The following is a 454,087-nucleotide window of genomic DNA, read 5'->3' as shown; positions in this document are numbered from 1 at the left end:
TTCTGGCCGAAGCCCTGGATCTCGTTGGCGACAGCGTCGTCACCGTGGACGTAGATGGGCGGATTAAGAGTTGGAACCTCGCTGCAGCCGCCCTTTATGGGGTGAAGCCGAATGACGCGCTGAACCAAGACATCGAACCGCTGCTTGGAACGTATCCCGAAGAGGCGAAGCTGCAGCTTCAAACGCGTGGCTCATGGACGGGGCGTCTTGAGAGGAAGCGAGCGGATGGCTCCACCATTCGAGTCCGCGCGCGGTTGGCGAGGTTCTCGACTGCGGCAAGTGACGACGATCGAACGATCGACGTTTCGACATTAATCGACGAAACTCATCCCGCTGAGAAGAAACTCCAAGATATCGAATACAGATACCGTAACCTGTTTGGCGCGGTCGCGGCGTCATTCTGGGAGCTGGACTTCGTGGCCGTCGGAGAAATGCTGAGAGATCTACGCCAGACAGGCGTTACTGATCTTCGCTCGTATTTCGCTCAAAACCCAAAATATGTTCGCGACATGATGCGCGCGACGCGCATCATCGACATGAATGACAGATCGATGCAGCTATTCGAGGGTAGCAAGCGCGATCTGCTCAATTCGAGCATCGATCAGTTTTGGCCTTACGAAAGCACCAAGGACTTCGCGAGTTCGGTTTTAGCCGCAATCGGCGGCGATCCGCATTTCATCGTCGAGACTCGAATGCAGACACTGCTCGGCCGTGTCTTCGACGTCCTGTTCACCGTGACATTTCTACCGGGCACTGTCGGCACCGGAACGCTGCTGATAGGCATCACCGATATTTCTGATCGCGTGAAGGCAAGCAAGGATCTCCAAGAGGCCAACCTTCGCCACAGGATGTTTCTGGAGGTTTCCTCCGTTGCTCTGTCAGAGATGATCTCACCGGAACTGGCGCACTGTTTCGAAGATTTACGCGCAACGTCCGTGATTGACCTAAGCGCCTATATCGACGAGCATCCAGAGTTTATCGACTTGCGCTCGCCAATGTAAGGTTCGGCGAAGCCAATGAAGCTGCGGTCAAATTATTCGGCGCAATCTCACGCGAAGACCTGATCGGTCGGACGCTTATAGACGTATTTGTCCCAGGGCGTGACGTCTTCCGATCCGCTCTGGAGAACGTCTACAAATCCAACTCCGCATTCCAAGCGGAAATGAGAGTGCGAAGTCTCGATGGGCGGCAGGTGGACACGATATTCTGCATGGTGTCGCCGCCAGAGCTTCGCAAGAAGGGCATCGTTCTCGCAGCCCATCTTGATGTCACCGAGCAGGTCAATGTTCGACGTGATCTCGAACGTTTGCGCAAAGGGGGTCGCGCATTCCGCTCGAGTGGCGATGCTAGGAGAACTGTCTGCATCGATCGCGCACGAAATCAGTCAACCGATCACGGCGATCACGACGAACGCATCGACTCTCGAACGTGTCCTTCAGCAAAAAAACCTGAACCTCGAATTCGCCAACGGCGTGTCTCAGAGGCTGCAACGGGACGCAATGCGGGTCCGTGACATCATCCAAAGAATTCGAACGCTCGCCGCCAATCAGGAAGTCCAATTCGAACCGGTCAATCTCGATACAGTCGTCAGCGACACGATCACGCTTCTAGCGCACGAACTGCAGGAGCACGAAGTCGCCCTGACCAAGAGCAACAGGGTTTCCGCCCCAATCGTTATCGGCGATCGCGTTCAGCTTCAGCAGGTCATGGTGAACCTCATCATGAACGCGATCCAGGCGATGCATGCCTGCCCGCCGCGCAACAGAAGGGTGCAGATCGAGCTCGTCGAAGCAGACCATCGATTGATGATATGCGTCACGGACTCCGGCGTTGGCTTTCCAGACGGCGCTGCCAGCGAGATGTTCGAAAGCTTCCGCTCGACAAAACAGGGCGGGCTTGGATTGGGGCTGGCGATCTGCCGTTCCATCGTTGAGGCGCATGGCGGCTCGCTTACAGCAGGCAATCGCTTGGACGAACCAGGGGCGGTGCTTCGAGTGAGCCTGCCCGCAGCCCCAAGCGAGTAGCCTTCGTCCGATCGGGTGCGAGTTCCTTAGCGACGCCCCCGTGCCGACGCGGAGTATCCTGTTCGTCGTCGCGCTGGGCGGGACCGGCTTCCAAAGTCTCGATAGTGGCGTCAGCGGCGACCGAAAGCCCATCGCCCCAAGACCCCTTCAATCCGCCCGGTTTCTTTCGCGTGCCGTTACGCGACAGGCCTGACAGGCCACCTATACGAAGGTGTGTTCATTCAGGGTCTCGCGAATAGGTTTTGAACGCTTCTGTCCAAGTAGTCGTGGCGTAAAAACGTGAGAAAATGCCTCCATCAAATTCAGGAGGCGGCAGTGTACATTCGCGAATTGCTCGTAGGGGCTATGGCGGTTTGTTTCTGCACAGTTTGGCGGCTGGAAACGTGACCAAGGCGGGTGAAAATCATGATGGCGAGCTCATCAAGCTGAGCAGCGGATACCCCTTTGCGCTGACCGTTCAGAAATTGGACGCGGCGCTCGTCGGTAAAGGCTTCACAGTCTTTGCGACAATTGATCAGAAAAAGGCGGCAAACTCTGCTGGATTGGATATGCCGCCGACGACGCTGCTCGTTTACGGCAATCCCAAAGGCGGGACCCCGCTCATGGTAGCGGCGCCGGACTTCGCACTGGATCTTCCGTTGAAGGTCCTCGTACGCGAGGAGGGCGACGGACAGGTGACCGTGGTCTATCAGCCTGCAGCCTCACTCGACGGTAGGCATGGTCTGCCGGCCGGCCTGGCCGCAAAGCTCGGGGCAGGCGAGGCTGTCATCGCAGCTGCGATCAAGGCCCCGAACTGACGTCTGCGGGCGCGGTGGCGCCGACAATTTCAGGAATTGGAAGATGAGCTTGGAAGCTGAAACGGGTGGCGAGCCCGCGATGACGCACGTCCTCTCGCGCAGAAACATCCTATCGGCTGCGATGGGTGTTGCTGGCGCAGCGGTGGTCGAAAGAGCTTCAGCGGACAGCCTGGCCGATGTGCCTGAGCGGGGTCCAGGTAATCCGCTCACAGCCACTAGCGAGCGGTCTGAGTTCGTGCATATCGCGCGTCTGCCGGAGTCGACGCCCGGGATCCGCCATGTGGACCCCAGTCGGGCGATCAACTCCAAGGCCCCGCTCGACAAGCTGGTCGGGACGATCACGCCCGCCGACTTGCACTATGAAAGAAGCCATGCCGGCGTTCCCGAAATCGATCCGGCGAAACACCGCCTCCTCGTCCACGGGATGGTGCAGAAAAATCTCGTCCTCACGATGGACGACATTCTGGCGATGCCGTCGATCTCCCGGATCGCCTTCCTCGAGTGCACCGGGAATGGCTGGGAGAATTGGAAGTCGGCGCCGTCCGACGTAACGGTTCAGAACACGCATGGGCTAATCAGCACGAACGAGTGGACGGGGGTGCCTCTCTCGTTCCTCGTCGACCTCGTAGGCGTCGATCCAGCGTCGACGTGGATGCTTGCTGAGGGCGGCGACGGCTCTGCCGTGGCGAGAAGCATTCCGCTGACAGACGAGATCCTGTCCGAGGGCATCCTGGCTCATGGGCAGAACGGAGAGCCTCTGCGGCCAGCGCACGGCTTTCCACTCCGCCTCTTCCTTCCGGGATTTGAAGGCAACCTGAACATCAAATGGCTGCGCAGGCTGAAGTTCGGCACTCGGCCGTTCATGACCCGCTGGGAAACAGCCCGCTACACGCAACTTCAGGCTGACGGCTCCGCGCGACAGTTCCAGCTCCATCAGGATGTCAATTCCGTCATTACCTCGCCGTCCGGGATGATGGAGATCCGCCTAGGATACACCCGCATCACTGGTCTCGCATGGAGCGGCCATGGCCGCATCGTCAGGGTCGAGATCAGCACTGACGGGGCGAAGACATGGCGCGATGCGGTCATTAGCGCGCCCGCCCTTCCGAAGGCTCAGACGAGATTCCAGGCCGATTGGGTATGGGACGGCGCGCCGACGAAAATTGTCAGCCGGTCCACCGATGAAAAGGGCAACGTGCAGCCTGATCGCGCGAGCTTCATCGCCGCGCGAAACACGAACGCCCTCTTCCACAAAAAAAAAATCGATGCGGCCGGAAAGGTTCGCAATGTCCTGGCCTAAAGCACTGTCGCTCGGCGCGTTGGCTCTCGTCTTCGCGACAGGCGCCTCCGCTTACGATTTCGGCCGTCCTGCGACGCAGGCTGAAATCAAGTTGTGGGACATCGATGTCAGTCCCGACGGAACTGGCCTTCCTGAAGGTCGCGGGGACGTCGCCCGCGGTCGCGACGTCTACAATGACAACTGCGCCGCCTGTCACGGGGACAAGGGTCAGGGCGGCTTCGCCGACAGACTTCAAGGTGGCCAAGGTTCGCTGGCGTCCGATCACCCGGTAAAGACTGTCGGAAGCTTCTGGCCCTACGCGACGACGCTGTTCGATTACGTCCGGCGAGCGATGCCATATCCCGAGCCGCAGTCGCTGAGTGACGACGACACTTATGCGGTCGTCGCTTACATCCTGAACATGAACGGGATCATTCCCGCCAACGCGACCATCGATCGGTCGACCTTGCCCTCCGTCAAAATGCCGAACCGCGACGGCTTCGTGCCGGACGAAGAGTTTCGGGTGATCCACAACTCGAGACAGAAGTGAGCGGTCGCATCATGCCAGAGTTTCACGTCACCACGAGTCGGCGAGCGGCGCTCGGGTTCCTCGGGGCCTCGGCCGTCATCGCAGGTGCATCGCCGGCTCGAGCGGGCGATACGATCCGAAGCGGTTCATCGTCTGGTGAAGCGCTGCGAGCCCTGAAGGCCAGCCTGGCGGCAGCTCCGCGTCGAAGGTCGTTCAAAACCGTCCCATTCATGGTCACGAGGCCTGACGAGTGGGATCACGAAGCCGCGCAACTGGTCCTGTCGTACGGCCCTCGCACGATTCAAATGTGGGAGAGCACCGACCTGGGCGCTCCCTGGCTCAACCTGATGAGAGAGGCGCTGAACGGTCAGGTCTTTGCTCACAAGAACCCCGACTTCCTCCCGGTGGCTGCGGTTCACGGTTCCGCCCATCTGACGCTCTTCGACCAGGCGGCATGGGACATGTACGCCTTGTCGTCGCTGTCGGGAGGCAAGGCCACGGCGAACAAGTTCGTATCCGCCAAACCCGGAACCACCCCATCGGACGACCTGCAGGATCTGGGGGGCTATTACGGCCCTCAGAACAACAACATCCAGACCCTTCAAGAGCGTGGCGCGGCGTTCATCGCGTGTCACGACTCGATCCATGCGATCGCCCGCACGCTGCAGACGAAGAGGCCGACTGGCCCGTCCGCAGACATGATCGCCGCGGATCTCACCAATCATCTGGTGGAAGGCTCCATCCTCGTCCCGAGCGTGGTCGCGTTTCTTGCCGAGCTTCAGCGCGCGGCTTCACCTACGCCAAAGCCGACTGAGGGCGGGCGGACGTGAAGCCATTGGCCCGGCCCCGTCTGACTAGTTGAGCGCGGCTCGGCCGACGTCTCCCCCATCATTGCCAAGCAGTGACAGAGCGTGAGATCCCGCGAGCATTTCAGCCAGAAAAGTGACAAGTGGGCGAGCGAGATCGCCCGCTTGTCCTTCTTCGCCGAGAACGATGATTTCGGCCATCGGCAAGGCCGGCCAGTGCTCCGGCGCCTTCAGGATCTGAAGTCCCTCCTGCACGAAGGACCTGCCGAGCACCGTCACGCCAAGTCCGCCCGCGACAGCTGCTTGCGCGCCCATCAGGCTCGATGCCGTACAAGCTGGAATCCACTCCCTGCGGACAGCGTCGAGCGAAGAAATCATCAGGTCTCGATAGCTGCAGGGCTGCGGCAACATCACCAGTCGAGCGGGCTGAGTGAAATCTGGTTCGTAGTCGCTCGAGGCGAGCCAGACCAACGGCTCGCGCCAGATCAGGCGGCCACGCTGCGCCTTGCCTTCCTGCTTTGCGATCACCGCATCGATCTGGCCGGCGTCATAGGCGGCGAACAGGTCGGAGCTGAGGCCCGTGAGAAGGTCGAGGCTGACCCCAGGATAGATCCGACCGAACTTCGACAACATCTTGGGAAGTTGGCCCGGCAGGAAATCCTCGGAAACGCCGAGCCGCAAATGGCCGACAGCAGTCGGTTCACGGAACTCACGCATCACCTTGTCATTGAACTCAAGCATTTGCCGGGCCGCCACGAGCAACCGCTCTCCTTCCGCGGTCAGCTTGAGCGAGCGGCTGCTGCGCTCGAACACACGGTGTTCGAGGATCTCCTCGAGTCGCAGAACCTTCTGGCTGACCGCGGATTGGGACCGGTTCACGACGTCGGCTGCAGCCGTGAAGCTCCCGGTTTCTGCGACGGCAACGAACGCGCGCAGCAGGTCGATTTCGAGATCAGGGTATCGGATCACGGAATTCGCTCGACGTTTCAATCGCGGCGTTGCGATCGGAAAAACTTATAGACGTGGTTGAGTTTCATCAATGGCCTCAACGGGGCGAGAGCTCATGGAGATGCGAAATGACGGATGTAGCCAAAGCGAGTCAGCGCTTCGATGTGATGGCGATCGCCGCATCGTTTCCCGACACTGCTCAAACGCTGCTGCTCGACCGATACCTCACAAGCGAGGAGGCGGCGAGCGCCCGCGTTTTTCGGGTCTATCGAGAGACGCCGCCCCACTTTCATGCGACCTGCGACGAGTATCTCTTCGTGCTCACAGGGCGAGGCACGTTCTGGATGGAGGATCCTGCATCGGAGGCGGAGTTCGGGCCCGGCCAACTTCTTTTCTTCAAGAAGGGCGTGGTGCACGCCTTGCCGAAAATTCTCGAGGGCCCGCTGACCTTCCTCTCCGTTGACACACCGCGGCGGGATCCCAAGGACATCGTCTTCGTCAACCCGGCCGACGGCACGCCCGAGGGGTTTGTCCAGCAGTATTAAGCGAGGCCTCGGGCGCACATCGCTCTGGATGACGCGAGATAGCCAAGGTTCACAAGCGTAGCAGCCGCGCTTGTGAACCTTGATTTTCTCCACCCCTGAACGACCGGTCAGGTGACCGAACGCCTGCAGGTTCGAGTTCAGTCAGATCAGCGGCTTATTATAGCATACCACTGTATTACAATTGGATACTTGCGAAGAAATGAAACCCGGAAATTGAAGAACTATTCTCTCTTCATCGGCCGCTGGGGTCGTGGACACAAACAGAAGAGAGAAATTGCCATGAACAAGATCTTTGTTGCGATCGCTTCCGTGATCATCACCGCCTCGGTCGCTCAGGCGGCCCCGGCTGCTCGCCACTCGGCGGGCGTCAGCACTGTTGAGGCGAGCCAGGCTGACCAGCGCTCGGGCGCTGAGATCCTTGGTGGCTTCGGCGCGGGCGACCGCTCGAATTCGGTCTCCGAAGGCGCTGGCATCATCGGCGGGTTCGGCCCGGCCAAGTCTGGCAGCCACTTCTCGAAGTAAATTCGAGCCTTGACTGCGTCCACTGGGCTCTCAGGCTGTATCTGAGAGGACGCCTGAGAGCCCTGAATTCGAAAATCCAATTTATGGCGGACAAAGCAAACACCTTGGCGGCGCGCTCGCGAACCCGCCGAGGTGTTTTCTCGCGTTATCGAACATGAGGCGAATCCAATGTCACACGAAGTCTACAGCGTCATCGAGCACGATGGTGGATGGGCCTACCGTGCGGAAGGAACGATATCCGAGACTTACCTCACGAAGGCAGAGGCGCATCGCGCGGCGGAGCGAGCTGCCCGGAACCAGCGCTCGCCAGGCGAAGATCGCGAAATTGAGTTTGAGAGGTCGACGGGCGCTGGAGGTCCGAGCACGCCGACGGCGGAGATCGCCCGCTGACGGAAGTCAGAGACGCCTAACGGCCCCCACAAACACAAGTCACGGAGTTGCCCCATGGGCGATCCTCCAACGATTGCGGTCGTCGATGACGACGAGGGCGTCCGACTGGCGACCCTAAGCTTGCTGCGATCTTACGGCTTCGACGCCCTGGTTTTTGGATCCGGGGCAGAGTTCCTTGCCGAGACGACGAGCCAATCGCCAGATTGCATGATCTGCGACATCCAAATGCCGGACATGACCGGGCCGGAGTTGGTTCTCCGGCTCACGCAGGAGGGACGACGATACCCTGTCATCTTCGTGACAGCGTTCGCTACTCAGGAACTCCGACGGCTCGCCATCGCCTCTGGTGGCGTTCGGGTTTTGGAGAAACCGAGCTCGGCCGACGACCTCATCGCTGAAGTCGAGAAGGCGATCGCCGACTCATCGAATCCGAGCACTTGGGCCGCCGCTTAAAGTAAGGACGCATGCCTCGGTGCACAGAGTTCGCCCGGATGAATATATCGATCAAACCTACGTATTAATTTGAAGAACAAGCGTAGTATACAGAAAGTCATCAAGGTCATCCAAATTAATCCTCAGAAGACGCCGCTGGTGGCGCCTCTGGAAAAAGGATGACTGTCATGAAGACCCTGATGTTTGCTTCTTTCGCCGCTGCCCTCGTTGCAACCGCCGCGGTCGCCGAGCCTTCAGCCGAAGACTGGATGCGTCGCGACTCCATCATGAACCACGCGCCGCTCGAGCATTCGAAGAGCGAGACCGGAACCCGCGGCGCGGTGCACGGCGCCAAGACCGTCGGCGCGCTCCAGACCGAGACCCGTGGTCTGGCCATCAGCAGCGAAGACGTTCGTCGTCAGGGCGGACTGGTGACCGCCGGCGCCGTGCGCTGGATGTCCGGACCGGAATACGTCGCACTTAACGGTTCGATGAAGAAGCAGCCCAAGGCCACTGATGGCCGGATGCACCAGGACAACGACCAGGGCGAGTGGACCTCGGACCGCAGCAACGGTTGAGGACCGCTGCCGGACCCGTCGCCTCTGCGACGGGTCCGGCCCTCCTGCCATCCAGACCTGACGACTCCCACGGATCTCGCCGGCGGACACCGCAGCCGCCATCAGTCGAGAAACGACTAGATGCAAGAAGAACTATGCGTTTCTTTTATCTTCCTGTCTTGACCATCTTTGGTTTCGCCTCCGCCCAGGTGGCGGCGGAGGCCGGTAAGGAATCTGGAGATGACAACGGTCATGGCAGGTAAATCGCCCCGACCTTCGCGATTTGCGAACTCGAAGACCGGTCTTGGCGTACTGAGCTCTCTTGGGCTTGCCTGCGCCATTCTCCTATGGGGTGCGAACTGGCCGGTGATGAAGGTCGGTTTGAGCCACGTTTCGCCGCTGTGGTTCTCGGCGCTGCGATTTGCGACGGGAGCAGCTTGCCTGTTCGGTTGGCAAGCGCTGCGAGGTGATCTGCAAGCGCCCAAGCGCGAAGATTTGCCCTTCATTGCGTCGATCGGCCTGCTTCAGATGACGCTGTTCACGGCGTTCGGCGCATGGGCAATGACCGAGCTTCCCGCAGGCCGTTCAGCGATCCTGAGCTACACGACGTCGATTTGGGTCGTGCCTGCCGTGTACTTGCTCGGCGAACGAATTCAGCCGCGTCGCCTCGTTGGAGTTGCGTTTGCAGTCGCTGGGGTGGCGATCCTGCTGAACCCGCATGCTGTGAACTGGAGCGACCGCCGTCTTCTCGAGGCGAACGGATTATTGCTGGCGGCATCCGCATGCTGGGCAATCTGCATTCTCCATCTCCGCTACGGACGCCCAGCCTCCTCGGCGATTGCTCTAGCGCCCTGGCAGATGGCCTTGGCGACAGTTGTCCTAATGCCGACGGCGCTGGTTTTCGAAGGCTTGCCAACGGGCGACGGCACGGCGGCGTTTTGGCTATCCCTCCTCTTTGTTGGGCCCGTCGCCACCTCTTTCTGCTTCTGCGTGGTCAACGCGGCGAGCAGCCGGCTGCCCGCGAGCGTGATGTCAACGCTGATGCTTGCCGTTCCCGTGACCGGCCTCGCCATCTCGATGGCCACTCTACACGAGCCTCCATCCGTCGACCTGCTGCTCGGCGCGCTCGTGATCGTCATTGGCATCGCTGTGAACGCGATGCCCTCCCGTCCCAACACCATCAGTCTGGAAGCGAAGTCATGAAAGCCGTTGGTTTCTACAAGTCATTGCCTGCAGGTGATCCGAACTCGCTTGTCGACGTCGAAATCGCGAAGCCTGAGCCAAAGCCCCGAGATCTGATCGTCAAGGTCCAGGCAATCTCGGTGAACCCTGTCGACGTCAAGATGCGTGGTCGCCTCGCCCCCGCAATCGACGTTCCGCATGTGCTTGGCTACGACGCCGTCGGCATCGTCGAGTCGACAGGCTCCGATGCGAAGCTCTTCAAGCCGGGCGACGCTGTATTCTACGCGGGCGCGATCGATCGTCCTGGAGCCAACTCTGAGTTCCATGCGGTCGATGAGCGGATCGTCGGACCGGCCCCCAAGTCCCTCACGCCCGAACAGGCGGCCGCTCTGCCGCTGACGTCGCTGACCGCCTGGGAGCTGCTCTTCGACAGGCTTCGCGTTCCCTATGGTCGGATGGCGACGGGCGACGCGATCCTGATCGTCAACGGAGCCGGCGGCGTCGGCTCGATCCTGACCCAGATCGCCCGTCGCCTGACCGGCCTGACCGTGATTGCGACCGCGTCGCGGCCCGAAACTGAGCGCTGGTGCTTCTACATGGGAGCGCATCACGTCATCGATCATCGCAAGCCGCTTGATCAGGGGCTGCGTGAGATCGGCATTCCGGAAGTGCGCTACGTCGCGGGATTGACCGCGAGCGACCTCCATCGCGATGCCATTGTGGCGGCCCTCGCCCCTCAGGGCGCGCTCGCCATGATCGACGACCCGGAGAGCTTCGACGTCACTCCGTTCAAACGGAAGAGCCTGTCCGTCCACTGGGAGCTAATGTTCACCCGAAGCCTCTTCGGGACCGCGGACATCGAGGAGCAGCACAAGATCCTGAGCGAGGTTTCATCGCTCGTAGACGCGGGCGTCCTGAGAACCACGCTCCGCGAGGAGATGGGGCGGATCAACGCTGCCAATCTCCGTCGCGCGCATGTCGCTCAGGAGAGCGCTCGCTCGATCGGGAAGACGATCCTGTCGGGCTTTTGAGGCGGCTTCTGGAGAAGGAACACGGATATGAAAGCGATCATCTCCTTTCTCGCAGCCGCGAGCATGTTTGCCGTCGCGCCGCCGTTGGCTGCGCAGACGATAGGGGTGCTTGAGGACGTGGCACGGTTCGACGGTCCCATGCCGACCGGTGTCACCGTAGCTTCCAGCGGGCGCGTGTTCGTGAACTATCCGCGCTGGGGCGACGACGTTCCGTTCACGGTCGCCGAGATCAAGGATGGAAAGGCGACCGCATATCCCAATGAGGACCTAAACCGCGGAGATCCTAGCCGCCCCGCGGACACCTTGCTCAGCGTTCAGAGCGTCGTCGCGGACGGAAAGAACCGGCTGTGGATCCTCGACACGGCCGCCCGGGGTTCCAAACTCGTGTCTCGGGAGGCGCAAAGCTGGTCGCTGTGGACCTGGCGACAGACCGTATCGTGCGGACGATCGTCATTCCCGACGACGTCGCCCTCGCGACCACCTATGTGAATGACGTCCGATTTGATCTCAGGAACGGGGATGGCGTCGCCTACATCACCGACTCTTCGGTGAGCGGGCCCGGCGGGATCATCGTGGTCGATCTCGGCACCGGCCGCGCCGTCCGTCGGCTCACCGGACACCCTTCGACGTCGCCCGACCCGTTGTTCAAACCGGTCGTCGACGGCCGCGAGATGCTGGTGCGACCCAAATCCGGGCCGACCAAGCCGTTCCGCGTCGCCAGCGATGGAATCGCGATCTCTCCGGACGGCGAGACGCTCTACTACTGCCCGCTATCGAGCCGTCGCCTGTACGCGGTTCCGACCTCGGCGTTGCGGGATCCGTCCCTGTCTGACGCAGATCTCGCCGCGAAAGTAACAGAGCTCGGCGAGAAAGGTGCCTCTGACGGCCTCGAGACCGATGACAAGGGTCGCGTTTATGCCGGCGACTACGAGAACAACGCCGTTCGACGTCTGGAAAACGGCGCCTGGACGACGATCCTCCAGGACGACAGGGTGTCATGGCCGGACACGTTCTCGATCTCGGGTGACGGCTTCCTCTATTTCACGGCGAACCAGCTCCATCGTCAGGCCGGATTTAACGAGGGCGTGGATCTTCGGCGCAGGCCCTATCACCTCTACCGGGTGAAGATTGGAGCTGGACCTGTCGTTCTGAAATAGAACTATCTTCGGAAGCGAGAGAGACGGCGGACGATCATTCGTTCGCTGCCTTTTTATTGAACCAATAGAGCTACCAAACCTGAGCATTATCTTCTCAAACTGCAGAACGATTTCGGACCTCTGCCGAGTTTCGCACATTGCTCCCGACCGGCGCCGTCTGATGGCGTCCTGAACGGGATGTCAGAAATGAGATGTTTGATCGCTTTTAGCGCGCTCGCGCTCACGGTCACTGCCGCGATCTCGGGGTCGCAAATGGGCTTCAGCCTTCACATTGCCCTGCCGGCGACCAGTGTCGCCTCAGAACTCATGCCTCTCGCTGGACCCTTCTATTTGCCGACCGGCGTGCCGCTCCCAGGGCGGATCGACCGAGCCGAACTGGCCGGGTCGATTGGCGAGGATCGGCGGGGGCTAGCTGTACCCGTAGATGCTGTCCGCTGGCGCCATCAGCTCTTTCCTCCAAGCTGGAACAGCTTGGAGACTACGGACGTCAGACGTGCCGACGTCGTCGGCGAGCCGAGCGAAGAAGACCTAGACACGCGCCGCGGCCGACGGCTGCGAAAGGACCGAGACACCGTACGTGGCGAAGATGAGGCCTAGGCGGAATGGCGTCTCGCGATCGCCTCAGCGATGAGCCCCGGACCCGTACTCCCTAAAACACTGAACACAGGCGAAGGACGCCGATATGAACGATCGCGTTTACCCAAAGCTCAAACCCTACATCGTAGGCCCATTGGGTCGCTGCCCGCGGTGCGGAGAAGGAAGACTGTTCTGCGGTTTCCTGACGCTTCGGCCATCTTGCGAAGTATGCGGTCTCGACTTTTCATACGCTGACCCGGCCGACGGCCCTGCCTTCTTTGCCTCGATGTTCTTCTGCCTGCCGTCAATTTCGTTCGCGGTCTGGCTCGAGCTCGCGTTTCAGCCGCCATACTGGGTGCACGCGATCACGACCTTGCCGCTGATGTTGGCGACAGTGATCCCGCCGTTGAGGCCCTTAAAGGGCTGGCTGGTCGCCAGCCAATTCTATCACAAGGCGGCCGAGGGACGGTTGGTCCGTGAAGGTGAGGTCGCCGATCCACGGACCTGGTGACGCCTTCGCCAAGCGAGAGGGATCACCTCACAAACTGAGCGCGGAATTGCGTCGGCGTCATGCCCATCAATCGACGGAAGCTGTTCGAAAGGTGCTGAGGGTGGCTGAAGCCACAGAGAGCAGCAATGTGGCTCAATGGGTAGCTCGTCTCTCTCAGAAGACGCTGCGCTCGTTCCAGTCGGCACTGAAATACAAACCGCGCAGGGGTCTCGCCTCGCGTCTGCTTGAAGCTGCGAGAGAAGTGCCGAACGCTCATCCCGGCGATGTCGGCGAGATCGACGAGCTCAATGGGTTCATGCAACGTCGATCGAACATACTCGTCGATCAATTGGAGTACCGAAGCGGACAACGGTGTGGCTCCGGTTCTGGAGCTGTCGCCGGTTTGAAGCTTCTGCAGTCGTGCGATGGTTTGAAGCGTCCAGCCATCCGCCATGAGGGGAAAAGTGGCGTCGTCCCGCCACGTCATGAGTTCGCGAAGTCCGCCTTGGATCGCTTGGTCGCTGAACCCGGTAAGCGGCTGCTCGAGCAATGCGGCGGCGCCTTCTCCGAATAGGGACGGGTCGATCGAGACGACGTCGTAACTGCAAATCCTGTCGGTCGACATCAGCCCTTCCGAGATCATCCCCGGAGGGACAGACGCAAGGCAATCCGTCTGGCGGCCATCAATGACCGCGCTCCGACCACCGACCTCGACTTCAAGCGGTCGGATGCCGCTTCTCAACCAGAACAGAGTGAAGTTGGGCTGCCGAAAGCGCCAGTATCCCGTTTTGACGATCTCGCGGGTAACCGTTTCGATCCGAACGCTCGAGGTCGATCGTGAGCCAGAACTTATGATCGTTCCGTTTGCATGCCGGTAATACGCGCCGGGGTCGGCTTGAACGTCCTCGTCCTTCATGAGGCAAGCTCAAATGGACGGACCGCGTCTGCGCCATCATACGGGTGTATGACTGGCAGAAATGAAAAAATGGACGATGAATGGCCCGCAGATGCAAGTATGGCCGTCCAATGCCACATAGCATGAAGGCGGCAGACTTCGGCGGTGCTGTGGAGGAGCTTCCGTGACGTCATTGAATGGCTTGACTGGATCAGTCGGCGTTTGGATCGCGCCAGGGTTGCGTCGGTCACCCTCACTCATGAGCGCTCCGTCACTCTCTCGCGCGACGCTGTGGGGTCGACGTTCTTGAAATCCGGCAACGTCTTCACGGCGCTCGCGCTCGCAATCGCTAGCGCCGTGTTCGCTGCGGACACCCTTTATGCGACGGACGTCAGTATCTCGGTTCTCTACGTGCTGGCGCTCGGAGTAGCCTCGTTCGACGCGCATGAGGGGCGTCTGTCTTGGTTCACGCTTGGCTGTCTGGGGCTCGCAGCCCTTGCATGGGCGATCTCTCATGGAGCCTCGCCGACCTGGAGTAGCCTTCTGAAGCTTACTGCGTCCGCCATCGCGATTGCGATGACGGGGGCCCTGCTAGAGAACTTCAGAAAACTTCAGTCCGTGCGTAAAGCGTTGGAGGAGAGCAAATTCGAACTTGAGAACCTGACTGACTCTGTTCCCCATATTATATGGCGGGCCACCAAAGAAGCTTACGTCGACTTTTACAATAAGAGATACACCGAGATCATCGGAAGAGATTTTCGGGAGACGATTGAGCGCCAGGACTGGATCGAAGATTTTCATCCTGACGATCGCGGTTGGTATCTGGAACGAGTTCGGACGGCCTTTGCTGCAGGCGATGAGCTTCGAGCCATCTATCGCCTGCGCCACGCCGACGGCAACTACCGTTGGGTTTCACTCGTGGGACGTGCAGTTCGCTCTCCAGAGACCGGTGAGATCATCCGCTACTATGGCGGCACGACAGACGTCCACGAGGAGGTCTTGGCACAGATCAAGATCAAGGAGCTCAATGAAACGTTGGAGCAGCGGGTCGCTGAACGATCCGCTGAACTCACCCGGACCGAAGCGCGTTTCGACAGCATCTTCGACCTCAGTTCTGTCAGCTTTGCTGAATTGGATTTGGGGGATGCCCAGATCGTCCTTCAGGATCTTCGGAACGCCGGCGTCGTCGAATTTCGTACATATATCGAAAAACATCCGGTGCTGTTGGCGCGGTGCATCGCGGCGACAAGAACCGTCCGCGTCAATGAGGCCTTTGCTCGCCTGCTCGGCTTTAATAGCTGCAAGGAATTGGCCTCTCGCAAACACGAAGAAACATCGGAGGAATACCGTCGGATTGTCACGCACCAACTGGAGATGGCTTACCACGGGCTCAGCCATATCGAGGGGCGAGCAGTCCTGACGGGGAAGGACAGTCGCAAGGTGCCCGTTCACTACACGGTCAGCCGCCTTGAGACTGGGCGGCAACTCGCGACCTATGTCGACTTCACCAATCAAGCGCAGATCGAGGAGATGCGCTTGGCGGTTCAAGAGGAACTTGCCCGCGCCAATCGGATCGCGACCGTCGGCGCCTTTTCGGCGTCGATAGCGCATGAACTGATTCAGCCAATATCGTCGATGACGATGGACGTGCAGACCGGGATGCGACTGCTAAAACGAGCCTCCCCGGACGTGAACGGGGCTATCGAGACGTTCGAACGGCTCATACGGTCAACGCAGCGGATCTCGGGGATCGTCGAGCGCACGAAGAATGCGGTGAAGGGAGGGCAGCGGAAGCGGACCTTAATCGATCTCCATGCCCTTACGCAGGAGGTTCAATCATTGCTCGAGCGCGAAATGCGGAACAGCAAGAGCAAGATAATTATAAGATCCGACGACTCGTCGCCACGAGTTGTCGCGGACGCGATAGAGCTGCAGCAGGTCGTCATAAATTTGGTCAAGAACGCGATCGATGCGATGCAGAACGTTCAGCCTTCCGATCGTGTCGTGGAGATCGACATTGGGTCATCGGGGGCGTTGGCCCGGGTGTCAGTATTGGATCGGGGGGCTGGCATCTCTGATCATGTGCTTGAGAACATGTTTAGACCGTTTTTCACAACGAAATCTAACGGTGTTGGAATGGGCCTCCAGATCTGCCGCTCAACAATTGAAGCATTTGGAGGAGACCTAAGCGCGCGAAACCGCGAACGCGGTGGAGCCGTTTTCGAATTTACTCTGCCGGTGGATCGTACAGACACGGTTCCAGCAAGAATCCACGACTTGAAACGGACAAAGAGCTTTGGTTCAGGCCAGATGCCTACTTAAGGCTGAAGCTTCCGCATTTACCGCGCCGCTGGCGCCACCGCGTGCAGTCGCCGAAGCGCAAGACGCTTCAGCGATTGGCGCAAGCAGGCAAGGCCACAATAAAATCAAATACCCATACGACGGTATGAGGTGTTTATATTTTTCGACAATATGCTCAAGCGCCTTCGATCAATAGCTTAATCGTCGTCGACGAGATGACTTCTGGTGGTCTCCTGGACATTCCTCCCTGAACTTGTGGGTGGCGAGACATCGTCACCCACGTCTTTTTCGCGCCAGCGCCGTCAAGGTGGCAACGAGTGTCCCGGCGCATCGGTGGCTGCAGTTTCCGGAAACGCCGTCCGTCCGACGATGGCTACTCATTCCGGCGCCCTTTATCGGCGCGCGTGTCCCTCTTCGACAAACGCAACCGGAAGATCGAAGGCGAAGCTTGCGCCACCCTCGGGTAGGTTGGCGACCACAAGTTGCCCGCCCATGCCCTCGATGGCCGTTCGGCAAATTTGCAGACCCATGCCAATGCCGGTCGGCTTGGTGGTGAAGAAAGGCTCGAAAAGTCGTTCTACGTGCTCTTCGGGAATTCCCGGCCCCGTGTCTGAGACGCTTACACGTACCGCTTCGTCCCGGCAGCCGATGGCAATGCTGATATGTCGAGGCCCAGGTTGGTCACGCATTGCGTCAGCCGCATTGCTCACCAGGTTCACAAACACCTGCTGCAACTCAACAGGATCGCCATCAACCATCAGCGACGAGTCCTGCGGGCATCTGATGGAAAGGCCGACGCCCGACCGTTTCAGGTCGTGCTCCAAGAGATCGTGCGTCTCCTCCGCTAGGCGGCATATATCGATCGCCTTCACAGCGCGCCGGCCAGCAACAATGTTCGCCCTTGTCCGCTGGACGATGCCAGCGGCTCGCTGTGCAGTCTTGTCGATGCGCTGAAGAAGACGACCGAGCACATCGAGGTCCGGATCGCCGCGACCAATGTACCGAAGGCCAGCCTGCGCTTCCACCAGCAGAGCCGTAATGGGTTGATTGAGCTCGTGGGCGATCGATGCGGAGAGCGCCCCTACAGTCGCTACGCGATTGGCGCGAGCCAATTCCGCCTGTGTAGCGCGCCGCAACCCTTCGATGCGCTCCTGCTCGGAAAGATCCACGAAGCTTGAGAGATAGACGCCTTCCGCGAGTCGAGACACGTTGAAGTAGACGGGAATACGCTGACCACTCTTCCCAAGCAGCGCCGTCCGGCCGTCCATGTGGTCTGTTTTATAGTAATACATCTCGAGCTGGCGGAGCAGCATCTCTTCGCCATCCTCGGTGTTCCGAGTAGGCCAATGCGCAATAAGCTCAGTTGCGCTTGCGTAACCCATCAACCTCGCTAGCGCTTCATTGACCCGTGTCGTGACTAGGCTGAGGGTGCGTTCACGCTCTTTGGGATGGCTCGCCAAAAACTCGCGAAGATCGACGACCCCGTTCGATTTGAGTTCGTCCAGGAATTCGTAAGCCGCGCTGAAGTCCGTCTCGGCGAACGTCATGTTGCTCACGTGGAACAGGCCAGCGTAGCGGGTCTCGGTCCGCATGAGCTCAGCGGTCCGTTCCGTGACGCGGCGCTCGAGCGTCTCGTTCAGCTCGCGCACCTTCTGGTGCGCTGTCACTTGTTCATGGATGTCGGTGACGCCGCCGTAATAGCGGATGTCGTCAGAGCCTTCGGCGATTGGAACTGGCCGCCCGAGGAGAGACATCCATCGGTAGCTTCCGTCTGCATGCCGAAGCCGGAAGGTTGCGTTCAGCTCCTCTCCGGCCGCGAAGCTCCTTTCAAGGTTGGCCATATAGTCCGGCCGATCATCCGGATGAAAATCCTCGATCCAGTCCTGCTTCGCCATTACAGCATGCAGATCTCGGCCGGTGACTTCAGTGAAGCGTTGGTTATAGAAATCGACTTGAGCTTTCCGGTTGGCCCTAAAGAGAATTTGCGGCACTGAATTTGTAAAGTTGATCAACTCGCGCCGACTGTCTTCAAGCTCTGCGCGCACCCTAATGAGTTCTTCTTGCGCAATGACCTCGTTGTGGACGTCAGAAAGTCCGCCGAAGCGTTCAACAAGACCGGTGAGTGGCGAAAACGCGGGATTGTCGTAGATCTGCATCCAACGGTAGGAGCCGTCCGCTTGACGAACCCGGACCTTCAGGTCCGTCACCGTCCGACTGGCGACAGCTGCGGAGACGGTCTCATTGAGTGCCGGAATGTCGTCGGGATGCACGACGTCATTGTAGCGCTGCCCTTCCAGGACTGACCATCGATCGAGCCCTGTCACGGTGGTCCAGCTCTCGTTGAGATACTCGATTTCGCCTTGCGGATTGGACCGCCACAAGACGAACGGCACCGAGTTTGCGAAGAGTTCGACCTCTGATCTGCTGCGCTCCAGATCTCGCGCTTCGTTGCCTCGAACTGCTTCCGGCTGACCAGCAGAGCAGCAGTGACGCCGATCGCTACGCAAACGAACAGACACTGCAAAGCACTCATGAAGGTTGGGCTCGGGTAATGAACGATCACCCAAGCGCTGATCACAAGCGCGCCGCATGACAGCGCGGCCCACTTCACGGCTGTCTTGCCGCCGCCTGCGGAGACGATAACGAGCACCGCCAGATACAAGATGGAGATCGCGAAATCGTATCTCGCGAGGCTTGCTGTCGCGAACACCGATCCGGCGAGCAAGACCGCGGCCCCCAAAAGGAGTGACCTCTTCAGTCGTTCGTTCATTCCGGGCCGGCTCTTCGTACGGGCGGGTCTTCATGTAACGATACTCGCTTGTCGCGTCTGATCCATCCGGTCCCCGACGCAGTGCCGTCCTTCCTCGCAATTGAAATCGGTGCCATAGTCGTCGAGCTGTGGCGTGCCGTGGCGCACCGAGTAGGCGCTCCAAGTCTCAGATGATTTCCGCATTCGGCCGGGGAGTGACCACTTCTGGCGGATTGCGTTGAAAAAGTCGGTTGCTTGGCGGGTCATCTGAGCTGACGGCCGGAAGACGAGCGGCCTTTCCGCTTTTCAGATCCGGACCGTAGTCGGCGCCGGGACCAGCTTGGCGAGCTTCCTGAGGTTTTGGGCGGTGGCGGCGAGCAGGAACTCGTCGCGGGCTCCGCATGGCCCTCGAAGGCGTAACCGATCGAGCCGCAAGATGCGCTTGAGGTGCGCGAACAGCATCTCGACCTTCTTCCGCTCTCGCCGGGAGGCGGCGTAGGCGTCGGTCTTCGCGATTTCCCTGGCCATGTCGCGAGCGCCCTCGTGGATCGATCTAGGGATCTTCCGGGCCGGCGTGTTTGGGCAGCACTGCGGTTTCAAGGAGCAGCCGTCGCAGTCGAGCTTGCTGGCGCGGTAGCGGATCATGCCGTCGTCGTCGACGAGCGGAGCCGAGCTCCGGTAGACCCTCTGGCGGGGTCTCAGAAGCGGCGCGGCTCGGCGTTGAGCCCGGGACCTATCGCCAGATCTGATCCGCGGTCGACCAGGCGGAACCCCAATTCGCAATGGGTCAACCTCAGCCATTGAACACGGCGTCGGCGTGGATAAGCTCATGCCATGACGACGATCCCCGAATGCCTTGCGGCCTTCTCAGTCGCGGCCATGATGAACACGCCCGACGCCGCCGCACGTGGCAGCGCCGCGATCGATGCGTACCTAACCTGCGTCGAGGACGTTCCCAGACGGCGCTTGGCGGCCCTGCACGAGCTTCACGCGGCCTATCTTGAGCTATCCCTCGACAGCGCCGCAGCAGTCGCCATCAGAGCCGACATTGAGAACCGCATCGCGGCGATCGCGGGAGCCGGACAGGCGCCGAAAGCCGCGGATCGACACGCCTGAAGAAGCAACTGCGCCTGACCGCTCCCGGCGCTCAGGCCCGTGGCCGAGGCTTCCCGGCAACCGCATCAGGATCGCTCGCAGCCGCTCCTCCTGGACCGCGTCGGAGGCCTCCTCAGGCACCACCGCCGCTCGCGCTCGGCCTTTTCAGGCCAGTCCTCGAGTTCCTCGCGGACGAGCAGCGGGAACACTTCGACCTCGCAGATCTGGTTCGGACCCTTGCGCATGATCTTGAGGTAGTTTGAACGAGCCGAGGGCGGGCCCGCCGTCGCCGCGAACGCCGGCCTCCTCGTAGGCCTCGCGCATCGCCGTCCCTAGCGCGCCGAGCTCCTTGATCGGCCAGCCCTTGGGCACCATCCACCGATGCGTCTCGCGGGTGGTCACGAGCAGGACCTGCAAGCCGCCATTGGGACCGATCCGGTAGGGCGCTGCGCCGTACTGGTCGCGCACGCGCGCCTTGGGAGATCTCTTGCTCATCGCTTGCGATAACGCCCTGTGGCGATGACGGTTTCGCGACGGCGGACAGGCCCCGTCCAACTCTCGCGGAGTGTTTTTCAAGCGCCGCGAGTCGGTTAGAGCGAACGCATGGTCGACATCGTCCTTCTCGACAACGGATGCGAAACCGCCGCCCGATGAGCGCTACCTGATAATCGAGTGGAGGCGGACAGGGTCCGGCTGCGCCGTGCGCCACGAGGCCATGGGGATCCGCTATGTGGTCGGGCCGGACAGGCACGCCTTCTGGACCGTTGAGGCCCGCCACCTAGCGAGGCGCCTGAAGTTCGACCGCATCTACTTCAAGTGCTACCCGAACGCGCAGACTGAACCCAACCGACAGACGGCTGCCGCCCGAAGCTGACGCTCAGCCCGGCATCCCGATGTCGCCGACAAAGGCGACCTCGCCCGGCCCTGGTCCAAAGGACTCGATAGAGCTGGTCCGGTTCGGTCCCGAGAGGACGGGCGTGTCGGCGTCGAGGCCCGCGGCGGCGGCGGCTGCGATCACGGCGGCTGTCTCGTCCACGACGTGCACAGCCCAGAACAGCGGGTTGCCCGTCGGCGCCGTCTCGAAAGCGATCAGCCATCCTTCCATGACGGCGGCGGGTAACATTGGCGATGCGCCTACGGAAAGCTGTGCGTTCGTCGGGTTCCCGGGTCGAGGACCGAGCCGCCTCGCGACGGCCGGCCCCTCTGGCCGCCCCTCGGGTTGGAGACACCAGAGGCGGTTGGCTCACATTAGGCGTTTCGACGCCTTTGAGCCTGAGGCGGGACGTCGCTTGGGCCGCGAGCGTCAACGGGGACGGCAGCCCGTCGCTCGGTCGCATCGCATCTGCTTTCAGTTCGAATGGCCGATCTCGCCAGAGCAGCGCGAGCCTCTATCTTCTACCCTTGAAAAAATGGAGAGCGGTATGCAGGACGAGACCGACGCGCAGCAGCCCGAACTCGTCGGCGCGGCCAAGTGGACCGCGAAGCACGACGCGACGACGCGCGCCGCGACTGAGATCATCGAAGGGAGCGTGTCGAGCGAGAAGCGAAGACGGCCCGTTTGAGAGCTGCTCGCCTCGCCCGCGAGACAAGCGACGCCCGATCTGCCGTGGCGGGCTGACGAGCTATTACACCCTAGGCGTTTCAGACCGACGCGCGGCCTTCAGGCCGTCCCGCACACGTCGCGAAGCGCCTTCACGATCTCAGCCTTTACGAACAGCTTGCTGCTGAAGCCGATCGGGCTCCACAGGTTTGCCCTGGCGCGGACCAGAGGTGGGAAGAATCAGCGGCGAGCCGTCATTCGTTGGTGTGGTTTTCTTGGCGGCTGAGCACCGAAGACCTGTACCAGCGCCAGGTTTTGATCTCGCGCTCGAGCCGCGCATAGCGCTCTTGGAAGTGGATGACGAGCGGCTCGTCGGTGCCGCGCTCGAGCGAGCGTTTCAGCTCCATCGCCAACTTCTGGCAGGCGAGCAGCCGCTCCTCTGCGTAGGCGAGCTCGTCGCCCGCGCTCCGGACGTCGCCGTCATCCGCCATGGCGAAGGCGGCTGCGAGCGGCCCTCTCGCGAGACTTCTCCAACTCGGCGATCGACACGCAGCGTCCCGTCTCGGTGAAGACGGTGACGGCTTCCCCCGGACGTTCCCGGGCAGCTTTGGCGATGGACAGGACGTCGATCTCCGACGCCGCCACGACTGCGGTCTGGTGGCCGCGGTCGGTCGTGATGACCGTGTAGGACATGCGCGCTCCCCCGAATGCGATTCGGAGGATGTAGGCGCCCGTCTCGAGATTCCAGATCCGGATCGATCAAGCCTGATAAGCGCACCGGATCAAGCCGAGACTTTCAGAGGTCTCCGGCGGACAATTTTTTGCCGTGGCGCTCGAAGGTCCGTCGTCAGGGCTTTGGCTAGCGCTTCGAGCTCTTCGACAGTCAGGATCCAGCCCGTATCGCTGGCGATGGTGACCTGATCTCCGTCCTTCTCCAGGTCGTGGACGAGCCTGAGGGCGTCCAGGACCGAGGCTGCGACGGTGGCTACCGGACCGCTCTCGGCGGCCGCGATGACCGTGTACGACATGCTGGCGTGGCCTCCGCTTCGGCCCCTTGGCGGGGCGCTATTGGGTTTTGCGGACGATCAACTTTCGAACCAGCGCCCGGTTCCGGCGAATGGCTTTCACGAACGCCAGAGCCGTGCGCGAGCAGGAACAGAGCGAGACGATCCGGATTCGTTCTGCAGGGTCGGACCGGGAACGGTTTCGCCCGACCAAACCCTTCGCGATCGTAAACGCCGCGCTTCGCCCCATCGCGGCGGGAAGCGGACCTCCCGAACGTCAGCAACAGGTCACCCGGGACGGGACCTGCCGGCTGAGACGCGCCATGTTCGGACACTGAGATTCATGCGAATAGCGGAGCTTCGATCTGACTCGAGGACTTGTATATGGCCGCTCAAAGCCAGCTGAGCGACCGCGAGGGGCTCGGCCGCGCGCGTGAAGTTGCGCTCCTCGACTACGGCCACGAAATTCGCAAGCAGTTGAGTTCCAGTGCGATCCTACCCCCTGGCCTTAGCCGGAGGCCCGGCGGCGTCCGGGGCCGCTTGAGCTGCTGCGGTAGCGAGCCAGTCGCTCAGCATGTCGACGTGGATCGCGAAGTCGCGGCCTTCTTCGGGACCGCCCTTGTGGATGACGCCAATCACTGCGCCGCCTGCGTCGAGAAGAGGGCCGCCAGACATGCCCTGGCTCAGCTTCTGGGTCACCTCGACCAGCCGGACGGCGCGCTTTACCGTGACCGTGCTGACGACGCCTGGCCTGACGTTAAGAGGATCGCCTGGAGCCCATGCGGGGTATCCAACTGCGGTCGTCGGATCGCCGACGCCGAGCGAAGACCCTGATCGATCCAGCTCGTAATACTCATTCGCCGGGATGTCATGGCTGAGCACCGCGAGATCGAGGTGTTCGTCTCGTATCTCTACCGTCGCCATAAAGGTGTTGGAATTCTTCGATGGGTGGAAGACCTCGACTTCCTTTTTTCCCGTCACGCAGTGCGCCGCAGTGACGAGACCGACGCCGTTCAGGAAAAAGGGTACCCTGACTGTCCTCGTGCTCGACGAGCCATACTGCCCGGTCGCGACGCTCGGCCGGCATCGGCGTCACTTCGATCCTGCGATCTGGGAAACTCGCGTTGAAGCGTAGCGCGATGCTGCGAACGACTGGATCCGACGAGCCTTTGACGTGGCTGATCCAGGCGATCTTGCCGAGCAGATGCTCGACCAGGGCCCCGGTCCCGCCGGACGCGGCGTACTTCGCCTGCGCGCCCGCAAGGCCGAGCGACTCGACCGAATGCAACTTCGCTCGAACGTTCCGGATGTGCCGACGATCGACGTTGATCAGCTCGTTGATTTTTAGGCCAGTTACCATCCGCCGGGAGTGCCGATCGGCGTAGTGCGACTTGCCTGGATTGATCGTGAACCCATTGCCGGCGATGAGGGCGTTTAGCGCCGTGTTCAAAAGTTTCGGGCGCGAAGCGGCCGGCTGGCGGCAGCGGTCCTTCGAACAGCGAGGTCATCGGCTGGTGATTGGAGAACGTGATGTCGTCCGCGTAGCGCGTGTAGATGCAACGCGTCGTCTTGGCGGTGAGCAGCTCCCGGTCCAGCCGAAAGCAGATCATGTTGGACAGCACCGGGCTGGTCGGCGCGCCTTGAGGAAGATGGCCGTCGACGCAGCACATATGACCGATTGCGGCTGCTACTGCGTGGTCGATCCCGAGAGCCCCGAGCATGCCGACGACACGGTTCTCCGATATGGAAGGGAAAAAGTCCTTGAGATCGAGATTGAGGACGAAGCGTCGGCGTAGATGAGAAGGGCGTTGGTCTTGATCGACCGATCCGCGACGAAGCCATGTACCGGATTGCGAACCGGATAGATTAAATTGAGAAGTGGCAGAAGCTGCCGCTGCAGATACTTGAGTCTGCGATCGGGCGCGCGGATCAGCCTACTCTTGCTATTGCTCTTGGAGATCTCGAACGTCCGATACATTCGCGCGCGACGCCAACGGATCGTCTTCATCTCTCGAGCGGTGACGCCCAGATACGCGAGAAGCGCATCCTCACTCGTCAATTCGGCAGGTAGCGCAACTCGGATCGGTGGTCCGAACGGGTTGCGAGGCACGAGGTCTCCCTTCCACTCACGCCGCGGTCACCCAGAGTTCACGGCGCGCGCACGACTTCTCAGAACATTAGCTCTTACGCCGCAGTTGCACAGCGCGTATGCGATGGGAGACCTCGTGCGGTATACGTAACAGGTGCTGCAAGAGGCCGCTACATCAAGAGCTTGAAAGAGGCTTGGACAGCACGAAGCCGAGGCGCTCGGCGCTGCTGGCCGGCCCCCATCGAGTGGTCCGGTTGCAATGCTAGTTCATGATCGGCGCTGACGCGACGGTTGGTGTGGCCGGCGGAGGTCGGGGTTGCGCAGCCGGCCATAGCGCGACCTCGGGCGCGGGCGGTCTGTAGCCGAGCGCCGAGTGCGGTCTGACGACGTTGTAGTGCCGTCGCCAGCTTTCGATCACGGCTTTGGCTTCGGCGAGCGTGTAGAAGATCTCGCCGTTGAGAAGCTCGTCCCGCAGCCGCGCGTTGAAGCTCTCGCAGAAGCCATTCTCCCAAGGGCTGCCCGGTTCGATGAAGGCGGTCCGTGAGCCCACGGCGACGATCCACTCACGCACCGCCTTGGCTGCGAACTCGGGGCCGTTGTCGGACCTGACGTGGCCCGGCGCGCCGCGGAGGATGAACAGGTCCGACAGCACGTCGATGACGTCGGTCGACCGCAGCCTTCGCCCGATCCGGATCGCCAGGCATTCGCGCGTGAACTCGTCGATCACGTTGAGCATCCTGAACCTGCGGCCGTCATGCGTGCGGTCCTCGACAAAGTCGTATGACCAGACGTGGTTCGGCCGCTCCGGCCGCAGCCGCACGCATGAGCCGTCGTTGAACCAGAGCCGCCCGCGCCTGGGTTGCTTCGTCGGAACCTTCAGCCCCTCACGTCGCCAGATCCGCTCGACCCGCTTGAGGTTCACGGCCCAGCAGGCGAAGCGCAGCAGAGCCGCGATCCGCCTGTAGCCGTAACGGCCATACTGGACAGCCAGCGCCACGATATCGGCGGTCAGGGCCGCCTCGTCGTCGGGCCGTCTTGGGACCTTCCGCTGTGTCGATCGGTGCTGGCCGAGCACAAGGCAGGCACGGCGCTCCGTCACGCCGAGCTTGCTCACCACACGGTCCACGCAGTCGCGGCGACGGGCGGGGCTGATCAGTTTTGCTGACGCTGCCCTTCGGGTCCCCGAGCTGCCTCCGCCAGGATCATCTTGTCCAGCGTCAGGTCCGACACCGCTCGCCGAAGCCGGGCGTTCTCGGCCTCAAGCTCCTTCGAGCGCTTCACCTGATCGCCTTTCAGGCCGCCATACTCGGTGCGCCAGCGATAGAACGTAACTTCGGTCACGCCGATCGAACGGATCGCTTCCGCCACCGGTCGACCTTGCGCGGTCAGAACCTCGACCTGCCGCAGCTTCGCGACGATCTCTTCAGGTGCGTGCCTCTTCCTCGGCATCGTTCAGTCCTCCAAATGGCCAAAAGCCATACCTCAGGGAGGACCACTTCTCAGGGGGCAGACCATTGGTCGTGCCCGAATCCGGCTCCATGCGGAGCAACTCCGGGAAGTCGACGGACAGGCCCTTTTTCTCGAGCGACGCGGCGCGCTTCTTCGTGGCGTCCAGCAGGGCCTTCTGTGACGACGGCATGCCCCAGCGCGCGAGCGTCAACTCGCGACCTTCAGCCGAGTTCCGGACGACCGGCGCAGGGTAGTTCGGAAAGATCCCGGGCATGGGCGGAAGATTGCCGGTGCGGTCGATCAGCGCTTTCGACAGCTCCCGGATCGCCGCCTGACCCTTCGTGAGACTGTACAAATTGCACATGTTGGCCTCCAGACCGTGGGATGGCGCGGCGACCATAATCGCGAGCTAATGCTCAAGGAAGAACAGCGAGCGGCGTTCGCGACTTTACCCCTGCGTGCGCGGCTCCTGATCCGTTTGGAACAGGCGAGCTACGTCGTGCTCGCGCTCGCTGCCGCCGGAGGACTCATTTGGTGGAAGTGGTCCTGACGCGGCCGCGTGCGTAGCCGGTCGATACTCGCGAGGTGAGCCGGGCGACTTCTTCTTCCAGGGCGGCGTTCGCGACCAGAAGCGCTCGAACAGCCGCCCAGGCGTCGCCATCGCAGGCCTCAACGGCCTGATCGGTCGCGCGTTCCAGTGCAAGCGCCGCCTCGTCTGGGCCCATTGTTTTCGCAGCCTCGGCCATCGTGATCTCCCGTCCGTGAACAGCAGGGAGAGTGCCCGACTCGGCTTGACCGATCCAGCAAATGTTCTTTCTATGTTCTGCTCATGAAGACTCCTTCAGCTAACGCGCGCCCGAGCCTCGCCGCCATCGCGAGGCGACTTGAGGTCGCCTTCAGGGCGGACCGCACGGTGACGCTGAAGCCGCAAACCGCTCTGGTGGTCGCCGTCGCGGTCCGGGCCTTTGCGGTCCAGCCCACGCGCGACGAGGTAGTGAGGCTGATCTGCAACCAGAAAGCGCCATGCGAGGGATTCTGCTATCCATGCATCGCCTTGGCGAACCGGATTTCTCAGCTTTATGCCGGTGAGCGTGACGGACGATGACCGAGGCCGCCCGGGAGCACCCTGTCCTGTGGAGCAGTCGCCGGCCTGAGGCAATGCCGGCGCATGGAATGCGCGCCGTCGCGAGGTGCGGACTACGTCGTGCGAGCGGCCAAAAAATACCGGTCGATGTAATCAACATGTAGTCGAAAGACGCCGATGACGATCGTCCATTGGCGTCGTGAAGCAGCTCCCGGCCGGCGCCCTGCGCGCGACCTTCGTCAGCAATGTCCGCCGGGTCCGTACAAGAATGGGCTGGAGCCAGGAGAGGCTTGCTTGGCCGCGGGCTTTCACCGGGTCTATGTCAGTCGGCTGGAGTCCGGCAAGTGGAACGTGTCCCTCGACAACGTCGAGCGGATCGCTTCGGCGTTGGGCGTCGATCCGATCGAGCTGCTGCTTCACCCGCGGAGTTCGTCCCCGAAGGCTGACGACGCCACATCCTGATCGCGTTTCATCCAGTCCCTGCTGGGTGATGACAATGCCCATACTCAAATCCTCATTTGATGTATTCAATCCCTCAATCGTCGATGCGGTCGCATTTTCCCTTACCCAAGATAGTGGATTGAGGTTGGTCTGTCGTAGAGCGGCCGGATGACGTCTTGGGTACTGGTTCTGCGGCGGGCGAGTGTCGTGGTCTTGTCTGCGCGCGCTCTCGCGCGTTACATGCGCGAGACCCCCTAAATCATGACCGCTCAAGATTCTGCTTGAGCGGGGGCGAAATGTAATTTATATTTGAGCTCAGTCGCGAGCCTCACAAGAGCGACAGACAGGTGCGTCGGACAGGCGATCTCTCGCTTCCGGCAGCTGGTGCCCCGGGCGTTCCCAAGCGGACGTCGTCGAAACATCGACCTTGGGTGTGCCAATGAGCATCGTGATTCCCGGCTCTCAACACGAGGGCCGTCTTAAGCGGGAAAGCCGCGTTCAGGCGCGTCGTCTCAAGCGCGTCGTGCGTCATTACGGGGGATGGGTCGGAAAGCCCGATCTGTCGCTCGAGAAAATCAACTTCAATCTCGGTCTGGACATCGTCGGGCTGGTGGCCCTGCCGATCCGCATCGGCAAAATCGAGGCGATCGCCTTGACCGCGCCGGGCGTCTACTTCGGATCGGACTGGGGGCGTGCGCGGCTTTCGTGGCTCGTCGAAGCCTTGCAGAAGGCTGGCTGCCGCGCCTTGCTGGTGACCAAGCATTCCCTCAACCGCCGCGCCCGCCGCCTCGAACTGCAAGACGGGCCGCCGCCGATCGCTCGGCGCGACGGCGAACGCATGACGCGGAGCCTGCTGGTTTCGACCGGAAGACGTCCGCGTCCAGATCAAGGCGACAAGCTTCACGCCACCTCTTCCGAAGATCCGTCGTCCGAACGCGCGGACCAGAACCCGAAGACCGGAACCGACGGTTCGTGAAGCCGGCGTCACGGCGCCTGAACCGGCGTCGGCGGGCGCGGATGGCCAAGCAAGGCGAGAGGGCGGCGACCGATGCGGTCGTGCGCGGTCGCTTCCGGCGACGCAAGCGGCGGCGGAGCGATCCGCGCGCCTTCAACGACTGGCGTTCGGCGGTGACGCCGCCGGACGCCCTGAAACGCAATGCCGTCCTCCACGACCTCTCTTCGGTCGTCCTGTTCGCCGATCGCCGCTGGCGACCCGCCGTGGACGGCGATCCGAGCGCAGCCGTTGGATTGGCGCTCGAGCATGTGTGGACCAGGAGGATCGCGGACATCCGCCGTGACCTCATCCTGACGGCCCTTTGGGCCTGCGCATCGGCCGGAGACCCGGCGTCGAAACTCTTGCTCGCCGTGCTGCGCGAGCGTGTCGACGAGGCCAGAAGCGCATGAGAGAGAAATCGCAGGCAGAGCGGGACGAAGAGGCCGTCGAGCTTCTCGGCGACGCCGCTGCTCTATTCGACCCGGCAGGCGCTCTCGCGGCTGAAATTCTTCACGAGGCGCTGCCGAAATCCGTCTGGTCGGCGGTCAAGCATAACGAGCCGAAAATCTTTCTCATCGAGGTCGCCGGATCCAGCTGGTGGAAGCCGATGGCCTCAGGGCTGAGGCGGCTGTTCACCGAGGTGGCGGTCTACATGCCGACCGATCTGACGAGCTCGATGCGAGATGCGCGCGGGGCTTCCGTAATCATAGCTCCGACGTTCGTGATCGTTGGCGATCCGGCGCGCCTGCCGAGCGAATTGATCGCCGGCGCTGACGTCAGAATTCCCGTGCGTGCGACTCCACGAGCCTTGCGTCGAACGCTCCAGCGTCTTTACGGCAAGCGCGCCGTTGTCCGTCAAAGCGACTTCTCCGGACTTGATTGGCCCGAACTGCTGGTCGCCCTGAGGCCGGATTCGACCCCACGCGCATGCGTGGCGCGCTGGCGCAAGACCGCTGCGTCCTTGAGCGCCCCTATCGCTTCCGACAAGACGCCGACCTTGGACCAGCTCGCCGGTTTCGGCGATGCGATGCCGCGGCTCTTGTCTCTGGCAAGTGACATCGAGCGCGTGCGCGATGGACGTCTGAAGAAAGACGAGCTGCCTTCGCTCCTGCTGCACGGCGCACCCGGCACCGGAAAAACCCTTGTTGCTCGATCGCTCGCCAAGACGGTCGGTTTGCCCTTCATCGAAACCAGCATTGGCGATTGGTTTGCCGGAGAGCGCGCGCATCTTGGAACGGTGATCGGCGAAATGCGCCGCTTCTTCGCACGTGCGACTTCGTCCGCGCCGTGCATCGCTTTTATCGATGAACTCGACGGGCTTCCCGATCGCGCAAAGCTTGATGAGCGAGAGCGGGAGTGGTGGACGCCAGTCGTCACCACGGCGCTCGTCATGATCGATCGGGCGCGCGCCGCAGGAAGCGGCGTCGTGCTCGTCGGTGCGACCAATCACTACCAGTTCCTCGACCCTGCTCTCGTGAGGCCGGGCAGATTCGACATTCACCTGGAGATCGTAGGCCCGACGACGGACGCCGATTTTTGCGCAATCCTGCGGCACCATCTTGGCCCCGATCTCACGGGCGCGGACCTTTCCGTGATCGCCAGGACAGCCTTGGCGCGCAAAGCGACGGGGGCGGTCGTCGAAGCATGGGTGAAGGCCGCGCGCGAACGGGCGCGTTCCAAAGATCAGTCCCTCGAATTCGCTGACCTTGTCCATGTCGCGATCCCGGCGCCGACGCGATCTGCAGCGAAGGAGATGCGCATCGCGATCCACGAGGCGGGGCATGCGGTGGTCGGAAGGGTTCTGGGCGGTCAGGTCAAGACGATCACCTTGATCAGAACCGCTGGCGTCGAAGGCATGGTGAGCTTCGCCGACGACGATGAGCCCGCCACTTTGGACATTCTGGAATCGAACATCGTCAGCGGCCTTGCCGGTCGCGCCGCCGACGAGCTCTTGAATGGCGCGGCTGAAGCCGGCGCGGTCGCCGACCTTCATCGTTCGACCGGGCTTCTGGCTGCGATCCACAGCGCCTTCGGACTGCGAGGCCGTCTGACTTCGCACGGGTCGGTGGACGAGGCTATCGCGGCGATGAGGTTCGACCCGAAGCTTGAGCGCAAGGTCGAGGCCGACCTGCAGCGCCTGATGCGAAGGGCTCGTCAACTGGTCGCGCTGCATCACCGCGCGGTCAAGAGCCTCGCAAGGACGCTGGTGGCGAACCGCGTCGCCACGCAGGAAGACGTCGACGCCGCGATCCTGGCCGATCCGGCCGGTCGCGCGGCAAGGACCTGGGATCTGATCGTCGAGCGCGTCACCCAGGACGAGGAGGAAGGCGACGCGAGCGCGGCTGGCGCGCCGACGCCGCGCCAGCCGGAGGCCGACTGATGATCGCGGCCGACGAGTTCGACGAGATGAAGCGTCGTCTGCGAGAGGCGTCCCATGAGGCGCTGGCCGCAGCGCCCCTCCTGGAGCGCTGGTTCGTGGATCGCTCGCTTGGGAAGCCCTGCCTGGTCGGCTTCGTCTCGGGTCACCCCGAGATCGTCGATGGACGCTGCGTGCGCACGAGCCTGCTGCTGCGGATCGCGCCCGAGGCTGGCTGGGCGAGGACCCGAAACAGGTTCTATCGCCTCGGAAGGAGCCTAGACGAGTGGCGGGTGCTCCAGTGAGATCGACGAACCGCCATTGCCTCAAACGGTTAAGGGAATGGGGGGTCGGCGGTGGCCCGCCCGAAGCCCGAGAGGCGCTCGCATCGACCGCTTCGGGCGGTCGGCCGAACAGGGATTGGGGGGTCGCTCAGATGAGGGATTGGCCCAAATCGCTTGGAAGCGCCTCGAAAACTGCCCCGAAACTGCCCCAGCATGTCGGGAGGGCCTCGATGCGATTTCGATATGTCCAAGAAGATCTTGGTAGCGGAGGACCGCTACCGGCCGCTTAGCCGATCGCAACCCATTGAAATCGTTAGCCTTGGAATCTGGCGCGAGAGCGACTTCCCGCGCCGCTGATTTCGCACGCCCGGCCGCGCCCTTCGCGCGCCGGCTCCTCACCCTATGGCCATCCGGCCCCCGAAAGGATCTCCCGATGCGCATCTCGCGTATTTCCCCAATGACGCCCCGGAAGCTTGATAACGGCGTCACTCTCTTGGCCTCATTCGACTACGAGCCGATCGACGGCATCCTCTGCCGGCTTACCCTCGTCCGCTCCGATCGGGGAACCGACATGATCTGGTCGCGCGCCGCGGTCGGCGGCCCATCGGTTCGCATCGCCCCCGAGCTTCAGCGCGATCTCGCCCTCGCTGTCCGCGCAGAGCTCGCCTCGCTCGCCGCCGGCGCCTTGGCTGCGTGACGCCCATCCATGGCCAGCCTTCCAAACGCCGCGGACGCGGCGAACGATCTTTCATGCCTTGGTGAGCCATACGCTGACGGGCCGCCGGACTTCGCAGCCATAGCCGATGCGCTCGGTGGCGAGGCCTATGCAGACGGCGTCTGGGCGCCCGCGCCTGGCGAGCCGGCAGAGGACCGTGGCCTCCGCGTCACTCCGCACCGTGGCTCGCTATGGGGCGTCCGCGTCGCGAACTCACATGCGCCGGTCGAAGACGACTCTCTCTCCTATGTCGTCGACAAGTGCGGGCTCCGGCCGCAGCGGCCGCCATCGCTCGAGCCGCCCGCGGCGGCGAACGACAATCAGCCGGTCGCGCTTTCTTTTTCGTCGATCCCTCGCGTTGGGCAGGCAAACCCGTGCCGAACCGCGAGTGGTTCATTGAGGGCGTCGTGCCCGCCGGGACGGTGACACTGCTCTCCGGCGACGGCGGTGTGGGCAAATCGCTCCTCGCTCTCCAGCTTGCCGCCGCGACGGCCCTAGGAGCTTCGACGGCGGGCTTTGAGCCTCGAGCCGGTCGAGCGATGGTCATCGCCGCCGAAGACGAAGAAGGCGAGCTCCATCGTCGCCTAGCCGACATCGTCACGCATCACGGTCGGTCCCTGGCCGACCTTGGCGACCTTCGCCTCTACCGATGGCTGACAGAGACGCTCTGCTCGCCTCTCCCGATCGGGCCGGCCACATGGAGGCGACGCCACTCTGGAAGTTCTTCGCGGTCGATGCGAAGGCCTTCAAACCGTCCCTCATTGTGCTCGACACCAGCGCCGACCTATTCGGCGGCGACGAGATCCGCAGATCCCAGGTCCGGCAGTTCGTCGCCATGCTGCGCGCGCTGGCCATCGAGACCGGCGCCGCGGTCATTCTGCTCAGCCATCCGAGTGTTGCCGGCATGACCGCCGGCACGGGCACGTCAGGCTCGACCGCCTGGAATAACTCGGTGCGTTCGCGCCTCTATATGGATCGGGAGCCCGACCGCGATCCAGCCGCTCGGCGTCTTCGGGTGATGAAGGCCAATTACGGCTCGCCAGGCGCGGAATTCCGATTGCGTTGGGAGGACGGCGCCTTTGTCGCCGGGCCAGAAGCAAACTGCCCGCTCGTCGCCAAGGCGGAGGCCGAGCACGTCGACCGCATCTTCGTCGATCTGCTCCGCAAGCTCACCCGGCAAGGTCAACAGGTAGGTTCCGCCCTGGCTCGAAATTACGCGCCGGTTGTCATGGCCGCGCACCCGGACTCAGCGGGCGTCAACAAGATCCAGTTCGAAGCGGCGATGCATCGGCTTCTCGATTCCGCCGTCGTGCATGTCTCGGAGGAAGGACCGCCCTCAAGGCGGCGTCGCCGGCTTCTAGTTTCAGCCGACGTCTATAGCCCCCGATAGCTTCCAACGGTCGTTCCAACGCCCTACCAACGGGTACCAACGGGGTGTGTGTTCCAACCCCCTATACCCCCTTGGGCGTTGGAACACGCCCCCAACGGGTTGGAACCCGTTGGTAGCGGTTCAACGCATCTCGAAAAATGACAGTGTTACCGCTTGTCTTGCAGCCTTAGAGTCACTGTGATCGGGTCAGCGTCGCCGTTGACTTTCTCAATATAAAATTGCCGCTCCCCGGACCATTTAAACGAACACTTTTCCCTACCATCACACTGAAAATTTCTCTCTCCCGGAATTTTAAAAATAATCTCGCCCGACGAATTGTCGACAATATTATGAACAGTGGCAATAACCGCCCCATCTTTATCGCACAGTTCGGACCCTCTGCGCAATATTACAGCCTTCGACTTGAGGAATGACTCTGCAGCAAGGCAACCTTTTGGCGGCTCAGCGGTAAAAACGGGAACTGTGGCGGCGGCGGTTGCCCCACCTGCCGCAGAGCGAAACTCGGGGCTGCGTAGCAACTCCCTCAGCGCGACCTTCAGCGCGTCGTTCGAGGCCGCAGCCGCCTCACCCGCGGGCCCTTGCGGGCCTGGCTCGCCACGAAGCCCTTGAGGTCCGCGCGGACCGACCGGCCCTTCAGGGCCGATATCGCCCTTGGCACCACGTCCTGTCCCAAGCGACTCCGCTACAACCCTTTTTCTCAGTTCCTCCAACTGCGCCTCAAGCTGGATCACTCTCGCCTTTGAAGCCTCAAATTCATTCTGAAGGTTGGTTGCATACGACCCGGCCGCCCACACGGAGCCTATAAGGGCAAACAGAATGCCCGCACCGCCGGCCATCTGGAAAAAATGCGTTGCTGACTTGGTTTCGCTCACTTCCGTCATCCCCCGACAGTCGTACCTTTTTCATGGCAACTGCAGGGTGCACTCCGCAAGCGGAAATGCGTCACGCCCCGGCGGTTCCTGATTGCTCCACCTTCATAAGGCGGGGTGGAGCAAGGTGAGGCGGTGGGGTGGGTGGAGCAGCGCTAAGCCCGCCCTCGGCCTTCGTGGCGCCCCAAAGCGTACCCAGATTTAATTCGAGAGCCACCTCGCCCCCGATCGGGCGCGGCGCGATTACGCCCCTAGTCGCTCCGCCGGTCTCGACAGCGCGATCGTAGGGGGAAGGCGATCGCGTCACCTCAAAAGCCTGCGTATCGGCCCGGTTGCGAGACGCCAATGCGCAGGTGTTTCCTTTGGGCCCGCACGTGGCCCAGCGATCCGCATAGAACCGGCGACCATCACGTGCCGGACTGCCATCTTGCGAGCTCGGGAGACCTCGTTCGGGTCTTCCAAGTTGTCGGCGGGTCCCAAGCCGGGCTTTGGTACTGGGTGAGTTGTCGGGCTGCGTCTGGCGGCGCAGACGCAATGCAGCGCGCCGACGGCTTTTGCGCGACACGCGAACAAGCGCAGACGGCCGCCGAGCACGCGTATCTATGGGAACGAGGTTGAGGCGATCTGAGTGCCTCACTCACCCGCAAGGAACAATCGATGCTTTCAAGCCTTCCCTTTAGGCTCGCCGGTCTTCTGCCCCTCAGTGGCTGGCGAGTAGTCGGCCGGGCGGCGGTGGACATCTCGTCGCTCGGCCGAACCAGCGGGCGGGTTGATCTTCACGCACCACTACTGCCGCAACGCAAGAGCCCTAACCGCTTAAAAGGCAAGTTTATAATCGATTACAAAGCGATTTGAACGAATCCGACTTAAACCCTCATCGGATATGGGCAATTCTTTAGCCATCATCAGAAATGACACGGCTTCAATTGCCCTTACAGATCTTGAATAGGACTTGAAATCATCATCCGAAAATTCATCAACAGCCCCATGAGCAACCAGATTTCTCTGGCGAAAACCATTGATAATGTCTTCGACTACGCCCTCTCTTAATATGCCAACACCAAATCGTTTTAAGACCTCTTGGACAATGCGAGCATAGAAGTCTCGTGATGTTTCAGTACGTATTCCTTGATCTTCCCCTTAATTCGTTGAATCACATCTGACGAGTATCCTAGTTGGCGAGCAATTTCTCCACCGGCTTGAGCAACAAGCTCGATATGATCTAGCTTAATTGCTTTTTGTATGCGAGCATTTGGCAAGTTGGAGAACCAATTGCAGGCATTGATCATGCGAGGCCCTGACATCTCACCGCGTAGCGCTAGCGACTCAGACATCAGCGCATACGCCGTATTCCACTCACTTTCTCTTGCGATCCAAGCTAATAGCCCATCGCGCATAGCTGAAAGATCGCTATCATCCCAGACAGCAAACGGTGATCCGGCCGCAGCCGCTCCGTAAGAATGATCAAGCTCTCTCTTGGGCCATATGTAATGAACTTTATGCTCCCCATGGTACTGCCCATTCCTTAACTTTCGAAGCATTTGCCGCTCGGATATTTTGCTAATTCTTATATTTCCAGGATTCACCTCTTCCCCTAAGCAAAAAGAGATAAATCTAGAGATACACATTAAATCGCTAAAGTATTGCTTGAGAAATGAAGATGCTTTGTACTCAATAGAAAATATCGGCCAAGCCTTTGTTTTACCTCTAATATTATAATTATAAGATGCAGCGTATGATACTTTATATGTCTTACCGGCAGCATCAATCTTCAAAATTTCTCTATTGCTACGACTTCCAAATCTCGATTTTAGAAATTTTCCGAACAGAGTTTGATTTTTTAAAATATTCATTGAACCTTCTAGCGTAAAATAAGCTACCTTTACCGTATCTAAGGCATTCCAAGCATCTGGACCAATAACAGTAGTATTTGCTATTACTTTATGTGTTTGACAGACATGCCCTGTTGATCTTGACAAGGATCGTGGACCCATCAGAACGATGTTGTGCAACGATGCAATATCAAGCTCCTCAGTCTTTAGGCAGACTACATCATCTGATGTAATACTAAATCCATCACCATAGCTATATAATTTTGCAGACATTTCATCTGGCCCAACATTCAAAATACCAGATAGATTCCGGCCTGTGTTTAACTCAACACAATGCAACGGCCCACGCTGCTCACTGCTCATTACGACCTCAATATTGCAGACCAAAATTTCATCATTGATCGCAGCGCTACAGGTTCAGATCTCAACTCCAAGTTCGCCGCTTGACGGCTTGAATCTATTCTAAGCTCCTCCCCTCCGTACTTAAAATCGAATGGCCAGCCGAGGCTGCCCACGGCCGGCTTGAGTTGTCGACAGCACTCACTTCTCGCGCGTCGTCGTTCCGGGGTGCTGCTTCCCGTACTTTTCGGTCACGAACCGACCAGTGCTCGAGCTTCGATAGGCTCCGCCCGTGCTGCCGCTCTTCCCCGGCGCCTCGCGCACCGTGCCGGACGGGTTAGACTTGCCCTGCCCCGGCGGAACGTATCGCCCGGTGCTTGAGCTCCGGGTGGGCCCGCCGCTTTTTCCAGCCATACTCTTATCCTCACTTTTCGGCCGCGGGCACAACATCTAGTGGCTTCAGCCGGTTCCGATACACCACAGGATGAGGCATGGCGCTTGGTTGTCAAGCCGTCGGGCTGCAACGCGCTGTTGACAATCGTTCTCTATTCGTTCTTATATAGTCTTCCGCTCGCCTGCCGGCTTAAGCGCGCGCCCGTGACGAGCGGGCAACCCCGGGGACATCGATGACGACCATAGACCGCCCGCCTCCCCTCGACCGCGCGGATGCGCCGGTCTTCGACCACGCCCAGCGACCTCCGCAAGACTTTTGGGACCAGCCGGTCGCTGACAATGACAACGAGCCGCGACGCTCCGGCCGGTCGATTGGAGAGCGGCTGACTGCGGAAGAGGAGTTCGTGCTCGCGACCAAGATCCGGATCGCAGATGCCGCGACTCAGAGTGACCGCCCCACGACGCTGTCCTGGCCCGTCGAGAGAATGCTGCGGCTCGGTGGCTATGAGCGGGCGTTGCGCGTGGCGCAGGCCTACAAGCGAACGTGGGACGTGGTCGCGGCCAACTTCCAGCTTTTCGGCAGCGCGCTCGATGACGCCGACATGTACTCCATCGCCCAGCGGACGTGGCGCGACCCGGCGAGCGGCGAGGTCCGATACAAGGGCGTTCAGCAACCCAAGAGCGCTGATCGAGGCGATGGCTGCTATCAGGTCATCGGCGGGCGCTCCAAGCCGACGCCCAAGGCTTGGCGAGGAGATGAGCCCCTCCATAGACGGATGGACGCACAGCGGCTTCTCTGTGCGGCCCAGGCCCTTGCCGGCCCGCTTTGTCAGCCGCTCGAGTTCGCCGTGTGTTTCGGCGCAACGCTAGGCGCCGTCGGTGAGCGCGAAGGTTTCTCGGGCAAGGCCGCCGAGGCGGTCGGAAAGGCATTCGTTCTGCGCGGCCTTGCGGCCGTCGCTCCACTCTTTCCCTGCGCCGACAATGACAACGGTGAACTCTACGCCGCTGCTTGAGCGGTATAGTTAGAGAGCACCTCTCATTGAGCCCCGCCGCACCCGCGCGCGGGGCTTTTTCTTTTCGCCCGCCATGCCGTGGGCGTCACAAGCCACATAGGAGATCAGAGAATGACCACCGTCGCCGGCCTCGCGGAGGCCGTCGCGTCAGCAACGCACGTGCCCAAAGCGGAAGTCTGCCAGCGAATTCGAGCGCTACGCGAGACCGGGCTGCTTCCGACCGCCCTGAGCCGGCACAGCCTGCCGCACGTCACGTCCCGCCAGGCGATCCTGCTGCTCCTCGCGGTTCTCCGCGGCGGTCCGATCAAGGACACTGTCGAACACGCATCTTCCTACGCCGCGCTCCGGGAAGACGAGAACCTCGACTGGTCCCTCGCTTGGCTGCTTGAGTTCGAGCTCGACGAGATCCGTGCCGGCCGGAGCTTGTTCGAGGAGCTTCTCCTGATCGAAGAACCGCTCGCCGCGTCGGTCCGCTACTCCGACGGCTGGGTGAAGATGAACGACGGCGAGCCCGTTCGTTACGCCACCCGCCTCATCAGCTTTCCTCGCGCTGGGCTCGAGAAGCTCGCCCACGCCCTCGATTGAAAGATTCTCATGTTCCGAAAATCAAAGACGGCCGCACCGGCCGAACTCTTCGTTGTTCCTCGACTCGTCGATGTTGACGCCGACTACGCCAGGCTTGCCGAACTTCGCTCGAAACTTCTGGACGAACAGGCCGCAAAGAAGGCCGAGAAGGGCTCGGTCGAGGACGAGATCGTCGCCGCCCCCGCCCCGGTTCGCCGCGTGAGCGCTGCCGTCGCTGCAGTGCTAGGCGACGACGTCGACGATGGTCCGGTAGTGCTGCGCAATCGCCTCGCTGAAATCAACGCCCGCTTGCGCGTCATCGAGGACGCTCTCGCCGAGCTCGATAAACGCATTACGGACGCCAAAGGCCGAGCGAGCCGCGCTGTTTGCGCCCAAGTGAGGGACGAATACGCCCGCCGCGTCGCCGAGATCTGTGCCGCCCTCGTCGAGGCCGAGAAGGCCAACGACGCCTATATGGACCTCATCGACGAACTCGAGGCCGAGGACGTTTCGTGGACGTCCCTGACCCCCATGCAGCCCAGCATGCTCGGCAGCCGCCGCTACGGCGAGACGCGCGTACCTGCGTACCTGCGTGAGGCCGCGGCGGCCGGATACTGGAATGAGGCCGTTCGATGAGCGCACGTCTTGAACGGGCCGATCAGCGCCTGCCCGCGGAAGATCGCAAGGTGCTGGTGCGCGGAAAGCCGTACGCGCGCCCGGGCGACGATGCGAAGACGATCGCTCGTCATCTGCGGCGCGATGCCCGCCTGAAGGCTGCGGAGAGAACCGTTGCCCGAAAGTGAAGCGCGATTCTTAAGCTCGCCGCTACCGGCCTCCGAACATCGGCTGGCCGGCTACGCGGCTCGGTTCAACGAACGAGCCAATATCGACGGTGAGTACATCGAGGTCATAGCGCCTGGCGCCTTTGCGCAGTCGCTCAAGGCCAACGATCAGCTTGCCCTTCTCCACCACTTCAACGTCGCGATCATTGGCCGGAAGTCGTCGGGCACACTTCGCTTGCGCGAAGACGCCGTCGGCCTTGCCGTCGAGATCGACCTCGATCCGAGTACGCCCGACGGCGCCACGGCGCTCGGGCTCGTTCGTCGAGGAGACCTCCGCGGCATGTCGTTCGGGTTCTGGGTTCGCTCTGAGTCGTGGGAAGAACCGAAATGGCCCGCACTGCCGGTGCGCACGCTTCATGAGGTGCGCCTGACAGAAGTGTCGATCGTGGCCTATCCAGCCTACGGAGGCACCTCGATCGGCCTTGCCTCCCAGACCACTGGGGCAGCCTCGCCCGGCTACCGTGCCAGGCTAGCCCGGCTCGAAGCCGCAGAGAAGGCGATCGGGCGACCCAGTCGGTAGGGGTTCCTCCGACACGGTCGCCGCCTCTCTTAAGGACCGGCGCGGTCCCACAACGTCAGCGCTAACACAGTTTTTGCCTCAGGCGCGCAAACGCGCGCTCGCACGTACGCGCCCACGCGCAAGCGCGCGCGAGGCCGGAGGGGGAGGGTCGAGGACGTCGGCCGTCGGCCCCAGGGACCGGCGTGGGCACAACGCACACATTCCCACAATTCAAATGTTGAGGCGGCTCCAACGCCGCCTCAACGCAACCCTATCAAACTTGAGGAGATTTCCCTATGCCCGCAGCACTTGGTGGTGCACTTTTCTCGGTGTTTGGCGCAGCCGGTATCGGAGGCGTGACCTTAATCTCCGGCACGACGCCGGCGACCGTCGTCGGCGCGGCGGTGCTCCGATGACCGGCCTCGTCGGGGCGGCCGCGAACGGCCGCATCCTCATGGTCGCTGACGCGGCCTGCTATCGCCATGACACCGGTGAGGCGATCGGCTTCGCCCGAAAAATCCTGCCGCTTCCCGGCACGCTCGCGGTCTTCTGTTGCCGCGGTCCGGCGAACGCTTGGCCGGCTTTCGACGAGGCGTGCCGTAAAGCCAAGCTTCGCAGCATCGACGACTTTATCGCACGCGCGGATGCGATCTTCGCGGACACGATCAGCCGCCTCGGAGAGGAAGCGTCGCACGCGGTCGACGTCGTAGTTGCGGGCTGGTCCGCGAGCCGCCGCCAGGCGCTGCTCCTGCTGCAGTCGAACCATGACGCCCATGGCGTGCCGGCCGGCGCGCTGGCGACCGTCCGGGCCTTTTGCTCGGTCGCCGAACAGACGATCGACCCAGCGCAGTTCACCGTCGAGCGAGGGGTCGAGTTGCTCGAACTCCAGCGGTTGACACCCGCATCTGAAATCAGCGGCGGGCCGGAGCTCACAACCGTCGGCGGTTGGGTCGACGCCGTCGAGATCCGCGCTGGCGCGCGGCCCGTCGTTCGTCGAGTGCACGAGTGGCCGGAGGACGTAGTCGGCGCTGCATTAGCCGCCTGACACTGACGAGTCGGCGAGCTTGCGCGGCTCCGCGAAATAAAGGTGCTCGAACTGCTCGCCTGAGAAGTCGGCGCGCCTTGGCTGGCGCCGTCTGAGCAGGATGGTTGCGATGGCGGTCACCGCCACGCCAGCGGCGAACGCTAGCGCGAGCGCAGCGCCATTTCGATCAAACATCGTCGTCCCTTTCCCGTGTCCGAGGTCAAAGCCTCGGGGCCGACAACGTTCCCTCGCCCGGCCATCGCGCCGGGCTTTCCTTTTCCGAGATCCCAAATGACCGAAACGCCGAACTTCCCAGCCGACGAACCGGTTCGTCTGGCCGACGAGCTCGCCATCGCGACGATGAGCGAAGCCTTGGCGCGCTCGCCGGTTCCGATCGAAACGTGCGCGCATTTCATTGGCGCGGCCGCCGGCCTGTTGCGGGCGACCACCGGAAACGCCTTCGCGGCCGACCTCCTCCGCCATCTTGCGGCGGAAGCCGACGCCGGAGAGATTATCGTTGGCTGAAGATCTCGAACGGCTCGTCGTCCAACTCGAAGCTTCTCTGACGAAGTACGAGAAGGAAATGCGTCGCGCTAACGGCATCGCCGAGCGCGAATTCAAGAAGGTCGAGCGCAGCGCGACCTCGATGAGCAAGAAGCTCGACGGTCTGACGTCGGGGTTCGGCCGTAGCCTGATCCCCAGTTTGGGCGCGATCGGCGCGGCGCTGTCGATCAAGGAAGTCGGCGCTTACGCCGACGCGTGGACGAAGGCGAAGAACAGCCTCGCGGTCGCGGGCGTCGTCGGGCAGCAGCAGGCGGCAGTTCTCGATGCGCTGTTCGCTTCGGCCCAGAAGAACGCGGCCCCGATCGGCGCGCTGGCCGACGTCTACGGCAAGGCTGCGCAGGCGCAGAAGGAACTCGGGGCCTCGTCGGCGGAGCTCTCGCAGTTCGCCGACGGCGTCGCCGTCTCGCTGCGCGTCGCGGGCAAGTCTTCGACGGAAGCCGCCGGCGCGCTGACGCAGTTGGGCCAGTTGCTCGGCTCGTCGCGCGTCATGGCGGAAGAGTTCAACAGCGTCAACGAGGGCGCGCGCCCGATCCTGATGGCGGTGGCGGCCGGCCTCGACCAGGCCGGCGGCTCGGTCTCCAAGCTCAAGCAGCTTGTGAACGAGGGCGCGGTCTCCAACCGAGCGTTCTTCCAGGCCTTCCTCAAGGGGATGCCGACCGTTCAGGCGATGGCGGCGAACGCCACGCAGACGCTCGAGCAGGGATGGACCAAGGTTGAAAATTCGCTGATCCGCTACATCGGCAAGCAGGATCAATCGCTCGGCGCGACGGTCATTCTGTCGAACGCGCTCAACGCGCTCGCGGACGACTTCGACAACACCGCCGACACCGCCCTCAAGGTCGCAGGCGTCATCGCTGCGGCGCTCGTCGGGCGGGCGATCGGCGGCATGATTGCGAGCTTGGGCGTGGCCAGCACTGCGGTGCTGCGGTTCCTGGCGATCCTCCGGACGGCGCAGGGCGTCGGACTTGGCGGACTAGCCGCTTCCATGGGCACCCTCGGCTCTGCCGCGGGCCCGCTGGGCGCGATCATCGCTGTCGCCGCGACTGTCGGCCTTTATTTCGCCAGCAGCGCCACAGCGGCCGACGAGGCCGCGTCGCGGGCGTCGGACTCGATCCGCTCGCTCGGGCTGTCAGGCGGCTCGACCGCCGGCCAGATCCGCAAGGCCGCTGACGCGCTTCGCGACCTCACGGAGGTCCAGCGCAAGGCGCGGATGGCCGACAACGAGGCGCTCATCGCCGAGAAGGCGAAAGAGCTCGGGCAAGTCTCGCTCAAGGACGTCGGCGTCAACGGCCGCTCCTATGCGAACGCCGGCGCGCTGCAACTTGCCAACCAGCTTCGCGACCTGAACAAGCGCGCCCGCGAGGGCCGCATCAGCCAGGAGTCGTACAACAAGGCGCTCGACGATCTCGTCGAGAAGAACCCGAAGCTCCTCAAGACTGCGGAGGCGTATCAGCGCATCGCGGCCGAGATCTTCGCCGCGCTTAAGAACCAAGAGGCTCTCACCAAGGCGGCCGAGGCCGGCGCGCGCGTCGCGGCGCCGAACCGCCGGGCCGTCGAGGACGCCTCGATGGCGACGCTCGAGCGTGAGCGTAAGGACGCCCAGCAGTTCCTCGACCGCCGCAAGCTCGAAAACTCCGACGAGCGCGAACAGAAGATCGAGGAGCGAGCCGAGAAGATCGCCGCCGCGCTGGAGAAGGCCGGCAAGATCATCGACCGGGTCCAGATCCGGGTCCAGGCGACGAAGGAGATCGACGCCGAGTTCTCGGCGAAGCAGTCGCAGTCTTTTAATGGCGACGCGATCAAGGACTACGTCGACCGGGTCATCAAGGTCGAGAGCGGCGGGCGGACCAACGCCAAGAACCCGGACTCCACGGCGACCGGCCTCGGCCAGTTCATCGAGTCGACCTGGCTCCGCCTGTTCAAGAAGCTCTACCCCGAGCAGTTCTCGACCATGTCGCGCGGAGCGATCCTCGAGCTTCGCAAGAATGGCGAAATCTCGAAGAAGATGATCGAGGAGTACGCGAAGGAGAACGCGTCGGCGCTGCAGGCGTCCGGCAACGCGGTCACTGAGGCGAACCTTCACCTTGCGCACTTCCTCGGATCGGGCGGCGCCAACGCGATCCTCAAGGCGCCACGCAACGGCCTGGCGGCCGACTACCTCGACCGCGACGCGGTCGCGGCGAACCCGACGATTCTTGGGCGCGGCAAGACGGTTCAGGACGTCCTCAACTACGCCGATCGGCGCGCTAACTCGACGCGCATCGCGGCCGGAGATCTGACGCCCGAGGAGAAGTCCGCGAAGGACTTCACCGACATGCTTCGCGATAGCGACGCCCGCACGGCGGCGCTCGCCCGCGAGACCGAGGCGCTCAACCAACTCACCTATGCGCGGGAATACGCGGCCGAGAAGGCGCGGCTTCTAGAGGAGGTCGAGAAGGACGGCCAGAAGGCCACGCCCGAGATGATCAAGTCCATCGAGGACAAGGCGGCTGCCTACGCGAAGGCGCAGGCGACGCTCGAGACCTCGAAGACCTCGATTCAAGGGATGCGGGAGGCGGAGCAGTTCTTCGCCGAGGGCGCCACCGGCGCCTTCACCGACATCATCACTGGCGCGGCGACGGCGAGCGAAGCCGTCCGCAAGCTGGCTGCCTCCTTCGCGGAGGCCGGCATCAAGGCGCTCCTGATGGGTCAGGGCCCGCTTGCCGGGCTCTTCGGCACGTCGGGCAAGGACGGCGGACTGGGCGGTCTCTTCGGCGCGCTGTTCGGCGGCTTCAAGTTCGCCGAGGGCGGCGTGATGACGCCGTCCGGCCCGCGGCACCTGGCGCGATACGCGTCGGGCGGCGTGTCGGACAAGGCGGCGATCTTCGGCGAGGCCGGCCCCGAGGCGGCGGTGCCGCTGCCGGACGGCCGGCGCATCCCGGTCAATCTCCGGATGCCGGCGATCGGCAAGAACAAGCCGATCCCGCGGTCGAGCTCGACGCTCAACTTCCGGACGACGATCGATCTCACCGGCGCCAATGGCGACGAGACGATCAAGCGTATCGCGAAAGAGCAGGCCGAAGCCGGCGTGGCTCAAGGCCTCCAGGCCTATGACCGGAATTTCCGGAATCGCGTCGAGTACATGAACACCCACGAAGTGTGAGGTGGAACAATCGCTGGGGTTAAGCGTCTAGCAATTGATGGCGCGTCCCAACGTCATCACCGCTTGAGAAGCCCGGCGCGGTCCCCCGTCGCGTCGGGCTTTTTCGCCCCAGAGAGGCGCGCCCGTGCCAGACGCGATTGTACGTTGGCTGCCTGAAGGCACTGTTCCGACCGAAGGCGATTTCCGAGATACCGTCATCACGCCAGGCAGAGCCCCTGTGCAGCTTGAGCGATGCGCCAACGGTCGAATGGCCTTGGCTCGCGCCCGCTTCGACCCGGTCAGGGACGGCATGCGAGCCTGGGTGAAAGACGGCGACCGGATCTATGCGCCGGACGAGATCGAGCCGAAGTCATGAGCGACGAGGCTGCAGACAAACCTCCGAAGCAGCTTTACGGGGCTGATAAGACAGAGGCCCGCCTGAACGCGACCACGGTGGCCGCGAGAGAGATCATCGAACGCCAGCGGGCCGCGCAAGACGCCAAGACGGAACGACTGAAGGCGGCTCGGCTGGCGCGCGACGCGGCGGAGAAGGACGAGCCGGAGGGCTGAACGGCACGTCATGCGGCGCTCGACCAAAGACCGATTGGGCGCGATCAATTCCCCGGCTAGGCGGAACTTAACTCCACGAACCGCCTTTCGATGCCATGACAAGAACCGAACTTACCCAGCCCGAGCACCTGATGCTTCGCCTCCTAGCCGAGATGCCCCAGGCGGTGCCGTTGGATGGAGATGCAGTGGCTCACCTCGACTCGACGGGGCTGATCGAGCGCGTCGACGAAGGGTTTCAAATAACCGCCTCCGGGCGCGTCCGTGCAAGCGAGCCGCGGCGTGCAAATGATCCCGGAGCGATCACTCGGACTGATGATCTACCGTCATCCCCTTCCGAATAAACAGAAGGGTCTTGTACTCCTTCCATTGCCGCAGTTCCAAATTCAAATCTCGAAGACGATCCTCGGCTCCAGATAGGTCAATGCCCTTCGTCTTTAGTCTGAATACTAAATGGATTTGATTGCTCACAGCGTCAGCAGCCTGCTCGACCTTACGCTCCGCGAATGCAATTTCCTCGTCAATGTGGTGTGTCATAAGACACCCTATGTTTTGCGTGGCTCTATTTGAAGTTGCGCGGCGGGTGCTGATGTCAAACGCGTCTGCGACTAATAGCTTAGCGATATGAATGATTTCTCGCGAATGTGAATTAAAGTGCGCGGCGGCGCTGAACATTCGGCCTTATTCATCCGCCGCGCGCAGCCTTTCGCTCCGCCTTGCGCCGCTCGACGAGCTTGCGCGCTTCCGCGAACGCATCCTCCTCACCGCGGCTCGCGCTTACCGGACGGCCCAGCGGCGTCCGCTGCCGGACCTGGCGGGCCTGCAGGATCGCGGCGAGGTCCGCCTCGGTGAACCGCCAGTCCCGGCCGAACTTCGAGCCGCGGCCGGCGTCACCAGCCGCTCGAGCCATGGCGTTGGGAGTAAGCTTCAGACGAGCCGCTGCCTCATGAAGCGTGAGGATCTCGCCGAGTGGTTCGTCGGGATTGGTCTGCATCGGCGCCTCCGGTTCGGAGGTCGATCATGACGTGGGAACGGATAGGGAACAAGGTCGCGTACGTAGTCGCACTTACTCGATCGCGCTTGTGGCGCGTCGCGGAATCGGGAAGCGTGTCCGTGGGTGTCGAAACCCGGACCGAGATAGACCGCAACAAGCCCATTGGCGTGGGCTGCTCCTTTGGCGAGGAGCGGCGGCGACGTTGCCTTTGAAGGCAACAACGGGCGTGCTTTGGCGAGCGCGCGCCGACCGGCTCATCGTGGCCGGGGGCGGGCGTTATGTCCAGAGCGAAAGCTTAAAGCCGTCCGACCAGTCTCTCGGCTGGTTTCGACCCCCCGGCTCCGGCGCCGATTGCCGGGCAGGCTGTCGAAAGCCTTTCCGAGAACCGCCATGCACAAGCAGACCCTCGCTCACATCATCGACGCCGACACTGAACTGAACAATGCGCAGTTCATATACGGCGGGCTCGACTACATGATCGCTCGCTTAACTGATGGCCAGGAGAGCGATCTGGTCGACGCAATTCAGCACGCTCTCATTGATCTCTCGACGTCTTTGTTCAGGATCAATGCTGCCACAACCGCGGCTTATGAGGCCGAGAAAGCGAGAGCGGGGTTGCGCGCCGTGGCCTAACGCTCGGCTTCGGCCGGGCGGGTTTTTTTGCGTTTCAGCCTCGCTCGGCCGCCCGAAGGCTGAAAGCCTAGCTCGTCAACGAACGACGAGAACAAAATACGAAAACGAAATCCGACGATGTGAGATTCGCGTGTTACACTCGCGTCGTCGGCACAGCCTAGCGGCCTAGCCGCCCTCTATAGATCAAATGTATCAACCGACGCGAAGAGCATCGCGCCGATCGAGGAGACGTGTGTGATGAGCATCAGACAAAACTCGGTTCCGCCTCGATTAACTACGGCTTCGCTATCTCTCGATGGATTGCAGCGGCTCGATGAAGCGTCTTCGAATGTATTCTATATTTTGGAGGACGTCGGTAGCGTTGTTTGTGAAATACATCACCATTACGAAGTTACGCCTGTGAATGAAGCCGGTCACGCGGTCGCGTATTCTCTCGCAGGAAGGGCTGTGCAAGCTATCAAGATCAGCATCTTCCGAAATGTAAGACGAGGGCTTGGCGGCGAATGCCGTCTATATGGACCAATGGGGGAGAGAAGCTTAGATTCTGCTATCGCTATCTATGGATTAGATGCGGTCTTCCGAGACATTGTTGGGACGTACGCAGGCGGAGTTGCTGAGCTTCGTTATGACGCTCGCCGAGCTCATTCAGGTAGGAAAACCGACGCTCAGATCGCCGAGCAAATATGTAAAGCTCTAGACTATGCTGGGCATACCGAACGCTTTGAATGCCAGCGGTGGGCATGGCGCGAGACTTGCCGAATGTTTTCTGATCCAGCGGTTTGGGCGGCAACCGTCGAGATCGCTGATCGGCTAAAGTCCTCGCGGGCTCTAACAGTCGCGTCCGTCACCGGTGGCGTCGTGCGAAAAATTATCGCCCGACACCTTCCCGACGGTTGGGAATGGTCCGAACCACCCCTCGGGCAAACACTCGAGGCCGCATGACCCCCGCTAACGACAACATCAGCGCGGACGCTTCGAAAGAAGCGCTCCGCGCCTTCATCCGAGCGCTGGCACGACATCAAGCGCGTATCGACGCCGCAGCCGCAAACGACAATGAGCCTGGAGTGCCCGCATGCGTGCAGCCGTCTACGCCCGCTTCTCGACGGACCTCCAAAATGACCGCTCTGTCGACGACCAGATCGACCTCTGCCGCGACTACGCGCGCCGCCATGGCTGGACCGTCGTAGCGGCATTCCGAGATCGGGCTCGATCTGGCGCCTCGATGTTTGGTCGCGACGGTCTCGCTGCCCTCATCGAGGGGGCGACGGCGCGTGAGTTCGACATCGTCGTCGCTGAAGCGGCCGATCGCATTTCGCGCGACATGGCCGACCTCGCCGGCCTCCACAAGCAGTTTGCGTTCCGCGGAATTGAGATCGACTGCGTCAACGGCGGTCGGCTCGACACGCTGCAGATCGGGGTCCACGGCCTCGTCGGCCAGATGCAGAGGGAGGAGGGGGCTAAAAAGGTCCGTCGCGGCATGTCTGGCGTCGTCCGTGATGGGCGGAACGCGGGCGGTCGCGCCTATGGCTACCGGCCGATACTAGGCCAGCCCGGCAAGCTTGAGATCGTGCCCGAGCAAGCGGACGTCATCCGTCGCATCTTCGCGTCTTACGCAGATGGAACCGCGCCACGGGCGATAGCAGCCGCCCTAAACGCTGACGGAGTTCCGGCGCCGCGAGGCGAGCGCTGGAACGCATCGACCATCAACGGGAGCGGGACGCGCGGCCACGGCATTCTTCGTAATCCGCTCTACGATGGGCGCATCGTCTGGAACCGGGTCCGGATGGTGAAAGACCCATCGAACGGCAAGCGCGTCTCCCGACCGAACGATGCGGGCCAGCATCAGGAGGCCTTGGCCGAAGAGCTTCGCATCATCGAGCATGATCTCTTCGAGGCCGTGCAGGCCCGTAAGGCGGCCACCGGCGGCGAAGCGGCACGGCGGGCACCAAAGACGCCTCGTGTGCTCTCTGGCCTCCTGCGCTGCTCCTGCTGTGGCGGGGGCATGACGCTCGTTGGGACCGACCGGAGTGGGCCGCGGGTTATGTGCAGCACTCGTCGTGAGTCCAGTAGCTGCGAGAACGGAGCACGCTATTACGTGGAGAGGCTCGAGCATCTCGTGGTAAGCGCGATCGGTACGCAACTGGCCGATCCGGATCTGCTGAACGACTACATCGGCGAGTATGTCTCAGAGCGACGGGAGACTGAGAGCGGAGCGCGCGCGGCGAAGGCCGCAACTGAGCGGGCGCTTGACGTCACAAAGGAGAAGATGACGCGCGTCACCGACCTATTGGTCGATGGGCTGCTTGAGAAGGCGGATGCAACGGCGCGCCTCGCCTCCCTGCGAGCCGAGGAGGCGCGTCTCAAGCGCGAACTCGCCCTGGCTGGCCGAGTCGCATCGATCATCGATCTCCAGCCTATCGCCATGACACGCTACCGCGACAACGTCGACGCGCTGTCTAGAACGATGGCGGACGCGTCTAGGATAGACCCCGCACTCACCCGGTCGTTCCGCGATCTGGTGGCGGGCGTAATCGTGCTTCCCCGCGAACGGAGAGGAGAATACGCGGTCAAAATCGAAGGAAAACTGTCGGGCCTCGTCGGCCCGGACCTGTCGGCTATACCGTTGGTAGCGGAGGAGGGACTCGAACCCCCGACACGCGGATTATGATTCCGCTGCTCTAACCAGCTGAGCTACTCCGCCCCGGTCGAAGGCCGCCCGCATCGGGCTGCGCCGAAGCGCTCAAGGCGCGCGGATATAAGGAAGCGGCCGAAGCGGTGTCAAGCGACGCGGACGCGGGGCCGCCCGTCTCAGCGCCTGCGCGTCGTCTTCGCCGCGACCGGCGCCTGCGCGTCGTAGCCGACGACGATCCGCCAGCCGGCGAAGCGGTTGGCGGGGATCGGGATCGAAATCGCGTCGTCGATCTTGGTGAAGTCCGCCATGGTGGCGCCCGCCGGCACGGTGACGTCGACAAGATGGAGCTGCGAATAGACCGGCCGCGACCCTTCGTCGACGACGGCGATCCTGAGCGGCACGCGATAGGTTCCCGGCGCGCCCTTGGGGCCGAGCACCACGCGGCCCTGGACGCCGATGCGGATCGCGGCCTCGACGCCGAGCGTCGAGCACTCGCGCGCCGTCTCGGCGATCGATGCCTGGTAGCGCACGTCGAAGGCGTCGGTGGAGCCCGCAGGCTCGATCACGCGATGGGCCGAGGCGCCTTCGAGGATCTCGATCGGCGGGCAGGAGCGCTTGATGTCGTCGGCCGACGTCTGCAGCGGCGTCGGATTGGAGGTGCCGAGCAAAAACTTCGTGCCGGCGTCCGGGTTCGCGGCGGCGCGGTTGGGATCGTCCGGGCTCACGGTGCCGCAGGCGGCGAGCGCAAGGCAGGCGAGGGGAACGAGCGCCGCCCGGCGCAGGCGGGCGAGGATCGGAGTGACGCGACGCATGGACCTGTTCCCGAACTTCCGCCGCGCCGGCCCGCGGCGGCGAGCCTTATAGCAAGCCCCCGGACGGCTTGGAAAGGCGCGGCCGCCGCAGGGCTGCGACGGGATGGGCGCGCTTGACACTCCCGGCGCGCCCGCCCCATCTCGAGGCCGACGCAATGTGAAGGTGCGATCGCCGCCCGATGTCCGCCAAGCCGCCGCTCAAGGTCCTGCTCTGCGCGCCGCGCGGCTTCTGCGCCGGCGTGGTGCGGGCGATCGACGTGGTGGAGGCGGCGCTCAAGCGCTTCGGGCCGCCGGTCTATGTCCGGCACGAAATCGTGCACAACCGCTATGTGGTGGACGCGCTCAAAGCCAAGGGCGCGGTCTTCGTCGAAGAGCTCGACGAGGCGCCGGACGGCGACGCGCCGGTGATCTTCTCGGCGCACGGCGTCGCGAAGTCGGTGCCGGAGGCGGCGCGGGCCCGGAACCTCTTCGCCATCGACGCCACGTGCCCGCTCGTCACCAAGGTGCATCGCGAGGCGGAGGCGCATCACAAGCGCGGCCGCCTCGTGCTGCTGATCGGCCATGCGGGCCATCCGGAGGTGGTCGGCACCATGGGGCAGCTGCCGCAAGGCGCCGTGATGCTGGTCGAGACGGAGGGCGACGTCGCGACGCTTGAGGTTCCGGACGGGCGCGATCTCGCTTACGTGACCCAGACCACGCTCTCGGTCGACGACACCGCGGGCGTGGTGGCGGCGCTCAAAGCGAAGTTCCCCGCGATCCACGGACCGCACAAGGAAGACATCTGCTACGCCACCACCAACCGCCAAGAGGCGGTCAAGCGCGTCGCGCCGGACTGCGACGGGCTGATCGTGGTGGGGGCGCAGAACTCGTCGAACTCGCAGCGGCTGCGAGAAGTCGCCGAGCGCGCCGGCTGCCCGACGGCGCGGCTCGTGGCGCGCGCCTCAGACATCGACTGGTCGGAGTTTGCGGCGATTTCGACGCTCGGCATCACGGCCGGGGCGTCGGCTCCCGAGGTGCTGGTCGAGGAGATCATCGACGCGTTCGCCGAACGCTACGAGGTGACGGTCGAGACCGTGTCGACCGCTGACGAGAGCGTGTTCTTCCCGCTGCCGAGGGAACTTCGTCCGGCGGCGGAGTGAGAGCGTGAAATTAAATGAAAAACATTCAGATCATCGACGGCGCCAACAACTGCACCTTTTCAATTTTTCAAGCGACCGACGAAGAATTTTTCTTGATATTTCCTGATCCGGGGCAAGACATCGAGTTCGCCGAGGATCTCTTCACTCGTTTAGGCGAGGAGTCGCGGGCGCTTGATGAGCTTTGGGAGCGACCTATCCCGAAGCCCGACGCCAATGGGATACACAGCACGTTGTTTTATCAGTTTGAAAGCAAGAGATACTGTTTTCCCGCAACGAAACGCGAGCGGGATTGGCATCCCGCTTCGATCAATTCCGCGCAGAGGCGGATGTACCAGAGTATCAAAGGTTCTTAGCAGTTCTTCGCAGTTCACCGATCTGCACCACTATCGTGCGACGTGTCGGCTCTGATCAGTACGCCTGTCCCAGCTGAACCTGCGCCTGCGCCATCGCGGGCTCAGGCGAACCGCACACCTCGGCGTCGCTCGCCGCGTTCCAGCTCGGATCGAGCTTGAAGCGGTAGCGGCCGTCGCAGGCGGCGACGCGCGGCGGACGGGCCGTGCGGTCGAAGGCGTCGTGGCCGACCTTCAGCATCTCCCAGAAGGGCATGTTGGGATCGTCGGCGTGGCGCGCCATGTTCGCCTCCGTCATGCGGAACGGGAAGGCGTGGAACGGCACCGACTCCTGGCCCGACAGCAGAGCCTCGCGCACCAGCGCGTAGATCTCCTCCACGTTTTTGTGGGTCATCGCGTAGCAGCCGACCGACTTGCAGCCGCCATGCACCATGATGTGGTCGCCGGTGCGGCCGAGCGAGCGGTCGAAAGCGTTCGGGAAGCCGATGTTGAACGCGAGATGGTTGCGCGACCACGGGTTCAGGTTCTTGCGCTCGATCTCGTAGAAGCCTTCGGGCGCCTGTTTGTCGCCCTGACGGATCTTTGGCCCGAGTCTCCCCGAGAACCTGCAGATCTCGTAGGAGCGCAGCAGCGCGTACTGGCCGTTGCGCTCCTGCTTCCAAACCTCGAGCTGCGCTTCTTCCTTGAAGACGCGGATGAAGATCGGGGCGGTGCGCGGCATGTCGAGCCGCTTCATGAGGCTCACCGTCGCGATCGAGACCGAGCCGGTCTTGACCTTGGCCTGACGACCCGACGAACAGGCGGCGAGCCCGAGGGCGGCCACAATGACGAACGCGACGCGCACGAGCGTCGCAAGCGACGACGTACTCATATCGCCGGCATGCTCCCAACTGACACAGCCGCAATACTGGCGCGGCCGTCCCCAGGGTCGGCCGCCGGGTCTTAACGGGCTGTGAACGACGTCACGCCGCGAAGCGATTCCGGCCGGCGGCCTTGGCCTGGTAGAGGGCTGCGTCGGCGCGGCCGATCGCGAGGCCGAGATCGCTCTCGCCGGCCTCGACGGCCGCGACCCCGATGCTGACCGTAAACGCCGCGACGCCAGGCCCGCCGGCCGCCACGCGGCCCCTGATCTCCTCGGCGAAACGGCAGGCGCGGGCGGCCGTCGTCTGCGGCAGCAGCGCCAGAAACTCGTCGCCGCCGAGCCGGAACAGACGGCAGCCGGCGGCGGGGGCCGAAGCGGCCGCCTGCGCGGCGAGCGCCACCAGCACGGCGTCGCCGGCTCCGTGACCGTCGCGGTCGTTGATCGCCTTGAAGTGATCGATGTCGATCAGCACGACGCCAAGCCCCGGCGCCACGGGGTCTGCGGCGAGCGCCTCCTCGAGCGCGCGTCGGTTGCCGGCGCCGGTCAACGGGTCGCGCGACGCGCGGTCGCGAAGCGTGCGCTGCACATGTTCGCCGGGCATCGCCAGCAGGCCGAGATAGAGCACCGGCAGCAGCAGCTGGTCGGAGAGATGCGGCACGATCGCAAAGCGCTCCGCCCAGGCGCCGAACAGCGTGTCGACCACCACCGATCCGACATATCCGAACGCGTAAGCCCCCATTGCGCAGCCCGCGATTTTGCGGCCGAGCGTCGGGCGGTTCTGCGGCCCGAAGACGAGCGCGGCCGCGACCGAGAGCACGCTGACCGCAAGCCCCACCGTGCCGAACTTGAGGCAGGCGGCTCGCGCGTCCTCGGGCGTTTCGGCGAAGGGCAGCGGCGCGGCGTAAAGCAGCGCCGTCAGGGTGACGGGAAGCGCCATCCATCCCTGGAACGCCGGACGGCCGTCGAAGAGGTTCGCGCCCGAGAGCACGAGGGCGTTCGAGAGCGGCAGCACCGCGAACAGCGCCGCGCCGAGGAGCGAGGGCGGAGGGCCCTCGAGCGCCTCGAAGGTCGCGAGCAGCAGCACGTAAAGGACCGAGGACACGCCCCAATGGAGCAGATGGGCCTCGCTCGCCCGGCCGCGCCACAGCGCCAGGAACACCAGCGCAAAGGCGACGCTCGCGAGCAGGCTGCAGAGCCGCAGCGTCGGCAGGTCTGGCTCGGAGAAGAACATGGGCGCGGAGCGTGAGGACGTACTCAGGAACCGTTACGACAGACATGGTTAACGATCTGCCGCATTTCGCCCTGTCCCCAGCCTCGCCTTCGCCGGACGCCGCGTTGCGGCGCGGCGCGCGAGCCCTTAAGCACGGGCGCGCCGCTTCACCGTCCCGCGAGTTGCCTCCGAATGGCCGTCTACACCGAAGTCTCCGACGACGATCTCGCCGCGTTCGTGGCGGCCTACGACATCGGCGACGTGGTCTCGTTCAAGGGGATCGCCGAGGGGGTCGAGAACTCGAACTACCTGCTCGCCACCACCAAGGCGCGCTTCATCCTCACGCTCTACGAAAAGCGCGTCGACAAGGGCGACCTGCCGTTCTTCCTCGGGTTGATGGAGCATCTCGCCGAGCGCGGGATCACCTGTCCGCTGCCGGTCAAGGCGCGCGACGGCGAAGCGCTGCGCACGCTGTGCGGACGCCCGGCCGCGGTCGTGACCTTTCTCGACGGCGTCTCGGTGAAGAAGCCGACGCCCGCCCATTGCGCCGAGCTCGGGCGCGCGCTCGGACAGCTTCATGCGGCCGGCGAAGGCTTTTCGATCCGCCGTCCCAACGCGCTGTCGGTTTCGGGCTGGCGGCCGCTCGCCGATGCGGCGAAGGGGCGGAGCGACGTGGTCCAGTCAGGGCTCGACGCCGAGATCGCGGCCGAACTCGACGTTCTCGAGCGCGCTTTCGCGAAGCTCGACCTGCCGGCGGGCGTGATCCACGCCGACCTCTTCCCCAACAACGTGCTGTTCCTCGGCGACCGGCTGTCGGGGCTGATCGACTTCTATTTCGCCTGCGACGACGCCTACGCCTACGACGTCGCGGTCTGCCTCAATTCGTGGTGCTTCGAGCCCGACCAGTCGTTCAACGTGACGAAGGGCAGAGCGCTGCTCGAGGCCTATCACGCCGCGCGTCCGCTCTCGGACGCCGAGATCGACGCGCTGCCGACGCTCGCCCGCGGCTCGGCGATCCGCTTCCTGCTGACCCGCCTCGTCGACTGGCTCGACACGCCGGCCGGCGCGCTCGTGAAGAAGCTCGACCCGCTCGAATATTTCCGGAAGCTCCGCTTCCACCAGCAGGCGGGAAGCGCGGCCGACTATGGATGGCGCGGGTGAGCGCGCCGGGCGAAACGGCCAGCGCCGTCGAGATTTTCACCGACGGAGCCTGCTCCGGAAATCCCGGCCCCGGCGGCTGGGGCGCGATCCTGCGGTTCGGCGCGGTCGAGAAGGAGCTGTCGGGCGGGGAGTCTCCACCACCAACAACCGAATGGAGCTGCTCGCCGCCATTTCGGCGCTCGAGGCGCTGAAGCGGCGGTGCACGGTCGTGGTCCACACCGACAGCCAGTATCTGCGCGACGGCGTCACCAAATGGCTCGCCGGCTGGAAGCGCAACGGCTGGAAGACCGCGGACAAGAAGAAGGTCAGAGAACCAGGACCTTTGGGAGCGCCTCGACGCCCTTCTCAAGGCCCACGACATCGAATGGCGCTGGGTGAAGGGCCACGCAGGACATCCCGAAAACGAGCGCGCGGACGAGCTCGCCCGGATGGGCATGAAGCCGTTCAAGGAGCAGCCGCAGGGCTGAGGCGCAGGCTTCGGCGCGGCGGGAAGTTTCGTCGTCGCAGGCCCTCGCCGAACGGCCCCCGCCCATCCATATCCCCTCGCGAAAGCCGATACGCCGACCCGAGCGAGGCCGTCGACCGTGAGCGAAAGCTCGTTCTTTTCTGACCTTCTCGCGAGCATCGCCCAGCAGGGGCGGCGGCTGCTCGGCCCGGCTCCCGAGGCTCCGCGCGCCTCGGGCCTCGACGCGTTGAGGCTGGAATGCGAGGCGCTTCTGGAGAGCACCGGCGAAGCGTCGCGCATCGCCGTGGCGCGCTCGGTGCTCGACCATTGGGCGGCGAGCGGCGAGGAGGTTCGCGCGGCGTTCTTCCTTGTGCTCCGCCAGGATTTCGGCCCCGATCGCGAGCGCCTCGCCAAGGCCGTCGAGGCCTGGGGCGCCGCCCCGACGCCGGAGAGCGAGGCGGCGCTTCACGAGGCGGCAGAGCCGCGCCGGCAGGAGCTGATCCGCCGCCTCGCGCTCGCGCCCGACGGCATGGCCGGGCTGATGCGCATGCGCGAGGCGCTGCTCAGGCTGCTGCCGGTCAACCGGTCGCTGAAGGTGGTGGACGACGACTTCGCCCATCTCTTCAGCTCGTGGTTCAACCGGGGCTTCCTGGTGCTGCGGCCGATCGACTGGACGACGCCGGCGAACGTGCTCGAGAAGATCATCCGCTACGAGGCGGTGCACGAGATCCGCGACTGGGAGGAGCTGCGTCGGCGCCTCGAGCCGCCGGACCGGCGCTGCTTCGCGTTCTTCCACCCGCGCCTCGTCGACGAGCCGCTGATCTTCGTCGAGGTCGCGCTCACCCAGTCGATGCCCGAGAGCGTCGCCGAGGTGCTCGATCCCGGCCGCGAGCCGATCCGCGCCGAGGAGGCGGGGGCGGCGGTGTTCTATTCGATCTCGAACTGCCAGGACGGGCTGCGCGGGGTCTCGTTCGGCAACTTCCTGATCAAGCAGGTGGTCGAGGACCTGCGGCGCGACCTGCCGAGATCGCGACCTTTCGTGACGCTCTCGCCCGTGCCGGGCTTCGCCGAATGGCTCTCGGGCGAACTCGCCGATCCGGCCTCCGACACGCTCGCGGCCGAGGATCGCGAGACGCTCGCCGCGCTCGAGGACCGCGGTTGGATGGACGACGAGCCCAAGGCCGAGGCGCTGCGCCCGGCGCTGGCGCGGGCCTGCGCCATCTACCTCGTCCACGCCCGCAACCGGCGCGGCCAGCCGGCCGATCCGGTGGCGCGCTTCCATCTCGGCAACGGCGCGCGGCTCGAGCGCGTCAACGTCATGGCCGACCGCTCGCCGCGCGCGGAGCGGCAGGCCCACGGCATGATGGTCAACTACCTCTACGAGCTCGACGAGATCGAGCAGAACCACGAGGCCTACGCCGCCCGGGGCAAGGTCGCGGCCTCGACCTCGGTGAAGCGCCTCGCGCGCCGGCCGAAGGCGGCCGAGAAAGAGACGGAAGCGGCGCGCTGAGGCGCGGACGCGCTCCGCGCCTTTCCTTTTCATGACGGTTATGTGATCGGCGAAGGCAGCGTCGGCGCGGCTAACGTGCCGGCCCTCTCGTCGCCCGCATCGATCCGTCCATGACCGTCCGCCTCCGCATCGTCGTCTTCGCCGTCGTCACCGCGGTCTTTGTCGCGATGATGATCGGCGTGATGGCGTTCGCGCTGAAGCTCGCGGACGACTTCGTGCAGCGGGTCGACGCCGTGCACCGCCGGTTCGAGGTCATCGCCGAGCTCGACGGCAACGCCAACAACTACGCGGAGCAGATCGCCGAGGTGCTGCTGCTCGGCGCCGAGCAGATGCCGGATTTCCATCAGGCGCGGGACGAGATGCGCGACGCCTTCGAGCGGCTGAAGGAGGTGACGCGCGCCGAGATCTCGACGATGCACGATCTCGAGGAGGTGCGGCGCGAGCTCTCCGACGTCGAGACGGCGAGCCGGATGGCCGAGCTCTACCGCGCCATCGACCAGGCGGCCGAGCGCGTCTTCGCGCTCCAGCGCGAGGGCAAGCACCGAGGCGGTCGAGCTGTTTCGCCGCGAGGTCGAGTACAAGCTTTCGAACGACTTCGAGAACCTGCTCGAAAGCGCGCTCGACGACGAGCGCAGCGAGGTCGCGCGCGAGCTTTCGGAGGTCCGCACCCAGCAGCGCCGGCTGCTGTTCGGCTCGGTCGCGATCGGGCTGCTGGCGCTGATCAGCGGCGCGGCGCTCGCCTTCGGGCTGAGCCGCTCGATCGTGCGGCCGCTGCAGGCGCTCGCGGCCGGCGCGCGCGCGATCGCCGACGGGGCGCTCAGCCACCGGATCGCGGTGCGCGGATCCGACGAGTTCACGGCGCTGTCGCGCAGCTTCAACGAGATGGCGACGGCGATCGAGGCGCAGCGCTCCAGCCTGATCGCCGCGCAGGAGCGCCTCCATTCGGAAGTCGAGGACCGGACGCGCGAGCTGCGCGACGCCAACGCCAAGCTCAAGGACGTCGACGTCCGCCGCGCGCAATTCCTCGCCGACGTCAGCCACGAGCTGCGGACGCCGCTGACCATCCTGCGGGGCGAGGCCGACGTGGCGCTGCGCGGCCGCGCAGATCCTGGCCTGCTGCGCGACGCGTTGAGCGGCGTCCAGGCGCAGGCCGGGGAGCTGTCGGCGCTGCTCGACGACCTCCTCGCCTTCGCCCGCTCCGACGCCGGCGACCAGAGCCTCGAGCGCGCGTCCGTCCACGCCGTCGACCTCGTTCTGGCCGCCGTCCAGGAGGGAGAGGTTCTGGCCGCGCCCCGCGAGATCCTGATCGAGACGGACCTGAGGGCGGGCGACGCGCGCATCGACGTCGACGCCCGCAGGCTCCGGCAGGCTTTGATGATCGGGCTCGACAACGCCGTGAAATACTCGCCCGACGGCGGCCGCGTCCGGGTGTCGACCTCGGTCGAGGGCGGGCGGCTCGCCATCGCGATCGCCGACGAGGGCGTCGGGATCGCCGAGGAGGACCGGGACCGCGTGTTCGAGCGCTTTTACCGGGGCCGGGACGCCGGCCACAACGTCAAGGGGCTCGGCATCGGCCTCGCCATCGCCAAGGATATCGTCGAACGGCACGACGGCGAGATCTCGCTCGGCGACGGGCCGACCGGCGGAGCGACGCTGATGATCGTGCTGCCGCTCATCGAGGACGACCGGGCATGAACATTCTCGTGGTCGAGGACGACCGGCGCATCGCGAGCTTCTTGAGCCGCGGCCTGGAGGCGGAAGGCTATCAGGTCACGGTCGCCGAGGACGGCCGCGACGGGCTGGAGCACATCCGAAACGGCGGCTTCGACCTCGTGATCCTCGACCGCATGCTGCCTTACGTGAACGGGCTCGAGGTCTGCCGCATCGTGCGGGAGGAGAAGCGCCCGGTCCTGATCCTGATGCTGACCGCCAAGGACGGCATTCAGGACAAGGTCGAGGGTCTCAAGGGCGGCGCGGACGACTACCTCACCAAGCCGTTCTCGTTCGACGAGCTGCTGGCGCGCCTTGTCGCGCTGAAACGGCGCAGGGTCAGCCAGGACGACCCGACGACGCTGACGGTCGGGGAGCTCGTGCTCGATCCCTCGTCGCGCCGCGTGGTCTATCGCGGCCGCCCGGTGACGCTGACGGTGCGCGAGTTCGACCTGCTGAAATATCTGATGGCGAACGCCGATCGGGTGGTGAGCCGGCAGCGTCTGCTCAACAGCGTCTGGGAGTACGGCTACGACCCGGGCACGAAAATCGTCGACGTCTACATCCGCTATGTCCGCAAGAAGCTCGAGGACGAGGGGCCGGACTCGATCATCCAGACCGTGCGCGGCGTCGGCTACATGGTCTCGACGCAGGCGCCTTAGAGCGTGATGCGATCTCATTCGCTCAGGCCGTCATGCCCGGGGGGGGGGCATGACGAGTGGTTCATCCTTAAATCATCGCGCCTTAGTGGTTCCAAGCCGGAGCGCTCAAATTTTCTTGACGGATCTGCTATAAAGCCAAAAAATCGCGTATCAAGTTTGTCTCATGAAACTATTATTCGGCCCGCGTAGGCTAAAACGGCCTTCGTCGTATTTTGGTCTCGGGTTTCTCTCCAAATTCTAACCTGTCGCTCAACCAGATCTAATCACGCACGTCTATCTCTCTCCTCAGGAACGCCGCGCAGCGTGGCGTCGGGATGGAGAACGGTCAGATGGCCAAGATCAACGGCGACGGCAGGGCGAACGAGCTTCGCGGCACCAACTTCGACGACGTCATCAACGGCAAGGGCGGCAATGACGAACTCGAAGGCAATGGCGGCAACGATAAGCTTTATGGCGGCTCGGGCAACGATGACCTCGAAGGCGACAGCGGCAACGACACCCTCGAAGGCGGCTCGGGCAATGACGAGCTCGACGGCGGCTCGGGCAACGACGTCCTGAAGGGCGGCAAGGGCAACGACGAGCTCGACGGCGGCATCGGCAACGACATCCTGACCGGCGGCAAGGGCTTCGACACCTTCAAGTTCGAGCGCTTCGACGGCGCCGACACCATCACCGACTTCAAGTCCGGCCAGGACACGATCGAGTTCGACATCGACGGCCTCGACTTCCGCGACCTGACCATCGCCAACAATGGGTCGGGCGACGCGGTCATCACCTGGGGCGACGCCGGCTCCTCGATCACGCTCGACGGCGTCGACGCCGCGAGCCTCGGCCAGCGCGACTTCGTCTTCGACGACTGATCCTCGCCACGGCCTGACCATTCTTGAGAACGGCGCGCTCCTACCGAGCGCGCCGTTCGTCGTTTTTGCGACGAGCGTCGTCGTCGCCCCTTCGCCCGAAGCGCGGTAAAGTCGTCCTCGGCCTCACGGCCGCGTGAACGTTCGATGGAGCCCGCGATGGCGGAAGCGCAGCGCAGAATGGACGCGCCCGACACGCGCGCCGACGATCCGGTCGAGGCCGCCCCGGAGGCGGGCGTCGTCGCCGCCAGCGTCTACGCCGGCGGGCGGCGCGTCGCGGGCGTCGCGATCGAGGACACCGGGCGCTGGGCGCGCGAGCCCGGCCATTTCGTCTGGATCGGGCTGCTCGAGCCGAGCCTCGACCTGCTGCACCGCGTTCAGAGCCAGTTCGACCTGCATGACCTCGCGATCGAGGACGCGGCGCAGGCGCACCAGTCCCCGAAGCTCGAACAATATGGCGAGGACGCCTTCATCGTCGCGCGCACCGCGCAGATGGTCGACGGCCGCATCGCCTTCGGCGAGACCCATCTCTTCGTCGGCGAAGGCCACATCGTCTCGGTGCGGCACGGGCCCTCGACCTCCTACGGCTCCGTGCGCCAGCGCTGCGAGAGCTGCCGGGTCGTGCTGTCGAGGGGCGAGCACTACATCCTCTACGCCATCCTCGACTTCATCGTGGACAACTACGCGCCCGTCCTGCAGGCGATCCATGACGAGGTCGACGAGATCGAGGATCAGGTGTTCGGCGAGCAGTGCGGGCGCGTCGACGTCAAGCGCCTCTACATGCTGCGCCGCGACCTCCTGCGCCTGCGCAACGCCGCGCTGCCGCTCGGCGACGTCTGCCAGCGGCTGCAGCACGCCGAGGTCGTGTCGATCGACCCCTCGATGCTCCCGCTGTTCCGCGACGTCTCCGACAAGATCCGCCGCGTGCAGGAGGACATCGATGGCCTGCGCGAGGTGCTGGCCTTCGGTTTCGAGGCGAGCCTGATGATCGGCCAGGCCGAGCAGACCGACGTCTCGCGCCGCCTCACCGCCTGGGCCGCGATCCTCGCGGTGCCGACCGCGATCGCGGGCATCTACGGCATGAACTTCGCCAACATGCCCGAGACCCAGATGCAGTACGGCTACTTCTACGTGCTCGGCGGCATGGCGACGATCTGCATCAGTCTGTTCGCGGCGTTCCGAAGGTCGGGGTGGCTGTAAGGGAAGGGCGCGCGCCTTGGCTCAAGGCAGTTCGTACTCGCCTTCCATCTCATCCATCGCGACGGCGTCTGAGATGGTCGTGTAGGTCCAGACGCCCTTGCCTTTCAGGCCGGCGTATTTGCCGGTGCCGCCGGTGAACTCGACCGTTCCCTTGTAGATCGGCGGCGCCTGCTCGGTGTCCGAGAATTTCGCGAACACCTTCGAACCGTCGGCGGTCGTGAACGTCTTGTAGCCGCCGGCGACCATGCTCGAAGAGTCCGACAGGTAGAACAGCTGATACCTGGCTTTCTCCAGAAACCCGCCGCCTGCGCTCACGATCATGCCGTCTTGCTCGAGATAGAGGAGCGTATGGTCCTTGACGTCCTCGAGCGTCGTCATCGTCTGCTTCGTCGTGACGAGCACGGCGCGGGTTTTGATCTTGCCGGTCTCGCCCGCGAAAGCCGCGTCCGGCGTCCCGGCGCCGGCCGCCCCCAAAGACAACAGCGCTGCAAAGGCGAGCCATTTACCGGACGGTTTACTTAGCATCTGACAACCTCCCTGCGGCGACGTCTATGGTGATTTAAACACCCATGACAGGGGCCGAGATCTGGTCCTAGTATGTTACTGTAACATCGCGATCGAACGAACGGGGAGGCGGAGCGATGGCGGCGCGCTTCAACGAAGCCGAGCGGTCCGCAGTGCGCGCGCATCTCGATGATATCCTCGGCAGCGAACCGTTTCTCAAATCCGGACGCCGCCAGCGGTTTCTCGAATACATCGTCACGGAGACGCTCGAAGGCCGGGGCGGCGCGCTGAAAGGCTATAGCGTGGCGGTCGACGTCTTCGATCGTCCCGCCACTTTCGATCCGGCGCTCGACCCGATCGTCAGGGTCGAGGCGGGGCGTCTTCGCGAAAAGCTCCGCGATTACTATGCCTCCGCCGGGCGACCGAACGATGTTCGGATCGAATTGCCGAAAGGGCGATACGCGCCCCGGATCGAAATCGGGACGGGGCCGTCGGCGCTTGCGCGGCGGGGTCGGGAGCCAGACGCCGCCCGACCAACGCTGGCCGTGCTTCCCTTCGTCAATCTCAGCGGCGACCGTAGCAACGATTATCTTGGCGACGGCCTGGCGGATGAGCTCGTCACCGATCTCGGGCGGATCTCGGGACTTCGGGTCGTTTCGCGGCACTCGTCCTTTCTTTGCCGGAACCCGGACCTTCCACTGGCGAACATCGCCGACGCGCTGAAGGCCCGCTTCATCATCGAGGGCAGCGTCCAGGTCGAGCGGGCTCAGGTGAGAGTGTCGGCGAACGTCCTCGATCCCGCCTCTGGCGGAAGCCTGTGGTCAGCGAGATTCAAAGGGGACCGGCGCGAACTGTTCTCCATGCAGGACCAGATTTCGCGGGGCGTCGCGAGCGCCCTGAGCGTCAAGCTCACGCCCCGCGAAAGCGAACTTGTCGGTCGGCGCGGGACGGAAAGCACGCGAGCGCACGACGCTTTGCTCAAAGGCTTGTCGCTGTTCTGCGGCTATTCGGAGACGACCTGCGCGGAGGCTCAGGATCACTTTCGCGAAGCGACGCGTCTCGACCCCGCTTACGCCGCCCCGCACACATGGCTGGCGCGGAGCTACGTGCTCCAGCACTGCATGAACTGGAGGACCGACGTCCAATCGCCTCTCGAACCGGCGGTCGCGCATGCGCAGACGGCCGTCGCGCTCGACGGCGACGCGCCGCTGGCGCACGCCGTTCACGGCTGGACCCTGCTTTTCCTCAGGGACGGCGAGGCCGCGCTCGCCGCCGCCCGACGGGCCTGCGCGATCGATCCCTGCTCGCCGGACGGCAGGATGTTCCAGGCGCTCATCGAAGCGTCGACCGGCCGAACCGCCGAGGCCGACCTCAGCATCGAGGCGGCGATGGCGCTGCAGCCGCTTCCATCGAGTTTCTGCTTCTATGCGCTCGGCATGTGCCGGTTCGCCGCCGCGGACTACGACGGGGCCCGCGAAGCGCTGCTCCGCTCGACGGAGGTCAACCCGGCGTTCCTGCCCGCGCATTACGCGCTCGCGATCACCTATGGCGTCTGCGGCCGGGACGCGGAAGCCGTGGCGACGGCCGCGATCGTCCGGCTGAAAGCCCCGTTCATCGCCAAGACCTTCTTTCTGGCCCCTGGCCCGGCCAAAGCCTATCTCGCCGGGCGCCGCGCCGGCGGACTTGGATGACGGCCACTGCACCGCTGCAATCAACTCACCGCGACCGGCGCCCATGGACTGTGCGCCTCCGGCACCTTAAGTCCGGCTCGCAAAGACCCTCCGCGAGCCTCATGTCCCCCATCATCTCCATCACGGGCCTGGCGAAGACCTACGCCACGGGCTTCCAGGCGCTCAAATCCGTCGACCTCGAGATCGAGAAGGGCGAGATCTTCGCGCTGCTCGGCCCGAACGGCGCCGGCAAGACCACGCTGATCTCGATCGTCTGCGGCATCGTCATGCCGAGCGAGGGGACGGTCACGGTCGGCGGCCACGACATCCAGAGCGACTTCCGCGCCGCCCGCGAGATGATCGGTCTGGTGCCGCAAGAACTGTTCACCGATCATTTCGAGAGCGTGTGGGCCTCGGTCAGCTATTCGCGCGGCCTGTTCGGCAAGAAGCGCGACGACGCCTTCGTGGAGAAGACGCTGAAGGACCTGTCGCTCTGGGACAAGCGCGACTCCAAGATCCTGACGCTGTCGGGCGGCATGAAGCGGCGCGTGCTGATCGCCAAGGCGCTCGCCCACGAGCCGCGCGTGCTGTTCCTCGACGAGCCGACCGCCGGCGTCGACGTGGAGCTCAGGCGGGACATGTGGGCGCTGGTGCGGAAGCTCCGCGAGACCGGCGTCACCATCATCCTGACGACCCACTACATCGAGGAAGCCGAGGAGATGGCCGACCGCATCGGCGTCATCTCCAAGGGCGAGATCATCGTGGTGGAGAAGAAGGCCGACCTGATGACCAAGCTCGGCCGCAAGGAACTGCGGCTGGCGCTTCAGGAGCCGCTCTCGGAGATCCCGACGAGCCTCGCCGGCCACCAGCTCGAACTCGGCGCGGAGGGTTCGGAGCTCGTCTACACCTATGACGCCCAGCGCGATCGCACCGGCATCACGGGCCTGCTCACGGATCTCGCCGCCGCAGGCGTGCATTTCCGCGACCTCCAGACAAAGCAGAGCTCGCTCGAAGAGATCTTCGTCGATCTCGTGAAGGACAAGCGATGATCGTCAACCACCGGGCCGTCGGGGCGATCTACCGCTTCGAGATGGCGCGCGCCTGGCGCACCGTCATGCAGAGCGTGATCTCGCCCGTGCTCTCGACCTCGCTCTATTTCGTGGTGTTCGGGGCCGCCATCGGCAGCCGCATCCAGGAGATCGACGGCGTCGCCTACGGGGCCTACATCGTCCCGGGCCTCATCATGCTGACGCTGCTGACGCAGTCGATCGCCAACGCCTCGTTCGGCATCTATTTCCCGCGCTTCGCCGGCACGATCTACGAGCTCTTGTCGGCGCCCGTGTCGTTCTTCGAGGTGGTGGTGGCCTATGTGGGCGCGGCGGCGACCAAGTCGATCATCATCGGCCTGATCATGCTGGGCACCGCGGCGCTGTTCGTGCCGCTTCGCATCGAGCATCCGGTCTGGATGGTCTGCTTCCTGCTGCTGACGGCGATCACCTTCTCGCTGTTCGGCTTCATCATCGGCATCTGGGCCGACGGCTTCGAGAAGCTGCAGCTCGTGCCGCTGCTGATCGTGACGCCGCTCACCTTCCTCGGCGGGGCGTTCTACTCGATCGACATGCTGCCGCCGTTCTGGCGGACGGTCTCGCTGTTCAACCCGGTGGTCTATCTGGTGTCGGGCTTCCGCTGGAGCTTCTTCGGACAGTCGGACGTCGGGGTCGAGGTGAGCCTCGCGATGACGTTCCTGTTCCTGGCGCTCTGTCTCACCGGCGTGTGGTGGATCTTCAAGACCGGCTACCGTCTGAAGGCGTGAGGCGGCTGTCCCGGGTCGGACTCGGAGCCGCCGCCGTCACCCCGGCCGAAGAGCCGGGGTCCATGAACGCGACACGTCGAGAATGCCAGCGCAGGGGCGTCGGCTCTGGATGCCGGCTCTTGGCCAGCATGACGGCTGAGCGTCTCGCGCCTTCTCCTGCGCGCCCTTACGCCGCCTTCTCGCCCGCGCCTTCCGCGATGCGGACGATGTCGGCCATGATGGCGGTGAGGTCGAAGTTCTTCGGCGTGTAGACCGCCGCGACGCCCATCGCCTTCAACTGCGTCTCGTCCTCGGGCGGGATGATGCCGCCGACGATGACCGGAACGTCGTCGAGTCCCTCCTTCCGCATCCGCTCCAGCACGTCGCGCACCAGCGGCACGTGGGAGCCCGAGAGGATCGAGAGGCCGACCACGTGGACGCCTTCCTCGAGCGCCGCGTTGACGATCTCGGCCGGGGTGAGGCGGATGCCCTCGTAGACCACCTCGAAGCCGCAGTCGCGGGCGCGCACCGCAATCTGCTCGGCGCCGTTGGAATGGCCGTCGAGCCCGGGCTTGCCGACGAGAGCAGCTTCAGCCGCCGCCCGAGCGTCTGCGAGGCGGCCTCGACCTGCTTGCGGACTTCCGCGATGGCGTCGCCGCCGCTCGCCTCGCGCACCGCCTTGCCGACCCCCGTCGGGGCGCGGTACTGGCCGAAGATGTCGCGCAGTGTCTGGCCCCATTCGCCGGTGGTGGCGCCGGCCTTGGCGGCCGCGATCGAGGCCTCCATGACGTTCCGGTCTTCCTTGGCGGCGGCGGAGAGTTCGGCGAGCGCCTTGTCGACGGCGGACTGGTCGCGCTGCGCCTTCCAGGCGTTGAGGCGCTCGATCGCCTCCTGGCCGACGCTTTCGGGAACGGTCTGGATCGAACCCGAGCCGGTCGAGAGCGGCGAGGGCTCGCCGTTCTGGAACTTGTTGACGCCCACCACGATCTGGTCGCCGCCTCGATCGCGGCGAGGCGGCGGGCGTTGGACTCCACGAGCCGGCCCTTCATGTAGCCGGCCTGGACGCTGCGATCGCGCCGCCCATCGTCGATGCGGGCGAGTTCGGCGCGCGCCTCCTCCTTCAGCGCCTCGACCTTGGCGTCCATCACCGTCGAGCCGTTGAAGATGTCGGCGTATTCGAGGATGTCGGTCTCGTAGGCCAGGATCTGCTGGGCGCGCAGCGACCATTGCTGGTCCCAAGGACGCGGCAGGCCGAGCGCCTCGTTCCAGGCCGGAAGCTGAACCGCGCGGGCGCGCGCGTCTTTCGAGAGCGTCACCGCGAGCGTCTGGATCAGGATGCGATAGACGTTGTTTTCAGGCTGCGGCTCGGTGAGGCCGAGCGAGTTGACCTGCACACCGTAGCGGAAGCGCCGGGACTTGGCGTCTGTCACGCCGTAGCGGTCGCGGGTGATCTCGTCCCAGAGGTCGACGAAGGCGCGCATCTTCGCGATCTCGGTGATGAACTTCATCCCGGCGTTCACGAAGAACGAGATGCGCTGAACCGTCTGGGCGAAGACCTCCTCGGAGGGGTTGGTCTCCTTCACCTCGTCCAGCACCGCGACGGCGGTGGCGAGCGCATAGGCGAGCTCCTGTACCGGCGTCGCCCCGGCCTCCTGCAGATGGTAGCAGACGTTCATCGGGTTCCACTTCGGCAGCTCCGACGTGGTGAAGGTGATGACGTCTCGGATTAGCCGCAGCGAGGGCGCCGGCGGGAACACGTAGGTGCCGCGCGAGAGATATTCCTTGATGATGTCGTTCTGCGTGGTGCCCTGCAGCGCGGTGCGGTCGGCCCCCTGCTCCTCGGCGAGCGCGACGTAGAGCGACAGCCAGGGCCGCGGTCGCGTTGATCGTCATCGAGGTGTTCATCTGCTCGAGCGGAATCTCGTGGAAGAGAGTCCGCATGTCCCGAGATGGCTGACGGGCACGCCGACCTTGCCGACCTCGCCCTTGGAGAGCACGTGGTCGGGGTCGTAGCCGGTCTGGGTCGGCAGGTCGAAGGCGACCGACAGGCCGGTCTGGCCCCGGCTCAGGTTCGACTTGTAGAGCTTGTTCGACTCCACGGGCGAGGAGTGGCCCGCATAAGTGCGGAACAGCCAGGGTTTGTCGGCCATCGCCTTGTCGCCTCGCATCACGGATTGCGCGCAGGGGCCCGGGAGCCCCGCCTCCCGCGAGCATTTACCTCACGTGTGCGGCGCCGCAATTCGCAGATCGCGGACGGACGGCTTACCAGTAAGGCGCCCAGGCGCTCGCCACGAGCTCGTTGGCCTCGCCCGCGAAGGTCTGCGGATAGGCCGAGGCGACCGAAACCGGCGCGATGGAGGCGAGCACGGGAGCCGCGGGCGCGATCACGCGCACGGCGGGCTTCGGCTTGATGGCCGCGACCGCCGCGAGCGCGGTGCCGGGCGCGGGCTTGTCGCCGCCGCCATAGGCGAGCGGCGTTTCGGCGCGGAGCGGTTCGGCCTTCGAGGCGAGCGCCGCCTGAACGAGCGGCTCGGCCAGCGCCTCGTCGCGCTTGGCGGCCGCGACCGCCTTCGCCATCGAGGCGAAGGGCGCGGCCTGGCGGCGCTTCTCGTAGAAGGCGTTGCCGCCCGAGACGAGCACGTAGTGCATGTTCGGATATTTGAAGCGCATGTTGGCGACGTGGAAGAACATCGCGTCGCCGGCGGCCGGGGGGCGGCGGCCCTTGATGACGGCGTCGGCCATCTGGCGGGCGCGCTCGGCGGCGGCGCCCGTCATGGAGCGGCTGAGAACGCCCGGCGCAAATTGCTGGGGGCGCCGACGACGCCGCAGATCGAATTGCCGTAGCGCCCGGACTTGAGGCGGTTGGCCACCACGGTGCCGACCGCGAGCATGCCGTCTTCGGCGCTCTTGTCGCTCTCGAAATACATGGCGCGGGCGAGACACTCGCGCTCGGAGCTGCGCCCGGCCGGCTTGGCGGCCGCGGCCCTGAACTTGGCCTGCGGGGTGGCGGCCGGCGCGGCCGAGGGCCCGGACAGCGGCTCGATCTTGGTCGGAGGCGTGAAGGACGGCTGTTCGGCGCGGGAGGCGGCGGCCGCGCCGAGGGGCGAGGCTTGCGAGCAGACTGGCGCGCGCGACGTGCCGTGCCTTCATCCCCGGTAAGCCCCCCGCTCGAACGACCATGCGGCTTGCGCGCGATCGTTCCGATGTTTCCTTCAAACCCACGATCGTCCCGCGGTCAAGCAAAGACGCTCGTCAGGCGTTCAGTTCGTCACCTGCGTACCGCGTCGAACAGCGCCCAGGCCTTGGCGACGGCCGCGTCGGCGACCGCGCCGGGCGACCAGGCGCGCCGGAGACTGCGATTCTGCGCGCGTCGGCCAGACCGGGCCCGCGGCCGCCTGCACCGGCGCGGCGGGCACGACGCGCGGACGCTTCGGCTCGAGCGCCGCGACGGCCGCGAGCGCGCTGCCGGAGACCGGCGCGGGAAGCGGCGCGGCGTAGGCGAGGATCGCGCCCGCGCCCGAGGCGTCGCGGCCGGGCGTGGTCGGCGCGGGGGCCGGGCGGGCCGCGGGAGCCGGGGCCGGCTCCGCGGGCTTGATCGCAAGGATTTCCTGGACGCTCGGCGCGTCGGCGGCGGCGAACAGCGTCGCGTCCGGCGCGGCCAGTCCGGCGGCGGCCACCGGCGCGGCCGCCACGCGGGCGGCCGGCGCCGCGGCGAAGGCGCGGGCGAGCGAGGCGTTCGAGGTGATCCGGGCGCGCCCGCCGTCGCGGTTCCAGCCATAGAAGGCGCCGCCGGACACGAGCACGTAGCGCTTGTCGTCGTGGCGGAACGGCACGTTGGCGGTGTGGAAATAAAGCGCGTCGCCGGCGACCGGATGCCGGCCGCCGTCCAGACGTCGGCCATACGGTAGGCGAGCTCGCGGGGCTTGGGCTCGGCCATGGCGCGGCTTAGCACGCCCGGCGCGAATTGCGACGGCCGCCCCACGACCTCGCACACACTCGATCCGTATCGCCCCGGCCGCGAGCCGGTTCGCCACGACGGTCCCGACCGCGAGCATGCCTCCTCGTCGGTGCGGCGGGACTCGAAATACATCGCCCGCGCCAGACACTCCCGATCCGTCTTGACGATTGCGGCCTTCTGGCTGCGCGCCGGCCGACCCGCGGCCTCCGCGCCGGCATGGCCGACGATGACAAGCGACGACGCAATGAGAATGCGCGCGACGGAGCGGGACGTAAGGCAAGGGACATTCCGGCGTTCCAGTGGGCCGGCGGGAGGACGCTGGAGGTCCGATCCCGCCGCTTGGCTGGCACGCCAAAAGCTGTCTGGTGGGCGATCGATCAATACGGGATCGCCCTTACGCCCGCCGCCCTATTTTGGCCCCGCTTCGACCGGCGTCGAAGGGCGAAGCAGCCGCGAAGCCGGCTGATCGCCCGCGGCGGAGGCCGCGACGCGACCCGAGGGGCCTCGCGCTCTCGCACCGAGGGGCGCCGGCTCCGGGAGGTCCGGCGTCGGTAAGGTTTGGTTAACCATACGGGCGAAATCGGGCGAAGGCCGCGGGCGCCCACCGGCCAAGGCGAAAAATAAGCGCCTGAAGGCGCTTGATAGGACGTCCGCGACAGAAAAATCACGGCTTGGACCTGCACGTGGAGCGCATTTCGCGCGGCGTCTGATTCGCGCAGATCGCGACGTCGGCATTGCGGTCGCGACGGGCGGCGACGCCTCCCGCCGCCAACGGGCAGCCGCCAGCAGGCAGGCGCCATGAGGGCGAAACCGCTTCCGCCGCACGGCCTTGTTCTTCTGGCGTCCTGACAAGCAGTCAAGCTTTCCGGACCAGCAGGACCCAAGGCCGTGCGCGCTGTTCTTACAAGCCGGTTCAGTGGAGCTTGAGGGTCATGCCGGCCATCACCGTGCGCCCGACGCCGAGTTTCGCGCCGTCGCTGCGATCCGAGATGTAGAACTTGTCCGTCAGGTTCTGGCCCGTGACCCAGGCGGTCAGATCCTTCGTGACCTTGTAGCTGGCGCGCGCCGAAAGCAGCCACACGCCGTTGATCCGGCCTTCCTCGACGTCCAGCGGGTTCATCGGCAGGTTGAGGGCGGTGTAGAAGCCGCCCCTGTAGGTCCAGCTCACGCTCGCGTCGAAGCCGCTGGCGTGCTGCGCGCCGAGCGTCAGATTGGCCGTGTGCTTCATCGACTCCGGGACTTCGTTGCCCGAGACGTTCTGGCCGCCGTCGGCGGTTCCCTTCACGATCTTGCTGTTGACGTAGGTGTAGACGCTTTCGCCGTAGACATTCCACGGGCTGTCGATGAAGGCGCGGCTGTCGATGCGGGCCGCCAGTTCGACGCCGTCGAAGCGGGCCTTGTCGAGTGAGCTGAACACGCGGTCGCCGCCGTCGGACTGGAAGGCCTCGCCGAACTGATAGTTGCGGATGTCGCTGTGGAAATAGGCGACGTCGAAGGTCAGGCCCTGAACGGCCTTTGACCGGACGCCGACCTGCAAGTTGTCGCCGAGCTCCTTCTTCGGCGCGATGTATCCGGAGTCAGCTTCCAGCACGTCGCGAAGAATATGGGGCGACAGGCCCCGGTGATACCCGCCGTAGAGCGTCGTGGTCGGCGCGAATTCCCACGAGAAGGAAAGCATCGGCAGGACCTGGGTGTAGGTGCTGTCTCCATTGTTGGAGGAGTCGTCCAGGTCCCGGAAGCCGATCTTGTAGCGCTCCAGCCGCACGCCGGGAACGAGCGTGAAGTCCGGCGTCACCTTGATGGCCGTCTGGGCGAAGGTGGCGAAGGAGTCGGCCGTCAGCTTCTGCGCTTCGTCGAGCGAGCCGCGGTTGCCGTAGTCCAGCCGCTCGTTGGTCGCTCCGAGACGGTTCTTGTTGTGGAAGTCGTGCTCTTCGTAGCGCACGCCCGCCTGCACCGTCTGCGTAAGGCTGCCGAAAAGCGGCAGGTCGGCGAATTCGATGCGCGAGTCCGCCCCGATGTTCTTGTAGAGGCGGTCGCGCCCCTCCATCACGAAATCGGACGGCGGATCGTTCGACTCGTCGCTCACATAGAAGCGGGCGCGGTCGTGATGGTTGCCGTAGAGCCGCGTCGACAGGGTCGTCTTGTCGTCGATGTAGAGATTGTGCGCGACCTGCGCGCGGTAATAGTCGGCGTTGTAGGTGTTCCAGTCGTAGCAGCGGCCGCACGCGACCGGGAAATTCCCGTTCTCCGCGGCGTCCTTCTTGTTGCGCCGGAACCTCTTGAGCTCCGCGAGCGTGCCCGAGAAATTGTCTTCGTCGTAATTGTCGCGCTGGCGGAAAAACCCGCCCGAGACGGTGAGATCCTGATTCTCGCCGCGGATGCCGACCGCGCCGTAGAAGTCATTGTAGCCGAGCTTCTCGGCGTCCCATGAGCCGCCCGCGTCAAGCCCCGAATAGGAAAGAACGACGCCGACATTGTCGACCGACTGACGCGTATGCGCATGGCGCATGTTGTTGACGTTCTGGTCGACGCCTTTCGTCGTGCCGATGCCGGCGCTGAACACGGTCTCCTTCGGACCGAAGGGCGAAAGGTTCTTGAAGTTGACGACCCCGTGATTGTTTAGCGGCCCGTAGTTCACCATCGGGCCTTTAAGCACGTCGATGCTTTCGACGCGGTCCATCGGCGGCGTGTAATGCGTGCCCGCGTCGAGATACGGCGAGAAGTTGATCGGAACGCCGTCCTCCATGACGAGGATCTTGCGCGACCGGCGGTGAGGCGAACCGCGCAGGCTGATGCCGGAGTGCCGTCCGAAACCGTCATCCGCGACGGTGGCGACGCCGGGAACGTTTCTGAGCGCGTCATGGGCCGTGAGAGGGCGTTCGCTCTCGAGATCCTGAGCGGTGACCCGGTCCGCCGAGCCCGCGAAATTCTGGAGATTGGCCGGCAGCGGCTCACGAGCGTCGATCGGGCTGACGGGCCCCTGCTCGGCCGTCGTTCCCGCGACCGGAGACTGGCCCAGAGCGCCCCTGACGTCGATCGGATCGAGCTGCGTCGCGCCGCTCTCCTGGGCGCGGAGCGCCGTCGGCGCGAGCAGAGCCGCCACGCTGGTCGCTGCGAACAGCGCCACGAGTTGTTGCTTTTTCTTCATATGTTTCCCCTGCGCGGAGGAAGCATTTCTTTCCGGAGCGGGGCTAGTCTTACCCGATCACGAAATGATTATTCTATACACAATCTTGTAATAAGCTCATTGTAACGCGTTTCTAAGTAATCTTATTATTAGAGTATAGTTCGAAGTACGGCGAAGGCGGCGGGCTGTTTACGTGTCGGCGCGGTCTCGATCTGGCGTCGTTTCGGCTCCATCGTTTCGCGGCCGCCCGCGTCGGGCGCCTGCGCCTCCGCAGCCCGTTTGCGCCGGACTGTCTTCGTGGATGTCGGTCCGGCCGGGCGGAGGCTCGGCGAGCCGCCGGTCCTCGTCAGCCAGGTCGTGTCGCCGCCTCTTCGCCAGCCGACAACGAGCCGGCGTCAGACCGAAAGCAGAGCGCGGTCGCTATGGGCAGACCCTTAAGCGAGGTCTTCCTCGGCGAGCGCGCGCCGCGCCGCTTCGCGATGCTTGTCGTTCATGTGAATTCGCACCGCCGCGATGGCGGCCGCCAGGACGCTCGCGTCGTCCGCGAAGCCGAGCAGCGGCAGGAAGTCCGGCACCGCGTCGAACGGCACGATGAAATAGACGAGCGCTCCGAGCAGCGCCGCGCGCACATGGGTCGGGGTCTCGCGGTCGAGCGCGCAGTAATAGGCGGCGACCGCGTCCTCGGCGAAGGGGATCGAGCGCGCGACGCGACGCAGCGTCGGCCAGAACTCCCGCTTCACGCGGGATTCGTCGGAAGAGAAGCTGTCGCTCGCCATCGGCCGTGGGTCCTTTCCCGCGCTCCAAGTTCACGAGCGGAAGGTGGCGGCGCCCGCCTTCCGGATCAAGGCTCGCAGCGAAGCCGCAACAGGCGCGGCGCGCCGCCCGAGGCGTCACGACGCGCGGTTCGGCGCCGGCGCGCGGCGATCTCAGGCGCTCGCCGCCGCCTCGATCGCCTCCATGTCGTCGTCCGAGAGGCCGAAATGGTGGCCGATCTCGTGCACGAGCACATGGGTGACGATCGCGCCGAGCGTCTCGTCGTGTTCGGCCCAATAGTCGAGGATGGGCCGGCGATAGAGATGCACGACGTTCGGCATCTGGCCGGTGCGCGACTCCGCCTCGCCCTGCGCCAGGCCGACTCCGGTGAAGAGGCCGAGCAGATCGAACTCGCTCTCGGCGCCGAGCTCGTTCAGCACGTCTTCGGCCGGAAATTCGTCGACCCGAACCACGACGCCTTTGGTCAGGGCGCGGAAGGCGTCCGGCAGCTCCGCGAGCGCCGCGTCCGCCAAGGCCTCGATCTCGGCGAGATCCGGCGCCTTCAGGCCCGCCCAGTCGTTCTCGTGTCGCGGGGGCTTGCTCATGGTTCCGGGTGACCTTTCGGGCGGGCGGCGGTCGTCAGGATTGGTCGCGCGTAGGATTTTAGGCGGGGGGCGCGCAGGGGGGAGCGCATCGAAGCGTATCAGACGCGACGACGCTCTTGGGTCCTGCAAACGCCGAAGACGGCTCGACGAACGGCCGCAGAGCCCTATCTCGCGACGTCGTGAAGGCAAGCTTCCGCCGGCTCAATCCGGCGTGAATGCGAAGTGAACGCGGGTTTCAGAGCTGATTCACGGATCGCGGCCCAGGCTGCGGCGGTCCGGAGAACGCCGAACGGAACTGCATCAACGGGAACGTCAGGAGACTTAAGACATGCGGACTTTCATCCTCTCGACCGGTTTCGCGGCCGCCATGGGCGCCTTCGCCGTGGCGCCGGCGAGCGCCGCTCCGATCTCGACCCATGGCGTTCTGGTCGCCCCGGTCGTGACCGACAACGTGGCTTGCGTCGTCAAAAAGAAAACGGTGATCCGGAACGGCGTGAAGCGCGTCACCACCGTCCGCGACTGCGGCCCGGTCGCCCGCCGCACCTACATCGCGCCGCGCCGCTACTATCGTCCGGCCCGTCCGGGCATCACCGTCCGCGTCCGCTGATCGGACCGACGGCTTAGAAAACGAAGCGCCCGGCTCGAAAGAGCCGGGCGTTTTCGTGTCCGGGGCGCCATAGCGAGCGCCCGAAACGGCCCGCCGCGCGCAGGGCGCGGGAAAATTCGGTCGTTCTTGCGCCGACCTCTGCTAGACTCGCGCCCGTGACGACGGCGCATGAGGAATCGATCACGATGAAGCGTTTGGCATTGACGTCCGCCGCGGTTCTCGCGGCCGTCGCAGCGCTTGGCGTCCAGGCGGCCTCGGCCGCAGACATGGCCGAGCGCACGCGCGAGCACGTCTACGAACGCCCGATCCCGCGCGTCTATTACCAGTCGGCCCGGCCGACCGCGGTCTGCCGCGTCGTGTTCCTGACCGAAGAGCGCGGCCGCCAGTGGCCGAAAGAACAGCGCTCGGTCGCGCGCTGCATGGACTTCCGCTAAAGCCGCCAGCGCCTGATCTCGAGCCGGGATCGTGAGTCATGTCGCGCGCCCGGTGCATGTTTTTCTCGGAACGATCTCTCCTCCGCCTCGTTGAGACTGCATAAGCGCGGCCTGAAAGCAGGGTCGCGACGTTCCACCAGAGCGCTTCATCTGGAGATTTGTTCTCCTGACGCGATGCGGCCGGAACGGTTCTCGAACGAATCTGGAGGAGAGCCTCATGAAGACCCTCATCCTTTCGACCGCGATGATCATGGGCCTTGGAGCCGCCGCGCCGGCGATGGCGCAGAGCGTCTATATCGGCCCGGGCGGCGGCGGCGACCGCGGCGATTGCCGCATGGTCGAGAAGAAAGTCGTGAAGAACAACAAGACCGTCATCACGAAGGAACGCCAGTGCGACGGCGACCGTCGCGTCTATCGCGAAGGCGGCGACCGCTACGTCGAGCGGCGCGACAGTGGGCCAGGCGTCTATATCGGCCGCTGACGCTGACAGTCGGTTTGACAGTCAAGGCGCCCGGACCTCGCAGTCCGGGCGCTTTTTCGTCACCAGTCGTGCGTCTTGTCGATCTTGATCACGAAGTTCCGCCATGGCGCGGCTTCGGCGATGCGCTCGTAAAGCGCGGCCGCGGGATTCTTTTCCGGGACCATCCAGCGAAGATGCATCCAGCCGAGCCGCTCGCCCTCCTCGACGAGGCCTGCGATCAGTTTTTGCGCGACGCCGTTTCCGCGGGCGTCCGGGCGGACGTAGAGGTCGTCGAGCTGACCCGCGCGCAGGCCCGAGATCGCCTCGGGAAGGTCGTAGTAGAGCGCGAAGCCGACGAGCCGGCCGTCCAGAAACGCTCCGGCGACGTTGGCCACCGGCTCCTCGTCCGACAGCAGTTTGCGCGCATAGGGTTCGTCGGGCGCGCTTGGCGCTTCGCGGCCGAGCAGCGCGTCCGAATAGGCTGCGAGCAGCGGCGCGAACAGGTCTGCGTCGTCGGGCGTGAGGGCGCGGATGTCGAGGGACATGGAACCTTGGCGCGACGCTGTTGACCCCCTCTCCCGCAGAGCGGGAGAGGGTAAGGGTGAGGGCCCTTTTGAGAGGGCGCCGCCGTTTCCCTCATCCTTACCTTCTCCCGCGAGCGGGAGAAGGGGCGGGAAACGTCGCGCTCTAAAGCCTCACCGCCAGTCGCGGATGTCGACGAACTTGCCGGCGATCGCGGCGGCGGCCGCCATCACGGGCGAGACGAGGTGCGTGCGCCCGCGGAAACCCTGGCGGCCCTCGAAATTGCGGTTCGAGGTCGAGGCGCAGCGCTCCTCCGGCGACAGCTTGTCCGGGTTCATGGCGAGGCACATCGAGCAGCCCGGCTCGCGCCAATCGAAACCCGCGGCGCGGAAGATCTTGTCGAGCCCTTCCGCCTCCGCCTGCTCCTTCACGAGGCCCGAGCCCGGCACCACCATGGCGTTGACGTTGCCGTTCACCGTCTTGCCCTCGATCACCTTGGCGGCGGCGCGCAGATCCTCGATGCGGCCGTTGGTGCACGAGCCGATGAACACGCGGTCGACCCCGATGTCGGTGATCTTGGTGCCGGCGGTCAGGCCCATATAAGCGAGCGCCCGCTTGATCGCGGCCTTCTTGCCCTCGTCCTCGGCGGCGTCCGGATCCGGCACCACGCCGGTGATCGAGACGACGTCCTGCGGGCTCGTGCCCCAGGAGACGATCGGCGGCAGGTTCGCGCCGTCGAGCCGGACGATCCGGTCGAAATGCGCGCCCTCGTCGGTCTTCAGCGTGTCCCAGTAGCGCACGGCCGCGTCCCAGGCTTCGCCCTTCGGAGCCATCGGGCGGCCCTTCAGGAAGTCGTAGGCCTTGCCGTCCGGCGCCACGAGCCCGGCGCGGGCCCCGCCCTCGATCGACATGTTGCAGACCGTCATGCGGCCTTCCATCGAAAGGCTCTCGATGGTGTCGCCGGCGTACTCCATCACGTAGCCGGTGCCGCCCGCCGTGCCGATCTCGCCGATGATGGCCAGGATCACGTCCTTGGCCCCGACGCCGTCCGGCAGCTTGCCGTCGACGACGATGCGCATGTTCTTGGCTTTGGTCTGGATCAGCGTCTGGGTCGCGAGCACGTGCTCGACCTCGGACGTGCCGATGCCGTGCGCGAGCGCCCCGAACGCGCCATGCGTCGAGGTGTGGCTGTCGCCGCAGACGATCGTGGTGCCGGGGAGCGTAAAGCCCTGCTCGGGACCGACGACATGGACGATGCCCTGACGCTTGTCGAAGGCGTCATAATACTGGATGCCGAATTCGCGCGTGTTCTCGGCGAGCGCCTCGATCTGGGCGGCGCTCTCCGGGTCCGGGTTCGGCAGGTTGCGGTTCGAGGTCGGCACGTTGTGGTCGACGACCGCGAGCGTCTTGTGCGGCGCGCGGACCTTGCGGCCCGAGGTGCGCAAGCCCTCGAAGGCCTGCGGGCTCGTCACCTCGTGGACGAGGTGGCGGTCGATATAGAGCAGCACCGAGCCGTCGGGCTGCCGGTCGACGACGTGGTCGTCGAAGATCTTGTCGTAGAGGGTCTTGGGAGCGGCGGCGGCCATTGTTCGCCTCGGAAATATGAGCGTTTGCGTCGATCGGGTGTCAGGCCGCGGAAAGCCGCGGCGCGCTCAGTCCCGAAGTCGGGTCGCGATGCCGGACAGACGCGCATGGAACCGCGACGGCAGGCGTGCGTGGTCGGTCAGGGCGGCGAAGCCCTCCGACGTCAATTCGCCCGTGATCCTGCGTCCGGTCATGGGCGTCATATAGGATTGGAACGGCTCTAGTTGCAATCGCCATGGACGGTGGGCGGAGGCCGCAAAAACGCCCGGTCCATCTCCATGAACCGGGCGTGGGCGTCGAGGAGACCGGAGGCGGAGAGGGGCGGGGATCCGCTGCCGGCGTCTTTCGGGACGGGAGAACCGCCTCGACGTTGGATCGGAGACTAGCGGGGCCGATCTGAACGGCGCATGGCCGGCGCGTTTGGCCGGGGTTCATCGGCGTGGCGCTGAGACGGCCAAGCCGTGGCGGGCTCCGCCGGGGAGGGCGGCGGGCTTCGGCTCGCCTGGACGCGAAAACGCCCGGCTCATCTCCATGAGCCGGGCGTTTGGCCTCGAGGGGTCCGGAAGCGGAGAGGGGCGGGGATCCGCTGCCGGCGTCTTCAGGACGGGAGATCCGCCTCGACGTTGCAGAGACCCTAGCGGCGCGCGTGTGAACCGAAGGTGGCCGGTCCGTTTATCTCGGGTTCATGGGCTCGGGCGGTCCGTCTCCGAGCCCCTTTCGGGCGCGTCCGCTCGCGAAGAACAGCGCGAGGGTCGCTGTCCCGAACGTCGCGACCGCGACCGGCAAGGCGAGAAAGCCGTAGTCGGTCCCGAGCGTGCGCCCGATCGCGACGCCGATCAGCGCGCCGGTCGCCATCTGGGCGAAGCCGACGAGCGAGGACGCCGCGCCCGCGCGCTCGGGAAACGGCTGGAGCGCGGCCGCCATCGACTGCGGCATCACCAGCCCGACGCCGAACATGTAGATCATCATCGGGATCATGACCGCGAAGGGCGTCTTGGGCCCGAGCGTCACGAGCGCGAGCATCAGCAGGCCGCCGACCGCGAGCGCCCCCGTCCCGATCCCGATCGCGTGGTCGAGCCCGCCGCGGCGCACCAGCGGGCCGGCCGCGAGCGTGCCCCCGATGAAGCCGATGACGCCGACCGCAAAGGCGGCCCCATAGGCCACCGCCGAGAGGCCGTAGATCGACTGCAGAATGAAGGACGAGGTCGAGATGTAGGCGAACAGCCCCGCGAACGCGACCGCGGTGAGCCCGAGATAGGTGAGGAAGCCGCGGTGGCGCAGCAGCACGCCGAAGCTCGCGAACACGGTGCGGGGGCTGACGGCTCCGACGGCCTTGGCGCGGATGGTCTCGGGCAGGAAGACAGCCACCACCAGCATTTCGGCGGCGAGCACGAAGGTCAGCACCACGAAGGTCGCGCGCCAGGAGAAGGCGTTCTCCAGCACGCCGCCGATGAGCGGGGCGACTGCCGGGATGAGGCCGAGGATCGTCGCCATGCGCGCGAGCTCCCTGGCGGCGCGCGGCCCCGAATAGAGGTCGCGCACGATCGAGCGGGCGAGCACCACCGGCCCCGCGCCGCCGAGCGCCTGCGCGAAGCGCGCGACGATCAGCGTCTCGATGGTCGGGGCGACGGCGCAGAGCGCGGAGCCGAAGGTGAAGAGCGCGAGGCTCGCGATCAGCACCGGCTTGCGGCCCTTGGCGTCCGACAGCGGGCCATAGACCACTTGGCCCGCCGCGAAGCCGACGAGGAAGGCCGACAGCGTCAGCTGCCCCTCCGACTGGCTCGCCCCGAGCGCTTCGGAAAGGTGCGGCAGCGAGGGCAGATACATGTCGATCGCCAGCGGGCCGACGGCGGTCAGCAGCGCAAGGACTGCGGTGAGAGCGAGCGTGTCTGGCTTGAGGCGCATGGGCGCTCGGGGCTCGTGGCGAAGCGGGGACGCGAGGTGGAGAGGCCGCGCGTTGAGGCGCGGCGAACCCGCCGGTTTTAGGGCGCTGGAGCCAAATCGCCGCGCATGCCGGCTTTGCGCCTTCGCCCAAGCGGCTAAGATCGCCAGAAAAACGGGGAGGACCAATGACGCACGACCACGGCCACGATCACGAGCATGATCACGCGCCCGATCGCTGGAAGCATGACGGCGTCCGCGTCATCAAGGGCGACAAGCTCGACTCCAACACCGCGCAGACGCCCGGGATGTTCCGTCAGGCGGCGATCAATCACGCGCGCGTCGGCGCGCAGAAGATCTGGGCCGGGACGGTCTCGATCGAGCCCAACGCCAAGACCGGCGTTCACCACCACGGCGCGCTGGAAAGCGTGATCTACGTCGTGCGCGGCCGCGCGCGGATGCGCTGGGGCGAAAGACTCGAATATGTCGCCGAGGCCGAGCCCGGCGACTTCATCTTCGTGCCGCCTTATGTGCCGCATCAGGAGATCAACGCGAACCCCGACGAGCCGCTCGAATGCGTGCTGGTGCGCTCCGACAACGAGGCCGTGGTGGTCAACATCACCGACGTCGACCCGGTGGAGAAGCCCGAAGCGGTCTACTGGGTCGACCCGATCCACAAGGCGCCGTGAGGGACCAAGCACGGCGCCGCCGATTGCGAGCTTTCGCGGGACGCGCACGACGTCTCTGTCCCCGTCCCTCCCCCTTGCGGGGAGGGTGAGGGTGGGGGTGGTTCAGAATGAAGCTCGATACATCGGCATAGAGCGACGTCGCGCATGCCGCTCAATCCTGAACCACCCCCACCCCCGACCCCTCCCCGCAAGGGGGAGGGGAGAACAGGCGCGGCTTCCGACCGTCTTCACGCGATCTCGTGGTTCGACATGATCTCCAACGCGCGGGCGAGGCCGGAATGATCCCAGGCCTTGCCGCCATTGGCGACGCACACCGAGAACAGCTGCTGGGCGACCGCGGTCGAAGGCAGCGCGATCCCGAGCGACTTCGCGCCTTCGAGCGCGAGGTTGAGATCCTTCTGGTGCAGCTCGATGCGGAAGCCCGGATCGAAGGTGCGCTTGATCATCCGCTCGCCGTGAAGCTCGAGGATGCGCGAGGTGGCGAGCCCGCCGGTCAGCGCCTGCCGCACCTTGGCGGGGTCCGCGCCGGCCTTGGAGGCGAACAGCAGCCCTTCGGCCACCGCGCCGATGGTGAGCGCGACGATGATCTGGTTCGCGACCTTGGTGGACTGGCCCGCGCCCGTCGGGCCGACCAGCGTCACGTTCTTGCCCATCAGCTCGAACAGCGGCTTCACGGCGTCGAAGGCCGCCTCCTCGCCGCCGACCATGATGGTGAGCGAGGCGTTCTTCGCGCCGACCTCGCCGCCGGAGACCGGCGCGTCGAGGTAAGAACCGCCCTTTTCCGCGATCCTCTCCGCGAAGGCCTTGGTTGCGATCGGCGAGATCGAGCTCATGTCGACGACGATCTTGCCGGCCGAAAGCCCCTCGGCGACGCCGCCTTCGCCGAACAGCACGGCTTCGACGTCAGGCGTGTCCGGCACCATGGTGATGATGACGTCGGATTTTTCCGCGACCTCTTTGGCGCTCGCGCAGGCGGTTCCGCCGGCTGAGATCAGCTCGGTCGGGACTTCCCGGCGAGTTTTCAAGAAGAGCGTGTGGCCGCCTGCGATGAGGTGGCCCGCCATCGGCTTGCCCATGATGCCGAGGCCGACGAATCCGACGTTCATGTGGGGTCTCCGGTCTGTGGGAAAGTGTGTAGGAAAGCGGTGGAAAGGGAGTGCGTTCCCAGCCGTCATGCCCGCGCCTTCGCGCGGGTATCCACGACTTGGTCGTAGCGCTTGCCATCTACGGAAAGTCGTGGATACCCGGCTTCGCCGGGCATGACGGCGGGGGCCTTGTCACCCCTGCTTGAACCGCGCCGCGAGCGCTTCGGTAGTGCGCGCGAGCAGGGTCATGTCGGAGCCGACCGCGGTGAAGATCGTGCCGGCGGCCATATAGCGGCGCGCGAGCGTCTCGTCGCCCGTCAGGATCCCGCAGGCCCGGCCCGTCGCGGTGATGCGCGGGATGATCTTCTCGATCGCCTCGACGACGTCTGCGTGGCCCTGGCGGCCGAGATAGCCGAGGCTGGTCGACAGGTCGCCCGGCCCGACGAACAGCGCGTCGACGCCCTCGACGGCCGCGATCTCCTCGATGTTGTCGAGCGCGGTCTGGCTCTCGATCTGCACGATCACGCAGATCTCGGCCTCGCAGTTCGCGTGGTAATTCGGAACGCGCCCGAATCGGGCGGCGCGCGGCGCCTGGCTGAAGCCGCGCACGCCCTTCGGCGCGTAGCGGGTCGCGGCGACGACCTTCGCCGCCTGCTCGGCGGTCTCGACGTTCGGGATCATCAGCGACTGCGCGCCGGCGTCCAGAATGCGCTTGATGGCGATCGGATCGTCGCTCGGCATGCGGATCACCGCCTGCGTGGCGGTCTCCATCATGGACTGGAGCTGGACATAGACGTCGCCGAGGTCGTTCGGCGAGTGCTCCATGTCGAGCAAGATCCAGTCGAAGCCCGAGCCCGCGATGACCTCTGTCGAGATGTTGCTCGCGAGGCTCGACCACAGGCCGATCTGCTGGCGGCCCGACGAGATCGCGGCCTTGAAGGTGTTTTTGGGCATGTCCATGGCGGTTGCTCGCCTCTGTGTCTGAAGGGTTCTGGCGACTGTCGGTCAACGGCGCGCGCGGCGACGAACTGCGTGCTTCGAGATGCGGCCTTCCGGCCGCTCCTCAGCATGAGGGAGGGGGAGGAAAGCCGACCCCTGACGGTCCTCATGCTGAGGAGGCCCGAAGGGCCGTCTCGAAGCACGCACTGTCCGATCCGCCGCCATCACCGCACCATCGCGGGGCGCTTGTTGTCGAAGGTCCAGCCGGGGATGAGGAACTGCATGGCGGCCGCGTCGTCGCGGGCGCCGAGGCCGTGGCGCTTGTAGAGCTCGTGCGCCTTCTCGACCTCCAGCCAGTCGATCTCGATCCCGAGGCCCGGCCGCTCGGGGAGCGCGACGAGCCCGCCCTTGATCTGCAGCGGCTCCTTGGTGAGCCGCTCGCCGTCCTGCCAGATCCAGTGGGTGTCGATCGCCGTCACCTTGCCGGGCGCGGCGGCGGCCGCATGAGTGAACATGGCGAGCGAGACGTCGAAGTGGTTGTTGGAGTGCGAGCCCCAGGTGAGGTCGTGGTCGCGGGTGAGCTGCGCGACACGAACCGCCCCTGCGAGCGTCCAGAAGTGCGGATCGGCGAGCGGGATGTCGACCGAGCCGAGCTGGATCGCGTGGCGCATCTGCCGCCAGTCGGTCGCCACCATGTTGGTGGCGGTGGGAAGGCCCGTGGCGCGGCGGAACTCCGCCATGATCTCTCGCCCCGAAAAGCCCTGTTCGGCGCCGCACGGATCTTCGGCGTAGGCGAGCACATGGCCCTGGCCCTTGCAGAGCCGGATCGCCTCTTCGAGCGACCAGGCGCCGTTGGGGTCGAGCGTCACGCGGGCGTCCGGAAAGCGCTTCTTGATCGCGGTCACGGCCGCGATCTCCTCCTCGCCCGGCAGGGCCCCGCCCTTCAGCTTGAAGTCGTTGAAGCCGTATCGCTCATGCGCGGCCTCGGCGAGGCGCGTGACGGTCTCGGGACTGAGCGCCTCCTCGTCGCGCAGGCGCAGCCAGCCGTCCTTGGCGGTCGGCGCGCGATAGGGCAGGTCCGTCCTCGTCCGCGGGCCGACATAGAACAGGTAGCCGAGCATCTCGACGGCAGGACGCTGCACGCCTTCGCCGAGCAGCGCCGCGACCGGGACGCCGAGATGCTGGCCGAGCAGGTCGAGGAAGGCGCTCTCGACCGCGGTCACCGCATGAATGGTGATGCGGAGATCGAAGGTCTGGAGCCCGCGGCCGCCGGAGTCGCGGTCGGCGAAGGCGGCGCGCATGTCGGTGAGCGCCGCGTTCCAGGCGCCGATCGGGCGGCCGACGATGAGCTCGCGGGCGTCCTCCAGCGTCTGGCGGATCTTTTCCCCGCCCGGCACCTCGCCGAGGCCGGTATGGCCGGCGCTGTCGGTGAGGACCACGAGGTTGCGGGTGAAGAACGGGCCATGGGCGCCGCTCAGGTTCATCAGCATCGAGTCATGGCCGGCGACGGGCACGACCTTGAGGTCGGTGACGACCGGCGTCGAGGCGCGGGCGGAAGCCTGGCTCTCGACGTCTTCGGCGAGGGTGGTCACGGGAGGGCTCCGGGCAAAGAGATCTTGTGGGTCTCGCGCCGTTCGCGAAGGAGGCGCTCTTCTCCCCTCCCCCTTGCGGGGAGGGGTCAGGGGGGTGGGGGTGGTTCCGGAAGGGCGAGGAGAGAGCCGCTGCTCTGCGCGCGGCGCCTGAGTCCAGTCCTGAACCACCCCCACCCTTACCCTCCCCGCAAGGGGGAGGGAGCGGACACGTCGCGGCTTGCCGCGAAGGGCAGGGGTCACGGCGACGGGATGTTCCCCTTGGCCACGACCTCCTTCCAGCGGGCGATCTCGCCGGCCTGGAAGGCCCGGAACTCCTCTGGCGTGTTGGCCACGATCTCGAAGCCGGTCTTGGCGAAGGCCTCCTTCACGGACGGCTCCTTCAGCGCCTTGACCATCTCGGTCGCGAGCTTTGTCCGAACGTCCTCGGGCATGCCCTTCGGCCCGCCGAGCGCCTGCCAGGAATAGACCTCGGCGCCCTGAAGGCCGAGTTCCGCGAGCGTCGGCACTTCGGGCAGCAGCGGGTCACGCTTCTCCGAGGTGATGGCGAGCGCCCGCACCTTGCCCAGATGGACCTGCGGATAGATGTTGCCGAGATTCGCGAAAGAAGCGTCGGCGTGGCCGCCGATGAGGTCGGCGATGGCCGGTCCGCCGCCCTTGTAGGGAATGTGGTTCGCCTTGGTGTCGGTCTTCTGCCACCAGAGTTCTGCGGTCAGATGATCCGACGAGCCGCTGCCGGAGCTCGCGAACGTCACTTCGCCCGGATGGGCCTTCAGATACTCGACGAACTCCTTGTAGTCCTTGGCCGGAAAGTCCTTGCGCACGACCAGCACGTTCGGCGTGCGCACTGCGATCGTCAGGTGGTCGAAATCCTTGGCGGGGTCGTAAGGCAGGTTCTTGAACAGCGCCGCGTTGATCGACCAGACCGACAGCGCCGCGCAAAGCAGCGTGTAGCCGTCCGGCGCGGCGCTCGCGGCGAGACGCGCGCCGGTGTTGCCGGTCGCGCCCGGCTTGTTCTCGATGATGATGTTCTTGCCGAGCTGCTTCTCGAGTTGCTGGCTGACGACGCGCGCCGCAGTGTCCGAGGCGCCGCCGGGCGGGAACGGCACGATCATCGTGATGTTGCGGGTCGGGTAGTCAGTCGCCAGCGCGGGCGGCGGCGCGACGAGGGCGAGCGCGCAGGCCGCGACCGCCAAAACCTTGAGCATGCGCATCTGAGACACTCCTCCCGGGGCGCGTTTCCTCGTCGGCCTAGCGGTCTTGTCGCCGCATCGTCCCGACGTCCCGGAGGCTAGTCGCAGCCTCTATTCCGGTCTAAGCTAGAAAATGCATCGATCGATGCTCGTTAGGTATCGATGTTCGAATTCGCCCATCTTCGCTGTTTCGTCGCCGTCGCCGAGGAGCTGCATTTCGGCCGCGCGGCGCGCCGGCTGAACATGACGCAGCCCCCGCTCAGCCGGCAGATTCAGCTGCTCGAGCATCTGTTGGAGGCCAAGCTCTTCGAGCGGTCTCACCGCCGCGTCGCGCTCACGCCCTCGGGGCGCACCTTCCTTCCGGAGGCGCGGCGACTGCTGCAACTCGCCGAAGGCGCGGCGATGTCGATCCGGCGCGTGTCGGGCGGCGACGTCGGCGCGGTGACGATCGGCTTCACGGCGGCCTCGGGCTACGGCTTCCTGCCGGACGTGTTTCAGCGGCTGAGGGCGCGGCTTCCCGGCGTCGACGTCGCGCTGCGCGAGGCGGTGACTTCCGCCCAGCTCGACGCGCTGGCCAACGGGCGCATCGACATCGGCCTCGTGCGCCCGCCGGTGCGCCATGCGGGCCTCGAATTCCGCATCGTGCTGCGTGAGCCGATGATCGTCGCGCTGCCGCCGGACCACCGCTTGGCGGACCGCGACCGGATCGACCTCGTCGAGCTCGGCGGCGACCCGCTGATCAGCTACTCGCCGTTCGAGGCGCGCTATTTCCATGACCTGACGCTGCGGCTGTTCTCGGCGGCGGGCGCGCAGCCGACCATCGCCCAGCATGTCAGCCAGATCCATTCGGTGCTGGCGCTGGTTCGGATCGGGCTCGGGGTGGCGCTCGTCCCGGAGGCGGCGCGCCAGCTGCACTTTGAAGGCGTCGCCTATCGCGAACTCGCCCGGGCCGGCGAAACCGCGGACCTCGGCGCCGTCTGGCGCAGCGACAACGAGAACCCGGCGGCCGCGCGCGCGCTCGAGATCATCTTGGGCGAGGGGTGAGGGGAACGGCTTGGCGCATCCGTCGTCCCGGCCGAAGAGCCGGGACGGCGGCTCTTCGACCGGCATGACGCCCTCCAGCGCATGAGGCGGCGTCAGGGACGTCGGCTCATGCCCGCTTGCCGACTTCGTGGCTGTCCACCACCCATGCGCGCGCCTGCTCGCTGATGGTCGCGCCGAGGCCCGGACGGTCCGGCACCACCATGCGGCCGTCGCGGATCTCGAGGCTTTCCTCGAACAGCGGCTCCAGCCAGTCGAAGTGCTCCACCCACGGCTCGCGCGGATAGCAGGCGCAGAGATGGAGGTGGATCTCCATGGCGAAATGCGGGGCCATCATCAGCCCGGCGTGGTCCGCCATGTTCATGATCTTCAGGAACTGCGTGATCCCGCCGACGCGGCCGGCGTCCGGCTGGATGAAGTCGACGCTGTCGTTGCGGATGAGCTCGTAATGCTCGGCGACGCTCGTCAGCATCTCGCCGGTCGCGATCGGGGTGGCGAGGTCGGCGGCCAGCATCGCGTGGCCCTTGGCGTCATAGGCGTCGAGCGGCTCCTCGATCCAGAACAGGTCGAAGTCCTCGAGCGCCCGGCCGACCCGCATCGCGGTCGGGCGGTCCCACTGCTGGTTGGCGTCGACCGCGAGCGGAAACCCGCCGTCGAGCAGCTTGCGCACCGCCTTCACGCGCTCGAAATCCTTCGACCAATCCGGCTGGCCGACCTTGATCTTGATGCCGCCGATGCCCTTTTCGCGCGACGCCGCGCAGTTCTCGAGCACCTCGGGAAGCGGGGTCGAAAGGAAGCCGCCCGAGGTGTTGTAGCAGCGCACCGAATCCCGGTGGGAGCCGATGAGCTTCGACAGCGGCAGGCCGGCGCGCTTGGCCTTCAGATCCCAGAGGCAGATGTCGATCGCGGCGATGGCTTGCGTCGCCAGCCCCGAACGGCCGACCGAGGCCCCGGCCCAGACCAGCTTGGTCCAGATCTTTTCGATGTCGTTCGGATCCTCGCCGATCAGGCGGTCGGCGATCTCGCGGGCGTGGGCGAACATGCCGGGTCCGCCGGCGCGCTTGGAGTAGGAGAAGCCCATTCCGCGATGCCCGTCCCGGGTCTCGATCTCGCAGAACAGGATCGCGACTTCGGTCAGCGGCTTCTGGCGCCCGGTCAGCACCTTGGCGTCGGAGATCGGGGTCTTGAGCGGAAGGAAGCAGAGCGAAAGCTTGGCGAAGGCGATGCGGTCGCCGCCGGGCGCGGCGGCGTGGGTCGCGACGGCGGAGCTGTCGGCGGCGGTCATCGGGCGTTTCTCCTCACGGGCCGGCGCTCCCAAGGCGCAGGCTTCTCGCGGGGGTAGAGATACGCCCGGACATTCGTGCGCGTCCAAGGCTATGTTTTCATAATTTTGATGCGCTCAGGGCATCAATTGTTCGCGCACGCGTCAGCCCACCAGCGCCGAGCCATCGCACCGCACGCCGCGCACCGAGACGTCCGCCTGGCCGAGGCCGACGCCGAGCGTCGACAGCAGCGTGTTGAGCACCGGGTCAAGCAGCGCGCCGATCGGCGAAACGGCCGCGGCGAGCGTGTCGGTGACGAATTTCGGCGTCCCGAGCGTGAAGCCGAGGAGATTGACCGTGATGGACAGATTCTTGGTGAGGCTGGTCAGGGCCGATTGCAGAATGGAGGTGTTCGTGACCGTCTTCATCGTGCCGGCGGCCATGTCGCTCGCGGTGAAGGTCACGTTTGACGCCTGCGTCGTCTCCACGCCGACATAGGACAGCGCGGAGGCGGACAGCAGCAGCGGCACGTCGACAAGCGTCGCCGGACCGATGTCGGCCGCCTGGGTCATGTCGTTCCAGCGGCTCAGGTTCTTCGGCTGACCGATCCAGATCCGGCCGATCGAGGGCGTCACCGAAAGCGTCGCGGTGGCGTCGGTCTTCGGATTGCGGCCGCATTGCGAGGCGGACAGCGTCGCCTGCGAGGCCGCCACGTCGACGGCGACCGGCAGATTGATCGACGCCAGGCCGAGCACCCCGCCGATTTTGGCGTTGAGGCGCAGGCGGGTCTGCGCCGTACGAACCGTCGCGCCCTCCGTGTTCAGTCCGAACCACGGCGACGACTGGGGGCGCTCGCCGATGTTCAGCGAGGCCGTCAGAGCCAGCAGGCCCGGGATCTGCGCGCCGATGTCGAAGTCGATCTGGTTGGCGCCGCCGTTGGCGACGCCGAGCGCGGTCATCACCGTCTGCAGCACGGAAGCGGAGGCGCTGAGGCCGATGGGACTGCCAAGCTGAAGCTTGGCGAGCGGACCGAAGTCGATCATCGTCGCCAGCGAGATCTTCTTCACGTTCGCGCCCTGCGCGAGCGTCTGCAGCAGGTACTTCAAGGTCGGGGTGCCGAGCACGTCTCCGATCGCGTTGAGGAGATCGCCGACCCCCACCTGCGCGTTGAGGACGTCGTCATAGGTCACGGCGGTCAGATGGGCGCGGGTCGCCACCGCCTGGAGCAGCTTCGGCAGTTCGATCTTCGCGTCGGCCAGTGAATTGTAGTCCATGACCGAAAGCGACACTGAGGCGCCGAGCAGCTTGGACAGGAGCGCGTTGGCGACGCCGCCCTGAAGCGAGGCGAGACGAGAGCCGATGGTGAACGACGCGAGCCGCGTGTTGACCGCGGTCGCGACCGTCGTGAGCTTCTGGGACGAGCCGAAGATCGCGCGCCCGAACACGACCGGGTTGTCTGTCGTCATCTTGAGCTGGACGGCGTTGGTGGGCTTGCCGCCCGCCACGAACCGGCGCGTCGGGTCGCCGCCGCCGGTCGCGACGTAGCTGCCGAGGGTCACCACGAGGCCGCTCGGGAGCGCGACGCCGTTGTCGGAGAGCGCCTTGCGAGCCGAGGCCTCCGCGAGCACGAGATTGCGGGCCGCCGAGAGCGCCGCGAGATCGAGCGCTCCCTGGTTCTCGCGCCGCTCGAGATGGAGGCGCGCGAGGTCGATCGTGATCGCGAGCGAGGCGATCAAGCAGCCGCCGAAGGCGACGGTCAGGATCGACACCGAACCCCGCTCGTGACGCCGGAAGCGCGAGAGCAGATCGAGCGCCCGCCGGATCACCTCAGTAACCCCCTCGCAGGATGACGGACGAGCGCACGACCGTCTTGGACGGCAGCGGGATGAGGCCGGAGAACGACCAGATCGCGAGCTTGCTCGCGTCGTAGGAGACCACGACCTCGAACAGGTCGGGAGACGCCGACGACGTCTTGGCGTCGATCTTCAGGCGCGTCGGGTCGATGAGCGCGTAGGTCCGACCATCTGGTCGGCGTGCTGCTTGGCGAGGTCGGCGCGCTCGGTGTCCGACAGACCCGCCACGGTGGCGCGGGCGGTGTCGGCCGCGATCTGCTGAATGCTGTTGGCGACGCTGAAATAGGTGCCGTAGCAAAGCACGCCGACGAGAAACAACAGCAATACCGGGGCGATGAGCGCAAACTCGATCGCGGCGGAAGCGTTTTCGTCGGTCCCTCGGCGCAGCGTTTGACGCGCGCGTGCCAAGAAGGTGCTTGCCATGACGATCATTTCCACGGTCGACTGAAAGTAAATCGAACGTATTTGAGTAAAACTACTTATCGCGAGCGCGTTATGCAGATGCAATTCGAAGCGCTTCGACTGAGCTAGCGCCACACGCCCTGATGGCAAAACGTTTTGGACCCCGGTAGTTAACGGTTCCTATTTATCGTAATGGTTTGTGCAAAATCCGGCCCAAAACACAGGGAGTTAGCCGATCCGCAGGCGGCTTTTGGACCTTTTCCGCCTTGACAGGCGATTTGGGCTAGATGCTCTACGCGCGGCGCCCGAAAATCTCATGCTTGGCGAAACATGCGCGAGCACTTGCGAAGCGGTCGCATCAAGCGAGACGTAAGGGCAAATACTTATAACGGTTGTGCAACTCAGATCGTACAATTTGGCATAGATGTTGGTGGGTTGTGTGCGATCGATCGATCGAAAACTTCGGGTTGTCTTGGAGTTGTGAGCTGTTTGGTGCGCGTCGAAGTAACGTCTCGTTAAAAGATCGCTCGCAATACGATGGTGCGATGCTCCCGCACGACCCGGATTTTGACGCGCTGCACACTTCAGTGGCAATTTGCAGCGCGGTATGCGTTGAGCGCAAATCCGGTATGCAAAAATGTTTTGATCTGAATCAGGCGCGGCGTTCCTCGTCGTGGCCGACGAGCTCAGCTTCGGGCGCGCCGCGCGGCGGCTCAACCTCACCCAGCCGCGCTCAGCCGCCAGATCCAGGCGCTCGAGCGCGAACTCGACGTCCAGCTTTTCGCCCGCACGAACCCGAAGCGTGGTGCTCACGCCCGCCGGCTCGCCTTCCTGTCGGAGACTCAAGCGCTGCTGCGGCAGGCGGAGGCGGCGGCCGCCGCCGCCCGCACGGCGGGGCGCGCAGGCGGATCGCTTGTGGTCGGTTTCATCGGCGCGACGTCCTACGGCTACCTGCCGCGCCTCGTCGCGCGTCCGGCGGCGGCTTCCCGAGGTCGCCGTCACCTGGCGCGAGCTCGACTCCGCCGACCAGCTCGTCGAGCTCGATTTCGGGCGGCTCGATCTTGGCCTCGTGCGGCCGATCGCGGCGGTCCAGAAGGCGTCGTCGCGCGTTGCGTGATGCGTGAGCCGCTCGCGCTCGCGGTCCCGGCCGACCATCCGGTCGCGGCGCGCCGACGCCCGCCGCTGGCCGTTCTGGACGGCGCGCCGTTCATCGCCTATGCGCCCGAGGCCCGCCATCTGCATGATCTCGTCGAGGGCGCGCTCGCGGCGGCCGGCGTCGCGCCCGTCCGCGTCCAGCAGCTGACGCACGCGCAGGCGATCCTGTCGCTGGTCGCGGCGGGTCTCGGCCTCGCCATCGTGCCGAGCGAGGCGCGCAACGCCTGTTTCGACAATGTGGTGTTCCGCCGCTCGACCTCGGCGACGTCCGCGCGGAGCTGCACGCGGTGACGCGCCCCGACAACCGCAACCCGGCGCTCGCGCCGTTCATGGCGCTTTTGGACGACGGCTGATCTGGGGAAGGACGGGCCGACCTTGCAGGCCGGCCCGTCGATGGGGTCAGCGGCAGGTGTTGGCCGCCTTTTGGAACGTCGCCTCGTTGGTGACGGTCTCATAGTCCGTCGTCGCCTTGGTGTAGCTGTAGATGACGAGGTCGGCGCCGGACATCGTGGCCGCAATCAGCGATCCCGTGGTGAAATAGTAGGAATGGAGTGAGCTGCCGCTGCCGCCTGCGATGCCGAAGGAACGACGGTCAGACGCAATGTTCTTGGCCGCCAGCGGCGATTATGTAGCTTGCAAACTCGCTAACCACATGAACGAGAGATGACTTTCTTATTTTCTAAATTCAGATTGAGGCCTGTAGGGTCCGCCCTGCTTCGGGAGGCCCCCGCCGGGAAAAGGCGCTGGACGTGTTTCCGCCCCTCCTCGTCCAGACAAACGAAGCATGGTCCGATCGCTGGGGAGCGGTCGGACCCTCAACTCTATCGAATACGAGGCCACATGACCTTTATCGTGAGCCATGGGCCGCTTAGCGACGAGCATCAGATCAGCTGCGAGACCGCCGCTGAGGCGCTTCAGATCGTTGAGCGCCTGAGATCTGAGGGATCATCCTTTATCGTCGTCACCCAGGTCGAGACTGGGGATGTCGCCGTCGAGGTTCTTCAGGTGTTGGCGCGGCACGAAATGAAAGCCGCAGCAGACGCCTAGCAACCTACGCGACTTGCGTCAGAGGCGTGGATCATTTCGCCTTGGCGGGCTTCTTCGGCTCAGCCGGAGCAGGCGGAGCCTTCGCCAGCTTACGCACCCTCTCCGCAAACCGCTCTGGATCGTCGTCCGTGCCGAGCTCGCGGGCGGCGTCGCGGAACTTGTCGAGTTGGGTATGCTGGTCGTCTGCAACCTTCCGATTCGCCACAGTGCTAACTTCCATTGTCAGAGCGTAAACTCATCATCTACTGCGATGAATCGGCTGAAAAGGGCCGCTTCTTCTCGCATTTTTACGGCGGCGCATTGCTGGATCAGAGCAATGTACAGCGCATAGAAAACTCTTTGAATGACGTAAAAACACAAAACAATTTAAATGCAGAATTGAAATGGACGAAAATATCAAAAGCATATAAAGGAAAATATATTGCTTTTTTAGAGCGTTATTTTGACCATATTGCTAGTGGAGACATCAAAGTAAGAATTATGTTCACTCAAAACTCTAACGAAGCGGCTGGTCTTGAGGACCATCAAATTGGAAATCAGTATTGGCTTCTATATTATCAGCTTGTGAAGCATGCTTTTGGGCTAATGTACTGTGGCTGTCCGCCGATCTGGACGCGAGTTTCTCTATATCTCGATGACATACCAGACACCGACGAAAAATTCTCTTCTTTCAAGCAATACGTCTCCAGCCTCAATATGTTTCCGAAGTTTGCAAACCAACGCGTCTATATTCCAGATACTGAGATCGTTAATGTAAATTCAAAATCCCATGTAATACTTCAGGGCCTAGATATCATTCTCGGCGCCATGCAGTTTCGGCTAAATGACAAACATAAAGAGATCCCAGAGGGCCTAAAACGACGCGCCAAAAGAACCGTCGCAAAAGAAGAGGTTTATAAATATATTAATTCACGCATCCGAGATCTTTATCCGAACTTCAATGTAGGAACTAGCACTGCCGTAGGAGACGATGTGGCGAACCGTTGGCGGCACCCCTACCGTCACTGGCTTTTGGTGCCTTCGGAAAAGCGCTTGATTGTCGGGTTCTTCAGCTTAGAACGGTGCCTCATTGATCGAACGAGGCCCCTGATAGATCAGTTCGCTTGCCCTTGATGCCGATCGCAGCCTTCGCCGTCCGCTGCTGGTCGTTCACGCCCAGCGCGGTGCGCGCGTTGTACCGGAACTCAAACTCCGCGAGGTAGCGGTGCAGGTGCTTCTCAGCGCAGTGCTGATAGACGCCCTTCATGCCGCGCTTGAAGATTGAGAAAGAGCCTTCGACGGTGTTCGTCGTGATGTCGCCGCGGGCGTATTCCTTGCGGCTGTGGTTCACGACGCCGTGGCTCGCGAAGTCCTTGTCGAGGCCAAGGTACCAACGGCCTTCGTCGGTCATGATGCGAGCTTCGCGATCGACGTTGGCGCGGATGATCGCCTGCAACTCGTTCTTGGTCGTGCCCTCGACGTGGAACATGCGGGTGGCGCCGCCGCGCTCCACGAGAGCGAACACCGTGTTCTTGTAGCTGGTGACGCCGTGCCCCTTGCGGTCGGGCTCACCTCCCAGACGGCCGATGAACGTCTCGTCGATCTCGACAATGCCAGAGCCGCCAGCGCCGCCCATCGGAGCCAACTCGCCAGAGCGCATGGCCTCGCGGATGCGGTGAGCGAGGAACCACGCGGTCTTGTACTGAATCTCAAGGATGCGGTGCAGCTGGTGGGCGCTTATGCCCTTCTTGGACGAGCACATGAGGTGCACGGCCTGCAGCATCTTATGCAGCGGCATGCGGGCGTGCTCGAACACGGTGCCGACCTTGACCGTGAACTGCTTCTTGCAGTCGCCGCAGCGGTGGAGGCCCATGCGGACGCGGGCGGCCACGTTCGGCTTGATCTTGGAGATGCGATCCATGCCGCCGCAGTGCGGGCAAACCGGAGCGCCGTTCCAAAGCGTCTTCTCAAGCCAGTCGAAGGCGGCGGCTTCGTCGTGGAACTGGGGCTGAGAAAGGACGGACATCACTAGAGCTCCTTGGCCCGAGTGTTATCTCACGTCCGATCCGTGTTTGCAAGATACATAATCGCCCCGCCGGCCGGCTTTTGAGGTCGCCTCGGACGTTTCTGGTGGTCCAGCCGGCTGAGAACCCATCGGTTTTTGAAGAGATCGTCCATTGGGTGCTGCCGCCGTCGAGGACGGAGCCGCCCGACACGCAGAAGTCGACATTGCCTCAGCGATAGAGGCCGGCCGCGAAGCCGCCGCTCTGGAGGTTCGGCGAGTCCGAGACCTTGATGTCGACGCCCTTCGCCGAGAGCCCGCCGGCCGCCGTCGTGCGGAAGCGGATGTCGACATCCTTATAGACGATGTCGCCATTCGCCTTGCGGACGGGAACGCGCGTCAGGCGCAGCGTTTCGCCCGCCGTGCCGACGGTCGCGGCCTCGAGATAGACGGTCGGATCGTCGGCGAGCGCGGGGGCGACCTGCGCGCCGGCGGCGGTGACTGCGAGCGCCGCGGCGGCGGCGAACTGGACTGAACTGCGCATCGGGATCCTGTTTGAAGGCATGGCGTGGCGATCGCCGGCCGGTCGTCCGGCGGCGTGGAAGGGGGCTTGGGGAGTTCGAGCGCGACCGGCGTCGCGGCGAGCGCGGCGCAAGCGGGCGATAGGCGGCAGGCTGTCGTCGTCGGCCCCGTCGGTCGGCGCGTCGCGCGGCCTCGCCGCGCAGCGCTCCGTCCGTCTGAGCAGTCCCGGACGGTCCCTATATACCGGTCAACCCGTGATTTAATTTTTTGCGGAAAAGATTCAATTCTAGGGAGAATCTGCGGCTTTCCGGCCGTTCTCCTGCGGCGGTCCTACAAAGCGTCGTCGCCTACAGAATTGTGATGTCGTTGTGATGCGGGGAGCGCCGAACCGCCCCTATATTTCGACTCGCATGATCAGACACGACTGACTCTCGATTGCAGATCGCCCGCGCCGAAAAGACGGCGCGCGTTCGTCATGCGTCACCGACAGCACGAAACTCTTTTCCCGCCCTTCTCGCGGCGGAACGGAAACTTGCGCCGTCGTCGCTCAAACCGGAGATCGAAAGACATGGAAACCCAGGACCGCCAGGCCATCGAGGGGCTGTTCAGCCGTCTCGACGAGGTGGATCGGCGCAGTCCGCCGAAGGACGCCGAGGCCGAGGCCCTGATCAGGGAGCGGGTCACGGCGAGCCCGAACGCCCCCTATCTCATGGCCCAGACCATCGTGATGCAGGACTACGCGCTCACCCAGGCGCAGCAGCGCATCGAAGATCTCGAGCGCGAGGCGGCCGAACGGCCCGCCGGCGGCGGCGGCTTCCTGTCGAGCCTGTTCGGCGGCGGCTCCCAGCCGGCCCGTCCGCAGGCCGCGCCCGCAAGGCCGATGGGCGCTCCGATGGGTGCGCCGACAGGCGCTGCGATGGGGGCTCCGATGGGCGCTCCCGGAGGGGCGCCGATGGGCGCGCCGGGCGGATCGCCCTGGCAGGGCGCGGCGGGACAGGCGGCCGCAAGCCAGCAGCCGTCGCGCGGCGGCGGGTTCCTCGCCGGCGCGGCCCAGACCGCGATGGGCGTCGCGGGCGGCGTTCTGATCGGCAACGCCATCGGCTCCATGTTCGGCGGCGGCGACGACGCCAAGGCGGCGGAAGCGCCGGCCGCGGCTCCTGAGCAGACTGCGGCCGCCGAGCAGCCGGCGCAGACCGCCGAGGCCCAGCCGGCGTCGGACGAGGGCGGCGGGTTCTTCGACTCCTTCTTCGGCGGCGACGACGACGAGACCGCATAACGACATTGTCATCGCGCCCGGCGCCCGCGCCGGGCGCCCACGAAAGGCCGCCGTGCTAGGTGTCGGTTTCGCTGACGGCGAAATGACAGGATCCGATGCCCGCGACTGACCCTTCCAGTATCGCGGCCTCCGCGCTGAGCCATGACGGCAAGCCGCGGGGGCCGAAGCTCTCCGAGATCCTCTTCGCCATCGCCAACGACACGAGCCGCGAGCGCGTCTCGGTCGCCGACCTCCTCGCGGTGATGCAGGACCGCGCGGTCGGCGCGCTGATGTTCGTGTTCGCGCTGCCGAACGTTCTGCCGACGCCGCCCGGCACCTCCACGGTGCTCGGCGCGCCCTTGATCTTCCTCACCGCGCAACTCGCGCTGGGCTTAAAGCCCTGGCTTCCCGCCGTGATCGCCGACCGCTCGATGGCGCGCTCGGACTTCGCCGCGGTGGTGAACAAGGCAGCGCCCTGGCTCGCCAAGGCTGAAAGCTTGCTGCGCCCGCGGCTCGGGCGGCTCGTCGCGCCGCCTGCCGAATACGCCGTCGGCCTGGTCTGCTTCCTGCTCGCCGTGATCCTGTTTTTGCCGATCCCGCTCGGCAACATGCTGCCGGCGCTCGCCATCTGCCTGTTCTCGCTCGGCGTCGTCGAGAAGGACGGCGTCTGGATCCTGGCGGGGCTCGCGACCACGATCGTCTCGCTCGTCGTGATCTGGGGCGTGCTCTACGCCATCATCACCGCCGCGCTCTACTTCATCGCCAACGTCTTCGTCTGACCCTCGACCTGAAAGGAAGGCGCAGGGCGTGAAGACGCTCGCGCCGACGCGACATGCTGTTCGAATGGATCGCCGATCCCGCCGCCTGGGCGGGCCTCGCCACGCTGATCGTGCTCGAGGTGGTGCTCGGCATCGACAACCTCGTCTTCATCGCGATCTTGGCCGACAAGCTGCCCGAGCACCAGCGCGACAAGGCCCGCCTGCTCGGCCTCTCGCTCGCGCTGATCATGCGGCTCATCCTGCTCGCCTCGATCTCCTGGATCGTGACGCTGACCGAGACGCTGTTCACCGTCTTCGGCACGGACATCTCGTGGCGCGACATCATCCTGATCGTCGGCGGCCTGTTCCTTCTGTTCAAGGGCACCATGGAGCTGCATGAGCGGCTCGAGGGTTCGGACCACACGCACAAGAAGGGCGCGGCCGACGCGGTGTTCTGGCAGGTGATCCTGCAGATCATCGTGCTCGACGCGGTGTTCTCGCTCGACAGCGTGATCACCGCGGTCGGCATGGTGCAGCAACTCTCGATCATGGTGATCGCCGTCATCGTCGCGATGGCGGTGATGATGCTGGCCTCCAAGCCCTTGATGGCCTTCGTCGGCCGCCACCCGACGGTGGTGATCCTGTGCCTCGGCCTGCTGCTGATGATCGGATTTAGCCTCGTGGTCGAGGGCCTCGGCTTCCACATCCCGAAGGGCTACCTCTACGCCGCGATCGGCTTCTCGATCCTGATCGAGGCCTTCAACCAGATCGGGCGGCGAAACGTGCGCAAGCGCGTCACCACCGCGGATCTGCGCGACCGCACCGCCGACGCGGTGCTGCGCCTGCTGCGCGGCGGGCGCGGCGAGCCGACGGCCGACGACCAGGCCGAGGTCGCGGCGCTGGCGGAAGCCGGCGGCGGCGCGGTGTTCTCGCCCGCCGAGAGCTCGATGATCGAGCGCGTGCTGACGCTCGGCGACCGCTCCGTGCGCTCGATCATGACGCCGCGCCGGGAGGTCGTCTGGCTCAATGTCGAGGACGACCTGTCGGCCTCCCTCCATGCGGCGCGCAGCAGCGGCCGGTCGCGCTTTCCGGCCTGCCGGGGGGAAATCGAGCACGTGGTCGGCGTCGTGCACGCCAAGGACCTCATCGGCGTCGAGGTGGGCCGCGTCGCCTCGGTCGCGCGCGAGCCGCTCTACGTGATCGAGACCATGCCGATCCTGAAGCTCCTGGAACGCTTCCGGAGCTCGACCGTCCACATGGCGATCGTCGTCGACGAGCACGGCGTGCTGCAGGGCGTCGTGACGCCGACCGACGTGCTGACCGCGATCGCGGGCGAGCTTCCCGAGCGCGCGGCCGACTCCGAGCCGGACGCGGTCCGCGACGAGGCCGGCGTCTGGCTGCTCGACGGCCGGATGAGCGTCGACGACGCCGAGCGGACGCTCGGGATCGAGGGCATGCGGGAGGCCGGCGACCATGAGACCGTCGCGGGCTTCGCGCTCAGCGTCCTCGGCCACATTCCGGATGACGGCGAGCAGTTCGAGTGGAACGGCCGCCGTTTCACGGTGCGAGGCGTGCGCGAGCGGCGCATCGAGCGCCTCGAGCTCGGCCCGGCCGATTGATCGCGCGAGGTCGCCTTGGCGGACGTCCCGCCGGGCGAAGCGTCATCGGGGCGCGTTCGACAACTGCGCGGCCCGCGCCGAAGCAAACAGCGCGCGCCAATGAATGGCGCGCAAGCAAATGGCCGGTTGTCGCTCTGTTTACGCCTCTTGGAAAAATCGCGCTCTCGCGTTGATAGCTTTGCTGCCACCTTATACTCGGAACGAGTGAATCGCGCCGTTCCCCGAGCGAGAGATCGACGATGCCCATGTCTCCCTTCGACCGAAGCCGCAGTGCCAGTCTGCATGCAGGAGTTGTTCATCCGCGTGCAGCTTCTCGAGCGCGTGGTCGCCAATCTGCCTGGAGCGTCCGGGGTGGACCTGTCTGCGATTCGAGTCGAACTGAAGAAGATGGGCGCCGTTCTGGCCGACGTCACGAAGGACAGCCATGAGCGCCTCGTCTCGAAGGTCGTGGGCGACATGACCGGACTTCTGCGCGAGGACGAGACCAACGACCGCGACGACGACGACTATTTTTCGTAAGCGACGTCGCGGCGCTTCGGCTGCCGCCTGTTCGTTTCGCCGTCGATCGTTGCGCCGTCCGTGAAGGCTGCGACCGAAGCCCGGTCATCACGTGAAGGCTTATGGCCTCTCCCGGGAGGGAAGGACGCGGTCGGCTGAAATTTTTGATGTGAGGCTGGTGCTGTGAGAGAGGATTGAACTCTCGACCTCTCCCTTACCAAGGGAGTGCTCTACCACTGAGCTACCACAGCGAAGCAGGCGGGGCGGGCAAGCGCGGCCCCGAAAGCGCGCGGAAACTGCCACAAGCCCCCGGGCGGCGCAAGCCAAGCGACATGCGGAATTTCGGACCCGCGTCCTGACGTCCACAGCTTGCGCCGAAAGGCCCCCGTTTCGTTCTGATTTCAGGCGTTCGCGCAGGGCTTCCGCCCCCGAGCGCTGCGTCTCGGGCGCCCATCGCACCTCTCGTTTCGTCTTTTCGCTCCTCGATGCTCCAGCACGGCGTTCGCGCGTCGCGGAAAATGTTGCGCGCGTCGGTCACGCCGCTATTATGCGAACGAACGTTCGCTCGCTTTCTTTGGCGGGCCGCCGGGGAGCCGCCATGAACGAGCTGTCGCCGATCCGCGATCCGCGCGCGAACCGCGCCGAGGAGCAGCGCCGCCGCATCCTCGACGCGGCGATCCGGTGCTTCGCCCGCGGAGGCTTCCACGCCACCGGCATGCAGGCGGTCTGCGCCGAAGCCGGCATGAGCCCGGGGGCGCTCTACCGATACTTTCCCTCCAAGGAAGCCATCATCGAGGCGATCGTCGAACGCGACCGCGCCGACATTCCCGCCCAGCTTGAGCCGCTGCTCCACGCCGAGAACGTCGTGGACGCGCTGATCGCCTCTGCGCGCGCGTTCCTCGTGGGCAATCTCAGGCCCGAGAGCCTGCCGATGTTCCTCGAACTCTCGGCCGAGGCCGCGCGCAACGAGGCGGTGCGGGGCATCGTCATGCGTTGCGACGAGGAGGTGGGCGACATCGTCGCGCGCGCCGTCCAGCGCGGCATGGCGATGGGCCAGATCGATCCGACGCTCGACGCCCGCGAGGCGACGCGTTTCCTCATGGCGCTGACCGACGGCGTGCTGACGCGTCTGCTGCTGGAGCCCGCGGCCGAGCTCGAAGGGCTGATGCCGATGTATGAGCGCTCGGTGCGGCGCTTCCTTGCGCCCGAGCCTGCTCCGGCCGCGGAGGCCGCGCGATGAGCGAGCCTCTGAAGCTCAAGGCCCGCAAGCGTCGCTGGCCGCTCGCGGTGGTCGCCGTCGCGGCGCTCGGCGGCGCGGCTTACGCGTTCCAGAACGAGCTCGGCGCTCTGGTCGGCGACCTCAAGACGGGCAGCGCCGAGGCCGCGGTGACGGCCGAGCCCCCGAAGCCGCCTTCGATCACGGTCGCGACCGCCGAGCGGCGCGAGATCGCCCAAACGCTCGTCACCACCGGCACGCTGGTGGCGCGCGACGAGATCCTGGTCGGTCCGCAGATCGACGGGGTGAGGCTCGAGGAATGGCTGGTCGAGGTCGGCGATCGCGTGACCCAGGGCCAGGTGCTCGCCCGGCTCGACCGCGACATGCTGGAGACTCAGGCGCTCCAGAACCGCTCCAACGTCGCCCGCGCCGAGGCCGCGATGGCGCAGGGCGAGGCGGCGATCGCGGAGGCCGAGGCGGCGGTGGTGGAGGCGGACGCGGCGCTCAGGCGCGCCGAGACGCTGAAGAAGACCGGCAACGCCACCGAGGAGCTCCTGGTCTCCCGCCAGGCCGCGAGCCGGATCGCGGCGGCGCGCGTCGAGGCGCAGAAGCAGAACCTCCGCGCCGCGGCTTCCGACAAGGCGCTCGCCGAGGCGCAGGGGCGCGAGATCGCGCTGCGGCTCGCGCGCACCGAGGTGAAGGCGCCGGCCGCGGGCGTGGTGGCGAGCCGCGCCGCGCAGGTCGGCCAGATGGTCGGCATGGCCAACGCGCCGCTGTTCAAGCTGGTGCGCGACGGCGCGATCGAGCTCGAGGCCGAGGCCACCGAAACCCGTCTGCACTCGGTCGAGCCCGGCCAGAAGGCGCGGGTCGAGGTGGCGGGGATCCCCGAGCCGGTCGATGGCGTCGTTCGCCTCGTCGAGCCGACGGTCGACCGCGCGAGCCGGCTCGGCAAGGTCCGGGTCTCGCTTCCGGCCGACAAGGGGCTGCGCCCCGGCCTCTTCGCGCGCGGCCGCATCGAGACGGCGCGGCGCGTCGGCGTGGTGGCGCCGCAGTCGGCGCTGCTGTTCGGCGCCGAGGGCGTCCGGCTGCAGGTCGTCAAGGACGGCGTGGTGCGCGACCGCTTCGTGAAGCTCGGCCTCTCCGACACGACCGGCGTCGAGATCCTCGAGGGCCTCTCCGAGGGCGAGCGGGTGGTCGAGCGCGCCGGCGGGTTCCTGCGCGACGGCGACCGCATCACGCCGGTGGAGGCCGGCAAGCCCGTCGCGTCCACGGGGCAGGGGGCCGGCTGATGGCGCTCAACGTCTCCGCCTGGGCGATCCGAAAGCCCATCCCCTCGCTCGTGCTGTTCGTGGTGCTGGTCGCGATCGGCGCGGCGTCGTTCATGACGCTGCCCGTCACCCGCATGCCCAACATCGACCTGCCGCTCGTCTCCGTCACGATCATGCAGGACGGCGCGGCGCCGAGCGAACTCGAGCTTCAGGTGACCAAGCGCGTCGAGACCTCGGTGGCGGGGCTCTCGGGCGTCAAGCACATCACCTCGACGGTCAATGACGGAGTCTCGGTCACGGTGATCGAGTTCCAGCTCGAGACCTCGGTCGACCGAGCGGTCAACGACGTGCGCGACGCCGTCACCAAGATCCGCACCGAGCTGCCGCAGTCGATCGAGGAGCCGCTGATCCAGCGCATCGACATCGAGGGAATGCCGATCTCGACCTATGCGGCGTCTGCGCCCGCGATGACGCCCGAGGAGCTCTCCTGGTTCATCGACGACCGGGTGATCCGCCAGCTGCAGTCGGTGCGCGGCGTCGCGCAGGTGAAGCGCGAGGGCGGCGTCGACCGCGAGGTGCGCGTCTCGCTCGATCCGGCGCGCCTGCAGGCGCTCGGGATCACGGCCGCGGAGGTCAACGCGCAGCTCCGCGCCACCAACGTCGATCTCGCGGGCGGGCGAGGCGAGGTCGGCACGCAGGAGCAGTCGGTCCGCACGCTTGCGGGCGCGCTCAGCGTCGAGAAGCTCGCCCAAACCCGCATTGTGCTGCCGGGCGGGCGCCAGGCGCCGCTCTCCGAGCTCGGCTCGGTGCGCGACGGTTCGGCCGAGCCGCGCATCTCCGCCCGGCTCGACGGCAAGCCGATCGTCGCCTTCGGGGTCTATCGCGCCAAGGGATTTTCCGACGTCGTCGTCGCGGCGGCGGTCGAGGAGAAGCTCGCCGAACTCCAGCAGGCCCGCCCCGACGTCCAGATCTCGCGCATCGACACCACGGTCCGCTACACCGAGGGCGACTACCGCTCGGCCATGCACACGCTGCTCGAGGGCGCGGCGCTCGCGGTCGTGGTCGTGTTCCTGTTTCTGCGGGACTGGCGCGCGACGCTGATCACGGCGCTCGCCATTCCGCTCTCGATCCTGCCGACCTTCTGGGTCATGAGCGCGCTCGGCTTCTCGCTGAACGCGGTCAGCCTGCTCGCCATCACGCTCGTGACCGGCATTCTGGTCGACGACGCCATCGTCGAGATCGAAAACATCGTTCGCCACATGCGGATGGGGAAGTCGCCCTATCGCGCGGCGATCGAGGCTGCGGACGAGATCGGGCTCGCGGTGGTGGCCACCACCGCCACCATCGTCGCGGTGTTCATGCCGGTGTCCTTCATGGGCGGCATCGCGGGTCAGTATTTCAAGCAGTTCGGCATCACGGTGGCGGTGGCGGTGGCGTTCTCGCTGTTGGTGGCGCGCCTCATCACGCCTTTGCTGGCCGCCTATTTCCTGCGCGACCACGGCGCGCATGAGGAGCGTGACGGCTGGGTGATGCGCGGCTACACCGCGATGCTGCGCTGGTGCGTGCGCTGGCGCTTCGTCACCGTCCTCGCGGGCTTCGCGATCTTCGCCGGCTCGATCGTGATGGCGGGCTATCTGCCGTCCGGCTTCCTGCCCGAGAACGACACCTCGCGTTCGATTCTGAAGTTCGAGCTTCCGCCCGGCGCCAGGCTCGAGCAGTCGGACGGCGTCGCGAACCGCATCACGGCGATGCTCAAGAGCCGGCCCGAGGTCCTGTCTGTCTACGCCACCGCGGGCTCGGACATGAACGGCGGCCAGTCGACCACGGGCGAGGTGCGCAAGGGCGTCGTCATCGTGAACCTCAAGCCCAAGCGCGAGCGAAACCTCACCCAGAAGCAGTTCGAGGCCGAGATGCGGCGCCAGCTGGCGAGCATCCCGGACCTGCGCACCAATTTCGGCAACGAGGGCGGCCAGCGCGAATTCGCGATGATCGTCTCCGGCCAGGACGGCGAGGCGGTGGAGAAGGCCGCGGTCGCGATCGAACAGGCGGTGCGCCAGAAGGTGCCGGGCCTCCTCAACGTGATCTCGACCGCGGCGATCGACCGGCCCGAGATCCGCATCGAGCCGAAGCTCGACGAGGCGGCAGAGCTCGGCGTGTCGGTGTTCGACATCGCCGAGACGGTGCGCATCGCCACCATCGGCGACGTGACCCAGAACCTCGCCAAGTTCTCGGCCGGCGACCGGCAGGTCGACATCCGCGTGCAGCTCGACCAGACGGCGCGCGCCGACCTCGCCACCTTCGAGAACCTGCGGGTGCGCCGCGGGGCGGGCGAGAGCGTGCCGCTGACCGCCGTGGCGGACGTGCGCTTCGGGCAGGGCCCGACCGCGCTCGACCGCTACGACCGCGACCGCCGCGTCGCGATCGAGGGCGACCTTGCGCCCGGCGTGCCGCTCGGCGAGGCGCTCGACGCCGTGAAGGCGCTGCCGGAGGCCAAGAACCTGCCGGCGGGCGTGACGCTGAAGGAGTTCGGCGACGTCGAGATCATGCGCGAGGTGTTCCAGGGCTTCGCCATCGCCATGGCGGCCGGCGTGCTGCTGGTCTTCGCCGTGCTGGTGCTGCTGTTCGCCGACGTCGCGCAGCCGGTGACGATCCTGCTCTCGCTGCCGCTGTCGATCGGCGGCGCGCTGGTGGCGCTGTGGTTCGCCAATGAAAGCGTCTCGATGCCGGTGGTCATCGGCTTCCTGATGCTGATGGGCATCGTGACCAAGAACGCGATCCTGCTCGTCGATTTCGCCATCGAGGAGGTGGCGCGCGGCGTCGAGCGCACGACCGCGCTGATCGAGGCCGGCCGCAAGCGCGCTCAGCCGATCGTGATGACGACGGTCGCCATGACCGCCGGCATGGTGCCCTCCGCGCTCGCGCTCGGCGAGGGCGGATCGTTCCGCGCGCCGATGGCGATCGCGGTGATCGGCGGCCTGATCGCCTCGACGGTGCTGAGCCTCGTCTTCGTGCCGGCCGCCTACACGATCCTCGACGACGTGCGGAAGATCTTCAGCTGGATGTTCGGACGCTTCGTCGGCGAGACCGACGAGCCCGAGGAGCCGCCGCTCCCGCTGCCGGCTCCGCCGCAGAGGCTGAGGGCGGCGGAGTAAGAGGGACGGCCCGTCCTCCGGGATGCGGCCGGACCCACATCCCGTCATCCCGGCCGAAGAGCCGGGATCCAGAACCGAGGGCCTTTCCAAATTTTGCGACAGCGTCGGTTCTGGATCCCGGGTCAAGCCCGGGATGACGGTTTGCGTGTCCCGTGCGTACTGTCAGTCGTCTCGGCCCGCTCGTCCTGAAGCGCCCGACCCTCCGCCGTCATCCCGGCCGAAGAGCCGGGATCCAGAACCGAGGGCATTGGCCGATCATCCGCATCGGCGTCGGTTCTGGATCCCGGGTCAGGCCCGGGATGACGGTTTGCGTGTCCCGCGCGTACTGTCGGTGGTTTCGGCCCGCTCGTCTGAAGCGCCCGACCCTCCGCGGTCATCCCGGCCGAAGAGCCGGGATCCAGAACCGACGGCCTTTCCAAATTTGGCGGCGGCGTCGGTTCTGGATCCCGGGTCAGGCCCGGGATGACGGTTTGCGTGTCCCGCGCGTACTGTCAGTCGTCTCAGCCCGCTCGCCCTGAAGCGCCGGACCCACCGCCCGTCATCCCGGCCGAAGAGCCGGGATCCAGAACCGAGGGCATTGGCCGATCATTCGCATTGGCGTCGGTTCTGGATCCCGGGTCAAGCCCGGGATGACGGTCTATGTGTCCCGCGCATGCTGTCGGTGGTCTCGCGGGCGTCCGCGGCCTTAGCCCTTCGCGGTCCGTCGCGCCTCGTGCGCCTGCATGTGCGCATAGGCGACGGCGAGCATCGGGGCAGCGATCCCTTGGCTCCGGGCCCTCGCCAGCATGTCGCCGAGGATGTGGTCGTGCTCGGTGCGTCCGCCGCCTTCGAGGTCGCGCAGCATCGAGGCCGTGCCCGACGAGCCGCGCGTGGTCATCAGCGTCCGCGCTTCGGCGAGCGCCGCCTCGCTCGGCGCAAATCCTTCGGCCGCGGCGACCGCGGCGCATTCGGCCAGGAAGGCGTTGGCGATCGCTTCGCCGTCGTCGGCCGTCATGATCGCGCCGACGGGCGCGCGCATCAGGCAGGTGAGGCCGGCGTAAGCCGCGAGCAGCGTGTATTTCTCCCACATCGCCTGCTCGATGTTTTCGGACAGGATCGCCTCGAAGCCGCCGCGCCGGATGTCCTGAAACAGCGTCTCGCACACGGGCTTCTGCGCGTCCGAGCGCGCGCCGAAGGTGAAGCGCTGCAGCGCGCCGAGATGTCGGACGGCGCCATCGGGATCGAGCGTCACCGGGATGTGGGCGAGCCCGCCCAGAATGCGCTCCGCGCCGAAACGCTCGTCGAGCGCGGCGTAGTGGCGGGCGCCGTTCAAGAGCGGCATCACGAAAGAGCTTGGCCCGACCGCCGGGGCGACGGCGTCGACCGCGCTGTCGAGGTCGTAGGCCTTGCAGGACAGCAGCACGACGTCGAAGGGCTCGGTCGCTCGGGTGATCGTCTTCACGGCGAGCGTGACGTCGCCCTTCGGGCTGACGACCCTCAGGCCTCCGGCCGCAAGTTTCTCCGCGCGGGCGGGCCGCACGAGGAACGTCACGTCGACGCCCGCCGCCGCGAGCCGCGCCCCGAAGTATCCGCCGATTCCGCCGGCGCCGAGCATAAGCAGTCGCATCGATCAAAAGATCCTTCGTTTGCGGGTCCGCAGCACATACCTGCGCGCCCCGCCGCGCATTCAAGGTGTCGTCCTGTCGGCCGGGCTTTGCGCTCGCGCAAGGCTTCGTGTCTGGAACGGCTCCAAATGGCGCGTTAGCATCCGCAGCATCCGAAGCCGCACCTGATGAGGGCGGCTTGCGCCTTGGCCGATGGGCCTGAGGGAGACGACATGATCAAGCTCAACATCAACGGCGTCGACCGTGACGTCGACGTGCCCGAAGACACGCCGCTTCTGTGGGTTCTCCGCGACGAGCTCGGACTGACCGGCACCAAGTTCGGCTGCGGCGTCGCGCAGTGCGGCGCCTGCACCATCCATCTCGACGGCTCGCCGATGCGGGCCTGCCAGACGCCGGTCGGCGACGTGGCGGACTCGAAGGTCGTGACCATCGAGGGCCTCGTGGCGGAGAACGCGTCGAAGGAAGGCAAGGCCGTGCAGGCCGCCTGGCGCGCGCTCGACGTCGTGCAGTGCGGCTATTGCCAGTCCGGCCAGATGATGTCGGCGGCGGCGCTGCTGACCTCCAACAAGCCGAACGACAAGGACATCGACGCGGCGATGAACGGCAATGTCTGCCGCTGCGCCACCTATCAGCGCATCCGCGCCGCGATCCATGACGCCGCCAAGCGGCTGGAGGCGTGATCCCATGACCATCCAAGAACGCATTTCGGGCGGACAGCCCGTCTCCACCAGCCGCCGCGGCTTCCTCGCGATCGCGGGCGGCGCCGGCGTCGGCCTCATGATCGGCTTCAAGGCCGGTCCGGCCGAGGCTGCGACCGAAGCCGCCAAGGGCGCGGCGCTCGAGTTCAACCCGTTCGTGAAGGTCTCGCCGAACGGCGCCATCACCGTCGTGGTGAAGCATCTCGACATGGGGCAGGGGCCGACCACGGGCCTCGCGACCCTCATCGCCGAGGAGATGGACGCCGACTGGAGCCAGATGCGCACCGAGTTCGCGCCGGCGAACGCCAACCTCTACGCCAACCTCGCCTTCAAGGCGCAGGGCACCGGCGGCTCGACCGCCATGGCGAATTCCTGGGAGCAGTACCGCACGGCCGGCGCCACGGCGCGCGCGATGCTCGTGAAGGCGGCCGCCGACAAATGGCAGGTCGCTCAAGGCGAGATCGTCGTCGACAAGGGCGTGCTCACCCACCCGTCGGGCAAGAAGGGGACGTACGGCGAGTTCGCCGAGGCGGCCTCCAAGCTGCCCGCGCCGGTCGGCTCGGCCCAGCAGACGCCGTTCAAGGATCCGTCGAAGTTCAAGCTCATCGGCAAGGAGGGGCTGCACCGGATCGACAACGACTCCAAGACCGACGGCACGGCGATCTACACGCAGGACGTGAAGCTCCCGAACATGCTGGTCGCGGTCGTGGCCCATCCGCCGAAGTTCGGCGGGAAGGTGAAGTCGTTCGACGACGCTGAAGCCAAGAAGGTCAAGGGCGTCGAGAAAATCGTGCAGATCCCGCAGGGCGTCGCGGTGCTCGCCAAGAGCACCTGGGCGGCGATCTCGGGCCGCAACGCGCTGAAAGTGGAGTGGGACGACGCCGGGGCCGAGAGCCGCGGCTCGGAGGACTTCCTCGCCATGGCCAGGGACGCGGTGTCGAAGCCCGGAACGGCGACCGCCAAGAAGACCGGCGACGTCGACAAGGGCTTTGAGGGCGCGGCCAAGGTTATCGAGGCCGAGTTCACCTTCCCCTATCTGGCGCACGCTCCGATGGAGCCGCTGAACTGCGTCGTCGACCTCAAGAAGGACTCCGCGCACCTGATCTACGGCGCGCAGTTCCAGTCGATCGACCAGCCGACGGTCGCGGCCATCACGGGCCTGAAGCCCGAGCAGGTCACGATCGAGACGGTGTGGGCCGGCGGCTCGTTCGGCCGCCGCGCGGTGCCGACCGCGGACTACGTCGCCGAGGCCGTGATGATCGCCAAGGCGATCGAGGGCTCGAATCCCGTCAAGCTGGTCTGGACCCGCGAGGACGACACCAAGGGCGGCTACTACCGGCCGTTCTACGCCCACAAGGTCAAGGCCGCGCTCGACAAGGACGGGATGCCGGTCGCCTGGCTCCATCGCATCGCCGGCCAGTCGATCTTCGCCGGCACGGCGCTCGAGGCCATGGCGGTGAAGGACGGGGTCGACGAGACCTCCGTGGAGGGCGTCTCCAACCTCGCTTACGCGGTGCCGAGCCTGCAGGTCGAGCTCACGACGCTCAAAGTCGGCGTGCCGGTGCTGTGGTGGCGGTCGGTCGGCCACACCCACACCGCCCATGTCGTCGAGACCATGATCGACGAGCTTGCGCACGCCGCCGGCAAGGACCCGGTCGAGTACCGGATGGCGCTGCTCAAGGATAAGCCGCGCCACCTTGCGGCGCTCAAGCTCGCGGCCGAGAAGGCGGGTTGGGGCGAGAAGCTGGCTAAAGGCCGCGGCCGCGGCGTCGCGGTGCACGAGAGCTTCAACTCGGTGGTGGCCCAGGTGGTGGACATCACCATCAAGCCGGACGGCGGCGTGAAGGTCGACCGCGTGGTGGCGGCGGCCGAAGTCGGCACGGTCATCAACCCGGACGTCGTGCGCGCCCAGGTCGAGGGCGGCGTCGGCTTCGGGCTGGGGGCGGCGCTGCGCAACGCCATCACGCTCAAAGGCGGAGAGGTGCAGCAGGGCAACTTCGACACCTACAAGCCGCTGCGCATCTCCGACATGCCTCACGTGGAGGTCTACACGGTGCCCTCGACCGCGAACCCGACGGGCATCGGCGAGCCGGGCGTGCCCCCGATCGCGCCGGCGCTCGCCAACGCGATCTTCGCCGCGACGGGCAAGCGCATTCGCGATCTGCCGCTCGGCGAGCAGAAGTTCCAGAGCGTCTGAAGGCGCTTTCCGGAGACGAACGAAAAGGCCCCGCGGGTTCGCCCGCGGGGCCTTTTTCTTGGGGCGACGGTCGCCTCCCACATCCTCAGTCGTCATGCCCCGGCTTGTCCGGGGCATCCACCGATCGTGCCGGAGCGCGGCGCTGCGGAACCGTGGATGCCCCGGACAAGCCGGGGCATGACGAGTCTTATCCTGATGAGATGGAGTTGCTCCGGCGGAGGCGAACTGCGTGCTTCGAGACGCCGTGTTGCACACGACTCCTCAGCATGAGGACGGTTTGTGCGACCCTCAACGAACCTCATGCTGAGGAGCCGTCCAAAGGACGGCGTCTCGAAGCACGCAGTTCGACTGAGCAAGCCTCAGCTCTCTTCGGCCTTCGCCTCGGCCGCGTCGATCGTCTTGAGGCTCTGCGGGTTCGGCATCGAGATGATGTTGTAGCCGGAATCCACGAAGTGGATCTCGCCGGTCACGCCCGCCGACAGCGGCGACAGCAGGTAGAGCGCGGCCCCGCCGACGTCCTCGATGGTGACGGCGCGCCGCATCGGCGAATGGCGGCGCTGGAAGTCGTACATCAGCCGCGCGTCGGTGATGCCGGCGCCCGCGAGCGTCCGCACCGGACCCCGAGATCGCGTTGACGCGAATGCCCTGCGGCCCGAAGTCGGCTGCGAGATAGCGCACGCTCGCCTCGAGCGCGGCCTTGGCGACGCCCATGACGTTGTAGTTCGGCATGACGCGGGTCGCGCCGCCATAGGTCAGCGTCAGCATCGCGCCGCCCGCCGGCATCATCTCGGCGGCGCGCTTGGCGAGCTCGGTGAAGCTGAAGGCCGAGATCACCATGGTGCGGGAGAAGTTCTCGCGGGTCGTGTCGGCGTAGCGGCCCTTGAGCTCGTTCTTGTTCGAGAAGCCCACGCTGTGGATCAGGATGTCGATCCCGCCCCAGCGCTCCTTCAGCGCCGCGAACACCGCGTCCACGGAGGCGAGATCCTCGACGTCGCAGGGCAGCACGATGTCGGAGCCGAGGCTCTCGGCGAGCGGACGCACGCGCTTGCCCAGCGCCTCGACCTGATAGGTGAAGGCGAGCTCGCAGCCGGCTTCGCTGAGCGCCTTGGCGCAGCCCCAGGCGATCGAGTGGTCGTTGGCGACGCCCATGACGAGGGCGCGCTTGCCCTTGAGAAGTCCGGCGACCATGGGGTCACTCCTGTTGGTCAGCCGTCATCCCGGCCGAAGCGAAGCGCAGAGCCGGGATCGTGTTCCGGATCAGGCGCCTCTTTCCGATGACGATCCCGGATCGGCCTGACGGCCGTCCGGGATGACGTGTCGGGGTCAAACGCGTTCGAACACCAGCGTGGCGTTGGTGCCGCCGAAGCCGAACGAGTTCGACATCACGGCGTCGAGGCTGACATTGTCCTTGCGCTCGCGCAGGATCGGCATGTCGGCGAATTCGGGGTCGAGCTCCTCGATGTTGGCGCTCTCGGCCATGAAGCCGTTCTGCATCATCAGCAGCGAGTAGATCGCTTCCTGCACGCCCGCGGCGCCCAGCGAATGGCCGGTGAGCGACTTGGTGCCGGAGATCGGCGGGCACTTGTCGCCGAACACCGCGCGGAGAGCCTCGACCTCCTTGAGGTCGCCGACCGGGGTCGAGGTCGCGTGCGGATTGACGTAGGCGATCGGCTCGCGGGCGGTCTTCATCGCCATCTTCATGCAGCGCACCGCGCCCTCGCCGGACGGGGCCACCATGTCGTAGCCGTCCGAGGTCGCGCCGTAGCCGGTGAGCTCGGCGTAGATCTTGGCGCCGCGGGCCTTGGCGCGCTCATATTCCTCGAGCACCAGCACGCCCGCGCCGCCGGCGATGACGAAGCCGTCGCGGTTCTTGTCATAGGCGCGCGAGGCGACCGCCGGACGGTCGTTGTACTTGGTCGACATGGCGCCCATGGCGTCGAAGAGGTTGGACAGCGTCCAGTCCAGCTCCTCGCAGCCGCCGGCGAACATCACGTCCTGCTTGCCCCACTGGATCATCTCGGCGGCGTTGCCGATGCAATGGCTCGAGGTCGCGCAGGCCGACGAAATCGAATAGTTCGCGCCCTTGATCTTGAACCAGGTGGCGAGCGTCGCCGAGGCCGTCGAGGACATCGCCTTCGGCACCGCGAACGGGCCAATGCGCTTCGGGCCGCCTTTTTCGCGGGTGATGTCCGCGGCTTCGACGACCACGCGGGTCGAGGGGCCGCCGGACCCCATCACGATGCCGGTCATCTCGTTGGAGATGTCGCTCTCTTCGAGGCCCGAGTCGCGGATCGCCTGATCCATCGCGACATGGTTCCAGCCCGTGCCGCCGCCGTGGAAGCGCATGGCGCGGCGGTCGACGATCTCCGAAGCTTCGAGCGAGGGCGCGCCCTGAACCTGGCACTTGAAGCCATGGGCGGCGAACTGTTCGGCATGGGTGATGCCGGATTTGGCCTCGCGCAGGGAGGCGAGCACCTCCTGGGTCGAGTTCCCGATGGACGACACGATGCCCATGCCGGTGACGACGACGCGTCTCACGTGGATTGCCTCCCTTCGGCGGCCGGCGCTCGTCCTTTCAAGGCGGCGCCTGGTCCGTCCGATCGTTGACTTTAAGCCGGGGCGGAGCCGGCCTTGAACAGCCCGACCTTCAGGTCGCTCGCCCGATAGATGGTCTCGCCGTCGGCTTCCAGCCAGCCGTCCGCGATGCCTAGAACGAGGCGCCCGCGCAGCACGCGCTTGAAATCGACGCCGTAGACCACCTTCTTCACGGTCGGAAGCACCTGGCCGGTGAACTTGATCTCGCCCGTGCCGAGCGCGCGGCCGCGGCCTTCCGCGCCGAGCCAGCCGAGGAAGAAGCCGGTCATCTGCCACAGCGCGTCGAGGCCGAGGCAGCCCGGCATCACGGGGTCACCCTTGAAGTGGCAGTCGAAGAACCAGAGGTCCGGCTTCACGTCGAGCTCGGCGCGCACGAAGCCCTTGCCGTGCGGGCCGCCGGTCTCGGAAATCTCGGAGATGCGGTCGAACATCAGCATGGGCGGCAGCGGAAGCTGCGCGTTCCCTGCGCCGAACAGCTCGCCCCGCCCGCAGGCGAGCAGGTCCTCATAGTCGAAGCTCGACTGCCGGTCAGTCATGTCGGCCTTTCATCTTTCCGTCGCAGGCGGGCGCGTATCCCAAGGAGCCGCAGCGGGCCTAAGGGGGTCTTGCGCCGGCGCCTCCCTAGCACACAAGCGCGAGCGCCGGGAAGGCCGCTCGGCAAGGCGCGGCCGCGCCGCGCCTTGCCGAGCGCGAAACCCGCTTTGTCCCCCGGGCGCGCGGCGTTTCGTCCGCCGGCTTCCCGGCTGAGTTGCTCGTGGCGCCGCAAAAATGTATTCTACAGGCGATTAAGCGGAGCCGGCGCGGCGACTGTCGCAAAAGCTCCAAGCGCCTGAGATGATTGGGCGTTTCTTTGTAACTGTTCCAGAAAGACGAAGAGATTCCGACGATGGCCGAAACGACGACCACCGCCGCGACCGCCGGGGCTGAAAGGCCGCTCGACTGCGGCTTGCGCCCTTCGCTCTGCGTCGCCCGCGACGTCGGCGCGATGCTTCGCGACTCGGGGCTGCGCCCCACCCGTCAGCGCATCGCGCTCGGCCGGCTGCTCTACGCCAAGGGCGACCGCCACGTGACCGCTGAAATCCTGCACGAGGAGGCGATGCGCGCCCGCGTGCCGGTCTCGCTCGCGACCGTCTATAACACGCTGCACCAGTTCACCGAGGTCGGGCTGCTGCGCGAGCTCGCGATCGACGGCTCGAAGACCTGGTTCGACACCAACGTCACCGAGCATCACCATTTCCTGGTCGAGGACGACAACCGCCTGCTCGACATTCCGGGCGCGGCCGTCGCCGTCACCGCGATCCCCGAGATTCCGGAAGGGATGGAGGTCGCCCGCGTCGACGTCGTGGTGCGCCTGCGCCGAAAGACGGCGCTCTCCTGATCCGATCTTCGGTTTCAGCCTGATTTCGAAAGGCCGCCGTGGACGACACGGCGGCCTTTTTCGTTGGAATGACGCGCTGGCCCTGACGCGCGCGAACCTCCGCCCGTCATCCCGGCCGAAGAGCCGGGATCCAGAACCGACGCCGTCGCCAGGCGGGATACGTCGTTTCGGTTCTGGATCCCGGGTCAGGCCCGGATGACGGGAGTGGTTCTGGCGGGCGGATGGGGCGGCCCATCGATACCCCCGGCGCGCCATCCCACACCGGCGGGCATCCGTTTCCTTCGCGAAATCCATCACGAGAATGCGCTGGTTTCGATCGCCCGCCGGAGGCACGCTCGCGGGCGACGCCACCTGCACAGGGCCTCGCCGATGAGCTTCGCCGATCTTCCCGCCGACCTGCCGCGCCCCGTCGACGACGGCGGCTGCGACCACCTGCCCGGAACGACCGTTCCTAAGACGGCGCTGGCCTCGACGGCCGGCCGGCGCGTCGATCTCTCGGCGCTGCCGGCGGGCCGCGCGGTGCTCTATTGCTATCCGGCCACGGGCGTGCCGGGCGAACCTCTGCCCGACGGCTGGGACGCCATTCCCGGCGCGCGCGGCTGCACGCCGCAGACCTGCTCGTTTCGCGACCACCACGCCGAGCTCAAGGCGCTGGGCGCCTCCGTGTTCGGCCTCTCGACTCAGTCGCCCGCGATCCAGAAGGAGCTGTCGGAGCGGCTTCACCTGCCGTTCGAGGTGCTGAGCGACGAGGATCTCGACTTCACGAACGCGCTGGGCCTGCCGACCTTCGAGGTCGAAGGCCGCACGCTGACGAAGCGCGTGACGCTGATTCTCAAGGACGGGGTCGTGGAGGCCGCGCTCTATCCGGTGTTCCCGCCCAACGAGAGCGCGGCGCAGACGCTCGAATGGCTGAAGGCCAACGGCTGAGACAAGGGCGGGTTTTGGTCACGCGAAGCTGAGCCGTCATCCCGGCCGAGGAGCCGGGATCCAGAAACGCCGACCGCGCTCAGTTCTCGTCTCGCCCGTGGTTCTGGATCCCGGCTCAAGGCCGGGATGACCCGTTGCGTTTCCGCCGCGCCATTTCGCGCGCGATCCGGCTCGAGCGTCGGCCGTCCGGGATGACGGCCCGCGTCCTCAGTCGAAGCGCTCGCCCGGATAGACGCCCCAGAGGCGCTCCTGCTCGATGAAGCCGTCGAAGCCGTCGCCCTCGACGCGGCACCACTGGCCGTCGCAGCGGCGCACCTCGACCAGCACCTTGGGCTCGAGCCGCGCGGAGGTGCGCTCGGCGGCGGACGCCTTCACGCGGATCGGCAGCGCGGCCTCCTTGGCCCAGGGCGCGACGAGGCCGGTGCGCCGGCCCGAGAGCAGCGAGTGCCACACCCAGCCTTCCGAGCCTTCCGAGTCGCGGATGCGGCGCCAGTTGTCGTATTCGGCGGTGATCTCCACCGGCTCGCCGGCGCGGCGATACACATAGGCGACCGGATAATCCTTGGTCGGCCCGAGCCGAACGTAGACCTTGCCGGCCTTCAGGCTGACGTAGCGCGGCACCGGCAGGCCCGAGACCGGACCGATCATCACGCCGGCCTCGCCCTCCTTGGCGGCCTGCGCGTTCGCGGCCTCAGGCGCGACGAGAACCGCGGCGAGCGCGAGCCCCACGACGCCGAGCGCGAGGCGGGACAGAATGCTAGTGGTCATCGCGCCTTCGAGGCTCCATCTTTCGTCGCCGTATTGCGTTCCGCCTCTCGTCTGCTAGAGACGGCCCGGACCCGTTCGGCGGCTCGGCCGAAGGATCTTCGCGTGAGCATCTCTCTTGCGCGTTGACGAGGGATTAACCGTAACCGCCGGCTCGCCTGAAAAAGAGGTCGCAAGGCTCATGAAAAAGCGCCCGCTTGTCGTCGTGACGCGCCGTCTCCCGGACGTGATCGAGACGCGCATGCGCGAGCTGTTCGACGCGCGGCTCAACCATGACGACGAACCCTTCACGGCCGAGCGGCTCGCCCAGGCGGTCGCCGAGGCCGACGTGCTCGTCCCCACGGTCACCGACCGCATCGACGCCGCGCTGCTGGCCAAGGCCGGCGAGAACCTCAAGCTGATCGCGAATTTCGGCAACGGCGTCGACAACATCGACGTCGAGACCGCGCTGAACCGCGGCGTCACGGTCACCAACACCCCCGGCGTCCTCACCGAGGACACCGCCGACATGACCATGGGGCTCATCCTCGCCGGCCCGCGCCGCATCGCCGGGCGCCCGCGTGGTGCCGGACGAGCACGAGTGGAACGGCTGGAGCCCGACCTGGATGCTCGGCCGCCGAATCTGGGGCAAGCGCCTCGGCATCGTCGGCATGGGCCGCATCGGTCAGGCGGTGGCGCGCCGCGCCAAGGCCTTCGGCCTGTCGATCCACTATCACAATCGAAAGAGGCTTCCGTCGACCGTCGAGGACCAGCTCGAGGCGACCTATTGGGAGAGCCTCGACCAGATGCTGGCCCGCATGGACATCGTATCGGTCAACTGCCCGCACACGCCCGCGACCTATCACCTGCTGTCCGCGCGCCGCCTGAAGCTCCTGAAGCGCGACGCCTATGTGGTGAACACCGCCCGCGGCGAAGTGGTGGACGAGGGCGCGCTCGCCCGCATGCTCGAGGCCGGGGAGCTCGCCGGCGCGGCGCTCGACGTGTTCGAGAACGAACCTGCGGTGAACCCCAAGCTTGTGCGGCTCGCCCGCCAGAACAAGGTGGTGCTGCTGCCGCATCTCGGCAGCGCGACCATCGAGGGCCGCGTCGACATGGGCGAAAAGGTCATCGTCAACATCAAGACCTTCATGGACGGCCACCGTCCGCCGGACCGCGTCCTGCCCTCTATGCTCTGAGGGCCTTGGCGGCCGGGCTTTAGCGGCTTGGCCCGGCCCTCATTTCCTGCGGGCCCGTCGCGAGCGCGCCGGAGCGCGCGTCTGCTTGGCCGCGCCCGGAAACCAGAGCGTCGTCATCTGGCGGGTGGCCTCGGCCCTCATCTGCGACTGCTGACGCTGCATTTCGGCCGCCATCGCGCCGCGCGCCGCGCCGCTCCATGCGTTCGCGGCGCTCAACCACATGCTCATCCAAGGGTTTTTCATCGCCCGCCTCCCGTGTGTCTGGACTGAACGCAACCTCGCCGCGGGCGTTCCGCGTCGGTCGTCAGCCATCACGCGAATTTTCTCTGGACAAATCCGAACAAGAAGAGAACATTAAGCGAACTCAATCATGAGGAGGTCGCCATGCGGCGTCGTCTTGCGGCAGCAGCAGCGGTGTTTGGTTTCGGCATATGCGGGCAGGCCGCCATGGCCATGGAGCTCGTGTCGCCCCAATCCCTCAAGCGCGACTGGCTCGACGGCCGCGCGGTGACGACGGTCGGGCCGCGCGGCGGCAAGTCCGAACTCACTTTCCGCAACGACGGCACGCTCGTTCGCACGGGCGGACGAGCCGGCGCGGCCGGCGAAGGCTCCTGGCGTCTCGACGACGAGGGCTTCTGCATGACGCTCGGCCAGGCCAAGCGCGAAAGCTGCTATGTGGCGATCCGCGGCGAGGGCGGGGCGATCCGCGTCATGCGCCGGACCGGCGCCTTCGTCTGGACGCGCTGAGGCGCGCCCGCGGCGTGAAGCCGGGCCCGCCGCCGGCGGCCCCTGCGATCAGCGGCCGGCCGTAAAGGTGATCGGCAGCGAGTAGCGCGCCGACGATTGGGTCATGTCGGACGGCATGGCCGGGATTCCGGCGCGGCGCACCATGGCGGCGGCCTCCGCCGCGGCCGCGCCGCCGCCCGACGCCGAAACGCCCGACACCGCGCCGCTGCGCGAAACCGTGAACGACACGATGACCCGGCCCGAGAAATTGACGCCCGAGCGCTTCTGCGCCGCGACAGCCGCGCGCACGCGGCCGGCGTAGACGGAGGCGGCGGCCCGCGCCGCGCCGGCGTTCGACGACGCGCCGCTGCGCCCGCCCGCCTGCTGCGAGGGACGCGCGGGCTCCGGACGCTCGGCGGGCTTGGCGGCTTCGCGCACGGGCTTCGGGCGCGGCTGCTCACGCTTCGGGGTCGGCTTCGGGTCGGGCTTCTTGGCGACGGGCTTGGGCGTCGGCTTCGGCTCGACGGGCTCCTCCTGCGCCACCACCGTTTCGGGCGGCGGCAGGGTGACGACCGGCTCGACGTCCGGGGGAACGGCCGCGACGTCGGGCGGAACCTCGGTGACCTCGGGAACCTGCTCGACGGCTTCGAGCTCCTCGGGCGGCGCTTCCTCGGCCGTCACCTCGGTCTCGTCGGGGGGCGTGGTCTCGTCCGGCTCAACGGGGTCGAGCTCGTCGAGCGCCTGCTCCTCGGGCGTCTCTTCCGGAGCGGCTTCCGAGGTCGCGTTCGCGCCGGCCTCGTCCATCTGCGCGGCGCCCGAGGGCGGCGGCAGCATGTCGAGTTCGATCGGCGCCTGCGACTCGAAGCCGACCGGCGCAGGCGCGTTGTTCAGATAGACATAGGCCGCGCCATGGACCGCGGCCGCAAACGCCACGCCCATAGCCCAACGCCTTGCCGAGCTCGCCGAGGACTCCTGGTCCTGGAGGCTCAGCGCGTCAACGGCCGCCATTCGAGCCCACGGCCTCGAGCGCGACCAGCGCGACCTTGAGATAGCCGGCGTTGCGGAGGTCGTTCATCACCTCCATCAGTTCGCCATAGGGCACGCGCTTGTCGGCGCGCAGAAAGATGCGCTGCTCTTTGTCGCCCTGCGTGGCGGAGGCGATCGCGCGGCCGAGCGCGGGCCTGTCGAACACCTGGTTGCCGACCGCGAGCTTCAGGTCCTGCTGGATCGTCAGATAGACCGGCTTGTCGGGCCGCGGCTGGCGCTTGGCGCTCGAGGCCGGCAGGTCGACGCCGACGTCCACGGTCGCGAGCGGCGCCGCCACCATGAAGATGATGAGCAGCACGAGGATCACGTCGATGAACGGCGTGACGTTGATCTCGTGGGTTTCGACGAGGTCGTCCCCGCCGGACTGGTCGAGCTTCGCGGCCATGGAACGCCTGCCTTATTCGGCCGCGCGGCGGACGCCGTGGCCCATCGCCGCCCGGTCGAGGTCGCGGCTCACGATCCGCAGGACGGCCGCGGCGGCGTCGCCGAGCAGCGCCCGGTGGGCCGAGATCGCGCGCGCGAACACGTTGTAGATGATGACCGCCGGGATCGCGGCCACGAGGCCGATGGCGGTCGCGAGCAGCGCTTCGGCGATGCCGGGCGCGACGACCGCGAGGTTCGTGGTCTGGGCGTTCGAGATGCCGATGAACGAGTTCATGATGCCCCAGACCGTGCCGAACAGGCCGACGAAGGGCGCGGTCGAGCCGATGGTGGCGAGCACGCCGGTGCCGATCGCGAGGCGGCGGCCGGCCTGCGCCTCGAGGCGCGACAGATGCGAGGCGACGCGCTCCTTCACGCCCTCGGCCGACATCGCGTCCTCCGAATAGGTCAGCTCCGCGTCGGCGGCGTTGACGAAGGCCGCGACCGGGCCGCCGCCCTTGCGGGCGCCGAGCGCGCGGCGGGCGTCCTCCAGGCTGCGGGAGGCGGCGAGCGCCCTGAGCCCGCGCTTGGCCTTCTGCGAGGCGGCGGCGAGCTCGAGCGACTTGGCGAGCCAGACCGTCCAGGTGACGACCGACGCGAAGGCGAGGCCGATCATCACCGCCTTCACCACCCAGTCGGCGGCCATGAACATGCCCATGGGCGTCAGGTCATGCGGGATCTTGCCGCCGCCGAAGGTCGGGGCCGAAGGTCCGGCGGGCGCGCTGTCCGCGGCGTCCGCAGGCGCGGGCTGGCCGGAGTCGGGCGCAGGGGCTGCGCCCGGGGCGGGCTGGGCGGCCTGCGGCTGCGCGGGCGCCGGCTTGCCGGGTTCGGTCGCCTGGACCTCCTCGGCCGGCGGAAGCGCCTGGGCGGGCTGGGCCGGGGACTGCTGCTGGGCGGCGGCGGGGGCCGCCGGCCGCTCCTGCGCGACGACGGCGTGGGGCGCGGCGAGCGCGAGAGCCAGCGCGAGCGCCGCGGCGCGGGAGCGGACGTCGATCACTTCGCGAACTCCACGTCCTTGACGCGCGAGGAGGTCGAGACCGCCGCGAGGCAGTCCTCGGCCCCGCCGCAGGCGGTGACGTCGTTCAGCAGCACGCGCCCGATGCCGTCGCACTTGGTCTCGGCGGCGTTGAACAGCTTCACGCTGGTCTTGGACGCGCGGACCGGGCCGGCCTCGACCGCGAGGCGCCGCGAGATCACGCCGTCCTTGTCGAAGAAGACGAGATCAAGCTTGAGGCTGTCGAGCGCCTTGTCGGCCGCGTTCGCCACCACGATCGAGATCTGGCAGCCGCTGTCCTTCGGTTCGAGGCGGTTGAGCTCGACCGACACGCCGGAGGCCGCCGTCGCCGGAACGCCGAGCGTCAGAGCGGCGAAGCCCGCAAGGGCGGAAAGCGCGGCGCGCGAGGAAACGAAAGGCGACAACGACCTCTCCTCAGGATCGGACAATCGGATTGACAACAGGCGAATAGGGGCAAGGAGCCAAGACATCAAGGGTTGGTCCCCCAATTGATAATCGCTCTAAATTCACGGCGCGGCGAGGGATAAGAAGAGAATAAGAAGCGCGGGAGCGGCGGGGTTTCGAGGACTCGAGGCCGGGTCGCGAAATCTTCCCGGTTCCGAACGTGTCTTCCGATCGGGCTCCGTGGCGCTCGTTCGCGTCCCCCTGCCGCATGCCGGAAGGGAGCGTTCCGGCTTGACAGTCTACTAAAACACTCGAATAAAAGAATTGTCGGCCGCCATAGCCGGCGAGCAGTTTCAGGAGCAGCTCATGGCCGCACGCCCCCCGCGCCGCCCGCACGAGCCTGTCAAATTCGCCTATTGGGTTCCCAACGTCTCCGGCGGCCTCGTCATCTCGGACATCGAGCAGCGCACCAGCTGGGACATCGACTACAATCGCGAGCTTGCGCGGATCGCCGAACGGTCCGGGTTCGACTACGCCCTCACCCAGATCCGCTTCACCGCCGGCTACGGGGCCGAGTTCCAGCACGAGTCGGTCGCGTTCAGCCATGCGCTGGCGGCCGCGACCGAGAAGCTGACGGTCATCGCCGCGCTGCTGCCGGGCCCGTGGAACCCGACGCTCGCCGGCAAGCAGCTCGCCACGATCAGCCAGCTCACCGGCGGGCGCATCGCGATCAACGTCGTGTCGGGCTGGTTCCGGGGCGAGTTCGCGGCGATCGGCGAGCCCTGGCTCGACCATGACGAGCGCTATCGGCGATCGGAGGAGTTCATCCGGGCGCTGCGCGGCGTCTGGACCGAGGACAGCTTCACGTTCAACGGCGACTTCTACCGATACCGCGACTATTCGCTGAAGCCGAAGCCTCTCGATCCGTTGCCCGAAATCTTCCAGGGCGGCTCCTCGCGCGCCGCGCGCGACATGGCGGCGCGGGTCAGCGACTGGTACTTCACCAACGGCAACACGCCGGAGAACGTAGCTCGTCAGGTCGACGACATCCAGGGGAAGGCCGCCGAGCTCGGCCGTTACGTCAAGATCGGCGTGAACGCCTTCGCGGTCGTCCGCGAGACCGAGGCCGAGGCCCGCGCGGTCGTCGACGAGATCGTCGAGAAGGCCAATCCCGACGCGGTGAAGGCGTTCGGCCACGAGGTCAAGAACGCCGGCGCCGCCTCGCCCGAAGGCGAGGGCAACTGGGCGAAATCCAGCTTCGAAGACCTCGTCCAATACAATGACGGCTTCAAGTCCAACCTGATCGGCACGCCGCGTCAGATCGCGGACCGCATCCTCGACCTGAAGGATGCGGGCGTCGATCTCGTGCTGCTCGGCTTCCTGCATTTCCAGGAGGAGGTCGAGTTCTTCGGACGCGAAGTCATTCCGCTGGTGCGCGAGCTCGAAGCTCGCCGCCGCCCCGTCCACGCCGCCGCCTGACGTCGCGTTTTCCTGTGTTGAGCCCCTTCGCCATGACCGCAGATCTGATCGACGCCATCGCCGGCTGGTTTTCCGGCCTCCGCTTCTCCGAGCCGGACGCGTTCGCGCTCTCGCAGGACGAACTCGACGGGGAGGACGAGGAGCGCTTCGACTCCGCGCTGAGCCCTCTCGAAGAGTTCCGCTGAAGCCGCCCTCCTAGGAACCTCGCCTCATGAGCCCGAACAAGCCGCGCCTCACCCTTGTGCGCGAGGCGCGCAACGGCGTGTCCGGACCGCCGCGGCCGAGCCATCCCGCCTATGTGGTCAAGGACGACGCCGAGGCGCTCGCGATCGCGACCACGCTCGCGGCCGAGTTCCGCGTCGGCGCCGGCGAGCGCGACCGGCTGCGGATCTGGCCCGTGGCCGAGCTCGACCGCTTCTCGCAGAGCGGCCTCTGGTCGATCAACGTGCCGAAGGCGTTCGGCGGGCCCGAGGTCTCCTATGCGACGCTCGCCGAGGTCATCGAGATCATCTCGGCCGCGGACTCCTCGATCGGCCAGATCGCCCAGAACCATCTCGGCGTGCTGGCGGCGATCCGCACCGTCTCGGACGAGCCGTAGCAGCGTCTGCTGTTCAAGGAGGCGCTGAAGGGCGCGCGCTTCGGCAACGCCTTCTCCGAATTCGGCTCCAAGCGCGCCGCCGAGTTCGAGACGCGCTTCACCGACCATGGCGACCATGTCGTCGTGAACGGCCGCAAGTTCTATTCGTCGGGCGCGCTGCTCGCCCACTACGTCCCGATCGTCGCGCTCGATGTCGAGGGGCGCGCCTGGTACGCGATCGCCGACCGCGACGCGTCGGGCCTCGCCGTCATCGACGACTGGTCGTCGTTCGGCCAGAAGACGACGCTCTCGGGCACGGTGATCCTCGAGAACGTCAAGGTGCCGAAGACCCATCTCGTGCCCGGCTTCAAGGGCTACCAGCGGCCGAGCGCCGACGGGGCGGTGTTCCAGATCATCCAGGTCGCGGTCGACGTCGGAATCGCGCGCGGCGCGATCGAGGAGACGATCCAGTTCGTGCGCACCAAGTCGCGGCCCTGGGCGGACAGCGGCCTCGAGCACGCCTGGCAGGATCCTTACGTGAAGCAGGCGGTCGGGGACCTGACGTTGCGTCTTCACGCCGCGCAGGCGCTGCAGGCCCGCGCCGGGCGCCTGATCGACGCTGCGGTCGCGCGGCCGAACGAACGCACGGTCGCCGAGGCGCAGGTCGCGACCGCCGAGGCGAAGGTGCTGTCGACCGAGATCGCGATCGCGGCCGCCAACAAGCTGTTCGAGCTCGCCGGCAGCCGGTCGACGCTGGCCGAGCACAATCTCGACCGGCACTGGCGCAACGCCCGGGTCCATACGCTCCACGACCCGATCCGCTGGAAATACGCGATCCTTGGCGACTATGCGCTGAACGGGGTCAATCCGCCGCTCCACGCCTGGAGCTGAGACGCGCCGGAATGGGTGACGGGCGCGAAAGGCGCGCTAAAACGAGCGTCCTGCAGATGCGACGCTTCCTTCGCCCATGACCGACGTCGACATTGGCCCGACAGGCGTTCTGCCCGAGGGTCTCGCCTTCCTCGCCAGCGGCGGCGAACTCGCCGACGCGATGCGCGCTCTCGACGAGAGAGGCACGCCGCTCGGGCCCGCCGCGGGATGGTCGGCGAGCCTGAAGGCCACCGTCGGCTTCATGCTGCCCTCGCAGGCGCAGATGGTGCTGTTCTGGGGCGACGACTATCTCGCGCTCTACAACGACGCCTACGCGCCGACGATCGGCTCCAAGCATCCGGACGCGCTCGGCCGGCCGGCGCGCGACTACTGGTCGGAGCTCTGGGACGATCTCGAGCCGCTGCTGTCGCGCGTGCGGACCACCGGCGAGACCTACACGGCCAAGGACCGGCCGTTCGTGCTCTCGCGCGGGTCTGGCGTCGAGCAGGTGTTCTTCGACATCTCCTACCAGGCGATCCGCGACGAGGCGGGCGCGGTGGCGGGCGTGCTGTGCATCGTCGGCGAGACCACGAAGCGGGTGCTGGCCGAACGCCGCCTGAAGTTCCTGGTTGAGCTCAGCGACCGCACCCGCGCGATCGGCGATCCCGAGACCATCAAGGCGGTGGTGGCGGCGCTGCTCGGCGAGCGTCTCGGCGTGGCGCGCGCCGGCTACGCCGAGATCGCCGACGACAGCCTGACCTTCTCCGTCACCCGCGACTGGTCGCTGCCCGGGGTGGCGGGCCTCGGCGGGCGCTACGACCTATTGGCCTTCGGGCAGGAGATCGCCGACGACCTGAAGCTCGGCCGCGTGATCCGGATGGAGAACGTCGACGACCATCCCTTGTCGAGCGAAGCGTTTCGGGGGCTCGGCGCCGTCGGCAACCTCGCCGCGCCCCTGATGAAGGACGGCCGCTGCGTCGCGGTGCTCTATGTCCACACGCTCGAGCCGCGCCGCTGGTCGGACGACGACGTCGCGCTCGTCAACGAGGCGGCGGAGCGCACATGGTCGGCGGTCGCCCGCGCCCGCGCCGACAGGAACGCGCAGGAGAGCGAGCGCCGCTTCGAGGCGATCGCCAACTCGATCGACCAGATGATCTGGTCGACCCGGCCGGACGGCTATCACGACTATTACAACGACCGCTGGTACGAGTTCACGGGCGTGCCCTACGGCTCGACCGACGGCGAGGCGTGGAACGGCATGTTCCACCCCGACGACCAGGAGCGCGCCTGGGGCTTGTGGCGGCGCTGCCTGGAGACCGGCGAGCCCTACCACATCGAATACCGGCTCCGGCATCGCACCGGCGCCTATCGCTGGGTGATCGGCCGCGCCCAGTGCGTGCGCGACGCGGGCGGGCGCATCACGCGCTGGTACGGCACCTGCACCGACGTCGAGGACCTGAAACGCGCCGAAGGCGCGCTGCGGGAGCTCAACGACACGCTCGAGACCCGCGTCGCCCATGAGGTCGCCGAGCGCGAGCAGATGGCCGAGGCGCTCCGGCAGGCGCAGAAGATGGAGGCGCTCGGCCAGCTTACCGGCGGCGTCGCGCACGACTTCAACAATCTCTTGCAGGTGGTGGTCGGCAATCTCGAGATCCTTCAGCGCAACCTGCCCGAGGACGCCGCCCGGCTGCGGCGCTCGGCCGACAACGCGCTGATCGGCGCCAACCGCGCCGCGACGCTGACCCAGCGGCTCCTCGCCTTCGCACGCCGCCAGCCGCTCGCGCCGCAGCCCGTCATGGCGAACTCGCTCGTGACCGGCATGGCCGAGCTCCTCACCCGCACGCTCGGCGAGACCATTCATCTGGAGACGGTGCAGGGCGGCGGGCTCTGGCGCGTCGAGGCCGATCCCAACCAGCTCGAAAGCGCGATCCTCAACCTCGCGGTCAACGCCCGCGACGCGATGCCCGAAGGCGGCAAGCTGACGATCGAGACCTCGAACGCCCATCTCGACCACGCCTATGCGGCCGAGCGCGCCGAAGTGCAGCCCGGACAGTATGTGGTGATCGCGGTGTCGGACACCGGCTCCGGCATGGAGCGCGCCACCCGCGAGCGCGCCTTCGAGCCGTTCTTCACCACCAAGGAAGTGGGCAAGGGCACCGGCCTCGGCCTCTCGATGGTCTACGGCTTCGTCAAGCAGTCGGGCGGACACGTCGCGATCTATTCCGAACCGGGCGTCGGCACGACGGTGAAGATCTATCTGCCGCGGCTCATGGGCGAGTCGCCCGAAGAGGCCGAGATCGCCGTCTCCGGCGTCGTGCCCGACGGGTCGCGCGCCGAGACGATCCTCGTGACCGAGGACGACGACGACGTGCGGATGTACTCGGTCGACGCGCTGCGCGAGCTCGGCTACCGCGTGCTCGAGGCCTATGACGCGGCCTCGGCGCTGCGGCTTCTGGAGCGGCAGGAGGGGCGGGTGGACCTGCTGTTCACCGACGTCGTGCTAACCGGCGGCATGAACGGGCAGGAGCTTGCGGAGCGCGCCCGGGCGATGCGGCCGGGGCTGAAGGTGCTGTTCACCACCGGCTACGCCCGCAACGCCATCGTGCACCACGGAAGACTCGACGCCGGCGTCGAGCTTATCACCAAGCCTTTCACCTTCGCCGATCTCGCGGTGCGCGTGCGCGACGTGCTGGACGACCGTCCGGGCCGGCCGAAGGGATAGGCGGCTTCAGCCGCCGAGCCGCGCCGTCAGCTCGCGCGTCTTCAGCGCGCGGCCAGACCGCAGGATCTCGATCTTCGCGCGATAGTCGCCGGCCGGCCAGCCCGCCGCAGGGCGCTTGCGGCCGGTGAACAGCGACCACTGCGCCTTCGGCCGCTCTGCGACGGGCGCATCGTTGCGGGAGAGCTCCCGACCGTCCGGCGCGAACAGCGTGACGCGAACGCCGTCGCCGCGCCCCAGCCCGACCACGCGGGCGAAGGCCATCAGCGCCGCCGGGTCGCTTCCCGGAGCCCGCGCCTCGATGGCGCCGCTCTCGATGTCCTCGTTCGGCGCCGGGCCGTCCGCGAAGCCTGCGTTCAGCACAAGCGGCGCCTCGATCGCGACGGCCGCGGCGGCGTCCGCGCCCATGCGCTTTTCGTCTCGCCGCAGGAACTGGACGGGCCGTCGACCGCATAGGGATCGACGGGCTCGCCGTTTCGGCGCAGCGCGAAGTGAAGATGGGGAAACTCGGTCGCGCCCGAGAGCCCGATCCGCCCGATCGCTTGGCCGCGGGCCACCTGGTCGCCCTTCTTCACCGCCACCGACCCCTTGCCATGTGGCAGTACTGGGTCGACCATTCGTCGTCATGGCGGATCATGACGCCGTTGCCGCATTCGACGCCCTCGACCGCCTCCCGGCCGCTCGCCTTGAGGCCGGCGTCCTCCATACCGTCGCGCGTTCCGACCACGACGCCTGGGGCGGCGGCCCGCACCTCGACGCCGGCCTTCTGCGCGGCAGTGGTCGGCGCGCGGAAGTCGACGCCGTCGTGGCCGTCATAGCCGAGCGCCGTGCAGCGGAAATCACGCACGCCCTTGCCGGGATCGTGGTCGAAGAGGTTCTGGACCGGACAGACGAGCCCGGCCGGACAGACGATCGGCGCGGACAGCTCGACGGCGGCTGTGGGCAGCGCCGACAGGACCACGCAGGCCAAGGCGAGACGGATCCTCATGGCTTCAGGTCTAGCCGATGCGGCGGACGCTCGTCACCTCGTCTCCGGCCTTTCGGATCCGCTCTATCGCGGATGTGAGCGGCTCGACCGCGACAGCCATCGCCCAGGCGTTGGCGTGCAGAAGCGTGTCGGCGTCGCGCACGAAGGCCACATGGCCCTTCCAGAACACGAGGTCGCCGCGCCGGGCCTTTTCGAGATCGACCCGCTTGCCGAGATCGGCCTCCTGCATGTCGCTGTCGCGCGGGGCGGGCACGCCGCAGGCCGCAAGGCCCGTCTGGACAAGCGCCGAGCAGTCGAGCCCGAGGCTTGTGCGCCCGCCCCAGAGATAGGGCGCGCCGACGAAGCGCTCGGCGACCGCCACGGGGTCGGTCTCGAAGCCGTCGAGCGGCTTCAGGTGGCCCCTGACCGCATAGGCGCCGGTGTCGAGCACCGCGAAGCGGTCCTCGAAGCCCACGACGCTGACGCGCGCCCATCGACAGCGCGTCGACCGGCGGAGCCTTAATGGACGGGGAGGGGAACAGCAGCGTCCGGAGCGCCGCGACCCGGTGGGTCGGGCCGGGCCCGAGCTCTTCGGAGAGCGCCGCGGAGGGCAGGTAGCCCACATAGCCGTCGGTCACGAGCTGGCCCCAGGCCCAGCCCTCGAGCTCGTCATAGACGGTGACTTCCTCGCCGTAGAGGACCTCGGTCTCGAGCGGCGACGACGCGCCCGGCGCCCGGCGCAAGCCCGCATGGCCGACCGCAACGCGGCGACGCTGACCTTGCGTGAACCGCAGCGCCTCGACCTTGCCCTTGAGGCGCGCCGCCGCGACGTCCGGGCGGGCAGGGGTGACGCGGCGGTCGAACGGCACGGCCATGCGGCGCAAATCCTCGAAAGATCGGGCCGCGGAGCAAGCGCCGACGCGATCCTCGCGTCAATCGCCGAATAGCAGGGGCGCGGCGAGGAACCCGACGATGACCAGCGCGAGCGCGATCCAGCCGAACAGTTTTCCGCGGGTCTCCATCAACCGCTTTGCGTGGTCGCCGAAGAAATAGATGATCCCGCAGGGCAGGGCGAAACGCACCCCGCGCGCGACGATGCTCGCGAGCACGAAGGTCATGAAGTCGAGCTGGGTGAGGCCGCTCGAAATGGTGATGACCTTGTAGGGGATCGGCGTGATGCCGCCGCCGATCAGCACCATCAGCCAGCCATACTCGTTGTATTTCGCGGCGATCTCCGCGAAGTCGCCGCTCATGCCGTAGAACCGCATGATCGGTTCGCCGACGGCCTCGAACAGCAGATAGCCGATCAGATAGCCGACGATCCCGCCGATCACCGACGAGATCGTGCAGACGGCCGCGTAGCGCCACGCCTTGGCGCGCTCCGCCAGGATCATGGGAACGAGCATGACCTCGGGGAACATCGGGATGAACGAGCTTTCGGCGAAGCACGCGGCCGCCAGCGCCCGTTCGGCGTGCCGGTGGCGCGCCATCCTCATCGACCAGTCGTAGACCCGTGACACCGCCGCACCGCTTCAGTTCGAACGATGCGGGTTATGGACCGATTTCCTTGACGGAACGGCGCCGAACCGCGCCGCTTACGCCATCGTGAAGAGGCGGCTCAGGCTCCGTATCGCCGGCTGAGCAGCGCCATCAGCGCGCGACGCCTGCACCTCGCCGCCTTCGGGGCGACCGGGCTTGGCGCTCGGGGCCCAGGCGAAGATGTCGAAGTGGGCCCAGCTTCGCGCCTTCTCCACAAAGCGCCTCAGGAACAGCGCCGCGGTGATGGAGCCCGCGAACGCGCCGCTCGAGATGTGGTTCACGTCCGCGATCTTGGACGACAGCAGGTCGTCGTAAGGGTTCCAGAGCGGCATGCGCCAGAGCGGATCGTGCTCGGCCGCAGCGCAGCGCAGGAGATCGGCCGCGAAGGCCTCGTCGTCGGTGTAGAGCGGCGGCAGGTCGGGCCCGAGCGCGACGCGCGCGGCGCCCGTCAGGGTCGCGGCGTCCACCATGATCTCGGGCGCCTCCTCGTCGCCGAGCGCGAGCGCGTCGGCGAGCACGAGGCGGCCTTCGGCGTCGGTGTTGCCGATCTCGACCGTGAGACCCTTTCGGCTCGGATAGACGTCGCCGGGGCGGAAGGCGTCGCCCGAGATCGAGTTCTCGACCGCGCCCACGATGAGGCGGAGCCGCACCTTCAGCTTCGCGCCCATGATCATGGCGGCGAGCGCGATCATGGCCGCGGCACCGCCCATGTCCTTCTTCATCAGCAGCATCGCGGACGACGGCTTGATGTCGAGGCCGCCGGTGTCGAAGGCGACGCCCTTGCCGACGAGCGTGACCTTCGGCGCGTCCTCCGGCCCCCAGCGCAGGTCGACGATGCGCGGCGCGCGCGGCGAGGCGCGGCCGACCGCGTGGACGAGAGGGAAGTTCTCCTTGAGCAGGTCGTCGCCGACGATCGACGAAACTTCGGCGCCGTGCTCGCGCGCAAGCGTGCGGATCGCCTCCTCGATCTCGGCCGGGCCCATGTCGTTGGCCGGCGTGTTGACGAGGTCGCGCCCGAGCGTCACGGCCGCGATCGTGCGTTCGATCTCGGCGGCGTCGACGCCCTCGGGGAGGGCGATGCGGACCAGCTTCGCCTCGGACTTGCGATAGCGCGTGAACCTGTAGGAGCCGAGCCCGAAGCCGAGCGCCGCGAGCCGCGCGTCGCCCACCGCGCCGTCGAAGCGATAGGCGCCGGCCGGCAGCGCGCCGACGAGCTTGCCGACGAGGAACGGGTTCTTCGACGTCGCGTCCGCCTTCTCGACGCCGAGCACCACGCCTGCAAGCGCGCCGCCGTCGCCCGGGACCAGCAGCGTCTTGCCCGCGCCGAGCTCGAAGCCCGTGGCCTTGGCCCAGGCCGCCGCAGCTTCGGGCAGCGCCTCGCCCGAGGGCGTGAACCAGACAGGCGTCGCGGGCTCGGACGACGGCGCGAAGAGGTCGGTCATGTGCGTTCGGCTCCGCATCGAGAAAGGGCGAGCAGGTCATCGCACGACCGGATTGGCCTGTCGCGCTCTTCTCCCCTCCCCCTTGCGGCGAGGGGGCGGGGGTGGGGGTGGTTCCGGAAAAGGCGAAGAGGGCGACGTCGCTCTACGCTCATTGGCTGATCTTCATTCTGAGCCACCCCCACCCTTACCCTCCCCGCTAGTGGGAGGGGGCGGAGACGTCGCGCCAGCCGTCGGGTGGTCACGCCGCTGCGGAGAACATCTCGGCGGCGAGGCGGCCTTCATGCTCGAAGGTCGCGGGGCCGGTCATGAGGATGTGGTCGTCGCCCTCGCGCCAGACGATGCGCAAAGGGCCGCCCGGCAGGCTGACGACGACGTCGCGGCCCGTGCGCCTCGTGCGGGCGGCCGAGACAGCGGCCGCGCAGGCCGCGGTGCCGCAGGCGAGCGTGAGCCCCGCGCCGCGCTCCCAGACCTTGAGCGTGATCGCCTCCTTCGAGGTCACCTTGGCGAGCGAGATGTTGGCGCGCTCGGGGAACAGCGGGTGGTTCTCGAGCATCGGTCCGGAACGGCGCAGGTCCACGACGTTGAGGTCGTCGACCCAGAAGATCGCGTGCGGATTCCCGACATTGGCGACCGAGGGCGAATGGATGAGCGGGGCGTCGATCGGCCCAAGCTGCAACTCGACCGCGCGGGTGTCGGCGAACTCTTCGGACAGGGGAATGTCGGCCCAGCCGAAGCGGGGCTTGCCCATGTCGACCGTGATCTGGTCCGGCGTCTCGCCCGCCGAGCAGATCAGCAAGCCGGCGTCGGTTTCGAGCGTCAGGCTCGCGGCGGCCGGTTTCGCGCATCAGCCACCAGGCGACGCAGCGTGTGCCGTTGCCGCAGGCCGAGACCTCCGAACCGTCGGCGTTGAGGATGCGCATGAAGCCGTCCGTGCCGGGCGTGCGCGGATCATGCACCGCCATCAGCTGGTCGAAATGCGTCTTCGGCGCTCGCGCGAGCGCCTGAGCGTCTTCTTCCGTGGCGCGGGCCTTGGAGCCGCGCAGGTCCACGATCAGGATCTCGTTGCCGAGTCCGTTCATCTTGAGAAAGGGCCGGTCGATCAGGGCGGACATCGCAAGAACCTTGGTTGCGTGCGCCGTAGATATACCGGGCGACGCCGTTCCGCGAGAGGCTGCGCGACGGCGCAACCGGCGCGTTGCGCATGAAGGCTCGACACGTGCGGCCGAGCCGCCTAAGCGGTCACCTCACATCACAGCCTCGTGTGCCCCCATGTCCGCCGTCGATCCAGAGGCGCAAGGCGCGACCCCGGTTCCGGAGTCGCCGCTCGCCTTCCGCCACCGCAATTTCACGCTGTTCTGGTTCGGGCGGCTGACCGCGACGTTCGCGGTGCAGATCGTCTCGGTCGCGGTCGGCTGGCAGGTGTACGACATCACCCGCGATCCCTGGGACCTCGGCCTCGTCGGGCTGATCCAGTTCCTGCCCGCGATCGCGCTGGTGCTGTTCACGGGCCAGGTGGCGGATCGCTTCCCGCGCCGCCTCATCATGGCGGTCTGCGTCGCGGTCGAGGCGGTGGGAGCGCTTGCCTTGGTGGCCGTCGCGCTGATGGAGACGCCCTCGGTCGGGTTGATCTTCTGCGTGCTGTTCCTGTTCGGCGTCGCGCGCGCCTTCTTCTCCCCGGCGAGCTGGGCGATCGTGCCGAGCCTCGTGCCGCAGGCCGCGCTCGCCAACGCCATCACCTGGGGCTCGTCCGCCTGGCAGTTCGCCACGATCGTCGGCCCGGTGACGGGCGGCCTGCTCTATGGCCTCGGCGCGCCGGTCGCCTATGGCGGGGCGGCGGCGCTCTTGATGGCGTCCTGCGTCCTCAACCTCATGATCACCTCCCCGCACGTGCGACGGACCCTCGAGCGGAACTGGGACTCGCTCGCCGCCGGCTTCCGCTACGTGTTCACCGAGAAGGTGGTGCTCGGCGCGATCTCGCTCGATCTCTTCGCCGTGCTGCTCGGCGGCGCCTATGCGCTGATGCCGGCCGTCGCGCGCGACGTGCTCGACGTCGGCCCCTGGGGGCTCGGCATGATGCGCGCCGCGCCCGGGATCGGCGCGATCGCGGTCGCGGCGCTGCTCTCCGTGCGGCCCATCACCGATCGCGCCGGCCACATCATGTTCGTGTGCGTGGGCCTGTTCGGGCTCTCGGCGGTGGTGTTCGGCCTGTCGCAGACCGTGTGGCTCTCGATCGCCTCGCTCGTGGTCATGGGCGGGGCCGACATGGTGAGCGTCACGATCCGCGAGACCCTCATGCAGCTCTGGACGCCCGACGAGGTCCGCGGGCGGGTCAACGCCGTCAACATGATGTTCATCGGCGCCTCGAACGAGCTCGGCGAGTTCCGCGCCGGCGCGATGGCGTCGGTGATCGGGGTGATGCCCGCGATCATCTTCGGCGGCGTCGGCGCCATGGCGGTGGCGGGACTGTGGGCCTGGATGTTCCCGCAGTTGCGGACCGCGCGGTCGCTGGAGAAGCGCGAGGGTAAGGGCCCGCTTGCCCTCCGGGCTCCGGCGCGCCAAACCCTGCGGCGAGCTTCCGCAGAACAAGAGAGCGCTCCGAGATGACCGACCTGCCGACCGAGATGACCTATGTGAGCGCCTCCGGCGACGGCGGGCCCGAGGTGCTGGGGACGGCGAGGGGCCCGGTTCCGACGCCCGGCGACGGCGAGGTGCTGATCGAGGTCGCGGCCGCGGGCGTCAACCGGCCGGACGTCATGCAGCGCAAGGGCATGTATCCGCCGCCGCCCGGCGCCTCGTCGATCCTCGGCCTCGAGGTGGCGGGCAGGATCGTCGCCGTCGGCAAGGACGTGAAGGGCTTTGTGGTCGGCGATCAGGTCTGCGCGCTGCTGACGGGCGGCGGCTACGCCGAATACGCGGTGGCCCCGGCCGAGACCTGCCTCGCCTTTCCGAAGGGTCTCACGGCGGTCGAGGCGCGGCGGTTCCCGAAACCTTCTTCACCGTCTGGGCCAACGTCTTCGACCGCGCCGGCCTGAAAGCGGGCCAGAGCTTCCTCGTCCATGGCGGCACGTCGGGGATCGGCTCGACCGCGATCCAGCTCGCGGTCGCGCGCGGCGCGACGGCCTACGCCACCGCAGGCGGACCCGAGAAGGTCGCGTTCTGCGAAAAGCTCGGTGCTGCGCGTGGGATTGATTATCGGTCCGAGGACTTTCAGGCGGTTCTGAAGGAGGAGACCGGCGGCAAGGGCGTCAACGTCATCCTCGACATGGTGGGCGGCGAATATACGGGCAAGAACGTCAAGAGCCTCGCGCCCGAAGGCGTGCTGGTGCAGATCGCCTTCATGCAGGGGCCGAAGGTGCAGATCGACCTCACCCCCATCATGCTGAAGCGCCTCACCGTCACCGGCTCGACGCTGCGCGCGCGCCCCGTCGCCGACAAGAAGCGGCTCGCCGAAGCGCTGCAGCGCGAGGTGTGGCCACTGATCGAGGCGGGCAAGGCCAAGCCCGTCGTGCACGCGACCTTCCCGCTGGAGAAGGCCTCCGAGGCGCACGCGCTCATGGAGGAGAGCTCCCATATGGGCAAGATCGTGCTGACGACTGGCAAGGGCTGAGCGGGCTTTCTTGCGCGCCTGAACCGCCGCCCACATGCCCGCGCCTTCGCGCGGGCATCCACGACTTGGTCGTTCGGCGCCGCGCTCTGTGACCAAATCGTGGATACCCGGCTTCGCCGGGCATGACGGCGCAGGTTCAAGCGCCATCTCACGGTCCCGCGCCTGAGATGGCGGCGCCCGCTGTTCAAAATTTCATCTAGCGCAGATGTCTAGAATTTATATCGTCGCCCGGTGAGGCGGCTTGGTAAGGCGCGTCTCTGTCCGGAGCCTCGCCTTGACCGTCTTCACCGCAGCAGCCGTGCAGTTCGAGCCGACCATGTTCGAGAAGGAGCGCAACGTCACGCGCCTGCTCGACCTCGTGCGCGAGGCCGCGGACAAGGGCGCCAAGCTGATCGTGACCCCCGAAATGGGGACCACCGGCTATTGCTGGTTCGACCGCGACGAGGTCTCCACCCAGGTCGAGACCATTCCGGGCGCGACCACCGACCGCTTCGCCGCGCTCGCCAAGGAGCTCGGGCTCCACATCGTCGTCGGCATGCCGGAGGTCGAGCCGGCCACCGGGCTCTACTACAACTCCGCGGCGCTCATCGGTCCGGAGGGGCTGGTGGGAAAACACCGCAAGTCCCACCCCTACATCTCCGAGCCCAAATGGGCGGCGCCCGGCGATCTCGGCCATCAGGTTTTCGAGACCGAGCTCGGCCGCATCGCGCTCCTGATCTGCATGGACATCCATTTCGTCGAGACCGCGAGGCTCGTGGCGCTCGGCGGCGCGGACGTGATCTGCCATGTGTCGAACTGGCTCTCCGAGCGCACGCCCGCGCCCTACTGGATCAGCCGGGCGTTCGAAAACTCCTGCTACCTGATCGAGAGCAACCGCCGGGGTCTGGAGCGCACCGTCCAGTTTTCCGGCGGCAGCTGCGTGATCGAGCCCGACGGCGCGATCGCCGCGGTGATCGACGGCGGCGACGGCGTGATCACGGCCGAGATCGACACCGACCGCGCGCGTGAGCGCGTGGTGCTCGGCGAGCCGACCTTCGCGCAGCGCCGCCCGGATCTCTACCGCGAGCTTCCCACCGGACAGTCCGGCTGGAATCCGCTCGACTTCTTCAGCCTCTACGGCCACCGTCCGCTGCCGGCGGGCAGGCGCTCGAAGATCGCGGCGGCGCAGTTCGCGCCGAGCTCGAACGTCGCGGCGAACCTCGTGAGGATCGCCGAATTCGCGGGAGAGGCGGCGGCCGAAGGCGCTGCGCTGGTCGTGTTCCCGGAGCTCGCCGTCACAGGTCTCGAGGATCCGGCCTCGCGCGCGGAAGGTCTTTCGGGCGTGTCCGTCACGCGCCTGCTGGCGCTCGCCTCGAAACTCAAGATCCACATCGTGGCGGGGCTCGCCGAGCAGGACGGCGAAAAGATCTACAACTCCGCGGTTCTCGTCGGGCCCGAGGGCTTCGTCGGGTCGTACCGAAAGATCCATCTCGCGAGCCGCGACCGCGGCTGGGCGAGCGCGGGCGACAGCTGGAAGGTCTTCGACCTGCCGCTTGGCCGCGTCGGCCTGCTGATCGGCCACGATGCGCTGTTCCCGGAGGCCGGACGCATCCTGGCGCTGCGCGGCTGCGACGCGATCGCGGTTCCGGCGGCGATCGGGGGCCAGTTCAGCTTCGGGCACGCCGGCACCGACGTCGCCCAGAACTTTCCGATCCCGACCGGCGCGGACCCGTTCCACTGGCACCACTTCCGGGCGCGGGCGGGCGAGAACAACGTGGTGCTGGCTTTCGCCAACGTGCTCGACGAGGACGCCGGCTATCCGGGCAAGAGCGGCGTGTTCGGGCCGGAAACCTTCGTGTTCCCGCGCACCGAAGCGATCGTGTTCGAAGGGGAGGGGGTGGCGGTGTCGGAGATCGACACCTCGAACCTCGACACGCCCTATCCGACGAACCCGATCCGCCGGAAGGATCTCGTGACGATGCGGCTGCCGCACCATTACGTCCCGCTCGCCGTCGAGGCCGGCAACGAGCAGGCGGCGGCGGTCGCCTGAGGGGGCGACTTCCCGAGTCATAGAGCCGCGACGCGGACCGCCTCCCTCCCCCTTGTGGGGAGGGTAAGGGTGGGGGTGGCTCAGAATTGGTCGCCACGGTTCAGCGTCGAGCGGCGTCGCCGTCTTCGCCCTTTCCGAAACACCCCCACCCCCGACCCCTCCCCACAAGGGGAGGAGAGACGGCCTCAGGCGATGCCGTCGATGGTGCCGTCTTCGAGCAGCTTGATGTTGGCGGAGGCCGGCACCTTTGGCAGGCCCGGCATCGTCATGATCTCGCCGCACACCACCACGACGAAGCCCGCGCCTGCCGAGAGCCGCACCTCGCGGATCGGCAGCGTGTGGCCTGTCGGCGCGCCGAAGGCGGTCGGGTCGGCCGAGAACGAGTTCTGGGTCTTGGCGATGCAGACCGGGAACTTGCCGTAGCCGGCCTCTTCCCATTCCTTCAGCTGCTTCTTGACCGAAGCCGGGGCCGTGACCTTGTCGGCGCGATAGATCTCCTTGGCGATCTTCTCGACCTTCTCGAGCAGCGGCAGGTCCTCGTCGTAGAGCGGCTTGAAGTTCGAGGGTTCTTCGCCTGCGATCTTGACGACCGCGCGCGCAAGGTCTTCCGCGCCCTTCGCGCCGTCCGCCCAATGCTTGCAGACCACGGCCTCGACGCCGAAGTCCTCGCGCACAGCCTTCTGCAGCGTGTCGATCTCGGCGTCGGTGTCGGCGAAGAAGTGGTTGATGCCGACCACGACCGGCACGCCGAACTTCTTCACGTTCTCGATGTGGCGGCCGAGATTGACGAGTCCGGCCTTCAGCGCCTGGACGTTCTCGGTCTTGAGGTCGTTCTTGGCCATGCCGCCGTGCATCTTGAGCGCGCGGACGGTCGCGACGATCACCACGACGTCGGGCGAGAGGCCCGAGAAGCGGCACTTGATGTCCATGAACTTCTCGGCGCCGAGATCCGCGCCGAAGCCGGCCTCGGTCACGGTCCAGTCCGCGAGCTTCATGGCGGTCTTGGTCGCGATGACCGAGTTGCAGCCATGCGCGATGTTGGCGAAGGGCCCGCCATGGATGAACACCGGCGAGCCGTCGATCGACTGCACGATGTTGGGGCGCAGCGCGTCGCGCAGCAGCACGCCGAGCGAGCCTTGGGCGTCGACGTCCTTGGCGGTGATCGGCTTCTTGTCCGGCGTGTAGGCACGACGATGCGGCCGATGCGCTCCTCGAGATCCTTCAGGTCGTTCGCGAGGCAGAAGATCGCCATGATCTCGGACGCGACCGTGATGTCGAAGCCGGCCTCGCGCGTGTAGCCGTTGGTCGGCGCCCCGCAGCCCGAGATGATCGAGCGCAGCGTGCGGTCGTTCATGTCGAGCACGCGGCGGAACACGATGCGGCGCGGGTCGATGTTGAGCGGGTTGCCCCAGTAGAGCGAGTTGTCGACGAGCGCGGCCAGCAGGTTGTTGGCGCTGGTGATGGCGTGGAAGTCGCCGGTGAAGTGCAGGTTGATCTGCTCCATCGGGATGACCTGCGCCTTGCCGCCGCCGGCCGCGCCGCCCTTCACGCCGAACACCGGCCCGAGCGAGGGCTCGCGCAGGCACATGATGGCGTTCGCCGATGTGGTTGAGCGCGTCGCCGAGGCCCACCGTCGTGGTGGTCTTGCCCTCGCCCGCGGGCGTCGGCGAGATCGGTGACGAGCACGAGCTTGGCGTTCTTCTTCGCCGGCAGCTCGGCGATGAAGCGGTCGTCGACTTTCGCGATGTGCTTGCCGTGAAGGTGAAGCGCGTCTTCCGGAATTCCGGCCTTGGCGGCGATCTCGGCGATGGGCTTCAGGGTCGCCGCGCGGGCGATCTCGATGTCGGTCGGCATGGTGCGCGGGCCTCCGGCGGCGGGAAACGGGGTCCGGCCCATCGGCCGGGCGGCCGTTTTGCCGCGTCGGAGGCGGCTCAGCAACCCGAAGGCGACCGGCTAGAGGCTTCTCGCGACGAAGGTATTAAGGGCGCGCCGGAACCGTGCGAGGCTCAGCGAAGGCCCGCGGCCGCGCCGAAAAACTGGCTGGCGGCGACGACCACGATCCCGTCGAGGCAAGAAAGAGCGAGCGCGAGCAACGGCGTCAGCGCGGCGACGGTGGCGGCGGCGCGACGGGTTCCGAACCCGGTCCGGAAGTGAGCTGCGCGGCGTGCGATCGCGGCCATGGATGCGGCTCCGGTTGCAGGGCGGCGACGCGCGAAGGCGGCCGCCGGCTCGTGGCCAGAGGCTGCCTCGCAAATCTTAGCGAAAGATGACCGCGGCCAGGGCCGCGGCCACCGTCAGTCGCCCGTACGGCCGAGGACATGCCGTTGCGCTGGGAGATGGCCCGCGGTCTGGCTGAAGCTCTCGGCGGTGTCGCCGATCGCGAGCGTCGGCTCGCAGCGCGGCGTGCAGGAGAAGCTTTCGCGCTTCGCCCCGCGCTGCACCACCATCGTGCCGTCGTTCGCGCGGCGAACGTTGACGATGGTTTCGCTCAGCACGGCGCCGGCGCCGTCGAGCAGCATGATGTTGGTCGACCCGAAGCTCTTGCCCGTCACGATCATCACGCCGTTCTTCTGCGTGGTGGCGTCGGCGATCAGCGGGTTGCCGATGACGACCGTCGCGACGCCGGCCGGCGCCCGCACCACGCTCGCGCGGTCGACGGCCACTTCGAGCGAACCCGGCTCGGGGGCTTCGACCGCCTTTGCAGGCGTAAGTAGTAATACGGACAGGACGGCTGCGGACCAGACCGAAGTCCTGAGCAACGTGGCCATAGCGTCGATCCCTAACATTCGATGCCCGCATCAAAGCCGATTTGGGTGAACGAATGCCTAAGATCAGCTTCGTGGATGCTGGGGCCCGCGCCGGAGTCGGTCTCAGCCTGACCGCGGAGGCGGATCGACCATCGGCGTCCGACGACTGACCGCCCCCACGGGCAGATGGCGACCGAGATGACGCGATGATTTAATTGGAATTAATCATAATGAACTTGGCAAGAATGCTTTAACCGTGAAAGTCATGAATTTAAATCACATACGAGTTGCTTTCGGCATTAACCTAATCGCAAGGCGGCGGGGGTAGATTGCACTCGTTCCCGGTGGACCGACGACGACAGAAGGACACGGGACAAGTGCTGTCGCAAACCTCTGTGAACCTGGAGTTCCACCATGATCAAGGCTTTCGTCAAGAACGAGTCCGGCGCCACCGCGATCGAGTACGGCCTGATCGCCGTCGGCATCGCAATCGCGATCATCACCGTCGTTAAGGGCATCGGCACCAGCCTCAACAGCGCCTTCACCAAGGTCAACAGCAACCTGCAGTGATCCGCGTCCCCGCAAGGGGCCGGCCTTCACGCAGATCCTGACGCCTCGTCAGGCCGCTGGACAAAAGGACCGTCGCTTCCCCTGGGAGCGACGGTCTTTGTCGTTTGTGGCCCCCGCGTTTGCGCTTTCTTAGCGCCTGCCGGTCAATGCTTCGCGCTCGATGCGTCCAGCAACGTCGGACTTCAGCCATGCTTGAAATCTTCGTCGTCGCGGTGATCCCGGCCCTCATCGTCACCGCGGCGGTCTCCGACCTGATGACGATGACGATCCCCAACCGCCTCGTGCTCGCGCTGGTGGCGGCCTTCGCCGTCGCGGCGCCGCTGTCGGGCATGGCGGCCGGGGAGCTCGTCTCCCATCTCGGCGCGGCGTTTCTCGTGCTTGTGATCGGCTTCGCGCTCTTCGCTCCGGGCTGGATCGGCGGCGGCGACGCCAAGCTTGCGGCCGCGATCGCGCTCTGGCTCGGCTTCGAGCCGCTGCTCGCCTGGTTCGTGTCCTTCGCGATGCTCGGCGGCGCGCTCACCCTCGGCATGCTCTACTACAGAGAGCGCCCGCTGCATCCCGCGCTCGGCGGCGTCAGCTGGCTCGCGCGGCTCCATCACCCAAAATGCGGCGTGCCCTACGGGATCGCGCTGTCGGCCGGCACGCTCGCGCTGTGGACGGACACCTCCTGGTTCTCGGCGTTGAGCTGAGCCGACGGGCAAGTTTTCGTCAATCGCTTACAATAACGATTTGTTAGAGACGCTTGTCGAGACGACGTTAACCATGAATTGACGTTTCAGTGGTCCTCTTTGCGAGACGGTTCAGGCCAGGTTTGCAGGCCTCGACGCTCGGGGGACTAAATGAAAGCGGCTCAGCTCGTGGTTCTGGGTATCGCGCTGACGGCGGGAGCCGGCGCGGCGATGCTCGCCGGCGGCTCGAACGAAGAGCAGCCCGCTCCGGTCGTCGAAGCGCGTAACCCCAACATGGTCGACGTTCTGGTCGCGGCCAAGGACATCGAGCTCGGCGGCGCCGTGAGCGCCGACGACCTGCGCTGGCAGGCCTGGCCGCGCGACGCCGCGAACGCCGTGTTCGTGCAGCGCGACGCCGCGCCGGAAGCGGTCCAGAACACCGCCGGATCGATCGCCCGTTCGCCCTTCGTGGCCGGCGAGCCGATCCGCCCCGACAAGCTCATCAAGGGGACGGGCTCGGGCTACATGGCCGCGATCCTGCCGTCCGGCATGCGCGCCATCTCGATCGAGATCTCGCCCGAGACCGGCGCCGGCGGCTTCATCCTGCCGAACGACCGCGTCGACGTGCTGCTGACCCGCAAGGTCGCGGGCCGCAACGGCCGCGACGAGAGCTTCACCGAGACGCTCGGTGAAAACATCCGCATTCTCGCCATCGACCAGACGGTCGAGGACAAGGACGGCGCGAAGGTCGTGGTCGGCAAGACCGCGACGCTCGAGCTCTCGCCGGCCCAGGCCGAGCGCATCTCCCTGAGCCGCCAGCAGGGCGTCATCGCCCTCGCGCTGCGCTCCCTCGTCGATTCCGGCCCGACCGCCGTCGACCCGAACGACGCCACGCCCCGCAAGCGCGGCGACACGGTCACCGTCGTGCGCTTCGGCGTGCCGAGCCAGGGCGGGCAGTGAGCATGGCCCTCAACGAACGTTCTCTTTCGCGGAAAGGCTTCGCGATGACCGACCACCACCGTCGCGGCTTCAGGGACGCGCTCGGGCGGACCCTGCGGGCCGCCCTCGTCGCGACCACCGCGCTCGCGGTCGCCGCGCCCGTTCCGGCCTTCGCCGCCGACCCCGCCTATCTGGCCGCCGACGGCGCGGGCCAGGACGGCGGCCGGGTCGAGCTCGGCATCGGAAAGTCCTACGTCGTCACGCTGCCGCGCGACGCCAAGGAAGTCTTCGTGGCCGATCCCGCGGTCGCCAACGCCGTCGTCCGGTCGGCCCGCAAGGCCTATCTGATCGGCGCCGGCCCCGGCCAGACCGACGTGAAGTTCCTCGACGAGAACGGCCGCGAGATCGCCTCCTACGAGGTCTCGGTGTCGCGCGACGTCGGCTCGATCCGCTCCTCGATCGCCCGCTCGATCGACGGCGGCCAGGTCCGGGTCGAGGGCGTGGGCGACGGCGTCGTGGTCACGGGCTCGGTGAAGTCCGCCCAGGAAGCCCAGACCGCCATCGACATCGCCGCCGGCTACATGGCCGATCCGAAGAAGGTCGTGAACGCGCTCAAGATCGAAGGCCAGGACCAGGTTCTCCTGCGGGTCAAGGTCGTCGAGATGAAGCGCGAGATCATCAAGCAGCTCGGCATCGACTACGGCTTCAACGGCGTCGCGGCCGGCGGCGTGAAGTTCCTCGGCAACGAGGTGATGAACCAGGGCAAGAAGCTCGCCTCGTCGTTCCCCTTCGGCGCCAACAACTCCTCGCCCGGCGGCAATCTGCTCGCGACGGTGGGCCTTGGCGGCGGCACGCTCTCGGCGCGCCTTCAGGCGATGGAGCGCGCGGGCGTCGTGCGCACGCTCGCCGAGCCGAACCTCACCGCGATTTCGGGCGAGAGCGCCAAGTTCCTCGCCGGCGGCAGTATCCGTTCCCCGGCCCCTGCACGATCGACGACAGCGGCCGATGCACCCGCACGGTCGAGTTCAAGGACTACGGCGTCGGCCTGAACTTCACGCCTGTCGTGCTCTCTAGCGGCCGCATCAGCCTCAAGGTCGCGACCGAAGTCAGCGAGCTCGACGCCGCCAACGGCATCCAGGACAACGGCCTCATCATCCCGGGCCTGCAGGTCCGCCGCGCCAACTCCACCGTCGAGGTGCCCTCGGGCGGCTCAATCGCGATGGCCGGCCTCATCCAGCAGCAGACCAAGCGCTCGCTCGCCGGCTGGCCCGGCCTGACGAAGCTGCCGGTGCTCGGCGCGCTGTTCCGCTCGAACGACTACCTCAAGAGCGAGACCGAGCTCGTCATCCTCGTCACGCCGTATCTCGCCAAGGCGACCTCGGCCGACAAGCTCGCAAGCCCCGACGACGGCTTCGCGGAGCCGTCCGAACCCTCGGCGGTCTTCCTCGGACGTCTGAACCGCCTCTACGGCGTCCCCGGCCAGATCGACCCGCACACGGTCGGTCGTCGGGCCGGCTTCATCATCGATTGACGCGCGCACCGAACGGAGTTCCGAAGATGACCTCGCATCGTCGCCCGTCCTCGCCGCGCCTCGGCCTCGCGGCCCTCGCCTGCGGCGCAGGCCTCGCGCTCGGCGGCTGCCACGCCGAACGGATCGTGGCGGACAGCTACCCACCACGGTCGCCCAACGCCACCCGATCGTGCTCGCGGAAGGCTCCACCCGTCTCGACCTGCCGGTCGGCGCGGGCGCCCAGGGCCTCACCTCGCGCCAGAAAGAAGACGTCCGCGCCTTCGCGGCGGACTGGCGCAAGAACGGCCGCGGCCCGATCGGCATGATGGCTCCTGCCGGCGCCTTCGGCGCGACGGCGGTGCGCTCGGCGCTCGCCTCGGCGGGCGTCCCCGCGACCCAGATCGTCAGCCAGCGCTACACGCCGGCCGGGCCCGAGGAGATCGGGCTCGTCAAGCTCGGCTACGTCAAGCTCAAGGCGCAGGTGAGCCACGCCTGCGGCCTCTGGCCCGACGACCTCGGCTCCGGCGGCGGCGACCTCTACGGCGCGACCGAGAACCGCGAATACTGGAATTTCGGCTGCGCCAACCAGCAGAACCTCGCCGCCCAGGTCGCCGATCCCGAAGACATCGCGCGCCCCCGCGCCGAAGCGCCGATCTACGCGGCCCGCCGCCAGACCATCATCGAGAAGCATCGCGAAGGCGGCGACACCACGACCGGCTACCGCCAGGCGGACGCGGTCGTCAGCGACGTCGCGAAGGAGTGAGGGGCATGAAGGATCTGCTTGGCGGCCAGACGCCGCCCTCCGCCCAGCCGGCGGCCGACACCGTGATCGCGCCGCTGCCGCGCGTGTCCATCCAGGCGTTCTGCGAGACGCCCGAGATCGCCCGCCTCGTCGAGCAGGCGACCTCGGACCGCCGCATGGAGAAGGCGCACGTCAAGGTCCAGATGGGCGGCGGCCTCGCGGCCTCCGAGGCCTACAAGACCGCCGACCCCCAACGTCATCATCATCGAGGGCGACAATCACCGCGAGCGTCTGCTCGAGACCCTCGACCGTCTCGCCTCGGTCTGCGACAGCGACACCAAGGTCGTGGTCATCGGCCAGGTCAACGACGTGCTGCTCTATCGCGAGCTGATGCGTCTCGGGATTTCCGACTATCTCGTCCCGCCGCTCGGCGTCGTCGATCTCGTCCGGGCGCTCTCGGAGATCTTCCACGCGCCCGGCGCGAACCCGGTCGGCCGCAACATCGCCTTCGTGGGCGCCAAGGGCGGCGTCGGCGCCTCGACGATCGCGCACAACGTCTCCTGGGCGATCGCGCGGCAGCTCAAGATCGACAGCGTCGTGGTCGATCTCGACCTCGCTTTCGGCACCGCGGGCCTCAACTTCAACCAGGACCCGCCCCAGGGGGTCGCAGAGATCGTGTTCGCGCCCGACCGCGTCGACGCGGCGGTGGTGGACCGCCTGCTGTCGAAATGCACCGAGCAGCTGTCGCTGCTCGCCGCGCCCGCGACGCTCGACCGGGTCTACGACTTCCACGAGGACGTCTACGACCCGCTGATCGACATCCTGCGCGCCAACGTCCCCTGCGCGGTGCTCGACGTGCCGCATGTGTGGACCGCCTGGTCCAAGCGCGCCCTGATCGCCGCCGACGAGGTGGTGATCGCCGCGACCCCGGACCTTGCGAAATCTGCGCAACGCCAAGAACCTGATCGACCTGCTGAAGATCGCCCGTCCCAACGACAGCGCGCCGAAGCTCGTGCTGAACCAGGTCGGCGTTCCCAAGCGCGCCGAGATCAAGCCGGCCGACTTCGCCAAGGCGCTCGACCTTGAGCCGTCGGCCGTCATCCCGTTCGATCCGCAGCTCTTCGGCACGGCCGCGAACAACGGCCAGATGGCCGCGGAGACCTCGCCCTCTCACAAGATCAACGAGATCTTCCTCGACCTCGCCAAGCGCCTCACCGGCAAGAGCGAGGCGAAGCGTTCGCGCAAGAACCTGCTCGAGCCGCTGATGGCGAAGATTCCGTGGAAGAAGGCCGGCTGAGCCGGCGACGACAGGACGCGACCTCATGTTCGGAAAACGCGGATCGACGATCACGCCGGCCGGCGCGGGCCTAGGACGCAGCGCGACCGCGAGCGGCGACTTCGGAGCGCCGCTCGTGAGCGTCGCCGGCCCCCGTTCTCGCCGCGGCCGAGGCGCGCCCCGCGCCGCCTCAGCCGAACGAGAACCGTCGCAACGACGACTACTTCCAGACCAAGAGCCGGATCTTCGGCGCGCTGATCGAGGCCATCGACCTCGCCCAGCTCGCCCGTCTCGACGTCGAGAGCGCGCGCGAAGAAATCCGCGACATCGTCAACGAGATCATCGCGATCCGTAACGTCGTGATGTCGATCGCCGAGCAGGAAGAGCTGCTCGAGGACATCTGCAACGACGTCCTCGGCTACGGCCCGCTGGAGCCGCTGCTCGCCCGCGACGACATCGCCGACATCATGGTCAACGGCGCCGAGCGGACCTTCATCGAAGTCTCGGGCAAGGTGCAGACCACCCATGTCCGTTTCCGCGACAACGCCCAGCTCTTGAACATCTGCCAGCGGATCGTGAGTCAGGTCGGCCGCCGCGTCGACGAAGCCTCGCCGATCTGCGACGCGCGTCTTCCGGACGGCTCGCGCGTCAACGTCATCGTGAGCCCGCTCGCGCTCGACGGCCCGACGCTCACCATTCGTAAGTTCAAGAAGGACAAGCTGACCCTCGACCAGCTGGTGCGCTTCGGCTCGATCAGCCCGGAGGGCGCGGACATCCTGAAGATCATCGGGCGCGTCCGCTGCAACGTGCTGATCTCCGGCGGCACGGGCTCGGGCAAGACGACGCTCCTGAACTGCCTGACGCGCTACATCGACGAGGACGAGCGCATCATCACCTGCGAGGACGCCGCCGAGCTCCAGCTGCAGCAGCCGCATGTGGTGCGTCTCGAAACCCGCCCTCCGAACCTCGAGGGCGAAGGCATGGTCACCATGCGCGACCTCGTGAAGAACTGCCTGCGCATGCGTCCCGAGCGGATCATCGTGGGCGAGGTGCGCGGACCGGAGGCCTTCGACCTCCTGCAGGCGATGAACACGGGCCATGACGGCTCGATGGGAACGCTGCACGCCAACTCCCCCGCGCGAAGCGCTCTCGCGTCTGGAGTCGATGATCACGATGGGCGGCTTCTCGCTGCCTTCGAAGACGATCCGCGAGATGATCTGCACCTCGGTCGACGTCATCGTGCAGGCCTCGCGCCTTCGCGACGGCTCGCGCCGCATCACCCGTCACCGAGGTGATGGGGATGGAAGGCGACGTGATCATCACCCAGGACATCGTGCTCTACGACATCCTCGGCGAGGACGCGAACAAGCGGCTCCTCGGCCGCCACCGCTCCACCGGCATCGGACGTCCGCGGTTCTGGGAGCGCGCGCGCTACTTCGGCGAGGAGACTCGCCTCGCCGCCGCCATCGACGCGATGGACGTCGAAACCTCCAGGGTCGCCTGAGGAGCCGTGCGATGATCGATCTCGGCGGAAAGCTTCCGATCGTCCTGCTCGCCACGGTCGCGGCGGGCGGCGCGGCCTACGCGCTGATCTATCCCTACCTGTCGGGCGCGGCGCGGGTCGAGCAGCGCCAGAAGATGGTGGGAATGGACCGCCGCCGCGCCGTCAGCGAGGCCGCGCAGGAGACCCTGCGTCGCGGACAGGTTTCGGAGAGCCTGAAGGCGCTTGACGACCGCCAGAAGCGCATCAACCGGCCGACCCTCCAGATGCGGATCGCCCAGGCCGGGCTGCAATGGAGCAACGAGAAGTTCTACATCGTGAGCGCGATCATCGCCGCGGTCTTCGGCGTGGGCGCCTTCGTCGGCACCCAGGATCCGCGGGTCGCGGGCCTCGCGGCCTTCGTCGGCGGCCTCGGCGCTCCGCGCTGGCTGCTGGGCTTCCTCAAGAAGCGCCGCATCGCCAAGTTTCTCACGGGGCTCCCGGACGGCGTCGAGATCATCCTGCGCGGCCTGAAGGCGGGCCTGCCGCTCGGCGACTGCATGCGCGTCGTCGCCAACGAGACGCAGGAGCCGGTGAAGACCGAGTTCCGCAAGATCATCGAGGAGCAGACCGTCGGCATCCCGCTCGCGGAGGCGGTGGGCAAGCTCTACGAGCGCATGCCGGTCGCCGAGGCGAACTTCTTCGCCATCGTGATCGCGATCCAGTCGAAGGCCGGCGGCAGCCTGTCTGACGCGCTCGGCAACCTCGCCAAGGTTCTGCGCGACCGCAAGAAGATCAAGCAGAAGATCGCCTCGCTCTCGATGGAGGCGAAGGCGTCCGCCTCGATCATCGGCGCGCTGCCCATCATCACCATCGGCGTCATCTCGATGACGAGCCCGGACTACATGAACCAGATGTTCTCGACCGACATCGGCCGGTTCATGCTGGCCGGCTCCGCGGCCTGGATGCTGTGCGGCGTGCTGGTGATGAAGAAGATGATCAGCTTCGACTACTGACGGCGAAGCAGGACGACGAAGCGTACGGGGAAGGCGAGGGACCGTGTTCCAGCAGATCATCTCGATGGTGAACGATCCGCGCGCGCTCGCCGGCTTGCTCGCGGCCGTCGCCGCGATGGCGACGGTGATCAGCCTCGGCATGCCGCTGCTCGCCACCGACCCGCTCGCGCGGCGCATGAAGGCGGTGGCGACCGAGCGCTCCCGCATCCGGGCGCGCGAACGCGAGCGCCTCGCCCGCGGCGCCAAGGGGCTGAAGCTCGAGCCGCGCGCCTACATGCAGAGCGTCGTCTCGCAGTTTCAACCTGTCCAAGCACCTCGGCACCGAAGACGCCAAGGAGCGCCTGCAGATGGCCGGCTATCGCGGTCCGGGCGCGATGACCACCTTCCTGTTCTTCCGCCTCGTCGCGCCGATCGGCTTCATCATCATCGGCAGCTTCTATCTGTTCGTGGTCGACGATTTCGGCCTCGATCCGATGATGCGCGCCGGCGCGATCGTCGGCATCGCGCTGCTCGGCGTGAAGGCCCCGGAGCTGTTCCTCAAGAACCAGACGTCGAAGCGCCAGCAGTCGATCCGCAAGGCGTTCCCGGACGCGCTCGACCTGATGCTGATCTGCGTCGAGTCCGGCATGTCGATCGAGGCGGCGTTCCGCAAGGTCGCGGACGAGATCGGATCGCAGTCGGTCGTGCTCGCCGAAGAGCTGACGCTGACGATGGCCGAGATGTCCTACCTGCAGGACCGTCGTCTGGCCTATGAGAACTTCGGCAAGCGCACCGACCTCGACTCCGTGAAGTCGGTCGCGACCGCGCTCATCCAGGCCGACAAATACGGCACGCCGGTCGCCCAGGCGCTCCGGACGCTCAGCCAGGACAGCCGCGACACCCGCATGGCCGAGGCCGAGAAGAAGGCCGCGGCGCTGCCGCCCAAGCTCACCGTGCCGATGATCGTGTTCTTCCTGCCGGTGATCTTCGTCGTGATCCTCGGCCCGGCCTACATCACCGTCATGGCGGTGAAGTAAGGCGGCCACGCCGTCGTCCCGGACGGCCGCAGGCCGATCCGGGATCGTCTTCCGAGACAGACGCCGCCGGCGGACCTCAATCGGTCGCCGGCATCGTCTCGCCCGGCTCGATGTCGGCTCGGCCGGCGCGGTCGGCTGGTGCGTGAAGCCCTCGATGTCGCCGATCGGCTTGGCGTCGCGCTTGATGTCGATCGGGCTCGTCACATAGGCGGTCATGAGCTCGGCGAGCGAGCGCAGCGCATGCATGTGGATGCGCTCGTAGCCATGGGACGCGTCGACCCCGAAGGTCGCGAGCGCCGTGCGCACGTCCGCTCCCGCCTCGATGGCGGAGGCCGAATCCGAGCGGTAGTAGCGGAACACGTCGCGCTGGTGGCGGATGTCGTTCTCGCGCGCGAGCCGGATCAGCTCGTGGGTGAGATGGTAGTCGAACGGACCCGGTCTGGTCGGCCATCGCGATGGTCACGCCGAACTCGTCGGAGTTCTGGCCCGGAGCCGTGGTGCCGTTGTCGATCGTCACCATGGCGGCGACGTCGTGCGGCAGAACGGCGGCGGCCCCGACCCCGACCTCTTCGGCGATCGACAGCACGAACCATGTGTCGACCGGCGGCTTCTTGCCCGACTCAACGATCGCCTTCAGCGCCGTCAGCAGGATCGCGACGCCGGCCTTGTCGTCGAGGTGGCGCGAGACGATGAAGCCGTTGTCGAGAAACTCGGCCTGGGTGTCGATCGCCACCACGTCGCCGACATGGAAGCCGAGGCGCTGCAGGTCCGCGACGTCGCGCACAAGCGCGTCGACGCGCAGCTCGACGTGCTGCCAGCCGGTCGGCTGGCTGTCGATCTCGTCGTTGTAGGTGTGGCCCGAGGCCTTGAGCGGCAAAATCGAGCCGCGATAGGCGCCGGCCTCGGTGAAGATCGTGACGCGCGCGCCTTCGGCGAAGCGCGCCGACCAGTTTGCCGATCGGCACGAGCTCGAGCCGGCCGTTGGACTTGAGCAGCTTCACCTGCGCGCCGAGCGTGTCGAGATGGGCGATGAGCGCGCGGCTCGGATCCTTCACCCGACCTTTAAGCTTCGCGCGGATCGCGCCGCGGCGGGTGACCTCGGGCTCGACGCCGAGCCTGACGAGCTCGTCCACCACCGCATGGGTGATGGTGTCGGTGAAGCCCGTGGGGCTCGGGATCTTGAGCAGTCCCTTGAGCTGCTCGGCGAGGTAGTCGATGTCGACGTCGAGACGCGGCATGGATCACCGATCCGGTTTGGGAGGGCTGAGTCGGCGGGCGGCCTCCATAACATGGATCGGCCGACGGTCCGCCCCCGGCAGGGTTGAATGAGGATTTAAGCTTTGCTGCGCGTGCGAAGCATGACTGGCATGCCAGAACGGCCGTTCAGTTCGGGCATTTGGCATGCCAGATTGTCGTCATCGAACGACGCGGGCTGCTTTAGCGCCCAGACTGAAAGGACATCGCCATGACCGCCGCCGTGCTCAAGGTCGTCTCCGCGCCCTTCTCGCTGAGCTTCTTCTCTCGCTTCTTCTCGGAGTTCGAGGCCTTCTTCGAGGAGCAGGGCCGCGCTCTGCATCGCGCCCATCGCGACTATCCCTTCGGCCTCTGATTTTCGTACCTGCGTAATCTTCCCTGACTTCAGGCCGCCCCTCGGGGCGGCCTTTTTCTTTGTGCTGCGCTGCGTCACTCATCCGAGGCCGACGCGCCGCACGGCGGCGGGCATCGACAGCGGGAACAGCAAGTCGATGAACCGCTCGGCGGTCGGCTGCGGCTCGTGGTTGGCGAGGCCCGGGCGCTCGTTGCACTCGATGAAGGCGTAGTCCGGCCCGCGCGGCGACGTCACCATGAAGTCGATACCGCAGACCGGGATGTCGATCGCCCGCGCGCATTTCACCGCCGCCTCGACGAGCGCGGGATGCACCTCGCCGGTGACGTCGTGAATGGTGCCGCCGGTGTGCAGGTTCGCGGTCTTGCGGACCATGATCACCTTGTTCTCCGGCGCGACGTCGTCCATCGCGTAGCCGGCCTTGGCGACGCACTTCTCCGTCTGCCCGTCCATCGGGATCGAGCTTTCGCCGCCCGTCGCCGCCTGCCGGCGCTTCGACTGCTTCTCGATCAGCTCGCGGATCGTGGTCTTGCCGTCGCCGATGACGTGAGCGGGGCGGCGGATGGCGGCCGCCACCAGCTTGAAGTCGATGACGATGATGCGGAGGTCCTCGCCCTCGACCATCTGCTCGACCACGACGCGGTCGCAGAACGCTTTGGCGTCCTCGATCGCGGCCTCGAGATCCTCAATCGTGTCGAGCCCGACCGTGATGCCGCGGCCCTGTTCGCCGCGGGCGGGCTTCACGACGACCGCGCCGTGCTTTTCGAGGAAGGCCTCCAAAGCCTCGCGGTCGCCGGCCTCGATCTGGTCCGGGGCCACGACGCCGGCCTTCGCAACCGCGCGGCGGGTCACCGCCTTGTCGTCGCAGATCGACATCGCGATGCCGGTGGTGAGCTCCGACAGGCTCTCGCGGCACACCAGCGACCGGCCGCCATGGGTCAGGCGGAAGAAGCCGCCCTCGGCGTCCGTGACCTCGACGCCGATGCCGCGGCGGCGCGCCTCGTCCACGATGATCTTGGCGTAGGGGTTCAGCCCGTCGACGCCGGGCTCGCCGACGAACAGGCGCTCGTTGATGTAGTTCCGGCGCTTGATCGAGAAGGTGTAGCGGCGCTCGAAGCCGAGCTTCTCATAGAGGCCGATGGCGAGCTCGTTGTCGTGCATGACGGACAAGTCCATGAAGGCCGCGCCGCGCTCCTTGAACAGCTCCGCGAGGCTTCGCACCAGCATCTCGCCGACGCCCGGATGGCGCGACTGCGGATCGACCGCGAGGCACCAGAGCGACGAGCCTTTCTCGGTGTCGTCGAACGCCAGCACATGGTCGACGCCCGTGACCACGCCGACGATCTCATGGGTGCGCACGTCCTGCGCGACGAGATGCACGAGCGTGTCGTCGTCGCGGTGGCGTTCGTAGAAGTCGGGCCGCGCCGAGACCATGTGGCGCGCCGAGTAGATCCGGCTGATCGCCTCGATGTCCTGCGCGTCCGAAAGCCGGCGCACATGGACCGCGCGGTTGTCGCGGTCGGACGGTTCGTAAGCGCCGAGATCGAGCCGGAACATGTGGCTCGGATCGAGGAAAAGCTCGAGCGGCGCCTGGGCGATCAGCACATGCGGGTCGTTGACGTAGCAGGCGATGTCGCGTTGGTCCGGACCCTCCTCGCGCAGCGCCTCGGCCAGCACCTTGGGGTCGGCGAAGGTCTGCGCGAATAGGAGGCGGCCCCAGCCGCAATCCACGGTCACGTCGGGCCGCATCGCGGTCGGGCGCGCGGGGGAGTCCGCCCCTGCAGTGTCGCTCTCGGCGAGGGCTGCTGACATCGGTCGGGCCTTTCTCATATTTCCAGTTCGACTCGCAGCGCCGGAGGCGCCGAACGCGCTCAGACGCCGTGCGTCTGCAGCCAGACCTCCAGCAACGCGCATTGCCAGAGTTCCGATCCCCTGAGCGGCGTGATGTGCTCGGCGGGGTTCTCGAACAGCTTGTCGAGATATTCGGGCCGGAACAGGCCGCGCTCGCGGGCTTTTTGCGAACCGAGCGCGTCGCGCACCATCTCGAGCGTCTGGCCCTCGAGATATTTCAGGCCCGGCACCGGGAAGTAGCCCTTCGGCCGATCGACGATCTCCTTCGGCACGATGTGGCGCGCGAGATCCTTCAGAACGCCCTTGCCGCCGTCGGCGAGCTTGTGCTCGCCGGGGATGCGGGCCGCGAGCTCGACCAGTTCGTGGTCGAGGAACGGCACGCGGGCCTCGAGCGAATGCGCCATGGTCATGTTGTCGACGCGCTTCACCGGGTCGTCGACCAGCATGACGGTCGAGTCGAGGCGCAGCGCCTTGTCGACAGCGTCGTCCGCGCCGGCCATGGCGAAGTGCTCCTCGACGAAGGCGCGCGCATGGTCGGCGCCGCCGTAAGCGTCGCTGACATGGCTGAGATAGGTCGCATGGTCGCGGTCGAAGAACGCCTTGGCGTAGTCGTCGACCGGCGCGTTCGAGGCGTTGACCTTCGGATACCAATGATAGCCGGCGAAAATCTCGTCGGCGCCCTGGCCCGACTGCACGACGGTGACGTGCTTCCGCACCTCTTCCGACAGCAGGTAGAAGGCCACGCAGTCGTGGCTCACCATCGGCTCGGACATCGCCTGGATCGCGCCCGGAAGCGCGTCGAGCATCCGGCGCTCCTCGATCATGATCTTGTGGTGCGAGGTCTTGAACTTGTCGACGATGATGTCGGAGTACTTGAACTCGTCGCCTTCCTCGCCGCCGCGCGCCTCGAAGCCGATCGAGAAAGTCTCGATCTTCTCGTGGCCGAGCTCGGCCAGCAGCGCCACGACGACCGACGAGTCGACGCCGCCCGAAAGCAGCACGCCGACAGGCACGTCCGCCACCATGCGGCGCTTCACGGCGGTGCGCAGCGAGGCGTGCACCTCCTCGCGCCAGTCGTCGAAGGTCTTGCCGATGTCGGCGGCGGTCCGCTCGTAGGAGACCTGCCAGTAGACCTCCTCCTTGGTGCGGCCGTCCGGCTCCCAGATCTTGAGCGTCGCGGGCGGCAGCTTGCGCACGCCCGCAAGGATCGTGCGCGGCGCCGGAACCACTGAATGGAACGACATGTAGGCGTTGAGCGCCGCGGGATCGATCGAGGTGTCGACGCCGCCCGCCGCGAGCAGCGAGGGCAGCGAGGACGAGAACCGGAGCCGCCCGTTGCCTTCAGACACATAGAGCGGCTTGATGCCGAGCCGGTCGCGGATGAGGATCACGCGGCCGGTGTCGCGCTCGTGGATCGCGATCGCGAACATGCCGAAGAGCTTCTTCGGAAGCTCGGTTCCCCAGGCGTGCCAGCCCTTGACGATGACTTCCGTGTCGCCGTCGGAGAAGAAGCGGTAGCCCTTCTGCTCGAGCTCGGCGCGCAGCTCCTTGTGATTGTAGATGCAGCCGTTGAACACGATGGTGAGCCCGAGCGTCGGGTCGACCATCGGCTGCTCGGCCTTTTCGGACAGATCGATGATCTTCAGCCGGCGATGGCCGAACGCGACCCGTCCGCGCGAGACGACGCCGTCGCCGTCGGGCCCGCGAGGCACCATGCAGCCAGACATCGCCGCCACCGCCTCGACCGAGGCCGGCTGCCCCAGGAAGGTCGCTTCACCACAGATTCCGCACATGTTTTGAGATCGTCCAGTTTCGCCTTGTGCGCTGCAACCTATGGCGCGAATGAGCGAAATCGAGTCTTGGAACGCCAAGAGGCACGCTGAAAGAACGGGCGCCGGCCTAGGAAAGAGAGGCGGGAGCGCTCGCCGTTCCTTCTCCCGTTTACGGGAGAAGGTAAGGATGAGGGGATTTGGCGCTGCAGTTTCAGAAAGGACGCCCGTCCGCGCGGACGGGCGCTCCGGTCTGGCCTCTGCGCTGACCCCCTCACCCTTACCCTCTCCCGCCCGCGGGAGAGGGGGCGGAGACGCCGCGCCTCACCTCAGCGGGTAGGCGGCCTCCATCACGTAAGGGCCTCCGCCGACGGAATCGCGCGACGAATAGATCACGAACTGGTCGGCGCGGAACGTCAGCCCGGGAGGGCCTCCCCGCAATCCGAGATAGTCCGCGACCGCCCGCGGGGAGGCGTCGCGCAGCCGCGCGAGCGTGACATGCGGCGCGAACTTGCGCTTTTCCGACGGCAGTCCCGCGCGCCGCATCAGCCGCTCGTGCTCGGCCTGCAGCTCGACGATGGCGGGGGAGGGCGCGATGCGCGCGATCAGCGCGCGCGGCCGGTCGCCGCCGAAGGCGTCGAGCCCCTCGATCGTCACCTCGAAGGGCGCGCGCCGCACCTGCCCCAACAGATAGGCGGCCTCCTGCGCGACCTCCTCCTCGATGTCGCCGAGGAAGCGCAGGGTGACGTGATAGTTCTCGACGTCGATCCAGCGCGCGCCCGAAAGCCCGCCGCGATAGGTCGCGAGCGCCTGCGCCACGTCTTCGGGAACCTCGAGGGCGGTGAACAGCCGCGGCACGCGTGACGCTCCTTCTGGCCTTATGGGCAGGTGTTGGGGCGGGCGGCGTGGATCGCGTCGACCCGCGCCTCGATCTCGGCGCTCCACCGCCTGTCGAAGGCCGCGAGATCCTGGTCGAGCTGCTCCATCGTGGTCGCGCCGATGATCACGGAGGTCACGAAAGGACGCGTCGCGGCGAAACGCAAGGCGAGATCGCCAGGGCTCCAGCCGATCCCCAGCAAGATCGAGATAGGCCCCGATCGCCTCCTCGGCGCCCGGCCCCTCGTAGCGCTGCAGCCGGTCGAACAGCTTCTTGCGCGAGCCGTCCGGCAGCGCGCCGTTCCGATACTTGCCTGTCAGATAGCCCTGCGCGAGCGGCGAATAGGCCAGCAGACCGACGTCCTCGCGCAGCGCGACTTCGGCGAGTGCGGTCTCGAATGTGCGGTTGACGAGGTTGTAGCCGTTCTGGATCGAGGCCACGCGCGGGCCGCGGCCGGCGTCGCTCTCGGCCAGAAAGCGCATCGTCCCCCAGGCGCTCTCGTTCGAGAGGCCCACATGCCGGATCTTGCCCTCGGCGACGAACTCCTGGAGCGCCTCCAGAGTCTCGCCGATCGGTACCTCGTCGGGCGCCGGCGCGACGGTCCTGAACGTGACCGGGTTCGCGCCGAACTGGCTGACCTCCCGGTCCGGCCAGTGCAGTTGGTAGAGGTCGATATAGTCGGTCTGGAGCCTCCTCAGGCTCTTCTCGACCGCTTCTCGAAGCTGCCCGCGCGAGAGGCGCGCGCCTTTGCCGTCGTCGCGGAACTGGGGCATCGCGGTCCGGCCCACCGCCTTGGTCGCGACCACGACCTTGTCGCGCCCGCCGCGGCTCTTGAGCCATGTGCCGATGGTCTCCTCGGTGCGCCCCTGCGTCTCGGCTTCGGCGGGATCGGATAGAGCTCGGCGGCGTCGAGGAAGTTGACGCCCGCGTCCTTCGCCCGGTCCATCTGGGCGTGGCCTTCGGCTTCGGTGTTCTGCTCGCCGAACGTCATCGTGCCGAGGCAGACAAGGCTAACGTCGAGCCCCGTGCGGCCGAGCTTGCGCATTTCCATGGGTGAACGTCCTTTCGAAGTGGACGGAGAAGGCCCCGTCGTCGTCCCGGCGGGTGAGCCGGACGCGTCGCCTGCGGCGAGACCGGGCATTCTGCGTCGTCGCGTTTGTGGGTCCCGGCTCTGCGGTCGCGATGACGGTCTGAGCGTCTTCCGTGAAAGCTGCGGGCGTTCTGGATTCAGCTGCGGCCGGCCTCGATCTTGTCGAGGAACTCCTCGACCTTCGGCAGCATGCCGGCCACGATCACGTCGACGCCCTTCGGGTTGGGGTGGATGCCGTCGGTCTGGTTCAGCGAGCGGTCGCCCGCGACGCCCTCGAGGAAGAACGGGTAGAGCGTCAGCCCGCGCTCGCTTGCGAGATCCGTGTAGATCTTCTCGAACGATTTTCCGTAGTCCAGTCCGAGGTTCGGCGCGGCCCGCATGCCGGCGAGCATCACCGAAATCTTGCGCGCCTGAAGTCGGTCGAGGATGCGGGTCAGCGCGGCGCGCGTCGTCTTCGGGTCGACGCCGCGCAGCATGTCGTTGGCGCCGAGCGAAAGGATCACGCCTTGCGTGCCCTCGGGGACTGACCAGTCCACCCGGTCCGCCCCGCCGCTCGCGGTGTCGCCGGACACGCCTGCGTTCGAGATCGCGACGTCCCGTCCCTTGGCCTTGAGCGCGGCCGCGAGCTTGACCGGAAAGGCGTCCGCCGGGCCGACGCCGTAGCCCGCCGTCAGGCTGTCACCGAAGGCCACGAGCTTGATCGGCTGGGCTGCGGAGGAAGCCTCGGAGATCATCACGCCTGCGAGAGCGAACGCCATTCCTGCCGCCACCATCCGCCGCGACGGTTGGAACGCCGCAATCGCGTCGCTATCTGCGCCGATGTTGCGCCGCGATACACCGGCGTTCTTAAGGACATGGATCAACGGCTTCATGACGGCGATCGAACTCCGTGACGTCAACGTCGCGCTGGGCTCCGGCCCCGCCCGCGTCCACATCCTCAAGGGCGTGAGCCTCTCGATCGAGAAGGGCGAGGCCGTCGGCCTCGTCGGCCCCTCTGGGTCGGGAAAGTCCACGCTGTTGATGGTGCTCGCGGGGCTGGAGCGGCCGGACTCCGGCGCGGTGACGGTGCTGGGCGAGAACGTCGCCGTCCTCGGCGAAGACGCGCTGGCGCGCTTTCGCGGCCGGAACATAGGGGTCGTGTTCCAGGCCTTCCACCTCATCCCGACCATGACGGCGCTCGAGAACGTCGCGGTGCCGCTCGAGCTCGCCGGCGAGCCGGACGCGTTCGAGCGGGCGGAGGCCGAGCTGCGGGCGGTCGGCCTCGCCGAGCGGCTGCACCATCATCCGGCCCAGATGTCGGGCGGCGAGCAGCAGCGCGTGGCGCTCGCCCGCGCGCTGTCGAACCGGCCCGAAATCCTCGTGGCCGACGAGCCGACGGGCAATCTCGACGAGACGACCGGCAAGCAGATCGCCGACCTTCTCTTCGCCAAGACAGCCGAGCGCGGCGCGACGCTGGTGCTCGTCACCCATGATCCCGCGCTCGCCGCACGCTGCGGCCGCGTGGTGCGGCTGCGCTCGGGCCGGATCGAGACCGTGACGGACGCCGCCGCGTGACCAACCTCCCGCATGCCGAGGCGGCGGGTTCGGCCCGTCGCGCCGCGTCCGTCAGCAATCCCGGAAAGCTCGCCGTCATCCTGCGGCTCGCCGCGCGCGAGCTGCGCGGCGGCGCAAAGGGCTTCGTCGTCTTCCTGATGTGCCTCGCGCTCGGCGTCGCGGCGATCGCGGGCGTCGGCTCGCTCGCGCGCGGCCTCACCGAGGGGATGGCGCGCGAAGGCCGCACGATTCTCGGCGGCGACGCCTCGTTCTCTGTGCATCACCAGGAGGCGACCCCGCCACAGCGCGCGCTGCTCGAGTCCAAGGGCCGGGTTTCGGAAGTGGCGACGCTGCGCGCCATGGCGCGCGCCGCCTCGGGCGACGCGACCCTGGTCGAGCTCAAGGCCGTCGACCGCGCCTGGCCGCTGGTCGGCGCGGCGACGATCGAACCTGCGATCCCGCTCTCCGACGCGCTTTCCGAGAGGGACGGACGCTTCGGCGCGGCGGTCGATCCGGCCGTGCTCACCCGCTTCGGCCTCAAGATCGGCGACCGCCTCACCGTCGGCACGAGCGAGTTCGACATCCGCGCGACGCTGACGCGCGAACCCGACAAGCTCTCCGAGGGCATCGGCTTCGGGCCGCGCATGATCGTGTCGGACGAGGCGCTGAAGCGCTCCGGCCTCGTGCAGCCCGGGAGCCTCGTGCGCTATTCCTACCGCGTCGCGCTGCCGCCCTCCGCCGACGCCGACGCCGCGACCCGCGCGCTCGTGACGGACGTCGAAAAACAGGCGCCGGAAGCCGGCTTCTCCACCCGCAGCCGCTTCAACGCCGCCCCGCAGCTCGAGCGCAACATCGGGCGCTTCACCGAGTTCCTGACGATCGTCGGCCTTGCCGCGCTCGTGGTCGGCGGGGTCGGCGTCGCGAACGCCGTCGCGGCCTTTGTCGAGCGCAAGCGCGCCACCATCGCCATCATGAAGAGCGTCGGCGCTTCGGGCCGCACGGTCTTCCTCATCCATCTCGTCGAGGTGTCCGCGATCGCGCTCGTCGGCATCGCCATGGGCCTCGCGGTCGGCGCGGCCATACCCTTTGCGGCCGTCGCGGCGCTCGAGACCGTGCTGCCGCTGCCGATCGAGCCTCGGTCTATCCGCGCGAACTGCTGCTTGCGCTTGCTTACGGCGCCCTGACCGCGCTCGCCTTCGCGGTGTGGCCGCTCGGGCGCGCGCACGACGTGCCGGTCGCGGCGCTCTTCCGCGACGCCGTCGCGCCGGAGCGGCGCTATCCGCGGCCGATCTACGTGATCGCGACCGCGGCGCTCGCCATCGCGCTCGGCTGGCTCGCGATCGCGGCCTCCTATGACCAGCGCATCGCCCAGACCTTCGTCGTCGCGACCGCGGCGACGTTCCTGGCGCTCCGGCTCGTCGCCTCCGGCATCATGCGGCTCGCCGCCTGGGCGCCGCGGCCGAAGCGCACCGAGCTTCGCCTCGCGCTCGCCAATGTCCACCGTCCGGGCGCGCTGACGCCATCGGTCGTGCTGTCGCTTGGCCTCGGCCTCGTGCTGCTCGTGACGCTGACCCTGATCGACGCCTCGATCCGCCAGCAGCTCACGCGCGAACTGCCGCAACGCGCGCCCGCGTTCTTCTTCCTCGACATCCCCGGCTCCGAGAAGGACGCCTTCGCGAAGCTCGTCCAGCAGAAGGAGCCGGACGCCAAGCTCGACATGGTGCCGATGCTGCGCGGATCGTTCTCGACCATTCGGGGCGAGCCGCTGTCGGAACAGAAGGTCGATCCGGAATATCGCTGGGCGCTGCGCGGCGATCGCGGCGTCACCTTCGCCGAGGAGATTCCGGAGGGCTCGCGCATCGTCGAGGGCGATTGGTGGCCGAAGGACTACGCCGGCGAGCCGCTCGTCTCCTTCGACCAGCGCCTCGGCAAGGCGCTCGGGCTGAAGATCGGCGACGAGGTCGGGGTCAACATCCTCGGCCGGGTCATCACCGCCAAGGTCGCGAACTTCCGCGAGATCGACTGGGAGACGCTCGGCATCAACTTCTTCATGGTGTTCTCGCCGAACGCCTTCCGCGGCGCGCCCTACATGAACCTCGCCACGGTGACGTTCCCGGACGGCGCGTCGGACGCGCGCGAGTTCGAGTTGCTGCGCGACGCCACCAAGGCCCACGCCTCGATCACCGCGATCCGCGTGAAGGACGCGTTGACGACCGTCTCGGCAGTCGTCGAGAACCTCGCTTTCGCCATCCGGGTGGCGAGCGGCGTCACGCTGCTCGCAAGCGTCATGGTGCTCGCTGGCGCGCTGGCGGCCGGCCATCGCAGACGGGTCTATGAGGCGGTGGTGCTGAAGACGCTCGGCGCGACGCGCGGCCGGCTGATCGCGGCGTTTGCGGCCGAATATGCGATCCTGGGCGCGGTGACGGCGGTCTTCGGACTTGTGGTCGGGTCGCTCGCCGCCTGGGGCGTCACCACGCAGATCATGAAGGTGACGTTCGTGTTCGATCCCGCGGGCGCGGCGATCATCTCCGCCGGCGCGCTCGCCGCGACCATCGCGATCGGCCTGATCGGGACATGGCGCGTGCTCGGCGAAAAGCCGGCGCGGCACCTCAGGAGCCTGTGACGCAGAGGCGTCGAAGCCGTCCCGGACCAGCCTTTCGGCGGTCCGGGACGTCGCCTCATGCGGGCATCAGCTCAGGTATCCAAGCAACCACAAGATGAGGATGATCGGGAGCGGGATACCGATAAGCCATAAGAGACCGCCCTTAAGCATCGTCGCCTCCTAACGGACCCAATGGGGAGTCAACCCGGCCCGTTAGGACATAGTTCCGCTTTTCCGAATGTTTGGCGCTAAGACTTTCGTCAGATCTGGTCGCGCTGATCGGTAATAAGACGGGCGCCTCGCTGGAAGGTCATGAAGTCCCAGACCCACTTGAAGGCGACCGCGATGCGGTTGCGGGCTCCGATCAGGAAGTAGATGTGCGCCACGCACCACACGAGCCAGGCGGTGAAACCGGTTAGGTTCATGTAGGGCATCTTGATCACGGCAGATCGCCGGCCGATCGTGGCGACGTCTCCTTGGTGGCGGTAGTGGAATGCTGGCGGCGGCACCGCGCCGCGGACCCGCGAGGCGATGACGTCGGCCACGTAGGCGCCCATCTGCTTCGCGGGGGCGACGCCGGGGACGTCCTGTCCGTCGGGCCGCTTGGCCGTCGCGGTGTCGCCGACGACGAAGATGTTCTCGTGGCCCGGCACCGTCAGATTCGGTTGGACGATGACCCGGCCCGCGCGGTCGGTCTCCGCGCCGAGCCAGCGGCCGGCCGGCGAGGCGATGACGCCGGCGGCCCAGATCACGGTGGCGGCGTCGAGGCGGCCGTTGGCGAGATCGACGCCCTTGTCGTCCACATGGGTCACGCGGGTGTCGGTCATCACCTCGACGCCCATCTTCTCGAGCGAGCGGCGGGTGTAGTCGGTGAGCGCCTCGGGGAAGGCCGGCAGCACGCGGGGGCCGGCCTCGATCAGGATGACGCGGGCGGTGCGCGGGTCGATGTGGCGGAATTCGCTCGGCATCACCTGCCGCGCCACCTCGATGATCGCGCCGGCGAGCTCGACGCCGGTCGGACCTGCGCCCACGATCGCGAAGGTGAGGAGGCTCTCGCGCTCGGCGGGATTCTCCGACAGCTCGGCGCGCTCGAAAGCCATCAGCAGGCGGCGGCGGATGATCGTGGCGTCCTCGATGCGCTTGAGGCCGGGTGCCGACTTCTCCCAGTCGTCATTGCCGAAATAGGAGTGGCGCGCGCCGGTCGCGAGGATGAGCTCGTCGAATTCGAAGGTCCCGGTGTCGGCCACCACCTTGCGGCCCTCGACGTCGATCGCGGTCACGTCCCCGAGCAGCACTCGGGCGTTCTTCTGGCGGCGCAGGACGTGGCGGATCGGCCAGGCGATATCGGCGGGCGACAGCTCGGCGGTCGCCACCTGATAGAGCAGGGGCTGGAAGCAGTGGTAGTTGTGGCGGTCTAGAACCGTGACGTCGACATCCGCCTTGGCGAGCTTGGTCGCGGCCGTAAGGCCTGCGAAACCGCCGCCCACGATGACGACTTTTCGGCGGGCGGACGTGGTCGCTTCGACTGCCATGATGTTTAGTTCTCCTGAACGCGCGAGCGCTCCATATCAGATTTTGTGCAGTGCAGCGTCATGCCAATCCGTCCAATGCGTCCTGCGCGGCGCGCAGGGCGGGGCGAAAAGCGCGAGCCTCGAGGTTTGCATTCGCGCCTGGCTTCGCCCATCTGTGGCGCGGCGCTTGGAAAGCATCCGCGCGCGCGACACGACGGAGACTTTATGACGATGCTCGCCGGGGACACGCCCGCCGCCAATCCGGCCGACGGCCTGATCGTCGCCACCACCACGCAGACCTTCATGACCGACGTGGTGCAGGCCTCTGTGCAGACTCCTGTTCTCGTCGACTTCTGGGCGCCCTGGTGCGGACCGTGCCGCACCCTGACGCCTGTGCTCGAAAAGGTGGTGAAGGCGGCCGGCGGCAAGGTCAAGCTCGCCACCATGAACATCGACGAGCACCCGCAGATCGCGGGGCAGCTCGGCATCCAGTCGATCCCGGCGGTGATCTGCTTCCAGCGTGGCCAGCCGATCGACGGCTTCATGGGCGCGCTGCCGGAGGCGCAGGTCCAGGCCTTCGTCGAGCGCATGCTGGGCGAGGCGCTGCCTGACGAGGCCGGCGACGTCCGCGCCGAAGCCGAGGGCGCGCTTGAGGCCGGCGACGCCGCCGGCGCAGCCGAAATCTTCATGGCGCTGCTCGCCGAGGATCCGGAAGACGTCGGCGCGCTCGCCGGCCTCGCCCGCGCCCGCGTCGCGCTCGGCGACCTGCAGGGCGCCAAGGAGACGCTCGAATCCGCGCCTGCGGGCGATGCCGCGGTCGCGGCCGTGAAGGCCCAGATCGATCTCGCCGAGCGCGCAGCCGCCGTCGGCGACCTCGCGCCGCTCGAGGCCAAGGTCGCGGCCGACCCCGCCGACCACCAGTCCCGCTTCGACCTCGCTGTCGGGCTTGCGGCCGCGGGCCTCAAGAGGGAGGCGGTCGAGCACCTGCTCGACATCGTCAAGCGCGACCGCGCCTGGAACGACGACGGCGCCCGCAAGGAGCTCGTGAAGCTGTTCGAGGCCTGGGGCTTTAAGGACGAGAACACGGTATTTGGCCGCAAGCGGCTGTCGTCGCTGCTGTTCGCCTGATAGGCTCGTCCCGGCGATGGCTTCGAACGTCACCTATCACAAGGCCGAGGATCTGCCGGAGGTCATTCCGGTGTTCCCGCTGCGCGCCGCGCTCCTGCTGCCGCGGGGCGAGATGCCGCTCAACATCTTCGAGCCGCGCTATCTCGCGATGATCGAGGACGCCATCCGCGGCGACCGGATCATCGGCATGATCCAGCCCGATCCCGAGACCGACGACGACGATCGGCCCGACCTTGTGCGCATCGGATGCGCGGGGCGGCTCACCGCCTTTGGAGAGACCGGAGACGGCCGCTATCTCGTGACGCTGACCGGCGTCTCGCGGTTCCGCATCGTCGAGGAGCTCGGCGTCGGCACGCCCTATCGGCAGGTGAAGGCGAACTTCGCCGAGTTCGCGCTCGATCTCGCGCCCGGCGAGGGCCAGGACGAGGTCGACCGCGAGGCGCTGCTCAAGACCTTGAAGGACTATCTGACGGCCAACAGCCTTGAGGCCGACTGGGACGGCATCCGCCGCGCGCCGAACGAGGCGCTCGTCAACGCGCTCGCGATGATGAGCCCGTTTGGTCCACGCGAGAAGCAAGCCCTGCTCGAGGCCGCCGACCTGAAATCCCGCGCCGAGATCCTGGTCGCCGTGACCGAGATGGATCTCGCCCGCGCCCGTGGAGATGCGAGCTCGTCCCTGCAATGACCGACGTGACCGACCGCCGTTCCGACAGGCAGATCGACCCCAAGCTGCTCGAGATCCTGGTTTGCCCGCTGACCAAGGCGACGCTGAGCTATGACGCCGAACGGCAGGAGCTGATCTCCCGGCCCGCCAAGCTCGCTTATCCGATCCGCGACGGCATTCCGATCATGCTGCCGGACGAGGCCCGCGCGATCGAGGGCTGACGAAGCCAGAGCGCGACGTCTCGTCGCCCGGTGGCGCGATCGCCGGAACCGCCGCAGCCGTCATCCCGGGTTTGACCCGGGATCCAGAACCGACGCCCTCCGAGGGGTGGCTGGAGCCGTCCCGGATCATCCCGGCTCTTCGGTTGGGATGGCGCGCCGCTAACGTCCCGTCGCCGCCCCGACGATCCTGGCCTTGAGACCCGGCGCCCGGTCGACCAGCCCCATTCCGACGTCCCGCAGCGTGCGCGTCGCGGAGCTTGAGAACAGGCGGTAGAGTCCGTCGGTCGCCGCGCCGAGGCTCGCGGCCTCGAACCGGCGGGCGCGCTCGTAGGGCGCGAGCGAAGCATCGGAGCCGATGTCGTCGCCGCGCCGCGCGGCCTCCGCCACGACCCTCGCCAACGCCGCGACGTCGCGCAGCGCGAGATTGAAGCCTTGTCCGGCGAGCGGATGCACCACGTGCCCGGCGTCGCCCACGAGCGCGACGCGGGTTCCCACGAAGCTGCGCGCCAGCAGGAAGCGCAGCGGGAAGGCGCCGCGGGCGCCCGCAAGCCTGATCGCCCCATAGTCGGGCCCCGCGCGCCTCTCGACCTCGGCGAGGAAGGCCGCGTCGTCGGCCGCCGCCATCGTCGCGGCGGTCTCGCGGCGCTCGCTCCAGACCAGAGACGACCGGCCCTCGTCGAGCGGCAGCATGGCGAAGGGGCCGCCGGGCAGGAAGTGCTGCACGGCGACGCCGCCATGCGGGCCGTCGTGGCTCAACGTCGCGACGAGCGCGGTCTGGTCATAGGCGAAGGCGTGGGTCGCGATCCGCGCGGAGGCGCGAACGAGGGAGCGGGCGCCGTCTGCGGCGACGAGGAGCCGCGCCGAGACGTTCTCCCCCGACGACAGGACGAGCGTCAGCCGGCCCGGACCCGCATGAAAGCCGTCGATCGCTTCGGCGCGGAGCGGGATCTCGCCGTCGTCGGCCGCGGCGCGCAGGCGCGCGCGCAGTTCCGCGTCGAAGACCATATGGGCGAAGGGCTCGTCGCGTCCGGCGTCGTCGAGCTCCAGGAAGGTCGGGCGCAGCGCGTCCTCGAGCCGGCTGTCGGTGATGCGCAGGCCTGAGACCGGAAAGGCGGTCTCCGGCCAGCCGCCGATGTCCTGCAGAAGCCGTCGACCGTCCGCCGCGATCATCGAGGCGCGCGCATCGGCCGGTCCGGATCGGGCGAGGCCGGGATCGAACACGCCGATGCGCAGCGAAGGCCCGAGCGCGCGTCGCAGCGCGAGCGCCGTCACGAACCCCGTCGGTCCGGCGCCTGCGACGGCGACGTCGAGAATGGGAGAGGGGGGCGGCGCGACGCGTGTCATCGGGCGCGACCCTAGCACGGGATCAATGGTCGTCGCGGCCTCTCAGCCCTCGCGGCTGCGTCCGCATTTCCACGACTTGATCGTCCATTCGGGATGGTCGGATCCCCATTCGGCGATGATGGGCGAGCCCTGCACCAGGCACGCCGTCGCCGAGCCGTTGAAGTCGATCCGCTCGTCCTTGCAGCGGGTGGGCTCCGCCTGGAGGCAGACGGTGAGAACGAGGGTGAGCATGGGGCGGAAAACCTCGGAAAGCGCGATCTGACGTCCATAACGCCGCGCGCCGCCGCCCGGATCCATTTCGCCGCCGACCGAACGTTCGGCTTGACGGCGGCGGTCCCGCGTCGATGCTGGCCCGGCCGATCCACATCAGAAGGCGCCAACGCCCGATGTCCGCCGTCGACGACCTGCTGCGCATCCTCGATCTCGAGCCTCTCGAGGTGAATCTCTTCCGCGGACAGTCGCCCCAGACGGGCTGGCAGAGGGTTTTCGGCGGGCAGGTGGTGGGCCAGGCGCTGGTGGCGGCGACCCGCACGGTCGAGGGACGGTTTCCGCACTCGCTGCACGGCTACTTCATGCGGCCCGGCGATCCCGCGGCCCCGATCATCTATGAGGTCGACCGCATCCGCGACGGGCGCAGCTTCGTCACGCGCCGCGTCAACGGCATCCAGCACGGGCAGGCGATCTTCTCGATGGCGGCCTCGTTCCATCTCGACGAGGAGGGCTACGCCCACCAGATGGACGCGCCGGACGTGCCTCGGCCCGATCAGCTCTCCGAGCGAGAAGGTGCTCAAGGAGCAGATGATGCCGACCATGCCGCAGGCGATCCGAAGCTATTTCGAGCGCGAGCGGCCGATCGAGCTCCGGCACTGCGACCCGATGCGCTATGTCGACGGCAAGCCGCGCCCGCCCGAGCAGAGCGTCTGGATCCGCGCCACCGCGCCGCTGCCGGACGATCCGGCCATCCATCAATGCGTGCTGGCCTACGCCTCCGACATGACGCTGCTGGACGCCGCGCTCGTGGCGCACGGCTCGACGGTGTTCTCCGGCGAGATCCAGGCCGCGAGCCTCGACCACGCGCTCTGGTTCCACCGACCGTTCCGCGCCGACGAGTGGCTGCTCTACACTCAGGACAGCCCCTTTGCGGGCGGCGCCCGCGGCTTCACCCGCGGGCGGATCTACACCGAGGCGGGCGAGCTCGTGGCCTCGGTCGCGCAGGAAGGGTTGATCCGGCGGCGTCGCAAAGACTGACGCACGCCGTGGTTTTCGTGCGCCGCCGACGCTCGCCATCCGAGCGTCGAGCCGCGCCGCTCGCCCTGAACAAAACCCGTGCATGCACGTTTTCTGCGCAAGTTCCAAACGTCGCCCCACGACGTCCACATTTGATGCACGAAAATTAGCCAATAAGATCAGAAATTGATCAGCTCCCCGGCGCAGCGCCTGCCGCTGTCGGCGCCAGTTTCTTAAGCACCCCTAGAATCAAGCGCTTGTCGCCCGCGGCAGGAGTTGGCACGCGACTTGAATTCCGGGGGCCGGCGAGGCGCTCCGGACGGGTTTTGTCCGTAGGCCCCGACATCGTCACCACTCGATCGCTCCCGCGGCTTCTCGTCCGTCAGGGAAGCGGCGGTCCAACGGGAACGCGACGCATGAAATTTGTGATGGCCATCATCAAGCCGTTCAAGCTGGACGAGGTGCGCGACGCCCTCACCGGCATCGGCGTCCACGGCCTGACGGTCACCGAGGTCAAGGGCTACGGCCGCCAGAAGGGACACACCGAGATCTATCGCGGCGCCGAATACGCCGTGAGCTTCCTGCCGAAGCTCAGATCGAGGTCGCGGTCGCCGCCGGCTCCGTCGACAAGGTCGTCGAGGCGATCGCCGCGGCCGCCAAGACCGGCCAGATCGGCGACGGCAAGATCTTCGTCTACTCGATCGACCAGGCGGTGCGCATCCGCACCGGCGAGACCGACACCGACGCGCTGTAAGGCGCCGACCCCAAGCGCCTTCAACCATTTCGATCTCTTCGGGAGCACCTTGATGAAACTGAGTTCCGTACTTCGCTGGGGAGCGCCGGCGCTCGCCGTCGGCCTGATGGCCGCCGGCGCCGCCTTCGCGCAGGACGCCGCGGCGCCCGCCGCCGAAGCCGCCGCGCCGGCCGCCGCCGCGGCCACCGTCAATAAGGGCGACGTGACCTGGATGATGACCGCTGCGGTCCTCGTCTTGCTGATGACCGTCCCGGGCCTCGCGCTGTTCTACGGCGGCCTGGTGCGCGCCAAGAACATGCTGTCGATCCTGATGCAGGTGTCGACCATCGCCTGCGTGATGATGCTGGTGTGGGTCGTCTACGGCTACAGCCTCGCCTTCTCGGGCGGCAACGCCTTCATCGGCGACCTGTCCAAGATGTTCCTGATGGGCGTCACCACCGAGTCGCTGTCCGACACCTTCTCGGCCGACGTGAAGATCCCCGAATTCGCCTTCATCGCCTTCCAGATGACCTTCGCGGCCATCACCCCGGCGCTGATCATCGGCGGCTTCGCGGAGCGCATCAAGTTCTCGGCCGCCATCGTGTTCGCGGTGCTCTGGGCCACCTTCGTGTACTTCCCGATCGCCCACATGGTCTGGGCGTCCAACGGCCTGATCTTCGGCTGGGGCGCGCTCGACTTCGCCGGCGGCACGGTTGTTCACATCAACTCGGGCGTCGCGGCGCTGGTCGGCGCGCTCGTGCTCGGCAAGCGCATCGGCTACGGCAAGGACATCCTCGCCCCGCACAACCTGCCGATGACCCTCATCGGCGCCGGCCTCCTGTGGGTCGGCTGGTTCGGCTTCAACGCCGGCTCCAACCTCGAAGCCAACGCCACCACCACCCTCGCGGTCCTCAACACCTTCGTCGCGACCGCCGCGGCCGGCGTGGCGTGGATGCTCGTGGAGTGGGCTTCCAAGGGCAAGCCGAGCATGCTGGGCCTCGCCTCCGGCATGGTCGCGGGCCTCGTCGCCATCACCCCGGCGGCCGGCGTGTCCGGTCCGATGGGCGCGATCGTGCTCGGCCTCGTGGCCGGCGTCGTCTGCTACCTGTTCTGCACCAGCGTGAAGAACGCGCTCGGCTATGACGACAGCCTCGACGTGTTCGGCATCCACGGCGTCGGCGGCATCATCGGCGCGATCGGCACCGGCATCGTCGTGAGCCCGGCTCTCGGCGGCATGGGCGTCAAGGACTACGAGATGGTCGGCCAGGTCATCACCCAGATCAAGGCGATCGGCGTCACGATCGTCTGGACCGGCGTGGTGAGCTTCATCCTGTACAAGATCATCGACGTGGTCATCGGCCTGCGCGTCACCGAGGAAGCCGAGCGCGAAGGCCTCGACCTCACCTCGCACGGCGAGCGCGCCTACCACTCCTGAGCCGTCGACGCGGTCCCTCGCGGACCGCGCCGAGCTCTCCGAAAGCAAGCGAAGGCCCCGGCGACCCCGGGGCCTTTTCGCGTTCATGAGTTCGGCTCGAAAACGAGGCGACGCTGTTCGGACGATCAATTTCCGATCACGGGGCCGTGGGAGGTAAGCGCCCCTTAACCGTCTTTGGCTAACGTCTAAAGGAAGACCGGCCCGCATGACGGGCCAAAAACCTAGGACAGGTTGGCGTAACGGATGCGGCACGAAGGCGGACAGAATCGCGCGGACTTCGACGCGCGTCCTACGCCTGCAGGCCGCCCCGCATCCGGGAGATCTCGATGACCATGCGCGCGCTCCGCTCCCGTCCGCGCGGCTTCCAGACCGTGAGCCTGCTGCCCGACGGACTGCGCGCGGTTCTGATCCGCCGCGCCGTGGAGTTCGGCGGCCTCTCGCTGGTCGGAATCGCTGCGCTCGCCGGCGTCGCGCTCGCCACCTGGTCGGCGCAGGATCCGAGCTTCAGCCACGCCACCGACGGAAAGATCCACAATCTTCTCGGCGCGGCCGGCGCCGTGCTCGCCGATCTGCTCACCCAGGCCTTCGGTCTCGCCGCCGCGGCCTTCGTGCTCCCGATCGGCGTCTGGGGCTGGCGCCTCATGACGCAGCGGCCGGTCGAGCAGGAAAAGGTGAAGCTGATCTCCTGGCTGCTCGCCTGCGCTCTGTTCGCCGGCGTCGCGGGCCTCGTTCCCGCGCCCCCGAGCTGGCCGCTGCCGGCGGGCCTCGGCGGCGTGCTCGGCGACCTCTTCGCCGTGACCGCCGACGCGACCGGCGTCGAAGGCGTCCTGCGGGTCATCGCGGGAGGCGTTCTCTCCTGCGCCGGGCTCGTCGCCTTCGCGCTCGCGCTCGGCCTCGTCGCGCCGAGCGACCGCGACGCGCGCGCCCATCTCGCCGAACGCCGCGAGCCCGACCGCGCCCGCACGGCCGCCCCCCGCAAGCCCGAGGCGAAGCGCGAGCCGGAAGACGACTATTACGAAGAGGACGAGGACGACGGCCGGCTTGTCTCGCTCGGCATGGTGTCGCACTGGGCGCTGTCGGCGAAAAGCGCGGTCATCCGCATGATGGCGCGCCGCGCCGGCCGCGACGCCTATGACGAGAGCTCGCTCTCCGACATCCTCGCCCGCGCGAGCCGCGAACCCGACGACTTCTCTGACGGCCGCGGCCGCCGGGAGCCCGACTTCCGCGACGCCGACGACGTCGGCCTCGACGGCTCGCCGGTGCTGCGCGCCACGCGCTCGACCGGCGTCCTCGGCGGCGCGCCCCAGCAGCTCGCCGCCGGCGCGGCCCGGATCGCGCGCCCCGTCGGCGCGCTGCGTCCCGGCAAGCGCGCGGTGCGCGAACAGCAGCCCGACATCTTCGACCGCGACGTCTACGAACTGCCGCCGCTCGCGCTCCTCGCCGAGGCCAAGGGCGGGCAGGCCCCGGCCGTCAGCCAGGAGGCGCTCGAGCAGAACGCCCGCCTGCTCGAGAGCGTGCTCGAGGACTACGGCGTCCGAGGCAAGATCGTGAACGTGCGCCCGGGCCCGGTCGTCACGCTCTATGAGCTCGAGCCCGCGCCCGGCATCAAGTCGAGCCGCGTCATCGGTCTCGCGGACGACATCGCCCGCTCGATGAGCGCGGTCGCGGCCCGCGTCGCGGTCATCCCCGGGCGCAACGCCATCGGCATCGAGCTGCCGAACGCCAAGCGCGAGACCGTGTACCTGCGCGAGCTCTTGGCCTCGGCCGATTTCGAGAAAGCCAAGATGCGCCTGCCGCTCTGCCTCGGAAAGACCATCGGCGGCGAGCCGGTGATCGCTGAGCTCGCGCGCATGCCGCACCTGCTCATCGCCGGCACCACCGGCTCGGGCAAGTCGGTCGCGATCAACACCATGATCCTGAGCCTGCTTTATCGGCTGAAGCCCGAAGAGTGCCGCCTGATCATGATCGATCCGAAGATGCTGGAGCTCTCCGTCTATGACGGCATCCCGCATCTGCTGACCCCCGTCGTGACGGACCCCAAGAAGGCCGTGACGGCGCTGAAATGGGCGGTCCGCGAGATGGAGGACCGCTATCGCAAGATGTCGAAGCTCGGCGTGCGCAACATCGACGGCTTCAACGCCCGCGCCGAACAGGCGCTCGCCAAGGGCGAGGCCGTCACCCGCACGGTCCAGACCGGCTTCTGCAAGGAGACCGGCGAGGCGATCTACGAGCAGGAGGTGATGGAGATCGGGAAGCTGCCCTACATCGTCGTGATCGTCGACGAGATGGCGGACCTGATGCTCGTCGCCGGCAAGGAGATCGAGGGCGCGATCCAGAGGCTCGCGCAAATGGCGCGAGCGGCGGGCATCCACATCGTGATGGCGACGCAGCGCCCCTCAGTCGACGTCATCACCGGCACCATCAAGGCCAATTTCCCGACCCGCATCTCCTTCCAGGTGACGTCCAAGATCGACAGCCGAACGATCCTCGGCGAGATGGGGGCCGAGCAGCTCCTCGGCCAGGGCGACATGCTGCACATGGCCGGCGGCGGCCGCATCTCCCGCGTCCACGGCCCGTTCTGCTCGGACGGCGAGGTCGAGGCGGTGGTGGCCCATCTGAAGGCGCAAGGGCAGCCCGACTATCTCGACGCGGTCACGGCCGACGAGGACGAGGACGGCGGCGCCGACGGCGCGGTGTTCGACAAGGGCGCGTTCGGCGAAGAGGGCGGCGACGTCTACGACCAGGCGGTCGCCGTGGTTCTGCGCGACAAGAAGTGCTCGACCTCCTACATCCAGCGCCGCCTGCAGATCGGCTACAACCGCGCGGCCTCGCTGGTCGAACGGATGGAGAAGGAGGGCGTGGTGGGCCCCGCCAACCACGCCGGCAAGCGCGAGATCCTGCTCGAAACGGCCGACGCGGACGACGACGCGGCGTGAGAGCTGCGGGCGGCGGGCGGGAGAAGCCTCCGCCCGAAACCTGAAATCGCCACGATGGCGCACTATCTGCCCCATCCTGACAGACGGACGGACCTCGCGCCCCAGCACATGACCGCCAAACGCCTTCTCGCCGGCCTCTCGGCCGCCGCCCTCCTCTTCGTCGCCGCGCCGGCCTCGGCCCAGTCGTGGTTCGGCGGCCCGAACGATCCGCCCGCGCCGAACGCGCAGCCGGTGGCGGCCGGCAAGGGCGTGCCGCCCGGACAGCTCGATCCGGCCCAGCGCGCCACGCTCCAGCGGGTGAACGCCTATTTCAACTCGCTGACCAACGTGACGGCGAATTTCGAGCAGACCGGCCCGGACGGCTCGCGCGCGGTCGGCAAGCTCTATTTGTCGCGCCCCGGCAAGATCCGCTTCCAGTACGCCCCGCCGAGCCCGCTCGAGATCGTGGCGGACGGTAGCCAGGTGTCGGTGAAGAACCGCAAGCTCGCGACCCAGGAGCTCTGGCCGCTGAGCCAGACGCCGCTGCGCTTCCTGCTCGCCGAGAACATCGATCTCACCAAGAACACGAGCGTGCTCGGCGTCTACCAGGAGCCCGACCTCGTCTCGGTCGTGCTCGAGGAGAAGAACGCCATCGGCGGGCGGGCGCAGATCCAGCTGATGTTCTCGGGCAAGAACTACGAGCTCCGTCAGTGGACCGTCACGGACGCGCAGGGCATGGACACCTCGGTGGTTCTGACCGACGTCGCGCAGCAGGCCAAGCTCGACGACAACCTGTTCCGCATCGTCCAGCAGGGCCGCCGCGTGTCGCCCGGCGGGCGTCCGTAACGGGCTCTTAAGGGCGTCGCCGCAAGCTTCGATTGCAGTAAGTAGATTCACGTAGACGTGCGCTTGACGTTCGTCTTCGGAAGGGCCATCTCGGGATCGAGCGAGGCGCACAAGCCTGGGGGGCACTGCGTTCCCCCCGTCGCAGCCCCTGGGCGCGTCTCGTTTCCGCCGCTCCTCCGATCGGCGGGAGCGCCAAGCGCGCGAGACGCCCGGCTCACCCCCCGAGGGCCGGGCGTCTTTTATTTTGGGTCCCCGAAGCTCCATCTCGCCGTCGCGCCTGCGCAAAGCGCGGGTATCCACGACTTCGGCGGGCGTGAACGGTCAAAGTCGTGGATGCCCGAGACAAGCTCGGGCATGAGGAAGGCGACCCCGCGCCTTCCGGACCTCCGCCCCATGCCGCTTCGCCTCGCCACCTGGAACATCAATTCCGTGCGTCTGCGCATCGGGCTCGTGAGGAAGCTCGTCGACGAGCATTCGCCCGACGTCCTGTGCCTGCAGGAGACCAAGTGCCCGGACGACTCGTTCCCGATGAACGAGGTCAAGAAGCTCGGCTACGCCCATGTCGCGATGCACGGCCAGAAGGGCTACCACGGCGTCGCGACCTTCTCGCGCTATCCGTTCGTGACGACCGCCAAGGAGCGCTGGGCCGACAAGGACGACGCCCGCCACCTCGCCACGACCTTCGCCTCAGGGCCGCTCGAGGGCGTCACGGTGCACAATTTCTATGTGCCGGCCGGCGGCGACGAGCCTGACGCCGCGATCAATCCGAAATTCGCCCACAAGCTCCAGTTCGTGCGCGAGCTCGAGCAGTGGTCCGAGCGCATCTCGGAGACGGGCAAGCGCATCATGGTGGGCGACCTCAACATCGCGCCCCATGAGAGCGACGTCTGGAGCCACAAGCAGCTGCTCAAGATCGTCAGCCACACGCCGATCGAGACCGAGGGGCTGGACGCCGTGCTGCGCGCCGGCCGCTGGGTGGACGCGGTGCGCCGGCACGTTCCCCATCCCGAAAAGCTCTATTCGTGGTGGAGCTATCGCGCCGCCGACTGGGAGGCCTCGGACCGCGGGCGGCGGCTCGACCACATCTGGACGAGCGCCGACGTCGCCGAGCGCACGACAGGCGTCGAGACGCTGCGCGACGCCCGCGGCTGGGAGCGCCCGTCCGACCACGTGCCGGTGATTTTGACGGTGGGGTGAGAGGACGGCCGCGGCGTCTGCCTCCTCCTCCACCATCGCTGGCGCGATGGTCCCCCTCCTCCGCTTCGCAGAGGAGGATCAAGAGGAGCGTTGCAGTTCGTGCGCGGATCCTCCCCTGCGCGTAGCGCGGGGGAGGGGGACCATGCGGAGCATGGTGGAGGGGGCTGGCGCGCCGCTCAGCGCGAGGGCGCCCTGACCCTCAGGCGTATTTGCCGTGGCAGTGCTTGTATTTCTTGCCCGAGCCGCAGGGGCATTCGGCGTTGCGGGGCGTGTTCGCCCAGGTGGCCGGGTCATTCGGGTCGACGGCAGCCGACGCCTGGAAGCTCCCGCGCGCCGAAGCCGCCTCGAAGGCCGCGACCGCGTCGGCGAGCGCCATTTCGTTCTCGCCGGTGGTCGGATCCTGGTGGATCGCCTGCATCTCGGGCAGGTCGTCGTCGGCGAGCGGGGGCGGGGCCTGCACCAGCTCGACGCGCATCAGCTGCGCGGTCACGGTCTCGCGGAGCTTGGCGAGCATCGCCTGGAACAGCTCGAACGCCTCGGACTTGTACTCGTTCAGCGGGTCGCGCTGGGCGTAGCCGCGCAGGCCGATCACCTGGCGCAGATGATCGAGCGTCGCCAGATGCTCGCGCCAGAGATGATCGAGCGTCTGCAGCAGCACCGCCTTCTCGATCTGGTTGGTGATGTCCGGCCCGAACCGCTCGGCGCGCTCGGCGGCCGCGGCGTCCGCGGCCTTCATCAGGCGCTCGCGGATTTCCTCGTCGGCGATGCCCTCTTCGGCGGCCCACTCGACGACGGGCAGGTCGAGATTGAGGATCTCGCGCACGTCTTCCTGCAGCTCGGCCGTGTTCCACTGCTCCGGATAGGCGTTCTCCGGGATGTGACGGGAGACTATGTCGTCGATGACGTCATGACGCATCTCGGCGATCGGGTCCGAGATCGAGTCGGCGCGCAGGAAGTCGAGCCGCTGCTCGAACACCGCCTTGCGCTGGTCGTTCATGACGTTGTCGTACTTCAGCAGATTCTTGCGGATGTCGAAGTTGCGCGCCTCGACCTTCTTCTGCGCCTTTTCGAGCGCCTTGTTCACCCACGGATGGATGATCGCCTCGCCGTCCTGGATGCCGAGCTTCTGCAGCATGCCGTCGATGCGCTCGGAGCCGAAGATGCGCATCAGGTCGTCCTGAAGCGACAGGAAGAAGTGGCTGCGGCCGGGGTCGCCCTGGCGGCCGGAGCGGCCGCGCAGCTGGTTGTCGATGCGCCGGCTCTCGTGGCGCTCGGTGCCGACCACGAACAGGCCGCCGGCCTCCTTGGCGATCGCCTTCTTTTCCGCGATCTCGGCCTTGATGGCCTCGATGCGGGCCTGGCGCTCTGGACCTTCCTCGATCCCCTCGAGTTCGCGCTCGATGCGCATCTCGAGGTTGCCGCCGAGCTGGATGTCGGTGCCGCGGCCGGCCATGTTGGTCGCGATCGTGACCGCGCCCGGGAAGCCGGCGTCGGCGACGATGTGCGCCTCCTGCTCGTGGTAGCGCGCGTTCAGCACCTGATGCGGGATCTTGGCCTTGGTGAGCGCGTCGGAGAGCTGCTCGGACTTCTCGATCGAGGTGGTGCCGACGAGAATCGGCTGCTGGCGCGACTGGCAGTCGCGGATCAGCTCGATGATCGCGTTCTCCTTCTCGCGCGTCGTCCGGTAGACCTCGTCGTCGTCGTCCTTGCGGGCGACCGGCAGGTTGGTCGGGATCTCGATGACCTCGAGTCCGTAGATGTCGAGCAGCTCGTCGGCCTCGGTCATGGCCGTGCCGGTCATGCCGGAGAGCTTGTGGTACATGCGGAAATAGTTCTGGAAGGTGATCGAGGCGAGCGTCTGGTTCTCGGGCTGGATCTTCACCCGCTCCTTGGCCTCGAGCGCCTGGTGCAGGCCTTCCGAGTAGCGCCGGCCCGGCATCATGCGGCCGGTGAACTCGTCGATGATGACGACGTCCTCGCCGCGGACGATGTAGTCCTTGTCCTTCTGGAACAGCTTGTGGGCGCGCAGCGCCTGATTGACGTGGTGGACCACCGTGACGTTCTCGACGTCATAGAGGTTGTCGCCCTTCAGCAGCCCGGCCTCCTCGAGCATGCGCTCGATGTGCTCGTTGCCGGCCTCGGTGAGCGTGGCGGTGCGCTGCTTCTCGTCGACCTCGTAGTCGTCCGGCACGAGATGGGGCACGAAATCGTCGACCGCGAGATAGAGGTCCGAACGGTCCTCCATCGGGCCGGAGATGATCAGCGGCGTGCGGGCCTCGTCGACCAGGATGGAGTCGACCTCGTCCACGATCGCGTAGGCGTGGCCGCGCTGGACCATGGCGCGGACGTCGTACTTCATGTTGTCGCGCAGATAGTCGAAGCCGAGCTCGTTGTTGGTCGCGTAGGTGACGTCGCAGGCGTAGGCGTCGCGGCGCTCGTCGTCGTCCATGCCGTGGACGATCACGCCGACCGACAGGCCGAGGAAGCCGTGGACGCGGCCCATCCAGCCCGAGTCGCGCTGGGCGAGGTAGTCGTTGACGGTGACGACGTGCACGCCCTTGCCGTCGAGCGCGTTGAGATAGGTGGCGAGCGTCGCGACGAGCGTCTTGCCCTCGCCGGTCTTCATCTCGGCGATGCGGCCTTCGTGCAGCGTGATGCCGCCCATCATCTGGACGTCGAAATGGCGCTGGCCGAGCACGCGCTTGCCGGCCTCGCGGACCGTGGCGAAGGCGGGCACCAGAAGCTCGTCGAGCGTCTTGCCGGCCGCAAGCTGCTCGCGGAACTCGGAAGTGCGCGCGCGCAGCTGTTCGTCGGTGAGCGCCGAGACCTCGGGCTCGAGCGCGTTGATGGCCGCGACGCGCGCGCGCATCGCCTTGATCATGCGCTCGTTGGATGAGCCGAACAGACGTCGGGCGAGACCGCCGAACATGAGGCTGAACCTTTCTCGATGGACCGGAATTCGCGCGGGGAAAGCCCTGGCTTCCCGGCCACGCGCGCTTCTAACGGCGCTAAAAACCCCGAAATCCGTTCGATTTTGAGGCGCTTTTCGCCGCCCTGAAACCAGCGCACGAGATAAGAGTGGGCCGCAGGCTTGTCAATCCGAGGCGTTTCGGACAGTGTCCCGCCCCCTCAGGCCGCAATCACGGCGCGAAAGGTTAGAGTTTCATGGCAATTTACGACCTGAAGAACTCCCGGCCCCTGAGCCTCGGGATCGCGATCGTCGCAGGTCTCGGCCTTTCGTCGGCCGCTTTCGCCCAGACTCCGCCGCCCGCCGCGGCCGCCGCGGAGGCGCCCGCCAAGCCAGAGGCCAAGCTCGATCCCTCGACCGTGCTCGCCAGGATCGACGGCGCGGAGATCACCGCGGGCGACGTCGAGGTCGCGAGCGAGGACCTGCAGCAGTCGATGTCGTCCATGTCCGAGGACCAGCGCCGCGACTACGCGCTCAACTACCTGATCGACCTCAAGCTCGCGGCCAAGAAGGCCGAGGCCGACAAGCTCGGCGACAGCCCCGAGTTCAAGAAGCGCGTCGCCTATCTTCAGGAGCGCGCCCTGATGGAGGAGCTGCTCCAGAAGGAGGCCAAGGCCGCCGTCACCGAGGACCGGCTGCGCAAGCTCTACGACGACACCGCCAAGAACCTGAAGCCCGAGGAAGAGGTGCGCGCGCGCCATATCCTCGTGAAGACCGAGGACGAGGCCAAGAAGGTCGAGGAGCGGCTCGCCAAAGGCGAGGACTTCGCCAAGATCGCCAACGACGTCTCGACCGATCCGGGCTCCGGCAAGCAGGGCGGCGACCTCGGCTTCTTCGGCCGCGGCCAGATGGTGCCGGCCTTCGAGGAGGCCGCTTTCAAGCTCGAGCCCGGCAAGGTCTCCGCGCCGATCAAGACCCAGTTCGGCTTCCACGTCATCAAGCTCGAGGAAAAGCGCACCCGTCCGGTGCCGCCGTTCGAGCAGGTGCGCCCGCAGATCGAGAACTACGTGGTGCGCACCGCCCAGCAGGACCTCGTGCTGAAGCTGCGCCAGGACGCCAAGGTCGAGCGCACCGAAGCCGGCAAGCCGTCCGCTCCGCCCGTGCCGCTGCCGGGCGCCGAAGCCCCCGCGGGCGGCGCCACCTCGGCCCCTCCGCAGTAAGCCTCGCCGTCTGAGAGGGGAGCGCCTGCCCCCTCCACCATGCTCCGCATGGTCCCCCTCCCCCGTCCTGCGGACAGGGGAGGATCGGCCCACGGCGGCCCGCGCTTCTTTCTGATCCTCCTCTGCGTTAGCGGAGGAGGGGACCACCCGAAGGGTGGTGGAGGAGGCCGGCGCGACGCTTCGCGGAAGCGCAAGATGCGATCTCCACTCTCCGCCGCGATGGCGAGGGGTAAAATCGCAACGCGCTCGGCGATCCGCGGCGTTTGCCCATCTTGCGAGCCGCCCGCCTTTCGCGCTACGACCAAGGTCGGAAGCCGCGCCGCCTCCGCGGGCTTTCGCAATCCCGCGTTTTTCGGCCTCCGCGTTTCTTAGCCCCATGACCCAAGAGCTCTTCCGCCGTCCCACGCGCCGCGGCGCGCTCTCGCTCGCCGGCGCGGCCGCGTTGGCGACGCTCGGAACGGGCCGCCTGGCCGCCCAGCAGCCGGCGCCCTCAAGCTTCGGCTTCGACGACGTGCTGCGCCGCGCGCGCGACCTCGCCTCGCGGCCTTACGATCCGGCCTTCCGCGAATTGCCGGAAGAGCTGCAGAAGCTCACCTTCGACCAGTATCGCGACATCCGCTTCCGGCCCGAAAAGGCGCTGCTCTCGCAGGGCGGCGGTCCGTTCCGGATGCAGATGTTCCATCCGGGCTTTCTCTATCGGCGCCCCGTGGTCGTGAACGTCGTGCGCGACGGCAATTCGCAGCCCGTTCCGTTCTCCGCCTCGCTGTTCGACTACGGCCAGAACAAGTTCCAGAAGCAGCTGCCGGTCGATCTCGGCTTCGCGGGCTTCCGCCTGCATTTTCCGCTCAACGAACCCAAGGTGCTGGACGAGCTCGTCTCCTTCGTGGGCGCGAGCTATTTCCGCGTGCTCGGCCGCGGACAGGTCTATGGCATCTCGGCGCGCGGATCGCGGTCAATTGCGGCGGCCCGGGCCCGGAGGAATTTCCGATCTTCCGCGAGTTCTGGATCGAGGCCCCGGCGCCCAACGCTGAGCGCGTCACGGTCTACGCGCTGCTCGACGGGCCTTCGCTCGCGGGCGCGTTCCGCTTCACGATCTATCCCGACGCCGAGACGGTCACGGACGTCTTCGCCACGCTGATCCCCCGCACGGCGATCGCAAAGCTCGGGATCGCGCCGCTGACCTCGATGTTCTTCTACGCCGAGAACCAGCGCCGCCACTTCTCGGACTTCCGCCCCGAGCTGCACGACAGCGACGGCCTCGCGCTCCAGACCGGCGGCGGCGAATGGGTGTGGCGCCCGCTCAGGAACCCGAAGACGCCGCAGATCTCGTCTTTCTGGGACAAGAACCCGAAGGGCTTCGGGCTCATGCAGCGCGACCGGCTGTTCGAGCACTATCAGGATCTCGACCTCGCCTATCAGCTGCGTCCGAGCTACTTCGTCGAGCCGCACGGCGACTGGGGCGAGGGCCATGTCGAGCTCGTCGAGCTTCCGACCGACGACGAGACCAACGACAACATCGTGGCGTTCTGGACGCCCTCCGCGCCGGTCGAGGCGGGGCGCGAGCTCTCCTTCGGCTACCGGCTGCGCTCGATGTCGCTCGACTCGCGGCTTCACCCCGGCGGGCGGGCGGTCAACACCTATCCGACCCGCGCCGCCGCGCTCGGCTCGGCCGAGCCCGTGCCCCCGGGCATGCAGCGCTTCATCGTCGATTTCTCAGGCGGCGACCTCGCCTATTATCTCGGCGATCCCTCGCGCGTGCAGGTCATGCCCTCGACCTCTTCGGGCGCGATCAGCCGGACCTTCGTCACGCCGAACGCCAAGATCGGCGGTTTCCGCGTCGCGATCGACGTCCAGGCCGACACCGGCCGCACCATGGAGCTGCGCGCCTTCCTCAAGGCCGACGGCCGCACGCTGACCGAGACCTGGACGTTTCCCTACGCGCCGGAGAATGCGGGGTAGGGCCGCGCGACGCCTGCCGCCTCCTTCTCCCGCGTGCGGGAGAAGGGAACGAGGGCGCGTCGCTCACCCCCGCGCGACCGCCACGCCTTTGATCATCGCGTGCACCACCTTGCCCGGCGCAAGGCCGAGCTCGTCGATCGAGCGGCGGGTGAGCTCCGACTTCAGCACCGCGCCGCCGACGTCGACGGTGACGGAGGCGTAAGGCCCCGCGCCGCGCTTCACGCCGCGGATCACGCCCGGCAGCACGTTGCGCACCGAGGTCCGCGAGGGCGGGTCGAGCGACAAAGCGACGTCGCGGGCGAGCAGGCGCACCCGCGCCGCGTCGCCCACAGCGCCGAGGACGCCCGGCGCCCAGATCCGATGGGCGCCGAGCGCAAGGCCCGTCAGCTCGAAGCGCTCGTCGATCTCGGCGATCGCCGCCTCGACCGTCACGCCGTCGAGAAAGCGGTCGCCGGCGCTCGACAGCCCGGCCGCTGCGATCGCCGCCTCGACGGGACCGGAGGCGGTCACGCGGCCGGCGTCCAGCACCACGAGGTTTTCAGCAAGCCGCCGCGCCTCTTCGAGCGCGTGCGTGACATAGACCACCGGGATCTCGGCGCCGGCCACGATGGTTTCGAGGAACGGCATGATCTCGGCCTTGCGCTCGGAGTCGAGCGCTGCGAGCGGCTCGTCGAACAGCAGCGCGCGGGGCCCGGAGAGCAGCGCGCGCCCGATCGCGACCCGCTGGCGCTCGCCGCCCGAGAGCGAACGGGGACGGCGCGACAGCAGGTGCGAGACGCCGAGCGTCTCGACCACGAGGTCGAAATCCGGCGAGGCCGCCCCGCGGCGCTTGCGGCCGAACATCAGGTTGGATTTGACGGAAAGATGCGGGAACAGCCGGCTGTCCTGGAACACGCAGCCCACCCGACGCTTCGGCGGCGCGAGATTGATGCGGCGGCCAGCGTCGTAGAGCGTCGTTCCGTCGAGCGCGATGCGGCCATCGTCCGGGCGATTGAGGCCGACGATCGCGTCGACAAGCGTCGATTTGCCGGCTCCTGACCGGCCGAGCACCGCGGTGACGCCCGAAGGGGCCTCGATCGCGACGTCGAGCGAGAAGTCGCCGACGTTGCGGCGGATATCGACGGAAAGGGTCATTGCGCGCGCCTTCGCGCGGAACAGCGAGGGCGGAGGCGCGACGTCTCCGTCCCCTCCCCTTGCGGGGAGGGTAAGGGTGGGGGTGGTTCAGAATGGACCGCCAACGTTGCGCGTCGAGCGACGTCGCGGGCGTCGCCCTTTCCGGAGCCACCCCCACCCCCGACCCCTCCCCGCAAGGGGGAGGGGGGAAGGGCGCACATTTCAGTCGAACTGCCCTCATCCCGAGATCCGCGTCGAGAGCCGGCGGGCGAGGATCTCGGACGCCACCAGCGCCGCAAGCGAGAGCGCGATCGCGACCAGCACCAGCCGTCCCGCCGCCTCGTCGCCGCCCGGCGTCTGGGTCAGCGTATAGATCGCGGCCGGAAGCGTGCGGGTCTCGCCCGGAATGTTCGACACGAAGGTGATGGTGGCGCCGAACTCGCCGAGCGCCTTGGCGAAGGCCAGCACCAGCCCCGCCAGAACGCCGGGCAGGCTCAGGGGCAGCGTCACGGCGAGGAACACGCCGATGCGCCCCGCGCCGAGCGTTGAGGCCGCCTGTTCGAGGCGCCGGTCCACGGCCTCGATCGACAGGCGGATGGCCCGCACCATGAGCGGAAAGCCCATCACGCCCGCCGCGAGCGCCGCGCCCGTCCACTTGAACGAGAAGGAGAGGCCGCAGCAGTCGAGCAGCGGCTTGCCGAAGATCCCCTGCCGGCCGAAGGCGATCAGCAGCAGGTAGCCGGTGACGACGGGCGGCATCACCAAGGGAAGGTGCACCAGCCCGTCGAGCAGCGTCTTGCCCCAGAATTTCCCGCGCGCGAGCGCGAAGGCGATCACCACCGCGAAGGGCAGGCTTGCGAGCGTGCCGATGCTCGCGACCACGAGGCTGAGCCGGACGGCCACGAGGTCGTCCGGCTCGAGGCCCAGCGTTGCGGCGATCGCTTCCAGCGGATCAGTTCCCGGCGAGCACGGTGAAGCCGGCTGCCTCGAACACCGCCTTGGCCTTGGCCGAGGAGAGATACTTCAGGAAGGCGTCGGCGCTCGCGCTCGTGGCGCTCTTGAGCTTGGCCGCCGGGTAGACGATCGCCGGGTGGCTGTCGGCCGGGAAAGTGCCGACGATCTTCACGCCTTTGTCGGCGGCCGCATCCGTCTTGTACACGACGCCGAGCGGGGCCTCGCCGCGCGAGACGAGAGCCAGCGCCGCGCGCACGTTTTCTGCGCCCGCGACCTTGGCCGAGACTTGTGTCCACACGCCGAGCTTCTCGAGAGCGGCTTTGCCGTATTTGCCGGCCGGCACCGAGGCGACTTCGCCCATGGCCAGGCGACCGTCGCCGAGAAGGCCCGCGATGTCGACGCCGGGCTTCAGGTCGACGTCGCCCTTCGACCAGTCGGTCGCGGCGACGAGCACCAGCTTGTTGCCCAGGAGGTCGGAGCGGGAGGCCGGGTCGATCAGATCCTTCTGCGCGACATAGTCCATCCACGGCACGTCGGCCGAGATGAAGAGATCGGCGGGGGCCGCCTGCTCGATCTGCTTGGCGAGCGCGGAGGAGGCGGCGTAGCTCGACTTCACCTCGACGCCGGACTCCTTGGTCCAGTCCTTGGCGATCTGGTCGAGGGCGTTCTTCAGCGAGGCGGCGGCGAAGACGACCACGGGGGCCTTGGCGTCCTGCGCGACAGCGGCGAGCGGGGAAAGGGCGAGCGCGCCGGCGACGGCGATGCTCGTGAACAATCTGCGAGTGAAGGACATGGCGCGATACGTCTCCGCGCCGCGAGTCGGCCCCGCGGCTTTTGTCGGCTGGACGTCGCGCCCGGCCTCCATCGAGGCGTCGAGATCGGCGACGAGCGGATGACCGCCGTCAGCGGCGGAGGAACGCCGCGGAAAATGCCCGAGCGCAGGCCTGCGGGCAAGGTGGGATGCAAGGGATTTGAGGAGACGAGACGTCAAACGCGACGCGCTCGTCGTCCCCCGGCTCGTCCGGGGGATCCACGCCGGATCATCGTCCGCCGAGCTCCCCGGAAAAGCGGACGCCCCGGACAGGCCGGGGCATGACGACGCTAGGCCCGAGACAGGTCGGGCGCGGCGTTAGCGCCGCAGTCCCGGCGCCTCACTTCTCGACGAAGGCCTTTTCGATGACGAAGTGGCCTTGTTCGCCGTGGTTTCCTTCCTCGTAGCCGCCGTCGACGAGGAGTTGGCGGGTGTCGCGGATCATGTCGGGCGAGCCGCACAGCATGAAGCGGTCGTTCTCGATCGACATGTTCGGCAGGCCGACGTCCTCGAACAGCTTTCCGCTCGTCATCAGGTCGGTGATGCGGCCGCGGTTGCGGAACGGCTCGCGGGTCACGGTCGGATAGTAGACCAGGCCGCCCGAGATCATCTCGCCCAGAAGCTCGTCCCTGGGCAGCGTCTCGGTGATGGTCTCGCCATAAGCGAGCTCGTTGACCTGCCGGCAGCCGTGCACCAGCACGACCTTCTCGAAGCGCTCGTAGGTCTCCGGATCCTTGATGATGGAGAGGAATGGCGCGAGGCCGGTGCCGGTGCCGAGCAGGTAGAGGTTCCTGCCGGGAAGCAGGTTGTCGAGCACGAGGGTTCCAGTCGGCTTCCGGCCGATGAGGATGGGGTCGCCGACGTTCAGATGCTGGAGGCGCGAGGTGAGCGGCCCGTCCGGCACCTTGATGGAGAAGAACTCGAGCTCCTCGTCGTAGTTCGCCGAGACGACCGAATAGGCGCGCACCAGCGGGCGGCCCTCGACCTCGATGCCGATCATGGTGAACTCGCCGTTGCGGAAGCGGAAACGACGGATCGCGCGTGGTGCGGAACGAGAACAGCGTCTCGGTCCAGTGATGCACATGCGTCACGCGCTCTTCGAGATATTTGCTCATTCGCGAGGTCGTCCCGCTCGGTCGACGGAACGGCGGGCCGCTGCGTCGGGATAAATCACATCTAAAGAGGTGGATATATCTCAATTCACCTGACGGGCGCGATATAAGGCATTTCTGGCGGTATTCCAAGCGCATTCCCTGCAACGCCGCGTTGTCGGCGCTGCAGGGCGCGAGGTTGGGGGCTCAGGTCGCGGCGGGCAGTTCTGCCTCAGCATTCCGCGATCACGCTCCAGCTGACGCCGAAGCGGTCCGTCACCATGCCGAAGCTCGCCGCGAAGAAGGTCTTGCCCAGCGGCATCAGCACCGAGCCGCCCTCGGCGAGCGCGTTGAAGGCGCGTTCGGCGGCGGCGACGCCGTCGACGTTGAGCGCGAGCGAGAAGCCCGAGAAGCTGGCGGGGGTCGGATCGCAGCCGTCGGAGATCAGCAACCGGCTGCCGCCGACGATCAGCGAGGCGTGCATCACCTTGCTCTCGAACCCCTCGGGGACCACGCCGGGCGGCGCCGGGTCCGGGCTCTCGTTGAAGCGCAACAGCATTTCGCGCGTCGCGCCGAGATGGGTTTCGTAGAAAACGATCGCCTCTTCGGCGCGGCCGTTGAAGAACAGGTAGGGCTCGAGCTTCATGTCGGGTCTCCTTCGACGCGGATGTGTCATCCGAAGGACGATCGGAGCGTGACGATCCCGACAGGGGCGTAAAAAATTCGCGGCGCCCGTTGGACGCCCGACCCTCGGCCCGTCATCCCGGGTTCGACCCGGGATCCAGAACCACAAAGCGCCGCGAAAAATCTGCGCCGTCGTGTTCATGGATCCCGGCTCTTCGGCCGGGGCGACGGCGGCGGTTCCTGAGTCCGAGAGGCGAAGGTCTCGTCCTCAGCCTTCCTCGGCCTGCGCGGCCGCGCGCCAGCCGATGTCGCGGCGGCAAAAGCCGTCGGGCCAGTCGATCAGGTCGACGGCGGCGTAGGCGTTCATCTGCGCCTCCGCGGCGTCCGCGCCGAGCGCGGTGACGGCCAGAACCCGGCCGCCATTCGCAAGCAGCCGGTCGCCGTCGCGTCGGGTGCCGGCGTGGAACACCGAAACGTCGTCGCGCGCCTCCGCCGCCTCGAGGCCGCGGATCTCCGACCCCTTCTCGTAAGCGCCCGGATAGCCGTTCGCCGCGAGCACCACGGTGAGCGCGGTCTCGTCGCGGAAGCGCGGCGCGACGCCCGCGAGCTTGCCGTCGACGGCCTTCTGGAGAAGCTCCAGCAGATCGTCCTCGAGCCGCGGCAGCACGACCTCGGCCTCCGGGTCGCCGAAGCGCACATTGTATTCGACGAGCCGCGGGCCGTCCGGGCCGATCATCAGCCCGGCGTAGAGGAAGCCGACGAAGGGCTGGCCGTTTTTGGCCATGGCGGCGACGGTCGGGCGGACGATCTCGGCCATGGCCTGCTCGGCCAAAGCGGGGCTCAGCACGGGCGCAGGGCTGTAGGCCCCCATGCCGCCGGTGTTCGGGCCCTTGTCGCCGTCATAGGCGCGCTTGTGGTCCTGCGCGTCGCCGAGCACGACGGCGGTGGTTCCGTCGACGAGCGCGAACAGGCTCGCCTCCTCGCCGGCCATGAACTCCTCGACCACGGCTTCGCCGCCCGCGCCGTCGGAGAAGATCGCGTCGACGGCGGCGTTCGCCTCGTCGATCGTTTCGGCCACCACCACGCCCTTGCCGGCCGCGAGACCGTCGGCCTTCACCACCACCGGCGCGCCGAAGGCCGCCACCGCTGCGCGGCCCTCTTCGGCCGTCCGGCAGCGCCGGAAGCCGGCGGTCGGGATGTTCTCTCGGGCGCAGAGCTCCTTGGTGAAGGCCTTGGAGCCTTCGAGCTGCGCCGCCGCCGCGGTAGGGCCGAACGCCGGGATGCCGGCCTCGTCGAGCCGGTCCACGACGCCTGCGACGAGCGGCGCCTCTGGGCCGACCACCACGAGGTCGACGCCCTCGTGTTTCGCCAGCGTCACGATGCCGTCGATGTCGTCGACCTGGACCGGAAAGCATTCGGCCAGCGCCGCGATGCCCGGATTGCCGGGCGCGGCGATCAGCCTCGTGAGCTTCGGGCTCTTCTTGAGCGAGGCGGCGAGCGCATGTTCGCGGCCGCCCGAGCCGAGGAGAAGGACGATCATATGAAAAAGGGCCCCTGGCTCGAATGAGACGGGGCCCTTCTATCGACGTTCCGCGCCGGACGAAACCGGCGGCCGGCGATTACGCCTCGACGATGACCTTGCCCTTCATCATCGGGTGCGGGGTGCAGATGTAGCTGTACTCGCCGGCCTGGTTGAACTTCACCGTGTAGGTGTCGTTCAGGTTCAGCATCTTGCCCTGGGCGCCCGGCTTGCCCTTCATCGGCCCGTTGCGGAAGTGGACGTTGTGCGCCATGCCGTCGTCCTTGTTGGTCCAGGTGATGCTCTCGCCGACCTTGACCTTCACCTCGGGCGTGCCGAAGGCCATGTTCTGGATGGTCACCTGCTCCTTGCCTCCGGCTCCTTCGACGACTTCCGCGGGCGGGGTCTCCTGGGCGAGGGCGGTTTTCGGGGCGATGACCACGGCGGCCGCGGCGAGGCCGGCGGTCGCGAGAAACATGCGCCGGTCGAGGGCGGGCAGGGCGTCGGCGGTGCTCATGGCGCTTCCTTGTTCTTGATGAGGTCCGGCCGAGAGGCTCCGCGGGCGCACGACGGCGTTCGACCGCCGCATGAGCGGCGCTCCGCGGGAACGGGACGGATCCGATCTCTAGGTTTCGTCGGCCGATCGAACCGACAAGCGTCGGATATATACGAAAAACCCGGCGAACAAGCGTCCGCCGGCTCTCCATCGAAGAAGTGATGATGTTCGAGTTCGAATGATTTCGAACTGAAACTTGGAATCGGTATAAAATTCGGCGGATTTACTCGACCACGACCTTGCCCTTCATGGTCGAGTGCAGTGTGTCGATATACTCATACGTGCCGCTCTGGGCGAACCTCACCACATAGGCGTCGCCTACGTTGAGCGTGCGCCCTTGCGCGTTGGCCGCGCCTTTCGCTGGGCCGCGGCGGAAATGGACGTTGTGGGTCGCGCCGTCGGCGTTCACCCATTTGACCGCCTGGCCGACCTTCACCTTGACCTCCGGCGTCGAGAACTGGGTCGCCTCGATCTTGACTTCAGGCGCGTCGGCGGGCGGCGGGCCTTTCATGATCTCGATCGGCGACGCCTGGGCGGCGATCGGGGCCGCGACGAGGAGCGCCGCGAGAGCTGGCATGCGCATCTGAGCCTCCTTTCGGAAGGTTTTTGCTCTGTTTTCAACGTTTTTGACGGCGAGGCGTTCCCCCATGGGCTCGCGCCCGCGCCCCGGCGCCGCTAAGTTCCCGCGCGTGATCGAGGAATCGCGCCCATGACGACGTCGCCGACCGCGCTTTCGAACGCGCCCGAACTCTCGGTCTCCGAGCTCTCGCAGTCGCTCAAGCGCACGGTTGAGGACACGTTCGGCTATGTGCGGGTCCGCGGCGAGATCTCCGGCTATCGCGGTCCGCATTCCTCGGGCCACGCCTATTTCGCGCTGAAGGACGAGGGCGCGAAGATCGACGCGGTCTGCTGGCGCGGCACGTTTTCGAAGCTGAAGTTCCGGCCCGAGGAGGGCATGGAGGTGGTGGCGACGGGCCGCCTCACCACCTATCCCGGCAAGTCCGCCTACCAGATCGTGGTCGACGCGCTGGAGCCGGCGGGCGTCGGCGCGCTCCTGGCGCAGCTCGAGGAACGCCGCCGCCGCCTCGGCGCCGAGGGCCTGTTCGCCGACGAGCGCAAGAGGCCCTTGCCGTTTCTTCCCGAAGTCGTCGGCGTCGTCACCTCGCCGACCGGCGCGGTCATCCGCGACATCCTCCACCGCCTCGCCGAGCGATTTCCGCGTCGTGTGCTGGTCTGGCCGGTTCGCGTGCAGGGCGAGACCGCGGCCGAGGAGGTCGCCGCCGCGATCCGCGGCTTCAACGCGCTGGCGCCCGGCGGCGCGATCCCTCGGCCCGACGTGCTGATCGTCGCCCGCGGCGGCGGCAGCCTCGAGGACCTGTGGAGCTTCAACGAGGAGATCGTGGTCCGGGCGGCGTTCGAAAGCGCGATCCCGCTGATCTCCGCGGTCGGCCACGAGACCGACACGACGCTGATCGACTTCGCCTCCGACCGCCGCGCCCCGACCCCGACAGCGGCCGCCGAAATGGCGGTGCCGGTGCGCGCCGATCTTCTCGCGACGACCGCCGATCGCGGCGCGCGGCTGAAGTCCGGCATCCTGCGCGGCCTCGAGGCGCGTCGGGTGGAGCTGCGATCGGCCTCTCGCGCCCTGCCGACGCTGGAGGCGCTGGTCCAGATTCCCCGGCAACGGCTCGATCATGCGGCGGCCCGGCTCGGGCCCGCGCTCGCCACCAACGCAGGCCGCCACCGGGCGCGGCTTGCGGCGGCTGGCGCGCGGCTGTCGCCGGTGACGCTGCGGGGCCGGATCTCCGCGGCGCGCGAGCGCGTCGACGCTCTGGCGACCCGCGCCGAGCGCGCCCGCCGCGCGCTGCTTGACAAGCGCCGCGCCGAGCTCGACGGGCTGTGGAAGTTCGCCGAAAGCCTCAGCTACGAGCGGGTGCTCGATCGCGGCTACGCGCTGGTGCGCGGCGTCGACGGCTCGCTCGTGCGCCGCGCGTCCGAGATCGACGCCGGACAGCCGCTCTCGCTGGTCTTCGCCGACGGCGAGGCGCAGGCGGTCGCGACCGACGGCGCCGCTCCGCCGCCTCAGCGCCCGGCGAAGCGCAAGGCGGAGGCGCAAAAGACGGAGCCGCCCCGTCAGGACGACCTGTTCGGCTAGAGTTCGATCCGCGAAACAAAAAGGCCCGCCGGAGGGCGGGCCTTCGAAGCGGGGCGAGCTGCGCCCTTACTGGGTCGCGACCTCGTAGGCGATCGCCGACGAGGCGATCGATGAGCCCCAAACGACGAGCGCGGTGCTGGTTCCCATCGACGGCACGGCGAGCAGCGCCCCGACGCCCGCCACCGCGAAACCGAGCGCCGCGCCGTAGATCGCGTCGTCGCTGACGCCTCCGCCGACAAGGTCGAGCTCTTCGGCCGTGAGTTCGCGCTTCATCTGAAACTCCCCGATGGTCACGCGGCCGACCGGTTCGACCGCTTGAGTGATCGACTGATCACAACACGGGGCGGACATGTCGACAAGCAACCGGGACGCGTGGCGTCCCGGTTCGCAGCGGCGCGGTTTCGTTGGCGGTCAGGGCCGTCTCAGTACCGGGTATGCCCGCCGAGGTGCCGGCGCAGCAGCCGCACGTTGCGGCGGTTGGCCTTCACGGCGAGGTCGAACACGGGCCCGACCACGGGGATCGAGCCCACCACCGCGTCGAACGCGACGTTGCCGACCATCTGGACGAGCGTCCCCCTGGACGCGCCGAGCTCGTGCGCGCGCTTGATCATGTAGGCCGAGATCAGCGCGGTCGACAGGCTGCCGGCGACCGGAACCACGGAGGCGACGGCGTCGAGGCCGAAGCGCCAGCCGGTTCCGGGGATGCGCCAGCGCGAGTCGAGCATGTCGGCGATCCGCTCCAGATGCTGGAGCGTCGCCTCGCGGTCGTCGACGTGGAGGCGGCCTGCGAAGCCGCTTGCTGTGGCGTTCATCGTCTCAGGAGCACCCAAATGGCGTGGATCTGACCGGGCACGAGCCCGCAGATGGTGAGGATGATGTTGAGCCAGAAATGGAGTCCAAGGCCGACCCGTGTGAACACCGCCACCGGCGGCAGGAACAGCGCGAGCAGGATCTGAACGACGGTCATTCGGCGAAGGCCTCCTTCGGGCGCGGGTCATGCGCCGTCTCCGGCGGTGAACGTCGTGCGAAGGCTTTCGTTCACGCCCCGGATATGGGGACGTCCCGTCGCTCGCGGAAGAAGGCGCGCAAAAGTTCGGCGGAGTCGCGCTCCAGGAAGCCGGGATAGACCTCCGGCGCGTGATGGCAGGTCGGCTGGTCGTAGAGGCGAACGCCGGACGTGACGGCGCCGCCCTTCGCGTCCTCGGCGCCGAAATAAAGCCGCCGGATGCGCGCGAACGAGATCGCGCCGGCGCACATCGGGCAGGGCTCCAGCGTGACGTGAAGGTCGCAGCCGACAAGCCGCTCCTGGCCGAGCGCCTCGCACGCCATGCGGATGACGAGCACCTCGGCGTGCGCGGTCGGGTCGTTCATTTCGCGCGTGCGGTTGCCGGCCGCGGCGATCAGCGCGCCGTCCTTCGTCACCACTGCGCCGATGGGCGCCTCGCCCCGCGCGGCCGCCGCGCGGGCCTCCTCGAGCGCGATCTCCGGCGTCCTGTCAGCCTTGTGCGTCTCGGCGCTCGTCAACGTGATCCCGCCATGCTACTCGCGCTCCGTCATGACCGGATCCGACGATACACCCGCCGCCCCGACCGAGGACGCGGCGCCCGACGACGCTCAGGCGAACGCCGAGGAGAACCGACGCCGCCCCGGCGAGCGCCTCGCCAAGGCGATCGCGCGCGCAGGACTAGGTTCGCGCCGCGAGGCCGAGGCCTGGATCGAACAGGGCCGCGTCGCCGTCAACGGCGAAACCATCGCGAGCCCCAACCACAATGTCGAGCCGGGCGACCGGGTCGAGGTCGACGGCCGTCCGCTGCCCGAGCGCGAACGGACGCGGCTCTGGCTCTATCACAAGCCGCGCGGCTACGTGACGACGACGCATGATCCGGAAGGGCGCGAGACCGTGTTCTCGATCCTGCCCGAGAGCATGCCGCGCGTGATGACGGTCGGCCGGCTCGACATCAACACCGAAGGCCTGCTGCTGCTGACCAACGACGGCGGCCTCGCGCGCGTCCTCGAGCTGCCGGACACCGGCTGGCTGCGCCGATACCGCGTGCGCGCCTTCGGCAAGACCGACGCGAACGCGCTCGGAAAGCTGAAGGAGGGCGTCGAGATTGACGGCTTCGCCTACGGCGCGATCGACGCCGAGATCGAGCGGCAGCAGAAGGACAACGTCTGGCTGCGTTTCGGCCTGCGCGAGGGCAAGAACCGCGAGGTCAAGCGCGTCGCCGAGCATCTTGGCCTTGCGGTCAACCGGCTGATCCGCATCTCCTTCGGTCCCTTCCAGCTCGGCGAGCTGCCCGAAGGCGCCGTCGAGGAGGTGCGCACCCGCACGCTGATCGACCAGCTCGGCAAGCGGCTCACCGAAGAGGCGGGCTGCGACTTCGACGCGCCCGTCTTCGGCTCCGGCGAGGACGCGCCGCGCAAGACCGGCGGCCGCGGCAGCGCGGGCCGTTCCCAGGAAGACGCGCAGCCCGAGCGCCGGCGCGTGATGGATCCCTCGCAGCGCGTCGGCCGCCGCGCCTCGATCGCGCGGCCGCGCGACATGGCCGCGCCGACGTCGGCGGGGGATGCGCAAGCGCCCGAGACCCGGACCAAGCGCGCGGCCCCGGTGGCCGATCGCCGCGGCAGGCAGGTCAAGGTCGAGCGGGTCACGCGGACCGATCCCGAGGCGGCGCCGAAGCGGTTCCGCAAGAAGGACGCCGGCGCGGCCGAGCGTTTCGGAGCCGCCGGTCGCCCGCCGCGGCCGGAGCGCGAAGAGCGTAAGGGGCCGGGCAAGGCCGGCGGCAAGGGATTTGCGCGCGGCGCCGGCGACCGTCCCGGACGTGGGTTCGGCGGCGCCGACGGCGCTCAAGCGCGCCCGCCGCGCGGCCGCGACGCAGGCGAGCGCTTCAGCCGGGGCGACGGCGACAGGCCGCGCCGCGCGCCGGAGGGCGAGCGCCCGCGGCGCGACGCGTTCGAGCGGCGTCCGCGCGAAGACGCCGCGGAGCGTCCCGCCCGCGCGCCCTCGGACCGTCCGCGCGTCTCGACGCCGCGCTGGCGCGACGACTCTTCGGGAGAGGCCGCGCGCGAGCGCCCGTCCGGGCCGCGTCCGCCGCGCGGAGACCGTCCGCAGCGAGAAGACCGCCCGCAGCGCGGGCGGCCCGAGGGCGATCGCCCTCGCGGCCAGCGCCCGCAGGGCGACAGGCCTTCGCGTCCGCAGGGCGACCGGCCTCCGCGCGACGGCGACAGGCCCCAAGGCGATCGCAAGTTCGGCGACCGTAAATTCGGCGACCGTCCGCCGCGCGCCGAAGGCGATCGTCCGGGGCGACCGCCCGCCGCGTCCGCGGCCCGAGGGCGACAGGCCCCGCGGCCCGCGCCCGCAGGGCGACCGGGCTGCGCGTCCGCAGGGCGACCGGCCTCCGCGCGACGGCGACAAGCCCCGCGGCGAGCGGGCGTTCGGCGATCGCCCCCCGCGCGGCGATCGTCCGGCGCGGAGCGGCGAGGGCCGACCGCCGCGAGGCGACGCCCGTCCCCCGAGGCGCGACGGCCGTCCGGGCGGAGGATCTGGCGGGCCCGGCGGCGGACGTCCGTCCGGCGGCCCGCGCGGCCCGAAGCCGGGCGGCGGAAGCGGCGGCCCGAGGGGGCCGCGGCCGGCGGCGGGGCCCCGAAGGGCGGCGGAAAGGGACGGCCGGGCGGTGCGGATCGTCGGCGGTAAGTTCAAGGGCCGCGCGCTGAAGGGCCCGGCCCCGGACTCGCGCGCCATCCGCCCGACCAGCGACCGGCTGCGCGAGGCCGTGTTCAACGTGCTCGCCCACGCCTATGGCGACCCGTGCGAGGGCGCGCGGACGCTTGACCTGTTCGCCGGCACCGGCGCGCTCGGGCTCGAAGCGATGTCGCGCGGCGCGAAGATCTGCGTGTTCGTGGACGAGGGCGCGGAGGCGCGCGCGTGCCTGCGCGCCAATGTCGAGACGCTCGGCCTCGGCGGCCAGACCAAGATCTTTCGGCGCGACGCCACCAAGCTGGGGCCCGCGATCGCCCAGGGGCCGTTCGATCTCGTGTTCTGCGACCCGCCCTACGGCAAGGCGCTCGGCGAACAGGCGCTCGCTTCGGCGCGCGAGGGCGGCTGGCTCGCCCAGGGCGCGCTCGTCGTGTGGGAAGAAGCGAGCGAGGCCGAAACGACGATTCCCGCCGGCCTCGATCTCATCGAACGACGCGTTTACGCCGATACGGCGATGAGCTTCCTCAAGGCCGCCTGACGGCTTCTGTCAGCGGGTCGGCGCGTCGGGGCGGCCTTGCGCCACCTCGCTCTCCATCACGGCCGAATAGAGCGGCGCGAGCGCGAGCGAGACGGCGGGCGTCACATGGTCGGCGTCGCGATAGAGCGGGACGCCGTCGCGCACGACGTCGCATTTCTTGGCGTCGCAGAAGTAGGAGTCCGGCTCGATCACGTCCGCGCCTCGGCGGGCCGCCGCCTCGCGGATGATCTTCGACGCCAGCCCATCCCGGCGCTCGACGACCTCGGCCGACGGCGAGAGCTCCACCTTGCGCCCCGCCATCATGGCTTTTGCGAGCGCGTAGGGCACGATGTAGCCGGCTTCCGGCACGCCGAGCACCACGACGGGCCGCACCCCCACGCTCCGCAGTTTGGCCAGCGTCTCGTCCATCGCTGCGGCGAACTTGGCGGCTTCGCCCGGCACGGGAGGCGCGACCTTCTTGGGGTCGAAGAACATGCCCTCGTCCCCGAACCCGTTTCCGAGCGCCGCGCGCGGCCAGCGCGCCACCATGAACACCAGCGGGATCTTCTCCTTGGCGAGGAGATCGAAGACCGCGTCGTTGACCTCGTGGCAGCGCTGGTTGGTGTCGTCGGGCGGTGAGCGTGCGGAAGTCCTCGAGCGGCGGGCAGGAGCCTGCGCCGACGAACAGGCCTTTCAGGCCCGCCTCGTCGCCGGCCTTGAAGATGCCAGGCGCAAGCGCCGCCGCGTGGCTGTCGCCCCATACGAGGAAGCGCGGTCGGCCTTCCTCGGGCGGCGCGCCGAGCGAGCAGAGGCGGCCGGCGCGAATGTCGTCGGGCGTCGGGCCGGTGCGGCCCCGGGTGTCGACGAAGCAGTGGTCGTGGCTGCGGTCCGGCGGGATCATGCCGTAGACCGCGCGCACCTCCGGAGAGAGGCGCTCCGGCAGGCCCTCGCTGTGCGCGAAGACGCCGCCGACCGCGCAGCAAAGCGCGGTGACGGCGGCGGCCGCCGCGACGAGCTGCGGCCGTGTGACGGGTTTCGCGCGGTCGCTCGTCTCGGCCCGCGGCGGATGCGCGGCCTTGGCCCTAAACGGCTGCTCGACGAAGTGCCAGGAGATCCAGGCGAGCACGAGCGAGACGGCGATGACGAGCCAGGCTTCCGTGGCGTCGAGCCGGGCGTCCTGCCGGTATTCGACGAGCACGATCAGCGGCCAGTGCACGAGATAGAGCGAGTAGGAGATCTTGCCGACGAGGACGAGGGGGCGGGCGGCGAGGAGGGCGCCGCCGCCATGCCCTCGCGCGCGCCGTTGATCGCGAGCGCCGCGCCGAGCGTCGGCGCCAGCGCCGCAAGGCCCGGGAACAGGGTCTTGTCGTCGTAGAGGAGAACCGCGCCGGCGATCAGCCCGAGGCCAAGAAACGCAAAGGCCGAGCCTTCGAGCGCGCGCGCCGGACGCAGCGCGATGAGCGCGCCGATCAGCAGCTCCCAGAAGCGGTAGGGCGCGAGGTAGAACACGTCGTCGGGATCGACCGGCAGATGCCAGATCGAGGCGGCGAACGAGGCGGCGGCGAGCACGGCGAGGACGGGAACGACGGCGCGGCGCGCGAAGCGCCAGAGACCCGCCACAAGCAGCGGAAAAATAAGGTAAAACTGTTTCGATGCCGAGCGACCAGGTGTGCAGCAGGGGCTTGGCCTGCGCGGCGGCGTCAAAATAGCCCGCCTGCCCCCAGAACAGCATGTTGGAGACCATGAGCGCCGCGGCGATCGCGCTCTTTCCCATGGCCTCGAGGTCGATCGGCAGCAGGATGGCGGCCGAGGCGGCGGCGGTGGCGAGGATCGTCACGCCGAGCGCCGGCGCGATCCGCCGGATCCGCCGCTCGTAGAACGACCAGAGGCCGAAGCTTCCGGCCGCTAGGTCGGCCGCGATCGTCTTGGTGATCACATAGCCGGAGATGACGAAGAAGACGTCGACGCCCACGAAGCCGCCGGGCACGAGACCGGCGGCGTGATAGAGCAGGACCGACAACACCGCGACGGCGCGAAGACCGTCGATTTCAGGCCGATAAAGCAAGGCGGTCCTTCACGCTGCGCATTCGCTCGCCGCCCGGGGAGGGCCGGTCGGCGCTCTTCATTGGCCCTTAGATAACGGCGAAATTGGCGCAGGTCTTCAGTCGATCGCCGCAAGCCGGGAATGCGCGTCGCTCAGCGCGGATACCAGAGCTCGATCCGGCCTCGCGGCGCCTGATAGCGCGCCGAGGCGCGCAGCACCGTCGCGCCGTCGAGCCCCTGGCGCGCCGCGATCGCGGCGACGCGGTCGGCGAGGGGGCGGTCGGCGTCGTCGAAGTAGCGCACTTCGGGGCGCGCCGGCGCGCCGCCGCCCACCAGTTCGATGCCGGGCGAGGGGATCCCGGCCGCCTTGAGCGCCCTCCACATCTCGTCGGCGGCGAAGCGGGCGTCCATGTCGGGCGCCTGGATGTAGACCGAGGCCGCGGAGATCGCGGCGGGAGGAATCGAGCCGGTGACGATCTCCTCGTCGATCGCGCTGCGCTGGGGATGGGGGGTGGGCGCGCCGAAGGGCGACTTCACGAGCCCGACCGCATAGGCGCCCGACAGGCCGACGACCAGCATCGCGGCGAAGGCCAGGAAGGCGAGCCAACGCAGGATTCTCAGGACGATCGCGCCGAACAGCACGATCGCGAGCGCCCCCACCACATAGGCGGCCGGCGATCCAGAAAAGAAAGCGTCGAGGCCGTCGCCGTTCACCGCCGTATGCACTCCGCGAACACGCAGTCGATGCGGGATCGCGCTGGGCCCGATCCGTCGTCTGCGATGGTTAGCGGCCGAGTGGTTGACATTTCGTCGCCACGGCGGCGGTGCGGCGGTAGGTCGATCACCATCGAGGGACGCGGCGTCAGCGCCGGCCGAAGAGCTTCTCGAGGTCGGCGGTCGAGAGCCGCACGAAGGTCGGGCGGCCGTGATTGCAGGTCGAGGCGGCGGGCTCGGCCTCGATTTGGCGCAAGAGCGCGTTCATCTCCTCGGGCTTGAGCCTGCGTCCGGCCCGCACCGAGCCGTGGCAGGCGACGGTCGCGAGAATGAGGTCGAGCCTACGCGCGAAGGGCGCGCTTTCGGCCGCGCCTTCGGCGAGCGTCTCGGCGAGGTCGCGGATGAGGGCGGAGGCGTCGCAGGGCCCGAGCGGGGCGGGGGTCGCGCGCACCAGCACCGCGCCCGATCCGAAGGGCTCGACGCCAAGGCCCCATTCGGCGAGCTCGTCGGCGGCCGCGAGCACGCGTTCGGCGTCGGCCGGGTCGAGCTCGACGACGTCGGGCACGAGCAGCTCCTGGCGCGGCACGCCGGACTTTCCGCGCAGGCGCTTCAGCTCCTCATAGGTGAGGCGCTCATGGGCCGCGTGGGCGTCGACCAGAACGACGCCGTCGCGGGTCTCGGCGAGCACGTAAGTGGCGTGGAGATGCGCCTTGGCCGCGCCGAGCGGCCGGTCGAGCGCGTCCAACTCCGCCTCGCGTTCGGGCGCGCGGGCCTGCGGCGCGAGATCGATGAGGTCGGCGGCGAAGGCCGCCTGTGCGGGCGCCGCCAAGCCGCGGGCCGGGACGACGTTCGAGGGCGACCAGCGCGCCGGCGCGGCGTAGGTCGCGGCCGGGCGGTGGGCGCCCGCATGCGGGAAGGGCGCGCGGGCCGCGAAGCGCGCGATCTCGGCGCCGCCGGCGGCGTAGGGCTGCGGCCCCTGTCGGCGAGCTTGGCGCGGACGCTCGACACGATGAGCGCGCGGATCAGGGCGGGGTCGCGGAACCGCACCTCGGCCTTCGCCGGGTGGACGTTGACGTCGACCTCGCCGGGACCGACCCGGATGTCGAGGGCCGCCACCGGATGGCGGTCGCGCGGCATCACGTCCTGATAGGCGGCCTTGAGCGCGCCCACGAGCAGCCGGTCGCGCACCGGGCGGCCGTTGACCGAGAGATAGATCGCGCCCGCGGTCGCGCGGTGCAGGTGCCCGAGGCCGACATGGCCGGCGATCGACGCGCGTTCGCGAGCCGCCTCGATCTCGGTCACCGCGCCCGCGGTCTCGGCGCCCAGAACCTGCGCCAGCCGCTCGGCGCGTCCCGTCGCGTCGTCGGAGACGGCCGGGAAGCGGAGCGTGCGCTCCTCGACCACGAGGGTGAAGTCGACCCGCGGGTTCGCGAGCGCGAGCCGGCGCACGACCTCGCCGGCGGCCTGCGCCTCCGCGCGGTCGGACTTCAGGAACTTTGCGCGCGCAGGCGTCGCGAAGAAAAGATCCCGCACCTCGATGCGCGTTCCCTTCGGAAGCGCCGCGGGCTCGACCGGCGACTTCGCGCCGCCCGAGACCGCGATGCGCCAGCCGTGGCCGGCCTCAGCCGTGCGGGTCTCGATCGCAAGCCGCGCGATCGCGCCGATCGAGGGCAGGGCCTCGCCGCGAAACCCCATGGTGGCGACGCCGACGAGATCCTCGTCGGAGGAGATCTTGGAGGTCGCGAAGCGTTCGACGGCGAGCGCGAGATCCTCGGGGCCCATGCCCGAGCCGTCGTCGACCACGCGGATGAGCCGCGCGCCGCCGCCCTCGAGCACGATCTCGATGCGGGCCGCGCCGGCGTCCAAAGCGTTTTCGGCGAGCTCCTTCACCACCGAGGCCGGGCGCTCCACCACCTCGCCGGCGGCGATCCGGTTCGCGACGACGTCTGAGAGCAGGCGGACGGGCATGGGGCGGCGACGATGGATGGATCGGGCGCAGAGCCTAGCACGGGCGGAGCCCGCGACTTCGGCGCTCGGGCGCTTCTCCCCAGCTTGGATGGCGCCCCGCCTGTTGCCGAAGGGGCGTGCGCGGCCTAGTTGCGCCCTTTCAGCAAGCGGCGACGAACGGCCGCAAGGGGAGTGCACGCCCATGGCGCAGGAACGCTTCGCCGCCCGGCAATGCGTGGTGGTGATGGGGCCCTCGGGCGTCGGCAAGACCACCGTGGCCGAGATGATCGCCGAGGCGCTCGGCTGGCGCTTCGCCGAGGCCGACGAGTTCCACCCCAAGGCCAACATCGACAAGATGGCGGCCGGCATCGCGCTCGACGACGAGGACCGCTGGCCGTGGCTCAGGCTCATCCGAGACTGGATGGGCGAGCAGGCGGGCGCCGGCGGCGACACCGTCATCACCTGCTCGGCGCTCAAGCGCCGCTACCGCGACCTGCTGCGAGAGGCGCCGACCCGCGTGCGCTTCCTCGAGCTGACGGCGACCAAGGAGCTGATCATGACGCGGCTCCCGAAGCGCAAGGGGCACTACATGCCGGTCTCGCTGCTCGACAGCCAGTTCGAGGCGCTCGAGGAGCTCGACGCCGACGAGGACGGCGTGAAGGTCGACGTCGGGGCCGATCCCGAGACCATCGTGCGCAACGCCCTTGCGGCGCTGGAGCTCGACGCGCCCGCCGCGTCGCCCAAGACGACCTCGCCTGAGACGACTTCGCCCAAGGCCGCCGCGGCCCGCTAGCCGCTCCGCTCGACCAAGATCTCCGCATCAAGGAGGCTTTAAGATGCCGCCACAGGCCGCCGCCGTCCCCGCGCTCTCCGCCGGCCCGCTGCTGCTGATCGCAGCAGCCGCGATCGTCGCGCTGCTCGTGCTGATCATGAGGTTCAGGATGCACGCGTTCCTCGCGCTCATCCTGGTCAGCCTCATCACCGCCTTCGCGGCCGGCATCGCGCCCGAGAACGTGGTCAAGGTGCTGATCAAGGGCTTCGGCGAGACGCTCGGCACCGTCGCGCTGCTGGTCGGCCTCGGGGCGATGCTCGGACGGCTGGTCGAGGTCTCGGGCGGCGCGCAGTCGCTCGCCGACGACCTCATCAAGCTCTTCGGGGAGAAACGCGCGCCGCTCGCGCTCGGGATCGCGTCGCTGATTTTCGGCTTCCCGATCTTCTTCGACGCCGGCCTCGTGGTGATGCTGCCGATCATCTTCTCGGTCGCCAAGCGCCTCGGCGGCGGGCTGCTGCGCTACGGCATTCCGGCGGCCGGCGCGTTTCGGTCATGCACGTCTTCGTGCCGCCGCATCCCGGCCCCGTGGCCGCGACCGAGCTGCTGAAGTCCGACATCGGCCTCGTCACGATCCTCGGCCTGCTGATCGCGATCCCGACCTGGTACGTGACGAGCTATCTGTTCGGCCTGTGGATCGGCAAGCGCATCGACGTGAAGGTGCCGACATCCTGTCGGGCGGACCGCAGGCCGGTCCCGTCGAAAACCCACCGAAGTCCTCCACCGTCATCCTGCTGCTGCTGCTGCCGCTCGTGATCATCTTCGTGAACACGGGCCTCGACTTCCTCGCGGCCGCCGGAACGCTCGACCGCAAGGCCCACTGGTTCCAGATCGCGCGCGGCCTCGGCTCGACGCCGATCGCGCTGCTGGTCGCGGTGCTGGTCGGCACCTACGTGCTCGGCGTCCGGCGCGGCAAGGACTCGCCGAACTCGAAAAGCTGGTCGACGGCGCGCTCGGGCCGATCTGCGCCATCACGCTGATCACCGGCGCCGGCGGCATGTTCGGCGGCGTGCTGCGCGAGAGCGGCATCGGCGCCGCGCTCTCCCAGACGCTGAACGACCTGGGCATGCACGTCTTCGTCGCCGGCTTCGTGATCGCGGCGGCGCTTCGGATCGCGCAGGGCTCAGCGACGGTGGCGCTCATCACCGCGGCGGGCCTCGTGCAGCCGGCGGTCGCGGCCGCGGGCTATGAGGGGACCGACCGCGCGGCGATCGTGCTCGCGCTCGCCGCGGGCTCGGTGATCGCGAGCCACGTCAACGATTCAGGATTCTGGCTGGTCGGCCGGTTCTACGAGATGGACCTCAAGACCACGCTCAAGACCTGGACGGTGCTCGAGACCCTCATCAGCCTGATGGGCTTCGCCATGGCGGCGCTGATCTTCGTGGTCTTCTAGCCGCCGGCCGATAGGCCGGGCCGACGCAGGCGAGCGCGATCGCGGCGCTCCCGATAAAACACGGATCCAAACTGGATTTTTCTTGACCCGGCGCAGCCGCGCCGGGAGGGTGCGGTTTGGCTTGGGCCTCGGAGATCGTAATGCGCGTGCTCGTACTGGCGGGAGCCTTCATCCTCGCGGCCGGACCGGTCGCGGCCGAGGCTCAGGCGCCGTCTCGGGCCGAGGCGCCCCTCGTCCTGGCGCAGAGCGCGAAGAAGTCCGCCAAGCGTCCGCCCGCCGCCGACGCGGTGTGGGACGTGCGCTCGTCATGCCTCTATGGCGAGGTCGAGACCAAGAAGGTCTCGGACAAGGACCGGCTCAAAGCCTGCGACCAGCTTGCGAAGTTCGAGAACGAGGCGCAGGAGGTCGGGCACTGCTGGAACCAGAACTTCGCAGAATACAAACGCTGCGAGTAAGGTTCCGGCCGCAAGGTCCGACCTGCGCCGGCCTGAGCGTCAGGCGGCCGCCGCGTCCCGCGTGTTCGCGCCTTCGAGCCCCGTCGGCTTGCCGACGGCGACCACCAGCAGGTCGCCGTCGCCGAACAGCGACTTCGCGGCCGCCTTCACCTGCTCGTCCGTCACCGCCTCCACCAGCGCGTTGCGCTTGGTGATGTAGTCGATCCCGAGATGATCGAGCTGCAGCTGCACGAGCTGGTTGGCGATCTTGGTCGAGGTGTCGAACCGGAGCGCATAGGAGCCGATCAGGAACTTCTTGGCGCTCTCGAGCTCTTTCGCCGTGGGCCCTTCCTCGGCGATGCGTCGGATCTCGTCCTGGATCAGCGCGATCGACTGGCCGGCGCGGTCGTTGCGGGTCGCGACGCCGCCGAGCAGCATGCCGGAATGGTCGTAGGGCGAGAGATAGCTGTAGACCGAATAGGCCAGGCCGCGCTTCTCGCGCACCTCGGTGAAGAGGCGCGAGGAGAACGAGCCGCCGCCGAGGATGTGGTTCACCACATAGGCCGGGATGAAGTCGTCGGCGTCGCGCAAGGGGCCGGGGCGGCCGAAGATGATCGAACTCTGCGGCACGTCGAGCGTCACGATCTCGATGCGCCCGGCGCCCGCCGGCGCGACGGTCTCGACGGTCTCGAGGCCGGCCGTCGCGGGCAGGTCGGCGAGCAGCGCGTCGACGAGGCCCGAGAGCCGTTCCGCCGAGACAGCTCCGACCGCGCCGATGACGACGTTGTCGCGCGCGATGACGCGGCGGTGGATCGCCAGCAGGTCCTCGCGGGTCGAGGCCTTGAGGCTCTCGAGCGTCCCGCGCGGCGGACGGCCGTAGGGATGGCCCGGAAACGCCTCCTTGAAGAAGGTGCGGCCCGCGAGGTCGTCCGGATCGAGCTCGTTGCGGCGGATCTGGGCGGAGAGCTGCCCGCGCATGCGCTCGACCGCGTCCTCGTCGAAACGCGGGGTCGTCAGCGCGAGGCCGAGCAGCCGGAACGCCTCGTCGATGTTTTCGGGCAGCGTCCTGAGGCTCGCCGAGACGGTGTCGCGGTTGGAGGAGAACGACAGCTCGATCGCGAGCTCCTCCAGGCGTTCCTGGAAGGCGTCCGCCGTCATGTCGCCCGCGCCCTCGTCGAGCAGGGCCGTCATCAGGTTGACGAGGCCGGGCCGGTCCTGCGGGTCCTGCGCCGAGCCGCCGCGGAACGCGATCTCGACCGCGATGACCGGCACGGCGGTCTCCTCCACGAGCCACGCCTCGGCCCCGTTCGGCGTCTCGACGCGCTGGATGTCGGTGGTGCGTGCGGCGGTGATCATGGAGCGCGTGAGCCTTGGAATGTCATAAGGCCGCCCGTCGCCGAGGGCGGCGTGGAACCGGGACCGTCGTCCCGGGTCAGGCCTGGGATGACGGCGCCGCATCGGGCGCGTCGGCCCGTCCTTAGCCGATCCGGCGGCCCGATCCTAAGCGGGCGCGAACAGCAGCTCGCCCGTCACCGAGCGGCGGCGGTCGAGCGTCTCGCGGGCGGCGTCGCGCACCGCCTCGGCCGTGACGGCGCGGATGCGGTCGGGCCAGGCGGCCACGTCCTCGATCGTGCCGCCGGTGGCGAGCGACGAGCCGTAGATGCGGGCAAGCGTCGCCTGGCTGTCCTGGGCGTAGATGGTGTCGGCCACGAGCCGCGTCTTGGCGCGCTGGAGCTCGCCTGCGTCCGGCCCTTCGGCCGCGATGCGGGCGATCTCCTGGTCGATCGCGACCTCGAGCTCGGCGAGGCTCGCCTCGCCGCGCGGCACGGCGTAGACCGCGAACCGCCCGTCGTCGAGCGCGTCGCCCTGGTACCAGCAGCCGGCGTTGGCCGCGATCGCCTTCTCCACCACCAGCGCCTTGTAAAGCCGGCTCGTCGTGCCGCCGCCCAGAATCTGCGAGAGCAGGTCGAGCGCGTATGGGCGGTCGCCCTCGCCGGTCTCGTAGGACGGCGCGAGATAGCTGCGCTGGACGGAGGGCTGGGTCACGCGCGGGTCCGACAGCGACACGCGGCGGGCGGCGCGCGGCTCGGGCTCGCGCGGGCGCTGACGCCGGCCGGGATCGGCGCGGCGCGCGACCTTGCCGTAGGTCTCCTGCGCGGCCTCGCGGACCTCGTCGCCGGAGCCCGCCACCACCAGGATCGCGTTGTTGGGCGTGTAGAACCGGTCGTAGAAGGCGATCGCGTCGTGGCGGTCGAGCTTCTCGATCTCGTGCTCCCAGCCGATGATCGGCGTGCCGTAGGGATGGTTCATGTAGAGCGAGGCCGCCACCGCCTCGCCGAGCTGGCTCGACGGGTCGCCGTCGACGCGTGAGCGGCGCTCCTCCAGAACGACGTCGCGCTCGGGGTCCACCACGTCGTCGGTGAGCACGAGGCCGGTCATGCGGTCGGCCTCGAAAGCCATCGGTCTTCAGGTGCTCGCGGGCGACGCGCTGGAAATACGAGGTGTAGTCGTAGGACGTGAAGGCGTTCTCCTGCCCCCCGAGCTCGGCCACCTGGTGGCTGAACTCGCCGGCAGGATGCTTCTCGGTGCCCTTGAACATCAGGTGCTCGAGGAAGTGCGCGATTCCGGAGACGCCGGGCGTCTCGTCGGCCGAGCCCGCCTTGTACCAGATCATGTGGGTGACGACCGGCGCGCGGCGGTCCGGGATGACGACGACCTGAAGCCCGTTGTCGAGCGTGAAGGTGGAGACGTCCGGTCCGCCGCTGCGGGCGGCGTCGGCCTGCGGGGCCGCGGGGCTGAGGCCGGGACGGGCTTCGGCGGACGTGGCTGTCGCCATGGGGTGCGGAAATCCTCGATGAAGCGCCGGGCGAAAGGGGCCCGAAACGAAGACGGGCGCGCCGTTTCGGGCGCGCCCGCTGGGTCGGTTGTAAGCGTAAGATGGCGCCTCGCGAGGCTGCGCGCGAGTCCCGTGCGGATTAAGACGCGGTAAGGCGCGTCACTTGCCGCCGAACAGGCCGCCGAGCCAGGACTTCTTCTCCGGCTGCGGAGCCGCCGTGACGCCGTTGCCCTGCATGTACTGCTGGGGCGGATCGGTAAGGCGGCGCGCGCCGGCCGGCTGCGCGACCTCCGCGACCGGCCTGCCCGAGAGCTCGTCCGGCGAGGCGCGCATGATCTGGTTGTCGGACGCGGTCGCGGTCGCGCCGCGCGGCACGCTCGCGCCCTGGACGCGACGGGCGCCGAGCTCGTCCGGGTCCATCCGCGGCGAGCGGTCCATGCGGTACGAATAGCTCTCGGTCGGCACGACCTCGTTGCGGGCGCGGCGCTCCTTGCGGGCCTGCACGTCGGGATCGTTCGGCCACAGCGTGGCGTCGCGGTTGGCGCCCTTGGCCTGCGGCGAGGGCAGCGCGCCGGTGTTCGACGGCGGCACCAGCGGCGCGCGCTCCTGATAGTCGATGTCCGGCTTTTCCTTGTCGCCCATGCCGAGCCCGTCGAAGAACTCGGTGATGGGGTTCGAGCCGATGTCCTGCTGGGCGAAAGCAGGGCCCGCATAGCTCGCCGCGCCGACCGTAATGGCCGCGCCCGCGACGAGCGCCGTGATCTGGCGCATGAGTCTCAAGCTCCTCGGTCGCGGCCCGGATGACGCGAGCGCTATCCGGATGCCTCCGTGGCGCTCCCAGAGCCGCGGAGCGCACCATACAAGCAGGCCCCCGCAACGATGGCTGCGTCGGCGAGGTTGAACACGTACCAGGTGACGTCGCCCAGTGCAGCGCGCATAATCGACGACGGCGCCGTAAAGAATCCGGTCGAGTCCGTTGCCCACCGCGCCGCCGAGGATGAGCGCGAGGCCGATCGAGGAGGCGGTCTGCTTCGCGCGCTATCCAGATCGTGATGGCGATCGAGGCGACGACATGGACGACGACCAGCGCCCAGCGGCCGAAGTCGCTGTCCTGCTGGAGGAGCCCGTAGGAGATGCCGCGGTTCCAAATCAGCACGAGGTCGAACACGGGCAGCACCGGCACGCGCCCCTGCGAGGCGAGGTCGAACACGAACAGCGCCCAGACCTTGATGGCCTGATCGACCACGAAGATCGCGGCGGCGAGGAGGAGCGACGTGCGGGCGGGCGGCGCGAGGGTCATCTTCCATCCCTCACCCTCTCCCACAAGGGGAGAGGGGAGCGGACGTCGCGCCTGAAACCTCACGTCGCCTCTCCGCGCGCCGCGAGCCATTCGCGCATGGCCTTTGCGTCACGCGGGGTGATGTCGGGGAACTGCGGATCCGCGCCGACTTCCGGCGTCACCCGCCAGGAGCGGGCGCATTTCTGACCCTCCGCGCGCGCCGGAACCACGGCGACGCCCGCGACGTCGGGCAGGCGGAAGGCGTCCTCCGGGGGCTCGTCGGGCGAGACCGAGATCGCGCTCGTGATCGCGACCTCCGCGAGGTCGACGCCCTGAAGCGTCGCGCGGAGCTCCGGGTCGCTCACATGGACGACCGGCGCGGCCTCGAGCGAGGAGCCGATGCGCTTGGCGGCCCGCTCGACTTCGAGCGCCCCGGTGACGACGCGGCGAACGCGGCGGACCTTCTCCCACTTCTCGCCCAGCGCCTCGTCGAGCCACGCGCCCTCGGCGAGCGCGAAGGGCTCGAGATGGACCGAGCCGTCCTCCGACGGGAAGCGCGACAGCCAGGTCTCCTCGGCCGTGAAGGCGAGCAGCGGGGCGAGACGCGTCACGAGCGTGCGGAACAGCCGGTCGACGACGGTGAGGCAGGCCCGCCGCGTGACCGAGGACGCCGGGTCGCAATAGAGCGCGTCCTTGCGGACGTCGAAGTAGAAGGCCGAGAGGTCGTTGGTCAGGAAGGTGAACAGCGAGGCGAAGCCGCGCTTGAAGTCGAAGACCTCGTAGGCGCGGCCGATCTCGGCGTCGACCTGCGCCAGTCGGTGCAGCATGTAGCGCTCGAGCTCGGGCATGTCGTCGTAGTCGACCGCCTGGCCGTCGAAATGCGCGAGCGCGCCGAGCATCCAGCGCAGCGTGTTGCGGAGCTTGCGGTAGGCGTCGGTGGCAGTCTTCAGGATCTCCTGGCCGATGCGCAGGTCGTCCTCATAGTCCGACGTCACGACCCAGAGCCGCAGGATGTCGGCGCCCGACTGCTTGATGATGTCCTGCGGCGCGACGACGTTGCCGAGCGACTTCGACATCTTCCGCCCCTGCTCGTCGAGCACGAAGCCGTGGGTCAGGATCGCGTCGTAGGGCGCGCGGCCGCGGGTGCCGCAGCTTTCGAGCAGCGAGGAGTGGAACCAGCCGCGATGCTGGTCGGAGCCCTCGAGATAGAGCACCTGGTCTTCGCCTCCGTCGACGACGCGCTTCGGCGAGAGGTCCGGCCGGCGGTCGAGCACATAGGCGTGGGTCGAGCCGGAATCGAACCAGACGTCGAGGATGTCGGCGACCTTCTCGTAAGTCTCGAGCGAGAAGTCGTCGCCGAGGAAGCGGCGGCCGTCGTCGGCGAACCAAGCGTCGGCGCCGTCGGCCTCGAATGCCTCGGCGATGCGGGCGTCGACGCGGTCGTCGGCGAGCAGTTCGCCGGTCTGCTTGTGGAAGAACACGCAGATCGGCACGCCCCAGGCGCGCTGGCGCGACACCACCCAGTCGGGCCGGCCCTCGATCATGCCCCGGATGCGGTTGCGCCCTTGCGCCGGGAAGAACGTCGTGTCGTCGATCGCCTTCAGCGCGCGGTTGCGCAGCGTGTCCGCGGGGCCGGCGATGTCGTGGTCCATGTGGATGAACCACTGCGGCGTGTTACGGAAGATCACCGGCTTCTTGGACCGCCACGAATGCGGGTACTGGTGGCGCAGCTTTCCGCGCGCCACCAGACGGCCGGCCGCGACCAGCGCCTCGATGACCGCGCCGTTGGCGTCGCCCTTCTCGCCTTTGTCCGTGATCACCACCCGGCCCTCGAAGCCCGGCGCGTCCTTGGTGTAGCGGCCGTCGGCGTCGACCGTGTATGGGATGCGGCTCGAGATCCCGCGGGCGTCAAGCGCGGCCTTGTGGTCCATCCAGAGGTCGAAGTCTTCGCGGCCGTGGCTCGGCGCGGTGTGGACGAAGCCCGTGCCGGCGTCGTCGGTGACGTGGTCGCCGGGGAGCAGGGGCACGGGGAAGTCGTAGCCGAGATGGGCGAGGGGGTGGGCCGCCGTCAGCCCCTCGAGCTCGGCGGCCGCGACTGACTGAACCTTCGTGAAGCCCGTGACCTTGGCGGCCTTGAACACGCCCTCGGCGAGCGCGTCGGCGAGCAGGTACTTCGCGCCGACCTTGGCCCAGTTGTCTTCCGGAGCCTCGGTGACCTCGTAGAGCCCATAAGAAATCTTCGGCGAATAGGCGACGGCGCGGTTGCCCGGCAGCGTCCAGGGGGTGGTGGTCCAGATCACGACCGAGGCGCCGCCGAGCGCTGCGATCGGGAACGCCACGAACACCGTGTCGCTCAGGAACTCGGCGTATTCGATCTCGGCCTCGGCGAGCGCGGTCTTCTCGACCACCGACCACATCACCGGCTTCGACCCGCGATAGAGCTGGCCCGAGCGCGCGAACGCCATGATCTCGCGGGCGATCTGCGCCTCGGCCGAGAACTTCATCGTGGTGTAGGGATCGGCCCAGTCGCCCGTCACGCCGAGCCGCTGGAACTCATCCGACTGCACCGAGATCCAGTTGGCGGCGTAGTCGCGGCACTCCTTGCGGAACTCGTTGACCGGCACCTCGTCCTTGTTGAGGCCCTTGGCGCGGTAGCCCTCCTCGACCTTCCACTCGATCGGCAGGCCGTGGCAGTCCCAGCCGGGCACGTAGTTGCTGTCGAATCCCGCCATCTGGCGCGAGCGGACGACGACGTCCTTCAGCACCTTGTTGAGCGCGTGGCCGATGTGGAGATGGCCGTTGGCGTAGGGCGGCCCGTCGTGAAGGACGTATTTCTTGCGCCCCGCCGAACTCGACCGCAGTTTTTCATAAAGCCCGATCTTCGCCCAGCGCTCGAGAAACTCGGGTTCGCGCTGGGGCAGCCCCGCGCGCATCGGAAAATCCGTCTGCGGCAGGAACAGGGTCTCGGAGTAATCGCGGGTCGTGGTCGCGTCGGCGGGCATTTCGGGCGTCCGGTTTTTCACGGGCGCCGGTGTAGCAGGGCGGGGCGTGCATGCAAGGGCGGGACTTGAAGCGCGACGCCGGCCGCCCCCCCGCCCGCTGAGCGGGAGAGGGTAAGGGTGAGGGCCCTTTTCAAGAGGGCGCCGCCGTCTCCCCTCATCCTCTCCTTCTCCCGCAAGCGGGAGAAGGAGCCCCAAACGCCCCTACTTCGCGAACGCCTCCACCGCGGCGAGATCCACCAGGTCGAGGATCGCGCGCTTGTCGGCTTCCGCGCCCGAGCCCGTGACCGTCACGTAGCTCTTGCCCAGCACCATCTGGATCTCGTTTTCGCCGGTCAGCACCGCGACGCGGCCCTTCTGGCGGAACACCTTGCCCATGCCGCCGAGCAGCTGGACGTTCGAAAACAGCGGCGCGAGCGAGGCGAGCAGCGGGGAGTTGGCCGTGTATTGCACTGTCACGTCGGTCTCGCCCTTGGCGTAGGCGCGCTTCACGATCAGCCCGCCGCCGATGAAGCTGCCGATCCCGCCGTTCGTGTCGACCGCCTCCGCGGTCCAGCCCGCGGGCGGCTCGGGAAGGAGCCTCGCAAGGCCGTCCGCCTGCTTCTGGGCGACGAGCTGGGCCGCGAGATCAAGCGACTCCTTGGTCTTCGAGAGGTCGCCGCCCTCATAGGCGGTCTTGGCTTCCAGAATCGCGTCGGACACGTCGTCCGCGAGGGCCGGCGCGGAGACGAGCGCGGCCGCAAGGGCCGCCGCGTGGACGATGCTGCGCATGACAATGCCTTTCCCCGAAGATCGGCCTGCATGATGCGCCGCTTTCGTCGCATCCGCATCACAGTGGCGGGCGGGGGCGCAAAGGTTCAGACGATCGCGCTCGGCGCGAGCGGATCCTGCGGGCCTCGCAGCGCGGCCTTCGCGTCCTCGCAGTCTCGGCTCATCTGCGCGACGAGCGCCTCGACGCTCTCGAACTTCGCCTCCGCGCGCAGATAGGCCGCGAGCTCGACCCGCAGGCGCTTGCCGTAGAGATCGCCGGAAAAATCGAACAGGTAGATCTCGAACACCGGCGCGCCGTCGTCGAACTGCGGGCGGCGGCCATAGCTCGCGACGCCCTCTCGGACCTCGCCGTCGACGAGCGCGCGGACGGCGTAGATCCCGAAGGCCAGACGCGTCTCCGGCGCTAGCCGGATGTTGGCGGTCGGAAAGCCGAGCTCGCGCCCGCGCTTGTCGCCGTGGGCGACGTCGCCCTCGAAGGTCCAGAGCCGTCCGAGCAGGCGCCCCGCGGGAAGCGGCTGGCCGTCGGCCAGAAGATCGCGGATCGCGCTCGAGGACACCGGCGTCTGCCCGCCATAGGGCGGCGCGACCTCGACATAGAGCCCGTGGCGCGGCCCGGCCTCGGCGAGGAAGGCGGGCGAGCCACGCGGCCGCGGCCGAAATGGAAGTCCCAGCCGACCACGACCGTGTGCGCGCCCAGCCGGTCGACCAGAACGTCGGCCACGAAGGCCTCGGCCTCCATCGCGGCGAGGTCTGCGTCGAAGGTCAGCGTCACGGTCGCGTCGCAGCCGGCGCGGGCGAGCAGGCGCGCCTTCTCGTCCGGTCGGTCAGGCGGAAGAGCGGCTGGTCGGGGCGGAAGAACGTGCGCGGATGCGGCTCGAAGGTCAGCGCGACGACCGGCCGGCCGGCGGGCCGGGCGACCTCGCAGGCCTGCCGCACGACCGACTGGTGGCCGCGATGGACGCCGTCGAAATTGCCGACGATCACGTGGCCGTCGCGGAGCTCCGGCGGAAGGGTCGCAGGATCGACGAGAAGGCGGGAAGGCATCAGGGGATCGGCCATCGGCGCGGAAAGGACGTGCTGCGCCGCGAGGTGGCCCGCCGGCGGGCCGGCCGTCAAGTGCGGCCTGTTCGGGCCGCGTTTCAGGCGAGTTCGGCCTCGATCTCGTCGCGGGTCGGCACCATGATCTGGGCCTCGCCGTCGAGCACCGTCTTCTCGCCCACCATGCAGGTGCAGAAGAAGGTCGCGCGCTGGCGGCTCGGGTCGAGCGCGGTGATCTCGACCTGCGCCACGACCTCGTCGCCGATGAACACCGGCGCGCGGAACTTCAGCGTCTGCGAAAGATAGATCGCGCCGGGCCCCGGCAGCTTGGTGCCGAACACGGCCGAGATCAGGCTCGCGGTGAACAGGCCATGGGCGATGCGCCCGCCGAAGCGGGTGTTGGCCGCATAGGCCTCCGACAGATGCACCGGATTGGTGTCGCCCGAGAGCGCCGCGAACTTGCGGACGGTGTCCTCGGTGACGAGCTGGCGGATTTCGGCCTGCTGGCCGACCTCGAGATCCTCGAAGGCGATCTGAGGGCCGTGGCGGTGCGGGTCTTCGTCCGACGTCTGGAGAGCGGCGGTCATGGAACTCTGGGATCGTTCAGGGAATGGCGCGCCGGCACTCTGCTGCGCGCTTCGCTGCGGCGCAACGCGCCTTTTGTCGGACGGATGAAGGGAAACGAAATCTCAATCGCCGCGCGAGAAAGTGGCCCCATGGACCGCCGGCGACGTCGCGCGGTCGCTTCGCAACGGACCTGCCGGAGCCTCGCTGATGGCGCTCGACCACAACATGCCCGTCCTGATCGTGGACGACTACAACACGATGCTGCGCATCATCCGCAATCTGCTGAAGCAGATCGGTTTCCAGGATATCGACGAGGCCACCGACGGCTCGGCCGCGCTCGCCAAGATGCGCGACAAGAAATACGGGCTCGTCATTTCCGACTGGAACATGGAGCCGATGACGGGCATCGAGCTCCTCAAGGAAGTGCGCGCCGACGACAACCTCAACCGGACGCCCTTCATCATGGTCACGGCCGAGGCCAAGACCGAGAACGTGATTCTCGCCAAGAAGGCGGCGTGAACAATTACATCGTGAAGCCCTTCAACGCGCAGACGCTGCAGTCGAAGATCGAAGCGGTGTTCGGCTGATGGCCTCGGCGGCGCGCAAGGACGCTCTTGAGCAGCCCTTCGAACGGGTGCGGGACTATGTCGGCGCGAAGGCCGGCGGCGAAGCCACGTTCGGCGACGTCGTCGCGCTCGCCGAGATCACCGCGGAGTCGATGCAGGCCTTCTTCGCGACGATCGACCGGTCGATCTATCGCGAGCTCCGGGAGATCTCGGACTACATCCTCAACATGCGGACCGAGATCGCGCATCTGCGCGCGGGCGAGCTCCGGTCCGACCGCCTGCCGAAGGCCGGCGAGGATCTCGGCGCCATCGTGCTCGCGACCGAGGAGGCCACCAACTCCATCATGGAGGCGGCCGAGGCCATGATGGCCGCGACGTCTGAGGACGAGGCGACCATGCGCGCGGTCGTCAACGACAAGGTCATGGCGATCTTCGAGGCCTGCTCGTTTCAGGACCTCACGGGCCAGCGCATCGCGCGGGTGATCGCGACGCTCGAGCACATCGAGGAGCGCATCGGCCGCTTCGCCTCGGCGGTGCGGACCGACGCCGAACCGTCCGGCGTCGAGACCGCGCAAGAAAAGCGCGCCCGCGAGCTGCTGCTGCACGGGCCGCAGGACAAGGGCGTGGCGATCGACCAGGACGACGTCGACGCTCTGTTCTCCTGAAGGCTCCGTCCGCGTCCCGGCCGGCCTTTGCGCCGGCCGCCCGCCGGGACTATATGCTCCCGGACCGACGCCGCTGGGGCCCGCGACCGAAATGAACCGCTACGAGCGACCGCATCGTCTGGCGAGGCGGAACTCCGCTATCTCGACTCGGATTTCCGCGTCGTGCGCCCGGGCTCGTTCGTGCGCTGCGCGGTGACCGGCCAGCCGATCCCGCTCGAAGAGCTCCGCTACTGGAACGTCGAGCGCCAGGAGGCCTACGCCGGCCCCGAGGCAGCCCTCACCCGCGCGATGGGCAAGGGCTGAGCGGCTGCCGCTTTTCTCCCCTCCGCGAGGGAGGGAGCAGGGCGCTTTTCCCCTAACCCTCAAGGTTTACAGCCACCCTCCCCTGGGACAGGGGAGGGGGAGGGTGAGGGTGGGGTTGGTTTCCGGATCGAGCGCTGACGCTGACGACAGCCTCGCCGGCGCCGGTTAACCTGCCGAATGTCCGTCGAACGCGCCCGAGCGCTGCGAAGATCGCTGACCCCGCAGGAGGCCAAGCTCTGGACGCGGCTCCGCGAGCTTCGGCCGCTCGGCCATCATCCGCGGCGGCAGGATCCGATCGGCGGCTTCGTCGCGGACTTTTCGTTTCGAAGGCGGAGGCTGATCGTCGAGGTCGACGGCGGCCAGCATGGCGGGTCGGCCGACGTGGCGCGTGATGCGGCTCTGGAGCGGCTCGGCTACCGGGTGCTGCGGTTCTGGAACGTCGATGTCGATCGCAACGTCGAGGGCGTGATCGAGACGATCCTCGCAGAACTGGACAGCCGGCCGTTGCGGGAGTGACGGGTGCGGCTGCCTATCGGGAAGCCACCCCACCCGTCACGCCGCGTGCCGCGGCGCGCCACCCTCCCCTCTGCGAGGGAGGGAGAAGGGTGCTCGTCCCCTTGGCTTCAACGTCTGCCGTCACCCTCCCCCGGGGCAGGGGAGGGTGAGGGTGAGGGTGAGGGTGGGATGTGCGTCAGAATAAAGCCAAAACCCTCAGGCCGCCGTCTCCGGCTCCAGCAGGCGGTGCAGATGCACGACGAAATAGCGCATCTGGGCGTTGTCGACGGTCGCCTGCGCCTTCGACTTCCAGGCGGCGCGCGCCGAGGCGTAGTCGGGGAAGATGCCGACGATGTCGAGGCCCGGCACGTCCTTGAACGCGACGCCCTGGACGTTCTCGAGCTCGCCTCCGAAGACGAGGTGCAGGAGCTGCTTGGGGGTCGTCTCGCTCATCGGGTCCTCTCCGGTCAGGCCTGCCAGCCCTGAAGGGCGGCGGCGATCGCTTGCGCGCGGCGCGGGCCGGCGGCGATGAGGCCGCCATGGCGCGTCGAGGCGCGGTTGTAGGTCGGGGCCGCGCCGTCGAGGCCGATCAGCGTCGCGCCGGCCTCCTCGAGGATGACGTGCGCGGCGGCGATGTCCCAGTCATGGGCGTTGGGCCGGGCGACGGCGGCGTCGAGATCTCCGCCCACCACCTGCACCAACCGGTTGGCGAGCGCGTAGTGCCAGCGTCCCTCGTCCGCGCCATGCGGCTTCAAGGGCGTGATCATCGATTTGCTGCCGCCGACCCTCAGCCCCGAAAGCCCTTCTGAATCCTCGGCCCGCACTATGGCGCCGTTCAGACGCGCGCCGCCTCCGCGGATCGCCGCATGGGTCACGTCGACGCAAGCGTTGCGCACGACGCCCGCCACCGGCGCGCCGTCCTCGACGAGGGCGACCGACACCACCCATTCGGGCTTCTTCTCGACGAAGGCCCGCGTGCCGTCGATCGGGTCGACGATCCAGACCCGGCGCGCGCCGAGCCGCTCGCCGTCGTCGGCGGTCTCCTCCGACAGCCAGCCCGAGCCTTCCACGAGCGGGGGCAGGGCCGCGCCGAGAAAGCGGTCGACCGCGATGTCGGCCTCGGTGACGGGGCTGTCGTCAGCCTTGGTCCAGTTGCGCGCTCCGTCCCGGAAAAATCCGAGGGCGATGTCGCCGGCCTCCCGCACGATGGCCTCGATGCGAGGCAGAAGGCGTTCGAGATCGATCGGCGCGTCGGGCGAGGGCAATGGTCGGGCGGTCCTTGAGCGATGCGGAGAGACGGGCGGCCGGCCCCATAAGTGTCGGCAGGAGCGGCGCGACGCAAGCGCGGATGGCCGCCGCGGGCCGGCTGCGACGATGGGCCGTTCATCCCATTCTTACCCTGTTCGGCAAGGTCGTCTTCAGCATGAGAGAAGATGAGGTCGCCAAACCCCTCAGGTCAGGAAGGATTCACCAGTCCTGTTAAGCCGATAGCGCCGGAGCCCCATGCATAGTCGCCCTACAAGCGAAGAGCCCGAAACAAATGGGCCTTCAGGGAGACTGGACAGTGGGACGTCAGACCGAAGCCGGCGCGAAACCGCGCGCCGGAACGGGGTCGGCCGGCCGGCTCGATCCCAAGGCTCTCCCCCTCCGCTTCTCGGCGCCTGACGCCGGGGCGGACGGCGGAGAGCGACGCGTGACGCTGGAAGGCGCGCGCGTCGTCTTGGACAGGACAATCGGGAGTATTTCGATGCGCATCGCGGTTCCGCTTTCGACCTTCTCGGGCGTCGCCATGCGGCTCGCCCCCGGCGAGAAGCCGGAATGCGACCGCGTCGAGGTCGTGCTCGCCCATCGCGATCGGGCGCTCGACGTGCCGCTCGCCGTCGAGCCGCATGACGGCGACGCGATCGCCGAATGGCGCTCCTGGGGCCGCGCGCTCGCGCTGCCGCTGCTGATCGAGGAACTCGACGGGGTGCGGCGCACGCCCTCCGCCCGCCTCGGCGCGCTCGAGATCGGCCGCCCGCGTCCGCGCCGCGGCAAAGGGCTGCTCAAGGGCCGCCGCACCCGCTTCCAGGCCAAGCGCCGGACGGGGAAGCTGACCGCCGAGACGCCGGTCCATCAGGGCGAGCGAAATCATCGCGCGGAACTGAGACTTAGCGCTCATCGGCCGGGCGGGTGTGAGACGGGTCTGCGACAGGCGTGGCGGCGGGCGAGGGCTTTCGCCGCTCAAGAGCCTCGATCAGCCGCAATCCGCCCCATGCGAGCGCCGGCCCTGCGACCACCAGCGCGCTGACGCCGACGATCAGGACGTATTGCGTTGGGTGGTCGGCGTAGCCGTACCAGTCTTTCGGGCCGATTTTCGGTCGGCCCCACACCAGGCCGCTCGTGAGGGCGGTGTAGAGCGTCCAGACGCAATAGAGATAGAGCGCCGCCCCGAGGGTCTGGAAGACGGTCCTCGTCATCTTGGGCGGCTGTCGGGTCATCTGGCCTGCCGCCGCGCGAGCGCGAGAAAGAACAGCGGCGCGGCGCAATAGATCGCCATGACGAAGGCGATCACCAGCGTGGTGGTCTCGGACGTCGCCTGCCAGTGGCCGACGCCGCCGATGCGGTTGCCCGGCATGAAGAACACGCCGTCGCCGATCAGCGTCGAGACGTTGTAGAGAGCCCAAAGGGCCGCGACGGCGGCGATCGCCAGCGCCATGGCGCGCGCGCCGGTCATGGCGTCAGAGCTCCACGAACAGCCACACGCCGAGCGCGACGATCGCCGCGGCCATGATCCAGAGCCGCAACGAGGCCTGGCTGAGCACGAAGCGCTTGTGCTCCGGGGTGACGGGATCCTTCACGGCGGCGACTCGTTCATGGGGCGATCCTAGAACCGAAGGGCGGCGTCCGCCACGAGACCAAGGAAGACGAGCGCGCCGGCCTCGCGGTTCGACTTGAAGAGCTTCAGGCAAAGCGCCGGGTCGTCGATGTCGAGGCGGACGGTCTGCCAGCAAAGATGCGCCGCGAAGGCCGCGACGCCGGCGAACGCCAGCGCGCCGCCGCCCGCGGCATGGGCCGCGAGCGCCAGAAGCGCGACCGCGCCGGCGTAGAAGCCCGCGAGAATCGGCCGGGTCTTCTCCCCGAACAGCAGCGCCGTGGAGCCGACGCCGACCAGCGCGTCGTCCTCCTTGTCCTGATGGGCGTAGATCGTGTCGTAGCCGATGATCCATAGGAACGCCGCGGCGTGCAGCGCGAACGGCGCGGCGGAGAGCTCGTGGAAGGTCGCGGCCCAGCCCATCAGCGCGCCCCAGCCGAAGCAGATGCCGAGCATCGCCTGGGGCCACCAGGTGATGCGCTTCATAAACGGATAGAGCGCGACCGGCAGCACCGAGCAGACGCCGACCAGGATCGCGAAGGCCGGCAGCGCCAGAAGCACCGCGAGCCCGACGGCGAGGAGCGCCGCGAGGAACAGCGCGGCCTGCTTCGCGGTGATCTGTCCCGAGGGCAGGGGGCGCGAGCGGGTGCGCGCGACTTGCGCGTCGATGTCGCGGTCGACGAGGTCGTTGTAGGCGCAGCCCGCGCCCCGCATGGCGATGGAGCCGATCGCGAAGAGGGCCAGATGCCAGAAGTTCGGCCAGCTCGCTCCAGAGGCGACCGCCGCAAGCCCTGCGCTCCACGCGCAGGGCCAGAACAGCAGCCACGCCCCGATCGGCCGGTCGGCGCGCGCGAGACGCAGATAGGGCCGCCAAGCCGCGGGCGCGCGGCGATCGACCCAGTTCGAGGGAAGCGCGTCGGCGACGGCGCCGTGGGCGGGCTGCGTGGTCATGGCGAGGAGATAAGCGACGCGATCCGCCGGCCCCGTCAAGCGGCGCTGCGGCATGTTAGGGGTGCGCGGCGCGTCGCCGTCGCAGGCGATCCCGCCCGTAGCCCTGAACGAGAGGCCGCAGCGTCTTGACCGCACCCCCCGACTTCACCGCCCGGCTGCTGGTCGACGCGGGGCTGCGGCCCGGGATGCGCGTTCTGGACGTCGGCTGCGGCTTCGGCGACGTGACGCTGCTCGCGGCCGCGCTCGTCGGCGAGGCCGGAGCGGCGGTCGGCGTCGATCTCGACGGCGCCGCCCTCGAACGGGCGCGCGGCCGGGACGTCCCGGCTGGCTCCGCCGTTCCGACCTTCGCGCAGGCCGCCATCGCCGATCTACCCGCGACGCTCGACGATTTCGACGCGATCGTGGGGCGGCGGGTCCTCATGTACCAGGCGGACGCCGTCGAGGCCGTCCGCGTTCTCGCCGAGCGTCTGCGGCCGGGCGGGATCATCATTTTTCAGGAGCACGACGCGACGCTTACCCCCGCGAGCCTGACCGCGTTCCCGCTGCACGCCCGCGCGCAAGGCTGGCTGCAGCGCATGATCGAGCGCGAGGGCGCCGATCTCCACATCGGCTTCCATCTGCACGCGATCCTGACGCGCGCCGGGCTCGGCGTGGAGCAGGTGCGCGCCGAGGCGATCGTGCAGACGCCGACCGCGCCCTACGCGCTCGGCGCCATCGTGCGCGCCTGCCTGCCCCGGATCGTGGCCCATGGCGTCGCGAGCGCCGAGGAGGTCGACGTCGACACGCTTCAGGCGCGGCTCGACGCGGAGCGGACGGCGACCGACGCTATCTATGTCGGCGACGTGATGTTCGGCGCTGGGCGAGAAAGCCGGCTGTTTCCGGTTGAGCGCTAGGCATTTTCGGAGCGAGCTGCTTTGGCGTCACGGCGCGGGTCATGCCCGCGGGCAGCGCGGGCATCCACGACTTCGGCGTAGAGCTCCACGATCCCAGAAAGTCGTGGATGCCCGGCAGGCGCCGGGCATGACGCTGGTGGATGCGCCGGGCGTCTCCGCGCTTCGGGCCGCGTCCTTCGCTCAAACGCTCGGAACCAGTCGCTCAGCAAGCCCGCTTGCAATCTGTCGGTGACGTGAGTAAACACTTACTCACGTCCAAGAAGCCGAGACCCTGACCATGATGTTCTCGCTGCTCCGCGCCCGGCGCTTCGCGCCGCTGTTCGGCTGCCAGTTCTTCGCAGCCTTCAACGACAATTTCGTCAAGAACGCGCTCGCGATCCTGCTGCTCTACAAGATCGGCGGCGACCACGGCCCGCTGCTCGTCACGCTCGCGGGCGCGCTGTTCATCGCGCCGTACTTCATCCTGTCGGCCCTCGGCGGCGAACTCGCCGACCGCTACGACAAGGCGCGGATGGCCAAGCTCTTCAAGCTCGGCGAGATCGGCGTCGCGGTCATCGCCGCGGTCGGCTTCATCATCCCCTCGGCCTGGCTGCTGTTCGCGGCGCTCATCCTCACAGGCATTCTCTCCGCCCTGTTCGGGCCGGTGAAATACGGCATCCTGCCCGACCACCTCGCCCGCAACGAACTCGTGGCCGGCAACGCGCTGGTCGAGACCGCGACCTTCCTCGCGATCCTCGCCGGCACGGTCGGCGGCGGCATCATGGTGGCGGAGGCGAGCCCGTGGGTCGTGGCCGCCACCACCATCGCGGTCTCGGTGATCGCCTGGGCCTTCGCGGCCCTGATCCCGCCGACCGGCGAACGCGCGCCCGACTTGCATGTCGACAGGAACGTCGCGCGCTCGACCTGGGCGCTGCTGAAGGACCTGAAGCGCCAGCCCCGCCTCTGGATCGCCGCCATCGCGGTCTCGGCCTTCTGGCTCACGGGCGCGATCGTGCTCGCGCTGCTGCCGACGCTGGTCAAGCAGGTGATCGGCGGCTCGGAAAGCGTCGTCACGCTGTTCCTCGCGGCGTTTACGGTCGGCATCGCGGCCGGCTCGCTGCTGGCCGCCAAGCTCTCCAAGCAGCGCATCCTCCTCGCGCTCACCCCGATCGCCGGGATCATCACGGGCCTCTTCGCCATCGACCTCGCGATCGCGACCTGGCACATGACGCCCGCCGAGCCGCTGGTCGGCTGGCGGGACTTCCTGCGGTCCTGGACGGACGTTCGCGTCGCGCTCGACATGGTGGGTCTGGCGGCCGCCGGCGGCCTGTTCGTGGTGCCGATCTTCGCCTTCCTTCAGGCCGAGGCCGGCGAGGACCGCCGCGCCCGCGTGATCGCGGCCAACAACGTGCTCAACGCCGCCTTCATGGTGGGCGGCTCGGTGCTGCTGCTCGCGCTGCAGGCCGCGGGCCTATCGACCCAGACGCTATTCCTGCTCGTCGGCGTCCTGTCGATCGTCGGCGCGCCGCTGCTCGGCCTCGCGCTGCCGGGCTCGATGCTGCGGGACTCGGCGAGCCTCATCCTGTCGCTCGTCTACCGCGTCGAGGTGCGCGGCATGGAGAACCTCACCGACGCCGGCCCGAAGGCGGTCGTCGCGGTCAACCACACGAGCCTGCTCGACGCGCCGCTGGTGATGTCGCTGCTCGCCGACGAGCCGGTGTTCGCGGTCAATTCCCAGATCGCCGAGCGCTGGTGGGTGAAGCCGTTCCTGAAGCTCGTGCGCGCCTTCCCGATGGACCCCACCAAGCCGCTCGCGACCCGCGCGCTGATCAAGCTCGTGAAGGAAGGAAACCGGCTGGTGATCTTCCCCGAGGGGCGCATCAGCGTCACGGGCTCGCTGATGAAGGTCTATGACGGCGCGGGGCTGATCGCCGACAAGTCCGAGGCGCCGGTGGTGCCGGTCAGGATCGAGGGGCTCGACCGCTCGCCGTTCTCGTATCTGAAGGCCGGACAGATCCGGAAGCATCTGTTCCCGAAGGTCACGGTCACGATCCTGCCCGCGCGACGGCTCGAGGTCGACCAGAGCCTCGTGGGCCGCAAGCGGAGGCAGGCGGCCGGCATGGCGCTGACGGACGTCATGTCCGACATGCACTTCCAGACGACGGACACCGCCAAGACCGTGCATCAGGCGGTGGTGGACGCCGCCCGCGCCGAAGGCTTCGACCGGGTCGCGGTCGAGGACGCGCTTGGCGTGAAGCTCACCTATCGCCGGCTGCTGGCGGGCGCCGCGGCGCTCGGCGCCCGGATCGACGGCTTCACCGCGCCCGGCGAGAAGGTCGCGGTGCTGCTGCCCAACACCGCCGGCGTCGTGCTGGCGATCCTCGCGCTCCACCGCTCGGGCCGCGTGCCTGCAATGCTGAACTACACGGCCGGCGCCGCGAACCTCGTCTCCGCCTGCAAGGCGGCGGAAGTGAAGACCGTGTTGACCTCGCGCGCCTTCATCGAGAAGGGCCGTCTCCAGAAGGAGGAGACGGCGCTCGGACAGGCTTGCCGGCTCGTCTATCTCGAGGACGTGCGCGAGCAGATCGGCGGGCTCGACCGGATCAAGGCGTTGATGGCGAGCGGAACGCGCTCGAAGGGCGATCCGGAGGCGCCGGCCGCGGTGCTGTTCACCTCGGGCTCGGAAGGCGCCCCCAAGGGCGTCGTGCTGACCCACCGCAACCTGCTGTCGAACGTCGCGCAGGTGGCGGCCCGCATCGACTTCGGCCCGTCCGACGTCGTGTTCAACGTGCTGCCGGTGTTCCACGCCTTCGGGCTCACGGGCGGCCTGTTGCTGCCGCTCGTCTCGGCGGTGAAGACCTTCATGTATCCGTCGCCGCTGCACTACCGCATCGTGCCGGAACTCGTTTACGGCACGAACGCCACCGTGCTGTTCGGCACCGACACCTTCCTGCAGGGCTACGCCCGCACGGCGCATCCGTACGACTTCCGCTCGCTGCGCTTCGTGGTGGCGGGCGCGGAGGCCGTGAAGCCCGAGACCCGGAAGACCTATTCGGAGAAGTTCGGGCTGCGGATCCTGGAAGGCTACGGCATCACCGAGGCCTCGCCAGTGGTCGCGGTCAACACGCCGACGTTCAACCGCTCCGGGACCGTCGGGCGCCTGCTGCCTGCGATCGAGAGCCGTCTCGAGGCGGTGGACGGCGTCACGGAAGGCGGCCGGCTGCACATCCGCGGGCCCAACATCATGGCGGGCTACCTCAAGGCCGATCAGCCGGGCGTGCTCCAGCCGCCGGCCGAGGGCTGGCACGACACCGGCGACATCGTGGCGATCGACGAGCAGGGCTTCGTGGCGATCAAGGGCCGGGCCAAGCGCTTCGCCAAGATCGCGGGCGAGATGGTGTCGCTCGGCGCGGTCGAAGGCGTCGTCCAGAAGCGCTGGCCGGAAGCCGCGAGCGCCGCCACCACCGCGCCCGACCCGCGCAAGGGCGAACGCGTCGTGCTGGTGACGACCGACGGCTCGATCGACCGGCCGGGCCTGCGGGCGGCGTTCCGCGCGGCCGGCATGCCGGACCTCTCGGTCCCGGCCGAGATCGTCGTGGTGGAGAAGATCCCGCTGCTGGGCTCGGGCAAGACCGACTATGTCGGGCTGAAGGAGCTCGCGGCGAAAACGGCCGGCGGGTCGAAGGTCGACGAGCCTCAGCCGGAAGAGCCGGAGGCGGCGGAGTGAGCGGCCGCCTGACTGATGACGGGCGCGACGCGTCCGCCTCCCTCCCCCTTGCGGGGAGGGTGAGGGTGGGGGCGGCTCAGGACCGATGGCGGTGGTTCGGCGTAGAGCGTCGTCGCCCTCTGAGCCTCGTCCGGAGCCACCCCCACCCCCGGCCCCTCCCCGCAGGGGGGAGGGGAGAAGAGGCTCTTCGCCTCCCGGAACGTGCGCGCTCCAGGAGGCCCAGATGACCCTCGCTCCCGCGCCCCGCGACACCCGCGCGCGGATCGAGGCGGCGGCGCTCAAGCTGTTCGCGCATCGCGGCGTCGACGGCGCTGCAATGCGCGACATCGCAGCCGAAGTCGGGGTCACTGAGGGCGCGCTCTACCGCCATTTCCCGTCCAAGGAGGCGCTCGCCCGCGCGCTGTTCCGGTCGCGCTACGGCGCGCTCGCCGAGGGCGTGGAGGCGATCCGCGCGGGCCGTACGGATTTCTCCGGGCGGCTCGACGAGATCGTGGCGTTCTTCGCGCAGAGCTTCGACGCCGATCCGGACGGCTTCGCCTATGTGCTCGTCTCCCAGCACGAGCATCTGCGCGAGCTCGCCGCGGACGCGCCCGACAACGCCGTCGAGGCGATCGGCCGGGTGTTCGCCGAGGCGATGGCGGCGGGCGAAATCCCGCGCGCCGACCTCGCGCTCACGACCGCCATGGCGCTCGGCCTGATGGTGCAGCCCGCGATCTTCCGGATCTACGGGCGGCTCGCCGCGCCGCCCTCCGCCCATGCGCCCGTGATCGCGGGCGCGATCCGGCGCGCGGTCGGGGCGACTGCGTAGAGTGAACGAATTCTTTCGATTAACCGAAGGAGTTGAAAGGTCGCGCGGTCACGCGCTCGTTGACGAATAGTCGATGAATATCTGGCAGGATGTTCCTGCAGATCTTCCATTTCGCCATGACGAGCGCGCGGCCATGACTGACGCAGGCGCAATACCGGCTTCCGCAGAACCCCGCGTCGACTGGGTCGACGTGGCGAAGGGCGTCTGCATCGTGCTCGTCGTCATGATGCATTCGACGCTCGGCGTCGGCATCGCGATGAACGGCGAGGGCTTCATGCACCACGTCGTCGCCTTCTCGAAGCCGTTCCGGATGCCGGACTTCTTCCTGATCTCGGGCCTCTTCCTCGCGCTGGTCGTCGACCGGCCCTGGCGGCGCTACCTCGACCGAAAGGTCGTGCACTTCCTCTACTTCTACCTGCTCTGGCTGCTGATCCAGGGCGCGTTCAAATGGCCGGGCCTCGCGCTCGAGGACGGGATCGGCGCGGTCGCGCACGCGTTCCTGATCTCGCTGATCGATCCTTTCGGCACGCTCTGGTTCATCTACCTGCTGCCGATCTTCTTCGTCTTCGCAAAGCTGGTGAAGTCCGTTCACCCGCTGCTGGTGCTCGCCTTCGCGGCCGTTCTGGAGACGCTCCGGGTCCAGACCGGCTGGATGGTTCCCGACGAGTTCTGCGCGCGCCTGTTCTACGTGATGCTCGGCTGGTACTCCGCCCGCTACGTGTTCGCGGCCGCCGATCTTGCGCGTGACCACCGCGCGCTTGCGGTCGCCGCGCTCGCTGCGTGGGCGCTCGCCAACGGCGCGGCGGTGGCCTTCGGCTACTCTGAGCGACCGGGCGTGAGCCTGCTGCTCGGATCGGCGGGCGCGCTTGCGATCGTCGCGGCCTCGGCGCTCGTCGCCGGGACGACGCTCGGCGAGCCGCTGCGCTACGCCGGCGAACGCTCGCTCGCGGTCTATCTCGCCTTCTTCCTGCCGATGGCCGCGACCCGCGTCATCCTCGTGAAGACCGGCGTCATCCCGGATGTGGGCTGGGTGTCGCTCATCGTCACGATCGCCGGCGTCACGGTTCCGCTGGCGCTTCACTGGCTTGTGACGCGCACCGGAAAGGGACGCTTCCTGTTCGAGCGGCCGGCCGCTTTCCGGATCGACGGCGCGCGCGCGGCCGGCCCAAAGCTTCAACCGGCAGAATGACTTAGCCATAAGTATAGGGGCCTGGGCATTCTTCCCGCGACCTGTTGGCGCAATCCGCCCTTTTAATTAGAAAAAACAGCTCCTCTCTGGTTCGTTACCGCCGCGAGCGCGCTAGTTACGTTTGCGTGATGGCTCACGAGCCATGAAGGGAGAACGCCGAATGAAACTGAACAAGACTTTCGCTGGCCTGCTGGTCGCCGGCCTCGCCGCCTCGCCGGCGCTGGCCGCGGAAGGCCCCTTCACTCAGGCGCAGCTCGACAAGGGCTCGTCGGAGTACAACACCCATTGCCGCACCTGCCACGCCGCCAAGGGCAAGGGCGCTCTCGGCCCCGCGCTGATGGGCGACGTTTTCAAGGGTCGGTTCGGCGGTCAGTCCGTGACGGACGTCGCGACCTGGATCCACCAGAACATGCCGCAGACGGCGCCGGGCTCGCTCAAGGACGAGCAGCTCTACCCGATCGTGGCCTACATTCTCTCGCTCAACGGCTTCACGCCCGGCCAGGCCGAGCTGACCGCCGACAGCGGCAAGGCGATCAACATCGAGAAGTGATCACATGAACGGGAGTCGGCTGTGAGCGGCTCCTGGAATTGTTCAAATGAATCAAGGCCTGCCGATCACGTCGGCGGGCCTTTTTATTAGACTAGACACAAAGTCGCGCCGTCCGGAGCCTCCGTCTCCGCGGCCGGCGCGCTAAGCCTTGCCCCCGTTGCGAAAAATCCAACGGAGGAAAACGCACAATGCGCATTCAGGCGATGCTTGCCGGCCTTGCGGTCGGAGCCTTGGGCTGCGTCGCGCCTGCGGTTGCGGCCGAGGGGCCGTTCAACCAGGCGCAGCTCGACAAGGGCAAATCGGAATACAACACGCACTGCCGCACCTGCCACGCCGCCAACGGCAAGGGCGCGCTCGGACCGGCGCTTGCGGGCGACAAGTTCAAGGCGAAGTGGGGCGGCAAGCAGGTTTCGGAGCTGCGCGGCTACACCTACGAATACATGCCGCAGACGGCCCCGAAGTCGCTGACCGACGAGCAGCTCGACTCCATCATGTCGTTCGTGCTCTCGCTCAACGGCTTCACGCCGGGCCAGACCGCCTACACCAAGGACGCCCAGGCCGAATTCCCGAAGTAAGGGTCTTCCGCGCCTCACGCGTGCCTTCGATCCCGGCCGGCGCATCCCGCGCGGCCGGGATTTTCTTTTGAGCCTCCGCCCTATCTCGTGCCCGTCGAGCGATGGGGGTAAGAGAATGGCGCGTGTCGAGACGACGGCGTTTTCGGTCGAGATCGACGAGCGCTTCGGGCGCGTCGTCACGATCGGGACCGATCTCAGCGCGCGCGTCGTATCCGACGCGAGCTTTCCGCCCGGTCTCGCCGTGTCCGTTCTCGAGATCGGACGCGGCGACCGGGACAAGAAGGGCGTCGCGATCGTCGAGCGCCGCCTCGCGCGGCTGACCAACGGCGAGAAGCCGTTTGAGAGAGGCCCCATCGCGGCCGGCGGCCGGGCGGGCGTCACGGTCGCGATGGAGGACCGGCTCGAGGACCCTGAAACCCGCAAGCCGGTGCGCTGGGTCCGTCGGCAGGCGCTCTTCCACGCGCCGGAGCCGGACGTCTTCCTCGGCGCGACAGCCTCCTACGCCAAGGCCGACGGGCCATGGGTCGAGGCGGCGCTGCTCGCGATGCTCGGGAGCCTGGAGTTCACGGTCGAGGCCCCCGGCGCGGCGCAGGCTCTCGCAGAGGGCGACGCGGCTCTGTCAGCCCTTGCGGGAAAGGCCGGCGCCGCGATGGACAAAGCCGCCGAGGAGGCCGCGCGGCTCGCCGCAGAGGCCGCATGGGCCGAGGTTCCGGACGTCGAGGCGCGGTTCGCGGCGGCGATCGCGGCGTGCCGGCAGGAGCCCCGCCGCGACGCCCTGCGGGCGCTCGCGCGCCCTTGCGTCGATCTGTTCGAGGCCGGCGCGCCTGAGCCGGGCGCGATCGGCGAAAGCCGCATCAGCGGCGATCCCGATCTCGGCGAAGGGATCGACTGGCCGCGCGATTCCTCCGGGCTGCATCTCAACTTCCTCGCCCAGATCGACCTCGCCGCCCTTTCCGAACGTCACGGCCCGGTTCCGGAGGCGGGGCTGCTTTCCTTCTTCGTCGGCGTCGATCTCGGCGACGGGGCGGTGGTCTTTTCGCCCGCGGACGCGCCGCTTACGCGCAGGCCTTCTCCGCAAGACGCTGAGGACCTGTCGAGCCGCGCCCACGCCATGATCGAATGGCGCTCGCCGCGTTTCGTGGTCGCCGCCCCGCGCGACGAGGAGCTGGAAGCCGTGACCGAGCCGGACGGCCGGATCGGCTTCCTGCGGAACGGCGAGCCCGTGGTCGTGGCCGCCTCCACCACCGACGACTTTTCCCGCGCGATCCGCCGCCTGCGGCCGGTCGCCTCGCTTGGCCTTCAGGTCGAGGAGGAGGCCTATGCCGAGGCGGGTCTCGACGAGGAGCCCTACGCTGTCCAGGACGCTGTCCGCGAGGCCATGGCGGCGGCGCCTAGCCCGCGCCATCGCATGTTCGGGCTCGTCGACTGGCCCGGCGGCTTCGCCGACGCGGCGAGGTTCGCGGCGGGGAAGGCGGAGACGGCGGGCTGGAGCGACCTCGCCGAGCCGGACGCCTGGTTCACGCTGATGGAGCTCGCCTCAGGCGGCGAGGCCGGCTTCGACTTCGGCGACTTCGGGACGATGATCTATCTCGCGCCGAAGGCCGACGCCGCGCGCGGCGACTTCTCCCGCGTCGTCGCCTGGTGCGAGAGCCATTGAGGACAGCGGATCCCGCGCACTCCGTCCGGCGCTCCGCCGAAGCATGTCAAAGCTGTTGCGGGTCGCTCGACTCGGGATAGACTTCGATCGGCCTCGCGCGATCGGGGGTTATCATGAGACCACTTGTCGTCACGCTGCTTCTTCTGCTGGGGTCTGGCGGCTCGGTCCTCGCCGACGAGACGCCGCCGACCGCAGCCGTCGTGGACCTCGGCGACATCCGGGGGACGGCGGCGGACCCCGACGCGATCGACGACCTGCCGAACCCGCCTGAGCTGCGCTCCAGCGACGGCGTGCTCGAGGCGACGCTGACCGCGCGGCCGAGCCGGATCCGCGTCGCGGGCAAGCGGTTCCGCAGCAATGTCTATAACGGTCTCTACATCCCGCGACGCTCGTGCTCGGGCGCGGCGACACGCTGCGGCTCAAGATCAACAACGAGATCGGGCCCGCGGACGTCGCGATCAAGAAGACGATGCGGACCAACGTCCATTACCACGGCACGGACGTGAGCCCGAAGGCGCCGGGCGACGACGTGCTGCTGAAGGTGAAGTCCGGAACGAGCTTCAACTACGTGGTGCCGTTCCCGGCCGACCACCCCGAGGGGCTGCACTGGTATCACCCGCACGCCCACGGGGTGGTCGAGCCGCAGATCCTGTCGGGCATGTCCGGCATGCTGATCGTCGACGGCTATCTCGAAGCCCATTACCCGGAGCTCGCCCCGCTGCGGCGGCGCGTGATGGTGTTCAAGGACATCTACCTGCCGGAGCAGGATCCGAGCTCCGCGATCACCAAGACGCTGAACGGCTACTCGAACCCGCCCATCAAGGCGCGGCCGGGCGAGTGGCAGGTCTGGCAGATCGGCAATCTCGGGGCCGACGGGTTCTTCAAGGTCGCGCTCCACGGCCACGAGTTCTGGACGATCGAACGCGACGGCAACGTGCTCCCGCGGGCCGAAAAGCAGAAGGTGCTGTTTCTTTCGCCCGGCGCGCGGACGACGGTCGCGGTGAAGGCCGGAGACGCAGGCGCCTACACGCTGAGGTCGCTCGCGCTCGACACTGGCCCGCAGGGCGATCCGAATCCCGAGGTCACGATCGGGACGCTCATGGTCGCGGGCGATCCGAAGCCGACGCGCGGCCTCGGCGAGCGGCTTCGCGACGAACCCGCGGCCTCGAAGAAGACGATCGTCCCGCGGGCCAAGGACATCCGCGAGCTTCCGATCACGCGCGAGCGCGTCTTCACCTTCTCGGAGACCGCGGACGGAAACAGCTTCTTCATCAACGGCAAGCAGTTCGACGAGAACGTGGTGGACACCACCGTGCGCGTCGGCGACGTCGAGAAATGGACGCTGCGCAACACCTCCGGCGAGCTGCACGTTTTCCACCTGCACCAGACGGCGTTCCTGGTGCTCGACAAGGCGGTGGGCAAGCAGGAGGACGTCGCGGGCCTCCGGGACGTGATCAACATCCCCTACGCCAGGGACGGTGTTCCGGGCGAGGTGACGGTCATCATCCCCTTCACCAATCCGGTGATGGTCGGCAAGTTCGTCTACCACTGCCACATCGTCGGCCACGAGGACGCCGGCATGATGCAGATCATCCGCGTGCTGCCCCGCCGCACCGCCGCGGAGGACGCCTGGCGGATGTTCGGCCGGATGCTCGGCTCGGACGCGCCGCCGCCGTGGTGGCCCGAGCGCGCCCGGAGCGCCGCCCGCCTGCCGGAGGCCGACGAGTTCGCAGCCGCCATGCGAGGCGAGATCTGCGTCGCCGATCCGGCCGACGAGCCCGATCAGGCGAGCCTCTGGATCTCGGGCAAGGGCCCGGTCGCGGCCGAGGCGCCCCCGATCGTCGCCCGGTGATCGACGGGCGCAGGCGCCCGCGCCGGACCCGTCCCTGCGGGGAGACGCGCGATCGACGCGCAGCCTTCCCTTCGCGGCCCCGCCGCTTATAGTCCCGGCCCGACCCGCCGGGACCCGTCCGCATGCCAAGCCGCCCTGTCGCCAAAGGCGACCACGTCGTCCTCGTGGACGGCTCGTCCTACATTTTCCGGGCGTTTCACGCGCTTCCGCCCCTGACGCGCCCCTCCGACGGGCTGCCCGTCGGCGCGGTCTCGGGCTTCTGCAACATGCTGTGGAAGTTGCTGCGCGACGCCGGCTGGGTGGACCCGACGCATCTCGCCGTGATCTTCGACAAGTCCGAGGTCACGTTCCGCAAGGACTTCTACGCCGAGTACAAGTCCAACCGCTCGGACCCGCCCGAAGACCTCGTCCCGCAGTTCCCGCTGATCCGGCACGCGACGCGCGCCTTCTCGATCGCAGCCCTCGAACAGGGCGGCTACGAGGCCGACGACCTGATCGCGACCTATGCGCGGCTGGCGAGCGAAGCCGGCGCGGAGGTGACGATCGTCGGCTCTGACAAGGATCTGTTCCAGCTCGTCGGCGGCCTCGTGACGATGCTCGATCCGGTGAAGGACAAGCGCATCGGCCCCGACGAGGTGTTCGAGAAATTCGGCGTCGGGCCGGAAAAGATGATCGACCTGCAGGCGCTCGCCGGCGACAGCGTCGACAACGTGCCGGGGGTTCCGGGCATCGGCGCCAAGACCGCGGCGCAGCTGCTGGAGGAATACGGAGACCTCGAGACGCTGCTGGAGCGCGCCGCCGAGATCAAGCAGCCGAAACGCCGCGAGAACCTGATCGCCAACGCCGATCTCGCGCGGGGTGTCGAAGCGGCTCGTCACGCTCGAGCAAAACGTGCCGCTCGACGTGCCGCTCGAAGATCTCGGCGTCGACGAGCCGAACCCGTCGCGGCTCATCGCCTTCCTCAAGGCCATGGAGTTTTCGACGCTGACCCGCCGCGTCGCCGAGGCGACCGGGGTCGAGATCTCGTCGGTGACGCCGGACGCCGAGATGATGTCGGGCAAGCGGCAGGCGGCCGCCGAGCCTGAAGGCGAAGGCGCGCCCAAGGCCGCGACCGCGGAGTCGCGCGAATATCGCCCCGCCGAGGGCCGCGCCCGCAAGGGCATGGATTACGTCGCCCCGACCGCCCACGAGGGCGGCGCCGGGGCGAGCATCGAAGGCGCGACCCCGCAGGATCTCGCGGCGGCCCGCCGCGCCGAGGCCTCCTCGGCCGCGATCGACCGTAGCTCTTACGAGACCATCACCGACGTCGGCCGCCTCGCGCAGTGGATCGAGGCCGCGCGCGACCATGGGCTGGTGGCGTTCGACACCGAGACCAGCGGGATCGATCCGATGACCGCCGACCTCGTCGGCGTGTCGCTCGCGATCGAGCCGGGGCTCGCGGCCTATGTGCCGCTCGGCCATCTTTCGGCCGCTGGCGACCTGCTGTCGGAGCCGGGCCAGGGGCTCGGCGGGCTGGTCGAGGGCCAGATCCCCGCGGCCGAAGCGCTGACGCTGCTGAAGGAGCTGCTCGAGGACGCCTCCGTGCTCAAGGTGGGGCAGGGGATCAAGTTCGATCTCACGATCATGAGCCGGCTCGGGATCTCGGTCGCGCCCTATGACGACACGATGCTGATGTCCTATGCGCTCGACAGCGGCCTCGGCGCGCAGGGGCTCGACGAGCTCTCCCGCCGCCATCTCGGCCATGCGCCGATCACCTATGACGAGGTGACAGGCACGGGGCGTGCGCGGGTCGGGTTCGCGCAGGTCTCGATCGAGAAGGCGACGGCTTACGCGGCCGAAGACGCCGATCTCGCCATCCGGCTCTGGCGCCTTTCAAGGCGCGGCTCGTCGCCGAGCGCATGACGAGCGTCTACGAAACGCTGGAGCGCCCGCTGCCGGCCGTGCTCTCGGCCATGGAGCAGCGCGGCGTCTCGATCGAGCGCTCGATGCTGTCGCGGCTTTCGGGCGAGCTCGCCCAGCGCATGGGGGCGCTCGAAAGCGAGATCCACGAACTCGCCGGCGAGCCGTTCAATCTCGGGAGCCCGAAGCAGCTCGGCGACATCCTGTTCGGCAAGATGCAGCTTCCGGGCGCGAAGAAGACCAAGACCGGCGCCTGGGGCACGGCCGCGGGCGTGCTGGAAGATCTCGCCGCGCAGGGCCACGAGCTGCCGGCGCGCATTCTCGACTGGCGCCAGCTCTCGAAGTTGAAGTCGACCTACGCCGACGCGCTGCCGACCTATCTCCACAAGGAGACCGGCCGCGTCCACACCACCTACCAGCTCGCCGCCACCACGACGGGACGGCTCTCGTCGACCGAGCCCAACCTGCAGAACATTCCGGTGCGCACCGAAGAGGGCCGCAAGATCCGCGCGGCCTTCGTGGCGCCGCAGGGCAAGAAGATCGTCTCGGCCGACTACAGCCAGATCGAGCTCCGGATCCTGGCGCACATGGCCGACATCCCGCAGCTGGCCCAGGCCTTCGAGGACGGCATGGACATTCACGCGATGACGGCGTCCGAAATGTTCGGCGTGCCGGTCGAGGGCATGGACCCGCAGACGCGGCGCCGCGCCAAGGCGATCAACTTCGGCATCATCTACGGCATTTCGGCCTTCGGGCTCGCCAACCAATTGGGCATCGGGCGCGAAGAGGCCGGGCAGTACATCAAGACCTACTTCGAGCGCTTCCCCGGCATCCGCGACTACATGGAGGAGACCAAGGAGGCCTGCCGCCGCGACGGCTACGTCACCACGATCTTCGGCCGCAAGTGCCACTACCCGTCGATCAAGGCCTCGAACCCGGCCGAGCGCGCCTTCAACGAGCGCGCCGCCATCAACGCGCCGATTCAAGGGTCCGCCGCCGACGTGATCCGCCGCGCGATGATCCGGATGGACGGCGCGCTCGAAGCCGCAGGCCTTTCGGCCCGCATGCTGCTGCAGGTCCATGACGAGCTGATCTTCGAGGTCGAGGACGGCGAGGTCGAGAAGACGCTGCCGGTCATCACCAAGGTGATGGCGGAGGCGCCCATGCCCGCCAAGGCGCTTCGCGTGCCGCTGCTCGTCGAGGCCAAGGCCGAGGCGAGCTGGGAGGAGGCGCACTAAAGCGCGACGGTTCAAATCGAGCCGCAGCCGTCATGCCCGCGCCCGTTCAGGTCGGCTGTCGCCGATCTGAACCATTTTTGGTGAGGAACTCGACGACAGCCGAGTTCCTTGCGGGCATCCACGACTTCGGCGTAGCGCTCGACGATCTCAGCAAGTCGTGGATGCCCGGCTGCCGCCGGGCATGACGGCGGTGTGCAAACAGCGCTCGGTGACGAGGCTGCGAACGTCGAAGACGCGGCTGCGCGTGTCGGTTGAGTTTTTCCCGCCGGCCCCAGCCTGTCAGGCCGCCGTCAGTGGGCGCAAATCATTGACGGATCTCGGCTATTCGTTCTCCTCATCGTCCGCTCACTCGGCTATGTCCCGAGATGTCAAAGGACATGGAGACCCGCGTGACGCCTGCCGCTTTCGCCCAAGACCCTTCCCATCGCCGGCTGCTGATCGTCCTCGGTCTCGCGCAGCTCGCATTGGCCGCGGTGGTGGTCGCAGCGCAGGCCTATTTCGTTTACGCCGCCGACGACCAGAGTTCGCCGGCCGGGCTCTACGAGGTCGCGAGCCAGATCTTCGTCGCGCTGTTCGCGCTCGGCGTCGGCATTGCGGGCCGGGGCTCGTTCGAGACGCGCGCGCCGCTGCTCGCCGTCGGCGCGGTGTTCGCCGCGATCGTCGCGCATGAAATCATCTACTGGCGCGTCGAGACGGCGCTCGAGGACTGGAGCGCGCTCGGCCTGTGGGTCGCGGCCTCGCTCGCCCTCGTGTTCGTGTCGCGTCGGCGACGCCTCTCCCGCGCCGCGGCGCTGCTGCTTGCGGTCGCCGCGGTCTCGAAGCTCGCGGCCATTGGAGCCGACATCGCCGACGAAGGCTCGTTCGCCGAGGCGCCGAGCCTCGCCGCGCTGTCCTGGACCTATCTGTTGTCGACCGCCCTTTCGGCCGCCGCCCTCCAGCTCGGCTTCCTGCATCTGGCCTCGCGGCCCGTGGGCTCGCTCGCCGAGCGCCTCGGCTTCTCGCGCGAGCATGGGGTCGGCGCGCATGTCGCGGGCGTGATCGCGGACATGCGCTACAAGGCCTGGGCGCGGGCCAATCCCGGCAAAAACTACGGCGACTACTATGGCGCGCGGCTTTCGGCCCGGCTCGCCCGCGGCGGCCGTCATCGCACGCTCGGCGCCGTGGCCCGTCCCGTCGAGGCGGGCGAGGACGCGCGCCGCTGGGCGGCCGAGGAGTTCGCCGGCCGGGGGCTGTCGCATCGCGACTGGTTCTTCGCCCGCGGCGTCGAGCCCAGCATGGTCTGCGTCGACTACGGCTGCGGGAGCCTCTGCGGGTCGGCCAGCACTTCATCCGGCGGCTTGCGGCCGGGAACTGGTTCGGCCTCGACGTCGTCGACCGGTTCTGGAAGGACGGCCTGACCCTGATCGAGCCCGAGACGATCGCCGAAAAGCGCCCGGGCTTCGCGACCATCGGCCCCGAGGGGCTCGCCAAGGCCGAGGCCCTGCGGCCGGACCTCGTCTACTCCACCGCCGTCATGCAGCACGTGCCCCCGGCGGAGCTGAGCGTCTATGTCGGCAATCTCGCGCGGATCGCGGGCGAAAGCGGCGTGGTCTGCGCCAACTTCAAGCGCATGGCGGCGACGCGGCGCATCGGCCCGAACGCCTGGGCGCTTTCGGCCGCGGAGGTCGCGCGCGCCGTCGAAGCGGCGGGCGAAGGCTCGTCCTTCGTCATCGAGGACGACGGGGCCGAGCCCGGCGAGGACTTCGCCAAGGCGACGCTGGTCATGGCGCGCGACCCGGCGGCGCTCGGCCGCTGGGCGAGGCGGCCTCTGCCGGGATATGGTTTCGCCGAGACGCCCGCGGCCCCGACGCGCGAAGGGCCGGCGGCGTCCTGAGCGGGAGGCCCTCGCCTCCCTCTCGTGAAAGCGGCGCCCATGGACAGACACCACCACATCCTCAACGCCGCCTCGAACCTCCTCGGCATCTCGCTGGTGATCGTCACGGGGCTGAGGGTCTCGGGCCACGGCAAGGAGACGTTCTCCGACGAGATCGCCTGCGTGTCGGCGCTCTGCTTCGGCGCGAGCTGCCTGCTGTCCTACGCGGCGATCCGGCGCGACGGCGCGGCGCACGGGCTCGAGCGCTGGGCCGACCGCGTGTTTCTCGCGGGCCTCGTCTCGTCGCTGGCGGCGGTCGCGCTCATCGTGTTCGAGACGGCGTGAGCCGCCCTTGACCCGGCGCTCGACAGCGCGAACTTTAGGCTCACGTCCTCACGAGGCCACGCATGCGCATTCCGCTCGTCGTTCTGATGACCCTTCTTCCGGCTGCGGCCTTCGCGGCCGACGCGCCGCGCCGGCTCGGCCAGGCGCATTACGCGACCGGCGAGGTCACGGTCGAGCGCGCGCTGCCGCCGCGCGGCGTGATCGTCGAGAAGCGCGCCGGGCAGAAGCTGCGCGTGACAGACGGCGACGGCATGCCGATGTCGCGCTCCTTCGTGATGTCGAACCCGCCGCGCCGCGTCGAGGAACGGGTCTATTTCCGTGACGACGAGCCGGCCCTGCGCCGTCCCTTCGCGCTCTATGGCGGCTTCTACGGCCTCGACCGCTGGGGCGTCGGCCGCGAGGACGAGTGAGAGCGTCGTTAGGGGCGGCTGAACCCTAGCCGTGGAGCGTGTTTGGAGGCGCCGAAACCTCGACCATCCCGGCGTCGTGAGAGGCGCCGGAACCGCAGCCGTCATGCCCGAGCTTTGCCCGGGTATCCACGACTTCGGCGTCGCGCTCCACGATCCCGGAAAGTCGCGGACGCCCGGCCGCCGCCGGGCATGACGGCGGCGCTGATTTGAGTTTTATCCGCCGCCCGGCAGCGCCTCTTTGGGCGGGGCGGCGAGCGCGTCGACGTCGTCCTTGAGCTTCACGCCTGTCAGGCCGAGCCTCAGCGCCGAGGTCGCGAGCCACGCCAGCTTGTCGGCGGCCTGCGCATAGGTGAGGCCGCCCTTGCCGTGGACGTTCGAGATGCAGTTGCGCTCGTGGTCGCGCCGCCCGCGCTTCGGGCCGAAGGTGAGATAGACGCCGAGGCTCTCGGCGACCGAAAGCCCCGGCCGCTCGCCGATCAGCACCGCCACCAGCTTCGCCCCCAGCCGCTCGCCGACGTCGTCGCCGAGCGCGACGCGTGCCTGGCTCGCCAGAACCACGGGCGCGACTTTCAGGCCCGAGATCCGCTCCATGCAGGCGTGGACGAGGTTCGCGGCGTGCATCTGGACCGCGGTCGCCGACAGGCCGTCGGCGATCACGAAGGCGACGTCGGCGCCGGTTTCGGCGGCGTCGAGCGCGGAGGCGCTCTCGCGGTCGAGTTTCCGGCCGAGATCCGGGCGGCGCAGATATTCGGCGCGGCCGGCGGCCTCGCTCGTGACGCGGAGGCACTCGAGCGGCTTCAGCGCGGCCTCCAGCGCGTCGATGTCGAGCGGCGCGTGCACCGCGTCGCGCGCCATGGCGTGGGCCTGCTGAAACTCGAGCACGGCCGAAAGCGGCATCGCGTCGCCGCTGCGCCCGAGCCCGACGCGGGCCGCGGTCGCCGCGCGCAGCGCTTTCCAGGGATCCTGGGGACGAGGATCGGTCGGGCGGGAGTTGGGGAGATCGTCCATCGGCGTCAGGCCACCAGGCTCGGATGGTCGAGCAGCCGCGAGACCCGCGGATCCTTGAGGCCGAGCTCGCGGATGCGGCCGTCCGGCGTCGTCATGTCCATCCGCGCGAGCCACGCCTCGAACTCCGGCGCGGGGCGCACGCCGAGCGTCGAGCGCAGGTGCAGCACGTCGTGGAACGACAGGCTCTGATAGTTGAGCATGATGTCGTCGGAGCCCGGCACCGCGATCAGGAAGGTGCAGCCTGCGACCGTCAGGAGGGTCATCAGGTTGTCCATGTCGTCCTGGTCGGCCTCGGCGTGGTTGGTGTAGCAGACGTCGCAGCCCATCGGCAGGCCGAGCAGCTTGCCGCAGAAGTGGTCCTCGAGGCCGGCGCGCACGATCTGCTTGCCGTCATAGAGATATTCCGGACCGATGAAGCCCACGACCGTGTTGACGATGAGCGGATCGTAGGCGCGCGCCACCGCATAGGCGCGGACCTCCATGGTCTGCTGATCGACGCCGTGATGGGCGTCGGCCGAAAGCGCGGAGCCCTGGCCGGTCTCGAAATACATGACGTTCTGGCCGACCGTGCCGCGCTTGAGCGCAAGACCGGCCTGATGCGCCTCCTTGAGGACGCCAAGGTCGACGCCGAACGAGCGATTGGCGCCTTCCGAGCCCGCCACCGACTGGAACACGAGATCGACCGGCGCGCCGCGCTGCATGATCTCGATGGCGTTGGTGACATGGGTCAGCACGCAGGTCTGCGCCGGGATGTCGTAGTGCAGGCGGAGTTCGTCGAGCATCCGCATCAGCGCGATGGCGTTCGGCACGTTGTCGGTCGCCGGGTTGATGCCGATCACGGCGTCGCCGACGCCGTAGAGCAGGCCGTCCAGCACCGAGACCGCGACGCCGCGCGGATCGTCGGTCGGGTGGTTGGGCTGGAGGCGCGTCGCGAGCCGCCCCTCGAGGCCGAGCGTGGTGCGGAAGGCGGTGACGACCCGGCATTTGCGCGCGACCGCGATGAGGTCCTGGTTGCGCATGAGCTTCGAGACGGCCGCCACCATCTCGGGCGTCAGCCCTGGGGCGAGCGCGGCGAGCGCCGCGGAGTCCGCCTCGTGGCTCAGCAGCCAGTCCCGGAAGCCCCCGACGGTGAGGTGGGAGACCGGCGCGAAGGCCTCCGCGTCGTGGGTGTCGACGATGAGGCGGGTGACCTCGTCGTCCTCGTAGGGGATCACGGCCTCGTCGAGGAAATGCTTGAGCGGCAGGTCCGCGAGCGCGTAGCGGGCGGCGACGCGGCGGGCGTCGGTCTCGGCCGCAAGCCCCGCGAGCTCGTCGCCCGAGCGGCGCGGCGAGGCGCAGGCCAGCGCCTGCTTCAGATCGTCGAACACATGGCGTTCGCCGCCAAGATCAGCCTTCAGGGGCATGCCCGGTCTCTCCCGTCCGCAGCGCGCAGACTCTCAATACCGTGAAGCAAGCCGCGGTCCAGATGCCCGCGACGCCAAAGCCCTCAAAAACGCGTCGAAAGTCCGCCGATGCGCCGCGCCGCGCAGCGTCGGGCGCCGCGCGATTGGGCGCCGGCGTCAGCCGCCCGCCCGCGCGCGGGGGTGGAAGGTGGCGTGGATCGCGGTGAGGCGGGCGGCGTCGACCTCGGTGTAGATCTGGGTCGTGGAGAGGCTGGCGTGGCCGAGCAGCTCCTGGATGGTCCTCAGATCGCCCCCTCGGCCCAGGAGATGGGTGGCGAAGGAGTGCCGCAGCGCATGCGGCGTCGCGCTGTCGGGCAGGCCGAGCCCGCCGCGCATCCGCGCGACCGCCGCCTGCACGATGCGCGCGTTGAGCGGGCCGCCCTTCACGCCGACGAACAGCGGACCGTTCGGCGGCAGATGCAGCGGGCATTGCGCGAGATAGTCCGCCACCGCCGCCTGCACGGTCGCGATCACCGGAAGCTGCCGGCGCTTGCCGCCCTTGCCCGTCACCTCGATGCGGTCGACGCCCGTGGTCGGGGCCTTGGCGCGGGTGAGCGACAGCGCCTCGGAGATGCGAAGCCCGCAACCATAGAGCAGCGACAGCACCGCGGCGTCGCGCGCCAGCACCCATTGCGGGCGCTCCTCGCCGGCGCGCTCGTCGGCGTCGACGATGCGGCAGGCGGCGGCGACCGGCAGGGGCTTGGGCAGGCTGCGCGCGATCTTGGGGCTGCGCACGGCGGAAAAGGCCGAGACCTCGCCGCGTCCCGTGCGCGCAAGATGGCGCGCGAAGGAGCGGGCGGCCGCGAGCCCGCGCATCAGCGAGCGGCTCGAGATGTCGTTCGCGCGCCGCGCCGCCATGAAGGCGCGCACGTCGCGCGGCGCGAGGCTCGTGACGTCGGCGAGCGAGGGCGGCGCGCCGAGATGATTGGTGAGGAAGCCGAGCAGAATGCGCACGTCGCGGCCATAGGCCTCGACGGTGTTCGGCGAGAGCCTGCGCTCGGCGCCGAGCCGCTGCAGCCAGTCGGCGTAAGCCGCGCGGACGTCGTCCGCTGCGGGAAGGAGAGCGTCGGCGAGGCCTGCGGTCATGGAGCCGATCCTAACGCCCCGGCGCTTAACCGGGCGTCACCGGCGGTCGCCCGGCGGACGCAGCAGAATGCCCGTTAAGCGAATGAATCTGGTGGCGGATGACATCTTGAGGTGGAACTCTCGGACCGAAATGGGCCGATGACCGGCGCCGCGGAGATCTCGAGACATGACCTGCCGCATCGTCGCCGTCGCCGTCGGGCTCTTATGTCTCGTCAGTCAAAGCCACGCCGCCCCGGACGAAGCAGCCGTGGTTGAAATCCGAGGCTCGGAAGCGGCCGCCGACAAGGCGGGGCAGGCGAAACCCTTCATCAAGGCGTTGAAGCCGTGCGGCTCGGCGGCGGATCTCTACATTTGCGCCAATGTCACCGCATCCGGAGACGCCACGACGCTCCTCCCTGCGAAATCGGTGAAATATCCCGGCAAGGGGGTCGCCACGGTGACGTGGCAGGGAAGCGTCTTCTGCGACATGCGCGGAGTTCTAAGCTCGTCGCCACTCGCAGAAACGTTCATCGACTACGAGTATTACGCTCATCTCGCCCTGACGACCGGAGCGACCACGTTTTCGGTCAACGAGCCGGGCAGCGCCTCGGTCGGCGAGAGATTTCATCTCTCGCTGTTCGCAAACGAGCCGCCGCCAGGGATGGTCCTCAACCGGACGTCTTCGACGCCCGTCACTCTGGTCAAGACTTACGAGATCAAAAAAGCGACGGAAGTCGCCCACCGTGTCGTCGCGATCCGCGACTGGCGAAAATTCGACGACGACGCCAACAATTTCTGCAATATCAACGGCGGCGCCATGTCCGTCACCTTCGTGCCGTACTGACGCCTGCAGCGGTTCCTCAACAAAAAACCCCTCGCGCAAGCAAGGGGTTTTTCCAATCGTTTGAAGATCCGTCAGCGTTACTGAACGACTTCGACGACCTTGCGCTTGGGGCTCACGATGTAGCGCTTCTCGTTGACGATCGTGTAGCTGTAGTCGCTGTCGGGAACCGCGTAGACCTCGACGCCTTCCGGCACGTCCGAGCCGACCGCGAGGTCGCCCTCGTAGCGGATCGAGGGCCGCTGCTCCTGCACCACATAGGTGCGGACTTCCTTCGGCGGAGCCACCGCCGTGCCGATCACCGCGCCGGCGACGCCGCCGACCGCGGCCCCGATCGGACCTCCCACCACGGCTCCCGTCACGGCGCCGCCGGCGGCGCCCGTCACGGTTCCTTCCTGAGCGATGGCCATCGCCGGCGCCGAAACGCCGAGCGCGACCGCAAGCGCAATAGAGCTGACCCGCATCGTCTCTGTTCTCCTGTGCCGCCCGCGGACAAACGCCGGTCGGGACCAAGAGTTCCCAAGACGATCGCCCGCGCGACGTCGCGGCGGAAATCGAAGTGGTCTTCGGACGCGCGCCGCTGCACTGAAGAAACCGCTCTTGCGCTCGCGGCCGCAGTCGAGCCGACCCGTGGCGAGCAGGCCCGCTTGCGCGTAGCCTCTCGACTCTCAAGGGGAACGGCCCGCATGGCGAAACTTGTCTATGCTTTGAACCAGTCGCTCGACGGCTATGTGGACCACGACGCGTTTGCGCCCGATGCCGAGCTGTTTCGCCACTTCATCGAGGACGTCGGGAGCGTTGCGGGCAGCCTCTATGGCCGGCGCATGTACGAGGTGATGCGCTACTGGGACGAGGAGCGCGCCGAATGGGGCGAGGCGGAGCGGAAGTACGCGGCGGCCTGGCGGGCGCAGCCGAAATGGGTCGTGTCGAGGTCGCTCGCCTCGGTCGGCCCGAACGCGACGCTGCTCGAGGGCGACCTCGAGGCTGCGGCGCGGGCGCTGAAGGCCAGGATCGACGGGGTGATCGAGGTGTCCGGGCCGGAGCTCGCCGCGAGCCTCGCCGATCTCGGCCTCGTGGACGAGTACCGGCTCTACGTCCACCCCGTCGTGCTGGGGAGCGGAAAGCCCTACTTCGCCGGCCCGCGGCCGAGGCTGCGCCTCGTCGCGCATGAGCGCGTCGGCGGAGAGGCTATCCGGCTGACCTACGTTCCGGCGTGAGGGGGCGGCCCGTCGTCAACCCACCGCCGTGATGACCGGCGGCGGCCGGGCATCCACGACTTACTGGGATCGTCGAGCGCTACGCCGAAGTCGTGCATACCCCCGCGAAGGCGCGGGTATGGCGCGGTGGAGAGGGCCGTGCTCAAACAAAGTCGCGCGGAGCGCGGCCCCAAAATCACTCGATGGTCTGGCCGGTCTTGGCCCAGTCGGCGACGAACTGCTCGAGGCCCTTGTCGGTCAGCGGGTGCTTCACCAGGCCCTTGAGCGTCGCGGGCGGCACGGTCGAGACGTCGGCGCCGGCCTTCGCGGCGTCCTTGACGTGGTTCACGGTGCGGATCGAGGCCGCCAGGATCTCGGTCGCGAAGTCCGGATAGTTATCGTAGATCGTGCGGATGTCCTGGATGAGCTCCATGCCGTCGACCCCGGCGTCGTCGAGGCGGCCGATGAAGGGCGACACGAAGGTCGCGCCGGCCTTGGCGGCGAGCAGCGCCTGAGGGGCCGAGAAGCAGAGCGTGACGTTGACCATCGTGCCGTCGTCGGTCAGCGCCTTGCAGGCCTTCAGCCCGTCCCAGGTGAGCGGCACCTTGACCGTGACGTTGTCGGCGATCTTCCGCAGGATTTCGGCCTGCTTCATCATGCCTTCGTAGTCGGTCGCCGCGACCTCGGCCGAGACCGGGCCTTCGACCACCTCGCAGATCTCCTTGATGATCTCCTTGAAGGGCCGGTTGGCCTTCAGCACCAGCGAGGGATTGGTGGTGACGCCGTCGAGGACGCCGAGCGCGGCGAGCTCCCGGATTTCCTTGACGTCGGCGGTGTCGACGAAAAACTTCATGGCGAAAGGGCCTCGTGTGAAACTTTCGATGGGGTCTCGCGCCACCAAGTGGCGCAGCGACCCGGCGGCCGCAAGGCGAAAGCGGCTCGTTTGAGCCTATTTCCAGCCGCCTTCGGGCCGGGCGCAGCCATAGGGCGGGATCATGCGCTCGAAACGCAGCTTGAGCTGCGCGCAGCCCCACTCGTTGACGGGGCCGGGCGCCCGCGAGTTCAGCTCGATGCCGATCTCGTCATAGGGGCTCTTCGTGTTGGTGACATAGGCCCACCATTTGTAGCCGAGGAACCCGACGCCGCCGATCAGCAGCGCGAGGCCGACCGAGACGCCCATTTGAAGCGGCGTCTGCTGCGGCGGCCTGGGACGTTCGGCCTCGGGCATGGCGGCGATGCGCTTCTCGCGGGCCGCGCCGATGCGCTCGATGATCAGGAGCGCGAGGCCAAGCCCCATCGCGCCGCCGCCGAGTTGGCCGAGCAGCGGCAAAATCTCTGGCTTGAAGCGGGCTCCGGGCAGCAGCGGCGTGACGAAATTCGCGCCGTCGCGCGCCCATGTCGAGATCCAGGACATGAAGCCGAGGCCCACGAGGCCGAAGAACAGGCAGATCCCGATCAGGGTCCTGAGCGACGCGAGTCGGCTTTTCATGGAGGCGTCTCCGCGGGATGCGCAATCGGGCAGGCGGTCGCCAAGTAGCACCGCGCGGGCGGCGCCGTCTCGCGGCGGCTTGACGCCCGCACATCGATGCGCCGATCACCCTGCGCTCTCGCCTGCGCGAAAGGCCGATCCGATTCCAAGCTCCGCCCCACGGTCCGTCGAAGTGCTGCTGCCGGTCGGGCTCGACCGGGCGCTCTCCTATGCGGTGCCGGACGGCCTCGAGCTTCAGCCCGGCGACGTCGTGGTCGCGCCGCTCGGAAACCGCTCCGAGGTCGGGGTCGTGTGGGACGGCGCGTCCGAAGTTTCCGCCGACATCCGGCTGAAGGCGCTCAAGGGACGGGTCGAGGTCGCGCCGCTGCCCGAGGCCATGCGCCGCTTCATCGACTGGGTGGCGGACTACACGCTCGCCCCGAAGGGCCAGGTGCTGCGCATGGCTCCGGGGCCTTGCGGCCGAAGACGGGCCGCGCGAGCCGAAGATGGGCGTGCGCGCCACCGGCTCCGCGCCGTCCCGCCCGACGGCGGCGCGCGAAAAGGCGCTCGCCGCCGCAGGCGGCGGGGAGGTCTTCGCAAAACCCCGCCTCGCCGAGGCCGCGGGCGTCTCGTCCTCGGTGATCGACGGGCTGGTGGCGGACGGCGCGCGAGCTTGCGCCTTTGCCGCCGCCCCCGCGGCCGGCCGCGCCCGATCCGTTCCGGCCGGGGCCGGCGCTGTCGCCCCATCAGGCCCACGCCGCCGAGGCGCTGCGCCGGGCGGTGGCGGACGGCCAGTTCCGGGCGGTGCTGCTCGACGGCGTCACCGGCTCGGGCAAGACCGAGGTCTATTGCGAGGCGGTGGCGGAGGCGCTGAGGCGCGGCCGCCAGGCGCTGGTGCTCGCGCCCGAGATCGCGCTCACCGTCCCGTTCCTCGACCGTTTCGCCAAGCGCTTCGGCGCGCGGCCCGCGGTCTGGCACGCGAGCGTCGGCGAGAAAGGCCGCGAGGCGGTGCGCCGCGGCGTCGCCGACGGCTCGGTCAAGGCCGTGGTGGCGGCGCGCTCGGGGCTGTTCCTGCCCTTCAAGGATCTCGGCGTCATCGTCGTCGACGAGGAGCACGACGGCGCCTACAAGCAGGAGGACGGCGTCTCCTACAACGCCCGCGACATGGCGGTGGTGCGCGGCCGGATCGAGCGCGCGGCCGTCATCCTTGCATCCGCCACGCCCTCGCTCGAGACCCGTCTCAACGCCGAGCGTGGCCGCTACGCCCGTCTCGTCTTGCCAGCGCGCTTCTCGGGGAGGGCGCTTCCCGAGATCGCCGCGATCGACATGCGCAAGGCCGGGCCGGAGCGGGGGCAATGGCTCGCGCCGCGGCTGGTTTCGGCGATGGCCGAGACCTTCGCCGCAGGCGAGCAGACGCTGCTGTTCCTCAATCGCCGGGGCTATGCGCCGCTGACGCTCTGCCGGCGCTGCGGGCATCGCATGAAATGCCCGAACTGCGCCGCCTGGCTCGTCGAGCACCGGTTCCGCGGCTGCCTCGTCTGCCATCATTGCGGCCATTCGGGCCCGACGCCGAGAAACTGCCCGGCCTGCGCGGCCGAGGACGCGCTGGTGGCGCTCGGCCCCGGAGTGGAGCGCATCCGCGACGAGGCGGCGGCGCGGTTTCCGCAGGCGCGCGTCTCGATCCTGTCGAGCGACCTGATGGGCGGCGGCGAAAAGCTCGCGGCCGAGCTCGACGCCATCGAGCGGGGCGAGGTCGACATCGTGATCGGCACGCAGATGGCGACCAAGGGCCACCATTTTCCGAAGCTCACGCTGGTCGGGGCGGTCGATTCCGACTTCGCGCTCGGGGCCGCCGATCCGCGCGCGGCCGAGCGGACGTTCCAGACGCTCCAGCAGGTGACGGGCCGCGCCGGCCGCGCCGAACGGCCGGGCAGGGCGCTGCTGCAGAGCTTCGCGCCCGACCACCCGGCGATCCGCGCGCTGGTGTCGAACGACCGGGAAGGGTTTTACGCCGTCGAGACCGCGGCGCGCGAGGCCGCGCTGATGCCGCCCTTCGGCCGGCTCGCGGCGGTCATCGTCTCCGCGCCGACCCGTGAGGGCGCCGAGGGCCACGCCCGGGCGCTCGCGCGCGCCGCGCCGAAGACCGATGAGGTGAGGGTGCTGGGGCCGGCCGAAGCCCCGCTCGCCATGGTGCGGGGCCGGCACCGGATGCGCCTGCTGGCGCAGGCGCCGCGCGGGATCGACCTCTCGGCCTTCATGCGCGACTGGATGGCGGCCGCGCCGCCGCCCCGCAACGGGGCGCGGGTCGCCGTGGACGTCGACCCGCAGAGCTTCGTCTGAGGCCGCCGCGCCTCTCAGGCGCGACGGCTGAGACCGGAGAGCGGGCCGAGCTTATTCGTCCGCCGCCGAAGCGGACGCCGTCTTCGAGGTCTTTTTGAGCTTCTTCTTGGCGCCGAGCGTGCCGCCGCGCGGGCGCACGTCCTGTGCGATCCAGCGGATCTCGTCGAGCCACCGCGCGGCGTCGGCCGCGCCCGGGCGGCCGGCCGGAACGCCGAACTTGCGGCCGTTCACCCAGAGCCTGGGCGAGGAGAACACCCGCTTGTACTCGCAGGCGACGCCGGCGTCCCAGCACTGGTTCTCGTAGGCCATCAGGTCCATGGCGCGGGCCGGCAGGCTGACATAGCCGAAATTGTACTGCCAGCTCGGGAACTCGGCGCCGTTCTCGTCCTTGGTGACGTAGCGGTCGTGGCGCAGGCCCATATTGTGCCCGACCTCGTGGGCGACCGTGTCGGCGTCGACGCAGGCGCCGCGCGAGACCTGGGCGAAGGTCCAGTCGCCGGCGCCTTCGGCCTGGGTGATGACCCAGGCGACGCCGCAATAGCCGCCGCCCTCGCGCAGCAGCACCACGAAGTCGGCGCCGACCTCGTCGCGCACCCGCCGGGCGTCGGCGAAGGAGGCGGAGTCCGCGCCGTTGCCGGTGATGTCGTAGAGCGGGGCGTTGTAGTCCTCGCGCGCGTCCTCGTCGTAATCGCCGGCCTGCGTCGTCTTGACGAGGCGCATGGTCATGCGCACGCCGCTCGCCCGGTAGGCCTCGTTGGTGATCGCGACCGCGAGGTCGATCTCGGCGCCGATGTCGGCGGAAGCCGCCGCCGCCTTGGCGGTGTAGACGAACATCACGTCGACCTTGGCGACGGTCCAGTCGTAGGGCACGTCCTTCTTGGACTTCTTGCCCTTCTTCGCCTTGTCGAGCGACACGCCGCCCGAGAGCGGCGCGACGATCTCGGGCCCGGCGGACGGGGTCTTGGAGCGGTCGGCTTCCGAGACCGAGTGGAGGACGCCGCCGAGCGGGCGGATCGCGTAGATCCGGCCCTTGTAGCGGACGCGGCCCGTGACCTTGCCCTTCGAGACGACGAGCGTCGCGTCGCCCTCGTCGCCGTCCTTGCCGACCTTTGCGTTGATCACCGAACCGCCGTTCGCGGCCGGCTCGACGTCCGACACCTTGAAGTCGGCCGACACGCCCGGGAACAGGCCGATGGTCAGCGTGCTCGCGACCTTGCCTTCGGCGACCGCGTCGGCGTTGACCGCGACGGCGCGGATGCGCGACACGCCCGCCGGAACGACCGTGGATTTGGGACGGGCGGCGGCCGCGGCGGCGAAATCGGCCTCTTTCGGCGTCGCGAACAGGTCGGCGCCGAAGGCGGCCGGGGCCCAAAGCGCGGCGAGCGCCGCCAGGGTCAGGCGGCGGGCGCCGCGAGACGACAGGATCGACATCGTTAACATCTCCCGGATCGGCGCTGGCGCCAAAGTCGCCGGAAGTCGTTAGCACGCTTGGGCTTTTGCGGAATGACAAGCGCGCGAGAGTGCTTAACCGTTAGGGTTAACGAAGCGCGCCGCGCAGGCTTTTTCTGATGGGGCGAGCGGGCTCGCGGTTCGCGATCGCCTGCCTGGCCGCCGGGGGACCGTTCCGACGCGGCGCTCCGAACGCGCGCTGTAATCGATCGTCGTCTTGGGCGAAGCCCCGAAAGACGGCCAAAGCCGCCGCTGACGCAGCCCGCCGGCGCGCGCGGCGACGGCCCGCCGGCCGCGCCGACTTCACAAGTGGGTGAGGCGCCGGTGCCCTGCTCGAGTCGGGAACGACGGCCCTCAGCGGGAAACGGCGAGCCGGGCGGTTCAGCGATAGGCCGCGATACCCTTCCGGGTCTCGTTCAGGCGGCGGGCGTTGTCGGCGGCGCCGGGCTTGCCCTGCTTGATCCCGAACTTCTTGCCCGCGACCTTCTTGTCGGGATCCGAGAAGGAGTTGACACGCTCGCAGTAGAGGCCCGCATCCGTGCACTCGTTCGAGTAGGCCATGATGCTGCGCTTCTGCTTGGCGAGGTTGGAGTAACCGAAGTTGTATTCGGTGTCCGGCGCCGGCTCCGAAACGTAGCGGTCGTGCCGCAGGCCCATATTGTGGCCGAGCTCGTGGGTCACGGTGTAGCCGGTGATGCAGCCGCGGGCGGTGGTGGAGTAGCCGTAACCCGCCGTCGAGGCGCTAGGCTCGTCGATGTACCAGGCGATGCCGCAATATTGCGTCCCCTCCTGGATCACCGCGACGAGATCCGCCTTCAGCTGGTTGCGCAGCTGATTGACGGGCTGGAACGGCGCCGTGTCGTTGGTGACGTCGTAGAGCACTTGCGCGAAGCCGCCGGTCAGCTCGTCGTAGCCGCTGACCCGCGTGGTCCCGACGAGCTTCAGCTTGATGCCGACGCCGCCCGCCTTGTAGGCCTCGTTGGCGAGGCTGACCGCGAGGTTGATATCCGAGACGATGTTGCTCGAGGCGGCCGCGGCCCGGTCGGTGTAGGCCATCAGCAGCGTGATCTTCACGTCGCCCTTGGCCTGAGGCTCGATTCCGGACTTCTTGGCGGGCTTCGCCCCGACGCCGCCCGGCGCGGGCGTGAGCGGCCCCTCGGGCGGAAGCTTGGCGCCGGAGATCTCCGCGACCTTGTGGGCCGCGCCCTTCACCTGCTCGATCCTGAACGTCTTGGTTCCGAGCCGCACCACCCCGACCACGCCGCCGTCGGCGAGCACGAGGGTCGCGGCGTCTGCTCCCGACGTGCCCGTCCACACCGTCCCGCCGCCGACCGCAGGCTCCGTTCCGGATGGCGCGAAGGTCGCCTCGGCGCCGGGGAAGAGCCTGATGCGCACCGGCTTGCCCGAGCTCAGCGCGTTGGGGTCGAGCGAGACGAGCGCCTCGCGCGTCGCGCCCGGGACGGGCCGGGCGTCGGCGATCGCCTGATGGGGCGCGATCGGAGCCAGCAGGTCCACGGCCTGGGCCTGGGCCTGGGCCTGGGCCTGCGCCGCGCAGGGCGCGGCCGCAGAAGATCGCCGCCGCGACCGCGACCTCGCGAATCCGACCAAACATTCGCTTTTCCCCGAAAACTCTCGATTCAACCCGCGGTAGGCTCTGCGATTTCCGGAGTCCGGGCAATCGGATTGCGTCGTTTCAGGCCCAACCTCGTGTTACTACTTACCGAACGCCGGAACGGCGGCGGCGGGACCGCGCGCCGCCCCAGGCCCCCCGCGCGCACGGGTCGCATCGCCCGATCGCCATGGCCCTTCGTCCGAGGAAGCCGAAAGGCCGGGGGCGCGATCACGCAACGCATTGATTAATTTCAAGCTTTTCGGTCTTCGTCACAGCTACGCCATGATGTTGCGCGCCGCTTCTCAGCATGATAGTGACCGCTGCGCTTGCGGGGAGAACCCCGCGGCGGGGGCGCGCGCCGCTTCCAAAATCAACGGGTTCGGGAGGTTCGGAGCTGTCGCTCCGGTTTCAGCCCCAGGCTCCAACCAGCGAGAGACGCTCGGGTGGCAGGTAAAGACACCATCGTGTCCGGAATGGCGGGTCGCTACGCGTCCGCGCTTTTCGATCTGGCCAAGGAACAGAGCGCGCTCGACGCGGTCTCCAAAGATCTCGACGTCGTGACGGCGGCCCTCGCCGAGAGCGAGGATCTGCGCCGCCTCATCAAGAGCCCGGTGTTCTCCGCCGAGGAGCAGGCCCGCGCCATGGGCGCGGTGCTGGACAAGCTCGGCGTCTCGGGCCTCACCGCCAATTTCGTGAAGCTGGTGGCCTCCAACCGCCGCCTCTTCGCGCTCGAGAGCATGATCCGCGGCTTCCGCGCGCTCGCCGCCGCCGACCGCGGCGCGACCACCGCCGAAGTGACGGTCGCCGAAGAGCTCTCCTCCCAGCGTCGCGACGAACTTGCGTCCGCGCTGAAGGAGATCACCGGCAAGACGGTCGACTTCGACGTGAAGGTCGATCCCAAGATTCTCGGCGGGCTCATCGTGCGGCTCGGCAGCCGCATGGTCGACGCCTCGCTCAAGACCAAGCTCAATTCGATCAAACTCGCTATGAAAGAGGTCGGCTGATGGACATTCGCGCCGCCGAGATCACCTCGATCCTCAAGGATCAGATCAAGAACTTCGGCCAGGAGGCTGAGGTCTCCGAGGTCGGTCAGGTGCTGTCGATCGGCGACGGCATCGCGCGCGTCTACGGCCTCGACAACGTCCAGTACGGCGAGATGGTCGAGTTCAAGGACGGCATCCGCGGGATGGCGCTCAACCTCGAGACCGACAATGTCGGCGTCGTGGTGTTCGGCTCCGACCGCGGCGTGTCGGAAGGCGACACCGTCAAGCGCACCGGCTCGATCGTGGACGTTCCCGTCGGCCGCGGCCTTCTCGGCCGCGTGGTCGACGCGCTCGGCAACCCGATCGACGGCAAGGGCCCGATCGAGGCGACCGAGCGTCGCCGCGTCGACGTGAAGGCGCCGGGCATCATCCCGCGCAAGTCCGTCCACGAGCCGATGCAGACGGGCATCAAGTCGATCGACGCGCTGATCCCGATCGGCCGCGGCCAGCGCGAGCTGATCATCGGCGACCGCCAGACCGGCAAGACCACGATCGCGCTCGACACCATCCTCAACCAGAAGTCGATCAACGCGGGCGACGACGAGAGCGCCAAGCTCTATTGCGTCTACGTCGCGGTCGGCCAGAAGCGCTCCACCGTCGCGCAGTTCGTGAAGGTGCTGGAAGAGAACGGCGCGCTCGAATATTCGATCATCATCGCGGCGACGGCGTCCGACCCCGCCCCGATGCAGTTCCTGGCGCCCTTCTCCGGCTGCGCCATGGGCGAGTACTTCCGCGACAACGGCATGCACGCGCTGATGGTCTATGACGACCTGTCCAAGCAGGCGGTGGCCTATCGCCAGATGTCGCTGCTGCTGCGCCGTCCGCCCGGCCGCGAGGCCTATCCGGGCGACGTGTTCTATCTCCACTCGCGTCTGCTGGAGCGCGCCGCCAAGCTCAACGACGAGCAGGGCGCCGGTTCGCTGACCGCGCTTCCGGTCATCGAGACGCAGGCCAACGACGTGTCGGCCTACATCCCGACCAACGTGATCTCGATCACCGACGGCCAGATCTTCCTCGAATCCGACCTGTTCTACCAGGGCGTCCGTCCGGCGGTGAACGTCGGCCTCTCGGTGTCGCGCGTCGGCTCCTCGGCCCAGATCAAGGCCATGAAGCAGGTGGCCGGCAAGATTAAGGGCGAGCTCGCGCAGTACCGCGAGATGGCGGCCTTCGCCCAGTTCGGCTCCGACCTCGACGCCTCGACCCAGCGCCTGCTGAACCGCGGCGCGCGCCTCACCGAGCTCCTTAAGCAGCCGGCCTTCTCGCCGCTGCGCGTCGAGGAGCAGGTCGTGGTGATCTACGCCGGCACCAACGGCTACCTGGACAAGCTGCCCGTCAACAAGGTCCGCAAGTACGAGGCCGAGCTCCTCGAGCACCTGAACTCGAGCGAGAAGGATCTGCTTGAGACCATCCGCAAGGACAAGGCGCTCAAGGACGAGACCATCGCGAAGGTGAAGTCGGTTCTCGACACCTTCTCGAAGTCGTTCGACTGAGCCTTTAGCCACTCAAGCGGAGTTCGAGCGCGCGCATGGCGAGCCTAAAGGACCTCAGGAACCGTATCGCCTCGGTCAAGGCGACGCAGAAGATCACCAAGGCCATGCAGATGGTGGCCGCGGCGAAGCTGCGCCGCGCCGAGACCGCCCGCGGCCGCGCGTCCCTACGCCGAGCGCATGGAGCGGGTGCTCTCGAACCTCGCGGCCGGCATGAAGGGCTCGCCGCTCGCGCCGAGGCTGATGGCCGGCACGGGCGACGACAAGCGCCACCTGCTCGTCGTCGTCACCGCCGACCGCGGCCTCTGCGGCGGCTTCAACTCCTCGATCTCGCGTCTGGCGCGCGATCACGCCCGCCGGCTTCTGGCGGAAGGCAAGCAGGTCGAGTTCCTGTGCGTCGGCCGCAAGGGCGCGGACATCCTGAAGCGCCAGTTCCCGGGCAAGATCGACGACGTCATCTCGCTGCGCGAGGTGAAGAGCGTCGGCTTCGACACCGCCACGATGATCGGCGAGCGCGTCCTCTCGATGTTCGAAGAGGACAAGTTCGACGTCGCGACGCTGTTCTATTCGAAGTTCAAGTCGGTGGTCAGCCAGATCCCGACCGCCCAGCAGATCGTCCCGGCGGAGCTTCCCGAAGAGGACGAGACCACGGACCTCCTGAAGGGCGCGGTCTACGAATACGAGCCGTCCGAAGAGGAGATCCTGGAGGAGCTGCTGCCGCGCAACGTCGCGATCCAGATCCTCAAGGCGCTGCTCGAGAACGCCGCTTCGGAGCAGGGCGCGCGCATGTCCGCGATGGACAACGCGACCCGCAACGCCGGCGACATGATCAAGCGGCTTTCGCTCGAATATAACCGAACCCGCCAGGCGCAGATCACCAAGGAGCTGATCGAGATCATCTCCGGCGCCGAGGCGCTCTGACGTCATTCCGACGAGGACCAACCCAATGACCGCACATGTCGGCCGCATCACCCAGGTCATCGGCGCCGTCGTCGACGTCCAGTTCGACGGCCATCTGCCCGAGATCCTGAACGCGCTCGAGACCAACAACAACAACTCGCGCCTGGTGCTGGAAGTCGCCCAGCACCTCGGCGAGTCGACGGTCCGCGCGATCGCGATGGACTCCACCGAAGGCCTCACCCGCGGCCAGCAGGTCTCCGACACCGGCGAACCGATCCTGGTTCCGGTCGGCGACGCCACGCTCGGGCGCATCCTGAACGTCATCGGCGAGCCGATCGACGAAGGTCAGCCGGTCCAGGGCGAGGGCAAGCGCCCGATCCACGCCCCGGCCCCGTCCTACGCCGAGCAGGCCACCGAGACCGAGATCCTCGTCACCGGCATCAAGGTCGTCGACCTGCTCGCGCCTTACGCCAAGGGCGGCAAGGTCGGCCTGTTCGGCGGCGCGGGCGTCGGCAAGACGGTGCTCATCCAGGAGCTCATCAACAACGTCGCGAAGGCCCATGGCGGCTATTCGGTGTTCGCCGGCGTCGGCGAGCGCACCCGCGAGGGCAACGACCTCTATCACGAGTTCATCGAGTCCGGCGTCAACCAGAAGGGCGGCGGCGAAGGCTCCAAATGCGCCCTCGTGTTCGGCCAGATGAACGAGCCCCCCGGGGCCCGCGCCCGCGTTGCGCTGACCGGCCTCACCATCGCCGAGCACTTCCGCGACAAGGGCCAGGACGTGCTGTTCTTCGTCGACAACATCTTCCGCTTCACCCAGGCGGGTTCGGAAGTGTCGGCGCTGCTCGGCCGCATCCCGTCGGCGGTGGGCTATCAGCCGACGCTCGCGACCGACATGGGCGCGCTGCAGGAGCGCATCACCACCACCAACAAAGGCTCGATCACGTCCGTGCAGGCGATCTACGTGCCGGCCGACGACCTGACCGACCCGGCCCCGGCCGCCTCCTTCGCCCATCTTGACGCCACGACCGTGCTCAACCGCTCGATCGCGGAAAAGGGCATCTACCCGGCGGTCGACCCGCTCGACTCGACCTCGCGCATTCTCTCCGCCGCGATCATCGGCGAGGAGCACTACGCGACCGCCCGCCGCGTGCAGGAGACGCTGCAGCGCTACAAGTCGCTGCAGGACATCATCGCGATCCTGGGCATGGACGAGCTTTCCGAAGAGGACAAGCTGACGGTGTCGCGCGCCCGCAAGGTCGAGCGCTTCCTCAGCCAGCCGTTCCACGTCGCCGAAATCTTCACCGGCTCGCCGGGCAAGTTCGTCGACCTCGCCGACACCATCAAGGGCTTCAAGGAGCTGGTGGAAGGCAAGCACGACGCGCTTCCGGAGGCCGCCTTCTACATGGTCGGCACCATCGAAGAGGCGATCGAGAAGGGCAAGAAGCTCGCCGAAGGCGCCTGAGCTTCTTGACTGGTCACGCGGGCCGCGAGCCGTCGCGGTCCGCCCGAAATGGCATGGCGTGAGGTCCGATGAACGCGAAGATCCTTCTCCTCGTCATCGGGCTCGTGGTCGGCGGCCTCGCCGGCTGGCTGACCCGGCCGCAGGCCGCGGAGGTCAATGTGCTCGGCCTCAAGGTCGAGGTGCAGGGCGACCAGGCGGCGGGGGCGAGCGGCGGTTCGCTCACCACCGGCCAGACCCAGCATGTCGCGATCTTCGCGGCGGTCGGCGCGCTTCTCGGCTTCGGGATCGGCTTCGTGGCCGACCGGCGCCGGTAACGGTTTAGGAAACGAAGAGACGATGGACAGCTTCCAGTTCGAGCTCGTGTCGCCTGAAAAGCTGCTGATCTCCGAAGAGGTCCAGCACGTGGTCGTGCCGGGCGTCGAGGGCGAATTCGGCGTGCTGGCCCATCACGCGCCGCTGCTCTCGGTGCTGCGCCCGGGCGTCGTCCAGGTGTTCAAGGCCGAGGGCGGCGAGCCCGAGCGCCTGTTCGTCAAGGGCGGCTTCGCCGACGTCAACCCGAAGGGCCTGACCATCCTCGCCGACGAGGCGATGCCGATGTCCGAGTTCGACGTCGCCAAGCTCGACGCCGCGATCAAGGACGCCGAAGAGGATCTGGCCGACGCCGAGGGCGAAGAGTCCAAGCGCCGCGCCCGCGAGAAGGTCGACCAGCTCAAGGAATTCCGCGCGGTCGTCGCGTAATCGAGACGCTGACGCCTTCTTGATCCTCCTCCGCAAAGCGGAGGAGGGGGACCATCGCGAACGCGATGGTTGAGGAGGCGCGGCGCAGACGTTCACCAGCGAGAAGCCGCAGCGCCGGCCCCCTCCACCGCCTTCGGCGGTCCCCCTCCCCCGCTGCGCAGGGGAGGATCCGAAAAGCGCTCAGCTTCAGCACGAGACGCATCGGTTCTGTGTCCCGGCTCAAGGTCGGACACGGGGCGGGCATATCCAGCGCAACTGCGTAGCGTCGTCGGCGTCCCTATCGCTTCGCCACGAAGATTCCGCCGTCGTCCTCGATGGTGACGCTGTGCTCGGTGCCGAGATAGGCGAGGGCGTCTCCCAGAACGTCTGACGTCGGCTGAAGGGGTCCAAGCACCCAGTTGAGCTCCGCGACAGTCGCGTAGCCGCGCCCGCGCACTCTGAACGCCAGGCGTCTCAGCTTCTCACGCAGTTCGGGCGACAGCGCGGGATAGTCCATGGCGCCAAACTATGGCGAGGCCGCCGCGCCGCAAGCGGCTGTTTAGCCGGACGCCGCGATCTCCTGCGCCACTCCGTCGAGCCTCTCCAGCGTCGCCTTGAGATCATCCTCGCTCGTCGCGGGGTTGATCGTGCACATGCGGATCGTCAGCCGGCCGTCGAGCCGCGTGGTGCCGACGACCGCGAACCCTTCGTCCATCAGCCGCCGCGCCGCGGAAGCGTTCACCGCGTCGGCGGCTTCAGGCGCAAGCCCCTCGGGCGCGTAACGGAAGGCGGTGATCGCCATCTGGGCGGGCGAAACCAAGCGCCAGCCGTCCATGGCCCGAACCAGCCGCTCGGCCGTCTCCGCCAGCGCGAAGCCGTGCGCGATCGCGGCGCCGAGCCCCTCCCGCCCCATCGCCTGAAATGTGAGCCACAGGCGAACCGCGCGCGCCGGGCGGGTGAGCTCGGGGCCGAGGTCCCAATAATTCGGCTCGGCCCCTTCGGCCGCGCCGTCGCGCAGATAGTCGGAGGCGAGCGCGAAACTCGGCGCGAGCACGGCCGCGTCCCGCACCAGCGTCATGCCGCAGCCATAGGTCTGGAACAGCCATTTGTGCGCGTCCCAGGCGATGCTGTCGGCGCGCTCGATCCCGGCCAGCAGTCCGCGATGGGCGGGCGACAACAGCGCCGAGGCCCCGAAGGCGCCGTCGACATGCATCCAGAGCGCCTCGCGCGCGCAGAGAGCTGCGATCTCCGCAAGGGGATCGATCGCCCCGGTGTTGGTCGTGCCGGCGCTTGCGACCACCGCGAAGGGTTTTTGGCCGGCGGCGCGGTCGTCCGCGACGGCCCCGGCAAGAGCCGCGACGTCGAGGCGCCGCCCGGCGTCGGTCGGAACGACCCGAATCTGCCGCGATAGAAAGCCGGCTATCCGAAGCGACTTCGCGACCGACGAATGGGTTCGGAGGTGACGTAGGCCACGGCGCGGCCGCGCTCTTCGTCCGTGAGCCGGCTGTCGCGCGCGGCGACGAGCGCGGTGAGGTTCGCCATGGAGCCGCCCGAGACGAACAGGCCGCCGGAGGCGTCCGGAAAGCCCGCCGCGTCGCAGAGCAGCCGGATCAGTCCGCGCTCGATCGCGGTCGCGCCCTCGCTCTGCAGCGCCGAGCCGAGATGCGGATTGTGGATCTGCGCCGCAAGCTCGCCGAGCCAGGAGACCGGCGAGGCCGGCGCCGGGATGAAGGCGAAGAAGCGCCGGTGGCCGGTGTCCATGCCATAGGGCAGGGCGCCTGCGAGCAGCGCGTCGAGCGCTTCGCCGAGCGGGCGGCCTCGGTCGGGAAGGGCGGGGCCGAGGTCGAGCGTTTCGGCGCGCGAGAAGGCGGGGGCGTCGGGGCCGCGCGCCGCATGGCCGAGCGCGTGGGAGGTCAGGCGCGCCAAGGCCGCGGCGAGATCGCCATCGTCGGTGGGAGCCGCCGATCCGACCCCCTCTCCCGTGCGGGGAGGGGCAGGGGGCGGCGAGGCCGAGCCTTTCTCGAACGGCGTCCCCGAACCGTCGCCCATCGCCCTGATCAGGCGTCCGCGTCGGCCTTCGGCGCGGTCGCCTCGGTTCCGCGCTGGCGGAACATCAGCTTGTCGACGCGCGGGCCGTCCATGTCGATCACCTCGACGATCCAGCCGCCGACGTCGAGCGTGTCGCCCTCGTTCGGGATGCGGCCGAGCGAGGCGATCACGAGGCCGGCTGCGGTGTGGAATTCGCCCTGCGCGGACTGCGGGATGTTGAACGCGAAGGCCTCGGTGACGGTGTCGAGCGCGGCGCGGCCGTCCACCATGTAGGAGCCGTCCTCGCGGCGGCGGATGTCCTGGTCCTCGGCGGTCTCGTGCTCCTCGGGAAGGACGCCGGCGATCGCGCCCAGCACGTCGTGCGAGGTGACGATGCCCTCGAACCCGCCGAACTCGTCGACCACGAAGGCGGTCGATGACGGCTGCGACTTGAACAGCTCGAGCAGCGACAGCGCCGAGGCGCCTTCGGGCACGTAGAGCGGGTCCTTGACCTGGCTGGCGAGCTCGAAGTCCTGGCCCGCGAGCAGCTTCGCCAGCACGTCCTTCTTGTGCAGGATGCCGACCGGATCGTCGACCGAGCCGTTCTTGCCGACGACGATGCGCGAGAACGGGCTTTCGGCGAGCTCCGTCTTGATCGTTTCGAGATCGTCGGAGGTGTCGATCCAGAACACCTCGCGGCGCGGCGTCATGATGGAGCGCACCGGCCGGTCCGCGAGGCCCAGCACGCCCTCGATCATGCGCTTCTCCACCGGCTCGATCGATCCGGCGGCGACGCCCTCGGCGATGACCGAGCGCACCTCTTCTTCCGTGACGTTGGAGCCGTCCTGCTCCTTCACGCCGAGGAGCCGGAGCATCACGGCGGTCGAGGCGTTCAGCACGATCACCATCGGGGTGCCGATCAGCGCCACGATGCGCAAGGGGCCGGACACGAATGCGGCGATCGGCTCGGGGTTCGAGAGCGCCACGCGCTTGGGCACGAGCTCGCCGAGGATCAGCGACATGTAGCCGATGCCGAACACCACGACCGCGCTCGCCACCGGGCCGGCGTAGCCGCCGAGGCTCGTGGTCTCGCGCAGGAATTCGGCGAAGGGATCGGCGAGCGAGGATTCGCCGACGACGCCGGTCAGGATCGCGATGAGCGTGATGCCGATCTGGACCGAGGACAGGAAGCTCGACGGATCGTCGGCGAGCTTGATGGCGCGGGCCGCGCCAGGGTCGCCCGCGTCCGCCATCATCTTGAGGCGGGGTCTGCGGGCCGAGACGATCGCGAGCTCCGACAGCGCGAAGAAACCGTTCAGGACCACGAGGCCCAGGAGAACGGCGATGTCGACGATCGGCATGAATGGTCCGCGAAGGGGTCGGGGGCTGGGGCCCGCGGGAAGCGATCACTATAGCGCCTTGATCGCGCAGCGTCATCGCCGCGTCCGCGGCGTTGGCGCGCGGGCGAATTGCGGACAAGGGAACGAAATACCTTTAAATTCTGTTGGTATACGGTGGACTGCGTATGCCGCGGACGCCGCCGTCCGCTTATGTTGTTGATTCGTAAATCCGACTGTCATGAACCGGACAGATCGCAGGGCTAGTCTCACCCGATGGTTGATTCGATCGATCGTCTTTATCGCGCCGTGTGCGAGGCCGCCGAGGAGCGGCCCGCTCTGTCGCGGACGGCCCGGTTGAGGCGCGAGGGCGTCAACAAGATGGCGAAGAAGGTGGCCGAAGAGGCCGCCGAGGTCGCGATCGAGGCGGTGACCGGCGCGCGCGAGGCGCTGATCCGCGAAAGCGCCGACCTGATCTACAATCTCGTCGTTCTGTGGTCGGCCTCCGACGTGAGGCCGGAGGACGTCTACGCCGAGATGGACAGGCGCGAGCGGCTCTACGGCATCGCGCAGAAGCTTCCCAAGACGGCGTCCGCGCAGTTCGAGGAGCCGGCCGCTTCTCCGACCCCCGAGACCGTGTCGCGCTGACTGCGACGGCTGGCCGCTTAGGACTTCGCGTGCGCCGATAGGTCGGTGATGGTCGGCGCGGCTCCCGTGACCGGGTTCTCCGGGTCCCACTCATAGGTCAGCGTCTCGAAGCGCATGTCGAGCGCGTCGACCACGAGCAGGCGGCCGACCAGACCCTGCCCGAAGCCGACGATCTCGCGCACGACCTCGATCGCCATCATCGAACCCATCATGCCGGCGAGCGCGCCGAGGACGCCTGCCTCAGCGCAGGACGGCACGGTCCCGGGCGGCGGCGGCTCCGGGAAGAGGCAGCGCCAGGTCGGGTTGGGCGTCCCGTCGGGGCGGGCTTCGTGCGCGCGGATGGTGGTCAGCGTCGCGTCGAAGGTTCCGAGCGAGGCGGTGACGAGCGGGCGCCTGGCCAGCACGCAGGCGTCGGCGACGAGATAGCGGGTCGCGAAGGAATCCGAGCCGTCGGCCACGATGTCGTAGGACGAGATCAGGTCCATGGCGTTCGAGGCGTCGAGCCGCGTGTCGTGGGCCTCCACCGCCACATGCGGGTTGACCCTCGCGAGCGCCGAGACCGCCGAGGCGGTCTTCTTGACGCCGACGTCGTCCGTCGCGTGCAGCACCTGGCGCTGCAGGTTGGAGAGCGAGACGACGTCGTCGTCCACGATGCCGATCGTCCCGACGCCCGCGGCCGCGAGGTAGAGCGCGAGCGGCGAGCCGAGCCCTCCGGCCCCGACGACGAGCACGCGGGCCTTCGCAAGCCGCTGCTGGCCCGGCCCCCCGATCTCCCGCAGGACGATGTGCCGGGCGTAGCGTTCGACTTCTTCGGATGAGAGCGCCATGGCCGCAGCCATACGACGCCCATGCGGCGCTGGCAAAGCCTTGTGTTTGACACTGAACTTACACAGTGTTTATATCGTGTGTTCTTTGGTGGAGGGCGCGATGTCGAAGTATGATCCCCTTGGCTCGTTTCTCCGGATGCAGCCGGCGTCCCATGTGCCGATGACATTCTCGGACATCGAGCAGATCATCGGCTTTTCTCTGCCGGCGGTGGCCAAAAGCGCCCGCGCTTGGTGGAGCAACAATCCGTCGAACAATGTCATGACGAAGGTTTGGACCGCCGCGGGGTTTCGCTCCGAGCAGGTGGACATGGCGGGCGAAAAGCTCGTTTTCCGGCGGCAGATCAGCGATGCGCCCACCCCGCCCTCTCCGGCGGCCGGTCGGCCGCATCCGCTTTTCGGCTGCCTGAAGGGAACAACGACGGTCGCCGCCGGCGTCGACGTCGCCACGCCCGCTGACGCCGACTGGGGCCAAGCCGCGCAGTGAGCCAGCCCATCCTGCTCGACACCTGCGCGGTCATCTGGATCGCGGAGGACGCCGCCATCGCCAAGACAGCGCGCGCTGAGCTCGATGCGGCGCTTGACGACGGCGTTCCCGTCATGGTGTCGGCGATGACGGCGTGGGAGATCGGACTGCTGGCCGCTCGTGGCCGGCTGATCCTGTCTCTTACGCCCGAGCGTTGGTTTTCCAGATTTGTTTCCTCGCCGGGGGTCGAGTTGGCGCCGCTGTCCGCCAACGTGCTGATCGCGTCGTCCTACCTCCCCGGCGATCCTCCGTCCGATCCCGCCGATCGCATCATCGCGGCGACCGCCCGCGATCTCGGCGCGCGGCTGATGACTCGCGACAGGCTGCTGCTCTCCTACGGCGAATTAGGACATCTCGCGACGATCGCGTGTTGAGCTTCGGCTTAACGGTTTGGTCTGGGCGCGGGGGCCATCATCGGGACGGATCTCATCAGGAGCGGCCTCCCATGATACGCCCCGCTGTGCGCCTTGCGACTTTGGCCTTCGCGCTGCTGGCGACGCCCGCCTTCGCGCAGTCGCCTTCGCCGACATGCCAGGGGCAGGATCTCGTCGCCAAGGCGAAGGCCGAGCGCCCGGAGGCCTACGCCGCCTTCGAGGAGGCGGCGAAGAAGATCCCGAACGCCGAGGGGCTGCTCTGGCGGATCGAGGGCAAGGACGGGGCGAAGCCCTCCTTCCTCTTCGGCACCATGCACACGACCGAGGACGATCTCGTGGCGCTGAGTGATCCGCTGCGCGCCGCGATGAAGGAGGTCGGCTCGGTCGCGGTGGAGCTCGCCGACGCGCAAGGCTCGGCCGCGCAGGCCGCGATGATCGCCTTCGTCACCAAGAAGGGCGTCGACTTTTCCGGCAAGGGCCTCGAGGGGCTCGACGACGCCCAGGTCGCCGAGATCAAGCGACGGCTCGAGCAGGCCGGCATGCCGTCCTCGATCGCGCCGATGCTGAAACCCTGGTTCCTGGCCATGACGCTGCAGGTCTCGTCCTGCGAGCTCAAGAAGATGAACGACGGCAAGCCGACGATCGACGCCGTGGTCGAGAAGGAGGCCAAGGCGGCGGGGCTGAAGGTCGTCGGGCTGGAGACCGTGTCGGAGCAGCTCGAGGCCGTTTCGGCCGTGTCGGAGGAGAGCGCCAAGCGCATGATCCGCGACGCCGTCGCCAACGTTTCGGCGGGCGACGACCTCCAGACCACGACGCTCGCGCTCTACCGCGCCCGCCATGTCGGCTGGTATTTCGAGATGAAGCGCGACACCTTCGGGGTGGCGTTTGACGTCTCGGCGCACGCCGATTTCCTCGAGGACATCGTCGACCGCCGCAACCGGCTGATGCTGGAGCGGAGCCGTCCGCTGGTCGACGCCGGCCCGACGCTGATCGCCGTCGGCGCGCTGCACCTGCCGGGCAAGAACGGGCTCGTCGAGCTGTTCCGCGGGGCGGGCTACACGGTCACGAAGGTGTGGTGAGCGCTGCGTCCTTGTCCCGGACTTGATCCGGGACCCAGAACCGACGCCGCTGTTCAAGCGATCTCCGAACCGCGCCGCCTTCTTCGGGAACCCAGGTCGGTTCTGGATCCCGGGTCAGGCCCGGGATGACGCCGATCCCGCGCCGCCTTCGTCGGAGCCCGCATCGGTTCTGGGTCCCGGATCAAGTCCGGGACAAGAGGGGGCGGCGGCCGGAAGACGCGCCGAACCCTCACGCCCCGAGACGCCGCCCGTCCAGAAGGCGCCCTGAACGCCCGGCGCAGCCGGTGGAGGTGTTGCGAGCAGCCTCGTCGTCATGGGTCCGGCTTGACCGGACCATCATCCGCCGTCGGCGTCGAGCGCCGCGCCCGAAGCATGTGCTGCGGAACCGCGACCGTCCTTGTCCCGGACTTGATCCGGGACCCAGAACCGACGCCGCTGTTCAAGCGATCTCCGAACCGAGCCGCCTTCCTCGGGACCCAGGTCGGTTCTGGATCCCGGGTCAGGCCCGGGATGACGCCGATCCCGCGCCGTCTTCGTCGGGAACCCGCATCGGTTCTGGGTCCCGGGTCAGGCCCGGGACAAGAGGGGGCGGCGGCCGCGAGACGCGCCGCCTCACGCCCCGAGACGCCGCCCGTTCAGAAGGCGCGCTGAACGCCTAGCGCACTCAATGGAGGCGTTGCGAGCAGCCTCGTCGTCATGGTCCAGTTTGACCGGACCATCATCCGCCGTCGACCTCGAGCGCGGCGCCCGAAGCATGTCCTGCGGAAACGCGACCGTCCTTGTCCCGGACTTGATCCGGGACCCAGAACCGACGCCGCTGTTCAAGCGATCTCCGAACCGCGCCGCCTTCTCCGGGAACCCATGTCGGTTCTGGATCCCGGGTCAGGCCCGGGATGACGCCGATCCCGCGCCGTCTTCGTCGGGGACCCACATCGGTTCTGGGTCCCGGATCAAGTCCGGGACAAGAGGGGCGGCGGCCGCGAGACGCGCCGAACCCTCACGCCCCGAGATACCGGCGCTTCAGATGCGCCTTGAACACGCCGGCGTCGAGCGGCCTTCCGGTCGCGCGGGTCAGCAGCTCGTCGGTCTCGTAGAGCGAGCCCTGCCCGTGGACGTTCGCGCGCAGCCACGCGACGAGCGGCGAGAAGTCTCCGCGGCCGATCGCCGGCAGGATGTCGGGATCGGCCTTCGTGGCTGCGTCGAACAGCTGCGCGGCCGTCATGGCGCCGAGCGTATAGGTCGGGAAATAGCCCCAGCCGCCGCTCGGCCAGTGGATGTCCTGCAGGCAGCCGAGGCGGTCGTTCGGCGGCGTGACGCCCAGGAGCTCCTTCATGCCGTCGTTCCAGGCCCCCGGAAGGTCGGCGAGCGCGAGGTCGCCGGCGATCATCGCGCGTTCGAGCCGGTAGCGCAGGATGACGTGGGCCGGATAGGTGACCTCGTCGGCGTCGACCCGGATGAAGCCGCGCTCGACCCGGGTGTAGCGCCGCCACAGCGCGTCGCTCGTCCACGCCGGCCCCTCTCCGCCGAACGCCTCCTTCATGATCGGGCCGGCGAAGGCGATGAACTCCTTGGAGCGGCAGGCCTGCATCTCGATCAGCAGCGACTGGCTCTCATGCACGCTCATGCCACGGGCGTGGCCGACCGGCTGGTTCATGTAGCCGGCGGGGCGGCCCTGCTCGTAGAGCGCATGGCCGGTCTCGTGCAGCACGCCCATGAGCGAGGAGGTGAAGTCGGCCTCGTCGTAGCGCGTGGTGATGCGCACGTCGTTGTCGGCGCCGCCGCAGAACGGATGGGTGGAGACGTCGAGGCGGCCGCGCTCGAAATCGTAGCCGAGCGCCGCCATGAAGCGCAGGCCGAGCGAGCGCTGCGTCTCGACGGCGAACGGTCCTTCGAGCGCGGGATCTGCGGGGCGCTTGCCTTGCGCGGCCAGCGCCTCCTCGAGGAAGCCCGGCAGGAAGCCCGCGAGATCGTCGAACAGCACGTCGATCTTTTCGGCGCGGCCGCCGGGCTCGTAGTCGTTCAGCAGCGCGTCGTAGGCGCCGAGGCCGAGCTTCTGGCCCTTGGCCGCGCCGACCTCGCGCTGGAGGCGCAGCACTTCGGCGAGGAACGGCAGCAGGCCGACGAAGTCCGACTCCTGCCGCGCCGTGCGCCAGCGCATCTCGCAGGCCGAGACCGCCTTGCTCGACGCCGCGACGAGCTCCGGCGGCAGCGCGGTCTCGACCGTCCAGAGCCGACGGATCTCGCGGATGTTGGCGCGCTCCCAGTCGCCGAGCCCGTCTTCGGCCTCAGCCCGCCAGCAGCATCTCGCCGAGGCGCGCGTCGGTCGCCATCTCGTGCTGGAGCACCGCGAGCACCGCCATGCTCTCCGCGCGCGTGTCCGCCGCGCCCTTGGGCATCATGGCGGCGTTGTCCCAGTGCAGGATCCCCATCGCGTTCGAAAGCGCGGAGATCTTGCCGTAATGGGCCGCGAGGTCGGAATAGGCGGTCATGGGGGCGATCCGGTTCGGGAGGGTCCGACCGACTTAGCGGGTCGCGGGAGGAGATGTCGAGTGCGCCCCCCTTGTCCCGGACTTGATCCGGGACCCAGAACCGATGCGGATTCAAGGCGAGGCGATCGGCGTCCGCGCATTGATCGAGAAGCGTCTCGGTTCTGGGTCCCGGATCAAGTCCGGGACAAGAAAGTCAGTACGTCGCTTCGTCGAGGCTGTTGAGCGCGCGAACCACGCCGCCCGGCGCGCCGGTGCCTTCTTTCCGCGCCACGAGCGCGATGCGCTTCTCCCGGCCCGGGGCGAGGTGCAGCCAGTTCTCCGCCGGCCGCCACGCCTCGTCGGAGATGTGGACCGACTGCGCGAAACGCTCGCTCTTCAGCACGAGCTCCGGCGCGTCCGGCTCGCCCTCGACGCGCGCGGAAAGCCCGAGCGCGGCGCGCGGCCGCGCGCGGCCGAGCGGGAAGTGGAACGCCTCGGCGAGCACTGCCCCGGTCCTGGCGCAGGTCAGCGCCGCGCTCGTGACGTCGTGGCTCGGAGGCCCGAACTTGTACGCATAGGAGATGTCGAAGAACCGGCCGATCAGCTCGAAGGCCGACAGCGTCTGGGCCTCGCGGCTCGCGACTGCGACGGCGCGAGAGGCGGCGACTACCGGGGCCGCGCCGTCGCGCCAGCAGGTGAGCGAGAGCTCGGCCTCCAGCGGTTCGGGGCGCTCGTTGATCACGTGGAGCGCGATCCCGTTGACGCCCTCGTCGGTGATCGAGAGCTGGACGGGCCGGAACGCGCGCTTGAGCCCGTGCCAGGCCGATTTCGGCTCGCCGTCGGAGGCGATCACGCCCCAGCCGGCGCCGGGCATGAGATCCTGCAGCAGCCAGACCAGCGCGCCGCGGGTGGCTGAGCCGGGGCGGCGGAACTCGGCGTAGGCCTCCTCCAGAACGTCCGGAACGACCGCGCGCGACAGCGCGAAATAGCGCTCCGGATCCTCGCGCTTCAGCTCCAGCGTCGAGACGCCGTAGAGGCGCTCGACATAGTGGTCGCGCACGTCCTCGAAGTCCCAAGCCGCGCCCATGTCGCGCGGCACGCCGCGCTTCCAGTCGGGCGTGTGGGTGACGGGCGAAATCTTCGCGCGGGCGAGCGAGACGTCTTCCGGCACGTTGGAGAAGGCGAGGCTCTCGGAGGCGAAGCGCACCCGCGCGCGGCGGGCGTCCTCCAGCGGGCGGCGATAGGCCCCGACGCCGTAGTAATGCGTTACGCCCTGGTCGGCGATGAAGGGCAGGTGGCCGCCGGACGGCGAGTTCGGGACATAGGGAACATCCGGCCGCAGCTCCTTCAGCGCTTCGGGCAGCGCCTCGTCGAACACCGGCCCGCCCCAGGCGTCGGCGGGCGCGCCGAGCATGGCGGCCTGCTGGAACACCTCCGAGCCGCCGCAGAACACGGCGAGGCAGGCGTTGGTCTGCGTGCGGTCGAGGAAGCTTTCGGCCTCGCGCCGGACCGACTCCCGAAACGCCTCGTCGGCCTGCGGGTAGTCGAAATTCGCGAGCATCGCCTCCTGCCAGACCATGATCCCGAGCTCGTCGCAGAGCGCGAAGAAGTCGTCGGTCTCGTAGGCCATGACGCCGGGGACGCGGATCATGTTCATGCCGGCCTCGCGCGCGAGGCGGAGCCACGGCTTGTAAGCCTCGCGGGAGCCCGCAAGCGAGACCGCGTCCGCGCTCGACCAGCAGGCGCCGCGGGCGAAGACGGGGACGCCGTTGATCACGAGCCCAAAACCGTCGCCGTCCGCGTCGCGGTCGACCGCGATCGAGCGGAAGCCGACGCGGCCGAGGTCGAAGGTCTCGCCGTCGAGGGTGACGGAGAGATCATGCAGCGCCGGTTCGCCATGGGTGTGCGGGAACCACGGCGCGACGCCGGGGAGGGCGAGGTCGGCGACGAGGCGGCCGTTTTCCTCTTGAACGAGGGGGGCGGTGAGGCCGGCGCACCGAACCACACCGTCATGCCCGAGCTTTGCTCGGGTATCCACGACTTGGTCGTCGCGCTCGACGCTCCCAGAAAGTCGTGGATGCCCGGCCGCCGCCGGGCATGACGGTCGAGGTTTTAGCGTGACCTTGAGACGACCGACGCCGTCCTCGTAAGCCGTCCGCACGTCGATCTTCGGCATCGCGCCCTCGACGCGCCAGATCGGGCGCCACGGGCCGGTCGGCCGGCCCGCAGGACTCCAGCCGGGCGTCGAGCCGAGCGCGGTGGTGCGGAAGAAGCGCAGCCCGTTCGGCTGGATCATCTGCGGCCGCCAGCGCGAGCGTTTTGGCGCGGCGGCGAGTCTGGGCCCGAGCGCCCGGAAGCAGATCGCGACCTCGGCCCCGGCCGCGAGGTCGACGTCGAGGGTCACCGGCTCGAACATCGAGCGGCTCTCGGCGCGCTTCTCTCCGTCAATCCAGATCTCGGAGACGATCGCGAGCCCGTCGAAGACGAGCGAGCCGGAAAGCGGCTCGGAGAGTCGCGTGCGGAGCCAGTGGTCTTTCGCGTCGATCGCGTGCGCCGAGGCGTCGGTCAGCGCCTTCTGCGCCCGCAGCGCGCCGGCGATCGTTCCGGGGACCTCGAACGGCGCCCAGCCCGCGTCAGGCAGGTCGGCGGGCGAGGCGTGCGCGTCCGCGGCCGTCGCGAGAACGCTCCATCCGTCGATAGGCGCGCGGTGCGAGGTGCGGAACGAGGCCATAGGTCAATGGGCCGCGGCGGAAAGCGAGTGCGTGCTTCGAGACGCCTCGCTGGCGCGAGGCTCCTCAGCATGAGGAAGCTTCAGGAGGTGGAACACAGAACTCAACACGCCACCGTTCCTCATGCTGAGGAGCCGGCGCAGCCGGCGTCTCGAAGCACGCAGTTCGTCTCAGTCCGGAAACCGGGCCACGAGCGCCGCGATCAGCCGGTCATGCGCGGCCTCGACGCCCGCGAGCGAGGCGTCGAGCCTCGCGAAGGACATCTGGCGCACCGAGCGCGCGAGATGGAGCTGCGCGACCTTCGCGCCCTCCGCGATCTCGAGGCTCGCGGCTCTCGCCTCGCACAGCCCGTCGAGCGGCAGCCAGCCGAGATGGTCGGCGTAGAGCTCGAAATTGGCGCCGAGCTGGCGCAGCGTGTTGAAGGCGTAGTGGTGAAAGGCCTCGATCTCGCGGGCCGCGAGCGCGCCGGCCTGGGCCGCGACCACCTTGCGGAACGCCGCGACCGGATTCTGCTCGGGGCGCCGGCGAACATGGCGGATGAAGATCGGCAGCGCCGCGGCCGCCGTCTCCTCGCGCGTCGGCAGGCGCTTCGGGAAGCCGACCATCTCGGCGTAAGGATACTGCCGGTCCTCGCGCGCAAGGCCCGGAAGCAGCCGAAACAGACCGTCGAAATCCTCTCCGCTCGCGCGGAAGAAGCCCTCGTTGTGGAAGTAGTCGAGCTCGCGCGCTTGGGCGTCGATCCGGTTGATCGCGACCGTCGTCTTGCCGTGGGCCTCGCGATAGGTGACGCCGCGGGTGTCGGGCAGGTAGTGGCTGTCGAGCTCGATCAGCACGAGGCGGCCGCGCGCGGCCTGCAGCTCGAGATGTCCGACGAGGTCGTCGTAGAGCGCAAGCTCGGTGGCGCGCAGGCCGTAGCGCCTCGAGATCCTCGAGCGGCGGCTTGAAGAAGGTGAACTGGTCGCCCTCGAAGTCCTGGGAGATCGCGAAGCCGAAGGCCGCCGCGGGCTCCAGCCCGAGCGCGCCCAGAACCTCGATCCAGAGATCGGCGTAGCAGTTGGTCTGCGGCCAGTTGCGTTCGGGCGCATGCATCGCATGGCTCGTCCAGACGATCGGGTCGATCGGCAGCACGCGCGGCGCGGCCGCTCCGGGCGTCTCGCGAAGGAGGGCGCGGGCGCTCATTGCATGCCCATCGAGACGGGATAGGAGGCGCCGCCGCCGAACTGCTGCGCGGGCGCGGGCGGGCCGCCGGCCGCTGGGCCTGCTGCTGCTGTTGTTGCTGCTGCTGGACGCCGCCCGCCGACGGCGTCGCGGAGACGACGCTGAGCGCGCCGGCGCCGTGGGCGCGCGGAGCCGCGCGCCGGTCGGCGAAGCGCACGATGCCTTCGTAGTCCATCATCCCCAGAGCGCCTTCCGCACGCTCTTCGGCCAGGCGTCGACGTCGAGGCCGTGATGCTTGAAGAGCGCGAGCGCCACGCGCTCGAGGCCGAAGCCGACGCAGGCCGTGTGGGCGGTCTCGCCGTCGGCGTCGATCAGGCCCCAGGTCGTGCCGAAATGATCCTGGTGGTAGTTGAACGAGAGGCAGGCGGTCGGCTTCTCCTCGCTCTCGATCGGGATCAGCATCTCGAACTTCAGGCCCTGGTCGCGCTGGTTGTTCTTCAGCATGCGGCCCGAACGCCCGAAGAACGGGTCGTTGGCGAGGTCGACATGCACCGGCACGCCGAGCTTCTTCATCATGACCTCGCCCTTCTCGAGCCAGGCGGCGCGGAAGGTCTGCACCTGCTTGGGCTTCCCGAAGCGCACGAACTCGCGCATCCGGAACATCTGCATGCGCGCCGGATCCTTCGAGGGCTCGTGGCGGAAGCAGTAGGACTGGAGGTCGAACAGCGCGCCGTCGGACTTCAGCGGTCCGCGCTTGGCCACGATCGGGTAGAGCGTGTAGCAGGCGGCCGGCGTCAGCACGACGCCGGTGGTCTTCTGCTGGCCGGTCCAGTCCTCGTTGTTCTGGAGCTTCTCCAGCAGGTCGAAATGACCGCGGTCGTCGCCCATGAACGAGTGGATCGTGCCGGCGAGCTGCGGGAACGACTTCATGTAGCCAGACCGCTCGAAGTGGAAGCGGTTCATGGCCGGCGGGAAGCGCATGACTTCCGGCGCCATCGGGTTCGCGCCCTCGGCCCCGGTGCGGGTCACCAGATCCTCGAAGCGGGCGATGACGTCCTCGAAGACGCCCGACCGGCCGTAGATGCCGTCGATCCCGGTGTCGATCAGGATGCCGTGGGAGATGAGCTGCTCGAGCAGCGTGGTCGGTTCGACGTCAGCGCAGACGACGCACATGGGCGTTACCTCAGCAGGCTGGCGTCGTGCTTGTACACGGCCAGTAGGTTGGAGACGTTTCCGAGGATGCGGTCGTTGTTGATCATGATCGGCGACGACAGCGCGTCGCGCATCGCGCGGGCGAGGCTGTAGGGGCTGTCGTTGCGGTATCCGAGGATGCCGCAGATCAGGAAGGCGGCCTGCACGATCTCGCAGACGCCTTGGCTGGCCGACAGCTTGATCGCGTTCATCGCGACGCCGAAGCCGATCGAGGTCAGCTCGTCGGCGTCCGAGCGGGCGCGCTCGTAGCGGTCGATGCCGGCGACGACGAGCGCCTTCATCTGCTGCTGCTTGGTCAGAAGCTCGGCGAGGCGCAGCGCGCTCGGCGGCGTGGCGCCCGGGCGCTTGCGGGCCTCGGCGCGCACGAAGGCTTCCGACCGCGCGACCGCGTCGGAGGCGACGCCGTGCCAGACCGAAGCCCAGAGCAGATGCGCGTAAGGCAACATCGACTGCGCCGAGATCTCGGCGAAGGGCGTGGCGATGATCTGCCTGGCGGGCGCGCGGCCCTCGAAGGTGAAGTTGTCCGAGCAGGTGCCGCGCATGCCCATCGTGTTCCAGGCGCCGGTCTTTTCGAGCCGGTACTGGTCGGCGCATCACGGCCATCACCTGGTCGGAAGCCGGGGCGTCGGGCGTGCGGCGGGACGTGATGAGGATCGCGTCGGCCTGCGCGCCATAGGAGATCAGGCAGCCTTCCTTGACGAGGGCGAAGTCGTCGCCGTCGCGCTCGACGCCGCAGATCGACTGGCGCATGTCGCCGCCGACGCCGCCGCCCTCGGTGGTGGAGGCGAGCAAGAGCTGCTCGTCGGCGCAGGCGCGCATGAAGCCGCGCATCCACTCGTCGTCGAGGCAATGCTCGGTGAGGCTCGACGTCTTGATCTGGTGCATGGAGTAGATCATGCCGGTCGAGGCGCAGCCCTGCGCCAGCACCGAACAGATCTCCGACACGCAGGCGACGCTCGCGCCTTCGCCGCCGAGTTCGCGCGGGATCATGATCCCGAGCAGCCGCTCGCGCTTGAGCGCGTCGAAAGCCTCGCGCGGGAAGCGGGCGTCGGCGTCCACCTCTTCGGCGTGGGCGGCCGCGATCTTGGCGATCTCGCGCGCCTTCTTGACGAGCGCGCGCTCGCTCTCCGCCGCTCGGGCGGCCGCGCCGGGAATGACGAGCGAGAGCGCGTCGGCGAGGTCGTCGCGTCGGGCGGCGGCGGTTGTCACGCGGCGGCCTCGGTCTGGACCATCTGGACCGCGGCGGCGATCGCCGAGATCGAGGCGAAGTTGCGCCGGTTCAGCATGCGGTCCGGGAACTCGATGCCGAACTCTTCCTCGAGCGCCATCATGACCTCGACCGAGCCGAAGGAGGTGAGGCCCGCGGCGTGGAGGTCGGCGTCGTCGGCGAGGGTGTCGGCGGCGACCGGAAGGCGGCCGTGCTTTGCGAGGATGTCGCGGATGGCGTCTTTCATCGGTTCGGTCTCCCGTCGTCGGACAGCGACGCCGTTGGAGAGCTAGAGCCTCCAGCGGCGCGCGGCCTCGCTTGTCTGAGAGGCGACCATAGGCGGGGAGACTTAACGCCGAGTTGCTCCAACTGAGTTTTAATTAGAATTTGCGGGTGTCTTTATAGTATAATTTCAGTGAACGCCGATGCGCGAATTTCGGGGCGTCAAACTCGATCGTGCGCCCTCGAATCTCAAAATTATGTATCAAAATCAGTATTTTATCGCATCTCAGGAAAGCGCAGGCAGGCGTTCTTTTCCGTGCGCTGCGCAAGGCGCCGTTTACCTTGACGCCAAAAGCGCCTGATCAGAGGCGCGCCGGGCTCGTTCAATTCAAGTAAAAGGCGAGATAATCTGTCCGTGAGCGCGGCTTCGCGTCCGCTCCGCCGACCAGGAGCTCCAACTTGCGCAGCATTGGTGAGCGGCTTGAAGAACATGGCGGCGTCGGGCCAGGCTTCGACGCGGTGCGGATCGGCCTCGCGTTCCTGATCCTCTACATCCACTGCGCGCTGCTTGATCCGGACCCCGCCCGCGAGGCGCTGCCGCTCTTCCCCTACGCCCCGATCGCCAGATGGGCGTTGGACTTCGCCGTGCTGCCGCTGTTCTTCGCGCTGTCGGGGTTTCTGGTCGCAGGCAGCGTCGAGCGGTTGCCGCTCAACCAGTTCCTCACGAACCGCGCGCTGCGCATCTTTCCCGCGCTCGGCGTCGAGATCGCGCTGTCGGCGCTGATCCTCGGGCCGCTGCTGACGAGCTTCGCGCTCGGGGCCTATTTCTCCGACCCGGCTTTCCTGAAGTACTTCCTCAACATCCTCGGGCTGATCCACTACCAGCTGCCGGGCGTGTTCCTGTCGAACCCGCAGGCAGGCATCGTGAACGGCGCGCTGTGGACGGTGCCGCACGAGCTCACCTGCTACGCGCTGCTGACCGCGCTCGTGCTGTGCGGGGTCTATCGTCGGCGCTGGCTGCTGCTCGCCGCGACCGTGGCGCTGTTCGCGGTCTCGATCGCCGTTTATCTCGCGCCGCATCTCGGCCTTCGCTTGCCGGGCCAGGACGCGCTGACCTATCTCTTCGTCACCCGCGGCGCGGCGCGGCTGGTTCCGCTCTTCCTGGTCGGGCTGCTGATCTACCGCTTCCGCGCGAGATCCCGTGCAAGGGCGAGATCGCGGCGCTTGCGGCGCTCGCCTATGTGGCGCTGTCGCAGTTCGGCTCGCCCGAATGGCTCGCCAATCCGCTGTTCTCCGCCGCGACCGCGCCGCTGCTCGGCTACGTCGTGGTCTATCTCGGCCTGTCGCGGCGGCTCGAGTTCAGGATCCTTAAGGGCCGCGACTACTCCTACGGGGTCTATCTCTACGGCTACCCGCTGCAGCAGGCGCTGATCCAGCTGTTCCCCGGCGTCTGGAGCGTGGCGACCTTCTTCGCGGCCTCGGTCGCGGCGAGCCTCGCGATGGCGGCCTTCTCCTGGAACGTGATCGAGAAGCCGATCCTGAGGCTGCGGCGGCGCTGGTCGGTGGCGGCGCAAATCCATGCGGGACCGGAGACGGCCCCGACGGCCGAGGCGCGGGCGCTTCAGGCCCAGCCGGCGGCTGTCGCGGTCCGGTAGGGGCGGGCGCCGGCCGCGCTCGGCTCGGGGTCGGCCGCGCCGCCGGCCACGCCCAGCATGAACCAGAGCAGCGCCGCGGTCTTGATGGTGTAGACCGAGTCCGAGATCAGCAGCAGCAGGCACACATAGGTGGCCGCCGCCGCCTTGAAGCGCCAGGCGCGGCGGGATCCGTCCGGCAGCAGCACGAACAGCGCCCAGAGCGCCGCGAAGCCGATGAGCCCGATCTGGTTCAGCGAATAGGCGTAGCCGGAATCCGACAGGAACGGCTTGTCGGGCGAGAGGCCGAACACGGCCTCGGGGCTGAGCGAGGTGACCAGCATCGCGGTCCAGAGGATGCGGCCGCCGAAATCGTTTGACCACGTCTTTTCCGCCGTCGTCAGCCCGTAGACCGCGAGCGCCGACAGGATCAGCAGGGGCATCGCGACGAACACGGCCTTGGGCAGCCGCCCCGAGAACAGGAAGGCGATCGCCGCGGCGACCGACACCGAGGCGCCGAAGCGGGCGTCGGCGAGCACGATCGCGGTCGCGCCCATCAGCGCGAGCGTCAGGCGGAACCGCATGGTCTTCCGGTAGAGCGCCCAGAGGATCAGGATCGCGCCGAAATTGCCGGTCGAGACCGGCTCGAGAAACACCGACGAGGCCCGGTGCGGCCCGAGAAACGGCAGCAGCGCGCGCGCGTCCGGCCGCATGCCGCTCTGGAACAGCGCGCCGGCGTCGGCGCCCACGTCGCTCGGCGCGACGGTGCCGCGCGCGACGTAGTAGCGGATGATGTTGAACACCGAGGTGTAGGCGTCGAGCGCGAGGAATTCGAACAGCCCGAAGGCGACCACTAACGCGCCCGACCACAACGCCGCGCGGTCGGCGAGGCGGGGATCGGGCATGCGCCGGCCAAGCGCGTAGAACGCGATCGGGATCATGATGTCGCGCACGGCCTTGGGGTCGATCATCGGCCGCAGCGCCATCAGGAACGCGGCGTAGGAGAGGAATGCCGCGAGCAGCACGTAGAGGCCGAGCGAGCGGCCGAGCGCGAACGAGAACGCGACGACGAGGATCACGCCCTCGGCGCCCATCACCAGGGTCTCGTTGACCGCGAACACGTTGGTGTTGGCGAAGCAGAGCGCGGCGTTGAAGAGCAGCGCCGCGAGCAGGACGAAAAGCGTGACGGCCGGATGCGCGCGGTCGCGCAGCGACGGCGGCGCGTAGCCGGCCGCCCCGAAGGTCACGCCCAGGCCTTCTCGGTCCGAGCCTTGCTCCGCCCGAAAAGTCCGCGTCCCGGCGCGAAGCGGGAGGCGGCGGAGGGGGACTGGATCGAGAGCGCGGCGATGATCCGCTCGGCCGTCGGATCGAGCGTCGCGACGGTCTCGCGCAGCGCCCGCCGGGGCGTCGCGCCGGCGGCGAAGACGAGCAGGATCGCGTCTGCCGAAGGCGCCGAGACCGCGAGGTTGGCGGGGTCGTCGTCGCAATAGATCAGGTAGTTCGAGCGCTCGGACGCGCCGCCCTCGCGGCTGCGCAGAACGCCCGCGGCCTCGCGCTCCAGCACCGCGCCCTGCTGGCGCGGCTGCGGCTCGACCAGCGGCGCGGCGATGCGCTCGACATGCATCGGCGCGCCGGGCCCCTGCTGACGGCAGATCCAGCCGCCGTCGCCGAGATCGGCGAGCGCACGGCCGAGCGCCGTCGTCACGGCGCGCGTGGCGACCGGATCGAGGCCGGGCGTCGCCGCCACCATCACGATGGCGGGCTCGTTGGAAGCGGCCAGACGCTGCAGGCGGCGCGCGACCGCGGCCATCCGCGAGCGGTCGCGCTCGTCGAGGCGGCCGTTCGGGCCGAGCCGCAGATCCGCGAAGCCCGCGACGCCGAACATGTCGGCGACCGCCTTGGCGTTGGGAGCCGCGCCGCGGATGAGATCCTTGAGGAAGACGAGCGCGAGCCCGAGACACGCGCCGAAGATGAGGGCCGCGGGCAGCACGATGAGCGCCGGCGCGCGCGACGGCCGCACCGGGACGGCCGCGGCCGAGATCAGCCGGGAATTGCTGGTGTCGATCGCGGCCTGCTGCTCGAGCTCCTTGGCGCGGCCGAGCGAGGCTTCATAGACCGAGCGCACCGCCGCGGCTTCGCTTTCGAGCTGGCGCAGCCGGATTTCGGCCTCGCTGCTCGTGACCTGCGAGCGGGTGAGGGAGCCGGCGCGCTCCCGCAGCTTGCCGAGATTGGCTTTGGCCTGATCAAATTCCTGTGTCACCGAGCCGCGGACGCGGTCGAGTTCGTCTGCGAGCAGCTTGCGGGCGGCCGAAAGTTCGCCGCGCGCCTCCATCAGCCTCGGATGGCGCGGAAGCAGGGTTTCGGCCATGCGCGCCGCCTCGCGGGCGGCGACGGCGTATTGCGTCCGCAGCGCGACGATCGACGGGGAGTTGATCGCCTCGGGGATGCGGTCGGACAGCAGCGCGTCGGGGCCGAGCTTGGCGAGCTGGTCCTTGCGGGCGGAGACCCGGGCGAGCTCGGTCTCGGCCGTCGAGATCTCGCTGTAGAGGTCTTTGAGCTGCTGGTTGACGATCAGCCCGGCTTCGCCGGTCGAGATCAAGCCGTTGTCGCTGCGGAACTTTTCGACCGCGGTCTCGGCGTCGCTGAGCTGCCGGCGGAGGTTGGAGAGCTGCCCGAGCAGCGTGTCGTTGGCCCGCCGCGCGGCCGAGCCGCGACCTTCGGAGCCCTGCCGCAGATAGATCGAGACGAGGCGGTTCGCGATCGCGGGCGGCCTTCTCGGCGTTGGGATGCGACACCGTGACGTCGAACACCAGCGAGGCGTCGACGCGCCGCACCACGATCGAACGCCTCAGATTCTCGAGGATCGTGGCGCGAACCGGCCCGCCGCCTGTGTCCGCGCCGGTCAGGCGCGCGAGCAGGCCGGGACCGCCGCGGAAACACCGGGTCCTGGTCGAGCTTCAGCTCGTCGACCAACTGGTCGAGGATCGAGTTCGACACGATGACCAGCGCCTGGCTGTCGATGTTGGCGAAGTCGATCGAGGCCGCGGTGTCGCTGCGCACGATGTCCTTGCCGACGACCTGAAGGGCCGCCGGGTCGACGAGAATCTCGGCGGTCGCGCGGAAAAGCGGCGTCTGCATCGAGAGATAGGCGCCGGCGAGCAGGCCGCAGCCGATCGCGCAGGCGGCGATCAGCACGACGCCGCGGCGCGCAAGGCCCGCGAAATCGGCCACGCCGCTTGCGATCGCTTCTTCCGCGCTCGGCGGCGCGACGCCGCGCATGCTGGCCGGGGGCTGCGACACTCGGATCTCCGTCACGCTCCCGTCGACGAACACCCGCGAGGCCCGGACGCGCCAGAGAGACCGGGCCAACGTCTCTGGTTACGGTTAATTTTCAATAAACGGAGGGTAAGGTTTAACCTTAACCGAATATTGTCGTGGAAGATCGAATTCTTCGATATGTTTCAGAGTTTATTTTAGATGGGTCATGTAAGCGATATTGAGACAAGTACAGGAAATTTTGGGCTGAAACGACAAACGCTTGGCCGCGGTTCGCTCCGCGGACGGCTCATTCGGGCGGTGCTGGAACGTGGCTTCGCAAACTCCCCCCTATGACGGACCCGAACGGCGCGTGACGCAGCAGTTCCTGTGCGTCGGGGGCCTTGAGATACCTTACGTCTCCCGAGCCCGGGCGGTCGCGGCGATCGACCGGTCGCTCGAAGGAGCGGGCCAGATCCGCGTGGCGTTCGCGAACGCCAACACCATGCTGCAGGCGATGACCTCGACCGAGTACGCCCGCGCGTTCAACTCGTTCCTGGTCCTCAACGACGGCGTCGGGATCGACATCTGCTCGCGGCTCTTCAACGGCCGCCGGTTCGATGAAAACCTCAACGGCACCGACTTCACGCCGGCGCTGCTGCGCGAGAGCCGGCACGACTTCCGGATCTTTCTGCTCGGCGGCAAGCCCGGCGTCGCCGAGGACGCCGCCTCGAAATTCGCCGAGGCCCATCCGCGGCACAAGGTCGTGGGCGTCCACAACGGCTATTTCGAGGACGCCGACGCGCCGGACGTGATCGCGCGGATCAACGCCTCGAAGGCCGATCTGGTGCTCGTCGCGCTTGGCAACCCGCCAGGAGCAGTTCGTCGCGACCCATGCGCGCGACATCGAGGCGCCGGTCATCCTGATGGTCGGGGCGCTGTTCGATTTCGTCGCCGGCCGCGTCATCCGCGCGCCGCGGTTCGTTCGGGCCGCGCGCGCCGAATGGATGTTCCGCCTGCTGCAGGAGCCGCGTCGCCTCGGACGCCGCTACACGCTCGACGTGGTGCGGTTCCTGGCGCGCCTGCTCTGGATGAAGACCTCAAGGCGGCGTCGTCCGTCGTCGATCAAGCGGCGCCTGCGCCCCGAGAACTGAACCTGCGGCGCCTGCGCGTTTCTGACGTCGACGCCCCCCGAAAGGGGCCCCACCGGAGATCACCGACCCGACCATGACCGACGCTTCGACGATACGAGACGGACGACTGCGCATCCTGATGGCCTGCGCGGCGTTTCCGCCTTTCATCGACGGCGGCGGGCCGATCTCGGCCATGATCGTGGCCAAGCTGCTGATCGCGGCCGGCCACGAGGTCGAGGTCGTCAACGTCTCGGCGAGGACAGGGCGCGAGGTTTCGACGGCGTGCCGGTGCGGCGTCTCAAGAGCCTCAACGTCGACTGGAACTACCGCCTGCCGCGGCCGGCCTGGAAGAAGGCGCTGTGGCACGCGCTCGAGAACTTCAATCCGCGCGCCTTCCTCGTCATGCGCCGCGAGATCCGGCGGTTCCGGCCCGACGTGGTGCTGACGGATTCGATCGAGAACGTGAACGTCGCCACATGGGCCGCGGCGAAGTCCTGCGGGCTGCCGACCGTCCACATCCTGCGCTCGGCATTCCTGCTCTGCTGGAAGGCGAGCATGCGCAAGGGCGACGCCAATTGCGGGCGCGCCTGCGGCTCCTGCCAGGCGTCCTCGGTCGGCAAGAAGCTGTCGTCGCGCTTCGTCGACGCGGTGGTGGGCGAGACCGCGTTCATCGTCGGCCGCCATCTCGAGCACGGCTATTTTCCGAACGCCTCGACCCATGTGGTCCCCGGCGCGGTGCGGCCGGTCGACGGCGCCGCGCCACGGCCCGCGCCCCGGGGCCGGCCCGTGCGCTTCGGCTTCATCGGCGTGCATGATCCGGTGAAGGGGCTGGACACGCTCGCTGCCGCCGCCCGCAGGCTCGAGGCGCGCGACGACGTCGAGTTCGTGATCGCGGGCTCCGGCCCGCAGGACTACGCCGCGCGCCTGCGCGACGCCTTCCCGGCCAGGACGCGCTTCCTCGGCTGGACGCGTCCTGAGGACTTCTTCCCCGAGATCGACGTCCTCGTCGTGCCCTCGCTGTTCCGCGAGCCCTTCGGGCGCGTCGTGGTGGAGGCCTTCGCGCAAGGGACGCCGGTGATCGGCGCGCGCTCGGGCGGCATTCCGGAAAGCATCGAGGAGGGCGTCAGCGGCGCCATCGTCGAGCCCGGCGACGACGAAGGCCTCGCGGGCGCGATCGCGGCCCTCGCCGACGACAGGGACGAGATCGCGCGGCTCTCCGCCGGCGCCCTGCGCGCGGCCGCCCGCTATCGTCCCGAGGCGATCGCGGCGCGCTTCGACGCGGTCTTCGCATCGCTGAGGCCCGCCCCGACATCCGCGCGCCGCATCGACGCCGCGGAGGCGCGGGCATGATCGCGCTTCTCCGCTCGCCCCGCTTTCTCGAGCTGCGCCGCTTCGCCTCGGCGTTCACCTCGCGCTTCGGCTCGACCTTCCTCAGCTTCCTCGTGCTGCTGGTGGCGAGCCGCCTGCTCGCGATCGAGGAATACGGCCTTTACGTCTTCCTGTTCTCGATCGGCAGCGCGCTCGGGCTCATCGCCGTGCTCGGCCAGCAGATCCTCGTGGTGAAGCACTATCGCCGCGCCGCCGCCTCCGGCGATCCGCTGAACGACGCGATGCTGCTGTTCAACGCTCGCTGGCTCGTGCTCGGCTGCGGCGCGCTCCTCACCGCCGCGCTCGCGCTGTTCCTCCTCCGCGCAGAGCTGCCGCACCCTTACGATTATCTCTGGGTCGCGCTGCTGTTCGGCGCCGCCTTCGCGGTGAGCGAATATCTCCAGAGCTACTTCCGCATCCACGGCAGCATCAACCTGTCGCTCATTCCGCGCGAGATCGCCTGGCGGATCGCCTCGGCCGCGGGGCTTGCGGGCGCGGCCCTGCTCGGCGTCCCGACCGGCGGCGTCGCCGCCATGGCGATCGTGACCGTGCTGCTCGGCGCCGCGACCGCCTATCAGGCGGTCCACTTCCTGCGCGACGAAGGCCTCGACTGGCTCCGCAAGCCGTCGCCCGCGCCGGCCGAATGGCGCGCCGAGACCGGCTATTTCATCGCCAACAACGTGCTGAACTCCGCGCAGGCCTATCTCGAGACCATCGTGATCGGCGCGCTGATGGGGCTCGACAAGGCGGCGTTCTATTTCGTCGCCGTGCGCATCGCGATGCTGCTCACTCTGCCGGTCACCGCCATCGACACGGTCGGCATCCCGCTCATCGCCGAGCGCTTCCAGCGCGAGGACAAGAGCGGCGCGCAGCGGCTCATCGGCAAGCTCTCGTTCGGCGCCTTCTGCATCTCGATGTTCGGCGCGCTCTGCCTCGCGGTGCTCGCGCCCTTCGTGCTGACGCTGTTCAACGCCGAGTTCGCGCGCCACGCCGACGTGCTCGCGGTGCTGTGCGCGCTCGCGGTCAGCCAGGCGTTCTTCGGCCCGGGCTCCTGGCTTCTGATGATCGGCGGCGGCGAACGCTTCTTCCTGATCGCGCGGCTGGTCCTCTTCGTCCTCTATCTCGGGCTGCTCTACGTGATGGGCCAGGCCTTCGGGCTGATCGGGATCGCGGGCGCCGGGCTCATCTTCTCGATCGCCTCCAACTACGCCGCCGCCCGCTGGATCGCCTCGGTCTGGGGCATCGACAACATGGCCACCGCCTTCCTTCGCCCCTTCCTGCTCGGCGGCCGTCCGGGCGGGCAGACGACGCTCCGCGCGCGTCTGGAACCTGCGGAATGACCCGCTTTTCCGCCGCCTCACGCGAGACTTCACGATGATCGCCGCAGCAGCAGTCGCAGATCTTTCGCCGCCCGACACCGCGGCTTCGGCCCGCGCCCGGATCGCAGCGCTTGCGCGCGTCGGCCATGAAGCGGCGGGCGTGCACGCCTCCGCCCACGGCCAGCCGGTCGTGTTCGGCTCCACCATGGGCTTCCTCTATCCGGGGCGCGCTCCGGTCGCGGTGCTGATGGTCGGCGCCGTCGGCTATGAGGAGATGTGCGTGCGCACCACTTGGCGGGCGCTCGCGGAGGGGATCTCGGCCGCCGGCGCGCCGTGCCTGCGCTTCGACCTGCCGGGCGTCGGCGACGCGCTCGAACCGGCCGATCCGCAAGGGCTGGACGACTGGCGGGCGGCGGTCGTCGAGGCGGCCCGGTTCCTGCGCGCGGCTACCGGCCGCGAGCGCATCGCGGTGGTGGGGCAGGGCATGGGCGGCGCGCTGGCGGCGCTCGTCGCGCGCGATCTCGGGGCTGTCGAGGGCGTCGCCTTCATGGCGCCGGTGACGAGCGGCAAGATCTACGTGCGCGAGCTCTCGCTCTGGGGCGCGATGCTCACCGACCGGATCGGCATCGGCCCCGACCCGGACCATGCCGGCGGCTGCGTGGTCGGCGGGATCGCCATCGAGCCCGGCCGGCTTGCGGCCCTCAAGGCGGTCGATCTCCAGAAGCTCGAAACCGCGCCCGCGCCCCGCGCGCTGATGGTCGGCCGCGCCAACCACGGCGGCGACGAGCGCTTCGCGGAGCGCCTCGAAGCGCTCGGCTGCGCGGTCGAGCGCACGGTCTATGAGGGCTACGAGGTCATCGCGAGCGATCCGACCCAGGCGCGTCCGCATCCCGAACTCGTGGCCAAGGTCGCCGGCTGGCTCGCCTCGCTCGCGCCGGCCGCAGGGGCTGAGCCGACGCCCGAGCCCGTGGCCTTCCTTCCGACCGCCCTTGTGGGCGACGGCTTCCGCGAACGCCCGCTGCGCTTCGGCCCGGACGGACGGTTGTTCGGCGTGCTGTGCGAGCCCGAGACGCCGCGCGCCGGACCCGCGATCGTCTTCGCCAACGCCGGCCGCGACTATCATGTCGGCTGGGCGCGCACGACCATCGACCAGGCCCGCGCCTTCGCGCGGATGGGTCTCGCCTCGCTTCGCATCGACACCGCGGGCGTCGGCGACAGCCCGGCGACGCCGGGCTTTTCCGACGAGATCCTCTATTCCGACGAGCAGGTCACCGACACGGTGGCGGCCGTCGAGGAGCTTGCGCGGCAGGGCTACGACCGGGTCGGCCTCGTCGGCCGCTGCAGCGGCGCCTATGCGGTGTTCCACGCCGCCTGCCGCGACGCGCGCGTCACTGACCTAGTGATGATCAACACCGAGCGCTTCGTGTGGGATCCGCGCGAGAACATCCATGAGGCGCTGCGCTACGCCCACCGCTCGATCGGCGACTTCGGCGCGACGCTGTGGCGGCGCAACGGCCTCTCGCGGCTCCTGAAGGGCCAGCTCCGCGTCGTGCCGGCGGCCAAATACGTGATCCAGCGCATGATCCGCAAAGCCTCGGTGCGGCTCGCCCCGGTGCTCGGGGGGCTGACGCCGGAGGCCAAGATCTATCGCGAGGTGCATCGCCGCTTCCAGGCGCTCGCCGACCGCAAGACCAATGTCTGGATCGTCTATTCGGTCGGCGATCTCGGCCTGATCGAGCTCGACACCCATTTCGGGCGCGGCGGCCGGCGGCTCGCCGGCTATCCGAACGTGCGGCGCGCGATGGTCGAGGACGCCGACCACAACTTCACCCACAAGGGCGCGCGGGCGCGCCTGTTCAAGACGCTGTCGGACGTCTTCGTCAGGTGAGGATCCCGAAGCTCTCGGCGCTCGCGGCGGCGGCGGCGCTGAGCCTCGCCGCCGGCGTCGCTTCGGCCGAGCCGTGCCTGCGCGGCGTCAATGTCGCGGGCGCCGAGTTCGGGGATCTGCCGGGCAAGGCCGACAAGGACTACGCCTATCCGTCCGAAGAGGCGCTGAAGCGCATCGCCGCCGACGGCGCGACCGCGATCCGCCTGCCGTTCCGCTGGGAGCGGCTGCAGCCGAAGCTCGGACGCGCCTTCGACACGGCGGAGCTCGCGCGGCTTTCCGCAACGGTGGACGCAGCCGGTCGCGTCGGCCTGATCGTCATCCTCGATCCGCACAACTACGCCTATTACAACAAGGCGCGGATCGGGACGTCGGGCGCGAGCGTGTCCGGCTTCGCCGACTTCTGGGCGCGGCTCGCGGCCCGCTTCAAGACGCGCCCGACCGTCGTGTTCTCGCTGATGAACGAGCCCTACGACATTTCGGCGGCTGACTGGGCCAAGGCCTCCAACGCCGCCATCGAGGCGATCCGCAAGACGGGCGCGCTCAATTTCCTGATCGTGCCGGGCACGGCCTACACCGGCGCCCACAGCTGGGCGAGCGACCTCGCGACCGGCCGCAACGACCGCGAGATGCTGGCGGTCTCCGACCCGCTCGACCGCTTCGCCTTCGATTTCCACCAGTATCTCGACGCCGACTTCTCCGGCCGCTCGCCCGACTGTCCCGCGGCCGACCGCGCGATCCGCGCCATCGACGACGTCTCCGCCTGGCTGAAGGCGAACGGCAAGCGCGGCTTCCTGGGCGAGGTCGCGGCTTCGTCCCAGCCCCAATGCGTCGCGGCGTTCAAGACCATGATCAAGAAGCTCAACGACGCGCCCGATCTCTGGATCGGCTGGACCGCGTGGAGCGCCGGCGCCTGGTGGCCGCGCGACTACATGTTCAACCTCGAGCCGACGGCCGCCGGCGACGCGCCGCAATGGGCCGCGCTCAAACCTCTGCTGGCCGACGGCGCGGCCTGCGACCTCGCGGGGCGGCCGTGAACGCCGCGCCCCGTCCCGGCGGCTTCGAAGCGGACGCGCGCGCGAAACGGCTGTCGATCGTCCATGTGGTGCGGCAGTTCCACCCGAACCGCGGCGGCCTCGAGGACGTCGTGGCGAACCTCGCCCGCGAGCAGATCCGCCGCGGAGACGCCCCGCGGGTCGTGACGCTCGACCGGCTGTTCTCCGATCCGGCCGCGCGGCTGCCCGAGACCGACGCGCTCGACGGGATTCCGATCCGCCGCATTCCCTGGCGGGGCTCGAAGCGCTATCCGCTCGCGCCAGCCGTCTTCCGCCACCTCGCGGGCGCCGATCTCGTCCATGTCCACGCCGTCGACTTCTTCTTCGACGCGCTGGCGTTGGCCAAGCCCCTCCACCGGCTGCCGCTCGTCGCCACCACCCATGGCGGCTTCTTCCACACGGCGGATTTTTCGGGGCTGAAGCGCCTGTGGTTCAACGGGCCGACGCGCGCGACCGCGAACCTCTACGACGCGATCGCGGCCTGCAGCGAAAGCGACGCGGCGGCGTTCCGCACGATCGCGCCGTCGCGACGAGCGTGGTGGAGAACGGGGCGAACGTCGCGAAATTCGCCGCCGCCTCGAGCGCCGCGCCGGTCCGCCGCGTGGTGACGCTCGGAAGGTTCTCGAAAAACAAGCGAATCGACGGCTGGCGGCGGCGGTGGGCCTCCTCGCAAAACGCCACGCCGGATGGCGGCTCGACATCGTCGGCCAGCCCTCCGACTGGTCGGAGGAAGAGGTTGCGCCGGATGGCGCAGGCCGCGGGTCTTGGCGAGGCGGCCACGATTCATGTCGGCCTGGAGAACGTTCAGGTCGCCGAGGTGATGCGCGGCGCCTCGATCTTCGCATCCGCCTCGGAATTCGAGGGGTTCGGCGTCGCGCGTGGAGGCGATGAGCGCGGGGCTCGCCCCGGTCGTCCAGCCGAACGCCGCCTTCGCCGGGCTCGCCCGCCGCCACCGCGACATCCGCCTCGCCGATTTCGCCGATCCGGAAGCCGCCGCCGACGCGATCGAGGCCGCCCACGCCGCGCTCGAAGCCGATGAGGCTCTAAGGACGAGGCTCCAGGCCGAGGCTCAGGGCTACGCCTGGGCGGCCGTCGCGGAACGCTACGACGAGGTCTATCGCGACGCGATCGCGCGCGCGGGACGCTGACCGTCCCGGCGCGCGCGAAGGCTCATTCCGCCGGGGCGAGCGCGCCGGTCGCGGGGGCCGGCTTCGACGCTTCCTTGCCCGCCGCCATCCGGCGGCAGACGACGTAGAACACCGGCGTGAAGATCAGGCCGAAGAACGTCACCCCGATCATCCCGTAGAACACCGAGGTGCCGAGCGCCTGACGCATCTCCGCGCCTGCGCCCGTCGCGATGGCGAGCGGCAGCACGCCGAGGATGAAGGCGAGCGAGGTCATCAGGATCGGGCGAAGGCGCTGCTTGGCCGCCATGATGGCGGCCCGCGCGCGCGGCTGGCCGCGCTCCTCGTTCTGCTTGGCGAACTCGACGATCAGGATCGCGTTCTTGGCCGCAAGGCCGATCAGCGCCACGAAGCCGGCCTGCGCCAGGATGTCGACCGGCATGCCGCGGATCTGCAGGCCTGTGGCGGCCGCGAGCAGACACATCGGCACGATCAGGATGATGGCGAGCGGCAGCGTCCAGCTTTCATACTGGCCGGCGAGCAGCAGGAAGACGAGCAGAACCGCGGCGCCGAACACCAGCATGCCGGCGTTGCGCGAGCTTCTCCTGGAGGCTGAGCTCGGTCCACTGGAAGCCGTAGCCGGGCGGAAGCGTCTCGGCCGCGACCCGCTCCATCGCCGCCATCGCCTGGCCGGAGGAGACGCCGGCCGCGGCCGATCCCTGGATCTCGGCGGCGGGGAAGAGGTTGTAGCGCGGCACGCGATAGGCGCCGGTGATCTCGCGGAACGAGGCGACGGAGGACAGCGGCACCATTTCACCGGAGTCGCTGCGCGTCTTGAAGCGGCCGATCGCCTCGAGGTCCTGGCGGTAGGGGCCGTCGGCCTGCGCGGCGACGCGGTAGGTGCGGCCGAGCATGTTGAAGTCGTTGATGTAGGCCGAACCGAGATAGACCTCGAGCGCCTCGAACACCCGGTCGGCCGGCACCCCGATCATCTCCGACTTCACGCGGTCGATGTCGGCGAAGACCTTCGGCGTGCCGGTGTTGAAGGGCGAGAACACGCGGGAAAGCTCGGGCTGGCGGTTCGCCGCAGCGACCAGCTGGTTGGCGACCCGGCCGATTTCTTCCGGAGTCGCGCCCGTCTGGTTGGTCAGCATCATCTTGAAGCCGCCGGTGTTGCCGATGCCGCGCACCGAGGGCGGCAGCACCGTCACGATCTGGGCGTCCTGGATCTCCGACAGGCGCTGGTTCACGGTCTCGACCATCGCCCGAAGCGACTGCTCGGGCTTTCCGGCGCGCTGGTCGTGCGGCTTCAGGATGGTGAAGACGCGGCCGACATTCGAGGCGTTGGTGCCGGTCGCGCCGTCGATGCCGCTCGACGAGACGAGCACCTGGATGCCCTCGACCCCTTTGAGCTTCTCGGTGATCTGCGCCACCACGGCGTCGGCGCGGTCGAGCGAGGCGCCGGGCGGCAGGCGGAAGATCGTGACGAGCTGCGCCTGGTCCTGCTCGGGGATGAAGCCGGTGGGCGAGCGCGCGATCTGGAAGCCCGCAAGGCCCACGAGCCCGACATAGACCAGCAAAGCGAGGCCCGTGACGCGCAGGATCCGGGCGGTCATCCGGCCGTAAGCCGCCGACATCCGGTCGAAGGCGCGGTTGAACAGGCCGAAGAACCAGTTGAGCGCGCGCATCGGCCAGAACCGGGCGGGCTTTTCGTGGTGGTCATGCGCCTTGAGCAGGATGGCGCAAAGCGCAGGACTGAGCGTCAGCGACACGAAGGCCGAGATCAGCGTCGCGACCGAGATCGTCACGGCGAACTGCTCGAAGAACCGCCCTGGAATGCCGGGCAGGAACGCGGCCGGCACGAACACCGCCATCAGCACCAGCGCGATCGCGATCAGCGCGACGCCGACCTCGTCCATGGTGACGTGGGCGGCCTCGCGCGGCGTCATGCCTTCGGCGAGGTTCCGCTCGACGTTCTCCACGACGATGATGGCGTCGTCGACCACGATGCCGATCGCGAGCACCAGGCCGAGCAGCGACAGCGTGTTGAGCGAATAGCCGAGCATCGCCATCACGGCGAAGGTGCCGACCAGCGACACCGGGATCGCGGCGATCGGCACGATGGCGGCGCGCCAGCGCTGCAGGAACAGGATGACGACCAGCGCGACCAGGATCACGGCCTCGATGATCGTCGTGTAGACCGCGTTGACCGAGGCGGCGACGAAGCGGGTCGGGTCGAAGTTGATCTGGTGCTCGACGCCCGGCGGGAAGCTCTTTGCGAGCTCCGCCATGGTCGAGCGCACCTCGTCGGCGGTGGCGAGCGCGTTGCCGCCCGGCAGCTGGAACACGCCGACGCCGACGCCTGCGAACTCGTTGATGAAGGTCTTGTCGGTGACCGTCTGGCTCGCGACCTCGACGCGGCCGATGTCGCGCACGCGCGTCACCCGGCCCTCTTCGGTCTTGAGCACGATCTCCTCGAACTGACGCGGCTCGGTCAGACGTCCGAGCGCCTCGACGTTTGAGCTGGAAGGCGCGGCTCGAGGCGACCGGCGGCTGATTCACGACGCCGGCCGAGATCTGGACGTTCTGGGCCCTGAGCGCGGAGACGATTTCGCCGGCCGTGAGGTTGCGCTCGGCCGCCTTGTCGGGGTCGAGCCAGACCACCATGGAAAGGTCCTGCGCGCCGAGCATGCGCACGTCGCCGACGCCGTTGATGCGGGCGAGCACGTCGCGGATCGCGAGGTTCACGTAGTTCGAGATGTAGAGCTGGTCCCGGCTGTTGTCGGGCGAGCGCATATGCACCGCGAGCAGCAGGTCCGGCGAGGATTTGCGGACCGTCACGCCCTGGCGGGAGACGCTCTCCGGCAACCGCGGCAGGGCGAGCGAGAGCCGGTTCTGGACCAGCACCTGCGCCTTGTCGAGGTCGGTCCCGAGCTGGAACGTGACCGTGGTGGTGAGCTGGCCGTCGCCGGTCGACTGGGAGGACATGTAGAGCATGTCCTCGACGCCGTTGATCTGCTGTTCGATCGGCGTCGCGACCGTGTCGCTGACCACCTGCGCCGAAGCGCCGGGATAGTTTGGCGCGGATCACCACCGTGGGCGGGACGATCTCGGGATATTGCGCGACCGGCAGCGAGAAGAAGCTCGCGGCTCCGAGCAGCGTGATGAGGATCGAGATGACCGCGGCGAAGATCGGCCGGTCGATGCAGAAATGGGCGAGCCGCATGGATGTCTCCCGTCAGCTCGCCGGAACGTCGTTTTGCTCGATCGATCCCGGTTGCGGGCGGACCGGCTGATTGGGCTTGGCCTGCATCAGCCCGTTGATCACGACGCGCTCGTTGGCCTTCAGGCCCTCGCGCACGATGATCAGCCCGCCGCGCTGCGCGGGGCCGAGCTTGATCTGGCGCTGACGCACGACGTTGCCGTCGTCCACCACGAGCGCGACCTTGTTGTACTGGTCGTTCATCACCGCGCTTTCGGGGATCAGCACCGCCTCGTAGGCGTCGCCGCGCGGCAGGCGGATGCGGCCGAACTGACCGGGCGTCAGCGCGCCGTCGGGGTTCGGGAAGGTGGCGCGCGCCCGGATGGTGCCGGAGCCGGGCCGCAGGCGGTTGTCGAGGAAGTCGAGCACGCCGGATTGCGTCCAGCTGGCCTCGCCGTCCTGGCGGGCGTCGACCTTCATGCCATGGCCGTCGCGGGCCGCCGAGCCCGGCGCGCGGCGGCGCGCCCGGAGGTCGCCCTCGGAGATGTCGAAGGTGAAGTAGAGATTGTCCTGCGCCACGACGTTGGTGAGCACCGTCGAGGCGCCGTCGCCGGTCACGAGGTTGCCGAGGTCGATGCGGCGGTTCGAGACGCGCCCGCGCAGCGGCGAGCGCACCTCGGTGAAGTCGAGGTCGAGCCGGGCGCGCTTCAGCGCGGCCTCTGCGGCGCGCAGGTTCGCGTCCGCCGCCTGGCGCTGCTGCACGCGCTGTTCGTGGGTCGCGACCGCGATGTTGGAGGAGCGCACGAGCTCCTGGCTGCGCTTGGCGTCGGCTTCGGCGAAGGTGAGCTGCGCCCGCGCGCCGGCGAGCGTCGCCTCGGCCTGGGCGAGCGCCGTCTCGTAAGGCCGCTGGTCGATGACGAACAGCGTTTGGCCGGCCTCGACCACCTGTCCGTCGGTGAAGTTGATCTCGGTGATGTAGCCGGAGACGCGCGGGCGGATCTCGACGGTCGCGGTCGGCTCGAACCGGCCGGTGAACTCGTCGTAGTCGACGAGCTTCTGCACGAGCGGGGCCGCGACCGTCACCGCCGGAGGCGGCGCGGCGGGCGTCTGCGCGGTGGAGGGGACGACGTTGCGGCTGTAGAAGAACGCGCCGGCGCCCGCGACGAGCGCGACCGCTGTGAAGACGCCGATCGGGCCTCTGGCTCGCATGTCGCGCTTCTCCCGTCGACCGTGGCTTACATCGTGCGGCGTCGGTTTTTGCCGCATTGCAGCATGGTAGTGCGCTGCGCCGCCCGCGCCGCTCACAATGTCGTCGACGCCTGAGGGCCGGGCGTCGATCGACGGCGGAGCGGCCCCTCGTCGGCGCGCCTACGTCCTTGGTCTAGCCGAAGCCTGTCGCAGGACTCTCCCGGGAGAGCGTCCCGAACGTCGCGAGTTGTATCAGGCGGGCCGGGCGCGACAGTTTGATACAATTTCGGCGAGCGCTGGCGCTTCGGGGACCCAGCCGTGCGCCGCGCCGACCCTATCGGCCGGCGTCGGACGACCCGTCCGGCAGGTTGACCGCCTGGACCTGCTTGTCGCTTAGGATCGCGACGACGAAACCGCCGGGCTTCGCGCCAGTGAGCGGCACGCTGAGGCGTTGCGCTTTCTTGAGTTCGTCGACGGGCGCGAAAGCGGGTCCCGGCGCCCGTCCCTCAGACGGGGAAAGACGCGGCCCTGAAAGCCCTGCCCGTCCTGGGCAACGGATCTGGGACGGCGCCGCCAGGCGGCGGCGCGAGACGTTAGCCGGGCGCGCTCGCCCGGTCCGCCGCCGCCTCGACCACCAGCTCGATGAGCGTCGAGGCGGGCCCGCCGTCCGTCAGCGCGTCGCAGACGACGCCGAGCTCGCGATGGCGGGGCGAAGGGCCGACGGCGACGACGCGCACGCCCGGCGGGGGCGGCGGACCGAAGGGCGAGACAGGCGCCAGCGCGACCCCGACGCCGACCGCCACCATGGCGGCGATGGCCGGCAGCTCGTCGAGCTCCGCGGCTTCGGACGGTTCGAGCCCCTCGACCCGGAGCAGTGCGTCGACCTGACGGCCGCCAAAGGAGGTCCGATCGTAGCGCACGAAGGGCTGAGACCGGACCAGCGCGCGCCAGTCATCCCCTTCCACCGCTTGCGGGACCAGCAGCGCGATGGGTTCGCGCACGGCCGTGCGCCAGGCGAAGCGCGGCGGCAGATCAAACGGCGGTCGGACGATCACGGCCATGTCGAGGTCGCCTGCGTCGAGCTGGTCGAGCAGATGCAGCGAGACCCCGGGCACCACGCGCACATGGGTTTTTGGCCGCAGCGCGCGAAACCGGCCGAGCGCGGCCGCGAGCAGCGTCGCCTGAACGGAGGCGATCGCTCCCACCCTCAGGCGGGCCTCGGCTTCCGAACCTTCGGGCGCGCCAAGCCCGTCCACCAGCTCGATGATCCTGCGGGCGCGATCGACCGTTCGAAGCCCGGCGGCGTTGAGGCGCGCCGAGCGGCCGGTGCGCTCGAAGAGCTCGAAGCCGAGGCGCTCCTCGAGGCGCTTGACGTGTCCGCTGACCGCCGCCTGGGTGAGGCCGATCCGCTCGCCCGCGCCGGTGAACGTGCCATGGCGTGCGACGGCGACAAGCGTCCTCAGCTCTGCGATCATGACATCAATAATGAAATGCGATGCTCAGCATCGTCAATCTCAGTTTAACATCGCAGATCGTGATTGATAGGTGAGAGACGTCAAAGGAGACCCACGATGTCCCAGCCGCAGGCCGCGATCCCGCCCTTCCACCTCGCTTTTCCGGTCCATGACCTCGCGCTCGCCCGCGCGTTCTACGGCGAGCTGCTCGGCTGCCCGGAGGGCCGCAGCTCGGACCAGTGGATCGACTTCAACTTTTACGGCCACCAGATCGTCGCGCATCTCTCGCCAGAGGAGACCGGCTCCGCTGCGACCAGCAAGGTCGACGGCCATGGCGTGCCGACCCGTCATTTCGGCGCGGTGCTGCCGATGGAGGAGTGGAAGGCGATGGCCGAGAAGCTCAAGGCGGCGGGCGTCGGCTTCGTGATCGAGCCCTATGTGCGCTTCGCCGGGCAGCCGGGCGAGCAGGCCACCATGTTCTTCCTCGATCCGAGCCAGAACGCGATCGAGCTCAAGGCCTTCGCCGACATGAGCAAGCTGTTCGCGAAGTAAGGCGAGGGCGGCCGGGTCGAGACCGGCCCGGCCGCCGTCTTTTCTTCAGGTCAGCTTCCGGACCACTGCGGCGGGCGCTTGGACAGGAACGCGTCGACGCCCTCGCGGAAGTCGTTGCTGCCGTAGACCTCGGACACGATGTCGACGTCGTCGGCCTTCGGGTCGAGGCTGAGGCGGCGCAGCAGCTCCTTGGTGGCCCGCATGGTGACCGGAGCGTGGCCGACGAGGCGGCCGGTCATGGCCTCCACCACGGCGTCGACGTCTTCGGCCACCGTCACGTAGCCGGCGGGCATGTCTTCGGCGATCGGCATTTCGGCGAGCAGCAGCATCCGCTTCACGAGCGCCGGCCCGAGCGTGTCGGAAAGGCGGCGAAGGCTCGCCACCGACAGGCAGTTGCCGAGCGTGCGGGCGATCGGCACGCCGAACCGCGCGCCAGGCGAGGCGACCCGGAAGTCGCAGGCGTTGGCGAGCGCCATGCCGCCGCCCACCGCCCACCCCTCCACCACCGCTATCGAGGGAACGGGAAGCGCCTCGAGCGCGCCGACATAACCGTCGACCTTGTGTTCGTAGGCCACGCCGTCCTTTCCGGATGCGAAGGCGCGGAACTGCTCGATGTCGGTGCCGGCGACGAACGCCTTGCCGCCGGCGCCGCGGAAGACCGCGACGCGCACGTTTCTGTCCGCCGCGATCCGCCCGCAGGCCTCCGCAAGCTCCTCATACATCGCGAACGTCATCGCGTTGCGCGCATGGGGGCGGTCGAACACGACGCGCGCCACCGCGCCGTCGACCGTGAGCCGCACCGCGCCCTGGGGCGGCGCGGTCTCGGCGGCGGGAGCCTCGGCGACGCTCATCCTGCGAATGCTCCCCGCTCGGCCAGCGCGCCGCGGGCTTCGGCGTCGAGGCCGATCTCGTTCAGGATCGTCTCGGTGTGCTCGCCGAGCAGCGGCGGATGCAGCCGCACCTGCTGCGGCGTGCCCGAGAGCTTCACGGGGAAACCGATGTTCGGCACCTTCCCCTCGATCGGGTGGTCGATCTCCATCCGCATCTGCCGGTGCTTGCTGTGCTCGCTGTCGAAGGCTTCCGGATAGGTGTGCATGGGACCAGCCGGGATGCCGACCGCGAGCAGCGCCTCGACCCACTCTTCCGAAGTCTTCGCCACGAAGCTCTTTTCAAGCTCTTCGATCAGCACGAGACGGTTCCTGAGGCGCGCCGGATTGTCGATGAAGCGCTCGTCGCTCATCAGCTCCTTGCGGTCAAGCGTCTCGCAGAGCTTGGCCCAGAGCTTCTGGTTGGTGGCGCCCATCACGAAATAGCCGTCGCTGGAGCGGACCGCCTGATAGGGCGCGCTCATGCGGTTCGAGGTGCCGAGCGGCACCGGGTCGACGCCCGTGCCCCAGTATTCGGAGGTGTCCCAGATCGAGAAGGCGAGCGCGGCCTCGAACAGCGAGGCGTCGATGTACTGGCCCTGGCCGGTCTGCTTGGCGCCGATATAGGCCGCGAGCGCCGCATAGGTGGCGAAGAGGCCGCAGCCGATGTCGGCGACGGGAACGCCCGCCTTCACCGGCGCGCCGCCCGGATGGCCGGTGACGCTCATCACGCCCGACATCGCCTGCGCGATGAGGTCGAAGCCGGGGCGGCCGGCCCACGGGCCGGTCTGGCCGAAGCCCGAAATCGAGGCGTAGACCAGCTTAGGGTTGATCTTGCTCAGCACGTCGTAGCCGCATTTGAGCTTGGTCATGACGCCCGGACGGTAGTTCTCGACCAGGATGTCGGCGGTCTCGACGAGCTTGTAGAGCACTTCGCGGCCGGCGTCGGTCTTGAGGTTGATGGCGACGCTGCGCTTGTTCCGGTTCATGTTCAGGAAGCCCATGCTGTCGGGCCCCTTCATCTTGAAGCCCATGGCGCCGCGGGTCTGGTCTCCGCCGGCCGGGGGTTCGATCTTGATGACGTCGGCGCCGAGATCGCCGAGCAGCATGCAGGCGTAAGGACCGGCCATGACCTGGCTGACGTCGAGGACGCGCACGCCTGCGAGCGGAAGAGGGCGGGCGGCCGCGCCGGTCTCGGACTTGCGCTCGGTCGCCGGGGCGGGGCGATCCTGTTCCAGAACGTCGCTCATATGGGTCGTCTCCCTTTTCTCTGAGCCGCCTTCTTGGCCTGCGGCGTCGGAAAATTAATAATTACGGATCGGGCGGCGCATGCCCCGACGTCATGTCGGGGCCGTCGTCACGCCACTGCGGCGGCTCTCGGTTCTGTCGGCGCGTCGGAGCCGATCGTCGTTCCTGCGACGAAATCCCGGGCGATCCCGACAGTGGTTCCGGTGACGTGGCGCTCGAGCAGCGCCGCCAGGGCGTCCGCGTCGCGCGCCTCGAGCAGGCGCACCATCTCCTCGTGCTCGGCGACGGCGGTGCGCCAGTGCTCGGGCTTCTTGCGCACCACGAAGCGGCACGCGTTGATGCGGGTGAGGATCTGCTGGTAGAGCGTCGCGAGCGTGGCGTTGCCTGCGATGTCGAAAAACGTCTCGTGAATCAGGCGGTTGAACCGCAGGTAGCCGCGCTCGTCTTCAGCCCGGTAGCACGCCATCATCTGCTCGTGCAGGCCCTTGATGCGGGCGACGTCGGCCTCGTCCGCGCGCCGGCAGGCGAGCGCGCCGGCGAGCCGTTCGAGCGAGGCCATGATCGGGAACAGCTCGGCGATCTGCTCCTCGGTGATGCGCGCCACGATCGCTCCGCGATGCGGCAGGATCTCGAGCGCGCCCTCGGCCGCCAGCACTTTGAGCGCCTCGCGGATCGGCGTGCGGGATACGCCGAAGCGTTCGCAGAGCTGCTCTTCGGGCACCTTCTCGCCCGGCCGCAGCTCGCCCTGCATGATCATCTCACGCAGCGGGGCGACCAGCGACTGGTGGAGCGAGTGGCGGACGATCCGGTTCTCGGGCTTCATCACTGACCTGTGGTGGCGGCGGGCGCGTCAGGACCATCGTAGCGCGAGGACGCGCCGTCCGAAACGGCCCCGCCCTTCGACTTCCCGGCCGTGACCTTGCCGTAGACGAAAGAGATCGCCGGCAGCGAGAGCAGCAGCAGGCCGAGGCACATCATCGTGGTCACGAGGCCGTTGGCGAAGAAGATCGAGGCCGAGCCGTCCGAAAGCAGCAGCGCCTGCCGGAAGGCGTCCTCGGCCTTGTCGCCCAGCACCATGGCGAGCACGAAAGGCGCGAGCGGGTAGCCGAGCTTCTTGAACATGTAGCCGACGACGCCGAAGGCGAGAGCGAGCCAGACGTCGAACATGTGGCTCGCCACCGTATAGGCGCCGATGACGCACACCACCGCGATGATCGGGCCGATGACCTTGAACGGGCGCCCGCAGCACATAGGCGAACAGCGGCACGGTCGCGAGCACCAGCACCACGGCGATGACGTTGCCGAGATACATGCTGGCGATCAGACCCCAGACGAAGTCCGGGCGCGTCGTGAACAGCATCGGTCCGGGCGAGAGGCCCCAGATCATCAGGCCGCCCATCATGACGGCTGCGGTCGCCGAGCCCGGGATGCCGAGCGCGAGCATCGGCAGCAGGGCGCAGGAGCCGGCCGAATGGTCGGCGGTCTCAGGCGCGACGACGCCCTCGGGCTCGCCCTTGCCGAAGTTCGCGCCGCGCTTGGAGAACCGGCGGCCGAGCGCGTAGCTCATGAAGGAGGCGGCGGTCGGTCCGCCCGGCGTGATGCCCATCCAGCAGCCGATCAGGGCGCTGCGGATCAGCGTCGCCCAGTAGCGCGGGAGCTCCGCGATGGTGCGGAAGATCGTCGACAGGCTGAGCTTGGCCTTCACGCCCTGGAACTTGACGCCTTCCTCCATGGTGATCAGCAGCTCGCCGAGGCCGAACAGGCCGATCACCGCGATGAGGAAGCTGACGCCGCCGATGAGGGGCGTCCCACTCGAAGGTCAGCCGGCTCTCGCCCGAGATCGTGTCCATGCCGATCGTGGCGCAGGCGAAGCCCAGCATCATCGAGACCAGCGTCTTGAAGGGCGAGCCGCCCGACATGCCGATGAAGCTCGCGAACGCCATGAAGTAGACGGCGAAATATTCGGCCGCGCCGAAGCGGAGCGCGAACTGGGCGACCCAGCCGGAAAGCAGGGTGATCACCACGACGCCGGTCATGGCGCCGATGCCGGCCGAGCCGAAGGCGAGGGTGAGCGCGCGCAGCGCCTCGCCCTGCCGGGCCATCGGATAGCCGTCGAACGTGGTCGCCACCGAAGATGGTTCGCCCGGAATGTTGAACAGGATCGAGGTCGTCGACCCGCCGAACAGAGCGCCCCAATACATCGACGTCAGCAGGATGATGGCCGAGATCGGATCCATCCCGAAGGTCAGCGGCAGCAGCAGCGACACGCCGTTCGGCGCGCCGAGGCCCGGCAGCACGCCGACCACGAGGCCGAGCAGCACGCCGATGATCATGATGAGGACGTGGTGGGTCGACAGCGCGACCGCGAACCCGTCCATCAACTGGCCGAAATTGCCCATCTTGGCTTGTCTCCCGGCCGCTTCAGTAGATGCCGAAATATTCGAGCACCGGTCCCTTGAGCAGGGGCACGGTGAAGAGGATCTCGAAGATCACGAAGTTCACGCCGGTGGTGATCGCGGCGATCAGGAAGGCGCTGAGCGCCGTGCGCTTCGCGCCGAGCCAGACGGCGAAGAACAGGTAGAGCGCCATCGCGATGTAGAGGCCGAGCCACTGCGACAGCGCCGCGAGCGCGATGAGCGGCAGCAGAAAGGCCGCGACGGTGCGGATGTTCTCGCCGTCGGCGAAGATCTCGCCGGTTCCGCCGCGCCAGAGCGCCTGAACCGCGGCGCCGGCGCTGCCGAGGATGATCAGGCAGCCGACATAGAACGGGAAGTAGCCAGGCTCTGGGCCCGACGCGCCCCAGGAGACGCCGTTTTCGAGCGAGCCGTAGCAGACGAGGGCGCCGGCGGCGGCGGTCGCGGACGCGGTGACGAGCTCCGCGGCGTTGCGCGAGACGATCATGGACAAGCCTCCGAAGGGACAGGCGAGGGGCGCGGGCGGACCACGCCCCTCGGCGCGCGTCAGTTCTCGGCGCGGAGCCAGCCGTTCGTGCGGTACATCTCGGTGTAGGTCGCCTTGTGCTTGTCGACGAACTCCTTCAGGGCCTCGCCGGTCAGCACGCGCGGGATCTGCGCGCCGCGCTGAACGTAGCCCGTGAACTCCGGGGTTTCGGCGGCCTTCGTCAGCAGCTGCGTGTAGTAGGCGACGGCCTCGGCCGGGGCCTTGGCCGACATCCACACCGTGCGCGGCTGGGCGAAGCTCTTCACGTCGATGCCGGCCTCGGCGCAGGTCGGGATCGAGTTCCACGACATGCCGTCGGCGATCACCGTCTTGTCCTCGAGCCGCGTCTCCTCGAACACGCAGAGCGGCTTCTGCTGCCCCGCCTTCCACTGTTCGACGCTTTCGCTCGGATTGTTGACGTTGGCCGCGATGTGGCCGCCGGCGACCTGGATCGCGGCTTCGCTGCCGCTCTTGAACGGCACGTAGGTGAGGTCGACGCCGGCCTTCTGCTCGATCAGCGTCATCAGCGTCTCGTCGGCCTCCTTGGCCTTGGCGCCGCCGAGCTTGAGCGCGCCCGGCTGCTCCTTGGCCTTGGCGATGAAGCCCTTCACGTCCTCGATGCCGGACGCCTTCGGGTTCACCCAGAGCAGGAAGGGGTCGAACACCATCGCGGCGACCGGGGTGAGGTCGTTGAGGCTGTAGGAGAGCTTGTTGGCGAGCGGCAGGACGTAGGCGTCCTGGGTGCCGAAATAGAGCTTGTAGGGGTCGCCGGGGCTCGTCTTGGCGGAGATGAAGGTCTCGGCGCCGGAGCCGCCGGCCTTGTTGGTCACGATGATCGGGGTCGTGAGCAGGCCCGACTTCGAGAGCGACGCCTGGACGACGCGCGCGAAGGTGTCGCTGCCTCCGCCGGGGCCCGCCGCCACGACGAACTCGACCGGACGGATCGGTTTGAATTCCTGCGCCCACACCGGCGCGACAGTCGCAAACATCGCGGCGAGCGCGATCGTCCCTTGGAGCTTCATGCGGTTTTGCCTCCCCAGCAAGCCGGCGTTTCGCCGTTCTTGAGGCCGAGACTGCGTCATCAAAGATCAAAGATCAATAATTATGTATGCATTTTTGGCTCGCCTTTGGGCGTAGCCGCTTCGGGTCAGCGTCGAGCGTCAGCGGGTTGGAAGTCCGCTCGCTAGCGGGCCACAGGCTTTCTGCGGATGTCGGTGACGAAGCGATCTTCGCCTCCGGCCGTGAGGGTTCGTGGGAAGATCGCGATGAGATTGTAGCGGGCCTGCGGGCCGAACTCCCGCCGCAGGTCCCAGGAGACGCCGCCCTCGAAGATCCGGCCCTCCTTCAACTCGTCGAGCTGGGCCACGACCTCGCGCGGCGGCTCGAAGCCGAGGCTCCGGCAGATCTGGAACAGCGTGTCGCGCGCGATCGCCCGCGCGACCGGGGAGGTGGCCTCGTCGAGCAGATTGAGCTTCATGCGGATGTTGTCGATGCGGTCGGATTCGAGGCCGCGGGCGGCCACGAACAGGCTCGATACGACATACTCGTCGCCCTCGATCGGCTTCACGAGATCGGTGACGCAGGTCCAGCCGCGCAGGGGCGGCTCGCTCATCCGGAACTCGGCGTTGCGCAGGCCCGACTTCGCCAAGGCGGTGCAGAAGCGCTCCGGCTCGACGTGGGTGAGCCGCACGAAAGGCGAGGGCGCGTCGGGACGCGGCGCCACGAGCCAGGCGACGAGATTGTCTGACAGGAAATGGAGCGGGTCTGGCGCGGGCGGAGGGCCGGGCTTGGGCAGCGGTTTCAGCCCGGCGCCGCGCATCTTCGCGAGAAGCCCTTTGGATCCTGCGAGCCAGTCGGGCCGCACGGCCACGGTCGCCGCGACGCCCGCGACCAGAAGGACGGCGGCGAGCGCGGCGGAGATCAGTTGGGCCTTGGTGAGCCGCAGCGGCGTCATCGTCCGACGAACATGAGAGCGTCAGACGATTACCGCGGATGGGGGCGGGCGCAAACGGGCGCCGGGTGACGAAGGCGCGACGAGAGGGCTTTCATCGGAGCCGGACGCCGTCGCCCCCTCTCCCGCATGTGGATGAGGAGCGCGATGACCGTGGCGTCAGGCCGCCTTCGCCTCCGCCCCCGCGCCGAAGCGGCCGTAGAACGTCTCGCCTTTCTCCGCGAGGTCGAGCAGCAGCTTGTTGGGCCGGAACCGCGGTCCGTGGATCTCGGCGAGCGCCGCCGCGAGCTTCACGAAGCGCTTCGCGCCCATGCCGTCGATCCAGCTTAGCGGGCCGCCGGTATAGGGCGCGAAGCCGAAGCCAGGATCGCGCCGACGTCGGCCTCGCGCATGTCGGTGACGACGCCCTCTTCGACGGTGCGCGCCGCCTCCAGCGCCTGCGCGACGAGCAGACGATGCCGCAGCTCCGTCACGTCGAGCGTCTCGGGATCAAGTTTCTTGTCCTGAAGGTCAGCGAGGCCCGGCCAGAGGCTCTTCTTGCCGGTCTCGGGATAATCGTAAAAACCCTTGCGGTTCTTGCGCCCGAGCCGGCCGTGGGTCTCCACGAGCGCGCGCAGAAGCTTCTCCTGCGCGGGATTGACGGCCTCGTCGCCGAGCTGCGCGCGCGTGGCGTCGATGATCTTGAGGCCGAGGTCGAGCGCGACCTCGTCGTTGAGCGAGAGCGGGCCGACGGGCATGCCGGCCTGCTTGGCGACGTTCTCGATCATCGCCACGGGCACGCCCTCGGAGAGCATCAGGTGGCCCTCCAGCATGTAGGCGATGACGCAGCGGTTGGCGTAGAAGCCGCGGGAATCCCGCACCACGATCGGCGTCTTCTTGATGGCGCGGACATAGTCCAGCGCGACCGCCAGCGCCTTGTCGCCGGTCTTTTCCCCAACGATCACCTCGACCAGCAACATCTTCTCGACGGGCGAGAAGAAATGGATGCCGACGAACTGGTCCGGCCTGGAGCTCGCCTTGGCGAGGCCCGAGATCGGCAGCGTCGAGGTGTTGGAGGCGAAGATGGCGTCGGGCCCGATGGCGGCCTCGACCTTCGCGATCACCTCGGCCTTGACCTTCGGGTCTTCGAACACCGCCTCGACCACGAGATCGCAGCCGGCGAGCGCGCCGTAGTCGGCCGTCGGCGTGATCTTGGACAGAAGCGCGTCGCGCTGGGCGCCGGTCGCGCGGCCCTTCACGACCTGCCCCGAGATGAGCTTCTCGGCGAAGGCCTTGCCCTTGTCGGCGGCGTCCTGGTCGCGATCGACCAGAATGACTTCGATCCCGGCCTGCGCGGTGACGTAGGCCACGCCCGCGCCCATGAAGCCTGCGCCGACGACGCCGACCTTTGTGAGCTTGGTCTCCGGAACCGACTTCGGCCGCCGCGCGCCCTTGTTGAGCTCCTGCATCGAAACAAACAGCGTGCGGATCATCGCTGCGGCTTCGGGCGAGCGCAGCACCTTGGCGAATTGCCGGCTCTCGACGGTGAGCGCGAGATCCATCGGCAGCTGCAGCCCGTCGAACACGCTCTGCAGCATGGCGCGGATCGCCGGGTAATTGTCCTGCGTCTCGCGGCGGTAGATTGCGTTGGCCGGCGGGAAGGTCATGAAGCCGGGCTTCGACCAGACCGGGCCGCCAGGAAGCTTGAAGCCCTTCTCGTCCCATGGCTTCACGGCCTTGCCGCCGTTGACGATCCAGGCCTTGGCCTTGGCGAGCATCTCGTCCTTGGGCGCGACCTCGTCGACGAGCCGCATGCCGCGCGCCTTGTCGGGGCGGATCTGCTCGCCCTTCATCAGCATCTGGAGCGCGTCGCCGGGCGGCAGCAGCCGCGCGACCCGCTGGGTCCCGCCGGCGCCGGGGAAGAGGCCGACCTTCACCTCGGGCAAGCCGACCCGGGTCGAAGGATCGTTCGAAGCGATGCGCCAGTGGCAGGCGAGCGCGAGCTCGAAGGCGCCGCCGAGGCAGACCCCGTTGATCGCCGCGACCCAGGGCTTCCCGCAGGTCTCGATGCGGCGGTAGAGCAGCGAGAGCTGGCGGCTGCCGTCGAACAGCGCCTTGGCGGCCGCGGCCTCGCCGTTCTTCGCCATCTCGGTCGCGTAGAGGCGCGCCAGCCCTTCGAGCATGGTGAGGTCGGCGCCGCCCGAAAACGAGCCGGGCTTGCCGGACGAGATCACTGCGCCCTTCACAGCCTCGTCGCTCGCGACGCGTTCGACGAGGCTCGCGAGTTCGCGGATGGCGTCCTCGGTGAGGACGTTCATCGAGCGGCCGGGCATGTCCCAGACGATCGAAAGCACGCCGTCGGCGTCGAGGTCGGTCCTGAAGTTGGTCTCGGTCATGGTCGTCTCAGCCTTCATCCCCGGTCGCCGGGAGTGCGTGCTTCGAGACGCCTCGGCTGACGCCGAGGCTCCTCAGCATGAGGAACGTGGGTGCAGCGAACAAACGTCCCTCATGCTGAGGAGGCCCAGAGGGCCGTCTCGAAGCACGCAGGCGGTTCGGTGCGGCTTGCTTCAACTCACACCCGCTCGATGATGGTCGCGGTGCCCATTCCGGCGCCGATGCAGAGCGTCACGAGCGCCGTCTCCTTGCCGGAGCGCTCCAGCTCGTCGATCGCGGCTCCGAGAATCATCGCGCCGGTCGCGCCGAGCGGATGGCCGAGCGCGATCGCGCCGCCATTGACGTTGACGCGCGCGTCGTCGAGCCCGAAGGCCTGCAGATAGCGCAGCACGACCGCGGCGAAGGCCTCGTTGACCTCGAACAGGTCGATGTCGCCGATCTCCATCCCGGCGCGCTTCAGCACCTTGCGGGTCACGTCGACCGGGCCGGTCAGCATCAGCGCGGGCTCGGAGCCGATGTTGGCGAAGGCCTTGATGCGCGCGCGGGGCTTGAGGCCCGAGGCCTCGCCGGCCTCCTTCGAGCCGACGAGCACGGCCGCCGCGCCGTCCACGATGCCGGACGAGTTGCCGGCGTGGTGCACGTGGTTCACGCGCTCGATCTCGGGATGAGCGTAGGTCGCCACCGCGTCGAAGCCGCCCATCTCGCCCATCTCGGCGAACGAGGCCTTCAGGCTCCCGAGCGACTGCATCGAGGCGTCGGGGCGCATGTGCTCGTCACGGTCGAGCAGGATGATGTCGTTGACGTCGCGCACCGGCACGACCGACTTGCCGAAGCGGCCTTCGGTCCAGGCGGCCCCGGCCCGCTGCTGGCTCTGCACCGCATAGGCGTCGCAGTCGTCGCGGGTGAAACCGTATTTCGTCGCGATAAGGTCGGCAGAGACGCCCTGGGGCATGAAGTAGGACTTGATCGCGATCGCCGGGTCCATCGGCCAGGCGCCGCCCGAGGCGCCGAGCCCGACGCGGCTCATCGATTCGACGCCGCCGCCGACCACCAGGTCGTGCTGGCCGGACATCACCTGCGCGGCGGCGAAAATTCACCGCGTCGAGCCCGGAGGCGCAGAACCTGTTGATCTGCACGCCCGGGACCTTGACGCCGTAGTCGGCCGCAAGCGCCGCGGCGCGGGCGACGTCGCCGCCGGCCTCGCCCACGGGATCGACGCAGCCGAGCACGACGTCGTCGACGGTCGCCCGGTCGAGGCCGTTGCGCTCGCTCAGCGCCTTCAGCGCGGTGACGGCGAGCTGGAGCGTCGAGACCTCATGCAGCGCGCCGTCCGGCTTTCCCGCCCGCGAGGGGTGCGGACCGCGTCATAGATATAGGCGTCGGCCATTGACGGCTCTCCTTGGCGTTTTCAGGTCGCGGCGGCGGAAATCGGGCGGGCGTTGCGGCGGCGCCGCGCTGTGTCGGGATGGCGACAATCTGGGGTCGCGAACGCCTTTTCTCACCATGGCGTTCATGCTAGTGAGTGTCGCAAAGAAGTTCGGAACTTCGAAGAGTTCAAAGGAGCTGCGGCGATGACGCCAGCACAAATGCTCGAGACCCAAGGCTTCTACCCGCTGCCGGGCGCATTCGCGTCGGTGGCCAAGACGTGGCCGAAAAGATCAAGGCCGATCTCGCCGTCACCGACAATCCCGAGGCGGTCGGTCTCGGCGACGCCTTCAACAAGATCCAGGCGGTGCGCGACTTCGTCTATCACGACGCGGTCACCCAGGCCTATCAGCGCGTGTTCGACAAGCAGCCCGTGTTCCTGCAGGCCTGCGACATCCACAACGGGTTCGTTCAGGGCAACTGGCACCGCGACTGCGCCAACAAGGGCCTGAACAAGGGCGAGGATTGGGATGAGTCCGCGCACAAGTACCGCAACTACAAGCTGATGATCTATCTCGAGTGCGACGACTACTCGTTCTGCGTCAAGCCGCGCACCAACCACAAGAAGCTCGCCAACGACCTCGACGACTACTTCACCGTCTCGGTCGAGGACGCCGCCAAGACCGACTTCTCCAAGATCGAGAAGCCGGTGCAGTTCATTCCCAAGCCGGGCGACGCGGTCATGTTCGACCTGCGCACCACCCATCGCGGCCAGGGCCTCAACGCCGAGCAGTTCTCCAAGCGCGCTTCGAACAAGCTGACGCTGTCCTACGTGTTCGCCGAGCGGAACCCGCACGCGCACCGCTTCCACAGCTACCGCACGCTGCTGAAGCAGGGCTACACGCCGCTGAACGAGGCCGAGAAGAAGCGCCTCAACGACAACGGCCTGTGGTGGGACGCGCTCGACGGCAACTACTTCGACGTCCACAAGGACGAGCTTCAGAACGTCGTCCTGAAGTGATCGGCTAAGCGTCGGCGCAGCCCGGCCCGATCGCGCCTTTCGAAACGCCGCGTCCCTCGGGGGCGCGGCGTTTTTCGTGAAGGCGGAGCGATCAGGGCGCGCGCCCGTCGTGGCGTGACCGCAGGAGAGGGCGTCGCCGGCCATCGGCTCAGAACGCGTCGGCCGGCAGCGCCATGACGGCTTCGGCCCCGGCTGTGATCGCGGCGAGGCGCGTCGCGGTCTCGGGGATCATCCGCTCCATGAAGAAGCGTCCGGCGACGAGCTTCGTCGCCATCGTCTCGTCGCCCTCGGCCTGCTTCTCGAGCGCCGTCTTGGCGATCCGCGCCCACATGTAGCCGAGCGCGACGAGGCCGAAGAGGTGCATGTAATCGGTCGCGCCGGCGCCGGCGTTGTCGGGCTTGCCCATGGCGTTGGCCATGAACCACATCGTCGCCTGCTGCAGCTCCTCGCGCGCCTTCTTCAGCGGCTTGAGGAACGGTTCGAGCCTTGCGTCTCGGCGTTGTCTTTTAGGAAGCCGTCCACCTCCTTGAAGAACGCCATGATGGCGCGGCCGCCGTCGCGCGGGAGCTTGCGGCCGACGAGGTCCATCGCCTGAACCCCGTTCGCGCCCTCGTAGATCATGGCGATGCGGGCGTCGCGGACGAACTGCTCCATGCCCCATTCGGCGATGTAGCCGTGGCCGCCGAACATCTGCTGCGCCTTCACGGCGTTGTCGAAGCCGACGTCGGTGATGACGCCTTTGATGATCGGCGTCATGAGGCCCATGTGGTCCTCGCCGGCCTGGCGTTCCTTCGGATCCTCCGACACATGCGCGACGTCGCCCCGGATCGCGGTCCAGAGCACGAGCGCGCGGGCGGCCTCGTTGAAGGCCTTGATCGAGAGCAGCGTGCGGCGGACGTCCGGATGCACGATGATCGGGTCGGCGGGCTTCGCCGCCTCCTTGGCGCCGGTCAGCGAGCGGCCCTGCAGGCGGTCCTTGGCGTAGGCCGCGGCGTTCTGGTAGGCGACGTCGGATTGGGCGAGCCCCTGCACGCCGACGCCGAGCCGCGCCTCGTTCATCATCGTGAACATGGCGGCGAGCCCGCGGTTCTCCTCGCCCACGAGCCAGGCGGTCGCCCCGTCATAATTCATGACGCAGGTCGAGTTGCCGTGGATGCCCATCTTGTGCTCGAGCGCGCCGCACGAGACGGCGTTGCGCTCCCCGAGCGACCCGTCGGCGCCCGGCAGAACCTTCGGCGCGACGAACAGGGAGATGCCCTTCGTTCCCTCCGGCGCGCCCTCGATGCGGGCGAGCACGAGGTGCACGATGTTCTCCGTCATGTCGTGCTCGCCGGCCGAGATGAAGATCTTCTGGCCGGTGATCTTGTAGGAGCCGTCGCCCTGCGGGACGGCCTTGGTCTTGATGAGGCCGAGATCCGTGCCGCAATGCGGCTCGGTGAGGTTCATGGTGCCGGTCCACGAGCCCTCGATCATCTTCGGCAGATAGAGCTTCTTCTGCTCGTCCGAGCCGTGCAGAACGAGCGCCGCGATCGCGCCCTGCGTCAGGCCGGCGTACATCGCGAGCGCCATGTTGGCGGCTGAGGCGTACTCGTTGATGGCGGCGGCGACCGTGTGCGGAAGGCCCTGGCCGCCATATTCGGGACCGGCCGCAAGACCGATCCAGCCGCCCTCGGCGAAGGCCTTGAACGCCTCCTTGAAGCCGTTCGGCGTCGTCACGTCGCCGTTGGCGAGCCGCACGCAGCCCTGAAGGTCGCCCGATCGATTGAGCGGCTGGAAGCTCTTTTCGCAGAGCTTGGCGCCTTCCTCGAGGATCGTCTCGACGGTGTCGCGGCCGGCGTCGGCGAAGCCCGGAAGGTTGGAGTGCCGATCGAAGCCCAGCACGTCGTAGAGCAGGAAAAGCGTGTCCGCGACGGGCGCCTTGTAGCTCGGCATATCCACCCCCGGTTCTTATTGTGTGTATGCACTATCGCTGCGGACGACCGGCGCCGCAAGCGTCCGACGCCAAAAATAGGGCGCGCGTCCGCGCTCGCCGACCCGGTGGTCGGCGTTAGGCCCCGCAGATTGAAGAGACGCCTGAGAGAGCGGCGGAGAAACGTCGGCGCCGCTCATCGGCGCGAGGTCAGCTCGTCGCCGCGCCGGTCCGCCCGGCGGACCCGGCGAGCGCCCCGATGGCGCGTTCGAGGTCGCTCGTGACGAAGGGTTTCTGCAACGTGGGGGCGTTCGGGTAGCGGTCGCGCACGCCCGCCGCCATAGCCGGTGACGAACACGAACGGGATGTTGCGCGCGGCGAGCGCGTCGGCGACCTCGAAGCTCTGCTCGCCGCCGAGATTGACGTCGAGCAGCGCGCCGTCGATGGCGTCGGTCTCGGCGATCACCGCCAGAGCCGCCTTGACGCCGCCCGCTGGACCCACGACCTCGGCGCCGCCGTCGAGCAGCATATCCTCGACCAGCATGGCGATCATCGCTTCGTCCTCGACGAGGAGGATGCGCAGGCCCTTCAGGCTCTCATTCGTCATGGGGTGGTGATTTTCTGCGAGAGGGGCAGGCGGAAGACGCAGGCGACGCCCTCCGGTTCGAAGTCCAGCCGCACGCGGCCGCCAAGCTCGCGCGCCGCCCCGCGCTCGATCAGCCGCGAGCCGAAGCCGCGGCGCGCCGGCGGAGACACGTCCGGCCCGCCGGTTTCACGCCAGCTCAGTTCCAATACGTCGCCGTCGCCCTTTTGGTCCACCGACCACTCCACCGTCACGCGCCCGCCGGCCTGCGACAGCGCGCCGAAGCGGGCGGCGTTGGTGGCGAGCTCGTGAAACGCCAGCGTCATGGTGACGGCGGCGGTCGGAGACAATCTTACCTCCGGCCCGCCTATCACGATGCGTCCGTCCACGTCGAGGCTGAAGGGCGCGAGCGTCTCGGCGACCAGCTGGCCAAGGCCGGCCGACGTCCAGGTCTCGCGCATCAGAAGGTCGTGAGCGCGCGACAGCGCCATCAGCCGCGCGTCGAACGTCTTCTGGAACTCCTCCGGCGACGACGTCGAAGCAAGCGACTGGTGCGCGAGCGCCTGGACGGTCGAAAGATTGTTCTTCACCCGATGGTTCAGCTCCGCCAGCAGCCAGGCGCGGATGCGGTCCTGCTCCTTGCGTTCGGTGACGTCGACCGTGACCGTGAAGAAGCTCGGCACGCCGTCGGCGTCGACCAGCCGCGTGACGTTGCTCACCGCCCAGACCGTCTCGCCGCCCGGACGGACATAGCGTTTTCGATTTCGAACGAGCCGCCGGCCTCGGCCGCCTGCGCGAGGCGGGCGCGCGTCTCCTCGATGTCGTCGGGATGGGTGACGCTCGCGACCGTCAGCTCGCGGGCGCTTTCGGTCGGGCGGCCGAGCAGGCGCCCCATCGTCGGGTTGAAGCGGATGAAGCGGCCGGCGGAATCCGATTCCGAAAGGCCGACCGCCGCCTTGTCGAAGATCGCCGCGAACCGCCGTTCGCTGGCGTTCAGCCGCACCGAGGCGTCCGCGTTGCGCAGCGCCAGCCAGACGCGGCCGGCGATCTCGCGGGCGAATTCGGCCTGCCGGGAGGTCCATTGGCGCAGCCGGTTGTCGTGGAGATAGACGACCGCGGTCGCCCGGCCGTCGCGCACGACCGGCGCGAGCAGGTAGGACTTCACCCCAATCTCGGCGAAGCTTTCCGCGGCTTTCGCCGAGTGCCGGCCGTCGTCCGGCGAGATCGATCCGACCGAGACCATGAGGCCGGCGCGCACCGCGCGGTGCACGTCCTCGCCGAAGTCCGGCAGCCGGTATCTGCCGCCCGCGAGCGAGATTTCGCCCGGTATGCTCCAGTCGCCGAGCGCCGTGCAGAACTCCTCGCCGGGTTCGATCACTGCGTAGCCCGCCCGCGAAAGGCCGAGATGGGCGACGAGCGGCTCCATCACGCTTTTCAGGATCTTGCTGGCGTCGGCGCTCTCGATCGCGAGATCGCGCAGTCGATCTCCGATCTCGAGGAAAAAGCGCTGGTCTTCGGTCGCCAGAACCTCGTCGGTGACCTCGCGGCCCTGGTTCATGACGCCGAGGACCTCGCCCTCGGCCCCGAAGATCGGCGTGAAGCTGTAGTCCCAGTAGCTTTCGATCACCTCGCCGTTGCGCCGCATGGGAAGGCGCTGGCGAAACGTCGAGAAGCCGCGGCCCATGCGGACCACGCCCTCGAACTGGGGGCCGACGACGTTCCAGATGTCGCTCCAGACCTCCTTGCCCGGACGCCCGATCGCCCAGGGGTGGCGTTCGGCGGGGATTGGAGCCCAGGAGTCGTTGTAGATCAGGCGGAGCTGCGGTCCCCAATAGATCGCGGTCGGCAGGCTCGAATGCATGCAGAGGCTGATCGCCACCCGCAATTCGACCGGCCAGGCCGTGGGCTCGCCGAGCGCATGCCCCCGCCAGTCGAACGCGCGCAGGCGCGCAGCCATTTCCCCGTCGCCTCTGAACAGCGCTTCGATCCTCGAATGTCCCGCGCCTGCTCGCGCCACGTCACGGTCTCCGCCGCGACGGTTTATGGCGGCGAGGGCGCTTCGACAGGGGCGGGAGGCGATCAATCAACCGCTTTTGCGCCTTGTCCTGCGCAGAAGCCCATCTGGGTACCGCGACCGGAAGGAAGTTTCGTCTTCGCCTGCGCATGGCCGCATTCCTCGCTATGAGGAGGGGCGGCCCGGCGTCGATCGGGACCCGACCCACTGAGCGATGCGGCTGAACCTCATGCGACCTGCGATCCTGTTCCTGAAGGCCCTGATGACGGCGATCGTGTTCGGCGTCGCGCTGGCCGCGGCGCAGGCGCAGCAGGCGGCGCCGGCCCCGGATCCGACCGCCGCCATCGACTCTGCGCGCTCCGAGCTCGATCGCATCGAGAACCGCCTCGGCGATCGGAACCTCAACCTCAGCGACGACGAGCTCGCGGGGCTGCGCGATCGGATCGACCCGATGTCGGCCTCGCTTGAGGCCGCGATCGCGCAGCTCGCGCCCAAGCTGGCGGCCGCCGACGCGCGGCTCGCCCAGATCGGCGCCAAGCCCGCGGACGGCGAGCCGGCCGAAAGCCCCGACGTCACCAAGGAGCGCGACAGCCAGACCGCCGCGCGCCAGGAGGTGGACGAAGCGATCAAGCGCGGCCGGCTGCTTCAGGTCGAGGCGAGCCAGGTCGCCGACCAGATCACGGAGCTGCGCCGCTCCCTGCTTGCGAGCCGCCTGTTCGAGCGCGCCCGTTCGCTGCTCGACCCGACGCTGTGGCTCGACGTCGCCGAAGAGGCGCCGCGGGACGTCGGGGGCGTCGCCGCGCTCGGCGGCGAAATCGCCAGCCAGGTGTCGCGGAACCTGACGCCCGGCGCGATCGCGACGGTCGCGGCGGCGGTGGCCGCGGCGCTCCTCTTGCTCTTCCCCATCCGGATCTGGACTGCGAATTTCGGCGAGCGGCTGGTCGTCCATCAGTCGCCGCGTTCTCGCCTCCGGCGTTCGGCCACCGCGCTGTTCCGGCTGGTCGCCACGACGCTTGCGCCTTTGCTGGCGGCGCTCTGCGTCTTTCTGGCGGTGAAATCCGTGGGCTGGCTGCCGGCGCGCGCGGAGCCGCTCGCGCTCGTGCTGGTGCGCTCGGCCGGCTTCCTTGGCTTCGCCCACGGCATGATGAAGGCGCTGCTCGCGCCCGGACGGCCGACCTGGCGCCTCGTCGAGCTCTCGGACGCCGCCGTCGCCCAGATCAAGAACCAGCCGATGATCGTCGCCTCGGTGTTCGTGCTGGGCCGCATCCTCGACGTGTTCAACTCCACGATCGGAGCGAGCCTCTCGGCCTCGATCGCGACCTCGGGAACTTTCGCGGCGCTCAACGCGGCGACCTTCGCGCTGTCGGTCCGGCGCCTGCGGACCGCCCAGCAGCTCGAGGCGACGAACGACGAGCCGGGCGCGGAGAAGGAAGGCAACCCGATCCTGTTCGTGGTGCGTCTCTGCGGCCTTGCGGCGATCGCCGTCGTCGTGGTCTCGGTGGTGATCGGCTACGTGCCGCTGGCGCAGTTCCTCGCCAACCAGGTCATCTGGATCACCGCGGTGCTCTGGCTGGCCTATCTCCTGCTCGTGGTGGTCGACGACCTCTTCACCTCCTCGCTCTCAGCCGAAACCCGCTTCGGCCGCAATCTGAGCGAGGGGCTCGGCGTCCGGACCACGACGCTCGAGCAGGTCGGCGTGCTGCTTTCCGGCGTCATGCGGCTGTTCATCCTGGCGATCGCGGCGCTTTTGATCGCCGCCCCCTGGGGCGTCGGCTCCACCGACCTGTTCGGCTGGCTCCGGATGCCGGTGACGGGCTTCCAGCTCGGCGGCATCACGATCTCGATCACCGGCATTCTGAGCGCCGTGCTGCTCGTCGCCGTCGGCTTCACGCTGACCCACGGCGCGCAGCGCTGGCTCGACCGCGATCTCCTTCCCAAGACGCGCATGGACGACGGCCTCAAGGCCTCGATCAACACCGGCGTCGGCTATCTCGGCTCGATCGTGGTGATCATGCTGGCGCTGGCCTATCTCGGCTTCAGCCTCGACCGGCTCGCGATCGTGGCCGGCGCGCTGTCGGTCGGCATCGGCTTCGGCCTGCAGGCGGTGATCTCGAACTTCGTCTCGGGCGTCATCCTGCTGGCCGAGCGCCCGATCAAGATCGGCGACTGGGTGGTGATCGGCTCCGACCAGGGCAACGTTCGGCGCATCTCCGTGCGCTCCACCGAGATCGAGCTGTTCGACCGCTCGACGCTCATCGTCCCGAACTCGGACTTCATCACCAAGAGCGTCAAGAACGTCACGCACGGCGCGCCGAACGGGCGCGTGGCGATCGAGCTCGTGGTCTCCTCCGCGCTCGATCCGCAGGAGGTGAAGCGGATCGCGATCGACACCGCGAAGGCGCACGGCTCCGTGCTCGCCTTCCCGGAGCCGCAGCTGCTCTTCACCTCGCTCGGCAAGGCCGACTACGGCTTTTCGCTGTTCTGCAACGTGCCGAGCCCGCGGCAGGCCGCAAGCGTCAAGAGCGACCTGCATTTCGCGCTGGTGAAGGCGTTCGGGGACGCAGGCGTCGCGCTCGCGGGGCCCGCAGGCCCCGACGTCACGGTCGCAATCGCGCAGGTCGCAGAAGCGCTGTCGGGCGGCGGCGGCCGGGCCGTGGCCGCGATCGCGCCGAAGCCGCACGACGCCTCCGACGCGCCTCCGGGCGCCGCCGCGACGCCGAAGCCCGCCTGACGTGCGCAGGCCCTAAACCCGGCCTTAACCGCGCGCGGGCCTGAAATGGCCTTCGCCCGCCATCCGCAAGACGCTAGACTGCAGGCCGCCATGTCGTTCCCGATCCGCCGATTCGCAGGCCTTGCGGCGCTCGCCGCGCTCGCTCTCGCAGGCTGCTCCGCCGAGCGTCCGACCCGGCCGGTCGAAAGCGGCATCTACCAGAGCCAGAGCAAGCCTGGCGCGAGCCTCGACAAGGCGACGGCGGCCTCGATGGTCTCGGAGCTCCGCCGCGGCAGGGGACTCGGGCCGGTGATGCTCGATCCTGCGCTCAACCGCATGGCCGAAGAGCAGGCGCTCGCGATGTCGCGCGTCGGCAAGATCAGCCACGACAGCCTCGCTGGTCCGCTGAAGGTCCGGATCGCACGCTCCTATCCGCGCAACGGCGGGGTGTGGGAGAACGTCGGCGCGGGCCACGACACGCTGGCGGACGCCTTCACGGGCTGGCGCTCCTCGCCGCCGCACATGAAGAACATGATGCAGCCGGGCGCTTCGCGCATGGGCATCGCGGCCGTGCACGCGCCCGGATCGCGCTTCGAAGTGTTTTGGGCGATGGTGCTGGCCGACCCGAACGACCCGCGGCCGATCGCCTACGCCAATCCCGCGGCGGCGCCGGTCGAGGTCGCGGCCCCTGCGCCGGGCGCGACGCAGGCCGATCCGCCGAGCGGCGCGCGGATCGCATCGCAGATCCCGCCGTTCCGCCTCGGCGCTCCGGGCATGATCGCGCTCCCCCGCTGACGCGCCGACTTCGGCCTGTTCGCTAGACTTCCATCACACTGTTTATGGAACGCTGGCGCATGTCCGCGTTCCATGAATAAGCTTGCCAGCCATCTGTCGACATTTGCGATCGATTTGGCGGATCACAAGCGGTCTGCACAGCGTTTAATCACAAGTCCGTGTACAGCGGTATTCTGTGGCGGTTTTGCGACTTGTTGATCAAACGACCGCCTGATATCCATGTGACACGCCAGTGATCAATCCGGCCCCAAGCCTAGAATATCTAAAATTCTGACGCAGATCTGACGTCGACCTTTCGCCGCGTTCCAAGCGTTTTCCGCTTGGCCGAATGTATTTCGGCCGAAACTGCCGTGTTGCGTCTGTCTTTTTCCTGAAACATCGTGGCGGCGGATCCTCCGGCCGCCCTGAAGCCGCCGAGGTCCCATGGCCCGCCGACTCGCGACCACGCTCGCCTTCTGTCTCGCGACCTGCTTCGCCGCCGCGACGCCCACGCTCGCCCAGAGCGGCAAGGAGGTGGTGTCGAGCCCCGACGCGCCCGAGGCGATCGGGCCCTACAGCCAGGCGATCCGCCACGGCGACACGCTCTATCTCGCGGGCCAGATCCCGATCGATCCGAAGACCAAGGAACTGAGCAAAGGCGCGATCGAGGAGCAGACCAAGCTCGTGCTCGAGAACTTGAAGGCGGTTCTGGCGGCCGCCGGCATGACCATGGACAACGTCGTCTCGACGAGCGTGTTCATGAAGGACCTCAACGAGTTCAAGAAGATGAACGAGGTCTACGCCACCTATTTCAAGGACAAGCCGCCGGCGCGCGCCACCGTCGAGGTCGCCCGCCTGCCGCGCGACGTGGCCGTCGAGATTTCCGCCATCGCGGTCAAGTGACCGGCGTTCCGGGCGCCGGCGGTTTCCGGCGCGCTTGAGACGCCGCCGGACCCCCGGCGGCGAACGGGCCGCCGCGCGCGCAAGCGACCCGGCGGGGGAGACGTTTCATGAGCGATTTCGAGTTCCGTTCGAACCGGCGAGACCTGTTCAAGCTTGCGGGCGCAGGCGCCGCGGCGGCGGCCACGCTGCCGCTGGTTCCGATGAGCGCCTTCGCGGCCGATCCGAAGTTCACGCTGGGCGAGCCGAAGCCCGGCTTTATCCTCGATCCCGACGTCCTCTACATGAACATCGGCACCACGGGCTCGACGCCCAATCACGTGCTGAAGTCCTTCAACCAGGACAATCGCGAGGTGGCGCGCAACCCGCTCGAGACCTTCGGCGGCGTCACGCCGTTCCGCGAGGCGATCGCGCCGGGCTTCGGGGCCGAGCTCGAAGAGTTCGTGATCTCCTACAACACCACAGACGGCATGAACAAAATCCTCGCCGGCGTCGAGCTGCGCGAGGGCGACGAGATCGTCACCACCAATCATGAGCATCCGGGCGGCAACGGCCCGATGAACATCCTGGCCCAGCGCTACGGCGTGAAGATCACTCGCGTCGCGCTGCCGGTCGGCAACGACCAGAAGGCGGGCGACTACGTCGACCTGTTCCGCAAGGCCATGACGAAGAAGACGAAGGCCTTCGTGTTCTCGGCGCCGACCTACCTCACCGGCGTGATGCTGCCGTACAAGCGCCTCGCCAAGCTCGCCCAGAAGAACGGGATCATGACGATCGTGGACGGCGCGCACGCGACCGGCATGTTCGACCTCGACTTCCACAAAACCGGCATCGATTTCTGGGGCTGCTCGGGCCACAAGTGGCAGTGCGGCCCCCCACACCGGCGTCGGGCCACATCACGGCCGCAACCGGTGATCACAAAACCCCGCTGCCGCTGTTCAACTTCTGGCCGACCAACACCAACAACACGCTGCTGACCGGGCCGCGCACCAACGACAACGCCGCGACCTACAATGTCGGCACCGCGATGCAGAGCATCGGCAATCCGAACTATCCGATGCTGAAGGCCTTCGCCGACACCTGCGCGTTCTGGGACGAGATCGGCCGCGGGGCCATCGAGAAGCACGATCTGGCGCTCTCGCTCGACCTCAAGAACAAGATCGCCGACCGCTGGGGCGCAGGGTATCTCTACTCGCCCAAGGACGATCCGGAGCTCCTGTCGGCGCTCACCTCCTTCAGCCCGTTTCCACAAGGCGAACGCGCGGGTGGGGCTCGGCCAGTCCGAGGCCGAGACGGCGCAGTCGACCACCTTCGTGACGCGCATGCGGGAGGAGTACGGCATCGTCATCCGCAACACGGCGGTGCCGGTGATCGGCTCGCCCGCGCCGCATCATCCGATGCGCATCTCCACGCATCTCTTCCACTCGACCGAGGACATCGACCGGCTGGTTGGCGCGATGGTGGAGCTGACGTCGAAGATGGCGGGGGCGTAAGGGGCGGCTGAAGCGCCTCGTCATGCCCCGGCTTGTCCGGGGCATCCACCTTTCGGCGGCGCGGCGTTCGACGATGAACCGTGGATCCCCCGGACAAGCCGGGGGATGAGGACTGCGTTTCGACCAAACCTCGGAAGTCAGGCCACCGGCCTGACTTCCTCGACCTCCGGCACGAAGTGGCGGAGCAGGTTCTCGATGCCCTGCTTCAGCGTCGCGGTGGAGGAGGGGCAGCCCGCGCACGAGCCCTTCATGTTGAGATAGACCACGCCCTCGCGAAAGCCGCGGAACGTGATGTCGCCGCCGTCCATAGCGACCGCGGGGCGAACGCGCGTCGCGAGCAGCTCCTTGATGGTGTCGACGGTCTCGGCGTCGCTCTCCTCGAAGAACTCCTCGCCGTCGTCGTTCGGCTTCGGCGCGCCGGCCTCGGTGAGCAGCGGCTCGCCCGAGAGGTAGTGCTCCATGATCGCGCCGAGGATGGCGGGCTTGAGGTGCTGCCACTCGCCGCCGGCCTTGGTGACGGTGACGAAGTCGGCCCCGTAAAACACGCCGGCGACGCCGTCGATCTCGAACAGTTTCTGGGCGAGCGGCGAGCGGGCTGCGTCGTCGGCCGATTTCAGCTCCAGCGCGCCGCCGGGCAGCACGTCGCGGCCGGGCAGGAACTTCAGCGTCGCGGGGTTCGGGGTCGCTTCGGTCTGAATGAACATCGGGAAACCTCTCTAGTCACCGAGAGATGGTGGTTTTGGAAGCGGGGGTCAATCGTGGCGGACACGAACTGCGCGCTTCGAGACGCCCGCTGACCGCGGGCTCCCCAGCATGAGGAGCGTCGCAGAGACTCAGCCGCCCCTCATGCTGAGGAGCTTGGCGAAAGCCAAGCGTCTCGAAGCACGCAGCTCCTCTCAGCGCCGCACGAACCCCACGATGTCCTTCACGTGGTTCATCGTCTCGCCGGCGATCGCCTCGGCGCGCTCGGCGCCCGAGCCCAGCACCTGGTCGATGTGGCCCGGGTCGGCCACCAGCCGCTTCATCTCGGCGGTGATCGGCGCGAGCTTCGAGACGGTGAGGTCCACGAGCGCCTGCTTGAACTGCGAGAATTGCTGGCCGCCGAACTGGGCGATCACCGCGGCCGCGTCGCTGTCGGCGAGCGCTGCGTAGATGCCGATGAGGTTGTCGGCCTCGGGCCGCGTCTTCATCTCCTCGACGGTCTCGGGCAGCGGCAGCGGGTCGGTCTTGGCCTTGCGGATCTTGGCCGCGATCTGGTCGGCGTCGTCGGTCAGGTTGATGCGGCTCGCGTCCGAGGGCTCGGACTTCGACATCTTTCGCGCCCCGTCCCGCAAGCTCATCACGCGCGTCGCCGGCCCCGCGATCAGGGGCTCGGGCTGCGGGAAGAACTTCTCGGCGAGGCCGAGGTCGGCGATCGACTTCGAAAAGTCGTTGTTGAACTTCTGCGCGATGTCGCGGGCGAGCTCGAGATGCTGCTTCTGGTCCTCGCCGACCGGCACATGGGTCGCGCGGTAAGCGAGAATGTCCGCCGCCATCAGGTTCGGATAGGCGTAGAGGCCGACGGACGCGTTCTCGCGGTCCTTGCCGGCCTTCTCCTTGAACTGCGTCATGCGGTTCAGCCAGCCGAGCCGCGCCACGCAGTTGAAGATCCAGGCGAGCTCGGCGTGGGCCGAGACCTGGGACTGGTTGAAGACGATGTGCTTCGTCCCGTCGACGCCGGCCGCAAGAAACGCGGCCGCGACCTCGCGGATCGACTTCTTCAGCTCGGCCGGGTCCTGCCAGACGGTGATGGCGTGGAGGTCGACCACGCAATAGAGGCACTCGAAGCGGTCCTGCAGCTCCACGAAGCGCTTGATGGCGCCCAGATAATTGCCGAGATGCAGGTTTCCGGTCGGCTGGACGCCGGAAAACACCCGCTCATGCGCGTTCGCCATCGGACCCGTTTGCTCCCTGAAGGACGGCGCGTTATGGCGTCCGTGTCGGGCCGGCGCAAGGGTCCGGAGCCTCTCGCCCCACCAGCCTTTCGGAGCCAGCCCCTGATGAGCGAAGCCAAGTACGACGTCCTCGGCATCGGCAATGCGATCGTCGACGTGATCGCGAGCGCCGACGACGACTTCCTCGTCCGCGAAGGCCTCGCCAAGGGATCGATGGCGCTGATCGACGAAGCGCGGGCCGAGGAGCTCTACGGCAAGATGGGGCCGGCGGTGGAGGCCTCGGGCGGCTCGGCCGCCAACACGCTCGCGGGCCTGGCCTCGCTCGGCGGCCGCGCGGCCTTCATCGGCAAGGTCAAGGCGGATCTGCTGGGCGACGTCTTCCGCCACGACATCACGGCGATCGGCGTCGATTTCCCGACTCCGGGCGCGACCGACGGCGTCGCGACCGCGCGCTGCTTCATCCTGGTGACGCCGGACGGCGAGCGCACGATGTCGACCTATCTCGGCGCCTGCCAGGGCCTCGCCCCCGCCGATGTCGACGAGGCCGCGGTGAAAGCTGCGAGCGTCACCTATCTCGAGGGCTATCTCTGGGATCCGCCGGCCGCCAAGGAGGCGTTCCGCAAAGCCGCCGAGATCGCGCACGCCGCGGGCCGGCAGGTCGCGCTGTCGCTGTCGGACTCCTTCTGCGTCGACCGCTATCGCGCCGAGTTCCTCGAGCTCGTGCGCACCGGCCAGGTCGACATCCTGTTCGCCAACGAAGGCGAGCTGAAGTCGCTCTACGAGACCTCGGACGTCGAGGCGGCGCTGAAGGCGGTCTCCGCCGACGCCAAGCTCGCAGCGGTGACGCTCGGCGCCCGGGGCTCGGCGATCGTGCGCGGATCGGAGCGGGTCGAGGTTCCGGCGGCGCCGATCGAGGGCAAGCTCACCGATATGACCGGCGCCGGCGACCTCTTCGCCGCCGGTTTCCTCTACGGCCACGCCCGCGGCTTCGAGCTCAAGCGCTCCGGCCAGATCGGCGCGCTCTGCGCCGCGGAAGTCATCTCCCATGTCGGCGCGCGCCCGCAGGTGGTCCTGAAGGATCTCGTCGCGCAGAAGGGGCTGGCGTAACCTTTCGTGTCCCGGCCTTGAGCCGGGACGAGAACGCAATGTCAGTCTTCGCTGGTTTCGCCTGATGACGCCCATTCCCGTCTTCGACGGCCACAACGACACGCTGCTGCGCATCTGGCAGCGGCGCGACGCGGACGGCGGAGCGAAAGCCTTTCTCGAAGGCGGGGTCGGGGGGCACATCGACCTGCCGAAGGCGCGCGCCGGCGCCATGATGGGCGGCCTGTTCGCGATCTTCGTGCCGTCGCGCCAGCTTGGCGTCGACTACATGAAGATGATGCGCGAGGCGTCCTACGACGTGCCGTGCCCCGAGCCGCCGCCGGTCTCCGAGGCGATGGCCGCGACGCTCGGCATGGCCGCGACGCTGTTCCGCATCGAGCGCGCCTCGGCGGGGGCGGTCGGGGTCTGCCGAAGCGTCGCCGAAATCCGCGCCGCGAAGGACCGTGGGGCGCTCGCCTGCGTCCTCCACATCGAGGGCGCGGAGGCGATCGGCCCGGACCTCGACGCCTTGCACGCGCTTCACGCCGCAGGGCTGCGCTCGCTCGGGCCGGTCTGGAGCCGTCCCAACGTCTTTGGCCACGGCGCGCCGTTCCGCTTTCCCGCAAGCCCCGACACCGGCCCCGGCCTCACCGAGGCCGGCAAGGCGCTCGTGCGCGAATGCGACGCGCTGAGGATCGCGGTCGATCTCAGCCACCTCAACGAGGCCGGTTTCTGGGACGTGGCGAAGACGAGCCGCGCGCCGCTGATCGCGACGCACTCCAACGTCCACGCGATCACGCCTCACGCCCGCAATCTCACCGACGCCCAGCTCGACGCGATCGCCGAGCGGGATGGCCTCGTCGGGCTCAATCTCGCGACCTGTTTCTTGCGCGAGGACGGCCGGATGCGCTCGGACACCGATCTCGACGCGGTCGCGCATCATCTCGACCGGCTGATCGCCCGGCTGGGCGAGGACCGCGTCGGCTTCGGCTCGGATTTCGACGGGGCGATCGTGCCGGCCGGGATCGGCGACGTCGCCGGCATGCCGCGGCTTCTGGCGTTCCTGAGCGAGCGCGGCTACGACCAGGCGATCCTCGAAAAGATCGCCTGGCGAAACTGGCTCAGCGCGCTCGAGCGCGTCTGGGGCGGGTGAGCCGTTACGCCGGCCGGCGCGCCCAGGGGCGGGTTCCGGCCGGAACCTCCTGCTGCCGCGAGGAGCCGACGGGCTGCATGTAGAACGGCACGTCGGGCCACAGGCCGTTCGCGAGCTGCTTGCGGGTGACCGGGTCCGAGATCTCGAACGCGTCGAAGCCGCAGCGGCGCATCAGCGGCATCTGGTCGATGAGCACGTCGCCGGCGGCGCGCACCTCGCCCTCGAAGCCGTGCCGCTCGCGCAGGAGACGCGCGGTCGAGGACGAGCGGCCGTCGGCGAATTTCGGGAACGGCAGCACGACGAGCGTCACCCGCGTCAGATGCGGCACGAGCTCGTCGAGCTTCTCGCCCGGCTCCACGATCACGCCGAGCGGGGAGTTGCGCTGGCTGAGCGCCTCGCGTTCGGCGAGGAAGCGCTTCAGCGGCAGGATCGCCGGGCCTTCGCCGACGGCCTCGTCCTCGCCGGTGCGCGTCCACTCGTCGTCCTGGAAGGCGCCGTCGCGCCAGAGCGCGGGGCCTGCGTCGGCCTCGGGCACGGCGCGCAGATGCGGCGCCTGGGCGGGCTTCGCCTGAGAAGAAGTCACCTGGGCGGCCTCCGGAACCCGGATCTCGCCGGCGGTCTCATCGGTGCGCGCGACGCGCGCGGCGGCGGTCGGGGGGGTCATATTCCGCTTCCCTCGTTTTCGAGCGCGGCGGTGTGGATGCCGCACTCGGTCTTCTCAAGGCCGCGCCAGCGGCCGGCCCTGGCGTCCTCGCCCGGCTTCACCCGCGAGGTGCAGGGCATGCAGCCGATCGACAGGAAGCCGTGGCGCACGAGCGGATGCTCGGGCAGGCCGTGGACCGTGGCGTAGTCCTTGACGTCCTTGGCGGACCACTCCGCCAGCGGATTGATCTTGATGCGCGCGCCGTCGGCCTCGAACACCGGAAGTTCGGCGCGCGTCGCGTTCTGGAAGCGCTTGCGGCCCGAGATCCAGGCCGGGAAGTCGGCGAGCGCCTCGGCGAGCGGCGCGACCTTGCGGATCCGGCAGCAAAGGTTGGGCTCGGACTGCCAGAGGAAGTTCTCCGGATCGAGCCGCTTCAGGCGCTCGGCGTCCGGCGTCACGGTGCGCACGTCGGCAAGCTTCAGCCGCTCCACGAGCGCGTCGCGATAGTCGAGCGTCTCCTGGAAGAGCTGGCCGGTGTCGATGAAGGTCACGGGGACCGACGCGTCGACCTCGGAGAGGAGATGCAGCAGCACGGCGGAGTCGGCGCCGAAGCTCGACACCATGGTCACGCGTCCGCGGAACAGCGTCTCGACCGCGGCCTCGATCACCTCATGGGCGCCTGCGCCGCGGAAGCGGCGGTCAAGATGGGCCGCGAGCGAGGTCGCGCGCTCTGCGGCGCGCGCCTTCGAGACTTCCGGCAGCGGAAGATCAGGCCGCTCCATAGAGGGCCTCCTTGAATGGTTTCTGGCCGAGGCGGCGGACGGCGGCGAGGAAGGTCTCGTCCGGGCGCTCGCGCAGCTTCAGATAGGTGTCGACCACGGTCTCGATCGCGCCGCCGATCTCCTCGCCGGTGAAACCCGGGCCGACCAGCGCGCCGACGGCGGCGGTCTCGTCGCCCGAGCCGCCGAGCGTCACCTGGTAGACCTCCTCGCCGCGCTTATCGACGCCGAGAATGCCGATATGGCCGGCGTGGTGATGGCCGCAGGCGTTGATGCAGCCCGAGATCTTGATCTTGAGCTCGCCGATCTCGGCCTGTTTCTCGGCCGAGCCGAAGCGGTTGGAAAGATCCTGCGCGATGTTGATCGAGCGGGCGTTGGCGAGCGCGCAATAATCGAGGCCGGGGCAGGCGATGATGTCGGTCACGAGCCCGGCGTTGCCGGTTTCGAGGCCGTGAGCCTTCAGCTCCGCGTAGAGCGCCGGGACGTCGTCGAGCGCCACGTGCGGCAGCACGAGGTTCTGCTCGTGGCTCACCCGGATCTCGGACTGCGAGAAGCGGTCCGCGAGGTCGGCCACGACGTCCATCTGCGCGTCGGTGGCGTCGCCCGGAATGCCGCCGATGGGCTTCAGCGAGACCGTGACGATGCCGTAGCCCGCCGCCTTGTGGGCCGAGACGTTGTTCTGCGCGAAGGCCGCGAAGGCGCGGCTGTCGGCCTTGGCGGCCTCGAAGGCGGAGGACCGCGCCGGCTTCTCCGGCAGCGCCGGCGGCTGGAAATAGGCCTGGATGCGCGCGATCTCGTCCTCGGGCAGCCGCAGGAGGTCGGTCTTCCGCACCTCCGCGAACTCTGCCTCGATCTGGCGGGCGATCTCCTCCGCGCCGGTCTCGTGCACGAGGATCTTGATGCGCGCCTTGTACTTGTTGTCGCGCCGTCCGTGCAGATTGTAGACGCGCATGATCGCCTCGACATAGGCGAGCAGATCCTCTTCCGGCAGGAAGTCGCGCACGCGATGACCGATCATCGGGGTGCGGCCGAGGCCGCCGCCGACGAAGACGGCGAAGCCGGTCTCGCCCGCATCGTTCCGCTTCAGCTCGAGGCCGATGTCGTGGAACTGCATCGCGGCCCGGTCCTTCGGAGACGCGATCACCGCGATCTTGAACTTGCGCGGCAGATACGAGAACTCGGGGTGGATCGACGACCACTGCCGCAGGATCTCGCAATAGGGGCGGGGATCGGCCACCTCGTCGGCTGCGGCGCCGGCGAAATGATCGGTGGTGACGTTGCGGATGCAGTTTCCGGACGTCTGCAGCGCGTGCATCTCGACCGAGGCGAGGTCGCGCAGGATCGCCGGCACGTCTTTCAGCGTCGGCCAGTTGAACTGCAGGTTCTGGCGCGTGGTGAAGTGGCCGTAATTGCGGTCGTAGGTGCGCCCGACATGCGCGAGCATGCGCATCTGCTTGGACGACAGCGTGCCGTAGGGCACCGCGATCCGAAGCATGTAGGCGTGAAGCTGGAGATAGAGGCCGTTCATCAGCCGCAGGGGCCGGAACTGCTCCTCGGTCAGTTCGCCCGACAGGCGCCGCTCGACCTGGTCGGCGAACTGCGCCGTCCGGGCCTGGACGAAGTCATGGTCGAACTCGTCGTAACGATACATCGATGGCTCCTTCACGCGCCGACGGGGCGGGCGAGGTCCATGCGGACCGTCGGACCCTCGGCGCGGATCTTTTCGCGGATGCGGACCGGGCGCAGGCCGTCGGGGCCGCGCGTCACGTCGATCGGATAGGCCTCGACCACGATCCGGTTCTTCTCGCCTTCCTTGCCGGTCGCGACCGCGTCCTCGAGGTCGTCCGCGCCCTCGGCCACGCGGGCGTCCTGAATCTTTTCGGTCCAGCCGCCGGCGGCGTCGAGATACACCACGACGCCGTCGATCAGGCGGTTGCCGGTGACGACCTGTTGGGCGGCCTTGGTCTTGGCCGCCGACTTCTGGATGGGGGCTGTCATGGATCGAACCTTCAGGCAGCGACGATGGCGCGCCCGTCTTGCGGGGCGAGCGGCTCGGCGCCGGCGTGCTCGGCCGCCTCGCCAAGGGCGCGGCCGATGAGAATGAGGACGGGGCCGGTGACGTCGCCGCGTTCGGCGAGCGCCGGCAGATCGCGAAGACGGCCCATGAAGATGGTCTCGTCGGCGCGCGAGGCGTTCTCGATCGCGGCGGCGGGCGTGTCAGGCGAGAGGCCGGCCTCGACGAGGCGCTCGGCGACCGCGCCCGCGACCGAGCGGCCCATATAGACCGCGACCGTCGCGCCGCCGAGCGCGAGGCCCGCCCAATCGGGAAGCGTGCGGCCGTCGAGGTCGTGGCCGGTGGCGAAGACGAGGCTCGAGGAGACGCCGCGCAGCGTCAGCGGGGCCTTGGCGGAGGCCGCCGACGCGAACGCGGCGGTGACGCCCGGGACGATCTCGTAGGAGACGCCGGCGGCGTCGAGCGCGGCCATTTCCTCGCCCGCGCGGCCGAACACCAGCGGGTCGCCGCTCTTCAGCCGCACGACGCGGCGGCCGGCGCGCGCCTCGCGGACGAGGATGTCGCCGATCTCGGCCTGGCTCACCTCATGCGCGCCCTTGCGCTTGCCGACCGAGACGCGCTCGGCGTCGCGGCGGCCCATGGAGATGACCTCCTGCGGCACCAGCGCGTCATGGACGATGACGTCGGCTTCCTGGAGCAGGCGCTGGGCCCGCAGCGTCAGGAGGTCGGTCGCGCCGGGGCCGGCTCCCACGAGCCAGACGAAGCCCGCGACGTCGGGCTCGGCCGCCATCATGCGCATGGCTTCCGCGCGTGCGCCGGGCTCGTCGCCGGCGAGCGCGCGGGCGGCCACGGGGCCGTCGAACAGCTTGGCCCAGAAGCGGCGGCGGGATTCCGCGGCCGGCAGCAGGTCCGCCACGACCCCGCGCAGGCTTTCGGCGAGCGAGGCGAGGCGCCCGGTCTCGGGCGCGAGCATCGCCTCGATCCGGGCGCGCACATGTCGCGCGAGCACGGGCGCCGCGCCCTCCGTGCCGATCGCGACGGCGAGCGGCGCGCGGTTGACGATGGCGGGGGTGATGAAGTCGCAAAGCTCGGGACGGTCGACGACGTTGACCGGAACGCCAGCCGCGCGGGCGGCCTCGGCCACGGCGCGGTCCTGCGCCTCGATCTCAGTCGCGGCGAAGACGAGCGCCGCGCCGGCGACGTGGCGGGGCTCGAACGTCTCGCGCACGATCTCGGCGTTCAGACGCGCGGCGTCGGCGAGCAGTTCGGCCGACGGCTCACAAGCGATCACGCGCAAGGACGCGTCGGTCTCGCCGAGCAGGCGCAGCTTCGCGGCCGCGGCCGGACCCGCGCCGACGACGGCGACGGTCCTATGCGACACGCGGAAGAAGGCCGGAAATGCTGTCAGTCGGGCCATTCTGGAGGGGCTCCAATCTGCCGGGACAATGATATTCCACATCCCAAAATGCAAGAGTTCATTGTATTACAAAGTTCTCGTGTGTTAATGCCGATCCAGGGGGGCATTCGCCGGCGGTTATGCTGGCTTCAGCCCTGACCCGCCCGGTTGCGTCGCTTGCGCCGCGTCATTGCGGCCCCGCAAGAACGGCGCCGGACCCCGGGGACGCGCCGCGAAACGAAGGCGAAGAGACTGTCTTCGAACGCGCGATCTGGAATGATTATAGCGATATTTCAGTAGGTTGTCTGCGCCCGCCCGGCTGCGCCGCGTTCGGTGGCGGGGGGCGCTGTCCGATCTGGCGGCAACCGCGAGTGGCGGAAGCACACGCGATGATGATTAACTGAACGGACAGGCGCGCCCCTTCGCCGGTTGCCCTATGCCGCATCGCACCCTATCACCCGGATGGGGACATCGACTTTTGGATCAGCGCGCGCCGGCGTCCGGCGGGCGCCTTTTCCCGTGTAGGTGATTTCGAATGTTTGGACACGTCGCGTTTGGCCGCTCCCTGTGGCTCCGGACGGGCGCTGCGGCGGTGTTCGCGAGCGCTGCGCTCGTCGGCGAGGTCGCGGCGCAGGGCGCGGCTCCCGGGCCGCTTCCCGTTTCGGTCGCCAATCCGATCAAGCGCAACGTGACGGAGACCGCCGAGTTCACCGGGCGGTTCGAGGCGAGCGAGTTGGTCGAGGTCCGCGCTCAGGTCAGCGGCCAGCTGGTGCAGGTCGCCTTCAAGGACGGCGCCGACGTCAAGAAAGGCGACCTGCTCTTCAAGATCGATCCTCGGTCCTATGAGGCGGCGCTGACGCAGGCCGAGTCTTCGGTCATCACCGCGCAGACCCGCGTGTCGCTCACCAAGTCTGACGTCGACCGCGCAAAGGACCTCCAGCGCACCGGCAACATCACCGACCAGGTCGCCCAGCAGCGGCAGCAGGCTTACGGTGAGGCGCTCGCCACGCTGAAGTCGGCCGAGGCGCAGGTTCTGACCGCCAAGCTCAATCTGGAGTGGACCGACGTGCGCGCGCCGATCGACGGCCGCATCGGCCGCAAGATGGTGACGGAAGGCAACCTCATCGCCGCCGGCGCGTCCTCGAACGTGCTCACCACCATCGTGAAGGTGAAGCCGATCTACTTCTATTTCGACGTCGATGAGCAGAGCTACCTCCGCTACATGGGCTATGTCCGCGAGGGCAAGTTTAAGCAGGAGGACAACGGCGCACCTGTTGAGATCGCTCTGCCGAACTCCAAAGAGTTTTCGGTCAAGGGGCGGATCGACTTCGCCGACAACCAGCTTGACCAGCAGACCGGCACGCTGCGCCTGCGCGCCACCATCCCGAACGACGACGGCTTCCTGACGTCGGGCGTTTCGGTCGTTTGAGGATCCAGTCAAGCCCGGAATTCGAGGCGCTGCTGATCCCGGACGAGGCCGTCATGTCTGACCAGACCCGTAAGGTCGTCATGACGGTTGGCCCGGACGACAAGGTTATCCCGAAGGTGGTCGAGCTCGGCCAGGCCCAGGGCCCCACGGGCCAGCTGCGCATCATCAAGTCGGGCCTCACGGCGGAAGACAAGGTGATCGTCAACGGCCTGATGCGCGCGCGCCCGGGCGCGCAGGTGAAGCCCCAGATGGTCGATCCCCTGAAACCCGCCGACAAGCAGGCTTCGGCCGCGCCTCAGAAGTAAGGGGCCGCGAGTATGGGTTTCGGGCATTTCTTCGTCGACCGGCCGATTTTCGCGTCGGTCATCTCGATCGTATTGATGATCATCGGCGGCGTCGCGCTGCTGAACCTGCCGATCGCTCAATATCCTGAGATCGCGCCGCCGACCATTTCGGTCACGGCGCAATATCCCGGCGCCAACGCCGAGACGATCGCCGAAACGGTCGCCGCTCCCCTGGAGCAGCAGATCAACGGCGTCGAGGGCATGATCTACATGAACTCGCTGGCGACCGGCGACGGCCAGCTGCAGCTGACCGTGACCTTCGCGCCGGGCACCAATCAGGACATCGCGCAGGTCCAGGTCCAGAACCGCGTCGGACAGGCCGAGCCGCGCCTGCCCGAGGCGGTGCGCCGCAACGGCGTGCAGGTCAACAAACGGTCGTCGGACTTCCTGATGGTCGTGAACCTGATCTCGCCCAAGAAGACGCTCGACACCGTCTACATGTGTCGAACTACGCGTCGGTGAACGTCGTCGACGCGCTGAAGCGACTCGAGGGCGTCGGCGACATCCGCATCTTCGGCGAGCGCGAGCTCAGCTTGCGCGTCTGGCTCGACCCCAATCGGCTCGCCGCCTACGGGCTCGCGTCAGGCGACGTCGTGTCCGCGATCTCGGCCCAGAACGTGCAGGTCTCGGGCGGATCGCTCGGTGCGCCGCCGTCCCCGCCCGGAACCGTAAGCCAGATCACCGTGACGACGCAGGGGCGCTTCCAGAGCCCTGAGCAATTCAAGCAGATCATCGTTCGTGCGACCTCGGACGGGCGCCTGCTGCGCGTCGGCGACGTCGCGCGCGTTGAGCTCGCGGCGCGACAGTATTCTTCGAACTCTTATCTTGGTGCCGATCCGACGGTGGGTATGGGCGTGTTCCAGCGCCCGGGCACCAACGCGACCGACGCCGCCGAGCAGATCAAGGCCACGATGGAGACGCTGAAGGCGGCGTTCCCTCAGGACCTTGAATACCGCATCGAGTAACCCGACCGAGTTCATCAACGAGTCGATCGTGGCGGTCGAGCACACGATCTACGAGGCGGTCGCGCTCGTCGTTCTCGTGGTGTTCATCTTCCTGCAGTCGTGGCGCGCGGCCATCATCCCGGTAGCGGCGATCCCGGTATCGCTGATCGCGACCTTCGCGGTCATGTCGGCCTTCGGCTTCTCGCTGAACATGCTGACGCTCTTCGGCCTTATCCTCGCGATCGGCATCGTGGTCGACGACGCCATCGTGGTGGTGGAGAACGTCGAGCGAAACATCGCGCTCGGGAAGACGCCGAAGGAAGCCGCCCACGCCACGATGGACGAAGTTGGCACGGCGGTCGTCGCGATCGCGCTCGTGCTCTGCGCGGTGTTCGTACCGACCGCGTTCATTCCGGGCATCTCGGGCATTTTCTACCAACAGTTCGCGCTTACCATCGCGGCCTCAACGATCCTGTCGGCGATTGTGTCGCTGACGCTGTCGCCGGCGCTTTGCGCGATCCTTCTGAAGGCGCACGCCCACGGCAAGAAGAGGGGCCTCGGCCAGCGCCCGCTGACCTGTTCAACCGCAACTTCGACCGCGGCGCGCACGGCTACAGCCGCTCGGTCGGCTGGATGGTGCGCCATAAGGCGATCTTCTTGATCATCTACGCCGTGCTGATCGGCGCCGCGGGCTACATGTTCACCTCGGTGCCGCGCGGCTTCATTCCGCAGGCCGACCAGGGCTACGCCATCCTCGTCGTGCAGTTGCCAGAAGGCGCGAGCCTTCAGCGCACCGACGAGGTGGCGAAGCGCGCGAGCGAGATTGCGCGCTCGGTCCCGGGGGTGAAGAACGCAGTGACGATTGCGGGCTTCTCGGGCGCGACCTTCTCGGCCGCGGCGAACGCGGCCACGAGCTTCATCATCTTCGATCCGTTTGAGAAGCGGAACGAGTTCGGCGCGTCGCAGCGGGCGCCGGCGATCCTTGCTGAAGCCCAGAAACGCCTGTTCGCCATCCAGGAAGCCTTCGTGCTCGCCATCCTGCCGCCGACCGTGCGCGGCATTGGCCAGGGCGGCGGCTTCAAGATGTACATTCAGGACCGCACAAACATCGGGTTCCCCACGCTTGAAAGCGCGGTGAACGAGATGATCGGCAAGGCCAACGCCAGTGGACAGGTGACCGGCGCCTTCACCGCCTTCAACACCCGCGCGCCGCAGGTCTTTCTCGACATCGACCGGGTCAAGGCGCAGCAGCTGAACGTTCCGATCGAAGCGTCTTCTCGGCGCTGCAGACGTTGCTCGGCCAGGCATACGTCAACGACTTCACGGCGCTCGGGCGAACGTTTCAGGTGAACGCTCAAGCCGATGCGCAATTCCGCAACAAGATGTCGGACGTCTACCAGTTCAAGGTCAGGTCGACGACCGGTGCGCTGGTGCCGCTTGGGACGCTGATCACCGACCGCAACCAGACCGGCCCCTACACGGTCGAGCGCCTGAACATCTACAACGCGATCGCGCTTCAGGGGAACGCCGCGCCGGGCGTCTCCACCGGACAGGCCATCGCCTACATGGAGAACCTGTTCAAGGAGATCGCGCCTCCCGGCGTCCAGTTCGAATGGGTCGATCTCGCCTATCAGGAGAAGCTCGCGGGCAACACGGCGATCTTCGTGTTCGCGCTTGCGATCCTGTTCGTGTTCCTGTTCCTCGCGGCGCAGTACGAAAGCTGGGCGCTGCCGCTCGCCATCATCCTGATCACCGCTGTCGGTGCTCGCGGCGCTGCTCGGCGTCGCGGCGAGGGGGCAGGACAACAACATCCTGACCCAGATCGGCTTCATCGTGCTGATCGGCCTAGCGGCAAAGAACGCGATCCTGATCGTCGAATTCGCACGCCAACGCGAGGACGAGGGCGAGGATCCGATCCAGGCCGCGATCGACGCATGTCGGGACCGCCTGCGTCCGATCATCATGACGTCCCTCGCCTTCTCGCTCGGCGTGGTTCCGCTCGCCTTCGCGTCCGGCGCGGCGGCGGAACTGCGGCAGGCGATCGGCACCGCCGTGCTCGCCGGCATGGTGGGCGTCACGATCCTCGGCATTTTCCTGACGCCGGTGTTCTATGTGGCGATCCGCCAGCTCGTTCTTCGGGCGGGCAAGAAGAAAGGTCCGGACGGCCCGAAGGGTCCGACCACGCCTCATGGCGGTTCAGGCGGCGGCGCTACGCATGCGCCGGCCAAGGAGCCGGCCCAGACTCCGGCCAAGGCCGGGGAGGCCGCGGGGGCGTCCCCCGCGGGCGGCGGGACGCCGCCGCAGCCGGGCGGCGGGAGCTGAAGCCGGCCTGACCGGGCCGGCCGTTTCGCGGTCGTAGCGGCGGAAGACCTCAGCGCGCGGGCAGATAGGTCCGCGCGTGCGGCAGCGCGAACTCGTCGAGCACCAGCGCGTAGGAAGCGGGGTCCGCGGCCTCGCGTTTGGAATGGCTGAGCAGGACGTCTCCGATCCCGTCCAGCGCGCGATGGACCGGGCTCAGCGTCACGCCGCGCCCGAAGGTTCGTTCGAGGTCGAGCCCGAGGCGATCGCGCGTCAGCGGCGCGCGGTTGCGGCGATAGGTCAGGAACTGTGTGTCGCCGACGGTGAAGTCGAAGCTCGCGACGAGGCGGCCGTCGCCGTCGCGCAGCGCCTTCAGCCGCTCCAGCATCGCGCGATAGGCGGCGCCGGGCCGGTAGACCGGCGCGCCGCCGGTGTCGGCGTCCGCGCCCGCGTCCAGGCGCGCCAGGCCGAGGCGCGAGAGCTTCGCGGCCGCAAGATCGGCCGGCTGCTCGGGCCAGAACAGCGACCGGGCGTAGAGCTCGCCGCGGAACGCCGCGGCCTCCGCCGCGATCTCGGCGCGGCGCCCGAGCCGCTCCAGCGCCGTCGAGGCGAGCTTGGACGGCTCGCAGCGCTGGCCGCCACGACGAACCCCCGGCGGCAATAGAGGGCCTTCGCCGAGGCAGACGACCGCAAGCCCCTTCAGCGCCGCCAGCAGGCCGACATTGCTGTTGACCGTCAGGCAGATCGAGGCCCGGTCGAGCCATGTTTCGAGCGGCGTCTCGGCGTCGACGGAGAAACGCGGATCGATCGGAAGATTGAGACGCGCGCCTGGAACCTCCTCGGGATGCGGCCGCGCCACGACGCGCCAGTCGTCGCCGATGATCTCGCAGAACCGGATCGCGAAATTCGCGAGGTCGCGCATGCGCGTCACGCGAGGGCTGTGCAGGAGGATGTTCGAATCCGTGTGGACCTGGAGGGCACGAACACGATCTTTTCGCGCGGCGGCGCCGCGGCGGCGACCGGCGAAGCCGAATAGGCGAGCGCCGCGCTCTCACGGGCGAGCGAGGCGTCGCCGTTGACGCCGAACGGGTCGACGAACAATTCGCCGGGCGCCGGGCCGCGCTCCATGAAGCCGCCCGGCAGCTCGCGCTCGGCCTTGTAGGCGCGCAGCGTTCGCCCAGAGGCCCGTGAAGCCGTTCCAGACGAACACGGCCTGGGGGGCGAGCGTGTCGAGCAGCCTCCAGAGCGTCTGGGTGCGTCGCTGGATGTCGCTCCATTCGGTGCTCGACAAAGCGCGACCCCTGAAGGGCGCGGATGCGCAGCTCCAGCGGGCAGACGTCGTCGGGGTCGAGGTCGAGATCGACGTCCGCCTCCGAGCGCGGGCGGGCGCGACCTCGCTCACGGCGACGCAGGCGAGCCCTGCTAGCGCGAACAGCGCAGCCGCGCCCCGGTCGTTCACCATCACGATCGGATCCCAGCCCTGCGCGCGGCAGGCGACGGCGAGCGGCAGCACCCGGGTTCTGTTCTCGAACGCGTCGCCGCACTGGATCACGACGACGGGGCGCGCGCGTCCGCCTGCGCCGGTTTCGGCGCTCACGCCCATTCGAGCAGGCCCGGCTTGCCGTGATAGGCTGCGGCCTCTTCGAACAACTGGTCGATGGCCGCGAGCATGGCCGGATCGCCGCGATCGATCTTCTTCAGCAGGGCGACCAGCCCGTCGGTGGTCTCGCAGCGCGTCGGCGCGACCAGCGCAGCATCCCGGGCGCCGAGCGTGTTGACGATGACGGGCCGGCGCCGCAGCAGCGCCTCGACGTTCTTCACGTTGACGCCGCCCTGCACGACGGTCGGCGACAGTAGGACGTCGATCTGGTCGAAGAACTGGCCGACCTCCTCGACGGGCCCCGCCACAGTGACGTTCTCGCGCAAGAGGACGTAGGGCGACAGGCTCGGCGACAGCGCGATCGCGCCGCCGATCACGATGCGGCTTTCGGGCGAAAACGCCTCGATGGCCGGCCACCAATTCGACATCACATGCTGGAGCGCCCGGCGGTTCGGCTCCATGTCTGAGCCGATGAAGCCGAACACCAGCGGCCGGCCCATGCTGCGCCACTGGGCGATCGTCTCAGTGGGATAGTAGCTGAGCGGATGCACCACGACGTTGTCGAGGCCGAGCTTGGCGCGGAACATCTTGGCGTCGCTGCGCGAGATCGCGAGCACGGCGGCGCAGCGGGCGAGCAGGTCGCGCTCGAGCGCGGCTTTCGGCCTCGGGCGCCGCCTCGGCGGCGTCGGCGAGCTGGCGCTGGCGGTTCGAGATGACGTCATGGTGTCGCAGACGAGCTTCGCGCCGTTGAGGTCGACGTCCTCGACGGCGCTCAGCATCCAGGGGAAACGACACCACCACCACGTCGTAGCGGGTCTCCGCCGCCATCGCGGCGAGCAGCGACTTGGCGCGATCGTTGAACGTCGTTGGCCCTGCGCCGCTCGAACGAATAGCCGAGGTGGCGACCGAGAGCTTCGCCGGCGCGGCGGCCTCCTCGTCGCCTGCCGCCTCAGCCGCCGCCTCGCTCCCCGCCTGGTAGGTCTCGAGCCGATTGGCGAAGAGCAGGAATAGTGCCGCACCCGGTCGATGCGCTTCAGTCCCTGGCGCTTCACCACGACGTCGACGTCGAAGCCGGCCTCGATCAGGTCGAGGCAGGTCGAGAAGGCGCGCTGGTGCGAACCGATGCGCGGCGGCGCGAAAACGCCCGGAAACACGAACAGCGCCCGCTTGGCGCCTTCGCGCGGGGGGCGAACATATTGCCGCGTCTTGCCCCGCGGATTGATCCGCCGGATGTTCACGACCTTGAGGCTGCAGATCACGCTGATCATGCGGCCCGAAAGGCTCGCGCGCTCGTTGCGGTCGATGGCGATGAGAACGTCGTAGGCGGCGAGGCGGTCAAGCGTCGCGGCCTCGATGGTCGACAGCAGCCCGTCGCCCTTCTGGGCGCGGGTCTCGCTCAGCAGGACGACGTCGCGGCCGCTCGTCGTTCCGAGCTCGGACGCGATCTTGAGCGCCCGTTGGGCCGCCAGTTTCTCGCCGAGATTGCAGATCACGAGCGTGGCGCGGCGGTCAGGCGCCTGAGGCTGCTCATCGTCCAGTCCGGCGAGTCGGTAGGCGAACGGCATCGACGGTCCGGGTCACGCAATGTCAGATGAGGTCATCCCATCCGACGGAAGTCGGCGTCAAGCGGTCTTGCGCGCATGGCCGAGCGTGCGCGTCACAGATGACGCAGGCGTGAGCCACGTTGTCGCGCCAGAACAGGCTTTGTAATCGGGCGCTTTTTTCGTGTCGTTCCCGATCCCCCGGCGTTCGTTTATCCTTGATTCGATTGTCTGTGACGCGGTCTGGCGACGGCGAAGCCTTGCGGTCGCATTGACAGAATCAAGGTCCCGTGCCGTGTGCGTGCGATGCTGTTCGTCGATCATGAGCTGATTACCCCGCGGCCGGGCGCGATGATCGACGGCCCGATCCTGGTCGTCGAGGGCGTTTTCCGCGACGCCGGCGCGGTGGCGGAGGCGGTTCGCGTTTCGGTGGCGCAGGCGAGCCTCGACGCGGCCCTCGAACGCGACGGCGCGCTCGTGCGCTACCGCGCGGAAATCAACGTTTCGCATCTTGCTTGCCGGCTTCGCATCGTGATCCGCGCGTCCGTGCGCGAGGGCGGCGAGGTGGCGCTTCGCGAGGCGGCGGCGTGGCGGCCGGGGTGGCGGCCGCCGGTCCGACGCGCCGCGCCGGTGAGCGTCGAGGCGGCGCGGACGGGGGCGACGGTCTCCGGCGTCGCGCGGTCCGACGAGGGGCTGACGCGCATCGAGCTTCGATCCGGCGATCGCGTCGTCGAAGTCGAGCTCGACGAGGGCGGCGTCTTCGAGGCCGAGGCGGTCGCAGTCGGCCCCGTCGAGCTCTGGGCGCATCACGCCGATCCGGCTCGCGCGCCGACGCTGCTCGGCGTGCTGGACGAGGACGGCCGGGACCTGACGCCCGGCGCCGACCCGTCCTTCGCGCCGCTCGAGACCTTCACCGCGGCGCTCGAGGCGGGGCGCCGTCTGTCGCTGCTGCGCCGTGACGGGAGCCGGGAGGAGGCGGCCGCCTACCGGCTGACGCCCGCCGGAGCCGACTGGGGCCTGACGATCCGGGACAATGGCGGGTTCCGCACCGAGCCGCTCGCGGGCGTCGAAACGTTCGGCGCGTCCGGGAGTCCGCTCGAACCGCTGGACGCAGCCGGCCGGGAGACGCTGAAGACCCATCTCCAGGGCTTCCCCGAGCCTGCCCAGACGCTTGCGAGCGACGATCTCGCGCCCTTCGGCGTCGCTCTGCCGGCGTTTCGGCTGAGGCCGCCGCCGGCCGTGATCGACCGCGTGGTGCTGGTGCGGCCGGGGCCGTTCGCGACCGACGAGCTCTATGTTCTCGCGCCGCTCGCGCCCGAGCTCGCCGCGCGCGGGATCCCGCTCGAGATCGTCTCGCTTGAGGCGGAGGGCGCGGCCGAGGCCCTGCGCGAGACCAGGCTCGACGAGAGGACCGTCGTGGTCGTGTCACGACGGGCGGGGGCCGGATGGGTCGCGCGTCTCGCCGCCGATCCGCGCCCCTTCGTCGTCTACCTCATGGACGACGATCCGCTCGCCGCGATCGACGCCGAAGGCGTGCCGCACCGCTACCGGCGCCGGATGATCGAGCTCACGGCGACGGACTTCGCGCCGCTCCTGCGCCGCTGCGACCGTCTGATGGCGTCGTCGAAACGCCTCGCCGAGACCTTCGCGTCGCGCAAGACCGTGCTGCTGGAGCCGCCTTTCATCCGGCCCGCGCCGTCGCTCGCGCATTTCGACGACCTGTCGGAGATCCGCGTCGTCTATCATGCGACCGACGTGCATCGGGACGACTTCGATTTCCTGGTCCCGGCGCTCGAGCGGCTCTTGAAGGATCGCCCGCAGGTCCGGCTCGAACTCGTCAGCGGCCTGCCGCCGGGACGGCTGGCGAAGCTTTCGAATTTCGAGCGGATCAAGCCGATGGAATGGGCGCAGTACAAGGCCTACGCCGCGGCGCGGCCGGCCCATGTCAGCCTCGCGCCGATGCTCGCGACGCCGTTCAACGCCGCGAAGTCCGTGGTCAAGATGCTGGACGCCGCCTCGCTCGGGGCGGCAGGCGTCTATTCGCGCGTCGAGCCCTATGCCGAGGCGATCCGCCATGACGTCGACGGCCTGCTGCTCGAGAACGACCCGCCCGCCTGGCGCAAGGCGCTCGTCGCGCTCGCCGATCAGCCGAAGCGGCTGCGGCGGCTGGCGGCCGCGGGCGGGGCCGCCGCGCGGGCGCGCAGTCTCGACGACGCGACCGCCGTGTGGACCCGCCTGCTCGCGCTCGGCTGACGGGTCCGGCTCTTCAGCTCGTGGCGCGTCGAGCCGCTTACTCGGCCGCGGCGCGGGCCGGCAGGCTGTCGCGCTCGGCGATCCAGAGGTCGCCGTAGTCGACGTCGACGCAGTTCTCGAACCACGGGCCGCCATTGGTGTAGTGGATCGCGGCCGGCGTCGCCGCGGGCTTGTCGTATTCGCCGACGAGGAAGTTCCACTCGAGCGGCAGCGAGCCGATCAGGTCGTCGCTCGGCAGCCACGAGAAGCGGTGGAGATGGGCCGGGCCGGAAGCGTTGACGACGTCGGGCGTCAGCGTCTTCACGTACTCGTTCGCGCCGTTGAAGATGATGAAGGACGACCAGTTCTTGCGCGGATAGACCGACTGCGACTTGCCGTCCATCTTGATCGCCATCGCGGGCGTGTATTCGTGCTGGACGACGTAGACGGCCTTCGACGGGTCGAGGTTCTGGAAGACTTCGTTGACGTCGCGCGTGAAGAGGAAGTCGCAGTCGACGAAGATCGACCAGCCGCTGGTGTTGGCCAGATAGGGGGTCAGGAAGCGCGTCAGCGAGAATTCGGTCGAGGCGCCCTTGTCCGCGGGGCGGGTGTAGAGGCCGAGCTCGCGCAGCGTGGTCTGCTTGAGCGGATAGACCGGGATCTCCTGCGAAGCGTGGCGCTCGATCGAGCCGCGGCACACCTGCCAGGCGATGTCCTCACGGCTGTCGTAGCCGACGAAAATCTTGTTCGCGGTGTCCATATCGCCAACGAGCCTCCAACAAATCGCGTCCCCTGGACGCAGATGACGCGCTGGTCTCGCCGCCCGCCGACCAGCGCCCGAGAATGTGTTCAGGCGTTTGAAGCCGAACCCTACGCCATCCGCAACCCTACGGAAACAGCCCGCGCGGCAGTTGCGTCAAATAACGCCATCGGTTTCGGCAAGGCGAAGCAGGTGGCGTCCATACGAGGTCTTCTTGAACATCTCGCCGCGAACTTTGAGCGCTTCCAAGGTGATGAAGCCGTTCTGATAGGCGATCTCTTCAAGGCACGCGATCGCGAGGCCCTGCCGGTGCTGGAGCGTGCGCACGAACTCGGATGCTTCGAGCAGGCTGTCATGGGTGCCGGTGTCGAGCCAGGCTGCGCCGCGGCTGAGCTTCTCGACCGACAGTTTTCCGCGGGCGAGATAGGCGCGGTTGACGTCCGTGATCTCGAGCTCGCCGCGCGCCGAGGGCTTGAGGTCCGCGGCGATGTCCAGCACGTCGTTGTCGTAGAAATAGAGGCCCGTCACCGCCCAGTTGGAGCGCGGCTGCGTCGGCTTCTCCTCGATGTCGATCGCCTGTCCGCTGGCGTCGATCTCGACCACGCCGTAGCGCTCGGGGTCCTCGACGTAATAGGCGAACACCGTCGCGCCGTCGCGGCGGGCCGCCACCTCGCGGAGCTGCTCGGAGAGGTTGGCGCTGAAGAAGATGTTGTCGCCGAGCACGAGCGACACCTGGTCGTCTCCGACGAAGTCGCGCCCGATGATGAAGGCCTGCGCGAGTCCTTCGGGCTTGGGCTGCACCGCGTAGGAGAGCTCGATCCCGTAGTCGGAGCCGTCGCCCAGCAGGCGCTTGTAGCTGTCGAGATATTCGGGCGAGGAGATCAGCAGGATCTCGCGGATGCCGGCCAGCATCAGCACCGACAGCGGATAGTAGATCATCGGCTTGTCGTAGACCGGCAGCAGCTGCTTGTTCACCGCGAGCGTCGCGGGATGCAGGCGCGTGCCGGATCCGCCGGCGAGGATGATGCCCTTCACTGCGCTTGCTCCATGATGTCTGCGACGAGCGCCGGAAGGCCGTCGCGCCAGGGGCGCGGCGCGATCCCGTAGGCGTCCTCGAGCCGCCGGGTCGACAGCACCGAATAGGCCGGACGGCGCGCCGGCGTGGGGAAATCCGCGGTCGCGATCGCCTCGAGGGTCGCCGGCGTCTTCGCGCCGCGCGCGGCGGCGGCCTCGAAGATCGCCTGCGCGAAGCCGTGCCAGGTGGTGGCCCCGGCGTTCGAGAAGTGGAACACGCCGGCGGGCGCTTGGGCGTCGTCGATCATCCTGAGCGTGATCGTCGCGAGCGCCTCGGCGAGATCGGCCGCAAACGTCGGGCGCCGTGCTGGTCGGCGACGACGCGCATCAGGTCGCGCTCGGCGCCGTAGCGCAGCATCGTCTTGACGAAGTTGGCGCGCCGCGCGCTCACCACCCAGGCGGTGCGCACGATGACGGAGCGCTTGTGCCCGAGCCGCACGGCGAACTCGCCCGCGGCCTTGCTCGCGCCGTAGATCCCGATCGGGTCGATCTCGGCGTCGGTCTCGTAAGGCGCGCTCGCGTCGCCGCGGAACACGTAGTCGGTCGAGACATGGACCAGCGGGATGTCGGCCGCGCGCGCCGCGTCCGCGAGCGCCGCAGGGGCGAGCGCGTTGACCGCGAAGGCCTGCGCGACCTCGCTCTCGGCCTTGTCGACCGCGGTGTAGGCGGCGGGATTGACGATCGCCGCGAAGCCCCCGGCGGCCACATAGGCTCCGATCGCGGAGGCGTCGGTCAGGTCGAGCTCGGCGCGCTTGGGCGCAGTGATCTCGACGTCGTCCGGCCATGCGCGCCGGACCAGCTCTCCGCCGACCTGGCCTTCGCCGCCGGTGACGAGGATGCGCCTCATCCGTGGCCCCGACGCTGGAGCGCGCCGCCGCCGGACTTGGCGTCGACGAGCGGCTCCCACCACGCGCGATTGTCGAGATACCAGCGCACCGTCTTCTCGATGCCGCTCTCGAAGGTCTCCTGGGGCTCCCAGCCGAGCTCGCGCTTGATCTTCGAGGCGTCGATCGCGTAGCGCTGGTCGTGGCCCGGGCGGTCCGTCACGAAGCGGATCTGGTCGCGCCGCTTGGTCGGGCCCGGCGCGAGCTTGTCGAGCAGCTCGCAGACGGTCTCGACCACGTCGAGGTTCTTGCGCTCGTTGTTGCCGCCGATCGCGTAGGTCTGCCCCGGAACGCCGCGCTCCAGCACGACCGTGAGCGCGCGCGCGTGGTCCTCGACATAGAGCCAGTCGCGGATGTTGGAGCCTTGGCCGTAGACCGGCAGATCCTCGCCCGACAGGCCGCGCAGGATCATCAGCGGGATGAGTTTCTCGGGGAAATGGAACGGCCCGTAATTGTTCGAGCAGTTGGTCAGCACCGTCGGCAGCCCGAAGGTCTCGTGCCAGGCCCGGACCAGATGGTCGGAGCCGGCCTTGGAGGCCGAATAGGGCGAGTTCGGCTGATAGGCGGTCTCTTCGGTGAAGAAGCCCTCGTCGCCGAGCGTGCCGAACACCTCGTCGGTCGAGATGTGGTGCATGCGGAAGGCGTCCCTGGCCTCGCCGGCGAGCGTGCGCCAATGGCGCAGCGCCTCCTGCAGCACGTTGAACGTGCCGAGCACGTTGGTCTCGACGAAGACGCCCGGCGCGTCGATCGAGCGGTCGACATGGCTTTCGGCCGCAAGGTTCATGACCGCGGTCGGCTGGTGGCGCTCGAACACGGCGCGCAGCGCCGCCGGATCGCGGATGTCGGCCTTCTCGAACACGTAGCGCGGCGAGTTCGAGACGCTGTCGAGCGAGGAGAGGTTGGCGGCGTAGGTGAGCGCGTCGAGATTGATCACCGTGGCTTCGGTGTCGCGCACCAGATGGCGCACGACCGCGGAGCCGATGAAGCCGGCGCCGCCCGTGACGATGATGCGCGCGTCCTTGAAGCGGGAAGACATCGGGACCTCGAAGGCGATCTGCGGGCTGGGCGGGGTCAGAACAGGTCGGGGGCGTCTGCGAGGAGCGGCGCGCGCATGTCCTTGTCGGACAGCTTGGCCTCCGCGAGCGCGATCGGCCAGGCGATGGCGAGCGCCGGGTCGCTCCACAGCACCGCGCGGTCTTGCGCGGGCGCATAGGGGTTGCTCACCTTGTAGGCGATCTCGCAGTCCGGCTCGAGCGTGCAGAAGCCGTGGGCGAAGCCCGCCGGGATGAGCAGCTGGTTGCCGTCGCTCGCGGTCAGCGTCACGGCGACGTGGCGCCCGAAGGTCGGCGAGGCGCGGCGGATGTCGACCGCGACGTCGAGGATCGAGCCGCGCAGCACGCTGACGAGCTTGGCCTGCTCGAAGGGCGGGAGCTGGAAATGCAGGCCGCGGATGGTGCCGGCCTCGCGCGACAGCGACTTGTTGTCCTGCACGAATTCGAGGTCGACGCCGCGTTCCTTGAGCGCGGAGCGCTTGTAGGTCTCTGCGAAATAACCCCTGGAGTCCTCGAACTTCCTCGGGCGAATCTCCAACACGCCGGAGATCTCGTGCTCGATGAACTCCATCGTCGACCTTCGCTCCTTCGTCGGCGACCCGGTTCGGGCCGTCTGGCCGGACAGTCTCGCCGCCCGTTCGGCGGCGACGCTGCGCGGAGAAAACCCGCAGGCAGCGGGCGTATCCCAAAACCTATAGTCGTACAAGCCGACGCCGAAGACCGTGGCGGCAGAGAAGTGCGTCACAAAGAATGCTTGCGCGGTCTCGATCAGATCTTGGGACTGCGCGCATCACATCTTCCGGGAGGCGGAGCGACTTCGCGAGAGACTGTCCGCGCCGTCCGCAGCAGGACGGCTTGGGCGGAGGGCGGCATGTTGCGGCGCAATGACGCCGACCGGCGGGCAGCGTCGGCCCCTGCGCGACGCTGCCCGCCGGTCGGCCGCGCGTCCGCACGCGGACGAGGGGCGGCGCTTGCGATAAAGGGCTAGGCGAACTGATACGTCACTGATATATTAGAACGTGACGAAGCGGCCGCAGACGCCGCGGCAGGCGCAGACGAGGAGGACTTTATGGAGATCGCCCGCACCGAGATGACGCAGCGCCAGCGCGACTATCGCGCGAACTACCGGCAGCGCGTCGCCGGCTGGTACAACGGCTTCCTGCACATCGCGATCATCTACGTGATCGGCTTCACGGCGCTCTATATCTATCTGTCGAACATCGAGGCGCCGACCTGGCTGGAGATCGCCACCGTCCCGGTGACGTTCCTGTTCTGCAACTTCTTCGAATGGTGGCTGCACCGCTACGTGATGCACCGCCCGTCAAAGAACCCTGTGGCGCGCGCGGTCTACAACCGCCACACGCTGCAGCATCACCAGTTCTTCACCGAGACGGAGATGCGCTTCGCGGACCACCGCGACTACCGCGTGACGTTCTTTCCGCCCTACGCGCTCGCCACCTTCACGCTGATGTCGATCCCCGGCGCGATCGCGCTCGGCTGGGTGTTTTCCGCAAATGTCGGCTGGCTGTTCATCACGACCACGACGTCGATCTACATGATCTACGAGTTCATGCACTTTTGCTGCCATGTCGACGAGAACTGGTTCGTGCGGAACTGCCCGTTCATCAACACCAACCGGCGCCACCACACCGCCCATCACGACCAGTCGATCATGATGGAGCGCAACATGAACCTGACGTTCCCGATCATGGACTGGCTGTTCGGCACGTCGGACCTCAACCGCGGCCTCGTCGGCACGCTGCTCAACGGCTATTCGACCAAACACGTGAAGACCGACATGCGGAAGACCTCCCGCACGCCCGGCCGCGCGGCGCCGTCGGCCGGCCAGATCCAGCCGGCGGAGTGAGCGGCGGCCCCGGCCGGCGCGTCGCCCGCGCCGGCCGGGGCCGCCCGCATGTTCGAGCACAAGGGAGAGGTCCATGGAGACGATCGAACCGAACGTCGTCGCGCTCGCCTGGTTCGCGCTGTTTTCCGTCGTCGCGAGCCTCGGCTTCTACGTGGTCGCGGGCGTCTTTCCGCTCGACACGCGGCCGGATCTGACGGGGCGGCCGGCGCGGCTCGCGCTCGCTTTCGCAGCCGCGCTCGCCTTTGCGGGCCTCGCGATCGCGACCGGCCTCTACGGCTATGAGAACCTGCGCTGGACGAGCCTCGTGATCGTGGCGGGCCTCGCGCTGCTGTTCGCGCCCGGCCTCTACAACGCCTGGCCGAGCCGCTGGCGCGACGGGCCGGCGGGCCTCGCCCTGACGCTCGCCGGGGCGCTCGTCGCGCTCGTCGCGCTGCGCGCCATCGCCTGAACCGACAAGAACAAGACTGTCCCCGGGAGGACCGAAATGCCGTTCCACATCAAGATGGGCCTGACCGTGGTGGTCGGCCTCGCGGCGATCGCCGGCTTTTTCTACATGGGCGCCTTGGCCAAGACCGGGCCGCAGATCGCGCTGCTGTTCCTCGGGCCCTTCACGATGGGCAGCCTCTGGATCTTCCCCGAGGTGATGAAGTCCAAGGCCGACCGCAAGCCGCTCGTCCGCGACGCCGCGGGGAGGGCGCGATGAAGACCTATTTCGGGGACCGCACCATCGACGGCGTCATGGTCACAGTCGACGGCCAGCCGCTCGCCGCGCGCGACGACCTGAAGGACTTCGCCGGCGCCGACTTCGAATGGAGCTACGAGGGCGACGCGCCGAGCCAGCTCGCCTTCGCGATGCTGTTCGATCATCTGGGCGACGCCGGCAAGGCCGCGGCGCTGACCCCCCGCTTCATGCGGGACGCGGTGGCCAACTTCCAGAACGAGTGGGAGATGACGTCGGCCGACATCGACAGCGTGATCGCCTCCGACGGCGCGGCGGCCGCCTGACGCTTAAGGCAGCCTGACGCTCACGACCGCGCTGCGTGCTTCGAGACGCCTGCTTCGCAGGCTCCTCGGCATGAGGGCCGGAGAGGGCCAACCCCCTTCCTCATGCTGAGGAGCGCCGAAGGCGCGTCTCGAAGCGCGCAGTTCGCCTCCACGTTCTCCAGTTTCGGATCCATCCCATGGACGCCCCCGCCCAGAAGCCGCGCCAGAAGCGCACCATCGCGGAGATCCGCGACTCCAAGACCACCGGCGAAAAGATGGTCTACATGTCGGTGCCCGACTACACCTCGGCGCGCTGGGCCGAGATGGCGGGCGTCGACGTCGCGGTCGTGGGCGACAGCCTCGCGATGATCGCGCATGGCCACAAGAACACCATCCCGGCCACCATGGACATGATGGTGATGCACGCCGAGGCGGTGCGCCGCGGCGCGCCCGAGACCTTCGTGCTCGGCTGTATGCCGTATCAGAGCTACGCCACCGTCGACCGGGCGCTGACCAACGCCGCGCGCTTCATGCAGACGGGCGGCTGCGACGCGGTGAAGCCGCAGGGCGGCAAGTCGCAGGCGCATATCCTGAAGGCGCTCGTCGACGCCGGCATCCCGACCGCCTCCCACATCGGCCTGACCCCGCACACGATCGCGAATTTCGGCGGCTTCAAGATCCAGGGCAAGACCGCCGATGCGGCGTTCAAGATCCTTGAGGACGCGCTCGCGATCGAGGACGCCGGCTGCTTCATGCTGGAGTTCGAGGCGGTGCCGGCGCGGATCGCGAAGCTGATCTCCGAGCAGCTGACGATCCCCACCATCGGCATCGGGGCGGGGGTCGGAACCGACGGGCAGATCCTGCTCTGCCACGATCTGCTCGGCGTGTTCACCGATTTCAAGCCGAAGTTCACCAAGCGCTACGCCAAGCTCACCGAAGTCGCTGTGGCGGGCATCGAGGCTTATGTGCGCGAAGTGAAGACCGGCGCGTTTCCCGACGACGACCACTCCTACTCGGTGAAAGACGAGGAGTTCGAGAAGTTCGCGACCCTGGTCGAAAAGCGGAAGCAAGTCTGACGGCGAGCGTGTTCTTGGCGCGCCAGCTTCTTGTATACAATCGCTCTCATAGATAGAGGCGATCGGACTACGCAAAATTTTGGATTGTATTGGGAGCGTCATCCACCACGTTGATTGGATGACCTATGTTCTCACCTATGGTCCACTCGACGATGAGCTGAACGTTTCGTGCGAAACGGCGACCGAGGCGCTGTCGCTTCTGACCGACCTTCGCGAGAGGGGTCAGAAGTACATCATGGTCTCGAGCTACCAGACCGGCGACGTCGCCATAGACGTCCTGCGCGTCCTCGCCGAACAGGAGGGCGGACAGGACGAAGACGGCTAGCCAGGGTGGCCGTGGCTCAGAGGTCGAGCGTCTTGCGCGCGAAGTTCTCGATGTAGTCCATCAGGCTGTCGGAGGCCGTCGCGGCCGCCGCGCCGTCGCGGGTCGCGATCGCTTCCGCGACCTCCGCGTGAAGCCGGGCCGACAGGCCGAGGTCGCCGACCTCGCGATAGTGCTGGTACCAGAACCGCCGCGACAGCGCCGCCATGGTGGCGATCGAGCGGGTCGCGAACTCGTTGCGCGCGGCCTTCGACACCAGCTCGTTGAAGTCGCGGTCGAGCCGCATGAAGGCGAGATCGTCGGAGGCGTCCGCCGCCGCCCGCATCTCGGCTGCGATCTCCGCGAAGCGCGCCCGTTCGGCGGCGTCGGAGCGCTCAGCCGCGAGACGCGCCAGCAGCGCCTCAAGCACGCGGCGGGTCTCCAGCAGGCGAAGCTGGGTCTTGAGGTTGATCTCCGAGACCAGGATCCCGCGGCGCGGCGCGACCACCACCAGCCCGTCGCGCGCGAGCCGCTGGAGCGCCTCGCGGATCGGCGTGCGGCCGAAGCCGAGACGATCGGCGAGCGCCATCTCCGACAGGAACGCGCCCGGCGGAAGCTGGAGCGTCGTGATGAGCTCCTCGAGCGCGAGATAGGCGCGCTCGGTGAGCGTCGGGCCTTCGGCGGCCTTCACGACGGCCCGTCCGCCCGCACGGCTCCGCGCGCGCCGTGCGGGGCGGCTTTGCGAAGCGGTGGTCACGCTCATGTCGATCGGCTCCCGGGCGGAATCGACGGCGTCCGCCCACCTCCACGCCTAGCATGGCCCCGGCGAACGCTCCAAGCGCGGCATTCTGTTGCCGACGACTAATATGTCAGTTGAATTTCTATAAATCGAAGCCTAGCCTTCTCTCAAGAGCCGAAAGGGCCGCCGGTCCGCCAGGGCCGGACATCAACGGATCCGGGGAGGAACCGCATGACCGACATCACGTTGCCGCCCGGCGGGGCGGCCGCGGGCGCCGCCGCGCCCGCCGCGACGACCGCTTCCGACGTCATGATCGCGGCCCGGCTCGATCGCCTGCCGATGACCGGCTACCAGAAGATGATCTTCGCGATCATCGCGACCGCCTGGTTCTTCGACTCCATCGACCTCGGCTCGCTCACCTTCCTGCTCGGCTCGATCCGGACCGAGTTCGGCCTCACCACCGCGCAGGCCGGCTTCCTGTCGTCGATGAGCTTCCTCGGAATGTTCCTCGGCGCGGCGATTTCGGGCATGGCCGCCGACAAGATCGGCCGCAAGCTCGTGTTCCAGATCTCGATGGTGTTCTGGGGGCTGGGAAGCCTGGGTGCTACTACGCGCCCGACGCCTCGACGCTCGGCTACGCCCGCCTGCTGCTCGGCTTCGGCATGGGCATGGAGTTCCCGGTCGCGCTGGCGATCGTGTCGGAGTTCGTGCCGACCAAGAAGCGCGGCCGCTATCTCGCGATCCTCGAGGGGTTCTGGCCGCTCGGCTTCATCGCCGCGGGGCTCCTCAGCTGGTTCTTCCTCACCCACTTCACCTGGCGCGAGATGTTCCTGTGCCAGGCGATCCCGGCGCTGTTCCTCTTCGTCGTGCGCTTCTTCGTGCCCGAGAGCCCGCGCTGGCTCGCCGACCAGGGACGCGCGCAAGAAGCCGAGAAGGTCATGGGCGAGATCGAGCGCAAGGTGCTCGCGCGGCTTCCCGCCGGCGCGCAGCTCGACGAGCCTACCCCTGCGCCCGCGGTCGCGCGCGGCGAACGGGGCTTCTCCTTCATGGAGCTCTGGCGCGGCGTCTACGCCAGCCGCACCGTGATGATCTGGCTCACCTGGTTCTTCGCGCTGCTCGGCTTCTACGGCCTCACCACCTGGCTCGGCGCGCTGCTGCAGGCGCAAGGGTTCCAACACCAAGTCGACCGAATACGTCATCCTGATCGCGCTTGCGGGCGTGCCGGGCTTCATCACGGCGGCCTGGCTGATCGACGCCTGGGGCCGCAAGGGCACGCTCGCGCTGATGCTCGTGGGCGCGGCGGTCTCGGCCTACGCCTATGGCAACGCGCCGAGCTTCGCGATGCTGATCGTGTTCGGCCTCATCATGCAGTTCTTCATGTTCGGCATGTGGTCGGGTCTCTACGCCTATACGCCCGAGCTCTATCCGACGCGGGCGCGCGCCACCGGCGCCGGCTGCGCCTCGGCGGTCGGGCGCATCGGCTCGCTGATCGGCCCGTCGATCATCGGCGTGGTGCTGCCGACGCTCGGCAACGCCGGCGTGTTCGCGCTCGGGGCCGGCTCCTTCGTGGTGGCGGCGATCGCGGTGCTGACCCTCGGCGTCGAAACCAAGGGCAAGTCGCTCGAGGAAGTGTCGGGCTAGCGGGCCGGAAAGTTCCGGCGCGCGGTTTGCGGCCGCGCGCCGGATCGGACACAAAGGCTGCTCGATGACGTGGAGGCGGCGCCCCGGACGCGCCGCCGAGGAGCCTTCTTCCCATGACGATCGCCGACCTGCCGCAGCGCCCGAACGCGCCGAGCCTCGACGCCTTCTGGATGCCCTTCACGCCCAACCGGCGCTTCAAGGCCGACCCCCGGCTGCTCGCGAGCGCCAAGGGCGTGCGCTACGAGACGGTCGACGGGAAAAGCGTGCTCGACGGCACCTCGGGCCTCTGGTGCGTCAACGCCGGCCACGGCCGCGAGGAGATCGCGACGGCGGTCGAGCGGCAGCTCCGCACGCTCGACTTCGCGCCGACCTTCAACGTCTGCCACCCGATCGCCTTCGAGTTCGCCGAACGCCTCGCCGAGATCGCGCCTTCGGGCGGCGGCGAGAAGCTCGACCGGGTGTTCTTCACCAATTCCGGCTCGGAATCGGTCGAGACCGCGCTCAAGATCGCCTTCGCCTACCAGCGCGCGATCGGGCAGGGAACCCGCACCCGCGTCATCGGGCGCGAGCGCGGCTATCACGGGGTGAACTTCGGCGGCGTCTCGGTCGGCGGCATGCTCAACAACCGCCGCATGTTCCCGACGCTGCCCGGCGTCGACCATCTGCGGCACACCCACGACATCGCGAAGAACGCCTTCTCGGACGGCCTGCCGGAGCACGGCGCGGAGCTCGCCGACGATCTCGAGCGTCTCGTCCAGCTCCACGGCGCCGAGACCATCGCGGCCGTCATCGTCGAGCCGATGGCGGGCTCGACCGGCGTGCTGCTGCCGCCCAAGGGCTATCTCAAGCGCCTGCGCGAGATCGCGACCCGGCACGGCATCCTGCTGATCTTCGACGAGGTGATCTCCGGCTTCGGCCGCCTCGGCGCGCCTTTCGCCTCCGATCTCTTCGGCGTGCGGCCCGACATCGTCACCACCGCCAAGGCCATCACCAACGGCGTCATGCCGATGGGCGCGGTTTTCGCGACGCGCGAGGTCCACAACGCCTTCATGACCGGCCCCGAGGCCATGATCGAGCTGTTCCACGGCTACACCTATTCGGGTCATCCGGTCGCCTGCGCGGCCGGCCTCGCGACGCTCGACATCTACGAGCGCGAGGGGCTGTTGACCCGCGCGGCCTCGCTCGAGACGGCCTGGGCCAAGGCCTGGGAGGGGCTGAAGGGCGCGCGCAACGTCATCGACGTCCGCCGCTTCGGGCTCGTGGTCGGCATCGAGCTCGCGCCGCGCGAGGGCGCGCCGGGCGAGCGGGCCTACGACGCCTTCACGGAGGCGTTCCGGCGCGGCCTGCTGGTTCGCGTGACCGGCGACGTCATCGCGCTGTCGCCGCCGCTCATCGTCGAGCCGGAGGAGATCGCCGAGATCGGCTCGATCCTCACCGGCGTGATCGACGACCTCGCCTGAGAGGTGACGGAACAAAGCCGATGTATTCGGTAAAATCGAACATATCGCGCTGAACAATGAATTGGACCGATTATAAACGGCGGGTGATCTTCGCGACGTAGCGGAGATCACCATGTCGGCGGTTCAGGACGACCTCGACCTTTCGGACAGGACGTCTTCGGCGCGCGCGCTCCCCGGCCTTGCGGCTCTCGGGCGTCGCGCCGCGAAGGTCGCGCCGGGCCTTGCGCTCGCGGGCGGCGTCGCGGCCGCCGCCTACGGCCTGCGCGCCTCGCCGGTCGCGCCCCCGGTCAGCCCCGTCATCCTTGCGATCGTGATCGGCATGGCGGCCGGCAACCTGTTCGGCGTTCCCGCCTGGGCGCGGCCGGGCCTCGCCTTCGCCGGCCGTACGCTGATGCGCGCCGCCATCGTGCTGCTCGGCCTCCAGCTCACGGTCGGCCAGGCCGCGGAGGTCGGCGCCGGCGGGCTCGCCGCCATCGTCGCCACGCTCGTCGCGACCTTCCTGTTCACGAGCTGGGCCGGGAGACGGCTCGGCGTCGCGCCCGGACTGACGCAGCTCATCGCCGCCGGCACCTCGATCTGCGGCGCCTCCGCGGTCGCCGCCGCCAACGCCGTGACGCGCGCCCCCGAGGAGGACGTCGCCTATGCGGTCGCCTGCGTGACCGCGTTCGGCTCGATCGCGATGTTCGCCTATCCGATGCTCGCCGGCCCGCTCGGCCTCGACGCGCAGGCCTATGGCGTCTGGACCGGCGCCTCGATCCACGAGGTCGCGCAGGTCGTGGCCGCCGCCTTCACGCATGGCCCGGAGGCCGGCGAATCCGGCGTGGTGGCCAAGCTCGTGCGCGTGATGATGCTGGCGCCCGTCGTCGCCGCGCTCTCCTTCGCAGCGCTGCGCCGTGCGGGCGGCGGAGACGCGGCGCGCGCGCCGTTCCCGCTGTTCGTGCTGGGCTTCGTCGCCATGGTGGCGCTGAACAGCGTCGCGTCGATCCCCGCCGATGTCACCGCCGCCGGAATCGCCGCGACCGCGACGCTCACCGTCTCGCTCGCCGCGATGGGCATGGGGGCCGACGTCTCCAAGCTTCGCTCGAAGGGGTGGCGGCCGCTCGCGCTCGGCCTCGCCGCCTCGCTGTTCGTGGCGGGCTTCAGCCTCGCGCTGGTGAAGCTCTTCGTCTGACGGCTCAAGCGCCGGCAAGCCCTGCGAAGACGCGCGCGACGCTGCGATAGACCTCGCGCTTGAACGGGACCACGAGATCGATGGCGGTCTCGAGCCGTTCCCACCGCCACTCGGAGAACTCCTGCGGCGCGCTTTCGGTCGCGCGCGTCACGTCGATCTCGGCCTCCTCGCCCTCGAAGCGCATCGCGAACCAGCGCTGGCGCTGGCCGCGAAACGCGCCGAGCTTGTGCGGCGGGCCCGAATAGGGCGGAAACTCGTATGTCAGCCAGTCCGGATGGGCGCCGATCAGCCGGGCGCTCGTCACCCCGGTCTCCTCCTCGAGCTCGCGGAAGGCGGCCGCCTCGGCGTCCTCGTCGGCGTCGATCCCGCCTTGCGGCATTTGCCATTCAAAGCCCGGGCCGATCACCTCCGGCCCGTCGTCGTCGAGCCTCCGGGCGATCAGCACGCGGCCGCGCGCGTCAAACAGCGCGATCCCGACATTGGGGCGGTAGGGCAGGGGCATGTCGCGTCGGGCCTTCAGAAAGACTGGGAGGAACGGCGTGCTTCGGGACGCGCCTTCGGCGCTCCTCAGCATGAGGACCGGGAGGGCTGAAGGAAACTCCCCGATCCTCATGCCGAGGAGTCCGCGCATGCGGGCGTCTCGAAGCACGCAGCTCCTGTCACGTCTGCTTTCGTCTCCTTGCCACCTGCGCGGCCGCTCCGCATGCTGGGGCGTTTTCCGGAGTTCCGCGTCACCATGCCCCGCCCGATCGCCGCACGGCGCCTGCACGACATCCTCGAAAGCGTCGAGACGGCCAAAAGCGTCAGCGTGGAGGAGCTCGCCGACCGGTTCGGCGTGTCGCGCGAGACCATCCGGCGAGACCTCAAGGCGCTCGCGGCCCAGGGGCGGCTCGACATCGTCCATGGCGGCGCGCTGAAGCGCGGCGTCGGGGAGCCGCCCTACGCCGAGCGGGCTATGGAGAACGCCGCCGGCAAGGCCGCGATCGGCCGCGCGGCCGCCGCGATGGTCGAGCCCGGAATGGTCGTGCTGCTCGACTCCGGGTCGACCACCCACGAGATCGCGGCCGCGCTCGCCAAGGCGCCGCCGAGCGACGTCACGGTGATCGCGACCTCGCTGAGGGACGCGCTGACGCTCACGCGGGCGGGCGTGAAGGTCACCGTGCTCGGCGGCGAGGTCGATCCGGACGACGAGGCGACGGTCGGGCTCGACGTCATCGCGGCGCTACCGCGCTACCGCGTCGATCTCGCCTTCGTCGGCATCGGCGGGGTGACGCCGGACGGCGACGTGACCGTGTTCAGCCGCGTGGCGGCCGAGACGCGGGCCGTGATGCTCGACTGCGCCGCCCGCGGCTTCTACGTCGCCGACAGTTCGAAGTTCGGCCGCGCGGGCGTCGCGCGCATCGCGCCGAAGCGCGCGCCGGAAGCGCTCGTGGTCGACGCGGCCCCACCCGCGCGGATGCAGACGGGGCTCGCCGCCCACGGCGTCGCCTGCATCGTGGCCGACGCGCTATAGTGTGGTTTTTTGTGGTATTTTGATTGAACGCGAGATGCGGTTAGGCTAGGGAGCGGCGGCGACGCTGGAGGCTTCCCGAATGTCCCATCCATCCGCCGGTTCGTTTCCCTCCCAGGCGGCCGTCGTCGTCATCGGCGGCGGGATCGTCGGCTGCTCGCTCGCCTATCACCTGACCAAGCTCGGCCGGCGCGACGTCGTGGTGCTCGAGCAGGGACGGCTGTCGAGCGGCACGACCTGGCACGCCGCCGGGCTCGTGGGCCAATTGCGCGCGCAGGCCTCCATGACGCGGCTGATCCGCGACTCGACCGAGCTCTATGCGGGACTCGAGGCCGAGACCGGCCTCGCCACCGGCTGGCGGCGGTGCGGCTCGATCACCGTGGCGCGCACGCCGGAGCGCATGACGCATTTGAAGCGCGTCATCGCCTCGGCGCGCGCCCAAGGCGTCGAGATCCACGAGTTTTCGGCGCGCGAGGCGGGCGAGAAATGGCCGGTCATGCGGACCGACAATCTCCTCGGCGCCGTCTGGCTGCCGGGCGACGGCAAGGCCAATCCCACCGACCTCACACAGTCGCTCGCCCGCGGCGCGCGCATGGGCGGCGCGAGGATCTTCGAGAAGACGCGGGTGACCGGCGTCGACATCCGCGAGGGCCGGATCCGCGGCGTCTCGACCACGCGCGGCGACATCGCCTGCGAGACGGTCGCGATCTGCGCCGGCCAGTGGTCGCGCCAGTTCGGAAAGATGTGCGGCGTCTCGATCCCGCTGCACTCGGCCGAGCACTTCTATCTCGTCACGGAGACGATCGCGGGCGTGACGCCGGACCTGCCGGTGATGCGCGACCCCCGACGGCTACGTCTATTTCAAGGAGGAGGTCGGCGGCCTCGTGATGGGCGGCTTCGAGCCGCACGCCAAGCCCTGGGGCATGGGCGGCGTCCCGGACGATTTCGAGTTCCAGCTGCTGCCCGACGACCACGAGCAGTTCGAGATCCTGATGGAGAAGGCGCTCGAACGCGTGCCCGCGCTCGAGACCGCGCCGATCCGCGCCACGGTGAACGGCCCGGAGAGCTTCACGCCCGACAACAACTTCCTGCTCGGCGAGACGCCCGAGGTGCGCGGCCTGTTCGTCGGCGCGGGCTTCAACTCGGCCGGCATCGCGTCGGCGGGCGGGGCCGGCAAGGCGCTCGCCGAATGGATGGCGGCGGGGTCGGCCCAGCAGGATCTCTGGCCCGTCGACATCCGCCGCTTCGCCCCGTTCAACGCCAATCCCCGATGGCTGAAGGCGCGCGTGACGGAGACGCTCAGCCTGCATTACGCCATGCCCTGGCCGAACCGCGAACTGGAGACCGCGCGGCCGTTCCGCCGCTCGCCCTTCCACGAGCGCCTCGTCGCCAGGGGCGCGGTCTTCGGCTCCAGGATGGGCTGGGAGCGCCCGAACTATTTCTCCACCGGCGCCCACGACCGCGAGATCGCCTACGGCTTCGGCCGGCCGAACTGGCTCGACGCCTGCGCGGCCGAGCAACGGGCGGCCCGCACGGCCGCGGCGCTGTTCGATCTCTCCTCCTTCGCCAAGCACCGCTTCGAGGGACCGGACGCGGAGCCCGCGCTGCAGGAGCTCTGCGCCGGCGACGTCGCGATCGGCGTCGGGGAGAGCGTCCATACGGCGATGCTGAACCCGCGCGGCGGGATCGAGTCGGAGGTCGTCGTCGCGCGGCTCGCCGGGGACGCGTTCCTGATCGTCTCGGGCTCCGGGCAAGGCGTGCGCGACGCCGACTGGATCGGCCGCAACGCCGGCGCGAAGACGCGCGCGACGCTGACCGACGTCACCTCGGCCTTCGCCGTGCTGGGTCTGGCCGGGCCGCGCTCGCGCGAGATCCTGAGCCGGCTGACCGACGAGCCGCTGGACGACGCCGCCTTTCCGCCGGGGACGGCGCGCGAGATCGCCGTCGGTTTCGAGACCGCGCTCGTGATGCGGCGCTCCTACGCCGGCGAGCACGGCTACGAGCTGTTCGTCCAGACGGAGTTCGCGCTCGGCGTCCACGACGCTCTCCACGAGGCGGCGCGGATCTCGGCCTCAGACGCCGGCCACTACGCGCTCGATGCGTTGCGGATCGAGTTCCGGGCCTGGGGGCGCGAGACCTCGCCGGACGTCACGCCCAACGAGGCGGGGCTCGAAGGCGTGGTGCGGCTCGACAAGGGCGCGGACTTCATCGGCCGCTCGGCGCTCGCGCGCCAGGAGCGGGTCACGCCGAAGCGGCGGCTGGTGTCGTTGCTGGGGCCTGAGCCCGGCGCGCAGATGGTCTGGGGCGGCGAACTCCTTCTGGCCGACGGCGAGCCCGTCGGGGAAGTGACGTCGGCGGCCTTCTGCGCGACGCTCGGCGGGATCGCGGCGCTCGCCTGGGTCCGGGCGGATCGCCGGATCGACCAGCGCTGGCTCGACGCCCGCAGTTTCGCGATCGACGTCGCGGGCGAACTCATGGCCGTGACGGCGAGCCTGACGCCGTTCTGCGATGCGGAAGCGGCGAAGATGGTCAAAGCGCCGCTTGACCGGCGCAGGAAAACCGCATGAACCGCGCCCCCCTTTGTCCCGGACCTGATCCGGGACCCGGAACCGACCGCCTCTGAAAGAGAAACGCCGCGATCCTGCGACAGCGCTCTTTCCGGCGAGCGGCGTCGGTTCTGGGTCCCGGATCAGGTCCGGGACAAGAGCGCGGCGCGCCTTAAAGCACGCAGATCCTATTCGTCATGACGACCGGCATGGAGCCGCACGTCTTCCTCGCGGTGCTCGCGGCCGCCGCGATGCACGCCGGCTGGAACGCGTTCCTGAAGCTCAGGATCGAGCCGTTCCTCGCCATGGCGCTGGTGACCGCCGGCGCCGGCGTCGTCGGGCTTCCGGGCCTCGTCTGGTTCGGCTTCCCGAAGCTCGATGCCTGGCCGTGGCTCATCCTCGATCGCGCTCCACCTCGGCTATTATCTCGCGCTCACCGCCGCCTACGCCCGCGCCGACATGAGCCAGATCTATCCGATCGCGCGCGGCGGGGCGCCGCTCGTGACCGCCTTTGCAAGCGTCGCGCTCGTCGGAGAGGCGATCTCGCCCGTGCAGGGGGCGGGGATCGCGGCGCTCTGCGGCGTCATGCTGATCTCGCTTCTCGGGCGGCGGAAGGGCCAGGCCTTCGACCCCGTCGCGCTCGGCTTCGCCGGGCTCACCGCGCTCATGATCTCCGGCTACACGCTGGTCGACGGGATCGGCGCGCGCACCGCCGGCGACCCGCACGCTTATTCCTCGGCGCTGTTCGTGATCGACGGCTTTCCGCTCGTGCTCTACGCGCTCTGGCGGCGCGGCGCGGCGGGCCTCGCGCCGATGCGCCCATATCTGCTCCAGGGGCTCGCGGGCGGAGCGATGTCGCTCGGCTCATACTGGATCGCGATCTGGGCCATGACGGTGGCGCCGATCCCGCTGGTCGCGGCCGTGCGGGAGTCGAGCGTGCTGTTCGCGGCGCTCATCGCGGTGGTGCTCTTGAAGGAGCCGCTGCAATGGAGCCGGGCGGCGCGGCCGCGCTCATCGTCTGCGCCCTCGTGCTGATGCGGATGGGGTAGGTCTTCCCTCTCCCGCTTGCGGGAGAGGGGACCGGCCGGCGTCCCCGCCCTAGTCGGCCTGCACCGCGTCCATGAAGCTGCGGACCAGCGGGATGCGGCGCCGCTCCTCCAGGCACACGGCGTATTCGGCGACGCTCAGGTCCGCGCCGGTGATCTCCACGCTTTTCAGCCCCTCGCCCTCGCGGAACTCCGAGCTGAAGATCACCCCGATTCCGAAACCCGTCATGACCGCTTCGCGCACGGCTTCGCGGGTCTGGACCTCGAGCAAATGGCCGGGGCGCACGCCCGCCTCCGCGAGCCGCGCCTCGAACACCTCGCGGGTGATGGAGCCGCGCTCGCGCAGCACGACGTCCTGCGTCTCGAAGGCCTCGATCGGCGTCGTGTCGCGCCTGGCGAAGGGGTGGTCGTCGCGCAGGAAGCCGACGAGCCGGTCGCTCATCAGCCGCACCGAGCGGATGCGCGGATCCGACGTCTGCTTCGCCGTCACGCCGACGTCGGCGGAATGGTTCAGAAGCTCGGTCAGCACGTCCGACGAGTTGCCGATCGTAAGCGAAAAGGTCAGCCCCGGATGCTTCTCCCGGATGCGCCCGAGCGCGGGCATCACATGGGCGGCGCTGTCGGCCGCGATCCTGAGATGCCCGCGCGACAGGGTGCGAACGCCCGCGAGCAGCGCCTCGGCTTCGTCCTCCGCGGCGAACAGACGCGCGGTGATGACCTGAAGGCTCTGGCCAAGCGGGGTGAGCTTCACGCTCCGGCCGACGCGGTCGAACAGGCGCACGCCATAGGCCTCTTCGAGCGCCCGCACCTGCGCCGACAGCGTCGGCTGGCTGACGTTCCTGGCCCGCGCGGCTTTCGTGAAGCCGCCGGCCTGCGCCACCGCGTGAAACGCCGCGAGCCCCGTTCCGCTGATCGCCAATGCATAGGCTCCATCTATGCATGAGATTGAAACACGATATTGGACCTATCGGAAGCCCGCGGGCTAGCGTGCTCTCACGGTCAACGACTTCAGGACAGGAAACGCCCGATGTCTTCCGCCCGAACCGCTTCCGCCAAGACGCCCGCAAGGGCGCCCGCCCAGTCCGTCACCGGCGATCCGCTGCTGCTGACGCCGGGGCCCCTGACCACGTCGAAGTCGGTCAAGGAGGTCATGGTCCACGACTGGGGCTCGCGCGACGCGACCTTCATCGCGATCAACACGGCGGTGCTCGAGGGGCTGCCGAAGATCATCCACGGCGAGGCCGACTTCGTCACCGTGCCGATGCAGGGCTCCGGCACCTTCGCGGTCGAGGCGATGCTGACGAGCTTCGTGCCGCGTTCGGCTAAGTGCCTCGTGCTGGTGAACGGCGCCTACGGGCTCCGCGCCAAGAAGATCCTGGACATCGCGGGCCGCGCCGCCGTCGTGCATGAGACCGCGGAAGACACCCCTCCGGACCTCGCCGAGATCGAGCAGATCCTCGAGGCCGACGCCGCGATCACCCACGTCTTCGTCGTCCATTGCGAGACCACGAGCGGCATCCGCAATCCCGTCGAGGCGGTGGCCGCGCTCGTGAAGCGCCACGGACGGCGCCTCCTCATCGACGCCATGAGCGCCTTCGGCGCGCTGCCGCTCGACGCCCGCGAGGTGACGTTCGACGCGGTCGCGGCCTCGTCGAACAAGTGCATCCAGGGGGTGCCGGGCCTCGGCTTCGTGCTGGCGCGGGCCTCCGCGCTCGAGGAGACCAAGGGGAACGCCACCACGCTGGTGCTCGACCTCCACGACCAGCACCAGGCGATCTCCAAGACCGGCCAGTATCGCTTCACGCCGCCGATCCACGTCATCGTGGCGTTTCATCAGGCGCTGCAGGAGTTCTGGGCCGAGGGCGGGGTCGCGGGCCGCGGCGAGCGCTACGCCGACAACGCCCGCATCCTGATCGACGGCATGGCGCGGCTCGGCTTCGAGACGCTGCTGCCGGCGGCGCGCCAGGCCCCGATCATCGTGACGTTCCGGATGCCGGCCGACGAGCGCTTCGCGTTCCAGCGCTTCTACGACGCGCTGAAGGACCGCGGCTACGTGATCTATCCGGGCAAGCTGACGGTCGCGGAAAGCTTCCGCATCGGCTGCATCGGCGATCTCCACGCGGCCGACATGAGCGCCTTCGTGGGCGTGGTGGCCGAAGTGCTCGACGAAATGGGCGTGGGGCTCAAGACGGCGGCGTGAACGACGCCTTGGGGCGCGCGAAGTGCGTGCTTCGAGACGGCCCTCCGGGCCTCCTCAGCATGAGGGATGTTGAGGACGCCGGGAGCGCAGCAGTTCAACGGTCCTCATCCTGAGGAGGCTTCCGGAGGAAGCCGTCTCGAAGGACGCAGTTGATCGATGCAGGTCTTTTTGAAACGGGAGCTTCCGGGATGAACATGCACGTGAACATCGGCTCCGACGTCCTCGCCAACGGGCGCACGTATCGACGGCCCGAAAAGCCCGTCGTCGTCATCTGCGTCGACGGCTCCGAGCCCGGCTACATCGAGGCCGCGATCGAGGCCGGCCTCGCGCCGAACCTCGACAGGCTGATGAAGACCGGCGCCTCGACCACCGCGTCTCGGTGATCCCGAGCTTCACCAACCCCAACAACCTCTCGATCATCACCGGCCGCCCACCCTCGGTGCACGGCATCGCCGGCAACTTCTTCTTCGACCGCGAGAAGGACGAAGAAGTGATGATGAACGACGCGAAGTTCCTGCGCGCGCCCACCATCCTCGCCGAGCTCCAGAAGGCCGGCATGAAGGTCGCGATGGTGACGGCCAAGGACAAGCTGCGCACGCTGCTCGGCAAGGGCCTCGATTTCTCGAAGGGGACCGCGATCGCCTTCTCGTCGGAGAAGGCCGACCGCGCGAACATGGCCGAGAACGGGATCGAGGACGTGCTCGACTTCGTCGGCAAGCCGCTGCCCGAGGTCTACAGCGCCGACCTCTCCGAATTCGTCTTCGCCGCGGGCGTGAAGCTGCTGAACGGCTTCCGGCCGGACGTCATGTATCTGTCGACCACCGACTACGTGCAGCACAAGGCGGCGCCGGGCTCGGAGTTCGCCAACAGCTTCTATGCGATGTTCGACCGTTACGTCGGCGAACTCGACGCGGCCGGCTGCACGCTCGTCATGACCGCCGACCACGGCATGAACGACAAGCATCTCGCGGACGGCTCGCCCGACGTCATCTATCTGCAGGAGATCCTCGACGAGAAGCTCGGCGCGGGCGTCACGCGCGTCATCCTGCCGATCACCGACCCTTACGTCGCGCATCACGGCGCATTGGGCTCCTTCGCCACCGTCTATGTCGATCCCAAGCACCGCGAGGCGGTGGTCGAGATCGCCAGGAACATCGAGGGCGTCACGGTGGCGATCCCGGCCATCGAGGCGTGCAAGCGCTTCGAGCTTCCGGCCGACCGCATCGGCGACGTCGTGGTGCTGTGCGACCGCCATAAGGTGCTCGGTACGTCGGCCGCGCGCCACGACCTTTCGGGCCTCACCGAGCCGCTGCGCAGCCATGGCGGGCTCACCGAACAGGTCGTGCCGATGATCGCGAACCGGCCGATCGAGGTCCCCGAGGGCCGCACGCTTCGCAACTTCGACGTCTTCGACGTCGCGCTGAACCTGGTGCGGTGAAACACGACCGTCATGCCCGCTTTTGCGGGCATCCACGACTTCTGAACCGCCACGCTTCACGACCAAGTCGTGGATACCCGGCTTCGCCGGGCATGACGGCGGAGACACGGAAAGCGAGCCGATGAACGCCAACGTCAAGCCGCCCTTCCGCCGCGAGGCCATGCGGATCGCGGGCAAGCTCGTGCAGACCGACGACATCGTCGAGGTCTTCAACCCCTACGACAATTCGGTCGTCGGCACCGTGCCGGCGGCGCGCGCCGAGCATGTGCGCGAGGCTTTCCAGAAAGCCCGCGCCTTCAAGCCGAAGCTGACCCGCTACGAGCGCCAGCAGATCCTGCAGCGCACGGCCGAACTCCTGCGCGACCGTCGGGAAGACTTCGCCCGCCTCATCGTCGCCGAGACCGGCTCTGCTGGAAGGACGGGCTCTACGAGGCGAGCCGCGCCTACGACGTCTGGTCGTTCGCCGCGCAGCTCACCATCAAGGACGACGGCGAGATCTATTCCTGCGACATCTCCCCGAACGGCAAGGCGCGCAAGATCTTCACGACGCGCACGCCGCTCTTGGGCGTCATCTCCGCCATCACGCCGTTCAACCACCCGCTCAACATGGTGAGCCACAAGCTCGCGCCGGCGATCGCGACCAACAACCGCCTGGTGCTGAAGCCGACCGAGCTCACGCCGCTCACCGCGCTCGCGCTCGCCGACGTGCTCTACGAGGCGGGCCTGCCGCCCGAGATGCTGTCGGTCGTGACCGGCAACCCGTCCACCATGGGCGACGCCATGATCACCGACCCCGACGCCGACCTCGTGACCTTCACGGGCTCGGTGCGAGTGGGCAAGCACATCGCCAACACGGCCGGGTACAAGCGCATCGTGCTCGAGCTCGGCGGCAACGATCCGCTGATCGTCATGGAGGACGCCGACCTCGACAAGGCCGCCGAGCTTGCGGTGACGGGCGCGACCAAGAACTCCGGCCAGCGCTGCACGGCGGTGAAGCGCATCCTGGTGGTGAACGCGGTCGCCGACGAGTTTTCGCGGCTCGTGGTCGAGAAGGCGAAGAAGCTGAAGTCCGGCGACCCGATGGATCCCGCGACCGACGTCGGCACGGTGATCAACGAGCGCTCCGCGATCCTGTTCGAGAACCGTGTGAACGACGCCGTCTCCAAGGGCGCGGAGGTGCTGCACGGCGCGCCGCGCAAGGGCGCGCTGTTCGCCCCGACGGTCGTGGACAACGTGCCCTACGACTGCGAGCTCGTGCACGAGGAGACCTTCGGGCCCGTGATCCCGATCGTGCGCTGCCCGGACGACATCGCGGAGGTCATCCGCATCTCGAACTCGACGGACTACGGCCTCTCCTCGGGCGTGTGCACCGATCGGCTCGACTACGTGTCGCGCTTCGTGGCCGAGCTCGAGGTTGGCACGGTCAATGTCTGGGAAGTCCCGGGCTACCGGATCGAGATGTCGCCCTTCGGCGGAATCAAGGATTCGGGCCTTGGCTACAAGGAAGGCGTCGTGGAGGCGATGAAGAGCTTCACAAACGTACGAACCTGGTCGATGCCCTGGGCGGCGTAAGTTTAGGCGAAGTGACTAAAAACACTTCTTGTCAATGAAGTGTCACAGAGGTCCAATATAAGAAGACGTTACTTTTTATTTGGCCGCTTAGCGGCGTCGAACACAGGGATATGCGACGGTGAAGACGTGGATCTTGGCCGGCATTACGGCCGCTCTTGCGCTTTCGACGCCAAACGTTGCTTTCGCCGACAAGGCGAAGGGTGACGGTCTATACGGCGCTCGAAAACGACCAGCTCAAGACCTTCAAGTCGGCGATCGAGACGGCCGTGCCCGAGGCCGAAGTGGTGTGGGTGCGTGACTCGACCGGCGTCATCACCGCCCGCTTCCTCGCCGAGAAGGACAATCCGCGCGCCGACATGGTGATCGGGCTCGCGGCCTCCTCGCTGCTGATGTTCGAGAAGGCGGGCCTGCTCGAGCCCTACAAGCCCGCCGGCGTTGACAAGCTGAAGCCCGAGTTCCGCGACTCCAAGGAGCCCTATGCCTGGACCGGCATGGACGCGTTCCTCGGCGCGGTCTGCTTCAACACGGCGGAAGCCGGCGGGGTCGCGGCCCCGAAGTCCTGGAAGGATCTGCTGAAGCCCGACTTCAAGGGCAAGATCGTGATGCCGCATCCGGCGTCGTCGGGCACCGGCTATCTCATGGTCGCGGGTTGGCTCCAGTCGATGGGCGAGGACGCCGGCTGGCAGTTCATGGACGGGCTGCACGAGAACATCGCCGCCTATCTGCACTCGGGCTCGGCGCCTTGCGTCCAGGCCGCGCGCGGCGAGCAGCTCGTCGGGCTCGCGCTCGACATGCGCGGCGCCTCCGAGAAGACCAAGGGCGCGCCGATCGAGGTCATCTTCCCCGAAGGCGGCGTCGGCTGGGACATGGAGGCCGCGGCGATCGTGAAGGGAACCAAGAACGCCGAGGCCGCCAGGAAGATCGCCGACTGGGTCGCGACCGAGGACGCCAACAAGCTGTTCGCCAAGACCTACGCCGTGGTGGCCTATCCGGGCGCCGACAGCCCGCCCGCCAACTATCCGGCCGGCGCCGACAAGGCCATGATCAAGAACGATCTCGGCTGGATGGCGGACAACCGAGAGCGCGTGCTCGCCGAGTGGTCGAAGCGCTACGAGTCCAAGGCCGCGCCGAAGAAGTAAGCGCTCAGGCGTCTCGGAGCAGGCGTTGCGCGTGCTTCGAGACGCCCTTCGGGCTCCTCAGCATGAGGAATGTTGAGGACGCCATTCTGGAGTGGGAAATCCGCCCACCTCCCTCATGCTGAGGAGCCTTGGCGAAGCCGAGGCGTCTCGAAGCACGCAGTTCCTCGAGACAGCGACGCGACAGAGGATCGAGCCATGACCGCATCCCAGCCGATCGCAGATCCGTTCCTGAGCGTCCGCGGCCTGCGGAAGAGCTACGGCGCCTTCACGGCGCTCGAAAACATCGACCTCGACGTCGCGCGCGGCGAGTTCGTGTCCTTCCTCGGGCCGTCGGGCTGCGGAAAGACCACGCTGCTGCGCGCGATCGCCGGCCTCGACCCGCAGGACGAGGGCTCGATCCATATCGGGGGCCGCGACGTCTCGAAGGCGCCGCCGTCCGAGCGCGACTTCGGCATCGTGTTCCAGTCCTACGCGCTGTTTCCGAACCTGACCGTCGCGAAGAACGTCGGCTACGGCCTCGTCAATCAGCCGGGCCGCGCCGCCGAGCGCGTCGCCGAGCTTCTGGCGCTGGTCGGGCCTGCCGGATCAGGGCGAGAAGTTTCCGGGCCAGCTTTCCGGCGGCCAGCAGCAGCGCGTCGCGCTCGCCCGGGCGCTCGCGACCTCGCCCGGCCTGCTGCTGCTCGACGAGCCGCTTTCGGCGCTCGACGCCAAGGTGCGCGTGCGGCTGCGCGACCAGATCCGCGATCTCCAGCAGCGGCTCGGCGTCACCACCATCATGGTGACGCACGACCAGGAGGAGGCGCTCGCCATGGCCGACCGCATCGTGGTGATGAACCACGGCGTGATCGAGCAGGTCGGCGCGCCGTCCGAAATCTATGGCGCGCCCAGAACCCCCTTCGTGGCGGACTTCGTCGGCCACATGACGTTCCTCGACGGCGTCCTCGCGGGTCCGCGCCGGGTGCGGGTCGGCGGCATCGAGTTCACGGTCGCCGAGGACGCGCAAGGCTCGGTCGGCGCGCCCGTGCGGCTCGCGCTGCGGCCCGAGACGGCGCGGCTGCAGGGGCTCGACGACGCCACCCCCAACCGCTTCGAGGCGCGGATCGGCGAACTCGCTTTCCTCGGCTCCTTCTGTCGCGCGCGGCTGGAGCCGACCGGCTCCAGCGGCCTCGTCATCTCGGCCGACGTGCCCGCCAACGCCATGCGCGACCTCGGCCTCGCCGAGGGCGACGTGCGGCCGGTGGCGTTCCCGCCCGACAGCCTCCGGGTGTTCCCGGGCGCGCCGTCGTGAGCGAGATCGCCGCCCGGATGCCGGCCATCGCTCCGGCCAAGGCCCCGCGCGCGGCGCCGATCGTCAGCGAGCGGCAGGCGGCGGGTCTGATGATCGCGGCGATCGCCGGCGTCCTCGTCCTCATCATCGCGCTGCCGCTCTGGGCGCTTCTGTCGAAGAGCGCGCAGAACACCGACGGCCAGTTCGTCGGGCTCGCGAACTTCCTGGCCTATGCCGGCAACCCGACGCTGATGGCGTCGCTCGTCAACAGCGTGTGGGTCTCGGGGCTCGCGACCGCGATCGTGATCCCGCTCGCCTTCGGCTTCGCCTATGCGCTGACCCGCTCCTGCGCGCCGCTCAAGGGGGCGCTTTACGCCGCCGCGCTTCTGCCGATCTTCGCGCCCTCGCTGCTCGCGGGCCTTTCGCTCATCTATCTCTTCGGCAACCAGGGGCTTTTGAAGTCCTGGATGATGGGCCGCTCGCTCTACGGGCCGATCGGCATCGTGATGGCGGAGGCGCTCTACACCTTCCCGCACGCGCTGCTGATCCTCACCACCGCGCTCTCGCTGTCCGACGGTCGCCTGCGCGAGGCGGCCGACGCCATGGGCACGAGCCGCGCCCGCATCTTCTGGACCATCACCCTGCCGGGCGCGCGCTACGGACTGATCTCGGCCGCCTTCGTCGTGTTTACGCTCGTCATCACCGACTTCGGCATCCCGAAGGTGATCGGCGGCCAGTTCGACGTGCTCGCCACCGACGCCTACCGGCAGGTCGTCGGCCAGCAGAACTTTCCGATGGGCGCGGTGGTGGGCATCGTCCTGCTCGTTCCGGCGATCGCCGCGTTCTTCGTCGATCGCCGAGCGCAGAAGCGCCAGACGGCGCTGCTCTCGGCACGCGCCGTGCCCTACCGTCCCAAGCCCGACCGGCGCCGCGACCTCGGCCTGTTCGCTTTCGCGGGCCTGATCGCGCTCCTCATCGTCGCGACCTACGGCGTCGCGGCATGGGGCTCGTTCGTGCGCTACTGGCCCTACAACCTGTCGCTGACGCTCGCCAATTACGACTTCGCCAATGTCGAGCCGACCGGCTGGGACGGCTACTTCAATTCGCTGAAACTCGCCGGCCTCACCGCGCTCGTGGGCGCGCCGCTGGTCTTCGTCGGGGCCTATCTGATCGAGAAGATCCGCGTCTTCCCGCGCCTGCGGGGCTTCGCGCATTTCCTCGCCATGCTGCCGATGGCGGTGCCCGGCCTCGTGCTCGGCCTCGGCTACGTGTTCTTCTTCAACGCCTCGTGGAACCCGCTCAACGTGTTCTACGGCACGCTGACCGTTCTGGTGATCAACACCGTCGCGCATTACTTCACGGTGGCGCACATCACGGCGCTGACGAGCCTCAAGCAGCTCGATCCCGAGTTCGAGGCGGTGGCGGCCTCGCTGAAAGTTCCGTTCTGGCGCACGTTCTCCCCGTCACCGCGCCGATCTGCATGCCGGCGATCCTCGACATCGCGGTCTATCTCTTCGTCAACGCCATGACGACGGTCTCGGCCGTGATCTTCCTCTACGGCGCAGACACCAAGCTCGCCTCGATCGCGATCGTGCACATGGACGAGGCCGGCGCCGTGGCCTCCGCCGCCGCGATGGCGACCGTGATCATGGCGACCGCCATCGGCGTGAAGATCCTCCACGTCGTCCTGACGTGGCTCGTGTTCGGACGCCTGCAGAAATGGCGCGAGCGGTGAGCGCGAAGGCGCGGCTCGTCGCCGAATCCGAGAGCGACACCAACCTCACGGACCGCCGCGCCGCCTGGCAGGCGAGCGCTCGACGGCGAGACCCGCGCGCTGCTCGCCCGCGACGAACGCGGCTTCCTGCGCCAGTCGGTCTCGACGCCCTGCCTCAACGCGATCGCCAAGGCCGAAGGGATCTGGATCGAGGACGTCGCCGGGCGCCGCTACATGGATTTCCACGGCAACAACGTCCACCACATCGGATACGGCCATCCGAGGCTGAAGGCCGCGATCGCGGCGCAGATGGACGCGCTGCCGTTCGCGCCGCGCCGCTACGCCTGCGAACCCGCGGCGATGCTCGCCGAAAAGCTCGGCCAGATCACGCCGGGGACATTGTCGAAGGTGCTGTTCACCACCGGCGGCTCGGACGCGGTGGAGCTTGCGGTCAAGATCGCGCGCGCCGCGACCGGCCGCACCAAGACGCTGTCGTTCTGGGACGCCTTCCACGGCGCGGGCGTCGGCGCCGGCGCGATGTCGGGCGAGGCGCTGTTCCGGTCGGGGCCCGCCGCGCCCATGGTGGCGGGCGCGCTCCATGTCGCGCCCTTCGGCGGCGGTTCGCGCTGCCCCTACGGCGGCCGGACGCCGGAGGAGAGCGGCGCGGCCTGCGCGCGGATGATCGACTATGTGCTCTCGCGCGACCCGGACGTCGCGGCGCTCGTCGCCGAGCCGACGCGCGCGGTTCCTTACGTCGCGCCGCCGGGTTTCTGGGCGCAGGCGCGCGGGATCTGTGACCGCCACGGCGTGAAGCTGATCTTCGACGAGATCCCGACCGGGCTCGGCAAGACCGGAAAAATGTTCTCCTGCGAGCATGACGGCGTCGTCCCCGACATCATCGTGCTCGGCAAGGCGCTCGGCGGCGGCATCCTGCCGATCGCGGCCGTCGTGGCGCGGCCCGAGCTCGACGTCGCGCAGGACTGGGCGTTCGGGCACTACACCCACGAGAAGAACCCGGTGACGACCCGCGCGGCGCTCACCACGATCGAGATCATCGAGGACGAGGGTCTGGTGGAGAACGCCGCCGCGGTCGGCGCTTACGCGCTCGAGCGCCTGTCGGAGCTGGCGGATCGCCTCGACGTCGTGCGCGACGTCCGGGGCCGGGGACTGCTGATCGGCTTCGACATCGTGACCCCGGACGGCGCGCCCGACGGCGACCTCGCCGAGGAGGTCCTCTACCGAGCGCTTGATCTCGGCCTGTCGTTCAAGACCACGATGGGAAACGTCGTGACCCTCACCCCGCCCCTGACCCTGACCCGCGACGAGATGGCCGACGCGCTCGACCGCCTCGAACAGGCGATCGACGGGGCGGTGGCGGGGCGGAGTTAGGGAACGCCGCATCGGGCCGTCTGCGTGCTTCGAGACGCCGGCCGCCGGCCGGCTCCTCAGCATGAGGACCGTTCTTGCTTGCCAGACCTTAGCTTTCTCGGACCTCCGGCCGTCCTCATGCTGAGGAGGCCCGAAGGGCCGTCTCGAAGCACGCAGTCGGCTTCCGCCCCTCCTCAGTCGAAGCCGGCCGCGCCCTTCTCCGCCATCACCACCTGGGCCTCGGCGACGAGCGTCGCGAGCGCGTCGGGCGAGGGCATGTCCTCGGTGACGTAGACGAGCCGCCCGCGCGGATCGACGAGGTAGATGCGGGCGTCGTGGACGTCGTAGCCGCGGCCGCGCCCCTTGAGCGCGTCGACGAGGCGCCCGACCCCCTCGAGCGTCGGCGTGGCGGCGCGCCAGCCGGGGGCCGCGCCCTGCGCCTCGAGCCAGGAGGTCAGTCGCGCCGGGTCGTCGCCGAGCGCGTCGACGCTGAGCGAAAGGAGGTCGGCCGGCAGGTTTCTGGCCGCGATGCGCTCCTGCGCGGCCTTGAAGATCGCGCCCTGCACCGGGCAGGTGGTGGAGCAGCCGGCGAAGAACAGCGTCACCAGCGTGAAGCGTCCCGCCGAAGTTTCGGCCGACAGCGTCGTCGCCTTCCCGTCGTGGCGCGTGAGCGCGACGTCGGGCAACGCACGCGCCGGCCGGATCGGGCCGAACGGCATGGCGTGGGTCTCGGTCTCGCCCGCTGCTCCCTCGGCCGGCAGTTCGGGCAGGGCCGCGGACCGGGGGCGCTCGACCGCGAGCATCGCGGCGGCGGCTCCTGCGGCGAGCAGAACGATCGCGGCGGCGGCGAGCGCCAGAGGGCGGCGGAGGAGCGAGCGCATGGTCGGGCTCATCTTACGGCCGCCGGCTGACATAGGCGAACAGCGCGGCGCAGTCGGCGTCGGAGACGTCGAAGCGCGGCATCAGCCGGCTCACCATCACGGAGGCCGGGTCGACGCCCTCCCGCATCAGGCGGCAGAACGAGGCCTCGTCATAGGAGACCGGCGCGCCGCCGCGCGGCGTGCGGGGAGCCGAGAAGGTCGTCCGGTCGAGCCGCGCGATCGCGCGCGGGCCGCCCGACGCCGCGCCCTCGTGGCAGTTCACGCAGGCCGAAGCCGAAACCGGCAGAGCGACGCCGCTGAAGATCTTCGCCTCGAGCGCCGCATGGCCGTGAAAGAGCATGTAGCCGCGCGCGATCGGCGAGCGCCAGGCCAAGACCGCCGCCGCGGCGAGCGCGACGACGACGAGCGCCGCGACCGCGAACCGGCGCCGCGGCGCGGACGCCGCCTCGGCGCCGAACGCCGCGGCCGAGGGCCTCACTGCGGCCCGAGCTCGCGCACGAAGGCTGCGAGCGAATCGAGGTCGGCGTCCGGCACGGCGAGCGTGGTGTGCGCCTTGATCGCGGCCTGCAGCGTCGGGGCGGAGCCGTCATGGAGATAGGGCGCGGTCGCCCAGGCCCCGCGCAGCGTCGGCACGTCGAGCCGCGTCAGCGTCTCGCCGAGCCGCTTGCCGCTCGCCGGCTTGATGGTGCCGACGCTCCGCAGCGCGGTCGCGCCGGCGCTGATCGTGTAGGGCGTGCCGGCGTGGCAGGTGCCGCATTGCAGGCGGTTGAAGGCCGCAAGGCCCGCCTGTCCGGCCGCAGTCAGCCCGCCGTTCGCCGCCGCATAGGGGCTGCGGGGCGTGACGGTCAGCGAGGAGACGTAGGCCGCGAGCGCGTCGAGGTCGGCGCTGAGGCCCGCCTTCTTGTCGCCGAGCGGCTGGGCCCGGGTGCCGGCGAGATAGGCGGCCTCGGTCATCAGGCCGGTGCCGCCGGCAAGGTCGCGGATCTGCTTCTCGAAGTCCTGCACCTCGTCGAAATTGCCGGTCCAGTGCAGGAAGCCCTGCGCCATGCCGCCATGGCCCTGCAGCGAGATCGTGTTGCGCAGGCCTTCTCCGAAGCCGGTGAGATCCCAAACCCGGCCGTCGCCCTCTCCGTCGTCATGACAGGAGGCGCAGCTGATGTAGCCGTCGCGGGCGAGCCGCGTGTCGACCGCGTCGTAGAACAGCTGCTTGCCGCGCAGCACGGTGGCCGTGAGCTTCTCGGTCCCGATGGTGCGGATGGTCGAGGCGACGGCGAGGCGCCGGTCGCCGTTCGTCAGCAGCGGCTGCAGGTCGATCATGCTGACGCTGCGGTCCATCAGGTTGTGGGCGACGAGCCAGCGGCCGCCCGGCAGCAGCGTCAGCGCGTTGGGCGCCTGGCCGACGGGGACGCGCATGAGTTCGCGCTTGCCGACGGGGTCGAGCACCGCGACCGTGCGGGTCGTCTCGAGCGCGGCGAAGAGATAGGCCCCGTTCGGATGGATCGCGACGGCGCTCACCACGCCGGCGTTGTCGACGTCGATGCGCGAGGAAAGATCCTCGAGCCCGGTCGTCAGGTCGACCCGCGAGACGATCGCCCGCACCGTGTTCTGGAAGTTGAGCGGCTGGCCGTCCCGCAGCATGCCGCGATAGACGTTGTCCATCTTGGACGGGACCCAGCCGGTCTTGCCGTCGGGCGAGATCGCCATGGCGCCGAGATAGTTCGGGACGCCGCGGCCGCTCACCTCGGTGTCGACCGCGTCCGAGGGGCCGAGCACGATGGTTCGCTCGACCATGCCCGACAGGCCGATCACCCGGATCTCGCCGCCGAAGGCCGCTGCGGGCGAAGGCGCGGCGGACTTGGCGAGCTTGTCGTCGCCCTTCTTGTTCTTCTTCTTTTTCTTCTTCGTCGGCTTGGCCTCGGCGCTCGGGGCCGCGGTCGACTCGCCGCGGATCGGCGGGGTGATGAAGCGCGAGATGTAGGCCTTGTCGCGCGCGGCGTTCACCGCGATGCGCCGCGGCCCGGGGCCGGCGTCGCCGACGCCGTAATTCTCCCCGAGCGGGCCGAGCAGCATGATCTGGCCGGTCGCTTCCAGCGTCACCGCCACGTCGCCCCACTGGCCGACCGTCGCGACGTCGGAGGGGCGCGAGCCCGCCGGCAGCGCGATGGTGCGCAGCACCTGATAGGTCGCGCCGTCCACCACGGTGATCGACGCGCTTTCGCGGTTGGCGACCCAGATCTGGTTGCGGCCGGTCAGGACGAGCGACCACGGCTTGCGGCCGACCGGGACTTCCGCGAGCAGCCTTCGGCCGTCGAGATCGATCACCGAGACGGTGTCGTTGTCGCGGTTGACGACCCAGAGCCGGCCGAGGCCCGCGCCGCTCGGCTGGTGGGCCGATCCGCCCGAGGACGTGCCGCCCGGCGTTCCGGCGCCGACCGCGAACACCGCCTGGTCGAAGGCGTAGGTCGAGATCGCGCCGTCGCTTGCGCGCATCACCAGCACGACGCTGAAGACGCCGGGCCGCGCGAAGACGTGCGAGGTCGCGGAGGAGGCGGAGAACGCCGTGTCGGCCGCGCCGTCGCCGAAGCGCCAGCTGAAGGTCGCGCCGGCGCCGTCCGCGATCGTCGGCGCATAGGACTTGGTCGCGCCGGCCTGCACGGGCGTCGCCTCGAGCGCGGTGACGCGGGGCTGGCCGCCGGTCACGCTCCAATTGAAGCTCGCGCTCGCCGCAAGCCCGATCGGATCGGTGACGGTGACGGTCGGCCGGTAGGATCCGGCGGTCGTCGGCGAGCCGGAGATCATGCCGCGGAAGGCGTCGATGGCGAGGCCCGGCGGCAGGCCCGTGGCGCGGAACGCCAGCGGGTCGTTGTCGGGGTCGGCGGCCGTCAGCGCGAGCGAGACCGCGGTTCCGGTCCGCGTCGACTGGGCCGCGGGCGTCGCGATCGTCGGGGCGCCGCTGGTGAGGCCGAAGACCTGCACCTCGGCGAGGTTCAGATAGGACGTCGGCGTCGTGGTCTTCTGGACGCGCACGTAGCGGCCAGCGGCGGAGACCGGCACGTCGATGAAGTCGTTGATCGTCGAGGCGCCGAAGGTGCGGGTCGCGACCAGCGGGTCGGCGACGAGCGAGGCGTGGGTGCGGCTCGTCATGTCGAAGCCCGCGACGAACACGGTGAGGTCCTGGGCCCGGTCCGCGCAGCAGTCGGTGCGTTTCCAGATCCGGACATAGTCGAGCGGGACCGAGGAGCCGAGGTCGACCTGCCACCAGGGCTGGCTCTGCAGCCCGCTATGGGCGATCGAATTGGCGGAGATCGCGCCGTTGACGTTGCCGTCGACCGCGCGCGAGGCGAGGCCGCCGTTCGAGACCGACGACATCGTGGCTGGCCGCGTGGCCGCGAGGTTGGCGGTCGAGCCCGCGCGCGCCGCGAAGAGTTCGGTCGCGGGCACCGGCGCGAAGCCGTTATCGCCCGGCCGCATCTGCGTCAGGCGGAGCACGCCGCCGCCGCCGGAGTTGAAGTATTCGACGAAGACCGGGTGATCGACGCCCTGCGCGAGATCGACCTGGCCCTCGCGGGTCGAGGGCGAGTGCGGGGTCCAGTCGTCAACGATCAGCTTGCCGGCGATCCACACCCGGACGCCGTCGTCGGACTCGACGCGGAACCGCGTCGCGCCGCCGCGCGTCGGGCGGATCGACCCGCGCCAGCGCGCGGAGAAGACGCCCGGCACGCCCGATCCCGGACCGGTTTCTGCGAAGGTGAAGTTGAGCGCCTCGCGCCGCTGCGCGAGCACGGGCCCGGCGAGCGCCGCGCCGCCGAAATACTCGCCGAGCAGGCCCTCGCCGACGGTCGGACGGGTGTCGACCACGATCGACATGTCGGTCGAGACCACGGCGTCGCCGCGGGTTGCGATCAGCGAGGCGGTGAACGCGCCGGTTTCGGTCGGCGTGCCGGAGACGCGCGGTGAGCGGATCGACCGTAAGGCCGGCCGCAGGCCCGTCGCGGAGTAGCGCACGCCGTCGCCGAGCGGAAACGACGGTCGGCTGAGCGGTCCCGGCCCGATTGAGCTGGAGCGCCACCGGATCGGGCGCGACGAGCGTCGCGACCGTGGTGGGCGCGACGTTCACGATCTTGGCGACCGACGGCGTGCCCGCGGAGTCGAGCGCGAACAGCATCCAGTAGCCGGGCAGCAGGTTGCCGGCGTTGCTCGGCACCGCGAGCCGGTAGGCGTTGGTCCCGGTGCGGGTGAACGGCACCGTCAGGCGGCGCTGGTCGGAGTTCACCGTGTGGGTCGTCGCGCCCATGCGGATCAGCGCGAAGGAACGTCACCTCGCGGTTGGTGACGACGTCGGCGGCGCGCCGAGCGCGAGCTCTGACGGCGCCGAGGAGATCACGGGCCGCGCGAGCCGGTTTCCGCTCGCGTCGAACAGGTAGCTCGGCTCGTAGAGCTGGAAGTCAGGATGGTTGGTGGAGCAGTTGCCGCAGAGGCCCCCGCCGCCCGCCAGCACCCGCCCGTCCGGCAGCAGCAGCGCGATGCTGTGATAGTTGCGCGGCGCCGCGACCGCGGGCGCGAGCGTGAAGCGCTTGGTGCGGGGGTCCCAGATCTCGGTCGCGAGGACGGAGTCGGAGTCCTGGAAGTTCGCGCCGAAGGTCTGGCCGCCGACGATCAGCACCCGGCCGTCCGGCAGCACAACCGAGTTGTGGTAGACGCGCGGATAGATCATCGAGGTGAGCTTCGTCGTCACCGCGCCGCCGCGCGAGACGTCGATCTCGTAGGACGCCGCGCTCGCGGCCGCGCCGGTGTACTGGGTCGAGCCGCCGGTCTTCAGGATTTTGCCGGCGTCGTACATCAGCGCGTTGCCGGACGAGGCGAACACGTCGTCGCCGCGCCGGCCGGCCTCAGTCACGCGGCCCGTGCCGGTGGTGTCGATCCACTGCATCATCGGGCCGGGCGCGGCGTAGAGCACGCGGCCGTTGCCGGTCGGGATCAGCGCGAAATGGCTGTCCTTGCCGAAATCGGTCAGCGTCGTGGACTGCATGCCCGCGACCGACAGCCCGACAGCAGGCGCCAGCCCTGGCCCGGCGTCCAGAGCTCGCCGTCCTTGCGCGCTGCGCCGTTGCCCGACCACGAGCCGCCGATGGTGAGGACCGAGCCGTCCTGCAGGATGGTGTTGGCGTTGTAGCCGCGCGGGATGCGCATGTCCTGGGCGCGCGTGAAGGTGTCGGCGGCCGGATCGTAGATGCTGGTGACCGGGGCGTTCGAGCCGCCGTTGACGAGCACGCGGCCGTCCGTCAGCAGCGTCGTGCCGGTGCAGAACATGTTGTGGCCGAGCTGCGCCGAGCGCCGTTCGACCGCGCCGGTCGCCGGATCGTAGAGCGCGCCGTAGACCCGTCCGTTCGACGCGAAGGCGAATTCGCCGTCGGCGGCCCAGAGCAGCACCTTGCCGTTCTTGAGCACCGCGCCGGAGGAGGGGACGAGCGGCAGACTCGTCAGCGGGCCCCAGCGGCCCTGCTGCTGGGCGCTCGCCGAGACCCTGAAAACGCCAACGCCAGCGCCGCCAGCGCGCCCGCGACGATCCGACCCCCAGCCATGCTACGGCTCCCCAGCCAGCGACGTTCGCCGGCCTTAAGAGCCGTCTCGCTTAAGTCTCTCTGACTTTCCGCATTTTTGACACGAGTTGTACGAATTAACCTAAACAACAGGACGTCATTTTCTTGATCCAAAACGGGACATTAAAGTGTTCAATTGAAAACTAACGATGATTCATAAGGTCAATGCGCGCGTTCGGCTTGCGAAGACTCAGGCGGCCTGCATGGCTCGTCCTAGCACGTCGTAGAGCCGCGGGTCGCCCGACTGGGCGACGTTGAAGCGCATGAAGCCGCCGGCTGTGCGCGACAGGCTGAAGGCGTCGCCGGGCGCGAGCACCACGTCTTCGGTGAGCGCGCGGCGGGCGGTCTCGGAGGCGTCGACGCCCTCGGGCAGGCGGCACCACAGGAACATGCCGGCGCGCGGCTCGATCCAGGGAACGACGCCGACCGCCTTCAGCCGGCGCGCGGTCTCGCCCGTCGCCTCGGCGAGCCGGACGCGAAGAGCCTCGACATGACGACGGTAGCCGCCGTCCTTCAGCAGGGCGTGGAGCAGCTCCGCCGAGAGCCGTCCGCCGCCGAACGAGGTCGCGATCCGAAGGTCCACGAGGTCTTCGATCCAGTCGGCCGGCGCCGCGATGTAGCCGCAGCGCACCGACGCCGAGAGGGTCTTCGAGAAGCTGCCGACCTGCACGACCCGGGAAAGGCCGTCGAAAGCCGCTAGGCACGGGGCGGAGGGATCCCCGAGATCGGCGAAGATGTCGTCCTCCACGATGGTGAGGTCGGCCTCCTCGGCGATCTTCAGGAGCCGGTGCGCGACGACCGGCGACAGGCTCGCGCCCGTCGGATTGTGGATCGCCGAATTGGTCATGTAGAGGCGCGGTCGATGCTCGCGGCAGGCCTCTGCGAACCGTTCGAGATCCGGCCCGTTCGGCCCGTAGGGCACGCCGACGATTTTGGCGCGATGGGCGCGCAGCAAAGCGTGGAAGTTGAAGTAGCAGGGGTCGTCCAGCAGCACCGTGTCGCCGGGCTCGAGCAGGAAGCGGCAGAGGAGGTCGATGGCCTGCGTGCCGGACTCCGCCAGCACGATCTGGTCCGGCGGCGCCTCGACGCCATGGTCGGCGAAGCGGCGCGACAGCAGGCGGCGGAGCGGCGCGAAGCCGAGCGGCGGGCCGTAGTCGGTGAGCGACTCCGCTTCGCCGCGCGCGAGCGTGCGCAACGCCCGCCTCAGCCCCGCTTCCGGCATCCATGAGGGCGGCAGCCATCCGCAGCCCGGCGTCAGCACGCCGGGCTCTGCCTCGAGCGACTGGCGCGAGATCCAGAACGGGTCGACCTCGCGGTCGAGCCGCGGCCCGAGATCCGACAGCGACAGCGGCGCGAGCGCGCTCTCGACATAGAAGCCCGAACCCGGCCGCGACCTGATCGCGCCCTCGGCCGCAAGCCGCTCATAGGCCTCCACGACGGTCGAGGTCGAGACGCCCGCCGATCGCGCGAAGGCGCGCACGGACGGGAGCTTCGCGCCGGGCGTCAGGCTGCGCGAGGCGATGCGCCGGCGCACGGTCTCGATCACGCCGTCGATCAGCGTCCCGCGCGGGGCCGTCGGTTCGGGTTGGTCCATCCGTACTGCTTCCGTCGCCATAACAGTTTTGGCGAACTGTATATGACTGTCCGTGGCGTCTCCAGCCGTCTTCGGGCGATACGACGCGACGGTTTCGCGGAGCGCGGCGCATGGACGGGCAGTCGAAGGGGTGGGGCTACGGCTTCCTGGGCATGCTGATCTTCAGCGCGTCGCTGCCTGCGACGCGCGTCGCCGTGATGGATTTCGATCCGGTGTTCCTGACCGTCGCCCGGGCCTCGATCGCGGGGCTCGTGGCCGGCGCCCTGCTCGCTGCGTTCCGGCGCAAGCGCCCCGCGCGCGCCGATCTGCCGTCGCTCGTGGTCGTCGCGCTCGGCGTGGTGGTCGGGTTTCCGCTGCTGACCGCCATCGCGCTCCTCCATATGAGCGCGGCGCGGTCGGTGGTGTTCATCGCCTTCCTGCCGCTCGCCACCGCCGTGTTCGGCGCGATCCGCGGCGGGGAGCGGCCGCGGCCGGCGTTCTGGCTGTTCTCGCTCCTTGGCGCGGGCGTAGCGGCGGGTTTCGCCGGCCTTCAGGGCGGCGAGGCGTCATGGAGCGGCGAGCTCCTGATGATCGCGGCCGTCGTGGTCTGCGGCCTCGGCTATGCGGAGGGCGCGACGCTCTCGCGGCGGCTCGGCGGCTGGCAGGTGATCTCCTGGGCGCTCGTGGTCTCGCTGCCGGTCTCGCTCGCGATCGCCTATGCGGTCATGCCCGCGTCGTTTTCGGGCGTCGGCGGCGCGGCCTGGGCCGGGCTCGCCTATGTCTCGCTGTTCTCGATGCTGATCGGCTTCGTGTTCTGGTATCGCGGCCTTGCGCTCGGCGGCATCGCGGCGGTCGGACAGCTCCAGCTGCTGCAGCCGTTCTTCGGGCTCGTGATCGCCGCCGTCCTGCTGCACGAGGCGGTGAGCCCGGCGATGATCGCGGCGACCGTCGCGGTGGTGGCCTGCGTGGCGGGCGCGCGGCGCTACGCCCGCTGAAGCCCCGAAAGCCCGGCCGCCGCCCATCCGGGGCGGCCGGGCTCGCGCGAGGCTAGCCGCCGATCTTGCAGCTTTCGGGCGCGTCGGCGCCGGGCTGGGGCGCGGGCTCGCCCTTGTAGGGCTTGAAGTCCTTGGCGAGATCGGCCGTCAACCATTCGCCGGCTTCCGCGGGATCGTCCTTGTAGAGGTGGCGCACCCAGGCCATCGCCAGCAGCATCTCGTCGAGCGTCATGGCGCCGTGCATCGGGCCCATCATGCCCTGCGCGCCGCCGAAGATGATCTCGAACAGGCCCTTGTCGGTGCGGCCCTGCGGATAGGTCCAGTGGGTGTCGTTGAGGCCGGGCCCGAGCTTGCCCTCGGCCTTCTGGCCATGGCAGCCGGAGCACATTGCGAGGAACGCCTGCTCGCCTTTGGCGAGACAGTTCTTGTCGCCGAGATAGACGTTCTCGCCGGACTCGATGAAGGTCTTGACCGCTTGGGTGTCCCTTCCCTCCGGCATCGCGTCGTCGAGGTTCAGCGTCTCGCCGGTGACGGCGTTGTTGAAGGTCTGCTGCGCGTGTGCGCCCGACACCGCAGTCGCGCAGAAGAGCGCGGCCGCAAGCGCGGCGCGAACTGATTTTTTCATTATGTTTTCCTCCCAGGCGCACGCTGAGGCGACGCTTATCTGTCGGGCCGCCCAAGATTTCTCTTGGATCGCAAGCGATACGTCAGCGTGTTGTCATATCTGGCGAGGTTTAGAATGATTTATAGTAACGACGTCATCACAAATCTGTTTAGAAATACATCCCAATACTATTCGGGATAATCTTCCCGGATCTGGCGTCTAAAAGAGAAGGCCCGCTGGAGCGGGCCTCAGGGTCAGGCCGTGCGGGTCTTCGCCGTGGCGAGCAGGGCCGCGATCAGACCCACGCTCGTGAGCGCTCCCGCGCCCGCCGCCACGGCGGACCAGCCGCCATGCTGCCAGAACCAGCCGCCGACCGAGCCGACGACGCTCGAGCCGACATAATAGAACAGCAGGTAGAGCGAGGCGGCGTGGCCCCTCGCGGCCCCGGCGCGCGGGCCGATCATCGAGCTCGTCGCCGAGTGGACGACGAAGAAGCCGACCGTCACGAGCGCGATGCCGGCGACGACGGCCGGAAGAAAGGCGAGCGCGGTCAGCCCCACGCCGCCCAGCATCGAGAGGAAGCCGCAGATCAGCGTCGCCCGGCCGCCGAGCCGCTCGACGAGCGCGCCGGAGACCGACGAGGCCACGATGCCGAACACGACGCACAGGAAGATCATGCTGATCGCCGCGCCGCCGAGGCTGAACGGCGCTTCCGCGAGCCTGAAGCCCGCGTAGTTGTAGATCGTCACATAGACGCCGGTGAGCACGAAGCCGACCGCGAACAGCGGCAGCAGCGCAGGGTTGGCGAGATGCCCGCCCCAGAAGCGCAGGTCGCGCGTCAGGTCGAGGCCGGCGCTCGCCCGGAAGTTCCGCGACTGCGGCAGCAGCCGGTAGGCGAGCGCGGCGGCGATCAGGCACAGGAGCCCGAGCGCGACCATCGCGACCCGCCAGGAGGCGAACTCGGTCATGAGCCCCATGCCGACGCGTCCCATCAGGCCGCCGAAGGCGCTGCCGGCGATGTAGAGCCCCATGGCGCGCCCGAGGCTCCTGGGCTCGATCTCCTCGGCGAGATAGACCATGGCGACCGCCGGCACGCCGCCGAGCGCGAGCCCTTCCAGCGCCCGCGCCGCGAGCAGCCCGCCCCAGCTCGGCGACAGGCCGGCGGCGATGTTGAGCGCGGCGCCGAGCGTCATCGAGGCGCAGATCACGCCCCGCCGGCCGATCCGCTGCGAGACGACGCCCGAGGCCATGATCGAGAAGGCGAGGAAGCCGGTGGCGAGCGACAGCGCGAGCGAGCTTTCGGCCGGCGTCACGCCGAAGCTCCGGACGAAGTCCGGCATCACCGGCTGCACGCAATAGAGCAGCGCGAAGGTCGCGAAGCCGACGAAGAACAGGCCCCAGGAGGTGCGCCCGTAGGCGGCGGTGCCGCGCGTGACCCAGGACGGCGCGAGCGACGCGGCGGAGGGCAAAGCGGGTGCGGGAAACGTCTGGACGGCGGCGGATGCGGGCATTTCGGCGACTCCTCGGGAGAGGAGGTAGCCGTCACGCCTGCATTCTCATAGTATATGCGACAGTCGATCTGCATATGTTTTGGATATGGCATGGAGCTGCGGCACATCCGCTATTTTCTGGCTGTCGCGGAGGAGGGCAGCTTCACCAAGGCGGCCGCCCGGGTCGGCATCGGCCAGCCCCCGCTCAGCCTCCAGATCAAGGATCTCGAGGCCGAGGTCGGCGCGCTGCTGTTCCACCGCCTGCCGCATGGCGCAGAGCTCACCGAGGCGGGGCGGGCGTTCCGCGACGCGGTCGCCGCCATGCCGGGGCAGGCCGAGGAGGCCATCCGTCTGGCGCGGCGGGCGTCGCGCGGCGAGCTTGGGTCGCTCGGCCTCGGCTGCATCGCCTCGGCGGCCGTCAATCCGATCGTCTCGACCGCGATCCGCGGGTTCCGCCGCGCCTATCCGGACGTCGAGCTGAGGCTCGAGGAGTCGAGCTCCGCCGTTCTCGCCGCGGGCCTGCGCGAGGGCCGGCTCGGCGCGGCGGTGATCCGGCCGAACCGGGCCGACGCGCGCGATCTGAGGCTCCATCTCATCGCCGAGGATGCGCTCGTGGCCGCGCTGCCGGCCGGCCATGAGCTTGCGGCGCAGACCGGGCCGCTCGCGCTCGCCACGCTTGCGAACGAGACCTTCGTGATCACCGCGCGCGAGATCGGCGCGGGGCTCTACGACACGGTGGTGGAGGCCTGCCGGCAGGCGGGCTTCGAGCCGCGCTTCGGCCAGCCGGCGCCGCAGATCGCGACGCTGCTCGCGCTCGTGGCGGCCGAGTTCGGCGTCGCGCTCTTTCCCGCCTCGATGCGGCAGCTGAGCGTCGCAGGCGTCGTGTTCCGGTCGCTGGAGCGGCCGGCCCCGAAAGTGCCTCTCACTGTCGCGGTGCTGCGGGAGGAACGCTCCGAGCTCGTGCGCAATTTCGTGCTGCAGGCCGCGCCGCGGCCAAGGCGGTGCGCGCCGGCAGGTGAGGCGCGGCCTCAGGCCCGCCCGATGCGGCGCGGCCGGGGGAGCGCGAGGTCGGTCGCGATGAAGTCGCGTGCTGCGGCCGGCGCCAGCGGCCCGCTGAAATGAAAACCCTGCACCTCGGTGCAGCCGAGCGCGCGCACGGCCTCGAGCTGGCGCGCGGTCTCGACGCCCTCGGCCGTGATCGAGGCGCCGCTGCGCTGGCCGAGCCCCACGATCGCGCGGACGATCTCGGCGACCTCCGGATCCTCGATCTCGGTGATGAAGGAGCGGTCGATCTTGATCTTGTTGAACGGGAACCGCCGCAGATAGCTGAGCGAGGAGTAGCCCGTGCCGAAGTCGTCGAGCGCGATCCGCACGCCGAGCGCGCGCAGCCGCATCAGCGCCGAGACGACGCCGACCGCGTCCTGCATGAGCACGCTTTCGGTGATCTCCAGCTCGAGCCGGGAGGGGGCGAGGCCCGAGCTTTCGAGCGCCTCGACCACGCTGCGTTCGAGCCCCGCGCGCTCGAACTGCACGGCCGACACGTTGACCGCAAGCCGCAGGTCCGACGGCCAGGCGGCGGCTTCCGCGCAGGCCTCGCGCAGCGCCCAGTCGCCCATCTGCACGATGAGGCCGGTCTCCTCGGCGAGCGGGATGAACTCGGCGGGAGACACCATTCCGCGGGTCGGGTGCGGCCAGCGCATCAGCGCCTCGAAGCCGCCGACGCGGCCCGTTTCGAGCGAGACGATCGGCTGGTAGGCGAGCGCGAAGCCGCGTTCGCGGGCCGCGACCTGAAGGTCGGCCTCGAGCTGGTTGCGGGCGATGAACGCGGCGTCCATGCCGGGCTCGAAGAAGCGGTAGACGTTCCGTCCCTCCGCCTTGGCGCGGTAGAGCGCGGTGTCGGCGTTCCGGAAGATCTGGTCGCCGGGATCGCCCTGGCCGAGCGCGACGCCGACGCTGACGCCGACCGCCGCGACCTGCCCGTCGACGTCGATCGGCCGCCCGACGAGCTCGACGATGCGCTGCGCCACCACGGCGGCGTCATGGGGGCGGTCGATTCGGCCGAGGATCACGGCGAACTCGTCGCCGCCGAGGCGCGCCGCGACGTCGTGCTCGCCGAGCGCGGATCGCAGCCGTTCGGCGACGACGCGCAGCACCGCGTCGCCGGCCGCGTGGCCGCGCGTGTCGTTGACCGACTTGAACCGGTCGAGGTCGCAGGCGAGCACCGCGAACTGGCGTCCGCCGCGGTCGGCCGAGACCGCGGCCGCCAGCAGCTTCTGGCGGAACAGGGTGCGGTTCGGCAGGCCCGTCAGCGCGTCGTGATGGGCCATGTGCTCGATCTGGAGCTCGGCCTGCTTGCGACGGGTGATGTCGATGTGGGTGCCGACCATCCGCAGCGCGCGGCCTTCGGCCGAACGCGACACCACCTTGCCGCGCGCGAGCGCCCAGGCGTAGCCGCCGGCCTTGGTCTTCAGCCGGTACTCGCACTGGAACGTCGGGGTCTGGCCCTTGAGGCAGCTCCCCAGCAGCTGGCGCGCGCGCTCGACGTCGTCGGGATGGATCATCTCCTCGACGGTGCCGATGCGCGGCTCCATCTCGGACGGGTCGTAGCCGAGCGTCGAAAACCAGTGGTCGGACAGCTCGAGCGCGCCGCTTTCGAGGTCCCAATCCCAGATGCCGTCGCTGCCGCTGTCGAGCGCGAGCGCGAGGCGCTCCTCGCTGACGCGCAGCGCCTCCTCGGCGTTCCGGCGCAGCGTCACGTCGCGCAGCGACGCGACATAGCCTGTGGCCGCGCCGCTCGCCTCGTCATGGGTCAGGCTGAACGACACTTCGAGCCAGACCCAGGCCCCGTCCTTGCGCCGGTAGCGCTGGCGCGTGACCGCGCGTTCGACTTCGCTCGCCGAGAGCGAGGCCAGCAGCCCGGCGTAGCCCTCGCGGTCGTCGGGATGGACGAAATCGAGCGGCCTGGTGCCCACGAGCTCCTCGGGCTCGTAGCCGAGCAGCGCCTTGCAGGCGGGCGAGACGTAGCGGCGCGTGGTGTCGAGCGAGGACAGCACGATGATGTCGGTGGTGTTCTCCGCGAGCAGGCGGAAGCGGCTCTCGCTCTGGCGCAGCGCCGAGAACAGGCCCATGCGGCGCTGCAGCTCGGCCGCGGCCGGCAGCACCGTGAGGCACACCATCGCGATGTAGAACTGGAAGAACTGCGAGCGGAAGCCGGACGACTGCTCCCATCAGCGCCATCGGCCCGACGCCCTTGAAGGTGAGCGGCGCGCCGATCGCGATCAGCGTCAGGATGCTGACCACCGCGCCGAGCCGCCCGAGCCGGAAGGTGAGGAACAGCGCCGGCAGCAGCGGCAGGAACAGGATCGGCAGCGTCGACTGCGCGAACACGCCGACCGTGACCGCGACCATGAAGGCGCAGAGCGCCGCCGCCTCTACGATCTTGCGGCGGTCGGCGGCGCGGCGCCACTCGCCGAACCGGTCGCGGCCGACGAGCAGCGCGAGCGGCAGCACGGTGAGCGCGCCGAGCCCGTGGCCCATGAACCAGTTGAAGGCGTTCGCCGCGAAGGGCGTGCCGGTGACGAGCGTCGCGACGCCCGCGCCCGCCGGCGCCGTGACGGCCGGCGCGATGACGCCGACGACGAGGCTGAAGCCCAAGACTTCGCGGATCGACGAGAACTCGCCCGGGCGGTCGATCCAGCGCCGGAGCAGCACGGCCGCGACCGCCGCTTCCGCCACGTTGACGAGCGCGAGCGGCCCGGCGGCGAGCGGCCCGAGGCCGAGCAAGGCGGTGGCGACCGCGCTCGCGGCCGCGCAGCCGGCGAGCGCCGGCGCCCAGGCGCGGCGCGGGCTCAGCACCAGATGGCTCGTCAGGATCGCGGACGCGGTCCACACGAAGGCGACGCCGCCGCTGAACCGCGTCAGCCAGACGGTGATCGCCGCGGCGACGAGGTAGCCGAAGATCAGGCTGAGGGGCCAGGTCGGTTTGGGCATCGCGTCGTCTTGGGCACCGCGTATCGGGCGTCATGACGCAAGCCGCGCGGCCGTCGCGGGCCGCTTCGCGTCGCCCGGATGCTAACCGACTGAAAGTTAAGGGAGCTCTTCGGGCGCCGAACGCCTTCGACCGGACGCGCGGACTTGCGCCCCGATAACGGCGACGTGATGGATCGCGCGACGGCTCCGCGAGTTCAGCCTTGGGGCGCGAGGAGTTCGGCGCATGCTGAAGACCGTTCTGAAACTTGCGGCCGGGCAGTATCTCGCCCGCCGCCACGCCCGCACCGGCCAGGGGCCGCGTCGCCTGCCGCCCACTTCCGTCAACCAGGTCAAGCACCGCGCCGCGAGCTCGGCGGTCCGCTGGCTGTTCGACCGGTTTTCGAAGCGCTAGCCGGCACGCCCTCCCGCGCAGGGGCGACGGACCGGCCTCCGTAATCCGCCTTCAGCGCCCCCAATCGCCTGAAGACGACCTCTTCATCCTCTGCTTCGCGCCCGGCACGCTGATCTCGACGCCGTCCGGAGAGACCGCTGTCGAGACGCTCGGCGTCGGCGATCTGGTGACGACGGCCGACGGGAGCGCCGTTCCCGTGAAGTGGATCGGCCGTCAGGCGATCGGCGGGGCGGCCGGCATGCCCGAGGGCCGCGAGCCGGTGAGGATCTCCGCCGGCGCGCTCGGCGACGGCCTGCCGCTGCGCGATCTCGTCGTCACCTCCGACCACGCCATGCTGCTCGACGGCGTGCTGGTGCAAGCCGGCGCGCTGGTCAATGGCTCCACCATCGCCCGGCTCTCCCAGTCTGTGATCCGCGACGGTCTCACGGTTTTCCACATCGAGACCAAGGGTCACGAGATCATCCTGGCCGAGGGCGCTGCGACCGAAACCTTCGTGGACAACGTCACCCGGCGCGCCTTCGACAACTTCGCCGAGTTCGAGGCGCTCTACGGCGCGACCGCCGACGCGATCGCCGAGCGCGACGAGCCGCGCGCCATGAGCCCGCGTCAGGTTCCGGCCGCCATCCGCGACAGGATCGCGATCGCGGCGGGCGAGGGGCTGGCGCAGGCGGCCTGAAGCGCCAGCGCGCTTCGGACAGAGAAAAGCCCGGCGCGTCGGGGGACGGGCCGGGCTTTTTCGTGAGCGCGCGTCAGAGCGCCGACGCTCAGGCTTCCGCGCGTTCGACCCGCGGCTCGACGCGCTGGCGCCCGCCCTCGGTCACCATCTTCGACACGATCCGGTCGCCGGGGCCGACGAGGCCGAGCGGCACGTCGCGGTCGGGCAGGATCACGGTCGCCTTGTCGCCCACCATCACGACGAGATGGGTCTTGTCGGCCGCGGCCTCCGCGGCCCAGCGCTTGAAGGCGTCGTAGAACGGGTTCTTGCGCCAGGCGTCGGGAGCGGTCACGTCGACATTGACCACGAGCGCGGCCTTGTCGGGGCTGCCATAGACGACGAACTTGCAGCGGTCCGGCCGCCATTCGGGGCCGAAGCTCTCGCGCAGGATCCAGAGGCAGTGGAAGGTGCGGCACTCGCTCGGCCGGTCCTCGTAGATCTTGCAGGCGCGGCCCGGCACGCAATGCGGGCACCAGCGCCCCGCCGGCTTCTCGAGCTCCGCGATGCCGAGAAGCTTGCAGCACATGGTGCATCCGCCGCACTCGCGCATCGCCTGTGGTCCTCGCTCTTCGTCGCGCGTCGAAATCCGGCCGACCCTAGAACGATTCCGGGCGGGGTTCATCACGCCGCCCGGCGAAAGACGACTTGACCGCCACGCGGCGTTCGTCGTCGATGCCTCGCAGCCGCTAGCCCCTCGAGGCGCCGGCCCGCACGGTCGGGGTTTGAAACGGGAATGTCTCAGGACGACGCATTCGGGCGACTGCGCGGCGCGTTCCGCTGGGAGATCCCGGAAAAGTTCAACATCGCGGAGGCGATCTGCGACCGCTGGGGGAGCCCGAGCCGGACCGGATCGCGATCCTGACCAAGCGGCCGGGAGCGACGCTCGAACCGACCACCTATGGCGAGCTGCGCGCGGCCTCGCATGCGCTCGCAGCCGGCCTCGCCGAACGCGGGGTCGGGCGCGGAGACCGCGTCGCGGTTCTGCTGCCGCAAGGGCCGGAGGCCGCGGTCGCGCATCTTGCGGTTTCCCGCCTCGCCGCGGTGGCGACGCCGCTCGCGCTCGCCTTCGGGCCGGACGCGGTGTCGTTCCGCCTCACGGATTCCGGCGCCCGCGCGATCGTCACCAACGCGGCGGGCCTGGCGAAGCTGCGCGCCGTCGAGGAGCCGCCGTCCGATCTCGTCGTGGTCTCGACCGACGGAGCCGACGGCGACGCGCTCGACTATCGCGCGCTTCTCGCGCGAGGCGGCGAGGTTCCGCCCGCCGACACACGCCCGACGATCCGGCGCTGATGATCTACACGTCCGGCACCACCGGGCCGCCCAAGGGCGCGCTCCATGGCGGGCGGGTGCTGCTCGGCCATGTGCCGGGCTTCCGGCTCACCCATGACGGCTTTCCGCGGGCGGGCGACCTCGGCTGGACGCCGGCCGACTGGGCCTGGGCCGGCGGCCTGCTCAACCTCATGATGCCGTGCCTCCACGACGGCGTTCCGGTGGTGGCGCAGCCGGTGGTGAAGTTCGATCCCGAGGCCGCCTTCGCTCTGATCGCGGAGGCGGGGGTGCGCAACGCCTTCATCCCGCCGACGGCGCTGCGCCTCATGGCGCAGAGCGGCGACCCGCGCGAGCGCCATCCCGGCATGGCGCTGCGCTCGCTGGTGGCGGCCGGCGAGCGGCTCGGCGAGGCCTCGTTCGACTGGGCGCGCCGCGCCTTCGGCGTGCCGGTGAACGAGGTCTACGGCCAGACCGAGTGCAACTACGTGCTGGCCTCCTTCGCCCATCTCGGCGTCTCGAAGGCCGGGTTCACGGGCAAGCCGACGCCCGGCCACGAGGTCGCGCTGTTCCGGCAAGACGGGACGCGCTGCGCGCCCGGCGAGCAGGGCGAGATCCGCGTGCGCCGGCCCGACCCCGTCATGTTCCTGGAATACTGGGACAAGCCCGAGGCGACGGCGGAGAAGTTTTCCGGCGACTGGCTGCTGACCGGCGACCAGGCGGTGACGGACGCCGACGGCTATTTCCGCTTCCTCGGCCGCGACGACGACGTCATCACCTCGGCGGGCTACCGCATCGGCCCGAGCGACATCGAGGATTGTCTTTCCCGCCACCCGGCGGTCGCTCTCGCCGCGGTGGTCGGCAAGCCCGACGAGATGCGCACCGAGATCGTGAAGGCCTTCGTGCAGCTGACGTCCGGCGTCTCGGGCGACGAGGCGCTCGCCGAGGAGCTGAAGCTCTTCGTACGCGAGCGCCTCAGCCACCACGAATATCCGCGCGAGATCGAATTCGTGGCCGAGCTGCCGCTGACCACCACCGGCAAGATCATCCGCCGCGCGCTGAGGGAGCGGGGGTAGGCGTCATCCCGGGCGGGCGAAGACCCGTCCGGGATCGTGCTCCGGAAAGGGCGCTTCTTTCGGAGCACGATCCCGACTCTTCGCGGCTGCGCCGCTTCGGCCGGATGACGGTCTTTGGTCACATGACGGTGTCGCCGCTGACGACGACCAGAAAAATCATCCAGCGTCTGTCGAGGGGGTAGGGCTCGACTCGCTGAGACGCTCGCCCCGCATGCGGAGCCAGATCCAGAACGTCTGAAACGCGAGTGTGGCGACGGCGGCGGTCACGATCTTCCGGTCGGCGCCGGTCGCGTTGAGCATGCAGATGAAGAAGACGAGAAGACTGAGCAGCCTCTCGTCGGCGTAGAACTTCGCGCGTTTCATGAAAGGGTGCTCGTCGTTCATGCGGACATCCTCCATTCACGTCGATCGCCGGGCGGCGTCTCGATCACGCCGCCTTCTTGCCCGCCTCGTGCGCCTTGTCGGCGTAGTTCGCCTGTTCGCCGAACACGGCGCGCCTCAGCAGGCGCCGCATGCCCTCGCTCCTGCGCAGCGGCTCGATCGCGGCGCGCGCGGCGGTGTAGGCCGCAACCTTCAGCCCGTCGAGCGCCGGCTTCTGGCCGGGCGCCGCCTGCGGAAAGCCGCGGTCGCGCAGAAACGCGTTCATGAACAGCAGCTTGTTGCGGCGGACCACAGCCTGCGACCGCCAGGTGACGGCGAGCGAGATCGACCAGCCGTCGCCGGTCCGCACCCAGTGGGGGACCTGGTAGGGGACATAGACGCCCTCGCCGGGCGCGAGCGTGTAGACCGTCGCGCGCTCCTCGAAGCGCTCCTCGTAGGGCAGGTTGCGGTGCTTCGAGGGCGCGCTCTCCAGCAGCTCCTCGGAGACGATCGCGCGGTCCTCGTTGTCGAACAGGTGGAAAAACTTCGGCCCGTGGATCTGGACGAAGAAGTTGTCCTCGTTGTCGCAATGGAACGGCGTGGTCGAGTTCGCGGAGGAGACGAAGACATAGCCCTCGACGTCGGCGAGCTTCATCGACGCGAAGCTGTCATGGCCGAGCTGGCGGCCGATCGAGAGCAGCGCCTCCTCGATCAGCGCGCGATAGGCCGGGACGGTCTCGACGCGCTTCAGCACCATCCAGGCGCCCGCGGTCTCGATCTGGCGCACGACCTCCTCGGGCGCGAGGTCGACGAGCGGAACGTCCTCGGGCCGCTGGTTCACCGAGACCGCGCCGGAATTGTACTCGATGCGGTCGCGGGGCAGCTCGCGGACGAGTTCGGCGAGCCGCGGCAGCGTCAGCAGCGATGGCCGGCGAGATCATGCGTGATCGGAAACGGCTTCGTCGGGTAGCGGGCCGCAAGGTCCGCCGGGTCGGCGCGCAGCGTCGTCATGAGCCCTGTCCCTTCAGTCCGCGATAGAGGTCGCGGAGGCGCCTGCGCAGGTTCCGGCGCAGCCGCTCGGCGCTCGCCGCGCCCTCGACCATGCCGGCGGCGTCGGGATCGAGCGCGACCAGCACGTCCGAGAGCGCAAGGCGCCCGCGCCAGAGGCGATCGATCATCGGGTGGTCGGCGACGGCGGTCGAGTCGACCTCGACGAGCCGCTTCTCTTCGGCGAGGAGCCGGGTCAGCTCGAGCGTGAGCTGGACGCCGGGCGAGAGCCGCGCGAGCGTCTCGTCATAGGCCACCTTGTAGAACCAGCCGCGGTCGCCGGCGATCAGCACGACGCCGGAGGCCGCGAGCCGTTCGCCGGCGAACAGCTCCAGCACCAGCGCGTCGCCCGAGCGGGCAAGGTCGGCGAGAAGCGTCTCGAAGAAGGCGCGCTGGTCCGGCGCGTCGGCCATGGCGGTGCCGGCCGCGCCCTTCCAGCCTTTCGCCTCAAGCGCGAGGAAGCGCGCGGCGGCGGCCGCGACGTCGGCCTCGGCGCGGGCCGCGCGGAAGGCCACGGGGCCTTGGTCGGCGAGGCGTCGGGACTGGCGGCGCAGCTCCTTGAGCTTGCGGGCGGGAAGGCCGGCTTCGTCCTCGCCGACGCGCAACAGGGCGCGGGCGTGGCCGTCGACCCGGGCGACCGCGCGGCCGGCCTCGGCGGCGGCCGCCATGAGCGCGCGCGCGGCCGGGCCTTCCGGCAGGAAGCGCAGCAGCACCGTCGAGGCGCCCTCGGCCGAAAGCCCGGCGAGGAGAGCGGCCGCGGCTTCCGCCGCGACGTCGCGGTCGAGCAGCGGCGCGCCGAGCGGGCCGAAGTGATCCCAGTCCGCGCTCGTCAGCCCGCCCGAGAGCGGCAGCGCGCGATGGGGCGCGAGCGGAACGGCGGCGACGAGGCGGGGATGGGCCGAGGCCTCGTCCCAGACCGCCGCCATCCGCACGTCGCGCGATCCGGAAAGACCGGAGGCCGCGATGGCGAAGCCCGCTTCGGCGAAGACGTTGCGTTCGAGCGCGCGCCCGGCGAGCGCCTCCCAGGCGGCGCGGCTGCGGCCGAGCTCGGCCGGCGTCAGCATCTCGAAGCGGAGCGATCCCGCGGGCGCGGCCGGCGCGGCGACGGGCTCGTCCACGACGAAGGGCGTCGCCACCACGTCGGCGATGGCGTCGCCGGTCATCTCGCGGGGCGTCGGGGCGGGGGCGGGCCCGCGGCCCCAGGGCAGCGCGCCGAGGCCGAGCCGGCGCCGCGTCGCCCAGAACAGCACGACGGATTCGACCGCGAGCGTGATCGAGGTCGCGATCGCCGCGCCCATCGCGCCCCATTTCGGAACGAACGCGAGGCAGAGCACGACATTGAGCGCGAAGGCCGAGCCATAGATCGCGGCGCAGAGGTTCTGCTCGTTCAGCATGTTGAGCAGGCGCTCGAGCGGGCCGACGGTCGCGCGGGCCAAGAGCCCCACCGCGATCGCGAACAGCAGCGGATAGCCCTCGGTGAATTCCGGCCCGAACAGCCACAGGATCGGCCAGCCGAGCGCGAACAGCGCGACGCAGCCGGCGAGCGAGGGCCAGAACGTCCAGCGCGCGGCGTCGCGCACCATGGCGGAAAGGCGGGCCTGGTCGCCCGTGACCGCATATTCGGAGAAGCGGTGCGCGACCGCGGCCGCGACCGAGAACGACACAAAGGCGACGAGCGACATCACCTTGACGGCCGCATAGTAGACCGCGGTCTCGTGCGGATCGTGGAAGGCCGAGAGGATCAGCACGTCCACATAGGCGAGCGACAGGTAGAAGCCCTCGACCATGAAGATCGGGAGCGAGACCTTCATCCAGAGGCCTGGCGCGTAGGTCCTCGGGCCGGCCGGCACCTTGCGCTTGAGCCGCCGCTCCAGCATCCAGAGCTGCGCGACGCCGGTCGCCCAGGTGGCGACCACGGTCGCGGCCATGGCGGTCGAGGCGGTGGGGGCGAAGTCGAACTGCGACAGCGCGCCGAGCAGCGCGAGGATCAGCAGCGGGCGCACGAAATAGGCCGGCGCCAGCGCGACGTCGATCCAGTTGTAGGTGCGCGCCAGCCCGTCCTGCACGTCGGTCAGCACGTACATCGGCACGCAGACGAGCGCGAGATAAAGCGGGACGAGCGCCCAGTTCTCGAGATGGGCGGAGAACAGCCAGACGCCGAGCAGCCCGAGGCCTGCGATCACGGTCGAGATCGCGGTCGCGAGCGCGCGGCTGCCGATGAGGAAGCCGCGCAGCAGCGCATCCTCGCCGCGTTCGGCGTATTCGGGAATGAAGCGCTGCGGGCTCGAGGCGAGGCCGAAGGTCGTCAGCCCGCCGAGCAGCAGCACCCAGGTCCAGACATAGACGTAGACGCCGTATTCGCCCTGGCCCATCCAGCGCGCGAGCAGGATCTGCGACGCGAAGGCGATGCCGGCGTTGACGACCCGGATCAGGAAGGCGGAGCCCGCGACCTTCTTGGCCATCGCCGTGTCCGAACGGTCGGCGATGAGCGCGCGGACGCGCGCGACGAGGTCGGCGAGGCGCGACGATGTCCGGCCGGCGTTCAAGCGCGCTCCCACGTCTGCCTGCATGTCCGGCGTCTTCGTCCCCATGGAGGAGGGGACCATAGGCCCGCCGCGCTTAAGGATGGGTTCGGGAACAGCGTAAACGGGATCGTTCGAAATTGAGGGGAAGCGATGGTCACCCCTCCGCCTTGCGGGGAGGGGCGGCAGGCGTCGCGACTTTGGAATGTCGTCCGCTCAGCAAGTGGTCGATCGCTGAAAAACGTCTGTCACATGGGGCGTCTAGAACCGTTCCAGACCGGCCGTCCGGCCGAGAGCCCCCGACGATGTCAGCCGAAAGGTCTTTCGATGAGCGGTTCCCGTTCCCTGTGGCGGCCGTCCCGCCGGCTCGTGCTCGCCGGCGCCGCGTCGGTCGCCGCCGCCTCGGCCTTTCCGCGCCCGGCGCTCTCGCTCGCCGGCCGCCGGCCGAAGCTCGCCTCGGGCGTCCAGTCGGGCGACGTCGGCGCCGACCGCGCCATCGTCTGGAGCAAGGCCGACCGGCCCTCGCGCATGGTGGTCGAGTGGTCGACGACCGAAAGCTTCAAGGACGCCAACCGCGTCGTCGGCCCGGACGCGCTCGGCGGCTCGGACTTCACCGCGCGGGTCGACCTGCGCAAGCTGCCGGCGGGGCAGGACGTCTTCTACCGGATCAGCTTCGAGGACCTGAAGGACGTCTCGGCGGTGAGCGAGCCCGTGGTCGGCCGCTTCCGCACCGCGCCGTCCAACAAGCGCGACGTAAGTTTCGTCTGGACCGGCGACACCGCGGGGCAGGGCTGGGGCATCAACCCGGACTTCGGCGGCATGAAGGGCTACGAGGCCATGCGCCGGACGCGGCCCGACTTCTTCATCCACTCCGGCGACACGGTCTATGCCGACGGCCCGCTCGAGGCCGAGGTGACGCTGGCCGACGGGCGCAAGTGGAAGAACCTCGTGACCGAGGAGAAGTCCAAGGTGGCCGAGACGCTGAAGGAGTATCGCGGCCAGCACGCCTACAATCTCCTGGACGAGAACGTGCTGCGGCTGAACGCCGAAGTGCCGATGTTCGCCCAGTGGGACGACCACGAGACCACCAACAACTGGTACCCGCAGGAAATCCTCGACCTCGAAAACTACGACGTGAAGAGCGTGGCGTTGCTGGCCGCCCGGGCGCGGCAGGCGTTCTTCGAGTACATGCCGATCCGCGTCGACCAGCGCGATCCGCAGCGCATCTACCGCGCGGCGAGCTACGGGCCGCTGCTCGACGTGTTCTTCCTCGACATGCGCAGCTATCGCGGGCCGAACTCGAAGAACCTGCAGACCACGCGCTCCGACGAGGCCGCGATCCTCGGCTCGGCGCAGGTCAAATGGCTGAAGAAGCAGCTCGCCGCGAGCAAGGCGCTCTGGAAGGTCGTCGCCTCCGATATGCCGATCGGCCTCGAAGTGCCGGACGGCGAGAACTGGGAGTCGCCAATGGCGACGACGGCAAGCCGAAGGGCCGCGAGCTCGAGATCGCCGACATTCTGGGCTTCATCAAGCGCCGCGACGTGAAGAACGTGGTGTGGGTCACGGCCGACGTGCACTACACGGCCGCGCACCGCTATCACCCGAACCGCGCCAGGTTCCAGGACTTCAAGCCGTTCTGGGAGTTCGTCGCCGGCCCGATCAACTCCGGCACCTTCGGCCCGAGCGCGCTCGACATGACGTTCGGGCCGCAGGTGAAGTTCGTGAAGGCGCCGCCGGAGGGGCAGGCCAACCTGTCGCCGCTCGACGGCCTTCAGTTCTTCGGCCATGCGGCGATCGACGGGAAGAGCGGCGTGCTCACCGTGTCGCTGAGGGATCTCAACGAGACGACGCTCTATTCGGTCGATCTCGACCCAGAGGGGTGAAGCGCATCTCGCTGCCTGACGGCGGCGGCTGGCCGTCGCGATCGCCGCGGCCCTTCCCGAAAGGGGAGGGGAGAAGGCGGCGCACCTTCACCCAGCAAACCCGCCCTCGGCCAAAAACCTCCGCTCCGCGGCCGTCGAGGCCCGCCCCAGCGCCCCGTTGCGATGCGGGAACCGTCCGAAGCGGCGGATGATGTCGGCGTGGAGTTTCGCGTATTCGAGCCCGTTCTCGTCGCCGAGCCGCCGGAACAGTTCGAGGCAGACCTCCTGCGCGCCGAAATCCTCGGCGTGCTCGAACGGCAGGTAGAAGAACGAGCGCATCTCCCGGGTCACGCGCCGGTCGAAGCGGCGCGCGATCGCGGCGGTCGCGACGGCGAGCGCCCGCTCGTCGCTTGCGAAGGCGCGCGCCGTCCCACGATGGAGATTGCGCGGGACCTGATCGAGCAGGATGACGAGCGCGAGCGCGCCTGTCGGGGTCTCGTCCCAATGGTCGAGCGCGCCCGCGAAGGCCGCCACATGCAGCCGCTCCATCCGGGCGCGGATCGCGGCGTCGAACATGTCGGATCTGGCGAACCAGCGGTCGTAACCGGCGGCGCGCCAGAAGGCCGTGACGGCGAGGGCGTCGGGCGGGGCGGCGTGTCTCATAGGCGCGAGCCTAGGCGCGAGGCCATGGCGCGTGAAGTCGCCGATGGTCGATCGCGCATGGGTTGCAGTTCGGCGAAAGCATAGCAGCCATGCGCGCTCACAACCGCGCGATCAACGCAGCCGTGAACGCCCGGCGGAACGCGTTTAACCGGCATTTACCATGTGGCCTGCAAGCATCACCGGTCGCTGGTTCACGCTTTTGCTTCGCGAGCGCCCGATCTCGGCCCGAATCCGGGCGGAACCGATGACGCCTGAGAATGTTGGCGTGGCGCGACTTCGCGCAGCCGTGTCGAGAGTATCGAAATGCTCGAAAGCAACCGTCCCACCCGCCGCGGCTTCGTCGCAGCGTCGCTCTCCCTCGCCGCGCTCGGCCTTGCAGGCTGCTCCACGACGCAGGGGCCGGGCCCGATGCTGGTGCGTCACTCGCCCGCGACCGTCGACATGTACGGCGCGCGCCCCGACGAGCTTTACCCGCTGCCCGCCACCGACATCTCCAAGGTCGACGACAGATGGCTGCGCCAGCAGGTGCGTTACGACACGCCGGAGCCTCCCGGCACGCTCGTGGTCGACACCCGCGCGCGCTACCTCTACCTCGTTCAGGACGGCGGAACGGCGATGCGCTACGGCATCGGCGTCGGCAAGGCGGGGCTTGAGTTCGAGGGCGAGGCGCGCGTCGGCCGCAAGGCCGAATGGCCGCGCTGGACGCCGACGCCCGACATGATCGCCCGCGAGCCGGACCGCTACGGCCCCGCGGCCGGCGGCATGGCGCCGGGCCTCGACAATCCGCTCGGCCCCCGCGCGCTCTACCTCTTCCAGGGAAACCGCGACACGCTCTACCGCATCCACGGCACCACCGAGCCCTGGTCGATCGGCAAGGCCGTGTCCTCGGGCTGCATCCGCCTGCTCAACCAGGACATCATCGACCTCTACGGCCGCGTGCCGAAGGAGTCGCGCGTCGTGGTGCTGCAGGACCAGCCGGCGATCGCGCGGGCGCCCTACAGCGAGCCCGCGCCCTACGAGGGCGAGTACGTGGAGCCGGAGGGCTACGGCCGCGATCGCGGCTACGGCCGCCGCGGCCGCTGGACCGACGACGCGCAGGGGTGAGGGCTTCAAGACAGGGCGCGACGTCCGTGACCCCCTCTCCCGCGTGCGGGAGAGGGTAAGGGTGAGGGGCGTCAGCGCCGGCGTTTGAAAGATGAGCACGTCCGCAGCGGACGCGCCTCTTTTTGGGACCCGCTGCGCCACTTCCCCTCATCCTTACCTTCTCCCGTAAACGGGAGAAGGGGCGGCCAGCGCGCGACTACACCCGCAGCCGCTTGGTCGCGACCTCGTCATAGAGCTCGGCGTCGAGCGGCGCGTAGCGGCCGCTCGCAGGGTGGGCGAGGAACATCGGGTCGGCGACCACCCGCGGGTCGCAGCCCTCGCGCACGAGATCGACCCTTGCGCTGCTTCAGCGTGCCGGTGAGGTCGAGCTCGCGCGCGATCCGGATCACGACGGGCCGCGCGAAGCTCGGCAGCTGCGCGGCCACATGGGCGTGGAGGCCTTCGAGGTCGATCCCCTCGTCCTCCGGCACCACCATGGCCATGCCTGCGCGCCCGTCATAGCCCGGTAGCGCCACGCCGTAGACATTGACGTCCTTGACGCCGGAACACCGAAATGGCCTCGGAGACCTCGGACGTCGCGACGTTCTCGCCCTTCCAGCGGAAGGTGTCGCCGATGCGGTCGACGAAGAAGAAATAGCCGCGCTCGTCGCGCCGCATCAGGTCGCCGGTGCGGAACCAGCGGTCGCCGGTCTCGAAGGCGTCGGTCAGGATCTTGCGCTTGGTGGCTTCCGGATCGGCGTAGCCCTCGAACCGCGCCGACGGTTTCGACGGGTCGTTGAGGATGAGCCCGACGGCTTCGCCGGCCTCCTCCGGCCCGCACTCGATGCAGAAGCCGTCCGGGCCCCGCACCGGCTCGCCGATCTCGACGTCGAAGCGCACCACCTTCACGGGGAACTTGCGCTTCAGATACCAGGCGATGCGCCCGACCGCGCCCTGCGTGCCGTCGAAATTGAACAGCGCGACGTTGCCCTCCGTCGCCGGTACCATTCGAGCACGAGCGGGATGCGGAAGCGCCGCTCGAACTCCGGCCACACGTCCGGCCGAAGCCCGTTGCCGCAGACGAGCCGCAGCTTGTGGCGCTTCTCGGAGGCGGTTTCGGGCGTGTGGGACGAGGTAGCGGCAGAGCTCGCCGATATACTGCGCGAGCGTGCAGCCGCTCTCGACGACGTCGTCCCAGAACCGGCTCGCCTGGAACCTCTCGCGGATCACCACCGAGGCGCCGGCGATGAGCGGCGAGCCGGCCGCGATCACGCCGCCGGCGGTATGGTACATCGGCAGGCATTCGTACATGCGGTCGTCAGGCCGGATGCCCATCGCGCCGCAGAAGCCGTGGGAAATCGCCATCAGCCGGTAGTGGTTGATGTTGGCGGCCTTCGGCAGGCCGGTTGTGCCGCTCGTGTAGATGTAGAGCGCCCGGTCCTCGATCGAGAGCGTGGGAAGTTCGTCGGCCGGGATCGGATCCTGCGACTGTTCGAGCGCGGCCTCGTCGACCCGCGGCCAGCCTTCCTCGCCCGGGCCGTGGCGCCAGACCCTGGGGGCCGGGTCCGAGGCGACGAAGGGATGGGCGGAGGCGTAGGCCGCCTCGAGCTCCGCCCCGACCACGACGTGCTTCGGCTTCACGATCGAGACGCAATGCGCGAGCGCCTGGCCGGTAAGGTTGGTGTTGAGCAGCGCCACCGCGCCGCCGATCCGCAGGATTCCGACCCAAAAGGCGAGATAATCGGGCCGGTTGGCCATCATCAGAGCGACCGTGTCGCCCTTCTCGACGCCGTTCGCCCGCGCCCAGCGGGCGTAGGCGTTGGCGCGTCCGTTCAGCTCCTCATAGGTGAAGGTCTCGCGCTCGGAGATCAGCGCGGTGCGGCCGCGGTGCTTGTCGGCGAGTTCGGCGATGACGTGCGGAAAGACGCGGTTGCGGTTGCGGCCGATATGGGTGGTGGCCTTGAGCGCGCGCAGCATGCCGGCGAGATACGCGGCCTCTTTGGCCAGTCTCGACCTTGCGGCCATCTCGTCTCCCCTCGCGTCCGCTTTCGCCCGAAGGCCGGGGACGTCTTTTGGTTCGGCCCATCAAGCTCATGCGCAGGCCGGCTGTCCAGTGCCGCCGGCGCGCCTCAGCCGAGCAATCCTCCGGATCTCGGGCTGAGCGGGCTTTCGACAAGCGCCGCGCGGTCGGGACGATCGACGGAGGCCTGTCCCGCAAAGGCGGCGTAGAGCTTGGCGATGAGGTCCGGCTCCAAACCTTCGCCGATGGCCACGAGCCGGGTGCGGCGGTCATCGTCCGGCCAGGCGTCGAGGAAGCGCGGCTCGGCGAAGACGTGGCGCACGCCCTGGACCACGAGCGGGCGGTCGGGCTCGCCCACGATCCTGATGAGTCCCTTGAGGCGAAGCAGCTTCGGCGCATGGGCCGAGCGCAGCAGCTCGACGAACATGTCATAGGCCTCGCGCGTCAGCGGCGCCTCGCTCGCGAGCGAAATCGCGCGGATGTCGCCATGGCCGGCGGGCGCTTCGGAGAGGTCGCGCGCCGTCGGCGGGGCTTCGGCGATGAGAGACATGGCGGTGACGACGCCGGCGTCCTCGATCGGAGCCGCCGGGTTCAATTTTGCGAGAAGCGCGCGGGTCGCGGCGGCTTCGTCCCCGGAAGCCACGTCGAGCTTCGACAAAACGATGCGGTCCGCCATCGCGATCTGGCGCGCGGCGTCGAGGTGCTCGCCCGCCGCCTGCGGGCCTTCGACGGCCGAGACCACCGTCACCACGGCGGCGAGCCGGTAGCGCATCGCGAGATAGGGGTGGAGGGTCAGCGTTTGGAGGATGGGCGCGGGGTCGGCGAGGCCGCTCGTCTCCAGCACGAGGCGGTTGAACGGCGGGATCCGCTTGTTGTCGCGGGCGCGCAGAAGATCCTCGAGCGTCGCGATCAGGTCGCCGCGCAGCGAGCAGCACAGGCATCCGCCCGCAAGCGCCACCACGCCCTCGGCGACATGCTCGACGAGCAGGTGGTCGATGCCGATCTCGCCCGCTTCGTTCACCACGACGGCTGCGTCGGCGAGCGCGGGGTCGCGCAGCAGGCGGTTCAGCAGCGTGGTCTTGCCGGCCCCGAGGAAGCCGGTGAGCACGGTGAGCGGGATCGGGGCGGGGCGCGCGGCGCTCATGGGCGGCTGAAACCGACTGCGTGCTTCGAGACGCCGTCCTGCGGACGGCTCCTCAGCATGAGAAATTGTCTCTGTCGGGAAAATTCCACCGCGGTCCTCATGCTGAGGAGCCTCGGCGCAGCCGAGGCGTCTCGAAGCACGCAGTCCGGTCAATCTCAGAACGCCTTGCCGTTCGCCGGCGCGGCGTTCTGGTAGATCGCTCCGGAGGTCGGCTGCGCGCCGTTGCCGGCGGCGTTGGCGTCGACGGCGGGCTTGAGGTCGATCTTCTGCTTGCCTGTCTTGGGCTTGGAGGCGGCGCTTTTGGAGGCGTCGCTCTTGGCCGACTTCGCCGCGGGCTTCGGCTTGGCCTTCGTCGCCGCCTTCTCCTTGGTCGCCCGCAACGGCTTCACCTTGGCCGAGCCCGGCTTCACCGTCTGGCCGGCGATCGCGGGCGTGGTTCCGGGCGTCGGCGCGAAGGCGGTCGGCGAATCCTCGTCGACGCCGCTCGGGGCCGCGGCGACGGCGGGCGCGTTCGGCGCGGGGGTGGCGTAGACCATCACCGGCGAAACCACGGTCTTGGCCTTCAGCGTCTCGGCCCAGGGGTGGCCGTCGAGCATCAGGCGGCGCGCCTGGCGGGTCTTCGCGCCGGCCTTGCCGCACATCTCTTCGCGCAGGTCCACCGGGAAGGCGGCGGTGACGGCGGGCAGGCTCGCAAGCGTGCCGACGGCCTTGGTGGCGGCGAAGCCCCGCTCGAAGGCGTCGACCGCGACTTCCGAGCGCTCGAGCGGCGAAGGCGCCGAGCACCACCGTCACGAGCCGCCGTCCGCCGCGCGTCGCGGTCGCGACCACGTTGTAGCCGGAGCCGCACACATAGCCGGTCTTCATCCCGTCGGTGCCGGGATAGCGGCCCATCAGGCCGTTGTGGTTGCGCAGGGTCCGGTCGCCGATCTTGATGGCGTCGAGCGCGAACAGGCCGCCCATCTGCGGGAAGTCGCGATAGAGCGCGCTCGCGAGGATCGCCATGTCGCGCGCGGTGGTCCGCTGAAGATCGGGGCCGGGACGAACCGGAAGGCCGTTCGGATTGACGAAGTTCGAGGAGCGCATGCCGATGAGCTGCGCGGTGCGGTTCATCTCGACGACGAAATTCTCGACCGAGCCCGAGACGCCCTCCGCGAGCAGAAAGGCGATGTCGTTGGCCGACTGCACCATCAGCATCTTGAGCGCGTCGTCGACCGTCACCGTCTGGCCGACCTGGAAGCCCATCTTGCTCGGCGGCTCCTGCTGCGCGCGCTCGCTGTAGGTGAGCGGCGTCTGGAGCGAGATCTTGCCGGCCCTCACCGCGTTCAGCACCACATAGGTGGTCATCAGCTTGGTGAGCGAGGCCGGGAACCACGGCGTGGTGGCCTCGCGCGCCTCGATCACCGCGCCGCTCGCGACGTCGGCGACCAGAAGCGGCGCGGCGGAGGCGGAGGAGAGGCTCGCCGCCGGAAGGGCGAGCGCGAGGACGGCGGCCGCGAAGCGGCGGCGGATCTTCGTGGTGAACAGCAACTCGAAACCCGTGCTTTGATCGTCGCGAAGCCGCGGCGAAGGCTTGGCGCGACGCCCCGAAACCATCCTGCCGGACGGGCTCCAGTCATACCGCGCGAGGCCGTCCTTGCCAATCACGGCGCCTTCACGGGGCCTCGACCCGGACTTGCGCGGGCGCCGCCGGCTTCGTCAGCTCCTGCGCCGCCACGAGCCGCGCGAAGGTTCCGCCGGCGTTGGCCAACTCCTCGAAGCCGCCGCGCTCGACGATGCGGCCCTTCTCGAACACCAGCACCAGATCGGCGCTCCGCACCGTCGCGAGCCGGTGCGCGATGACGAGCGTCGTGCGCCCTTTCCGCGCCGCGTCGAGGGCCGCCTGGACGCGCGCCTCGGTGCCGGCGTCGAGCGCGCTCGTCGCTTCGTCGAGCACGAGGATGGGCGGATCCTTCAAGAGCGCGCGGGCGATCGCGAGCCGTTGCCGCTCGCCGCCCGAGAGCGAGGCGCCGCGCTCGCCCAGCACGGAGTCGAAGCCCTGCGGCAGGCGGGCGATGACGTCGAGCACCTCGGCCTTGGCGCAGGCGGCCTCGAGCTCCCCGATCGTCGCGTCGGACTTGCCGACGCGCAGATTGTCGGCGATCGAGCGGGCGAACAGCATCGGATCCTGGAACACGACGCCGACGTTCCGGCGCAGCCCCTCGAGCGTCAGGTCGCGCACGTCGGCGCCGTCGACGCTCACCCGGCCCCCGGCCGGATCGAAGGCGCGGTGGAGCAGCGCGAGCGCCGTCGACTTGCCCGAGCCGGTCGCGCCCACGAGCGCGACCGTCTCGCCGGGCCGCGCCTCGAACGAGACGTCGGTCAGCGTCGGCCGGCCGGCCTCATAGGCGAAGGACACGTTCTCGAACGCCACATGGCCCGCGACGCGGCCCGGATCGCGCGCGCCCTCGCGCTCGGCGACTTCGGGGGCTGCGTCCGCGACGTCGAGCAGCTCGGCGATGCGCGGGGCGTTCAGCAGCAGCATGTTGATGAGGCTCACCGCCTCGCCGAGCTTGCCGACCGTCAGGGTCGCGAGCGCCGCGAAGGTGACGATGTCGCCGACGCTCGCGAGCCCCCGGGAGTTGAGCTCCGCGCCCGCCAGCACCACGCCGAGCACCGTGATCGTGCCGGCGGCCGGCGTCGCGGCGGCCGCGTAGGCCCACCACGAGAGCACCGGCATCTGCGCGTCGAGCAGGCGCTGCATGACCGCGCCGAGCGCCTTGGTCTCGGCCTTGGCGCGCGCGAAACTCTGCACCACGGCGACCTGCGCGATGGCGTCGGCGGCCTGCTGGGCGACGTCTGAATGGTAGGCCTCGACGTCCTCCTGCCGGTTCTGGGTCTGGCGCGTGAGGATCGTGATCGCGATCCCGAAGACCACCAGCAGTCCGATCAGGATCCCGCCGAGCCAGGGATTGAGCGCGAGGCTCGCCGGCAAAAGCGCCGCAAGCCCGATCAGCGTGGCGCAGCCCGATCGGAAAAAGGTGAGCCAGACGTCGGCGAGCGCGTTCGCGCCGACCACCAGCGCCTTCACGATCCGCCCCGAATGGGTGCGCCGGTGCCAGCTGAGCGAGAGGGTCAGCGCGTGGCCGAACACCTCGGTCATGGCGGCCAGGCGCCGGCGATGCGACAGGCGGTCGGCGTTGAGCCCCACCACCACACGGCCCGCGATCGCCGCCAAGGCGATTCCCGCCCAGATTGCGGCGAGCCCAAGGATCGGTTCGCCGCCGCGCGTTAACCGGTCGATGATGGCGCCGAACAGCACCGGCTCGGCGAAGGCCGCGCCTGCGAGCGCGACGTTGCCGCCGACGAGCCATGCGGCGAGCCGCTTCTCCTCGCCCAGCAGCGCGATTGTGCGCCTGTAGACCCTGAAGGCGTTGAGGCGATTTTTCAGGGCGGGCGGCGAAGCGTTCATCGACGATGTCTGGACCGCCGCGGGCCGCCGCGCCAGCAGGCGAAACGGCGCAGAGCGGCGATTAACTTCGGCTAAGGCTTCGTTACCAAAAACGCTCTGGTTAACCGCTTGTTTACCCTAAACGGCAAAAGTCGCGAGTGGCGGAAGGGCGCGCGTCGCGTCGTCTCCGGCCATATCGCCCCAGACCGCGCTGACGCGCCGGGGCTCCGGGATGGATGCCATGAGCGTGCGCGACCCGAGGGGCTGGTCCGACGAACCGAAGCGGGACGACCGCGGCGGCCGCGGCCCGCTCGCCGACCTTACCGATCGTCTGGCCGAGGCGCGCCGCCGCGGCGAGCCCGCGCCCGAAGAGCTCGAGCGGCTGGTGAGCCTGCTCGCGCAGAGCGATTACGAACCTGGCGCGCGCCTCACCCAGGCGCTCGAAGGCCTCGCGCGCTGGAGCGGGAGCGAGGAGCAGGCCCCGCGCCGGTCCCAGCCCGGCCGCCAGCCCGTCCCCGCCGAGATCGAGGCCCGCCTCGTCGAATTCGCGAGCACGCTCGCCGACCGCGCCCAGCCCGCACCCGCGCAGCGCCGCGCCGACCAGCGCACGCCGCCGATCGCCTCGCTGCGCGCGGCGCTCGCCGAAATCTCCGAGCGCCAGCGCACGCTCGATTCCGAGGACGCCGCCGCCCGCGACGCCGCCGCGCGCCGCCCGGCCGCGCGCCAGCCCGAGCCGCGGCCCGAACCTTACCGCGCGCCCGAGCCCTATCGCGCCCCTGAGCCCTATCGCGCGCAGGAGCCGTCCCGTCCGGCCGCGCCCGCCCGGCGTTCCCGAGCCCGCGCGCCAGCCGGAGCCGCTGCGGCGTCAGGACGTCGCCCGCCAGCCCGACATCGAGCCGCGCCGCACCTATGAGCCGCAGAAGCCGGACGTCGCGACCGCCTCGATGGTCCGCGAACTGCGCGCCGAGATCGACAACATCGGCCGCGCCGTTTCCGACCTGCCGTCGCGGCAGAAGACCGACGCGGCGGCCTCCGCCTCGATGGTGCGCGAGCTCCGCACCGAGATCGACCGGCTCGGCCGCTCCGTCTCCGACCTGCCGACCCGGCAGGAGGTCGACACGCTGTCGCGCGAGATGGGACAGCTCGCCGGCCGAATCACGGCGGACCGTCCCGCCCGGCTCGACCCGGCTTCGCTCGGCGCGATCGACGCGCTCGTGGGCGAGGTCGACCGCATGCGCCGCGACGCCGCCAGCCCGCAGATGATCGCCGACCTCGCCGAGGAGCTCCACGCGATCTCGGCCCGTCTCGAAACGCTCGGGCCCGCGAACTCGACCGCCATCGACGCGGTCGCGCGCCGCGTCGAGGAGGTCCGCGCCGAACTCACGCAGTTCCCACGCGCCTCGGCGGTCGACACGCTCGCGTCCGAGATCCAGTCGCTGATCGGCCGCCTCGACGACCAGGAGCGCGTCGCCGCCCCGACGCGTCAGGCCGTCGTCGGCCTTGCGAGCCGCGTCGAGGCGCTCGACGACCGCATCGCCAATGTCGCTCTGGCCGTCGCCGACCGCGAGGACGCCTTCGAGCGCGCCGCCGCCCCGACCCGCCAGGCGGTGGTCGGGCTCGCGACCCGCGTCGAGGCGCTCGACGGCCGCATCGCCAATGTGGCGCAGGCGGTCTCGGCCCGCGACGACGCCTTCGAGCGCGCCAACGCCTCGATCCGCGCCGAGCTCGACAACCTGCCGCGCGCCGAGGCCGTCTCCGATCTCGGCCGCCAGATCGACGCGCTGACCGAGAGCCTCAAGAACCGCTCCGCCATCGGCCCCGCGCTGAAGGCGGTCGAGGGCCTCAGCGGCCGCGTCGAGGCGCTCGACGGCAAGATCGAGGCGATCGCCAAGGTGCGGGCCGGCGAGGCCGAGTGGCTCGCCGACACGATGCGCGACGAGATCGCGGCCGCCGCGCGTCCGCCGGCGCTCGACGGTCTGGAGCGCCAGATCGCGGCGCTGACCGCCAAGCTTTCGAGCCAGCGCGACGACCGCGGCGACGACGAGGTGAGGGCGCTGTCGGGCAAGATCGACGGGCTGGGCGACCGGCTCCTGTCGGTCGCGCAGGCGACCGGCGCCCGCGACGCGGCCTTCGACCGGATCGAGGGCGAGGTCCGCTCGATCTCCGAGCGCCTGCGGGCGCCGCGCGCGTCCGAGCCCGTGGAGCGCGACGCCGCCTTCGACCGCATCGAGGAATCGGTGCGCGTCATCGCCGAGCAGCTTCTCAACCCCCGCGAGACCGCCCGCGACGGCGCCTTGACGGTCGAGGCCGAGATCACGCGCCTCGTCGACGGGCTCGAGCGCAACGACGGCCGCCTCGACGACCTCAACGCCGCCTTCGCGGGCCTCGCCGCCCGCGTCGAGCGCAGCTGCGCCGATCTCGGCGCGCGCTATCAGGAGACCTCCGCGACGCAGGGCGTGCGCGGCGACGACGAGCTCGAGGGCGAGATCGTCCGGTCGCTCGCAGAGCTTCGCGCCTCCGCGGCCCAGAGCGAGCGCCGCGCCGCCGACGCGCTCGACGCCGTTCGCGCCACGCTCGAGCGTCTGCTCGACCGGATGGAGCAGATGGAGACGGCCCCGGCCCGCTCGGCTCCGATGTTCTCGGCCGCCGTCGAGGACACGCGCTACGATCCGGAGCCGCGCCGCGAGCCCGAGCCCCGCGCCGACGCCGCCGAGGCCGCGCGCGCCGCCGCCCGCCGCGCGCTCGCCGAGATCGCGGCCGGCGACGAGCCGCCGGCGCCGCGCCTGCCTTACGCCGACGAGCCGCGCTTCAAGGCGTTCTCCGATCTCGGCGACGATCCGATCGAGCCGGGCGCGGGCGCGCCCAAGGTCGAGGCCTCGGGCCCGAGCGCCGCGTCCTTCATCGCCGCCGCGCGCCGCGCCTCGGCCCAGCCGCAGCCCGACGTCGAGCCCGAGGCCCCCGAGGCCCCGGCCGAGCCGGCCGCGCGCTCGGGGCTGTCGGGCGCGATCTCGAAGCTCAAGGCGCGCAAGCGTCCGTTCCTGCTCGGCCGCCGCGACGCTGATCGTGTTCGCCGCGCTCTATGTCGCGAACGGCATGACGGGCTCCCAGTTCGAGCCGGCCGCCGATCCCGCCCCGCAGAGCCGCCTTGCGCCCGATCTCGAGCCGACCCCCGCGCCCTACGGCTCCGGCGCCGCGCCGACCGTGATCGAAGGCCCGCGCGCCGCGGCGGAACCCGCCGACGGGTCCTCCGCCGCGCAGGAAGGGCTCGATCCTCCGCCGCCCGGCGCGGCTCCGGCGCCCTCCGCCGCCGCGTCAGCCGCCGCGCCGAAGCCCGAGGCGAACGCCGCGCCGCGCACGGCCGCCCAGAACTTCGCCTTCGCCGACGCCGGCGCCCTGCCCAAGGCGCGCACGGTCGAATGGAAGGCCGGCGAACCCGTCACCACGGGCTCGATCGCCCGGACCGCGCCCGGCGGACTGCCCGACACCATCGGCGGCCGACGCTCCGCATGCGCGCCGCCGCCGGCGATCCGTCGGCCCAGCTCGAGGTCGCCGACCGCCTGCTCGACGGCCGCAACGTCGAGCCCGACGCCGCCTCCGCCGCGGTGTGGCTCGAGAAGGCCGCCGCCCAGGGCCTCGCCCCGGCGCAGCACCGCCTCGGCAGCCTCTACGAGAAGGGCCGCGGCGTCGCCCGCGACGTCACGACCGCGCGCCGCTGGTACGAGCAGGCCGCGGCCTCCGGCAACGTGCGCGCCATGCACAATCTCGGCGTGGTCTACGCCGAGGGCGGCCTCGGCAAGCCCGACTACAGCGCGGCCTCGGTGTGGTTCCGCATGGCCGCCGAGCGCGGCCTCGTCGACAGCCAGTACAATCTCGCGGTGCTCGACGCGCGCGGCATGTCGGGCAAGCGCAACCTCGTCGACGCCTACAAGTGGTTCTCGCTCGCCGCCGTCCAGGGCGACGAGGACGCGGCCAAGAAGCGAGACGAGGTGGGCAAGGCGCTCGGCTCGCAGCTCGCCGCCGCCAAGGTCGCTGTCGACGCGTTCCGCCCGCGCGCCGTCGAGCCTGCGGCGAACGAAGTTCCCTCGCCCCCCGGCGGCTGGGACCGGGTCGCCGAGCGCAGGACGCCTCGACCCCGCGCTGAACGTGGTTCGATGAAGACTGTCCCCACCGGCTTTCGAGGGGGCGGTCCAGTCCGGGGGTGACGGCCGCGCCTGACGCGGTATTCTGCCCGCACGACGAGCCAGTCGTGCGGTGCCGCCATGACTTTGATCGCCTCCGAACCCGTCCGCGACGACCACGAAATTCCGCCGATCCCGCTCGCCGTGGGTCTTGCGGGGCTCGCGCCCTTCATCGGCCTTGCGCTGACGGTCGCGCTCGCCGGCGGAGAGACGGGGGCGTCGGCGTCGGTCGCGCTCCTCGCTTACGCCGCGCTCATCCTGTCGTTTTTCGGCGGCGCCCATTGGGGTCTCGCGCTGCGCCATCCCGCGCGCGAGCTGCGCGCCGGCCTCTATCTCGGCGCGGCGATCTCTCCAGCATGGGCGCTCGCGGGCGTGCTTCTCGGCGGAGCCGGCGGGCTTGGGCTCGTGGCCGCGGGACTCGTCGCGCAGGGCGCGGTCGACGGGCTGAAGTCCACGCGGTTCGCCGCTCCCAGATGGTATCCGCGGCTGCGCGCGCTGCTCGCGGCGCTCGCTTCGGTCGCGACGGCGGCGGCCGCCGTTGTCGTAGCGTCGCAACAGGTGTGATACGAAGCGTTTTGTGCGGCCTGACTCGATGACTGGCCGTTTGGTCTCTTGCGCCTTAAGCTGATAGCGTCAGCTTGCTGTCAGTGACGATCGAGAGTTGGGGGCGTCCTAATCGTGCATGCCGGTGTGAAACTCGCGCGGAGCTTCGCGTCTCTCGCTGCGGCGGCTCTGATCGCGCTCGGCGTCGCGCCTGTCACGGGCGCGCGCGCCGCCGACGTGCCCTACGATCCGCCTCCCGCGGCCGTCCAGGCCCCGGCGGCGACCGACGGCTGGCGCTTCATCTCGCCGTTCGAGGCGTGCGAGATGAACTGCACCGCGACGCTCTTCGTCGGCCGCTATATCTCCACGCCGATGACCGACATCTTCATCAAGTACAAGACGCCGCCGTGGAACTGGAAGACGAAGGACTCGACCCTCGTCAGCGGCGCGTTCAACCGCGAGATCCTGACCTACAGCGACCTCTTCGCCTTCGAGACCGAGATCGGCGCCGGCAAGCGCTTCGGCGCGCAGGACGAATGGGAAGTGTGGGGCGCGCTCTACGCCCGCTGGAAGTCGTTCCCCTGGAACGACTATCTGCGCACCACGATCGCGGTGTCGACCGGCGTGAACTACGCCAGCGACGTCTCGCGGATCGAGGTCGAGAAGTCCGAGAAGCACCAGTCCAAGGTGCTGCATTATCTCTCGCCCGAAATCACCTTCGGCCTGCCGAGCCAGCCGAACCTCGACCTGGTGTTCCGCTTCCATCACCGCTCGGGCGGCAATCTCGGCATCTTCAACGGCACGGGCGGCGGCTCGCAGTACCAGACGGTCGGCCTGCGCTACCGCTGGTGAGGCGGCGCGCCTGAGGCGCGCGATCCGCGGCTGTCATCCAGGCGCCGCGTCATCCCGGCCGAAGAGCCGGGATCCAGAACCGAGGCCCTGCGTGAACTTGCCGCCGACATCGGTTTTGGATCCCGGGTCAAGCCCGGGATGACCGTCGAGCGTCCGGCGATTCGCTCCAGACCTCAGTCCGGCCTCAGGCCCCAGCCGGCGATCGCGTAGACGCCGGCGTCTCCCAGCATCCAGGCGGTGAGGCCGCCCGCGGCGAACAGGCCGTCGAAGGCGCGGTCGCGCACGTTGAGCCCGCCCGCATAGGCCCCGAAGGCCGGCAGGACGACGCGCGCCCCGTCGCCGGCGAAGCAGCGGCGGCGCACGCCGCGACCGCGCACCGCGACCTTGGCCACGGGGTGGAGATGGCCGGCGAGTTCGCCCGCCGCCGCGCCGACTCTCGGCTCGTGGCGCAGCGTCAGCGCGCCGAGCGCCATCTCGGCGCAGGTTTCGCCCGCAAGCCCCGCCGGGGGCTCCGGATCGTGATTGCCAGAAATCCAGATCCAGTCGCGGCCGCGCTGGAGAGCCGCGACCGTCTCCCGGTCGGCGTCGCGAAGGCGCGCGGCGGCGTCGCGGTCATGAAACGAGTCGCCGAGCGCGATCACGGCGCGCGGCCGGAACCTCTCGACCAGGCGAGCGAGGCGGCCGAGCGTGGTCGCGGTGTCGTAGGGCGGCAGCATCTGGCCGCGGCGCGCGAAGCTCGAACCCTTTTCGAGATGGAGATCCGCGACGATCAGCGCGCCGGAGCGCGGCTCGTAGAGCGCGCCTGACGGATCGGCGACGAGCGCGACGCCTGCGACGGAGAGCGTCGGCTCGATCTCGTCTTCTCGAAGGAGGGCGGAGAGAATCATCGATTGGAACGTAGCAGGAACTTGATCGCGCCGTCATCCCGGGGGAGCCCGCGCAAGCGGGCGTCTTGAAGCGCGCAGTCCGGTCCGGCTTCTCCCTCCGAAGCCTTTTGCAAGCGCTTTCCTACGCCGATCCCAGCGCGCGTCCGGCCGGGGCGAGGCGGCTTAAAGCGACCTCAGGAACGCCGGCGGGCCGCTCTCGCGCTTGGCCATCTCCTCGCCCATCGCTTCGGCCACCAGCGTCTCGGCAGCCTCCTTCAGGAGCGCGTCCTGCGCCGCGCCGTAGACCGGCTCGCGGCCGACCTCGAGCAGGATCGGCACCGCAAGCGGGGAGACGCGGTCGAGCGGGCGCCAGTCGATCGCGCCCTTGGCGCGCTTCAGGAAATCGGCCACGCGCCAGAGATCGATGAGGCCCCGGGCCGCGTCGCTCCGCGCCGCGCGCAGCAGCACGTGGCCGGGCTCGTGGCGGCGGAGCACGTCGTAGATCAGGTCGGTGGACATGGTGACCTGGCGCCCGGTCTTGCGGTTCGCGCCGATGACGTTGCGCTCGATCAGCCCCGCGATGATGGCGCAGTTCCGAAACGTGCGCTTCATCAGAGCGCTCTCGGCCATCCAGGCCTCGAGATCGTCGCCGAGCATGTCCTCGTCGAAGAGGCGATCGAGCGAGATCTCGCCGTCGCCGATCATCTGGGAGATGTCGCCCAGCGCCCAGATCGCCAGCGAATAGTCGCTCGCGACGAAGCCGAGCGGGCGGGCGTGGGCGCGCTCGAGGCGGCGCGTCAGCAGCATGCCGAGCGTCTGGTGCGCGAGCCGCCCCTCGAACGGATAGGCGATGAGGAAGTGCTTGCCCGCCCGCGGAAAGGTCTCGATCAGCAGCTTGTCGTGCTCCGGGATCACCGAGCGGAGCTGCTGGTAGCCGAGCCATTCGCGGGTCTGGGTCGGCAGCCGTCCCCAGCTTCCCGGGTCGTCCAGCATCGCGCGCACCCGCGCCGCGACGTCGGTGGTGAGCGGCATGCGTCCGCCCACATAGGTCGGAACCTTCGGGGCCTCGGATTTGGCGCGCGAGACGATGACGTCGGTGTCGATCAGCGCGTCGAAGCGCAGGATTTCGCCGGCGAACATGAAGGTGTCGCCAGGCGTCATGGTCTCGACGAAGTACTCCTCGATCTCGCCCAGCATCTTGCCGCCGAAGCCCTGCTGGCCGACGGCGCCGCCGGCCGCGCGCCGCACCTTGCCGAGCTTAACTTTCAGCGTCGTGGCCTCGATGATGGTGCCGACGTTCATGCGCCAGCGCTGGGCGGTCGCGGGGTTCGACACGCGCCAGAGCCCGTCCCTGGTCTTGCGGATCTTGGCGAAGCGCTCGTAGCTTTTGAGCGCGTAGCCGCCGGTCGCGACGAACTGGACGATGTCCGAAAAGGTTTCGCGGTCGAGCTCGGCGTAGGGCGCGGCGGAGGTCACTTCGGCGTAGAGCTCGTCCTCGTCGAAGGGCGCGCCGCAGGCGCAGCCGAGCACGTGCTGGGCGAGCACGTCGAGCCCGCCGGGCTTGGTCGACTCTGCGTCCTGCTCGCCCTCGAGCGCGGCCTCGCGCGCGGCCTCGCATTCGATCACCTCGAAGCGGTTCGCGGGCACGATGATGGCGCGAGAGGGCTCGTCGAGCCGGTGATTGGCGCGCCCCGTGCGCTGGAGCAGGCGCGAGGCGCCCTTGGGGCTTCCCATGTGGACCACCAGGTCGACGTCGCCCCAGTCGATGCCGAGGTCGAGCGTCGAGGTGGCCACGATCGCCTTGAGCCGCCCCTCGGCCATCGCGGCCTCGACCCTGCGGCGCTGGCCGACGTCGAGCGACCCGTGGTGGAGCGCGATCGGGAGCGTCTCCTCGTTGATGCGCCAGAGCTCCTGAAACGTGAGCTCCGCCTGCGCGCGGGTGTTGGCGAAGATCAGCGTGGTGTTGTGGGCGCGGATCGCCTCGTAGATCTCCGCCATCGCGTGGCGTCCGCCGTGGCCGGACCACGGCAGGCGCTCGTCGGTCTCGTGGATCGCGATCTCGGGCGCGGCCCCGCCGCGGATCTCGACGAGATCGGCCAAGGCATGGCCGCGGCGCGGATCGACGAGATAGCGGCGAAGCTCGTCGGGGCTCTTCACGGTCGCCGACAGCCCGACGGTCGAGAGCTTCGGCGCGAGCGCCCGGACGCGCGCGAGCGCGAGCGCGAGCTGGTCGCCGCGCTTGGTCGGCGCGAGCGCGTGAAGCTCGTCGATCACGACCCGCCGCACCGTCTCGAACAGGCGGCCCGCGCCGGGATCGCCGATCAGCAGCGCGAGCTGTTCGGGGGTGGTGAGCAGCAGGTCCGGCGGCCGCTCCTTCTGGCGCTTGCGGCGCGAGGGCGGCGTGTCGCCGGTGCGGCCCTCGACGCGGATCGAGAGTCCCATCTCGGCCACCGGCGTCATGAGGTTCCGCGCGACGTCGACCGCGAGCGCCTTCAGCGGCGAGACATAGAGGGTGTGGAGGCCGTCGACGTCGTCGGGCTTCTCCGCCAGCTCCACGAGGCTCGGCAGAAACCCGGCGAGCGTCTTGCCGGCGCCGGTCGGGGCGATGAGCAGCGCGTCGCGGTCCTGTTGCGCGAGCGCCAGCAGATCGAGCTGGTGCGCGCGAGGCGTCCAGCCGCGCCCGGCGAACCAGCGGACGAAGCGGTCGGGAAGGCGCGTGGCGGGGCCGGGCGAGGGGGAGGTCACAGGTGAGGAGATAGGCGCGGGGAGGCGGCGCGGGGAGGGGAGACTTGAAGCGCGCCCTCGCCGAAGAGGGCGTCTCCCTCCCCTGGGACAGGGGAGGGCAGGGTGGGGTGGGCTTCAGAAAGGGGAGGCGCCGTCGTCACATTTCGTCTCACGCGCCGCTCTACCCCCAGCCCCACCCGTGACGCCGCTCCGCGGCGCGCCACCCTCCCCTCTGCGAGGGAGGGAGAACCGCGCCTTCCTCTTCGGTCGCTGAGCCTTATCTTCCCACCAACATGCGCCCCGAAGACCTTCTGCTCCCCACGCCGAAAGGGCTCTACTGCCCGCCGGCCGACGCCTATATCGACCCAATGCGGCCGGTGGAGCGCGCGCTCGTCACCCATGGCCACGCCGACCACGCACGGCCCGGCAACGACGCCGTCATGGCGACGCCCGAGACGCTCGCGATCATGGCGGCGCGCTACGGCGAAGACTTCTGCCGCTCTCGTCAACCGGCCGCCTATGGCGCGCGCGCCAAGGTCGGCGACGTGACGGTCAGCTTCCATCCGGCGGGCCATGTGCTCGGCTCGGCGCAGATCCGGCTCGAATGGAAGGGGTTTCGGGCGGTCGTCTCCGGCGACTACAAGCGCGCGCCCGACCCGACCGCGGAAGGCTTCGAGGTCGTGCCCTGCGATCTCTTCGTCACCGAGGCGACCTTCGGGTTGCCGGTCTTCCGCCATCCGCCGCCCGAGCGCGAGGTCGCGAAACTGATCGACTCGGTGGAGCTGTTTCCCGAACGCGCGCATCTCGTCGGGGCCTATTCGCTCGGCAAGGCCCAGCGGCTGATGAAGCTTCTGCGCGAGGCCGGCTGGGACAAGCCGATCCACATGCACGGCGCGATGGTGCGGGTGACGGAGACCTACGCGGCGCTCGGCGTCGATCTCGGCGAGACGATCCGGGTGATGGCCGAGGACCGCAAGGGGCTCGCCGGCGCGATCGTGATCTGCCCGCCCTCGGCGCTGCGCGAGCTCTGGGCGCGGAAGTTTCCGGATCCCGTGGCGGTGGCCGCCTCCGGCTGGTTGCGGGTGAGGGCGCGGGCGAAGCAGGGCGGCGTGGAGCTGCCGCTCGTCGTCTCCGACCACGCCGACTGGGACGAACTGCGTCAGACGATCCGGGACACCGGCGCCGAGGAGATCTGGGTCACCCATGGCGAGGAGGACGCGCTCGTCCACTGGTGCGGGACCGAGGGGCTCCTGGCGCGGCCGCTGAGGCTGGTGGGGTATGGCGACGAGGGGGAGGGGGAGACCCAGGCCGAGGAAGAGCCTGTCGTCCCGGCCGAAGGTCCATCCTCATGACTTCAGAAAAAACATCGTCATGCCCCGGCTTGTCCGGGGCGTTCAAGCCAGACCCGGACGCAACATTCGTCATGGGGCGATGGCTCGACGACCGGTGGATGCCCCGGACAAGCCGGGGCATGACGAACCTTCCGCTGGCGTCAGTCGATCTAGACGGCGATCCGGTCGAACAGGTCGTCCCAATCGGGATTGTCGCGCTCGATCAGATTGAGCTTCCAGTCTCTCGGCCAGTGCTTGATCCGCTTTTCTCTGCGGATCGCGGTTTCCGCCGTCGCATGGATCTCGAAATAGACCAGCTTCCCGACGCCATATCGCTTGGTGAAGCCGGCGACGACGTGTTCGCGATGCTGCCAGACGCGCCGGGTGAGATCGCTGGTCATGCCGACATAAAGCGTGCCGTTGCGATCACTCGCCAGAATGTAGACGAAGAAACGGCGCTCCACTGTCATTCAGAACGCTCTCCCTTCAGTCGTCATGCCCCGGCTTGTCCGGGGCATCCACCGTCGGCGTCGGACCTGGCGGGATGGCTTGGAAACGCGAGCATAGCGGATGCGTGTCCGCCCCGGACAAGCCGGGACATGACGATGGCGGGCGTTCCGGACGCGCTCAAATGAACCGCTTCGCCTTTCTGCTCGATCGTCTGTCCTACGAGCCGCGGCGAAACGCCAAGATCCGGCTGATGGCGGAGTATTTCCGCGAGACGCCCGATCCCGAGCGCGGCTTCGCGCTCGCGGCGCTGACCGGCGCGCTGTCGTTTCGGCACGCCAAGGCCGGATTGATCCGCGGCCTGATCATGGAGCGGGTCGACCCGCAGCTGTTCGCGATGTCCTACGACTATGTGGGCGACCTCGCCGAGACCGTCGCGCTGATGTGGCCGGGCGAGACCCGCGCCAACCGCACGCCGCCGCTCTCGGAGATCGTGGAAGGGCTGGCGACGACCGCCAAGCTCGATCTGCCGAAGCGCCTCGCGGGCTGGCTCGACGCGCTCGACGAGACCGGGCGCTGGGCGCTGCTGAAGCTCATCACCGGCTCGCTGCGCGTGGGGGCCACCGCGCGGCTGACCAAGACCGCGGTCGCGACGCTCGGAGACGGGATCAAGCCGGACGACGTCGAACTCGTCTGGCCGGGACTGGAGCCGCCCTACGAAGACCTGTTCGCCTGGGTGGAGGGGCGGGGGGACAAGCCCTTCGCCGAGGACCCGGCGCCGTTCCGGCCGCCGATGCTCGCCCATCCGCTGGAGGATTCGAACTTTCGAGCCTTCGACCCCGCGGAGTTCGTCGCCGAATGGAAGTGGGACGGCATTCGGGTGCAGGCGTCCGCCGGAACGGGCACCGACGGAAAACACGTCGCGCGGCTCTGGAGCCGTTCGGGCGAGAACGTTTCGGGCGCGTTCCCGGATCTCGTGGAGGCGCTGACCTTCGACGGGGCGATCGACGGCGAGCTGCTGATCCTGCGCGAGGGACGCGTCCAGACCTTCAACGTGCTGCAGCAGCGGCTGAACCGGAAGAGCGTCACGCCGAAGCTCCTCGCGGAGTTTCCCGCCCATATCCGCGCCTACGACCTGCTGTTCGATGGCGGCGAGGACCTGCGCGAACAGCCCTTCGAGGAGCGTCGAAAGCGCCTCGAGGCCTTCATCGCCCGCGAGGACAATCCGCGCGTCGACCTGTCGCCGCTCGTCGGCTTCGAGGACTGGGACGGCCTAGCGACGGCGCGCGCCGATCCGGCGTCGGCGGGCGCCGGCGAGGACGCCGCGGCGGTCGAGGGCCTGATGGTGAAGCGCCGCGACAGCGCTTACGTGGTCGGGCGTCCCAAGGGCCTGTGGTTCAAGTGGAAGCACGACCCGATGACGGTCGACGCCGTGATGATGTACGCCCAGCGCGGCCATGGAAGGCGCTCGAGCTTCTATTCCGACTACACCTTCGGGGTCTGGACCGCGGACGCCGACGGCGAGCGGCTGGTGCCGGTGGGCAAGGCCTATTTCGGCTTCACCGACGAGGAGCTTGCCGAGCTCGACCGCTTCGTGCGCAAGAACACCACGAACCGCTTCGGGCCGGTGCGGGAGGTGACGCACACGGCCGAGCAGGGGCTGGTGCTGGAGATCGCCTTCGAGGGGATCGCCCGCTCGGCGCGGCACAAGTCCGGCGTCGCGATGCGGTTCCCGCGCGTCGCGCGCATCCGTTGGGACAAGCCGACCGCAGAGGCCGATCGGCTGGAGAGCCTCGAGGCGCTGATCGCCCAGAAAGAGGCGGCGGGCTGAGGCGGACGCCGCCTCAGGCGGCCTCGCGCTCCAGCAGCCGGCGGACGAGTTCGAGATCGGCGGGCTTGTCGACGTCGATCGCCGAGCGGCCGAACGGCATGTCGACGATGCCCGCGGTCAGCCCGCCGGTCAGGCGCCCGACCTCCTTGGCGACGCGCTCGGTCGTGAGGCGGCCGGTGGCGTAGGCGAAGATGGCGCTCGGGCCGAGCTTCTGCAGCATCTTGAACGGCCGCTTGCGGAGCTGCTCGAACTCGCGCCAGACCTCGACGCCCCTCAGCGCCTCGATGTGGCGCACATAGAACATGTTGCAGCCGGAGAACTGGCCGTCGGCGAGCTTGATGAAGGTCCGCTCGGTGTCGGGCGCGTCGCGGCTCACGGCCTCGGCGCGCGCGATGCCGAGCGCGAGGTCGACGTCAGGCGCGTTGTCGATGAAGTAGCGGATCCACTCGGGCTCCAGCAGCGCATGGTCGCCGGTCGTCACGAAGGCCGGCGCGCCGATGGCGTTGACGCCCTCGATCACGCTCTCGGCGAGCGACTTCGCCGACTTGATGGTCTCGACGCCCGGGATCTTCACGAGCTTGGGCTTGTTGATCGAGACCAGGATGCGGTCGATGCGGCCGGAGGCGCGCAGGGCGTCGACGACGCGCTCGAGCATCGGACGGCCGCCGACCTCGATCAGCGTCTTGTGGCTGACGCCCTCGGCCTCGGCGAGCTTGTCGCCGCCGCGCCGTGTGCCTGCGAGAATGAGGGCGGCGGTCATGGGCGAAGCTCCTTCGAATAGACGCGATAGGTTTTGTAGGCGCGCCCTCCGCCGAGCGCTTCGCCGATGTGGCGCATCGGCGCGTTGGTTTCGAGCACCCAGGACATTTCTACCCGTCTTACGTTGCGGGCGCGCCCCTCTTCTCGAAACTTCTCGAAAATGTAGAGAGGCATGATCTTACCGAGATAACTCCGGTGATGCTCCTTGCGCACGCCCATCAGCACCACGCGCCCGGAGGTGTAGGAGCGCTTCACCTTCAGCCGCCAAGCGAGCTTGGCCCAGCCGAACGGCAGCAGGCTGCCGTCAAGATCGGTGGTGATCTCGTTGAGGTTGGGAAGCGCGAGGCCGAAGGCCCCCGGCTTGCCGTCCACCTCGACGAACCACAACAGGCGCTCGTCGACCAGCAGCTTCAGCGACTTGGCCAGATGATCGAGCTCCTCCTTGCCGAAGGGCAGGAAGCCCCAGTTCTCCGACCAGGCGTCGTTGAAGATGTCGATCACCGTGGCGAGCTCCGCCTCGTAACGCGACATGTCGAGGTGCCGCACCGTGATCTCGGGCGGGCGCGGACGATCGAGGATGCGCTCGATCGCGCGCGGAAACGGCACTTCGGTGTCGTGCAGATAGGCGAAGAGATCCATCTCCTTGCCGTAGCCCTCCGCCTCGACGCGGGGCGCGACGTAGGGAAGGTCGTGCGGCATCAGCAGCATCGGCGGCGTGTCGAAGCCGTCGATCAGGAGGCCGGTCTCCTCGTTGATCGAGAGGTTGAACGGCCCCTGCACCGAGGTCTTGCCGCGCGCCCGCAGCCAGTCCTCGACGGTCTGGAACAGGGCGTGGAAGATTTCCGGGTCGTCCTCGGCCGCGATCATGCCGAACTGGCCGACGACGCCGAGCCTCGGGTCGGCCTGCGCGGTGATGCGCCCGACCGTCCGTCCGCCGCGCCAGGCGAGGAAGAACTCGGCGTCGATGCGCTTGAACAGCGGGTTCTTGGTCTTCGACAGCGCGTCATGACGCTCGATGTCGAGCGGCGACACGTAGGTCGGGTCATTGGCGTGCAGGCGCTTTGGCAGGTTGATGAACTGGGTCATCTCCCGCCGGCCCCTGACGGGACGGATCTCGAGGGCGCTCACCGCGGGGCCTCCGCCAGCACGGTCTTGGGCGGACGCGGAACGCGCGACGGGCGCCAGCCGGCGTCCATCCGCCAGATGCGGAAGAGGCCGAAGACGGTGAACAGCAGGATGCCGGCCCAGGCGCCCACCGCCGGGCGCACGATGCCGGTCAGGCCGAGCGTCGTCAGCAGGCCGTCGATGAGCAGGAAGCCAAGGCCGCCGAGCAGCGCGTAGGCCATGTGGCGGGTCGAGCGCACGTCGCGCCAGTTGAGGAGCGAAGCGGGCATCGCAAGCAGCACCATCACGATCAGTCCAACGGGGGAAGCGTAGACGCGTTCGATCAGCGTCTCGTAGAAGGGCAGCGGCGCGTTCGGGGTCTGCTCGCCCGCCACGACCTTGCGGGCCGCGGTGAGCGAGATGCGGCTTTCCGGAATGAGCGCCGCCAGCACGTCGTCGGGCGTCATGGTCGTGCGCCAGACGCCGTCGGCGGAAGACCGCTCGTTGAGCGTCGCGCGCTCCCAGGAGACGCGCTCGGCGCCCGAGAGGGTCCACTCGCCTTTCCGGTAGCGCGCCTCTTCGGCGACGATCCGGGAGGTGACGATCTTGTCTGGATTGCGGTCGTAGATCCGCACGTTCTTCAGCTTTCGGGCCTTGTCGCTGACGCGGTCGAACGAGACCACCGCCTCGCCGACGCGCAGCCAGGTGGTCTTGGCGGTCTTGCCCTGCTGTTCGGGCGCGCTCGAAGCGCTGCGTGACCTTGATCGCGAGCTTGGCCTCGGCGCGCGGCGCGACGACGTCAATCAGCGTCGAATGCAGGATCACGAGCGCGAAGGCGCCCGGGGCCATGGCGACGAACATCGAGAAGGTGCTCTTGCCCGCCGCCCGCATCGCGACGATCTCGCTGTTGCGCGCAAGCAGCGCGAGCGTCAGCAGCGCGCCGACGAGCGTTCCGAGCGGCAGCGAATGGACGAGCAGCGTCGGCAGCCGCAGGCCGATATATTCGATGATGCCGGGGACGCCGTCGCCCTGGTCGAGGATGTCGCCGGCGTTGTCGACGAGATCGAGGATCTGCGCGATGAAGGCGAGGATCAGCGTCGCGACGACGGCGAGCTTGAACAGCGTCAGGCTGAGATAGCGCGCGAACCGCATGTCAGCCCTCCGCCGGCCGGACGCGGCCCTTGAGGCCTCGGAACGCCCTCGTGATCGCGCCCTCGATCCCGTCGACCATCCGCGAGATCGCGGTGTCGCCCGGCCGGTCGGTCGAGGTCGTGAACAGCCAGACCGACATCGCGAGGAACGCCGCGAAGGGCGTCCAGCAGGTGATCCAGGCCGGCGCGACGCCCTTGTCGGCGAGCGTCTCCGATCTGCAGCGAGTTGTGGTAGAGCACGGTCGCGACCGCGGCTGTCACCATGTTGGCGATGCGGGTGTTGCGCCGCATGGTCATCGACAGCGGCACGATCAGCAGCGGCAGGAAGATCAGCGACAGCGACCGCGCTATGCGGGAGTGGAACTCGGCCGACAGCTGGTTGTAGGGCGCCGACGGCGCGGGCTCGCCCATCTCGGTCCAGAGCTCGGACAACGTCAGCTCGCGCTCGCTGCCGCCGCGCGGCCGGAACGGCGGCGCCGTCAGGTCGAATTTCCGGTCGAGAACAAAGTCCTGGAAGCGCAGGGTCGAGGGCCGCTCCGCGCCATAGTCGCGGATCACGGCGCCGTTCTTCAGCCGGAGCTGGATCTGAAGCTTGTCGGGCGTGAGCTCGAGCTCGCCGCCCTCGGCGCTCGTCACCACGTCGACGTCGTTCTCCCGGTTCTGGATGAACACGCCGCGCAGCTTGCGGCCGGTCTTGTCGACGTCGTCGGCGGTGATCGTCAGCCCGTCCTTCGCTGATGAAGGTCGCGGCCGGCGCATGCGCCCGCCAGGCGTAGGAGACCGACTGGTTGATGATCTCGCGGTAGGAGTAGCGGCAGTAGGGAGCGGCGTAGCCGACGATCACGATGCTGAGGATGCTCAGAAGCGCGCCGAGCATGATGAGCGGCCGCACCAGCGTGCGCACCGAGACGCCCGAGGCCAGGCCCGCCTCGAGCTCGGCGCCCATGCTGAGCTTTGAGATCGACGAGTAGATGCCGAGCGCGAAGCCCGCGGGCATCGCGAAGCCCATGTAGTGCGGCACGAGATTGGCCGCGAGCGCGAAGGCGATGAACACCGGCGCGCCAGCGGTCGCCAGAATGTCGATGAGGCGCAGGATGCGCTCCAGCAGCAGCGCCGACAGCACGACGCCGAGGCACAGCAGCATCGGCTTCAGCGTGAGCATCAGCACGTAGCGGTCGAGAATCCGCAACCTGGGCAGGCCGATCGACGCCATCAGGCGGCGACCCAGCGGGCTTTGAGCTCGGCCGCGAGCGCGTCGAGCGCCGCGTCGTCGAGATCGGCGCCGGAGCCGAGGTTGGGCGGCCCTGGCCAGCCGGCGTCGGCGACCTCGACGCCGCCGAACGAACGCGTCCCCTCATAGCGAGGGATGACATGGAAGTGGACGTCGGGATCGACCATCATCAGCATCAGGTAGTTGATCCGCTCGTAATCGACGAAGCCCTTTAGCACGCGCTCGATCCCGGCGACCGCCTCGCGCAGGTCCGCAAAGGCCTGCGGGCTGAGATCGGAGAACGCCGTCGCCTGCTCCCTGCACACGAGCACGAGCGAACCGAGCGTCGGCTGCTTCGGCCGCACGAGCACGGTCCAGGCCCCGATCTCCGCGACCGCGGAGCGGGGATGGCCGAACTTCTCCATCGTGGCGTTGGTCATCGGAAGGGTCATCGAACGAGGAAGGACTGCGATCCTTTAAGGCGAGCCATTCGCCGAAAGGATGGCGCGCGCGCTGGCACCATACGGATTTCGCGGCTAAACGACAGGCCCGGATAGTCCCGGGGACAGGAGACGCGCAAGAGGAATGACGGAGAATGCGAACGCGGCCGCTGCGGCGGCGCAGGCGACGACGGCGGTTCTGATCGGCCAGTCGACGGTCCAGATCTGGGGCATGAGCTCCGCCGAGCGCCTCACCCGGCAGCTTGCGCGAGCGGGCGTGAAGGACGTGCGCGTCTCGGCCGAAGGGCTCGAAAACGTCGGCTCCGTGGTGATCCTGCGGATTGATTTCGCCTACGACCAGCGCCTGATCGACGCGCTCGCGACCCGGCCCGGCGCGACGCTCGTCGCGGGCGGCGTAGCGATCGCCTCCGCGGTCGCCGGACGCGACGCGCAAGCCGCGTCGGGCGTCCTTGCAAGCGGCGAAGCGCCGGTCGGAACCGAGATCCTCGACTCCGAGGGGCTGGCGGGCTCCTACAACCGCAAGCTCCGCAAGCGCGAGATCGCCTTCGTCATTCCGCTCAACTCCCAGAGCGTGAAGGACGTCGAGGCCCGCAGCTTCGCCGGCTCCTACAAGGGCGTGACCGACTTCGTCACCAAATACTGGTGGCCGGCCCCGGCCAAGGCCGTCACCAAATGGTGCGCGGTGCGCCGCATCACGCCCAACCAGGTCACCTATCTCGGCCTGTTGCTGATGTTCGTGGCGCTCGGCATGTTCTGGGAAGGCTGGTATCTGCTCGGCCTGATCCCGGCCTGGATCATGACCTTCCTCGACACCGTCGACGGCAAGCTCGCGCGCGTCACGATGACCTCGTCGAAATTCGGCGACATTCTCGACCACGGCATCGACCTCATCCACCCGCCGTTCTGGTGGATCGCCTGGATCATCGGCCTCGAGAAGGCCGGCATGCCGGTCGCCCATCCCGAGCTGCTGGTCTGGATCATTGTCGGCGGCTACGTGGTGCAGCGCCTGTTCGAGGGCGCGTTCATCCGGCTCTGGGGCTTCCACATGCATGTGTGGCGGCCGTTCGATTCGTTCTTCCGCCTCATCACCGCGCGGCGGAACCCGAATCTCGTGATCCTGACCGCCTTCACGCTGATCGGCCGGCCGGACTGGGGCATGATCCTGGTCTGCGCCTGGATCGTGCTGTCGCTCGTCGTCCATCTCTTTCAGCTCGTGCAGGCCGCGGTGGAGAGCCGGTCGAGAACGCTCGTGTCCTGGCTCGACGCCGCATGACCCTGCGCCTCGGCGTCGTTTCGAACGCCCGGAGTTGGCGCAACAGGGCGGAGGCCGACCGCACAAAGCCCGCGGCCGACTTCCTGCACGCGATCCCGGAGACGCTCGACGACTATCCGCGCGTGCTCAAGGGGTTCGCGGAGGCCGGCGTCGACCTGCTCGCGGTCGACGGCGGCGACGGCACGCTGCGCGACGTGCTCTCGGCGTTGCCCGCCGCCTATGGCGACAGGCTCCCCGCCATCGCGCTGATGCCGAGCGGGAAGACGAACGTCGCCGCGCTCGACGCCGGCCATGTGGGCCGCGGCGCCGGCGCGCTCGCGCGGCTTGCGGGTCGGGCGAACGCCGGCCTTCCGCTCGAGACCCATGTCCGGCGGCCGATCCTCGTCACGACCGACGGCTGGACTCGCGCCGGCTTCGTGTTCGGCCTCGGCGCCTATGAGCGCGCGACCCGGCTCGTGAACGAGCGGGTGCATTCGAAGGGCTTCGCCCAGCAGCTCGGCGTCGCGCTCGGCGTCGTGGGCTCAGTCGCCGCCGCCTTCGGCAAGGACCGCGAGGTCTGGCGCGAGGGCGTCCCGCTCTCGATCGCGGTCGACGGCGGGCAGCCGCGCGAGGGCGCGAGCTTCGTCGCTCTGGCGACCTCGCTCGATCGGCTGATCCTCGGCCTCTGGCCGTTCTGGGGCGAGGGCGATGGCGCGATCCGCATGACCGAGATCTCCGCGCCGCCGCGCCGGCTCGCACGCGGTCTCGCGGCGATCGCGGCGCGGCGGAAGCCGAGCTTCGCCGACGAGGCGGGCTATCGCAGCTTCCGCGCCGAGCGGGTGTCGCTGACGCTTTCCGAGCCCTTCATTTTCGACGGCGACACATTCGCGCCGGGCGCCGACGGGCGCGTGGAGCTCGTCGCGGGGCCGCAGATCAGGTTCGTTCGGCTGTGAGGCGAGCAGAGATCGGCCGCGTGCTTCGCGACGGCCCCGCGGGCCTCCTCGGCATGAGGGCTGGCGAGGTCGCCGAAACCGGCCTCATGCTGAAGAGCCGGCGGTTCGTCGGCGTCTCGACGCACGCAGCCGAGTTCAGCCGATGACCGCCGCGCAAGCCGCCCTGACCCGCTTCGTCGCCGAGGAGCTCGCCCGGCCGGTCCCGCCCGCCGTCGCGACCTTCGCGGCAGAGCTTGCGGCGCGAGGCGGGCAGGGGGTCGTGGGCGTGCTGTTCTACGGGTCGGCGCTCAGGACCGGCGCGACCGACGGGCTGCTGGACTTCTACGTGCTGCTCGACCGGTTCGACGCCTGGGAGGCGCGCCCGCTGATCGCCAAGGCTGGCGCGCGGCTGCCGCCCAACGTGGAATACGCCGAGACCACCGCGGCCGGCATGACGCTGCGCTCGAAGCTGGCGGTGATGACGCTTGACCAGTTCCGCCGCCACGCCCGCCACGAGAGCCGCGACACCACCATCTGGGCGCGCTTCGCGCAGCCCTGCGCGCTCGTGTGGTCGCGCGACGCCTTCGCGGCCGAGCGGGTCGCCGAGGCGGTCTCGATCGCGATCCGCGGCGCAAGCTGGTGGGCGGCGCATCTCGGACCTGCCCGCGGCTCCGCCGCCGACTTCTGGCTCGCGCTGTTCGCGCGCACCTATTCGTCGGAGCTGCGCGTCGAGAGCGGCTCGCGGCCGGGCTCGATCGTCGAGGCGGCGCCGGAGCGCTACGGCGCGGCGCTGCGGCTCGGCTGGGCGGCCGAAGGCCTCGCGTTCCGCGAAGACCTGAACGAGCTCGCGCCGGCGATCTCCGAGGATGACCGCCAGAAAGCCGAAGGGGCCTGGAAGACGCGCAAGCGCCTCGCCAAGCCCCTCAATCTGCTTCGGCTCGCCAAGGCCGCCTTCACCTTCTCAGGCGGCGCGGATTACATCGCCTGGAAGATCGAGCGGCATTCGGGCCACAAGGAAGTCGTCACGCCATTCCAGCGCCGACATCCGCTGCTGGCCGCAGGGCCGGTCTTGTGGCGGCTCTGGCGGAAAGGCGTTCTGCGCTGACGGGCCGCGCCGGGAACGGCGTGACGTTGTCGGGCAGAAGGCCGAACTCGCGGCCGACGCGGGTCATCAGCTCGACCGCGAAGTCGATGTGCTCGAACGTGTGCGCGGCGCTCACCGAGGACCGCAGGAACGCCTGGTGGCTCGGCGTCGCGGGCGGCAGCGCGAGGTTGAGATACATGCCCTCGTCGACGAGCCGCTTCCAGAACGCGACCGCGACGTCGACCTTGTCGAGGATGACGGCGACGATCGGGTTGGCCTCGGGGCCGACCTGGAAGCCGGCCGACCTCAGCCCCGTGTAGAAGCGCTCGGCGTTCGCCGTCAGCTTCTCGCGGCGCTGCGGCTCGGCGCGCAGGGTCTCGAGGGCGGCCGTCGTCGAGGCGACGATCGCCGGCGGCAGCGACGCCGTGAACATGTAGGGGCGCGCGGCGATGCGCAGAATTTCGAAGCCATCGAGGCTCGAGACGCAGTAGCCGCCGACGCTCGCAAGGCTCTTGGAGAAGGTGCCGACCACGAAGTCGACGTCGTCCTCCACGCCCTCGCGCTCGGCGAGGCCGCGGCCCTTTTCGCCGAGCACGCCCATCGAATGCGCCTCGTCGACGAGCAGATAGGCGCCGAACTCGCGCTTGACGTCGACGAACTCCTTCAGTGGGGCGGTGTCGCCGAGCATCGAATAGATGCCCTCGACCACGATCAGCTTGTCGCCCGGCTGGTCCTTCAGCCGGTTGAGGCGCTTGGCGAGGTCGTCGGGATTGTTGTGACGGAAGCGCACGACCGGCGCGTGGCCGAGCCGCGAGGCGTCGTAGATCGAGGCGTGGCTGTCGGCGTCGAGGAACAGGTGGTCGTTCTGGCCGACGAGCGTCGAGATCATGGCGAGGTTCGCCTGATAGCCCGTCGAGAACACCATGCAGTGCTTGCGGCCGTAAAAGTCGGCGAGCGCGGCCTCGAGCTCCTCATGGCCCTTGTACGAGCCGTTCGCGATGCGCGAGCCGGTGGTGCCGGTGCCGTGCATGCGGATGGCCTCGACGGACCGCTCAACCGAGTGGGGATCGAACGTCAGGCCGAGATAGTTGTTGGTGCCGAACAGCACGGTCTTGCGGCCGTTCACCACGGCTTCGACCGAGGACAGGACGTCGTCGAACTTGATCGAGAACGGGTCGGCGCCGCTGTCGCGCATCCGGCCGTAACGCTCGGCGAGCGGCGAGAACTTCGAAAGAATGGACATTACGCGTCACTCCGCAGCGCCGAGAGCGTGTTCAGCAGGTCCTGAACAGTCACGACGCTGGCCATGTCATGCAGCGGGATCGAGATGTCGAACTTGTCTTCCAGCGCCATGGTGAAATTCATCACGGCGATCGAGTCGAGGCCAAGATCATTAACGATATTCATCTCAGGCTTCAGCTCGACTTTCCGGTTCAGCACGCTCTCGAGGACTTCCGAAACTTCGGAAAGCAACGCCGCTTGATCTTCACTCATCTTTTCGCCTTGGCGAAACGCCAACGCAAACTTTGGTCGAACGGGAAACTAGGTATCCGCCGCCACCCTGTAAAGTTCGCGAAGACGCATCGAAAACACTAATCAATGCAGCTTGTTACACAGTCGTAACCGTCGCTGTTCACTTCAAAAACCACGAGTCGACGGTCCTTCGATAGACAGGCGCCGACGGATCGATCCGGGGTGTTGCGCAAATGCCCGACGACCCGTTCCGACGGGCTCGCGATCGGTCAGCGGCCAGGGCGGACGCGCTGACGCGGCCGTGACCGGAGTGAGGATTTTCAAACGCTTGCAAGGCTTTGGCGGGGGATGACCGAACGGTTCGGTCATCTGTCTTTCCTGTCCGCTTGGCGGCCTGAGAGCGCGTTGCGCGTCGTCAGGCCCGTGATCGACGTCCTGAACGCGGTCGAAAGCGGGCGGAACTGAAATAATTCGGCGCCGAATGTGTACGGCGCGACGGGGCGAACAGGCTCGGATCAGAGGGCGCGGGAGCGATCCGGGCGGCCGTTTCGTCGCCGCCGCCCGTAACGGTTCGTGAACCGGGCGGCGTCCGCCGCGCGAGTCGTCAGGCGGCCGTCGAGACCATCGCCAGATACATTTCCCGGGCGCGGGCGCGGCTGAGCTTGCCCGACGAGGTGACGGGCAGAGCGTGGGCGCCGACGAGGCGCACCGTCACGGGCGTCCCGAACTTCAGCCGCAGCACCTTCGAAATCTCCTCCGCGAGCGCATCGCGGGCGGTTTCGTCCTTGGTGCGGCACTGGACGAGCGCCACCACCTCCTCGTTTTCGTCGCGGTCGACGGAGAACACCGCGACGTCGCCCGAGCGCATGCCCGCGACCTCGGCCTCGACGGTCCATTCGAGGTCTTGCGGCCAGACGTTGCGGCCGTTGACGAGGATCAGGTCCTTGGCGCGGCCGGTGATCACGAGCTCGCCGCCGGTCAGGTAGCCGAGGTCGCCGGTGTCGAGCCAGCCGTCGGGCGTGATCGTCTCGGCGGTCGCCTCGGGCTCGCGAAAATAGTCGCGCAGCAGGCTCGGGCCCCTGGCGAAGACGCGCCCGACCCGGCGTTCGGGAAGCGCGGCGCCGTCCGGCGAGCGGCACTCGATCTCGTGGTCGGGCAGGGCGGGTCCGCAGAGCACGAACTCCCGTTCGCGCTCCGTCCCGGCCGTGGGCGCGGCCGCGAGGTTCTCGCTCTCCAGCCGGTCGAGGTCGACGGTCTCGGTCTTCAGCCCCTGGTCGAGCGGCGCGAAGGAGAGCGCAAGCGTCGCCTCGGCCATGCCGTAGCTCGCCACATAGGCGCGGGCGTCGAAGCCGTTGGGCCTGAAGCGCTCGGCGAAGCGGCGCAGCACATGCGGGCGGATCATGTCGCCGCCGATGCCGGCGCAGCGCCAGGAGGAGAGGTCGAGCGCTCCGAGATCGACGGTCTGCGCGCGCTGGGCCGCGAGCTCGAAGCCGAAGCTCGGGCTGTAGGAGATCGTGGCCCTGGCCCGGGCGATCATGTCGAGCCAGAGCAGCGGACGGCGGGCGAAGTCGCGGGTCGCGAGATAATCGACCGAGAGCCCGGCGACGATCGGCGACAGCATGAAGCCGACCAGTCCCATGTCGTGGTAGAACGGCAGCCAGGAGACGCAGCGGTCGCCGGCGCGCGTCTTGAGGCCGTCGCGGCTGATCCCCGTCGCGTTCGCCATCAGCGCGCGGTGGGTGACCGAGACGCCCTTCGGGAACCGCGTGGAGCCCGACGAGAACTGCAGATAGGCGAGGGCGTCAGGATCGGGCGTCGGCAGCGGGCGCGGATCGGGCTCCACCGCCTCGAGGTCGCCGATCACGCCGACGAGCCGCAGCGGCAGTCCTTCGGCGCCCTCGATCAGCCAGTCCTTCATCGCGGCCGGGGCGAAGGCCGCGGAAGCGTCGGCGCACTCCATCATCTTTCGGGTGTGGGCGAGATAGGTCTCGCGGCCGCCGAACGCCATCGGGAGCGGCATCGGGGCGGGCACGGCCCCGGCGTAGGCGCAGGCGAAGAACAGGCGGACGAAGTCGCCCTCGGTGTCGGCGATGAGCGCGACGCGGTCGCCGGGAGCGACGCCCGCGCCGAGAAGCTTCGCGGCGAGCGCGCGCGCGTCGTGCGCCAGGCCGGCGTAGGACGCGGTCTCGACGAGGACGCCCTTGCCGGAATGGAAGTTGAAGCCCTCGGGGCCGCGCCCCGCGGCCTCGAGCGCGTGAAGGATGGTCGGGTTCGCTTCGGTCACGCCGCCGGCCCCAGCGCCTCGGCGAGCGGGGCGGAGGCCTCGCGGCGCTCGATGCCGGTGATGCGGCCCTCAGAAAGGCGCACCACCTCGTCGGAGGCCGCCGCCCAGGCGGGCTGATGCGAGATCGCGATGACGGTGAGGCCGGTCGAGCGGGTGAGCTCGACGACGTTCTCGACGATCGCGGCCTCGGTGCCGGGGTCGAGCGCGGTCGTGGCCTCGTCGAGGATCAGGAGCTTCGGCCGCTGGATGAGCGCGCGCGCGATCGAGATGCGCTGGCGCTGGCCGCCGGAAAGCCGCGTGCCGCGCTCGCCGACCACGGTCTCGACACCCTCGGGCAGCTCCGCCACGAACTGGGAGGCGCCGGCCTGCTCGAGCGCGAGCATCACGTCGGCGTCGGTGAATTCCGGCTGGCCGAGCGTGACGTTGGCGCGCAGCGTGTCGTGGAACAGCATCAGCTCCTGCGGCACGTAGCCGGTCATCCGCCGCCACGCCCCGAGATCGAGCGTGGGCAGGGGCTTGCCGTCGATCAGGATCTGGCCGCCGGTCGGCTCGTGTAGGCCGAGCAGCAGGTCCACCATGGTGGTCTTGCCTGCGCCGGACGAGCCGGTGATCGTCGTGACCCAGCCCTTGGGCGCCTGGAAGCTCGCGCCGCGGATCACCGGGATCGCTCCGAAGGCGAAGTTCACCTCGCGGAACTCCACGCCCATCTCGAAGGTCGGCGTTTCGCCGCCATGCGAGGGCTCGCGCATCGACCGGGCGAGCTCGACCGAATTGTAGATGGCGTTGAAGCCGGACTGGGTCAGCCGCACGTTCTGGAACGCCTGCTGGGCCTTGCCGATGGTCGAGACGGTGCGGGCGAGCAGCAGCGCCATCACCACCACCTGGCCGGGCGACTGCTGCATCACGCCGATCGAGAAATAGAGGCCGCCCGCAAGGCAGATCGCGAGGATCGGCTCCTGCAGCGCCTTGTTGGTCTCGCGCGCGAACGACTGCTTCTGCTGCGCCTGCCGGATTTTCTCCGCGTCTCGCTCGAACAGCGCCTGGAAGCGCGCGTGCCGACCCATCGCCTTCATGGGCTTGATGCCGACGAGAAGGTCGGTGAGCCCGCCTACCATCGCGCTGATGCGCTTCTTCTGCTTGCGCGCGGCGCTTGCCCGAGGTGATGAAGCGGTTGAGCGTCAGGATCATCAGCAGGCCGACGCCGAGCGACAGCAGGCCGAGCTTCCACGAGAACAGGAACACCACCAGCGAATAGGTGACGACCTGGATGAGCTCGGCGAGGAACTTCGCGAGCGCGTTGTAGGCCTCGCCCGCCTGGATGGCCTCGACCGAAAGCGAGGCCGAGAACCGCCCGACCGGCTGGCGGACGTAATAGGACCAGCGCGCCGCGAGCAGCGCGTCGATGAGGTCTAGCCGCAGCTTGGTCTGGACGTCCGCGCCGGCGCGCCCGACGCGGTTCATGGCGACGATCGTCAGCGCGGCCTTGAGCGTCATGCCGGCGATCAGGATGAAGACGAACAGGCCGAGCGAGGGTTCGAGCCCGATGTCGCGGATGGTCTCGGCGATCTTGCCGCTGAGGCCCTTGCCGGCCTCCGCGCCCTGGGGGCTCATGAGCGCGGCGAGCGGCAGCAGGCTCGCGATGCCGAGGCCTTCGGCGACGCCGCCAGCGCGAGCAGGCACATGGTCCCCATCGTGCGGCGAAGCGGGATCACGGTCGCGATGCGCATCAGCGTCGACTTGCGGGGCGCGGTCGACTGAGCGGCGGCCAAAACGGGGTCTGAAGGCTGCGGGGCCATGAGGCTCTTCGGTTTCGGCGCGAGGCGAGCGAACGCGGCGCGGTCCGCGCGGCGCCTTGCGTGAGGGCGGCTTTCTAAGGGCAATCGGACGCCGCCTCAAGCGCACGGGCGCAAGGCTGGGCGGCGCGTCGCGCGATGTGCGGCCGCTCAGCGCCCTCGGCGACGTTGACGGACGGCCTTCAAAGCGCCCATGAACGCGCGGATTTTAAGCGTCGCGCGATCCAGAACCCATCTGCCATGAGCGAGCCCGAGGGCGCCGCCGGACCCACCGTCTGGCTCCTGACCGACGACCGGCCCGGCAACCGCAGCCAGGCGATCGGCGCTGCGCGCGCGCTCGGCCGGCCGTTCGAGGAGAAGCGCCTCGCGTTCAACGAAAAGGCCAAGCGCGCGACGCCGCGCCTCGGCGCGACGCTCGAGACGCTGGACGATGTCTCGCAGGCGTCGATCGCGCCGCCCTGGCCGGATCTCGTGATGGGCGCCGGCCGCCGCGTCGCGCCCATCGCCCGCTATGTGAAGGAGCGGAGCGGGGGCCGCGCCAAGGTGGTTCTGGTCGGGCGGCGCGCGCCCGGCGGCTTCGCCGACCTGACGATCCGCTGCTCCTACTTCCGCCAGGCGCCGGACCCGACGCTGCTCGAACTCTCGCTGCCGCCGACCAAGATCGACGCCGCCGCGCTCGCCGCCGCGGCGACGGGCCCCGATCCGCTGGACGGTCTGCCGCATCCGCGCGCTGTGGCGCTCGTCGGCGGACCGACGGGCCGGCATCTGTTCTCCGACGCATTCGCCGGGCGCATGGCGCAGGAACTCGCCGCAGCCGCGACCGCCGCGGGGGCTTCGCTCGCGATGGTGACCAGCCGCCGCACGCCACCTTCCGCGATCGCCGAGATGCGCCGAAACGCGCCCACGGCTGACATCCGCGAATGGCGTCCCGGCGGCGGCCCCGATCCGGTGGCGGCGCTGCTCGCTTTCGCCGACCTGCTGGTCGTCACCGGAGAGAGCGAATCGATGCTCGCCGAGGCGGCGGCGGCCGGAAAGCCGCTCACCATCGTTCCGCTGCGCGAAAAGCCGGCGGGCTGGAAACAGCGCCTGCGCGACCGGATCGCCGCCGCCGCGCAAGGGTCCGGTCCCGTGGCGAGGGTCTGCGCGCGCGCCATGCGCGACGGCTGGGTCTCGCCGCGCCGATCGCTCGCCGACCTCCACGCGGTGATCGTGTCGCGCGGCTGGGGCCGCGTCTTCGACGGCCGGCTCAATCTTGACCCGCCGGCTCCGCGCGAGGAGGACAGTCTCGTTCGCGAGCGCACCGAGGCGCTGTTCGCGACGCCCGTTTCGGAGAAAGCCGCGTGACCGGGCTCCTGAGCAAATTGCTGCCTTCGCGCGCCGACGCGGCGCCGAAGCCCTTCGTGCGCGACTACGGCGTCTGGGTGCTGGGAGGCTCGGCCGAAGCGTTCGAGGCGGCCGCCCCGCTGATCGAGGCTGCGCTCGTCGCGCAGCCGCGGCTCAAGATCTATGTCACCGGGCCGAAGGCCGCCGCGGAGGCGCTAACGCGTCGCTTCCCGCGCTACGTCGTGCGCGACGCGCCGCCGGCCTTCGGGCTTCTCGTCCGCCGCTTCCTCGCCGCCACGCGCATGCGCTGCGTGATCGCGCTCGACGACGTCGACGTGCCGGCCGCGACCCTGTCGGGCGTGCTGGGATACGGCCTCGCGCTCGTGTCGCTCCGGACGAGCCCCGGCGCCGCCGCGGCGAAGCCGGACATCGCCGGGGAGGCGCTGCTGAAGCTCGACCTGTCGCGCGGCTCCATGGACGAAGCCGTGGCCGAACTCGGCAAGGCGATCGCGCGCGACCACAAGCTGCTGCGGGCGACCGACCGTCGCCGCTTTACGCCCTCGGCGCTGGCGCTTGCGGCCGCCACGGGGGCGAAATCGCGGGCGCTTGTGGACTGGCGGCTGAAGCGGCTCGTCACGCCGCAGGAGCTGTTCGCCGAACTCGGCCGTCCCGAAACGGTGTTCTGCCTCGGCACCGGGCCGTCCTCCGAGGATCCGATCCTGCGGACCATGGCCTATGACGTGCTCTTCCGCGTGAACCGCAAATGGGCGGGGCGCAGCCACTTCACCAAGCCCGACATGGTGTTCACGGCGCGGCAGTCTGTGATGGTCGCGACCGAGGGAGCCGTCTTCGGCGTGCGCTCGCACGCCTCGGAGGTGCGGCTGATGCGCACCCGCGCCTTCGACCCCCGCCGCGGGCGCTCGGCGTTCGCGCGCGCCGATCTGATCGCGCCGGCGCTCGTCGACTACGACTGGGGCGCGTTCCGTCCGACCAACGGCGCGGCGATGCTGGCGGTGTCGGTGGCGCTTGCGCCGAAACGCCTCATCGTCGCCGGCATCGACATGTACAGCCATCCCGACGGGGCCTATCCCGGAGACGCCGCGACGCCGAACGCCTTCGCGCCCGCCCATGACGCGGAGACCGAGCGAGAGTTCCTGCTGCAGCGTCTCGAGAGCTATGCGGGCGAGCTCGTAATCGTCGGCGACACGCTGCGGGCCGCCTTCGAGGCGCGGGGCGGACGCCTGGGCCGCTTGCCCTCCGGCGACGACGCGGCGTAGGGTCCGCGCGCCGCGCCGGGCGCGACGCCATAGACAAACGAGAGGCGCTCTAAAGTAGAGCGTGGACGCCGTGGGCAAGCCTGCTGACACACGCAAGAAGTTCAAGACCCGGTGGTACCATCGGCATCCGAAATACTGGTTCCGCAAAGATCGGGTGCGTCCGGCCGGCCATCGCAGCGCGCCCGAGGTGGTCCGTCTCGATCCCGAGCCCGGCGTCACGCCCTCGGACAAGCCGCCGGTCCGCATCTTCCTCGGAACCGAGCCGCTTCAGGCCCGCGCCGAGCGCGTCTTCGTGTGGTCGGTGCGCAAGCATCGCGATCCCGCGCGCGCCTATGAGATCCACCTCATGAAGGATCTCATCGGCTTCGACCGCACCGGCTGGACGACGGGCTTCACCAACTATCGTTTCGCGATTCCCGCGCTCGCCCATTCGAAGGGGCGCGGCATCTACAACGACGTCGACCAGATCTATCTCGCCGACCCGTCCGAACTCTTCGACCTCGACATGGGGGACGCCTCGGTTCTGTGCATCGAGCCCGGCGAGACCTCGGTGGCGCTGATCGACGCGCCTAGAATGGCCCCGCACTGGCGCGTTCAGGACGCCCAGGGCGGCATGAAGCGCGACTTCTTCCTCGAGATCATGAACGGCCGCGGACTTCTGGGGCTGATGGGCCCCGAATGGAACTCCCGCGACAACGAGTTCACGGCCGATCGCTCGAAGTGCTTCCACTTCACCACCTTGCGCACGCAGCCGTGGCAGCCGTTCCGCGACCAGTTGCGTTACGAGCCGCACCCCGATGGCGAGGTCTGGTATGCGCTGGAGCGCGAGGCGGACGCGGCGCGGTTCAACAGCTTCACGCGCGAGCGTCCCGGCTCCGGTTTCGCCGCCGCCATCGCGCGGGCGTCGAACGGCGCGCCGGCGGCCGCCGGGTCGGAACGGCGGCATCAGTCGGAGGTCGCAAAGCTCATCGCCGGGACCGGCGCCAAGACCGTTCTGGACTATTCCGCCGTCGCGCCCGACGGGGCGGCGCGCAGCTTCCGGGGCGCCGAAACGTCGGCGCGCCCCGCGGGCGCGCTTTTCGCCAAGCCGGTCTCTGGCTCCTTCGACGGCGTCGCGGCGATCGACGCGCTTTCGGGCGTGCCCGAGGAGGACGTTCCCTGGGCGCTCGACGAACTGTTTGGCGCCGCGCGCCGCTTCGTCTACGTCGCCGTGGCGATCGACGCGGCCCGCATGACGGGCGGCGCGGCGCCGCTTCCGCCGGAATGGTGGCGCCTCCAGATGGAGCTCGCGGCGAACCGCAATCCGGGCCTGCGCTGGACGCTGCTCACCGCCGACGGCTCGGGGCTTTCAAGCATCCAGGTCCATGGCGGCGCGCCGAGCGTCGCAGCCGCGGCCTGAGCGGGCGCGCCCTTCCAGCCTCGTCGACTTCGGGCGCGCGCCGCGCTAGCGTCGCGCCGACGAAGCGAATGTCCGCGTCACCAGCGAGTGCGACATGAACCTCAGCGCCTCGGCCAAGCTTCAGGCCCGCTCGATCGTCGCGCTGCTCGTGAGCCGCATGCGCGCGCGCTACATCGGCTCGCGCGCCGGCTATGTCTGGGCGATCGTGGAGCCGCTCGCCTGGGTGTTCGTGCTCAAGATGGCGATCCGGCACAACGGCGACCAGCTGCCGCCGGTCGGCGACAGCTACGAGGTCTTCTTCGCTGTCGGCGTCATCCCTGCGCGCATGTGGCGGATGATCGCCCAAGGCGTATCCTCAGTCATGAACTCGGGGCGGTCGGCGCGGCTTCCTGGATTGCTGCGTCTTGATCTATGCTACGCCAACGGAGTTCTCGAGGCGATCACGGGCTTCGTCGTGATGATCATCGCCTTGTTCATTCTTCAGGTCTTTGGCTTCCATGCGGTGCCCGGAGATATCCTCCATTTCGTGATCGCGTTTTTGGCGATCACGGCCTTTGGCATTGCTTTTGGACTTACGGTCGGTGTCGTTCTCATTCTCGCGCCCGGGCTCCAGCACTTCATCGGCATGTTCTACATGGTGATGTTTTTTACGTCCGGCTTCGCCTTCGTCGTGGACCGCATGCCGCTCGCCACAAAGCAGATCGTGCTGTGGAACCCTCTCGTTCATTTCATCGAGTGGATCCGGATGGGGTTCTACGCGGGCTACGAGTGCCGGTCGCTCGATCTCAGCTACGCCTTCGTGGTGACGATCTGCTGTCTGCTGATCGGGCTCACCGGAGAGCGCATCTTCCGCCGTCACGCTGGGCGCCAGGAAGTCTACGAGGACGCTCAGGAAGTGTGATTGGAACGCCGGCCTCCCGCCCCGTTTCGGCCGCGATCGCTCGCGACAAGCGTCGCGTGTTTTCCAGCAGGTGACATCATGTCCGTCCGGCCCGCTGCCCCGAGACGTCGCGCCTCGCTGATCTGCGGCGCGCTCGCCGCATGTCTGGCGGCGTCGCCGGCGTCCGCCCATCCCCACGTGTTCGTCACGGCGAAAAGCGAGATCGTCTACGGCTCCGACGGGCGGATGGCCGCGGTGCGGCACGCCTGGACCTTCGACGACATGTTCTCCTCGATGGCCGTTCAGGGCCTCGACGCCAACGGCGACGGCCAGTATTCGCGCGAAGAGCTCGCGCCGCTCGCCGAGATCAACGTGACGTCGCTCGACGAGTTCAAGTTCTTCACCTTCGGCAAGGTCGGGGACAAGCGCGTGACGTTCGACAAGCCGCGCGACTACTGGCTCGACCGGTTGCCCGACGGGCGGCTGGTGCTGAACTTCACCTTGCCGGTGAAGGACGGCGCGGCGGAAAGGGGCGCGCCCTTCCGCGTCGAGGTCTATGATCCGACCTATTTCGTCGCGTTCGAGTTCGCCAAGGACGATCCGGCCAGACTGGTGCAGGCGCCCGCCGGCTGCGGCGTGGAGCTGGAGCGGCCGCCGGAGCCGGACGCCGGCCAGCAGAAGCGGCTTTCGGAGTCGTTCTTCTCAGGGCTGTCGCCCGGCGCGAATTTCGGCGCGCAATTCTCGAACACGCTGCTCGTCGCCTGCAAGTGAGCTTGCGCGTGAACCGGCGAGCGACGCCTCGAATCTTTTTCGTTCTGTGCGCCGTCGCCGCGACGCTCTGGCTCGGCGCGGACGCCGTCGCGCAGCTCGCGCCGGCGGGGCCGTTCGGCGTCGGGCGGCCGGACGCGCCGCCGTCCTGCGGCGCGGGCGGTCTGCTCGGCTGGATCTCGGCGTTTCAGTCCGGCTTCTACCTTCAGCTTTCCGGGGCGATCCGGGCGGTGAAGCAGGACTGGTCGGGACTCTGGCTGCTCTGCGGGCTGTCGGTCGCCTATGGCGTCTTTCACGCCGCGGGGCCGGGCCACGGCAAGGCGGTGATCTCGTCCTATCTGGTCGCGACCGGCGACGGGTTCCGACGCGGCGTCGCGCTGTCGGCGGTGGCTGCTCTCGCGCAGGCGGTCGCGGCGATCGCGCTTGTCGGCCTGTTCGCGATCGCGCTCAAAGCCACCAGCATGGCGATGGCCGGCGCGACATGGTGGCTGGAGGCCGGAAGCTACGCCGCGGTGCTCGTCGTTGGGCTCATGCTGCTCTGGCGCAAGGGCGGAGGTTTCCTGCGCGTGCTGCGCGGCGAGCCGGCCCATGTCCACGGACCGGACTGCGCCCACGGCCATGGCGTCGATCCGCAGATCGCCGAGGGGCGCATCGACTGGCGCCAGGCCGGCGGCGCGGTGCTCGCGATCGGACTTCGGCCCTGCACCGGCGCGATCGTGACGCTGGTGTTCGCGCTCGGGCAGGGGATCTTCTGGGCCGGCGTCGCCGCGACCTTCGCGATGGCGATCGGCACCGCCGCGACCGTCGCGGCGATCGCGGCGCTCGCCGTCGGCGCCAAGGCGACAGCCTTGCGCATCGCCTCGGCGCGTCCGGGGATCGGGTCCGCGGTCGTCGCCGGGCTCGAGGCTCTGGCCGCGGCGCTCATCGTCGGGCTCGGCGCGCTGCTTCTCGCAGGATTGCTGGCGTCTGGGACGGGTTGCGCTGGCTGACCGCAGCCAGGAGCCGGCCTTGCATTTTGCGCGCCGCGCCCGACCATGGACGGAACAAGAATCGTTCCAGACACGGGAGCTGCGCCATGATCGCCGTCATCTTCGAGGTCGAGCCGGCGGAGGGCCGCGCGGCGGACTACTTCTCGATGGCGATGCAGCTCAAGGCCGACGTCGAACAGGCGGACGGCTTCATCTCGGTCGAGCGGTTCGAGAGCGTGACGCAGCCGGGCAAGTTCGTGTCGCTGTCGTTCTGGCGCGACGAGGCGGCGCTGCTGAACTGGCGCAAACACGGCCGGCACCAGACGATGCAGAAGGCAGGGCGCGGCGGGGTGTTCGCGGACTATCGGCTGAGGGTCGCGAGCGTCGTCCGCGACTACGGCATGTTCGAGCGCGGCGAGGCCCCGGAGGACGCGGTCGCGCTCCACGGATAGCTCAGCGCGCCAGCCCTTCGGGAGCGCCCTGGAACGCCCGCTCGACGCCCTGCGCGTCCAGCCGGGCCACCCGGCGGGCGAGGTTCCACAGCTCCACCGGCATGCCCTTCAGTCGTTCGCGCGCGAACGCGATCGCTTCGCGATCGTCCCGGCACTCGGCGTCGTCGACGGAGCGGACGCGGTCCGCCTCGTTGACGTGGTAGACGCGGTAGTAGGGCATCGAGACCGTCCACCATGGGGTTGAGAGTCCGGCTCCGCGTAACCTCCACGGGTGGAGACTCGGATCGAAAAGTTAAGGCCGCGTTAACTTATTTCCAAAACGTTAAGCCATGGCGTCGCCGGCCGGCCGCGTCGGCCGAGGGCGTCGCGGGATGACTTCGCCGCGTCGCCTCTCTATCTAGGCGGTCCGACGACAGCGGAGCGCAGCCTGAGCATATGAACGCGCCTTTCTCACCGGCGGACGTCGAGGCCTCCCGCCTTCCGGCCGGCCACCCGCAAGTCCGCAGCGGGCGCGTCGGCGTGCTGCTGGTCAATCTCGGCACGCCCGACGGCATCGACTACTGGTCGATGCGCCGCTATCTGAAGGAGTTTCTTTCAGACCGCAGGGTCATCGAGACGCCGCGCCTCATCTGGTGGCCGCTGCTCAATCTCGTGATCCTGTCGACGCGGCCGGGCCGCAAGGGCAAGGACTACGCGTCGATCTGGAACAAGGAGCGGGACGAGAGCCGCTCAGGACCATCACGCGCAGCCAGTCCGAGAAGCTCGCCGCCTGCCTCGCCGACAAGGCCCCGACCGTCGTGGTCGACTGGGCCATGCGCTACGGCAATCCGTCGATCGCCTCGCGGATCGAGGCGCTGCAGGCGCAGGGCTGCGACCGCATTCTGCTGGTCCCGCTCTACCCGCAATACGCCGCCGCGACCTCGGCGACGGTCTGCGACAAGGCCTTCGACGCGCTGAAGACGATGCGCTGGCAGCCGGCGCTGCGCGTCGCGCCGGCCTGGGCCGACGATCCGGTCTACATCGAGGCGCTGACGACCTCGCTCAGGGGCGAGCTTGCGAAGCTCGACTTCGAGCCTGAGGTGATCCTGGCCTCGTTCCACGGCGTGCCGCAGTCCTATCTCGCCAAGGGCGACCCCTATCATTGCGAGTGCCAGAAGACCGCGCGGTTGATGCGCGAGGCGCTCGGGCTCGACGAGGAGCGGTTCCGCATCACCTTCCAGTCGCGTTTCGGGCCGGAGGAGTGGCTCCAGCCCTACACCGACAAGACCGTCGAGGCGCTGGCGAAGCAGGGCGTGAAGCGCCTCGCGATCTGCATGCCGGGCTTCACCGCCGACTGTCTGGAGACGCTCGAGGAGATCGCGGGCGAGAACGCAGAGATCTTCCATCACAACGGCGGCGAGAAGTTCGCGGCGATCCCCTGCCTCAACGACAGCGTCGAGGGCATGCGCGTGATCGAGCACGTCGCGCGGCGCGAACTGATGGGCTGGGTCTGACGCGGCGGTTGCCTTCCGCCGCCCGGTCGGGCCCAATGCGCGTCAACGCGCGGTAGGGGGCGACATGTTTTCGGGCGATCTTTCTGGCTTCGACATCGCGGCGCTGGTCGTCGCGGCGCTGGTCATCTTCGTGATCTTCGCCGGCGTGAAGACCGTGCCGCAAGGCTATAACTACACGGTCGAGCGCTTCCAGAAATACACCCGCACGCTGCATCCGGGCCTCACCCTCATCGTGCCGTTCATCGACCAGATCGGGCGGAAGATGAACATGATGGAGCAGGTGCTCGAGATCCCGCGGCAGGACGTGATCTCCAAGGACAACGCCATCGTGCAGGTCGACGGCGTGGCGTTCTTCCAGGTGATCGACGCGGCCCAGGCGTCCTACGAGGTGACGAACCTCGAACGCGCCATCCTCGCGCTCACCATGACCAACATCCGCTCGGTTCTGGGCTCCATGGACCTCGACCACATGCTGAGCCAGCGTGACGAGATCAACTCGCGCCTGCTCCATGTGGTGGACGCCGCGGCCTCGCCCTGGGGCGTCAAGGTCACGCGCATCGAGATCAAGGACATCACCCCGCCCTCCGACATCGTCACCGCGATGGGCCGGCAGATGAAGGCCGAGCGCGAGAAGCGCGCGTCGATCCTCGTCGCCGAAGGCGCCAAGCAGGCGCAGATCCTGGAGGCCGAAGGCCGCAAGGAGGCCGCCTATCGCGACGCCGAGGCGCGCGAGCGCTCCGCGCAGGCCGAGGCGAGCGCGACCACGATGGTGAGCGAGGCGGTCTCGCGCGGCGACATGGCGGCGCTCAACTACTTCATCGCGCAGAAATACGTCGAGGCGCTCAAGGCGATGGCGACCTCGCCCAACCAGAAGACCATGGTGCTGCCCTACGAGGCGACGGCGCTGCTGGGCTCGCTTGCGGGCGTCGCGGAGATCGCGCGCGACTCCTTCGGCGGCGCCGCGGCCGCGACGCCGGCAGCCCGCTCCACCGCTCCGCGGACGACGAGCGTTCCGCCGAGCGGCGGCGTGGTCTTCACCGGCCAGCAGACGCCTCCCGGCGGAGGGGCCTGATGACGCGCAGTTCCGATCGGCTCGTCAGGAGCCTTCCATGATCGAGAGCTTCGTGATCGCGCTCGGCGCCTGGCGGTGGGTCGTGCTCGGCCTCGTGCTGCTCGCCTCGAGCTCATCGCGCCGGGCACGCTGCTGCTCTGGCTCGGCATGGCGGCGATCGTGGTGGGTGGACTTGCGCTTCTGTTCGATCCGGGCTGGCAGATCGAGGTCGTGGGCTTCGCCATGCTCGGGCTCGCGGCGGCGGTCGGCTGGTGGTTCCTCGGCCGTCCCGACAACGCCGCCTCGACCGATCGACCGATGCTGAACCGCCGGGCCGAGCGCCATGTCGGCCGCGTCTTACGCTCGAAGCGCCGATCCTCAACGGCGAGGGCCGCATCCGCATCGACGACACGATCTGGCGCGTGCAGGGCCCCGACATGCCCTCGGGTACGCGCGTGAAGGTCACGGCCGCCGACGGCGCGAACCTTTCGGTCGCGCCGGAGCTCTGAAGCCCTTTAGGGCCGGATCGCCGCGATCACCTCGGCGACGTTGCGCGGCGTCACCTCCCAGCGCTTGCCCTCATAGGCGAAGTCGAAGGCGATTCTGCCGGTCTCGCGCTCGAGGCGAAACAGTACCTGCGAGAAGGCCGAGCCGGTCTCTTCCGCGAGCGTCTCGCGCAGGCCCGTCACCTCGTCGTCGAGCTCATCCTCGCGGTTCGACACCGGCTTCCAGTCGTCCGCGCCGTCGCCCGTGAAGCAGTAGCCGAAATTCGACGGATATTTGCCGTCGAAGGTGAACACCATGGCGAGCGAACGCCAGGCGGGATCAAGCCGCGGCATGGCGCCGAGGCCCTTGGCGATCTCGACGATGCGGTCGTCCTTGGTCACGAGCTCTCCCGTCGTCATCCCGCGTCGCCCAGTTCTTAATATCCTTCGATGACACCCGGTCAAACGTCTCGCCGGGCGCGTTTTCGAAGCGCTTGGAGTTCTCGTAGATGACCTTGCCGCTCGAAGGATCGGTCACCTCGTAGCTCGCGCGGAACGTGTCGGGCCGGTCGCCGGACGAGCGCTTGGCCACGACCTCGACATTGACCTCCTTGCCGTTGTTCACCCAGTCGGCGAACTCGTTCTCCATCTTCTTCCAGGCGCCGACATTGAGGTTGGCGTCCTGGGGCACGAGGTTGATCTCGCCCTGGCCCTTGGTGAAGCGGTAGGCGAACATGTGCCCGCCCTGATCGCCGTCCTTGCCCTTGGCGGCGGCGTCCTTCTGGGCGTCGGTCTCCGACTTCGGCCGCTTGCCGCCGCCGAAGTCCTCCTTGAGCCTGGCCTCGCCGGAGGCGAAGCGGCCTTCCGAGTCTGTGGTCCAGGTAAACTCGTTCTTGCCTTCGGTGCGGCTGACCGTGGCGTTCGGCGCGACCTTCGAGGTCCTGGCGTCGGCCGAGATTTGGCGTCGGCCGGGATCTTGCCGTATCCCGGCGCCTTGCCGTCTCCGGGAACCTTCCCGTCTCCGGGGATCTTTCCGTCGTTCGCGGCCTTGGCGAGCTTGGCCCCGTCCGCGGCCTTGTCGGCGGCCCTCGCGCCGTCCGAAAGCGTGTCGGCGACGTCCACGCCGCGCTTCACCCATTTGGCGCCGGTGGCGACGTTGCCCGCAAACGGAATGGCGGCGCCGGCCGACAGCGCGGCGTTCGCCCAATCGCCTTCGGCCGCACACCAGGCGCCGTTGGCGAGATCCGCGACCTCGCCCACCACCGGAACCATGCCGGCGCCGTCGAGGACGAGATGGCCGATGTCGGCGGCCGACATCCCGGCCGCTGCCGTCCGCGCGGCGTTGAGCGCCTCGCCGAACGCGTCCGCGCCGCCCGAGGCGACGTCGCCGACGGCGTCGGCCGCGCCTTTCGCCATGTCGAGCGGATTGAGATTGAGGCCCATGCTTCGCTCCCTCAGGTCCCTCGTCGAGATCCGAAGGGGTAGGGCGAAGATTAATCAGATGACAATTGAGGCGAAATATATCTTGCCGGCAAGATGGCGAGAGAAAGTTTTGCCGGCGCAAGACGGCCGGAAACTCTTCGCGTCACTCAGGAAAGATCGAATTTCACGCCTTGGGAGAGCGGCAGGTCCGCCCCGTAATTCACGGTTTGCGTGACGCGGCGCATATAGGCCTTCCAGCTGTCGGAGCCGGACTCCCGGCCGCCGCCGGTCTCCTTCTCGCCGCCGAACGCGCCGCCGATCTCGGCGCCCGAGGGGCCGATGTTGACGTTGGCGATCCGCAGTCGGAGCCGCGGGCCGACGCGAAGGCCTCGGCCTCGCGAAGGTCGTTGGTGAAGATCGAGGACGACAGCCCCTGCGCGACGGCGTTGTTCAGCCCGATCGCGGCGCCGAGATCGGATTCGCGCGCCACATAGAGGATCGGCGCGAAGGTCTCGGCGAGCATCGGGCCCCGCTGCGCCGGCATCTCGACCAGCGCCGGGCGGACATAGACGCCGCCGTCGAGTCCCGGGACGTCGACCGCCTCCCCGCCAGAAACCCTTGCGCCCAGCGCGCGGGCGGCGTCGAGCGCCGCCATCATGGCGTCGCAGGCTCGAGCGTCGATCAGCGGGCCGACCAGCACGCCGTCGCGTCGCGGATCGCCGACCGCGGCGTTCGCGAACGCCTGTTTCAGCCGTGGGATCAGCGCGTCATAGACGTCGTCATGGACGATGAGGCGGCGCAACGTCGTGCAGCGCTGGCCAGCGGTTCCCATGGCCGAGAAGGCGACGGCGCGAAGGGTCAGAGGTCGGCCGAGGGGCGCACGATCGCGGCGTTGTTGCCGCCAGCTCCAGCAGCGCGGGCGAAGCGGGCGGCGAGGCGCGGCGCGACCCGCCGGCCCATGGCGGTGGAGCCGGTGGCGGACACCAGGGCGACGAGCGGGCTGTCGACCAGCGCCTCGCCGACGTCCGCGCCGCCGGGCGCGACCTGCGACAGCCGTCGGGCGCCTTTCCGCCGGCGTTCCGGAAGCGCGCGACGGCCCGCTCGAACAGGGCCTGGGCCGCGAGCGCGGTGAGCGGCGTCTTTTCCGACGGCTTCCAGACCACCGGGTTTCCGCAGACGAGCGCCAGCGCCGCGTTCCAGGCCCAGACCGCGACTGGGAAGTTGAACGCCGAAATGATCCCGACCACGCCGAGCGGCCGCCAGAGCTCGGCCATGCGGTGGTCCGGGCGCTCGCTGGCGATGTCGAGCCCGTGCAGCTGACGCGAGAGACCGACCGCGAAGTCGCAGACGTCGATCATCTCCTGGACCTCGCCGAGGCCTTCGGAGAGCACCTTGCCGGCCTCGATGGTCACGAGGCGCCCGAGCGCGTCCTTGGCGGCGCGCAGCTCCTCGCCGAACAGCCGCACGAGCTCGCCGCGGCGAGGCGCCGGGACGGAGCGCCAATCGAGGAAGGCCGAGTGCGCCGCCTCGATCATCAAGGCGACGTCTGCGGGGGAGGTTTCGGCGACGCGCGCGATCTCCGCGCCGTCAATTGGCGAGCGGGCGAAAAGGCCGCCGTGAAGCCGGTCATCGGAAACCCCGAGGGCGTCAAGCAGGAGACGGGCGTCGTCGGCGGGGAGGGGGAGGGGAGGCGCATGGCGGCGAGCATAGCAGGCGGGCGAACGGTTGCGATGCCGGGGCGGGCGTCGGCCCGCTAAGCCCCCGCCTTCCGCGCGAGCGCGTCGATCGCTGACTTCGCCCCGGAAAGATCGGCGCCTCGATGCGCCGCCAGCGGGGCCTGCGCAGGCCGAAGGCCGAAGGCCGCAAGCCCCGCGGCCACGAAGGCGAGCAGCGCCCAGCCGAAGGGCTGTTCGCGCAACGTCTCCAGCGCGCCGCCGAGACCCTTGGCCTCGTCGGAGTCGCTGTGGAGCGCGGCGACGACGAGGAAGGCGCCGATGACGCCGAACACCACGCCGCGGGCCGCATAGCCGAGACGGCCGAGCGCGAGTGCCGCCTTGCGCTTGTCGGCCGGGACCGAGAGGCGTTTCAGCATGTCGCCGCGCCACGCCTTCCAGAGATGGAACGCGCCGGCGCCGATCACTCCGACGCCGACCGCCGCGACGAGCCATCGCCCGAACGGCTGGGTCAGGAGCCAGGCGGTCCAATCCTGCGCCGCGGCGTCGTCGCCGCCGCCCGATCCCGCGCCCGCCGCAAGGCCGAAGGCCGTCAGCGCGAGGCCGCCGTTCACGATTCCCGACAGGGCGTGAACGGCCCGCGTCCCCAATCCCTTGGGCGAGGGCCGTGGCGGTCGGGGTCGAGCGCGGCGCTGACGAGACGCCAGCCCGAGAAGCACGCCAGCCCGACGCCGATGAGCGCCAGCGGCAAGACGCCGAGCGGCTGGCCGAGCAGCCAGCGCAGCGCGCTGCCGCCGCCTCCGACGCCGCCGCCGAGCCGATCGCGGCCAGCACCGCGAGCCCGCCACCATCATGTAGACGAGGCCCCGCGCCGCGAGCCCGCCGCGGGCGACATGTTCGAGGCTGAGGTCGGCGAGCGCGCGCATCAGAGAGATCATCGGGCGCGCGCGGGCGCCTTCAAGCCGAAGAGATTTTGCAAGCCGCGAAAGCGTTTCGCGTGTGGACAATTTCGCTGCGCCCGAGCGCGAAGGTTGCGACGCAGCGCGATGCGACCCATGTTTTCATCTGTCGGCCCGCTGTCGCCGTTGCGCTGCCACGAGCCGCGCGGGCGACACGACCGGCAGGTCGGCGAAGCCAAAGCATCAACCGCCCGACGTGGACGGGCCTATGAAAGGAGGTGATCCAGTGTCTCATTGTCACGATCAGCGCTCGATGAGGGCTGCGACCTGGATCTCCCGGTGCGGGGGTCTCGCCTGATCTTCACCGATCAGGACGGGTCGACGGTTCATCGATAGCCGCGATCTGCAATGGGAGGGGTCGCCGCCCGGGAGGGCCGCGGCCCCTCCGTCTTTTTTGCTACGTTCTAAAGGCTTTCAAGGCTTCTACGAGCGCATCAAGCGCGTTTTGGCTGGATTTCCACCCCAATTCTTCCTCAATCGGAGTGAGGTCTTCTATATATTCTGGGCATGTATCTGCGGAGCTCAGACCGCTTGTGGTAGTCAACGTTTTCAAGGAGTGGTTCGTAAATATCAAGCGCCGACTCGATATGTGAAAGCGAACCTTGACCTTGGCGGTACCGGTCGATCACCGCAAGGATTCTGTCGATGATTTCGGCATTCGTAATGACTGTGGCCTCCCATCTATTTGGTCGTGATAGCTCTTTCAGTGTTCGAATATCTCGGACGGGAAAAACATTGTCACGCCGCCTTTGTCATGGGTTTAGGCTACGCGGAGGAACCCTAGGCCCGTTCGCTCTGCAGAGACATGGCGCGAGTGGCAGCCTACCGCTAAAATCCCGAGCGAACGAAGAGACGCCCAGAACCGTCCGCTCCGGGAGCCCCGATGACGTCCTACGCCGATCTCCACGCCCGCTCGCTCGCCGATCCGGATGGGTTCTGGCTCGAGGCCGCGGAAGCGATCGACTGGATCGAGAAACCCAGCAAAGCCTTCGATCCATCGCTTGGCGTCTATGGCCGCTGGTTCCCGGACGGGATCCTCAACGTCTGCCACAACCTGCTCGACCGTCACGTGGCGGGCGGCCGCGGCGAACAGACGGCGCTGATCTATGACAGCCCCGTCACCGGCGTGAAGCGCACCTACAGCTATGGGGATCTCACCGAACAGGTCTCGCGCTTCGGCGCCGTGCTCGAAGACTTCGGCGTCGGCAAGGGCGACCGCGTCATCATCTATATGCCGATGGTCCCCGAGGCCGTCGTCGGGATGCTGGCCTGCGCGCGGCTCGGCGCGATCCACTCCGTGGTGTTCGGCGGATTTTCGGCCGGCGAGCTCGCCAAGCGCATCGACGACGCCAAGCCCAAGGTGATTCTCACCGCCTCCTGCGGTGTCGAACCGACCCGCAAGGTCGCGTACAAGCCGCTCCTGGACGAGGCCATCCGGCTGTCGGCGCATGCGCCCGAAAGCGTCATCCTGCTCCAGCGTCCGGAGCTCGCCGCCGAGATGACGGAGGGCCGCGACCACGACTGGGAGGCGCTCCGCGACGCGGCTTCCGGCAGGGTCAGCGAATGCGCGCGCATGGCCGCGACCGACCCGCTCTACATCCTTTACACCTCCGGCACGACCGGCGTTCCCAAGGGCGTGGTGCGCGACTGCGGCGGCTATCTGGTCGCGCTCGCCTGGAGCATGGGCGGGCTCTACGGAACCGAGCCCGGCGAGACCTTCTTCTGCGCCTCCGACATCGGCTGGGTCGTCGGCCACTCCTACATCGTCTATGCGCCGCTCAGCATCGGCGCGACCACGGTGCTCTATGAGGGCAAGCCCGTGGGCACGCCCGACGCCGGCGCGTTCTGGCGTGTGATCGAGGAGCACAAGGTCGTCGCGCTGTTCACAGCGCCGACCGCCTTCCGCGCCATCCGCAAGGAGGATCCGGACGCAAAGCTGCTCGCCGGCTACGACCTTTCCGGCTTCCGGGCGCTCTATCTCGCGGGCGAGCGCGCCGATCCGGCGACGATCCAGTGGGCGGAGGAGAAGCTCGGCGTTCCGGTGATCGACAATTGCTGGCAGACCGAGACCGGCTGGGCGATCGTCGGCAACCCGATCGGGGTGGAGAGGCTGCCGATCAAGCACGGCTCGCCGACCGTGCCGATGCCGGGCTACGACCTGAAGGTGCTGGACGACGAGGGCGCCGAGGCGCCGGTTGGCAAGCTCGGCAACATCGTGCTGAGGCTGCCGCTGCCCCCGGGATGCCTGCCGACGCTCTGGAATGACGAGAAGCGCTTCCGCGAGGCCTATCTCACGACCTTCCCGGGCTATTACCGCACCGCGGACGCCGGCTTCGTAGACGAGGACGGCTACGTGTTCTTCATGTCCCGCACCGACGACATCATCAACGTCGCGGGCCACCGGCTCTCCCACCGGCAGCATGGAGGAGGCCATCGCCAGCCACCCGGACGTCGCCGAATGCGCGGTGGTGGGCATGGCGGACGCGCTGAAAGGCCAGGCGCCGGTCGGCTTCGTGGTGCTGAAAGCCGGCGTCGAGCGGGATCTCGCCGACATCGAGCGCGAGATCGTGGCCAGGGTGCGCGACAAGGTCGGGCCGGTGGCGGCCTTCAAGACCGCGCTTGCGGTGAAGCGGCTGCCGAAGACCCGGTCGGGCAAGATCCTGCGAGGCACGATCCAGAAGATCGCCGACGGCGAGGAGTGGGCGATGCCCGCGACCATCGAGGATCCGGTCGCGCTCGACGAGATCGGCGAGGCGCTGAAGGCGCGTCTCGGATAGACGTCATCCCGGCCGCCGTTTCGCCTGGCCGGGACGCGTTCGTCCCATCGACTCAGCGCCGGCGGTAGTCGTCCTCGTCGTCTTCCTCGGTCTCGTCGCGCTTCAGCTGCTTGAGCTTGGCGAAGACGCTCTGGACGTCGAGCTCGCCGTCGCCGTCGCGCGCGGTCGTGACCTCGGCGGACAGCAGGGTCTCCTCGGGCTCCGGAGCCTCCTTGCGCAGCACCGCGTCCGGGTTCTCCTTGGCCGCCTTGGCGGTCTCGAAGTCGAGGTCGATCTGCGAGCAGAGGCCGAGCGTCACCGGACCATCGGGCTCAGATTCTGCGAGTTCCAGTGCGTGCGGTCGCGGATGGCCGCGAGCGTCGTCTTGGTGGTGCCGACGAGACGCATGATCTGCGCGTCGCGAAGCTCCGGATGGTTGCGCACCAGCCAGAGGATCGCGTTCGGCCGGTCCTGGCGGCGCGAGACGGGCGTGTAGCGCGGGCCCTTGCGGGGCTTCATCGGGGGCAGGCGGACCTTGGAGACGGAGAGCTGGAGCCGGTAGTCCGGGTTCTTCTGGCCCTTCTCGATCTCCTCGCGGGTCAGCTGCCCGTTGGTGATCGGGTCGAGGCCGCGGATGCCCTGCGCCGCGTCGCCGTCCGCCACCGCCTTCACCTCGAGCTCGTGCAGCTTGCAGAAGTCGGCGATCTGCGCGAACGACAGCGCGGTGTTCTCCACGAGCCAGACCGCGGTCGCCTTCGGCATCAGCGGCGCGTTCGACATGGTGCAAATCTCCTCTCGCTCCCGCCGCCGGTGGAAGCGGCGGGGCCCTGACCGATATCTCGATGACTGGGGTTGGCGTCCGATATAGGCCTTTCGCCGCCAAGGCGCAACGCGAAGGCGGATCCGGCCGCCTGTCCCGCCGCGGGACGGACGGCTTGCCCCGCGCCGTCCCGACGCGGCACGACGGCGAACGGTTTGAGCGGCGGGAAGCGAGGAGGAGCCGATGGCGGTTTTCGACGACGAACCGGGCGCGCCGCCTGCGCGCAAGGCAGAACATGTGATGGGCGAGGATCTGTCGCGGCTGTCCGTCGACGAGCTTCAGGCCCGCGTTGCGCTCCTGAAGGAGGAGATCGCGCGCATCGAGGCCGCCGCGACCGCGAAGGCCGCGCAGCGCGACGCCGCCGACCTGTTCTTCAAGCGCTGAGGTTCGCAGGTGTTTTCGCTGTGCGACACCATGGCGGTAACTTGGCGTTAACCTTTCCAGATTATACCCGAAGTCGGTCCAGTTTCTGGATTGCGAGTGGTTCCTGTCCACTCTGTTTGACGCCTCCCTGTCATCGACTTTCTCGGCCGCCTCGTGCGGCCGTTTTTTTACGCTTTGCGTTAACCATCGCGCCGGGCCGCCTGGGGAAAACCTGCGCTCTGGTCCGCCGATTGCCCTGACGCCTTGGTTGATGCGATGCTGGGGCGTCTATGTATGTCGCTCACGAGGCTATGGCCCGGTCGGAGAGGCGTTGGATGACGGATGGTTTCGGACGCTCGGAGAAGGTCGCGACGGTCTCGTTCGGCGCGAAGCTCGTGGGCTCGGCCGGATTCGGGGCGCTGTTCCGCGAGGGCATGGCGCTGGTCGAGGAGACCGCGGCCTATCTCGACGGCGACGGACGCTCCGAATCGCGCAAGCTCGGACGGCCCGAATCGATCGCCTACGCGACCGAAAGCATGCGGCTCACCACGCGGCTGATGCAGGTCGCCTCCTGGCTGCTGGTCCAGCGCGCCGTCAACGAAGGCGAGATGTCGCCCGACCAGGCGCTCGACGAGAAGCGCAAGGTGAAGCTGACGCCGATCTCCTCCACGCTCGCCCCCGAGGTGTTCGACCGGCTGCCCGAGCGCCTTCGCGACCTCGTCACCCGCACCGCGCGGCTGCAGGAGCGCGTGCAGGTGCTCGACGCCCAGCTCGACGGCCGCGCGACGCCGGAAGACCGCTCCGGCAACCCGCTCGAGGGCCAGATGGAGCTGCTGCGCCAGGCCTTCGGCGGACGTCGCTGAGCAGGCTCAGGACGGCCCAAGGACATGCGCTGACTGGCGCAGGCGTCATGCAGGCTTTTCGGCCAGGATGACGGACCGAGGTTCTGGCGCTCCACGATCAGCAAGCAGCGTAGCGCTACCGCCCAGCCGGCTCATCCAGCCGCGCGAGGCACACCGCGTCGATGTCCTGCGTTTTCTCGCGCATCGTCGCCTGGATCTCGGCCGCCGGCCGGCCGGTGAGCCGCGCGAGGTCTGCGGTGGTGACGCGTCGCGCCAGCGTCTCGCCGTAGCAGTCGCAGAACCTGCCGATCGTCTCCGGCGTCACGTCGGGATCGACCGGCGCGGCCTTCTGGCGCGCCGTGCAGGCCTCGACGGCCGAGCGCACGAAGTCCGCGCGCGTCTGGCCCGCAAGCGGCGCGCCGGCCTCGCCCGCCATGAACCGCCAGATCGCGACCCCGAGCGCGATCGCCGCCACCGCCAGAACGCCGAGAAGAATGCGCTGCGCCGTCACGTCGCTTCACCGTCCGCACAAAACAAAACCCCGGCCGCAAGGACCGGGGTCATAAGGGCGCGAAAGAGGCGCCGCGGGTCACGTCTTGGTGGCGACGCCGAAGTTCGCGAACTTCTTGTTGAAGCGCGAGAGACGGCCGCCGCGGTCGGTCAGCTGCGCCGCGCCACCGGTCCAGGCCGGATGGGTGTTCGGGTCGATGTCGAGCTGGAGGGTGTCGCCCTCCTTGCCCCAGGTGGAGCGGGTCTCGTACTCGGTGCCGTCCGTCATGACGACCTTGATCGTGTGGTAGTTCGGGTGGATGTCGGCCTTCATGGCGATGTTCCGTTCGGCGATGCGCGGCCGCTCAGGGCGCCCGCGAGCATTTCGAGAATGACGTGAGGTGGCACCCCTATAACGCAAACGCGGGCGAGCGACAACCGGGCGAGGCCGCGCTTCCGCGCCCTTCGGCCGCGTAAGTCGGGGTTGTGCTTCTCGCGCCCTCCGCTCCATAACCCTCCCGCCTTTGGAACGTGTTTAAGCAAGGGACCGCAATGGCCCGCCGCAAGGCCGCAGAGACGACCGCAAACCCCGCAGCCCCCTCGCGGTCGCTGAAGCCGCTCGCCGCCATCATGCCCTTCGCGACCGCGCACAAGGGTCGCATCCTCGGGGCCTTCGTCGCGCTCGTCGCCTCGGCCGGCGCGACGCTTGCGATCCCCGTGGCGGTCCGGCGGCTGATCGACCACGGCTTCTCGTCCGACCATCCAGGCATGGTGGACCAGTATTTCGGCGCGATGCTCGCGGTGGTGGCCGTTCTCGCGGTGGCGTCGGCCGCCCGCTACTGGTTCGTGACGACGCTCGGCGAGCGTGTGGTGTCGGACGTGCGCGCCGCAGTGTTCGAGCGCCTGACGCGGCTCACCCCTGCGTTCTACGACCGCCAGCGCTCCGGCGAGATCATCTCGCGGCTCACCGCCGACACCACGCAGATCAAGTCGGCGTTCGGCGCGACCGCGAGCCAGGCGCTGCGTAACCTGTTCCTGTTCCTGGGCGCCGCCGTCATGATGGTGGTGACGAGCCCGTGGCTCTCCGCGCTGGTGCTCGGCGCGATCCCGATCATCGTGCTGCCGCTCGCGGCCTTCGGGCGCTCGGTGCGCCGCCGCTCGCGCGCCGCGCAGGACCGCCTCGCCGACGCCTCCGCGGTCGCAGGCGAGGCCATCGGCGCGATGCGGGGCGTGCAGGCCTACAACGCCGAGCGGCGGCTCATCGACCGCTTCTCGCTCGCCGTCGAGGACGCCTATTACGCCGCCCAGAGCGCCACCACGGCGCGCGCGCTCTTGACCGGCGTCGGCATCTTCCTCGTCTTCGTCAGCGTGCTCGGCGTGCTGTGGTACGGCGCGACGCTGGTGCTCGCAGGCCAGATGTCGGCCGGCGCGCTCGGCCAGTTCGTGCTCTACGCCGTGTTTGCCGCCGGCGCGATCGGCGAGCTCTCCAACGTCTGGGGCGAGGCCACGCAAGCCGCAGGCTCCGCCGAGCGGCTCGGCGAGCTGCTCGCGACCGAACCCGAGGTGCGCGACCCGAAAAACCCGCGTCCGCTGCCGGCGCCTGCGCGCGGCGCGCTCGCCTTCGAGGCGGTGGACTTTTCCTATCCGGGCGCCGAGGCGCCTGCGCTCAAAGGATTCTCGCTCGGCGTCGCGCCCGGCGAAACCGTGGCGATCGTCGGTCCGTCGGGCGCGGGCAAGTCGACGCTGTTCCATCTCGCGCTGCGTTTCTACGACCCCGCCGCCGGCCGCGTGACGATCGACGGCGTGGACCTGCGCGAGGCCCGGCTCGAAGAGGTCCGCGACCGTCTCGCGCTCGTGCCGCAGGATCCCGTGGTGTTCGCCACCAGCCTGCGCGAGAACATCCGCCTCGGCCGCGCCGGGGCGAGCGACGCCGAGGTCGAGGCCGCGGCGCGGCTCGCCGGCGCCGACCGTTTTGTGGCGGACCTGCCGGGCGGCTACGACGCCCAGATCGGCGAGCGCGGCGTGACGCTGTCGGGCGGCCAGCGCCAGCGCGTGGCGCTCGCCCGCGCGCTGTTGAAGGACGCTCCCGTCCTTCTGCTCGACGAGGCCACCTCCGCGCTCGACGCGGAAAGCGAGACGCTGGTGCAGGAGGCGCTCGGCGCCACGCGGCAGGGTCGCGCCACGGTCGTCATCGCCCACCGCCTCGCGACCGTTCTCGCCGCCGACCGCATCGTGGTGATGGACGCCGGCCGCATCGTCGAGCAGGGCAGCCACGCCGAGCTCGTGGCCCGCCGCGGGCTCTATGCGCGTCTCGCCGAGCTCCAGTTCGGCGCCGGCGACCTCCGCCGGGCCGAGGCCGCGGCGGAGTAGGGCGGTGGCGGCCGAGGTCGCTCTCGTCGACGATCCGTCCCCCGATGACCGCGCCGCCATCCTGCGCGGGCTGGTGGCCTTCAACGACGAACGGTTCGGGCCGTCCGACATCCGCCCGCTCGCCGTGCTGCTGCGCGACGAGGCCGGCGAGACCATCGGGGGCCTGTGGGGGCGCACGACCTATGGCTGGCTCTATGTCGAACTGCTGTTCGTGCCCGAAGGTCTAAGAGGGCGAGGGCTGGGCGCGCGGCTTCTGGCCGAGGCCGAACGCGCGGCGGCGGAGCGCGGGGCGACGAACGCCTGGATCGATTGCTTCGGGCAGGTGAACCGCGACGTCTATGTCCGCTGCGGCTACGAGGTCTTCGGCGCGCTTCCGGGCATGCCCCCGGGCGAGACGCGATATTTCCTGAAGAAGGCGCTGTGACTGGCGCGATCGCCGCGGCCGTGAGAGGCTGTCCGCATGGAGAAAGACGCGCTTCCAGACGATCTCAGCCGGCGCATCGACGCTTTGTCGGAGCGCTCTTCGCTGACGCGCGAGCAGATCATCGAAGACGCGCTCTCCCACGGTCGTTCGTTGGCGTGGCAGGAGCGCTGGATTTCGGGGGTCGAGGCAGGGCTCAAGGACGCCGAGGATGGGGCGTTCGCGTCCGACGAGGAGCTTGCTGCAGTCCTGAACCGGCACGCGTCCCGCTGATCGGGTGCGGGTCTTCCGGACACGCCGATATCTGATGGAATTGGCGGCGATCGGAGACTATCTCGCCGAGCAGAGTCCGCGGGCTGCATTCCGCATCGTCAATGACATCGACGGCTCGGCCGCGCGACTGCTGTCACGAAATCCGTTCGTCGGCCGTATCGGCGAAATTCCAGGCACGCGCGAGTTGGTCGTTTCGGGCGCGCCCTACATCGTGGCGTACCGTGTGACGGAGGAGCGTGTCGAACTGCTCTTCGTGCAGCACGGCGCGCGGGAATGGCCGCCAAGCATTTGACGACGCGGCCTTACCGCTCCGTGAGCTTCAGCTCGATCCTGCGGTTCTTGCGGTAGGCGTCTTCGTTCTCGGCGGTGTCGAGCGGCTGGAACTCGCCGAAGCCTGCGGCGACGAGGCGCTGCGGCGGCACGCCCTTCGAGACGAGATACTGCACCACCGCGATCGCGCGCGCCGACGACAGCGCCCAGTTCGACGGGAACGCGCCGCGCGTCGGGCGCACGTCGGTGTGGCCGTCGACGCGCATCACCCAGTTGATGTCCGGCGGAATGTCCTTGGTGAGCTCCAGAAGCGCCGTCGCGAGCTTGTCGAGCTCGGGCTTGGCGGCGTCGCTGAGTTCGGCCTGCCCGGTGTCGAACAAGAGCTCGGACTGGAACACGAAGCGGTCGCCGACGATCGTCACGCCCGGGCGATCGGCGAGGATCTGGCGCAGCCGCCCGAAGAAGTCGGAGCGGTAGCGGTTGAGCTCCTGGACCCGCTGGGCGAGCGCCACGTTCAAGCGCGAGCCGAGGTCGGCGATCTTGGCCTGGCTCTCGCGGTCGCGGCTTTCGGAGGCGTTGAGCGCGTCCTCGAGCGCGGCGATCTGGCGGCGGAGCGCCGAGATCTGCTGGTTGAGCAGGTCGACCTGGCTGCGCGCCTGCGCCGACAGCTCGCGCTCCTTGTCGAGCGCGCCCGAAAGCTCGTTCGCCCGGCCGCCTTCGGTCTTCGCGCGGTCGGCGCCGCTCGCCGCGTCGGCCTTCAGCCGGTCGCGCTCGGCCTCGATCGCCGCGAGGCTCGCCTGCATGCTGGAGAGGTCGTCCTTGGCGGTGCGCGCGCCAGAGCGCTCAAGCGCGAGCAGTTCGGTGAGCTCGGCGATCTGGGCGTTGAGGCGCTGGAGCGCGGTGTCCTTGCCCGTCACTTCCCGGCCGAGCAGGAACTGCGCGACCATGAACACGGTGAGCAGGAAGATGATGACGAGCAGCAGCGTCGACAGCGCGTCGACGAAGCCCGGCCAGTAGTCGACCGGCCGGTAGCGCCGGCGCGAGCTCAGCGCCATAGGAGCGGCCGCCGGTCATAGATCGGCGTCTCGAAGCACGCAGGCCCGTCGCTCCCGCGTCTCACTCCGCCGCCCTCTCGCGCTCGGCGAGGAGGCGCTCCAGCAGGGCCTTGATGTCCTGCTGCTGGGTCGACTGCGCCTCCACCCAGTCGCGGATCATCTGCTGCTCGGAGCGCATGTGCTTGACGAGGCCCTGGATGCCTTCCGCGAGATGCGCGGTCGCCTGGCTCGCAGCCTTGGAGGAGCCGCCCTCGGCGAGGCTCTTGTTGAGCTTTTCGAGCGCCGCGGCGATCTCGGGCGAGGCCCCGGCGGACTTGGCGGGCGCGAACGCCGTCGCGTCGCGCGCGTCCGCGTCGGCGGCCGAAACGGCGGCCGCGAGCCAGTCCTCGAGCTCGTTGTGGAAGCGGTTCTGCGCCTGGCCGGCCTGGAGGTCGAGGAAGCCGAGGATCAGCGAGCCCGCGAGGCCGAAGAGCGAGGCCGAGAACGAGGTCCCCATGCCGGCGAGCGGCCCCGCGAGGCCGGACTTCAGCTCCTCGAACAGGACGCCGGTGTCCTGCGTGCCGCCGCCGCCGAGCGAGGAGATCACGCCCGAGATCGACCCGACGGTCTCGAGCAGGCCCCAGAAGGTGCCGAGCAGGCCGAGGAAGACGAGCAGGCCCGTGAGGTAGCGGCCGATCTCGCGCGCCTCGTCGAGGCGGGTGCCGATCGAGTCGAGGATCGAGCGCATCAGCGGCGCGCCGATCGGGGCGCCGCTCGAGATCCGGTCGCCGAGCAGCGAGGCCATCGGGGCGAGCAGCTTCGGCTGCTCGCGCAGCGCCAGCCCCGGCTCGGACATGCGGAAGTCGTTGACCCAGCGCACCTCGGGAAGAGGCGGATGACCTGCCGGAAGGTGAGCAGCACGCCGATGACGAGCACGGCGAAGATCAGCCCGTTCAGCCCGGGATTGGCGAGGAACGCCTTGGAGATCTGCTGGTTCAGGATGAGCGCGACGAACCCCGCCAGAGCGAGGAAGATCACCATCCGCAGCAGGAACACCCGAGGCGACGACAGCTTGTAGGGATCGAGGTCGGAAAAGGACATCGTGCGCGGGCGGCCCCAAGGATACCACCGCCCATAGAACACGGTTTGGGCGCGCACGATAGCGCGCGCAGGACACGGTCCGCAGGAGGTTTCGGCTGCGTCCGCTCCTGTCGGCGGACGCGGGCGGGCCGCGTGTCCGTTACTGCTTCACGAGCTTCAGCAGCGAGTCGTGCATCGTCTCGTTGCCGGCGACGATCGTGCCCCGCGCCAGCATGTTGTCGAAGCCGTCGGCGTCGGTGACGAAGCCGCCGGCCTCGCGCACGAGCACGATTCCCGCCGCCACGTCCCAGGCCTGCAGGTGGCGCTCCCAGAAGCCGTCGAACCGGCCGGCCGCCACCATGGCGAGATCGAGCGCCGCCGAGCCGAAGCGACGGACGCCCGAAACCTTCGACTGAACGAGCGCGAGCTCCTCGCGGAAGCGGTCATGCGCGGGCTTGCCGAGATGGGGGATGCCGGTCGCGATCACCGCGTCGGTGAAGTCGCGGCGTGCGGCGACGCGGATGCGACGGTCGTTGAGGAAGGCGCCGGCGCCGCGCTCGGCGGTGTAGAGTTCGTCGGTGACGGGATTGAACACCACGCCCGCCACCAGCACGCCGGAGCGTTCCAGCGCCACCGAGATCGAGAACACCGGGATGCCGTGGAGGAAGTTGGTGGTGCCGTCGAGCGGGTCGACGATCCAGCGGTGGTCGGGGTCGGTGCCCGCGATCGTTCCGCTCTCCTCCATCAGGAAGCCGTAGCCGGGCCGGGCGCGCGTGAGCTCGGCGCGCAGCAGCTCTTCGGTCTTGCGGTCGGCGGCCGAGACGAAGTCGCCCGGCCCCTTCATCGAGACCTGGAGCTGCTCGACTTCGCCGAAATCGCGGCGGAGCGCGCGGCCGGCCTTGGTGACGGCCTGGACCATGACCTGCATGACGGGGGAGCGGGGCATTTGGGACTTTCGATCTTGAGGCGTTGGATCAGCGAACTGGGTGCTTCGAGACGGCCCTGCCGGGCCTCCTTCAGCCATGAAGGGTCATTTCGCGTTCCACCAACGCCCCTCATGCTGAGGAGCGCCGAAGGCGCGTCTCGAAGCACGCAGTTCGTCGGAGAGCAATCCCCTTAGTACGGCACGCCCTCGGCGCGCTTGGCTTTCAGCGCTTCGGCGTACCATTCGAGCTCGCGGGCGAACTTGTCGAAGCGCCGTTCGAATTTCTCGTCGGCGGGCTTGCCGTCCTCGCCGAACGCCTTGCCGATCGCCGGCACCGGAAAGGTCGAGGGGATGGAGGGCATCCCGAGTTCGCCGAGCGTCATTCGCAGCTGCATCGCGGCGCGGACGCCGCCGAAGCTTCCGGCCGAATAGCTCACGATCGCCGACGGACGCCAGAAATACTCCTCGAGGAAGTGGTCGAGCAGGTTCTTCAGCGCCGGCGGAACGCCGTGATTGTACTCGCCCGAGACGATCACGAAGCCGTCGGCCCTGGCGTAGATCCCGGCGAGCTCCGCGAGCACGGGCGGCGCGTCGCCTTTGTACTCCTTGTACATCTTGTCGAGCAGCGGCAGGCGGAATTCGATCGGGTCGATCAGCGGCGCGTCATGGCCGCGCGCGCGCAGCGCCTCCGTCACGTGGCGGGCGAGCGTGATCCCCTGCCGCTCGCTGCGGACCGAGCCGTAGAGGACGGGGAGGGTGAGGGACATGCCGTCTCCTTCTTTCGTCCTTCTCCCCTTGCGGGAGAAGGCGGCCGGAGCCGAAGGCGGAGGTCGGATGAGGGGCGTGGGCGACGCCTCTTCCGGAACCGGCGCCGCCGGCGCCCATCACCCTTGCGCTCTCCCGCAAGTGGGGAGGGGCGTGGAGACGTCGCGCTCGTGGGTCAGTCGGCGCGGCGCAGATAGGTGACTTCGTTGGTGTCGACCACGATGCGCTCGCCGGTGCCGATGAAGGGCGGCACCATCACGCGCAGGCCGTTCTCGAGCTTGGCGGGCTTGTAGGAGGAGGCCGCGGTCTGGCCCTTCACGACGGGGTCGGCCTCGACGATCTCGAGGACGACATGATCGGGTAGCTTGACGCCGATCGGGCGCTCCTCGTGCATCTCGACCGTGACCGTCATGCCGTCCTGCAGGAAGGCCGCGCGCTCGCCGATGAAGTCGGTCGCGATCGTGATCTGGTCGTAGGTGGCGGTGTCCATGAAGACGAGGTCGTCGCCCTCGGCGTAGAGGAACTGGAAGTCCTTCTGCTCGAGGCGGACGCGCTCGACGGTCTCGTCGGCCCGGAAGCGCTCGTTGAGCTTGCGGCCGTCGATCAGGTTCTTGAGCTCGACCTGGTTGAAGGCGCCGCCCTTGCCGGGCTTGACGGCGTTGGTCTTGACCGCGGCCCAGAGGCCGCCGTCGTGCTGGATGACCATGCCGGGCGTGATCTGGTTGCCGTTGATCTTCATGGGACTTGGCTTTCGGGCGCTCGATTGGGGCCCGCGCGCGTTTCAACCCGCGCGGTCGGGCGTCGTTTGCCCGCGCGAGGCGCCCGCGTCAAGGCTTGGCGGAGGTCGGCGCCTGCGCGGCGGTCGGTTGAGGCGACGTGGCGGCGGAGGCCGCGGGAGCCGCCGCCACCCGCGCCACCGGTCCGAAACCCTCGCTCCAACGCTCGACGAGCGCGTCGGCCGCGGCCCGATCCTCCGGCTGCAAGGTCTCGGCGAAGCCTTCGAGCCAGGGGTCGCGAAGGCCCTGTCGACTCGCGAGTTTGTGCCAGGCGGCGGCCTTGGCCGCGTCGCGCTCGACGCCGCGGCCATAGGCGTAGAGCCGCGCGAGCCGGTTCTGGCCGATCGGGTTGCCCTGGTCTGCGGCGCGGCGGAAGAGGCGCGCCGCCTCCGCCTCGTTCTTCACGACGCCGGCGCCGTTGAACACCATGATCCCGTACTCGACGAGCGCCGCCACGTCGTCCTGCTCGGCGGCGCGGCGCATCCATTCGGCCGCGGCCGACTGGTCGCGCTCGACGCCGCGCCCTTCCTTCAGCAGCGCGGCGTAGGCGTATTGCGCCGCCGCCTCGCCGAGTTCAGCCGCGCGCTTCATCAGCCGCGCGGCGGCGGCGGTCTGCTGGGGCGAGCCGCCGCGCTCCAGCCGCAGCACCGCGAGGTTGTAGAGCGCCTCGGGCTCGTTCTTCTCGCTCGCGCGCTCAAACAGCGCCATCGCGGCGGTCTCGTCTTTCGCGCCGCCGTTCCCCTGATGGGCGAGCGCGAGCGCCGTCATCGCCTTGGGGTCGCCGGCCTGCGCCGCGCGGCCGTACCAGTCGAGCGAGAGCTTGGGCGCGCGCGGCACGAAGTAGCCGTTGGCGTAGAGCTCGCCGAGCAGCGTCATGGCGGCGGGGTCGGGCGGGTTGGCGGCGGCGCGGCGGGTCGCCTCCTCGAAGGCCTGGCGATAGAAGCCGCGCTGATAGGCGCCGAAGGCGACGTCGGCGTTGGGGTCGACCGGTCCTTCGGGCGCCGGCTGGGCCTGCGGCGCGCTCGGGCCGGGCGTCAGCTGCATCATCTCGCGGAAGCTCGGGATCGGCAGCTCGGGACTGACGATTTCGGGGGCGGCGGCCTGGGCCTTCTCGCGCGGCGGCGCCGGCCGCTTCGCCGGCTCCGCGGCGAGCGCCGGCGAGGCCGCGAGCAGGGCGAGCAGCGTCGCGCCGATCCTCCTCGCGCCGAGCGGCCTCACGAGCCGGGAGCCCGCGCGAGCGACAGCATGGCCTCGGCGGCGGCGACCGCGGCGGCGGGGCCCGCCTCGTTGCGCCAGACGGCGTCGCCGAGCCCGACGAACTCGACGTTTTCCCGCGCGAGCGCCGACACGTCGTCGATGGTCGCAGCGACGCCGACGCAGGGCGTCTGGAAGATCGGGACCCACCAGCCGACGCGCTCGAGCGTCTGCTCGAAATCGGCGTCGTCGGCGCCGAACAGCACATAGTCCGCGCCCGCCTCTCCGACCGACATCGCTTCGTCGCGCGAGACCAGCGGCCCGCATCCCACGATCTTCTCGGGCGCGAAACGCTCGATCGCCTCGATCGCCTCGACGGCGGTCGCGACATGGACGCCGTCGGCGCCGGAGCGGCCCACGATCTCCTCGACGCCGTCGCCCGCGAGCAGGGCCGCGGCGCCCTCCGATTGCACGGCGGAGACCAGCGCCTTGGCGCGGGCGAGAAGGGTGCGTTCGTCGGCCGGCGCGAGGCGGATGACGACGGCGGCCACGTCGCCGGCCAGCACCGCGCTTTCGAGCGTCGCCTCGAAGGCGTCGATCTCGGCGAGCACGGGCGTGATCAGCAGAAGGCGGGGAGCGGGCGCGTCGGTCATGGGCGCGATCAATAGCGGTCCGGGACGCGCTGTGTCACGCCGGGAAATGGCGAAAGCGGGGCGGAAGGTCGTATCGACGCCGGTCTGCAGACCCAGCAGACGGAGCGTGAGAAACACTCCCGTCATGCCCGCGCTTTGCTCGGGTATCCACGACTTCGGCGTCGGGCTCTACGATCCCAGAAAGTCGTGGATGCCCGCGCGGCCGCGCGGGCATGACGGCAAAGCCGGCGTTCATTCAGGAAAGCGATCCCGGACAACGCCAAACGGGAGCAGTTCGATCGGCTCATCCCGCCTTGGCGTAGATGTCCATGATGTCGTCGAGCAGCTTGATGGCTTCCTCGCGCGGGCGCTGGAAGGCGTTGCGGCCCATGATCGAGCCGAAGGCGCCGCGGCGGCGATCTGGCGGATCTCGTCGAGCACGGCGTTGGCGTCGGCCTTGGCCTCGCCGCCGGAGAAGATCACGATGCGGCGGCCGTTGAAGCAGCTCTTCACGACGTCGCGGATGCGGTCCTCCAGCGTGCCGAGCGGGATCTTGCCCTTCTCGTAGGCCTTCTGGGCCGGGGCGAGCGCGATCTTCTCGGTCGGCGGCTTCACCTTGATGATGTGCGCGCCGAGTAGCGCCGCGATGTGGGCGGCGTAGGCGATGACGTCGGCCGAGGTCTCGCCGGCCTTGTCGAGCTCGCCGCCGCGCGCGTAGGACCACACCACGACCGCAAGGCCCACGGACTTGGCCTCCGCCGCCAGCTCGCGGATCTCCTCCATCTGGTCATAGGCCTGGTCGGAGCCCGGATAGATGGTGAAGCCGATGGCCGAGCAGCCAAGGCGGACAGCATCCGCCACCGACGCCGTCACCGCCTGGTCGGCGTCCTCGTTGAGACGCGACAGCGAGTTGGCGCTGTTCATCTTCAGGATGGTCGGGATCTGGCCCGCGAAGGTGTCGGCGCCGGCCTCCAGCATGCCGAGAGGCGCGGCGTAGGCGTTGAGACCTGCGTCGATCGCGAGCTGGAAGTGGTAGTGCGGGTCGTAGGCCGCCGGGTTCACGGAGAACGAGCGCGCCGGGCCGTGCTCAAAGCCCTGGTCGACCGGCAGGATGACGAGCTTGCCGGTGCCGGCCAGCTTGCCGGTCATCAGCAGGCGGACGAGGTTTCCCTTCGTCCCGGGATTGTCGCTTTCGTACCAGGACAGGATCTCGCGGACGCGCGGCGTGATGGCGAGGCGGGTTCCGCCGGTGATCGGGGTCGAGACGTTCATCGTCCTCTCGGAAGCTCTTCAAACGGTTCCAGATGTCGCGCGGCCTTTATAGGGCGCGTCGGCGCGCTTGTCGCGGGCGACGCGGCGCGTCAGGACGGACGACTAGCGATACACGCCCTTGTAGTAAACGCCGGTGACGCTGAAAACACAGCGGCCCGGGAAGGCGTCGACCGCGAACTTGAACTGGACGTTCAGCAGGCCGCCGTTGAGCGTCGCGGAAAAATCCTTCACCGGAAAGGCGCTGTCGAAGAAGTGTTCGGCGCCGCCCGAAAACCCTGCGCCCTTGGCCACGAATTCGAGGCGGCCCTCGCCGTTCGGCCCGTAACGCAGCAGCGCCGCGCCCGAAAAACTCGCCTTGCCGAGCTCGGTCGGGGCCCCGTTGCGCTGGGCGATCATCTCGGAGGTGAACTGGATCGCGAGCCGCCCCTCGTCGTCGAAATCGACATAAGAAGCCCCGACCGGCATGCCGACATAGCAGGAGCCGAGCGCAGGATCGGGCTTTTCGGCGACCGCGATCACCGTCGAGCCGAACTTCCAGAAGCCTTTGATGGAGCCGGGTTCAGGCGCCTTGGTCTCGGGAGCTTTGGCGGTGGGCTTCTGCCGCGGCCCCTGCTGCGCATGGACGCCCGGCGCCGCGGCGAGCGCCGCCGCGATCACAAGAGCCCGTCCGAGCGGACGCAAGACACGCATCGCCGACAATCCCCGAGACGGCGGGTCGCTAATCGAGCGACGATAAGCCGGCGTCCGCCAAGCGGCCAGTCGGTAAAATTACGTAAGCGGCGGTTCGTGAAGAGGCGACGACATCGTCATTCCCGCGCTTTTGCGCGGGCATCCACGACTTTATCGTAAAGCGCGATGTCGACCGAAGTCGTGATGGCCGGCTTCGCCGGGCATGACGGCTGGACACACGTCCCGCGCTCTCAGCCCCGGCTGAGGGCCGCGACGCCCGGGAGCTCCTTGCCCTCGAGCCATTCGAGGAAGGCGCCGCCGGCGGTCGACACATAGGAAAACTTGTCCGCGACGCCCGCATGGTTGAGCGCCGCGACGGTGTCGCCGCCGCCCGCGACCGACAGCAGCTTTCCGGCTTCGGTGAGCTCCGCCGCCTTTTGCGCCGCCGCGTTGGTGCCCGCGTCGAAGGGCTCGATCTCGAAGGCGCCGAACGGGCCGTTCCACACGAGCGTCTTGGCCTTGGCGAACACCTCGCCGACCTCCGCCGAAGCCTTCGGGCCGACGTCGAGGATCATCTCGTCGGCGCCGACTTCGGTCACTGGGGCGACGCGGTTCTCGGCGTTGGCCTTGAACTCCTTGGCGAGCCGGCCGTCGCTCGGCAGCACGATCGTGCAGCCGGCGGCCTTGGCCTTCTGCTCGATCTCCAGCGCGGTGCCGACCAGATCCTTCTCGCAGAGCGACTTGCCGACGTCGACGCCATGAGCCGCCAGAAACGTGTTGGCCATGCCGCCGCCGATGACGAGATAGTCGACCTTCGACACGAGGTTGCCGAGGAGGTCGAGCTTGGTCGAGACCTTCGCGCCGCCGACGACCGCCACCACGGGGCGCTCAGGAGACGATAGCGCCTTGGCGAGGGCCTCGAGTTCGGCCTGCATGGCGCGGCCGGCATAGGACGGCAGGAGCCTGGCGACGCCTTCGGTCGAGGCGTGGGCGCGGTGCGCGGCCGAGAAGGCGTCGTTGACATAGATGTCTCCGAGCTTGGCGATCGAGGCGGCGAAGTCCGGCTCGTTCTTCTCCTCGCCGGCATGAAAACGGGTGTTCTCGAGCAGCAGCACGTCGCCGGGCGCGAGCTTCGCGACCGCGGCCTCGGCTGCTTCGCCCACGCAATCGTCGGCGAACTGGACGTCCTGCATCAGCGTCTTTTCGAGCGCCGGCACCACCACCTTCAGCGATTGGCTCTCGTCGCGCTTGCCCTTCGGGCGGCCGAAATGGGCGAGCAGGATGGTCCGGGCGCCCTTCTGCGCGAGCTCGCGAAGCGTGGGCTCGATGGCGCGCAGGCGCGTGTCGTCGGTGACCCGGTCGCCGTCCATCGGCACGTTGAGGTCCACGCGCACGAGCACGCGCTTGCCGGCGACGTCGACGTCGTCGAGGGTCTTGAAGGCGGCCATCAGAGCACCCGTTCAAAGAGGCTGGGATAGTCAGTCACGAGACCGTCCGCGTCGATCGACAGTTCGGCCGAGAAGCTGCGGTCCGCGGCTTCGTAGAGGAAGCGGCGGCCGGCCTCAACGCATGTGTAGATTTGAAGGTCGACGACCGGTTCGAAACTGTCGAACGGCACATAGACCATCTTGAGCTCCGATCGCATGCCCGCTTCCCACGGGCGGCGGCGGATCGGCAGCGTGTTGGTGAGGGCCGTGCCCGCGAGATCGACGTCGTGGCAGCCGTCGAAGTGGGGGAGATGCTCGCCCGTGCCGTTCGCCCAATGGCCTGCGCCGTCGGAGAGCAGGTGCAGGCCGCGCCCGTCCGCCGTGCCAAGCGCGAGCTCGCGCACGCGCCAGGCCTCGTCGAGGTCGAGCCGGTAGTAGACGCCGTAAGGAGCCGCCCCGCCGCGCGCGCCCACGATCGTGCCGCGCACGACGATGCGGCCCTCCTCGGGCGCGATCACCGCATGGTCGAGCCCGCCGCAGTCGAGCGAGCGCCAGCGGGCGGTGATGGGGCGGGGAGGGGGAAAGGAGGTCATGGGCGGCGGGAACGAACTGCGCGCTTCGAGACGGCCGCTGGCGCGGCCTCCTCGGCATGAGGGAGGTCGAGGTTTGCCTCAACGCTCCTCATGGCTCGAGGAGCGCGTCGCAAGACGCGCGTCTCGAAGCACGCATTGTCCGTCAGATGAGCTTCGCCATCGCCACCGCGGTGTCGGACATGCGGGACGAGAAGCCCCACTCGTTGTCGTACCAGCTCAGCACGCGCACGAAGTTTCCTTCGAGCACCTTGGTCTGGTCGAGCGCGAAGGACGAGGAATGCGGGTTGTGGTTGAAGTCGCTGGAGACGAGCGGCGCGTCCACGACGTCGAGGATTCCCTTCATCGGGCCCGCCGCCGCCGCCTTGATGGCGTCGTTGACTTCCTGCACCGAGGTCGGACGCTTGGCCACGAACTTGAAGTCCACCACCGAGACGTTCGGGGTCGGCACGCGGATCGCGGTGCCGTCAAGCTTGCCCTTGAGCTCCGGCAGCACGAGGCCGACGGCCTTGGCGGCGCCGGTCGAGGTCGGGATCATCGAAAGCGCGGCGCGGCCGCGATAGAGATCCTTGTGCATGGTGTCGAGCGTCGGCTGGTCGCCCGTGTAGGAGTGGATCGTCGTCATGAAGCCATGGTCGATGCCGATCGCGTCGTTCAGCACCTTGGCGACCGGCGCGAGGCAGTTGGTCGTGCAGGAGGCGTTCGAGACGATCAGGTGGTCCTTGGTGAGCTTGTCCTGGTTCACGCCGAACACGACGGTGAGATCCACGCCGTCGCCCGGGGCCGAGACGATCACGCGCTTGGCGCCGGCGGTCAGATGCGCCGCAGCCTTGTCCTTGGCGGTGAAGAGGCCGGTACATTCGAGCGCGATGTCGACGCCGAGCTCGCCATGCGGCAGCTCCGCCGGGTTGCGGATCGCGGTCGCCTTGATGTCGCCGTGGCCCGCCACCGTGATGACGTCGCCGTTGACGGTGACTTCGGCCGGGAAGCGGCCGTGGACGCTGTCGTAGCGCAGAAGGTGGGCGTTGGTCTCGACCGGGCCGAGGTCGTTGATGGCCACGACCTGGATGTCCTTGCGCCCGGACTCCACGATCGCCCGGAGCACCAGTCGGCCGATGCGCCCGAAACCGTTGATCGCGACCTTCACCGTCATTTTCGTCCCATCCTCTCGTCGGCGCCTGTTCGGCGCACTTATCCATCCGTCGGCCGGCCGCAAGACTCATCCGCGGCGTCATGCCCGGCAAAGCCGGGTATCCACGACTTCGTTCGGCGCGACGCCCTACGATCAAGTCGTGGATACCCGAGACAAGCTCGGGCATGACAGCCGGCTGGCCGTCCTATAGAGCGAAAAGCCGTAGAAGCTATGACTTTTCGTCGTGAAGGCCATTCACGCCGCTGAAGCGCTCATGTCCTTTGCGAGCGCCACGACCCGCCTCGGTCGTGATGCCGAACTTTTTGTAGACCTCCTTGTACGGCCCGCTTTCGCCGAAGCTCGACATTCCGACGAAGCCGCCGTCCGAGCCGACGATCGAGTCCCAGCCCATCCGGATCGCCGCCTCGATCGCGATCTTGACCGGCGCCGTGCCGATCACTTCCGCGCGATAGGCGCCGCTCTGGTCGTTGAAGAGGTCCATGCAAGGCACCGACACCACGCGGGTCGGGACGCCGGCGGCGTCGAGCGCGATCTTGGCCTCGGCCGCGAGGCTGACTTCCGAGCCCGAGGCGAACAGGCTGACCATCGGCGCGCCCTCGGCGGCCTGCAGCTCATACGCGCCCTTGGCCGTGAGGTTCTCTCCGGCGTCTTTCAGGCGGAGCTGCGGCAGGTTCTGGCGGGTGAGCGCGAAGATGCTCGGCCGCGTCTTCGAGGCGACCGCCACTTCCCAGGCCTCCGCCGTCTCGATGCCGTCGCAGGGGCGGAAGACGTTGAGGTTCGGGATCGCGCGCAGCGCCGCGACATGCTCGACCGGCTGGTGGGTCGGGCCGTCCTCGCCGACGCCGATCGAGTCATGAGTGAAGACCTGCACGACGCGGATGCCCATCAGCGCCGCAAGCCGCAGCGACGGGCGGCAGTAGTCGGAGAACACCAGGAAGGTCGATCCGACCGGCAGGATGCCGCCATGGATCGCCATGCCGTTCACCGCGCCCGCCATGCCGTGCTCGCGGATGCCCCAATGCATGAAGGAGCCGCCGCCTTCGGGCGAGATCACCGTCATGTTCTTGGTGAGCGTGTTGTTGGACGGGGTGAGGTCGGCCGAGCCCGAAACGAGCTCCGGCAGTTCGCCCTTCACCACGGTGAGCGCGGCTTCGCCGGCCTTGCGGGTCGCGAGCTCCTTCGGCTCGGCGTAGAGCTTGGCCTTGTAGTCGGCCATCGCCTTGGCGAAGGTCTCCGGCAGGTCGCCGTGGAGGCGGCGTTCGAGATCGTTGCGGACGCCCGTCTCGAGCGCCTCGAAGCGCTTCTCCCACTCCTTGCGGGCGCCCTGGCCGCGCTTGCCGGCCTCGAGCCAGAGCGACTTCAGGTCGTCGGGCACCACGAAGGGCTCGTAGTCCCAGCCGAGATGCTTGCGGGCCGCCGCGATCTCGTCGGCGCCGAGCGCGGAGCCGTGGACCTTCTCGGTGCCGCCCTTGTTGGGCGCGCCGAAGCCGATGACGGTCTTGCAGGCGATCAGCGTCGGCTTGTCGGAGCCTTCCGTCGCCTTGATCGCCGCCTCGACGGCGTCGGCGTCGTGGCCGTCGACATGGACGGCGTTCCAGCCGCAGGCCTTGAAGCGGGCGACCTGGTCGACCGAGTCCGAGAGCGAGGTGTGGCCGTCGATCGAGATGCCGTTGTCGTCATAGAGGAAGACGAGCTTCGACAGCCGGTAGTGCCCCGCGATCGCGATCGCCTCCTGGGAGATGCCCTCCATCAGGTCGCCGTCGGAACACAAGGCGAAGGTGCGGTGGCCGAACACGGTCGGGTATTCGGCCGCGAGGATGCGTTCCGCGAGCGCCATGCCGACGGCGTTCGAGATGCCGGCGCCGAGCGGGCCCGTGGTGGTCTCGACGCTCTCGGTGTGGCCGCGCTCAGGGTGCCCGGGGGTCTTGGAGCCGACCTGCCGGAAGTTCTTGAGCTGCTCGATGGTCATCTCCTTCGAGCCCGTCAGGTGGAGCAGCGAATAGAGCAGCATCGAGCCGTGGCCGGCCGAGAGCACGAACCGGTCGCGGTCGACCCAATACGGGTCGGTCGCGTCATATTTCAGGATCTTGGTGAAGAGCACGGTCGCCACGTCCGCCATGCCCATGGGCATTCCGGGATGGCCGGAATTGGCCTTCTCGACTGCGTCCATCGAAAGGAAGCGGATCGCGTTCGCCATCCGGCGTTGGGTCGCGGCGTCGCTCATGGGGCTGGTCCGATCGGTTCGAGGCGCTAAGAGGCTGCGCCCGGTAGGTCGTAGGGTGGGGCGTGCGCCCCGTCGATGTCGCGCGGGACGTTTAGGACGGCGGCGCCGCGAGTCAACTCGCGCGACGCCCCTATCAACCGTGCAAGGCGCGAAAGTCAGACTTCGTTCCCCCGGCTGCGCCGGCGCCGTTCGCCGGTGGACGGAGCGCAGCCGGCGATTGACGGCTTTTGGCGCGGCCCCCTAAAGTCGCGCGGCAAGACGTTGCGGCCGTAAGTGTTTTCGGCCGCCGGCCACGGGGACATCGGACAGAGTGGGCGATCTCGACCAGGCGCTGAGGCGGCTCAACGCGGCGCTGGAGGCCGCGGAGGCCGCGGCGACGCGCGCGCTCGACACGGTCGACGCCGCCCGCGCCCGCGAGGAGGAGCTGCAGGCCTTCGCCGACGACCGTCAGCGCCTCGCCGATCTGCTCGACCTGTCGGCCGCCAAGGCCGAAGCCTCCGAAGCCAGGCATCGCACGCTCGAGCAGGAGGTCGGCCGTCGTCTCGACGCGGCGATCGGGGCCGTCGAGAGCGTCCTCTCCGAAGCCGGAGCCTGAAGCGATGGCGCAGGTGACGGTCCAGATCGGCGGGCGCGACTACAAGATGGCCTGCGGCGAGGGCGAGGAGGAGCACCTGCTCTCGCTCGGCCGCATGGTCGACGAGCGTTTCGGCCAGCTGCGCGGCCAGTTCGGCGAGGTGGGCGACATCCGCCTTTCCGTGATGACCGCCATCATGATGGCGGACGAGCTTTCCGAGGCGAAGCGCCGCCACGAGGCGCTCGAGACCGAGATCGCGAGCCTGAGGCTTGCGGGCGACGACGTCGCCAAGCAGTTCGACGCGCGCCACGCCGACGTCGCCGAGCAGCTCGCCGCCGCAGCCGAACGGCTGGAGCGGCTGGCGAACGAACTCGGCGAGGGCGCACGGCGGGACTGAGATCGGACGGCCGACGAGCCTATAGCCAGCCGTGCGCGCCGCTTGACCGATCGCCGAGCCGTCGCTCCCTCAACAAACCTGTTTCGCTCCGGTTGTGGCGCTTTCTCTGGTGGGGAGTGATGTCGGTTGCCGCATCGTTTTCGCACAACCTTGTGATCTCTCGCCGACGCCTCTCCCCTTAGCATCTCCTCGGCCTTGTTGGAGGCGAAGGCGCTGAGGGGGCGGCGATGAAAGCGGGTTTCGCGGCGATGATCGCGTTTGGGCTGATGGTGGTGGTCTGGCCGGCGGCGGCCGAGGACTATCCGATGGAGGCCCAGCGCTGCATCTGGCGATGCCTCGCGGACTCGAAGGGCGCTGACGATCCCGCCTATATGCGCTGCGCCGAGCGTCGCTGCTCCGGAAAGCCGGAGCGCAAGCAGCGCGCGAAGCCTGAGCGTCGCTCGGAGGCGCCCGAGCCCGGCCGTTGGACCTACGGGGAGCATCGGAGGCTCGGGCTCTCGGCCTATGTCGAGGTCGGGAGCGAGGCTTTCGGGCTCGCTTTTCCGGCGCCGCGGGCGAATGGCGAGCCGCACGGCTATGCCGGTCGCGACGCGCTTCACCCGAGGGCTGTCGCCCTCGCGCGCAGGGCCCGGATGGTTCGTGTCCATCTGGAACGCGCCCTTTGCGGTCGGCGGCGGCGGTCCCTATCCGGCGGCCGGGACCTGTTCGAAATCGAGAGCGACTACTGCGGTTCTGACATTGCACGGATCAGGTCGTCCGGAACGCTCCTGCTCCTGAAGGAGCCGATGCGCTCGCTGTCATCCGATGACGGCGTCACGCGCCTGGCGCTCGATGGCGCCGGCGGTCCCCTGGTCGTCGAGACCGCCGGCGATCTTGCAAGGCTCGACAGCCCGACAGAGGTTCCCCTCGCGGGCGCGAGCCGGGCGATCGCGCAGCTTGCGAAGAATTGCGCGCCGCTGAGGCGCCAGATGGCCGAGGGCTGCGACGTCGACTGACGCGGCCGATGACTTGACCTCATCAAGGGTCGACGTCGCCACTAGCGCGGCGCATCCGGCTCGCCTATCTTTGTCCGGCGGTGCTGCGGGGTGCGTCAGGACAACTTGAATCCCCGGGCCCTTACGATTCCGAACGGGAGCTGTCCCTGGCCTCGACCGTGGTCTTGGCCATTTACGGCGCCCACCTACTCTGTAGGTGTCCCGGGTCCCGTCCAACGGCCATCGTCCGACATGATTGAACAGCCCCACGACGTCGCCGCCCGGAAGGCCGTGGTGCGCAAGGCCGCGCTCGCCGCGCGGGCCGCGATCGGCGAGGCCGAGCGGGCGGCCGCGGGACGGGCGATCGCGGCGCTCGGCGGCGAGATCGTCGCGGACGAACGACCGGCCTGCGTCTCGCTGTTCTTCCCCGTGAAGGGCGAGATCGACATGCTGCCGCTGGCGAGGAAGCTGAGCGCCGCCGGCGTGCCGCTCTGCCTTCCGGTGATCGTCGCCAAGGGCGAGCCGCTCGTCTTCCGCCGCTGGCGGCCGGGCGACGTTCTCGAAGACAGGCCGTTCGGCCTGAAGGAGCCTCCGGACAGCGCGGCCCGAGGTCGAGCCCGACCTGCTGTTCGCCCCGCTCTCCGCTTTCGACCGGCAGGGCGGGCGTATCGGCTATGGCGGCGGCTTCTATGACCGGACGCTCGAAAAACTGAGGGCCAAGGGAGCGGCGCTCGCGATCGGCGTCGCGTTCGCAGCGCAAGAGTCGAAGACGTTCCTGTGGCCGAACATGACCAGCGGATCGATTTCGTGCTCACCGAGAACGGTATTTTGGGACGCTGACCGCGAACCAAGCCGGCGTTCGAGCGTTGTTTCACGCTGACGTCACATGCCGCGCGCCCGCGCGGTCGAAATCGGGAAACTGCGCCATGACCCGCCTCTTCATCGTCTCCTCGCTCATCCTTACGACCGTCGCGCTTTCGGCTTGCGCCAACACAGTGCGCGGCGTGCGCAACGACGTCGCGGCGACCGGGCGGGCCGCGACCGGCCGCTGAGGCGAAAAGACCTCGCCGCAATCAGATCATGACGAGGCTGCGCGCCTCGTTTAGGAAACGCGTCGTCGCCTGAAGGCGGCGGCGCGTTTTCGTTTCAGGATCTCGTCATGCGACTTCTCTTCCTCGGCGACGTCGTCGGGCGTCCCGGCCGGGCCGTGGTGGCGGAGCGCCTGCCGGCCTTGCGCGAGCGCTGGTCGCTCGACCTTGTGGTGATCAACGGCGAGAACGCCGCCGGCGGCTTCGGCATCACCGAGGCGATCTACGAGGATCTTCTGGCCGCCGGCTGCGACGCCGTCACGCTCGGCAACCATTCCTTCGACCAGCGCGAGGCGCTGGTCTTCATCGAGCGCGCCGAGCGCTTGATCCGCCCGGTGAACTTCCCGAAGGGCACGCCCGGCCGCGGCGCGGCGCTCGTGGAGGCGAGGAACGGGGCGCGCGTGCTCGTCGTCAACGTCATGGGGCAGGTGTTCATGGCGCCGGCGCTCGACGATCCGTTCCGGGCCGTCGAGGCCGAGCTCGCCGCCTGTCCGCTCGGCGAGGGGGCGGACGCCGTGATCGTCGACTTCCACGCCGAGGCGACGAGCGAGAAACAGGGGTTCGGACATTTCGCCGACGGCCGCGCGAGCCTCGTGGTCGGCACCCACACCCACACGCCGACCTCGGACCACCGCATCCTTCCGGGCGGCACCGCCTACATGTCGGACGCCGGCATGTGCGGCGACTATGACAGCGTTCTGGGCATGAAAAAGGACGAGCCGGTGCACCGTTTCCTGCGCAAGCTTCCGTCCGGGCGCTTCGAGCCGGCGGAGGGCGAGGGGACGCTGTCGGGCATCGCGGTGGAGCTCGACGGACGCGGGCTCGCGACCAGGGTCGCGCCCGTGCGGATCGGCGGCTGCCTCAGCGAGGCCCGCCCGGAGTTCTGGGAAATCTAAGGGCTGTCGCGTCTGCGCGCCGCATCGTAGCCTGCGGGCGACCATTTTCGGGGGAAGACGACATGAAGATCGCCGCAGCCGCCTGTTTCGGCTTCGTCCTGTTCGCGACGCCGGCTTTTGCCCGGTTCCCCTGCGACGAGCTCTGGGGCGAGCGCAACGCGATCTACAAGGACGCGGGCTACTGCTTCAAGACGGCCAAGGCGATCAAGGCTTTTGGGAACGCCGGCTGCCAATATGACGACATTGCGGACGTGCCGCTGTCGGCCCGCCAGCGCGCCGACGTCGCCGATATCCAGAGGCAGGAGCGCGAGAACGCCTGTCCGCGCTAAGCGGCGGTTCAGGCCGCCTGCGCGGTCCCGCCGAACAGCGCGGCGCCGGCCTCGGTGAGCTCCAGCCGCATGCGGCGGCTTTTCGCGCTGGTCGAGGTGGCGCGCAGCAGCCCGCCCTCGAGCGCTGCGGCGGCGCGCAGCGCCAGCGCATGGCCGACGCCGAAGACGCGCCCGAAACTCATCGTGTCGCGCGCGACGCCTTCGCCGACGGAGACCACCAGAGCGGCCTCGAGCGGCTGAAGGTTCTGGCTCTCGGCGATCGCCTCGACGCGGGCGAGGAAAGCGTCGGCCTCGCTCATGCGCCGCTCCGCTGGCGGAAGGTCACGAGCGTCGACTTCGAGAGCGGGGTGTCCGATCCCTCGCCGGCCTTGTTGAACGGCACGACGGCGTTCAGCTCCGGATAGTAGCCGGCTACGCAGCCCCTGGGGATGTCGTAGGCCACGATGCGGAAGTCTTCGGCGACACGCGCGCGGCCGTCTTCGGAGGACCCCAGAACGTCGACGCGCGCGTTCGGCTCGGCGCCCATCGCGGCGATGTCCTGCGGATTGATGAACACGACACGGCGCTCGCCGTAGACGCCGCGATAGCGGTCGTCGAGGCCATAGACCGTGGTGTTGTACTGGTCGTGGCTGCGGAAGGTCTGCAGCACGAACTGGCCCTCGGTCTTGCGGGCGCTCTGGTGCTCCACCTCGACGGGGAGCGGCGCGGCGGAAAACTCCGCCCGGCCGGACGGCGTCCGCCATTCGCGCTCGGTCGCCGAGTTGCGCAGCCAGAAGCCGCGCGGCTTGCGGACGCGGACGTTGTAGTCCTCGAAGCCCGGAATGACGCGCGACAGGCGATCGCGGATGAGATCGTTGTCGTCCGCCATCGCGGCCCAGTCGATGACCTGCGAGCCGACGGCCTCGGCCGCCATGCCAGCGATGATCGCGACCTCGGATTTGAGATGCGGCGACGCGGGCTTGTTGATGCCGCCCGAGCCGTGGACCATCGACATCGAATCCTCGACGGTGACGATCTGGACCTTGCCCTTGGAATTGCGCTCGATCTCGGTGCGTCCGAGGCAGGGGAGCAGATAGGCGACCTCGCCCACCGCCATGTGGCCGAGGTTCGGCTTGGTGGCGATCTGGACGGTGAGCCTGCAGGCGCGCAGCGCCGCCTCGACGACCGGCGTGTCGGGCGTCGCGCGGGCGAAGTTGCCGCCAAGCCCGATGAAGGCCTTGGACCGACCCTCCACCATCGCGTGGATCGCGTGCAGCACGTTGTGGCCCGGCGTCCGCGGCGAGGCGATGCCGAACTCCTTGTCGAGATTGTCCAGGAACCAGCCTGGCGCGTTCTCGTTGATGCCGACCGTACGGTCGCCCTGCACGTTGGAGTGGCCGCGCACGGGGCAGAGGCCCGCGCCCTCGCGCCCCACATGGCCGCGCAGGAACAGGAGGTTGGCGATCTCGCGGACGGTGGCGACGGAATGCTTGTGCTGGGTCACGCCCATCGCCCAGGTGGCGATGACGCGCTCGGCCCCGAGATAGACGTCGGCGAGCGTCTCGATCTCGTCGTAGGTGAGACCCGACTGATCCTCGATGTGGCCCCAGGGAGTGGCGATCACCTCGGCGCGCCAGGTTTCGATGCCGTGCGTGTGCCGGGCGATGAACTCTTCGTCCAGCA

General features: G+C 68.4%; 387 protein-coding genes, 2 tRNA genes and 76 pseudogenes (2 of these 465 cut by a window edge). 237 read left to right on the top strand and 228 right to left on the bottom strand.

What is annotated here, in order from left to right:
- The 7 genes and pseudogenes from K6K41_RS10580 to tetH form a co-directional block, all read left to right on the top strand.
- Nucleotides 1-1,001, top strand: the 3' portion of a protein-coding gene (locus tag K6K41_RS10580) for a PAS domain-containing protein (RefSeq protein WP_261405004.1). The gene continues 4 nt to the left of window position 1, outside the view; the window shows 1,001 of its 1,005 coding nt (coding positions 5-1,005); its start codon lies off the left edge, out of view; the stop codon is at nt 999-1,001.
- A 44-nt stretch (nt 1,002-1,045) separates the two neighbouring features.
- Nucleotides 1,046-1,240, top strand: a pseudogene (locus tag K6K41_RS30365) (PAS domain-containing protein); the annotation flags it as partial.
- Nucleotides 1,241-1,283: 43 nt separating this feature from the next.
- Nucleotides 1,284-2,024, top strand: coding sequence for a sensor histidine kinase (locus K6K41_RS10575; RefSeq protein WP_261405003.1), 741 nt, complete (start codon nt 1,284-1,286; stop codon nt 2,022-2,024).
- Between the two features lie 383 nt (nt 2,025-2,407).
- Complete coding sequence (locus tag K6K41_RS10570) at nt 2,408-2,821, top strand: DUF302 domain-containing protein (RefSeq protein ID WP_261405002.1); 414 nt, start codon at nt 2,408-2,410, stop codon at nt 2,819-2,821.
- Between the two features lie 79 nt (nt 2,822-2,900).
- On the top strand, nt 2,901-4,121 hold the full coding sequence (soxC, locus tag K6K41_RS10565) for a sulfite dehydrogenase (RefSeq protein WP_261405701.1): 1,221 nt from the start codon (nt 2,901-2,903) through the stop codon (nt 4,119-4,121).
- The gene (locus tag K6K41_RS10560) at nt 4,108-4,650 is read left to right on the top strand and encodes a c-type cytochrome (protein WP_261405001.1); all 543 of its coding nucleotides are present in this window, start codon (nt 4,108-4,110) and stop codon (nt 4,648-4,650) included. Before soxC ends, K6K41_RS10560 begins: the two co-directional genes overlap by 14 nt.
- Nucleotides 4,647-5,459, top strand: coding sequence for a thiosulfate dehydrogenase (gene tetH / locus K6K41_RS10555; protein ID WP_261405000.1), 813 nt, complete (start codon nt 4,647-4,649; stop codon nt 5,457-5,459). Before K6K41_RS10560 ends, tetH begins: the two co-directional genes overlap by 4 nt.
- A 24-nt stretch (nt 5,460-5,483) precedes the next feature.
- On the opposite strand, the gene K6K41_RS10550 is transcribed toward tetH, so the two are convergent.
- Nucleotides 5,484-6,401 (bottom strand): LysR substrate-binding domain-containing protein, encoded by a 918-nt coding sequence (locus tag K6K41_RS10550; protein WP_261405700.1) that lies wholly within the window; start codon nt 6,399-6,401, stop codon nt 5,484-5,486.
- Between the two features lie 110 nt (nt 6,402-6,511).
- On the opposite strand from K6K41_RS10550, the gene K6K41_RS10545 reads away from it, so the two are divergent.
- The 10 genes from K6K41_RS10545 to K6K41_RS10500 all read left to right on the top strand — a co-directional run bounded on the left by K6K41_RS10545 (nt 6,512) and on the right by K6K41_RS10500 (nt 13,286).
- Nucleotides 6,512-6,928: a cupin domain-containing protein gene (locus K6K41_RS10545; protein WP_261404999.1), complete on the top strand. Its 417-nt coding sequence runs from the start codon at nt 6,512-6,514 to the stop codon at nt 6,926-6,928.
- Nucleotides 6,929-7,141: 213 nt separating this feature from the next.
- A complete protein-coding gene (locus tag K6K41_RS10540) occupies nt 7,142-7,450 on the top strand; it encodes a hypothetical protein (RefSeq protein ID WP_261404998.1) in 309 nt (102 codons plus the stop codon).
- 168 nt (nt 7,451-7,618) lie between these two features.
- Nucleotides 7,619-7,840, top strand: a complete 222-nt coding sequence (locus K6K41_RS10535; protein ID WP_315855170.1) for a DUF2188 domain-containing protein — start codon at nt 7,619-7,621, stop codon at nt 7,838-7,840.
- Between the two features lie 54 nt (nt 7,841-7,894).
- The gene (locus tag K6K41_RS10530; RefSeq protein ID WP_261404997.1) at nt 7,895-8,293 is read left to right on the top strand and encodes a response regulator transcription factor; all 399 of its coding nucleotides are present in this window, start codon (nt 7,895-7,897) and stop codon (nt 8,291-8,293) included.
- Between the two features lie 167 nt (nt 8,294-8,460).
- The gene (locus tag K6K41_RS10525; RefSeq protein WP_261404996.1) at nt 8,461-8,850 is read left to right on the top strand and encodes a hypothetical protein; all 390 of its coding nucleotides are present in this window, start codon (nt 8,461-8,463) and stop codon (nt 8,848-8,850) included.
- A gap of 348 nt (nt 8,851-9,198) precedes the next feature.
- Nucleotides 9,199-10,032 carry a DMT family transporter gene (locus tag K6K41_RS10520; RefSeq protein ID WP_261404995.1) on the top strand — a complete coding sequence of 278 codons (834 nt, stop codon included), beginning with the start codon at nt 9,199-9,201 and terminating at the stop codon, nt 10,030-10,032.
- Nucleotides 10,029-11,042, top strand: coding sequence for a zinc-binding alcohol dehydrogenase family protein (locus K6K41_RS10515; RefSeq protein WP_261404994.1), 1,014 nt, complete (start codon nt 10,029-10,031; stop codon nt 11,040-11,042). Before K6K41_RS10520 ends, K6K41_RS10515 begins: the two co-directional genes overlap by 4 nt.
- A 27-nt stretch (nt 11,043-11,069) precedes the next feature.
- Nucleotides 11,070-11,531: a hypothetical protein gene (locus K6K41_RS10510; RefSeq protein ID WP_261404993.1), complete on the top strand. Its 462-nt coding sequence runs from the start codon at nt 11,070-11,072 to the stop codon at nt 11,529-11,531.
- Nucleotides 11,480-12,199 (top strand): L-dopachrome tautomerase-related protein, encoded by a 720-nt coding sequence (locus K6K41_RS10505; RefSeq protein ID WP_261404992.1) that lies wholly within the window; start codon nt 11,480-11,482, stop codon nt 12,197-12,199. Before K6K41_RS10510 ends, K6K41_RS10505 begins: the two co-directional genes overlap by 52 nt.
- A 682-nt stretch (nt 12,200-12,881) precedes the next feature.
- Nucleotides 12,882-13,286 (top strand): DUF983 domain-containing protein, encoded by a 405-nt coding sequence (locus K6K41_RS10500; protein ID WP_261404991.1) that lies wholly within the window; start codon nt 12,882-12,884, stop codon nt 13,284-13,286.
- 22 nt (nt 13,287-13,308) lie between these two features.
- On the opposite strand, the gene K6K41_RS10495 is transcribed toward K6K41_RS10500, so the two are convergent.
- Nucleotides 13,309-14,181 carry a helix-turn-helix transcriptional regulator gene (locus K6K41_RS10495; protein ID WP_261404990.1) on the bottom strand — a complete coding sequence of 291 codons (873 nt, stop codon included), beginning with the start codon at nt 14,179-14,181 and terminating at the stop codon, nt 13,309-13,311.
- 144 nt (nt 14,182-14,325) lie between these two features.
- Here K6K41_RS10495 and K6K41_RS10490 point away from each other — a divergent pair, with 144 nt between their 5' ends.
- Nucleotides 14,326-16,482, top strand: coding sequence for an ATP-binding protein (locus K6K41_RS10490; protein ID WP_261404989.1), 2,157 nt, complete (start codon nt 14,326-14,328; stop codon nt 16,480-16,482).
- Between the two features lie 371 nt (nt 16,483-16,853).
- On the opposite strand, the gene K6K41_RS10485 is transcribed toward K6K41_RS10490, so the two are convergent.
- On the bottom strand, nt 16,854-19,265 hold the full coding sequence (locus tag K6K41_RS10485; protein ID WP_261404988.1) for a PAS domain-containing protein: 2,412 nt from the start codon (nt 19,263-19,265) through the stop codon (nt 16,854-16,856).
- A 251-nt stretch (nt 19,266-19,516) separates the two neighbouring features.
- A pseudogene (locus K6K41_RS10480) lies at nt 19,517-19,855 on the bottom strand (transposase); the annotation flags it as partial.
- A 234-nt stretch (nt 19,856-20,089) separates the two neighbouring features.
- Here K6K41_RS10480 and K6K41_RS10475 point away from each other — a divergent pair.
- Nucleotides 20,090-20,326: a hypothetical protein gene (locus K6K41_RS10475; RefSeq protein ID WP_261404987.1), complete on the top strand. Its 237-nt coding sequence runs from the start codon at nt 20,090-20,092 to the stop codon at nt 20,324-20,326.
- 144 nt (nt 20,327-20,470) lie between these two features.
- Here K6K41_RS10475 and K6K41_RS10470 read toward each other — a convergent pair whose 3' ends face one another.
- Both K6K41_RS10470 and K6K41_RS10465 read right to left on the bottom strand, forming a co-directional pair.
- The gene (locus K6K41_RS10470; RefSeq protein ID WP_261404986.1) at nt 20,471-20,800 is read right to left on the bottom strand and encodes an NUDIX hydrolase; all 330 of its coding nucleotides are present in this window, start codon (nt 20,798-20,800) and stop codon (nt 20,471-20,473) included.
- A gap of 382 nt (nt 20,801-21,182) precedes the next feature.
- Nucleotides 21,183-21,410 carry a hypothetical protein gene (locus tag K6K41_RS10465; protein ID WP_261404985.1) on the bottom strand — a complete coding sequence of 76 codons (228 nt, stop codon included), beginning with the start codon at nt 21,408-21,410 and terminating at the stop codon, nt 21,183-21,185.
- A gap of 184 nt (nt 21,411-21,594) precedes the next feature.
- On the opposite strand from K6K41_RS10465, the gene K6K41_RS10460 reads away from it, so the two are divergent.
- Nucleotides 21,595-21,867: a hypothetical protein gene (locus K6K41_RS10460; RefSeq protein ID WP_261404984.1), complete on the top strand. Its 273-nt coding sequence runs from the start codon at nt 21,595-21,597 to the stop codon at nt 21,865-21,867.
- Nucleotides 21,868-22,099: 232 nt separating this feature from the next.
- Here the strand turns inward: K6K41_RS10460 and K6K41_RS10455 are convergent, their stop codons facing one another.
- The 5 genes from K6K41_RS10455 to K6K41_RS10440 form a co-directional block, all read right to left on the bottom strand.
- Nucleotides 22,100-22,336, bottom strand: a complete 237-nt coding sequence (locus tag K6K41_RS10455) for a hypothetical protein (RefSeq protein WP_261404983.1) — start codon at nt 22,334-22,336, stop codon at nt 22,100-22,102.
- Nucleotides 22,326-22,538: a hypothetical protein gene (locus K6K41_RS10450; RefSeq protein WP_261404982.1), complete on the bottom strand. Its 213-nt coding sequence runs from the start codon at nt 22,536-22,538 to the stop codon at nt 22,326-22,328. Before K6K41_RS10450 ends, K6K41_RS10455 begins: the two co-directional genes overlap by 11 nt.
- An 89-nt stretch (nt 22,539-22,627) precedes the next feature.
- A complete protein-coding gene (locus K6K41_RS10445) occupies nt 22,628-22,873 on the bottom strand; it encodes a hypothetical protein (protein WP_261404981.1) in 246 nt (81 codons plus the stop codon).
- A 264-nt stretch (nt 22,874-23,137) separates the two neighbouring features.
- Nucleotides 23,138-23,311: a LysR family transcriptional regulator gene (locus K6K41_RS30360; RefSeq protein WP_428978578.1), complete on the bottom strand. Its 174-nt coding sequence runs from the start codon at nt 23,309-23,311 to the stop codon at nt 23,138-23,140.
- A 33-nt stretch (nt 23,312-23,344) separates the two neighbouring features.
- Entirely contained in the window at nt 23,345-23,830 is a 486-nt protein-coding gene (locus K6K41_RS10440; protein WP_261404980.1) for a S1 family peptidase, read from the bottom strand.
- 193 nt (nt 23,831-24,023) lie between these two features.
- Between K6K41_RS10440 and K6K41_RS10435 the strand changes: the two genes are divergently transcribed.
- Nucleotides 24,024-24,197 carry a hypothetical protein gene (locus tag K6K41_RS10435; RefSeq protein WP_261404979.1) on the top strand — a complete coding sequence of 58 codons (174 nt, stop codon included), beginning with the start codon at nt 24,024-24,026 and terminating at the stop codon, nt 24,195-24,197.
- A 232-nt stretch (nt 24,198-24,429) separates the two neighbouring features.
- On the opposite strand, the pseudogene K6K41_RS30355 reads toward K6K41_RS10435, so the two are convergent.
- The 4 genes and pseudogenes from K6K41_RS30355 to K6K41_RS10415 all read right to left on the bottom strand — a co-directional run.
- A pseudogene (locus tag K6K41_RS30355) lies at nt 24,430-24,642 on the bottom strand (reverse transcriptase domain-containing protein); the annotation flags it as partial.
- A 558-nt stretch (nt 24,643-25,200) separates the two neighbouring features.
- Nucleotides 25,201-26,387 (bottom strand): annotated as a pseudogene (locus K6K41_RS10425) (IS3 family transposase).
- 64 nt (nt 26,388-26,451) lie between these two features.
- A pseudogene (locus K6K41_RS10420) lies at nt 26,452-26,751 on the bottom strand (SOS response-associated peptidase); the annotation flags it as partial.
- Between the two features lie 163 nt (nt 26,752-26,914).
- Complete coding sequence (locus K6K41_RS10415; protein ID WP_261404978.1) at nt 26,915-27,133, bottom strand: hypothetical protein; 219 nt, start codon at nt 27,131-27,133, stop codon at nt 26,915-26,917.
- 167 nt (nt 27,134-27,300) lie between these two features.
- Between K6K41_RS10415 and K6K41_RS10410 the strand changes: the two genes are divergently transcribed.
- The 9 genes and pseudogenes from K6K41_RS10410 to K6K41_RS10375 all read left to right on the top strand — a co-directional run bounded on the left by K6K41_RS10410 (nt 27,301) and on the right by K6K41_RS10375 (nt 33,651).
- A complete protein-coding gene (locus K6K41_RS10410; RefSeq protein ID WP_261404977.1) occupies nt 27,301-27,492 on the top strand; it encodes a hypothetical protein in 192 nt (63 codons plus the stop codon).
- A 156-nt stretch (nt 27,493-27,648) separates the two neighbouring features.
- A complete protein-coding gene (locus K6K41_RS10405) occupies nt 27,649-27,933 on the top strand; it encodes a helix-turn-helix domain-containing protein (protein ID WP_261404976.1) in 285 nt (94 codons plus the stop codon).
- A 502-nt stretch (nt 27,934-28,435) separates the two neighbouring features.
- Nucleotides 28,436-28,888: a hypothetical protein gene (locus K6K41_RS10400; RefSeq protein ID WP_261404975.1), complete on the top strand. Its 453-nt coding sequence runs from the start codon at nt 28,436-28,438 to the stop codon at nt 28,886-28,888.
- Nucleotides 28,889-29,040: 152 nt separating this feature from the next.
- Nucleotides 29,041-29,316 carry a hypothetical protein gene (locus K6K41_RS10395; protein WP_261404974.1) on the top strand — a complete coding sequence of 92 codons (276 nt, stop codon included), beginning with the start codon at nt 29,041-29,043 and terminating at the stop codon, nt 29,314-29,316.
- Nucleotides 29,313-31,286, top strand: a complete 1,974-nt coding sequence (locus K6K41_RS10390; protein ID WP_261404973.1) for an AAA family ATPase — start codon at nt 29,313-29,315, stop codon at nt 31,284-31,286. The genes K6K41_RS10395 and K6K41_RS10390 overlap by 4 nt, the downstream gene beginning before the upstream one ends.
- Nucleotides 31,286-31,567, top strand: a complete 282-nt coding sequence (locus tag K6K41_RS10385; protein ID WP_261404972.1) for a DUF6634 family protein — start codon at nt 31,286-31,288, stop codon at nt 31,565-31,567. The genes K6K41_RS10390 and K6K41_RS10385 overlap by 1 nt, the downstream gene beginning before the upstream one ends.
- 472 nt (nt 31,568-32,039) lie before the next feature.
- Complete coding sequence (locus K6K41_RS10380) at nt 32,040-32,243, top strand: hypothetical protein (RefSeq protein WP_261404971.1); 204 nt, start codon at nt 32,040-32,042, stop codon at nt 32,241-32,243.
- A gap of 209 nt (nt 32,244-32,452) precedes the next feature.
- A pseudogene (locus K6K41_RS30350) lies at nt 32,453-32,848 on the top strand (AAA family ATPase); the annotation flags it as partial.
- Between the two features lie 62 nt (nt 32,849-32,910).
- A complete protein-coding gene (locus K6K41_RS10375) occupies nt 32,911-33,651 on the top strand; it encodes an AAA family ATPase (RefSeq protein WP_261404970.1) in 741 nt (246 codons plus the stop codon).
- Nucleotides 33,652-33,797: 146 nt separating this feature from the next.
- Here the strand turns inward: K6K41_RS10375 and K6K41_RS10370 are convergent, their stop codons facing one another.
- Together K6K41_RS10370 and K6K41_RS10365 are read right to left on the bottom strand one after the other, a co-directional pair.
- Entirely contained in the window at nt 33,798-34,523 is a 726-nt protein-coding gene (locus tag K6K41_RS10370) for a collagen-like protein (protein WP_261404969.1), read from the bottom strand.
- 1,067 nt (nt 34,524-35,590) lie between these two features.
- On the bottom strand, nt 35,591-36,715 hold the full coding sequence (locus tag K6K41_RS10365; RefSeq protein ID WP_261404968.1) for a hypothetical protein: 1,125 nt from the start codon (nt 36,713-36,715) through the stop codon (nt 35,591-35,593).
- 602 nt (nt 36,716-37,317) lie between these two features.
- Between K6K41_RS10365 and K6K41_RS10360 the strand changes: the two genes are divergently transcribed.
- The 10 genes from K6K41_RS10360 (at nt 37,318) to K6K41_RS10315 (ending at nt 45,281) form a co-directional block, all read left to right on the top strand.
- Nucleotides 37,318-38,097: a hypothetical protein gene (locus tag K6K41_RS10360; protein ID WP_261404967.1), complete on the top strand. Its 780-nt coding sequence runs from the start codon at nt 37,318-37,320 to the stop codon at nt 38,095-38,097.
- A 111-nt stretch (nt 38,098-38,208) separates the two neighbouring features.
- On the top strand, nt 38,209-38,682 hold the full coding sequence (locus tag K6K41_RS10355; RefSeq protein WP_261404966.1) for a hypothetical protein: 474 nt from the start codon (nt 38,209-38,211) through the stop codon (nt 38,680-38,682).
- A 9-nt stretch (nt 38,683-38,691) separates the two neighbouring features.
- Nucleotides 38,692-39,297: a hypothetical protein gene (locus tag K6K41_RS10350; RefSeq protein WP_261404965.1), complete on the top strand. Its 606-nt coding sequence runs from the start codon at nt 38,692-38,694 to the stop codon at nt 39,295-39,297.
- A complete protein-coding gene (locus K6K41_RS10345; RefSeq protein ID WP_261404964.1) occupies nt 39,294-39,464 on the top strand; it encodes a hypothetical protein in 171 nt (56 codons plus the stop codon). Before K6K41_RS10350 ends, K6K41_RS10345 begins: the two co-directional genes overlap by 4 nt.
- Nucleotides 39,451-40,023 (top strand): HK97 family phage prohead protease, encoded by a 573-nt coding sequence (locus K6K41_RS10340; protein WP_261404963.1) that lies wholly within the window; start codon nt 39,451-39,453, stop codon nt 40,021-40,023. Before K6K41_RS10345 ends, K6K41_RS10340 begins: the two co-directional genes overlap by 14 nt.
- 391 nt (nt 40,024-40,414) lie before the next feature.
- Nucleotides 40,415-41,047, top strand: a complete 633-nt coding sequence (locus tag K6K41_RS10335; protein WP_261404962.1) for a hypothetical protein — start codon at nt 40,415-40,417, stop codon at nt 41,045-41,047.
- A gap of 270 nt (nt 41,048-41,317) precedes the next feature.
- Entirely contained in the window at nt 41,318-41,551 is a 234-nt protein-coding gene (locus K6K41_RS10330; protein ID WP_261404961.1) for a hypothetical protein, read from the top strand.
- A complete protein-coding gene (locus tag K6K41_RS10325) occupies nt 41,511-44,732 on the top strand; it encodes a tape measure protein (RefSeq protein ID WP_261404960.1) in 3,222 nt (1,073 codons plus the stop codon). The genes K6K41_RS10330 and K6K41_RS10325 overlap by 41 nt, the downstream gene beginning before the upstream one ends.
- A gap of 124 nt (nt 44,733-44,856) precedes the next feature.
- Nucleotides 44,857-45,087 carry a hypothetical protein gene (locus K6K41_RS10320; RefSeq protein WP_261404959.1) on the top strand — a complete coding sequence of 77 codons (231 nt, stop codon included), beginning with the start codon at nt 44,857-44,859 and terminating at the stop codon, nt 45,085-45,087.
- Nucleotides 45,084-45,281 carry a hypothetical protein gene (locus K6K41_RS10315; RefSeq protein WP_261404958.1) on the top strand — a complete coding sequence of 66 codons (198 nt, stop codon included), beginning with the start codon at nt 45,084-45,086 and terminating at the stop codon, nt 45,279-45,281. The genes K6K41_RS10320 and K6K41_RS10315 overlap by 4 nt, the downstream gene beginning before the upstream one ends.
- 300 nt (nt 45,282-45,581) lie before the next feature.
- Here K6K41_RS10315 and K6K41_RS10310 read toward each other — a convergent pair whose 3' ends face one another.
- Together K6K41_RS10310 and K6K41_RS10305 are read right to left on the bottom strand one after the other, a co-directional pair.
- Nucleotides 45,582-45,953: a hypothetical protein gene (locus K6K41_RS10310; protein ID WP_261404957.1), complete on the bottom strand. Its 372-nt coding sequence runs from the start codon at nt 45,951-45,953 to the stop codon at nt 45,582-45,584.
- 10 nt (nt 45,954-45,963) lie between these two features.
- Nucleotides 45,964-46,272: a hypothetical protein gene (locus tag K6K41_RS10305; RefSeq protein ID WP_261404956.1), complete on the bottom strand. Its 309-nt coding sequence runs from the start codon at nt 46,270-46,272 to the stop codon at nt 45,964-45,966.
- Between the two features lie 390 nt (nt 46,273-46,662).
- Between K6K41_RS10305 and K6K41_RS10300 the strand changes: the two genes are divergently transcribed.
- Nucleotides 46,663-46,905 (top strand): hypothetical protein, encoded by a 243-nt coding sequence (locus K6K41_RS10300; protein ID WP_261404955.1) that lies wholly within the window; start codon nt 46,663-46,665, stop codon nt 46,903-46,905.
- 1,072 nt (nt 46,906-47,977) lie between these two features.
- Nucleotides 47,978-49,573 (top strand): recombinase family protein, encoded by a 1,596-nt coding sequence (locus K6K41_RS10295; RefSeq protein ID WP_261405699.1) that lies wholly within the window; start codon nt 47,978-47,980, stop codon nt 49,571-49,573.
- Here K6K41_RS10295 and K6K41_RS10290 read toward each other — a convergent pair.
- Nucleotides 49,530-49,606 (bottom strand) — tRNA-Met (locus K6K41_RS10290). The genes K6K41_RS10295 and K6K41_RS10290 overlap by 44 nt on opposite strands.
- Nucleotides 49,607-49,713: 107 nt before the next feature.
- Nucleotides 49,714-50,349 carry a hypothetical protein gene (locus K6K41_RS10285; RefSeq protein WP_261404954.1) on the bottom strand — a complete coding sequence of 212 codons (636 nt, stop codon included), beginning with the start codon at nt 50,347-50,349 and terminating at the stop codon, nt 49,714-49,716.
- 179 nt (nt 50,350-50,528) lie between these two features.
- Between K6K41_RS10285 and ispH the strand changes: the two genes are divergently transcribed.
- Entirely contained in the window at nt 50,529-51,488 is a 960-nt protein-coding gene (gene ispH, locus K6K41_RS10280) for a 4-hydroxy-3-methylbut-2-enyl diphosphate reductase (protein WP_261404953.1), read from the top strand.
- A gap of 14 nt (nt 51,489-51,502) precedes the next feature.
- Entirely contained in the window at nt 51,503-51,841 is a 339-nt protein-coding gene (locus K6K41_RS10275) for a hypothetical protein (RefSeq protein WP_261404952.1), read from the top strand.
- A 55-nt stretch (nt 51,842-51,896) separates the two neighbouring features.
- On the opposite strand, the gene K6K41_RS10270 is transcribed toward K6K41_RS10275, so the two are convergent.
- Nucleotides 51,897-52,709, bottom strand: a complete 813-nt coding sequence (locus K6K41_RS10270) for a L,D-transpeptidase family protein (protein ID WP_261404951.1) — start codon at nt 52,707-52,709, stop codon at nt 51,897-51,899.
- A 91-nt stretch (nt 52,710-52,800) separates the two neighbouring features.
- Complete coding sequence (locus K6K41_RS10265; protein WP_261404950.1) at nt 52,801-53,931, bottom strand: GGDEF domain-containing protein; 1,131 nt, start codon at nt 53,929-53,931, stop codon at nt 52,801-52,803.
- Between the two features lie 171 nt (nt 53,932-54,102).
- Here K6K41_RS10265 and K6K41_RS10260 point away from each other — a divergent pair, with 171 nt between their 5' ends.
- The 3 genes and pseudogenes from K6K41_RS10260 to K6K41_RS10250 all read left to right on the top strand — a co-directional run bounded on the left by K6K41_RS10260 (nt 54,103) and on the right by K6K41_RS10250 (nt 57,026).
- Complete coding sequence (locus K6K41_RS10260) at nt 54,103-55,071, top strand: homoserine kinase (protein ID WP_261404949.1); 969 nt, start codon at nt 54,103-54,105, stop codon at nt 55,069-55,071.
- A pseudogene (rnhA, locus tag K6K41_RS10255) lies at nt 55,059-55,538 on the top strand (ribonuclease HI). The gene K6K41_RS10260 and the pseudogene rnhA overlap by 13 nt, the downstream one beginning before the upstream one ends.
- A 117-nt stretch (nt 55,539-55,655) precedes the next feature.
- Nucleotides 55,656-57,026 (top strand): malonyl-CoA decarboxylase, encoded by a 1,371-nt coding sequence (locus tag K6K41_RS10250; protein ID WP_261404948.1) that lies wholly within the window; start codon nt 55,656-55,658, stop codon nt 57,024-57,026.
- Between the two features lie 38 nt (nt 57,027-57,064).
- On the opposite strand, the gene K6K41_RS10245 is transcribed toward K6K41_RS10250, so the two are convergent.
- Complete coding sequence (locus K6K41_RS10245) at nt 57,065-57,607, bottom strand: hypothetical protein (protein ID WP_261404947.1); 543 nt, start codon at nt 57,605-57,607, stop codon at nt 57,065-57,067.
- 181 nt (nt 57,608-57,788) lie between these two features.
- Between K6K41_RS10245 and K6K41_RS10240 the strand changes: the two genes are divergently transcribed.
- From K6K41_RS10240 to K6K41_RS10225, 4 genes are all read left to right on the top strand, one after another.
- Nucleotides 57,789-58,721: a HAMP domain-containing sensor histidine kinase gene (locus tag K6K41_RS10240; protein ID WP_261404946.1), complete on the top strand. Its 933-nt coding sequence runs from the start codon at nt 57,789-57,791 to the stop codon at nt 58,719-58,721.
- Nucleotides 58,718-59,398, top strand: coding sequence for a response regulator transcription factor (locus K6K41_RS10235; protein ID WP_261404945.1), 681 nt, complete (start codon nt 58,718-58,720; stop codon nt 59,396-59,398). The genes K6K41_RS10240 and K6K41_RS10235 overlap by 4 nt, the downstream gene beginning before the upstream one ends.
- Before the next feature lie 329 nt (nt 59,399-59,727).
- Entirely contained in the window at nt 59,728-60,258 is a 531-nt protein-coding gene (locus K6K41_RS10230) for a calcium-binding protein (protein ID WP_261404944.1), read from the top strand.
- Between the two features lie 177 nt (nt 60,259-60,435).
- Nucleotides 60,436-61,455: a magnesium and cobalt transport protein CorA gene (locus K6K41_RS10225; RefSeq protein WP_261405698.1), complete on the top strand. Its 1,020-nt coding sequence runs from the start codon at nt 60,436-60,438 to the stop codon at nt 61,453-61,455.
- A gap of 21 nt (nt 61,456-61,476) precedes the next feature.
- Here K6K41_RS10225 and K6K41_RS10220 read toward each other — a convergent pair whose 3' ends face one another.
- Nucleotides 61,477-61,980 (bottom strand): hypothetical protein, encoded by a 504-nt coding sequence (locus tag K6K41_RS10220; protein WP_261404943.1) that lies wholly within the window; start codon nt 61,978-61,980, stop codon nt 61,477-61,479.
- 116 nt (nt 61,981-62,096) lie between these two features.
- On the opposite strand from K6K41_RS10220, the gene K6K41_RS10215 reads away from it, so the two are divergent.
- From K6K41_RS10215 to K6K41_RS10205, 3 genes are all read left to right on the top strand, one after another.
- Nucleotides 62,097-63,650, top strand: a complete 1,554-nt coding sequence (locus K6K41_RS10215; protein WP_261404942.1) for a tetratricopeptide repeat protein — start codon at nt 62,097-62,099, stop codon at nt 63,648-63,650.
- 101 nt (nt 63,651-63,751) lie between these two features.
- Complete coding sequence (locus K6K41_RS10210) at nt 63,752-64,678, top strand: ABC transporter ATP-binding protein (protein ID WP_261404941.1); 927 nt, start codon at nt 63,752-63,754, stop codon at nt 64,676-64,678.
- Nucleotides 64,675-65,442, top strand: coding sequence for an ABC transporter permease (locus tag K6K41_RS10205; RefSeq protein ID WP_261404940.1), 768 nt, complete (start codon nt 64,675-64,677; stop codon nt 65,440-65,442). Before K6K41_RS10210 ends, K6K41_RS10205 begins: the two co-directional genes overlap by 4 nt.
- A 166-nt stretch (nt 65,443-65,608) precedes the next feature.
- Here K6K41_RS10205 and K6K41_RS10195 read toward each other — a convergent pair.
- The 7 genes and pseudogenes from K6K41_RS10195 to K6K41_RS10165 form a co-directional block, all read right to left on the bottom strand.
- Nucleotides 65,609-67,589: pseudogene (locus K6K41_RS10195) on the bottom strand (methylmalonyl-CoA mutase family protein).
- Between the two features lie 94 nt (nt 67,590-67,683).
- Entirely contained in the window at nt 67,684-68,196 is a 513-nt protein-coding gene (locus K6K41_RS10190) for a hypothetical protein (protein WP_261404938.1), read from the bottom strand.
- Nucleotides 68,193-68,348, bottom strand: coding sequence for a cell wall hydrolase (locus tag K6K41_RS10185; RefSeq protein ID WP_261404937.1), 156 nt, complete (start codon nt 68,346-68,348; stop codon nt 68,193-68,195). Before K6K41_RS10185 ends, K6K41_RS10190 begins: the two co-directional genes overlap by 4 nt.
- A gap of 333 nt (nt 68,349-68,681) precedes the next feature.
- Entirely contained in the window at nt 68,682-69,254 is a 573-nt protein-coding gene (locus tag K6K41_RS10180; protein ID WP_261404936.1) for a hypothetical protein, read from the bottom strand.
- 1,038 nt (nt 69,255-70,292) lie between these two features.
- A complete protein-coding gene (locus K6K41_RS10175; RefSeq protein WP_261404935.1) occupies nt 70,293-72,506 on the bottom strand; it encodes a TonB-dependent receptor family protein in 2,214 nt (737 codons plus the stop codon).
- Between the two features lie 434 nt (nt 72,507-72,940).
- A complete protein-coding gene (locus K6K41_RS10170) occupies nt 72,941-73,282 on the bottom strand; it encodes a YkvA family protein (RefSeq protein ID WP_261404934.1) in 342 nt (113 codons plus the stop codon).
- A 150-nt stretch (nt 73,283-73,432) separates the two neighbouring features.
- The gene (locus K6K41_RS10165; protein ID WP_261404933.1) at nt 73,433-73,864 is read right to left on the bottom strand and encodes a metallopeptidase family protein; all 432 of its coding nucleotides are present in this window, start codon (nt 73,862-73,864) and stop codon (nt 73,433-73,435) included.
- A 328-nt stretch (nt 73,865-74,192) separates the two neighbouring features.
- Between K6K41_RS10165 and K6K41_RS10160 the strand changes: the two genes are divergently transcribed.
- The 3 genes from K6K41_RS10160 to K6K41_RS10150 all read left to right on the top strand — a co-directional run bounded on the left by K6K41_RS10160 (nt 74,193) and on the right by K6K41_RS10150 (nt 75,386).
- Nucleotides 74,193-74,471, top strand: a complete 279-nt coding sequence (locus K6K41_RS10160) for a hypothetical protein (RefSeq protein ID WP_261404932.1) — start codon at nt 74,193-74,195, stop codon at nt 74,469-74,471.
- A gap of 185 nt (nt 74,472-74,656) precedes the next feature.
- Nucleotides 74,657-74,905, top strand: coding sequence for a hypothetical protein (locus K6K41_RS10155; protein ID WP_261404931.1), 249 nt, complete (start codon nt 74,657-74,659; stop codon nt 74,903-74,905).
- Between the two features lie 217 nt (nt 74,906-75,122).
- Nucleotides 75,123-75,386, top strand: coding sequence for a hypothetical protein (locus K6K41_RS10150; RefSeq protein WP_261404930.1), 264 nt, complete (start codon nt 75,123-75,125; stop codon nt 75,384-75,386).
- A 59-nt stretch (nt 75,387-75,445) separates the two neighbouring features.
- On the opposite strand, the gene K6K41_RS10145 is transcribed toward K6K41_RS10150, so the two are convergent.
- The 4 genes from K6K41_RS10145 to K6K41_RS10130 all read right to left on the bottom strand — a co-directional run bounded on the left by K6K41_RS10145 (nt 75,446) and on the right by K6K41_RS10130 (nt 79,376).
- Nucleotides 75,446-75,910: a GNAT family N-acetyltransferase gene (locus K6K41_RS10145; protein ID WP_261404929.1), complete on the bottom strand. Its 465-nt coding sequence runs from the start codon at nt 75,908-75,910 to the stop codon at nt 75,446-75,448.
- 150 nt (nt 75,911-76,060) lie between these two features.
- Entirely contained in the window at nt 76,061-77,473 is a 1,413-nt protein-coding gene (leuC, locus tag K6K41_RS10140) for a 3-isopropylmalate dehydratase large subunit (RefSeq protein ID WP_261404928.1), read from the bottom strand.
- 66 nt (nt 77,474-77,539) lie between these two features.
- Nucleotides 77,540-77,665: a hypothetical protein gene (locus tag K6K41_RS10135; protein ID WP_261404927.1), complete on the bottom strand. Its 126-nt coding sequence runs from the start codon at nt 77,663-77,665 to the stop codon at nt 77,540-77,542.
- A 478-nt stretch (nt 77,666-78,143) separates the two neighbouring features.
- A complete protein-coding gene (locus K6K41_RS10130) occupies nt 78,144-79,376 on the bottom strand; it encodes a multidrug effflux MFS transporter (protein WP_261404926.1) in 1,233 nt (410 codons plus the stop codon).
- Between the two features lie 164 nt (nt 79,377-79,540).
- On the opposite strand from K6K41_RS10130, the gene K6K41_RS10125 reads away from it, so the two are divergent.
- A complete protein-coding gene (locus tag K6K41_RS10125; protein WP_261404925.1) occupies nt 79,541-80,041 on the top strand; it encodes a cupin domain-containing protein in 501 nt (166 codons plus the stop codon).
- Nucleotides 80,042-80,268: 227 nt separating this feature from the next.
- Here the strand turns inward: K6K41_RS10125 and K6K41_RS10120 are convergent, their stop codons facing one another.
- The 4 genes from K6K41_RS10120 to K6K41_RS10105 form a co-directional block, all read right to left on the bottom strand.
- Nucleotides 80,269-81,147, bottom strand: a complete 879-nt coding sequence (locus tag K6K41_RS10120) for a 2-hydroxy-3-oxopropionate reductase (RefSeq protein WP_261404924.1) — start codon at nt 81,145-81,147, stop codon at nt 80,269-80,271.
- 171 nt (nt 81,148-81,318) lie between these two features.
- Nucleotides 81,319-82,086, bottom strand: coding sequence for an HpcH/HpaI aldolase family protein (locus K6K41_RS10115; protein WP_261404923.1), 768 nt, complete (start codon nt 82,084-82,086; stop codon nt 81,319-81,321).
- A gap of 203 nt (nt 82,087-82,289) precedes the next feature.
- Nucleotides 82,290-83,579: an enolase C-terminal domain-like protein gene (locus K6K41_RS10110; protein WP_261405697.1), complete on the bottom strand. Its 1,290-nt coding sequence runs from the start codon at nt 83,577-83,579 to the stop codon at nt 82,290-82,292.
- A gap of 314 nt (nt 83,580-83,893) precedes the next feature.
- Nucleotides 83,894-84,868, bottom strand: coding sequence for a Bug family tripartite tricarboxylate transporter substrate binding protein (locus K6K41_RS10105; protein ID WP_261404922.1), 975 nt, complete (start codon nt 84,866-84,868; stop codon nt 83,894-83,896).
- 141 nt (nt 84,869-85,009) lie between these two features.
- Between K6K41_RS10105 and K6K41_RS10100 the strand changes: the two genes are divergently transcribed.
- Nucleotides 85,010-85,891 (top strand): LysR family transcriptional regulator, encoded by an 882-nt coding sequence (locus K6K41_RS10100; protein WP_261404921.1) that lies wholly within the window; start codon nt 85,010-85,012, stop codon nt 85,889-85,891.
- A gap of 106 nt (nt 85,892-85,997) precedes the next feature.
- Here K6K41_RS10100 and K6K41_RS10095 read toward each other — a convergent pair whose 3' ends face one another.
- The 3 genes from K6K41_RS10095 to K6K41_RS10085 all read right to left on the bottom strand — a co-directional run bounded on the left by K6K41_RS10095 (nt 85,998) and on the right by K6K41_RS10085 (nt 89,510).
- Nucleotides 85,998-87,173, bottom strand: a complete 1,176-nt coding sequence (locus K6K41_RS10095) for an L-talarate/galactarate dehydratase (protein ID WP_261404920.1) — start codon at nt 87,171-87,173, stop codon at nt 85,998-86,000.
- A 141-nt stretch (nt 87,174-87,314) separates the two neighbouring features.
- Nucleotides 87,315-88,976, bottom strand: a complete 1,662-nt coding sequence (locus K6K41_RS10090) for a pilus assembly protein TadG-related protein (protein ID WP_261404919.1) — start codon at nt 88,974-88,976, stop codon at nt 87,315-87,317.
- Between the two features lie 159 nt (nt 88,977-89,135).
- Nucleotides 89,136-89,510, bottom strand: coding sequence for a TadE/TadG family type IV pilus assembly protein (locus K6K41_RS10085; protein WP_261404918.1), 375 nt, complete (start codon nt 89,508-89,510; stop codon nt 89,136-89,138).
- An 808-nt stretch (nt 89,511-90,318) separates the two neighbouring features.
- Between K6K41_RS10085 and K6K41_RS10080 the strand changes: the two genes are divergently transcribed.
- The 4 genes from K6K41_RS10080 to K6K41_RS10065 all read left to right on the top strand — a co-directional run bounded on the left by K6K41_RS10080 (nt 90,319) and on the right by K6K41_RS10065 (nt 92,720).
- Entirely contained in the window at nt 90,319-90,522 is a 204-nt protein-coding gene (locus K6K41_RS10080; protein ID WP_261404917.1) for a type 2 periplasmic-binding domain-containing protein, read from the top strand.
- Nucleotides 90,522-90,851, top strand: a complete 330-nt coding sequence (locus K6K41_RS10075) for a LysR substrate-binding domain-containing protein (protein ID WP_261404916.1) — start codon at nt 90,522-90,524, stop codon at nt 90,849-90,851. The genes K6K41_RS10080 and K6K41_RS10075 overlap by 1 nt, the downstream gene beginning before the upstream one ends.
- Nucleotides 90,852-91,400: 549 nt before the next feature.
- Complete coding sequence (locus K6K41_RS10070) at nt 91,401-91,607, top strand: hypothetical protein (RefSeq protein ID WP_261404915.1); 207 nt, start codon at nt 91,401-91,403, stop codon at nt 91,605-91,607.
- Between the two features lie 219 nt (nt 91,608-91,826).
- Nucleotides 91,827-92,720, top strand: a complete 894-nt coding sequence (locus K6K41_RS10065; protein WP_261404914.1) for a DUF3800 domain-containing protein — start codon at nt 91,827-91,829, stop codon at nt 92,718-92,720.
- Here the strand turns inward: K6K41_RS10065 and K6K41_RS10060 are convergent.
- Together K6K41_RS10060 and K6K41_RS10055 are read right to left on the bottom strand one after the other, a co-directional pair.
- Nucleotides 92,674-93,612, bottom strand: coding sequence for an IS1595 family transposase (locus K6K41_RS10060; protein WP_261404913.1), 939 nt, complete (start codon nt 93,610-93,612; stop codon nt 92,674-92,676). The two genes, K6K41_RS10065 and K6K41_RS10060, sit on opposite strands and share 47 nt — an antisense overlap.
- Before the next feature lie 208 nt (nt 93,613-93,820).
- A complete protein-coding gene (locus K6K41_RS10055; protein WP_261404912.1) occupies nt 93,821-94,153 on the bottom strand; it encodes a hypothetical protein in 333 nt (110 codons plus the stop codon).
- 525 nt (nt 94,154-94,678) lie between these two features.
- Between K6K41_RS10055 and K6K41_RS10050 the strand changes: the two genes are divergently transcribed.
- The 4 genes from K6K41_RS10050 (at nt 94,679) to K6K41_RS10035 (ending at nt 98,261) form a co-directional block, all read left to right on the top strand.
- Nucleotides 94,679-95,386, top strand: coding sequence for a DUF2076 domain-containing protein (locus tag K6K41_RS10050; protein ID WP_261404911.1), 708 nt, complete (start codon nt 94,679-94,681; stop codon nt 95,384-95,386).
- A 95-nt stretch (nt 95,387-95,481) separates the two neighbouring features.
- On the top strand, nt 95,482-96,144 hold the full coding sequence (locus tag K6K41_RS10045) for an exopolysaccharide biosynthesis protein (protein ID WP_261404910.1): 663 nt from the start codon (nt 95,482-95,484) through the stop codon (nt 96,142-96,144).
- Nucleotides 96,145-96,197: 53 nt separating this feature from the next.
- Nucleotides 96,198-97,742 carry a TerC family protein gene (locus K6K41_RS10040; protein WP_261404909.1) on the top strand — a complete coding sequence of 515 codons (1,545 nt, stop codon included), beginning with the start codon at nt 96,198-96,200 and terminating at the stop codon, nt 97,740-97,742.
- A 282-nt stretch (nt 97,743-98,024) separates the two neighbouring features.
- Complete coding sequence (locus K6K41_RS10035; RefSeq protein ID WP_261404908.1) at nt 98,025-98,261, top strand: hypothetical protein; 237 nt, start codon at nt 98,025-98,027, stop codon at nt 98,259-98,261.
- Between the two features lie 155 nt (nt 98,262-98,416).
- On the opposite strand, the gene K6K41_RS10030 is transcribed toward K6K41_RS10035, so the two are convergent.
- Nucleotides 98,417-98,491 (bottom strand) — tRNA-Thr (locus tag K6K41_RS10030).
- Nucleotides 98,492-98,838: 347 nt separating this feature from the next.
- Between K6K41_RS10030 and K6K41_RS10025 the strand changes: the two genes are divergently transcribed.
- The 3 genes from K6K41_RS10025 to K6K41_RS10015 are packed head-to-tail and all read left to right on the top strand — an operon-like array spanning nt 98,839 to nt 103,876.
- A complete protein-coding gene (locus K6K41_RS10025) occupies nt 98,839-99,480 on the top strand; it encodes a TetR/AcrR family transcriptional regulator (RefSeq protein ID WP_261404907.1) in 642 nt (213 codons plus the stop codon).
- Nucleotides 99,477-100,745 (top strand): efflux RND transporter periplasmic adaptor subunit, encoded by a 1,269-nt coding sequence (locus K6K41_RS10020; protein WP_261404906.1) that lies wholly within the window; start codon nt 99,477-99,479, stop codon nt 100,743-100,745. The genes K6K41_RS10025 and K6K41_RS10020 overlap by 4 nt, the downstream gene beginning before the upstream one ends.
- The gene (locus tag K6K41_RS10015) at nt 100,745-103,876 is read left to right on the top strand and encodes an efflux RND transporter permease subunit (RefSeq protein WP_261404905.1); all 3,132 of its coding nucleotides are present in this window, start codon (nt 100,745-100,747) and stop codon (nt 103,874-103,876) included. Before K6K41_RS10020 ends, K6K41_RS10015 begins: the two co-directional genes overlap by 1 nt.
- Nucleotides 103,877-104,561: 685 nt before the next feature.
- Here the strand turns inward: K6K41_RS10015 and panE are convergent.
- Nucleotides 104,562-105,482, bottom strand: coding sequence for a 2-dehydropantoate 2-reductase (gene panE / locus K6K41_RS10010; protein WP_261404904.1), 921 nt, complete (start codon nt 105,480-105,482; stop codon nt 104,562-104,564).
- A 210-nt stretch (nt 105,483-105,692) separates the two neighbouring features.
- Between panE and K6K41_RS10005 the strand changes: the two genes are divergently transcribed.
- Both K6K41_RS10005 and K6K41_RS10000 read left to right on the top strand, forming a co-directional pair.
- A complete protein-coding gene (locus K6K41_RS10005) occupies nt 105,693-106,160 on the top strand; it encodes a (2Fe-2S)-binding protein (protein WP_261404903.1) in 468 nt (155 codons plus the stop codon).
- A gap of 4 nt (nt 106,161-106,164) precedes the next feature.
- Nucleotides 106,165-108,375 (top strand): xanthine dehydrogenase family protein molybdopterin-binding subunit, encoded by a 2,211-nt coding sequence (locus K6K41_RS10000; RefSeq protein ID WP_261404902.1) that lies wholly within the window; start codon nt 106,165-106,167, stop codon nt 108,373-108,375.
- 359 nt (nt 108,376-108,734) lie between these two features.
- Here the strand turns inward: K6K41_RS10000 and fabI are convergent.
- The 3 genes and pseudogenes from fabI to fabA form a co-directional block, all read right to left on the bottom strand.
- Nucleotides 108,735-109,563: pseudogene (gene fabI, locus K6K41_RS09995) on the bottom strand (enoyl-ACP reductase FabI).
- A gap of 135 nt (nt 109,564-109,698) precedes the next feature.
- Nucleotides 109,699-110,913 carry a beta-ketoacyl-ACP synthase I gene (fabB, locus tag K6K41_RS09990; RefSeq protein WP_261404901.1) on the bottom strand — a complete coding sequence of 405 codons (1,215 nt, stop codon included), beginning with the start codon at nt 110,911-110,913 and terminating at the stop codon, nt 109,699-109,701.
- Nucleotides 110,914-110,984: 71 nt separating this feature from the next.
- Nucleotides 110,985-111,506, bottom strand: coding sequence for a 3-hydroxyacyl-[acyl-carrier-protein] dehydratase FabA (gene fabA, locus K6K41_RS09985; RefSeq protein ID WP_261404900.1), 522 nt, complete (start codon nt 111,504-111,506; stop codon nt 110,985-110,987).
- Nucleotides 111,507-111,856: 350 nt separating this feature from the next.
- Between fabA and irr the strand changes: the two genes are divergently transcribed.
- Both irr and K6K41_RS09975 read left to right on the top strand, forming a co-directional pair.
- On the top strand, nt 111,857-112,348 hold the full coding sequence (gene irr / locus K6K41_RS09980) for a Fur family transcriptional regulator Irr (protein ID WP_315855169.1): 492 nt from the start codon (nt 111,857-111,859) through the stop codon (nt 112,346-112,348).
- A 369-nt stretch (nt 112,349-112,717) separates the two neighbouring features.
- Complete coding sequence (locus K6K41_RS09975) at nt 112,718-113,275, top strand: peroxiredoxin (RefSeq protein ID WP_261404899.1); 558 nt, start codon at nt 112,718-112,720, stop codon at nt 113,273-113,275.
- 207 nt (nt 113,276-113,482) lie between these two features.
- Here K6K41_RS09975 and K6K41_RS09970 read toward each other — a convergent pair whose 3' ends face one another.
- Complete coding sequence (locus K6K41_RS09970; RefSeq protein ID WP_261404898.1) at nt 113,483-114,043, bottom strand: SH3 domain-containing protein; 561 nt, start codon at nt 114,041-114,043, stop codon at nt 113,483-113,485.
- A gap of 178 nt (nt 114,044-114,221) precedes the next feature.
- Between K6K41_RS09970 and K6K41_RS09965 the strand changes: the two are divergent.
- Nucleotides 114,222-115,215, top strand: a pseudogene (locus K6K41_RS09965) (2-hydroxyacid dehydrogenase).
- A 39-nt stretch (nt 115,216-115,254) separates the two neighbouring features.
- On the opposite strand, the gene K6K41_RS09960 reads toward K6K41_RS09965, so the two are convergent.
- Nucleotides 115,255-115,443, bottom strand: a complete 189-nt coding sequence (locus K6K41_RS09960) for a hypothetical protein (protein ID WP_261404897.1) — start codon at nt 115,441-115,443, stop codon at nt 115,255-115,257.
- 156 nt (nt 115,444-115,599) lie between these two features.
- On the opposite strand from K6K41_RS09960, the gene K6K41_RS09955 reads away from it, so the two are divergent.
- A complete protein-coding gene (locus tag K6K41_RS09955; protein ID WP_261404896.1) occupies nt 115,600-115,962 on the top strand; it encodes a hypothetical protein in 363 nt (120 codons plus the stop codon).
- Nucleotides 115,963-116,010: 48 nt separating this feature from the next.
- On the opposite strand, the gene K6K41_RS09950 is transcribed toward K6K41_RS09955, so the two are convergent.
- The 4 genes from K6K41_RS09950 to K6K41_RS09935 are packed head-to-tail and all read right to left on the bottom strand — an operon-like array spanning nt 116,011 to nt 118,827.
- Nucleotides 116,011-116,949, bottom strand: coding sequence for a hypothetical protein (locus K6K41_RS09950; RefSeq protein WP_261404895.1), 939 nt, complete (start codon nt 116,947-116,949; stop codon nt 116,011-116,013).
- Nucleotides 116,936-117,373: a TonB system transport protein ExbD gene (gene exbD / locus K6K41_RS09945; protein ID WP_261404894.1), complete on the bottom strand. Its 438-nt coding sequence runs from the start codon at nt 117,371-117,373 to the stop codon at nt 116,936-116,938. The genes K6K41_RS09950 and exbD overlap by 14 nt, the downstream gene beginning before the upstream one ends.
- A 12-nt stretch (nt 117,374-117,385) precedes the next feature.
- Nucleotides 117,386-118,405 carry a tonB-system energizer ExbB gene (exbB, locus tag K6K41_RS09940; RefSeq protein ID WP_261404893.1) on the bottom strand — a complete coding sequence of 340 codons (1,020 nt, stop codon included), beginning with the start codon at nt 118,403-118,405 and terminating at the stop codon, nt 117,386-117,388.
- Nucleotides 118,402-118,827 (bottom strand): hypothetical protein, encoded by a 426-nt coding sequence (locus tag K6K41_RS09935; protein WP_261404892.1) that lies wholly within the window; start codon nt 118,825-118,827, stop codon nt 118,402-118,404. The genes exbB and K6K41_RS09935 overlap by 4 nt, the downstream gene beginning before the upstream one ends.
- Nucleotides 118,828-119,173: 346 nt before the next feature.
- Between K6K41_RS09935 and sfnG the strand changes: the two genes are divergently transcribed.
- The 4 genes and pseudogenes from sfnG (at nt 119,174) to K6K41_RS09915 (ending at nt 124,455) form a co-directional block, all read left to right on the top strand.
- Complete coding sequence (gene sfnG / locus K6K41_RS09930; protein ID WP_261404891.1) at nt 119,174-120,286, top strand: dimethylsulfone monooxygenase SfnG; 1,113 nt, start codon at nt 119,174-119,176, stop codon at nt 120,284-120,286.
- A gap of 32 nt (nt 120,287-120,318) precedes the next feature.
- A complete protein-coding gene (locus K6K41_RS09925) occupies nt 120,319-120,471 on the top strand; it encodes a hypothetical protein (RefSeq protein ID WP_261404890.1) in 153 nt (50 codons plus the stop codon).
- Nucleotides 120,472-120,497: 26 nt separating this feature from the next.
- Nucleotides 120,498-121,754: pseudogene (locus K6K41_RS09920) on the top strand (SfnB family sulfur acquisition oxidoreductase).
- Nucleotides 121,755-121,830: 76 nt separating this feature from the next.
- Complete coding sequence (locus tag K6K41_RS09915) at nt 121,831-124,455, top strand: ATP-binding protein (RefSeq protein ID WP_261404889.1); 2,625 nt, start codon at nt 121,831-121,833, stop codon at nt 124,453-124,455.
- A 6-nt stretch (nt 124,456-124,461) separates the two neighbouring features.
- Here the strand turns inward: K6K41_RS09915 and K6K41_RS09910 are convergent, their stop codons facing one another.
- The 7 genes and pseudogenes from K6K41_RS09910 to dapF form a co-directional block, all read right to left on the bottom strand.
- A complete protein-coding gene (locus K6K41_RS09910; protein ID WP_261404888.1) occupies nt 124,462-124,860 on the bottom strand; it encodes a hypothetical protein in 399 nt (132 codons plus the stop codon).
- The gene (locus K6K41_RS30345; RefSeq protein WP_428978577.1) at nt 124,809-125,069 is read right to left on the bottom strand and encodes a M23 family metallopeptidase; all 261 of its coding nucleotides are present in this window, start codon (nt 125,067-125,069) and stop codon (nt 124,809-124,811) included. Before K6K41_RS30345 ends, K6K41_RS09910 begins: the two co-directional genes overlap by 52 nt.
- Nucleotides 125,024-125,440: a M23 family metallopeptidase gene (locus K6K41_RS09905; protein WP_261404887.1), complete on the bottom strand. Its 417-nt coding sequence runs from the start codon at nt 125,438-125,440 to the stop codon at nt 125,024-125,026. The genes K6K41_RS30345 and K6K41_RS09905 overlap by 46 nt, the downstream gene beginning before the upstream one ends.
- 10 nt (nt 125,441-125,450) lie before the next feature.
- A pseudogene (locus K6K41_RS09900) lies at nt 125,451-126,294 on the bottom strand (C40 family peptidase).
- A 57-nt stretch (nt 126,295-126,351) separates the two neighbouring features.
- Nucleotides 126,352-126,939, bottom strand: a complete 588-nt coding sequence (locus K6K41_RS09895) for a YqaA family protein (protein ID WP_261404886.1) — start codon at nt 126,937-126,939, stop codon at nt 126,352-126,354.
- 98 nt (nt 126,940-127,037) lie between these two features.
- Nucleotides 127,038-128,400: pseudogene (locus K6K41_RS09890) on the bottom strand (leucyl aminopeptidase family protein).
- Between the two features lie 238 nt (nt 128,401-128,638).
- Nucleotides 128,639-129,512, bottom strand: a pseudogene (gene dapF / locus K6K41_RS09885) (diaminopimelate epimerase).
- A 157-nt stretch (nt 129,513-129,669) separates the two neighbouring features.
- Here dapF and K6K41_RS09880 point away from each other — a divergent pair.
- The 3 genes and pseudogenes from K6K41_RS09880 (at nt 129,670) to K6K41_RS09870 (ending at nt 134,036) form a co-directional block, all read left to right on the top strand.
- Nucleotides 129,670-131,004 carry an MFS transporter gene (locus K6K41_RS09880; protein WP_261404885.1) on the top strand — a complete coding sequence of 445 codons (1,335 nt, stop codon included), beginning with the start codon at nt 129,670-129,672 and terminating at the stop codon, nt 131,002-131,004.
- Nucleotides 131,001-132,007 (top strand): annotated as a pseudogene (locus K6K41_RS09875) (NAD(P)H-quinone oxidoreductase). The gene K6K41_RS09880 and the pseudogene K6K41_RS09875 overlap by 4 nt, the downstream one beginning before the upstream one ends.
- 316 nt (nt 132,008-132,323) lie before the next feature.
- Entirely contained in the window at nt 132,324-134,036 is a 1,713-nt protein-coding gene (locus K6K41_RS09870; protein ID WP_261405695.1) for a nitrilase-related carbon-nitrogen hydrolase, read from the top strand.
- A gap of 185 nt (nt 134,037-134,221) precedes the next feature.
- On the opposite strand, the pseudogene K6K41_RS09865 reads toward K6K41_RS09870, so the two are convergent.
- The 3 genes and pseudogenes from K6K41_RS09865 to K6K41_RS09855 form a co-directional block, all read right to left on the bottom strand.
- A pseudogene (locus K6K41_RS09865) lies at nt 134,222-135,890 on the bottom strand (formate--tetrahydrofolate ligase).
- Nucleotides 135,891-136,042: 152 nt separating this feature from the next.
- Nucleotides 136,043-136,216: a hypothetical protein gene (locus K6K41_RS09860; protein ID WP_261404884.1), complete on the bottom strand. Its 174-nt coding sequence runs from the start codon at nt 136,214-136,216 to the stop codon at nt 136,043-136,045.
- A 114-nt stretch (nt 136,217-136,330) separates the two neighbouring features.
- Nucleotides 136,331-136,804, bottom strand: coding sequence for a pilus assembly protein N-terminal domain-containing protein (locus K6K41_RS09855; protein WP_261404883.1), 474 nt, complete (start codon nt 136,802-136,804; stop codon nt 136,331-136,333).
- A gap of 393 nt (nt 136,805-137,197) precedes the next feature.
- Here K6K41_RS09855 and K6K41_RS09850 point away from each other — a divergent pair, with 393 nt between their 5' ends.
- The 6 genes from K6K41_RS09850 to K6K41_RS09825 all read left to right on the top strand — a co-directional run bounded on the left by K6K41_RS09850 (nt 137,198) and on the right by K6K41_RS09825 (nt 141,233).
- Entirely contained in the window at nt 137,198-137,353 is a 156-nt protein-coding gene (locus K6K41_RS09850; RefSeq protein ID WP_261404882.1) for a Flp family type IVb pilin, read from the top strand.
- Nucleotides 137,354-137,541: 188 nt separating this feature from the next.
- On the top strand, nt 137,542-138,042 hold the full coding sequence (locus K6K41_RS09845; RefSeq protein ID WP_261404881.1) for an A24 family peptidase: 501 nt from the start codon (nt 137,542-137,544) through the stop codon (nt 138,040-138,042).
- 150 nt (nt 138,043-138,192) lie between these two features.
- Nucleotides 138,193-138,981, top strand: a complete 789-nt coding sequence (gene cpaB / locus K6K41_RS09840; RefSeq protein WP_261404880.1) for a Flp pilus assembly protein CpaB — start codon at nt 138,193-138,195, stop codon at nt 138,979-138,981.
- 44 nt (nt 138,982-139,025) lie between these two features.
- Nucleotides 139,026-140,009 (top strand): pilus assembly protein N-terminal domain-containing protein, encoded by a 984-nt coding sequence (locus K6K41_RS09835; RefSeq protein ID WP_261404879.1) that lies wholly within the window; start codon nt 139,026-139,028, stop codon nt 140,007-140,009.
- On the top strand, nt 139,949-140,491 hold the full coding sequence (locus K6K41_RS09830; protein ID WP_315855218.1) for a type II and III secretion system protein family protein: 543 nt from the start codon (nt 139,949-139,951) through the stop codon (nt 140,489-140,491). The genes K6K41_RS09835 and K6K41_RS09830 overlap by 61 nt, the downstream gene beginning before the upstream one ends.
- Nucleotides 140,492-140,660: 169 nt before the next feature.
- On the top strand, nt 140,661-141,233 hold the full coding sequence (locus K6K41_RS09825; RefSeq protein ID WP_261404878.1) for a CpaD family pilus assembly protein: 573 nt from the start codon (nt 140,661-140,663) through the stop codon (nt 141,231-141,233).
- On the opposite strand, the gene K6K41_RS09820 is transcribed toward K6K41_RS09825, so the two are convergent.
- Nucleotides 141,211-141,390, bottom strand: coding sequence for a hypothetical protein (locus K6K41_RS09820; RefSeq protein WP_261405915.1), 180 nt, complete (start codon nt 141,388-141,390; stop codon nt 141,211-141,213). The genes K6K41_RS09825 and K6K41_RS09820 overlap by 23 nt on opposite strands.
- On the opposite strand from K6K41_RS09820, the pseudogene K6K41_RS09815 reads away from it, so the two are divergent.
- The 4 genes and pseudogenes from K6K41_RS09815 (at nt 141,389) to K6K41_RS09800 (ending at nt 146,000) form a co-directional block, all read left to right on the top strand.
- Nucleotides 141,389-142,509, top strand: a pseudogene (locus tag K6K41_RS09815) (CpaE/TadZ family protein). The gene K6K41_RS09820 and the pseudogene K6K41_RS09815 sit on opposite strands and share 2 nt — an antisense overlap.
- Nucleotides 142,510-142,534: 25 nt before the next feature.
- A pseudogene (locus K6K41_RS09810) lies at nt 142,535-143,992 on the top strand (TadA family conjugal transfer-associated ATPase).
- Between the two features lie 11 nt (nt 143,993-144,003).
- Nucleotides 144,004-144,984, top strand: coding sequence for a type II secretion system F family protein (locus tag K6K41_RS09805; RefSeq protein ID WP_261404877.1), 981 nt, complete (start codon nt 144,004-144,006; stop codon nt 144,982-144,984).
- Nucleotides 144,985-145,027: 43 nt separating this feature from the next.
- Nucleotides 145,028-146,000: pseudogene (locus tag K6K41_RS09800) on the top strand (type II secretion system F family protein).
- Between the two features lie 276 nt (nt 146,001-146,276).
- Here the strand turns inward: K6K41_RS09800 and K6K41_RS29970 are convergent.
- The 3 pseudogenes from K6K41_RS29970 to K6K41_RS29960 form a co-directional block, all read right to left on the bottom strand.
- Nucleotides 146,277-146,378, bottom strand: a pseudogene (locus tag K6K41_RS29970) (hypothetical protein); the annotation flags it as partial.
- Nucleotides 146,359-146,913: pseudogene (locus K6K41_RS29965) on the bottom strand (M20/M25/M40 family metallo-hydrolase); the annotation flags it as partial. The pseudogenes K6K41_RS29970 and K6K41_RS29965, both read right to left, overlap by 20 nt.
- A 97-nt stretch (nt 146,914-147,010) precedes the next feature.
- A pseudogene (locus K6K41_RS29960) lies at nt 147,011-147,238 on the bottom strand (osmoprotectant NAGGN system M42 family peptidase); the annotation flags it as partial.
- 227 nt (nt 147,239-147,465) lie between these two features.
- Between K6K41_RS29960 and K6K41_RS09790 the strand changes: the two are divergent.
- Nucleotides 147,466-147,609 (top strand): hypothetical protein, encoded by a 144-nt coding sequence (locus K6K41_RS09790; protein ID WP_261404876.1) that lies wholly within the window; start codon nt 147,466-147,468, stop codon nt 147,607-147,609.
- Nucleotides 147,610-147,687: 78 nt separating this feature from the next.
- Here K6K41_RS09790 and ngg read toward each other — a convergent pair whose 3' ends face one another.
- The 5 genes and pseudogenes from ngg to K6K41_RS09765 form a co-directional block, all read right to left on the bottom strand.
- Nucleotides 147,688-149,355 (bottom strand): N-acetylglutaminylglutamine synthetase, encoded by a 1,668-nt coding sequence (gene ngg / locus K6K41_RS09785; protein ID WP_261405693.1) that lies wholly within the window; start codon nt 149,353-149,355, stop codon nt 147,688-147,690.
- 122 nt (nt 149,356-149,477) lie between these two features.
- Entirely contained in the window at nt 149,478-151,250 is a 1,773-nt protein-coding gene (locus tag K6K41_RS09780; RefSeq protein WP_261404875.1) for an N-acetylglutaminylglutamine amidotransferase, read from the bottom strand.
- 300 nt (nt 151,251-151,550) lie between these two features.
- Complete coding sequence (thpR, locus tag K6K41_RS09775) at nt 151,551-152,084, bottom strand: RNA 2',3'-cyclic phosphodiesterase (RefSeq protein ID WP_261404874.1); 534 nt, start codon at nt 152,082-152,084, stop codon at nt 151,551-151,553.
- A 20-nt stretch (nt 152,085-152,104) separates the two neighbouring features.
- Nucleotides 152,105-153,154, bottom strand: a pseudogene (locus K6K41_RS09770) (aldo/keto reductase).
- A 176-nt stretch (nt 153,155-153,330) separates the two neighbouring features.
- The gene (locus K6K41_RS09765; protein ID WP_261404873.1) at nt 153,331-153,951 is read right to left on the bottom strand and encodes an arylesterase; all 621 of its coding nucleotides are present in this window, start codon (nt 153,949-153,951) and stop codon (nt 153,331-153,333) included.
- Between the two features lie 112 nt (nt 153,952-154,063).
- Between K6K41_RS09765 and K6K41_RS09760 the strand changes: the two genes are divergently transcribed.
- Both K6K41_RS09760 and K6K41_RS09755 read left to right on the top strand, forming a co-directional pair.
- The gene (locus K6K41_RS09760; RefSeq protein WP_261404872.1) at nt 154,064-154,747 is read left to right on the top strand and encodes an ABC transporter ATP-binding protein; all 684 of its coding nucleotides are present in this window, start codon (nt 154,064-154,066) and stop codon (nt 154,745-154,747) included.
- Between the two features lie 77 nt (nt 154,748-154,824).
- A pseudogene (locus K6K41_RS09755) lies at nt 154,825-157,349 on the top strand (ABC transporter permease).
- Between the two features lie 239 nt (nt 157,350-157,588).
- On the opposite strand, the gene K6K41_RS09750 reads toward K6K41_RS09755, so the two are convergent.
- Entirely contained in the window at nt 157,589-158,860 is a 1,272-nt protein-coding gene (locus K6K41_RS09750; RefSeq protein WP_261404871.1) for an NAD(P)/FAD-dependent oxidoreductase, read from the bottom strand.
- Nucleotides 158,861-159,064: 204 nt separating this feature from the next.
- On the opposite strand from K6K41_RS09750, the gene trxA reads away from it, so the two are divergent.
- From trxA to K6K41_RS09735, 3 genes are read left to right on the top strand one after another with little or no spacing between them, the layout of a single operon-like run.
- Nucleotides 159,065-159,967: a thioredoxin gene (gene trxA / locus K6K41_RS09745; RefSeq protein WP_261404870.1), complete on the top strand. Its 903-nt coding sequence runs from the start codon at nt 159,065-159,067 to the stop codon at nt 159,965-159,967.
- A 16-nt stretch (nt 159,968-159,983) separates the two neighbouring features.
- The gene (locus K6K41_RS09740) at nt 159,984-160,652 is read left to right on the top strand and encodes an LON peptidase substrate-binding domain-containing protein (protein ID WP_261404869.1); all 669 of its coding nucleotides are present in this window, start codon (nt 159,984-159,986) and stop codon (nt 160,650-160,652) included.
- Nucleotides 160,649-160,852, top strand: coding sequence for a Trm112 family protein (locus K6K41_RS09735; protein ID WP_261404868.1), 204 nt, complete (start codon nt 160,649-160,651; stop codon nt 160,850-160,852). Before K6K41_RS09740 ends, K6K41_RS09735 begins: the two co-directional genes overlap by 4 nt.
- A 159-nt stretch (nt 160,853-161,011) precedes the next feature.
- Here the strand turns inward: K6K41_RS09735 and K6K41_RS09730 are convergent, their stop codons facing one another.
- Nucleotides 161,012-162,196, bottom strand: coding sequence for an FAD-dependent monooxygenase (locus K6K41_RS09730; protein ID WP_261404867.1), 1,185 nt, complete (start codon nt 162,194-162,196; stop codon nt 161,012-161,014).
- A 42-nt stretch (nt 162,197-162,238) separates the two neighbouring features.
- Entirely contained in the window at nt 162,239-162,493 is a 255-nt protein-coding gene (locus K6K41_RS09725) for a hypothetical protein (RefSeq protein ID WP_261404866.1), read from the bottom strand.
- An 89-nt stretch (nt 162,494-162,582) separates the two neighbouring features.
- Between K6K41_RS09725 and tesB the strand changes: the two are divergent.
- The 6 genes and pseudogenes from tesB to xth all read left to right on the top strand — a co-directional run bounded on the left by tesB (nt 162,583) and on the right by xth (nt 170,549).
- Nucleotides 162,583-163,444 (top strand): annotated as a pseudogene (tesB, locus tag K6K41_RS29955) (acyl-CoA thioesterase II).
- 395 nt (nt 163,445-163,839) lie between these two features.
- Nucleotides 163,840-164,177: pseudogene (locus K6K41_RS09710) on the top strand (P-II family nitrogen regulator).
- A gap of 52 nt (nt 164,178-164,229) precedes the next feature.
- The gene (locus K6K41_RS09705) at nt 164,230-165,591 is read left to right on the top strand and encodes an ammonium transporter (protein ID WP_378147306.1); all 1,362 of its coding nucleotides are present in this window, start codon (nt 164,230-164,232) and stop codon (nt 165,589-165,591) included.
- Between the two features lie 332 nt (nt 165,592-165,923).
- Nucleotides 165,924-168,527, top strand: a complete 2,604-nt coding sequence (locus K6K41_RS09700) for a DNA translocase FtsK (RefSeq protein ID WP_261405690.1) — start codon at nt 165,924-165,926, stop codon at nt 168,525-168,527.
- A 54-nt stretch (nt 168,528-168,581) separates the two neighbouring features.
- On the top strand, nt 168,582-169,352 hold the full coding sequence (locus K6K41_RS09695) for an outer membrane lipoprotein carrier protein LolA (protein ID WP_261404865.1): 771 nt from the start codon (nt 168,582-168,584) through the stop codon (nt 169,350-169,352).
- Between the two features lie 393 nt (nt 169,353-169,745).
- Complete coding sequence (xth, locus tag K6K41_RS09690) at nt 169,746-170,549, top strand: exodeoxyribonuclease III (RefSeq protein ID WP_261404864.1); 804 nt, start codon at nt 169,746-169,748, stop codon at nt 170,547-170,549.
- Nucleotides 170,550-170,748: 199 nt separating this feature from the next.
- On the opposite strand, the gene secA is transcribed toward xth, so the two are convergent.
- A complete protein-coding gene (secA, locus tag K6K41_RS09685) occupies nt 170,749-173,478 on the bottom strand; it encodes a preprotein translocase subunit SecA (protein WP_261404863.1) in 2,730 nt (909 codons plus the stop codon).
- Nucleotides 173,479-173,714: 236 nt separating this feature from the next.
- On the opposite strand from secA, the gene K6K41_RS09680 reads away from it, so the two are divergent.
- The 3 genes and pseudogenes from K6K41_RS09680 (at nt 173,715) to K6K41_RS29395 (ending at nt 176,636) form a co-directional block, all read left to right on the top strand.
- A complete protein-coding gene (locus tag K6K41_RS09680; RefSeq protein WP_261404862.1) occupies nt 173,715-174,677 on the top strand; it encodes a peptidylprolyl isomerase in 963 nt (320 codons plus the stop codon).
- A gap of 376 nt (nt 174,678-175,053) precedes the next feature.
- Nucleotides 175,054-175,563: pseudogene (locus K6K41_RS29400) on the top strand (glucan biosynthesis protein); the annotation flags it as partial.
- Nucleotides 175,564-175,622: 59 nt separating this feature from the next.
- A complete protein-coding gene (locus K6K41_RS29395) occupies nt 175,623-176,636 on the top strand; it encodes an OpgD/OpgG family glucan biosynthesis protein (RefSeq protein ID WP_315855216.1) in 1,014 nt (337 codons plus the stop codon).
- Between the two features lie 63 nt (nt 176,637-176,699).
- On the opposite strand, the gene modC is transcribed toward K6K41_RS29395, so the two are convergent.
- From modC to K6K41_RS09635, 8 genes and pseudogenes are all read right to left on the bottom strand, one after another.
- Nucleotides 176,700-177,770 carry a molybdenum ABC transporter ATP-binding protein gene (gene modC, locus K6K41_RS09670; RefSeq protein ID WP_261404861.1) on the bottom strand — a complete coding sequence of 357 codons (1,071 nt, stop codon included), beginning with the start codon at nt 177,768-177,770 and terminating at the stop codon, nt 176,700-176,702.
- A gap of 216 nt (nt 177,771-177,986) precedes the next feature.
- The gene (modB, locus tag K6K41_RS09665; protein ID WP_261405689.1) at nt 177,987-178,688 is read right to left on the bottom strand and encodes a molybdate ABC transporter permease subunit; all 702 of its coding nucleotides are present in this window, start codon (nt 178,686-178,688) and stop codon (nt 177,987-177,989) included.
- 13 nt (nt 178,689-178,701) lie between these two features.
- On the bottom strand, nt 178,702-179,496 hold the full coding sequence (gene modA, locus K6K41_RS09660; RefSeq protein ID WP_261404860.1) for a molybdate ABC transporter substrate-binding protein: 795 nt from the start codon (nt 179,494-179,496) through the stop codon (nt 178,702-178,704).
- Nucleotides 179,497-179,854: 358 nt separating this feature from the next.
- Nucleotides 179,855-180,629: pseudogene (locus K6K41_RS09655) on the bottom strand (ferredoxin--NADP reductase).
- Nucleotides 180,630-180,837: 208 nt separating this feature from the next.
- Nucleotides 180,838-181,251: a VOC family protein gene (locus K6K41_RS09650; RefSeq protein WP_261404859.1), complete on the bottom strand. Its 414-nt coding sequence runs from the start codon at nt 181,249-181,251 to the stop codon at nt 180,838-180,840.
- Between the two features lie 246 nt (nt 181,252-181,497).
- Nucleotides 181,498-182,769: a phosphoribosylamine--glycine ligase gene (gene purD / locus K6K41_RS09645; protein WP_261404858.1), complete on the bottom strand. Its 1,272-nt coding sequence runs from the start codon at nt 182,767-182,769 to the stop codon at nt 181,498-181,500.
- Nucleotides 182,770-182,848: 79 nt separating this feature from the next.
- A complete protein-coding gene (locus K6K41_RS09640) occupies nt 182,849-183,265 on the bottom strand; it encodes a cupredoxin domain-containing protein (protein WP_261404857.1) in 417 nt (138 codons plus the stop codon).
- A gap of 262 nt (nt 183,266-183,527) precedes the next feature.
- On the bottom strand, nt 183,528-183,887 hold the full coding sequence (locus K6K41_RS09635) for a plastocyanin/azurin family copper-binding protein (protein WP_261404856.1): 360 nt from the start codon (nt 183,885-183,887) through the stop codon (nt 183,528-183,530).
- Between the two features lie 126 nt (nt 183,888-184,013).
- Here K6K41_RS09635 and xseA point away from each other — a divergent pair, with 126 nt between their 5' ends.
- Nucleotides 184,014-185,459 carry an exodeoxyribonuclease VII large subunit gene (gene xseA, locus K6K41_RS09630; RefSeq protein WP_261404855.1) on the top strand — a complete coding sequence of 482 codons (1,446 nt, stop codon included), beginning with the start codon at nt 184,014-184,016 and terminating at the stop codon, nt 185,457-185,459.
- A 66-nt stretch (nt 185,460-185,525) separates the two neighbouring features.
- On the opposite strand, the gene K6K41_RS09625 is transcribed toward xseA, so the two are convergent.
- From K6K41_RS09625 to K6K41_RS09610, 4 genes are all read right to left on the bottom strand, one after another.
- A complete protein-coding gene (locus K6K41_RS09625; RefSeq protein WP_261404854.1) occupies nt 185,526-185,732 on the bottom strand; it encodes a hypothetical protein in 207 nt (68 codons plus the stop codon).
- A gap of 149 nt (nt 185,733-185,881) precedes the next feature.
- Nucleotides 185,882-186,271 carry a DUF4112 domain-containing protein gene (locus tag K6K41_RS09620; protein ID WP_261404853.1) on the bottom strand — a complete coding sequence of 130 codons (390 nt, stop codon included), beginning with the start codon at nt 186,269-186,271 and terminating at the stop codon, nt 185,882-185,884.
- Nucleotides 186,268-186,426: a YqaE/Pmp3 family membrane protein gene (locus tag K6K41_RS09615; protein WP_261404852.1), complete on the bottom strand. Its 159-nt coding sequence runs from the start codon at nt 186,424-186,426 to the stop codon at nt 186,268-186,270. The genes K6K41_RS09620 and K6K41_RS09615 overlap by 4 nt, the downstream gene beginning before the upstream one ends.
- A 71-nt stretch (nt 186,427-186,497) precedes the next feature.
- A complete protein-coding gene (locus tag K6K41_RS09610) occupies nt 186,498-186,983 on the bottom strand; it encodes a nucleoside deaminase (RefSeq protein WP_261404851.1) in 486 nt (161 codons plus the stop codon).
- A 31-nt stretch (nt 186,984-187,014) separates the two neighbouring features.
- On the opposite strand from K6K41_RS09610, the gene K6K41_RS09605 reads away from it, so the two are divergent.
- A complete protein-coding gene (locus K6K41_RS09605) occupies nt 187,015-189,153 on the top strand; it encodes a pseudouridine synthase (protein ID WP_261404850.1) in 2,139 nt (712 codons plus the stop codon).
- Entirely contained in the window at nt 189,134-189,694 is a 561-nt protein-coding gene (gene rsmD, locus K6K41_RS09600) for a 16S rRNA (guanine(966)-N(2))-methyltransferase RsmD (RefSeq protein ID WP_261404849.1), read from the top strand. The genes K6K41_RS09605 and rsmD overlap by 20 nt, the downstream gene beginning before the upstream one ends.
- A 9-nt stretch (nt 189,695-189,703) precedes the next feature.
- On the opposite strand, the pseudogene K6K41_RS09595 reads toward rsmD, so the two are convergent.
- The 7 genes and pseudogenes from K6K41_RS09595 to mutL all read right to left on the bottom strand — a co-directional run.
- A pseudogene (locus tag K6K41_RS09595) lies at nt 189,704-190,261 on the bottom strand (SGNH hydrolase domain-containing protein); the annotation flags it as partial.
- Nucleotides 190,262-190,409: 148 nt separating this feature from the next.
- Nucleotides 190,410-190,574 (bottom strand): annotated as a pseudogene (locus K6K41_RS30340) (hypothetical protein); the annotation flags it as partial.
- A 299-nt stretch (nt 190,575-190,873) separates the two neighbouring features.
- The gene (locus K6K41_RS09590; protein WP_261404848.1) at nt 190,874-191,242 is read right to left on the bottom strand and encodes a hypothetical protein; all 369 of its coding nucleotides are present in this window, start codon (nt 191,240-191,242) and stop codon (nt 190,874-190,876) included.
- A 139-nt stretch (nt 191,243-191,381) separates the two neighbouring features.
- Nucleotides 191,382-191,696, bottom strand: a pseudogene (locus tag K6K41_RS30335) (acyltransferase family protein); the annotation flags it as partial.
- 173 nt (nt 191,697-191,869) lie between these two features.
- Entirely contained in the window at nt 191,870-192,430 is a 561-nt protein-coding gene (locus K6K41_RS09580) for a hypothetical protein (protein ID WP_261404846.1), read from the bottom strand.
- A gap of 148 nt (nt 192,431-192,578) precedes the next feature.
- Nucleotides 192,579-193,118: a DNA mismatch repair MutL family protein gene (locus K6K41_RS09575; RefSeq protein ID WP_261404845.1), complete on the bottom strand. Its 540-nt coding sequence runs from the start codon at nt 193,116-193,118 to the stop codon at nt 192,579-192,581.
- Complete coding sequence (gene mutL / locus K6K41_RS09570; RefSeq protein WP_261404844.1) at nt 193,040-194,398, bottom strand: DNA mismatch repair endonuclease MutL; 1,359 nt, start codon at nt 194,396-194,398, stop codon at nt 193,040-193,042. The genes K6K41_RS09575 and mutL overlap by 79 nt, the downstream gene beginning before the upstream one ends.
- A 181-nt stretch (nt 194,399-194,579) precedes the next feature.
- Between mutL and K6K41_RS09565 the strand changes: the two genes are divergently transcribed.
- The 4 genes and pseudogenes from K6K41_RS09565 to K6K41_RS09540 all read left to right on the top strand — a co-directional run bounded on the left by K6K41_RS09565 (nt 194,580) and on the right by K6K41_RS09540 (nt 197,054).
- Nucleotides 194,580-195,170: a gluconokinase gene (locus K6K41_RS09565; RefSeq protein ID WP_261404843.1), complete on the top strand. Its 591-nt coding sequence runs from the start codon at nt 194,580-194,582 to the stop codon at nt 195,168-195,170.
- Nucleotides 195,171-195,213: 43 nt separating this feature from the next.
- A pseudogene (locus K6K41_RS09560) lies at nt 195,214-195,962 on the top strand (GntP family permease).
- Nucleotides 195,959-196,599 (top strand): annotated as a pseudogene (locus K6K41_RS09545) (GntP family permease). The pseudogenes K6K41_RS09560 and K6K41_RS09545 overlap by 4 nt, the downstream one beginning before the upstream one ends.
- A gap of 140 nt (nt 196,600-196,739) precedes the next feature.
- Nucleotides 196,740-197,054, top strand: coding sequence for a hypothetical protein (locus tag K6K41_RS09540; RefSeq protein WP_261404839.1), 315 nt, complete (start codon nt 196,740-196,742; stop codon nt 197,052-197,054).
- A 39-nt stretch (nt 197,055-197,093) separates the two neighbouring features.
- Here the strand turns inward: K6K41_RS09540 and K6K41_RS09535 are convergent, their stop codons facing one another.
- The 8 genes and pseudogenes from K6K41_RS09535 to K6K41_RS09500 all read right to left on the bottom strand — a co-directional run bounded on the left by K6K41_RS09535 (nt 197,094) and on the right by K6K41_RS09500 (nt 206,543).
- Nucleotides 197,094-198,389 carry a M16 family metallopeptidase gene (locus K6K41_RS09535; RefSeq protein WP_261404838.1) on the bottom strand — a complete coding sequence of 432 codons (1,296 nt, stop codon included), beginning with the start codon at nt 198,387-198,389 and terminating at the stop codon, nt 197,094-197,096.
- A 144-nt stretch (nt 198,390-198,533) separates the two neighbouring features.
- Nucleotides 198,534-199,869 (bottom strand): annotated as a pseudogene (locus K6K41_RS09530) (M16 family metallopeptidase).
- A gap of 159 nt (nt 199,870-200,028) precedes the next feature.
- The gene (locus K6K41_RS09525) at nt 200,029-200,640 is read right to left on the bottom strand and encodes a hypothetical protein (RefSeq protein ID WP_261404837.1); all 612 of its coding nucleotides are present in this window, start codon (nt 200,638-200,640) and stop codon (nt 200,029-200,031) included.
- 216 nt (nt 200,641-200,856) lie between these two features.
- A pseudogene (locus K6K41_RS30330) lies at nt 200,857-201,169 on the bottom strand (signal peptidase II); the annotation flags it as partial.
- A gap of 59 nt (nt 201,170-201,228) precedes the next feature.
- Nucleotides 201,229-204,150, bottom strand: a complete 2,922-nt coding sequence (gene ileS, locus K6K41_RS09515) for an isoleucine--tRNA ligase (protein WP_261404836.1) — start codon at nt 204,148-204,150, stop codon at nt 201,229-201,231.
- Between the two features lie 201 nt (nt 204,151-204,351).
- Nucleotides 204,352-204,918: a hypothetical protein gene (locus K6K41_RS09510; protein WP_261404835.1), complete on the bottom strand. Its 567-nt coding sequence runs from the start codon at nt 204,916-204,918 to the stop codon at nt 204,352-204,354.
- Between the two features lie 86 nt (nt 204,919-205,004).
- Nucleotides 205,005-205,977 (bottom strand): annotated as a pseudogene (locus tag K6K41_RS09505) (bifunctional riboflavin kinase/FAD synthetase).
- 80 nt (nt 205,978-206,057) lie between these two features.
- Nucleotides 206,058-206,543 carry a MaoC family dehydratase gene (locus K6K41_RS09500; protein ID WP_261404834.1) on the bottom strand — a complete coding sequence of 162 codons (486 nt, stop codon included), beginning with the start codon at nt 206,541-206,543 and terminating at the stop codon, nt 206,058-206,060.
- Nucleotides 206,544-206,730: 187 nt separating this feature from the next.
- Here K6K41_RS09500 and K6K41_RS09495 point away from each other — a divergent pair.
- The 4 genes and pseudogenes from K6K41_RS09495 to K6K41_RS09480 all read left to right on the top strand — a co-directional run bounded on the left by K6K41_RS09495 (nt 206,731) and on the right by K6K41_RS09480 (nt 208,573).
- Nucleotides 206,731-207,110 (top strand): annotated as a pseudogene (locus tag K6K41_RS09495) (response regulator).
- Nucleotides 207,110-207,754 carry a protein phosphatase CheZ gene (locus K6K41_RS09490; protein WP_261404833.1) on the top strand — a complete coding sequence of 215 codons (645 nt, stop codon included), beginning with the start codon at nt 207,110-207,112 and terminating at the stop codon, nt 207,752-207,754. Before K6K41_RS09495 ends, K6K41_RS09490 begins: the two are co-directional and overlap by 1 nt.
- Nucleotides 207,755-207,845: 91 nt before the next feature.
- Nucleotides 207,846-208,057 (top strand): annotated as a pseudogene (locus K6K41_RS09485) (DUF2093 domain-containing protein).
- Between the two features lie 177 nt (nt 208,058-208,234).
- Nucleotides 208,235-208,573: an endonuclease domain-containing protein gene (locus tag K6K41_RS09480; protein WP_261404832.1), complete on the top strand. Its 339-nt coding sequence runs from the start codon at nt 208,235-208,237 to the stop codon at nt 208,571-208,573.
- A gap of 195 nt (nt 208,574-208,768) precedes the next feature.
- Here K6K41_RS09480 and K6K41_RS09475 read toward each other — a convergent pair whose 3' ends face one another.
- Nucleotides 208,769-209,005: a DUF4170 domain-containing protein gene (locus K6K41_RS09475; RefSeq protein ID WP_261404831.1), complete on the bottom strand. Its 237-nt coding sequence runs from the start codon at nt 209,003-209,005 to the stop codon at nt 208,769-208,771.
- Between the two features lie 14 nt (nt 209,006-209,019).
- The gene (locus tag K6K41_RS09470; protein WP_261404830.1) at nt 209,020-209,817 is read right to left on the bottom strand and encodes a 3'(2'),5'-bisphosphate nucleotidase CysQ; all 798 of its coding nucleotides are present in this window, start codon (nt 209,815-209,817) and stop codon (nt 209,020-209,022) included.
- A 275-nt stretch (nt 209,818-210,092) separates the two neighbouring features.
- On the opposite strand from K6K41_RS09470, the gene K6K41_RS09465 reads away from it, so the two are divergent.
- Nucleotides 210,093-210,842, top strand: coding sequence for a DUF6101 family protein (locus tag K6K41_RS09465; protein WP_261404829.1), 750 nt, complete (start codon nt 210,093-210,095; stop codon nt 210,840-210,842).
- A gap of 186 nt (nt 210,843-211,028) precedes the next feature.
- On the opposite strand, the gene K6K41_RS09460 is transcribed toward K6K41_RS09465, so the two are convergent.
- Both K6K41_RS09460 and ubiA read right to left on the bottom strand, forming a co-directional pair.
- Nucleotides 211,029-211,268: a hypothetical protein gene (locus tag K6K41_RS09460; protein WP_261404828.1), complete on the bottom strand. Its 240-nt coding sequence runs from the start codon at nt 211,266-211,268 to the stop codon at nt 211,029-211,031.
- Between the two features lie 150 nt (nt 211,269-211,418).
- The gene (gene ubiA, locus K6K41_RS09455) at nt 211,419-212,357 is read right to left on the bottom strand and encodes a 4-hydroxybenzoate octaprenyltransferase (protein ID WP_261404827.1); all 939 of its coding nucleotides are present in this window, start codon (nt 212,355-212,357) and stop codon (nt 211,419-211,421) included.
- Between the two features lie 125 nt (nt 212,358-212,482).
- On the opposite strand from ubiA, the gene K6K41_RS09450 reads away from it, so the two are divergent.
- The 14 genes and pseudogenes from K6K41_RS09450 to K6K41_RS09385 all read left to right on the top strand — a co-directional run bounded on the left by K6K41_RS09450 (nt 212,483) and on the right by K6K41_RS09385 (nt 229,331).
- Nucleotides 212,483-213,250 carry a methyltransferase domain-containing protein gene (locus K6K41_RS09450; RefSeq protein WP_261404826.1) on the top strand — a complete coding sequence of 256 codons (768 nt, stop codon included), beginning with the start codon at nt 212,483-212,485 and terminating at the stop codon, nt 213,248-213,250.
- Between the two features lie 277 nt (nt 213,251-213,527).
- A complete protein-coding gene (locus tag K6K41_RS09445) occupies nt 213,528-216,956 on the top strand; it encodes an acyl-[ACP]--phospholipid O-acyltransferase (protein WP_261404825.1) in 3,429 nt (1,142 codons plus the stop codon).
- 223 nt (nt 216,957-217,179) lie between these two features.
- Nucleotides 217,180-217,764: a TetR/AcrR family transcriptional regulator gene (locus tag K6K41_RS09440; RefSeq protein WP_261404824.1), complete on the top strand. Its 585-nt coding sequence runs from the start codon at nt 217,180-217,182 to the stop codon at nt 217,762-217,764.
- A 133-nt stretch (nt 217,765-217,897) separates the two neighbouring features.
- Nucleotides 217,898-218,953 carry an acyltransferase family protein gene (locus tag K6K41_RS09435; protein WP_261404823.1) on the top strand — a complete coding sequence of 352 codons (1,056 nt, stop codon included), beginning with the start codon at nt 217,898-217,900 and terminating at the stop codon, nt 218,951-218,953.
- Nucleotides 218,954-219,113: 160 nt separating this feature from the next.
- Complete coding sequence (locus K6K41_RS09430) at nt 219,114-219,503, top strand: c-type cytochrome (protein ID WP_261404822.1); 390 nt, start codon at nt 219,114-219,116, stop codon at nt 219,501-219,503.
- Nucleotides 219,504-219,691: 188 nt separating this feature from the next.
- The gene (locus K6K41_RS09425; RefSeq protein ID WP_261404821.1) at nt 219,692-220,078 is read left to right on the top strand and encodes a c-type cytochrome; all 387 of its coding nucleotides are present in this window, start codon (nt 219,692-219,694) and stop codon (nt 220,076-220,078) included.
- A 115-nt stretch (nt 220,079-220,193) separates the two neighbouring features.
- The gene (locus K6K41_RS09420) at nt 220,194-221,735 is read left to right on the top strand and encodes a YwqG family protein (protein ID WP_261404820.1); all 1,542 of its coding nucleotides are present in this window, start codon (nt 220,194-220,196) and stop codon (nt 221,733-221,735) included.
- 113 nt (nt 221,736-221,848) lie between these two features.
- Complete coding sequence (locus K6K41_RS09415) at nt 221,849-222,241, top strand: cupredoxin domain-containing protein (protein ID WP_261404819.1); 393 nt, start codon at nt 221,849-221,851, stop codon at nt 222,239-222,241.
- Nucleotides 222,127-223,587 carry a multicopper oxidase family protein gene (locus tag K6K41_RS09410; RefSeq protein WP_261404818.1) on the top strand — a complete coding sequence of 487 codons (1,461 nt, stop codon included), beginning with the start codon at nt 222,127-222,129 and terminating at the stop codon, nt 223,585-223,587. Before K6K41_RS09415 ends, K6K41_RS09410 begins: the two co-directional genes overlap by 115 nt.
- Nucleotides 223,588-223,709: 122 nt before the next feature.
- Nucleotides 223,710-226,724, top strand: a pseudogene (gene polA / locus K6K41_RS09405) (DNA polymerase I).
- Nucleotides 226,725-227,113: 389 nt separating this feature from the next.
- A complete protein-coding gene (locus K6K41_RS09400) occupies nt 227,114-228,121 on the top strand; it encodes a hypothetical protein (RefSeq protein WP_261404817.1) in 1,008 nt (335 codons plus the stop codon).
- A gap of 116 nt (nt 228,122-228,237) precedes the next feature.
- The gene (locus K6K41_RS09395; protein ID WP_261404816.1) at nt 228,238-228,597 is read left to right on the top strand and encodes a hypothetical protein; all 360 of its coding nucleotides are present in this window, start codon (nt 228,238-228,240) and stop codon (nt 228,595-228,597) included.
- 39 nt (nt 228,598-228,636) lie between these two features.
- The gene (locus tag K6K41_RS09390; RefSeq protein ID WP_261404815.1) at nt 228,637-228,921 is read left to right on the top strand and encodes a hypothetical protein; all 285 of its coding nucleotides are present in this window, start codon (nt 228,637-228,639) and stop codon (nt 228,919-228,921) included.
- A gap of 62 nt (nt 228,922-228,983) precedes the next feature.
- Nucleotides 228,984-229,331: a hypothetical protein gene (locus K6K41_RS09385; RefSeq protein WP_261404814.1), complete on the top strand. Its 348-nt coding sequence runs from the start codon at nt 228,984-228,986 to the stop codon at nt 229,329-229,331.
- Nucleotides 229,332-229,544: 213 nt separating this feature from the next.
- Here K6K41_RS09385 and eutC read toward each other — a convergent pair whose 3' ends face one another.
- The 3 genes from eutC to K6K41_RS09370 all read right to left on the bottom strand — a co-directional run bounded on the left by eutC (nt 229,545) and on the right by K6K41_RS09370 (nt 232,867).
- A complete protein-coding gene (gene eutC / locus K6K41_RS09380) occupies nt 229,545-230,339 on the bottom strand; it encodes an ethanolamine ammonia-lyase subunit EutC (protein WP_261404813.1) in 795 nt (264 codons plus the stop codon).
- Between the two features lie 5 nt (nt 230,340-230,344).
- Nucleotides 230,345-231,742 carry an ethanolamine ammonia-lyase subunit EutB gene (locus tag K6K41_RS09375; protein WP_261404812.1) on the bottom strand — a complete coding sequence of 466 codons (1,398 nt, stop codon included), beginning with the start codon at nt 231,740-231,742 and terminating at the stop codon, nt 230,345-230,347.
- A gap of 156 nt (nt 231,743-231,898) precedes the next feature.
- Nucleotides 231,899-232,867, bottom strand: coding sequence for a tyrosine recombinase XerC (locus K6K41_RS09370; protein WP_261404811.1), 969 nt, complete (start codon nt 232,865-232,867; stop codon nt 231,899-231,901).
- Between the two features lie 166 nt (nt 232,868-233,033).
- On the opposite strand from K6K41_RS09370, the gene K6K41_RS09365 reads away from it, so the two are divergent.
- On the top strand, nt 233,034-233,690 hold the full coding sequence (locus tag K6K41_RS09365) for a hypothetical protein (protein ID WP_261404810.1): 657 nt from the start codon (nt 233,034-233,036) through the stop codon (nt 233,688-233,690).
- Nucleotides 233,691-233,767: 77 nt separating this feature from the next.
- On the opposite strand, the gene K6K41_RS09360 is transcribed toward K6K41_RS09365, so the two are convergent.
- Nucleotides 233,768-234,151, bottom strand: coding sequence for a DUF1236 domain-containing protein (locus K6K41_RS09360; RefSeq protein ID WP_261404809.1), 384 nt, complete (start codon nt 234,149-234,151; stop codon nt 233,768-233,770).
- Nucleotides 234,152-234,373: 222 nt separating this feature from the next.
- Here K6K41_RS09360 and K6K41_RS09355 point away from each other — a divergent pair, with 222 nt between their 5' ends.
- Nucleotides 234,374-234,904, top strand: coding sequence for a dihydrofolate reductase family protein (locus K6K41_RS09355; RefSeq protein ID WP_261404808.1), 531 nt, complete (start codon nt 234,374-234,376; stop codon nt 234,902-234,904).
- Between the two features lie 175 nt (nt 234,905-235,079).
- Here the strand turns inward: K6K41_RS09355 and fsa are convergent, their stop codons facing one another.
- Together fsa and K6K41_RS09345 are read right to left on the bottom strand one after the other, a co-directional pair.
- Nucleotides 235,080-235,736: a fructose-6-phosphate aldolase gene (gene fsa, locus K6K41_RS09350; protein ID WP_261404807.1), complete on the bottom strand. Its 657-nt coding sequence runs from the start codon at nt 235,734-235,736 to the stop codon at nt 235,080-235,082.
- A 96-nt stretch (nt 235,737-235,832) separates the two neighbouring features.
- Nucleotides 235,833-236,372: a hypothetical protein gene (locus K6K41_RS09345; RefSeq protein ID WP_261404806.1), complete on the bottom strand. Its 540-nt coding sequence runs from the start codon at nt 236,370-236,372 to the stop codon at nt 235,833-235,835.
- A 142-nt stretch (nt 236,373-236,514) separates the two neighbouring features.
- On the opposite strand from K6K41_RS09345, the pseudogene K6K41_RS09340 reads away from it, so the two are divergent.
- Nucleotides 236,515-238,691 (top strand): annotated as a pseudogene (locus K6K41_RS09340) (primosomal protein N').
- Nucleotides 238,692-238,742: 51 nt separating this feature from the next.
- Here K6K41_RS09340 and K6K41_RS09335 read toward each other — a convergent pair.
- Nucleotides 238,743-240,122 carry a zinc-dependent metalloprotease family protein gene (locus K6K41_RS09335; RefSeq protein ID WP_261404805.1) on the bottom strand — a complete coding sequence of 460 codons (1,380 nt, stop codon included), beginning with the start codon at nt 240,120-240,122 and terminating at the stop codon, nt 238,743-238,745.
- Between the two features lie 399 nt (nt 240,123-240,521).
- Nucleotides 240,522-241,655 (bottom strand): M12 family metallo-peptidase, encoded by a 1,134-nt coding sequence (locus K6K41_RS09330; RefSeq protein WP_261404804.1) that lies wholly within the window; start codon nt 241,653-241,655, stop codon nt 240,522-240,524.
- A gap of 570 nt (nt 241,656-242,225) precedes the next feature.
- Between K6K41_RS09330 and K6K41_RS09325 the strand changes: the two genes are divergently transcribed.
- The 6 genes and pseudogenes from K6K41_RS09325 to K6K41_RS09300 all read left to right on the top strand — a co-directional run bounded on the left by K6K41_RS09325 (nt 242,226) and on the right by K6K41_RS09300 (nt 247,385).
- Nucleotides 242,226-242,756 carry a F0F1 ATP synthase subunit delta gene (locus K6K41_RS09325; RefSeq protein ID WP_261404803.1) on the top strand — a complete coding sequence of 177 codons (531 nt, stop codon included), beginning with the start codon at nt 242,226-242,228 and terminating at the stop codon, nt 242,754-242,756.
- Nucleotides 242,756-244,285: a F0F1 ATP synthase subunit alpha gene (gene atpA / locus K6K41_RS09320; RefSeq protein ID WP_261404802.1), complete on the top strand. Its 1,530-nt coding sequence runs from the start codon at nt 242,756-242,758 to the stop codon at nt 244,283-244,285. Before K6K41_RS09325 ends, atpA begins: the two co-directional genes overlap by 1 nt.
- Nucleotides 244,286-244,320: 35 nt before the next feature.
- A pseudogene (locus K6K41_RS09315) lies at nt 244,321-245,203 on the top strand (F0F1 ATP synthase subunit gamma).
- A gap of 25 nt (nt 245,204-245,228) precedes the next feature.
- Nucleotides 245,229-246,647 (top strand): F0F1 ATP synthase subunit beta, encoded by a 1,419-nt coding sequence (atpD, locus tag K6K41_RS09310; RefSeq protein WP_261404801.1) that lies wholly within the window; start codon nt 245,229-245,231, stop codon nt 246,645-246,647.
- 68 nt (nt 246,648-246,715) lie between these two features.
- A complete protein-coding gene (locus tag K6K41_RS09305) occupies nt 246,716-246,961 on the top strand; it encodes a hypothetical protein (RefSeq protein WP_261404800.1) in 246 nt (81 codons plus the stop codon).
- Between the two features lie 22 nt (nt 246,962-246,983).
- Nucleotides 246,984-247,385, top strand: coding sequence for a F0F1 ATP synthase subunit epsilon (locus K6K41_RS09300; protein ID WP_261404799.1), 402 nt, complete (start codon nt 246,984-246,986; stop codon nt 247,383-247,385).
- Nucleotides 247,386-247,662: 277 nt separating this feature from the next.
- Here the strand turns inward: K6K41_RS09300 and K6K41_RS09295 are convergent, their stop codons facing one another.
- From K6K41_RS09295 to K6K41_RS09280, 4 genes are read right to left on the bottom strand one after another with little or no spacing between them, the layout of a single operon-like run.
- Complete coding sequence (locus tag K6K41_RS09295) at nt 247,663-247,881, bottom strand: hypothetical protein (RefSeq protein ID WP_261404798.1); 219 nt, start codon at nt 247,879-247,881, stop codon at nt 247,663-247,665.
- Nucleotides 247,882-247,923: 42 nt separating this feature from the next.
- Complete coding sequence (locus tag K6K41_RS09290) at nt 247,924-248,763, bottom strand: pyridoxal phosphate-dependent decarboxylase family protein (RefSeq protein WP_261405687.1); 840 nt, start codon at nt 248,761-248,763, stop codon at nt 247,924-247,926.
- Nucleotides 248,764-248,783: 20 nt separating this feature from the next.
- Nucleotides 248,784-249,413, bottom strand: a complete 630-nt coding sequence (locus K6K41_RS09285) for a hypothetical protein (protein ID WP_261404797.1) — start codon at nt 249,411-249,413, stop codon at nt 248,784-248,786.
- 8 nt (nt 249,414-249,421) lie between these two features.
- The gene (locus K6K41_RS09280; RefSeq protein WP_261404796.1) at nt 249,422-250,753 is read right to left on the bottom strand and encodes a hemolysin family protein; all 1,332 of its coding nucleotides are present in this window, start codon (nt 250,751-250,753) and stop codon (nt 249,422-249,424) included.
- A gap of 252 nt (nt 250,754-251,005) precedes the next feature.
- Here K6K41_RS09280 and hisE point away from each other — a divergent pair, with 252 nt between their 5' ends.
- Entirely contained in the window at nt 251,006-251,377 is a 372-nt protein-coding gene (gene hisE, locus K6K41_RS09275; protein WP_261404795.1) for a phosphoribosyl-ATP diphosphatase, read from the top strand.
- A gap of 17 nt (nt 251,378-251,394) precedes the next feature.
- On the opposite strand, the gene K6K41_RS09270 is transcribed toward hisE, so the two are convergent.
- Complete coding sequence (locus K6K41_RS09270) at nt 251,395-252,204, bottom strand: HesA/MoeB/ThiF family protein (RefSeq protein WP_261404794.1); 810 nt, start codon at nt 252,202-252,204, stop codon at nt 251,395-251,397.
- On the opposite strand from K6K41_RS09270, the gene K6K41_RS09265 reads away from it, so the two are divergent.
- From K6K41_RS09265 to K6K41_RS09255, 3 genes are all read left to right on the top strand, one after another.
- Nucleotides 252,203-252,688, top strand: a complete 486-nt coding sequence (locus tag K6K41_RS09265; RefSeq protein WP_261404793.1) for a DUF7662 domain-containing protein — start codon at nt 252,203-252,205, stop codon at nt 252,686-252,688. The genes K6K41_RS09270 and K6K41_RS09265 overlap by 2 nt on opposite strands.
- Nucleotides 252,685-253,101: a type II toxin-antitoxin system VapC family toxin gene (locus tag K6K41_RS09260; RefSeq protein WP_261404792.1), complete on the top strand. Its 417-nt coding sequence runs from the start codon at nt 252,685-252,687 to the stop codon at nt 253,099-253,101. The genes K6K41_RS09265 and K6K41_RS09260 overlap by 4 nt, the downstream gene beginning before the upstream one ends.
- A 71-nt stretch (nt 253,102-253,172) precedes the next feature.
- On the top strand, nt 253,173-254,180 hold the full coding sequence (locus K6K41_RS09255; RefSeq protein WP_261404791.1) for a TraB/GumN family protein: 1,008 nt from the start codon (nt 253,173-253,175) through the stop codon (nt 254,178-254,180).
- Between the two features lie 997 nt (nt 254,181-255,177).
- On the opposite strand, the pseudogene K6K41_RS09250 reads toward K6K41_RS09255, so the two are convergent.
- The 6 genes and pseudogenes from K6K41_RS09250 to K6K41_RS09225 all read right to left on the bottom strand — a co-directional run bounded on the left by K6K41_RS09250 (nt 255,178) and on the right by K6K41_RS09225 (nt 263,201).
- A pseudogene (locus K6K41_RS09250) lies at nt 255,178-256,669 on the bottom strand (carboxypeptidase M32).
- Between the two features lie 193 nt (nt 256,670-256,862).
- Complete coding sequence (locus K6K41_RS09245; protein WP_261404790.1) at nt 256,863-259,379, bottom strand: glycoside hydrolase family 2 protein; 2,517 nt, start codon at nt 259,377-259,379, stop codon at nt 256,863-256,865.
- Between the two features lie 168 nt (nt 259,380-259,547).
- Nucleotides 259,548-260,556 (bottom strand): annotated as a pseudogene (locus K6K41_RS09240) (DUF1839 family protein).
- A 213-nt stretch (nt 260,557-260,769) separates the two neighbouring features.
- A complete protein-coding gene (locus K6K41_RS09235) occupies nt 260,770-261,708 on the bottom strand; it encodes an amino acid--[acyl-carrier-protein] ligase (protein ID WP_261404789.1) in 939 nt (312 codons plus the stop codon).
- 5 nt (nt 261,709-261,713) lie between these two features.
- Nucleotides 261,714-262,902, bottom strand: a pseudogene (locus K6K41_RS09230) (acyl-CoA dehydrogenase family protein).
- A gap of 50 nt (nt 262,903-262,952) precedes the next feature.
- The gene (locus K6K41_RS09225) at nt 262,953-263,201 is read right to left on the bottom strand and encodes an acyl carrier protein (RefSeq protein ID WP_261404788.1); all 249 of its coding nucleotides are present in this window, start codon (nt 263,199-263,201) and stop codon (nt 262,953-262,955) included.
- A gap of 434 nt (nt 263,202-263,635) precedes the next feature.
- Between K6K41_RS09225 and K6K41_RS09220 the strand changes: the two genes are divergently transcribed.
- Together K6K41_RS09220 and K6K41_RS09215 are read left to right on the top strand one after the other, a co-directional pair.
- Nucleotides 263,636-264,607, top strand: a complete 972-nt coding sequence (locus K6K41_RS09220; protein WP_261404787.1) for an acyltransferase family protein — start codon at nt 263,636-263,638, stop codon at nt 264,605-264,607.
- A complete protein-coding gene (locus tag K6K41_RS09215; RefSeq protein WP_261404786.1) occupies nt 264,502-264,831 on the top strand; it encodes an acyltransferase family protein in 330 nt (109 codons plus the stop codon). The genes K6K41_RS09220 and K6K41_RS09215 overlap by 106 nt, the downstream gene beginning before the upstream one ends.
- Here the strand turns inward: K6K41_RS09215 and K6K41_RS09210 are convergent.
- Genes K6K41_RS09210 through K6K41_RS09200 form a run of 3 tightly spaced genes read right to left on the bottom strand, consistent with a single transcriptional unit; the run spans nt 264,798 to nt 268,107 of the window.
- Entirely contained in the window at nt 264,798-266,054 is a 1,257-nt protein-coding gene (locus K6K41_RS09210) for a hypothetical protein (RefSeq protein ID WP_261404785.1), read from the bottom strand. The genes K6K41_RS09215 and K6K41_RS09210 overlap by 34 nt on opposite strands.
- The gene (locus tag K6K41_RS09205; protein ID WP_261404784.1) at nt 266,051-267,406 is read right to left on the bottom strand and encodes a GumC family protein; all 1,356 of its coding nucleotides are present in this window, start codon (nt 267,404-267,406) and stop codon (nt 266,051-266,053) included. Before K6K41_RS09205 ends, K6K41_RS09210 begins: the two co-directional genes overlap by 4 nt.
- A complete protein-coding gene (locus K6K41_RS09200) occupies nt 267,403-268,107 on the bottom strand; it encodes a Wzz/FepE/Etk N-terminal domain-containing protein (protein WP_261404783.1) in 705 nt (234 codons plus the stop codon). Before K6K41_RS09200 ends, K6K41_RS09205 begins: the two co-directional genes overlap by 4 nt.
- Before the next feature lie 286 nt (nt 268,108-268,393).
- Between K6K41_RS09200 and K6K41_RS30325 the strand changes: the two are divergent.
- The 6 genes and pseudogenes from K6K41_RS30325 (at nt 268,394) to K6K41_RS09165 (ending at nt 275,970) form a co-directional block, all read left to right on the top strand.
- Nucleotides 268,394-269,216: pseudogene (locus K6K41_RS30325) on the top strand (WecB/TagA/CpsF family glycosyltransferase).
- A 261-nt stretch (nt 269,217-269,477) separates the two neighbouring features.
- Nucleotides 269,478-270,545: a glycosyltransferase gene (locus tag K6K41_RS09185; RefSeq protein WP_261404780.1), complete on the top strand. Its 1,068-nt coding sequence runs from the start codon at nt 269,478-269,480 to the stop codon at nt 270,543-270,545.
- Nucleotides 270,542-271,903: a lipopolysaccharide biosynthesis protein gene (locus tag K6K41_RS09180; RefSeq protein WP_261404779.1), complete on the top strand. Its 1,362-nt coding sequence runs from the start codon at nt 270,542-270,544 to the stop codon at nt 271,901-271,903. The genes K6K41_RS09185 and K6K41_RS09180 overlap by 4 nt, the downstream gene beginning before the upstream one ends.
- A gap of 34 nt (nt 271,904-271,937) precedes the next feature.
- A complete protein-coding gene (locus tag K6K41_RS09175) occupies nt 271,938-273,770 on the top strand; it encodes an alpha/beta hydrolase family protein (protein ID WP_261404778.1) in 1,833 nt (610 codons plus the stop codon).
- The gene (locus tag K6K41_RS09170; protein WP_261404777.1) at nt 273,767-274,804 is read left to right on the top strand and encodes a glycoside hydrolase family 5 protein; all 1,038 of its coding nucleotides are present in this window, start codon (nt 273,767-273,769) and stop codon (nt 274,802-274,804) included. The genes K6K41_RS09175 and K6K41_RS09170 overlap by 4 nt, the downstream gene beginning before the upstream one ends.
- A pseudogene (locus K6K41_RS09165) lies at nt 274,801-275,970 on the top strand (glycosyltransferase family 4 protein). Before K6K41_RS09170 ends, K6K41_RS09165 begins: the two are co-directional and overlap by 4 nt.
- Before the next feature lie 22 nt (nt 275,971-275,992).
- Here K6K41_RS09165 and K6K41_RS09160 read toward each other — a convergent pair.
- The 5 genes and pseudogenes from K6K41_RS09160 to K6K41_RS09140 all read right to left on the bottom strand — a co-directional run bounded on the left by K6K41_RS09160 (nt 275,993) and on the right by K6K41_RS09140 (nt 281,811).
- Nucleotides 275,993-278,414: pseudogene (locus K6K41_RS09160) on the bottom strand (efflux RND transporter permease subunit).
- 136 nt (nt 278,415-278,550) lie between these two features.
- A pseudogene (locus K6K41_RS09155) lies at nt 278,551-279,000 on the bottom strand (efflux RND transporter permease subunit); the annotation flags it as partial.
- 85 nt (nt 279,001-279,085) lie between these two features.
- Nucleotides 279,086-279,172: pseudogene (locus K6K41_RS09150) on the bottom strand (hypothetical protein); the annotation flags it as partial.
- A gap of 12 nt (nt 279,173-279,184) precedes the next feature.
- Entirely contained in the window at nt 279,185-280,357 is a 1,173-nt protein-coding gene (locus tag K6K41_RS09145; protein ID WP_261404776.1) for an efflux RND transporter periplasmic adaptor subunit, read from the bottom strand.
- Nucleotides 280,358-280,929: 572 nt separating this feature from the next.
- On the bottom strand, nt 280,930-281,811 hold the full coding sequence (locus K6K41_RS09140; RefSeq protein ID WP_261404775.1) for a LysR family transcriptional regulator: 882 nt from the start codon (nt 281,809-281,811) through the stop codon (nt 280,930-280,932).
- A 96-nt stretch (nt 281,812-281,907) separates the two neighbouring features.
- Between K6K41_RS09140 and K6K41_RS09135 the strand changes: the two genes are divergently transcribed.
- Complete coding sequence (locus tag K6K41_RS09135) at nt 281,908-282,342, top strand: VOC family protein (RefSeq protein ID WP_261404774.1); 435 nt, start codon at nt 281,908-281,910, stop codon at nt 282,340-282,342.
- Nucleotides 282,343-282,392: 50 nt separating this feature from the next.
- Here K6K41_RS09135 and K6K41_RS09130 read toward each other — a convergent pair whose 3' ends face one another.
- The 9 genes and pseudogenes from K6K41_RS09130 to K6K41_RS09090 form a co-directional block, all read right to left on the bottom strand.
- Nucleotides 282,393-283,193: an enoyl-CoA hydratase/isomerase family protein gene (locus tag K6K41_RS09130; protein WP_261404773.1), complete on the bottom strand. Its 801-nt coding sequence runs from the start codon at nt 283,191-283,193 to the stop codon at nt 282,393-282,395.
- Nucleotides 283,190-284,458, bottom strand: coding sequence for a CaiB/BaiF CoA transferase family protein (locus K6K41_RS09125; protein WP_261404772.1), 1,269 nt, complete (start codon nt 284,456-284,458; stop codon nt 283,190-283,192). The genes K6K41_RS09130 and K6K41_RS09125 overlap by 4 nt, the downstream gene beginning before the upstream one ends.
- Before the next feature lie 107 nt (nt 284,459-284,565).
- Nucleotides 284,566-285,279: a GntR family transcriptional regulator gene (locus K6K41_RS09120; protein WP_261404771.1), complete on the bottom strand. Its 714-nt coding sequence runs from the start codon at nt 285,277-285,279 to the stop codon at nt 284,566-284,568.
- Nucleotides 285,279-286,855: pseudogene (locus K6K41_RS09115) on the bottom strand (tripartite tricarboxylate transporter permease). Before K6K41_RS09115 ends, K6K41_RS09120 begins: the two are co-directional and overlap by 1 nt.
- A 22-nt stretch (nt 286,856-286,877) precedes the next feature.
- Nucleotides 286,878-287,357 carry a tripartite tricarboxylate transporter TctB family protein gene (locus tag K6K41_RS09110; protein ID WP_261404770.1) on the bottom strand — a complete coding sequence of 160 codons (480 nt, stop codon included), beginning with the start codon at nt 287,355-287,357 and terminating at the stop codon, nt 286,878-286,880.
- Nucleotides 287,358-287,416: 59 nt separating this feature from the next.
- The gene (locus K6K41_RS09105) at nt 287,417-288,418 is read right to left on the bottom strand and encodes a Bug family tripartite tricarboxylate transporter substrate binding protein (RefSeq protein ID WP_261404769.1); all 1,002 of its coding nucleotides are present in this window, start codon (nt 288,416-288,418) and stop codon (nt 287,417-287,419) included.
- Between the two features lie 161 nt (nt 288,419-288,579).
- Entirely contained in the window at nt 288,580-289,350 is a 771-nt protein-coding gene (locus K6K41_RS09100) for a DUF6030 family protein (RefSeq protein ID WP_261404768.1), read from the bottom strand.
- 156 nt (nt 289,351-289,506) lie between these two features.
- Nucleotides 289,507-291,722 (bottom strand): annotated as a pseudogene (locus K6K41_RS09095) (3-hydroxyacyl-CoA dehydrogenase NAD-binding domain-containing protein).
- Nucleotides 291,723-291,898: 176 nt separating this feature from the next.
- A pseudogene (locus K6K41_RS09090) lies at nt 291,899-293,107 on the bottom strand (acetyl-CoA C-acetyltransferase).
- Nucleotides 293,108-293,365: 258 nt separating this feature from the next.
- On the opposite strand from K6K41_RS09090, the gene K6K41_RS09085 reads away from it, so the two are divergent.
- Nucleotides 293,366-294,106, top strand: a complete 741-nt coding sequence (locus K6K41_RS09085) for a phytanoyl-CoA dioxygenase family protein (protein ID WP_261404767.1) — start codon at nt 293,366-293,368, stop codon at nt 294,104-294,106.
- 148 nt (nt 294,107-294,254) lie between these two features.
- On the opposite strand, the pseudogene K6K41_RS09080 reads toward K6K41_RS09085, so the two are convergent.
- The 4 genes and pseudogenes from K6K41_RS09080 to K6K41_RS09065 all read right to left on the bottom strand — a co-directional run bounded on the left by K6K41_RS09080 (nt 294,255) and on the right by K6K41_RS09065 (nt 298,555).
- Nucleotides 294,255-296,038: pseudogene (locus K6K41_RS09080) on the bottom strand (acyl-CoA dehydrogenase C-terminal domain-containing protein).
- Nucleotides 296,039-296,211: 173 nt separating this feature from the next.
- A complete protein-coding gene (locus K6K41_RS09075) occupies nt 296,212-296,622 on the bottom strand; it encodes a response regulator (RefSeq protein WP_261404766.1) in 411 nt (136 codons plus the stop codon).
- Nucleotides 296,619-297,317 (bottom strand): sensor histidine kinase, encoded by a 699-nt coding sequence (locus K6K41_RS09070; protein ID WP_261404765.1) that lies wholly within the window; start codon nt 297,315-297,317, stop codon nt 296,619-296,621. The genes K6K41_RS09075 and K6K41_RS09070 overlap by 4 nt, the downstream gene beginning before the upstream one ends.
- A complete protein-coding gene (locus K6K41_RS09065; RefSeq protein WP_261404764.1) occupies nt 297,314-298,555 on the bottom strand; it encodes a GAF domain-containing protein in 1,242 nt (413 codons plus the stop codon). The genes K6K41_RS09070 and K6K41_RS09065 overlap by 4 nt, the downstream gene beginning before the upstream one ends.
- Before the next feature lie 271 nt (nt 298,556-298,826).
- On the opposite strand from K6K41_RS09065, the gene K6K41_RS09060 reads away from it, so the two are divergent.
- The 5 genes from K6K41_RS09060 to K6K41_RS09040 all read left to right on the top strand — a co-directional run bounded on the left by K6K41_RS09060 (nt 298,827) and on the right by K6K41_RS09040 (nt 304,500).
- Nucleotides 298,827-301,343, top strand: a complete 2,517-nt coding sequence (locus tag K6K41_RS09060) for a DUF3772 domain-containing protein (RefSeq protein ID WP_261404763.1) — start codon at nt 298,827-298,829, stop codon at nt 301,341-301,343.
- A 90-nt stretch (nt 301,344-301,433) separates the two neighbouring features.
- Nucleotides 301,434-302,117, top strand: coding sequence for a CAP domain-containing protein (locus K6K41_RS09055; protein WP_261404762.1), 684 nt, complete (start codon nt 301,434-301,436; stop codon nt 302,115-302,117).
- 423 nt (nt 302,118-302,540) lie between these two features.
- Complete coding sequence (locus K6K41_RS09050; protein WP_261404761.1) at nt 302,541-302,999, top strand: RidA family protein; 459 nt, start codon at nt 302,541-302,543, stop codon at nt 302,997-302,999.
- 107 nt (nt 303,000-303,106) lie between these two features.
- Nucleotides 303,107-303,973 (top strand): aminotransferase class V-fold PLP-dependent enzyme, encoded by an 867-nt coding sequence (locus tag K6K41_RS09045; protein WP_261404760.1) that lies wholly within the window; start codon nt 303,107-303,109, stop codon nt 303,971-303,973.
- A complete protein-coding gene (locus K6K41_RS09040) occupies nt 303,856-304,500 on the top strand; it encodes a hypothetical protein (protein ID WP_261405914.1) in 645 nt (214 codons plus the stop codon). The genes K6K41_RS09045 and K6K41_RS09040 overlap by 118 nt, the downstream gene beginning before the upstream one ends.
- Before the next feature lie 126 nt (nt 304,501-304,626).
- Here K6K41_RS09040 and K6K41_RS09035 read toward each other — a convergent pair whose 3' ends face one another.
- Together K6K41_RS09035 and trpS are read right to left on the bottom strand one after the other, a co-directional pair.
- Nucleotides 304,627-305,193, bottom strand: coding sequence for a NifU family protein (locus K6K41_RS09035; protein ID WP_261404759.1), 567 nt, complete (start codon nt 305,191-305,193; stop codon nt 304,627-304,629).
- Between the two features lie 192 nt (nt 305,194-305,385).
- Entirely contained in the window at nt 305,386-306,423 is a 1,038-nt protein-coding gene (gene trpS, locus K6K41_RS09030) for a tryptophan--tRNA ligase (protein WP_261404758.1), read from the bottom strand.
- Nucleotides 306,424-306,528: 105 nt separating this feature from the next.
- Between trpS and K6K41_RS09025 the strand changes: the two genes are divergently transcribed.
- Nucleotides 306,529-307,530 (top strand): adenosine kinase, encoded by a 1,002-nt coding sequence (locus tag K6K41_RS09025; RefSeq protein WP_261404757.1) that lies wholly within the window; start codon nt 306,529-306,531, stop codon nt 307,528-307,530.
- Between the two features lie 64 nt (nt 307,531-307,594).
- Nucleotides 307,595-308,659 (top strand): dipeptidase, encoded by a 1,065-nt coding sequence (locus K6K41_RS09020; protein ID WP_261404756.1) that lies wholly within the window; start codon nt 307,595-307,597, stop codon nt 308,657-308,659.
- A gap of 4 nt (nt 308,660-308,663) precedes the next feature.
- On the opposite strand, the gene K6K41_RS09015 is transcribed toward K6K41_RS09020, so the two are convergent.
- The 5 genes from K6K41_RS09015 to cysG are packed head-to-tail and all read right to left on the bottom strand — an operon-like array spanning nt 308,664 to nt 313,554.
- On the bottom strand, nt 308,664-309,323 hold the full coding sequence (locus tag K6K41_RS09015) for a DUF934 domain-containing protein (RefSeq protein ID WP_261404755.1): 660 nt from the start codon (nt 309,321-309,323) through the stop codon (nt 308,664-308,666).
- Nucleotides 309,320-310,084 carry a phosphoadenylyl-sulfate reductase gene (locus K6K41_RS09010; RefSeq protein WP_261404754.1) on the bottom strand — a complete coding sequence of 255 codons (765 nt, stop codon included), beginning with the start codon at nt 310,082-310,084 and terminating at the stop codon, nt 309,320-309,322. The genes K6K41_RS09015 and K6K41_RS09010 overlap by 4 nt, the downstream gene beginning before the upstream one ends.
- Nucleotides 310,071-311,732 carry a nitrite/sulfite reductase gene (locus K6K41_RS09005; protein WP_261404753.1) on the bottom strand — a complete coding sequence of 554 codons (1,662 nt, stop codon included), beginning with the start codon at nt 311,730-311,732 and terminating at the stop codon, nt 310,071-310,073. The genes K6K41_RS09010 and K6K41_RS09005 overlap by 14 nt, the downstream gene beginning before the upstream one ends.
- Nucleotides 311,733-311,743: 11 nt before the next feature.
- The gene (locus K6K41_RS09000; RefSeq protein ID WP_261404752.1) at nt 311,744-312,079 is read right to left on the bottom strand and encodes a DUF2849 domain-containing protein; all 336 of its coding nucleotides are present in this window, start codon (nt 312,077-312,079) and stop codon (nt 311,744-311,746) included.
- An 11-nt stretch (nt 312,080-312,090) separates the two neighbouring features.
- On the bottom strand, nt 312,091-313,554 hold the full coding sequence (gene cysG / locus K6K41_RS08995; RefSeq protein WP_428978576.1) for a siroheme synthase CysG: 1,464 nt from the start codon (nt 313,552-313,554) through the stop codon (nt 312,091-312,093).
- 529 nt (nt 313,555-314,083) lie between these two features.
- Between cysG and K6K41_RS08990 the strand changes: the two genes are divergently transcribed.
- The 6 genes and pseudogenes from K6K41_RS08990 to K6K41_RS30305 all read left to right on the top strand — a co-directional run bounded on the left by K6K41_RS08990 (nt 314,084) and on the right by K6K41_RS30305 (nt 318,530).
- Nucleotides 314,084-314,920 (top strand): efflux RND transporter periplasmic adaptor subunit, encoded by an 837-nt coding sequence (locus tag K6K41_RS08990; protein WP_261404750.1) that lies wholly within the window; start codon nt 314,084-314,086, stop codon nt 314,918-314,920.
- A gap of 53 nt (nt 314,921-314,973) precedes the next feature.
- The gene (locus K6K41_RS08985; protein ID WP_261404749.1) at nt 314,974-315,225 is read left to right on the top strand and encodes a permuted SH3 domain-containing protein; all 252 of its coding nucleotides are present in this window, start codon (nt 314,974-314,976) and stop codon (nt 315,223-315,225) included.
- Nucleotides 315,226-315,237: 12 nt separating this feature from the next.
- Complete coding sequence (locus tag K6K41_RS30320; RefSeq protein ID WP_428978575.1) at nt 315,238-315,726, top strand: efflux RND transporter permease subunit; 489 nt, start codon at nt 315,238-315,240, stop codon at nt 315,724-315,726.
- The gene (locus tag K6K41_RS30315; RefSeq protein WP_428978574.1) at nt 315,705-316,229 is read left to right on the top strand and encodes an efflux RND transporter permease subunit; all 525 of its coding nucleotides are present in this window, start codon (nt 315,705-315,707) and stop codon (nt 316,227-316,229) included. The genes K6K41_RS30320 and K6K41_RS30315 overlap by 22 nt, the downstream gene beginning before the upstream one ends.
- Before the next feature lie 28 nt (nt 316,230-316,257).
- Nucleotides 316,258-316,869 carry an efflux RND transporter permease subunit gene (locus K6K41_RS30310; RefSeq protein ID WP_428978573.1) on the top strand — a complete coding sequence of 204 codons (612 nt, stop codon included), beginning with the start codon at nt 316,258-316,260 and terminating at the stop codon, nt 316,867-316,869.
- Nucleotides 316,842-318,530, top strand: a pseudogene (locus tag K6K41_RS30305) (efflux RND transporter permease subunit). The gene K6K41_RS30310 and the pseudogene K6K41_RS30305 overlap by 28 nt, the downstream one beginning before the upstream one ends.
- 49 nt (nt 318,531-318,579) lie before the next feature.
- Here the strand turns inward: K6K41_RS30305 and K6K41_RS08975 are convergent.
- From K6K41_RS08975 to K6K41_RS08960, 4 genes are all read right to left on the bottom strand, one after another.
- Nucleotides 318,580-319,428, bottom strand: a complete 849-nt coding sequence (locus K6K41_RS08975) for a hypothetical protein (RefSeq protein WP_261404748.1) — start codon at nt 319,426-319,428, stop codon at nt 318,580-318,582.
- A 129-nt stretch (nt 319,429-319,557) separates the two neighbouring features.
- A complete protein-coding gene (locus K6K41_RS08970; protein WP_261404747.1) occupies nt 319,558-320,103 on the bottom strand; it encodes a hypothetical protein in 546 nt (181 codons plus the stop codon).
- Nucleotides 320,100-321,671, bottom strand: coding sequence for a glycosyltransferase family 4 protein (locus tag K6K41_RS08965; RefSeq protein WP_261404746.1), 1,572 nt, complete (start codon nt 321,669-321,671; stop codon nt 320,100-320,102). The genes K6K41_RS08970 and K6K41_RS08965 overlap by 4 nt, the downstream gene beginning before the upstream one ends.
- Before the next feature lie 57 nt (nt 321,672-321,728).
- A complete protein-coding gene (locus K6K41_RS08960; RefSeq protein WP_261404745.1) occupies nt 321,729-321,971 on the bottom strand; it encodes a hypothetical protein in 243 nt (80 codons plus the stop codon).
- On the opposite strand from K6K41_RS08960, the gene K6K41_RS08955 reads away from it, so the two are divergent.
- A complete protein-coding gene (locus K6K41_RS08955) occupies nt 321,954-323,900 on the top strand; it encodes a glycosyltransferase (protein WP_261404744.1) in 1,947 nt (648 codons plus the stop codon). The two genes, K6K41_RS08960 and K6K41_RS08955, sit on opposite strands and share 18 nt — an antisense overlap.
- 37 nt (nt 323,901-323,937) lie before the next feature.
- Here K6K41_RS08955 and K6K41_RS08950 read toward each other — a convergent pair whose 3' ends face one another.
- From K6K41_RS08950 to rfbC, 5 genes and pseudogenes are all read right to left on the bottom strand, one after another.
- Nucleotides 323,938-324,639 carry a glycosyltransferase gene (locus K6K41_RS08950; RefSeq protein WP_261404743.1) on the bottom strand — a complete coding sequence of 234 codons (702 nt, stop codon included), beginning with the start codon at nt 324,637-324,639 and terminating at the stop codon, nt 323,938-323,940.
- 156 nt (nt 324,640-324,795) lie between these two features.
- Nucleotides 324,796-325,674, bottom strand: a complete 879-nt coding sequence (rfbA, locus tag K6K41_RS08945) for a glucose-1-phosphate thymidylyltransferase RfbA (RefSeq protein WP_261404742.1) — start codon at nt 325,672-325,674, stop codon at nt 324,796-324,798.
- A pseudogene (gene rfbD / locus K6K41_RS08940) lies at nt 325,671-326,560 on the bottom strand (dTDP-4-dehydrorhamnose reductase). Before rfbD ends, rfbA begins: the two are co-directional and overlap by 4 nt.
- Complete coding sequence (gene rfbB / locus K6K41_RS08935) at nt 326,557-327,633, bottom strand: dTDP-glucose 4,6-dehydratase (RefSeq protein ID WP_261404741.1); 1,077 nt, start codon at nt 327,631-327,633, stop codon at nt 326,557-326,559. The pseudogene rfbD and the gene rfbB overlap by 4 nt, the downstream one beginning before the upstream one ends.
- Nucleotides 327,634-327,668: 35 nt before the next feature.
- Nucleotides 327,669-328,220 carry a dTDP-4-dehydrorhamnose 3,5-epimerase gene (gene rfbC / locus K6K41_RS08930; RefSeq protein WP_261404740.1) on the bottom strand — a complete coding sequence of 184 codons (552 nt, stop codon included), beginning with the start codon at nt 328,218-328,220 and terminating at the stop codon, nt 327,669-327,671.
- Between rfbC and K6K41_RS08925 the strand changes: the two genes are divergently transcribed.
- From K6K41_RS08925 to K6K41_RS08895, 7 genes are all read left to right on the top strand, one after another.
- Nucleotides 328,210-328,347 carry a hypothetical protein gene (locus tag K6K41_RS08925; RefSeq protein WP_261404739.1) on the top strand — a complete coding sequence of 46 codons (138 nt, stop codon included), beginning with the start codon at nt 328,210-328,212 and terminating at the stop codon, nt 328,345-328,347. The two genes, rfbC and K6K41_RS08925, sit on opposite strands and share 11 nt — an antisense overlap.
- A gap of 371 nt (nt 328,348-328,718) precedes the next feature.
- The gene (locus K6K41_RS08920) at nt 328,719-329,516 is read left to right on the top strand and encodes a sterol desaturase family protein (RefSeq protein WP_261404738.1); all 798 of its coding nucleotides are present in this window, start codon (nt 328,719-328,721) and stop codon (nt 329,514-329,516) included.
- Nucleotides 329,517-329,589: 73 nt separating this feature from the next.
- Entirely contained in the window at nt 329,590-329,964 is a 375-nt protein-coding gene (locus tag K6K41_RS08915) for a hypothetical protein (RefSeq protein ID WP_261404737.1), read from the top strand.
- A 36-nt stretch (nt 329,965-330,000) separates the two neighbouring features.
- On the top strand, nt 330,001-330,219 hold the full coding sequence (locus tag K6K41_RS08910) for a hypothetical protein (protein WP_261404736.1): 219 nt from the start codon (nt 330,001-330,003) through the stop codon (nt 330,217-330,219).
- Nucleotides 330,216-330,521 carry a DUF6166 domain-containing protein gene (locus tag K6K41_RS08905; RefSeq protein WP_261404735.1) on the top strand — a complete coding sequence of 102 codons (306 nt, stop codon included), beginning with the start codon at nt 330,216-330,218 and terminating at the stop codon, nt 330,519-330,521. Before K6K41_RS08910 ends, K6K41_RS08905 begins: the two co-directional genes overlap by 4 nt.
- Before the next feature lie 176 nt (nt 330,522-330,697).
- On the top strand, nt 330,698-331,576 hold the full coding sequence (gene panB / locus K6K41_RS08900) for a 3-methyl-2-oxobutanoate hydroxymethyltransferase (RefSeq protein WP_261404734.1): 879 nt from the start codon (nt 330,698-330,700) through the stop codon (nt 331,574-331,576).
- A 118-nt stretch (nt 331,577-331,694) separates the two neighbouring features.
- A complete protein-coding gene (locus K6K41_RS08895) occupies nt 331,695-331,901 on the top strand; it encodes a hypothetical protein (protein ID WP_261404733.1) in 207 nt (68 codons plus the stop codon).
- A gap of 16 nt (nt 331,902-331,917) precedes the next feature.
- Here K6K41_RS08895 and K6K41_RS08890 read toward each other — a convergent pair whose 3' ends face one another.
- Nucleotides 331,918-332,640, bottom strand: coding sequence for a GntR family transcriptional regulator (locus K6K41_RS08890; protein ID WP_261404732.1), 723 nt, complete (start codon nt 332,638-332,640; stop codon nt 331,918-331,920).
- A gap of 207 nt (nt 332,641-332,847) precedes the next feature.
- On the opposite strand from K6K41_RS08890, the pseudogene K6K41_RS29390 reads away from it, so the two are divergent.
- From K6K41_RS29390 to K6K41_RS08865, 5 genes and pseudogenes are all read left to right on the top strand, one after another.
- A pseudogene (locus tag K6K41_RS29390) lies at nt 332,848-333,162 on the top strand (MFS transporter); the annotation flags it as partial.
- A 116-nt stretch (nt 333,163-333,278) separates the two neighbouring features.
- Nucleotides 333,279-333,731, top strand: a pseudogene (locus K6K41_RS08880) (MFS transporter); the annotation flags it as partial.
- Between the two features lie 103 nt (nt 333,732-333,834).
- Entirely contained in the window at nt 333,835-334,257 is a 423-nt protein-coding gene (locus K6K41_RS08875; RefSeq protein WP_261404731.1) for an MFS transporter, read from the top strand.
- A 113-nt stretch (nt 334,258-334,370) separates the two neighbouring features.
- A complete protein-coding gene (gene aptA / locus K6K41_RS08870) occupies nt 334,371-335,717 on the top strand; it encodes an omega-aminotransferase AptA (RefSeq protein WP_261404730.1) in 1,347 nt (448 codons plus the stop codon).
- A gap of 112 nt (nt 335,718-335,829) precedes the next feature.
- Complete coding sequence (locus tag K6K41_RS08865; RefSeq protein WP_261404729.1) at nt 335,830-336,888, top strand: YeiH family protein; 1,059 nt, start codon at nt 335,830-335,832, stop codon at nt 336,886-336,888.
- A gap of 4 nt (nt 336,889-336,892) precedes the next feature.
- Here K6K41_RS08865 and K6K41_RS08860 read toward each other — a convergent pair whose 3' ends face one another.
- Nucleotides 336,893-337,390: an RNA pyrophosphohydrolase gene (locus tag K6K41_RS08860; protein WP_261404728.1), complete on the bottom strand. Its 498-nt coding sequence runs from the start codon at nt 337,388-337,390 to the stop codon at nt 336,893-336,895.
- Between the two features lie 201 nt (nt 337,391-337,591).
- On the opposite strand from K6K41_RS08860, the gene K6K41_RS08855 reads away from it, so the two are divergent.
- From K6K41_RS08855 to K6K41_RS08845, 4 genes and pseudogenes are all read left to right on the top strand, one after another.
- A complete protein-coding gene (locus K6K41_RS08855) occupies nt 337,592-338,401 on the top strand; it encodes a DeoR/GlpR family DNA-binding transcription regulator (protein WP_261404727.1) in 810 nt (269 codons plus the stop codon).
- Nucleotides 338,402-338,480: 79 nt separating this feature from the next.
- Nucleotides 338,481-339,531: pseudogene (locus tag K6K41_RS30300) on the top strand (NAD(P)/FAD-dependent oxidoreductase); the annotation flags it as partial.
- 60 nt (nt 339,532-339,591) lie between these two features.
- Complete coding sequence (locus K6K41_RS30295) at nt 339,592-340,965, top strand: glycine cleavage T C-terminal barrel domain-containing protein (RefSeq protein WP_428978600.1); 1,374 nt, start codon at nt 339,592-339,594, stop codon at nt 340,963-340,965.
- A gap of 357 nt (nt 340,966-341,322) precedes the next feature.
- Nucleotides 341,323-341,979 carry a DMT family transporter gene (locus K6K41_RS08845; protein ID WP_261404726.1) on the top strand — a complete coding sequence of 219 codons (657 nt, stop codon included), beginning with the start codon at nt 341,323-341,325 and terminating at the stop codon, nt 341,977-341,979.
- Nucleotides 341,980-342,042: 63 nt separating this feature from the next.
- Here K6K41_RS08845 and K6K41_RS08840 read toward each other — a convergent pair whose 3' ends face one another.
- Entirely contained in the window at nt 342,043-342,909 is an 867-nt protein-coding gene (locus K6K41_RS08840; protein ID WP_261404725.1) for a LysR substrate-binding domain-containing protein, read from the bottom strand.
- Nucleotides 342,910-343,017: 108 nt separating this feature from the next.
- Here K6K41_RS08840 and K6K41_RS08835 point away from each other — a divergent pair, with 108 nt between their 5' ends.
- From K6K41_RS08835 to pbfA, 8 genes and pseudogenes are all read left to right on the top strand, one after another.
- On the top strand, nt 343,018-344,190 hold the full coding sequence (locus K6K41_RS08835; RefSeq protein WP_261404724.1) for a 2-aminoethylphosphonate--pyruvate transaminase: 1,173 nt from the start codon (nt 343,018-343,020) through the stop codon (nt 344,188-344,190).
- A 194-nt stretch (nt 344,191-344,384) separates the two neighbouring features.
- Nucleotides 344,385-345,628: pseudogene (gene phnA, locus K6K41_RS08830) on the top strand (phosphonoacetate hydrolase).
- Between the two features lie 121 nt (nt 345,629-345,749).
- Nucleotides 345,750-347,200 (top strand): annotated as a pseudogene (gene phnY, locus K6K41_RS08825) (phosphonoacetaldehyde dehydrogenase).
- A gap of 200 nt (nt 347,201-347,400) precedes the next feature.
- Nucleotides 347,401-348,339, top strand: coding sequence for a putative 2-aminoethylphosphonate ABC transporter substrate-binding protein (locus tag K6K41_RS08820; RefSeq protein ID WP_261404723.1), 939 nt, complete (start codon nt 347,401-347,403; stop codon nt 348,337-348,339).
- A 195-nt stretch (nt 348,340-348,534) separates the two neighbouring features.
- A pseudogene (locus K6K41_RS08815) lies at nt 348,535-349,627 on the top strand (putative 2-aminoethylphosphonate ABC transporter ATP-binding protein).
- Nucleotides 349,624-351,135, top strand: a complete 1,512-nt coding sequence (locus K6K41_RS08810; RefSeq protein WP_261404722.1) for a putative 2-aminoethylphosphonate ABC transporter permease subunit — start codon at nt 349,624-349,626, stop codon at nt 351,133-351,135. The pseudogene K6K41_RS08815 and the gene K6K41_RS08810 overlap by 4 nt, the downstream one beginning before the upstream one ends.
- Entirely contained in the window at nt 351,087-351,341 is a 255-nt protein-coding gene (locus tag K6K41_RS08805; protein ID WP_261404721.1) for a hypothetical protein, read from the top strand. Before K6K41_RS08810 ends, K6K41_RS08805 begins: the two co-directional genes overlap by 49 nt.
- Before the next feature lie 99 nt (nt 351,342-351,440).
- Complete coding sequence (gene pbfA, locus K6K41_RS08800) at nt 351,441-352,709, top strand: (R)-1-hydroxy-2-aminoethylphosphonate ammonia-lyase (RefSeq protein WP_315855214.1); 1,269 nt, start codon at nt 351,441-351,443, stop codon at nt 352,707-352,709.
- Nucleotides 352,710-352,882: 173 nt separating this feature from the next.
- Here pbfA and K6K41_RS08795 read toward each other — a convergent pair whose 3' ends face one another.
- The 6 genes from K6K41_RS08795 to K6K41_RS08770 all read right to left on the bottom strand — a co-directional run bounded on the left by K6K41_RS08795 (nt 352,883) and on the right by K6K41_RS08770 (nt 360,763).
- Entirely contained in the window at nt 352,883-353,569 is a 687-nt protein-coding gene (locus K6K41_RS08795) for an SCO family protein (protein ID WP_261404720.1), read from the bottom strand.
- Nucleotides 353,570-353,582: 13 nt separating this feature from the next.
- Nucleotides 353,583-354,047, bottom strand: a complete 465-nt coding sequence (locus K6K41_RS08790; RefSeq protein WP_261404719.1) for a hypothetical protein — start codon at nt 354,045-354,047, stop codon at nt 353,583-353,585.
- A complete protein-coding gene (locus K6K41_RS08785) occupies nt 354,044-357,574 on the bottom strand; it encodes a PA14 domain-containing protein (RefSeq protein ID WP_261404718.1) in 3,531 nt (1,176 codons plus the stop codon). The genes K6K41_RS08790 and K6K41_RS08785 overlap by 4 nt, the downstream gene beginning before the upstream one ends.
- A 310-nt stretch (nt 357,575-357,884) precedes the next feature.
- Nucleotides 357,885-358,598 (bottom strand): Kelch repeat-containing protein, encoded by a 714-nt coding sequence (locus K6K41_RS08780; protein ID WP_261404717.1) that lies wholly within the window; start codon nt 358,596-358,598, stop codon nt 357,885-357,887.
- Nucleotides 358,580-359,017 (bottom strand): Kelch repeat-containing protein, encoded by a 438-nt coding sequence (locus K6K41_RS08775; RefSeq protein ID WP_261404716.1) that lies wholly within the window; start codon nt 359,015-359,017, stop codon nt 358,580-358,582. Before K6K41_RS08775 ends, K6K41_RS08780 begins: the two co-directional genes overlap by 19 nt.
- Nucleotides 359,018-359,359: 342 nt before the next feature.
- Entirely contained in the window at nt 359,360-360,763 is a 1,404-nt protein-coding gene (locus K6K41_RS08770) for an aminotransferase-like domain-containing protein (protein WP_261404715.1), read from the bottom strand.
- Nucleotides 360,764-360,873: 110 nt separating this feature from the next.
- Between K6K41_RS08770 and K6K41_RS08765 the strand changes: the two genes are divergently transcribed.
- Complete coding sequence (locus K6K41_RS08765; RefSeq protein ID WP_261404714.1) at nt 360,874-361,737, top strand: DMT family transporter; 864 nt, start codon at nt 360,874-360,876, stop codon at nt 361,735-361,737.
- 52 nt (nt 361,738-361,789) lie between these two features.
- On the opposite strand, the gene moxG is transcribed toward K6K41_RS08765, so the two are convergent.
- Nucleotides 361,790-362,362, bottom strand: coding sequence for a cytochrome c(L), periplasmic (gene moxG / locus K6K41_RS08760; protein ID WP_261404713.1), 573 nt, complete (start codon nt 362,360-362,362; stop codon nt 361,790-361,792).
- A 233-nt stretch (nt 362,363-362,595) separates the two neighbouring features.
- The gene (locus K6K41_RS08755; protein ID WP_261404712.1) at nt 362,596-363,852 is read right to left on the bottom strand and encodes an MFS transporter; all 1,257 of its coding nucleotides are present in this window, start codon (nt 363,850-363,852) and stop codon (nt 362,596-362,598) included.
- A 90-nt stretch (nt 363,853-363,942) separates the two neighbouring features.
- Here K6K41_RS08755 and K6K41_RS08750 point away from each other — a divergent pair, with 90 nt between their 5' ends.
- Complete coding sequence (locus K6K41_RS08750; protein WP_315855168.1) at nt 363,943-364,953, top strand: LysR family transcriptional regulator; 1,011 nt, start codon at nt 363,943-363,945, stop codon at nt 364,951-364,953.
- Here the strand turns inward: K6K41_RS08750 and K6K41_RS08745 are convergent.
- On the bottom strand, nt 364,860-367,007 hold the full coding sequence (locus K6K41_RS08745) for a sensor domain-containing protein (RefSeq protein WP_261404711.1): 2,148 nt from the start codon (nt 367,005-367,007) through the stop codon (nt 364,860-364,862). The genes K6K41_RS08750 and K6K41_RS08745 overlap by 94 nt on opposite strands.
- A 112-nt stretch (nt 367,008-367,119) precedes the next feature.
- Nucleotides 367,120-367,821, bottom strand: a pseudogene (locus K6K41_RS08740) (MASE1 domain-containing protein); the annotation flags it as partial.
- A 223-nt stretch (nt 367,822-368,044) separates the two neighbouring features.
- On the opposite strand from K6K41_RS08740, the gene K6K41_RS08735 reads away from it, so the two are divergent.
- Nucleotides 368,045-368,212: a hypothetical protein gene (locus K6K41_RS08735; RefSeq protein ID WP_261404710.1), complete on the top strand. Its 168-nt coding sequence runs from the start codon at nt 368,045-368,047 to the stop codon at nt 368,210-368,212.
- Between the two features lie 43 nt (nt 368,213-368,255).
- Nucleotides 368,256-368,888: a Hint domain-containing protein gene (locus K6K41_RS08730; RefSeq protein ID WP_261405685.1), complete on the top strand. Its 633-nt coding sequence runs from the start codon at nt 368,256-368,258 to the stop codon at nt 368,886-368,888.
- Nucleotides 368,889-368,976: 88 nt separating this feature from the next.
- Here the strand turns inward: K6K41_RS08730 and K6K41_RS08725 are convergent, their stop codons facing one another.
- Nucleotides 368,977-369,453 carry a hypothetical protein gene (locus K6K41_RS08725; protein ID WP_261404709.1) on the bottom strand — a complete coding sequence of 159 codons (477 nt, stop codon included), beginning with the start codon at nt 369,451-369,453 and terminating at the stop codon, nt 368,977-368,979.
- Nucleotides 369,454-369,660: 207 nt separating this feature from the next.
- On the opposite strand from K6K41_RS08725, the pseudogene K6K41_RS08720 reads away from it, so the two are divergent.
- Nucleotides 369,661-371,269, top strand: a pseudogene (locus K6K41_RS08720) (AMP-binding protein).
- A gap of 156 nt (nt 371,270-371,425) precedes the next feature.
- Here K6K41_RS08720 and K6K41_RS08715 read toward each other — a convergent pair.
- The 3 genes and pseudogenes from K6K41_RS08715 to K6K41_RS08705 form a co-directional block, all read right to left on the bottom strand.
- Nucleotides 371,426-371,653, bottom strand: a complete 228-nt coding sequence (locus K6K41_RS08715; protein WP_261404708.1) for a hypothetical protein — start codon at nt 371,651-371,653, stop codon at nt 371,426-371,428.
- Between the two features lie 43 nt (nt 371,654-371,696).
- A pseudogene (locus K6K41_RS08710) lies at nt 371,697-372,640 on the bottom strand (cupin-like domain-containing protein).
- Nucleotides 372,637-375,246, bottom strand: coding sequence for a GNAT family N-acetyltransferase (locus K6K41_RS08705; RefSeq protein WP_261404706.1), 2,610 nt, complete (start codon nt 375,244-375,246; stop codon nt 372,637-372,639). The pseudogene K6K41_RS08710 and the gene K6K41_RS08705 overlap by 4 nt, the downstream one beginning before the upstream one ends.
- Nucleotides 375,247-375,525: 279 nt before the next feature.
- Between K6K41_RS08705 and K6K41_RS08700 the strand changes: the two are divergent.
- Nucleotides 375,526-377,081: pseudogene (locus tag K6K41_RS08700) on the top strand (alkaline phosphatase D family protein).
- Between the two features lie 87 nt (nt 377,082-377,168).
- Here K6K41_RS08700 and K6K41_RS08695 read toward each other — a convergent pair.
- A complete protein-coding gene (locus K6K41_RS08695) occupies nt 377,169-377,723 on the bottom strand; it encodes a DUF924 family protein (RefSeq protein WP_261404705.1) in 555 nt (184 codons plus the stop codon).
- 303 nt (nt 377,724-378,026) lie between these two features.
- Here K6K41_RS08695 and K6K41_RS08690 point away from each other — a divergent pair, with 303 nt between their 5' ends.
- The gene (locus K6K41_RS08690; protein ID WP_261404704.1) at nt 378,027-378,827 is read left to right on the top strand and encodes a L,D-transpeptidase; all 801 of its coding nucleotides are present in this window, start codon (nt 378,027-378,029) and stop codon (nt 378,825-378,827) included.
- 196 nt (nt 378,828-379,023) lie between these two features.
- On the opposite strand, the gene K6K41_RS08685 is transcribed toward K6K41_RS08690, so the two are convergent.
- The 5 genes and pseudogenes from K6K41_RS08685 to K6K41_RS08660 form a co-directional block, all read right to left on the bottom strand.
- Complete coding sequence (locus K6K41_RS08685) at nt 379,024-379,152, bottom strand: hypothetical protein (protein WP_261405913.1); 129 nt, start codon at nt 379,150-379,152, stop codon at nt 379,024-379,026.
- Nucleotides 379,153-379,234: 82 nt separating this feature from the next.
- Nucleotides 379,235-379,342: pseudogene (locus K6K41_RS08680) on the bottom strand (hypothetical protein); the annotation flags it as partial.
- Nucleotides 379,323-380,831 (bottom strand): AMP-binding protein, encoded by a 1,509-nt coding sequence (locus K6K41_RS08675; RefSeq protein ID WP_261404703.1) that lies wholly within the window; start codon nt 380,829-380,831, stop codon nt 379,323-379,325. The pseudogene K6K41_RS08680 and the gene K6K41_RS08675, both read right to left, overlap by 20 nt.
- A 104-nt stretch (nt 380,832-380,935) precedes the next feature.
- Nucleotides 380,936-383,497, bottom strand: coding sequence for a GTP-binding protein (locus tag K6K41_RS29380; protein ID WP_315855166.1), 2,562 nt, complete (start codon nt 383,495-383,497; stop codon nt 380,936-380,938).
- Nucleotides 383,498-383,621: 124 nt separating this feature from the next.
- Entirely contained in the window at nt 383,622-385,418 is a 1,797-nt protein-coding gene (locus tag K6K41_RS08660) for a glucan ABC transporter ATP-binding protein/ permease (RefSeq protein WP_261404702.1), read from the bottom strand.
- A gap of 220 nt (nt 385,419-385,638) precedes the next feature.
- On the opposite strand from K6K41_RS08660, the gene K6K41_RS08655 reads away from it, so the two are divergent.
- The 4 genes from K6K41_RS08655 (at nt 385,639) to K6K41_RS08640 (ending at nt 390,970) form a co-directional block, all read left to right on the top strand.
- A complete protein-coding gene (locus K6K41_RS08655) occupies nt 385,639-386,310 on the top strand; it encodes a hypothetical protein (RefSeq protein ID WP_261404701.1) in 672 nt (223 codons plus the stop codon).
- A 31-nt stretch (nt 386,311-386,341) separates the two neighbouring features.
- Entirely contained in the window at nt 386,342-389,599 is a 3,258-nt protein-coding gene (locus tag K6K41_RS08650) for a hypothetical protein (protein ID WP_261404700.1), read from the top strand.
- Between the two features lie 57 nt (nt 389,600-389,656).
- Nucleotides 389,657-390,139 carry a DUF3429 domain-containing protein gene (locus K6K41_RS08645; RefSeq protein WP_261404699.1) on the top strand — a complete coding sequence of 161 codons (483 nt, stop codon included), beginning with the start codon at nt 389,657-389,659 and terminating at the stop codon, nt 390,137-390,139.
- Nucleotides 390,140-390,265: 126 nt separating this feature from the next.
- Complete coding sequence (locus K6K41_RS08640; RefSeq protein WP_261404698.1) at nt 390,266-390,970, top strand: hypothetical protein; 705 nt, start codon at nt 390,266-390,268, stop codon at nt 390,968-390,970.
- Between the two features lie 173 nt (nt 390,971-391,143).
- Here K6K41_RS08640 and pdeM read toward each other — a convergent pair whose 3' ends face one another.
- The gene (pdeM, locus tag K6K41_RS08635) at nt 391,144-391,857 is read right to left on the bottom strand and encodes a ligase-associated DNA damage response endonuclease PdeM (protein ID WP_261404697.1); all 714 of its coding nucleotides are present in this window, start codon (nt 391,855-391,857) and stop codon (nt 391,144-391,146) included.
- 162 nt (nt 391,858-392,019) lie between these two features.
- Nucleotides 392,020-394,581, bottom strand: a complete 2,562-nt coding sequence (locus tag K6K41_RS08630) for a ligase-associated DNA damage response DEXH box helicase (RefSeq protein ID WP_261404696.1) — start codon at nt 394,579-394,581, stop codon at nt 392,020-392,022.
- A 272-nt stretch (nt 394,582-394,853) separates the two neighbouring features.
- Here K6K41_RS08630 and K6K41_RS08625 point away from each other — a divergent pair, with 272 nt between their 5' ends.
- Nucleotides 394,854-395,912, top strand: a complete 1,059-nt coding sequence (locus K6K41_RS08625) for a ligase-associated DNA damage response exonuclease (RefSeq protein ID WP_261404695.1) — start codon at nt 394,854-394,856, stop codon at nt 395,910-395,912.
- 149 nt (nt 395,913-396,061) lie between these two features.
- On the opposite strand, the gene K6K41_RS08620 is transcribed toward K6K41_RS08625, so the two are convergent.
- Entirely contained in the window at nt 396,062-396,361 is a 300-nt protein-coding gene (locus tag K6K41_RS08620) for a GIY-YIG nuclease family protein (RefSeq protein WP_261404694.1), read from the bottom strand.
- A 161-nt stretch (nt 396,362-396,522) separates the two neighbouring features.
- On the opposite strand from K6K41_RS08620, the gene K6K41_RS08615 reads away from it, so the two are divergent.
- Nucleotides 396,523-398,169, top strand: a complete 1,647-nt coding sequence (locus tag K6K41_RS08615; RefSeq protein ID WP_261404693.1) for a cisplatin damage response ATP-dependent DNA ligase — start codon at nt 396,523-396,525, stop codon at nt 398,167-398,169.
- Nucleotides 398,170-398,182: 13 nt separating this feature from the next.
- Here the strand turns inward: K6K41_RS08615 and K6K41_RS08610 are convergent, their stop codons facing one another.
- The 6 genes and pseudogenes from K6K41_RS08610 to K6K41_RS08580 all read right to left on the bottom strand — a co-directional run bounded on the left by K6K41_RS08610 (nt 398,183) and on the right by K6K41_RS08580 (nt 402,845).
- A complete protein-coding gene (locus K6K41_RS08610) occupies nt 398,183-398,929 on the bottom strand; it encodes an NTP transferase domain-containing protein (RefSeq protein WP_261404692.1) in 747 nt (248 codons plus the stop codon).
- Nucleotides 398,926-400,056 carry a dATP pyrophosphohydrolase gene (locus K6K41_RS08605; protein ID WP_261405683.1) on the bottom strand — a complete coding sequence of 377 codons (1,131 nt, stop codon included), beginning with the start codon at nt 400,054-400,056 and terminating at the stop codon, nt 398,926-398,928. The genes K6K41_RS08610 and K6K41_RS08605 overlap by 4 nt, the downstream gene beginning before the upstream one ends.
- Nucleotides 400,053-400,715 carry an LptF/LptG family permease gene (locus K6K41_RS08600; protein ID WP_261404691.1) on the bottom strand — a complete coding sequence of 221 codons (663 nt, stop codon included), beginning with the start codon at nt 400,713-400,715 and terminating at the stop codon, nt 400,053-400,055. The genes K6K41_RS08605 and K6K41_RS08600 overlap by 4 nt, the downstream gene beginning before the upstream one ends.
- A 139-nt stretch (nt 400,716-400,854) precedes the next feature.
- Nucleotides 400,855-401,184: pseudogene (locus K6K41_RS30290) on the bottom strand (LptF/LptG family permease); the annotation flags it as partial.
- A pseudogene (locus K6K41_RS08590) lies at nt 401,157-402,327 on the bottom strand (LptF/LptG family permease). The pseudogenes K6K41_RS30290 and K6K41_RS08590, both read right to left, overlap by 28 nt.
- A gap of 68 nt (nt 402,328-402,395) precedes the next feature.
- Nucleotides 402,396-402,845 carry an HIT family protein gene (locus tag K6K41_RS08580; RefSeq protein WP_261404688.1) on the bottom strand — a complete coding sequence of 150 codons (450 nt, stop codon included), beginning with the start codon at nt 402,843-402,845 and terminating at the stop codon, nt 402,396-402,398.
- Nucleotides 402,846-402,978: 133 nt separating this feature from the next.
- On the opposite strand from K6K41_RS08580, the gene K6K41_RS08575 reads away from it, so the two are divergent.
- The 4 genes from K6K41_RS08575 to K6K41_RS08560 are packed head-to-tail and all read left to right on the top strand — an operon-like array spanning nt 402,979 to nt 406,143.
- Nucleotides 402,979-404,127 carry a CDP-alcohol phosphatidyltransferase family protein gene (locus K6K41_RS08575; protein ID WP_261404687.1) on the top strand — a complete coding sequence of 383 codons (1,149 nt, stop codon included), beginning with the start codon at nt 402,979-402,981 and terminating at the stop codon, nt 404,125-404,127.
- On the top strand, nt 404,124-405,059 hold the full coding sequence (locus K6K41_RS08570) for a diacylglycerol kinase family protein (protein ID WP_261404686.1): 936 nt from the start codon (nt 404,124-404,126) through the stop codon (nt 405,057-405,059). The genes K6K41_RS08575 and K6K41_RS08570 overlap by 4 nt, the downstream gene beginning before the upstream one ends.
- Before the next feature lie 20 nt (nt 405,060-405,079).
- Complete coding sequence (locus tag K6K41_RS08565) at nt 405,080-405,205, top strand: hypothetical protein (protein ID WP_261404685.1); 126 nt, start codon at nt 405,080-405,082, stop codon at nt 405,203-405,205.
- Nucleotides 405,202-406,143 (top strand): hypothetical protein, encoded by a 942-nt coding sequence (locus K6K41_RS08560; protein WP_261404684.1) that lies wholly within the window; start codon nt 405,202-405,204, stop codon nt 406,141-406,143. Before K6K41_RS08565 ends, K6K41_RS08560 begins: the two co-directional genes overlap by 4 nt.
- Here K6K41_RS08560 and spt read toward each other — a convergent pair.
- From spt to K6K41_RS08530, 6 genes and pseudogenes are all read right to left on the bottom strand, one after another.
- Nucleotides 406,061-407,365: a serine palmitoyltransferase gene (spt, locus tag K6K41_RS08555; protein ID WP_261404683.1), complete on the bottom strand. Its 1,305-nt coding sequence runs from the start codon at nt 407,363-407,365 to the stop codon at nt 406,061-406,063. The genes K6K41_RS08560 and spt overlap by 83 nt on opposite strands.
- Nucleotides 407,365-407,640: an acyl carrier protein gene (locus K6K41_RS08550; protein ID WP_261404682.1), complete on the bottom strand. Its 276-nt coding sequence runs from the start codon at nt 407,638-407,640 to the stop codon at nt 407,365-407,367. The genes spt and K6K41_RS08550 overlap by 1 nt, the downstream gene beginning before the upstream one ends.
- Nucleotides 407,641-408,199: 559 nt before the next feature.
- Nucleotides 408,200-409,879: a fatty acyl-AMP ligase gene (locus tag K6K41_RS08545; protein WP_261404681.1), complete on the bottom strand. Its 1,680-nt coding sequence runs from the start codon at nt 409,877-409,879 to the stop codon at nt 408,200-408,202.
- The gene (locus tag K6K41_RS08540; RefSeq protein WP_261404680.1) at nt 409,876-410,994 is read right to left on the bottom strand and encodes an ABC transporter ATP-binding protein; all 1,119 of its coding nucleotides are present in this window, start codon (nt 410,992-410,994) and stop codon (nt 409,876-409,878) included. The genes K6K41_RS08545 and K6K41_RS08540 overlap by 4 nt, the downstream gene beginning before the upstream one ends.
- Nucleotides 410,995-411,046: 52 nt before the next feature.
- Nucleotides 411,047-411,373, bottom strand: a pseudogene (locus K6K41_RS08535) (ABC transporter transmembrane domain-containing protein); the annotation flags it as partial.
- Between the two features lie 113 nt (nt 411,374-411,486).
- Entirely contained in the window at nt 411,487-411,675 is a 189-nt protein-coding gene (locus K6K41_RS08530; RefSeq protein WP_261404679.1) for a hypothetical protein, read from the bottom strand.
- Nucleotides 411,676-411,912: 237 nt separating this feature from the next.
- On the opposite strand from K6K41_RS08530, the gene K6K41_RS08525 reads away from it, so the two are divergent.
- The 7 genes from K6K41_RS08525 (at nt 411,913) to K6K41_RS08495 (ending at nt 418,739) form a co-directional block, all read left to right on the top strand.
- On the top strand, nt 411,913-413,016 hold the full coding sequence (locus K6K41_RS08525; protein ID WP_261404678.1) for a mitochondrial fission ELM1 family protein: 1,104 nt from the start codon (nt 411,913-411,915) through the stop codon (nt 413,014-413,016).
- Nucleotides 413,013-414,272, top strand: coding sequence for a hypothetical protein (locus tag K6K41_RS08520; protein ID WP_261404677.1), 1,260 nt, complete (start codon nt 413,013-413,015; stop codon nt 414,270-414,272). Before K6K41_RS08525 ends, K6K41_RS08520 begins: the two co-directional genes overlap by 4 nt.
- 70 nt (nt 414,273-414,342) lie before the next feature.
- A complete protein-coding gene (locus K6K41_RS08515) occupies nt 414,343-415,671 on the top strand; it encodes a hypothetical protein (RefSeq protein ID WP_261404676.1) in 1,329 nt (442 codons plus the stop codon).
- A gap of 94 nt (nt 415,672-415,765) precedes the next feature.
- A complete protein-coding gene (locus tag K6K41_RS08510) occupies nt 415,766-416,572 on the top strand; it encodes an ABC transporter permease (RefSeq protein ID WP_261404675.1) in 807 nt (268 codons plus the stop codon).
- A 78-nt stretch (nt 416,573-416,650) separates the two neighbouring features.
- A complete protein-coding gene (locus tag K6K41_RS08505; RefSeq protein ID WP_261404674.1) occupies nt 416,651-417,322 on the top strand; it encodes a DUF1007 family protein in 672 nt (223 codons plus the stop codon).
- A gap of 8 nt (nt 417,323-417,330) precedes the next feature.
- Nucleotides 417,331-418,308: a nickel/cobalt transporter gene (locus K6K41_RS08500; protein ID WP_261404673.1), complete on the top strand. Its 978-nt coding sequence runs from the start codon at nt 417,331-417,333 to the stop codon at nt 418,306-418,308.
- An 86-nt stretch (nt 418,309-418,394) separates the two neighbouring features.
- On the top strand, nt 418,395-418,739 hold the full coding sequence (locus K6K41_RS08495; RefSeq protein ID WP_261404672.1) for an antibiotic biosynthesis monooxygenase family protein: 345 nt from the start codon (nt 418,395-418,397) through the stop codon (nt 418,737-418,739).
- 1 nt (nt 418,740) lies between these two features.
- Here the strand turns inward: K6K41_RS08495 and K6K41_RS08490 are convergent, their stop codons facing one another.
- Nucleotides 418,741-418,959, bottom strand: a complete 219-nt coding sequence (locus K6K41_RS08490; protein WP_261404671.1) for a hypothetical protein — start codon at nt 418,957-418,959, stop codon at nt 418,741-418,743.
- 215 nt (nt 418,960-419,174) lie between these two features.
- Between K6K41_RS08490 and hemH the strand changes: the two are divergent.
- The 3 genes and pseudogenes from hemH to K6K41_RS30285 all read left to right on the top strand — a co-directional run bounded on the left by hemH (nt 419,175) and on the right by K6K41_RS30285 (nt 421,792).
- Nucleotides 419,175-420,232: pseudogene (gene hemH, locus K6K41_RS08485) on the top strand (ferrochelatase).
- 64 nt (nt 420,233-420,296) lie between these two features.
- On the top strand, nt 420,297-421,304 hold the full coding sequence (locus tag K6K41_RS08480; RefSeq protein WP_261404670.1) for an SPFH domain-containing protein: 1,008 nt from the start codon (nt 420,297-420,299) through the stop codon (nt 421,302-421,304).
- Nucleotides 421,305-421,341: 37 nt separating this feature from the next.
- Nucleotides 421,342-421,792: pseudogene (locus tag K6K41_RS30285) on the top strand (NfeD family protein).
- A 6-nt stretch (nt 421,793-421,798) separates the two neighbouring features.
- Here K6K41_RS30285 and K6K41_RS08470 read toward each other — a convergent pair.
- The 5 genes and pseudogenes from K6K41_RS08470 to K6K41_RS29365 all read right to left on the bottom strand — a co-directional run bounded on the left by K6K41_RS08470 (nt 421,799) and on the right by K6K41_RS29365 (nt 425,638).
- The gene (locus K6K41_RS08470) at nt 421,799-422,170 is read right to left on the bottom strand and encodes a hypothetical protein (protein WP_261404669.1); all 372 of its coding nucleotides are present in this window, start codon (nt 422,168-422,170) and stop codon (nt 421,799-421,801) included.
- Complete coding sequence (locus tag K6K41_RS08465; RefSeq protein WP_261404668.1) at nt 422,109-422,906, bottom strand: DNA/RNA non-specific endonuclease; 798 nt, start codon at nt 422,904-422,906, stop codon at nt 422,109-422,111. Before K6K41_RS08465 ends, K6K41_RS08470 begins: the two co-directional genes overlap by 62 nt.
- 451 nt (nt 422,907-423,357) lie before the next feature.
- A pseudogene (gene amaB / locus K6K41_RS08460) lies at nt 423,358-424,845 on the bottom strand (L-piperidine-6-carboxylate dehydrogenase).
- A gap of 98 nt (nt 424,846-424,943) precedes the next feature.
- Nucleotides 424,944-425,477: a DUF1206 domain-containing protein gene (locus tag K6K41_RS29370; RefSeq protein WP_315855165.1), complete on the bottom strand. Its 534-nt coding sequence runs from the start codon at nt 425,475-425,477 to the stop codon at nt 424,944-424,946.
- A complete protein-coding gene (locus K6K41_RS29365; RefSeq protein ID WP_346433454.1) occupies nt 425,474-425,638 on the bottom strand; it encodes a DUF1206 domain-containing protein in 165 nt (54 codons plus the stop codon). Before K6K41_RS29365 ends, K6K41_RS29370 begins: the two co-directional genes overlap by 4 nt.
- A gap of 1,067 nt (nt 425,639-426,705) precedes the next feature.
- Here K6K41_RS29365 and K6K41_RS08450 point away from each other — a divergent pair.
- A pseudogene (locus K6K41_RS08450) lies at nt 426,706-428,599 on the top strand (propionyl-CoA synthetase).
- Between the two features lie 52 nt (nt 428,600-428,651).
- Here K6K41_RS08450 and K6K41_RS08445 read toward each other — a convergent pair.
- Nucleotides 428,652-429,358: pseudogene (locus K6K41_RS08445) on the bottom strand (DUF1013 domain-containing protein).
- 223 nt (nt 429,359-429,581) lie between these two features.
- Here K6K41_RS08445 and K6K41_RS08440 point away from each other — a divergent pair.
- Nucleotides 429,582-429,782: a DUF1192 domain-containing protein gene (locus tag K6K41_RS08440; RefSeq protein ID WP_261404667.1), complete on the top strand. Its 201-nt coding sequence runs from the start codon at nt 429,582-429,584 to the stop codon at nt 429,780-429,782.
- 314 nt (nt 429,783-430,096) lie between these two features.
- Nucleotides 430,097-430,624 (top strand): protease adaptor protein RcdA, encoded by a 528-nt coding sequence (gene rcdA / locus K6K41_RS08435; protein ID WP_261404666.1) that lies wholly within the window; start codon nt 430,097-430,099, stop codon nt 430,622-430,624.
- A gap of 115 nt (nt 430,625-430,739) precedes the next feature.
- Here the strand turns inward: rcdA and K6K41_RS08430 are convergent, their stop codons facing one another.
- Nucleotides 430,740-431,114, bottom strand: a complete 375-nt coding sequence (locus K6K41_RS08430; RefSeq protein ID WP_261404665.1) for a hypothetical protein — start codon at nt 431,112-431,114, stop codon at nt 430,740-430,742.
- Nucleotides 431,115-431,192: 78 nt separating this feature from the next.
- On the bottom strand, nt 431,193-431,426 hold the full coding sequence (rpmE, locus tag K6K41_RS08425; RefSeq protein WP_261404664.1) for a 50S ribosomal protein L31: 234 nt from the start codon (nt 431,424-431,426) through the stop codon (nt 431,193-431,195).
- Between the two features lie 218 nt (nt 431,427-431,644).
- On the opposite strand from rpmE, the gene K6K41_RS08420 reads away from it, so the two are divergent.
- From K6K41_RS08420 to K6K41_RS08405, 4 genes are read left to right on the top strand one after another with little or no spacing between them, the layout of a single operon-like run.
- Nucleotides 431,645-433,462 (top strand): ABC transporter transmembrane domain-containing protein, encoded by a 1,818-nt coding sequence (locus K6K41_RS08420; protein WP_261404663.1) that lies wholly within the window; start codon nt 431,645-431,647, stop codon nt 433,460-433,462.
- Between the two features lie 4 nt (nt 433,463-433,466).
- Nucleotides 433,467-433,886 carry a GNAT family N-acetyltransferase gene (locus tag K6K41_RS08415; protein WP_261404662.1) on the top strand — a complete coding sequence of 140 codons (420 nt, stop codon included), beginning with the start codon at nt 433,467-433,469 and terminating at the stop codon, nt 433,884-433,886.
- A 36-nt stretch (nt 433,887-433,922) separates the two neighbouring features.
- The gene (locus K6K41_RS08410; RefSeq protein ID WP_261404661.1) at nt 433,923-434,156 is read left to right on the top strand and encodes a CopG family ribbon-helix-helix protein; all 234 of its coding nucleotides are present in this window, start codon (nt 433,923-433,925) and stop codon (nt 434,154-434,156) included.
- Nucleotides 434,157-434,190: 34 nt separating this feature from the next.
- Complete coding sequence (locus K6K41_RS08405) at nt 434,191-434,448, top strand: type II toxin-antitoxin system RelE/ParE family toxin (RefSeq protein ID WP_378149615.1); 258 nt, start codon at nt 434,191-434,193, stop codon at nt 434,446-434,448.
- Nucleotides 434,449-434,458: 10 nt separating this feature from the next.
- Here K6K41_RS08405 and K6K41_RS08400 read toward each other — a convergent pair whose 3' ends face one another.
- From K6K41_RS08400 to tkt, 13 genes and pseudogenes are all read right to left on the bottom strand, one after another.
- Nucleotides 434,459-435,481, bottom strand: a complete 1,023-nt coding sequence (locus tag K6K41_RS08400; RefSeq protein ID WP_261404659.1) for a peptidoglycan -binding protein — start codon at nt 435,479-435,481, stop codon at nt 434,459-434,461.
- 61 nt (nt 435,482-435,542) lie between these two features.
- A pseudogene (locus K6K41_RS08395) lies at nt 435,543-436,561 on the bottom strand (flagellar motor protein MotA).
- Nucleotides 436,562-436,700: 139 nt separating this feature from the next.
- Nucleotides 436,701-437,486: an inositol monophosphatase family protein gene (locus K6K41_RS08390; RefSeq protein WP_261404658.1), complete on the bottom strand. Its 786-nt coding sequence runs from the start codon at nt 437,484-437,486 to the stop codon at nt 436,701-436,703.
- Between the two features lie 170 nt (nt 437,487-437,656).
- A complete protein-coding gene (locus tag K6K41_RS08385) occupies nt 437,657-438,232 on the bottom strand; it encodes an NADPH-dependent FMN reductase (protein WP_261404657.1) in 576 nt (191 codons plus the stop codon).
- Between the two features lie 173 nt (nt 438,233-438,405).
- A complete protein-coding gene (gene efp, locus K6K41_RS08380) occupies nt 438,406-438,969 on the bottom strand; it encodes an elongation factor P (RefSeq protein ID WP_261404656.1) in 564 nt (187 codons plus the stop codon).
- 88 nt (nt 438,970-439,057) lie between these two features.
- Complete coding sequence (locus K6K41_RS08375; RefSeq protein ID WP_261404655.1) at nt 439,058-440,224, bottom strand: tetratricopeptide repeat protein; 1,167 nt, start codon at nt 440,222-440,224, stop codon at nt 439,058-439,060.
- The gene (locus K6K41_RS08370) at nt 440,221-440,853 is read right to left on the bottom strand and encodes a thiamine phosphate synthase (protein ID WP_261404654.1); all 633 of its coding nucleotides are present in this window, start codon (nt 440,851-440,853) and stop codon (nt 440,221-440,223) included. Before K6K41_RS08370 ends, K6K41_RS08375 begins: the two co-directional genes overlap by 4 nt.
- 283 nt (nt 440,854-441,136) lie before the next feature.
- A pseudogene (locus K6K41_RS08365) lies at nt 441,137-442,104 on the bottom strand (class I fructose-bisphosphate aldolase).
- Nucleotides 442,105-442,206: 102 nt separating this feature from the next.
- Entirely contained in the window at nt 442,207-442,794 is a 588-nt protein-coding gene (locus tag K6K41_RS08360; protein ID WP_261404653.1) for a hypothetical protein, read from the bottom strand.
- A 230-nt stretch (nt 442,795-443,024) separates the two neighbouring features.
- Nucleotides 443,025-444,221, bottom strand: coding sequence for a phosphoglycerate kinase (locus tag K6K41_RS08355; RefSeq protein ID WP_261404652.1), 1,197 nt, complete (start codon nt 444,219-444,221; stop codon nt 443,025-443,027).
- Entirely contained in the window at nt 444,221-444,793 is a 573-nt protein-coding gene (locus K6K41_RS08350; protein WP_261404651.1) for a putative glycolipid-binding domain-containing protein, read from the bottom strand. Before K6K41_RS08350 ends, K6K41_RS08355 begins: the two co-directional genes overlap by 1 nt.
- A 142-nt stretch (nt 444,794-444,935) precedes the next feature.
- On the bottom strand, nt 444,936-445,943 hold the full coding sequence (gap, locus tag K6K41_RS08345; protein WP_261404650.1) for a type I glyceraldehyde-3-phosphate dehydrogenase: 1,008 nt from the start codon (nt 445,941-445,943) through the stop codon (nt 444,936-444,938).
- Nucleotides 445,944-446,151: 208 nt separating this feature from the next.
- Complete coding sequence (gene tkt / locus K6K41_RS08340) at nt 446,152-448,167, bottom strand: transketolase (RefSeq protein WP_261404649.1); 2,016 nt, start codon at nt 448,165-448,167, stop codon at nt 446,152-446,154.
- A gap of 310 nt (nt 448,168-448,477) precedes the next feature.
- Between tkt and K6K41_RS08335 the strand changes: the two genes are divergently transcribed.
- The 8 genes from K6K41_RS08335 to K6K41_RS08305 all read left to right on the top strand — a co-directional run bounded on the left by K6K41_RS08335 (nt 448,478) and on the right by K6K41_RS08305 (nt 452,425).
- Entirely contained in the window at nt 448,478-448,762 is a 285-nt protein-coding gene (locus K6K41_RS08335) for a DUF4164 family protein (RefSeq protein WP_261404648.1), read from the top strand.
- Between the two features lie 4 nt (nt 448,763-448,766).
- The gene (locus tag K6K41_RS08330; RefSeq protein WP_261404647.1) at nt 448,767-449,138 is read left to right on the top strand and encodes a cell division protein ZapA; all 372 of its coding nucleotides are present in this window, start codon (nt 448,767-448,769) and stop codon (nt 449,136-449,138) included.
- Nucleotides 449,139-449,365: 227 nt separating this feature from the next.
- On the top strand, nt 449,366-450,133 hold the full coding sequence (locus K6K41_RS08325) for a hypothetical protein (protein WP_261404646.1): 768 nt from the start codon (nt 449,366-449,368) through the stop codon (nt 450,131-450,133).
- Nucleotides 450,134-450,364: 231 nt separating this feature from the next.
- Nucleotides 450,365-450,805 (top strand): 5-formyltetrahydrofolate cyclo-ligase, encoded by a 441-nt coding sequence (locus tag K6K41_RS08320; RefSeq protein WP_487308364.1) that lies wholly within the window; start codon nt 450,365-450,367, stop codon nt 450,803-450,805.
- Nucleotides 450,735-450,992 carry a 5-formyltetrahydrofolate cyclo-ligase gene (locus K6K41_RS30975; protein WP_487308371.1) on the top strand — a complete coding sequence of 86 codons (258 nt, stop codon included), beginning with the start codon at nt 450,735-450,737 and terminating at the stop codon, nt 450,990-450,992. Before K6K41_RS08320 ends, K6K41_RS30975 begins: the two co-directional genes overlap by 71 nt.
- Nucleotides 450,993-451,038: 46 nt before the next feature.
- Complete coding sequence (locus tag K6K41_RS08315) at nt 451,039-451,164, top strand: EncA/B family entericidin (protein ID WP_261404645.1); 126 nt, start codon at nt 451,039-451,041, stop codon at nt 451,162-451,164.
- Nucleotides 451,165-451,271: 107 nt separating this feature from the next.
- Nucleotides 451,272-452,096, top strand: a complete 825-nt coding sequence (locus tag K6K41_RS08310) for a TIGR00282 family metallophosphoesterase (protein ID WP_261404644.1) — start codon at nt 451,272-451,274, stop codon at nt 452,094-452,096.
- A 62-nt stretch (nt 452,097-452,158) separates the two neighbouring features.
- Nucleotides 452,159-452,425 (top strand): YARHG domain-containing protein, encoded by a 267-nt coding sequence (locus K6K41_RS08305; protein ID WP_261404643.1) that lies wholly within the window; start codon nt 452,159-452,161, stop codon nt 452,423-452,425.
- Nucleotides 452,426-452,433: 8 nt separating this feature from the next.
- Here K6K41_RS08305 and K6K41_RS08300 read toward each other — a convergent pair whose 3' ends face one another.
- Together K6K41_RS08300 and K6K41_RS08295 are read right to left on the bottom strand one after the other, a co-directional pair.
- Nucleotides 452,434-452,724: a hypothetical protein gene (locus K6K41_RS08300; RefSeq protein ID WP_261404642.1), complete on the bottom strand. Its 291-nt coding sequence runs from the start codon at nt 452,722-452,724 to the stop codon at nt 452,434-452,436.
- Nucleotides 452,721-454,087, bottom strand: partial view of an FdhF/YdeP family oxidoreductase gene (locus K6K41_RS08295; RefSeq protein WP_261404641.1) — the 3' portion only. It continues 931 nt past the right edge of the window; 1,367 of the gene's 2,298 nt are visible here — the last part of the coding sequence; the start codon falls outside the window, past its right edge; it ends in the stop codon at nt 452,721-452,723. The genes K6K41_RS08300 and K6K41_RS08295 overlap by 4 nt, the downstream gene beginning before the upstream one ends.

The organism is Chenggangzhangella methanolivorans (assembly GCF_019797865.1).
Taxonomy (GTDB): domain Bacteria; phylum Pseudomonadota; class Alphaproteobacteria; order Rhizobiales; family Methylopilaceae; genus Methylopila; species Methylopila methanolivorans.
Note: the sequence above shows the minus strand (reverse complement) of the source record. Positions and strands in the feature narration are given on the sequence as shown.

Coding starts and splice junctions, on each gene's coding strand:
- K6K41_RS10575 (WP_261405003.1), top strand. CDS start 1,284: ATGTTCGACGTGATCTCGAACGTTTGCGCAAAGGGGGTCGCGCATTCC.
- soxC (WP_261405701.1), top strand. CDS start 2,901: ATGACGCACGTCCTCTCGCGCAGAAACATCCTATCGGCTGCGATGGGT.
- K6K41_RS10560 (WP_261405001.1), top strand. CDS start 4,108: ATGTCCTGGCCTAAAGCACTGTCGCTCGGCGCGTTGGCTCTCGTCTTC.
- K6K41_RS10545 (WP_261404999.1), top strand. CDS start 6,512: ATGACGGATGTAGCCAAAGCGAGTCAGCGCTTCGATGTGATGGCGATC.
- K6K41_RS10535 (WP_315855170.1), top strand. CDS start 7,619: ATGTCACACGAAGTCTACAGCGTCATCGAGCACGATGGTGGATGGGCC.
- K6K41_RS10530 (WP_261404997.1), top strand. CDS start 7,895: ATGGGCGATCCTCCAACGATTGCGGTCGTCGATGACGACGAGGGCGTC.
- K6K41_RS10525 (WP_261404996.1), top strand. CDS start 8,461: ATGAAGACCCTGATGTTTGCTTCTTTCGCCGCTGCCCTCGTTGCAACC.
- K6K41_RS10520 (WP_261404995.1), top strand. CDS start 9,199: ATGAAGGTCGGTTTGAGCCACGTTTCGCCGCTGTGGTTCTCGGCGCTG.
- K6K41_RS10515 (WP_261404994.1), top strand. CDS start 10,029: ATGAAAGCCGTTGGTTTCTACAAGTCATTGCCTGCAGGTGATCCGAAC.
- K6K41_RS10510 (WP_261404993.1), top strand. CDS start 11,070: ATGAAAGCGATCATCTCCTTTCTCGCAGCCGCGAGCATGTTTGCCGTC.
- K6K41_RS10500 (WP_261404991.1), top strand. CDS start 12,882: ATGAACGATCGCGTTTACCCAAAGCTCAAACCCTACATCGTAGGCCCA.
- K6K41_RS10495 (WP_261404990.1), bottom strand. CDS start 14,181: ATGAAGGACGAGGACGTTCAAGCCGACCCCGGCGCGTATTACCGGCAT.
- K6K41_RS10485 (WP_261404988.1), bottom strand. CDS start 19,265: ATGAAGACCCGCCCGTACGAAGAGCCGGCCCGGAATGAACGAACGACT.
- K6K41_RS10475 (WP_261404987.1), top strand. CDS start 20,090: ATGATGAACACGCCCGACGCCGCCGCACGTGGCAGCGCCGCGATCGAT.
- K6K41_RS10470 (WP_261404986.1), bottom strand. CDS start 20,800: ATGAGCAAGAGATCTCCCAAGGCGCGCGTGCGCGACCAGTACGGCGCA.
- K6K41_RS10465 (WP_261404985.1), bottom strand. CDS start 21,410: ATGGAAGGATGGCTGATCGCTTTCGAGACGGCGCCGACGGGCAACCCG.
- K6K41_RS10455 (WP_261404983.1), bottom strand. CDS start 22,336: ATGGCGGATGACGGCGACGTCCGGAGCGCGGGCGACGAGCTCGCCTAC.
- K6K41_RS10450 (WP_261404982.1), bottom strand. CDS start 22,538: ATGTCCTACACGGTCATCACGACCGACCGCGGCCACCAGACCGCAGTC.
- K6K41_RS10445 (WP_261404981.1), bottom strand. CDS start 22,873: ATGTCGTACACGGTCATCGCGGCCGCCGAGAGCGGTCCGGTAGCCACC.
- K6K41_RS10415 (WP_261404978.1), bottom strand. CDS start 27,133: ATGGCCGAGGCTGCGAAAACAATGGGCCCAGACGAGGCGGCGCTTGCA.
- K6K41_RS10405 (WP_261404976.1), top strand. CDS start 27,649: ATGACGATCGTCCATTGGCGTCGTGAAGCAGCTCCCGGCCGGCGCCCT.
- K6K41_RS10390 (WP_261404973.1), top strand. CDS start 29,313: ATGAGAGAGAAATCGCAGGCAGAGCGGGACGAAGAGGCCGTCGAGCTT.
- K6K41_RS10385 (WP_261404972.1), top strand. CDS start 31,286: ATGATCGCGGCCGACGAGTTCGACGAGATGAAGCGTCGTCTGCGAGAG.
- K6K41_RS10375 (WP_261404970.1), top strand. CDS start 32,911: ATGGCTGACAGAGACGCTCTGCTCGCCTCTCCCGATCGGGCCGGCCAC.
- K6K41_RS10365 (WP_261404968.1), bottom strand. CDS start 36,715: ATGAGCAGTGAGCAGCGTGGGCCGTTGCATTGTGTTGAGTTAAACACA.
- K6K41_RS10360 (WP_261404967.1), top strand. CDS start 37,318: ATGACGACCATAGACCGCCCGCCTCCCCTCGACCGCGCGGATGCGCCG.
- K6K41_RS10355 (WP_261404966.1), top strand. CDS start 38,209: ATGACCACCGTCGCCGGCCTCGCGGAGGCCGTCGCGTCAGCAACGCAC.
- K6K41_RS10350 (WP_261404965.1), top strand. CDS start 38,692: ATGTTCCGAAAATCAAAGACGGCCGCACCGGCCGAACTCTTCGTTGTT.
- K6K41_RS10345 (WP_261404964.1), top strand. CDS start 39,294: ATGAGCGCACGTCTTGAACGGGCCGATCAGCGCCTGCCCGCGGAAGAT.
- K6K41_RS10335 (WP_261404962.1), top strand. CDS start 40,415: ATGACCGGCCTCGTCGGGGCGGCCGCGAACGGCCGCATCCTCATGGTC.
- K6K41_RS10330 (WP_261404961.1), top strand. CDS start 41,318: ATGACCGAAACGCCGAACTTCCCAGCCGACGAACCGGTTCGTCTGGCC.
- K6K41_RS10315 (WP_261404958.1), top strand. CDS start 45,084: ATGAGCGACGAGGCTGCAGACAAACCTCCGAAGCAGCTTTACGGGGCT.
- K6K41_RS10310 (WP_261404957.1), bottom strand. CDS start 45,953: ATGTTCAGCGCCGCCGCGCACTTTAATTCACATTCGCGAGAAATCATT.
- K6K41_RS10305 (WP_261404956.1), bottom strand. CDS start 46,272: ATGCAGACCAATCCCGACGAACCACTCGGCGAGATCCTCACGCTTCAT.
- K6K41_RS10300 (WP_261404955.1), top strand. CDS start 46,663: ATGCACAAGCAGACCCTCGCTCACATCATCGACGCCGACACTGAACTG.
- K6K41_RS10295 (WP_261405699.1), top strand. CDS start 47,978: ATGCGTGCAGCCGTCTACGCCCGCTTCTCGACGGACCTCCAAAATGAC.
- K6K41_RS10285 (WP_261404954.1), bottom strand. CDS start 50,349: ATGCGTCGCGTCACTCCGATCCTCGCCCGCCTGCGCCGGGCGGCGCTC.
- ispH (WP_261404953.1), top strand. CDS start 50,529: ATGTCCGCCAAGCCGCCGCTCAAGGTCCTGCTCTGCGCGCCGCGCGGC.
- K6K41_RS10275 (WP_261404952.1), top strand. CDS start 51,503: ATGAAAAACATTCAGATCATCGACGGCGCCAACAACTGCACCTTTTCA.
- K6K41_RS10270 (WP_261404951.1), bottom strand. CDS start 52,709: ATGAGTACGTCGTCGCTTGCGACGCTCGTGCGCGTCGCGTTCGTCATT.
- K6K41_RS10265 (WP_261404950.1), bottom strand. CDS start 53,931: ATGTTCTTCTCCGAGCCAGACCTGCCGACGCTGCGGCTCTGCAGCCTG.
- K6K41_RS10260 (WP_261404949.1), top strand. CDS start 54,103: ATGGCCGTCTACACCGAAGTCTCCGACGACGATCTCGCCGCGTTCGTG.
- K6K41_RS10235 (WP_261404945.1), top strand. CDS start 58,718: ATGAACATTCTCGTGGTCGAGGACGACCGGCGCATCGCGAGCTTCTTG.
- K6K41_RS10230 (WP_261404944.1), top strand. CDS start 59,728: ATGGCCAAGATCAACGGCGACGGCAGGGCGAACGAGCTTCGCGGCACC.
- K6K41_RS10225 (WP_261405698.1), top strand. CDS start 60,436: ATGGACGCGCCCGACACGCGCGCCGACGATCCGGTCGAGGCCGCCCCG.
- K6K41_RS10220 (WP_261404943.1), bottom strand. CDS start 61,980: ATGCTAAGTAAACCGTCCGGTAAATGGCTCGCCTTTGCAGCGCTGTTG.
- K6K41_RS10215 (WP_261404942.1), top strand. CDS start 62,097: ATGGCGGCGCGCTTCAACGAAGCCGAGCGGTCCGCAGTGCGCGCGCAT.
- K6K41_RS10210 (WP_261404941.1), top strand. CDS start 63,752: ATGTCCCCCATCATCTCCATCACGGGCCTGGCGAAGACCTACGCCACG.
- K6K41_RS10205 (WP_261404940.1), top strand. CDS start 64,675: ATGATCGTCAACCACCGGGCCGTCGGGGCGATCTACCGCTTCGAGATG.
- K6K41_RS10190 (WP_261404938.1), bottom strand. CDS start 68,196: ATGACGGGCGCCGCCGCCGAGCGCGCCCGCCAGATGGCCGACGCCGTC.
- K6K41_RS10185 (WP_261404937.1), bottom strand. CDS start 68,348: ATGTATTTCGAGAGCGACAAGAGCGCCGAAGACGGCATGCTCGCGGTC.
- K6K41_RS10170 (WP_261404934.1), bottom strand. CDS start 73,282: ATGGCGAGCGACAGCTTCTCTTCCGACGAATCCCGCGTGAAGCGGGAG.
- K6K41_RS10165 (WP_261404933.1), bottom strand. CDS start 73,864: ATGAGCAAGCCCCCGCGACACGAGAACGACTGGGCGGGCCTGAAGGCG.
- K6K41_RS10160 (WP_261404932.1), top strand. CDS start 74,193: ATGCGGACTTTCATCCTCTCGACCGGTTTCGCGGCCGCCATGGGCGCC.
- K6K41_RS10155 (WP_261404931.1), top strand. CDS start 74,657: ATGAAGCGTTTGGCATTGACGTCCGCCGCGGTTCTCGCGGCCGTCGCA.
- K6K41_RS10150 (WP_261404930.1), top strand. CDS start 75,123: ATGAAGACCCTCATCCTTTCGACCGCGATGATCATGGGCCTTGGAGCC.
- K6K41_RS10145 (WP_261404929.1), bottom strand. CDS start 75,910: ATGTCCCTCGACATCCGCGCCCTCACGCCCGACGACGCAGACCTGTTC.
- leuC (WP_261404928.1), bottom strand. CDS start 77,473: ATGGCCGCCGCCGCTCCCAAGACCCTCTACGACAAGATCTTCGACGAC.
- K6K41_RS10135 (WP_261404927.1), bottom strand. CDS start 77,665: ATGACCGGACGCAGGATCACGGGCGAATTGACGTCGGAGGGCTTCGCC.
- K6K41_RS10130 (WP_261404926.1), bottom strand. CDS start 79,376: ATGCGCCTCAAGCCAGACACGCTCGCTCTCACCGCAGTCCTTGCGCTG.
- K6K41_RS10125 (WP_261404925.1), top strand. CDS start 79,541: ATGACGCACGACCACGGCCACGATCACGAGCATGATCACGCGCCCGAT.
- K6K41_RS10120 (WP_261404924.1), bottom strand. CDS start 81,147: ATGAACGTCGGATTCGTCGGCCTCGGCATCATGGGCAAGCCGATGGCG.
- K6K41_RS10115 (WP_261404923.1), bottom strand. CDS start 82,086: ATGGACATGCCCAAAAACACCTTCAAGGCCGCGATCTCGTCGGGCCGC.
- K6K41_RS10105 (WP_261404922.1), bottom strand. CDS start 84,868: ATGCGCATGCTCAAGGTTTTGGCGGTCGCGGCCTGCGCGCTCGCCCTC.
- K6K41_RS10100 (WP_261404921.1), top strand. CDS start 85,010: ATGTTCGAATTCGCCCATCTTCGCTGTTTCGTCGCCGTCGCCGAGGAG.
- K6K41_RS10095 (WP_261404920.1), bottom strand. CDS start 87,173: ATGACCGCCGCCGACAGCTCCGCCGTCGCGACCCACGCCGCCGCGCCC.
- K6K41_RS10075 (WP_261404916.1), top strand. CDS start 90,522: ATGCGTGAGCCGCTCGCGCTCGCGGTCCCGGCCGACCATCCGGTCGCG.
- K6K41_RS10070 (WP_261404915.1), top strand. CDS start 91,401: ATGACCTTTATCGTGAGCCATGGGCCGCTTAGCGACGAGCATCAGATC.
- K6K41_RS10060 (WP_261404913.1), bottom strand. CDS start 93,612: ATGTCCGTCCTTTCTCAGCCCCAGTTCCACGACGAAGCCGCCGCCTTC.
- K6K41_RS10055 (WP_261404912.1), bottom strand. CDS start 94,153: ATGCCTTCAAACAGGATCCCGATGCGCAGTTCAGTCCAGTTCGCCGCC.
- K6K41_RS10050 (WP_261404911.1), top strand. CDS start 94,679: ATGGAAACCCAGGACCGCCAGGCCATCGAGGGGCTGTTCAGCCGTCTC.
- K6K41_RS10045 (WP_261404910.1), top strand. CDS start 95,482: ATGCCCGCGACTGACCCTTCCAGTATCGCGGCCTCCGCGCTGAGCCAT.
- K6K41_RS10040 (WP_261404909.1), top strand. CDS start 96,198: ATGCTGTTCGAATGGATCGCCGATCCCGCCGCCTGGGCGGGCCTCGCC.
- K6K41_RS10035 (WP_261404908.1), top strand. CDS start 98,025: ATGCAGGAGTTGTTCATCCGCGTGCAGCTTCTCGAGCGCGTGGTCGCC.
- K6K41_RS10025 (WP_261404907.1), top strand. CDS start 98,839: ATGAACGAGCTGTCGCCGATCCGCGATCCGCGCGCGAACCGCGCCGAG.
- K6K41_RS10020 (WP_261404906.1), top strand. CDS start 99,477: ATGAGCGAGCCTCTGAAGCTCAAGGCCCGCAAGCGTCGCTGGCCGCTC.
- K6K41_RS10015 (WP_261404905.1), top strand. CDS start 100,745: ATGGCGCTCAACGTCTCCGCCTGGGCGATCCGAAAGCCCATCCCCTCG.
- panE (WP_261404904.1), bottom strand. CDS start 105,482: ATGCGACTGCTTATGCTCGGCGCCGGCGGAATCGGCGGATACTTCGGG.
- K6K41_RS10005 (WP_261404903.1), top strand. CDS start 105,693: ATGATCAAGCTCAACATCAACGGCGTCGACCGTGACGTCGACGTGCCC.
- K6K41_RS10000 (WP_261404902.1), top strand. CDS start 106,165: ATGACCATCCAAGAACGCATTTCGGGCGGACAGCCCGTCTCCACCAGC.
- fabA (WP_261404900.1), bottom strand. CDS start 111,506: ATGACTGACCGGCAGTCGAGCTTCGACTATGAGGACCTGCTCGCCTGC.
- irr (WP_315855169.1), top strand. CDS start 111,857: ATGGCCGAAACGACGACCACCGCCGCGACCGCCGGGGCTGAAAGGCCG.
- K6K41_RS09975 (WP_261404899.1), top strand. CDS start 112,718: ATGAGCTTCGCCGATCTTCCCGCCGACCTGCCGCGCCCCGTCGACGAC.
- K6K41_RS09970 (WP_261404898.1), bottom strand. CDS start 114,043: ATGACCACTAGCATTCTGTCCCGCCTCGCGCTCGGCGTCGTGGGGCTC.
- K6K41_RS09960 (WP_261404897.1), bottom strand. CDS start 115,443: ATGAGCATGTGGTTGAGCGCCGCGAACGCATGGAGCGGCGCGGCGCGC.
- K6K41_RS09955 (WP_261404896.1), top strand. CDS start 115,600: ATGCGGCGTCGTCTTGCGGCAGCAGCAGCGGTGTTTGGTTTCGGCATA.
- K6K41_RS09950 (WP_261404895.1), bottom strand. CDS start 116,949: ATGGCGGCCGTTGACGCGCTGAGCCTCCAGGACCAGGAGTCCTCGGCG.
- exbD (WP_261404894.1), bottom strand. CDS start 117,373: ATGGCCGCGAAGCTCGACCAGTCCGGCGGGGACGACCTCGTCGAAACC.
- sfnG (WP_261404891.1), top strand. CDS start 119,174: ATGGCCGCACGCCCCCCGCGCCGCCCGCACGAGCCTGTCAAATTCGCC.
- K6K41_RS09925 (WP_261404890.1), top strand. CDS start 120,319: ATGACCGCAGATCTGATCGACGCCATCGCCGGCTGGTTTTCCGGCCTC.
- K6K41_RS09915 (WP_261404889.1), top strand. CDS start 121,831: ATGACCGACGTCGACATTGGCCCGACAGGCGTTCTGCCCGAGGGTCTC.
- K6K41_RS09910 (WP_261404888.1), bottom strand. CDS start 124,860: ATGGGCGCGGACGCCGCCGCGGCCGTCGCGATCGAGGCGCCGCTTGTG.
- K6K41_RS30345 (WP_428978577.1), bottom strand. CDS start 125,069: ATGGTCGACCCAGTACTGCCACATGGCAAGGGGTCGGTGGCGGTGAAG.
- K6K41_RS09905 (WP_261404887.1), bottom strand. CDS start 125,440: ATGAGGATCCGTCTCGCCTTGGCCTGCGTGGTCCTGTCGGCGCTGCCC.
- K6K41_RS09880 (WP_261404885.1), top strand. CDS start 129,670: ATGTCCGCCGTCGATCCAGAGGCGCAAGGCGCGACCCCGGTTCCGGAG.
- K6K41_RS09870 (WP_261405695.1), top strand. CDS start 132,324: ATGTTCGAGAAGGAGCGCAACGTCACGCGCCTGCTCGACCTCGTGCGC.
- K6K41_RS09860 (WP_261404884.1), bottom strand. CDS start 136,216: ATGGCCGCGATCGCACGCCGCGCAGCTCACTTCCGGACCGGGTTCGGA.
- K6K41_RS09855 (WP_261404883.1), bottom strand. CDS start 136,804: ATGGCCACGTTGCTCAGGACTTCGGTCTGGTCCGCAGCCGTCCTGTCC.
- K6K41_RS09850 (WP_261404882.1), top strand. CDS start 137,198: ATGATCAAGGCTTTCGTCAAGAACGAGTCCGGCGCCACCGCGATCGAG.
- K6K41_RS09845 (WP_261404881.1), top strand. CDS start 137,542: ATGCTTGAAATCTTCGTCGTCGCGGTGATCCCGGCCCTCATCGTCACC.
- cpaB (WP_261404880.1), top strand. CDS start 138,193: ATGAAAGCGGCTCAGCTCGTGGTTCTGGGTATCGCGCTGACGGCGGGA.
- K6K41_RS09835 (WP_261404879.1), top strand. CDS start 139,026: ATGACCGACCACCACCGTCGCGGCTTCAGGGACGCGCTCGGGCGGACC.
- K6K41_RS09820 (WP_261405915.1), bottom strand. CDS start 141,390: ATGCGGCGGTCCGAGGTCGCCTGCTCGACGAGGCGGGCGATCTCGGGC.
- K6K41_RS09805 (WP_261404877.1), top strand. CDS start 144,004: ATGATCGATCTCGGCGGAAAGCTTCCGATCGTCCTGCTCGCCACGGTC.
- K6K41_RS09790 (WP_261404876.1), top strand. CDS start 147,466: ATGACCGCCGCCGTGCTCAAGGTCGTCTCCGCGCCCTTCTCGCTGAGC.
- ngg (WP_261405693.1), bottom strand. CDS start 149,355: ATGCGGCCCGACGTGACCGTGGATTGCGGCTGGGGCCGCCTCCTATTC.
- K6K41_RS09780 (WP_261404875.1), bottom strand. CDS start 151,250: ATGTGCGGAATCTGTGGTGAAGCGACCTTCCTGGGGCAGCCGGCCTCG.
- K6K41_RS09765 (WP_261404873.1), bottom strand. CDS start 153,951: ATGGCGTTCGCTCTCGCAGGCGTGATGATCTCCGAGGCTTCCTCCGCA.
- K6K41_RS09760 (WP_261404872.1), top strand. CDS start 154,064: ATGACGGCGATCGAACTCCGTGACGTCAACGTCGCGCTGGGCTCCGGC.
- K6K41_RS09750 (WP_261404871.1), bottom strand. CDS start 158,860: ATGGCAGTCGAAGCGACCACGTCCGCCCGCCGAAAAGTCGTCATCGTG.
- trxA (WP_261404870.1), top strand. CDS start 159,065: ATGACGATGCTCGCCGGGGACACGCCCGCCGCCAATCCGGCCGACGGC.
- K6K41_RS09740 (WP_261404869.1), top strand. CDS start 159,984: ATGGCTTCGAACGTCACCTATCACAAGGCCGAGGATCTGCCGGAGGTC.
- K6K41_RS09735 (WP_261404868.1), top strand. CDS start 160,649: ATGACCGACGTGACCGACCGCCGTTCCGACAGGCAGATCGACCCCAAG.
- K6K41_RS09730 (WP_261404867.1), bottom strand. CDS start 162,196: ATGACACGCGTCGCGCCGCCCCCCTCTCCCATTCTCGACGTCGCCGTC.
- K6K41_RS09725 (WP_261404866.1), bottom strand. CDS start 162,493: ATGGATCCGGGCGGCGGCGCGCGGCGTTATGGACGTCAGATCGCGCTT.
- K6K41_RS09705 (WP_378147306.1), top strand. CDS start 164,230: ATGAAACTGAGTTCCGTACTTCGCTGGGGAGCGCCGGCGCTCGCCGTC.
- K6K41_RS09700 (WP_261405690.1), top strand. CDS start 165,924: ATGCGCGCGCTCCGCTCCCGTCCGCGCGGCTTCCAGACCGTGAGCCTG.
- K6K41_RS09695 (WP_261404865.1), top strand. CDS start 168,582: ATGGCGCACTATCTGCCCCATCCTGACAGACGGACGGACCTCGCGCCC.
- xth (WP_261404864.1), top strand. CDS start 169,746: ATGCCGCTTCGCCTCGCCACCTGGAACATCAATTCCGTGCGTCTGCGC.
- secA (WP_261404863.1), bottom strand. CDS start 173,478: ATGTTCGGCGGTCTCGCCCGACGTCTGTTCGGCTCATCCAACGAGCGC.
- K6K41_RS09680 (WP_261404862.1), top strand. CDS start 173,715: ATGGCAATTTACGACCTGAAGAACTCCCGGCCCCTGAGCCTCGGGATC.
- modC (WP_261404861.1), bottom strand. CDS start 177,770: ATGACCCTTTCCGTCGATATCCGCCGCAACGTCGGCGACTTCTCGCTC.
- modA (WP_261404860.1), bottom strand. CDS start 179,496: ATGTCCTTCACTCGCAGATTGTTCACGAGCATCGCCGTCGCCGGCGCG.
- K6K41_RS09650 (WP_261404859.1), bottom strand. CDS start 181,251: ATGAAGCTCGAGCCCTACCTGTTCTTCAACGGCCGCGCCGAAGAGGCG.
- purD (WP_261404858.1), bottom strand. CDS start 182,769: ATGATCGTCCTTCTCCTCGGCTCGGGCGGCCGCGAACATGCGCTCGCC.
- K6K41_RS09640 (WP_261404857.1), bottom strand. CDS start 183,265: ATGAGCACCGCCGACGCCCTGCCCGCCCTCGACCGGCGCATGTTTCTC.
- K6K41_RS09635 (WP_261404856.1), bottom strand. CDS start 183,887: ATGCGCATGCCAGCTCTCGCGGCGCTCCTCGTCGCGGCCCCGATCGCC.
- xseA (WP_261404855.1), top strand. CDS start 184,014: ATGACGACGTCGCCGACCGCGCTTTCGAACGCGCCCGAACTCTCGGTC.
- K6K41_RS09625 (WP_261404854.1), bottom strand. CDS start 185,732: ATGAAGCGCGAACTCACGGCCGAAGAGCTCGACCTTGTCGGCGGAGGC.
- K6K41_RS09620 (WP_261404853.1), bottom strand. CDS start 186,271: ATGAACGCCACAGCAAGCGGCTTCGCAGGCCGCCTCCACGTCGACGAC.
- K6K41_RS09615 (WP_261404852.1), bottom strand. CDS start 186,426: ATGACCGTCGTTCAGATCCTGCTCGCGCTGTTCCTGCCGCCGGTGGCG.
- K6K41_RS09605 (WP_261404850.1), top strand. CDS start 187,015: ATGACCGGATCCGACGATACACCCGCCGCCCCGACCGAGGACGCGGCG.
- mutL (WP_261404844.1), bottom strand. CDS start 194,398: ATGCCCGTCCGCCTGCTCTCAGACGTCGTCGCGAACCGGATCGCCGCC.
- K6K41_RS09565 (WP_261404843.1), top strand. CDS start 194,580: ATGGCGCAGGAACGCTTCGCCGCCCGGCAATGCGTGGTGGTGATGGGG.
- K6K41_RS09540 (WP_261404839.1), top strand. CDS start 196,740: ATGCGCGTGCTCGTACTGGCGGGAGCCTTCATCCTCGCGGCCGGACCG.
- K6K41_RS09535 (WP_261404838.1), bottom strand. CDS start 198,389: ATGATCACCGCCGCACGCACCACCGACATCCAGCGCGTCGAGACGCCG.
- K6K41_RS09525 (WP_261404837.1), bottom strand. CDS start 200,640: ATGCGCCAGATCACGGCGCTCGTCGCGGGCGCGGCCATTACGGTCGGC.
- ileS (WP_261404836.1), bottom strand. CDS start 204,150: ATGCCCGCCGACGCGACCACGACCCGCGATTACTCCGAGACCCTGTTC.
- K6K41_RS09510 (WP_261404835.1), bottom strand. CDS start 204,918: ATGCGCAGCATCGTCCACGCGGCGGCCCTTGCGGCCGCGCTCGTCTCC.
- K6K41_RS09500 (WP_261404834.1), bottom strand. CDS start 206,543: ATGACCGCCGCTCTCCAGACGTCGGACGAAGACCCGCACCGCCACGGC.
- K6K41_RS09490 (WP_261404833.1), top strand. CDS start 207,110: ATGGCCTCGGCGGCGCGCAAGGACGCTCTTGAGCAGCCCTTCGAACGG.
- K6K41_RS09480 (WP_261404832.1), top strand. CDS start 208,235: ATGTCCGTCGAACGCGCCCGAGCGCTGCGAAGATCGCTGACCCCGCAG.
- K6K41_RS09475 (WP_261404831.1), bottom strand. CDS start 209,005: ATGAGCGAGACGACCCCCAAGCAGCTCCTGCACCTCGTCTTCGGAGGC.
- K6K41_RS09465 (WP_261404829.1), top strand. CDS start 210,093: ATGGGCCTTCAGGGAGACTGGACAGTGGGACGTCAGACCGAAGCCGGC.
- K6K41_RS09460 (WP_261404828.1), bottom strand. CDS start 211,268: ATGACCGGCGCGCGCGCCATGGCGCTGGCGATCGCCGCCGTCGCGGCC.
- ubiA (WP_261404827.1), bottom strand. CDS start 212,357: ATGACCACGCAGCCCGCCCACGGCGCCGTCGCCGACGCGCTTCCCTCG.
- K6K41_RS09445 (WP_261404825.1), top strand. CDS start 213,528: ATGATGTTCTCGCTGCTCCGCGCCCGGCGCTTCGCGCCGCTGTTCGGC.
- K6K41_RS09440 (WP_261404824.1), top strand. CDS start 217,180: ATGACCCTCGCTCCCGCGCCCCGCGACACCCGCGCGCGGATCGAGGCG.
- K6K41_RS09435 (WP_261404823.1), top strand. CDS start 217,898: ATGACTGACGCAGGCGCAATACCGGCTTCCGCAGAACCCCGCGTCGAC.
- K6K41_RS09430 (WP_261404822.1), top strand. CDS start 219,114: ATGAAACTGAACAAGACTTTCGCTGGCCTGCTGGTCGCCGGCCTCGCC.
- K6K41_RS09425 (WP_261404821.1), top strand. CDS start 219,692: ATGCGCATTCAGGCGATGCTTGCCGGCCTTGCGGTCGGAGCCTTGGGC.
- K6K41_RS09420 (WP_261404820.1), top strand. CDS start 220,194: ATGGCGCGTGTCGAGACGACGGCGTTTTCGGTCGAGATCGACGAGCGC.
- K6K41_RS09415 (WP_261404819.1), top strand. CDS start 221,849: ATGAGACCACTTGTCGTCACGCTGCTTCTTCTGCTGGGGTCTGGCGGC.
- K6K41_RS09395 (WP_261404816.1), top strand. CDS start 228,238: ATGCAGCACGTGCCCCCGGCGGAGCTGAGCGTCTATGTCGGCAATCTC.
- K6K41_RS09390 (WP_261404815.1), top strand. CDS start 228,637: ATGGACAGACACCACCACATCCTCAACGCCGCCTCGAACCTCCTCGGC.
- K6K41_RS09385 (WP_261404814.1), top strand. CDS start 228,984: ATGCGCATTCCGCTCGTCGTTCTGATGACCCTTCTTCCGGCTGCGGCC.
- eutC (WP_261404813.1), bottom strand. CDS start 230,339: ATGGACGATCTCCCCAACTCCCGCCCGACCGATCCTCGTCCCCAGGAT.
- K6K41_RS09375 (WP_261404812.1), bottom strand. CDS start 231,742: ATGCCCCTGAAGGCTGATCTTGGCGGCGAACGCCATGTGTTCGACGAT.
- K6K41_RS09370 (WP_261404811.1), bottom strand. CDS start 232,867: ATGACCGCAGGCCTCGCCGACGCTCTCCTTCCCGCAGCGGACGACGTC.
- K6K41_RS09365 (WP_261404810.1), top strand. CDS start 233,034: ATGACCTGCCGCATCGTCGCCGTCGCCGTCGGGCTCTTATGTCTCGTC.
- K6K41_RS09360 (WP_261404809.1), bottom strand. CDS start 234,151: ATGCGGGTCAGCTCTATTGCGCTTGCGGTCGCGCTCGGCGTTTCGGCG.
- K6K41_RS09355 (WP_261404808.1), top strand. CDS start 234,374: ATGGCGAAACTTGTCTATGCTTTGAACCAGTCGCTCGACGGCTATGTG.
- fsa (WP_261404807.1), bottom strand. CDS start 235,736: ATGAAGTTTTTCGTCGACACCGCCGACGTCAAGGAAATCCGGGAGCTC.
- K6K41_RS09345 (WP_261404806.1), bottom strand. CDS start 236,372: ATGAAAAGCCGACTCGCGTCGCTCAGGACCCTGATCGGGATCTGCCTG.
- K6K41_RS09335 (WP_261404805.1), bottom strand. CDS start 240,122: ATGTCGATCCTGTCGTCTCGCGGCGCCCGCCGCCTGACCCTGGCGGCG.
- K6K41_RS09325 (WP_261404803.1), top strand. CDS start 242,226: ATGGCGGGTCGCTACGCGTCCGCGCTTTTCGATCTGGCCAAGGAACAG.
- atpA (WP_261404802.1), top strand. CDS start 242,756: ATGGACATTCGCGCCGCCGAGATCACCTCGATCCTCAAGGATCAGATC.
- atpD (WP_261404801.1), top strand. CDS start 245,229: ATGACCGCACATGTCGGCCGCATCACCCAGGTCATCGGCGCCGTCGTC.
- K6K41_RS09305 (WP_261404800.1), top strand. CDS start 246,716: ATGAACGCGAAGATCCTTCTCCTCGTCATCGGGCTCGTGGTCGGCGGC.
- K6K41_RS09300 (WP_261404799.1), top strand. CDS start 246,984: ATGGACAGCTTCCAGTTCGAGCTCGTGTCGCCTGAAAAGCTGCTGATC.
- K6K41_RS09295 (WP_261404798.1), bottom strand. CDS start 247,881: ATGGACTATCCCGCGCTGTCGCCCGAACTGCGTGAGAAGCTGAGACGC.
- K6K41_RS09285 (WP_261404797.1), bottom strand. CDS start 249,413: ATGGGCGACGGTTCGGGGACGCCGTTCGAGAAAGGCTCGGCCTCGCCG.
- K6K41_RS09280 (WP_261404796.1), bottom strand. CDS start 250,753: ATGCCGATCGTCGACATCGCCGTTCTCCTGGGCCTCGTGGTCCTGAAC.
- hisE (WP_261404795.1), top strand. CDS start 251,006: ATGGTTGATTCGATCGATCGTCTTTATCGCGCCGTGTGCGAGGCCGCC.
- K6K41_RS09265 (WP_261404793.1), top strand. CDS start 252,203: ATGGCCGCAGCCATACGACGCCCATGCGGCGCTGGCAAAGCCTTGTGT.
- K6K41_RS09270 (WP_261404794.1), bottom strand. CDS start 252,204: ATGGCGCTCTCATCCGAAGAAGTCGAACGCTACGCCCGGCACATCGTC.
- K6K41_RS09255 (WP_261404791.1), top strand. CDS start 253,173: ATGATACGCCCCGCTGTGCGCCTTGCGACTTTGGCCTTCGCGCTGCTG.
- K6K41_RS09245 (WP_261404790.1), bottom strand. CDS start 259,379: ATGGCCTCGTTCCGCACCTCGCACCGCGCGCCTATCGACGGATGGAGC.
- K6K41_RS09235 (WP_261404789.1), bottom strand. CDS start 261,708: ATGTGCGTCGTCTGCGCTGACGTCGAACCGACCACGCTGCTCGAGCAG.
- K6K41_RS09225 (WP_261404788.1), bottom strand. CDS start 263,201: ATGAAAGACGCCATCCGCGACATCCTCGCAAAGCACGGCCGCCTTCCG.
- K6K41_RS09180 (WP_261404779.1), top strand. CDS start 270,542: ATGATCGCGCTTCTCCGCTCGCCCCGCTTTCTCGAGCTGCGCCGCTTC.
- K6K41_RS09175 (WP_261404778.1), top strand. CDS start 271,938: ATGATCGCCGCAGCAGCAGTCGCAGATCTTTCGCCGCCCGACACCGCG.
- K6K41_RS09145 (WP_261404776.1), bottom strand. CDS start 280,357: ATGCGAGCCAGAGGCCCGATCGGCGTCTTCACAGCGGTCGCGCTCGTC.
- K6K41_RS09140 (WP_261404775.1), bottom strand. CDS start 281,811: ATGATCGCAGAGCTGAGGACGCTTGTCGCCGTCGCACGCCATGGCACG.
- K6K41_RS09135 (WP_261404774.1), top strand. CDS start 281,908: ATGTCCCAGCCGCAGGCCGCGATCCCGCCCTTCCACCTCGCTTTTCCG.
- K6K41_RS09130 (WP_261404773.1), bottom strand. CDS start 283,193: ATGAGCGTCGCCGAGGCTCCCGCCGCCGAGACCGCGCCGCCCCAGGGC.
- K6K41_RS09125 (WP_261404772.1), bottom strand. CDS start 284,458: ATGAGCGACGTTCTGGAACAGGATCGCCCCGCCCCGGCGACCGAGCGC.
- K6K41_RS09120 (WP_261404771.1), bottom strand. CDS start 285,279: ATGAAGCCCGAGAACCGGATCGTCCGCCACTCGCTCCACCAGTCGCTG.
- K6K41_RS09110 (WP_261404770.1), bottom strand. CDS start 287,357: ATGATCGTCTCGCGCAACGCCGCGGAGCTCGTCACCGCGTCCGCGACC.
- K6K41_RS09105 (WP_261404769.1), bottom strand. CDS start 288,418: ATGAAGCTCCAAGGGACGATCGCGCTCGCCGCGATGTTTGCGACTGTC.
- K6K41_RS09100 (WP_261404768.1), bottom strand. CDS start 289,350: ATGACGCCGCTGCGGCTCACCAAGGCCCAACTGATCTCCGCCGCGCTC.
- K6K41_RS09075 (WP_261404766.1), bottom strand. CDS start 296,622: ATGACGAATGAGAGCCTGAAGGGCCTGCGCATCCTCCTCGTCGAGGAC.
- K6K41_RS09065 (WP_261404764.1), bottom strand. CDS start 298,555: ATGGCTGCGCGCCTGCGCGCGTTCGACTGGCGGGGGCATGCGCTCGGC.
- K6K41_RS09060 (WP_261404763.1), top strand. CDS start 298,827: ATGCGGCTGAACCTCATGCGACCTGCGATCCTGTTCCTGAAGGCCCTG.
- K6K41_RS09055 (WP_261404762.1), top strand. CDS start 301,434: ATGTCGTTCCCGATCCGCCGATTCGCAGGCCTTGCGGCGCTCGCCGCG.
- K6K41_RS09050 (WP_261404761.1), top strand. CDS start 302,541: ATGGCCCGCCGACTCGCGACCACGCTCGCCTTCTGTCTCGCGACCTGC.
- K6K41_RS09045 (WP_261404760.1), top strand. CDS start 303,107: ATGAGCGATTTCGAGTTCCGTTCGAACCGGCGAGACCTGTTCAAGCTT.
- K6K41_RS09035 (WP_261404759.1), bottom strand. CDS start 305,193: ATGTTCATTCAGACCGAAGCGACCCCGAACCCCGCGACGCTGAAGTTC.
- trpS (WP_261404758.1), bottom strand. CDS start 306,423: ATGGCGAACGCGCATGAGCGGGTGTTTTCCGGCGTCCAGCCGACCGGA.
- K6K41_RS09025 (WP_261404757.1), top strand. CDS start 306,529: ATGAGCGAAGCCAAGTACGACGTCCTCGGCATCGGCAATGCGATCGTC.
- K6K41_RS09020 (WP_261404756.1), top strand. CDS start 307,595: ATGACGCCCATTCCCGTCTTCGACGGCCACAACGACACGCTGCTGCGC.
- K6K41_RS09015 (WP_261404755.1), bottom strand. CDS start 309,323: ATGACCCCCCCGACCGCCGCCGCGCGCGTCGCGCGCACCGATGAGACC.
- K6K41_RS09010 (WP_261404754.1), bottom strand. CDS start 310,084: ATGGAGCGGCCTGATCTTCCGCTGCCGGAAGTCTCGAAGGCGCGCGCC.
- K6K41_RS09005 (WP_261404753.1), bottom strand. CDS start 311,732: ATGTATCGTTACGACGAGTTCGACCATGACTTCGTCCAGGCCCGGACG.
- K6K41_RS09000 (WP_261404752.1), bottom strand. CDS start 312,079: ATGACAGCCCCCATCCAGAAGTCGGCGGCCAAGACCAAGGCCGCCCAA.
- cysG (WP_428978576.1), bottom strand. CDS start 313,554: ATGTGGAATATCATTGTCCCGGCAGATTGGAGCCCCTCCAGAATGGCC.
- K6K41_RS08985 (WP_261404749.1), top strand. CDS start 314,974: ATGTCTGACCAGACCCGTAAGGTCGTCATGACGGTTGGCCCGGACGAC.
- K6K41_RS30320 (WP_428978575.1), top strand. CDS start 315,238: ATGGGTTTCGGGCATTTCTTCGTCGACCGGCCGATTTTCGCGTCGGTC.
- K6K41_RS08975 (WP_261404748.1), bottom strand. CDS start 319,428: ATGCGCGACCTCGCGAATTTCGCGATCCGGTTCTGCGAGATCATCGGC.
- K6K41_RS08965 (WP_261404746.1), bottom strand. CDS start 321,671: ATGCCGTTCGCCTACCGACTCGCCGGACTGGACGATGAGCAGCCTCAG.
- K6K41_RS08955 (WP_261404744.1), top strand. CDS start 321,954: ATGCTGTTCGTCGATCATGAGCTGATTACCCCGCGGCCGGGCGCGATG.
- K6K41_RS08960 (WP_261404745.1), bottom strand. CDS start 321,971: ATGATCGACGAACAGCATCGCACGCACACGGCACGGGACCTTGATTCT.
- K6K41_RS08950 (WP_261404743.1), bottom strand. CDS start 324,639: ATGGACACCGCGAACAAGATTTTCGTCGGCTACGACAGCCGTGAGGAC.
- rfbB (WP_261404741.1), bottom strand. CDS start 327,633: ATGTCTTCCCGCTTCAAGGACGCGCGCATCATCGTCACGGGCGGCGCC.
- K6K41_RS08925 (WP_261404739.1), top strand. CDS start 328,210: ATGAACTCCATCGTCGACCTTCGCTCCTTCGTCGGCGACCCGGTTCGG.
- rfbC (WP_261404740.1), bottom strand. CDS start 328,220: ATGGAGTTCATCGAGCACGAGATCTCCGGCGTGTTGGAGATTCGCCCG.
- K6K41_RS08920 (WP_261404738.1), top strand. CDS start 328,719: ATGGAGATCGCCCGCACCGAGATGACGCAGCGCCAGCGCGACTATCGC.
- K6K41_RS08915 (WP_261404737.1), top strand. CDS start 329,590: ATGGAGACGATCGAACCGAACGTCGTCGCGCTCGCCTGGTTCGCGCTG.
- K6K41_RS08910 (WP_261404736.1), top strand. CDS start 330,001: ATGCCGTTCCACATCAAGATGGGCCTGACCGTGGTGGTCGGCCTCGCG.
- K6K41_RS08905 (WP_261404735.1), top strand. CDS start 330,216: ATGAAGACCTATTTCGGGGACCGCACCATCGACGGCGTCATGGTCACA.
- panB (WP_261404734.1), top strand. CDS start 330,698: ATGGACGCCCCCGCCCAGAAGCCGCGCCAGAAGCGCACCATCGCGGAG.
- K6K41_RS08895 (WP_261404733.1), top strand. CDS start 331,695: ATGACCTATGTTCTCACCTATGGTCCACTCGACGATGAGCTGAACGTT.
- K6K41_RS08890 (WP_261404732.1), bottom strand. CDS start 332,640: ATGAGCGTGACCACCGCTTCGCAAAGCCGCCCCGCACGGCGCGCGCGG.
- aptA (WP_261404730.1), top strand. CDS start 334,371: ATGACGATCGCCGACCTGCCGCAGCGCCCGAACGCGCCGAGCCTCGAC.
- K6K41_RS08865 (WP_261404729.1), top strand. CDS start 335,830: ATGTCGGCGGTTCAGGACGACCTCGACCTTTCGGACAGGACGTCTTCG.
- K6K41_RS08860 (WP_261404728.1), bottom strand. CDS start 337,390: ATGCCCCTGCCCTACCGCCCCAATGTCGGGATCGCGCTGTTTGACGCG.
- K6K41_RS08855 (WP_261404727.1), top strand. CDS start 337,592: ATGCTGGGGCGTTTTCCGGAGTTCCGCGTCACCATGCCCCGCCCGATC.
- K6K41_RS30295 (WP_428978600.1), top strand. CDS start 339,592: ATGGCGGCGGGGTCGGCCCAGCAGGATCTCTGGCCCGTCGACATCCGC.
- K6K41_RS08845 (WP_261404726.1), top strand. CDS start 341,323: ATGCCTGGCCGTGGCTCATCCTCGATCGCGCTCCACCTCGGCTATTAT.
- K6K41_RS08835 (WP_261404724.1), top strand. CDS start 343,018: ATGTCTTCCGCCCGAACCGCTTCCGCCAAGACGCCCGCAAGGGCGCCC.
- K6K41_RS08805 (WP_261404721.1), top strand. CDS start 351,087: ATGCCGGCGATCCTCGACATCGCGGTCTATCTCTTCGTCAACGCCATG.
- K6K41_RS08795 (WP_261404720.1), bottom strand. CDS start 353,569: ATGCGCTCGCTCCTCCGCCGCCCTCTGGCGCTCGCCGCCGCCGCGATC.
- K6K41_RS08780 (WP_261404717.1), bottom strand. CDS start 358,598: ATGCAGTCCACGACGCTGACCGATTTCGGCAAGGACAGCCATTTCGCG.
- K6K41_RS08770 (WP_261404715.1), bottom strand. CDS start 360,763: ATGGACCAACCCGAACCGACGGCCCCGCGCGGGACGCTGATCGACGGC.
- K6K41_RS08765 (WP_261404714.1), top strand. CDS start 360,874: ATGGACGGGCAGTCGAAGGGGTGGGGCTACGGCTTCCTGGGCATGCTG.
- moxG (WP_261404713.1), bottom strand. CDS start 362,362: ATGAAAAAATCAGTTCGCGCCGCGCTTGCGGCCGCGCTCTTCTGCGCG.
- K6K41_RS08755 (WP_261404712.1), bottom strand. CDS start 363,852: ATGCCCGCATCCGCCGCCGTCCAGACGTTTCCCGCACCCGCTTTGCCC.
- K6K41_RS08750 (WP_315855168.1), top strand. CDS start 363,943: ATGGAGCTGCGGCACATCCGCTATTTTCTGGCTGTCGCGGAGGAGGGC.
- K6K41_RS08745 (WP_261404711.1), bottom strand. CDS start 367,007: ATGGTGTGCCTCACGGTGCTGCCGGCCGCGGCCGAGCTGCAGCGCCGC.
- K6K41_RS08735 (WP_261404710.1), top strand. CDS start 368,045: ATGCTGAAGACCGTTCTGAAACTTGCGGCCGGGCAGTATCTCGCCCGC.
- K6K41_RS08725 (WP_261404709.1), bottom strand. CDS start 369,453: ATGTGCTGCAAGCTTCTCGGCATCGCGGAGCTCGAGAAGCCGGCGGGG.
- K6K41_RS08715 (WP_261404708.1), bottom strand. CDS start 371,653: ATGAACGACGAGCACCCTTTCATGAAACGCGCGAAGTTCTACGCCGAC.
- K6K41_RS08705 (WP_261404706.1), bottom strand. CDS start 375,246: ATGCAGGCAGACGTGGGAGCGCGCTTGAACGCCGGCCGGACATCGTCG.
- K6K41_RS08695 (WP_261404705.1), bottom strand. CDS start 377,723: ATGAGACACGCCGCCCCGCCCGACGCCCTCGCCGTCACGGCCTTCTGG.
- K6K41_RS08690 (WP_261404704.1), top strand. CDS start 378,027: ATGCTCGAAAGCAACCGTCCCACCCGCCGCGGCTTCGTCGCAGCGTCG.
- K6K41_RS08675 (WP_261404703.1), bottom strand. CDS start 380,831: ATGGCCGCAAGGTCGAGACTGGCCAAAGAGGCCGCGTATCTCGCCGGC.
- K6K41_RS08660 (WP_261404702.1), bottom strand. CDS start 385,418: ATGAACGCTTCGCCGCCCGCCCTGAAAAATCGCCTCAACGCCTTCAGG.
- K6K41_RS08655 (WP_261404701.1), top strand. CDS start 385,639: ATGAGCGTGCGCGACCCGAGGGGCTGGTCCGACGAACCGAAGCGGGAC.
- K6K41_RS08650 (WP_261404700.1), top strand. CDS start 386,342: ATGGTCCGCGAACTGCGCGCCGAGATCGACAACATCGGCCGCGCCGTT.
- K6K41_RS08645 (WP_261404699.1), top strand. CDS start 389,657: ATGACTTTGATCGCCTCCGAACCCGTCCGCGACGACCACGAAATTCCG.
- pdeM (WP_261404697.1), bottom strand. CDS start 391,857: ATGATTCTCTCCGCCCTCCTTCGAGAAGACGAGATCGAGCCGACGCTC.
- K6K41_RS08625 (WP_261404695.1), top strand. CDS start 394,854: ATGCGCCCCGAAGACCTTCTGCTCCCCACGCCGAAAGGGCTCTACTGC.
- K6K41_RS08620 (WP_261404694.1), bottom strand. CDS start 396,361: ATGACAGTGGAGCGCCGTTTCTTCGTCTACATTCTGGCGAGTGATCGC.
- K6K41_RS08615 (WP_261404693.1), top strand. CDS start 396,523: ATGAACCGCTTCGCCTTTCTGCTCGATCGTCTGTCCTACGAGCCGCGG.
- K6K41_RS08610 (WP_261404692.1), bottom strand. CDS start 398,929: ATGACCGCCGCCCTCATTCTCGCAGGCACACGGCGCGGCGGCGACAAG.
- K6K41_RS08580 (WP_261404688.1), bottom strand. CDS start 402,845: ATGACCCTTCCGATGACCAACGCCACGATGGAGAAGTTCGGCCATCCC.
- K6K41_RS08575 (WP_261404687.1), top strand. CDS start 402,979: ATGACGGAGAATGCGAACGCGGCCGCTGCGGCGGCGCAGGCGACGACG.
- K6K41_RS08570 (WP_261404686.1), top strand. CDS start 404,124: ATGACCCTGCGCCTCGGCGTCGTTTCGAACGCCCGGAGTTGGCGCAAC.
- K6K41_RS08560 (WP_261404684.1), top strand. CDS start 405,202: ATGACCGCCGCGCAAGCCGCCCTGACCCGCTTCGTCGCCGAGGAGCTC.
- spt (WP_261404683.1), bottom strand. CDS start 407,365: ATGTCCATTCTTTCGAAGTTCTCGCCGCTCGCCGAGCGTTACGGCCGG.
- K6K41_RS08540 (WP_261404680.1), bottom strand. CDS start 410,994: ATGGTAGGCGGGCTCACCGACCTTCTCGTCGGCATCAAGCCCATGAAG.
- K6K41_RS08530 (WP_261404679.1), bottom strand. CDS start 411,675: ATGGCCCCGCAGCCTTCAGACCCCGTTTTGGCCGCCGCTCAGTCGACC.
- K6K41_RS08525 (WP_261404678.1), top strand. CDS start 411,913: ATGAGCGAGCCCGAGGGCGCCGCCGGACCCACCGTCTGGCTCCTGACC.
- K6K41_RS08510 (WP_261404675.1), top strand. CDS start 415,766: ATGAACCTCAGCGCCTCGGCCAAGCTTCAGGCCCGCTCGATCGTCGCG.
- K6K41_RS08505 (WP_261404674.1), top strand. CDS start 416,651: ATGTCCGTCCGGCCCGCTGCCCCGAGACGTCGCGCCTCGCTGATCTGC.
- K6K41_RS08495 (WP_261404672.1), top strand. CDS start 418,395: ATGATCGCCGTCATCTTCGAGGTCGAGCCGGCGGAGGGCCGCGCGGCG.
- K6K41_RS08490 (WP_261404671.1), bottom strand. CDS start 418,959: ATGCCCTACTACCGCGTCTACCACGTCAACGAGGCGGACCGCGTCCGC.
- K6K41_RS08480 (WP_261404670.1), top strand. CDS start 420,297: ATGTTTTCGGGCGATCTTTCTGGCTTCGACATCGCGGCGCTGGTCGTC.
- K6K41_RS08465 (WP_261404668.1), bottom strand. CDS start 422,906: ATGGGTGAAGCGCGGCGTGGACGTCGCCGACACGCTTTCGGACGGCGC.
- K6K41_RS08440 (WP_261404667.1), top strand. CDS start 429,582: ATGGCGGTTTTCGACGACGAACCGGGCGCGCCGCCTGCGCGCAAGGCA.
- rcdA (WP_261404666.1), top strand. CDS start 430,097: ATGACGGATGGTTTCGGACGCTCGGAGAAGGTCGCGACGGTCTCGTTC.
- rpmE (WP_261404664.1), bottom strand. CDS start 431,426: ATGAAGGCCGACATCCACCCGAACTACCACACGATCAAGGTCGTCATG.
- K6K41_RS08420 (WP_261404663.1), top strand. CDS start 431,645: ATGGCCCGCCGCAAGGCCGCAGAGACGACCGCAAACCCCGCAGCCCCC.
- K6K41_RS08410 (WP_261404661.1), top strand. CDS start 433,923: ATGGAGAAAGACGCGCTTCCAGACGATCTCAGCCGGCGCATCGACGCT.
- K6K41_RS08405 (WP_378149615.1), top strand. CDS start 434,191: ATGGAATTGGCGGCGATCGGAGACTATCTCGCCGAGCAGAGTCCGCGG.
- K6K41_RS08400 (WP_261404659.1), bottom strand. CDS start 435,481: ATGGCGCTGAGCTCGCGCCGGCGCTACCGGCCGGTCGACTACTGGCCG.
- K6K41_RS08390 (WP_261404658.1), bottom strand. CDS start 437,486: ATGCCCCGCTCCCCCGTCATGCAGGTCATGGTCCAGGCCGTCACCAAG.
- K6K41_RS08385 (WP_261404657.1), bottom strand. CDS start 438,232: ATGTCCCTCACCCTCCCCGTCCTCTACGGCTCGGTCCGCAGCGAGCGG.
- efp (WP_261404656.1), bottom strand. CDS start 438,969: ATGAAGATCAACGGCAACCAGATCACGCCCGGCATGGTCATCCAGCAC.
- K6K41_RS08370 (WP_261404654.1), bottom strand. CDS start 440,853: ATGACCGACGCGCCCGCTCCCCGCCTTCTGCTGATCACGCCCGTGCTC.
- K6K41_RS08360 (WP_261404653.1), bottom strand. CDS start 442,794: ATGCGTGTCTTGCGTCCGCTCGGACGGGCTCTTGTGATCGCGGCGGCG.
- K6K41_RS08355 (WP_261404652.1), bottom strand. CDS start 444,221: ATGGCCGCCTTCAAGACCCTCGACGACGTCGACGTCGCCGGCAAGCGC.
- K6K41_RS08350 (WP_261404651.1), bottom strand. CDS start 444,793: ATGACCTCCTTTCCCCCTCCCCGCCCCATCACCGCCCGCTGGCGCTCG.
- gap (WP_261404650.1), bottom strand. CDS start 445,943: ATGACGGTGAAGGTCGCGATCAACGGTTTCGGGCGCATCGGCCGACTG.
- tkt (WP_261404649.1), bottom strand. CDS start 448,167: ATGAGCGACGCCGCGACCCAACGCCGGATGGCGAACGCGATCCGCTTC.
- K6K41_RS08330 (WP_261404647.1), top strand. CDS start 448,767: ATGGCGCAGGTGACGGTCCAGATCGGCGGGCGCGACTACAAGATGGCC.
- K6K41_RS08325 (WP_261404646.1), top strand. CDS start 449,366: ATGAAAGCGGGTTTCGCGGCGATGATCGCGTTTGGGCTGATGGTGGTG.
- K6K41_RS08320 (WP_487308364.1), top strand. CDS start 450,365: ATGATTGAACAGCCCCACGACGTCGCCGCCCGGAAGGCCGTGGTGCGC.
- K6K41_RS08315 (WP_261404645.1), top strand. CDS start 451,039: ATGACCCGCCTCTTCATCGTCTCCTCGCTCATCCTTACGACCGTCGCG.
- K6K41_RS08310 (WP_261404644.1), top strand. CDS start 451,272: ATGCGACTTCTCTTCCTCGGCGACGTCGTCGGGCGTCCCGGCCGGGCC.
- K6K41_RS08305 (WP_261404643.1), top strand. CDS start 452,159: ATGAAGATCGCCGCAGCCGCCTGTTTCGGCTTCGTCCTGTTCGCGACG.
- K6K41_RS08300 (WP_261404642.1), bottom strand. CDS start 452,724: ATGAGCGAGGCCGACGCTTTCCTCGCCCGCGTCGAGGCGATCGCCGAG.